This window comes from Vibrio sp. zbq_1, assembly GCF_043102935.1.
GTDB lineage: Bacteria > Pseudomonadota > Gammaproteobacteria > Enterobacterales > Vibrionaceae > Vibrio > Vibrio parahaemolyticus.
This window is the reverse complement of the sequence record NZ_JBICJH010000042.1, coordinates 173,014-570,336: the sequence shown is the minus strand read 5'-3', so window position 1 is coordinate 570,336 and position 397,323 is coordinate 173,014. Positions and strand designations below refer to the sequence as shown.

Below are 397,323 nucleotides of genomic sequence, written 5' to 3'. Positions count from 1 at the left end.
CACAAAAACAGCTTTCCGAATTAAAGAATTTGCTTGGCGACCATAGCGTTTTGGACCCACCTGACTCCATTCCGAACTCAGAAGTGAAACGAAATAGCGCCGATGGTAGTGTGGGGTTTCCCCATGTGAGAGTAGGACATCGCCAGGCTTTTAATTTGAAGAAGCCCACTCGAAAGAGTGGGCTTTTTTGCATTTCAGAGTTCTGAAAATTAGGGTTATAAAAAATAACCCAAGTAATTCGAATCCAAATACCCATTATTAAGGTGCAATGTATTTACTCTCCGCTACCTTCCAAAAAGCTTTCACTAATGGGTTTTCTAACTGATTTTTTGTGCAACAGACGCCAAGTTCAAATGGCTTAATTGGTAATACTTTTAAGCGATTAATCTTTTCCCTTACTGGACTGTTGTTAATTACGACATCCGGTGCAATACCCACCCCACATCCCAATGCAACCATGCTTACGATGGCCTCATGTCCTGACGTTTGCGCGTAGATATTCGGCTTTATTTTCATTTTTTTGAGCCAAGTATTAGCCCTGTCCCTTGCTGTGCCTGCTTCCGGAAGAATGAATGGAATGATTGACCAATCTGGCTGCTCCTTTTGCAATTCCTCAGCAAATGAACTGACACCGATAGGAGCGATGACAGACAGAGGGATTTCACTGATCGTTTCAAACGCGATTTTGTTTGGCATCTGCTCCGATTTGGCTGAGATGGCAATATCGGCTTCATCTGCTAGTATTTTGTCGATTGCTTGAGCTGGGTCACCGGTTGATAGCTTAAATTCAATAAAAGGATGCTGAAGACGAAAATCGGAAATTAACTCTGGTAAATGGCTGTAGCTGGCGGTCACCGAACAAAAGAGACGGATCTCTCCCTTTAGCTCGCCTTCGGTTCCTTTTATATGGTTTTGATACTGTTGCCATTCACCAAGAATTTTTAACGCAACAGGCATTAATTTTTTTCCTTGGGTTGTCAGCTCTACACTGCGATTATCGCGAACAAACAGTTGTTGATTTGTTTCTTCTTCCAACTTTTGTATTTGCCGACTGAGGGCAGAAGGACTGATGTGCATGGTTGCAGCGGTTTTGGCAAAACTTTTACTTTCACAGAGATGAATGAAAAGTTGCAGGCTTTTGATATTCATTAAATCTTCATTTCCATGTTGCATAAATTGCAATAAGTAATTGTGAATATATCACTTTAAGCAACGTTATGTCTGTTTTAGTATGAAGTTATTCGGTAAGACGGTTACCGACCTTTATGGAAGAATGTTTAAGGAGCACCCAGATGGCTAACTATTTCAATACCCTAAACTTGCGCGAGCAATTGGATCAACTTGGTCGTTGTCGCTTTATGGACCGTGAAGAATTTGTATCTGAAGCGGATTACCTGAAAGGTAAAAAAGTGGTCATTGTGGGCTGTGGTGCTCAAGGTCTAAACCAAGGCCTAAACATGCGCGATTCTGGTCTTGATGTGTCTTACGCACTACGTCAAGCTGCGATCGATGAACAGCGTCAATCGTTTAAAAATGCCAAAGATAATGGCTTTGAAGTTGGTAGCTACGAAACGCTAATTCCTCAAGCAGATCTGGTTGTTAACTTAACGCCAGACAAACAGCACACTAACGTTGTTGAGACGGTGATGCCACTAATGAAAGAAGGCGCTGCACTAGGTTACTCTCACGGTTTCAATGTTGTGGAAGAAGGCATGCAGATTCGTAAAGATCTGACAGTTGTCATGGTTGCTCCTAAGTGTCCTGGTACAGAGGTTCGTGAAGAGTACAAACGTGGTTTTGGTGTTCCTACCCTAATCGCGGTTCATCCAGAGAATGATCCGAAAGGTGAAGGTTGGGATATCGCGAAAGCTTGGGCTGCAGCTACAGGTGGTCACCGTGCGGGTTGTCTTGAGTCTTCTTTTGTCGCTGAGGTGAAATCAGACCTAATGGGTGAGCAAACCATTCTATGTGGCATGCTACAAGCGGGGTCTATCGTATGTTACGAGAAGATGATTGCTGAAGGCATTGATCCGGGTTATGCCGGTAAGCTACTGCAGTACGGTTGGGAAACCATTACGGAAGCTCTGAAATTCGGTGGCATCACTCACATGATGGACCGTCTATCTAATCCAGCGAAAATCAAGGCGTTCGAGCTTTCTGAAGAATTAAAAGACCTAATGCGTCCACTATATAACAAGCACATGGACGATATTATCTCTGGTCATTTCTCTAGCACCATGATGGCTGACTGGGCAAATGATGATAAAAATCTTCTAGGATGGCGTGCAGAAACTGGTGAAACTGCATTTGAAAATTACCCAGAAACGGACATTGAGATTTCTGAGCAAGAGTACTTCGACAACGGCATTCTAATGATTGCAATGGTCCGTGCTGGGGTTGAACTGGCATTTGAAGCGATGACAGCTTCTGGAATCATCGATGAATCAGCATACTACGAGTCTCTACATGAACTTCCGTTGATTGCTAATACTATCGCACGTAAGCGTCTATATGAGATGAACGTGGTTATCTCTGATACGGCTGAATACGGTAACTACCTATTTGCTAACGTAGCAACGCCTTTATTACGTGAGAAATTCATGCCTTCTGTTGGTACAGATGTTATTGGTAAAGGCCTAGGCGAAACGTCTAACCAAGTGGATAACGCGACTCTTATCGCAGTGAACGAGACTATCCGTAACCACCCAGTGGAATACATTGGCGAAGAACTACGTGGCTACATGACGGATATGAAGCGCATCGCGGTTGGTGGCTAATTCCCTTCGCTGCACAGCATTGAAGATATTAAATGAACTCCAGACAGATTGGAGTCGATAAATACAAAAACACGACATCTAATTAAAAGGCTTGGTCTCCGTTGACCAAGCCTTTTCGTTTTTAGTCGATTTGTCCATGTGCTGATAAGAAAAACGCTCCTGTCGAAGGAGCGTTTAGGGGCTTATTTATCAGCTAGCTTTTCTTCAAGCTCGGCTAATTTCTTTTCCATTTCCGTCAGCTTTTGACGCGTACGTAGTAAAACTTGAGTTTGAACATCAAATTCTTCGCGGCTTACTACATCTAGCTTATTTAGTTGGCCTTGGATTACTTGGCGAACTTTTTGATCAACGTCTGCGCCTAGCTCTTTTACTGGTGCTGGCATTGAGTCATGAATTTGTTTAGCAATTTGCTCTAATTTCTTTGGGTCAAACATAGTGGCTAAAACTCCTTTTGATTTGCCGACATTCTAAGTAAATGATACGTGAAAGTCGCCATTTAGATGGTAAAAAAGAGAGCGGCAATAAAAAAGGTCACCGAAGTGACCTTTTTCTTAGCTTCTTGAGCTTATTTGTTTTCTGCTAGCTCGCGGTGCGCCGCTTTCGCTTCATCAACTCGTGCTAACTTTTCCAAGTCTTTGTCTTCAACAAAAACTGGCAGTGGTTTGTGTTTTTCAGCTAGGTAGCTGTAAATCACAGGTAGTACGAATAGCGTGAACAACGTACCAAGTGCCAAACCAGCCACGATTACGATACCGATACTAAAGCGCTGCTCTGCGCCTGCCCCCGTTGCGTACATTAGCGGGATAAGGCCGGCAATCATCGCCGCAGTGGTCATCAGAATTGGACGAAGACGCACTTTCGCCGCCTCCATTACTGCATCGATTCGAGACAGTTTGTTGTGCAGCTGCTCTTCTTTTGCTACTTCACAGATCAAGATACCGTGTTTGGTGATCAGACCGACCAACGTGATCAGACCGACCTGCGAGTAGATGTTCATCGAGGCTGTGCCCCAAGCCAAGGCGATCAACGCACCACACACCGCTAGCGGTACCGATACCATGATAACGATAGGGTCACGAAGTGATTCAAATTGAATCGCGAGAACCAAGAAGATGATGGCTAACGCAAGACCAAACGTTGCGTATAGCGCGCTACCTTCCGTCACGAACTGACGTGCTTCACCCATGTAATCATGGTTGTAACCTGCTGGCAGTTTGTTTTGTGCGATATCTTCAAACCAATTAATGGCATCACCCATGGCTACACCAGGAGTCGGAACTGCACCCACAGTCGCTGAGTTTAATTGGTTGAAATGTGGCAGAGAGCGAGGCTCTGCCACGACATCAATGGTGATCAGGCTACCCAATGGAACCGCTTTGCCATCAACGGAGCGTACGTAGTAGTGCTTCATTGACTCTGGATTTAAGCGCCACTTACGTTCAACTTGTGGAATAACTTCGTACGAGCGGCCGTTAAGGTCGATACGGTTAACATAACCGTCAGCCATCATAGTGCTTAGCGTGATACCGATGTCTTGCATCGTCACACCGTAAGCGCCAGCTTTATCCTTATCGATCTTGATCTTCATGGTTGCTGAATCATATTTCAGATCGAGATCGGAATAGACGAACATTGGACTGCTTGCTACTTCCGAAAGAACGTCACTTGCAACGGTAAACAAGCTTTCAAAGTTGTTTGGTGTTGTAATCACGAACTGGATAGGCAGACCAGACCCCGCACCTGGTAGCTCTGGCATTTCGAATGCAGTGACGGCCATGCCAGGTACTCCTTGCACTAAGGCACCCACACGCTCTTTCAATTCGGCTTGGCTGGCTTCACGTTCGCTCCAAGGTTTCAGCGTTGCTAGACCAAACGCTTGGTTCGAGTTAGGCACACCGGTAAACACCTGCGCGTATTCCACCTCTGGTTGAGCCGACAGAATCTTGTTTACATCGTTCATGGTGTTTTGGATGTAATCCAAGTTCGCGTTCGAAGGTGCGGTACCCATAAGTACAACTACACCTTTGTCTTCCGAAGGTGCAAGTTCACTAGGAATGAACTTGAACAAGATAGGTAAGCTCGCAAATACAATAATGGCAAATACAATCACAACCGGACGATTAGCCATTACCGATCTCAGTATGCCCTCGTAACGAGTCGTCATACCATCAAGGATATGGTGAACTTTTTGTTCAAACTTGCTCGGTTTTTCGTTCGCCTTCAGCATTTTCGAACACATCATTGGTGATAGTGTCAAAGCGATGATGCCGGATACGAATACCGAACCTGCCAGTGTCAAAGCGAACTCTTTGAACAATGAACCTGTGATACCACCCATTAATGCGATTGGCGCGTACACCGCACCTAGCGTCAATGTCATTGCGATAACCGGAACCGCAATTTCACGCGTACCAATGATCGCTGCACGGAATGGGGATTCACCTTCTTTGATGTGACGGTCAACGTTTTCTAGTACCACGATCGCGTCATCCACCACCAAGCCAATGGCTAGAACCATCGCCAGTAGCGTCATCAAGTTCCAAGAGAACCCCATTGCTTGCATCACCATCGCCACACCAATCAAAGAGAGTGGAATAGTCACGATAGGAATGATTACCGCACGGAATGAGCCTAGGAACAGTGTGATAACCACAAGTACGATGACCGCTGCTTCCAGGATGGTTTTCACCACTTCGTGAATCGATTCGTTGATCGCAATCGTAGAGTCGTACATCACGTTCATTTTGATGTTGCTTGGTAGGTTGCGCTCAAGTTGAGGCAACAGATCAAGCACGTCTGCCGCGATGTTGATCGGGTTAGCACTTGGCGCTGCGTTGATCGCCGCAACCACAGCTTCTTGACCGTTTGCACTTGCGCGGTAAACGTCGTGACTCTTCTCTAGTGTTACTTTAGCGATATCACCTAGGCGAATCACATCCCCTTCACCAGTTTTCACAACTAAGGCTTCAAGTTCAGCAACGTTTGATACCTGAGTATCTGCGCTACCGTTGTAAAGCACGAACTCGCCAGTCGCTTGACCTGTTGCGGATTGGTAGTTATTGGCGTTCAAAACGCTCATCACATCGGTTGCAGTCAGCTTCAAAGCGCCCATTTTGGCAGGATCTAGCCATACGCGTAGTGCGTATTTCATACCACCATAGAGATCAACTTTGGACACACCGTTTACGGTGAACAACTGTGGGTTGATTACACGTTCAAGGTAGTCAGTGATCTGACTTGAAGATAATTCGTCACTCGTAAAACCTATGTACAGTACCGCCGTAGTCGAACCAGTCGACATGGTTACGGTTGGGTCTTCGGCTTCTTTTGGAAGCTGTGAACGTACCGAGTTGGTTTTTGCCAGAATGTCAGACAACGCTGCATTTGGGTCCGTGTTCAACTTCATGTTTATGGTAATGGTCGATTTACCCAGTACCGATTGAGAAGTCATGTAATCAATGTTGTCGGCTTGTGCTACTGCTTGCTCCAAAGGCTGAGTAATAAAGCCTTGGATTAAGTTGGCACTTGCACCGTAGTAACTGGTGGTTACGGTAACCACCGTATTTGTCATTTCAGGGTATTCACGAACCTGCATTTTGAACACTGCTTGCAAACCAAGTAGTGCAATCAAAAAGCTGATCGATACCGCTAAAACTGGACGTTTTATAAAAACATCAGTAAAGCGCATGATGCCTCCAATTAAAGCATTGGTGTTTCAGCAGGTGGAGTAATGGCATTGCTTTCAACAATGCTAACTTTTGCGTGGTTGCTTAAACGGACTTGACCCGAAGTGACTACCACATCACCAGGTTTCACGCCTTCCAAGATGTGTGCGATGTCTTTAGTACGTTCGCCCACTTTAACTACGTGTTGCTTCACGCGCTTTTCACCATCTTTTTCTGTCACGATGTAGACGTTATCGCCGTACAAAGTGAAGGTGATTGCTGTTTGAGGTAGCGTCACTTGGTTTGCCAATTTCGGCATGATGATGTTTGCACGTGCGAACATACCGCTGCGAAGTTTGCCATCGCTGTTTGGAATGTCAGCTTGTACTTGGATCAGACCACTTTGTACATTTACCGCAGGTTCAATGGCAGAAATTGAGCCTTTGAATGGCTGATCTGGGTAGGCATCTACAAAAATATCCACTTCTTGGTCAAGTTTGATACGCGAGATGTCTGTTTGAGGCACGGTAAAGCGCAGACGCATTACGCTGCTATCTTCTAGACGAACAATATCGCTACCAGCTTGGATGTATTGACCAAGATAAACGTTACGGATACCAACTACACCTGCAAATGGCGCTTTGATTTCACGACGATCGATGGTTGCTTTTAAACTCTCGATATCTGCTTTAAGCGAGTAGTAGTTTGCTTCAGCTTCATCGTAAGCTTCTTTAGAAATAGAACCTTTCTTAAACAGACCTTGGTAACGTTTGTATTTCGCTTCTGCTGCAGGAAGTTTCGCTTGTGAACTCTTCAAGTTCGCTTTTTCTACTTCAGAATCAAGCAGAACGAGAGGCTGGCCAGCTTCAACTTGAGTACCTGATTCAAAAGCGATCTTGTCGATAACACCGCTCGTTTCGTTCGCTACCGTCACACCTTGGTTTGGTTCGATAAAACCGATAGCCTCGATCACTGGTACCCAATCCACCGCTTTTACTTCCGTAACGGTTACTGGGAACTCAGGTTCAGGGCGGCTAGCGAAAGCGTCCATTTTTTGCTTGATATCAATTAGCCTGTATGTCACTACACTACCAAAAAGTAATAAAACAATTGATAGCATCAAAATCCACTTTTTCATTCTATTAAGAACTCCAAGTTAGTGTTTAATAATTGCATCCCAACTGGCTTCAATGGCTGCTTCCAGCGCATCGTCGTCCAATTGATAAAATCCCAAAGCATGTTTTCTCGCAAGCGCGACGCTTGCTTCAAAGCTTAATCCAGAGAGCACTTCGTTATCGAGAGGCTTAAAAACCCCTTCTTCTTTGCCCTGGTTGAAAAGGCGATCTACTTGGGCAAACATTTTTCGCTCAAGTTCCCACGTCTTGTTTCTTGTCGTGCAAGGTAACGAATCATATTGAACTCGATTACTGATGGCGTTTAAGTTGGAACCCGCCAAATTCCAGATGTTGAGCCACATGGTTCGATAGCGTTCCTTCAATGGCATGTCGTCATTAACGCCCGCTTGCACTGCAGAGGCAATGCGTTTGGCTACGTTAAGACGCACTTCTTCCAATAGATGTTCTTTGTCTGAGAAATAGCGATAAATCGTCCCGGCGGCGACACCCGCTTCGTTAGCCAGCTTTTGCATAGAAAGCCCTTGAAAGCCAGACTCTGCAATTAACTGCTCCGCAGCGGCAAGTATTTGATCGCGTTTATCTACAGCAGGGTTGTCCGTCATAATCCTACTACCAGTGAATGAACGTTCATTCATTATAGCTTAAAGTCTGGTCTACTATGCAACAGAATGTTGCACCAATCGGGGCAAAATTTACGAGAAAATCACCGTAGCATTCAAAGAGCCACCCCTTTATCATAGGCGCCACATTTGTCACCCGCAGAGAATTTGTATGAAGCTGAACCCTAGACAAGATGAAGCCGTAAAATACGTGTCTGGTCCATGCCTAGTGCTTGCCGGCGCAGGCTCAGGTAAAACGCGCGTAATTACTAATAAAATTGCTTACTTGGTTCAGCAATGTGGCTACAAAGCAAGAAACATCGCGGCCGTGACCTTTACCAACAAAGCCGCGCGAGAAATGAAAGAGCGTGTTGGTCAAACCTTGGGTAAAGCCGAGTCGAAAGGTTTGATGGTTTCTACTTTCCATACCTTGGGTTTGAATATCATCAAACGTGAGTACAAGCAGCTTGGGTTAAAAGCGGGCTTTTCGTTGTTTGATGATCAAGACCAGATGGCGCTGTTGAAAGAGTTGACGGAAAAGCAACTCGACGGTGATAAAGACCTACTCAAACAACTATTGAGTACGATCTCCAACTGGAAAAACGACATGTTAACGCCAGAGCAAGCCAAAGCGATGGCGAAAGGCGAGCAACAACAGCTGTTCGCTTTTTGTTTTGAGATGTATCAGAAGCAGATGAAGGCGTACAACGCGCTCGATTTTGATGACCTGATCCTGCTGCCAGTATTGCTGCTGCGTAATAATGAAGACGTGCGTCAGCGTTGGCAAAATCGCATCCGCTATCTATTGGTTGATGAATACCAAGATACCAACACCAGTCAGTATGAACTGGTCAAATTGATTGTGGGCGAGCGCGGTCGCTTAACCGTCGTTGGTGATGATGACCAATCGATTTACTCGTGGCGTGGTGCCAAACCGCAAAATTTGGTGCTGCTCGGGCAAGATTACCCGAACCTGCGCCTGATCAAGCTGGAACAGAACTATCGCTCGACCAGTCGAATTCTTCGTGCTGCAAACATTTTGATTGCCAACAACCCGCACGTGTATGAAAAATCACTGTTCTCAGAGATTCCTGACGGCGAAAAACTGAAAGTGTTGCTAGCCAAGAACGAAGAGCACGAAGCAGAACGGGTCACGGGTGAGTTGATTGCGCACAAGTTCTTAAATCGCACGGAATATCGAGATTATGCGATTTTGTATCGCGGTAACCATCAATCGCGCTTGATTGAAAAATCACTGATGCAAAACCGCGTACCGTACAAACTGTCTGGCGGTACATCGTTTTTCGCGCGTGCCGAAATCAAAGACATCATGGCGTATCTTCGAGTGTTGGTGAACCCGGACGATGACAACGCATTTCTGCGCATTGTGAACACGCCGCGACGCGAAATTGGCCCGGTAACGTTAGAAAAATTGGGCAGTTACGCCAATATGCGCGGCAAAAGCCTATTTGAAGCAAGCTTTGAAATGGGATTAGAACAACACCTATCGGGGCGTGGTCTCGAAAATCTGCGTCGCTTTACACAATGGTTGGTGGCGATTGCCGATCAAGCTGAGCGAGGTAACACAGTAGAAGCTGTTCGTTCCTTGGTTCGTGACATTCATTACGAAGATTGGCTGTACGAAACCTCAGCCAGCCCGAAAGCCGCTGAAATGCGCATGAAGAACGTTTCGGATCTCTACTCTTGGATTGTGGCTGACTTAGAAGGTGACAATTACGACCAAGAAGAGAAAACGCTGAAAGAAGTGGTTCAACGTTTGACCTTGCGTGACATGATGGAACGCGGCGAAGAAGACGAAGACAGCGATGCCGTTCAATTGATGACACTACACGCATCAAAAGGTCTAGAGTTTCCTTACGTTTATTTGATTGGTTCGGAAGAGGGCATATTGCCGCATCAAACCAGTATTGATGAAGATAACGTCGAAGAAGAGCGACGCTTGATGTACGTAGGCATCACCCGCGCACAGCGAGAGCTGACGTTTACCATGTGTAAAGAGCGTCGCCAGTTTGGTGAGTTGATCAAACCGACTCAAAGTCGTTTTTTGGATGAGCTGCCGTTTGATGATGTCGAATGGGAAGTGAACAAAAAGCCTGTGTCTCAAGAAGAACGAATGGCAAAAGGTCAGGCGCACATTGCAAACCTGCGCTCGATGTTTAAGAAGTGATCACTTTGATCTCACGGTAAATCAAGTTCACTCCAAACAAAAAGGCTTGCCGATTGGCAAGCCTTTCTTATTTCAGATGAGTCGCGGCTGGATTACAAGCCATCAATCATGTGGTCGATGGCTGCAATGATTTCATCATCAGAACAGTCCATACATGTACCTTTTGCAGGCATCGCGTTGAAGCCTTCAAGCGCGTGCTTCACTAGCACGTCTTTGCCTTGCGCGATACGCGGAGCCCAATCGTCAGCATTGCCTGATTTTGGCGCGCCGTTTACACCAGATGCGTGACAAGCAATACAGAAAGTACCGTAAACTTTGGCGCCATCACGTGGACCGGTTGGTTCTTCCTTCACAGGCTCTGAACCTGCTAGATAAACATCACCGACAGGTTTGATGCGTTCTGCGATCGCATCGTATTCAGTTTGGCTGATGTCAGAAGCTAAAGCTGCCGTAGAGAAAGTTAAGGCAGCGAACAAAACGCTAATCATTTGTCGAGACATATCCATTAAACCCACTTCACATTCCCGAGGTAAGTGACTTACCTATTTATATAGTTAGAGTATTGATACCGCGTCGAGAAAATCATTCGAAATCTCTCCGATGGCATAAAATGATTAAACAACTTGGTTGCAGCTGTTAAATCAATGTAAATAATGGGTGATTATATCCCGATAACTTGTTGCAATAAACAACAAGTTATCCATGACAGGGCGTGAATCACATCAAAAATACACTTTAAAGGCAGATAACTGTCGAAAAAGAGACCAAACGATAAAAAAAGTAAAAAAAGTACTAGACGGCATAGTGTGATATCCGTATTATTCCACTCCGCCGATAGGGCATGCGCCCGTAGCTCAGTTGGATAGAGCGTTGGCCTCCGGAGCCAAAGGTCGAAGGTTCGAATCCTTTCGGGCGTACCATACCCCGGAGGAAAAGTCGGTAAAACTCAATGGTGGCTATAGCTCAGTTGGTAGAGCCCCGGATTGTGATTCCGGTTGTCGCGAGTTCAAGTCTCGTTAGCCACCCCATTCTTTCCTTTTTGGATAGAATACGGTAGCATTGCTTCCCATCTTGATGTTGAATCAGGATAAAACATAAGTCGGTGAATAGCGCAGCTTGGTAGCGCATCTGGTTTGGGACCAGAGGGTCGGGGGTTCGAATCCCTCTTCACCGACCACTATATAGTTTATGGCTACATAAGTAGCGGTGAACATAAAAATTTGATGGTGGCTATAGCTCAGTTGGTAGAGCCCCGGATTGTGATTCCGGTTGTCGCGAGTTCAAGTCTCGTTAGCCACCCCATTCTTTCTATAAAGAATACATGCTCGGTGAATAGCGCAGCTTGGTAGCGCATCTGGTTTGGGACCAGAGGGTCGGGGGTTCGAATCCCTCTTCACCGACCACCATTAGAAAGCCTGCTTTTTAGCAGGCTTTCGTCGTTTTAGAGTTTATTACATAGCTTGGTCGACAATACTTCAAAGGATTTGGACCCAAGTGGGGGTCGCCTGAAGTTAGAATATAGCTCTTCACCAACCGCGATTTAAAGCCTCAGTCGAAAGACTGGGGCTTTTTTGCATTTTAGCCACTCTATTTTCCGTCATATTAGCTGATAGTGGCTAGCCAGAAGATTTCTATCAGCAGAACATATCGAGCTTTGCGTACGAACTGAAAGGTTGGTGCAGCTTTTGGTGCTTTAGACCACCCATGATCCCAGAGCTTTTCGCGCAGATAAAATAAACCCCAGCTCAATGTCTGGGGTTGTGGTTTTCTTAATCCGCTGTTGTTATTGGGCGAGTGTTTTCAGGATTTCTTTTAGCTCGACGGTTTCTCGGATTTCAAAGTTCGGCGTTATCTCTGTTGGATTACTTGCGCCAGTCGCATTCACCCACACACTCAAAATACCCATGTTGTTTGCGCCTGCGATGTCTGCTGTTAGAGAGTCACCGATGTGTAAGGCTTCTTCTGGTTTGATGTCGACAAGATTCAAGGCTTTTTGGAATATGCTGGCCGCTGGTTTTTCTTCTGGCTCTTCGCCACCCACAATAATATGGTCCACCCATTCATCCATTTGTGTTGCTTTCAATTTGGGGTGCTGCGAGAAAATTGGACCGTTAGTGATCACGACGAGTTTGTAGTGCTTACGTAGATCCATCAGCATTTCTTTTACGCCAGGGAAGAAAGTGAACGCGCCCATACGTGCTGAATCAAAATAGTGTTGTGCTTGCTGAGCTTGCTCTGCATCGATGTGGATGCCGTTCTCCGCCAAAATCGTTTGGATCAGACCACAGCGAAAAGCATTTTCGTCTGGAAGAAGAGCAACCAGCTGAGGAAACTCTGCGTTGAGCTTTTTATATACCCCTTGCAAGTAGCGTTGTAAGAATGCTTGAGGATCAGAGACTTGTGGATACGTTTGTTGAATCCAGGCAGCAAATTTTTGCCCTGCAGCTTTGTCTGCTTGGGATGTGCCACATAACGTCTCGTCCATATCAAAAAAAATCGCTTTAAGCACAGGGGCTCCTTTCATTCACTACTTAGTCACTGGCGTCGAAAGCCTATTATCCCACTCTAAATCGCATCGTAAAGAGGCAATCCGTCAGCAAATTGTGCAGTTTCGTTTACGCTTAAGTGATGCTGTTCTTTTGGCTTAATCATTAAACCGCATAACGGGCGCATAATCGCAACTTTGAGGAGGTTTCCTCTGTTTTGTTGTGGTGCTCACGTTTTAGCCTTAGGCGAAGCCGGTTAACTTTGGTTTTTTATGTTTGCCGACTATTTTGTTAGTAACATTTTATGCCGAAAAATCGCTTTTGGTACGATATATTGTTTGGTAAATGTTAATAATCACACATGAATAGTGTGGTTATAGTGTGAGGTGATGTTGTGCCTATATTTAGAGCATTTTTCTAGTTTTAATGGTGCATGGCGCACAAAAATGGGGTGATATGAAAGTGGTTAAATACTTGTTAATGCATTTTTATTCGCTCATTGTGCGTGTATTCAATGTTTTTACGGCGGAATATACTTTAATTGTTGCTTTTTTGTGTGATTTTTGCCAAATTGTTTCCGCATTAAGATTTCAGAGTATTATTCTGAATTTGAACGGATTCATTCAGGTGATGAATGGCACGGACTTTCCCAGTGCGATTCGATACCACAGACAAGGCAGTAGAGGTCTGAAATGTCACTATTAGAGGTGAAAAACCTTCGTATTGAGTATCCATCCCGACACGGCGTTCACGCGGCCGTGAAATCACTTTCGTTTAATATTGAACGAGGTGAAATCGTGGGTGTTGTTGGCGAATCCGGTGCGGGTAAGTCCACCGTTGGTAACGCCGTTATCGATTTGCTGAGCCCTCCGGGACGCGTTGCCAGTGGCGATGTCTTTTTGGATGGTGAAAAAATCTCTGGCTTAACACCAGAAGCGATGCGTAAGGTGCGTGGCTCGAAGATTGGTTTTATCTTCCAAGACCCTATGACCTCTCTTAACCCTTTGTTTACGGTTGAGCAGCAGCTAAAAGAAACCATTCATGCCAACATGAAAGTGTCTGACGACGAGGCGTATCAACGCGCGTTGTCTCTGATGCAGCAAGTCGGCATCCCTCAGCCTGAAAACCGTCTTAAACAGTATCCTCACCAGTTTTCTGGTGGTATGCGTCAGCGTGTGGTTATCGCGATCGCTTTGGCTGGTGAGCCAGATCTGATCATCGCCGATGAGCCAACCACGGCACTGGACGTATCAATCCAAGACCAAATCCTGAATCTTATCCGTGAGTTGTGTATCCAGAACAATGTTGGTTGTATGTTGGTTACGCACGACATGGGGGTGGTTTCAAACGTTACAGACCGCGTGGCGGTAATGTACCGTGGCGATCTTGTTGAGTTTGGGCCAACGGCAAAAGTGTTGGGCAACCCAGATCACCCATACACGCGCAGCTTGATTTCGGCGGTTCCTCGCTCAGACAGAAAGCTCGATCGTTTCCCTCTGGTGAGTTACATCGAAGAAGCGACAGAAATGAAGTCGCTAGACATTAAGAATCACTGGCTGGGTCAAAGCCAAGATCAGCGTGAGTACACTGGCCCGTTGTTGGATGTGAAAAACGTCAACCTAAGGTTTGTGACTAAGGACTCTTTGTTTGAAAGCCGCCGTGAGTACGTGCAGGCATCGAACAATGTGAGTTTTGAGGTGCACGAAGGTGAGACGTTTGGTCTGGTGGGTGAGTCAGGTTCGGGTAAGTCGACCATCGCGCGCGTGATTGCTGGTTTGTATGAGCCAAACTCTGGCCAAGTGAAATTTGAAGGCATCGATCTCACGGCGATGAAGTCGGAAAAAGAGCGTCGTCCGATGCGACGTCAAATGCAGATGGTGTTCCAAAATCCATACACGTCTATGAACCCTCGTATGAAGGTGGCAGACATTATTGCCGAGCCAATTCGTTTCCATAAACTCACCAAGAATGAAGCAGAAACACGTCAAATCGTAAATGATTTGCTTGATCATGTTGGTTTGGGTCGCATGGCTGGCGTGAAATATCCTCATGAATTCTCTGGTGGTCAGCGTCAGCGTATTTCGATTGCGCGTGCCCTGGCAACTCGTCCTCGACTTTTGATTTGTGATGAACCGACATCAGCGTTGGATGTGTCGGTACAGGCACAAATTCTGAACTTGCTAAAAGATCTGCAAAGTGAACTGAACCTAACGATGTTGTTTATCAGTCACGATTTACCGGTGATTCGTCAGATGTGTGACCGAGTAGGTGTAATGCAGATGGGCACGTTATTGGAAGTCGCGCCTACCGAGCAGCTCTTTACTGCTCCACAGCACGAATACAGCAAAAAATTGATCTCTCTGATGCCTGAATTTACGGGCTTGCGAGAAGAAATCAAAACGGCATAAACCAAGTATTTCGCTTGGCTGATCTTTAGTCATTATAAAGACGCAAACACAATAACAAGGGATCCGGATCCCCGCATGAAGGAGTTATGCAAATGAAAACCATGAAAAGCAAATTAGCAGTGGCGCTAATGGCTGCGGGCCTTAGTTTTAATGCGCTAGCAGCAGATATTAAAGTTGGCTACGCTGCTGACCCAGTATCGCTTGACCCGCATGAGCAGTTGTCTGGCGGTACACTGCAAATGTCACACATGGTATTTGACCCTCTAGTTCGTTTCACTCAAACAATGGACTTCGAACCTCGTCTAGCAGAAAGCTGGGAACGTGTTAACGACACAACGGTACGCTTCAAACTGCGTGAAGGCGTGAAGTTCCACTCTGGTAACTCGCTAACAGCGGATGATGTGGTGTGGACATTTGAGCGTCTACAAAGCTCTCCAGACTTTAAAGCGATCTTCGACCCGTACGAGAAAATCGTAAAAGTGGATGACTACACGTTCGATTTGGTTACTAAAGGTCCATACCCACTTGTTCTGCAAACGGCGACGTACATCTTCCCTATGGACAGCAAGTTCTACTCAGGTAAGACAGAAGACGGCAAAGACAAGTCTGAACTAGTGAAGCACGGTAACTCATTTGCATCGACTCACGTTTCCGGTACTGGCCCATTCATCGTGACATCACGTGAACAAGGCGTAAAAGTGGAATTTGAACGCTTCAAAGATTACTGGGATAAAGCGTCGAAAGGTAACGTTGATAAGCTAACGCTAGTACCAATCAAAGAAGACGCGACTCGTGTGGCTGCGCTTCTTTCTGGTGGCGTCGATATGATTCACCCAGTAGCGCCAAACGATCACCAACGTGTGAAAGATGCGAAAGGCATCGATCTCGTGACACTACCTGGTACGCGAATCATCACGTTCCAAATGAACCAAAACAGCAATGAAGCGTTGAAAGACGTGCGCGTTCGTCAAGCTATCGTGCATGCGATCAACAACGAAGGCATCGTGAAGAAAATCATGAAAGGCTTCGCGACAGCTGCTGGTCAGCAAAGTCCTGCGGGTTACGTTGGTCACAACGAAAAACTGGTTCCTCGCTACGATCTGAAGAAAGCTAAAGAGCTGATGAAAGAAGCGGGCTACGAGAACGGCTTTGCCCTAACTATGATTGCGCCAAACAACCGTTACGTGAACGATGCAAAAGTTGCACAGGCTGCGGCGGCAATGTTGTCTAAGATTGGTATTAAGGTTGATCTGAAAACCATGCCAAAAGCGCAATACTGGCCAGAGTTTGATAAATGTGCGGGTGACATGCTGATGATCGGTTGGCACTCAGACACTGAAGACTCTGCGAACTTCAACGAGTTCCTAACAATGACTCGTAACGAAGAGACAGGTCGTGGCCAGTATAACTGTGGTTACTACTCAAACCCAGAAATGGACAAAATTGTAGAAGCAGCGAACGTGGAAACGGATCCAGCGAAACGTGCAGAAATGCTAAAAGGCGTTGAAGCGACGCTTTACAACGACGCAGCATTTGTACCGCTACACTGGCAAAGTGAAGCGTGGGGCGCGAAGTCTAACGTGAAAGCAGCAGACATTGTGAACCCAATGGTTATGCCTTACTTCGGCGACCTAGTGGTTGAATAATCACATGATGTAGTTAGAAGGAGGGGATGCGTTCCCTCCTTCAGAGCTTCTCTCAAGGGATGCTTGATGAGGCTCATCACTCAGCTCAGTTTTGTTTCAGTCGGATTGAGCGAGTTTTACAGACTGAATTTTCTCTCTAAATTTAGAGATCTATGGATAGTTAAGGGGCAAGGAATGTTTTCGTTTCTGGTCAAGCGCCTGTTTCAGGCACTGATAGTGATGTTTGTGATCAGTTTGGTGGCGTTTGCCATTCAGGACAACCTGGGTGACCCGCTGCGTGAGCTTGTAGGTCAGTCGGTTTCAGAGTCGGAGCGTCAAGCGCTGCGTGATGAACTGGGCCTGAACGATCCCTTTATCACAAAGTACACTCGCTTTGTCGGTAATGCACTGCAAGGTGATTTAGGTACGTCTTACTTTTTCAAGCGCCCAGCGGTTGAGGTTATTCTTGATAAGCTGGTGGCGACACTAGAGCTCGTGTTTGGCGCGACGCTCATCATTATTGTTTTATCGATACCACTTGGGGTGTACTCCGCGATTCACCCGAAAAGTATCTTCACCAAATTTGTCATGGCGATGAGTAGCGTCGGCATCTCGATTCCGGTCTTCCTGACGGCGATCATGCTGATGTACGTCTTCTCCATAGAGCTTGGTTGGCTGCCTTCCTACGGGCGGGGCGAGACCGTCAACGTGCTCGGTTGGGAATCTGGCTTCTTTACCATTGATGGTATCAAGCACCTGATCTTGCCGTGTATTGCGCTGGCATCGATCATGTTGCCGCTGTTTATCCGTCTGGTTCGTTCAGAAATGCTGGAAGTACTGAGTTCGGAATACATCAAGTTCGCTAAGGCTAAAGGTCTGAACTTACAAAAGATTTATTACCAACATGCACTTAAGAACACCATGCTACCGGTACTGACGGTAGGTGGCGTGCAAATTGGTACCATGGTGGCCTACACCATCCTCACAGAAACCGTGTTCCAATGGCCGGGCACTGGCTTCCTTTTCCTAGAGGCGATTAACCGTGTTGATACACCGCTAATCACAGCCTACGTAATCTTTGTTGGTCTGATCTTCGTGGTAACCAATACCATCGTTGACTTGCTGTACGGCATCATCAACCCAACTGTGAACCTAACTGGAAAAGGAGCTTAATCATGAGCCAAACCAATACTCCTGCTGCTCCTTCAGCCGTTCCATCTGCGTGGGAGCGCTTTAAAAACTCGGATTTCTTGTACTACTTCAAGCGCGACAAAGTGGCGATGGCGAGTTTTACGGTGTTTCTGATGTTCTTGGTGCTGGCACTGGCGGCGCCAATTCTGGCACCAACTGACCCGTACGATCTGACATCTATCGATATCATGGATTCAGAATTACCACCATCTTGGATGGACGGCGGTGAAGAACGCTTTGTGCTCGGTACGGATGAGCAAGGCCGTGATATTTTATCGACCATTCTTTACGGCTCTCGTTTGTCGCTGACGATCGGTTTCCTCGCGGTCGGTCTACAGCTTGTACTGGGCATCATCATTGGTTTGTCGGCAGGCTACTTCGGCGGTCGTATCGATAGCTTCTTGATGCGTTTTGCAGATGTGCAGTTGTCGTTTTCAACCATGATGGTAGCGATCATCGTCTCGGCCATTTTCAAAGCCAGCTTTGGCAGCGATTTTTACAGCCAATACGCGGTCGTGATGCTGGTGGTGATCATCGGTGTGGCTGAATGGCCACAGTACGCGCGTACGATTCGTGCATCGGTACTGGCAGAGAAGAAGAAAGAATACGTAGAAGCGGCACGCGTGATGGGCTTTAAAGCTCCACGCATCATGTTCCGCCATATTTTGCCGAACTGTTTGTCACCAATCTTGGTTATCTCAACCGTTCAGGTGGCCAACGCCATCATGTCGGAAGCAGCACTGTCGTTCCTAGGTTTGGGTCTGCCAGTTGACCAACCATCTTTGGGTGCGTTGATCAGCATCGGCTTTAACTACATCTTCTCTGGTGCTTGGTGGATTACAGCCTTCCCAGGTATTGTGCTAGTTACTTTGGTACTGGTTATTAACCTTCTGGGTGACTGGTTACGCGACGTATTTAACCCGAAACTGTACAAAGGTTAAGAATTTAGACATAGAGCATTGTTAAATCGCTCATTTCCTTCCTAAACTGAGAGCCGGATGCAATTCCGGCTCTTTTTTTGCTAGTTATTCTTTATTCACATTTTTTTGGCGCTTTGCCGCCATAATGACCTTACCCACTAGTTCAGAGTGAAGCGTATGGAAATGAAGAAGGCACACCTCTTATCACGCATTGTCCAATCAGGCCTCAACTTAGGAGGGCTATTGCTGTGCGCCCAATTTTCAGCCCCCGTATTGGCCGATGACTTTCTTTGTCAGGCGACTCAAGCGAGCGACAAAGAACTGCCGATGCTAGAGAAAAGTTGCCCAATCGGTCAGGGTGTTTGGGGAAAGAAAGTGCCGCAAGGAGGCAATGATTTCTATTGGATTCAATGTGGCTTGCTGCCTAAACCAATGCCACTTGCCAAAGCCAAACCCATTTACAGCAAAATCACCACCGATGTTTGGATGAAGCCCGAAACAAAGGGCTATCGTTGTCTTATTGGGCCTTATACAGAATTTTCTAAAGTGTCTGCTGATTTGCGAGGAGTCAAAACCTTGTCGAACTATCGCGAGGCATTTATTCGTGTGGTTGGCAAAGGGAGTGACAACACCGTGAAGCAAACGCAGCTGTCATCAAAGCCGACTCCTGTCGCCAAACCAAACGTCGCCCCGAAGCCTGTTGCGCCAGTCGTGACCAGTCGTCCAGATACCGAGGCGTTTAAAGCTTCTGCGACAAAAACGACAGCGCAGCCAGTTACGGCAAAAGAGCCGAAACCGAGCACGACAACAAAACCGGTTGCGAAAGCAAAACCAGCACCGAGCGTAAAAGGCAATGGAGAGGTGGAAGTGCGCTTGCGAGCGTCTCTACATGGCAAAACGTATGTCGTGCCTTACCTGTTAGATAATCAGTTTTATATGGAATATGGTAAGCCGTGGAATCGACTCAACTACGAAAGCTCGCAACAGATTTGTCAGCAGTTGGGCATGTCGCTCGCCACGGCGACTGAATTTAAAGCGTTGCGAGATTCTGGTGTGATGGAGAAGAACAAATGGCCGCTGCAATTGCCGTATTGGGGTAAAGATAAGAAAGGCTTGTTTGCCGATCGAGAACCAAATCAGTTAACCGGCACGTCGTTGTTGAATGTGATGTGTGTGAAGTAGCGGTTGTTCATCCTTAATGTATCCACATTTTAGGACGAAACGCGCTTTTTAAAACGAAGAAAGCCCCGCGATGCGGGGCTTTTTTGCGGTCTCAAATATTGTTGCTACTTGAGAGGTGTTTCTTTGTGACAGTTTGAGCAAATGTACACTTCTTTGATACCGACAAATCGTTCCCAGAAGGTTCGACGTCTTCTACGTAAATGCACACTGTCGCAACAAGGGTTGACGATGGTTGCTTTAGTCATCGTCACCTGGCTCCAAAATTGGTAGTGAAGCCGCGATGCTTGTCATTACTTCTTTGTTGTGAGAGTACAGGCCATATTCCGGCGCTGATTCATGACCGTTTTGCTCTTTACTCCAATGAATACCGATGTAGAAATCACCAAAATCACGGTTGATGTAACGATGACGAGTTTTGTAATCTGATTGTGAGCCCGTTTCTTCTAGAATCAGCAGTTCACGACCTTCATCATCCTTGATTTCCCAGTTTCCTGGCGTTTGGAAGCCGGTCGGCATGAACGACGAGTAATTGTAAGTGTCAGCGTCGTATTCGTATGTACCTGAAGAGTATTTCAGGATTTTGTCGTCGTCTTTGCCTTTACTTTCTACCATCAAGTCATGCTCTACCGTGCCATGTTTGATGTGTTCTGCAACCGAAAGTGATTCCGCAAACGGTGTGTTGCTTGAATCCATCCAGAACAGTTCATCATCTGAGATTTTAACGATAATCTGAGTGCCGTTATTCCCGGTTTTGTGCTGGTACAGCATTTCATACTCTTCGCCGTAGCTGTTGTATAGCTTGCCGTCTTTTAGCTCGACGTCTTCACAGTCTTTGTTGTTGTATTCCGCGTAACCGGTTTGTTGGTCAAGATCTGCAAGAATGGCGTAGGCATCGTGTTCCCATGTGTTTTCTAGGACGTCGCTGATGTTCGCTTTGTACTCTTGGTTCATCTCATCGTGGTTTGAACCCCAGCAGAATAGTAGGCCCTCAGAGTCCTGCATCAACATGGCATAGCCAATTTCACCATCTTTTTGCGCAAAGCTACCCATTTTCCATTCTTGACCGTTGAAGTGCGCTTTCGTGAAGCCCAAAGTCGGTACTACTGGTGGTGGCGTAACGCCTTCTTTTACTTCTGGCATGCTGAGTGCAATCTGCACCGCGGTATGACCATCTGTTGCGCTAATGGTAAGTGCTGCACCAGATTCACCAGCTTTTGTCGGTGTGCCTTTAATGGTGATAATCGCATTGCCATCTTCAATTGCTGATAGGCCTTCAATGCCTACGTAGTCCGCTGAGTAGTCGGTGATCTGACCGTCTTTATCTTGGAACAAACCAGAAATATCGAGCGTTTGTTCAAACAGTTCGCCCTGTTGTAGGTACCAGCCATCAACAATGGATTGCAGGCGAGCTTGCTCTGCTTCAACAACCATTGGTGGTAAGTTTGCAGATTCGATTTCGATTTCGAATACTGTGCTCACAGTTGATAGCACATCCCCGTTAGAGTTTTTGTCCTGCGCCGTTAGAACAATCTCAAAATCACCGGATTTTTCTACGATAGCGGCTGGGTGTAGAACAATTAGGTTACCAACTTGCTCAACTTCAATGCCTGTGCCCGCTAAATTATGCGTCAGTTTTGTGCTCACAAGGCTTTGGTCTTTGTCTTTGAAAAGACCTTCGATGTTTAGCTCAACGCCATCAAATGCGGCACCTTTTACGATTTCTGGTAGCTTATCCAGTTTATCTTCAGCTGCGTCTTCTATGGTTTCGTTGACGGTTAGCTTGTTGTTGACTACCGTTTCAGGCGCTAAGTTGTCGCTATTCGGCGTGCTATCAGTGATGACTGGACGTAGGCTTGGGTCATTGATGTTTTCGCCAGACGCGACAAGACGATCCACTTCTTGGTTTGCCGCTTGAGCAAACTCTGTCGCTTTCTTCTCGTAATTTGTTGGGTTTTGCGCTTTAGATTCTGTCAGAATCTGAGCGGTTTTATGTAGTTCGGCGTTTTTTGTCGCACCTTCAACAAAGTCACTGTACAGATCAATCGGAGCTTCCTCTGAGCCTCCCAATGCTTTGTTTACGTTTGCTTTCGCGTCTTCTTCAGTAATTGAAGGGTCTTTTGCCATTTCAATCGCCACAAGGTCCGTGATAGGTGAGATCACGTTAGACGATGATGGTGCGCGGAATACGATTTCGTGCGCCATAGCTTGGCTTGGGTGGTCCATATCTACGGTGTAGGTGCCAGCGTATTTCTTGGCATCCAAGGCGATAAGTTGTTTCTGTTTCGCACCGTTTGGAACGAGAGTTTGCAGTGCTAAGGTTTTTTCTGGTTTAGCGGCCAGTGTAAGCTGACCTTTCTCATCGGTCAGACCAAGAATAGATTCTTGAGTGTCCCATTGACCGTTGTTGTTCGTGTCTTCAAAAACAACTGCATTTTTGAAGTAGCCGTCAAAACCTGTGATCACAACACCGTTGCTTGCACTGCTTGAACCGCCATCTGAACCGCCACAGCCTGTAAGAGCGATAGCCACTGACGCTGCTAATAAACTCACCTTATTCATTATTCATTTGTCCTTGTTCGTTTCCGAATGAGAAAGTCGCTTTTTTTATTGTTGTTTTTCTTAAATCTCACTAGTGAGATTTAAGAAAGTTGTGTCTTTTTAATCACTATTGAGTAAGTGTTCAAGACACGAAAAACCGCATAAAACCCGTAAAATTTATTTGAGTTTTTTGTCGATGAGGAAGGAAATGAGACTTTGATCACGGTTCCACTTTTTGTTTTTAGTGATTTAATGGTCAAAATAACATTATGTATTTTAAGTGGTTATTTTTTGTTGCTTGAGCGTAACGGCTTTGGGCTGTGATAAATCATATTGATTTTAAATTCTTCAACGCGATCAGCCAGTTCAGGCTTTGGACGCAAAATGTAGCTGTACACCTCGCCATCAAGTAGTTCGTCGTAAGGCGAGTAGCTCAGATCAAATGCTAACGATTGTTGTCTGGTCGTGGGGTTACTAATGTATTCGTAGCAGTCAATTAGGTAAGTCGGATCGTAGGGGTTAGGATCGGAGATGATGTCGACCTGATAGTCTCCTTGACCAGCAATGACATGGCTGCCGTACCAGATGGCGACATCAGCACAATACAAGTTTGGATTGTAAGTGCGTAAGTTGAGATCGGAATCGATGCTTTCACCATGAGGACCAATGACTTGAGTTCCATGGTGATAAATATAATTGCCAATTTCAGCCACGAGATAATCGCCGTTTGGGCGAGGTAGCAAATAGTCAAAAAAGAATATCTGGTATAAATATCGTCCTGTCGGTGCGTTGATGCGTTTTTCCATCGATTGCTTGTTCTTTTGCATGGTATAGCTTTCGAATTGTTTGCCATCAAACACGGTGGTGAAATAGTTCTGAGTCTCTTTATGAACCTGAGATGGGTACACCTTTTTGGTGGTCCAGATTTGACGAGCACCATTTGCGCTAACAATCAACGAGTCATCACTGATTTTATAATGGCCCACTTTTTTTAGTGCTCCCTTTTCTGGGCATAAGCGCTTGTTGTTGGAGGCGGCAAAATACACTTCTTCGTTTTCAAACTGAAATGCTTCGCAATACACCACTTCATACGCGTACGCGATACCGCCAAGGTTTTGTGTGGTTTCGAGGCGATACACAATGTCACCGACCAAAGGATGGTCGGTGTTGTTTTGCTCTTCTTTAACGACTGGCAATTCAAAACGGGTCGTGACCCAGGCGTAATCTTCTTCACCATGATGATTGTCACGAGCTGCCACGGCTAAGTAAGTGGTTTGGTCGATTTCTTCTGGCGCACCTTGTACCACGATTTGGCCTTGGTTGAGCACCTGAAGACCATTGGCGTTTTCTAACCAGATCCGAGTTGTGAGCAGGTCACCATCGGGGTCTTCAAACAATTGGTTCAGGCTTAACGAATTGCTGATCGGCTTGTTTTGCGTCAGCTCCCAACCATAAATGATGGTTTGCAGTTGCTGTTCGACCGATAGATTGATGATGGGTTTGCTGTTGTTCGCCGCATCAACCTTGGGTTGTGGTGTCACCGCCGTCAGATCGTAAGGGTAGTAACCATCAAACGTATCGAAAGGGTTCTCGGCGACGTTTTGTTGATCGAATGGGGTGGCATTAAGCACAGCATCTAAATCGAGAGAGCTCGAGCCGTCCAACGCCGATGTTGTGAGCGCCTGCTTCACCTCAATTAACGACGTACGTTCACCATAGTGATGTTGGCTTTTTCTTTTATCGACAGGAGAGCTGTTTAAAGAGCTGGCCGCAGACGCCATGTTGCTCTCGTCACTTAACAAGTAAACGCCCAATAAACCGGCGCCGATCGCGCCGATAATCCACAGTTTCTTGGTCATGATTTATGCGTGTGCCATTCTTGATTGCAGCCAGCTGCGTGAGAACTTGAGGTCTTTTTCGATCAGACTTGCGCTGCACTCTAGCAGTTCGCTGATCTCCTGGTTCTTCATGCCCATCAGGTATTTGAGTTTTAAGGCGCTCGATTGACGTGGGTAACGTGTGCTAAAGCTATCTAAGGCTTTGTCCATGATGATCAACTGCTCAAAGCGGTCTTCTTCGTCCTTCATCAGCGTGATGTGCTGGCGTTTTTGCGCTTGGTGTGAGCGAGCGTTGTCGATCAATATTTGGCGCATGACTTTAGCTGCCATTAAGAAAAAATCACGCTTGGTGGCGATTTCACTCATGTCGCAGTTTGACATTTTTAGGTAAGCATCATGAATCAATGCGGTGGTGCTGTTGACGCTGTCTGCCAACACCATGTTGTCGGTGCCGTATTTTTCGGCGTTGCGCTCACGTTCTTGTTGGGCGATTTTACGCAGTTGCAAATAGGCGAATTGGTACAGCTCGCTTTCGGCTTGTTTGTTGCCAGACTGCCACTGCTGAATAATGTGGGTTAGGGCTGAAGTCGTTGCCATGGTTATACCTCTTCACTCACTTTGACAAATTCAGAAATCGTATGCGTTTCAATATGATCAGAACCATCTCGGTTACGACTAACGTTCTGTTGGTAGCGATACAAAATGCCTTGCTCCCAGTTGGCTCCCGCCGGTAAGTATTCCCAAGTGGTGTAGTTGATTTCTGCCGGAGTGGTTGACCAGCGCACCATGATGTTCATTTGCGCCAAATTGGCTTTCGGTTCGTCATTGTTTACCCACCACATATCGGCAAACTCGCGGGTGACATCTTGGGTGTATAGGCTTGCATCGGTTGGGCAGGTCTCGGCGCTGCGTGGCAATCGCATCACTTGTTGGTGGCGCATTAACAGACACGATTGTGTCATGGATTGCTGATGGTATTGGGTTTGCTGCCACACGCCGAGGTAGTCGATGTCGTGTTCGCTGGTGTTAGGGTAGGAAAACCACAGCATTTCAGTGCGGTTGCTGTGTTGGATGTGTTTGTTGCGTCCGAGACCTTGTACTTTCTCCATAAAGAGCTCAGTGCTTGGGTCAAAATTCATCGCGACTGAGCGATATTTCCAGTCGCCTTCATCGTCAAAGTCTTCGAGAGAGAAGCCGTTCAAGTCGTTGCGGGTGCATCCTGTGATAGAGCAACCAACAAGGTTAAACCAATCTGCAAACTTGCTAATCGGCTCGACAATATCTTCCGTAATTTGGTGATTCGGTGATATGAAGCAACCTTGAAAATGGTCGCCAACACTCGGGTGTTCAATTAACGAATCTTTGGTGATGGTGAATCGGGTCTCACCAAAAGGGGGGCGATATTTGGGGTGATGTTTATAGCGCAGATCGTAGGCACAAGCGCGGCCCTGCCAATCTTTCTTTTTGATCACGATGTTTTTGAACGTGATGCCGCGAGGTTCAAAGATGATCTCATCAGAGGCAAAGTTTTCCTCAATGTACTGCTGGCTTTCGTTCAAGTGATCAATCGCCTCATCGACAGAAACCCAGTCGAGGTTGAGATGTCGTTTAGCGTCATCCAGATAATTGAGATCGAGACTCTTGAGCTGGCTTTGAAAGCGAGGATCAGACAACACACGGTTGGCTAAGACAATTTCCTCACGATTCTCAGGCGTGCTGTCGAGAGAAAGCAGCAGACGCGTCATATTGATGCTGCGGCTGGGTTTGGTCGTCGCCATCGTTGGCGTAAGCACTTCTTGGCTCGATAAGGTTGTTAGCAGATAACCTTTGTCATCGTTACCAAGGAAGAAACTGATCACATCACCTGGTTGGTAATGAAATGCGCCTTGCTGAGTGACTCCTGTGATATTGGAACTGGTTTTGTAATACAGGCCAGTCACTGGAGAGTCGATAAAGTAGCCTTGCTTCAAGGTTGAAGCTGGCGGGTGTGAAGTGGCTGCAGAAGCATCTGCCGCCAAAGTGGACGTAGCCGTCAATGCAGACAGCCAAAATACCACTGAACGTGTATACATCTTGTTTAAGCCTTATTGGTTGGTGCTGTCCTTAGACGCACAATTTGGCTGACAACTCATTGGTGTAGTTAGGTGCTTCTCTGGCACCGGTGTCATCATCGCCAACAACATTTTTTGTTTTATATGTTTGGGGATATCTGGGTTAGAGAGTATCCGCCTTCGTGTTAGCTCCATCATGGAGTTCACCGAAAGATGTTCGACGTTCTGCCCCTTCGCATGAAAGATGAGGCGAGTCAGTTCGTACATCATATCTTCTGCAATCTTCTTCTCTTGTTGCAGTTGGATATTCTTTTGAATCAATGCATTACCAAATAGCACGCCGGATAAAACCAGAATGGCAGATAATGCTGCAGCCAGCGGACGGCGCTGCACTAAACGCAATGCGCTGTACAACGGCCAATGTTTTTTTTGTTCGATTGGGCGCCGCTCAAGCATGCGCTCAATATCAATTCTTAGTGCTCGAACATCTGAATAGCGCAGTTTTGCGGCAGAGCGTGTCGCGCGTCTAATGACCCAGTAAACATCAGACCAAACGCGCGGTGACGGAAACATCATCGCGAGAATTTTACCCAGAGAGTACACATCGCTTTGCGCCGTCAGAAACTGACCAGTCTGTTGTTCTGGACTGGCAAAGTTTTGGCTAAACGCAATTAATGCGGGTGGGGATTCGCCACCGTTGTTTTGCACTTTCTGCGTCAGGTTGAAATCGAGCAATTTCGGTCGTTTATTTGGGTCAATCAAGATATTTTCAGGCTTGAGATCGGCGTGTAACACGTGGTGGTGATGCGCGTGTTCCATTGCCTGACAAATCTGCTTAAACAGCGTGAGCTTCTCACGGTCTGTCAGTGTGACTTCGGCAAGATAATCATCCAATGTTTGGCCAAACACGCGCTCCATGACGATGTAAACCGAGTCGTCATGCAGGCCGCCGTCAAAGACTTTCGCAATATAAGGGTGATTTAAACGTGCTAGTAGCTGCGCTTCATCGAAAAGTGCCCGTTGTCCGAGCACATTACTTAAATTGCTTTGGATGAATTTGATCGCAAGATCTTGCTCGAAGGTCTCATCTGCACGTTGCGCGGCATAAACGACGCCCATACCACCACGCCCCAACTCATGAGTTAGGCGATACTTACTGATCACTTCGCCACTAAGGTCGATCTCGCTGTTGGTCGCTTGATGAGCGCCAAAGTAAAGCAATTGCGTTAATCGCTCTTCTGGGGCTTCATGGGCTAAAAGGGGCGCGAGTTGAATGTATAGCTCAGGTTGACTCTGTTGCAATTCTTGGAGGTATTGCTGCTTTTGAGAGTCGTCCAGATCAAGAAGATGATAATAAACTTGGGTTTCGCTGGAGCCTAACTGCACAGTGCCTGATATCTTATTGTTTTACGTGCGCTATTTTATAAGAAACTCAATATTAATGTCATTTATTTATTCGTTTTGCGAGTGTTTCTTTAAAAACAACTCTGTAACAATAAGTGCATGATTTTATTGTGGATATTATGTTTGGCTTTTGGTGGCTTGTCGGCATCCTGTGTATTCGTCATAATGTTACATGTAACATTATTGATAAATCACATATTTATGGCTCAACAGAATAAAAAAACACGAACGACATTGCAGGATGTCGCAGACCAAGTTGGCGTAACGAAGATGACGGTTTCGCGCTATATGCGCAATCCAGAATCGGTGGCTGAGAAGACCCGCGTGAAAATTGCCGCGGCAATCGAGGAGATGGGGTACATCGAAAATCGCGCCCCCGCGATGTTGTCTAAGTCTTCCAGCAAAGCCATCGGCATCTTACTTCCTTCTCTGTCCAACCAAATTTTTGCTTCCTTTGTTCAGGGCATAGAGACGGTCACTAAGGCCAACGGCTACGAAACACTACTGGCACACTTTAGCTACGATGAGTTGGAGGAAGAGCGCAAAATCGCCTCTTTGCTTTCCTACCAAGTGGATGGGTTGATTTTGACTGAAAGTCACCACACTCCACGTACGTTGCAGATGATCAAAAACGCTGGCGTTCCGGTGGTCGAAACCATGGAATTGCCGCCACAACCGATTGATATGGCTGTGGGCTTGGATCATGAAGACGCTTCGTACAACGCGGTGAAACGTATGTTGGACGCTGGCAAACGCACCATTGTTTACTTTGGCGCGCGTTTGGACACGCGTACCAAACTGCGTATGCAAGGCTATGATCGCGCGATGAATGAAGCCGGACTCGAACCCAAACATGTGTTAACTGGCGTGCACTCCAGTTTCTCCCTTGCGCATGATTTGCTTGAACGCGCACTGGAAACGTACCCAACGCTCGACGGGGTGTTCTGTACCAACGATGACATCGCAATTGGTACTATGCTGAGTGCGCAGCAGCGTGGCATTCAAGTCCCGCAGCAATTAGCGGTGGTGGGTTATAACGCGTTGGATATCGGTCAGACCATCAGTCCGAAGCTGACCAGCGTTGATACGCCTCGTTTCCAAATTGGTGTAAAGAGTGCAGAGCTTTTAATTGCGCGTCTGAAAGGCGAAGCGCAAGAAGAAAAAGTGTTTGATATGGGTTATCAGATCACTTCAGGAGAGAGTGTTTAACTCGCAGTTAACCGCTCTTCGTATTCGCTCATCAATGGTATTGGCAGGTTAGGGTATGGCACATCAGCTGGATGCATTGGATCTCAACTTAATGCGTTTATTAAAAGCCGTGGTGGAAAACCGCAGCATCAAGCTGGCCGCAATGCAGCTTGGCATTTCTCAACCGAGCGCCAGCCGCGGCGTAATGAAGCTTAAGCAAGTGTTTGATGACCCGCTATTTGTGCGTAAAGCGCATGGGGTAGAGCCATCTCCCATGGCGATTCGCCTTGCCGCCGAATTCGATAACATGATTGCACCACTGGAAAAAGTGGTGCAAGAGTTTGAAGTATTCGACCCTCAGCAATATCAAGGACAGATCGCGATTGTAACCGACCCTTATTTGATGGATGAACAAGGGCAGCGATTGCTAACTGGCTGCCATCGAGCGTTCCCTAAAGCGCACTTTGCCTTTTCCAGTTGGAACAGTTACTCGCACGATGAAATGCTCGAAGGTGAGCACGATTACTGCATTCTTGACCAAGAGACCGAACTGTCGAAAGACATTTACATGCGCCCGTTATTCGTTGAAAAACGAGTGATTTTGGCGCGTAAAAACCATCCGACCTTGTCGAAAGTCAGCAATGATTGGGACACGGTCTCCAAGCTGCCCCTTGTTTCTTTGCCTGCGCCCGCGTCATATAAACCGCTTTGTACCGTGGAGTCCGAGTATCGCCGCATGGGCTATGAGCCCGTGGTGTTATTGAAATCCTATAATTTGCGCGTGGCTTGCCAAATGCTGCAAGAAACCGACGCAATTATGTATGCCAGTCAAAGCTCGGCATTGTTGATGCCGGAACTGGCGTCTTACGCAATGCCACTCGTCAACCGTGAGTTCAGTCAGTTTGTGGTCTCTGGCGGTTTCCTTCAAACCAACCGCAACCATCCTTTGCACAGACACCTGCATAAAGTGGTGCGACAAACCCTCAATACGCCGCTGATTTTTACGCAGTGACGTCACTTTATGGCATCGGCTGAATGAGAGATTAGGTGCTTTAACCTTGCCAATATTGTGTGATTACATAGACAACTTACTTCTTAAGATATTCAAAAATGAATATCTCAATTACCTGTCTCTTTTTCCTACCCAGCGCTAACCTTATCTCAAATAGTCAGGAGAAGTGGCTCATTTTTATCTTTTTAACTTTTTGAATGTCGATACAGGTACGCGACATTCACCATTCTCCGTTATGCATTTTTTTAATTTCTGATGGAGGATTAATCATGCTAGTTGCACGTCTATTTTTATTGCTCGCCATCGTTGCCGAAGTGGCTGGCACCAGCACGATGTCTCTTATTGGACAAGGGCACGGGTGGTGGGGCTACATCGTAATGTATGTGCTGATCGCAATCTCTTACTACTTTCTCGCGTTTGCCGCGAAGAAAATATCGATCGGTGTGGCATACGCTGTCTGGGAAGGGTTGGGTATCTCGTTGATCACCGTGGTGTCGATCATCGCCTTTGATGCCAACTTAAACCATCAAGAGCTGTTTGGTTTGATGTTAGCCGTTGTCGGTATTGTGTGTGTGACTTTAGGGGAATCACATGATCAACCTAACGCCGAGAAAAACGCCGATAAACCGGCAAAAGAACGTTCATTTTCTGCTAGTACAAGGTGCGAATCATGAGTCAATTTTTTACGATGTCATTTGGATTTGTCGTGATGGCTGCCTTGGTCGATATCATGGCCAATATGGCGCTGACACGCTCAAAAGGTTTTAAATACAAAGGCTGGGGTATTGCGGCGATTGTGTTGGTACTGACAGCATTCACGCTGTTGGCACAAGCGGTTAAAGAGATCGACTTAGCCATTGCTTATGCTTCTTGGGGCGCGATCGGTATCTTGGGTACCGCAGTGGGTGGAGCCTTGCTGTTTAAGCAGAAACTCAAGCCAATCGGCTGGTTTGGTATCTTTGTGGTGATTGCTGCGGTCGTGGTGATGAAAACCGCTTAATCAAGCCAAACAAAAACAACGAAGACAAATACAAAGAGCGGAGTATCAAACTCCGCTCTTTTTGTTTTTCTGGCTTACACAATGAAGCTTGCGCCTTCTTCTGCGCTAGAGACGTTTTGGCGGATCACGCTAAACAAGCCTCGTCCCCAGGTTTGTTGGGTAGATTCGGTGTCGAAATGAATCAACTCGCGACCAGTGGTATCGCTTAAGTTGTTCAGTTCGCCCGTTTGGCAATCAAGGCGAATCAAATCGCCGTTGCGCACCAAACCAATCGCGCCACCACGAATGGCTTCTGGAGAAACATGAATCGCAGACGGAATTTTACCTGACGCGCCAGATAAACGACCGTCAGTAACCAGCGCCACTTTAAAGCCCGCTTTTTGCACGTTACCTAAAATTGGCATCAGCTTGTGCAGTTCAGGCATGCCGTTTGCCGCTGGGCCGTTGTGTGTGACCACAACGATGCAATCTTTGTTCAGCTCACCACGTTTGTACGCGGCTTCCGCTTCGTGTTGGCATTGGAATACGATCGCTGGTGCAACAATCACGCGTTGCTCTTCTTTCACCGCAGACACTTTCACCACGGCTTTGCCCAAGTTGCCAGTCAGTACGCGAGTGCCGCCAGTATTTTGGAAAGTGGCGTCCGGTTTGGCGATCACGTCACCGTCTTGGCTGCCTTGGCACGGTGTCCAAGTCAGTTGGCCATCGATAAGGCTCGGTAGCGTCATTTGGTCTTCAAATTCACCAAACACGGGTTTCACATCGCGATGTAAAAGCTCGGATTGGTTCAAGCGGTGCAATAACGCAGGCACGCCCCCCGCGTCTTGGAACGCGTTCATATCGGCTGGGCCGTTCGGGTAAACGCGAGCTAACAAAGGAACCACATCCGACAGATCGCTGATGTCTTGCCACGTGAGCAAGATGCCAGCAGCACGCGCCACGGCGATCATATGAATGGTGTGATTGGTGCTGCCGCCAGATGCAAGTAGAGCGATGATGCCGTTGACCAAGCTCTTTTCTGTGACCACCTCGGCCAGCGGACGGAAGTGTGCAGAACCCGCCGTCATTGAGGCGATTTTCAGAGCCGCGTGATCGGTTAACGCTTTACGCAGTTGGGTATGGGGATGAATGAATGCCGAACCTGGCAGCATCAAGCCCATGGCTTCGAACACCAACTGGTTGGTGTTGGCTGTGCCGTAAAACGTACACGTACCCGCAGAGTGGTAAGCGCGACACTCCATATCCAGCAGAGCGTCTTTGCCGACTTCACCCGCTGCGTATTTTTGGCGCACGTCGACTTTCTCTTCGTTGCTGATGCCCGTTGCCATCAGACCCGCTGGTACAAACGCAGTCGGTAGATGCGCGTAAGACAGCGCGCCCATCAGTTGCCCCGGGGCGATTTTGTCACAGATGCCAAGCAGTAATGTGGCATCAAAGACATTGTGACTCAAAGACAACGCCGTTGATTGCGCAATTAAGTCACGCGAAAACAGCGACATATCCATGCCTGCTTGACCTTGAGTTACCCCATCGCACATCGCTGGCACACAACCTGCGACTTGCGCTGTATGTCCGTAGTCCGCCAGCACTTGTTTGATTTGCGCTGGGTAGTCTTGGTACGGCTGGTGGGCGCTCAACATGTCGTTGTAGGCGCTGATCAGCGCGACATTGGCATGAGTAAAATCGAGAATATTTTTCTTTTCAGAAGAGCAAGAAGCGGCGACTGCATGGGCTAAGTTACCACAAGATAAACCAACACGGCCTTTGCCAGCTTCGGCTTGCACTTCGGTGCGAGCAAGAAACGCAGCGCGCGCTTCACGGCTGCGCTCGGTCAAACGTTGTGTGACCTCAAGAACAACAGAGTGAGTCATTACGCCACCTCGATCGCTTGCATTTTGATTAGCTCAGCGGCAGAGCGTTCCACCACGTCGCTGATGTCTCCGTCGATACTGACGATCAGAGTTTGAGGCTCGTTGTCTGGGCGCTCTAGCGTCTCGAATTGGCTCTTCACCATGTTTTCTTTCATGAAGTGGCCTTTGCGCATACGCATGCGATTAAGGATCAACTCCATATCGCCATCAAGGAACAGGAAGGTCACATTGTCGTTGCCTTCGCGGATCTGATCGCGGTAAATCTTTTTCAGTGCTGAACAGACAATAATGCCGTGTTCGTTTTTGCTTTCTAGGCTGTACGCCGCATCACGAATGCGTTCTAGCCATGGCTTGCGATCATCATCGTTCAGAGGCTGGCCCGATGCCATTTTCTGAATGTTCGCTCGTGGATGAAGATCATCACCATCAATGAATTTACGCCCTAGCTTTTTCGCTAGATGCTCACCAATTGTGCTTTTACCACTAGCACAAACGCCCATAACGATGACACTACTACCAGCCATAACTTATCCTCATAACCAAATTTGCGCGTGATCTCAATTTTTGAATTCACTTTAAAATATGGGTTTATCTTATTCATGTTATCGGTAACATGTTACCGATAACTGAAATAAATGTGAACCATAACACAAACAATAATTCTTAAAGGTGAACCTATGGAGCAATTAACCCAAGCCCCAGATCCTACGTTCCTACTGACGATTGCAGGCCTTGCCATTGCAGCGTTACTCGTTCTGATCATTAAACTGAAAGTCCATGCTTTTGCTTCCCTTACTATGGTGAGTTTAGGCACAGCAATCGCCACTGGCGTTCCTTCTGAGAAAGTCGTATCGACCATGATGGGCGGCTTCGGCGGCACACTGGCTTCCGTGGCATTACTGGTTGGTCTTGGTGCGATGATCGGTAAAATTCTTGAAGTGACTGGCGGTGCGAAAGTGCTGGCAGACACTTTGATTGGTCGCTTTGGTAAAGAGCGCGCACCATTTGCTTTGGGCGTCGCTTCATTACTGTTTGGCTTCCCAATCTTCTTCGATGCAGGCCTTGTGGTGATGATGCCAATCATCCTAAGTGTGGCGGCTCGTTTTGGTGGCTCGCCAATTAAATACGCGTTGCCTGCAGCCGGTGCTTTTGCGGTTATGCACGCGTTTGTTCCACCACATCCAGGTCCGGTTGCAGCTGCAGAATTCCTTGGCGCAAACATCGGTCTGCTATTGGTGGTGGGTATTTTGGTTGCTATTCCAACTTGGTACCTTGGCGCTTACCTATTTGGTTTGTACGCGGGCAAAAAATTCGATATCCCACTATCTAAAGCCTTCTTTAATGGCGAAGCGATGGTGGATGAGCGCAACGCACCAAAATTTGGCACGGTTATGACCATCCTTGTGCTGCCAGTCCTGCTAATCTGTTTGGATACGGTATTGAACACACTGGCGGTTGCAGGTTTGATTGATGGCAAAACGGCATTGGTTGAGTTCCTACGTATGCTAGGTAAAACCCCAGTCGCGTTGCTGATTACTTTGGTTGTCTGTCTGGCTGTGTTTGCCAAAGACTACGGCATGGCAAAACTAGAAAAATTGTGTGGTGAGTCATTGGCTCCAATCTGTGGCGTTATCCTAGTAACGGGTGCTGGTGGCATGTTTGGCGGCGTACTGCGCTCAAGCGGCATCGGTGATGCACTGGCTGACGTTCTTACAGATACAGGTATGCCTGTGATTGTGGCGGCGTTTGTGATTTCAACCTGTCTGCGTGTTGCTCAAGGCTCGGCAACCGTAGCGCTAACCACTACGGCAGCTCTTATCGCGCCAGTTGTGGCTGCATCAACAGGTTTGAGTGAACTAGACCTTTGCTTTATCGTAATCGCGATTGCGGGTGGTGCAACGGTACTGTCTCATTTCAATGACTCTGGTTTCTGGTTGGTATCTCGTCTGCTTGAGATGGATGAGAAAACCACATTAAAAACTTGGACGGTAATGGAAACGTTACTTGGCGGTATCGCGTTTATTATCGTCGCAACATTAAGCTTTATTCTTTAGAGGTTCCCCATGACAACACTTGAACAACGATTAAGAGAAATCAAAATCGTCCCAGTTATCGCAATCAACGACGTAGCACACGCTCTGCCACTGGCAAAAGTGTTGGTAGAAAACGGTTTACCATGTGCGGAAGTGACATTCCGCACCGAAGCGGCGGCGGAGTCGATTCGCATCATGCGTGAAGCGTACCCAGAACTGTTGATTGGCGCGGGCACCGTTCTGACCACAGAACAAGTGGATATCGCCATCGAAGCGGGCGTGGACTTTATCGTTAGCCCAGGCTTCAACCCAACCACAGTGAAATACTGTCAGCAACGTGGCGTGACTATCGTACCGGGTGTAAACAACCCAAGCTTGGTTGAGCAAGCGATGGAAATGGGTCTGCGTACGTTGAAGTTCTTCCCTGCTGAGCCATCAGGCGGCGTAAGCATGCTGAAAGCACTCACGGCGGTTTACCCAGTTGAATTCATGCCAACAGGTGGCGTAAGCCCATCCAACGTGGAAGATTACCTAGCGCTGAAATCGGTTGTAGCTTGTGGCGGTACTTGGATGGTGCCAACCGCAATGATGGACAACGGCGATTGGGAAGGTATTGCTGAATTGGTTCGCGCAGTTAAGTAAAACGCACAAACGGCTCCGAAATACCCCCGAACGTTAGAAAACGTGATACGAAAAAGGGTCATCAAGTTACTTGATGACCCTTTTGCTTTTGGAATGAAGCGGCTTTAGAAGTGATGCTTCATAAAGCGCTTAATAAAGCGAATGAAATCTGCTTCGGCTAGCTTCGCGCACTTCAATGTTTGGGCGTGAGACAATTCTACATCTCCCAAGCCTTCTGCCATGTTGGTGATTGCACATACTGCCAATACGGGGAAGCCGCAATGCGCCGCAGAAATCACTTCTGGCACGACCGACATGCCCACCACATCACCACCGATGATTTGCATCATGCGGATTTCGGCTGCGGTCTCAAAATTGGGGCCTGTGTAAGAGACAAACACACCTTCATTCAGGTGAATGCCATTGGCTTTGCCGACTTCAAACGCTTCTGCGCGCAGGTCTTTGTCGTACGCATTGGCGAGGCTGAAGAACCTCGGGCCGTACTCTTCATCATTCGGACCGATCATTGGAGATTCAGGCATGGTATTGATGTGGTCATGAAATACCACCAGAGAACCGACGTCGATGCGTTCAGGGCGAAGTGAGCCTGCCGCGTTGGTGACGAGCAGAAACTCACAGCCCAGCTTTTTAAAGGTGCGCACGGGCGTGGTCATGACCTTCATTGAGCCGTGTTCGTAGTAGTGACCGCGACCTTTCATGCACACTACGTCTACGCCGCCCATGGTACCAAGCACCAACTCACCAGAGTGGCCTTGCACGGTGCTAACCGGAAACCCTTCGAGCTCTTCGTATGGAATGACCACTTTGTCTTGTAGTTCGTCTGCCAATACGCCTAAGCCAGAGCCTAAAATAAACGCTGCTTTAGGTTGGAAGTTTGGTTTGCGTTCGCGAATGGTTTGTAGCGCGCCGATTACTGGATCCTGATTCATGTTAGTCACCTTCTGGTTGTGTGTTGATTCCATTGTGTGACTTTCTGCGCTGGTTATCTTTGCTTTATTCGCTACTATCATCCTTAAAAAGAGGATGATGAAATTCGCTAGGACTCAATGCATGAAGTCAGAACCATTTGAGCGCGTGACGCTGAAGATGCTGCGTTACTTTTACGAGGTCGCACAAACCAAGCATTTCACTAAGGCGGCCGAGAATCTCAATATCACCAATTCGCCGTTGAGCAATCGCATCAAAGAGTTGGAAGATGTGCTTAACGTCAAACTGTTTGAGCGTGATTCAAGAAACGTCATGCTGACGGAGGCCGGGCGATTGTTGGAGTCCAAATGCCAACTGATTTTTCAGACCTTGGATGTCTCGCTCAATCAAGTGCAGCAAGTGGGGTTGAACCAGAGAAATATCCTGCGAGTTGGTGTGGTAAGTAGCGCATTTTGGGGCGGATTTGATCGTCTGTTGCAGGGCTTCCATGCTGAGCATGACACTTATCACGCCGACATTTTTGACCTCAACCCAGAGACGCAAAAGAAGCATCTGAGTGAGAAGAAAATCGACGTGGGCATTGTACGTTTTGCCGATGCACTCAACATTTATCCGTATCAGTCGGTGTCTTTGGGCAAAGATGTGTTTGTGGTGGCGGTGTCGGAGCAACATGAGTTAGCCAGCAAATCTTTGCTGCGGCTCCAAGATTTAAAGACGTGTGAGTTTGCGTTTATGAGCTTGGCGAATTCTGCCTCGGCAAACTTCATCATCAATGCCTGTCTGCAAGAAGGCTTTTCACCCCATATTGGCAAACAAGTGGTGGAGCCAAGCACCTTGATGGCGTATGTAGCAAACAGCAATACCGTGACGTTGGTGCCGTCGACGTTTTCTCAGCATCATTGGCATGGGATTCGTTTTATCAAGCTGAAAGAGTCACTGCGTGCAGACTTGTGTCTGATTCATGACGGTAAGCAGGAGAGTGCTATCAAAGCCGAGTTTATTCGCACGTTATTGGAGAATGCGAGTTAAGCATGGGCAAACAAAAAAAGGTCATCCTAAGATGACCTTTTCAAATGATTCGCTGAAATCAGCAATGCGATTAGCGCGCAATTAACGCATCGTTACGAACTCTTCAGAGCCCGTTGGGTGGATAGCCACAACAGAGTCGAAGTCTGCTTTGGTTGCGCCCATCTTCATTGCTACGCCGAAGCCTTGGATCATTTCATCTACCGTGAAACCGATGCCGTGTAGACCAACAACCGTTTCTTCTTCGCCCGCACATACAAGCTTCATCTTACATGGTTGACGGTGCTTAGTAACGGCGGTGTACATCGCAGTAAAGCCAGACGTGTAGACTTTGATGTTGTCTTTGCCGTACTTCTCTTCCGCTTCTTGCGTTGTAAGACCGATAGTGCCGATTGGTGGGTGGCTAAATACCACAGTTGGTACCAAATCGTAGTCCATCTTCGCGTTTGGTTTATTGTTGAACAAACGCTCAGAAAGTTGACGACCCGCTTTCACTGCTACTGGCGTTAGCTCGATACCGCCTTCCATGATGTCACCCACACAGTAGATGCCTTTCACGTTGGTTTCTTGGTATTCGTCTACCTTAATGTAGCCTTTTTCGTTCGTTGCAACGCCAGTTGATGCTAGGTTGATTGCATCAGTTGCTGGGTGACGACCGATTGCCCAAATCAGTTGGTCAACGTTTTGGCTCTCACCGTTTTCTAGGTGCAGAGTTAGGCTGCCATCGGCTTCTTTTACCACTTCTTTTGGTACAGAATGGGTATGCAGTGTTGGGCCTTCTGCTTCCATTACTTCAACCAACGTATCGATGATCATTGGGTCGAAGCTACGCAGTGGTGACTCTTTACGTACGAACAGGTGCGTTTCTGTACCTAGTGCGTGCAGTACGCCAGCAATTTCAACTGCGATGTAGCCTGCGCCGACAACCGCAACGCGTTTTGGTTGCTCTGCTAGGTCGAAGAAGCCGTTTGAATCGATGCCGTATTCAGCGCCTGGAATGTTTGGAATAGTAGGACGACCACCCACCGCGATCAGGATGTGATCCGCAGTATAATGTTCACCGTTTACTTCTACGGTTTTCTCGTCAACAAACTTAGCAAAGCCTTTAATCACGTTTACTTTGTTGTTGCCAAGAACGCGATCGTAAGATTGGTGAATACGACCAATGTACGCCTGACGACTCTCAACCAGTTTGCTCCAGTCGAAACCTTTCACGTCGACATCAAAACCGTAATCTTCTGCGTACAGGTTCATTGCTTCTGCGATTTGTGCGCCGTGCCACATCACTTTCTTCGGTACACAACCTACGTTTACACAGGTACCACCGAGATCTTGAGCTTCGATTAGCGCAACTTTCGCGCCGTACATCGCCGCACGGTTTGCAGATGCGATGCCGCCACTGCCGCCACCGATACAGATATAGTCAAAATGAGTCGCCATTACTTTCTCCAAGAGCTTATAAATTTTATCTGGTACATAGATAGATTGGGATGACCTTGCCTGAACTCAATGCCACCGCTATCCCACTATCATAAATCGAATGTAACGAATTCCTAAATGGGAAAAAGTGACATTGCTTATGACAAATAGCGATGAGAGGTATAAAAAGAAGAATAAGCGCGCTCAGACGGCGGGGTTGAGAGCATAAAAAAGCGCAACGAGAATGTCGTTGCGCTGAGAGGTTTCAGTGCAGAAGTGCTTACTCTGGCACAATCCAGTCCACTTTCCAGTGGCCGGTAGCTGGTGCGATCGCGTCTTGCAGGAATGGCAGAATTTCTTTCATCTGGCTTTCCAGTTTCCACGGTGGGTTAATCACAATCATGCCGGATGCCGTCATGCCGCGCTCGTTGGTATCGGGTGCGACACCCAATTCGATTTGCAGAATCTTACGAATGCCGAGGCTCTCTAGACCTTCAATCATGTCTTCGATGTCGTGACGGTTTACCACTGGGTACCAAATCGCGTAGATGCCCGTTGCCCAACGTTTGTGGCTTTGGTAAATCGCTTGCACCACATCGCGGTACTCTTTTGCTAGCTCGTATGGCGGGTCAATCAGTACCAAGCCACGACGTTCTTGCGGTGGTAGGCTGCCTTTTAGACGCTTAAAGCCATCTTCTTTGTAGATGCTGACTTGGCGGTCGCGATGGAATTCTTGCTCCAGCAATGGGTGATCGGCTGGGTGCAGTTCTGTCAGCACCATGCGGTCTTGTGGGCGGATTTGCGCACGCGCCACGCGCGGTGAGCCTGGGTAGTAACGCAGCTTATCGCCGTTGTTGAGTGCTTTGATGGCATCGATGTAGCTTTTGATGTCTTCAGGAATGTTTGGGTTATCCCAAATACGTGCGATGCCTTGTTTGTATTCGCCCGTTTTCTCAGACCATTCGTGAGTCAGATCGTAACGGCCCACACCCGAGTGGGTATCGTGATAAACGAATGGCTTATCTTTTTGTTTCAGCGCATCAAGAATGAGGCTTTGAACGATGTGTTTGACCACGTCGGCATGGTTGCCAGCGTGGAAGCTGTGGCGGTAACTTAACAAATTAAACTCTCGAAACACTCTTTGGCTGAGTGTGGTCTGTGATTTCAGATACAATAAATTTTCGGTGTGTTGAGGGTATTATACCCAACATCCTTGCAGATGCAGAATCTCCGTTTGATTTTGCGCGACTTAAAATGCACTCACTATTGAAATCTCTTTAAGTCACCCATACTTACTAAACATATTGAACCTAAGTGGGATCGCAGTGCTCCAATAGAGTGCTCTGCCACTTAGGCAGAATAAGACTCAGGGACAGAGCAAGCTCTCGTTGATCATCCGGTCATCGCAGCATAGAGAAAGGGAACGGAGCTCCCCCAATCCATGTTGTCGGCTTACTTGTGCATTGGGTCCGCCTATTTTATGGGCAGTCATAGAGCCAAAACACAAAAGGAATTATTCATGTCTAATCCACTTCTAACGTTTACGGACCTACCTCCGTTTTCGCAAATCAAACCAGAACACATTAAACCTGCTGTCGAGCAGGCGATTGCAGATTGTCGCGCCAAAGTTGAAGAGGTGCTAAAAGACAACATCAACCCAACTTGGGAAAATGTGATTGCTCCTCTAGAAGAAATTGATGACCGTCTGAGCCGCATTTGGTCGCCAGTTGGTCACATGAACTCTGTGGTGAACAGCGAAGCTCTGCGTGAAGCGTACGAAAGCTGCCTACCAATTTTGTCGGAATACGGCACTTGGGTTGGTCAGCACAAAGGCCTGTACGAAGCGTACAAAACCATCAAAGCGAGCGAAGAATTTGCAACGCTAACGCGTGCCCAGCAGAAAACCATCACCGATGCGCTACGTGACTTCGAATTATCGGGCATCGGCTTGCCATCAGACGAGCAGCACCGTTACGGCGAGATCAGCAAACGCATGTCTGAACTGAGCTCTAAATTCTCCAACAATGTGCTGGATGCCACCATGGGTTGGACCAAGCACATCACGGATGAGAAAGACCTCGCGGGTATGCCAGAATCGGCGTTGGCAGCAGCGAAAGCTGCCGCAGAAGCAAAAGAGCTCGATGGCTACCTGATCACGCTGGATATCCCATCTTACCTACCTGTCATGACGTACTGCGACAACCAAGAGTTGCGTAAAGAAGTGTACGAAGCGTACGTGACGCGTGCTTCTGATCGTGGTCCAAACGCAGGCAAATGGGACAACTCAGAAATCATTACTGAGCAGCTAAAACTGCGTCATGAAATCGCACGCATGCTGGGCTTCAACACCTTCAGTGAGAAGTCGTTGGCGACCAAAATGGCAGAAACTCCGGCTCAAGTGCTTGGTTTCCTAAATGACTTAGCGACACGTGCGAAACCGCAGGGTGAGCGCGAAATTGAAGAGTTGCGTCAGTTTACTAAGGGCGAATTTGGCGTTGAAGAGCTGAACGTGTGGGATATCGCTTACTACAGCGAGAAGCAAAAACAGCACTTGTTCCAAATCTCGGACGAAGAGCTGCGCCCATACTTCCCAGAGTCAAAAGTCGTGAGCGGTCTGTTTGAAGTGTTAAACCGCGTGTTTGGCATGACCGTTACTGAGCGTGAAGGCGTAGACACTTGGCACGAATCTGTGCGCTTTTTCGATATCTTTGATGCTGAAGGCACACTCCGTGGCAGTTTCTACCTAGATCTCTACGCTCGTGAACACAAACGTGGCGGCGCGTGGATGGATGACTGTCGTGGTCGTCGTATTACGTTATCTGGTGAACTGCAAACGCCGGTTGCGTACCTAACCTGTAACTTCAACCGTCCAGTAGGCGACAAGCCAGCACTGTTTACGCACGATGAAGTTGTGACACTTTTCCATGAATTTGGTCACGGCATCCACCACATGCTGACGCAGGTAGAAACTGGCGCGGTATCAGGCATTAATGGCGTACCTTGGGATGCGGTTGAGCTACCAAGTCAGTTCCTAGAAAACTGGTGTTGGGAAGAAGACGCGCTGGCGTTCATTTCTGGTCACTACGAAACGGGCGAGCCGCTACCAAAAGTGATGCTAGACAAAATGCTCGCGGCGAAAAACTTCCAATCTGCGATGGGTATTTTGCGTCAGCTAGAATTCGGCTTGTTCGACTTCACGCTTCATACTGAATATGACCCAGAAGTGGGTGCACGTGTGCTGGAAACCTTGGCAGAAGTGAAAGAGAAAGTGGCAGTTGTTCCAGCGGTTGAGTGGGCGCGTTTCTCACACAGCTTCGGTCACATCTTCGCTGGTGGTTACAGCGCGGGTTACTACAGCTACCTATGGGCAGAAGTGTTGTCGTCAGACGCATTCTCTCGTTTTGAAGAAGAAGGTATCTTCAACAAAGAGACGGGTCAAAGCTTCCTGAACAACATTCTAGAAATGGGTGGCAGTGAAGAGCCAATGGAGCTGTTTAAGCGCTTCCGTGGTCGTGAACCACAAATCGATGCACTGCTGCGCCATTCGGGTATTGCGGCGTAAATTGAGCAAAAAACACCAAGGCCAACCGTTCGGTTGGCCTTTTTTGTACATTTTTTATAAAAAAATTTACGGATTCACGTTGCGGTTGATCGGGTTTTGCAACGATATCAATGTCTCCGTGGACTGAACCTCATCAATGGCTTGCAGCTTATCAATCAGCACAAATTGCAGCTCTTCAATCGATTTGCACATCAATTTGACGAATATGTTATACGCGCCTGTGGTGTAGTAAGCTTCCACTACCTCATCGAGAGCATTGAGTTTTTCTAACGCGGAATGGTAGTCACGCGCCGCGTTAAGGTTAATACCAATAAAGCAACACACATCGTAGCCGAGCTTCTTGGTATTTACGATCACCTCCGTACCCTCGATTATGTCAGCCGATTTCATTTTCTCGATACGCACATGAATGGTGGCAGGGCTGACATCGAACTGCTTAGCCATTTCGGCGTAAGGCGTTCTGGCGTCTGCCATTAGTGTTTTTAAGATTGCGCGGTCAAGGTCGTCGAGTTTCGGCAGGCTCGCATTCATACTATTATTTCCGTTGGGTATGAGAGTTACGTCTCTTTTATACTCACAGCGGACACGATTCACAAGGTTTGGCAGGGGTAACTGCGGGTTAACTCCGATGCTATGGAGAGAATGTGCAGCGTTTTCTGATTTTGGTCGCCTTATTCTGGAGTGCATGTGCCTGGAGTGAACTGACACTTGCTCAAGAGCCGAAGGTGCTTGTCGTCCATTCTTATCACCAAGGATTCTTTTGGACGGATTCCATTCAGCGCGGGATCGATCAACAACTCGATGACCGCGAGATGGACATGCGAGTTTTATACTTGGATTCCAAGCGTAACCAGAGCGAGCAGTTTTTTACCCAGCTAGAATCGCTCTATCGCACTAAGTTGAGCGATGAGCGTTTTGATGCCATTTTGGTGACGGATAACAATGCATTGGAATTGATGCAACACTTGGCGCCGCTGATCAAAGACACGCCAGTGATTTTCTGTGGCATCAACAATTACCGTCCTTCCTTTCATCAATCACTTAACGCAACCGGCGTGATTGAGAACGTCGATTTAGAAGCGAACTTAGCGCTGATCGAGCGTTTGCATCCAGACAACAAGCAGATTTACATCATCAGTGATCATTCGGTGACTGGTGCGATACTTCGCGACGAGATTGACGATTTTATCCAACAACATGACCGTTATCGCAACAAGATCACTCAACTTGTCCCTGACAATGTTGAAGCATTGAAGAAAAAAATCGCTCAACTCAATAAAGAAAATGTGGTGCTGTTTTGGACTTACTACCGCGACAAAGATGGCGTGGTCGGCAGCGAACGTGACTGGATTCAGATCAACAAGGCCTCCAACGCGCCATTGTTTATGGTACACGATGTAGGATTGGGTCATGGCGCGGTGGGCGGCGTGATTCAAAGCGGTTATCGCCAAGGTGTTGAAGCGGCTAGATTACTTGAACAGGTGCTCGACCACCCACAAGAACCATTACCTCCGGTGGTGAATGGCGATTCTGAAATCAAGCTCGATTACCAAGCGGTCGTGCGCTGGGGGTTGGGCGCCGAGCAAGAATCCTCGGCGGTCTTTTTTAATAAGCCGATGGAATTTTCGGAGCGTTTCGCCAAAGAAATTCGCTTGTTTGGCAGTTTGTTCGTGTTGATGCTGGTGGCCATTTTGCTACTGAGCTACTACTTGCAACGCATTCGTCGCAGCGAGACGGCTGCTCGTGAAAGCCAGGCGATTTTAGAGTCCATTTTTGACCAAAGTATGCAGTACATGGGGATTTTGGATAAACATGGTTTGCTTAAATCTGGCAACGATCGTCTGCAATCTTTGCTCTATCATCAGGAATTACGCTTAGATAAGCCACTTTGGCTACATCAAAACTGGAGTGAGCAAGCACGCCACGCGATCGCCGATTATTTTGACGCACCGCAGCAACAAGTTTCGACATTTGAAGCCGAAATCTGGAGCAAAGAGCACGGCTCTATGGTACTCGAAATTTCCTTAAAGCCGTTCTCCCAGCAGGTAGGCAAACAAAAGCAGTATCTGTTTGAGGCGCGTGATATCACCAGCCGTAAGTTGATGGAAGATAAGCTCTATCAGCGTGAGTCGAGCTTGCGTAATTACTACGAGCAGCAGCCCGTGATGATGGTGACGCTCGACAGCAACAACCGCATCCAAGAAGTGAACCGATTCGCGCAACTGTTATTGGGCTACGAGCCGATTGAGATGCTCGGCCATCGCCTGCGAGAGTTCTATCTTGATGACAAAGCACTGTTCCCACGCCAGGTGTTGTTACAACCGAGTCATCAAGTTCATGATGTGTGGCGACGTGAAATCGAGTATCGCCATGCTGACGGGCACAGTGTTTGGGTACGCGAAAACATTCGACCGCTCAACGATTCCGATCAGTTGCTGATTGTGGGTGAAGACATTTCAGAGACTAAACTTTTGGCTGAGAAGTTAGAGTATCAGGCGCGTTATGACTTATTGACGGGGACATACAACCGCAACCACTTTGAGTTGGAGTTGAAAACCGCGCTGCGTGAAGTGGATAGCCACCGCCGAGTGCATGCGATGTTGTACCTCGATCTCGACCAGTTGACAGTGCTTAATGACACCGTTGGGCACGATGCGGGCGATGCCGCGATTCAATTTTGCGCCAGCATGTTGGAAGAGGTGCTGCCATACAATTCCGTGCTTGCGCGAATGGGCGGCGATGAATTTGCGGTGCTACTGAAAGATTGCGATGAGTATGGCGCGATCAATATTGCGAAGGTGATTATCTCCACATTGGGTGAGCACCTGTTTATCTGGGAAGACACACGCTTATTCATCAGTTGCTCGGTCGGCATTCGTATCATCGACCACACGGCAGAAACGCCGCAAATGGTGCACGCGCAAGCGGATTCGGCGTGCCATGCGGCGAAAGAGCAGGGGCGTAACCGTTACAATCTGTTCAGCTTAGACAATGAAGAGCTGCAGCGTCGTCAGATGGAAATGCAGAGCGTCAATTTGGTGCACGAGGCGTTATCCAATCAGCGCTTGGAGCTGTTTGCTCAGCGAGTGATGAATTTGCAGTCGCCAGAGTCGCTGATGTATTTTGAGATTTTGGTGCGTATTCGTGACGCGCAGGGTAACTACGTCTCTCCGGCGATTTTCATTCCCGCTTCCGAGCGTTATAACATTGCGCATTGGATTGATAAGCAAGTGATCAACCAAGCGCTTGAATGGTTCGAACAGCGACCAGACGTAGTGGAAAAGTTGGGGCGTTGCTCGATTAACCTTTCTGGTCAATCCATGGGGAATCAGGAATTTATCGATTTTCTTTTCGAACGATTGAAAAACTCGACCATGCCGTGCGAAAAAATCTGTTTAGAAATCACAGAGACGGCGGCCATGGGCAATTTAGATCAAGCCATCGACTTTTTCACCAGAGCCAAATCGCTCGGCTGTATGATTGCGCTGGACGATTTTGGCTCGGGCTTGTCTTCTTTTGGTTACTTGAAGAAACTTCCTGTAGATATCGTGAAAATTGATGGCCTTTTCGTGCGAGATATCGACGTGAATGAAATGGACCGAGTGATGGTTCGCTCCATCAATGATTTGGCGAAGCAGCTTGGCAAAGTAACGGTGGCGGAATTTGTCGAAAACGAACAAGTCATGCAGCACTTGATCGACCTTGGTGTGGATTACGGGCAAGGTTATGGCATTGGTCACCCGAAACCGTTGGCAGAATTGGTCGAGAATCTCTCTTCGCTTTAACCTTGGCATCTCGCCGCCAATCTAGCTTTTAGAGGTAACTTGGGTATACACTCAGCGCCAGTTACCTCGATTTTTATTGGAGCCTCCTTTTGCAACTGCAATTGATCTGTGAAGACCCGTCTCAACAATTTCATCTCGACGAACTGGCTGCGCGTTGGCAGCTTTCTCACTCTGACGAGAGCGACTTTGCTTTGGTGCTGACTGCGGAGCGTTTAGAGCTGCGTAAAGTCGATGAGCCTAAGCTCGGTGCGATTTTTGTCGATTTGATTGGTGGCGCGGTGGGTCATCGCCGTAAATTCGGTGGCGGCAAAGGGCAAGCGATCGCAAAAGCCGCAGGCTTGAACAAAGGTGCGACCCCAACCGTGTTAGACGGCACTGCAGGCCTTGGTCGTGATGCGTTCGTGCTCGCATCGCTAGGTTGTAAAGTGAAGATGGTCGAGCGTCACCCAGTTGTGGCGGCCTTGTTGGATGACGGTTTGGCTCGCGCGAAACAAGACCCAGAAATCGGCACGTGGGTATCTGAGCGTATGTCGCTGATCCATGCCTCCAGCCATGATGCGCTGGATCAACTGGCGCAAGACCGCGAGTTTGTAAAACCGGATGTGGTGTATCTCGACCCGATGTACCCACACCCAGAAAACAAAAAGAAATCCGCGTTGGTGAAAAAAGAGATGCGCGTCTTCCAATCTTTGGTGGGAGCGGATTTGGATGCTGATGGATTGCTCGAACCTGCTCTGGCGTTGGCAACGAAACGCGTGGTGGTTAAGCGCCCGGACTACGCGAACTGGCTGAACGAGCAAAAGCCAAGCATGGCGATTGAAACCAAAAAGAACCGTTTCGACGTCTACGTCAAAGCCTCGATGGCATAACCTCCTGACTCGCAAAAACTTCTCGTCACAGCATTGAACCAAGTGCTGTGACGCTGCCATTCTTTCCTGCACACTATTGATAGTTTTCACTTGCTAATTCGACACTCTGACTGTATATCTAACTAAGAATTATTATTATTTCACTTATTGTGATGCTGTCGATAATTGGGAAGCTGGAGTAGTCGAATGTCTAAACGCTTATGTAAGATGAACCGCAAACAAATTGCGGCCAACTTGGGTGACATTCACCGTTTGGTCGTCGCACCTAAGTTCGTTTGTCGCTCTTGTGCACGCTCTTCCGCTTCTAAAGACTCATTGTGTAAGCCTGCCGCAATTCCTCCACAAAAATGCCAAGACAAGCCGTTAAACGAGCAACAAGCATGCGGTCTGTTAGCTGAAGCGCTGCCTGCGCAATCCATTTCCGTCACGCCAAAACACAGCGCAGAAAAGGCGGCGATCGTGAAACGTGTGGTCGAGCGAGTGAAAGAGAAGAAACAAGCCGCGAAAGTGGTGACACCAGTGTCGATGGCGGCTCCTGCACTGTTTGATTTGGCCGATAAAAAAGCGCTTAAGAAAGCGAAAAAGGCACTGAAAAAACACTACAAACAGCAGAAAAAGCTGCTAAAAGTGGCAAAAAAGCAGCAGAAGTTGCTCAAGCGTCAACGCAAACTGGAAGCCCGCAATGCGAAGTTGGAAGTGTTGTTACCAACGCCGCCTAATGCGTTGATGGGCGTAAGCTCGCAAGCCAAAGTGCATTAATTGAATTAAAAAAACGCTCTCCAGTTGGAGAGCGTTTTTTATTGATGGAATATGTGTTGAGAAAGGCGCGCTACTTATTGGCATAGCTCATTTCAACGCGTTTTTTCACCCACGTTTCGTTAATCCATAGCGATAGCATGATGATCGCGCCGCCAATCGCGAGGCGCACGATGTCGACGTCTCGGTTCCAAATTACGATATTCACAATTAAGCCTGCTGGCACTAACGCGTTGTTCATTACCGCTAACGCGCCGGCATTCACTAAGGTTGCCCCTTTGTTCCACGCAAAGTAACCAAAGCCTGATGCAATCAAACCAAGGTAGGTCAAAATGCCCCATTGGGTTGCGGTGGTTGGCAGTTTGTCGAGGTTGCCCATGAGCGCGAAAGCCACGGTTGCTACACAAAGCGCACCCAAGTAGAAGTAACCAAACACGGTGTGCTGTGGTAAATCGACGGGCTCACTTTCCATGATGTATTTGTAGCCCACCTGACCGATGGCAAAACAGAGGTTCGCCCCTTGCACGACCAAAAAGCCCATTAGGAAGTTTTCGTTAATGCCAGCGAATTTGATCCATGCGGCCCCCGCGACTGCGATCAGCGCGGTGACTAAATACCAAGGCGAAAAACGACCTTTCAGGAAGTCGTAAATCAGCGTCACATAAATCGGTGTGAATACAGTGAACAGCAACACTTCTGGAACAGAAAGGAGTAAGAAAGACTGGTAGTAGAAGCAGTACATCAAACCGAGCTGAAAGCCGCCGACGATCATTAGTTTCGCGATCAGAGATTTGCTTACGCCGCGGAATTTAAGGAAAGGAATGAATACAACGCTGGCCAGTGCCACACGCATGAACACGGAGAACCAAGAATCAACCTGACCAGCAAGGTAAACGCCGATCAGGCTGAATGAAAATGCCCAAAGCAGGGTAACTGCGGATAGATAAGCCATAGATGAGAATCTTTATCAACAACAAATGTGCCCGCAGTCTAACCAAGTTTTAACGTCGCGCCAATCAGTCTTTTAGCGGTACGACCAGCATATCGACTGGTGAACAGTTAATCAGTTGACGAGTTGAAGAGAGAATCTTGCTCCAGAAATCTTGGTGATGACCACAAACCACTAAATCGATACTGTAATCTTTGATGGTGTCGCACAACTCGTTACTTAAATCACCACTGCCGACTAAAGTATGAGTGATTGGGTATTGAGCGTACTCCGCAAAGTTTGCCAATTGGGTACGAGACGCTTCCATCGCTTGATGCTGCGCTTCTGCCATGTTGATATCGATAAGCCCGGTGTAGAGCTCTGCGTAATTCACGTCGATGTGAATAAAAGAGACTTTCGCATCCAGAGGTTTAGCCAGTGATACGGCTTTCTTAATCAACACTTTACTGTCGTCTGAAAGGTCGACTGCCACAAGTATGTGTTTGTAACTCATATTGCTATCTCCTTGTAAGGTCGTATACCTAAGCAACCTCGAACTGACCTCAGTGCCAAGGCCCTGACTTCGACATTTATGAAGTCACTTGGGTATAGTTTCAGATTAGCACTAACCCTTGAGAAATTTTGCCGAAGTGATCTCATATCATTATTGTAGGTACAAAGTCTTGTCTCAGTAATCATGTTATAGTGGTGTAAAACGCATGCACATAAATAGGAGTTAACATGCTGTCTCAAACTATGGTCGAACAATTGAATGAGCAAATTAACCTAGAATTTTTCTCATCCAATCTATACTTACAAATGAGTGCTTGGTGTGAAGACAAAGGTTTTGAAGGTGCGGCTGAATTTTTACGTGCACACGCCGTAGAAGAGATGGAGCACATGCAACGCCTTTTCACGTATGTGAGTGAAACTGGCTCAATGCCTATCCTAGGCGCGATTGAAGCACCAAAACATGATTTCGCAAGCCTAGGTGATGTTTTCCGTGAAACCTACGAACATGAGCAAATGATCACGGAAAAAATCAATAAATTGGCGCATGTTGCATTTACAAGCCAAGACTACTCAACGTTTAACTTCCTACAGTGGTACGTGTCAGAACAGCACGAAGAAGAGAAGTTGTTTAAAGGGATTTTAGATAAGATCGAATTGGTTGGTGAGGACGGCAAAGCATTGTTCTTCATCGACAAAGATCTAGCTCAAATGGCGAAAGAAGGTTCATCTTCAATCATGGGTGCTCCAGCTGCGTAAAGCGTTCTCAACGCGATAAGTAGCGGTTAAAAGACGAAGCATTGATCGTCTTTTTCTCTTGAGCATTGTTGAAGATGTAGGGAGGAAAAGATGATCAGTGGAGACACAATCTTATTTGCGCTAATGGTAGTAACGGGGGTCAATATGATCCGTTATCTCACCGCTCTTCGTTCTCTTATTTACATCATGCGTGAAGCGCACCCATTGTTGTATCAACAAGTGGATGGCAATGGTTTCTTCACCACTCACGGTAACGTCACCAAACAGGTGCGTTTGTTTCACTACATTAAAAGCAAAGAGTATCACCATCACCATGATGAGATATTCACAGGTAAGTGTGAACGGGTGCGTGAGTTGTTTGTGCTATCAACCGCGTTGCTTGGTGTTACCCTACTGGCGGCCTTCATCTTGTAGGTCTTTCCAGCTAAGCCGTACTAGGCGATGCTTGGAATTTAAGCGCTTTTCCCTTTCGACATTTGTCGGTAGAATGGCGCTCTTAGAAAGCAAGGATGTGCAATAAGCACATCCTTTTTTATTGTTTTGGATTTTGGATAGAGCCTAAGAGCGACCGATGAGTAAGAAATTTGATGTTGTTGTAATTGGCGCGGGAGCCGCGGGTTTGATGTGTGCTGCAGAAGCAGGCAAGCGCGGACGCAGTGTGCTTGTGCTGGATCATGCCAAAAAGCCAGGACGTAAAATCCTTATCTCTGGTGGTGGCCGCTGCAACTTCACCAACTACGACGTATCAGCCAGCAACTACCTATGCCAAAACCCACACTTCGTAAAATCGGCGCTGTCGCAATACACCAACTGGGATTTCATCTCCATGGTCAGCAAACACGGCATCGAGTTTGAAGAGCGCGACCACGGCCAATTGTTTTGTGTCGATGCCTTTACCGCCAAAGACATCGTGAAGATGCTGCTGGCCGAGTGTGACATGCCAAACATTCAACAGCGTTACCAATGCGATGTGCACACCATTGAGAAAACCGAAGAAGGCTTTCGTCTGCACGCGGGTACTGAGCTCATTGAGTGCGAATCTTTGGTGATTGCGACCGGTGGCCTTTCCATGCCAAAACTGGGCGCGACGCCATTTGGTTACAAAGTGGCTGAGCAGTTTGGTTTGACAGTGATCCCAACCACGGCGGGACTTGTGCCATTTACGCTGCACAAAGAAGACAAAGAAGATTTTGCTGAACTGTCTGGCATTGCTGTGCCTGCGGAAATTACCGCCGAAGACGGCACCATGTTCAAAGAAGCGCTGTTGTTTACTCACCGCGGCTTATCGGGCCCTTCGGTTTTGCAAATTTCCTCTTTCTGGAAAGCGGGTCAGAAAGTTTCTATCAACTTAGTTCCTAACGAAGACATCGCTCTGCTGCTCGAGCGCAGCCTTGAGAAACATCCAAATCAATCGCTAAAGAACACCCTAGCAAAAGTGCTGCCAAAGCGTTTAGTGGAAGTGCTGATTGAACGTAAAGAGCTGATGGATAAACCTCTCAAGCAGTTCAACCCGAAAGAGCTTGCTAGCGTGGTGGAGCGTTTAGAAAACTGGTCAATCGCACCTAATGGCACTGAAGGCTACCGCACGGCGGAAGTGACTTTGGGTGGTGTAGATACCGATCACCTGTCTTCTAAAACCATGGAATGTAAAAACATCAAAGGCCTGTACTTCATCGGAGAAGTGATGGATGTGACCGGTTGGTTAGGTGGCTATAACTTCCAATGGTGCTGGTCGAGTGGCTTTGTGGCAGGTCAGTGGGTGTAATCCAGCGCTGCACGCAAAGATAGAAAGAGACGATGAAAAAGAGCACTGAATTCAATTCAGTGCTCTTTTGCTATTTGCGGTGTGCTTACTCGTCTTGATACTTTTCGAGCTTGTTGTACAGCGTTTTAACGCTGATACCCAGCTCCTGAGCCGATTCCGTTTTGTTGCCTTGATTCTCTTCAAGCGTATTGAGAATAGCGGCTTTTTCCAGCTCTTCTAACGATACGCCAGCAGGCACCATATCTTCTAATCGGGTGCCAGTTTCTAGTGGCGGCGTATCGAAAATCAGATGTTCATCTTTAATGGTATCGTCGGCGAGAATGAACGCTCGCTCGATGGTGTGTTTGAGTTCTCGAACGTTGCCAGGCCAATCGTGCATGGCGATTTTTTGGATTGCCGAGTCGAGAATCGTTTTGGTTTTGGATTCGTTAGCGTTGCGGTGCGCAATAAAGTGTTTGGCTAATCCGACGATGTCTCCGCCGCGTTCGCGTAATGGTGGGACGGTTAGCGGGAAGTGCGATAGCCTGAAAAATAGGTCTTCACGCAGAAATTGTTCTTCGATCGCGACTTTAGGATCGCGGTTGGTCGCCGCGACGATGCGGGTATTGGCGATATGGACGGTATTACTGCCCACTGGGCGGTATTCGCCAGTTTCTAGCACACGCAGCAGTTTCACTTGATGCTCGATCGGCATCTCCGTAATTTCATCCAAAAATAGCGTGCCGCCTTCGGCTTGCTTAAATACCCCTTGGTGAGTTTTGTTCGCGCCAGTAAATGCGCCTTTTTCGTGGCCAAACAGTTCGCTATCGACCAGTTCTGGGCTAATGGCACCACAGTTGATGGCAATAAAAGGTTGCTGCTTACGTTCGCTGGCGAGATGGATGGTTTGTGCCACAAGCTCTTTACCTGAGCCACTTTCACCGACAATCAATACGTTGGCTTCGGTTTTTGCGACACGGCGGATCATGCGATACAGCTGGTGCATCGGAGAAGATGAACCAACTAGCAGACCAAACTGATCCAAATCGCTGGTGGCGACTTTACGTCCTTGCTCCTGCTTGTGTTGATAATACTGGCTTACTTCGGTCAGCGTATCAGACAGGATAGTGAGGTCGACGGGTTTTCTGTAGTGAAAAATGGCACCTAGGTTCATCAGTTTATCGAGGTTCTCGTTAGGCGCGCCTGAACTGATGATGATTAAGTCCATGTCGTAAATGGCTTCGATATCGGAAAGTCGCTGGTAATCAGCGTGAGTGAAATGTGCCACTTCGACAATCGCGACATCCGGTTGAACGTCGACGAAGTGATCAATCCAATCATCGTCCGTTTCTGTGTCATACAAACGGAACTTATGTAATTCCTGACAAGAAGCGATAGCCTCTTTGAGGGCGGGGTCTTGTATTCTTAGAAACAGGCTTGGCAGTGACATAGAAATGTCCTCTTCACTATAACAGAAACAATGTACGTGTATTATTTAAGCTGTACAAGACAAAATATTGTCAAAGTCTGTTTAGAATCTGGTTGGTTATTAATATAGTGAGATCAACAGCAAACTATATATCCACATCGTTTTTCTTTCCTTATTTGTTGTGTGGGATTGTAATCCTTAGAAATTAATCTCTCTTGATGGTTTTTGCGTACAAAAATAAACGAAAGGATGAGGTGTTATTTCTTCTCTATTTATCTTTTCTTCTTCAATGATTAAAAATTACATTTCTTCTGTGTAAATTATTCACGAATGGTTTCTTTCTCATCTTAAATATAATGGCTGTTTTTAAATAAACGCTTTAAAAATAGTTACTTATAAAGTTGGCACATGCTTTGCTCTATTAGAACTGCAACGTCAATATAGGAGAATTACCATGAATAACATCGCAGCTAAAATTGTACTTACTTCAGTTCTTGCAACGTCATCTACCGCAGTATTAGCCAGTGATAAGTGGGAAAAAGAATCCATGGACGCTTGGCTAGATGGTAAAGCAGAAACCACCTTACTGCTTAACAGCAACCTGAACTCTTTTGATATCAACACTGATGTTGAAAATCAGGTGGTTACGCTGACAGGTTCGGTCAATAACGATTTGGAAAAGTCGCTGGCAGAAGAGTTGGTTTCAGGCCTTGATGGTGTGAAAAAAGTAAATAACGAGCTAACGGTAGTGAGTGAGAATAAACAAGATGCCGATTCTGATGCATTTGCTGCATTAACGGATTCAAAAATTACTACTATTGTGAAAACTCGTTTACTGATGGATACCAGCGTTAGTGGTACAGACATTGATGTCACCACAGAAAATAAAACCGTAACCTTAACCGGTAAAGTGAACTCAGATGCTGAGCACGATCTGGCATTATCGATTGCAAATAATACCAACGATGTAAATAAGGTTGTCGATAAGCTTGAAGTTGTTCAGTAATAACTAATATTGAGCTTTCACTTTAAAAAATAAGGAGACAACACCATGGTTCGTTGGATGTTTATTTTCCTTGCTTTGGCTCTCGTTTCAGCGGTGCTCGGATTTAGTGGTATTGCTGGTGCTGCCGCAGCTGTCGCGCAAGTGATATTTTATCTGTTCCTGTTGTCATTAATTGTATCAATAGTATTTGTGATACTTGGAAAGAAAAACGTAAATAGATAGGAGTTAGCATGCGAGTTACGTCATTTATTTATCGTATCGCCGCAGTATTTGGTTTGGTGTTTGCTTTAGCGGCGTGTAGTGATGAAGGGCCAATGGAAAAAGCGGGCAAAAAATTGGATGAGACTGCGGAAGAAGCGCAAAACGCCATTGAAGATGGTTGTGAAAACCTTAAAGAGAATCTGAACGCGGAAGACAAAGATTGTTAAGCGTTCACCTCATCCACCAACAGCAAAAAAGGGCGGCGTGATAACCGCCCTTTGTTTTACCAACTATTCTTAATCCGATAAGGAGTCAGAGATGAAGAATATATTCGATGTGCTAAAAGAAAGTCATGAAAAACAGCGCCTTTTGCTGGATGCACTGATGGAAACATCCGGAGATTCCCCAACTCGTCGAGAGTTTTATCGTGACCTAAAGCACGAGCTTGAGCAACATGCCGCCGCTGAAGAGCGTTACTTTTACGCACCGCTGATTGAGAGCGATAAGACGATCGATATGACACGTCACGGTATTGCTGAGCACCACGCCATCGACAAAGTAATCGCTCAGTTGGATGACACCGCGTGGAGCTCACCCGCTTGGCTTACGCACATGAAAACACTGCGCCACAAGGTACTGCACCATCTGGAAGAGGAAGAGCAACGCTTTTTCCAAATGGCAGGCAAGGTGATGTCCGATAAACAAAAACAACAGTTGGCCAATGACTATATCGAAGAGATGGCCAGCTAAGCGTTATCCCATCGCTAAGGATTAAGGAGGTCGAATGTTCATCGTCAAATATTATCTACTTGGCGCGCTGGTTGCGTTGCTCGCTGCTATCTACATACCTCAAATCGTAGTGAGTTTACTGCTGCTTTGGGTTTCGCTTTCCTTAGCGTTAGTCAGTGCGGCTTACTTGTTTGATTTCCCGTCCATTTTTAGAAAAAGCCAAGACGGAAAAATTGTCTGGTGGATTCGATGGGCATTCATTCCTTTCTTACTCGGGGCGAAAGCCTACAACGCCTGGGAGAGACGGCGCGATACTGTTCCTCCCATTCAACAAGTCAGCGAAAATCTTTACCTTTCCCGGCGCTTATTCCCGAGCGATTTGGCGTTTCTCGACTCTCACGACATTTCCTGCATTGTTGATGTTACGGCGGAGTTCGCAGGTTTAGAAAGCGCCATGACCGACAAGCAATTCAACTACCTTTCTATTCCCGTTCTGGATCATAAAGCGCCGACTTTGGAGCGTTTACGTCATGCGATGAATTGGATTGATACCCAAATCGCCTGCGGGCGCTCTGTGGTTGTGCATTGCGCACTTGGGCGTGGCCGTTCGGTGTTTGTGGTGGCGGCTTATTTACTGAGTAAAGACCCATCGCTCTCGGTGGAATCGGTGATGCAGAAAATCAACAGCGTGCGCAGTACTGCAAGGCTCAATAATCTGCAGATCAAAACTCTGCGCGCGATCAGTGAGAAAGGCGTGCTAACACTCGATGAGCCGACCTGGATGGTGGTGAACCCTGTCGCGGGCGGTGGGAAATGGCAGCAATACGAACAACATGTGATTCGTGAGTTGACCAAAAAATATCGTCTCAGCATTCGCCAAACGGACGAAACCACCAGTGCAGAAAGCCTCGCACTGCAAGCTAAACAAAGTGGTGTGAATCAGGTGATTGTCTCTGGTGGCGACGGCACGGTGACTGAAGTGGCGAGCCAATTGGTCGGCACGGACATCCAGCTCGGCATCATACCGTTGGGCACGGCGAATGCGCTGTGCCATGTGCTGTATGGCATCGGCGTGAAGTTAGCACCGGTGGAAAAAGCGTGTGAAGCCATTCTCGCAGGTCATTGCCAACGCATAGACACCGCAGAATGTAATCAGCGTTTGATTCTGTTGGTGCTGGGTATTGGCTTGGAACAGAAGATGATTGAACACGCGCATCGTGAAGAGAAAAATGCTTTTGGGCAACTGGCGTATTTAACGGGCTTTTTTAACGCTGTTATTTCCGAAGAGGTGCAAACTCTGCAAGTAACCCTCGAAGGGCAGGCGGCGAGTGAACAAGGATGGGAGAGTCAGGAGATGGACGTGCACAGCTTCGTCGTTGCAAACATCGCGCCCTTCAGTACCGTGTTAGCGCAAGGTGGCGGCGCGCCGCAGCCAGATGATGGGAAACTGCACATTACCTACCTTGATAACACTCAGTCGCTGGGTGGACGCCTAGTGGCGTTGTCGGATCTAACATTAACCAGCGTCGGTGCGCAGGATGAGTCGAATCTGTTTCAGTACGCGAGCGCAACGGGGGTAACGATTACTGCGGATAAGCCGATTGACTACGTCATCGACGGTGAGCTCTATTCTGACCGTCGTTTAGAGATCAAGATTCGTCCTCAGTCGCTTAATGTGTTTGTTCCCAGTTAACGTCGGTGAAGACGACTGCGAGTAGAGTCGAATACAAACTACAAACAACGACGCAAAAAACGTATCACTTGTGATGCGTTTTTTTATATCGAACGTCGACTAATGATGGATGCGAATAGATGCAGAAAGTAAGCAAAGCTCGTGTTGGTCGATGCGAAGAATAGACAAAGCAACAGATAGAAGGGCAAAAATAGAGAAGACAAACGAAGGAAAAAGGTGAGCAGAGCTACTCACCTTGGGGTAAATGTTTTTCCAGCTCGTCGTTTTCGACTTGTAACGCCGCCACCCAGTACGAGATCAGCGCTGTTAAGTTGGCATCATCCAACTCTCGGAGGAGCTGTTTTAACTCACTCAGTAATTGCGCATTCATAAAATGCATCTCTTTATAATTACCGAGAGTAGCAATTCCCGTTTTGTTGGCGTGTTCTGCGATAAAGTCGTCGCCATTTTGATCAAAAAATAGATCGACCATTTTTTTGATCATCACTTTTTCTATTTTAACGAACCGATAGGCTGATCGAGCAATATTCATATGTGAATGAGGATCGACAAGCGGTAAACACGTTTGGCGATGGTGCACCATTTTAATGAGTAATTCCCTTACTCGCGTATTATTCAATGTCATACTGACCTCTTTTTCAGTATTTCAGCATTATGCTTTGGTATGTGTGAATATTCATCAATGGTTCTGAATAAGAATGGCCAATAATGTTGACCATTCTTTTTAGGGTTATTTATCGATTAGCTGATCAGGCTAATATTGCTGAGTTTTTCTTTACAGCTTTTGATGTCACTGCGCACTTTGAGTAGCACGGCGTTATCTGCTTGCTCTGGCTGCGCGGTGATGACGTTTTCGATCTCTTTCAATACCTTACTTTCCACGCCTTCGAGCTGTTCCAAGTACATCGATTCTTTGTCTGACGACACTTCTTTCATGACATCACTGTACACTTCGCGTGCCTTGATGGTGTAAGACACGGGCGTGTCGTCGGCAGTTTGAGGATTCGCAATTGCATAAGGTTTCAACTCTAATGCGGCGTGTTCTCGTACATGAACCAGATCCTGCAATACATGGTTTAGCGATGTGTTGTCGATGTTATCAATCGCTTTCTTGTAAATATCATTACCGCTGTGAATAAGCTCAATGATTGAGGCGATGTTTTCATTTCTCATATCTTCTCCTTTATTTTACTGCGGTTACTTTATTGCAGTGTTTAAGCGCAACTTATATTGCGATGACTTAGCCATTAAATATGAAAAATATTTTTCATGTGGCATTTTATATCTAGCATTTTGTATGCCATGAATATTGAGTGTGAGAGATGCCAGATAATATAAGGAGTAAGCATGGTGGTGGTTATTAATTGCGCGTGATTGCTTGTGGGGAATAAGAAAAAATTACAAATAAGAATCCATTTAAAGGAAATAATTACAGGTCATTTTGCAACGATTGGAGCTATTTAAATTCTATTTCAATAAAAACAATGACTTATTAAGTTGGCACAGTAATCGCAATACCACTCACGAGGAAACGAAAAGAATTCACTTTTATCAGATTACTTCTCAGCGGAATCACAACCGTTTAATCCAAGGTAATCTCAATCAACGGAGGCTAGTTATGGCTAATACAAAAGAAAGCGCAGTTAAACCTCAAGAGCAATTTGAAGAGGCGTACCACCTTGCAGAGCAAGCCACTTCAGAAGCGGTTGGCGCCATGAAAGAACATGCCAAAGAGAAGCTGGAAGTCGGCGCAGAGAACATTCAGCAAGCGACCAAATCCGCAGAAAACGTCATTAAAGAGCGTCCGCTGTTGAGTATCGGTTGTGCATTCCTGGCAGGTTGGGCGGTCTCTAAGCTCATCAAATAAGCCTGTTCCTTACATTTCGCTCTAATCATGAAGGAAGAGTTTTATGAATGACTCCGAGCATATCATCAATGAGCGCCAAGGCTCGGCTACTGCAGACAGTAGCCGAGCCCTAAATGGGGCTAAAAATCAGGAAGTTGAACAAGCCATTAATGGGCTGCGAGCCATTTTGTCGCAGATTGACGACCTTTCGATGTCACTGCGAACGTGGTCGGGCTCGACGTTGGATTTATTTCTGCTAGAGACGAAAGTCAACGTGGCGGCTGCGCGCCAAATCGTGATGTTCAGCATCATTTTTACGCTGCTGTCGGTGCTGTTTATCTTCAGTGTGTGTTTGGCTGCGGGTGTAGTGACGTACCACTTTACCGCTCAACTACTGCTAAGTGTTGGCGTGTTTATTGTGTCGTTAGGTCTAGCGCTAGTTGGGTTGGCGTGGTGGCAGAAGCGGCTGACGCACATCCTTGGTTTCAAAAATACAACCGACCAATTGCAGGAGGGCTGGCATGCGTTCTCTAACCAAACTCGACCGAGCCATGCAGATAAAACGCATCGAGGGTAAAGCGGCTTTGGAGCAATGCTTGCTGGATAAGCAAACCCTCAAATTTACCTCGAACCGATTCTTGCAAGAAAACCCATGGACAGCGCTTGGGCTGAGCGCTTTTGCCGCGATTGCTGTTGCGAAAGCTGGGCGACTGTCTCGCGTCACGTCATCTTTCTCCTCCATCAGTTTGCTGCTCAATGGTGCGATGGATTTGAGTGGTCAGCTAGCCAAATCTTCTTCATCGTCTGCTGCATCCTCAAAAGAAGCAGGTGAAGAAGCGGCTCAACCATCCGATTTACCACCTCATCAGTAGAGGACGCGCATGAATGGAAAATTAAACCTTCCCATCAATACCGCGATTGGTGTGTCTCTGCTGGTGTTATTGCTTGTTCCTGCGCTCTACTTCGCCAAACCGGTGCTGTTACCTATGGTGATAAGTACGTTCGTAGCACTGCTGTTTAGCCCGCTGATCAATTATTTTGAAGACAAAGGCCTGCCACGCACGATAACCGTGGTGGTGACGTTGACGTTATTGGTGAGTGTTTCAATACTCGGTTTAGCGGCGATATCAGAACCCGCGAAACAATGGTGGGCTGAGTTGCCAAGCATCGTCCAAAACGTTTCGCAGGAAGTGAATGAAGTGACCAAAGCGTCGTCAGAGCACATGAATGCGCCGCTTGAGATCGCCAGTGACATGAACATTGACGAGATGGGCAACAACACGGTGTTTTCTCTGCTGAAAGCGCTCGCGACCACTACACCAACGCTGTTAACTCAGGCGATGATTGTGCTGTTTATGGTGTATTTCATGCTTAATCATGGTCGAAGTCTGTTTCGTAAATCGGTATCGCGTTTGCGTGGTTTTTCGAAACAACGTCAGGCGGTGGAGTTGGTGCAGGCTCTGCAGAAAGATCTATCGCGCTACATTGGCACCATTACTTTGGTCAATGCGGGTTTAGGCTTGTGTGTAGGGTTGGTGTTTTTTGTCCTCGGCCTTGAAGACCCATTTCTATGGGGGGCGTTTGCGGGGGTAATGAATTTCGCGCCGTATTTGGGACCAGTGATGTCGATGGTGAGCTTTGGTTTTGTCGCGTATCTGCAGTTAGATTCGGTCAGTTTTATGCTGACAGTGGTGTCGATATATCTGTTGCTGAATTTAATCGAGAGTCAGTTTGTCACCCCAACTTTGCTAGGGAGGCGGTTTAACCTCAACCCGTTAGTCATCTTTATGTGGCTGGTCTTTTGGGGTTGGTTGTGGGGCGGAATGGGGCTGTTGATTGGCGTGCCGCTGTTGGTGTGCATCAACATTTTAGCGGATCGTTTGGCGCTTTGCGGTTCGACGAACATCTAACCGCAAAGTTGCCAGTGTATTGAACGTTGTGCTTAGTTAAATAACTTTTCCGCCGCAACGGGTGGGCTGAATAAATATCCCTGACCGTAGATACAACCTTTGTCGACCAAGTAAGCCACTTGTTCTGGCGTTTCGATGCCTTCTGCCACGACTTTGAGTGAAAGCGTCGTGCCCATCGCAATGATGGCGTTAACAATGGCGTTGCTGTCGTTGTCGTTAGGCACATCACTGACAAACGAGCGGTCGATTTTCAGTTTGTTGATTGGCAAACCTTTGAGGTACGACAGCGAAGAATAGCCTGTGCCGAAGTCATCCAACGAAATCTCGATTCCGAGTTCACACAGCTGATTTAGCGATGCGATGGCCAGTTTTGGATCGATAAGCAAAAAGCTTTCGGTAATTTCCAGCTCCAAGCGATGCGCCGGGAATCCCGTTTCACGAAGGATGGTTTTGAGCTTGTTGATGAAGCGCGACTGTTGCAGTTGAAGTGCTGATACATTGACTGCAATTTTGCCAAATTGAACGCCTCTCGCCAGCCAGTCTGTCCCTTGTAAACAGGCGTCTTTGAGTACCCATTCGCCGATGTTTTGAATCAAGCCCGTCTTCTCTGCGATAGGAATAAAATCCGCAGGTGGCACTAAGCCAAATTCTGGGTGTTCCCAACGCACTAAGGCTTCCACACCAATAATTGCGTTTTGCGCGAGGTTGTATTGCGGCTGATACACCAAATGCAGTTGTTCTTTTTCTATCGCTTCATGCAGCGCAGATTGAATACGGACGTGCGATACCGATTTGTCAGTTAAATCCGGAGAGTAGAACGCGTAGCCGTTACGGCCATTTTTCTTCGCCAGATACATTGCAGTGTCGGCGTTTTTTAGCAGCGTTTCACTGTCTTGACCGTCGTTCGGGTAGAGTGCGATACCGATGCTGGTGGAGATCCGCAGCGAATCGTGATTTGCCAGATCGAACGGGCGGCGGAACACACCCAAAATCGAGCTTAACGTTTCGAGTAACGGAGAATCGCCGTCAATGTCTGGCAGTACGATGACAAATTCATCGCCACCGATGCGAGCCACATGCGCGTTCAGGTGCAAAATGTCTTGCAGGCGAACCGCCAGTTTCGACAACAGTTGATCACCGCAGAAATGGCCCATGCTGTCGTTAATGTGCTTAAAGTGGTCGATATCAAGAAACAACGTAGCAAAAGGTTGTTCCATCTCGATGTGCTGTTCCAGCAAGCTGATCAAATGGGTTCGGTTGGGCAAGTTGGTCAGCGGATCATAAAACGCCATGCGTTGCAGCTTCTCTTCGTGCGCTTTGCGCACTGAGATGTCCTCAAACACACAGATGTAGTTAATTAGGTGGTTTTTGTCATCCATTACCGCGCTAATAGTGGCTAATTGCGGGTAAATGCTGCCATCACGTTTGCGGTTGATAAACTCGCCTTTCCATTGACCTTTGGTTTCAAGCTGCTGCCAAAGTTGTTGGTAAAAAGCATCATCATGGTGCCCAGAGCGGAGGATGTTCGGGTTCTTCCCAATCACTTCTTCGGCGCTGAATCCGGTGATCTGCGAGAACGCGTTGTTGACATCAATGATGTTGGCATTGCTGTCGGTAATGACCATACCTTCTTGCGAGTTGTTGAAGATTTTCGACGCCAACGACAATTGCGTTTCCACCATCTTGCGACGGGTGATGTTGCGCGTCATGCCCAAAATGCCGATCAGGTCGCCGGCCTGATTTCGTACCGGTGATTTGATGGTTTCCAGCCAAGTTGGGTTGTTGTTTTCATCAATTTGGCGACACTCTTCAACGATGTTCTGTGTGCCAGTAGCGACCACTAATCGGTCGGCATCAATGAATTTTTCCGCGCGCTCGGCGCTGAAAAGGTCAAAGTCGTTCTTCCCGACAATGTCATCGTTAGACTTTTTCCACGCCTGTTCCACGCTGCGGTTAGTCATGGCGTACAGACCATCGGTGGTTTTGATCCAGATGTGGTCATCCAGACAATCGATGAATTCTTGCAGTGTTGGTAGTGGCTTGTTGGCGTGTGAGTGATGACGTTTGAGCTCTTGATGATAATGTTGACTAACATCAAAACTGATGCGGCCTGCCAGTGCGCTCAGCCACGCAGAAACGGTTTGCTTTTGCTGCGTTGAGTGCGTCAACGTCACAACGGCAAACAGCTCCTCATTCGGTAGCCATACTGGGCAAAGGCTCAGGTTTTCATCATCAAATTGTGAGCAAACTACGTCAAAGTGCGGCGCGGAAAATTGCGCGCAGTTTTGCTCAATCATCGCCACGATGGCGCGGTGATTTTGTGGCGAGGTGGATACCTCACTGGATAGCCATTGTTTGGTGTAGCTCAGGGTATAAAGTTGTCCCTGAGCTTGAGTGGCATCACAGCATTGCTGCAGAGCGTGTTGCCAGTCAGTCATCAACGGTGAAGGAATAGCGAAGCGAAACATAATTAGTAAAGTATCCTGAAGTGCCCACAAATATTTATAGGAATGTCGCCGTGTTAGGCGGCTGGGCTTTGGTTATATCGTATCCAACGCTTGAACAATTCCAAGCGACTGAAGGCACTTTCGATCAATAAAATGTTAGCGAGCTCTCTTTTTTATCCAACTCGTTTCATTTCTCCGTTTTCATATTGTCTTAAGTTTTTCGTGTATGGCCAACTATTGCGATGCGTTCGCCGCCTTGGTTTTTTTACTCCAAGTCACCTGTTGGATGACCAAACCACTGATGATTAAGACAAGTCCAATCAGCGTCGATGGGTGGATTTTTTCACCAATAATGGTGGCCAACAACATCAACGAGATAAATGGCGAAGCAAATATCAGGTTGCTGATGCGCGCCGTGTTTTGGGTTAGCTTCAAGGCGCTCAACCACAGCACAAACGTCACTCCCATCTCAAACAATCCGACGTATGTCACCGCCGCCCAGCCTTTGATGGAGATAGATTGCCAGCTTGCGCCTTCGTACCAACTCAATGCGATAGTGAATGGGATGGCAACCAAAAAGCCCAGCAAAACACCAATCACCGGATCGGCTTTGTTTTTGGTGTTGAGAATCCAGTAACCCGCCCAAAGTAACGTCGACAGCAGTGCCAAGCCAACGCCAAGCGGACTCTCAAACTGCATGCCAAGCACATTGCCTTGCGTTGCAATCACGATCACGCCGAGGTAACTGAATCCACACGCTATCCAATCTTTGCCACGAATCTTCTGCCCCAAAAACACCGCTGCCATCAGGGTGAGCGTAATGGCCCAGCTGTAGTTGATGGCCTGCGCTTGAGAAGCGGGCAGCAAATCGTACGCTTTAAATAGGATCAAGTAATACGCCAACGGGTTGATCAAACCAAGCAGCAAGTAGTACCAAGGATTAGAGAGAAAAGTAGCACTTAGCTGGTTTAATTTACCTTGCACACCGCACACAATCGTAAGCGCGATGGCAGAAACCATACTGGCGATACACAGCATTTGGATCGGCGTAAATTCCGCTAATGTCAGTTTAAATGCGGTTGCAACCGTTGACCAAAGTAATACTGCTGAGAGCCCAAATCCTAGGGCACGACGCTCGTTCATGATGCCTCTGTGTGATGATGTGCCGCTCTTTGCTGAAAGAGTGAGCGGGAGTGGGTATGTTGTACGGAGTGCCTAGTGTATGCGAGGATTTTTCATCCAACAAACTGGACATTTATCCAGTGTCTAAATACCATTGATAAAGATATAAAACATAGGCTAACTCGCTATTATGCAATGGATTCTTGAGCATCAATCTCTCATTCTTTCTTCTCTTTTTGCCGCGACAGCGAGCGGTGTCGCCGTGGGTTGGTGGGTAAAGCAGCGCTTTATTACCCAGACTCAACTACTCGAACAGCAGTTGGTGTCAGAAAAACAGCTTCACCAACAACAGCTTGAACAAGTAAAGCAAAGCCTTGCCGATGCGCAGCAAGAGTTGGATGAACTCGACAACGAGCGCGATAAAGCGGCCTTTGAAGTGCGCCAATCGCACGGCAAGTTGATGGCGGCCATAGAGAAATTGCGTTACTTCGAAGCCGTCAAACAAGAACGTCAGCAGTATTTTGATGAGCTGGGCCAAATGCGCGAACAAAAATCCCGTTTGGAAACGCAGCTTCGTGAGCAGCAGGCGCGCCACGAACAAATGAATCAGGCTAATGCGGAAAAACTGCAAATTTTAGAGCAGGCCGAAGTGCGTCTGAAACAACAGTTTGAGCACCTTGCCAATCAACTGTTTGAAGAGAAAACCGCGAAAGTCGATTTGCAAAACCGTCAAAGTTTAGAAGGGTTGTTGTCACCGTTAAAAGAGCAGTTAGAAGGTTTCAAAAAGCAAGTCAACGACAGCTTTAGCCAAGAAGCTAAAGAGCGTCATACGCTGGTGCATGAGCTGAAAAATCTGCAACGCCTCAATGAACAAATGACTCGAGAAGCCGTGAACCTGACCCAAGCGCTCAAAGGCGATAACAAACAGCAAGGTAACTGGGGTGAAGTGGTGTTGGCGCGCGTTTTAGCCGAATCGGGACTGCGCGAAGGGCACGAGTACGAAACGCAAGTGAACCTACAGAGCGAAGCGGGCAAGCGTTACCAACCGGATGTGATTGTGCATTTGCCACAAAACAAGCAAGTGGTGGTCGATTCGAAAATGGCATTGGTGGCGTACGAGCGCTACTTCAATGCCGAAACGGATGCTGAACGCGACCGCGCGTTAAGTGCCCACCTCACCGCACTGCGTGCGCACATCAAAGGTTTGAGCATGAAGGATTACCACAAGCTCAAAGGCATCCAAAGTCTCGATTATGTGCTGATGTTTATTCCGGTAGAGCCGGCGTTCCAAGTGGCGATTCAAGCTGATCCAAGCTTGATCAAAGACGCGATGGAGCAAAACATCATCTTGGTTAGCCCAACCACGTTGCTGGTGGCACTGCGCACCATCGACAATTTATGGCGCAACGAACGTCAGAATGAAAACGCCAAACTGATCGCCCAGCGCGCCACCAAACTGTACGACAAGCTGCGTTTATTCATCGATGACATGGAAGGGTTGGGCGGCGCATTAGACCGAGCGAACCAAACCTATCAAGGCGCTATGAACAAGCTGGCAACAGGCCGTGGCAACGTGATTCGTCAAGCAGAAAGCTTTAGACAGTTGGGGGTTGAAATCAAACGACCGATTTCTTCTGACCTTGCGCAGTTGGCGCAAAGTGATGCATTTTCAGAAAATGAATCACCAAATGAATCGTTAGTAGAAAGACATCCGGCTGAGGATAAAGTAAACTAATCGCCCGCAGTACAGAGGGCGACTTTCATTGTCAGCAAACGCCCTGTAGTGAACAAGTGCTGCCCAAGAGGAATTAGAATGACGGACACAAGCTTGCAATCCAATACAGCGTTAGAGAACGAAACGACCCACTTTGGTTTCACCACAGTGGCGAAAGAAGAAAAAGTGACCAAAGTTGCCGAAGTTTTCCACTCAGTGGCAGCGAAATACGACATCATGAACGACCTGATGTCAGGTGGTATTCACCGCCTTTGGAAGCGTTTTACGATCGATTGCAGTGGCGCTCGTCCTGGTCAGCGCATTCTGGATCTAGGTGGTGGTACGGGTGACCTAACCGCGAAATTCTCGCGTATTGTGGGTGACCAAGGCCACGTTGTTCTGGCAGATATTAACAACTCAATGCTGAATGTTGGCCGCGACAAACTGCGCGATAACGGCATTGTGGGTAACGTACACTACGTACAAGCAAACGCAGAAGAACTGCCTTTCCCAGATGATTACTTCGATGTGATCACCATCAGCTTCTGTCTTCGTAACGTAACCGACAAAGACAAAGCACTGCGTTCAATGTTTCGCGTCCTCAAGCCTGGTGGTCGTCTATTGGTTTTGGAATTCTCTAAACCAGTTCTCGAACCACTATCAAAAGTGTACGACGCGTACTCATTCCACCTATTGCCAAAAATGGGCGAATTGGTCGCGAATGACGCAGAAAGCTACCGCTACCTTGCTGAATCTATTCGCATGCACCCAGACCAAGAAACACTGGAAGGCATGATGCAGGACGCTGGCTTCGAAAACACCAAATACTACAACCTAACGGGTGGTATTGTGGCGTTGCACCGCGGTTACAAATTCTAAGGGTTAACGGCATGCCATTTGAACCTCTTATCACTGCTGTCATTGAAACTTCGCTGAACACACTGATTAAAGACGATCCTGCATTGGGTCGTCGTTTAGCGCGTCTCAAGGGCCAAGTTATCCAAGTTCACCTCAAAGAAATCGACAAGACGCTGACGTTTGTTTTCAGTCAGCAGATTGATGTGCTGGGTAACTACGAAGGTCAGCCTGACTGCTATCTCTCGTTGAACTTGAGCGTGCTGCCTGAGCTGCGTGACCAAGCCAACATCACTCGCTTGATTAAGCAAGACAAGCTTGAGCTTGAAGGTGATATTCAACTGGCGCAGAAATTTTCTCAGTTGATGACCGATTGCAAACCGGACATTGAAGAGTGGTTATCTCGCGTAACAGGCGATGTAGTTGCACACACTTTGGTACAAGGCACCAAAAACGTGGGTGGTTTCTTCGTTTCTCAAGCGGAAAAACATCAGCGTCACCTTGCTCAAGTGGTCACAGAAGAGTGGAAATTGGCACCCGCACCATTGGAAGTCGCGTATTTTTGCGATCAAGTGGATGAGGTACGCAGCCAAGCTTCTCGCGTTGAAGCGCGTCTCAATGCTCTATTGAGCAAAGTTGGTTCGGATAAGCCAGCGCTGGAGAAACCATGACGCCAGCAGAATTAAAGCGCTTATACCACATCATCAAAGTGCAGCTGGAATACGGCTTGGATGAGTTGTTGCCCGATCATCAACTGACCAAAGCGCCATTATTGATGCGCAAGAGCCTATTCTGGATAAAGAACCAACACCCAGAAAAACCGCTTGGCGAACGCTTACGTCTTGCGCTGCAAGAACTTGGCCCAGTGTGGATTAAGTTCGGTCAGATGATGTCAACGCGCCGCGACTTATTTCCTCCGCATATCGCCGATCCACTGGCGCTGTTGCAAGACCAAGTTGCACCGTTTGACGGCGAGCTGGCCAAGCAGCAGATGGAAAAAGCGTTAGGTGGGCCGTTAGAGAACTGGTTTACCGAGTTTGACATCAAACCGCTGGCGTCAGCGTCCATCGCACAGGTGCATACTGCGCGATTAAAAGACACTAACCAAGAAGTGGTATTAAAGGTTATCCGTCCAGATATTCGCCCGGTCATTGATTCAGATCTAAAACTGATGCACCGAATGGCGCGTATAGTCGCCGGAGCGATGCCTGAAGCACGTCGTTTAAAACCCGTTGAAGTCGTACGCGAGTACGAAAAAACCTTGCTCGACGAGCTCGATTTACGTCGTGAAGCGGCGAATGCCATTCAACTGCGTCGTAACTTCGAAGGCAGCGAAGAATTGTATGTTCCTGAAGTTTTTCCTGACTTCAGTAATGAAACTGTCATGGTTTCTGAGCGAATATATGGCATCCAAGTCTCTGATATTGAAGGCTTGGAAGCAAATGGCACCAATATGAAGTTGCTGGCGGAACGTGGTGTGAGTGTGTTCTTCACTCAGGTGTTCCGAGACAGTTTCTTTCATGCCGATATGCATCCCGGGAATGTGTTCGTTAAACCTGAACACCCAGAGAACCCAATGTGGATCGGGCTAGATTGCGGGATCGTTGGTACACTTAATAGTGAAGACAAGCGTTATCTGGCGGAAAACTTCCTCGCGTTTTTCAATCGTGACTATCGCCGAGTGGCGGAGTTGCACGTTGATTCAGGCTGGGTTCCGGCAGATACCAATGTCGATGAATTTGAGTTCGCGATTCGCATTGTGTGTGAGCCAATTTTTGCTAAGCCACTGTGTGAAATCTCCTTTGGCCACGTGCTGTTGAACCTGTTCAACACCGCACGTCGCTTTAATATGGAAGTGCAACCTCAATTAGTGCTGCTGCAAAAAACGCTGCTGTACGTTGAGGGGCTTGGTAGACAATTATATCCGCAGCTCGATTTGTGGGAGACCGCAAAGCCATTCCTTGAAGAATGGATGATGAATCAAGTGGGCCCGCAAGCTTTGGTTAATTCAATCAAAGATCGCGCGCCATTTTGGGCGGAGAAATTGCCGGAACTGCCGGAGCTACTTTACGATAGCCTCAAACAGGGTAAAGCGATGAACCAGCGTATGGATCAGCTTTATCAAGGTTATCGCCAAAGTAAGCGCCAGCAGGCGACAGGAAAGTTTTTATTTGGCGTTGGCGCCACTTTAGTCGTATGCTCGGCAATATTGGTGGATAACGCTTATGAGCAGCTTTCGATGGCCAGCGGTATCGCAGGTGTCACATTTTGGCTGCTTAGTTGGCGAGCTTATCGTCAATAGACGTTAAACTCTTGAAATAATTTTGTTTAAAGACCCGAGGTAAAAAGAATGGGTGGTATCAGTGTTTGGCAACTTCTAATCATTGCTGTAATTGTTGTATTGCTATTCGGAACTAAGAAACTACGTGGCATCGGTGGCGATCTAGGTAGTGCCGTTAAGGGCTTCAAAAAAGCAATGAGCGATGAAGATTCTGCGAAAAATGAAAAAGACGCAGACTTCGAGCCAAAAAGTTTAGAAAAACAGCAGCAAAAAGAAGCTGCACCTGAAACTAAAAAAGACAAAGAGCAGGCATAAAACGTGTTTGATATCGGTTTTTGGGAACTGGTATTAATATCTGTTGTTGGTCTGGTCGTTCTTGGACCGGAGCGTTTGCCTCATGCTATTCGAAGCGTGTCTCGCTTTATCGGTGCTGCTAAGAATATGGCAAATAGCGTTAAAGACGAATTGTCGCACGAGCTAAAAGTCCAAGAGCTGCAAGAAAACTTGCGCAAAGCTGAGCAAATGGGGATGGAAGATTTATCTCCTGAGCTCAAATCTTCGGTCGAAGAACTGAAGAAAGCGGCGCAATCTGTAAACCGCCCTTACGCTGATAAGGCGCAATCAGAAACGGAAACTGCAAAAGCAGAACCTGTGACTGAAAGTGCAGAAAAAGTGGAAGAGATTAAGGTTTCAGCGGCAGATAAGAAAGCCGAATAGTCTCATTAGGAGGAGCTACTAGTGACTGGTAGCTCCTTTTTGATCTGATTTTTAATAAGAGGTTTGCCATGTCTACCGTCGAGCAGACACAGCCTTTAATTAGTCATTTGTTGGAGCTTCGCAACCGACTACTGCGTTCAATTTTGGCAGTGTTGGTGGTGTTTGTCGGGCTAATTTATTTCTCTAACCACATTTATGAGTTTATCTCCGCACCTTTGGTTGAACGTTTACCAGAAGGCGCGACGATGATCGCAACCGATGTGGCATCACCATTTTTCACCCCTCTAAAACTGACGCTTATCGCTTCAGTATTTGTTGCGGTGCCGTTTATTTTGTATCAGGTTTGGGCCTTTGTTGCGCCAGGTCTGTACAAGCACGAACGTCGTTTGATCATGCCATTGCTGTTTTCTAGCTCGTTGCTGTTTTACTGTGGCGTGGCCTTTGCGTATTACGTGGTATTTCCACTGGTATTTGGCTTCTTTACTGCGATTTCTCTCGGTGGGGTTGAGTTTGCGACCGATATTTCGAGCTACCTAGATTTTGTGCTGGCGCTGTTTATGGCGTTTGGTATTGCGTTCGAAGTGCCCGTGGCGATTATCCTACTTTGTTGGACTGGGGCGACCACGCCGCAAGACCTAAAAGAGAAGCGTCCATACATTATTGTGGCTGCGTTCGTTGTCGGCATGCTGCTGACGCCGCCAGACATGATTTCGCAGACGTTACTTGCGATCCCAATGTGTTTACTGTTTGAGGTTGGTCTGTTCTTTGCTCGTTTTTACACTCGTAAAGATGAGGAAGAAGAGGAGTAATCCTTCAGTGTTTAGACAGTAAAAAGCGGCTCAAATGAGCCGCTTTTTTATTGCGGTTGGTTTGCTATTTTGGGCTAACTACTTAACTTTCAACACGTAACCACATTTAGTACAGACATAAACTTCTTTGATGCCTAGCAGCTTTTGAAAAAAGTTGCGTGGTACGCGTTGCAAGTAAGCACCATGTGTACACATTTCAATATCCGTATTCATGTTGTTTTACACCTGTGCTAAGACGTAGGCGAATAGCAGTATAAGAAAAGAATGTGTCGAGTTGTCGACAGTCACAAGAAGCGTACTGATGGAATACGTATGATGCGAAGTGGGTAGGGTTACAAGTTAATAGTTATGTCTATCAACACTACAGTATTGCTGGTTGAATCGTTTCAGGTTTGGCCTGTTCACCCAATCGTTTAGGCAATAAAAAGCGACCTAGTGTGGCCGCTTGTTGCGTTTGTTGTCTTGCTTAAATCTTGAATAAGCTTTTTGCATTTTCCGTGGTGATAGCATCTATGGTTGCGACCTCTTCGCCACGCAAGTCTGCCACTCGCTGCGCGACGAGCGATGTGTAAGCTGGCTCATTGCGTTTACCGCGATGCGGCACTGGCGCCAAATATGGGCAGTCTGTTTCTAAGATGACCCATTGCATGTCTAAGTGTGGGATGACTTGGTCCATGCCGCCGTTTTTAAACGTCGATACACCGCCTAAACCAAGGTGGAAGCCCAACTCGTTAATTGCTCGCGCCTCTTCTAAGCTGCCACCAAAACAATGGAACACGCCACGCAGGCGACCGTCTTGCTCTTGACGAAGCAGAGTCAGCGTTTCTTCGATGGAATCGCGGGTGTGGATCACCACAGGTAAATCCATCTCTTTTGCCCAATTGAGTTGGGTGACGAAAGCCATCTCTTGCTCTGCTTGGTGGGTTTTATCCCAATACAGGTCGATGCCGATTTCGCCCACGGCGATAAAGTTGTGTTTTTCGAACCAGCCTCGGATGATTTCTAGCGTTTGATCAACGTTGCTATCAACGTAACATGGGTGCAAACCCATCATTGAGTGGCACACTTCCGGATACGCTGCTTCGGTCTGCAACATCGGTTCAATCGAGTCCAGATCGATATTCGGCAGCAAAATCTTAGTGATGCCTTGAGTTAAGGCGCGCTCAACCACTTCATCGCGGTCGTTATCAAATTCGCTCGCGTATATGTGCGCGTGGGTATCGATCATGGTCTTTCTCTGTACTTTGTCCGTTTGGTACGAGAAGTATACTTGAGTGTGAGTGCTGGGTCATTTTCAGTTTTTTTCATCGCCTTTTTCCAGATTGTCACTCGCAAGGTGCATCAAGAGTGATATGATTTTGTTCACCAGATGATTTGATCATCATAACCGTCCAGACAAGGAGAAAATGGTGTCTGTATCAATTCAAGGTCCATTCCCTGCACGCCGTATGCGTCGTTTACGTAAACACGATTTTAGTCGTCGTTTGATGGCTGAGAACCAACTTTCCGTGAATGATCTGATTTACCCAATGTTCATCCTTATGGGTAAAGATCGTCGTGAGAGCGTGGAATCCATGCCGGGTGTAGAGCGTTTGTCGATTGATTTAATGCTAGAAGAAGCACAATACCTCGCAAATCTAGGCGTTCCTGCCATCGCGCTTTTCCCTGTCGTAAACCAAGACGCTAAAAGCTTATGCGCTACCGAAGCTTACAATCCAGAAGGTTTGGTTCAGCGCGCAGTGCGTGCACTAAAAGAGCACGTGCCTCAAATTGGTGTGATTACAGACGTCGCACTAGACCCGTTCACCACACATGGCCAAGACGGCATCATTGATGAAGATGGCTATGTGATGAACGATGAAACCACCGAAGTGCTAGTAAAGCAGGCATTGTCTCATGCCGAAGCGGGCGCAGATGTGGTTGCGCCATCAGACATGATGGATGGTCGTATCGGTGCAATCCGAGTTGCGCTAGAAGAAGCGGGCTACATTCATACTCAAATCATGGCTTACTCGGCTAAATACGCATCAAACTACTACGGCCCATTCCGTGATGCCGTCGGTTCTTCGTCTAATCTAAAAGGTGGTAACAAGAAAAACTACCAAATGGACCCAGCAAACATTGATGAAGCAATGCATGAAGTCGCAATGGACATCAATGAAGGGGCAGACATGGTGATGGTTAAGCCAGGTATGCCATACTTAGATGTAGTTCGCCGAGTGAAAACCGAGCTGCAAGTTCCGACATTTGCTTACCAAGTATCGGGCGAGTACGCGATGCACAAAGCGGCGATTCTTAATGGCTGGTTAAAAGAGCGCGAGACAGTAATGGAATCACTACTGTGCTTTAAGCGTGCGGGCGCCGATGGCATCCTGACGTACTTTGCAAAAGATGTAGCAGAGTGGTTAGCGGAAGAGAATGCACAAGCCGCTCAGCACCTAAAGATGGCTCGAGAAGCGACAGAAGAGTAATTATCGCTCAGTGAGAAAAACCAGACCGACAATAGTTGTTCGTCTGCATATACCCAAGTAACCTCAGGCGGATTACAAAAGGCTTGTATATCCCAAAAAATCCAAGGTGCTTGGGTATATTTATTTCTGGAGAAGAGAACAATGACAATGCTGATTCGTGAAGGCACGTTGGAAGAGGCACTTCAAGTGGTCACTCGAGTGAAAGAGTTTGCCAACGGAGAAACCTTAGATTCGATGTCACAGCGTCTTGGAGACAAAAACAGCCTAATCCTAGTGGCTGAGAAAAACGGTGCTATTGTCGGTTTTAAAATCGGCTACGAACTGGATGAAGACACCTTCTATAGTTGGTTTGGTGGTGTTGCGCCGCAAGCTCGAAATGAGGGAGTCGCGCAGATGTTGTTAGAGGCTCAAGAAGAATGGGTCGCAGAACAAGGCTATAAAACACTAAAAGTGAAATCTCGAAACCAATTTCCTGCCATGCTCAGATTGTTGTTGAGAAATGGATATCTTATTGAAAAATTTGAAGAAAAAATTAATCTTCGTGAATCGAGAGTGCATTTTATTAAAGCAATGTGAAAATAAATGAGATTTTTTCTCATTTAACTGTTGACTGTCAAATGAGAATCATTATTATTAATCCTGTCTTAGGGAATGAGGAAAGTTCACAAGGACGTTGAATTACTGATTAACAGAAGTTGATTAACTGGTGTTGAGAAGGTGATGAAACATTTATCCAAGAACTTGCACGAATTCTTTTTGACACGACATTGCTCACATTGCTTCCAGTGTAATTTATAGCTTCTTGGTTAAGCTGCCATGATATGGAACTGGCTTTACCACTTCTGCTAGGCGACCCAATTGGGTCGCTTTTTTCTTTTCTACGATTTCCATTTGACGTCACTATCCGTAACTTTTCCACATGACATGATCATTTTAAGATTGTTGATCTTCTCGCCTTGTTTAAAAATAGTCCTTTAAAAACAATAATATATATTTGTATTTTTTTGTCTTTTCTATCATTGCACAATCTGTGGATAATTTATATAAACAGAGTTATCCACAGATGGTGGTAGTTTTCTTGAATAAATCGGAAAATTTCCGCGATCTGGATCGAACGAACAAGATAGATTCGGATCAGCAGTCATGGCATCCTAGGCAGATCTATTAAGTACTGATTTGGATACAGACAATTATGGCAAGTATTCCTGAAAATCCGCTGATTCTTATCGACGGTTCTTCTTACCTATATCGCGCTTTTCACGCTTACCCGGGCACGATGAGTAATGGTGAAATCCCAACCAACGCAGTTTACGGTGTGGTGAACATGCTACGCAGTATGATGCGTCAATTTGCGTCTGAGCGTATTGCGGTGGTGTTTGATGCGAAGGGTAAAACCTTCCGTGATGAGATGTATTCAGAATACAAAGCGAATCGTCCACCAATGCCGGACGATCTGCGTTGCCAAATTGAACCATTGCACAACGTTATTCGTGCGATGGGTTTGCCGTTGATCTGCGTTCCTGGCGTGGAAGCAGATGACGTCATCGGTACGTTGGCTTACCAAGCCTCGCAACAAGGCATGCCTGTTTTAATCAGTACTGGCGATAAAGATATGGCTCAGCTGGTGGATGACAACATTACCTTGATCAACACCATGACGAACGTCGTGATGGATCGTGAAGGGGTGGTGGAAAAATTTGGTATTCCGCCAGAGTTGATCATCGACTATCTAGCATTGATGGGCGATAAAGTCGATAACATCCCTGGTGTACCGGGTGTGGGCGACAAAACGGCGACCGCTTTGTTGCAAGGCATTGGTGGCCTGACTAAGTTGTACGAAAATCTGGATGATATCGCGGCACTTGGTTTCCGCGGTTCGAAAACCATGGCGAAGAAGCTGGTCGACAACAAAGACAACGCTATGCTGTCTTATGAGCTGGCTACCATCAAGCTGGATGTGGAACTGGAAGAAACACCAGAGTCGCTACTGAAAGCAGAGCCAAACAAAGACGAATTGATCAAACTGTATGGTCAGTTGACGTTTAAGTCTTGGCTGAACGAATTGCTTGAAGGCGGCTCAGGCACTGTCGAAGCGGTTGAACTTGCAGGCTCTGCGCAAGCATCATCTTCTTCTTCGCATGCTGAAATGGAAACCTCAGCGGTAACGATTGATCGCAGTCAGTACGAAACCATTTTGGACGAAGCTTCTTTCAATGCGTGGCTAGAAAAACTCAAAGCGGCAGAGCTGTTTGCTTTTGATACCGAAACGGACAGCCTTGATTACATGGTGGCGAACCTTGTTGGTTTGTCATTTGCTATCGATGAAGGTATTGCGGCTTATGTCCCTGTCGCACACGATTATTTGGATGCGCCAGAGCAACTGGATCGAGATTGGGTTCTCGAGCAGCTGAAACCGATTCTTGAAGACGACGCTCAAGCGAAAGTCGGTCAGAACCTAAAATACGACGCGTCTGTGCTGGCACGTTACGGCATCGAGATGAAAGGCATCAAATACGACACCATGTTGGCGTCTTACGTTTACAACAGCGTAGGCGGCAAACACGACATGGACAGCTTGGCACTTCGTTTCCTACAACACAGCTGCATTTCATTCGAACAAATCGCGGGTAAAGGTAAAAACCAACTGACCTTCAACCAAATTGAGCTTGAGCAAGCATCGCCATACGCAGCAGAAGATGCAGACGTCACGCTTCGCCTGCACAATCGTCTGTTTGCTAACATCGAACAAGATGAAAAGCTAAAATCGGTTTACGAAGAAATCGAAATGCCGCTAGTCCCTGTTTTGTCTCGCATTGAGCGCACTGGTGTTCTGATTGATGACATGAAGCTGAGCGCTCAATCGGTAGAAATCGCGGCCCGTTTAGAAGAGCTTGAACAAAAAGCTTACGAAATCGCAGAACAAGAGTTCAACATGAACTCGCCGAAGCAGCTGCAAGCTATCCTATTTGAAAAAATGGGCCTACCTGTTGTGAAAAAAACGCCATCTGGCACACCTTCAACCAATGAAGAGGTGTTGCAAGAGCTTGCGTTGGATTACCCACTGCCAAAACTGATCCTAGAATACCGTGGCTTAGCGAAGCTGAAGTCGACATACACAGACAAGCTGCCGAAGATGATCAACCCTTCAACTGGTCGTGTACATACCTCTTACCATCAAGCGGTGACTGCGACAGGTCGTTTGTCGTCTACTGATCCAAACTTGCAGAACATTCCAATCCGTAACGAAGAAGGTCGTCGTATTCGTCAGGCGTTTGTAGCTCCTGCTGGTTACAAGATTCTGGCTGTCGACTACTCGCAAATCGAGCTGCGTATTATGGCGCACCTTTCTGGCGACCAAGCGCTGCTTGATGCCTTCCGCGACGGTAAAGACATTCACGCCGCAACCGCAGCAGAAATCATGGGAGTGTCTATTGATCAGGTATCAAGTGAGCAGCGTCGCCGTGCAAAAGCGGTGAACTTTGGTCTGATTTACGGCATGAGCGCATTCGGCTTGGCAAAACAGCTGGGCATTCCTCGTGGTGAAGCGCAAGCATATATGGACAAGTACTTCGAGCGTTACCCAGGTGTAATGCAGTACATGGAAGACACGCGCAGCGCAGCAGCTGATAAAGGTTATGTCGAAACCATTTTTGGTCGACGTTTGCATCTGCCAGAAATCAAATCGCGTAATGGTATGCGTCGTAAAGCAGCAGAACGAGCGGCGATCAATGCGCCAATGCAAGGCACTGCAGCGGACATTATTAAGAAAGCGATGCTGCTAGTGGATCAATGGATTCAAGAAGAAGGCAATGGTTGCGTAAAACTTTTGATGCAAGTACACGATGAACTGGTATTTGAAGTCGAAGAGTCGTCTTTGTCCGAAATTGAAAGTAAAGTACAAAAATTGATGGAATCTGCAGCAGAGTTGAAAGTGCCTTTGGTGGCAGAAGCTGGTCACGGTGACAACTGGGATCAAGCACACTAATCATTTTTAAATCAATTTGGTCGATTTAGTATGAGCCAGCGCACAAACGCTGGCTTTTTTGTGTCATTAAAAAAGCAACTTGGATTTGAAAATTAATGTTGCTTAATAAAACTTTCATGAAAAAAAACTACAAAAAATCTTTGCAATTCTGACCAATTGTTGTACATTAGATCGCGTAGGGTACAGAGGTAAGATGTTCTATCTTTCAGACCTTTTGTTTCACGTTATTGGATTAGGCTGATTCAGCCGCCCCAGTCAGTTTTTGACTGGGGCGTTTTTTATTGGGCGAAAGAAAAATTCCTTTTAACTCAGTTTCTTATCCATTTTGGCGCTGTCCTCGCAATTCTCTCTCGCTAACTATTTGCTTCCACTGATTTTTTGTCGTTATTTCTTCGACTCATTCATCCTGTAAATTTACGCCATTCACACTATTATTTTTTCTCGAAAGAAAGTAAGTCGGCCTTTCTGAGGGCTGAAACTTATCTAACTTATTGAATTTAATTTTCTTTATTAATGTTTGGTACACGAAAAGGCTCAAAATTAGAAAAGCAGATGACTTTTTGAACTATTGAAATCATTCGATAGTTCAGTAATGCTTTGCAACATAACAATAATTACCAATTTTTCTCTCCCGTTATCCCTGCCAGGAAGGTGGGGATTTTTATTGCCTGAAATTCCGGTTTTTGCTTTGTTTAGATAAACAAAAGCCCCACCAAATGGCGGGGCTGTGTCGAAAAAATTTAACAAATATTGTTAATTATTCTTCGTTGCTCTCTGGCATCTCTAGATCGTCTTCTTCAATCAGATGAGCCAATGCTGGTGCAAACCAGGTATCCAGTTTCGCGCGCAGCTGATCGACCCCTAATCCTTTTAAAGAAGAGAAAACATCAACCGAAACGTCACCACCGAAAGTTTCCACTTGTTTGCGAATTTTCAGAAGTGTCTGTTTACGTGCGCCACTTTTTAGCTTATCAGCTTTAGTTAGCAACACTTGTACTGGAATACGGCTATCGATCGCCCAGAAAATCATTTGCTGGTCGAGATCTTTCATTGGGTGACGAATGTCCATCAGAACCACTAGGCCTTTTAGGCACTCGCGTTTCTGTAGGTATTCACCTAAAGATTTCTGCCATTTGTTTTTCATCTCTACCGGTACTTGAGCAAAACCATATCCCGGTAGATCGACAATGTGACAACCTTCTTCTACTTTGAATAGGTTGATCAATTGGGTACGACCAGGTGTTTTTGATGTCTTGGCTAAGCTTTTTTGATTAGTTAGACGGTTAAGTGCACTCGATTTACCAGCGTTTGAGCGTCCTGCAAACGCAATTTCGACACCTTCGTCCTCCGGTAAGTGGCGAATATCGGGCGCGCTGGTGATGAAATGCGTATTTTGGTAATGAATTTTTACGCTCACTGTTAACTCCATCTCGACTTTGTGTAGTCGATTGATTACTTTTTTGTGAAATTGTGTAAAATAACCGTGCTCGGCATAAGGTCGCCTATTGTACCATGAGTGTACGCGGTATGTTCACATTCCGTGGTACTGGAAGCTTGATAATTATAATGGAATGTCATGAAGAAATTAGCGCTAATTTTGAGTCTTTTAGCCAGTTGCTCAGTATGGGCCCAAGGTAATATTGAGGCTGGTAAAGCAAAATCACAAACCTGTGTCGCCTGTCACGGAGCAGATGGCAACAGTGCAATCGCAATGTACCCTAAACTAGCAGGCCAACACGCTAAGTATCTTGAGAAGCAGTTAAAAGATCTTAAGCTAGGTATGACAAGTGGTGGTAAACAAGGTCGTTACGATCCTGTAATGAGTGGCATGGCAATGCCGCTAAGCGATGAAGACATCGCAGATCTTGCAGCATACTACTCTTCTCTACCAACTTCAGAAAGCTCGACACCTGAAGATGTGGTAGCAAAAGGTAAAGTGCTTTACACCGCGGGTGATGCAGAGCGTGGTCTAACGGCATGTATGGCATGTCACGGTCCGCGTGGTAACGGTACTGAGCTTTCAGGTTTCCCTAAAATTTCTGGTCAGCACGCTGACTACATCAAAGCTCAGTTAGAAAAATTCCGTGATGGTAACCGTGGCAACGATATGAATGCCATGATGCGTGACATCGCGAAGAAAATGACAGATGAAGATATCGAAGTTCTGTCGAAATACGTTGGCGGTCTGCACTGATACCCCTACATAGTTCGAGCAAAGTTGTACAAAAATGCCCCAGCGATTTCGCTGGGGCATTTTTGTTGGTGATGTGGCTCACACGTGATTTTTGAGGGTGTCATCGATATCTGCTCGAAAGCTTGTAAGACATTTGCCATACCTTCGATTGCGAATGTCTTCTTCTTATTTTTAACCTTTTGATTAATTGATGTTTTTAATTTTTTCGAAAAAATCATCGCTAATATTTCCTGCCGCTAACTTGTGAGTGCGTCGGGATTACGTAAAGTAGAAAGCGTTCACAGGGGGTGAATTGCAGGATTTCAGACCACGGATTCAAGGTCTTCATGGACGCAAGCTAGGATAGCTTGGTGATCGGAAAACGGAATTAGGTAGGCAAGGAGCCTGCTCGATACGGATGGTCATCTCGTCTTATGGTTAAGACAGTGGAAAGGATCAGGCACAGGAAGTTGCTCAGAAGACAGGAAGTAAAGGGATAGCCAAAACTCATCAGGAAGATGAAAAACAACACTTTTTGGCAAGGAAAGCACGAAAAACAAAAGGATTCTTGGTGCACTAAATGCGTGCAACACAGTTTCGCCACTTGATGGCACTTAGAAAGCGACAGTTTGACTGTCGCTTTTTTTATGCCGTTTTTTCTCGGCAACCACCAATCTGAAGAGGGATTACTACACTGATGCCTTTCGATGGGTTCTTAAACAAAGTTTTTTAACAAAAACTGCTGAAAAAGTATTCAGTGCCTCTCCAATCTGAGTCCACTTTCTGGTATGTTTCGCATCCCTGTTTGAGGAAGTCAGCATGCATACCTGTCCTTTATGCCACAATCAGCATACTCGTCACTATTTTGAAGATAAGCATCGCGAATATCTTCAATGTGAGCAGTGCTACTTGGTATTCGTTAATCCAGACCAACGTTTGGATGCGGAAACTGAAAAAGCTCACTATGATTTGCATGAGAACAACCCAGAAGATATGGGCTATCGACGTTTTTTGTCGCGTATTGCTAACCCAATCACAGAGCGAATTTCACCACAATCGAACGGAATCGACTTTGGTTGTGGTCCGGGCCCGACGCTTTCCTTAATGCTAGAAGAAGCAGGGCACAACATGGCGTTGTACGATATTTACTATCACCCAGATACTGCGGTGCTAGAAAAGCAGTATGACTTCATGACAGCGACAGAGGTGATAGAGCACCTCTACCATCCCGATGTGGTGTGGAAGCAATGGTTGAATTTAGTTAAGCCAGGGGGCTGGATTGGCCTGATGACGAAAATGGTCATCGACGTGGAGGCTTTTAAATCATGGCACTATAAGAATGACCCAACTCATGTGGTGTTTTTTAGTCGTGATACCTTCCAGTTCCTTGCTGAGCGGGATAAGCTCGAACTCGAATTTATTGGTAATGATGTAATTTTACTGAGGAAGACCCAGTAATGAGCCGTAAAAAGAAATCTAGAAAGCCGGGTGCCGCTGGCGCACCTGAGTTTGTTGTAACTCGTAACCGTACCGAATCTGACGTTGAAGGCCGTCTACGCAAGCGCGCGAAAAAGCGTAAAGGCTTGAAGACAGGTAGCCGCAACTCAGAAGTTAACGAACAGAAAAAGCAATCTTCTGCGCAAAATCGTGACCCACGTTTAGGCAGCAAGAAGAAGATCCCTCTGATTGTTGAACCAGTGAAGAAGATGACGAAGCAAGAGCGTCGTCTATCTGCGGAACAAGAGCTAGAAATGCTAGAAAATGACGCGCAATTGAACGTGTTGTTGGATCGCATTGAAGCGGGTGAAAACCTAGGTACAGGTCTACAAAAATACGTGGATGAGAAGCTTGATCGTATTGAAAAGCTAATGGATCAACTTGGTCTGCTAGAACCTGAAGAAGAGGAAGATTTTACCGTTTCTTCTGCGAAAGGTTCTCGCAATGACGATGATTTATTAGCGGATTTCGACGATATTAACTTCGACGACTACAAAGGATAATTAAGCCATGAATGTAACCTTATTAGCTATTGCGGGTGCAGTGATCATTATCGCGCTGGCTTCTTATGCAGGTTACCTTCTGCTTCAATTGAAAAAGCAAAAGGAATTGCAGCTGAAGCATCAAAAGTTGGCGATTGATAAACGTAATGCCAACATTTTTGAGAATGTGCATACCTTGTGTCAGGCAGGCATTCAAGGCCAGTGCGATTTGTCGGAAATCAGTATTCGCGTGTACTGCATCATGGATTATGTTCAAGGTGAGAATCGTGTGAACTTCGACGAAGTGTACCCTGCAATTTCCGAGCTTTACCATATCGTAAAAGATATGGCGCGCGGTGAAGACCGTCAGCAACTTGCCAAGAAAGAACGTATGCAACAGAACCTGACGCGTCAGAAAGCGGAAAGCCGCTTAACAGATGCGATCATCGAGGAACTCAAAGTGTTGCAGACAAACGTCCAGCCACTGAATAATCAAATCAATATTCAGATGCTTTAACGATAATCCCCATTGGTTTGTTTTATGACCATTGGGGCTATCGTGATCACGCTAGCACTTCTTTGGATTTATAATTAAAAAGCCATCAGGTGTTGCCACGGTTGCCATCGTCGTATGGCAAAATAGCGATTCTGAATATCGGGTGACGGCTTTCGTTGCCCTAGCATTTAACGGAAAGTACCACCATGTCGAATCAACACACTGAATCGAAACAGCAAATCGTCTGGGATCAAGCGGTATTGGATAAGTACAACTATTCCGGTCCTCGCTACACGTCGTACCCAACGGCGCTGGAGTTTCATGAAGCGTTTACCATCTCAGACTATGATATGGCATGCACTCAGTACCCAGAGCGTCCGTTATCGCTGTACGTACACATTCCGTTTTGCCATAAGCTTTGCTACTACTGTGGTTGTAATAAAGTCATTACACGCCACTCGCACAAAGCGGATGAATACCTCGACGTGCTTGAACACGAAATTCGTCAACGTGCTGCATTGCTCGTTGGTCGCACCGTGACGCAATTGCATTTTGGTGGTGGTACACCGACGTTTCTATCTGAAAAGCAAATCACTCGCGTGATGAACTTGCTACGACAAGAATTTACATTCAGTGATGATGCAGAAATCAGCATTGAAGTAGACCCGCGTGAAATTCAGATCACCATGTTGGATCATCTTCGCAGTGAAGGCTTCAACCGCTTGAGCATCGGCGTTCAGGACTTCAACAAAGAAGTGCAAAAACTGGTGAATCGTGAGCAAGATGAAGAATTCATCTTTGCGATGGTGGCACGTGCGAAAGAGTTGGGTTTCCGTTCGACCAACCTCGATTTGATCTACGGTTTGCCGAAGCAGACCAAAGCATCTTTTGCGAAGACGTTAGAACAAGTGTTGGAAATGCAGCCGGGTCGTCTGTCGGTCTTTAACTACGCACACATGCCGCAATTGTTTGCTGCGCAGCGTAAGATTAAAGACGAAGATTTGCCAAAAGCAGAAGAGAAAATGGCAATTCTCCAAGACACGATCGCAACTTTGACGGGTGCTGGCTACCAGTTTATCGGCATGGACCATTTTGCGATGCCTGACGACGAACTCGCCGTTGCGCAGCGCGAAGGAGTGTTGCATCGCAACTTCCAAGGCTACACCACTCAAGGTGAGTGTGACTTGGTGGGCTTTGGTGTTTCTGCCATTTCAATGATTGGTGATGCGTACGCGCAAAACCAAAAAGAGCTCAAGAAGTACTACGCTCAAGTAAATGACCTTCGCCACGCATTGTGGAAAGGTGTCTCACTCGATTCGGATGACTTGCTCCGTCGTGAAGTCATTAAGCAGCTGATTTGTAACTTTAAGCTTGATAAAAAAGCGATCGAATCTGAATTCAGAGTGAAATTTGATCAGTACTTCAAAGAAGACCTGCAATTGCTGCAAACGTTTATCAATGATGAGTTGGTGGAAGTAGATGACAATGAAATTCGAGTAACACTGCGTGGTCGCCTGCTTATTCGTAACATCTGTATGAGCTTCGATAAATATCTGCGAGCAAAAGCGCGTCAGCAGCAATTCTCTCGCGTGATTTGATCATCGCTTGCCGATTCCAAATACAAAAAATGCCAGCAAATGCTGGCATTTTTTATAATTTTGCGCTGATTAAACGCGATCTTTAACTTTTTCTTTCAGTTCTGTTTTTTCTGCATCAGAAATGAAAGCAAGCTCAAGGCCATTGATTTGCGCTTGGCGAATCTGCTCTTGGCTCAGGCCGGCTGCTGGCGCCGCCACTTCGTATTCGTAAGGTAGCTCAATACCTTCTACCGCTGGGTCATCCGTATTTAGACACGCTAGAACGCCGTGGTCTAGGAACTGTTTCAGTGGGTGATTTGCTAGAGAATCGACCGTACTGGTTTGGAAGTTCGAAGTCAGGCACGATTCGATACCGATACGGTTTTCCGCTAGGTAATCCATCAGTTTTGGATCGTGAATCGCTTTCACACCGTGGCCGATGCGCGTTGCACCTAGCTCTTGAATGGCTTGCCACATGCTTTCAGCGCCCGCTGCTTCACCAGCGTGAACTGTCACGTTTAGGCCTGCATCACGCACTTGTTTGAAGTGAGAGACAAAGCGATCGCCCGGTTGGCCAAGCTCATCACCTGCAAGGTCTACTGCTACGATGTGGTCTTTCTGGCTTAGAATTGCATCCAGTTCTTGCTGACATGCATCTGTGCCAAATGTGCGGCTCATGATACCGATAAGGTTCGCTTTGATGCCAAAGTCTCGCATGCCTGCTTGTACGCCATCGACAACCGCTTCAACCACGCCAGCGACTGGCAGTTTGTGTTTCATCGCCATGTAGTATGGTGAGAAACGCAGTTCGGCGTAATCAATTTGTGCGTTTAGCGCATCTTCAACGTTTTCATAAGCAACGCGACGACAAGCGTCAAGATCGCCCAGTACTGCTACGCCCCAGTCAAGCTTAGAAAGGAAAGCAACAAGAGATGGTTCCGCTTCGACAATTTGAACGTGTGGAGTGAGAGACTCAATATCGTACGCTGGCAGAGCAATGCCAAATTTTTGGCCAAGCTCAAGGATAGTCTTAGTACGAATGTTACCGTCAAGGTGGCGGTGCAAATCAGTTAGAGGAAGATTCTTAGTTATCATTATGTCGATCCGGATAGTTATGAACTGGAACAGGGCCCAAACATTATCTGTGACAATACATGGGTAAGATTTGCAGTTAAGTATAAATAACAGTTAGGTAGATTGTCAGTAGAGGATGACTAGGAATTCAACGATTCTCGCTCTTTTCTACTTCATGTTAACCAAATGTGTTGGCCATTCATCCAGAGGAATTGGGCGACTGTAATAGAAACCTTGGACTTGATGGCAGCCCAGCGAACGCAACAGTTGCGCTTGCGTGCTGTCTTCTACACCTTCTGCCACGACATTGGTTTTTAATCCGGCGGTGATATTGATCACTGCGGCTACTACTGAGCTGTCGAGGTTCTCTTTGGTGAGCTGATTGATGAACGTGCGATCGATCTTCAAGCAAGTGAACGGCAGTGAATGCAGATAACCAAGGGAAGAGTAACCCGTACCAAAATCATCAATGGCAATGCCAATGCCCATATCACGCAACTTCGTCATGTTTTCCAGAGTCGTTGGTGCGCTATCAATAATGCGCGACTCGGTGATCTCTAACGTGAGGTTTTTTGCAGGCAGCTTGGTGACATCCAGCACTCGTGTCACGGTGTCGACAAATGCCGGGCAGGAGAGCTGATTGACCGAAATGTTCACGTGCAATTGGAAGTCTGACGGCCACTGTTTGTTCTCGATGGCTTTGTATGTGTCTCGGCACGCTTGCAGCAAGATTTGTTGGCCAATGGCTTTGATCATGCCGCTTTCCTCCGCGATTGGGATGAAATCTAATGGTGAGATCATACCGCTTTCGCTATTCCAGCGAGCTAGGGCTTCAGCGCCACATACGTTACCACTCGCGAGATCGATGATCGGCTGATAATGAGGCACAAATTCGCGCTTGTCGATGCCCGTTTGCATCTTCGTGAGCAGCTGAGTACGAAACTTCGATGCGCTCGCGAGTTCTGGGCTGTAGTAACAAATGCCCGTCAGTGGATCTTGCTTCGCGTAGCTCAGAGCAATGCTGGCATTGCGTAGCCAAAGCGGCATGTTCTCACCATGCTTGGTTTGCACAATCCCTAGTGAGATCTTCATCACCACGCTTTCACCTTCAACCATAAATGGTGCTGCGAACAGTTGTTGTAGGCGACGTTCTGTTAAACGGATTTCTTCGTCTTTATCCATATCTGGCATAAACAGAGCGAACTCATCACCACCAATTCGGGCCAGCATGGTGTTGTCTGGGAATTGCTGCTTCAGCCTTTCTGCGATGCTAACCAACAGCTGATCACCATTGTGGTGTCCCACGCTGTCGTTGATATCTCTAAATTTGTTGATCCCCAATAAGAACAAACTACCGTGACACAAATTGGGTTTGTTTTCGCAGATTTCGATTAATCCTTGGCGGCTGTAGAGTCGAGTTAATGAGTCATACACCAGCTGATCGCGCAGCGCCTTAAATGAGGCTTTGAGGTTGCTGGCCATTTCATTAAAGGCTTTTGCGAGCACGGTCGTTTCGTACACACGGCCAGGTTGGGGCATTGAGCTATCCCAATCGCCATTTGCTAGGTGTTGAGCCGCGTCGGCAGTAGCGTTGATTGGTCGAGTCACGCGTTCGAAGATGACCCAACTAAAGCCGATACCAAACAAGCTGACGACGATACCAACAATCCAGCTTTTCTCTTGGCTTTTCGGTAAGAGGCCAAGTAAATCAGATTCCGAGATAGAAGTGCCGATGAACCAAGTTAGACCGTTTGGATCGTAGTAGGGCGTGATGCGGCTAAAAATACGTTGGCCGCTGTGGTCAAACTCAAACGTGTACGGTTGGTCTGTATGGTACAAGTCAAAACCACGCACGCGGGAGGCGCTGATTTTGATGATCGGGTCTGCGCTTTCAGAGGCGAACAAGCGTTGGCCTTTATCCGAAAACTTGGTGCCCCAAGACACCACGCTGCCAGGGCCAGAATGTGCCACTAATCGGTGTTCTTGGTCCATGATAAAGACCGATGCTTTGGTGTTCTTCTTGATGACGCGTAGAAACTCGTTGAAGGTATTGATACGAATATCCGTCACCAATACGCCCGCAAATTCTTGGTGTTCGTACACCGGTGTCATAGCAGATAAGGTGATGTCTTGGCGCTCATCCGCATTGGTGTAGATTTTTGACCACATCGGTTTTTCGTCTTTGGCGACAGGTTGATACCAAGGACGAGTTCTTGGGTCGTAAGGCGTGATGACAGTACGAATATCGTTACTGACATGATCTGTGCCGTAGATGATTAACTTACCATCGGTGTATTTATCTTGAACCATCAAGGTGTAATCGTCGGAGATCTCGCGACGAAAACCCGCGAAATCGCCAGTTTCCGAACCAAAAGCAATCACGTCCAGCTGCGGAATAGAACGGTATAGGTTCTGAAACGCGCTCAATAAGTAGGCTTGGACATCTCGCGTATCATGGGGATGGTACAGGTTGTGATAACTCACGTTATGAGCAAGCGTCATCACCGCCGTAAACGGCTTTCGCAGATAACTATTGAGGTGGTCGTAGACACTTTCGGTCAACACCGACAGCTGTTTATCGCTGATGTCGGTCACCACCTCTTCATAGCTTTGTTTTTGGACGTAGACAATCACACCGATAGCCAGTAAGAAAATCATCACAAAAGGGATGAGTACAGCAGTACGTAGTGTAATTTGAGTCTTTGCAGTAGACATTGCCTAGTCACATTAGGGATGGTTCACCTTAATTGTACTGACATTTCTGTTAATATCGAGCGCTAAGCACTCTCATTGTTAACTCACTGCTTAAGTGACGGTCAGTACAACTCTTTTAACTTTCTGGTTAGCGTATTGCGTCCCCAGCCTAATACTTTAGCGGCATCTTGCTTGTGACCTTTAGTGTGCTCCAATGCAGCTTCTAATAAAATGCGCTCAAATTCTGGTAATGCGAAAGAAAGTAGTTCTTTATCCCCCGCAGCGAGCGATTGACGTGCCCAGTCCGCCAATTGTTCTTGCCAGCTGCCTTTGGTTGAATCCGAAACGGTCTTCTTCTCTTCCAAAAGCTCTGAAGGCAAATCGTTCGGTAATACTTCACTGCCGCTCGCCATCACCGTTAACCAGCGACAAATGTTTTCTAGCTGACGTACGTTGCCCGGCCAATTGAGTCGATTGAGAATTTCGACCGTCGACGGGTGCAAGGTTTTGGTTTCCACTCCAAGCTCATCTGCGGCGCGTACCAGAAAGTGTTGTGTGAGTTTTTCAATGTCTTGTTTGCGTTCACGAAGCGCAGGAATTTGTACGCGAATGACGTTCAAGCGATGGAACAAGTCTTCACGAAAATCGCCTTGGTGTACCAGTTTTTCGAGGTTTTGGTGCGTGGCGGCGACAATACGCACATCGACACGAATCGGAGAGTGACCACCAACACGGTAGAACTGGCCATCCGCCAACACGCGCAGCAAACGAGTTTGGATATCCAGCGGCATGTCCCCGATTTCGTCCAAAAAGAGCGTGCCTCCGTTGGCTTGCTCGAAGCGGCCTTGACGAACACTGTTCGCGCCCGTAAATGCGCCTTTTTCGTGACCGAACAACTCAGACTCAATCAAGTCTTTTGGAATCGCGGCCATATTGAGAGCGATAAAAGGTTTGTTGGCGCGAGGGCTATGGCGGTGAAGGGCATGAGCAACCAGCTCTTTACCTGTACCGGACTCCCCGTTGATCAAAACGGAAATCGACGAGCGAGAAAGGCGGCCAATAGCGCGGAACACTTCCTGCATTGCTGGCGCTTCACCGATGATCTCTGGCGTGTCGGCCGGGGCATCTTCTGAAGACAATTGCTCGCGTTTGTTTTCATGGCTGTGGGCAATCGCACGTTCGACCAGCGTTAAGGTTTCATCGATATCAAACGGTTTTGGCAGATACTCGAAAGCGCCTTTTTGATAGGCGTTAACGGCGGCATCTAAGTCGGAATGCGCGGTCATGATGATCACGGGCAAATCAGGGTAATCACGTTGCACTTGCTTGAGCAGTTCTAATCCGTCGATACCGGGCATGCGAATATCAGACACCAGTACGTCTGGCACTTCGCGCTCAAGCGCCATCAAAACGCTTTCCCCATCGGCATAGGTTTCGCATTTTATGTTGGCTGAGGAGAGTGTTTTCTCCATAACCCAGCGAATTGAACTGTCGTCATCGACGACCCAAACATATCCTTTACTCATGTACTAATCCTTGCAGCAAAAACCGTAAATTGGCGCTCAACGAAATCCATTCGTGAGGTCAAATCGGCAAATAAATTGTAAAAGTGGTGTGGCCAGGCCAGCTTTCAACGTCGATTTTTCCGTTGTGCTGGTCGATCAAATTTTGTGAGATGGACAACCCAAGTCCGGTGCCGCCTTCGCGCCCGCTGACCATGGGATAAAACAAGGTGTCCTGTAATTCTGGTGGAATGCCCGGCCCGTTATCAGTGATCTCGACGCGCGCCGCTAATTTGCAGCGTTTGCCATGAATATTGGCTTGATGCACCGTTCTGGTGCGAATGGTGATGTTGCCGTGCTCTTGATGAGCAAGAATTTGTGCCGCGTTGCTGACGATGTTCAGCATCGCTTGTTCTATTTGATCTGCATCCATCAAAATCTCGGGCAAGCTCGGGTCGTAGTCACGTTCGATGATGATCGAGTTTTGAGATTCTAACTCGACCAATTGGCGTACTTTCTCCAGAATTTGGTGCAGATTTTCTTGTGTCTTTTTGCCCGGTTTCTGTGGGCCAAGTAGGCGGTCGACTAACGCTCTTAATCGATCGGCTTGTTCGATAATGATGTGGGTGTATTCGGTTAACGATGGGTCGGGCAACATTTTTTCCAGCAGCTGCGCCGCACCGCGTAATCCGCCAAGTGGATTTTTGATCTCATGAGCTAAACCGCGCACGAGCAGTTTGGCGGCTTGTTGCTGTGCGTGTTGGTTGAGCTCTTGAGTGAGGCGTCGTTGTTGATCTATCTTGCGCATTTCAACCAACAGCATGAGCTGTCGTTGCCAAGTGATTGGACTTACTGTGACTTCCAGCATTAGCGGACGCCCATCGACGACAAACGTCACGTCACTGTCGGTAATGCTTTGGCCGCTTTGCAGTGGCTGAGTCAGTAAGGCCAAATCCAACGATGCATGCTGAATCAGTTGAGAAAGCGATTGTTCGACAATGCGCTTAGCGCTTTGCGAAAACAACAGCTCAGCGGCTGGATTGGCATAGCGGATGGCCAATCCATCATCAAGAATCAGCGTTGCTGTGACCATGTTGTTGAGTATGGCACTAGGGAGACTGGTATCCACATTACGTCCTTGTTTGCGTTGAGATTGTGCAATGCACAATAATGGTGCAATAGAACGTTAAGTATGGCGAAGAAAGCTCAGAAGAAAAAGTAAAAAGCCTCATTGTGATGCGACTTTTTTACTCCGATTTTCTATTTTGCCCCTTTTACAGTCGGCTTAACGCTTGCTCTATGTAAATGCACCGTTATAGGGCTAGTAGATGCAATAAGCTTGCCGCTTCGTTTAGCATGAACCGCGATAGTATGTGTGCCGCGATCGATGTTGTTTAATTGCCAAGTGAGCTGCGTTTGAGGTGCGCCATAAGGTTTCCCATCGAAGAACAGTTGCAGTTGTTCACCAATGCCCAGCTTACGATTGGCTTCCAGCTGGATATTGATCAAGCCACGATTACTACGAATGGTTTCATTGTGTTGAGGTGTGAGCATCGCCAGCTGCAAAGGTTGAGGCTTATCCGTTTTCTTTTCGGGTTCTTCTTCTGGCTCGGGGGCTGCTTTGGCTTGTGGCGCAAGTGATTCCGTGCTCTCGACTTCTGGTGCTGGTGCACTGGCTTCAAGATTGGGCAATGCGATGGTCTTCGCGCCTTGGTTTGGGGTGTCACTGAAGTGCACTACGCCGTTTTCGTCTACCCAAGTATAAGCGACCTGAGCCGAGGCTACAGAGGCCAGTAGCGTGCCGCTGAGTATACATAGCGATGGAATAAGCTGAACTTTCATGGCTCACCTTCTTTTGATCGATGATTTCACGTTTCAATGGCTTAGGCCTTTGACCTACAAGGTAAAAATAGCCCAAGCGTATTTTTATTATCCCCTCATGTTAAACGGCGAATCTTGACTGACGAATACAAAAAAGGCCCGCCTGCGAGGCGAGCCTAATATTTTGTTACTGTGTTTACATTTTACACAGTTTGAACCTTATACAGAGTAGTAAAGTTCGAACTCAAGTGGGTGAGTTGCCATGTTGATGCGCTCAACGTCTTTTGACTTAAGTGCGATGTAAGAATCGATAAAGTCGTCAGAGAATACGCCGCCCGCTGTTAAGAACTCACGGTCTTCGTTTAGTGCATTTAGAGCCACTTCTAGAGACTCAGCCACTTTAGGAATCTCAGCTGCTTCTTCTGCTGGTAGATCGTAAAGGTCTTTGTCCATCGCTTCGCCTGGGTGGATCTTGTTCTTGATACCGTCAAGACCAGCCATCAGTAGACAAGCAAACGCTAGGTATGGGTTTGCTGCTGGATCTGGGAAGCGAGCTTCGATACGACGTGCTTTCGGGCTTGGTACCACTGGGATACGGATAGAAGCTGAACGGTTACGTGCAGAGTAAGCAAGCATAACTGGTGCTTCAAATCCAGGTACAAGACGCTTGTACGAGTTTGTTGATGGGTTAGCAAACGCGTTGATTGCACGAGCGTGTTTGATGATACCGCCGATGTAGTAAAGCGCTGTTTCAGATAGACCGCCGTACTTGTCGCCAGCAAACAGGTTAACACCGTCTTTTGCTAGAGATTGGTGAACGTGCATGCCAGAGCCGTTGTCGCCAACGAGTGGTTTAGGCATGAATGTCGCTGTTTTACCAAATGCGTGAGCAACGTTATGTACTACGTATTTGTAAATTTGGATTTCGTCAGCTTTCGTTGTTAGCGTATTAAAACGAGTTGCGATTTCGTTTTGACCCGCAGTCGCTACTTCGTGGTGGTGCGCTTCAACAACTAGGCCCATTTCTTCCATGATTAGACACATTGCAGAGCGGATGTCTTGAGAAGAGTCAACAGGAGCTACTGGGAAGTAACCGCCTTTAACGCCTGGACGGTGGCCTTTGTTACCGCCTTCGATGTCGCTGCCTGTGTTCCATGCTGCTTCGATGTCGTCAATCTTGAAGAAAGAACCTGACATGTCGTTAGAGAACTTCACGTCATCGAATAGGAAGAATTCTGGCTCAGGACCAACAAGCACTGTATCTGCGATACCTGTTGAGCGCATGTAGTCTTCAGCGCGTTTTGCGATAGAGCGTGGGTCACGGTCGTAACCTTGCATTGTTGCAGGTTCTAGGATGTCACAACGGATGTTTAGCGTTGCATCTTCCGTGAATGGGTCAAGCACAGCTGAAGATGCGTCTGGCATCATTACCATGTCTGACTCGTTGATGCCTTTCCAGCCAGCAACTGATGAACCATCGAACATTTTACCTTCTTCGAAGAAGTCTGCATCGATTTGGTGAGCAGGAATCGAAATGTGCTGCTCTTTACCTTTTGTATCAGTGAAGCGTAGGTCAACAAACTTTACTTCGTTTTCTTGGATCAGCGATAGAACGTTTTCTACTGACATCTTGGATAACCTCCAGTGTTAATAAGCGGTAAAAGCTCGACTTATGAAATATTCATGAACCCGGCATTGATTAATCTTTTTGACTTTTCATTAATCGATGCTGTGTTTACTAAAGCCAAAACCGTGCCAAAAAAAATATTCCATTAATTTCAATGAATTGTGTTTTTAGATGCTAGTTTGGTGCAAATGCTTGCACCAAAATGATCTACGATTGCACTAAAGTGGTGCGCATTAAGATTGTTGCACCACAATGTGACAGCAGCATTGCTTATTCAGCCCAGTTTTTGAGCAAGAGTCAATTTGTATTGTGCAACGATTAGAATAAAGTTGTGTTTTATCAATTCGTTCAGCGGAAGAAAGTGGGCATTAAGCGTAAAATTCACAGAAATGCTCGGGAGTAGATCACATATTTCTAGGCTTTTTGCTAAAATCTGGTACATTATGGCCGTTTTTTTAATCAGCAAATGTCACCAGAGAGCACCCGTTCTCAGCGTGGGGGCATTTCATCTATCTAAGTGAATCAATATCCATGGCTACTCCACAGATTGATAAATTAAGAAATATCGCGATTATCGCGCACGTTGACCACGGTAAAACAACGTTGGTTGACAAGCTGCTACAACAATCAGGCACGCTAGAGTCTCGCGGTGAAGCTGAAGAGCGAGTCATGGACTCGAACGACATCGAGAAAGAGCGCGGTATTACAATCCTTGCTAAAAACACAGCAATTAACTGGAACGATTACCGTATCAACATCGTAGATACTCCGGGACACGCGGACTTCGGTGGTGAAGTAGAACGTATCATGTCGATGGTAGACTCTGTACTACTTATCGTTGACGCGGTTGACGGCCCAATGCCACAAACGCGCTTCGTAACGCAAAAAGCATTTGCGCACGGTCTTAAGCCAATCGTTGTAATCAACAAGATTGACCGCCCAGGCGCTCGTCCTGATTGGGTTATGGACCAAGTGTTCGACCTATTCGACAACCTAGGTGCAACTGATGACCAACTAGACTTTAAAGTGGTTTACGCATCAGCACTTAACGGTTGGGCTTCTCTAGAAGAAGGCGAAACTGGCGAGAACATGGAACCACTATTCCAAACTATCGTTGACGTTGTTGACGCACCAAATGTTGACCTTGATGGTCCACTACAGATGCAAGTTTCTCAGCTAGACTACAGCTCTTACGTTGGTGTTATCGGTGTTGCTCGTGTAACTCGTGGTAGCGTTAAAGCAAACCAACAAGTAACCATCATTGGTGCTGACGGTAAAACTCGTAACGGTAAAGTTGGCACAGTAATGGGCTACCTAGGCCTAGAGCGTCACGAAGTTGAGCAAGCTAACGCAGGTGATATCATTGCGATCACTGGTCTTGGCGAGCTAAAAATCTCTGACACTATCTGTGCACAAAACGCAGTAGAAGCACTACCTGCACTGTCTGTTGATGAACCAACAGTAACGATGACGTTCCAAGTAAACACGTCTCCATTCGCTGGTAAAGAAGGTAAATTCGTAACTTCACGTAACATCCTTGAGCGTCTAGAGAAAGAACTGGTACACAACGTTGCACTACGCGTTGAGCAAACAGACGATCCAGACAAATTCCGCGTTTCAGGCCGTGGTGAACTTCATCTATCTATCCTGATCGAAAACATGCGTCGTGAAGGCTTCGAGCTTGCAGTATCTCGTCCAGAAGTAATCATCAAAGAAGAAGATGGTCAGCTAATGGAACCGTTCGAAACCGTAACTATCGACGTTATGGAAGAGCACCAAGGCGGTATCATGGAGAACATCGGCCTACGTAAAGGTGAGCTAAAAGATATGGCTCCAGACGGAAAAGGCCGTGTACGTATGGACTTCATCATGCCATCTCGTGGTCTGATCGGTTTCCAAACGGAATTCATGACACTAACTTCTGGTTCTGGTCTTCTTTACCATACGTTCGATCATTACGGCCCTCACAAAGGCGGTAACATCGGTCAACGTGTTAACGGTGTACTTATCGCGAACGCAGCTGGTAAAGCACTAACGAACGCACTGTTCAACCTTCAAGAGCGTGGTCGTCTATTCATCGGTCACGGTGTAGAAGTTTACGAAGGCATGGTTATCGGTATTCACAGCCGCGACAATGACCTAACAGTAAACGCACTGAAAGGTAAGCAGCTAACCAACGTTCGTGCATCTGGTACAGATGACGCACAGGTACTTACTCCGCCAATCGTTATGACTCTAGAACAAGCTCTAGAATTCATCGATGACGACGAACTAGTAGAAGTAACTCCTGAAAGCATCCGTATCCGTAAGAAATTCCTAACGGAAAGCGACCGTAAGCGTGCTTCACGTTCAGCAAAATAATTTGCTGTAGCGGATTAGCTTAAATACAAGCCCCCGAGTTAAGCTCGGGGCTTGTTGTTTTTAGGGAGATAACATGAAGCCGATTGTGATTACCGGTGGTCCCGGAGCGGGCAAAACAACGTTACTCAACGCATTAGGTAAACAAGGCTACGCCACGTTTGCTGAAGGCTCACGCTCGTTGATAGAGCAGCAAAGTGCATTGGACAATGGCATTTTGCCGTGGACCAATCTGCCTGAGTTTGCCAAATTGTGTCTGAATCTAATGAGTGAGCAAAAGCGTGAGGCGTTGAATACTAACGTGGCTTTTGTAGATCGCGCGATTCCAGATATTGTTGCTTATCTACAAGTCGGTGGTTGTCACGTTGACCAAGCTTTCTTAACTGAAAGTGCTGGGTACCATAGTCAGGTGCTTACTTGTCGACCTGAAGCGTCCATTTACGTACAAGATGAAGTGCGTCCGCACAGCTTTGAAGAAGCGCTGAAAATCCATCAAACCCTAATCAATACTTATGTTGAGCTCGGATATCAAGTGGTGGAAGTGCCATGGGGCTGTGTTGAAGATCGCGTGGGTTTTGTTCGAAGAGTAATAGGCTTAGTCGGCGAGGTAGCAGACTAAAACCTCCTCGCGAGGAGGAGGCCTGAATGATTTACTTTTGATTAAGCTTTTGCAGGAACTTATCCGATTCAGCGATCGCTTCGTTCATTTGTTTGATGGCAAATTGAATGTCTTTCTCTAAGCTAGAGAACTCGCCTTGCAAAGAACCAATCGCACTCGCGTTGAGGTTATGTTTTAGATACAGCGTATTATCACGCAGTGTGTTCAGCACTGGCGTCATCTTTTTCTCTGCACGCTTCATTGCGCTGAGCATGGTTTTGTAAGAGGCTTTGGTTTCACGCAGTTTTTGTTCGCTTGAGCGGCGCAGTTTCGCACTGGTGTACAAGTCTAACTCGCCTTGCCATTCTTCAAACAGGGCATCAGAGACATCTTCGATTGCAGCAATACGGTCACGCACATCTTGAGCGGCTTTTTCGCTGTCTTCGTATTTGTCATTGATGTTGTTGTAGACGCTTTCTAGCTCACCACCATCAAAGTTGGTCAGTGCCGAAAGGGCTTCTAGCGCACTGGTAAATTCTTCTTGTGCATCTTGTTGAGACTCTTTGGCGTCTTCCACGCGGTCAACCATAATGTCGCGTTTGTGGTATCCCACTTGCTCCATTGCTGAATAATATGCGGATTGACATCCTGTCAAAGTGAAAATTGATAGTACAATTGCTAATAAATAAGGCATTCTTATGTCCTCGACGCTAATTTATGGGATGAACTATGAACCAGTTATCAGAGAGTTACAAGGCGAGATTGAGCAATCTACTGCCAAGTTGCGTCGCGTTTTTTAAGTATCTTCTTAAGCGTTTGACGCATGATCGCGTTAATGTAAATGCTGGCTACCTTGCCTATATTACCTTGCTATCCATCGTGCCAATGTTAACGGTACTGTTATCAATATTGTCGAAGTTCCCTGTTTTCGCGAACGTTGGCGAAGTGTTGCAAGGCTACATCATCGAAAACTTTGTACCGGCATCTGGTGAGGCGGTGCACACTGCACTGCAAGAGTTTGTGGCGAACACTGGCAAAATGAGTGCCGTCGGTGGTGGCTTCTTGTTTATTGCTGCGCTGATGCTGATCTCCAACATCGATAAAAATCTAAACTACATCTGGCGAGTCAAAGACAAGCGCCGTTTGGTGTTCTCATTTTCGATGTATTGGATGGTATTAACGCTGGGACCGATTTTAGTCGGTGCGAGTATTGCAGCAACGTCTTATGTCACGTCGTTACAAATCTTAGAAAATGAAACGCTGTCTGGCGCCTTCAATTTGTTCTTACGCTGGTTGCCGCTCTTGCTGTCATTTTTTGCATTTTTAGGTTTGTACATTCTGGTGCCAAACAAAAAAGTGCATTTAGCGCATGGTGCTGTAGGCGCCGCCGTTGCGGCGATACTGTTTGAATTAAGTAAGAAAGGCTTTGCCCTCTATATCACTCAGTTCCCGTCTTACCAGCTGATTTATGGCGCTTTAGCCGCAATTCCTATCTTGTTTGTCTGGGTTTACTTGTGCTGGATGATCGTCTTGCTGGGGGCAGAAGTCACCGCAGCATTGGGTGAGCAAGAGCACTGGAGTGAAGATCTAGACATGATACACTCGTCGGCTGAATCTCAGTTAGCAAATGAAGGAAGCGAGAGTAGTGATAGCGCTAATTCAACGAGTCAGTGAAGCGGCCGTTCGTGTAGACGGTGAAGTGGTTGGGGAAATCGATACAGGTCTTCTTGTCCTACTTGGTGTTGAGAAGGACGACGATGAAGCCAAAGCAAAACGTTTGATGGAACGTGTGACCACCTACCGAGTCTTTGAAGACGATGAAGGAAAAATGAACCTCAACGTCAAACAAGTGAACGGTAAGGTTTTGGTGGTGTCTCAATTTACGTTACCGGCAGATACCAAGAAAGGCACACGTGCAGGCTTTTCTCGTGGTGCTCATCCAGCCGACGCTGAACGTCTGTATGACTACTTTTCTGACTTGTGTGAGCAGGAATTGCCAACCGAGCGTGGTCGCTTCGCGGCCGATATGAAAGTGTCATTAATTAATGACGGCCCAGTGACTTTTTGGCTACAGGTCTAATCTGGCGTGGATACACCCATGGTCTAAGCTATATACCCAAGTGATTTGATTTTACTTGGGTATTTTCTCCCCAAGATTCTTACTGATTTGCACTTTCAAAGGATTGATATGTTCAAACTCATAACTCCAACAACCGAAAATCAGCTTAACAAGTACTATCAATTTCGTTGGCAAATGCTTCGAGAGCCATGGCGCATGCCAGTAGGCTCTGAACGGGATGAATATGATGTGGTGAGCCATCACCGCATGATTGTGGATAGCCGTGGCCGTCCAATGGCGATCGGACGTTTGTACATTACTCCGGATAACGATGGCCAAATCCGCTATATGGCGGTGAAAGGCAATCGTCGCAGCAAAGGCATGGGCTCACTGGTGTTGGTCGCGTTGGAATCGCTTGCGCGCCAAGAAGGTGCGAAACGTTTGGTATGTAATGCTCGTGAAGACGCGATTGCGTTTTATGAAAAAAACGGTTTTGAACGTCGTGGAGAGTTGACCGATGAACGCGGTCCGGTCCGTCACCAACAAATGGTGAAGCCGCTTGATCCGATGGCGAATGTGTTACGTCGCCCAGAATGGTGTACGGAATTGCAGCAGCGCTGGGAAGCGCAGATCCCAATTGCGGACAAAATGGGCATCAAAATCAACCAATACACCGGTTATCAGTTCGAATGCAGTGCCCAGCTCAATCCGAATTTGAACCCGCACAATACGATGTTTGCTGGTTCGGCATTTACGTTGGCAACGCTGACGGGATGGGGAATGACGTGGTTACTGCTCAAAGAGCGCGGTTTGCATGGCGATATTGTTCTGGCAGACAGCTCGATTCGTTATCGTCATCCGGTGGAGCAAAATCCGGTGGCGAGTACCTCGCTTGATGGTATCAGTGGTGATTTGGACCGCTTGGCGTCAGGGCGCAAGGCGCGCATTGTCATCCATGTGGTGATTTACAGCGGCGATACGCCTGCGGTTGATTTCGTTGGCACGTACATGCTGTTGCCCAACTATTCGCAGCTACTCAGTTGCTAGTTCTTCTTCGGCTACGACCTCGTTCGTAGCCGGCTCTAACTCTTCTGTTATCTCCTCAACCAGCTCTTCTTCCGGTTGCTCTAGATTCGCCTCTGCAATGCCATGAAAGCTCGGTTCCTCCGGCTGAGCATCGTTCGTTGGTACGTTCGGCGTTAAGTGGTCTGGCTGTTGTGGTGAGTCGCAGTCATTACGTGATATTTCACCATCGAGCAGATCGCCTATGATTATGCCGCAGTGATCCTTGAGCTGGAATGTCAAACCGCTGAGTGGGTTGTTGGCCATGTCAAACTCGCCGCCAATCTGACCGGATATGACATTGCCGGAGATGGTTACAGGCTTGAGTGATACAGCGCCCCGCTGCGCGTGCACTCGAATAGGGGAAAACGTGATGCTCTTAAGCGACTTATCGGCTTGTGAGCGTAGTGTCGTTTCTCGTAGGTTTGCTTCCACTTGCCCCGTTAAGCTGTACGCCAACATGTTGTTGTCACCAGATAGACCTTGCAGGTCGAGATTGAGGTCAGAAAATCCATCTACCGCGAATGCATCTGGCAGGTATGGGTGGAGCAGTTTGAGTGGAATGCCATCCGCACTCAGATTAAGCGCCCAAGGTTGGCTTGACGTACTTAGATCAAGTTGACCAAAGCCTTCAATGTAGCCTTGTTCTAGCGGGGCAAACAGACGAGAGAGTTGCCACAACCCTTGCTCACTTTGTGTCGAAATCGCAGCATGAGAAGACAGAACTTGGTCGTAGCTCGCATTTACGACACTCGCGTCGAGACTGCCATGCCATACGCCCCAAAAACGGTGTTGGCGCTTTAACTTTAGCGCTTTTCCTTCGACGTTTAAGCCAGAGAGTTGCCAGAATGGTTCGTGCGCTAATTGGATTATCTGACTACGTTCAATATCAAGTTCTTGGATATCCACTTCTTGTAACGCGCTGGTGGCAGCCTTCCACCAATCCTTGTTGTCATCAGACTGGATAGCCCATTTCAATCCTTGAACAGAAGCCGTGTCGAGTTGCCAGTGCGTCGGTTTGAATTGACCAGATACCTGTACGCGGCCTTGCTGCCAATCTAGGCTCAGTTCTTGGAGCTGGATATTCTCGGGCGTGAAAATGGCGTTCAAGCGTGGCTCTATTGCGGTTTGCTCTTGGAAACGAACACTGTCAGCTTGTAAAGACACTTTGGCAGTGGCATTCCATAGAGATGCAGGCAGTGAGGCATCTTCAACGGACAGTTCAAGGTTTTGCCAGTGCCATTCCCCCCATTCAATATCGGCGTTAAGCAAGTCGAGGCTATTAATGTGGTTAATGGTGAACGGCAATTCTTGCCACGGTTTAGAGAGTAAAGATTGTCGCTGTGCATTGGTGATTGCCAACTTATCAATCGTGACATTGACCAAAGACCAGCCTTGTGGATATTGCTCACCTTGCCCTGAGATTTGGCTATTGCGCCATTTAAAAGACGTGCCATAGAGGGTGCTGTTTTGGGCTTGATAATCCACATCAACCAGCACTTTTTGCATCGCCTCACCGTGCCAATACATTTGCTCTGCAGAGGCCTGAATGGCGCCGTAAGGCCATAATTGTTGAGCGTTTAGCCAAGTAGGATCTTGGATTTGGATACTCAATCCAGTTACGGAAAAGCGCGGACCCGCGTAATCAATATTTTTCAGCGCAATCTGGTGGAACTGGATCGACTCTAAGTTAGGCCGTGTCGGTATGCCTTTTTTTAGACTCACCCCATCGATTAGCAAGCTATCGATAATCCATTTCCCATCTCGTCGTATGTCAGGGTTCAGCCACACGTCGACTTGTTCAATATAAGGCAGTTGAGCGTCTTGGGAGCGAACGTTTTGCAGCGAAAGGTGGTAAGGGAAGTCGTAATGAACGCGCTCCGCTTGGATCGGTAAGCCAAGGTAGGGTGAAACCCATTGCCATGTAGAATTGGCGTATGAGGTGGTTAACAGCGCAATAATGGTCGCCGGAAAGGCAATCAATACCACCAGTAAGAGAATTAGAATTCGACGCGCTGTTTTCATCCCTGCCAGAACCTGTAAGTGAAGTGTCGGAAAACTGATGAGGTCAGTTATACAAATAACCCAGTTAGGCTTTAGCTTGTATCAATCTGGTGTGGGATTCAATAAAAAGCCCCTCAAAAGAGGGGCTTGAAGAGCATTTTTGTAACTAAGTCACTGTTGTCATCAAATCACAGGTCACTCAGTTTTGCTTCGGTATTAGTCCAGTTGAGGACCTGCCGCAACCAATGCTTTACCTTCCGCGTTGTCTGTGTACTTATCAAAGTTATTGATAAAGCGCTCAGCCAAGTCTTTCGCTTTGCTTTCCCATTGTAGTGGGTCAACGTACGTGTCACGAGGGTCAAGGATGCTTGGATCCACACCTGGTAGTGAAGTAGGTACTTCAAGGTTGAAGATTGGAATGTGCTTAGTTGGCGCATCTTCAATCGAGCCATCTAGGATCGCATCAATGATGCCGCGTGTATCTTGGATAGAGATACGTTTACCTGTGCCGTTCCAGCCGGTGTTCACTAGGTATGCTTCTGCACCTGCGGCTTCCATACGTTTTACCAGTACTTCCGCGTATTTAGTTGGGTGAAGCGTTAGGAACGCTGCGCCAAAACATGCAGAGAATGTTGGTGTTGGCTCAGTAATGCCTCGCTCTGTGCCAGCCAATTTTGCAGTAAAGCCAGATAGGAAGTGGTATTTGGTTTGCTCTGGAGTCAACTTAGACACTGGCGGTAGCACGCCAAATGCGTCTGCCGATAGGAAGATCACTTTGTTTGCGTGACCGCCTTTTGATACTGGCTTAACGATGTTTTCGATGTGGTAGATAGGGTAAGAAACACGTGTGTTTTCTGTCTTAGAACCGTCATCAAAATCGATAGAGCCGTCGCTACGAACCGTTACGTTTTCTAGCAGCGCATCGCGGCGGATCGCGTTGTAGATGTCTGGCTCCGCTTCTTTCGATAGCTTGATGGTTTTTGCGTAACAACCGCCTTCGAAGTTGAAGACACCATCGTCATCCCAGCCGTGCTCATCATCACCAATTAGAGCGCGTTTAGGGTCGGTAGAGAGTGTTGTTTTACCTGTACCAGATAGGCCGAAGAATACTGCTACGTCGCCGTCTTTGCCCATGTTGGCACTACAGTGCATCGATGCGATGTCTTTCAGAGGAAGGAAGTAGTTCATCATCGCGAACATACCTTTCTTCATCTCGCCGCCGTACCACGTACCACCGATCAGTTGTGTACGCTCAGTAAGGTTGAAGACCGTGAAGTTTTCAGAGTTCAGACCTTGCTCTTCCCATTTCGGGTTGGTGCATTTCGCGCCGTTCATTACTACGAAGTCAGGTTCAAATGCTGCAAGTTCTTCTTCGGTAGGACGAATGAACATGTTTTTTACGAAGTGTGCTTGCCATGCTACTTCTGTTATCACACGAATGCTCAAGCGAGTATCTGGGTTAGCACCACAGTAACCGTCAACGACAAATAGGCGTTTGCCAGACAACTGGTTAGTCACCAACTCTTTTAGGTCGTTCCAGACTTCCTGAGTGATTGGTTTGTTGTCATTTTTTACGGTGTCAGAAGTCCACCACATGTGTTCTTCTGTCGTCGCATCTTTAACGATGTATTTATCTTTTGGTGAGCGACCAGTAAAGATGCCTGTATCAACAGCAACCGCACCTAATTCAGTAACCACACCGCGTTCGTAACCAGTTAGGTCAGCGCGCGTTTCTTCCTCAAACAGCAATTCGTAGCTTGGGTTGCGAACAACCTCTTTAACGTTATGCAGTCCGTGTTTGGTTAGATCAAGTGTTGCAGCCTTTGTATGTTCCATAACGGTCATAGGTGCTCCTTATAAGGATTTTTGTAGGGATTTTGTAAGAATGTTTTAATTTTTATCTGCTCACCATGCTAGCAACGGGGCGGGGAGAAAACAGGGAGATAGTTCAAAAATTGCCCATGATTTCACTAAGGTTTTAGGTAACCCGTCACATATTGGTGCGAATAGTTTATCGTGCGCGCAAACCTTTGCGCTAGGGCAAAACGATTATTAATTACTTAAAATTAAGCAGTTGTTTTATTACGTGGAAAGCCAGGTGTTACGGGGGGTAGATCACAAAAAGGCCAGCATAGTGCTGGCCTTTTGTGGGTAAATTACGTGCTTGATAAGCTATAAAAATTAATGCAGCGTTTTATTGCCGCCTGAAGCTTGCGTATACAGTTCGGTAACTTCTGTTTCATCGAATGTATATGTTGTGCCACAGTAATCACAGTGTAAAGAAACCGATCCTACTTCAGCTAAAATGTCGTAAATTTCAGCTTTCTCAACGGTAATGATTGCCGCGCCGCTGCGCTCACGTGAACAGCCACAGTGGAACGCTACTGGTTGAGGTTCGTACACACGTACTTTGTCTTGGTTGTATAGACGGTATAGTAGATCGTTCGCTTCTAGGCCAAACAGTTCTTCGTCTTTTACGGTGTTAGTCAGTTGCTCTAGGTGCTCGAAGTCATCTGGAGAACCAGTGCCATCAGGAATAACCTGAATAAGCATACCCGCCGCGTGCGGTTTACCTTCGAATTCGCCAGTGCGGATCCAAAGACGCGTTTTTAGCTGCTCAGAGTTAGCGAAGTAACCTTCTAACACTTCCGTCAGGTTTTCACCTTCTAGACCAACCACACCTTGGTAGCGCTCGCCTTTTTTCGGCTCGATAGTGATAACTAGGTAACCTTTACCCATCATTTCGTGCAGGCTAGCGTCATCAGCGATGTCACCTTCCCAGCGCGCTACACCACGAACTTGTTGGTTGTGGTCGCCATTGATTACTGCAAGAGAAACAGGGCCGTCACCTTGAAGTTGGATTGTGATTGAGCCTTCGAATTTAAGAGTTGCAGTCAAAAGAGTCGTTGAAACGAGTAGCTCACCCAACAGTTTTTGTACTGCTGCCGGATATTCCTTGCTGGAGATAATACGTTGGTACGCTTCATCCAATTGTACCAACTCGCCACGCACTGAAAGATCTTCGAATAGGTAGCGGTTTAAAACATTATTTGCCATGGAGTGCTTTCCTCGTCGGTAATTCCGGCTTTTATTGGTGTTTGAACTTAATGATGTCTCGGCGCTGCTTTTTATCTGGGCGGCGTTCCGGACTAGGGTTGTGGGCGTTAAGTTTGCGTTGTGTCGCGTGTTCCTCACGTTTCGCTATACTTTCATTAGTTTCACGATACAGGGTCTGTGCGACAGGGGCGCCTCGTCGTTGATCAGAAATCTTTTCGATAATCACGGTTTTTTCTTCGTTGCCTTGACGAAGTCTGATCTCAGCGCCCAACTCAACGATTTTACTCGGCTTGCTTCGTTGGCCATTATAGTGGACTTTACCACCATCGACCATATTACGAGCGATAGAGCGGGTTTTATAAAATCTTGCGGCCCATAGCCATTTATCTAGCCTAACGGCTTCATTTAGGGAACTCATAGAACACTACGCTATCTAATCACTGCCCGAATGTGGCAATGAGTGCTGGATTATTCACCTACAGATGGAGTCAAGGCGTATTTTTTTCAAGGGAGTTGGCAAAAACTGCATAAGAAAAAGGTATGAAAAGGAAGTTGTGATATAGTTCACTGCTCTTTGTTGAGTAATAATTTTATTGCAAATTTAGCAATTTAGAGTCGATAGTTATATTTTTATAGCCCAATTGACTAACGTTAGAATAAAGGAATCAATTCAGTGAAGCGTTTAGAGCTAAGTGCAGGATTATCAAGCAGACCGCTACTGGCTCAGATCAAGTCCAACCACCACGCAATTCAAGCGAAGCTCAGTTTGCTACTTACTTGCCTATTTATTGCGATAACTGGGTGGATACTCGGTAAAGTGGTGTGGTTAGCAATCCCTCAAACGTCTGATGTGCCAAAATGGAGGCCGTCGGCGGGTAACGTTATTGCCAGCAATAAATCGAATACGATTGATTTCAATGCCCTTCAAAGCGCCAACTTATTTGGCAAATACACCGAACAAAAGCCTGTGGTCGTTGAGCAACCTGTTGTGAAAGACGCCCCAAAAACACGCCTGAATCTTACCCTTGTTGGCGCCGTTGCTAGCAGCAATCCTCAAACCAGCTTAGCGGTGATCGCTAACCGTGGTAAGCAAGCGACCTACGGAATTAGCGAAGAAATTGAAGGTACGCGTGCCACACTAAAAGCGGTGTTGGTCGATCGCGTGATCATCGATAACGAAGGCCGAGATGAAACTCTAATGCTGGAAGGCGTTGAGTATAAAAAATTGTCAGAATCGCCGCAGGCTACTCGAGTGCAAGCTGCTCAGAAAGAACCTGCGTCAGACGTGAGTGACAAACTAGAGCAAATCCGAGAGGAGATTGCGAAAGATCCACAGAGTGTCTTTAAATACATTACCATTTCTCCAGTGAAAAAAGACGACGCCATTATTGGCTACCGAGTTTCTCCGGGTCGTGATGCGGCGTTATTTAATGATGTGGGTCTAGAACCTGGTGATATTGCGGTGCAACTTAATGGGATCGATTTAAGTGATCCATCTTCTTCAGTACAACTGATGCAAGTGATGAGCGATCCGCAAGAACTGAATTTGACTGTTGAGCGAGATGGTCAGCAGTACGACATCTATATCCAATTGTAATACTTAGGCAACCAGCGTAAGTTCAGGGAGACATACGTGAAACATTGGTTTAGCAAAAGTGCTTGGTTACTGGCAGGGAGTCTACTCTGCGTTCCAGGCGCGATGGCAAATGAATTTAGTGCGAGTTTCAAAGGCACTGACATTCAAGAATTCATCAACATTGTTGGTCGTAACTTAGAAAAGACCATCATCGTTGACCCTTCGGTGCGCGGTAAAATCGACGTTCGCAGCTACGACGTGTTAAACGAAGAGCAATATTACAGCTTCTTCCTTAACGTGTTGGAAGTGTACGGCTATGCAGTCGTAGAAATGGACAACGGCGTACTCAAAGTCATCAAAGCAAAAGACTCTAAGACCTCTGCAATCCCTGTTATGGGTGATGGTAGCGCAAAAGGCGATAGCGTCATCACTCGCGTAGTTGCTGTGCGAAATGTCTCTGTTCGTGAATTGTCACCGCTATTGCGCCAGCTGATTGATAATGCCGGTGCGGGTAATGTGGTTCATTACGATCCAGCTAACATCATCCTGATCACCGGTCGTGCAGCGGTAGTAAACCGTCTAGCAGAAATCATCAAACGCGTTGACCAAGCTGGTGACAAAGAGATCGAGCTAGTAGAGCTTCGCAATGCCTCGGCTGCTGAAATGGTTCGTATCGTAGAAGCCCTGAACAAAACGACCAACCAAAAGAGTACGCCTGAGTTTCTTGAGCCAAAAATCGTCGCGGATGAGCGTACGAACTCGATTCTGATTTCTGGCGATCCGAAAGTACGTGCACGCCTGAAACGTTTGATTCGTCAACTTGACGTAGAAATGGCAACGAAAGGTAACAACCGAGTGGTTTACCTTAAGTATGCAAAAGCAGAAGACCTAGTTGATGTACTGAAAGGTGTCTCTGACAACCTGCAAGCCGAAAAACAAGCGGGTCAAAAAGGTGCATCCAGTGCACAACGCGGTGAAGTCGTGATTGCGGCTCATGAAGCAACCAACTCACTTGTTCTGACTGCGCCGCCAGATATCATGATGGCTTTGCAAGACGTAATTTCTCAATTAGATATTCGCCGTGCTCAGGTTCTGATTGAAGCCTTGATTGTTGAAATGGCCGAAGGTGATGGTATTAACCTAGGCGTTCAGTGGGGGTCACTAGAAACGGGTGCTGTGATCCAGTACGGCAACACAGGTGCGCCAATCGGCCAAGTCATGGTTGGTTTGGAAGAAGCGAAAGACGTTACCAAAACGGAAAGCTACTGGAATAGTGACACGAACAAGTGGGAAAACCGTCAGTACACTGAAGAAGGTGACTACTCAACACTTGCATCTGCTCTTGGCGGCGTAAATGGTGCCGCAATGAGCATCGTGATGGGTGACTGGACGGCGCTAATTAGTGCGGTTGCTTCGGATTCCAACTCAAACATCCTGTCTTCTCCAAGTATCACTGTGATGGATAACGGCGAAGCCTCATTCATCGTGGGTGAAGAAGTGCCTGTTATTACTGGCTCGACTGCTGGTTCAAACAACGACAACCCATTCCAAACCGTTGATCGTAAAGAAGTAGGTATCAAGCTCAAAGTTGTACCACAGATCAACGAAGGTGATTCTGTTCAGCTAAATATTGAACAAGAAGTCTCTAACGTATTGGGTGCCAATGGTGCCGTTGACGTTCGTTTCGCGAAGCGCCAACTTAACACATCCGTGATGATCCAAGATGGTCAGATGCTGGTGTTAGGTGGTTTGGTTGATGAACGTGCACTAGAAAGTGAATCGAAAGTGCCACTGCTTGGTGATATTCCAGTATTGGGTCACTTGTTCAAATCAACCAGCACGCAAACCGAAAAACGTAACTTGATGGTCTTCATTAAGCCGACCATCATCCGTGATGGTATGACTGCAGATGGTATCACTCAGCGCAAATACAACTTTATTCGTGCAGAGCAGCTTTACAAAGCTGACCAAGGCTTGAAATTGATGCCAGATGAGAAGATCCCTGTGATCCCAGCATTTGGCCAAGATCGTAAGCATCCTGCTGAAATTCAAGCGTTTATCGATCAAATGGAAAAGAACTAATGGTAGATATGTTAGACACTGCGCCAAGTATGCGTCGTCTGCCATTCAGTTTTGCCAATCGCTTTAAACTGGTTTTGGAGACTGAGCATCCAGAGCGTCCTCCAATTCTTTACTACGTGGAGCCGCTAAATCCTGCGGCTCTGGTTGAAGTACGTCGTGTGCTTAAGCGCAGCTTCGTGCCTCAAGCCATCGATAAAGAATCCTTCGATAAAAAGCTGACTGAAGCGTATCAACGTGATTCATCAGAAGCTCGTCAATTGATGGAAGATATCGGTGCCGACAGTGATGATTTCTTCTCGTTGGCAGAAGAGCTACCGCATGATGAGGACTTGTTAGAGTCGGAAGACGATGCGCCAATCATCAAATTGATTAATGCCATGTTGGGTGAAGCGATCAAAGAAGGTGCGTCCGATATCCATATCGAAACGTTTGAAAAGACGCTTTCTATCCGCTTCCGTGTCGACGGCGTTCTGCGTGAAGTCTTGACGCCGAGTCGTAAGCTTGCACCGTTATTGGTGTCGCGTGTGAAGGTTATGGCGAAGCTCGATATTGCTGAAAAGCGTGTGCCTCAAGATGGTCGTATCTCACTACGTATTGGTGGCCGAGCGGTCGACGTGCGTGTTTCTACCATGCCATCCTCTCACGGTGAACGAGTGGTAATGCGTCTGTTAGATAAAAACGCAACGCGCCTTGACCTGCACAGTTTGGGCATGACTCCTTCGGTACACGACAACTTCCGTCACCTCATTGGTCGCCCACACGGTATCATCTTGGTGACCGGCCCTACGGGTTCTGGTAAATCGACCACTTTGTACGCCGGCTTGCAAGAAATCAACAGCAACGAGCGCAACATTCTGACGGTGGAAGACCCAATCGAATTTGATATCGATGGCATTGGCCAGACTCAAGTTAACCCGAAAGTCGACATGACATTTGCGCGTGGTCTACGTGCGATCTTACGTCAGGACCCGGATGTGGTGATGGTTGGTGAGATCCGTGACTTAGAAACCGCGCAAATTGCGGTGCAAGCGTCTTTGACTGGTCACCTGGTCATGTCGACGCTGCATACCAACACCGCTGTTGGTGCGATCACGCGTCTGCGTGATATGGGTATTGAACCATTTTTGATCTCCTCTTCACTGCTTGGTGTGCTAGCGCAGCGTCTGGTTCGTACGCTCTGTTCTGACTGTAAAGAACCTTACGAAGCGGACAGCGAACAGAAAAAATTGTTTGGCATAGCAGAAAGTGAATCGCTCATTCTACATCGCGCGAAAGGCTGTGAAGCGTGTAACCAAAAAGGTTATCGCGGACGTACCGGCATTCATGAATTAGTGCTTGTCGATGAAACGGTTCAAGAGCTGATCCACCGCGAAGCAGGTGAGCAAGAAGTGGAAAAAGCCGTTCGTAATCATACGCCAAGTATTCGTAGTGATGGTCTAAGCAAAGTACGTCGTGGTATTACGTCACTTGAAGAAGTGATGCGAGTGACGAAGGAAGCGTAATGGCAGCATTTGAATACAAAGCGCTGGATGCAAAAGGCAAACAAAAAAAAGGCACGATTGAAGGGGATAACGCTCGTCAAGTGCGCCAACGACTGAAAGAACAAGGAATGATCCCTGTTGAGGTCGTGGAAGCCAAAGCAAAGGCGGCTAAGTCTTCAGGCTCAGTGGGCTTCAAACGTGGTATCAAAACGGCTGAACTGGCTCTGATCACGCGTCAATTATCCACACTTGTTCAATCAGGTATGCCTCTTGAAGAGTGTCTTCGAGCAGTTTCTGAACAAGCAGAAAAGCCACGAATTCGCACCATGATCGCTGCAGTTCGCTCCAAAGTCACCGAAGGTTACCCATTGGCAGATAGCCTAGGTGATTATCCACACGTCTTTGACGAACTGTTTCGCTCTATGGTCGCCGCGGGTGAAAAATCTGGACACCTTGATACGGTTTTAGAGCGCTTGGCGGAGTACGTCGAAAACCGTCAGAAAATGCGTTCTAAGCTGTTGCAAGCGATGATCTACCCTGTCGTATTAGTGGTGTTTGCGGTGGCGATTGTCTCGTTCTTGTTGGCGACCGTGGTACCCAAAATCATCGAGCCGATCATTCAAATGGGGCAAGAGTTGCCACAGTCAACGCAATTTTTGCTGGCGGCTAGTGAGTTCGTCCAAGAGTGGGGGCTGATTATCTTTGCCGTGCTAGTAGTTTGTTTTTATGGCTTAAAACTGGCATTGCAAAAACCAGATTTTCGCTTGTCTTGGGACAGAAAAATCATCAGCTTGCCGCTCGTCGGTAAGATTTCTAAAGGTCTCAATACTGCTCGTTTCGCTCGTACCTTGTCGATTTGTACTTCAAGTGCGATCCCAATTCTTGAAGGGATGCGAGTGGCGGTTGATGTGATGTCGAACCGTTACGTAAAGCAGCAAGTGTTGATTGCTGCAGACAACGTCCGTGAAGGGGCAAGCTTGCGTAAAGCTCTGGATCAAACCCGTCTATTCCCACCGATGATGCTGCATATGATCGCTAGTGGTGAGCAGAGTGGTGAGTTAGAAAGCATGCTGACGCGTGCGGCGGACAACCAAGACCAAAACTTTGAATCTACGGTCAATATTGCGTTGGGAGTGTTCACTCCTGCCTTGATCGCATTAATGGCTGGATTGGTGTTATTCATTGTCATGGCGACCTTGATGCCGATGCTAGAAATGAATAACTTGATGAGCGGATAATATTCGAATTAAGGCGTGTCTAAATTAAGACGTGGCTTGAATCTAACTTTCGGAGAAAAAAATGAAATTTAAGCGTAGTAAGCAACACGGTTTCACACTGTTAGAAGTGATGGTAGTTGTTGTTATCTTGGGTATTTTGGCAAGTTTTGTTGTTCCAAACTTGCTAGGCAACAAAGAAAAGGCAGACCAACAAAAAGCGATCACTGACATTGTGGCGTTAGAGAACGCGTTGGATATGTACAAGCTAGACAACAGCGTGTACCCAACGACAGACCAAGGTCTAGACGCATTGGTTACTAAGCCTTCTAACCCAGAACCGCGCAACTACCGTGATGGTGGTTACATCAAGCGTCTTCCAAATGACCCTTGGGGTAATGCATACCAATACCTAAGCCCTGGTGACAACGGCACGATTGATATCTTCACTTTAGGTGCGGATGGTCAAGAGGGCGGTGAAGGTCCAGCAGCGGATATTGGCAACTGGAACATGCAAGACTTCCAATAAAATGAGCGCAAGCCAGCACTAATGAAACAAATGCGAAAACATAACGGTTTTACATTAATAGAAATCCTATTGGTGCTGGTTTTGCTATCTCTTACCGCGGTGGCGGTGATCACTACGTTGCCTACCAGTCAAAAAGACCTCTCTAAACAATACGCGCAAAGTTTCTTTCAGCGTTTGCAGTTGCTTAACGAAGAAGCCGTACTCAGCGGTAAAGATTTTGGTGTGCGTGTCGACGATACGAAAAAGACCTACACCCTGCTTAGCTTGACCGCTGAAGGCTGGAAGCCGCTAGAAATGAAGCAAATTCCAAGCAAAACCAAATTAGAAGATGACATTGCATTGCAATTGGATCTAGGTGGCGGTGCTTGGGATAAAGACGATCGTTTGTTCGAGCCGGGTTCACTGTTTGAAGACATGTTTGCCGACGAAACTGAAGAAAAGAAAGTGAAACCACCGCAAGTCTTCATTTTCTCGAGCGCAGAAGTCACGCAGTTTACCTTGTCTTTTTTTCCACAAAAAGGCGATGCGTTTAACGATGGTTGGCGAGTGATCGGAAAAGAGAGTGGGCAAATTCTGTTGGTAGCGCCAGGTGAAGAAGTGGAAGAGGATGCGAATGCGCAATTTTAAGCAAACTCAACCAAACTTAAACCGTCGCCGAGTGCGAGGGATGACGTTGCTTGAAGTGTTGGTTGCACTGGCTATTTTTGCCACCGCGGCGATCAGTGTGATTCGCTCTGTGAGTCAACACATCAACACAGTCAGCTACTTAGAAGAAAAGATGTTTGCAGCAATGGTTGTGGATAACCAAATGGCGAATGTGATGCTAGATACTGGCGCGCTGAAAGCCAAGAATGGTACCGAAGAGCTAGCAGGGCGTACATGGTATTGGAAAGTCACGCCTGTAGCCACCACGCAGCCATTGCTGAAAGCATTTGATGTAAGTGTCGCGACCGCGAAAAACGCGAGTCCAGTTGTTACGGTGAGAAGCTATGTGGCGCAGTAATCCCAATCGCGCAAATAAGCGCCGTACAGCAAAAGGTTTTACACTCATTGAAGTGCTGGTGTCGATAGCGATCTTTGCCAGTTTGAGCGTGGCGGCATACCAAGTGGTGTCGCAAGTTCAGCGCAGTAACGAGTTGTCGCAAGAGCGAACTCAGCGTTTGAATGAACTGCAACGCGCCATGGTGATGATGGATAACGACTTCCGCCAAATGGCATTGCGTCAAACGCGTACCAACGGCGAAGACCCTGCCGGGCAACTGATCTTTTGGTCGGATTATTTACTCGATTCCGACGCGAAAGGCCTGATGTTTGCTCGTGTGGGTTGGCATAACCCGCAGCAACAGTTCCCGCGTGGTGAAGTGACTAAAGTGGGTTATCGCGTTAAAGAAGACACCCTGCAGCGTGTTTGGTGGCGTTATCCAGATACCCCAGTTGGGCAGGAAGGCATTGTCACTCCGTTGCTGACGCAGGTGGAATCTTTCGACATGCGTTTTTATGACGGTAAACAGTGGAAGAAAGAGTGGGACAGCAATAAAGAGTTGCCGAAAGCTGTCTCAGTTGTCTTGAAGTTGAAGGATTACGGTGAAATAGCGCGCACGTATCTAACGCCAGATGGCAAGCTTGCGGAAAGTGAAAGAAACAAAGCATCGGAGGGCAACAACAATGGCTAATCGTCAGCGTGGTGTTGCTTTGATTATTGTACTGATGCTGTTGGCGATTATGGCGACCATTGCTGCCACCATGTCTGAACGTCTGTTTTTGCAGTTTCAGCGCGGTTCAAACCAAATCCATTACCAGCAAGCATATTGGTACAGTGTTGGTGTTGAAGCCTTGGCTGAAGTGGGTATCGAGCAGAGCTACAAAGACAGCGATACCATCAACCTCAGCCAACCTTGGGCGATTAAAGAACAAGTGTACCCATTGGACTATGGTCAAGCTGCAGGACGTATTTGGGATAAGCAAGCGTGTTTTAACCTCAATGTGTTAAGTCGAGTGCAGCCGACCGGACAACAAACCACTCGACCATATTTGGTTCAAGTGCTGCAGCGTTTGTTGGAAGAGTCAGATGTAGAGCCGTATCAAGCGGAAGTGATTGCCGATTCCACTTGGGAATACATTGATTCAGACAGCACAGTACGTTCAACCACCGGCGTGGAAGACAGCACCTACGAATCGATGAAACCTTCGTATTTAGCGGCTAATGGTTGGATGGCAGACAAAACTGAATTGCGCGCGGTATATCAAGTGAGTGGTGAAATTTATCAAAAGATTGAGCCCTTGGTATGTGCGATCCCAAGTGATGATTGGCGTTTAAACGTCAACACGGTAGAGGTGGAACAAGCGCCGATTTTAGTCGCTATGTTTTCACCGAACTTGAGCAGCAGCGACGCGGTTCAATTGATAGAAAAGCGTCCCTTCGATGGTTGGGACAGCGTAGACGAATTTCTAGCGGAGTCAGAATTAACTGGCTTGAGCGATGATGTAAAGAAAAACGCCAAAGGCTATTTAGGAGTGGATAGCTCCTTCTTCGAATTGGATGCACAAGTGTTGGTGGATGATTCACGAGTACGTATCCGAAGCCTTTTGCAAAGTACAAATAGAGAAACGGTGACGGTCGTTCGCCGTCGTTTTGGAGGGATCAGTGAGCGAGTTTCTGACCGTTCGGCTGAGTAGCGAACAACAAAGTACCATTCCTTGGGTGGTGTGGTCGACAGAACAACAGGAAGTGATTGCCAGCGGTGAACTTGCCGGATGGGAACACTTGGATGAGTTGGTATCGTATGCCGGCCAGCGCCAAGTCATCGCTTTACTAGCGAGTAATGATGTGGTGTTAACTCAGGTGGACATTCCGCCTGGTGCTACACGTCAGTTCGACAACATGTTGCCTTATTTGATTGAAGATGAAGTCGCGCAAGATGTGGATAGCTTGCACTTCACCGTATTGGGTAAGCAAGCGGATAAAGCACAAGTGTGTGCGGTCGAGCGCGCATGGGTACAAACCGTGCTACAGCGTTTTGCTAGCCAAGGGTTGACCATCAAACGCATCTTGCCAGATGTATTGGCATTGCCTGTCAGTGATGACAACAGCAGTGCGGCACTGATTGGTGAGCAATGGCTAATTCGTCACTCAGAGACGGAAGGCGCGGTGGTGGATTCGGCGTGGCTGGATCTTTACCTCTCTTCTTACCTGCAAAACCATGAAGGTTGGCAACTCGATTGCTACAGTTCCGTGCCAGAATCGACTGTTGAGAGTGTATGGGTTCCTAAGCCAGAAGAAATGACGATGGCGTTGCTCGCAAAAGGCGTCGCGAGTAGTAAAACGAACCTGTTAACTGGCGAGTTTAAGCCGAAGTCTTCTTGGGGTAAGTACTGGAAAGTTTGGCAAAAGGCGGCTATCGCTGCGGGCGTTTTGTTAGTGGTGGTCGTGGCTCAGCAACTTCTCGTCGTCCACAAGTACGAGGCGCAAGCACAAGCCTATCGTGAAGAAAGCGAACGTATTTTCCGTCAGGTTTTCCCAAACAAGAATCGAATTCCGACCGTAAGTTATTTAAAGCGTCAAATGACAGATGAAGAGCGCCGTTTATCTGGTGGCTCAACAGATGTTGCGATGTTGTCTTGGCTTGCTGCCTTGCCAGCAACGCTTGGTCAGGTGAAAGATCTAGAAATCACCAGCTTTAAGTATGACGGCCAACGTGGTGAAGTGCGCATTCACGCACGTAGCTCAGACTTCCAGCCTTTTGAGCAGGCACGTGTGAAGTTGGCTGAGAAGTTTAATGTTGAGCAAGGTCAGCTTAATCGCAGCGATAACGTTGTGATGGGTAGCTTTGTGTTGAAGCGTCAGTGAGGTGATGATGAAGAATTTAATTTCTCAAGCGCAAGCTTGGTGGAGTGGCATCTCTCAGCGTGAACAACGACTTGTGCTGGGCTGTGGTGCATTCGCCATCCTTGGCATTCTTTACTGGGGGCTGCTGCAGCCGATGAGCCAACGTGCAGAGTTGGCGCAATCTCGTATCCAAAGTGAAAAGCAATTGCTTACATGGGTACAAGACAAAGCTGATGACATTACCGCATTGAGAAAAAGCGGGGGTGTCAGTTTTTCCAATCAGCCACTTAACCAACTTGTCTCTTCATCAGCGCGCCGTTTTAAGGTGGAACTGATTCGTGTGCAACCACGCAACGACAGTGTGCAAGTGTGGATTAAACCGCTCGCATTCAACCAGTTGGTGGATTGGCTACGCTACTTGAAAGAGCAGCAAGGCATTGAAGTTGAATTTTTAGACATCGATCGTACAGACCAAGCGGGCATGATTGATGTGAACCGTCTGCAATTTAAGCGAGGTTAAGGTGAAGCGAGCAGTACTTTACGTTGTAATCTTTATCGTTTGTTTTTCTGTTAGCTTGATCATGGGGTTACCTGTTTCTTGGGTTCTCCAGCAAGCCCCCACTGTGAAAGGGCTCGACATACAAGGTGCTCACGGTTCCGTTTGGCAAGGTCAGGCTTCTAGCGTGCGTTGGCAGCGTCAAAACCTAGGGCAAGTGAATTGGGATTTCCAATGGTCTAGCTTGTTTACCGGCAAAGCCGAATTTTCGGTACGTTTTGGGCGCGGCAGCGATATGAACATTCGCGGTCGAGGTTTAGTTGGATACAGTCTCAGCGATGGCCCTTACGCGGAAAATTTGGTGGCGTCGATCCCGGCATCGAAAGCCGTCGAACAAGCGCGCCTGCCGGTGCCTGTTAGTGTTGATGGCCAGCTGGAGTTGAACATTCGTCATGCGACTTACGCAGCTCCGTGGTGTAAAACTGGTGAAGGCACATTGGTTTGGAGTGCCAGTGGCATTCAAAGTCCAGTGGGAAGCTTAGAGCTCGGCCCTATTATTGCTGATTTGAAATGCCAAGATAGCGTGCTAACTGCATCAGGAGAGCAAACCAGTAAGCAAGTTTCCTCGGCGTTTTCAGCGGAGCTGATGCCGAATCAACGCTATTCAACGAAAGCGTGGTTTAAACCTGGCGCAGATTTCCCATCAAGCATGGGGGAGCAGTTGAAATGGCTTGGACAGCCAAACGCACAAGGCCAATACGAGTTTGACTACAAAGGCAGATTCTAATTTTAAGCCAACGTAATACAGAAAAGAGCTGCCAATGTGCAGCTCTTTTTGCTTTTGGATCATAGTAGGCCAAACCATCTATTCGCTGTACGTAAATAAACGAGGGACAAAGTTGGTTGTTTAAGTGGTTGTATTTTAATTGGATTGTGTAGTTTTGTGCAGTTTGATTAGCTTTAGGTATATGGCAGGTCAAATACTGTTAAAGCTACTCATGCGGAAAAAGAAAAGGCCGTGAACGGAATTCACGGCCTAATGATATAAGTTGAGTTACGCAAGTATAAGTATTTAATCTTTGCGTTGCAGGATGTCATCCCAAGGCAAATCCGTATCGCCCAGAACGATAAAGTTCGGGTTCTCTAGCGTTTCCCGTTCGTTGTAAGACAAAGGTTCGAGGTGAGTGCTGAGAATGCGTCCGCCGGCTTCTTCCACGATGCATTGCGTTGCTGCTGTATCCCACTCGCCAGTAGGGCCCAAACGTAAATAGCAATCGACCGCTCCTTCCGCCACCAAACACGCTTTTAGTGCTGCAGAACCGAGAGGAATTAAGTCGTAGTTCCAAGCGCTGCTCATGCGGCTGGTGATACGATTAATGTCTTGGCGACGGCTGATAGCAATGGCAATGTTTTGTCCTGCTTGTTCATGTTTGTGCGTGTGGATTTTCACGCTTTCAGACATGTCTGGGATTTTCCACGCACCTTTGCCGCTGTATGCGTAATACGTGACGCCAGAAACAGGCCCATACACCACGCCCATCGCAGGCTTGTTGTTGTCAATTAATGCAATGATGGTCGCAAAGTCGCCACTGCGTGCGATGAATTCTTGTGTGCCATCTAATGGGTCGACCAACCAATAACGCTGCCATTGTGCGCGCTGCTCTAAGCTGATGTCGGCGGCTTCTTCAGACAACACGGGGATGTCTGGCGTCAGTTCACTTAAACGTTCAGTGATGAGTTTGTGCGCGGCAATATCGGCGCTTGTGACCGGTGTTTCATCACTTTTGGTATACGCTTCATATTGCTTTTTCTCGTAGATATCGAGAATCATTTGTCCCGCACTGCGGGCAATTTCGATAACTTGAGGAAGCAGGTGAGATAGATCTTTTGTCATTGGCATAGGTGATAGTCCTTACTCACAATATTTTCGGTTTACACCGTTATTGATTGTTGTTGTGAGTGGTGTTTGGTAAGTGTTTCAGTGCCAACATTAACGCCGTGATGCTTCGTGCTTCACAGAAGTCCAAATGCGTTAATAGCTCTTCGGCTTGTGCGAGTGGCCAGCGCACAATTTCTAACGGCTCTGGTTCGTCACCTTCTTGCTTTTCAGGGTATAGCGATTGACCTAGAAACAGCGTCATCTTGCTCGAAAAATAAGAAGGAGCAAGGATCACTTGTTTTAACGGGGTGAGTTCCTTACAACCAAAACCAATTTCTTCTTTTAGTTCGCGGTCAGCGGCCTGATGTGGCGTTTCACCGGGATCGATAAGACCTTTAGGAAAACCCAGTTCGTAACGCTCTGTACCAGCAGCGTATTCACGTACCAACAGTAAATCGCCCTGCTCGGTTATCGGTACAACCATTACGGCATCGCGACCACTTGGCTTCATGCGCTCATAAGTGCGATGCGCGCCATTGGAGAAGCGAAGGTCGAGGGCTTCCACAGCAAACAGTTTTGATCGTGCGACCGTCTGACAAGAGAGAATCTCTGGTGGGGTCCTTTTCGACATGGCGCTGACTCCTTGGTGTCGTTGGCTTTTGTAAGGTGCGTAAGATTCTTAATATATGAGAACTCTGCAAGAGTTGCTAGTTTGATTTCATCGCTTCGGCAGTGTTCGCTCGATAACCTTGAAAGAGGTCGTGTGTGACGAAGAATCTAACGTGTTTAATGGATTGTTCAGATACAAAAATGGGAGACCAAAGCCTCCCATTTTTACCGACGATAAGCTCTTAGTAGTAAGAGTGGTCACCACGGTCGTGTTCTGTTGCATCTCGAACTGCTGTTAGCTCACCAACGAACTGGTTTAGTAGCTCTTTCTCGATGCCTTCTTTTAGTGTTACGTCAACCATTGAACAACCATTACAGCCGCCACCGAATGCAACGATAGCTACGCCTGCTTCAGTAATCTCAACCAAGTTCACGTGACCGCCGTGGCCAGCAAGCTGTGGGTTAACTTGAGTTTGGATAACGTACTCAACACGCTCAACAAGTGGCGCATCGTCCGACACTTTACGCATTTTTGCGTTTGGTGCTTTCAATGTCAGTTGAGAACCCATTTTGTCGGTAACGAAGTCGATTTCAGCGTCTTCAAGGAAAGGTAGGCTTAGCTCATCCACGTAAGCTGAAAAACCTGCGTAAGGGATCTCAGTGTCGGTCGCTTCAACCGCTTCTGGTGGGCAGTAAGATACGCCACACTCAGCGTTTTGTGTACCTGGGTTCACAACGAAAATACGAATGTTAGTGCCTTCTGGCTGTTGGCCTAGAAGGTTAGCGAAATGCGTTTGCGCAGTTTCTGTAATAGTAATATTTGACACGACGAATACCTGAGTAATTTTGTAGGTTACTGCTGCTATTCTACTCCTGTTGACGTATGGGTCTAGTCTTTTTGATGCTAAGGCATGGTGAAGCGATCTAGACAGCACCAGGAGCAGGGGTTCTGCAGATGCAGTAAATATCGACGGTTTCTACGCCAACTTCAAGTAGTAAATGACATAATTGTCGAACCGTGCTTCCCGTCGTGACCACATCATCTACGATTGCGACGTGGTTATACTTTGGTGGCTGATTTAAGGTGAAAGCGCCTTTTAAATTCTGTTCTCGGCTGGATTTCTTGTACCCACGCTGCGACTGGACGTGTTTTACGCGGCGAAACACGTGATTATCAAACCTCACATTAAGGTGACCAGCCAAATGTCGCGCCAGTATGTCGCTCTGATTAAAGCCTCGATAAAAGTAGCGTTGCCAGTGCAATGGCACTGTGGTGATAAGCGGAGCGGGAGTTGAAATGCGCTGGGCAAGCAATTGCGTTAAAGCGTGAACATGCCATGTTTGTCCGTGATCTTTGAAGCGTTGTACTTCTCGAGACAGCGGAAAATCGTAGTCTCCCAAGGTAAATAGCCGTTGCCAAGGGGGAGGCTCGGAGAGGCACTCGCCGCAAATACTCTCTATATTCGCTTCCTCTGCTTTTAAGCTCAATCCACAGCGTTGGCAGCGTTTTACTGGCGTAAGATATTGATAACAGTGATCACACCAACGCAGCGCATTGGGTTGAGCGGTAGCCTGAATCGGGAAGTGACATAAACCGCATTGACTGCTGAGCACACGATGCATGATGTTTTGCCAGTGATGAGATAACATACCGCTTATTCAAGGTTAGATTTTGCACAGCCTAACGCTTGAGTGAAGCGATAAGGAATAAAATAAGTGGGAGAGATTGAGAGCATGAGCACGAATTTACACTGGCAGTCGTTCGGTCAGGGACCGGATTTGGTGTTGCTGCATGGCTGGGGGATGAATGGCGCAGTTTGGCAGCAAACGGTCGAATCTCTGCAGGCCGATTTTTGTGTCCATGTCGTCGATCTTCCTGGATACGGCTTTAGCGCTGAGCATCATGGTGAAGACCTCGCACAAATCGCTGCCATGGTACTAAAAGACGCGCCAGAGAAAGCAGTGTGGCTAGGTTGGTCGTTGGGTGGTTTGGTGGCCACGCACATTGCGCTCAATGCTCCTCAGCGAGTGAGTAAGCTGATCACCGTCGCCAGCTCACCAAAATTTGCCGCAGAAAAACCGTGGCGCGGCATTCAACCGAATGTACTGAGCGCGTTCACCTCTCAGTTACTAGAAGACTTTTCACTGACCATTGAGCGCTTTATGGCGCTGCAAGCCATGGGAAGTCCATCTGCACGTAAAGATGTTAAACAACTCAAACAAGCGGTGCTATCGCGTCCTCAGCCGAACCCAGAGTCATTATTGGTTGGTTTAAATATTTTGGCGGATGTTGACCTGCGTGATGCTTTGATTTCCTTGACTATGCCGATGCTACGCCTTTACGGTCGTTTGGATGGTTTGGTGCCGATTAAAGTGGCGACCGATCTCAGCCAGCAACTGCCTCACACGCAACAGTTTGTCTTTTCTCAATCTTCTCATGCACCGTTCATGACTGAACATGATGAATTTTGTGCGAAAGTTCGAGATTTCGCTCGGGATTAAAATCGCGCAGTGAAAAAGGCTAAAGTTGATTAAAATTTGGTCGATATAATTATCGGTAAGGTTTTATTCGTAAATAAGGCCAAGCCATATTGACGAGTTGGGCGACTCTGAGGAGGGTTCGCAATGATTGTGTCACCGACCAACGTAAGTGTGCCACTGATCGCCCCATCCGTTAATGTGCAGACGGAACAAGCTGCTCGTGACAACAGAGTCCGAGAACCTGTGACGCCGACGGTCGCATTGGCAAAAACCAATGCCGAGCGCAAAGTAAAAAGTGATGAAAAGCGACGACGTCAGTCCTCTTGGGATCCCTCTGAGCATCCCGATTATGAAGTGGACCATGAAGTTGATGCGCGTTATCACGAGGAGCCGGAAGACACGCTTGAAAGGCTTTTCGATTTACTGGCACTGAAATCGTACAGTGAAGATCAGGGAAAGGGCTATGCGATACGCTTTCGTTTACCGAAGCGCATTTTGGATGCTGCGATCAACCAAGGATTGATGGAAAAGCGCAGGAAGGTGATCAAATTTCATTATGGTCATTCGGTCGTGCCCCATACCCCGTCAGAAGTGATAGCAGTATTATGACGAATCAATATCCTATCCAATAAAAACGCTCCAATCAGCATGACTGACTGGAGCGTTTTCTTTTTTCTTCTGGATGCTTGAAGCCGTCGCCCAGCTGCAACCTTAATATCTCAAGTGCAGCCGTTAAAACCTAGACTACTTCTTTGCTTTGGCGAAAGCAGCCGCAAATGCGCCACCCATCGCGCTGTTCGATGAGGAATCATCACGGCGAGGTTGACGACGTTGTGGTTGGTCATTACGACGCGGCGCTGCTGATGAGCGTTGGCTGCGGTTGTCTTGACCCGGCTCGTCGTTTAAACGCATCGATAGACCGATACGCTTGCGTTGTATGTCCACTTCCATCACTTTCACTTTAACGATGTCACCTGCTTTCACCACTTCACGCGGATCAGAAACGAAACGATCCGTCAGGGCTGAGATGTGCACTAAACCATCTTGGTGAACACCAATATCGACGAAAGCACCAAAGTTGGCCACGTTCGATACGACGCCTTCGAGAATCATGCCCGGTTCTAGATCTGCAACCGAGTTAACGCCTTCAGCGAAGGTTGCGGTTTTGAACTCCGGACGAGGGTCTCGGCCTGGTTTGTCCAGCTCTTTGATGATATCGGTCACCGTTGGGACACCGAAGTGCTCATCGGTGTAATCCACCGCGTGCAGACCTTTAAGGAACGTCGAATCGCCAATCAGTGCTTTGATGTCTTTACGGTTCTTCTCGGCAATCGCTTTGACTACAGGGTAGGCTTCTGGGTGCACTGCAGAGGCATCCAGTGGGTTTTTACCATCCATAATACGAAGGAAACCCGCACACTGCTCGAACGCCTTAGGACCTAAACGAGGCACTTTCTTCAAAGTTGTACGTGCTTCGAAACGACCGTTTTCATCACGGAAGTCGACAATGTTCTGTGCGATGGTGCTCGACAAGCCTGCAACGCGCGTCAGTAGCGCTGCAGAGGCAGTGTTCACATCAACACCCACCGCGTTTACACAGTCTTCGACAATCGCATCAAGACGTTTTGCCAGCATAGATTGGCTAACATCGTGCTGATATTGGCCCACACCGATCGATTTAGGATCGATTTTAACGAGCTCCGCTAGCGGGTCTTGCAGACGACGAGCAATCGACACCGCACCACGCAGAGATACGTCCATATTTGGGAACTCTTTCGCTGCAAGCTCAGATGCTGAGTAAACCGATGCCCCCGCTTCACTTACGATGATCTTCTGAACTTTCAGGTTGCCGCGTTTGATCACGTCTGCGACAAAGCTGTCGGTTTCACGCGAAGCCGTGCCGTTACCTATCGCAATCAAATCCACGTTGTATTTGCGCACCAACTGATCAACGATTTGCGCTGATTTGTCGTATTGCTTTTGTGGTGGGTGAGGGTAGATGGTTTCTGTTGCAAGCACTTTACCAGTAGGGTCGACAATAGCGATTTTAGAGCCTGTACGCAGACCCGGATCGAGACCCAGCGTCGCACGAGGGCCTGCCGGTGCTGCCATCAACAAATCTTTTAGGTTGGTGGCAAACACTTCAATCGCTTCGATTTCAGCGCGTTCTTTCATTGCGCCCATCAGCTCGGTTTCCATGTGCATCGATACTTTGATGCGCCATGCCCAACTGATCACTTGTTTACGCCATGCGTCCGCCGGTGCGCTGCTTAGCGTCACGCCATAATGGTCGGCAATGATGGTTTCACAGTACGATTGGCGTGCACCTTCTTCTTGTTCTGGGTCGGCGTTCATCGCCAACGTCAAAAAGCCTTCATTACGGCCTCGTAACATCGCCAGTGCACGGTGTGATGGCACTTTGCTCAGTGGCTCGTTATGGTTGAAGTAATCTTTAAACTTCTCGCCTTCTTGCTCTTTTCCTTCAACGACACGAGAAACCAGTTCCGCGTTGCGGTTTAGATGAGCACGAATTTTTTCAAGCAGGTTCGCATCCTCAGCAATGCGCTCCATGATGATTGCGCGAGCGCCATCCAGTGCCGCTTTGGTATCCGCGATGCCTTTGTCCGCATCAAGATATTTCGTCGCTTCGATTTCTGGTTCTGTTTGTGGCTGGTTCCAAAGTGTATCAGCGAGAGGTTCTAAGCCAGCCTCAATCGCGATTTGACCTTTGGTGCGGCGCTTTGGTTTGTATGGCAGGTAAAGGTCTTCCAGGCGAGTCTTGCTGTCGGCTTGCGTGATCTCTCGTTCTAGTTCTGGCGTCAGTTTGCCTTGTTCTTGGATCGACTTCAGAATGGTTTGACGGCGATCGTCGAGCTCGCGAAGGTATGACAGACGGCTGTCCAGAGTACGCAGTTGGGTATCATCAAGGCCACCTGTCACCTCTTTACGGTAACGTGCAATAAATGGGACCGTGTTACCATCATCAATCAGGGTGACAGCGGCGTTGACTTGCTCTGGGCGAACATTCAGTTCTTGAGCAATCATGCGACAGATAGCTTGGCTCATCCGTGTATTCTCTTTTAATTCGGTTTGGATATTGGTTGTGTATAGAACATTGGGGTCATTCATAGAATTTGCAATGTTTTAAATTAGCTTCGCAAAAATTTACCGGGCGCTGGTGGACATCGGTCAGATTTATGTCAAAACTGTAATTAAATTGAGAACTTATAAGTTCTGTTGGCGACTAATTTTATATACCTTGGCTCACACGGATAATCATGATGAAAAAAATGTCTTTGGCTCTGGCACTCTCTAGTGCTCTCCTGATAGCCCCGTTTGGTTGGGCGCAATCCATCTCTGCAACCACGCAAGATCCCATCTATCAACTTGATGATAAGTTAGTTTTAGGGCGGGTCGAAAGTGTGTATTACAGCGAAATTCCTGAGCTAAGTGACGTCCCTTTCATCGGTAAAATTGATACCGGCGCTGACACCACCTCCATGCATGCAGAAAATATCCACGTAAGCAGCAGCAATCCCAAATACAAGAATCTTAAAGATGACAAACTGCTGTGGGCAATTGTCGACGATTTAGGTGGCACGCAAGCCAAATGGGAAGCCAACAGTTTTGAACCTTATCAAGTCACCGTCAGTTTCACGATTCAGCATCCTTATACTGGCAAAGAGATCACGGTAACCGACGATCTTGAGCGCATCAGTGCTATCCGCAGTCGCACCAGCAAAAAACCGATTTTGCGTCCAACCGTAAAAATGCCGATGACGATTGCTGGGCATACGGTAGATACCGTGGTGAATCTTACCTCGCGTAAACAGTTCTCTGCGCCAATCCTGATTGGCAAAACTTACCTAGATGATAACGCGTGGGTGTTTGCTGGGTATGACTACCTGCAAGAACAACCCAACGCGAAAATGATTGGTAAGAAAGAGACGGTAGAAATCGAAGGCATTCCCTACAAAACCAGCGTTTCGACAAGCAGCCGGTACACCAACGTTCACGCTCTCGACATCAAAGTTGATAAAAAAGCCAAGCAAGTGTCGTTTACTTTAGAGGGTGAGAACGGTAAGCGCCATCCTATGACACTGCCATTGGTGCGCATGTTGAAAACCACCAAGAGCGAGCGACCTTTGGTGTATCTGCCTGTCAAGATTGACGAAAACGAAACTCAGCAATGGTTGGTGTACTTACGAGACCGCAGCAAGTTCAGTTCGCAAATCCGTCTGGGCCGAGACGTAGTGAGCCAACATTTCGTGATAGATACCGACAAAGAGAATTTGCTCGGTGGTGTGGAAAAAACCTTTAAGAGTGCACTGAAGTCCAAGCCATTGGTGATTTCACCGGAAGAGGAAGTGAACATTGATGGCTACGTGGTTCCCGCTTATCCAACCTTTACCGTGAAAACGCCATTATTACGCGTGAATGGATTTGAACTGAGTGAAAAGGGCAAAGACGAAGTCGCGACGTTCTATTTGAGCAATGAAAAAGGCAAAGAAGAAAAAATCACCAAACCCGTGCTGAAGAAACTCAAAGTTGGCGATATGGTGCGTCCTGTGGTGGAAGGTGACTTCTTGTTCGGTGACAAAGAGAAGTCGATGGAGTTTGCTATCGACGTGCTAGATAAAGATGAAGAGCAGCCGTTTTTCGTTTTCGGCCACAATATGGCTAAAGGTGGCGTGCTACTGAATACGCGCGCAGACCACTTGCTCGATGCCAAACCTTTGTTCCGAGCCGGCCACATCGAAGTGGCCGAAGTGGAAGGCATGTCTTTCCCGGTCAAACTGGACACCGGTGCGGATGTCAGTTCTATCAATGCTAAGGACATCAAACTGTTCCAAAAAGATGGCAAAGACATGGTGAGCTTTACCTACGAAAATGACCTCGGTATGCAAAAAGCCTTTACTCGCGAAGTGGTAGACGTAATGAAAATTACTGCGAAAAAAGGCGAGAAAGCAAACGTCCGTCCGGTGGTGGAAATGCACGTCAAACTGGGTGACTTAGAGAAGAAAATTCGCGTGAATTTGCAAGATCGCGGACGCTTTCATTACAGCATGATTTTGGGTAAAAACTTCTTAAAGCACGGTGCGTTAGTGGCGAGTGAAACCAATTACATCGTGACGAAAAAACCAGATTACGAAAAATAGTCGAACCGTCGCCTAACCTAATTGCCAATACCCAAAGTCCGCTCTGAGAATCTTGTGGCTTTGGGTATAATTCTAGGTTTAGGATGAAGATCGCGTAAGCGTCGATGCTGCTGAATGTGCGGCATTTTTTATGCCGAAATGAATAGGAGCCAAATTGAAAACTAAGCTGATTACCCGTGAAGGTTATAACAAACTCAAGCAAGAGCACGATTACCTCTGGAATGAAAAGCGTCCAGAAATCACCAAGATCGTGACGTGGGCGGCCAGCCTTGGCGATCGTTCGGAAAATGCTGACTACACCTTCAATAAACGACTGCTGCGTCAAATCGATCGACGCGTTCGTTTTCTCAGAAAGTTTTTACCTGAAGTCACCATCGTTGATTACTCACCTCAACAAGAAGGCAAAGTCTTTTTTGGTGCTTGGGTCGAGATTGAAAACGAAGCCGGTGATGTGAAGAAGTTCCGCATTGTGGGGCCAGAAGAAATATATGGCGATGCCAAAGATTACATCTCCATTGATTCCCCTATGGCCAGAGCCATGTTGAAAAAGCAAGTGGATGAAGAATTTACCGTTCGAACGCCGGAAGGTGACAAAGAGTGGTTCATCAATTCGATTGAATACAACAAGCAAAGCGCAGAATCTTAACTTCCTCGACCTTGAAACATTCGGCGAGCGAAGTGCGTTTGCCAATGATGTTGACCTATTTTTATGCGCCCTCATTTGAGGGCGCGAGCTGTATTTACTGGAGAGGTTTAAAATGAAAGCCGTGATTTGTGGTGCTGCGTTAACGATGGCTATTTCGCTTCCTACTGTCGCTCAAGAAGAGCTAAAAGGGTGTGATGCCAAAGCGTTTGCTCTTGAGCAGCAAATTGAATACGCCACAGTACAAGGTAATCAAAAGCGCATTGATGGATTAAAACGAGCCCTTGCTGCGATTGAGGATGAATGCTCGGAAGAAGATTTACGCGAAAAACTGCAAGCAGAAATCGAACAAAAAGCGCAAAAAGTAAAAGCCCGCGAGCTAGAATTGGTAGAGGCACAAACGTCGGGTTCGAGCGACAAAATCGCGAAAAAGCGCCGAAAATTAGATGAAGCGCAAAAAGAGTTGTTAGACGCTAAACGTGAGTTGGAATGGAATTACGGCCAGTAGGCACACCGACCTTCGCGGCGGTTAAAGCCATCTTTCACCGCAGTTTTGTGGCGTTGTTCACATCTCGAAACAAAGTCAATATCGCTAAATACTTAGGGCGGCGCGCAAATAATTTCCCAAAACCGCGTCTAAGATAAAAAGAGTAACAATTTGCACAAGCACGTTTGAAAAAACAGTGATACATTTTCGTCAATAGATGCTTCTGAAAGGATGTTTCAATGCAGGAAAATCATAAAATTTTAGTGGTTGATGACGATGCTCGTTTGCGTGCTCTGTTGGAGCGTTACCTTTCTGAGCAAGGTTTTCAAGTCCGTAGTGTAGCAAACGGCGAACAAATGGATCGCCTACTAACACGCGAAAACTTTCACCTAATGGTATTGGATTTGATGTTGCCAGGCGAAGATGGCTTGTCGATTTGTCGCCGTTTACGCCACGCCAATAACATGTTGCCAATTCTGATGCTGACAGCAAAAGGTGACGAGGTTGACCGTATTGTTGGTTTGGAAGTCGGTGCGGACGATTACCTACCTAAACCGTTCAACCCGCGTGAACTACTCGCTCGTATTAAAGCGGTTTTACGTCGCCAAACGGTTGAGCTACCGGGCGCGCCAAGTACGGAAGAAAAAGTGGTCGAGTTTGGCGAGTTTCGTTTGAATCTCGGCACGCGTGAAATGTTCCGTGGTGAAGAGGCGATGCCATTAACATCGGGTGAATTTGCGGTGTTGAAATCACTGGTAACCAACGCGCGTGAGCCAATGTCGCGTGATAAGCTGATGAACATGGCGCGTGGTCGTGAATACTCGGCAATGGAGCGTTCTATCGACGTACAAATTTCTCGTCTACGCCGCATGTTGGAAGACGATCCGAGCAAACCTCGCTACATCCAGACCGTATGGGGTTTAGGTTACGTATTTGTCCCAGACGGCAAAGAGTCGTAATTCTTACTCCCTTAACCGGCAATCGGTTTTTAAAACTTCGGCCATCAAATTTCCTTCTTATTTGGTGGTCGAGGTTTTCGCAATTAGGATCATCAGGAAATTTCCATGCGAATCCGAAGTTCACTGACACAATCTATTCTACTGTTCATCTCCTTGCTTCTCGCTAGCCAAGTCTTTTCTTATTACGCCGTTTTTAACTACGCGTTGATGCCAAGCCTGCAACAGTTCAACAAAATTCTCGCTCACGAACTGAATCTGGTTCTCGATGAAGATGGCCCGCTCAAATCGGATGCACCATTGCGTCGCCAGTTATTAGAAAGGTTGGGCGTGACAGTTCATAGCATCAACAGCGAGAAGGCGGTTGAGTTTAACCATGCGATGTCGATTGACTTGATGTCGGAGGAAATGACTCAAGAGCTAGGCTCACCAACCGAAGTACGCCTGCTGCTGGGTAGTGAAAGCTACATTTTGTGGATGCACATCGAGAAGTTGCCCAATTCCATTATTCGCATCCCGCTGTCTGAGCTGCAAGAAGAGGACTTTGCGCCGCTATTTCGTAACAGCCTGATCATGGCGCTATTAATTATCGCAGGTGGTTGGTTGTTTATTCGCTTGCAAAACCGGCCATTATTGGCGTTGCAACGAGCGGCAGAAGGCGTTGGGAGAGGGGAAATTCCCCCACCGCTACCAGAAAAAGGCGCATCGGAAATTCGTTCGGTAACTCGTGCGTTTAACCAGATGTCGAAAGGGATTCAAGAGCTCGAAGAAGACCGCGCTCTGTTAATGGCAGGCATCAGTCATGATTTACGTACGCCGCTGACGCGAATTCGTCTCGCTACTGAAATGATGTCGCCAGAAGACAGCTATTTGGCGGAAGGGATCATCAGTGACACGGAAGAGTGCAATGAGATCATCAGCCAATTTATGGATTATCTAAAGCCTGTAAACAAAGAATCGTTTGAGTCGGTTGATGTCAGCACCATCGCTAGTGACGTGGCGAGCTCTGAAGGGGGGTATGAAGTTGAGATTGAAACGGACTTGAACATGCACCTTCCTCCAGCGAAAGGCAGCCCGATTGCTATTAAGCGAGCGGTGAGTAACTTAGTTGTCAACGCACTGCGTTATGGCAACGGTTGGGTTAAAATCAGCACAGGCGTAACGGCAGACAAACAGTTGGTTTGGATATGCGTAGAAGACAACGGTCCGGGGATTGAGCAGTCGCAAATCGCGAAGTTGTTCGAGCCGTTTACCCGTGGTGATACGGCGCGTGGCAGCGAAGGTACTGGTCTGGGTTTAGCGATTGTAAAACGTATTGTTATCCAACATTCAGGTTCGGTGGTGATGCGTAATCGCAGTGAAGGCGGCTTGATCGCCCAAATCAGTTTCCCGACCAAATAACCCTCTCAAACCAAAAAGCCCAACCAAAAATGTGGTTGGGCTTTTTAGTTTCTAAGTACAGGTATTAAGACTCTTTCACTTCTTGAGCGACAAGTTCATCTTCTTCTGTCAGTTTTTCTGGAAGCAGCAAGTTCAGCAGTATCGCGGTGATACCGCCAGCAGCCACACCAGTTGAGAAGATGCTTTTAATAAACTCAGGCATAAACTGCAGAATCTCAGGTTTCTGAGCAATACCTAACCCCATCGAGAATGACAACGCCATAATCAGAATCGCGCGGCGGTCGAGGTCAACACGCGAGATAATGCGCACGCCTGCAGCGGCAATGGTGCCGAACATCACGATGGTAGCGCCACCAAGTACAGGTTCTGGGATCAGCTGAACAAAACTGGCCACGCCCGGGAATAGACCAAGAATCACTAACATGCCCGAGATAAAGTAACCCACGTAACGGCTTGCGACGCCCGTTAGCATGATAATGCCGTTGTTTTGACTGAAAGTAGAGTTTGGAAAGCTGTTGAATACCGCAGCGATGGCCGAGTTCAGACCATCCGCTAATACCCCACCTTTGATGCGCTTCATGTAAATAGGGCCTTTAACCGGCTCGCCAGATACTTCAGACGTTGCGGTAATGTCGCCGATCGCTTCCAACGCCGTGATAAAGAAAATCAGCACGAGAGGGATAAACAGTGACCAGTCAAATGACAAGCCGTACTGCATCGGAATCGGTAGCGCAACGAGGTTGGTTTCCCCCAATTTTGAGGTGTCGACCATGCCCATGAAGTATGCCATTACATAGCCAACCAGCATGGCAATCACGATCGAAGCCACGCGAATGTATGGGTTTTTAGAACGATTCAAAATCACAATTAACCCAAGTACGGTACCAGCGAGCGCCAGTTTGTCTAAGCTACCAAAAGTACCGTCGCCCATTGCAGCATAGCCTCCACCCATAGAAACCAAGCCAACTTGGATCAGCGTCAGGCCAATCAGAGTTACGACAATGCCAGAGACGAGAGGTGTGATGATGCGACGTGCATGATCAAGCACACGAGACAGTAAGATCTCGGCAAAGGAGGCAACTAAAATCGTCCCGAAAATCGCCGCCATCATGGTGCTGATGTCCGCGCCACCTGCTTTGAGTGATAAACCCGCACCGATGATTGGACCCAAAAAGTTAAAGCTGGTGCCTTGCACCGATAGCAAGCCGGAGCCAACAGGGCCAAAGGTACGGATTTGGATAAAGGAAGAAACACCAGATGCAAACAGCGACATGCTGATAATGGTGTTGGTTTGATCGGCCGGAACGCCCAAAGATTGGCAAATGATTAAGGAAGGTGTAATCACCGCAACGAACATCGCCAATAAATGCTGAAGTGCAGCAAAAATCGTTTGTGGCAGTGGTGGACGATCATTTAATTGATAGACCAGTTCCGAAGATCGGTTTGAAGTTGTCATGATTTGTCTCGCTAGTCGCAATGTGTTCCCAGATCTCGCTGAATGGGAGGGCTGGGTGGAGTTGACGTCGTTACCTGTGATTGCTGTTAATCAGTGTCAACTCAGGTTGGTGAAGTGTGATGAGGCACACTCTAGAAATTTTGAGCGCGATTATAGAGAGATTTACCTAAAAAGCAATCGTTTGCTATTGGTGGCGGCACTAAAAAACGAGCCATTTGGCTCGCTTTAAGATTTACGCTTTGGAGTAGATATCACGCTCGCCTAGCCAGCGTTCGATGATGGCGGCTGCATTGGTTGGGTAATTGTCGTGAATATGACGTGCAATACGTTGAACTTCGGGAATTAAGCGTTGATCTCGAACTAAATCGGCAATTTTGAAATCAGCCAAGCCTGTTTGTTTGGTGCCCAATAATTCGCCGGGCCCGCGGATCTCGAGGTCTTTCTGCGCAATAACAAAGCCATCGTTACTTTCACGCAGAACACCGAGGCGTTTTTGCGCGGTTTTCGACAGAGGGGAGTGGTACAGCAGGACACAGTGACTGGCAACCGAGCCTCGACCGACGCGGCCTCTTAACTGGTGTAACTGCGCCAAACCAAGGCGTTCAGGGTTTTCGATGATCATCAAGCTAGAGTTTGGCACGTCTACGCCAACTTCTATCACCGTCGTGGCTACGAGCAGGTGGAGCTTGTTGTCTTTAAACTCTTGCATGACAGCTTGCTTTTCGGCGGGTTTCATACGGCCATGAACTAGGCCAATTTTTACATCTGGCAGTTTGCGCTGCAACTCTTCGGCGGTGTCTGCTGCGGCTTGCGCTTCTAACACTTCTGATTCATCGATCAGCGTACACACCCAATACGCTTGCTTGCCTTCGTTAAGACAAGCGTTTCGTACCCGCTCGACAATGTCGTCACGTTTGGTATCTGGAATGGCGACGGTTTGAATCGGCGTTCGGCCTGGTGGTAATTCGTCTATCACCGACGTTTCCAAATCAGCATACGCTGTCATTGCTAGCGTGCGAGGAATCGGAGTCGCCGTCATGATGAGCTGATGCGGATACGCGCCTTGTTTTGCCCCTTTCTCACGTAACTCTAATCGCTGATGGACGCCAAAGCGGTGCTGCTCATCAATGATGACTAAAGCTAGGTGATGAAATTCCACATGTTCTTGGAAGAGAGCGTGAGTACCCACTATCATTTGCGCTTCACCGCTGGCAATGCGAGCCAGTTCCGTCTCTTTGGCTTTGCCCTTGAGCTTACCAGCAAGCCAGCCAACTTGAATGCCCATGGCTTCAAACCAGTTGGCGAAATTGATGGCGTGTTGTTCGGCGAGCAGCTCTGTTGGTGCCATTAAAGCCACTTGATAACCGTGCTCAATGGCTCTGACTGCGGCTAGCGCGGCAACCAATGTTTTTCCTGAGCCTACGTCACCTTGGACAAGACGCATCATTGGATGCGGCTTTTCGAGGTCGGATTCAATCTCTTTCACCACGCGTGCTTGAGCATTGGTCGGAGAAAACGGCAGTTGCGCCAACAGCTGTTTTTTCAGTTTGTCACATGGTGCGAGCGGTAAGGCGATATCTTGCTGGCCTTTGCTGCGAACCGCCAACATCGACAAGTTCTGAGCGAGCAATTCTTCCATGATCAAACGGATTTGAGCGGGGTGCTTACCTTCATCAAATTCATCTAAATTAATGGTTGGCGGCGGGCGATGAATGGTGTGCAACGCCTGCGACATAGTAATCTGATGGTTATACAAGCCAGAAGGTAGCAATTCTTGCACTGCCGCTTTATCGAGTAGCGCCAATGCTTGCTCAGTAAGATTACGTAAGGTGATTTGACGCAGGCCATCTGTGGTTGGATAAACCGGGGTTAAGCTTTGTTCCACATCTGGCTTTTGTTCACTGGCGTAAAATTTGTAGTCAGGGTGCACAATTTCCAGCCCCATACCACCACGCTTAATTTCTCCGTAAGCGTGTACTAACTTACCCTGTGAAAAATTGTTCTTCATCGCTGCAGTAAAGTTGAAAAAACGCAGCGTGATGGTGCCATTGCCATCACTGATTTTAACTGTCAGCATTTTGCGTTTACCAAAAATGGTATCGACGGTCATGACTTTGCCTTGTACCGCAGCCCAAAGGCCTGCGTGCAGTTTGGCAATAGGATAAATGCGGGTGCGATCTTCGTAGCGTAGAGGCAGGTGGAACAACAAATCTTGAACGCTATGCAAGCCGACTTTAGCGAGTTTTTCTGCGACTTTGGCGCCAACTCCTGATAGAGAAGTTAAAGGAACAGCAGATAGCATTTGGGCAGACATAGAAAGCTCAAGAAAATGGTTAACATAGCAGTATGTTAACCATTGAGCTGTGTTTTTGTACAGGAAAAACTATAAGAAGTGGCGTAGAAAGCGAGGGCTTTCGACGTTATGTTTCAGCTTAAGCTTTTTGCATCTCTTGCCACCACGCCTCATCTGCGATGATTTGACCTTCATCGTCGAGTGGCGGGTATTCCAGTTTCTTGCGTTTCGCTACTTTGGCAAGCACTGGGTGGCCACGTTCAAATAAGATGCGATGAATGGTTTCTTTTGGTAGTGCGCTTTCTTCACGATCATACATGCCTGCCGCTTCACGTTGGCGTTGTGCTTCATACAGAATAACTGCGCTGGCGACTGAGACATTCAAAGACTGCACCATACCGATCATTGGGATAATGATGTCTTGATCTGCGAGTTTTTTCGCTTGTTCAGACGCGCCAATTTTTTCACTACCCAGGATGATTGCAGTCGGTTTGGTGTAGTCGATTTCACGAAAATCGACCGCGGTGTCCGATAAGTTGGTCACCAATACTTGCATGCCTTGGGCTTTGAGCTCGGTAATGGCGGTTTCAATCGATTTGTGAGTTTCTACTTCAACCCAGTTACGAGCACCTGCAGAAGTGTGGGTTAAAGTGCGCATTTTATCAGGCCAGATAGCATGAACTTTGTGTAAGCCCGTGGCGTCAGCCGTACGAATAACGGCAGAGACGTTGTTAGGTTTGTGAACCTCTTCTAGGCACAAAGTAAGGTCGGTTTGGCGTGCTTTAAGCACCTGATGGATACGGTGGTAACGTTCTAAATTCATAGTAAATAAATAGGGTATAAAAAAATCGCCACCCAGTGTGAGTGGGTGGCGATGAGTTTAGTTCTTTCTTCGTCTGACTCGGGTCGCCTGCGGCATCGCTTTGATTTTTCGCATGATACCTGCAAGGTGGACACGATCTTTGGTGGTCAGCAGAACGGTGACAGTATACAGTCGGCCATCACGTTCTTCGGTCGACAGGCCATGGATATTGGAGCCTGTTTTCGAAATCACGTTGGTCAATTCTGCGAGAGCACCTTGGTGGTTAAGCATGTCGACTTTCAGTTCTGCGATAAACTCTTTGTCGTAATCGTCAGACCACGCAACGGCCATGTATTTGTCCGGCTCTTTTTGGTAACCGCGCACATTTGGACACGTTTCACGGTGAACAACCAGGCCACGACCAGGAGACACATGCGCAATGATGTGGTCATCTGGAATTGGGTGACAGCAATTAGCAAACGTCAGCAGCAAACCTTCCGCGCCACGAATTGGAAGTTTCTTCTTCGAGTCGGTTGGAATGGAACTGGTTGTCGTTAGTTCTTCAGTATCGCCCAGCAAACGACGAGCAATCACAATACTCATGAGTTCGCCTAAGCCAATTGCTGCGAGTAAATCGTCTGTGCTTTCTAAGCGCAGATCGGTCAGTACTTCTTGAATGTTCTCTGGGTAGATGGAGTCAATCGAGTGACGACCCAAAGCGTGATTCAATAGGCGGCGGCCGAGCGTGATGGATTCTTCACGGCGCATGGTTTTCAGTACTTGACGAATCTTAGTGCGAGCGCGAGAAGTCACGACATAGTTCAACCAAGCGGCATTTGGACGCGCACCTGGCGCACTGATGATTTCTACTGTCTGGCCGTTCTTCAGCGCCTTACTTAGTGGGTAAGGGTTACGGTCAACACGAGCACCAACACAGGAATTACCTACATCGGTATGTACCGCGTAAGCAAAATCTACAGCTGTCGCACCAAGTGGCAGTTCAACAATACGACCTTTTGGTGTGAAGACGTAAATCTCATCTGGGAATAGATCCGATTTTACGTTTTCAATGAATTCGAATGAGTTACCGGCACTTTGTTGTAGCTCAAGCAAGCTTTGCATCCAACGCTGCGCTTTCACTTGTGCGGTCGTGCCCGACTTATCGCCCTTGTCTTTATAAGACCAGTGCGCTGCGACACCTTTGTCCGCCATTTGATCCATATCTTCAGTACGGATCTGCACTTCAACAGGCACACCGTGTGGGCCAACCATGGAAGTGTGAAGCGATTGGTAGCCGTTTGCTTTTGGTACCGCGATATAGTCTTTCATGCGACCTGGGCGCGGCTTATACAAGCTGTGTACTTGGCCTAGAACGCGATAACAAGTATCGGCAGTATCAACAACCACTCGGAAAGCGTAGATATCCATGATGGTGTGAAAACGCTGTTCTTTGGTTTTCATCTTGTTGTAGATGGAGAACAGGTTCTTTTCACGACCTACGACGCGTGCATTCAAACCAACATCTTGCAGTCGGCCTTCGATTTCACTGTGAATACGCTGAATCATCTCTTTGCGATTACCGCGAGCCGCTCTCACGACTTCTTTGAGTACGCGATAACGGTTTGGGTACAGCGCTTCGAAACCCAGCTCTTCCAACTCAGTTTTGATATTGTGAATACCAAGACGATGAGCTAATGGGGCATAGATTTCTAGTGTTTCACGAGCGATGCGACGTTTTTTGTCTGGTCGAAGTGCACCTAACGTGCGCATGTTGTGCGTACGGTCAGCCAGTTTGATCAGGATAACGCGGATATCTTGCACCATCGCCAGGACCATCTTGCGAAAGTTCTCAGCTTGAGCCTCTTTCCTGTCACGGAATTTGAGTTTGTCCAGTTTAGATACACCATCAACCAACTCAGCGACGGTGTTGCCGAATTTCTCTTCGAGATCTTCTTTTGTAACGTCACAGTCTTCAATGACGTCATGCAGCAAAGCAGCTTGGAGGGTTTCAATATCGAGGCGCATTTCGGCCAAGATACGAGCCACAGCGACAGGGTGGATGATGTATGGTTCACCGCTAGAGCGGGTTTGCCCTTCATGGGCATCTCTCGCTACCACATAAGATTGACGCAGAGCCTCAATTTGAGGCTCTGTTAGGTATTCTTGGGCAACGTCTTTGAGGCTATCGAATAGATACAAATTATAGGCCCGGGAGGTTGTTGAATTCTAAAGACAGAATTAACGGTTGTGAGCGATGCTGCTTACTGCCGCTAGCTCTGCCGCTTCTTGCTCTTGCTGTTCTTGACGTTCACGAGCGTCTAGAACTTCTTTAGTAATTAAACCTTCTTCGATTTCGCGTAGAGCGATAACCGTTGGCTTATCGTTCTCTTCTGGCACTAGTGCATCTTTACCGCCAGTTTGCATTTGACGAGCGCGGCGAGCCGCAATCAGTACTAGGTCGAAACGGTTGCCAACTTTTTCAACAGCGTCTTGAACAGTTACGCGTGCCATGAGGACTCCAAATAGTTAACTAAATTTTAGAATGACGAGAAAGTATACAACCTAACTACTTTATTTACTAGCAATTAGACAAGCCACAATGTGTGGGCTTTCTCTCTTGTTTATTATGGCTACTTTGCACAATACAAAGTAGCGGAAATTCTGGTTAAACAGACTGACTCTTTGGTGAGAGCTATTCTGCTAATAACGCGTCAAGCATACCTTTATATTTAGCAGCTTGTTTTTCTTCCTTCAATCTTTCTGCACGAAGGATAGCTTTAAAGTCCATTAATGCTGTGTCGAAATCATCATTCACGATGACGTAGTCATATTCGCTGTAATGTGAGATTTCCGATTTTGCTTCAGCCATGCGCTTGGCGATGACTTCTGCGCTGTCTTGACCACGAGTATTTAAACGACGTTCAAGCTCACCGTTTGAAGGTGGCAGAATGAAGATGCTTTTTGCTTCTGGCATTTGCTCACGAATTTGGCGAGCACCTTGCCAGTCGATATCTAGGAATACATCGATGCCTTTCTCTAGCGTTTCTTCAATCCATACGCGAGACGTACCGTAATAGTTACCAAACACTTCGGCGTATTCTAGGAAGTCGCCTTTAGCAATCAGAGTTTCAAACTCTTCTTTTGCGACGAAGTGGTAGTGGACACCGTCTTCTTCACCAGGACGCATGTTGCGAGTAGTGTGAGACACAGACACTTTCATTGCGTATGTTGGATTACGTTCCAACATTGCTGAGATCAAGCTAGATTTACCTGCGCCGCTAGGTGCAGATACGATATAGAGAGTACCTTTGCCCATTGTACTGTTCCACTTTTGATTGGATTGATTGATTGCCGAAGGAAAGTTTCGACAGTCTTATAACGATAGCACTGGCGGCAAGGAATCAGCCATTATGGAAATGGTGATTGGTGATAATCCCGCCAGAAAAATGGAGGCGAAGAGTATCATGATCTCTATGTGGTTACCAGTTGATCTTTTGGTTTGCATACCCTTCAATGACAACGGATTGAGAACTGAAAAACGACGAAAAAAGGGGAAGCTTTCACTTCCCCAGGCGTGCGACTGACTCACACTTAATTTTCGCGCCATGCTAAATGCATGACTTACCCTTGAGACTCTAGGAAATTAATCCAAGGGCTCGCCATTGCTCTCATATCTGGAGATTGAGCCGCACTTTTCATTGCTTTTAGAGCATTACTCGGTTGGTTTAACTCAAAATATGCCATGCCACGAATGTAAGAGAGCTCTCCTTTTTGTTCGTGCTTAGCATCTGGGGCGGCGTTTTGCGTAAATTTCGTCGCCTCCGTATATTGCTTGTCTAAAATCATTAGACGAGCAATTTTTATTTGAGTTTTTGCTTGTGGAGCAAGATTGTAAGCTTGCTGATAGACGTCGATAGCCTGTTCAAGTTCTTGTGCTTGCTGCCAAAACGAACCAAGTGTTTCCAAATTTTTTGCGTTGCGTTCTACATGACCATTATCAAAGGCTGCTTGAAGTGTTTTCGCTGCGCGGAAAGGCACCCCTTGATAAGCTTGGAAGTTTACTAAACGCAGGTATTCTTTCTCACCTTCTAATAGACCCAATTTATGAGCCATTTCTAGTGTTGAAAGGGCATTGCGCTCTTGATTTAACTCCATGTAAATACCAGACAATTGAGTCCAGTAACGCTTATTTTTTGGATATTTAGTGGTTAATGTTTTCAATACACCCGCAACGCTCTTGAACTGCTTAAGTTCATAGTGCGCAGACATCAGTAGCTGATACCAAGATTCACTAGGTTCTTTACTCATAGCGATTGCTTGCTTAGCTGGTGGAATCGCGTTTTTGTAATCTTCTAGCTGAACATAAGCACTCGCTAGAGTGATGTATGCATGCGCTTGTGGCTTTTCTTCGGTGGTTTCTGCAATTTTGAACCACTCATTCATGGTTGCTACTGATTTTTTAAATTGCCCTTCGGCTAAGTAAAGCTGCGCCAAGCTATAACGAACTTGCTGGGCTACAGGCACTGGAAGTGCGTTTAAACTTAACGCATCAGCAAAATACTTTGCTGCTTTCGGGTAGTCATCTTGCAGAGAGTACAAAAAGCCCATCTGTTGCAGTAAGACTGCACGGTCATATTGTTTTTTGCTTGTACTACTTAATGCTGAGTTCAATTTAGAAAGGGCATCAGCGTACTTTTCTGTAGCAATGAGTTCCTGAACTTTGTTTACCGTTCGAAACGTTTTGTCTGACAACTCCGGAGTGTTGGCAAAACCAGGCGCGCCATACGCGCCTGACAATAACACTAGAGAAGCCAACAGTTTGGTATATGCTTTCATACGTATGACTCCTTAGTTTGTAGAGAACTCAATTTCTTGAGAAAGGCGAGAGCTAACCGCTTTACCATCAACCATTTTGGGCTTGAAGGTCCATTTAGATACGGTTTTCTTCGCGGCTTGTCCCAAGCCCAACTTGCGTGGTGTCTCTTTTAAAACTTTGACGTCCTCGACGCTACCACGTTCGTTAACAGTAAACTCTACAAGTACGATACCTTTCTCAAGTCCAGAACGAGCGGCCTTACGAGGCATCTGAGGTTGGAATGTTGCTAAAGGCACAGGGCCTCCGCTACCTGCCAGTCTCGCTCCGCCACCTTGGCTGTAATGACCGAGCACTGAGCCACCAGTGACGTTAACTGGTAGATCGAGTTTTGGCATATCCATTGGAACTTGGTCCATCACCGGTTTTACTGTCGACGTCACCTTCATTTCTGGTGGTGGCGGCGGACGCTTAGGTGGTGGCGGTTTCGGGAGTTCGCGTTTTTTCTCCTGTACTTTTTCGTCCGGTTTAATGCGAATGAAATCGACCATACGCTGATCATCATTCGACACTAGTTCGTGGCGCTCTTTGTTTACCAGCTTGTCCATCCCCCAGAACAATCCGAGGGAGACAATGAGCGCCAGTGCAATTGAGGCCAGATACCGCATAAGCTTAATCCTTATTCGTTGCGGCAATGGAGATGCTTTCGACACCTGCCATCTTAATCTGGTCCATAACCTTCACGACTACCCCTGCATTGGCCTCGGTATCCGCTTGGATAACAACAGCGCCATCAGGGCTTTCTGCGCGAAGACGTTCGATGTTGGCGCGAACAGCGTCGACTTCAATGCGTCGTTTATCAACCCATACGTCTCCAGCGGCACCGATGGCAACCATAATGTTCCCTTTCTTCACGGTTTGTGCTGAGCTTGCTGTTGGGCGGTTTACTTCCAAACCTGCTTCTTTAACGAACGATGTTGTTACGATAAAGAAGATCAACATGATGAATACGATGTCGAGCATCGGTGTCATATCGATAGCTGTTTCGTCACTGCTATCACTGCTATAGCGTCTTTTCATGACCTATACCTCTAATTCCATTTACTCAGGCAATATGCTTTAGCTTATCTTCCAGCTTTTGCGTTGTGACTTTGGCTAAATGATCAAGACGTGAACTAAAGAACAGTCCTGACAGAGAAGCCACCATCCCGGCTAAAGTTGGGATTGTTGCCTTTGAGATCCCCGAGGCCATTGCTCGAGGGCTTCCTGTTCCGGTTACCGCTAAGATGTCGAATACTTGGATCATGCCGACTACGGTGCCGAGCAGGCCAAGTAGGGGACAAAGCGCAATCAGTACTTTGACGATTGGTAGCCCCTTTTTATTCTCAATATCCTGACGAGATACAATTTCTTGTCGGATCATCTTTGCGTTCCAGCTTTGATGTTCTGAACGCTCACTCCAAAGAGTCACGGCTTTTTTCGCGGCTCTTGGAGCGACGGCGGCAAAGTAGAACCAGCGTTCTAGCAGCACTGCCCATAACATGAAGCTGAGGATGAAGATAGCGACGAGTACATCGCCACCCATTCCCAAGAAGCGCCTAATTGATTCAAGTTCTCCAACTAACCACCACATAACGCCTCCTTAGCTTTCGGCTTTATGTAGTTTTTCCTGATAGCGAGCGATGAAACCTGCACTCTGTTCTTCAAGAGTTTGAACCAAACGACGACCTTTACTGTGTACGATGGTGTAAAGGAACAGTAGAGGAATTGCGACAACCAGACCTAACATGGTGGTTACCAATGCTTCAGAAATACCGCCAGCCATTAGTTTCGGATCGCCGGTACCAAATAGCGTGATTGCCTGGAAGGTACCGATCATACCCATTACTGTACCTAGTAGACCCAGTAGTGGTGCTACAGAAGCAAACAGTTTGATTGAGCTGATAAAGCGTTCAATGCTTGGTGCATTGCGTAGGATGATTTCGTCCAACTTCGCTTCCAGATCTTCAAGGTTGTCGCCTTTGTGATCTTGGTAAGCTTGGATAACTTCACCTAGAGGGTTGCCAGGGATAACTGTGTCTGATTTCGCCTGTTTACGCATTTTGCCACCGATGATCTGAAGGCGTAGGAAGCACAATAGCGCGATGATGACACCAACAGCGCCCATTGCTAGGATGACGTAACCAACGATACCGCCTTGGTCAATACGTTCCTGAACGGTAGGGCTCTGTACTAGTAGCGATAGAATTACGCCACGAGATGGATCAAGGAATAGCGGCTCATAAGTGCCTTTTGCTGATTCAAAACCAGCCACTTGGCTTGTGATGTTCTTGCTTGGCTGACGTGATAGTTCTTCGAACTTGCCAGTTTGAGGTACGTAAATGACGTATTTGCCATCTGCAATTGCGTTAAATTCTCCTACTAGCGTTACGTCGCGAACGGCTTCTTTACCTTCACCGTAAACAACCGTTGCTTGTGTTGTTGATGTATCACCAGATACGACAACTTGTTGAAGAATAGTGTGCCAGAATGCTTCCAGCTCTTGAGTTGATGGTAGTTCTTTACTTTCTGCCAGTTTCGTCAGCAGTGCATCACGCTCTGGGAACTGAACGGCATTTTGCGAAGCGGCAAACAGACCTTTAAATTCGCCTGCGTATTGACGAACCACACCAAACATTTCACCCAAGGTACCGGAGCGAACACGCAGTGTTTCGGTTAGTTCAGTCAGTTGTTTGTCGTTTTCGTCGAACGTTGCTTTTAGCTGATCACCCAGTGCTTGTTGTGCGACAAGCTCATCGCGCGCTTGTTGCAGTAATACGGCTTGTTGGTCACGATCGCGCTTGAACACAGCTTCACGTTCTTTGTTTTCTTTTGATTCTACAATGCTTTCTGATTTTACGTTTTTTAGTAGTTCAGAAAGCGTTTGTGGGGTTTCAGCTTGAACGCCACAAACCATAAATAAGCTGGCTAGTAGACCAGCGGCTAGAGTTTTGAATCCTTTCATCTCTTATTCCTCCCCAGCAAATACAGGCAATTTGATTAGCGCTGGTGGCGCTTGCTTCTTCGCAATACGAAGGCCTTGCTGTACCGCAATACGGTAGCTTTCAGGTAGTGTCTCCCATTGACGTGTTTGTTGGTTCCACATACCTGTTTCACCGCCGTCTGGAGATTGGAATAGAAGTGCTGTGCGACCAATACGTAAGAAATCGTACGTTACGGTTTCGCCGTTACGATCTAAGCTCGCTTTGTAAGACTCTATTGAGCGAGAGAAGCCTTCTTCAATTTGGTACGCTTCCATCACTTTACGGAATTTCTCAGAAGTCGTTACGTCTGCGCGATCCATCAGGCGGCGTAACTCTTGAACGCGTTTGTTGCGTTCTTCTTTTTGGAAAGGCAAATCGAGAGTAACGAACTCATCTAGCGCATCGATCATTTTTAGTGTTAGAGGAACAACTTCTGTTGCCGTTTGATCGATTTGAGCAATTTGGTTATTCAATGAGTCCAGTTCGCCCTGTTGCGATTGAACCATTCGATTAATTTGCTCGTTGTAGACTTTCATACTATCGATTTGACGAAGTAAGCCCTTATATTCTGCCAACATACCTTCTGTGCTTTCAGCGTAAGTATCGATTTTTTGCTGAGAAGCTTGAGAAGACTTCGTTGTTTGTGCTTGATTGGCGACTACGGTTCCAGAGTCTGCAGCAATCGCTGCACCACTTACCGAGAGAATCGCGGCAGTAACTGCACTTACGCCAAATTCCTTTAACGTCATAGTAGCATCCTTGTTAGTGTAAATAGTCAGTCGAATAGGGCGCAGGAAATACTCCTGCGCCAAAGGTTTTAATTAAAAGTTTTGAGAGTATTTCAAGAAGTAAACGCGGCCTTGAATGCTGTATAGGTCTGAGTTGTAAGTTACACCATCAGATTCAAATGCAGGATCTTCATCAGTAAGGTTACGAACACCTGCCGTGAATTTTGCATCCCACGGAGCTAGGTAGTTGTACGCAATGTTCCACGTTGTTTGTGAAGATATGTGACCGATTTTATTGTAGTTGTCGTCAACATCTTGAGCTTGGTCTGCGATGTGGTCTGCAGATAGATAGATGTCATGGTCTTCTAGGAAGTTTAAGCCAACACCAGTGTTAAAACGGTACTCAGGCAAACCATTACGACCTACTTGATTATTTACTGGGCCACCAACGTATTCAGGTGTGCTGTAGTCCAGAACATAGCTTCCCATGAAGTCGTAACGAACTGTCGCAAAATCAAAGTCGTAACTGTAGCCGACTTTGAGGTCGATACCTGAAGTATCGAGTGTACCTAAGTTTTGCAGCCCCGCTGTTGCTTCAATGATGCGGCCATTTGCATCACGGATGATGTTCGGGTTAGAAACACCAGAGCTACGCTCTTCGTCGATCATGCTTTGCAGAGTATTCAGTGTGATCATGTCATCAATACTGATGTTGTAGTAATCCACTGTTACGTCTAGGTCGTCGATTGGTGAGTAGCTCACACCAAAGTTAAACGATACTGATGTTTCTGCTTCTAGATCTTCGTTTGCTGTACGAGTTACATCATATTGAGTTTCTGGACAGTCTGCGTATGCAATACCATTTGCTGAACAGTAGCTGTAGTCTTTTGCGAAGTCTGACGAGTAGCTGTCAGCCGCGTAAAGGTCAGATAGTGTTGGAGCACGGAAACCCATACCAGCACCAGCACGGAACATCAGATTATCAAGAGGCTGGTAACGGAAAGATACTTTTGGCGAGATCTCATCACCGAAGTCGCTATAGTGGTCGTAACGAGCCGCAATGTTCATTTCCAGCTCATCAGTAAACGCGATCATAGATTCTGCGTAAAATGCATAAGTTTCTCGATCGCCACCCGCAGAGTTACCAGCACTACCGATGATGTTGCCTGCTTCACTTTGTGGGTCGTATTTATCGAAGTAATCGTAAGTGGTAAATTCAGCACCAACATACAATGGAATAGTGATGTCACCAACTTCTGCTAGGTCAAATTGAAGGCCGCCAGAAAACTGATGCATTTCCATTTGGGATTCACGACTAGTACCTGCAGACAACTGATTTGTTGCATCTGCACTGAACTCGCCATTCACAAACTGACCTGATTCAACTAGGTTCGATGCCGCTGAACCGAATACGTAACCAGTACCAACTTCATTACTGTTAGAGAAGTTTAAGTGGTAACCAGCTTCCCAAATTACCTCACCGAAAGAGTCGGTATAAAGCGTGCCATCAAGACCTGCTTTGAAATCAGCTTGGAAATCTTTAACTGTAGTATCACGAGTTCCCACGTTGTTAAAACGGTAGTATACAGAAGCTGGACCTTTGGTTGTATCAAGGCCATTCTCTGCGAAGAAATCAGCGCCACCACTCGTGTTAGGATCTACGTCGAATGAGCCTGCTGCAGGTGCGAAACGACCAAAACTTTCATTGCGGCTTAAAAGCATTTGTGCATTAAAAGTAGTGTCGTCAGACAAGAAGATATTACCGTTCATAAATACGGTATTACGTTCTAAAGATGCCGTTTGAGCAGCTTCCGATGTGTAGTCGTAGCCACAGATATCGCCCAAACCAGGGTAGTTTGTTAAGCCTACAAAACCTTTTGAAGGATCACATGACGCGTTAGTGTCGTAGCCCTTAAGTGCTTTCAACTCGCCATCATGGTAAACGTTGCGACCAAAGATACTAACGCCTGACATATCGAAATAGTTTGCAGAGCCGGTGTTGGTTGAACTTAGGTAATCACGATCGCGTTGGTAGATTTCGTCTTTGCTATCATGCTCGAAAGAGAACATGATGTTGCCTTTCTCACCGCTTGTGCCCATCACGAGTGCAACGTTTCCTTCGTCGCCGCCGTCTTGACTTGGAATGCCAGAACCCACGCTTACGTTGATACCATCAAATTCTTCTTTAAGAATGATGTTTACTACGCCTGCTACAGCATCAGAGCCGTATACAGCAGAACCGCCGTCAGCCATCACTTCCACGCGTTCTACGATTGCCGATGGAATTACGTTGATGTTTGCAGCGCCACCACCCATGGTTGCAGAGCCTGGTAGACGTTTGCCATTAATCAAAACTAGAGTACGTGAAGAGCCCAAACCACGTAGCGACATGGTTGCTTGGCTTTGCCATGAGCTGCCTGAACTTTCACTGTAAGAACCAAATGAGTTAAAAGATGATTTACGCAATACATCGGCAATCGATACGTCACCAGCGCGTTCAATTTCAGCCCGACCAATTACTGCTACTGGAGTGCTTCCTTCCATAGATGCGCGCGTTAGGCGCGAACCAGTAACTTTCATCTTTTGAAGTTTTTCAACTTGTTGCTCTTCTGCCTGTGCTGTTAGAGGGGCCACTGCTGCCGCTGTCCCCAAAGCAAGACTGATCGCAACAGATAAAGCGGTTGTGTTTTTATACATCCTTGTTGCTCCGATTATTATTATTTCCTATGTCTGGTCGCATAGCGACCAAATGTGACGTTAATATTTCGTTAACGGTCGGCCAATGTATAACCGAGAAGAAAAAAGGAAGTCAAACCAGTGGTAAACGGAGATGTGGAAATGTAAAAAAGATGTAAACAACTAAAAGTGATTTAAATCACGGAATAATTTACTGTGTAGGTTCTATAAATCGAGATCAAATTTTAATAAAACACCGTATTTTGTGTTTCTTGTAAACTTTAATGACATATATTGCCTATGGTTTTTAAGTGGGTAATTGAATCTGAAAATACTCATTTATCCAGTGAATTATTCTAAAGGTGGAATTTTATCGAATGCTAACCATGTTGACTTGGTTGCAATGGGTGGTATCAAAATATGATACCCATTGCTGTAAAAGGGCTCACTCGTATTTTTTAGTCAAATGTAACCACAGCTTATGTGTCTATTTATTCTTGCTATGTGCATTTTTATATAGGGTTTTGGCTCTAAAGTGCCTAGATTGATATTCTGCAGGAATTCTTTTTGTGGTTTTTTATAATTTTTTACAAAAACATTTCTGTTTTTCGACATCGGAGGAAGTTTGTCATGTTTTGGTTTCAAACACTTGAAGCTGATGTGGATTCAAGATAAATATGACGCTGAAATTATTGCCGTAGAAGAAAAAACTAGTTATTGAATCGCAGGGAGTGTGTTTCAACAGCTTTAGTTACTACGCGGATAGATATGCACCATTTTGGGCCGGAAACTTCCCACCAAACCCGCCTAATTTGGACAGTAGACAAGGAGCAAGTTGTATATGCTGTCGTACTTTTTACGCCGTTTAGCGTTAGTCATTCCGACGTTTCTCGGTATCACCATTCTTATCTTTGCCATCACTCGATTTGTACCGGGTGGGCCAGTTGAACGCATGCTGTCACAAATGCAGTCTCAGGGAGACGGCGCAGCATCGATGACGTCAGCGGGTGGCAATACTGCACTGTCTGATGAGCAAATCGCTGAGCTAAACGCATTCTACGGGTTGGATAAACCTGTGATGGAAGCTTACGTTGATTGGTTGAGTCGATTAGTGACGTTGGACTTGGGTGAATCAACGCGTTATTACGAACCAGTATCGGATATGATTGCAGAGCGTCTGCCTGTTTCGCTGTTCTATGGTGGCATGACTTTCTTTATCAGCTACTTCATCTCGATACCGCTTGGCTATTACAAAGCCCTCAAGCACGGTTCTGTGTTTGATTCTACCTCCTCCATTTTGATATTCGTCGGTTATGCCTTGCCTGGCTATGTGGTTGGCGTGTTATTGATTACTTTGTTTAGTTATCACTTGGAATGGTTCCCTATGGGGGGCTTTGTCGGTGATGATTTCGATGACTATGAAACCTTCTTTGAACGCGCAAAAGACGTGATGTGGCATGCTGTGCTTCCGCTGATCTGTTACTTGATTGGTGATTTCGCAACGCTCACCATGACGATGAAAAATAACCTGATGGAAAACTTATCATCGGATTACATCCGTACCGCGATCGCAAAAGGCTTGCCGTTTAAGAAAGCGGTACGCAAACACGCGCTACGCAATAGTTTGATTCCAATTGCTTCTCACTTTGGCAACTCACTGTTGTTCTTCATGACAGGGGCATTTTTGATCGAAGTTATCTTCAACATCGACGGCATTGGTTTATTAGGTTACGAATCCATTATGGAACGTGATTACCCAGTAGTGATGGGCATCGTTGCTATCAACGCGGTATTGCTGCTGATCGGCAATATTATTTCGGATATCTGTGTTGCTTTAGTCGACCCACGTGTGAAGTTTGGAGCGTAATATGATTAAAGTAAGTCCATTAACTCAAAAGAAAATCCGTCACTTTAAAGAAATTAAACGTGGTTATTGGTCGTTTGTGATCTTATCTATCATGTTGATTCTTTCACTATTTGCCGAGCTGTTAATCAACAGTAAAGCGTTGATCGTGAAGTACGATGGTAGTTACTACTTTCCGGTTGTCAGTGACGTTCGTTTAGGTAGCGAGTTTGGTCAAGATTCTTCAAGTGAAGCTGATTACCGAGTTCTCCAACAAGTCTTTGAGGAAGAGGGGGGGGACAACTTTGTGATTCTACCTATCGTTCCTTGGAACCCATACGAACAAGACTTCAGTGGCGATTTCCCTCCGACCGCGCCAAGCGCTGAGAATAAACACTATCTAGGTACTGACGTTATTGGTCGCGATATTTTAGCGCGCTTGGTGTATGGCTTCCGTACTGCGATGGGGTTTGCGTTGTTAACGATGGCGGTGTCCTACGCTATTGGTACCGCTGTAGGCTGTGCCATGGGCTTCTGGGGCGGCAAGTTCGACCTATTTGTCCAACGTTTGATTGAGGTTTGGTCAATGGTGCCATTCCTGTACGTCATTATGATTTTGGTGTCCATCGTTCAACCGACTTTCACGCTCTTTGTCGCCATCAACGTGTTGTTTGGATGGATGGGGATGACATGGTACATGCGTACCATGACTTACAAAGAATCTGCACGCGAATACGTAATGGCAGCTCGTGCGTTGGGTGCCTCGACAGGCCGAATCCTGTTTAACCATATTCTGCCAAATACCATGGTCATGATTGTCACCTTAGCGCCATTTACTATTGCCGCCAATATCACCGCACTGACAGCGCTTGATTATCTTGGTTTAGGCTTGATGCCACCAACACCAAGCTGGGGCGAGTTACTGCAGCAAGGTAAGTCCAACTTGGACTCTCCATGGATTGTGGCGTCTGTTGTGACTTCCATTGTACTGGTACTGGTGATGGTCACCTTTATCGGTGAAGCGATTCGAGCGGCATTCGACCCGAAAAAATTCACACGCTATGTTTAAGCATGCATTGTGAGCAAAACATAAAAAAGGGAAGTTTTATGAAAAGAATAATTTTAGCGTCCACGCTAAGCGCCCTAAGTTTTGGTGCGATGTCAGCGACGCTACCGACTGACTTAAACTGGCAAACGAACTGGGATGAGCCTCAATATGGCTCTCCTGAAGCAAAGCGTGGCGGGACTTACCGCACTTTCATGTCGAGCTTTCCTCAGACTCTACGCAGTGTTGGTCCTGATGCAAACTCTGGTTTACGTTCTTTCATCTTGGATGAAACGCCAGGGTTAGTGGTTCGCCACCCAGATACGCTTGAATTCATCCCTGAGCTAGCCAATGAGTGGGCATTAGCGGGTGACAATAAAACGGTTTATTTCAAACTAAACCCACAAGCTAAATGGTCGGATGGCAAGCCAGTCACGGCAGACGATTTTGTTTTTATGCTTAAGTTTTACCGCTCGAAAGACATTTTAGAGCCTTGGTACAACGACTATTACAACAAAACGGTTGCTGATGTTATCAAATTTGACGATCACACCTTCGCCGTGAAGGCCGCGAAAGAGCTCAATCCAGAAGAGTTGTTGTTGAGAATGGGGGCGCTACGTCCTCGTCCTGCTCATTTCTATGCAAATCCGAAGAAAGACGAGAACGGTGACGGCATTCATGATGATTTTGTGCGCTACTACAACTTTAAAAGTGAACCAACCACCAGCGCTTATTACTTAGCCGACGTCAAAAAAGGTAAAAGCGTTACCTTTAAGCACGTAGGTGAGGACTGGTGGGGTTATACCAATAAGTACTACGAGAATCGTTATAACGTCGACAAAATTCGTATCACAGTTATCCGCGATAGTGATATTGCGATGAAGCACTTTGAAAAAGGTAAGTTGGACGCATTTGGATTGGTTTTGCCAAGTCTATGGCATGACAAATCCAATACTGCCCCTTATCAAAAGGGGTACATTGAGAAGTTCTGGGGTTACAACCAATATCCAGTTGGTGCTGGTGGCGTGTGGATAAACACGACCATGCCTCTACTTGATGACTTAAACATTCGCAAAGGGATCACTTACGCGACAGATTTCGACGGCATGATCGAGAATGTTATGCGTGGAGACTACAGCCGTAAACCCAACCCAACGGGCTTTGGGCATGGTAAATACACGTTACCAGATGTGAAAGCGCCAAAGTTTGAACCAGAAAAAGCGGCGGCAGCGTTTGAAGCTGCGGGCTTCGATAAGATTGGTTCCGATGGTATTCGCGTGAATGATAAAGGTCAGCGTTTGAGCTTTGAATTGACGTACTCATCTCCAGTTCATACACCGCGTATTGCTTTCTTGCGTGAACAGGCAAAATTGGCAGGGTTGGACATTGAGCTGAAGCTGATTGATGGTTCATCGATGTTCAAGTATGTGCGTGAGAAAAAACACGAACTTGCTTTCTTTGATATGGGGACTTCGGAAATCCCAACTTATTGGGAATACTTCCATTCCGTGAACGCGAACAAACCACAAACGAACTCATTCACTAACTACAGCACTCCAGAGCTAGATGAAAAGATCATTGCGTATCGCTTTAACATGGACATGGATAAGAAGATCCAACTAGGTCATGAGATTCAGCGAGACATTATTGATGCGCACGTGATTGTCACTGGCTACATGGTACCTTACGTTCGTTATGGACACTGGCGTTGGTTGAAATTGCCAGAGAAACCAATGAATCGAATGACAGAAGCGTTGTTCAGTGGCGGAATTATCGGTGATGGCACGTATTGGATTGACAAAGACGTGAAGAAAGAAACCCAGAAAGCGATGAAGTCGGGTAAAACCTTTGAACCGGTTGTTGTCGTTGATGACACGTATAAGCTGTAAGGATGTGTTATGGAAAACGATGTAATTTTGAGTGTAAAAGATCTCGAAGTGGAATTCATCACGGATGATGGCCCGGTAAAAGTACTCCATGGCGTGAACTTTGATGTTCGCGCAGGACGAACGCTCGGTCTCGTTGGTGAGTCTGGCTGTGGTAAGAGCGTGACCTCCATGTCTATCATGGGACTGTTGCCAAAGCCTTACGGAAATATTGTCAATGGTGAGGTTAACTATCGAGGTACCAATCTGGTGTCGCTACCAGCGGAAGAAATGTACGCCATGCGCGGCGACCGCATTTCGATCATTTTCCAAGACCCAATGACGGCGTTGAATCCAGTGCATACCATTGGCCGCCAACTGTGCGAAGTGTTGGAATTACACCGTCCTGAGTTAGGTAAAAAAGAGCGCGAATCCTACGCGGTAGAAATGCTGGCTAAAGTGAAAATTCCAATGCCAGAAAAGCGCCTCAACGAATACCCGCACAACCTATCTGGTGGTATGCGCCAGCGCGTGATGATCGCAATGGCACTCGCATGTAAACCAGACATTTTGATTTGTGATGAGCCAACGACAGCTCTGGATGTAACGGTACAGGCGTCTATCCTTGAACTTATGAATGAACTTCAAGAAGAAACGGGCATGGCAATGATCTTCATTACCCATGATTTAGGCGTAGTAGCTGAAGTGTGTGATGACGTTGCGGTAATGTATGGTGGTCGTATTGTCGAAAAAGCGGAGATTTTTGAGCTGTTTGACAATCCGCAGCACCCTTACACGGAACGTTTGATGGGCTTAATGCCAAGCTTGGACAACGAACCTAAGCAGATGATTGATATCAAACCAATCGATGCCAGCATGTTTGCTAGCTAACTGGTGCAAAGTGAACAAGTCATAAAAGAGGATGTTATGGCCAAAGAAGTATTAAGAATTGAAAATCTTAAGCAGCACTTTGTATCTGGTAAAGGACTGTTTAAGAAGGGCTACACGATCAAAGCTGTAGACGGCGTTTCCTTGTCGGTTTCAGAAGGAGAAACATTGGGACTCGTTGGTGAATCTGGCTGTGGTAAAAGTACCTTAGGACGTACGATTCTAAAATTGTACGAGCCAACGGAAGGTAAGATTTTCTTTGAAGGCAAAGACATCACAAAGTTCTCTGTCAAAGAGATGCGCTCGTTGCGTAAAGACATGCAGATTGTCTTTCAGGACCCAATGGAGTCACTTAACCAGCGTCACACCATTGGTATGATTTTGGAAGAGCCGTATATCATCCATAAAATAGGCACTCCTGCAGAGCGTAAACAATGGGTGAAAGAGCTGTTGGTGAAAGTTGGCTTGCCTGAAACGGCTGTGAACCGTTATCCGCACGAATTCTCTGGTGGCCAGCGTCAACGTATTGGTATTGCTCGTGCGATAGCACTGAAGCCAAAGCTGTTGATTTGTGATGAATCAGTATCTGCACTGGATGTATCGGTTCAGGCGCAAATTCTCAACTTGTTGCTGCAACTTCAACAAGAAATGAACCTTGCCATCATCTTCATCTCTCACGATTTGTCGGTGGTTAAGCATGTCTCCGATAAAGTTGCGGTGATGTACTTTGGTAAAGTGGTGGAAGCGGGGAATGCGAAAGAAATTTACGCGAACCCACAAAACGATTACACCAAGAAACTGCTCTCCGCGATTCCGATTACCCATCCTAAATATCGCAAGAAAAAGCGTGTGGCAGAAAAAAAGCAGCAAGTGGCGTAAGCCGTGCCACCATCGCATTCAAGAAAACACGCTCCGTTAAATAAACGGGGCGTTTTTCTTATGTATCCTTTTTTATCTTGCATGCTAAACTCAAAGCTTATCTCTTTGGTTTTGCTTGGATAATTGGCTATGCCATCAAATTTACCTAAATCGTTCAGTCGCCCATTTTTAAAGATGTTCCACATCTTAGAAGCGGTTCTGTTGGTCGCTATTACCTTGGCAACTATTTATGCCATGGCTCAAGAGTTCATTCACGTCTTTGTTGAGAAGCGAGTGCTGTTGACGGACATCTTATTGATGTTCATCTATCTTGAAGTTTTAGCGATGGTGCAGCAGTTTGTAATGAACGGTAAGATCCCCGTTCGCTATCCTATTTATATCGCGATGATGGCCATTGCTCGCTACATCACCTTAGGTATGAAAGAGTTGGATGCCACTTTGGTGGTTTGGCTTTCTATTGCGGCGTTTATCTTGGCGGCAGCGACCTTGGTGATTCGCGTTGGACACCACTATTGGCCGTATGTTGACAACCGAACCTTGGAAAAAGACGAATAAAATAAAGCCCCACACTAAGCGGGGCTTTCAATATGTAATCTAAATGTTTTTAGATTATTCGATGTTTTGGATCTGCTCATTGAGTAGCGGCCTAGACCCTAACAAACTCAATGAGTTATCGAAAAGAAACCGTTCAAAAATGCCTGTTTGCCCACCAAACTGCCCACCACTTGCCTCTGGCTTTTACTAAATCTTAGTGGTTAGCAATGGAAAAACAGTGCCGTTTTTATGCTGCTGTTAGGATCTAAAAATAGCAGTTTTGAAAGGCTTTATCGAGTAATTTTTTCAACACTCTACGCACTGATGGATATTATAGTATCCAAGTTCTGTTTTATTTCGCTATAATGGATATAACTGTAACCACTTGGTCTTTGCGGATGAATTTTACCTTACTTGATGATACCGATGTAAGCCAAGCTTATGCGGCTTATTTACGTGAGTTACGCAAGCAGGCAAAGCTGTCACGAGCGGCGCTTGCTGAGCGAAGCTGTGTACCTGCGGCCACCATTAAGAAATTTGAGCTGACCGGGCAAATTTCATTTCGTCAATTGCTGTTGCTATGGCAGACACTTGATTCGCTAGATAGGCTTTATCAGCTCACGCAACTTAGCAAAGAACGCGCTGCTATACCCACGAGTATTGATGAGGTGCTAAAAGATGAGTTTTAAACCGATTCAGAAGCTTAATGTTACTCGTACGCTAAGCTCAGGTGAGCAGATATCAGTTGGAGTCTTGGCGCAGAATCGGCAAGGCGTTTTTTTTCAGTATACTGACGACTATTTGCAGCAGTTTGGCAATTTATCACCGTTTACCTTGCAAGCGAATACGCTAGTTCAAGCCGCACCTAAAGCGCCGCACCAAGGTGTACATGGCGTATTTGGAGATTGTTTGCCCGATGGCTGGGGCATGTTGTTACAAGATCGTATTTTCCGGCAAAAGGGCATCCTACCTAATCAATTAACGGCGATGGATAGACTGGCCTTTGTCGGTGATAAAGGCATGGGAGCGCTGTCTTTTTCTCCGGTGTCTGAGTTTTCAGCCACGACATACGCGGACATTGATTTAGCAACCTTGGGCTTAGAAGCACAAACGCTGTTCGATGCTTCAATGTCAGATTATATGGATGATAATCACGATGAGTTAGATGGGCATACTCAACAGGTGTTGGCCGCATTAGTCGCCGGAGGTAGTTCGGGTGGGGCAAGGCCTAAGGCACAAATTTATATGCCTGCTGGGGAAACTCAGTATTGTCGAACCTTCGCTCAGCTTGGAGATGAGGCTTGGCTGATTAAATTTACTTCTAAAAATCTCGCGCTCGGCCATGAAGAAGGTTTGTGCGAGGCAGTTTATTTACAAATGGCAGAACTTGCTAAGTGTCAACCGCCGCAATGGCAACTCATTGAAGCACCACCTACAAGCGGTGCGTCTGCTTGGTTGGCGCTTAAGCGTTTTGATTATGTCACTGAACAGGCCGACTTAGGCAGAAAGCGCAGTGCAGGTCGATTGCATATGCACAGCGCTTGCGGGCTGCTGGATGCAGACTTTCGAACGCCAAGTTTAGATTACATTGATTTAATTAAAGCCAGCCGTCAGTTGTGTAAATCGCCAGCGGCTGGACAGCTGCAATTTCGCCGCGCCATTTTTAATCTGCTGTCGTCTAATCAAGACGACCACAGTAAAAACTGGGCGTTTTTGCAAGCGGATGACGGTCAATGGGATCCTGCCCCTTTTTACGATGTTACCTACAGCCCGCATCCATTCAACGAACACGCCACTGCTTTCGGCGGTTATGGCAAAGCGCCATCGCTTAAGGTGATGCAAAAACTTGCTACTAGTGCTGGCTTTGCGAATTGGAATGATGCAAAGCAAGTTTTTGAAGAAGTCGCAGAAGCCATCAGCCAATTTACGTATCTTGCCAAGCAACAAGGGATCAGTAAAACAACAGTGTCTGCGATTGCTAAGACATTGGATCAGCGTAAACAAGAAAATGCAGCGCTTTTTCTACAACAATAAGAAGGGACAGTAATGAAGCTCGGCCGAAACGATCCTTGCCATTGTGGCAGTGGTAAAAAATTTAAACGTTGTTGTATGAGCAGCGTTTCCAAGCAACATGCCCAAGTTTTCGATGATGTTGAAGCTATGCTGGCCATGAACCCAAATTTGAGTCTTGATGAACTCAATGCCGCTTTGCAGCACAAAGTGCAAGATCGCAATAATCAGCCTCATCCCGATTTTTGTGGCGTGACGCCAACGCAAATGGCCAATTGGCTTTATGCGCCTTTTGATCAATTACAGTGGGTGACAATCAGCACTCCCGACTCTCTTTCTGCCAGCCCTGTGATGCGTTATCTAGCGCTCATTCTTGATGATGCCATGGCGCAAGAAGGCTCCTTCAAAGCCACAACTAAAGGCAACTTACCGACTAAATTAGTCAAACAGGCCAGTGAGTTATTGCCCGAATTTGCCGTTGCTCAATTCGAACGTAACATTAGTATCAGCGAGTTTGCGGGCAGCAACGAAGACAAGTTTAATGCTTTGCACTACACCCGAGTGCTTGCCGAAATTAGCGGTATTATTTATCGACGTAGCGGCCGCTACCATGTGAAAAAATCAGCGCAAAAGCAGTATCAGGTGTTAGGTATACAAGCATTTTTTAAACCTATGTTAGAAGCCGCCATCAGCAAATATAACTGGGGCTATTTGGACGGTTTTGAGTTTGATGCCGACTTGCGAACCTTTTGGCTGTTTATGCTGTGGCGTATTCAAAGCCACAGTAGTGTAGATCTGCTGGTTGAAGAGGTGAAAGTGGCTTTCCCAGATTTACTACAGGGTTTCCCAGCAGATGATTACTTCTCGCCGGAAAGAAGCTTAAGCATACTCATCGAATCACGGTTTATTGAGCGATTTTTACAGTTTTGGGGATTTGTGACCCTTGATCCAAGAAGTTTTTTAAACACGGAATCTGTTGGTAGGACGGTACAGGTACTGCCTTTATTGAAACAAACTTTTCAATTCACAATAAATACATAACAAGGTCATCGTGAGCGAATATCAATACTATAAATTTGAGCGTCTGGATGGGTATTTAGATGCTAAAGCACGTCAAGCACTCAGGGCCATTTCAAGCCGTGCCGAGATCAGCGCTACGTCCTTTCAGGTGTATTACACCTACAGTGACTTAAAGGCAGAGCCTTTTGAGCTGATGTTAAAATACTTTGATATCGGTTTTTACTATGCCGATTGGGGCTCAATCGATGCCTACATCAAGCTACCAGCAGGAACGCTCCCTGAAGCTTTACTTTGCTTTTCAAGTAATGGGCTTCATATTCACGAAAACGATGAGTGGCAGTTGCTGATTTTTTCCCTTGAGGAGTATGACGAATATTTTGACGATGAGCATGCCGACCAATTTTTCCAGCATTTAGCTGGGTTACGCAGCGGGTTAATGCAAGGGGATTGGCGCCTTGTGTACTTTATGTGGCTCAAAATGTTTGATTTTAATGATGACGTTGAGCGAGTGCCGTTAATTCAATTCGATTTTGAGCACCTTAATGAAGAGGTGCAGGCGTTTGCAGCGCTGTATGATATTCCCTTAGCATTGGTTAAGGCACTCGCCATGGTGCTGAAGGAGCAACCCAGTCACCAAGCCAAACAAACCCAATTTCAGTTTGATTCGTGGCTCCATAATCTCTCGCAAGCAGAGAAAGACACGCTTTTACGCACGCTGTTTGAGCAAGGCCAGCTAACCCGACACCAAGCCTTAGCGCTGACGCGAAAAGAACCCGCTAACACAGACGAGATCTATCAGTATTGGTTAACCCCCGAGGTAATTTCTCCTTTCATTGAGCAAGCGCAAAGTCAATTACAGCAAGAGCAAGCCGCAGCACTCGCAAAAAAATTAGCTATCGAAAAAGCGGAAAAAGAAAAAGCGTTGACGGATATCTACAATCAACGTGAGCACTACTGGCAGCAATCACAAGAGCAAGCGGATCGAACTTGCGCCAGTGGTTACGATGCGGCATCACGCTATCTGCATCAGCTGTTTGAGGCCTATCAGTTCAAAGCTGATGAAGCGGCGTTTGAACAACGCTTTAAGCGCTTTGTTGTGGCGAATAATAGCCGTAAAGCACTGTTAAATCGCTTGAGTGATTTGCTTTAAACGATGAGGCGATAGGCTGGCCAAATGACGTTAGCAAAAAACCGATTGAGGGTTGGTTGAAAGGTTGTAAGCCCACCAAAGGTCTACAAATTGTTACCTATGAAGTCACTTTGTGTAGACCTCGGGGTCTAAGCAACGCGCTTTTACCATCTCTGTGGTAAATACTGCGTGAAATACAAAGGCATCACGATATTGGTTTGCTCTAATGCGGATGAGCCTTGTGTACCCGTTAACTTAAAGGTTTTACTTGGAGTACATTTTTCAACGTAGGATGCCAACGATTTTGCTCTTGTACGTTTACCACTTTTGACCTCCACAGGGACGATATCGCCTTCATCGGTCGCCAAAATAAATTCGATTTCGGCGCGGGCGTCATTCCATGAATAGCTTGGGTCAACGCCAATGGCAGTGAGCTCTTGTTGCACAAAGTTTTCAGCCACATAACCTTTGTATTCATAGTTTTGTTGCTTAATTTCTTTATAACTGCTGCCGAGCATATGATTAAGCAGGCCCACATCAAACAGAAACAGTTTCACCATATTTTCTTTTTTATAGGCCGCTAACGGAGATTTCGGCAATCCTTCAATAGGGTAGTTTGGCAAAGCTAAGCGGCAGCAGTTAAGCCAATGGATCGCGGTTTCAAAATCGCTATAACGAGATTTACGCTCATGCACATGCTTAAATTTAAAGCGTTTAACCGACTCATCGCTGACAAGTGATAGCTGGGCTGGAATGCTATTAAATACCGATTCAATCAGTGTGGCGTCGACCTTGCCCGCGTACTTACCAAAATCGCGGCGATAACCTTCCACTAAATCGGCATGAATTTTTGTGACTTTTTCAACACGCTCTAGAATGCGTGAATCCTTATACTGATACCAAGCAGAAACGGCTTCCGGCATACCACCAGTAAAAAAGTAGTCAGTGAGTTTGTCCATCAATTTGGTGTGTACTGCCGGTGTGCTTGCTTGACTATCAAACGCTTTGATCAGCGCTTGCTCGTTGGATGCGTAAATAAATTCTTGGAAGGTCAGTGGTCGTAAATTGTATTGTTCTACCTTGCCCACAGGGAAGGTGTTGAGCAAACCAATATTCGAGCCGCTGGCAGCGACAAAATAGGACGGTGCTTTTTCAGCAAAGTACTTTAGTGAGGTAACGGCACGTTCACATTCGCCAATTTCATCTAATATCAGCAGATCGGTTTCTGGGTTGAACGCTTGGTTGGTTAACAACTCAATGTTCATTACTAGCTCGTCAGGTGACAACGAGCCATCGAACGCTTCTTTGTAGGCAGGGTTTTCAAGGAAGTCGATACGAAGGATGTTGGCAAAGGTGCTCCCAAATAACTCTTGTAGCAGATAGGTTTTACCTGTTTGTCTTGCACCATCGATCAATAATGGCTTGCGCACCGGTTGATTTTTCCATGCTATTAGGGCGTTTAGTAAGTTGCGCTGCATTGTCATTTCCCGCCAATTAAGACTGTTAACTGCCTGTAGTATAACTCATTCTACACTTTTACGCGCAGAAAAGTGCGGAATTTTACATTTTTATGCGCATAAAAGTGTTTGTCCGTTCTGCTGCATGCATGTTACTCTTTATTTAATTATGAAGAAACGGATTTTATATGAGTAATTTTTGCGATCAACTTAAGGTTAATATTCAGTCCTTAGCAGCCATAGTTCAAGTGATCAGTCATGAGACTTTGCGAATTAGAGCTTATTGTATTCAGGCAGCGGAAGAATTACAGCGTGATCTTTATTTGTGGAATGGCTGTGAAGGATTAAAACGATATAACCCGAGTGATAAGCAGTTTGAAAATGTTGAAGATTTTGAAGGCACCTGTCAACCTTTTGAAATCTTAGATTGGATTAATGAAATATCTAAAAACAATGATTCTCTCGAAAGTATTATTCTGCTTGAAGATTTTCACCATTATTTACATGAACATACTCTTGTTTCTCGATTGCGCTCGTATACTGTTGCAGTTGCTAGTCGACAAATCGAAGGTATTTCGTTAGTGCTTTCACAGCCCATGGAAATGCTTCCAATTGAACTCGAAAAGGAAGTACAAGTTATGCAACTTCCTTTGCCCTCATCTGACGATTTAGTTAAGTTGATGCGCCAAGCTCAGCAACGTTTTCAACTTGATGACAGAGACTATCAAGAAACCCCCGCATTAGTTGAATCCGCTCTAGGGCTCTCAACCAGTGAAGCGCAACTCGCTTTTTCCAAAGTAGCTTATCAATTTAAGCGACTCACTGAGTCAGAAATACCTCATATAATAAATGAAAAAGAGCAAGTCATCCGCAAAAGTGGCCACTTGGAATACTTTCATCCAAAAGCCACTTTAGAAGATATTGGCGGACTTGATAACCTAAAGTCTTGGCTAAACCGCCGAAAACAAGCTTTTACTAAAGATGCCCGTGATTTTGGCTTAGAAACACCGCGCGGAGTTTTATTGCTTGGTTTACCTGGTACAGGTAAGAGTTTAGCTGCTAAAGCGGTTGCGAATGCTTGGCAACTGCCTTTGTTGCGACTGGATATGGGTAAAATTTATGGTGGTATTGTTGGACAATCAGAAGCCAATATTCGTTCAGCCTTGCAAACTGCGGAGGCTCTTGCTCCTAGTATTTTGTGGATTGATGAAATAGAGAAAGGCTTATCTGGCATGCAGAGTTCAGGCGCGACTGATGGCGGCACAACATCGCGTGTATTAGGCACTTTTTTAACTTGGATGCAGGAGAAAGAAAAGCCCGTCTTTGTGGTTGCTACAGCAAATAATATTGCACAGTTACCGCCAGAGTTATTGCGTAAAGGCCGAGTAGACGAAATATTCTTTGTTGATTTGCCGGTTAAGCGTGATCGCAAAGAAATTCTTACGATTCATCTTAAAAGGCGTAATCGTTTAGATGATTTTGTAGACGGTGATCTCGACGCGATTGTTGACGCGACTAAAGGGTTTACTGGCGCAGAACTTGAAGAAGCCGTAAAAGAAGCGATGTTTATTGCCTTTGATGAAGGCCACCAATTAGCGAAAGAAGATATTCTAAAAGCCGTTTCTGCAACGTCTCCACTGTCATTAACCATGTCAGAAATGATTAGTCAAACACGAAAATGGGCCAAAGGGCGTGCGGTTTGTGCAAGCTCTTCACAGCCAGAAGAATTAGAAAATGATTCAAATAATAAAAAACCACGCCTTAAGCAAGAAGGTGAGAACCCGTTTATCTAAGTGAGTTGTTATGGAAAACCCATTTTTTACTGCGTTGGAGATGCAAGGAGCTAAAGCTGCAGCTTTCGACAAGCAAACTAATGATCAATTAATGCCTTTTCGTCATTATTTAGAGAACAGCATTAAAGCGCTTGAGAATAAAGAGGTCAGTTGTAGCTGGTTACCTGTCGGTGGGCAGCGCTTTCGTATTACACCGCAACAACGTATTTGGCAACTTGTGCCTTATACAGAAATAGAAATCATAAATGAGCTGGCTGGCTGGTATCAAATCATTTCTGTTGACGGTGAACAACCAGATGCGGAATTTGATCCAGATGAAATGGATCCAATTATTCAGGGGAAAGGGAAAAGCAAAAGAGAACATGAACTTGCTGAATGCGGATATAAGAAATATCCCGATTTCCGGCTTTATTTACCCAGTATGGAATTAGACGAGGAGCCAGTCTCATGGAGTGGCTACCAATTGGAGCTTAGGCCATTAGCCGTAGAGATTGGCCAGTTGAATACCATTTATGTGGATGGTCAACCTTGCAAGGTTGTTTCTCAAGCCGACGGACGCCTTAAGATTCAAGGTTATGTACAAGCGAGTAGTCACTTATCTATTGATGGTCAAGATATACCATTTTCGGTGGCCAAATCTTTTGATGAGAATTCGCTCAAATCCTTGTCCATCAAGCGCAATAAACAAGGTTGGTTGGTGTTCTCTCTGGAGCGGCCAGCTATCAATGCATGCCAACTTAACGATATTACTCATAAGGCATTAGCTGAGTTGAGCGTGAGTCACTTTAGCGTTGAGGATCTCACGTTAAATGTTGACTCATGGGTAGTTTCAACTGAAAAGAACAGCGTTGTCCTTGAAAGGATAAATGAAGAGCAACGTGTTGCGATAAAAAAAATTAGCTGCCTTGCTTTTCCAGAAATACAGTGGCAAGTGACTCAAATTGAGAATAAAGAAAAATGGATTCAACTTTTCGAAAAAATCGGTTCAGATGATACAGGAAAATCGGATCTCGATTATTTTTTTGACGACAATCAAAACAGCAAAATTCTCGATGCTACTCAGCGCAAACATGACGAGGGTTTTAGAGTTTTAAAAGCGCGACCGGAAGAGCGACAAATTTTATTAGCTCGAAATCAACGAGGTAAAAAAAACCACCAGAGTGAATATCCAAATTCAAATGGTAAAAATCGCGAGATCCGCATCAGTGTCGATACCAGTCAACTACGCCGGCAAAAAGAGGCGCTGAACCAATTGATGTGTCGCCCAGCAAAGGCGCATTGGCCGCTTATTCAGTTATTTCAAGAGCGAAGTCAGACTCTATGGCCTGACGTGACTCCAATACCTGAACAGGGGGTTGAGTGGCAAGTGTTATCAGACCCAGATTTTGATGGTTGTAATAAACAGCGTGAGTTTGTGAGTAAAGCGCTAGCAAGTAATGACTTTACCATTTTGGATGGTCCGCCTGGGACAGGAAAAACAACGACTATTCTTGAGCTCATTTATCAACTAGTGACTAAGGGTAAGCGAGTCTTGCTATCAGCATCCACTCATGCGGCCATTAATAATGTACTAGAGCGAGTTAAAGAAAGTCAGAGTTTAAGTCAAGTAATACATCCCCTGCGAGTTGGTGATGAGAGCAATGCGACGGGTGTTGAAGAGTTTCAGTTCGATAACTTACTAAACCAATACAAATCAGTGGCAGGTGGTTCCTCAATAAGTAAGCAGCTCATGGTTGATTCATCCAATCTGGTTTGCGGCACCACAATCGGTATTCTGCGCTTATTTAATGATAGGGACATAGTGTTAGATGCGGGGGAGCCACCGTTTGATGTCATGATTATCGATGAATGCAGTAAAACGACTTTTCAGGAGTTTTTAGTGCCTGCTCGCTTTGCAAAGCGCTGGGTCTTAGTGGGTGACATTCGTCAATTGTCACCATTTACTGACCGAGAACAAATCGTTGCGAACCTGGATAATTTGATGATAACGCCAGCTCGAGGTAAGAGCAAAGCGCAAACCCTGTCAGCAGATGTACAGCGTGCGTGTTTTTTGTTGGAAGAGCTTAGAGGCTCAAAAGAAACACCTTACTCACAGCCTATGATCCTACCTTTAACTTCTGGGGTTATAAGTGCGATAAAGCAAGAAGTGACTCATAGAAAACAGCAAAAACAGCTCAGTGCAGGTTTGGATAATATCCTTGTGATTCCCTCTCAGCGCCTACCAAATGATCCTCAATGGGTAAAAGATGTTCAAGACATCAAGGCGCAACCATGGCATTTTTATCAGTTTACTCTCTGCTTTGTTGATGAAACAAGGCTGGATGATATTCAGCCTCTCATTCCGCAAGACTGTATTGTCTTACACTCAGGCTGGTGGCGAACGCAACATGCGAGTCAATATTATCGCCAAGGTATAAATACCAAAGCTTTTAAAATCAAAAATAGCGAAATTACAAATAGCCTTGATATTCAAAGCGAATTGTTAGATCGATTTAGCAGTAGTAAATGGTCTGAGGAAGTTTGTTGGCGGTTAGAGCGTGAATATTGGCTGCGTTTATCACAAAATCAAAAGCGAAAAATGGGTTACCTTGAAGAAACCTTACAGCGCCTATTCCCTAAATCTATTGATGTTGATGGCCGTATTCACATGGTAAAAAATATCGCTTTTCCATCAATATTAGAGGCACTCTCTGGTGATGGTTTAGTGAAGCGCAGGAAAGATCAACCTACCACCCTCAACCAAGGTTTTACTGCATGCGAAAAACAACAACGGCACACCACACTAACTTATCAGCATCGTATGCACCCTGAGATAGCTAAGTTCCCACGAACACAGTTTTATCCCCAAGGTATTTTGGTTGATGGTAAATATACCACCAGTGCGCGTGACTGGGATTACTCACGTTATGTTTCGCGTAATATCTGGTTGAATGTGAATGGTCAGACTCAAAAAGGCAATAGCAACCCGCAAGAAGTTGAAGCAGTAATGGCCGAGCTAAAAGCTTTTTGTGACTGGGCTGAAGATAATGCGAAAAATGAAAAAAATGAGCCATACGATGTGGCCATCTTGACTTTTTACAAAGGACAAGAAAAAGCCTTGCGCGATGCGCTGAAAAAGCTACCCGGAAATCAAAGCCGTTATGCTCGTTTTAATTACAAAGGTATAGCCATTAAGTTGGCAACGGTGGATTACTTTCAAGGCCAAGAAGCTGATGTCGTTTTTCTATCCATGGTGAACACGCATCGTGATGGTTTTATGGATTCGCCTAATCGACTCAACGTAGCCATTACTCGAGCCAGATATCAACTTGTTATTGCTGGTAATCATGATTACTTCAGCAACCGCTCACGCACAGAAGAGCTGAAAAATTTAGCGAATTCAGCGCAAGCCTTAGAGACTCATAACTCTAAAAATAGCAGGCATAATTCCAATTACAGGGGAAGTAAAGTTAGTGGCTAAAAATAAAAAACAACCAGCGTCAGCTAAATTAGAGTCGCAAAACCACGTCAGCGAGATTGATGCTAGGTCCTTTTCTTTGACAATGAAAAGATCGGTCATGTTAAAGCGCTATCCTATGATTGCTCAGTTGGCTTTTTTTCGTGAGCGACCTGATTTAGTTTCGCTGTTGACGGCAGTGCAGAATAGTCATAGAGAAATGCCTAATAGGCTTGTCGACTATTTAAGCAGGGAAAAACTGTGGAATAAGACCGATGCTGCTTTAACCAACTTGGGTGAAGAAGTGAAAGCGAGTGGCTACTTCAACACCCAAGAGCGAGGTTTTTATCATATTTGGTATACTGAAAGCGATCCTCTTTTTGGCACAAGACCTATTTTTATTCAAAGAGATACGGCTTTTTTTGAACCGAAGCAGACTATTTGGAAGAAAGGGAGCGACGCTAAAAACTCACAGTTTAAATTTGAGAATACAGAACAGCCGCTTGATATTCAGGTTTTGGAAGAAATGCTACAAAGCTCCTCCACTCGGTTGGAGCCCTCGTTATTAGGCCTTGCTGGATTAACCCCTGAAGTTATTTGCTCACCAGAAAAAGAGGCGACGATCCAGCTGAGTTGGCAACTGGGTTTTTCCACTTCTTCTTTAATGTTACAAGGGCAAATAGAGACCTTGCAGTTTAGTAACAACAAAGGAGGTAACCAACCGTTTAAGCTAGAAATGTCGCTAAACGGGTTTGATGAGCATTTTGCTGACGTGATGGAAGTCATCGCTCAAAAATGTAATGGCATTTGGCATCAAGAGAGCCAACGAGTCGCAGTGGAACTGGAAACTATTAAACGTGATGCAAACGCGGTACAGCGATTTGTGTTAGACAAGGTTTCACAAAATAATTTGACGTTAGCGACTGGAAACTATAGCCAATGGGAAGCGTTCAATTTGCCTATTAAGCCTATAAACCAACAAGATGCGAAAGCTTGGCATCTCCATTGGTTAGATAATTATTATAGTGATTCATACCAGCCAAGCGCATCGGCTCGTAAGCAGCAGGCGACTTGGCTCGATCAGGATGCATTGCAACACTATGAATTACCTCTGTATCACCCACAGAACTTACTGGCAGAATTCGCGCGCGACAAGCAGCCTAAAGCATATTGGCATGCAGCGGCGTTGGCTGATTTAACCCCATCAAACAGCAAAAAATTACACTTACCGATTAATTTAGTTGAGGGCGATAAGCTGGTTTTAGCTAACCTTATGCATCAACTTACTGGTGGTGAGCATGTGGAATCCGTTATTTATTCAGATCGTTATGTGCATACCTCTCGGCAAAGTCGAAACTTAGCCGCAGTCGCGCGTTGCTTTGGTGATGCGCAAGGTCAGTTGTTAACGTTAGCGGCTCAAAAAGGGCCGGAAGCTAAATTACCTGCTAATTGGCAGAAGCGAATAATTGAAAAGAGAAATGAAAATCATGGGCGATTTTGGATTTTTATTGGCCAAAACCAAGTGACTTGTTGGGAGTGTACTAGTGGGCTTGATTTTATTAAAGAGCAAGAAGGCTCTTACTTCATCGATGGGTATCCTACCTTTATTCCTAAAGAGCGATCTGAACTTCCGCAATTTTTACAGCAACACATAAGGCGCACAGCCGCCGAGTTACAAAGCATGGAGGTTGTCGAATGATGGCTAAACTCACCACCAGAAATGAACGATTTCAAATAGATTTTACACAGCAGCCACTGTCCAACTTTTTTTACCAGCAATCTGGAGATAGTGAATTATTTAAGTCGTTACTCAGAATAGATAACGCATGGCTAGCTAAATTCATCAATCAAGCACGTTTAACCTTGCTAATTGCTTGTGAATCAATAAAAGACCTGACAGTAATTAAGCTGCTGCAAAATCAGGCCGATAAAGGCGCTCGTATCTATCTGTTATTAGGTGACGAAACCCAAAGTAAGACGGCGATTGATATGTTATCTGGCCGATGCTTGATCCGAACTGGAATTAAGCAGCAAGGAACTTTGATGCTGCGCGATCATGTTACTCTCCAAGCGCAAGGTTTCTTGTTGACTACCAATGATGTGTTTGTTGATGACCAAGCTCATTCCCGAGCTATTGAGTTAGAGTCGATGCAACGAGAAGACAGCTATCGCAGTTTTTGTAAGTTATTTTGGGAGCAAGCAACTCATGAATACCTTGAGCATAATAAGCAGCAAAAAGCAGTGGTAAATCCAGATAGCAATATCGTTCCCAATCATTCGCATCATCTTTATGGCACCTTACAAGCGTGCTTAACGGATTCGTTCTCAAGCTTAAAGGCTGCGAGCGGCTCAGATTTCAATTCGTCAAACACACCATCAAGGCTATTACTGTCAACAGATTCAAAATTTATCGACAGAAAAGCAAATGATGGAGTAGCGTTAACAGAATCAAATATCCCCAATATCTTATTTTCAGATGATGGTGACTGGCTATTACCTGATACGCCTGACTTTTCAGTGACCAACTGGTGTCTTAAGTTATCTGCCAGTCAAAGTAAGCAAATGACAGCAGCCTTTGAGCAGGCACATGATAACGCTGCGTGGCAGTTCAAACTCAATGCTACTTTGGGTGATATTCCGTCACAACAGGCCGTGCGCTTTGGTGATCATCCACAAAACATATTGACCGTTGAGTTATTAAGAAGCGAACGGTTAAATGATGTTTTCACTGTTACTATTGACGATTTTTTTGCTAAATCGGCTGATGAGCTTGCCAGAAACTCGACGCAATGGCGACGTGACCGTCTTGCTCATTACATGGACTTTAGCGTCAAAATACATCCCCCATATTGCCCATTGGAAGCAAAAAAAGACGCTTTGTATCAAGATTGGCAGCACGCTGAAGATAATTGGCAGCGAAGCTTGTCAACACTTGAATCGTTGCAAAACACGATTAATCAACAGCAAAAGAGCATAGCCGATTCGCTTAAAGAATTTATTAAAGGTTTTTTACTTGGGCAAGGGCAGTCGGCAAAACAATTCGAAAAAGAACTTGAAGCGTTAAAAGCGTGGTCAGTCACAATGGCAACACCAGCTGAGCGCGAAGCATATCGTAAACGTCTCACTGATTTTCAACAAGGTATTCAGCAGCGAATGGCTGAGACTTCAATGAAGTTACATGAAGCGAAACAGCATCAGAATTGGGAAGCTAAAAAATCGACGTTAAAAAGAGAGTTAGCCGAAAAGACAGCCGTTGCAGAACAAAAACAGGCAACCTTTAAGCAAAAGAATGACGGACGAGAAGACGCGCTTAAGCAAGCTGAGCTACATTTTAAAGCGAGTTGGCAAAAGGCATCGGCCAGTTTAAATGAAAAACAATTGGAAGAATTAGTCATACCAACTGATGAAGCACCTCAAGTGAATGCATCATTATTACCTGAGGATAAACGACGTGCGCTTTCTAATATGACGATACTCCAAGCTAAAAGCTGGAAAAACACCATAAAAGAAAAAGTTTGGAAAAATAACTACCAAGCCTTTGCAAAAGCATTAAATAATGTTGATGAAGCAAGTAAGAAAATCGAACGAGATGTTCAAGATGCAAATAAAGCGTTTGAGCAAAGCCAATTACAACGCAAACAAGCAGAGCAAGCACTGGAAGATCATGGAGTCGTTTTTACTTACCAGCCCAATCAACCCTCAGATGCGTTAGATAAACAATTAGGGCTGAAAGAGGCTAATAAAGAGCAAGCCAAATTTGTTTGGCCTGCTGAAGAATTACCATCTAACCAAACTGAGTTACGTCAATATAAACAACAGCGCTATCTCATTATTGACAAAAAAGAGCAGCTTGAACAAGCCCAAAAAGACGCGGCTCGTCTCAATGCCAAAATTGTGTGTGATAAGGAGGCTGTGGATGCCTGAGCAAAAAATAGTGATCACTATCGATGATGATGGAGCCATAACAGCCAAAACCGCAGGATTTAAAGGTGAAAGTTGTTTGGAAGCGCTTGATGATTTGCTCGATCTGAATGGTGCTGTTGGGGAGGTAAAAAAAACTGACGAGTATCATCAATTACAAGCGGTTAAAAAAGCGTACATCCAAACCATTAAAGGGAGGTCTTAATGAGTGCAGTAATCAAGACGACCACCCCGTTTGCTATTGAAACGGTTTTGATTAAGGCTTTAGCAGCTCTAGGTGCAGAGCCGCTTAAAGTCGATGCATCAAATATCAGGTCTTTAAAGCACAATGGCGGTGTACAACTTGGCGATATTTTTACAAATCGAAAAGATTATAACGGAATTCAGCATTTTCGTTTTGAGCAAGGGCGTTGGATGTTACGCCATGATTCAGATGAAATGAACGGACATATTACCGCTTCAGCCATGGCATCACGCGAATACATCTCTGTGCAAAAGTTTCTTACCTTGCTGAGTAAAGAGTATGACGTTATCTACCAAGACTATTTACAAGAACTTGCCGAACAAGAGCGACTTAGATTAGAAGAGCAACGCAAAGCAAGAGTGGAGGCAACCCGCTTACAGGCGATTGAAAAAGCTAAATCACAAGGGTATTCGGTTAAGGAAACCCGCAACAGTAAAGGGCAAATACAACTCGTTTTAACCCGCATGGTTTAGAGAGATGAAGTGCTACGGTGATTTTTTTAATTTGGCTCATATCGAGAGTGACAGCCTCATTTATGGGCCAGGTAAGCGATTGGTGGTGTGGTTTCAAGGCTGTGCCCTTGCTTGCCAAGGTTGTTGGAACAAGGCCATGTGGTCATTTAAAGAGAATCAATTGATCCATCGAGAGCAATTGTTAGAGCGAATTTTAGCCACGCCGCAGATCCGTGGTGTGACTTTGCTCGGTGGTGAGCCTTTGCATCAAGCGGATAATGTTTGGTGGTTATTTGAGCAAATCAAACAGCGTTCAAAGTTAACCACCTTTTTATTTACCGGGTTTGAAATGAGTGAACTTGAAGCATTTGGTTTTGCAGAGCGTATAGAAAATCTGTGTGATATTGTTGCAGTTGGTCGATATAACGAGAGTTTGCGTAATATCAATCAACAGTGGATAGGTTCAGATAATCAACAAGTTATTTTTCCGAGCAATTCACGAGAACAAGATAATAGAGTTTCATTAAATCAGGTAGAGTTGATTATCGACGATAAAGGTGGGATCACAACACTAGGATTTCCAAGTGACGAATTAATTACCTCACTAAATTGGCGTTCTTAACTGAATTTATTTGAAACTATATTTTCTCTAAATTCAAATTAGTGAAATTATAGTTTCACTTTCATCTCCAAGCTGTAAAGCAATAAATTGCCAATCTCTCGAAGTAAAGTGAGCCAAGATCTGAACAGGTCATGTCGATTTTTTACTGTTTTTTCGACATGTCTTTCTTGTGTGTCGATACACTCGACATATAAACACTCCATCCATACGACTCACCAAAACCGAGTTTTGAGTAGGAAACTTCAAAGCAGTACGCTGTTCTTTGGGCTTTTGGGGCAGTCTGGGCAAAGCCTTAATTCACGCTACTTAGCAACACGCCAACCCTGCCCACTCGGTATTTATCACTTGGGGCACTATGTAAATACTGGGGCAAGTAGCTACTCGTACCCTTAGAAAGCTGCACGATCTGAGCATTTATCTGCCTACTGCGTCCGTTTAGTACTGGCAAACTCCTAACTGAACTTAACAGATCAGTGAGGAAGCAAACAATGAACCCAACCACACAATCATCCACCACATCAACACACCCAGCGCGTCAGCAGCGGATTTTGCGTTTGCCCGAGGTAAAGGCCAAAACAGGCTTTGGCCGCAGCACCATTTATGCCCTGATGGCCAATGGTGAATTTCCCCGTTCCATTCGTATTGGCGCGCGTGCCGTGGGCTGGTTAGAAAGCGATATCGACCAGTGGATTGAAACCCGCCGTATCGGTGCTGCTTATGGCCGTGGATAAACCATCAGCATTAAACCAATTATCTGCCAGTGATATGCCTAGCAACGAGCCAAAATTACCAGCTGGTTTTGCCTATAACGCGCAAAACTGGCTGGTGATGCAACCGGCTGGGCAAGATAGCCCAGTTAAAATCTGCTCTTGGTTGCAAGTAGCTGCTCGTACTCGCGATCCGCAAGGGGACAACTACGGTTATTTATTGCACTGGTTAGACGATGACAATCGCCATCGCTATTGGGCCATGCCCGCAGAACTCTTAGCCGGAGACGGCAGCGAGTACCGCCGAATCCTGCTCAGCCGAGGCATGCGGCTAAGCAACAGTGTCAAAGCGCGGCAGTTACTCTCGCTGTTTATTCAACAAATGGGCGAACTGGCCACGCAAAAGGCTATCAGCGTGAACTGCATTGGCTGGCATCACCACGCTTATGTGCATCCGCGCCTCACCTTTTACCCAAGCGAACACAGCAACAACCCGCGCATGGTGCTGCAAACCATGCACCCGATAGAAGGCTTTATTCAACAAGGTAGTAGCGACAGTTGGCGGCAGCACGTTGGCCGTTATTGTCTGGATAACCCGCTATTGATTGTTGGTGTCTGCGCTGCGCTGGCCGCGCCTTTGTTGCACTTGTGCGGAGTGGATGGTTTTGGTTTACACCTCTACGGTGCCAGCAGTACTGGTAAAACTGCGGCGCTGTATCCGGCATTATCGGTGTGGGGCGAACCTAATCAACTGCGCCACAGTTGGCGTGCCACGGCCAACGGTTTAGAAGGTACAGCATTAGCGCATAACGATGCCTTGCTGGCGCTCGATGAAATGGGCGAAGTTGACCCAAAAGAGGCGGGCGATGTCGCTTATATGCTTGCCAATGGTCAGGGTAAAACACGAGCAGGCAAATACGGTGAAATGCGCTTACCCGCCCGTTGGCGTTTGGTGTTTTTATCTACTGGCGAAGTGACGCTCGAAAGCCATCTTGCCAGTATCGGCAAGCGCGTAAAAGCCGGCCAGCAAGTGCGCGTGATTGATCTCAGTGCCGATGCTGGAGCGCAAATGGGCGTGTTTAACCAGAGTCATGGTATGAACGCTGCCGATTTAGCCGATCACCTAAAACAGCAAAGTCGCCAACATTACGGCAGCTTGGCTTTGGACTGGTTACGGTATTTAACGCAGCACAGCGCTCAGGTGCGCCCCGTTTTCCAAAATGTACGCCAACGTTTTTTAACCGGCTTACCTCCCGAGTCAGACGGCCAAGTGCGCCGGGTCGCCGAAAAGTTTGCCTTACTGGCTAGTGCTGGGTTGTTAGCCATTCAAGCCAAAGTACTCGATTGGCCAACCCAAAGTGTCGAAGCCGCTTGTTTAAGCCAGCTAAACCAATGGATACTCGCCCGTGGTGGTGTGGCCGCCAATGAAGACCAACAAGCCATTCGCCAAGTGCGCAGTTTTATTGAGCAGCATGGCGAAAGCCGCTTTACGCCCAAACAAACCGGTTACAGCAGCCAAGTACGCCAACGCGCGGGTTGGATAGACACCAGCGGCCCACAAACCCTCTACCTGTTTTACCCAACTGGCTGGCGTGAAGCCACCGAAGGCCTAAGCTCAGATCGCGCCGCCAAAGCGCTGATGGCCGCAGGCTACCTAGTCCCCGATGGTAATCGGCCACAGCGCAAAGTCAGCCTGCCCGACAACACCCGCCCACGCATGTACTGCGTTAAAGGCAGCATCTTGGATGACTAAAGAGGCGATGAATCCTATGTAGGCTTGTCGCCTTGTAGTGAACCGACAGTCAACATAAATAGCGAGCGAGGCTTGAAGTCCAACGCAGACAATACCGCTAGAGGCATTCCCGTGAACCGCTAGCGTACCAACAACCAGCACCGAACGAATAACAAACACGCTCAATTATTTGGTTTTAACTCAAATAAGTTGAGAATAATCATAATCGTGGTAGGGTAAGCAACAGTGAAAAATCCCCAAGTTTATGGTTAAGAAAACACCGTGGAGAGAGCATGATCCGCTGCCACCTAGCCCGATTAATGGGTGAGAGAAAAATGCGTATTAGCGACGTGATGCGAGAAACCGGCCTCAGCCGTACCACCGTCACGCTACTGTACAAAGAAACTGCGCTTAAGGTGGACTTAGAGGCATTAGATAAACTGTGCGATTTGTTTAACTGCGATATACACGAACTACTCGAAAAATCGCCTGCGGCCTCCGCTGTGAATGAGAATACAAAATGACCCTAATTAACATCAAAGACCTCGAAGCACATCTCTGGCATGCAGCCCACATTATTACCGGGCCTATCGATGCATCGGACTACAAGACTTACATTTTCCCGATCCTCTTTTTCAAGCGCATTTGCGATGTGTACGACGAGGAATTTATCGATGCCATGGAACAAGTGGGCGATGAAGAACTTGCCAAAAGCGAGATGTTTCACCGCATTCAAATTCCACAAGAGTGCCACTGGAAAGACGTTTTTGCCGAAACCAAAGACATAGGCCAAGCCTTAAAAGATGCGTTTCGCGGTATTGAACTGGCTAACCCAAAGCTACACGGCATATTCGGCGATGCCAGCTGGACCAACAAAGAACGTCTGTCGGATGAACTCTTAGCTACCTTGCTTAACCATTTCAACAAAGTGAACCTGGGTGTAGCGTCTGTTCGTGACGACGATATGGGCCGAGCCTACGAATACCTCATCAAACGCTTTGCTGATAAGGCCAACAAAAAAGCCGGTGAATTCTATACCCCGCGCACCATTGTTCGTTTAATGGTTAACATCCTAGACCCGCAAGCGGGTGAAAGCGTCTACGACCCAGCATGTGGTACGGGCGGGATGTTGCTTGAAACCATCCACCACGTTAAAGAAAACGGTGGTGATCCGCGTTTGCTAAAAATCAAAGGCCAGGAGAAGAACCTCACCACCGAGGCCATTGCCCGCATGAACCTGTTTTTACATGGTCAGGAAGATTTTGACATCGTTCGCGGCGACACCCTGCGTGAGCCGAAGTTTTTGGTGAATGATCGCTTAGAAACCTTTGATTGCGTAATCGCTAACCCGCCATTCAGCCTCAAAGAGTGGGGCTATGATCTCTGGTCTGCCGACCCTTATGGCCGTAAGCAATATGGTTTAGCGCCTAAAACCAACGGTGACTTTGCCTGGGTACAACATATGTTTGCCTCGTTAAACAAGCAAGGGCGCATGGCAGTGGTATTGCCGCATGGCGTGTTATTCCGTGGAGGGGCCGAAGGCGCAATCCGCACCAAGCTGCTGCAAGAAAACCGCATCGAAGCCATCATCGGCGTAGCGTCAAACCTGTTTTATGGCACAGGCATTCCGGCCTGCATTTTAGTACTGCGCAAATCACGCCCAGCCGATCATCAAGATCACGTGCTGATTATTAATGCGGAAGAAATCTTCACCAAAGGCCGTGCCCAAAATACCTTGTCTAATGATCAAGCCGACGAAATTTTTAACATCTATCGCCAGCAAGAAACCTTAGGCCCTAAAGCCGAAGAAATCGAAGGCGTTGCGCGCTGGGTGGCGTTAACTGAGATTGAAGAAAACGACTTCAACCTCAATATTGCACGTTATGTACAAAAACCACTGGAAGAAGAAACCATCACAGTGGAAGAAGCGCTAAAAGACTTCCAACAAAAGCTGGCCGCCCTGGAGCACGCCGAAAATGAACTGGAAGCACTGCTGATCAAGGAAGGGTTTGAATTATGAGCAAAAAGCTCACGGTGATGGTGTCATCCACCGTTTATGGCGTAGAAGAACTGCTCGACCGCGTATACTCACTACTCACCGCCTTTGGTTATGAAGTTTGGATGTCGCATAAAGGCACAGTACCGGTATCCTCCAACGAAACCGCCTTTGAAAGCTGCTTAAAAGCAGTAGAAAAATGTGACCTATTTTTAGGCATCATTACCCCACAATACGGCAGTGGCGTTGATGCAACGGGACTATCGATTACCCATAAAGAGATGAAAAAAGCCATCGAGCTGAATAAACCTCGTTGGTTTTTAGCGCACGATCAAATCGTCTTCGCCCGCCGCCTATTAATGGATTTAGGTTACAAAACCCAAGAACAGCGCTCAGAATTGACACTGCGCAAAGGTGCAGCGTCCATTTCCAATATTAAGGTGATCGACTTATACGAAGACGCCACCATGGAACAACTGCCACTGGATGATCGTCAAGGCAACTGGGTACAAAAGTTCGATCGTGACGACGACGCCAACCTTTTTGTGGTCGCGCAATTCTCTCGCTATCAAGACGTAGAGCAGCGCCTGACCGAACATTTTCAAAATGTCAGTCAAGTGAGCGCCTCAGTAGGAGCAAGCCATGAGTAAAACGGCCGCACAACTCAAGCAACTATTGTCGCTGGGCGAAAATCAAACCCTTGAATACCTTACAAGCTGCGAGTTAAAACACTGCGGTCCGCAAGTATGTGCCTTTTTAAATACCCAAGGTGGATACCTGCTATGTGGAGTCGATGACAACGGCCAAATCAAGGGCGTAGAGCATGCCGAACAAGTAGCTGAACAGCTCGAAAGCCAGCTTAAATCGGCCATTCAACCGCCAGTACTGTTTTCGGTAGAAGTACAGCAAGTCGAAAACAAACAGCTATTAGTGGTTGAAGTGCCGGCCGGCAAAGACATCCCCTACGCCTTTAACAGTGACATCTACATACGTGCTGGCGAACAAACCCAAAAAGCCGATGTCGATACCATCCGCGACATGGTTATGCGCAAGCAAGTAGAGCCTACCCGCTGGGAGCGTTTGTTCTCGTCTGAACTCGACGAACAAGGTTTATCAGCCAGCGCTTGTAAAAAACTGCTATCCGCCAAACGCATTCCCAAAGAAGTCGCGCAAGCCGAACAAGGCATACTGCACCAGTTGCAATTGTTATCCTTGGCCAAATACGGCCGCTTAACCAATGCCGCCGATGTATTACTGGCCAGTGCACCGGGTAAACGCCATCCGCAAGCCCGCGTGCGTGCGGTGTGTTATCGCCATAAGGCCGACGACGAATATCAGGATTTACAGCACATAGATGGCCCAATGGCCGAAGTGATCGAGCAGCTTATTACCTTTGTGATGCGCAATACGCCATCGCGCGCACGCTTTAGCAGCGCTAATAATCAGCGCGAAGACATCCCCATGTACCCGGAACAAGCGGTACGCGAAGCCATTGTCAACGCCTTTGCCCACCGCGATTACAGCAACTTTGCCGGGGGCATTAAGGTTGAAATTAGCCCTGCGCACCTGAAAATTTGGAACGCCGGTGCGTTTCCGCAAGGCATCGACGAGTACAAAATTCAGCAAGGCCATATCTCGGTACTGCGAAACCCTGACATCGCTCACGGTTTATACCTGCAAGGCTATATGGAAAAGCTCGGTCGCGGCAGTGTAGTCATTCAACAAGCTTGTAAAGCAGCGGGCCTACCCGCGCCAAAATGGCACTCCGACAGCAGCTCCGGTGTGACTTTGACCCTGTTCGCCACGGAAGTCACCACGGAAGTCACCACGGAAGTCACCACGGAAGTCACCACGGAAGTCACCACGGAAGTTACACGGATGATCAGCCTCATGAGCCAAGAGCATAGCCGCGACGAATTAATGGCATTAATGGCACTGAAAAACGCCGAGCATTTCCGTAAACACTACTTAAAACCGGCACTGGAGATCACTCCAGCCTTGGTAGAAATGACCATTCCAGACAAGCCAACCAGCCGTAACCAAAAATACCGTTTAACCGCGCTTGGCCAGCAGCTAAAGCAACAAGTACAGCAGCAACTAAGCGATAAGAAGACATCATGAGCGCATTAAATAAGAAAAAATTAGAGGATTTGCTCTGGGGCGCCGCCGAGTTTTTGCGCGGCCAAATCGACGCTTCAGACTACAAGCAGTACATCTTCCCGCTACTATTTTACAAACGCCTGTCGGATGTGTATTTGGAAGAATACACCGAAGCATTGGAGATCCATGAAGGCGATGCCGAATATGCTGCCATGCCCATGTTCCACCGTTTTGATATTCCCAAGGAAGCCCGCTGGGAAAAGGTGCGCCACACCAGCAAAAACATTGGTGAGGCTATTCAAAATGCACTGCGTCTCATTGAAGCCAACAACCCGCGCTTACATGGCGTGTTTGGTGATGCCCAGTGGACCAACAAAGAACGTTTACCCGATCACCTGCTATCAGACCTCATTGAGCACTTCAGTAAAATTCCGCTGGGCATTAAATCGGTCGCTCAGGATGACCTGGGGGAGGCTTACGAATACCTCATCAAAAAATTCGCCGACGACTCCGGCCACACCGCCGCCGAGTTTTATACCAACCGTACCGTCGTGCATCTGATGACGCGCATCATGGGCTTAAAACCCGGTGAAACCGCTTATGACCCCACCTGCGGCACCGGCGGTATGCTGCTTAATGCGGTAATGGATCTCCGTTCTCAAGGTAAAGAGTGGCGTTCTGTACATTTACACGGGCAAGAGGTTAACCTGCTAACCTCTGCCATCGCCCGAATGAATATGTTCCTGCACGACATTGAAGAGTTCGATGTGCTGCGCGGCGATACGTTGGCTGAGCCCAAGTTTATTGAAAACGATCAGCTCAAGCAGTTTGATGTGATTTTCGCTAACCCGCCTTACTCCATCAAAAAGTGGAACCGCGACAAGTTCGCTGCCGACCCTTATGGCCGCAACCTCTACGGCGTACCACCGCAGGGCTGTGCCGATTATGCGTTTTACACCCATATCATCAAAAGCCTAAAGCCTGATACGGGTCGCGCCGCTATGCTCTGGCCACACGGCGTTCTGTTCCGCGATTCTGAGCAAAGCATCCGAAAGCAAGTGATTGAGTCCGACATCATTGAGGCAGTGATTGGCCTAGGGCCAAACCTGTTTTACAACTCGCCGATGGAATCCTGCGTAGTGGTGCTCAATTTCAATAAGCCCGCTGAGCGAAAAAACAAGGTGTTGTTTATCAATGGCGTGGAACACGTTACCCGCGAGCGCGCCCACAGCCGCTTATCGAATGAGGACTTATCCGTGCTCTGCGAGGCTTACTTCACGCCAGAAAAGCAAAGCGACATCACCGCCTTGGTAGATATCGCCACTATCAAAGAGAACCTCTACAACCTGTCGATTCCGCTTTATGTGCAAGCTCAAAACAACGGCGAAGTGCACGATATTGAGCATGCTATCGAGGCATGGAAAGTTAGCCGGGTGCAATTGAAAAAACAAACCAATAAGTTATTTAAAAGTTTAAAAGAGCTTGGATTTGAAGTTAACGGTGAGGAAGTGCAGTAATGAGTGATAAACAAACCGTTAAATTTGGTGATATTTGCCGCGAAGTAAGGCTCACCACTAAAGACCCTATTGCTGATGGCTATGAGCGTTATATTGGTTTGGAACATTTGGATTCAGGCTCGCTCAAGATCAAGCGTTGGGGAATAATTGCCGAAGATAACCCAAGCTTTACTCGGGTGTTTAAGAGGGGGCATATCTTGTTTGGTAAGCGCCGCCCTTATTTAAAAAAGGCGGCGATTGCCGAGTTTGATGGGATTTGCTCGGGGGACATTATAGTGTTAGAGGGCAAGGCTAGTAGTACCACTGAAAGGCTCCTTCCATTCTTGATTCAATCAAGCGATTTTTGGAATCATGCAATATCCACATCAAGTGGGTCGTTATCCCCAAGAACAAAGTTTAAAGAATTACAAAAATTTGATGTTTTAGCTTTGGATAAAAAGGAAGCTCTTGTTGATATTTTTGAGAATTCAGAGTTTGCCTTGGGGTTAGCTATCGATGCTTTGGAAACTGCCGAGCGACTAATATATCGAATGCGTTCAGAGTTTTTTAGTGTAGAAGGAAGAAAAATAAGGCTATCTGATATTGCAGATGTGATTATGGGGCAGTCTCCAAAAGGGGCTAACTGCTTCGCAAATCCAAGTGATTCAATGTTGCCATTACTAAACGGGCCTACAGAGTTTGGAGAAGTGAACCCTACTCCTGTTCAATACACGAATCAAATAACTCGCGAAGCTCCTATTGAGAGCGTGTTGTTTTGCGTTCGTGGAAGTACGACAGGGAGAATGAATATAGCGGATCAAAAATATTGTATTGGTCGTGGTCTAGCCGCTATTTCCTCGCGAAAGCCCTATATAAACCAGAGATATATTTATCATATTTTAGAATACTTAAAAGATGCTATTTTTGAGCAAGCAAAAGGCGCCGGCTCTACGTTTCCCAATATTTCTGGAAATGATTTAAAAAAGTGGGAGCTGCCAGAGTTAACACCTGACAACGTTGCTAGGGTGACCACCGCTTTGGAAAATCAAAACCAAACAATAATAGAGATTAAACAGCGGGTAAAAGCTATAAGAGCGTTGCAAAGTTGCTTGCTGAATATGGATTAACTTTTGGAAATTGTAATGTTTAACGAACAAACCGTCACAGAAAATGGAATTATCGACCGCTTAAAGGCTTTGAGCGGGGTAAAGTGGACTTACTGCCACGGCGAGAACCTGCCCAAACAAGCGCAGGATATCTTTGTCGATGAATGGCTCAAAGACGCGTTGTGTTTGTTAAACCCTGATATTGCCAAGCAGCCGGATTACGCCGATGAAGTGATTTATAAGCTGCGTGGTGTGGTGCTGGAAGCGCGTCATACCGGCTTGGTAAAAGCCAATGAAAACTTTCATGAATGGCTAATGGCCGAAAAAACCTTACCCTTTGGTGAGAATGGCGACCACATCACCATCAACCTGATTGATTTCGACAATATCGACAACAACCACTTTGTAGTGTCGCAGCAGGTGCATTACATCGCAGCTACCGAAGTCTATCTTGATATTGTGCTCTATGTGAATGGCATACCCTTGGTGGTGGGCGAAGTGAAAACCGCTACCCGCCCGAGTGTAACCTGGCAAGACGGCGCCGCCGATTTCATGGGCGGTAAAAAGCACTATTGGAAAAACGTTGAACCCTACTTTGTACCCAACCTGCTGTGTTTTGCCAGTGAAGGCAAAACCTTTGCTTATGGTGCCATCAATGCCCGGGTAAAAGACTGGGGCCCTTGGCACAATACCGACCTGCGCGATGACATTTTGCCCGGCTTGGCATCGGTGCTGGACAGCTGCGAGGGCTTGTTAAACCCGCAAACTTTATTGCAGTTGCTAGAATCTTTCGCACTGTTTTCAACGGTTAAGACCGGTAAAAACACGCCACCCAAGCGCATTAAAATTCTACCGCGTTACCCCCAGTTTGAAGCAGCCAAGCAGATTGTTGACCGTGTGCGCAAAGGCTACCCGAAAAAAGGCCTGATCTGGCATTTCCAAGGCTCGGGTAAATCCTTACTCATGCTCTACGCCGCCAAAATGCTGCGTAGTGATAATGCCCTGAAAAACCCCACTGTATTGATCGTAGTAGATCGCCGCGACCTGGACAGCCAAATCAACGAGACCTTTGGCGGTGCCGACGTTAAAAACCTGATCAAGGTACAGAGCTGCAAAAAGCTTGGCGAACATATCGAACAAGACAGCCGCGGCATTTTAATTACCACCATCTTTAAGTTTAAAGATGTCGAGATTGATGATAGCAACCCTAATGGCCTTAACAGCCGCGACAACATTATTGTGTTGGTGGACGAAGCCCACCGCACGCAGGAAGGTGGCTTGGGTGAGAAAATGCGCTGGGCCCTGCCACAAGCGCACTTTTATGGTTTAACAGGTACACCGATTTCTGGTATCGACCGCAACACCTTTAAGCTATTCGGCGCCGAAGAAGACCCTGGTCGCTACATGAACCGCTACAGCTACAAGCAGTCAATCCGCGATGGCGCCACTAACCCGGTCAAGTTTGAACCACGCTTGGCTGAGCTGCGAGTAGACCGTGATGCTATCAACCAAGAGTTTGAGCAGCTCGCCAAAGACAATAATCTCGACGACGAAGAAAAAGCCGCACTATCTAAACGTGCGGGCAAATTAGCAGTAATGCTTAAAGCGCCTAAACGCATGGCCGCAGTCAGCGCCGATATTGCCGAGCACTTTACCAGCCACGTTAAGCCGAAAAAGATGAAAGGCATGGTGGTGGTGTACGACCGCGATGCCTGCGTGCAGATGTATTATTTGCTGGGTGAAAAGCTCGGCTTTGATGCCGTTGAAGTGGTGATGAACGTCGATCAGGCACCGGTAAAAGCCGAAGAAGGCGGTAAAAAAGACAAGCTCAATAAAGACTGGCGTAAATGGCACGACGATTTAGAACTGCCGATTAAACAAGCAGATTTTGAGCGTTGGCAGCACATAGATGCCGAAGACCAAACCCAGAAAGACTTAATCGAAAGCTTTAAAGACCCCAAGCATCCGTTGCAGCTGATCATCGTCACCGCCAAGTTACTTACCGGCTTTGACGCGCCTATCTGCTATTGCATGTACTTGGACAAGCCGCTGCGCGATCACACTTTGCTACAGGCCATGTGCCGCACTAACCGTTTGTACGAAACGGACGATGTGCGCAAAGACATGGGCCTCATCATTGATTACCTTGGCGTGTTTGAGAACCTGCGCACCGCGCTGGCCTACAACCCGGAAGAAATCGATGGCGTGGTAGAAGGCATTGAAGCCTTTAAAGAATTATTGCCAGCCCAGTTAGACAAGTGTTTGTCCTTCTTCCCTAACGTAGATCGCACCTTAGAAGGCTTCGAAGGCATTATGGCGGCGCAAGAATGCCTGCCAACCAATGAAAAGCGCGATGAATTTGCCGCGAGCTTCGGCGTATTAGCCAAGCTATGGTCGGCCATTAACCCAGACACCTTCTTAGCCCCGTATCGCAAAGACTATAAATGGCTGGCGCAGATTTATGAGTCAGTGCGCCCCGTCGGCCAAACTGGCGCTTTGGTGTGGGCGGCGCTTGGCCCAGAAACCATCAAGATGATCCACGAGCATACCGACATCAATCGCATCCGCGACGATATCGACGAGCTGATCATGGATGAGCACGCCATTTTTACCCTGACGGATAAAGAACAAGAGCAACGCGCGAAGCGCCTCGAAATTGACTTGATGGGCCGCCTGCGCGGCAGCAACGACCCTAAGTTTGTCGAGTTAGGTGAACGCCTAGAAAAACTGCGCCAAGACTATGAGTCTGGCGTGATCAAAGCCATCGACTGGTTAAAAGGCCTGTTAGATGCCGCTAAAGACACAGTGCAAGCCGAGCGCGAAACCGGCGAGCATGTCGTGACCGAAGAGGACAACAAGCAGGCTTTAACCAAACTCTTCCTGGAAACCCGCCCAGAAACCACACCAAAGCTAATCGGCGATGTGGTTGAGCAGATCGACAAGATCGTAAAAGCCACCCGGTTTGAAGGCTGGCAAAACTCCAACAGCGGCCCGCGCGAAATCCAAAAGGCGCTGCTAGTGACACTGGCCCAGTTTGGCTTGGGTAAAGATAAAGAGCTGTTCGCCAAGGCGTATGGGTATATAGAAGAGCATTATTAAAATGGAATTTAGAGTAATTAAGCGCGATACCAGGATATCTGGGGCGCACTGTAACGTTGTTTTCCTGCGTATTGACCATTGGAATGATTATTCCTTTGTGACGCAGTTTCACATGGTTGTGTATGACAAACATGGTACTAGCCATGATATTGGTGACGTCAAAATCGGCTTTAAAGGCCAAACAAGTGAAACAGCTACCTATGAAAAGCTTGGCGATGGATTTACAGAGCTTGATGACGAGTATTTTTCACTGGGAGAGTCTATCGGCTTTTATAAAGCTATTTCAGCACTTGGTGATGAAGGGCGTAACATATTAAAGAAGCTGAACGATCTAGCCAGTACCCCCGCTCTTATTGAAAGTATTAGAGAGGAGGATGTCTTTAGTGTGTCGCTGTTAAGAGATACAAGCCTGTCGGTGATTAAAGGACAGTATCAAAGAGTCTTAAACGGAGGCAAAGAGCTTACTGATTTTGAGTTTTCTTATGTCAGAGAAGGTTCTGAAAAGTTTAGTAGTATTAAACTCAATTTTGATGTGGCCGTCGAGTCCAAGCCTAGTACTAATATCCATGCAATTATCGGGAGAAATGGTGTTGGTAAAACAACGTTGCTCAATGACATGATAAACGCAGTGACCAATTCCCCCGCTTCTATGGGGAAATTTATAGATCGATCTGGGTGGCGCGAGAGTGATATAGGTGACGAATATTTTAGTAGCTTAGTGTCTGTTTCTTTTAGTGCATTTGACCCATTTGTACCTCCAAATGAACAACCAGACCCAGCAAAGGGCACTTGTTACTATTACATTGGTTTAAAGGACGTTCGCACGAAAGGATATCATAGAGATATAGACTCATTGCAGGCTGATTGTTGCAAAGCGCTAACGACTTGTTTCAACGATCCTGACAAAGATAAATTGTGGTGCAATGCCATTGAAGATCTTGGTTATGATGAGAATTTTTCTTCTGCTGATTTACTGAATTTGAGGGAGTGCTTTTTCAAAACTAAACAGACGATGAAAAAGCAGATTGATTCAAATGATTTTAAAGAAAGTTACCTTGGTGAAATCAAGCCAATCCTAGACGGACTAAGCTCTGGGCACGCTATTGTATTGCTAACTATAACTAGATTAGTTGCAACAGTTCAGGAGAAAACGTTAGTTTTAATCGATGAGCCCGAAAGTCATCTTCATCCACCGTTGCTAGCTGCTTTTGTTCGTGCGCTTTCAGAGTTGCTATTGGCAATGAATGGAGTATCAATCATTGCGACGCACTCACCTGTTGTACTTCAAGAAATACCGAGAAAGTGTGTGTGGAAGGTTTATCGTCAAGGTGACAATACGATAGTTGATCGGCCTAAAGTTGAAACCTTTGCTGAGAATCTAGGTGTCTTGACCAGCGAAGTTTTTAGCCTAGAGGTTGAGCTATCAGGTTTTCATAACATGCTTAAGAAGTCCGTAGACAGCGGCGCTTCATACCAAGACATTCTCCAGGGTTATCGGAATCAAATTGGGTATGAAGGTCGGGCTATCTTAAAGGCGCTAATTTCAGATCGTGATAAGGGACGCTCTGATGATTAAGATAAAACTATCAGAAGACTATAGTTACAATGATGTTTTGGAACTGTGTGTAGAGGGTATAACCGGCAATACTCAGTTAAGAAAGCAAGTTTCTGATGAGCGCGCAAACTTCTTGCCATTTAAAGACGAATATGAAAAAGCAGCAACCAAATCCCAGCTCTTTTCTATACCGTCAATAGATACAAGCACAACACAAAACCCTAATGTTATTGGCCCTTTGAAAAAAAATGATCTTGAGAAGCTCTACACTCAGTATTTTGCAGATAAAAATAAGCCAGCCAGGAAGGTGTATGATGCAATTAAAAATTCAGCCAAAGAAAGTTGTCCATTTTGTGGTGGGATAGGGACGCCCAAAAATGTTGATCACTTTCTACCTAAAGCTCATTTTCCGCAATTTTCTGTTTTGCCTTTTAACCTTGTTCCAGCATGCAGGGATTGCAATATGGAGAGTAAAGGGCATGGTTACGCGATAAAAGAAGAAGAGCAAATAATCCACCCATACTTTGAAGCTGCACATTTCTTTAATGAGCAGTGGATCTTCGCAAATTATTCAGCTGGGACCGGTGACGATGATCCTGGTTTTTTTGAATACTGTGTTGTGCCGCCAGTCACATGGTCTGAAACTGATAAAAAGAGAGTTGCAAAGTATTTTAAGGATTTTGATTTAGCTACTAGATACGCTACGCAAGCTGCGAAACATTTGAAAACTGTACTCGCGCAAATTAATCGAAATTTAAATAAAAATGTCCCTGTCGAAGAGGTTGTCGAAGACTTACTAGAGCCAGTATTAGATGAGTGTGAGTTTGTGAATCATTGGCAGTATGCAATGTATCAGGGATTAATACGGTTTTTAACCGAGTAATGAACTTTTTGGTTAAAACGGGAAAGTGTTGTACAAAACGCAACCATCTGGAAATTCCGAATAGTTCAAAGTGAAGCCTGAGTAAAAACCTAACAGAGAACGCTCTAGCCAAAAACATCGAGCTATTTGATACTTTTGATATTAAAATCGCACCAACAACACCCCTCCCGCTACCCGTTAGATCAGCGCCCTGTGAGGGGTTACTCTTTTTTCAGGCTTCTAATTTTTGGTACCGTAATGAGTTACGGTACCAAAACTCGCTTTAATCCACACATCATTCTCCGGCCCACAAAGGTGGTGCAGCAGCGCTAGATTGATTTGGTGGCTGATCACGTTGGCGTTTCGTTTTCCGTTGTCTTTTCTTAAACCACTCAGCAATAACCCCGTGCACGTTTTTCCTATTTGCTCCGGCGAACTGGGCAGGCAAAAAGCTCGGTTTTGCTGATTGGGGTGTAAGGTAGCGCGTTTCCCTGTTTTAGATAAAGGCGTAATGCACCAAAAGATACAGGCGTTGGCGGGCGTGTTTGCGAGCAATGTGTTGGTTTGACTCGTGCCATTCCTATCTGTCGGTAATAAATGTGCCGGTAACAAATGCGCTGGTAACAAAACTAGCCCGCCTTGGGCGTGGCCATCAACCTCAGGTAAAGGCAACCAATACAGGTTTGGCCATTGCTCGGGGTACTGCCATTTTTCTAAGATCGCTTTTGCACCAATGCTGTTCAGCCATTGGTAAATAGGGCAGCCAGGGTGTGCTTGTTTAACCCGTGGTAGCTGATAGGCCAGCCATCGGGTTAAACGTTCGGCTGCATTCTCGCACTGGCTTAATGCTGGGTAGAGGGTAAACGCGCCATGCCCAACCAGTAAAGCGACCACCTGCTGTATCCATTCTCTATCCCAATTGTTACCACTTGCCCATAACACGCCACTTACCACCTTGTTGGTTTTTCATGCTGTCTATTTTCAGTCGTCGGGTGCAGACGCGGTGGTGAAATAGATGAAAGAAATGGCCATCAAACTAACCAGTCAAATCGGTTTTTTATGATGACCAGTGCGCGGCTAACTGTTTGATATACATAGTCCAATACGGTGCTGTTTGGCGGCATTTGGCTAGTGCAAAAAAATCGAGACGCCAAACGATCGTTTGCATTCTGGGTTAGAAAAAACAAACAGTTTGTACTTTGATGCCGAGGTTGGTTTAGGGTGCAAAAAGTGCCAAACCTTGCTTTGATCCAGTACTGGCAAGGCTTAGCAGCGTTGGATTTAAATCGAGAAGCCAAACAGTGAATGGGCTAATTTCCCTGTTTGGCGTTTCGATCCAAAAGCCAAACGGATAGTGGTTTTGGCGTATGGGGGTAAAGGCATGGGGAAGTGTTTACTGAAGTGCTGCTGTTTATTTTGGCTTGGTATTTGATGAAGGGACGTTTTCTAACTTCAGTGAAGGTTGCTTGTTACTGTTGTCATCAATGTACTTAAGGGCGTACCCCATAGCCTTGTAGCTTTTCTCGCGTTTTTTAAACATGCGTTGCAGCATAGGGAGGGCGCAGTCCACATAGTCGTGAATGGTGACTTGTGTTTTTCCTTCCGATTCACGATGAATACGACCGGCATATTGAGCCAATGTACCTTTCCATGCGATGGGCATGGCCAAAAACAACGTATCCAGTCTTGGTAGGTCAAAGCCTTCGCCCACATATCTTCCTGTTGCGACGACGACTTGAGCCGATTGCAGATGATTATCTGCATTCTTGCGTTCGGCAGCTTTCATGGCGCCTTTGAGTACGACAGTGCTTATACCCATCTTGGTAAGTTGTGAGTGTATTTCCTCTGCGTGCTCTCTACGCTCTGTAAGGACTAGCGGGTGTCCGCCATTTTGAACACACTGAGAGGCGTCTGAGACAATTTTTGACGTGCGCTGTCCATTATCGGCGAGCCAGCGGTAGGCATCGCTTATTTTTGGGCGCTCATCTGTTTTTATTAGCTCAGCTGGCGGTATATCGTAGAGCTGATGAATCATCACGGTTTGAGTAAATTGCTCATCAGGACTTTGTTTCACTTTATAGCGAATGGGCCCTGCCGCCATAAAAATGATTTTTTGATGACCATCTTGTCGCTCAGGTGTTGCTGTTAGGCCCAATACAAATTTTGCTCTTGCCTCGTTGAGTACCATTTCAAACCTTGGCGCAGATAGGTGGTGGCATTCGTCAACAATAATATGGCCGTAGTCTTGAATGAGAGGCGTGATGGAATTGTCTTTTTTATTAACCAAACTTTGGTAGGTGGCTATGTCGATAATGCCACTCGGCTTTCTTTTACCCCCGCCTATACTGCCAATGGTTACTTCGGGTAGGAACGTGCGCAAGCGCTCTTGCCATTGTTCAAGCAGTTGTCGGCTATGAACCAGTATGAGGGTATTTACTTTGCGTTTTACGATCATGCCGATGGCAGTAACCGTTTTTCCAAATGCGGTCGGCGCATGCAAAATACCGAAGTCATGTTTAGATATTGCGGCCACTGCGTCTCGCTGGTTCTTTCGCAAAGTGAACTCAGGGGTAAGTTTTAATAATGGCTTACCGGTTTCACGCTTATCGTCAAATAGTGGCGAAATGTTTTGCTCTTGTAGCAAAGCAATCGCGTCATCAAGACAGCCTCGCGGTAGTGCTAGATAACCGTTTTCAATACGAGCACAGGAAATAAACCTTGGAATGCCATGGGTTGAAAAGCGCAACGCTTGTGTTTTAAAAAACACAGGATTAGAAAAACTCGCTAATCGCTTTAGTCCGGCCAGTAGTGGCCCAGGTAACTCGCTCATCAAAAAGTAGATATGGTTGGCCAAGGTAATGGTCACGTTTTTCGGCAAAGACTCTAATTTTATTGGTGTGGCTTTGGCTGTGATTTCCCAAGGAGGGTGGTTGTCTGTTAGCCCTTGTTCGGACAGTAATAAGGTATTGGGTGAAATGGTTGTTATGAGTTGATCAATACTCGACTGAGTCAGCGTTTTAAGCCTAGCAAGGTACTGCCATTGATCATCGATGGCATTCAGATCACTGTCAACAAAGCAACTACGGCCTGAAAGGCGAGCCTCCTTTTGAAGTGGTAGCGCAATGAGATTGCCAAACCCGCCTTCAGGAAGTACATCTTGGTTAGGAAAGAGCCTGTCATAGGAGTCAAACGATAGATTTGGAAATATTTCCATGGCTTTATCAAGCAAAGCGAAACCCAGTGCCCGAGCTTGGTTCGCTGGGATATTGGTTTCAAAAAAGATCCATAAGTGCGCCCCGTTGCCAGAACGCGAGATTTCTATCGCGTGCGGAATATCAAACGCTTGGCACGCTTTAGACATTGCTTTGACTTCTTCTTGCCAACAGCCTTTGTCAAAATCGGCTGCCAACAAATAGCACGTATTATCTTTCAGTAAGGGATACAGCCCCACCACTTGATGACCGGCAAGGTGCCTGTAAATAATGCGCTCGTTTAGTTCGCTAAACTTTCGGTGTGAACAGTCTTGGCATTTAATGCGGGGCTTGTTACAAACCCCGTTTACCCATTCATTATCACAGGCTACGGAATAGCCACTGCGCCCCTGTTGATTTTGCCAACGATTGGCGAAGATATCCTCTCTTCCACGAAATCGTTGTCTGAATAGGGCGACTTTTTGTTCTGGCGTGAATGTCTGTACTGAACGCTCGCTTTGAGTGCTACGCAAAGCCTCTCTTAATGCGAGAAGCCGCTGCTTTTCGTTTTCAAGCTCAGCTAGCCTGTTATCAATAGCCGAAATATTTGGGTAGCGAGCGTCATTCATGACAACATAATTTTTATGTGCAGCGCTATGAAGCGCGAACTTGCGGTGGCTTGATCAGTGACTCTGCTGGAATACCTAGCCCTTCATGAAGTTTCCAAATCATTTTTAGCGTGAGTGATCGCTTATGGTTTAGGATTTCATAAACACGATTGCTTTTACCTATCATGGGTTCAAGATCTTTAACCGTTAAGCCTTTGCGCTCCATCTCAAACTTTATTGCCTCAACAGGGTCTGGCAAATCCATTGGAAAATGCTTTGCTTCGTAGGCTTCAACTAACGTAACCAAAATGTCCAGCTTTTCGCCTTCGACGGTATCAGGCTCCGCCATCATTAGGTTTTCGATGTCGTTTAATGCCGCGCGGTAGTCGGCATCTGTTTTAATAGGTCTGATGTCCATTATATTTACCTCTTGTTACTACCTTTTGGCTTCAAATCGTTTGCACATCAATTTTATCGTATTGCGCATGGCTGCCGATAAACCGTATGTAAACCACTTTGTAGGCATAATTGATCCAAACAACTAACCGGTATTTATTACCGGCAATGTTAAACACGACACGCCCATCTTTGAGGATGCTGGCATTTCTAAAGTCCTGTTTCACATCCGACGGTGATCCCCAATCAGCGTTTAATGCATGCCTATACCACGCTAAAGTTGGCTCTTTAGCATCAATGTATTCTGGGCTGTCTTCCCAAAATGTTTTTAAGGTTGATAGTGCGATAATTCTCATAAATAGATGGTAGTCCCATATTGGGACTTTTGCAAGTTTGGTATTTTTGATGCGGTTAGGAGTTTTTACCGCATCCCCAATTGCCCCATTCCTTGGGGCGGTTCACATCCCTCTTATTCACCCTCTAAAGCTCGGCATATCAAGTGTTGCCCCATTGTCCCAACTGCCCACGGTAAGTGAGCAAATGTGGGCTTGTTAGTTTCACCTGATGGGCCTTTTCGGCATGCGGCTGCGTTTGCCATCGAAGAAGGCCAATACTCTGAACCAATAGAGTGATTCTTCATACCCCAAGCTGTGCGTTGGACGTGCAGGCGGGATGAGCCCCAGTTTGCGTCCTAAACTGACAATCACGTAGAACATGAGCTTTAGTATCAGCCAAGGAGCGAGTACCACGAATACCATCAGGCAATGCCGAGTCAGTGCGTAGCCTATACCATGAGACTGTTCGAGTAGGGCAATGCCAATACACCAGCCAAACCCTGCCAGCACGGCTATTGGAAAGGTAATGGGGGCGAGTCGCATCATAAATTGCATGTTAATGCCCTCCTGCGTGCTGTTGCGAATGTGGCTCAAAGTTCACTAGCGGTTCAACCACATCAGCCACGGTTTGATGGGCAATACGGCGCTCTTCAAAGTAATCGTGGCGGTCGTAGATACCCTCAACGCCTTTTAGCTTATGGTTAAGACAGCGTTCGGCCACATTGCCTGCAATGCCCAAAGAGGCGGCAAGGCTGCGAAAGGTGCGGCGCAAATCGTGTACGGTGAAGTGTTCAAGTTTGCCCATTTTATTGGGAGGCTGTTTTTTGCGCCCAGGCTCGCGACCAAAGAGTTTAGAAATGGCCCGGTTTAGCGTATCTGGCCCCATATGCGGACGATGGCTTGCTCGTCTGGCTGGGAAAACATAAGGCGAGCCACAAGCGCGGATTTGCAACTCGTTAAACCAGGCAATGGCTTGGCGCGGTAAGGGGATGCTAATGGGTACGCCGGTTTTGCTGCGTTCTTTGGGCAGATCCCACACGCCTGTGGTTAAATCCATTTCACGCCACATGGCTTCGCAAAGTTCGCTTTTGCGTACGCCCAATACCAAAAAAAGACAGCAAGCGAGGTAGTTGTCGCGGCCAAAGCTATTGATATGGGTATGAAACACGCTAAAGGCGTAGTGAATTTCCTCTTTGCTGAGCATCCTGTCTTTACTGGACTCCACGCCCCCTGCATCGTCCACGGTAAATGCTGCGGCTGGGTTGTTCAGGGTTAAGTCGAGCTTTATCGCATGTCGAAACAGCTGCTTCATGTACATCAAGGTATCGTTGGCAATGGTAGGGCGGTTACTTTCTCGAATGCGCTCTAATACTTCGCGTACATCGCGTGCGGTCACCTCAGCAATACCCTTAATGCCAATGACTGGGCTTATGTCTTTGGTGTAAACCCGATACGGAATCTTGGGATGCTTAAGTCGTCGGCTCAGATCGGTTCGATACCAGTCATGGAACAGTTGATCCACGGTTTCAATGTCAGGTAACTCGATTTTCTGTTTTTCTAGAAGAGGATCTACGCCGTCGCGTACTTCTTTTCGAAAGTATGCGGCGGCAATTCTGGCGTCTGCCAACGACATTAAAGGAAATTGCCCCAAGGTTGCTTCTCGTCTTCCTTTGGCTGTGGTGTAGCGGATCATCCAGTAAGGCGAGCCTTGTTTGCGGACGCAAAAGTATAGACCTTCACCATCTGAATATTTTTTTGGGTCGGCTTTGCTGTATGCAATAACCTGTTTTGCTGTGAGTTTTCCCATGTTTACTCCATAGTTGCTGAAATAATGGAGGGGGCAATAATGGCTGCCCACCACCGATTTGCTTATTGAATCAGCAGCTAACCTGTTGTGGTGGCGAGTTAAATGCGAAAATTGGGTAACTTACTGCCCACCAATTTGCTCACCGCAAAACGCTTATTGAGCCAAAATGAGGGGGCTGCCCACCATTCTGCCCACCACTAAACAGGCAGTTGGTAACGGACATCTGCAAACCGATTTGGACGGGAAAAATAAAAAAGCCCTGTATTTACAAGCAAATAACAGGGCTTCTAAGACATTCTTGGACGGGTGAAAAAACTATTCTATGTTTTGAATTTGTTCGCGCATTTGTTCGATCAGAACTTTCAGTTCAACACCCGACGCAGTGATGTCGGTGCTGATCGATTTAGAAGCGAGCGTGTTTGACTCACGGTTGAATTCTTGCATCATGAAATCCAGACGACGACCGACTGCGCCACCTTTTTTCAGGATGTTGGTCGTTTCTTTCACGTGAGAATCCAGACGATCCAGCTCTTCTGCAACGTCTGACTTTTGCGCTAGCAAGATAAGCTCTTGTTCTACACGAGAAGCATCCAGTTCAATTTTCGCATCTTCAAATTTTGAGAATAGACGCTCACGTTGCCATTCTAGGATTTCAGGCATGCGAGCTCGAACTTTCACCACTTCTGCGGTAATCGCGTCTAGGCGTTGTTCGATCAGCGCTTTCATGTTGTCGCCTTCACGACCACGCGCTTCAATAAATTCACTAATTGCTTCATCAAATGCAGCAAGCAGTTCTTTGTTGACCTCATCCATGTTTTGCTCTGGAGTTTCCATCACACCAGGCCATTGCATGACTTGAAATGGATTGATGCGGCTGAGCTCACCAGTCATGTGCATAACTTGTTCAGCAGCTTTAATCACTTGGGTTGCCAACGCTTCGTTGATGCTAAGCTCGGCTTTTGCTGCAGGGTTCGCTTCGAAACGAAGGCTACATTCCACTTTTCCTCGCGCTAGACGTTTACGAAAACGCTCGCGTAGAACTGGTTCCAAAGCTCGGAATTGTTCTGGCATGCGGAAATAGGTTTCTAGGTAACGCTGGTTTACACTGCGGATTTCCCATACCGCTGAGCCCCAGTCGCCTTTTACTTCTTTGCGCGCATACGCAGTCATACTGTAAATCATCGAATTTTCCTGTCTTCATTTTTTGAAAATTACCTAGAGAGTGTATCACGGAGCGGCAAGAGGTGCGCGGGCTGTCTTACATCAGTGTCTCGCAAATATGCTCCCAGGAAATGTTTAGAGGGAGTGAAGCTATGACCTAGGAATCCGAAATCGATTCCGCTATAATCTTCGCCCAACCAAATCGTCTTCTCCTCATTATTTAAGGTAGATGCCCATGCGTCCAAACGATCGCAAGGCGGACCAAGTTCGCCCAATCAAAATTACTCGTAACTACACGGCTTACGCTGAAGGTTCAGTGTTAGTTGAGTTCGGTAACACCAAAGTGTTGTGTAATGCGACCGTCGAAGAATCAGTGCCACGTTGGTTAAAAGGCCAAGGTAAAGGCTGGGTGACCGCTGAATACGGCATGCTACCTCGTGCGACTCACTCGCGTACTCGCCGTGAAGCGGCAAACGGTAAGCAGGGTGGCCGTACAATGGAAATCCAACGCCTTATCGCGCGTAGCCTACGTGCAGTTGTCGATTTGCAAGCTATGGGCGAATTCATGATCACGGTTGACTGTGATGTAATTCAAGCTGACGGCGGCACACGTACTGCATCAATCAGTGGTGCAAGCGTTGCAATGGCAGATGCATTCCAACATCTAGTCGATAGTGGCAAGCTAAAAGCAAACCCAATGAAAGGCCACGTAGCGGCAGTATCAGTTGGTTTGCTTGGTGATGAAGTGCTGTGTGACCTTGAGTACGTTGAAGATTCAGCAGCAGACACCGACATGAACGTTGTGATGACAGAAGAAGGTAAGATGATTGAGATTCAGGGCACCGCAGAAGGTGAACCGTTCAGTCATGAACAGCTGATGGCATTACTCGAATCGGCGAAAGTCGGCATTACGGAAATCGTTGCGGCGCAGAAGGCGGCGTTAGCCAATTGATTTAGATAGCTCCCATTATGGGGGCTATTTTTTTATCTCGGGATTAGAGAATTGAATGATTGCCGAGAAGAGATAAAAGAAACCAAGGAAATAGAGAGAAAATAATGAAAGCATACCAGCGTGAATTTATTGAGTTTGCACTTGAGAAAGAAGTTCTTAAGTTTGGTGAGTTTACTTTGAAATCTGGCCGTAAAAGCCCGTACTTCTTTAACGCTGGTCTTTTCAATACAGGCCGTGACCTAGCGCGTCTTGGTCGTTTCTACGCGGCAGCACTTGCGGATTCTGGTATCGAATTCGATGTTCTATTCGGCCCTGCGTACAAAGGGATTCCAATCGCGACAACTACGGCGGTTGCACTTGCGGATCACCACGATATCGATACGCCTTACTGCTTCAACCGTAAAGAAGCAAAAAATCACGGCGAAGGCGGTAATCTAGTCGGTTCTGCTTTAGAAGGTCGTATCATGCTGGTGGATGACGTGATTACAGCGGGTACCGCGATTCGTGAATCGATGGAAATCATCAAGGCGAATGGTGCAGATCTGGCTGGCGTATTAGTGGCTATCGACCGCCAAGAGAAAGGCAAAGGCGAACTTTCTGCGATTCAGGAAGTTGAGCGCGACTTCGGTTGTGCGGTGATTTCTATCGTGAGTTTGGGTGACTTAATCACTTACCTTGAAGAAAAAGGTAACGCGACCGAGCATCTTGAAGCGGTGAAAGCATACCGCGCGGAATACGGCATCTAATTTCCCACTTTTTCAATTCAATAAAAAAGGTATCCAATCGGATACCTTTTCTTTTGCGATTTACTTGTAGCGAATGCCTTTGGGCTCGTTTTCATCTTGCATGGTTTTGTAGCGTTTGTGCAGCCACATCCATTGCTCAGGTGCTCGCAAAATCACTTCTTCCACGTACTTGTTCATGTAAGCCGCTGCAGCCACTTCATCTTTTTGTGGGTAATCGGCTTCAATGCACTTATCAGCGATGATTTCGTATTTGCCTTCGTCATTGCGGAAACCAGAACCTGGAATGATCGCGCATTTTGATGTGTAGGCTAAAATGCTGGTGCCGGTTGTTGTACAAGCGTCATCAATGGCAAAAAACGGCACGAAGACCGATTTATTGCGGCCGTAATCGTGGTCAGGTAAGTAGAACAAACGCTCGCCGCTGCGCAGTACACGAATCATCTTTTTCACATCTTTGCGATCAATCAGTTTGTTGCCGTTGTGCGTGCGCCCCCAATATTGGATGAAGTTGTACGCTGGGTTGTTGTGAGGACGAAATGCGCCGTAACCCGCAACACCTAAAACAGCAAAAGCTCGCGCGGTAATTTCTAAGTTAAGAGCGTGCACACAACACAACAATACGCCTTTCCCTTCCGCGCCTTTTTCTTTTAGAGCGTGGATGTCTTTCTCGACAATGAGCGTTTTGAAGCGCCATGTAGGCCAAAACCATGTAATACCGGTTTCGATCAGTGCCATCCCGGTATTCTTGAAGTTTTCTTCCACGATATGTTGCACTTCTTCTGGCGTTTTCGCGGGGAATGCCAGTTCAAGGTTGCGCTTCGCGATATGCACGCGCTTTTTGCCATAGCGCATGCCTAGCTTGCCAAGTGAGCGCCCCAAAGACAGTAATAGGCGATAAGGAAGAATATTGACGATGATAGCCAGTAGACCAAAACCAAGCCAAACTCCCCAGTTACGAGGATGGAGAAGGGAAAGAGAAAACTCGGGCTGTGTGTATTTGTCTTTACTCATAATCTCTACTTAATTTGTGCACTGAGTAGTGCCCAATACTCGTCAAAGTTTGCAGTAGGTTGGTACTTGAAATCGCTGCGCACAAAACGGTTCAGGCTGCCTTCAACTTGCCCAAGAATTTGCGCAGCAAGAATACGCTCTTCTACAGGGAAAGATTTACCTTCACGAATTTTACGCTCACGCAGAATCTGACGTAGTTGGGTTTCGATACGTTCAAACAGCTGGTTGATGCGTTCACGTAGACGTTCGTTTTCAAACATTAAAGCATGACCAGACAGAATACGTGTCAAGCCTGGGTTACGTTCTGAAAATGCAAGAATCAGGTGCATTACCATACGAATACGCTCTAGTGTATCTTTCTCGTCATCTAAAATGCGGTTGATGCGAGTCATCAAGGCTTCTTCGATGAACTCAATCAAACCTTCAAACATGCGAGCTTTACTTGGGAAATGACGGTACAACGCGGCTTCGGAGACGCCGACTTGTTTTGCCAATTTTGCCGTAGTAATGCGTGAAGCGCCTTCTGTAGATTCAAGCATTTGTGCTAATGCTTGCAAGATCTCTTCACGACGATTGGATTTTTTACTGCCGGCCATTAGTTACTTCCTTTCAAAATACAAAGTTGAGCGGAGGGGATTATAAGATGCTAAGTCGCATCACACTAGACTGCTGAGGGCGGAATGGGAGATTTAACACCCTCAGTTGTCATGTTTAGACTAAATTTGTGCCAGTTCTTAATTAGAAAATAAGTGCGAATTACATCAATTCACGCATTTTCTCGAGGATTTTGAAGCTCAGGGCTTCTTTTGACTCTAGAGCTAATGCAAGCTCACCATCAGGCCAAAATAGGGTGATGGCGTTGTCATTACTATTGAAGCCTTGGCCTTCGACTGACACATCGTTAGCGCAGATCATATTGAGGTTTTTCTTCGCTAACTTTCCTCGGGCATAAGTTTCGACATCGTTGGTTTCTGCTGCAAAACCTACCGTAAATGGGCGCTTATCAGTCAGTGCTGCGACGGACGCTACAATATCAGGGTTTTTCACCATTTTGATGGTCATCTGATCGTTGTCTGCCGTCTTTTTCAACTTTTGAGACGCAATGGCCTCTGGTCGATAATCCGCTACTGCTGCGCAGCTGATGAACGCGTCGTGACTGATGGCTTGAGCCATCACGGCCTCATACATTTCTTGTGCGCTAGACACGTTAATGCGCTCCACTCCCATCGGTGTGCTCAGGTTGACAGGGCCGCTCACTAGCGTGACTTTTGCGCCTAACTGCGCGGCAGCGTTTGCTAGTGCATACCCCATTTTCCCGGAGCTGTGGTTCGTAATGTAACGCACTGGGTCGATGGCTTCTCGCGTTGGGCCTGCTGAGATCAGAATGGACTTGCCTTCCAAGACTTTAGGTTGGAAAAACTGCTCACACAGATGCACCAATTGCATTGGTTCAAGCATTCGACCCGGACCAACATCACCACAGGCTTGTTCACCTGCTGCTGGACCCCAAATGTGCATACCGCGGCGAGCTAGAGTCGCAATGTTCTCTTGCGTCGCGATGTTGCGATACATTTGCTGATTCATTGCTGGAGATACCGCAACAGGCGAATCCGTTGCCAACACTAACGTCGTCAATAAATCATTGCCCATGCCAGCTGACATACGAGCAATGAGGTCTGCCGTAGCAGGAGCAAGCAGCACTAAATCCGCCCATTTAGCTAACTCGATGTGACCCATTGACGCTTCAGCCGCCGGATCGAGCAAGCTATCGGATACTGGTCGTCCTGAGACGGCCTGCATGGTTAACGGAGTAATAAACTCTTTTGCAGCTTTCGTCATGACGACTTGAACTTGTGCCCCTCTCTCTATTAGGCGACGGGTTAGCTCCGCACATTTATACGCGGCAATACCGCCACTGATGCCGAGTAGAATTTTCTTTCCTGCTAGTGTTTGCATGTGAGATCTCCAATTTTTCTGGCAGCGAGTTTAGCATAACGGACTGTTTCAGCACCCAAGCAAATCAAATCCACATCAAACTCCACAGCATTAGTTGCGCAAGTGGAGAAAAAACTCCCGCCTATCTCACAGATAATTTGAGCTGATTTTGCAAGATTGAAAAGAAAAAAGAGGTGGTACAAACATGGTGTTGAAAAGTCGAAACAAATTGCTGCTGATAACCTTAATTCCTCTGTTGTTGATCACGACATTGATCTCTGTGGTGTATTACATCAACAGCAGTAAGAGTTTGGAGGCGGAGCTCGTTCGAGACAGACAGGAGCTTATTGATGCGCGTAAGAAAGAGCTAAAAGCCTACATGATGATGGGTGTAACGGCGATTAAGCCGCTGTATGACTCTGACGTTAATGGCAATAATAAACAAGCGGCGAAAGAAATCTTAAAAGCGATGCGCTTTGAAAGTGATGGGTACTTTTTCGCGTATGATTCTCAAGGCATCAATACCTTACACGCCATCAAACCGTCGCTGGAAGGTAAAAATCTGTATGACCTTAAAGATGAAAATGGCGTAGCGGTGATTGCTGGCTTGATTGATGCGTCGCAAAAAGGTGATGGCTTTTTGTATTTCTCTTGGCACAAACCAACCATCAACGCTCAGGCACCGAAATTGGGTTACGCTGAGTATCTACAAAAATGGGACTGGGTGCTTGGTACTGGGATCTACATTGATGACATCGACCAACAAGTTGTCATGCAGCGTGAATTGCGCACGCAAGAGTTAAATCAACACACTTTATCTGCGGTGACAATCTCGGTGATTGGCCTGATTATTACCAGCATCTTAACCAGCATTGCTGTTTCGAAAGGCATTAAACCACTTCAGCACGTCGCCGATTCTCTCAAAGATGTTGCTGCGGGTGGCGGTGACTTAACTGCGCGTCTAAAAGTGGAAAGTAAAGACGAAGTTGGCGAAGTCGCGGCTGCCTTTAATGAGTTTATGGATAAACTTCACCCACTGATGCAGGACATTCATAAATCTGCTTCTGCCGTTCAAACAGTTTCTGAAGAACTGAATGATCAAACGCGCACAGCGAGCGGTCAAATGCAGAGTCACTGTTTGGAAACGGATAAAGTGGTGACAGCCGTAACAGAGATGAGCATGACGGCAAAAGAAGTCGCGAGCAATACAAATGCCACTGCGCAGGCCATTGACGATGCGAACGATCAGGTCACCGAAGCCCAGCGAGAGGTTGAACAAGCGATTCAAGGCATTACTGAGTTGGTTACAGAGATCAACAGTACATCGGATGCTATCTCTGAGTTGAGTCAGCAAACGGAGCAGATTACCAAAGTATTGGATGTGATTGGCGAGATTGCTGAGCAGACCAACTTATTGGCGCTCAATGCGGCAATTGAAGCCGCGCGAGCGGGCGAGCAAGGGCGTGGATTTGCAGTGGTGGCCGATGAAGTACGTTCACTAGCGAGCCGTACGCAAAATAGCACTCATGAAATTGGCGATATGCTTAAACAGCTACAAAGTGGGGTATATCGAGCCGTCACGACTATGTCCGCCAGTCAAGAACGCGGCGTGAAAACGGCTGAAGAGTCGGCACTGATTCAACAGTCTTTGTCTGGTGTCCACCATTCTATTGGTACAATTCGAGATATGGGAATTCAAACCGCATCAGCGGCAGAAGAACAAAGTGCGGTGGCGGAAGACATCAACCAGAACTTGGTGGCGATTCAACAGATCGTCAACAACATCAATGACACCTTGCAATACGCAGAAACGATCAGCACTCAGTTGTCACAATCCGGCACGGAAATTCACGATCTGGTCGGCAACTTTAAACTCTGATGAACCATTAAATTGCACATAAAATCAGTGTGGAACGAAGAAAGCGAAAGTCACCCTCGACTTTCGCTTTCTGTTTTGTGGAATAGGGATTCTTACCTTCAAAGAGAGTTCCGATGATACTCAAAGCTTTGCCAAATGAGTCGATGCCACGAGAGAAACTTCTGCAACGTGGGCCGCAGGCGTTAACCGATGCCGAATTACTGGCGATATTCCTCCGTACGGGTACGCAAGGTATGAACGTGATTGAGTTGGCCGATTTCCTTATTCAAGATTTTGGTTCGCTTAGGCAGCTGTTCTCTGCTTCAGAACAAGAGTTTTGTCAGCATAAAGGGTTAGGGCAGGCCAAATATGTGCAATTGCAAGCGGTGTTAGAAATGACTCAGCGATATTTGGCGGAAACCCTCAAGCGTGGCGACGCCTTAACCAGCCCTGAGCAAACTAAATTATATCTTTCCTCTATATTAAGAGACCGCCAAAGAGAGGCTTTTTACATTCTTTTCCTCGATAACCAACACCGAGTAATAAAAGATGAGATTTTATTCGAAGGAACCTTGGATGCCGCATCAGTTTACCCTAGAGAAGTAGTAAAAAGAGCCCTGCACCACAACGCGGCTGCTTTGATTTTGGCGCATAACCACCCGTCCGGTGTCGCCGAGCCAAGCCAGGCAGACCGCAGGATTACAAGGCGATTAATTGATGCGTTGGCGCTGGTGGATATTCGCATTTTGGACCATTTCGTTATTGGCGATGGGGAAAGTGTCTCTTTTGCTGAAAGAGGATGGATATAACTGTGCGTTTTTTAGGTTGTTAGTTGCTAAAAATCTGCTATCATCCTCGCCACTAAATTTTTAACTGAATTCAGCTTGGACTGCTAGAAAAAACCTGCTGTCTAAAAAAAGATCACGAAAACCTGTAAAAAGGATCTGTTCGGGTCTTGAGCAATGCATATCAAGTTAGTATAATGCGCGACCTTTGATAGCCTTGTATGGATTTTCCATAGCGGTTCTTAACCTCTAACTTCTTTTCGAGAGATAGAGAGGTTCGGCCACCAAGGTTGATATCGAGCTGAAACGATTTTGGAGAAGACATTCATGTCACGAGTATGCCAAGTAACTGGTAAGCGTCCAGTAACGGGTAACAACCGTTCACACGCACGAAATGCTACTAAGCGTCGTTTTCTGCCGAACCTACAAACTCATCGTTTCTGGGTAGAGAGCGAAAAACGTTTTGTTAAACTACGCCTTACTGCAAAAGGTATGCGCATCATCGACAAGAAAGGTATCGATACTGTTCTTGCTGATATCCGTGCACGTGGCGAAAACGTTTAAGAGGAAATAGGCAATGGCAAAGAAAGGCGTTCGTGAGAAAATCCGTCTAGTATCTTCAGCAGGTACAGGCCACTTCTACACAACTGATAAGAACAAGCGTAACATGCCAGGCAAATTTGAGATCAAGAAATTTGATCCAGTTGTACGCCAGCACGTTATGTACAAAGAAGCTAAAATCAAATAATTGGTTTTGTCTCTTTGACGATTTGAAAAACCCAACTTTCGAGTTGGGTTTTTTATTATCTGAAATCCTCACTATTCCTTCAAATCCACCTTCACCATGTTTACATGCTGATGCTCTAGTCAATTCCTGTAACCTTTGTTAGTTTGTCACTAGAACTAAGATAGTAGGAACCGTTATGCGTATTAGTCCGACTCGCCGTCGCCGTTGGAACAATATTCTAATATTGGGCATTATCGCGTTTATCGTGATCTTAAATGCGCCGATGTGGATCAAAACGTACTTGTTGTCAGAGAATGTTGATCCTTATCCGCATTTACTTCGAACTGATCATTCGGTTAGCGCTATTTATTCCAATAGTCTTGAATTGGAGTTTCGCGATGGGCGATGGCATGCGAATGCAGATGTTCCTCTCCCTCTATCTGAACTTATTGCTCGCTGGCAAGCGCTCGAAGGTACGGAGTTATCTGCGCAGCAATACGACACTCTTAAAGATAAGTTAGGCACACCAGAAACCATCGAAGTCTGGTATCAAGGCGTCGAAGAACCGCAGCGAATTACTCTTTATCGTCTTCATGATTTTTGGTTGTTCAAGAATTGGCAAGACAAGTGGATCGCGATTTCTGTTGATAGCAATTACATCATGCCTAAGTGAGAGGTGGTCAATAACCTCGTAGGTAAGCAGTGTTTACGCTTGTACTTTTCGATTATGCTAACTGCCTTTCAGTAAGGCTTTGAGTGTTTTAAGGAGAATTAAATGCCTGAATTACCAGAAGTTGAAGTAAGCCGGATGGGTATTAGTCCACATATGGTTGGACAAACGATTGAGGCATTTGTTTTTCGCACCCCCAAACTGCGCTGGGATATCCCGCAAGAGCTGAAATTGCTTGAAGGGCAAGTGATTCGAGCCATTCATCGTCGCGCAAAGTATTTGCTCATAGAAACGGATGCAGGGACTGCCATTGTGCACCTTGGAATGTCAGGCTCGTTACGTGTGTTGGATGCTGATTTTCCTGCGGCTAAGCACGATCATGTCGATCTCAAACTTACAAATGGTAAAGTGCTGCGTTATAACGACCCTCGACGCTTTGGTGCTTGGCTATGGTGCGCTCCTGGTGAGTCCCATGCGGTACTTGAGCATATGGGACCAGAGCCTCTAACTGATGCGTTTAATAGCGAGTACATTGCTGATAAAGCACAAGGTAAGCGTGTCGCGGTAAAGCAGTTCATCATGGACAACAAAGTCGTGGTTGGCGTTGGGAATATCTACGCCAATGAATCTCTGTTTAAATCTCGTATTCTCCCAACCCGACAAGCAGGTCAAGTGACACCCCAAGAGTGGGGGCTGTTAGTGGAAAACATCAAAGCCACGCTAAAAATTGCGATTAACCAAGGTGGTACGACTTTAAAAGACTTCGCTCAAGCCGATGGCAAGCCGGGTTATTTTGCTCAAGAACTTCTAGTGTATGGAAAAGCGGGTGAGCCTTGCCCAGAATGTGGAGAGCCGCTTCAAGAGCTAAAAATTGGCCAACGTAATACCTTCTTCTGTAATGAGTGTCAGCAATAGAAATACGATCGCGTACGGTGTATTGCCATCAAGCAGTTGTAATCGCCGACCTTTCCTTCAATAATTCATACAATTTTGAATAGATCAGTACATCCTATGAAAGTCATTTACCCAGGTACATTTGATCCAGTGACCAATGGTCACTTAAATCTTATCGAGCGCACTCATGAAATGTTTGATGAAGTCGTTATTGGAGTAGCTGCAAGCCCTTCAAAGAACACTATGTTCACATTGGAAGAGCGCGTCGCTTTGATGGAAGAGGTAGTGGCACATTTACCTGGCGTGACAGTAAAAGGGTTTTCTGGATTGTTAGTGGATTTTGCTCGCCAAGAACAAGCCAAAGTGCTGATTCGTGGGTTAAGAACGACAGTCGACTTTGAGTATGAGTTTGGTTTGACTAACATGTATCGAAAACTACTACCTGGGATTGAGAGTGTATTTCTGACTCCAGAAGAAGAGTTTGCCTTTTTATCTTCGACCATCGTGCGTGAAGTTGCTATCCATGGCGGCAGTATTGAGCAGTTCGTTCCCGCGGCCGTTGCTAACGCTATTGAGAAGAAAGTAAATGAAAGACAGTAAGTTTCCTTATTATTTCTCAAACGCACTTTCGATGCTGGTTCCTCGTTTTGTATATCGAGCACAGGCAAAGCGTTTACTTTCTACTCTGACTGAAGCGGAGAAGCAGTACTGTCTTGAGCGAGTAAATTATTACAACAAGTGTGGGCAACCATTTGCGGTCGATAGCCGAGAACAGAGTTACGCTAAAATTGGAGAATTCAAAAAAACAAAAGGTTGGACTTATTTTTTCGATACGCGCCAAGTCATACGCTATTTCCCGTCTGAGTTTACATTCAACTACATCAATGGCGATGTGACGCATATTCCCAATGTTCCGAGCTTTATTAAAAGTCGCCCTATCCACGGCGACAATCAGAATTCTGTCGTTTTAAAGCTGAATCAAATTCGTCATTTCAAATTTATTGATGACGAAATGAGCTACCACGATAAGAAAGATATGGTGGCGTGGCGAGGTGTCGGTTTCCAACCGCACCGTTGCAAGGTGATACAAGCGTTCTATGACCATCCCCGTTGCAATATAGGTCAAACTCGACCGCAAGAAGGACAGCCTTGGGAAAAAGGCTTCATGAGTATTGAGGAGCAACTTCAATACAAGTTTTTGCTGTGTATTGAAGGTAATGATGTCGCAACTAACCTGAAGTGGGCAATGTCCTCTAACTCATTGGTTATTATGTCGAAACCTAAGTACGAAACGTGGTTTATGGAAGGTAAGCTAGAAGCTGGCATACACTATGTTGAAGTGCAGGATGATTATTCAGATTTGCCTGAAAAGATGGACTATTACTTAGCGAATGAGCAAGAAGCATTAGCGATCATTGAGAATGCGCACCAATGGGTTGAGCAGTTCAAAGATAAACGTAAAGAGCGTTTGATCTCATTAATGGTTGCCGATAAGTACTTCACCTTATCTCAACAACAATAAAAAAGGGGCGAAACGCCCCTTTCATATTTTTATAAGCTTCCAAAGTTTTTAAGCTTCTAGAAATTGGTCAACACCATTTTCACAACGCTTAAGCTTGTTTTTAATGGTGTTCTCTAAGATTTCATCGTTTTGGCCCAATGACGCGCGAGAGTTTTCTACGTGGTACAAGTGGTAGCCTACACCTGCGAATTTTAGGTACAGACGTGATTTGCCCGCATTCAACATGCGATGAACAAACTCGCTGTCTTCGCGTCCCCATCCAACAAAATCTTGGTTGAAGCCATTCACCTCGATGACATCTTGTCGCCAAAACGCCATGTTACAGCCGCGAGTTGCTTTATCGTTGTTGCGTTCGTATGAGAACCAGTTCGATAGCAGTGAGTTTGTGATGCAGTTCTTGCGGTTGCGGATCCCTTTGCTAAACACCGAAGGAACCAATCCGTTTTCCATAATTTCACGGCTGCACACTTCGTCAGTCAGAACTCGACCGCCTTGAACAAACCAATTTGGTTTTGCCACGCGTTTGTGGGATTCGATAAAAGTTTGTGACAACACCATATCGCCATCGACCATGATCAGGTAATCACCTGAAGCTTTAGCGATTGCACGGTTACGGCTCATGGAAAGCTGGAAGCCATTATCCTCGTGCCAACTATGAATCAGTGGAACCGGAAAACCTTCACGCATTTGGTCAACCATTGCTTTGGTGTCTTCTCGAGAACCATCATCTGCCACAATCACTTCGTCAGGCAAAACGGTTTGACGTTTCACGCTTTCTAACACCGCTTTTAATGCTTCTTTCCAGTTATAAGTGGTGATTATTAAAGTCGTTTTCATGATTTCTTTGCCTGTTCACGTAAGTAAAGATCAATGTATTTCACAAAGGTAGAGTGCATGCTAAGCCACGCCAGAATAAAGCCATGTTTACCGTCAAGAAAGCCTCTCTTGAGGATGTACATTTTTAAAAAACTGGCAAGAGCATGAACAATTGCAGTGGTTAAGCCGGATTTCTTTTTACCTTCACGCTCATCCGTCCAGGCCTTGAGGTAACCAGTGGTTTTATTGATGTAATGATGAAGATGCTCGTAAGTGTAGTGATGCAATCGACCATCTAACTTTTCAGTCTGATAGCTTTTCTCATCGACTTTTTCATGCACGAGTGAATCGTTGTAGTGCGTATATTCAGTGCGATACAAGCGAACAATCCAATCTGGAGACCAGCCAGAATGGTAGATGAACTTTCCGAATGCTGAGCTAAGTCGATTTAGTTTATACAAAACGTTCGGCTTATCTGCTGAAACAGCCTGTAAAATGCTTGCTTTTAGCTCAGGAGTAACCTGTTCATCGGCATCTAACCACAATACGTAGTCGGCCGTAACATATTGCTGCGCAAGTTGGCGTTGTTTTCCAAACCCCGGCCAGTCTAAGTTGGTATAGAACTTATCAGTGTATTGTCGGGCAATTTCTTCAGTGCGGTCAGTACTGCCCGAGTCGAGGATGACAATCTCATCAACCCAACCTTTTACGGTGTCTAGACAAGCTTTTAAATGCTTCTCTTCATTTTTGACGATTAAGGCAACGGCTAAAGTTGGCTTGGACAAATTGACTTCCTTCTTAACAAATCTATACAGGGAGTTTACTGGTATTGCGGGTACAAATCTTCTACGACTTGATTGAACATTGTAATCACTTGCTTGCTTGTGATGCGATTCATTGCTTTTTCATCTTTCGCACGAGTTCTCCAGCTTAGTTGTTGGCTGGTTTTTCCTGTTTCAGCCAAGATGACTTCCTCATAAACTGAGACGGCATACTGTAGATAGCGATATGGGCCCACTCGAACCGGATTATGGTGGGCGTATAAACCAATGATCGGTGTGTTCATGGCGCTTGCCATGTGAGCTGGCCCGGTATCAGGCGCGATGACCATGTCTACTTTGTCAATCAGAGCCAGCATTTGCAGGATTGAGCTTTGCCCAACTAAATTTAGACATGGCTCTTCCAGTCGAGATTGAATGGCATCTGCCAAATCCAGTTCGACTTGAGCTGGGCTGCCAGCCAGAATTACATTCCAACCTTGTGCTCTCGCATGGTGGATGACGTCTATGTACCCTTCAGCATTCCAGTTTTTATATGCTTTACTGGCTCCTGGCACAATCAGTAGGTTGGGTTTGTCGCAAGAAACATGATTCTCTGCCCACTCTTGGTCTTGTGCGGAGTAGGAAAGTGCCCAGTCTAGCTCCGTGTTAGGGATGCCAATTTGATGAGCAAATGCCATCAAACCATCCGCCACGTGCAGAGATTGTGGTGAGGGAACTTTGACATTGGTGAATAGTGTTTGAAAATCTTGGCTTCTGTCAGATGAAAAACCAAGTTTGTATTTTGCCTTAATGCCCAAAGTCGCGACGCTCGCTCGAATCGCATATTGCATATGTAACAGAGCATCAAATTCTCGGCCCTTTAACTGTTTCCACAAGGCTTTATAGCCATCTAAACCAGCTTTTTTATCGAATACAATGACTTCGACCCCCTCAATCGCCGCTAGCAACTGAGCTTCCAACTTGCCAGTAATCCAAGTTATTTGCGTGGTTGGCCACTGTTTCTGGATTGCTTGCACAGTAGCGATGGTATTACACACATCTCCAATAGCGGATAAACGCAAGATGCATAATGACGATGGGGCAGAAGTGAACATAATTATTGTCTGACTAGATGAATAGAGGCAGGTAAATTATGCAGACATCCCGAATAAATGTAAAATACACGGCTCCAATATAACGAAGTACCGATAAGTGTTCTGCAATGTCAAAGACAACACCGCATCAATCGCAAGAATCTGGAAAGCCAGGCAATACTGGGGTAAAGCGCATTATCAAAGCGACAGGTTATTCTATACAGGGATTAAAAGCCGCTTTTAAACATGAAGCTGCTGTTCGACAAGAGCTCGCTTTGCTAAGCATTGCTGTGATTTTGGCGTGCGTGGTTGATGTCGGGATGATAGAGCGCATCTTATTGATTGGTGTCGTGGTATTAGTTCTGATTGTCGAACTGATTAACTCCGCGATAGAAGCGGTGGTAGATCGCATTGGTGTTGAACGCCATGAATTAAGTGGCCGCGCTAAAGATATAGGATCGGCAGCCGTTATGGTTGCGTTGGCGTTCGCAGCTTTTAGTTGGCTATACATATTGGCCAGTCGCTACCTAGGCTAGAGGTTACAACATGATTCAGCAGTATCGAGATAGCAACCAAGTCATTTGGTTTGATGAGGAGCTTATTGAAGATCCTAGTCAGCCTATTTTTGATGCCGAGTATTGGCAATCCACCAACAAAGTAACTGGCAGTGCTTCAGGGCGTGGTACGACTTGGTTTGTTCAGCTTGATACGATGCAAGCCGCTCTGCGTCATTATCGACGTGGGGGTTTATTTGGTAAGTTAGTTAAAGACAATTATTGGTTTTCAGGTTGGGAGCAAACGCGTTGTGCGCAAGAGTTCCAACTATTACTTACACTGATTAATGCTGGCGTTCATGTGCCAAGGCCAATTGCTGCGAGAGCTGTGAAATCTGGATTGACATATCAGGCCGATTTATTGAGTGAGCGCATTCCTAACGCAAGAGACCTGGTCAGTATCTTGCAGGAAAAACCGTTACCGGAAGGAATGTATCAAAAAATAGGGCAAGAAATTGCCAAAATGCACAACGCTGGCGTTAATCACACAGACCTGAATATCCACAACATCTTGATCGATGACAAAGATAAAGTGTGGATTATTGATTTTGATAAGTGCCGCAAACAAGAGCATGGCGACTGGAAAAAGCAAAACTTAGAAAGGCTTCTTCGCTCATTCAAAAAAGAACTGCTCAAACGCCAAATCATTTGGCAAGCGTCCGATTTTGATCATGTACAAAAAAGTTATACTGAAAATACGTAAAGTGAGCTTTTTGTCAGTTATTCGTGAGACAATCCAATAGCGCATTTCGGTACACCCACTAAAAGTACCCATTAAAGTAGGTAACATTTGCAATGAAAATACTAGTAACAGGCGGGGCAGGCTTCATTGGCTCAGCTGTCGTTCGACACATTATTCGTGACACCCAAGATAGCGTCGTTAATTTAGACAAGCTCACCTACGCAGGAAACTTGGAGTCGTTGGTAGATGTCGCGGACAGTGACCGTTATTACTTCGAGCAAGTGGATATCTGTGACCGAACTGAACTAGACCGCGTGTTTTCAGAGCATCAACCCGATATGGTGATGCATTTAGCGGCTGAGTCGCATGTCGATCGCTCTATTGATGGTCCTGCTGCTTTTATTGAGACCAACGTCATGGGCACTTACCATCTTCTTGAAGCGGCGCGTCAATATTGGTCAAACCTTGAGGAAGCGGACAAATCGGCGTTTCGTTTTCATCATATTTCTACGGATGAAGTGTATGGCGATTTAGAGGGTACGGATGATTTATTCACCGAAACCACCTCATACGCTCCAAGCAGCCCATACTCGGCGTCTAAAGCGTCGAGCGATCACCTTGTACGCGCTTGGCAGCGTACTTATGGTCTCCCAACACTCGTAACCAATTGCTCAAACAACTATGGTCCGTACCACTTCCCAGAGAAGTTGATCCCACTGATGATTCTGAATGCCCTCGATGGCAAGCCTTTACCTGTGTATGGTGATGGCATGCAAATCCGAGATTGGCTGTTTGTGGAAGACCATGCTCGCGCGCTTTACAAAGTCGTGACGGAAGGTGAAATCGGTGAGACCTACAACATCGGAGGCCATAACGAAAAAGCAAACATCGAAGTAGTGAAAACCATTTGTGCTTTGCTTGAAGAGCTGCGACCAGACAAGCCGGCAGGTGTTGAGTCTTATGAATCTTTGATCACTTATGTCAAAGATCGCCCAGGTCATGATGTGCGCTACGCAATTGATGCGACCAAGATTGCTCAAGAGCTTAACTGGACGCCAGAAGAAACCTTTGAAAGCGGCATTCGTAAAACCGTGGAATGGTACCTCAATAATCCGCAATGGTGGCAACGCGTGCTTGATGGTTCATACAGTTTAGAGCGATTAGGAGCGGGCGAATAATGAAAGGCATTATTTTAGCAGGTGGCTCGGGCACTCGCCTTTACCCTATTACACGCGGTGTCTCTAAGCAGTTACTGCCGGTTTATGATAAACCAATGATTTACTACCCGTTGTCGGTACTCATGCTTGCTGGCATTCGTGAAATCTTGATCATCACCACGCCAGAAGACCAGGAAGGATTTCAGCGCCTATTGGGTGATGGCTCAGAGTTTGGCATTGAGTTGCAATACGCGATTCAACCAAGTCCAGATGGCTTAGCTCAAGCTTTCATCATAGGTGAAGAGTTCATTGGCGATGATTCAGTATGTTTGGTGCTGGGTGACAACATCTTTTATGGGCAAGGTTTTTCGCCGAAGCTACAGCAAGCCGCAGCATTAACAGAAGGTGCGACGGTCTTTGGGTATAAAGTGAAAGACCCAGAGCGTTTTGGTGTTGTTGAGTTTGATGATGAGATGCGAGCCATCTCGATTGAAGAAAAGCCGGTTGAACCGAAGTCCAGCTATGCGGTGACTGGTTTGTACTTCTACGATAATCGCGTCGTGGACATTGCCAAAACTATTCAACCGTCCCATCGTGGCGAGCTAGAAATTACGAGTATTAACCAAGCTTACTTAGAGCAAGGGAAGTTGACGGTTGACGTATTAGGCCGTGGCTTTGCCTGGTTAGACACCGGTACGCATGGCAGTTTGCTTGAAGCGGCGCACTTTGTTGAAACCATAGAAAAGCGCCAGGGTTATAAAGTGGCATGCTTGGAAGAGATTGCCTTCCGTCGCGGTTGGTTAACGCGAGAGCACATTCAAGCCGCAGGAAAAGCCTTATCTAAAAACGATTATGGCCGCTATCTTCTAGAGTTATTGGAAGAATAAATGTCGAATATACCGCTAATATCTTTTCAGAAAATGGGTGATGAGCGAGGCTCATTAATCTCGTTAGAGCAACATAAAAACATTCCTTTTGATATCAAACGTATTTACTACATCTTTGATACACAAAGCGGTTTAGCGAGAGGGTTTCATGCACACTACGACTTAGAGCAAGTCGCTATTTGTATGAAAGGTTGCGTGACTTTCTTAATTGATGATGGCACCACGAAAGAGACAGTGACGCTTTCCTCTCCCGATGTAGGATTGCATATCAAAGGGTTAAAATGGCGTGAGATGCACGACTTTTCTGAAGATTGTGTGCTAATGGTTGTCGCTAGTGAATTGTATGATGAAGCCGATTATATCCGTGACTATGACACATTTCTTAAAGAGGTAGCCCATGCGAATTCATGCACTCAGTGATGTTGCTTCATCGACGATTGGTGAGGGGACGTCTATTTGGCAATTTGCCGTGGTCCTTGCTGGGGCTAAAATTGGTCGTGACTGTAATATCTGTGCCCATACCTTCATCGAGAATGATGTGGTCCTAGGAGATAGAGTCACTGTAAAGTGCGGCGTTTATCTTTGGGATGGCATTGAAATTGAAGATGATGTGTTCATTGGCCCGGCAGCTGCTTTCACGAACGACAAGTTCCCACGTTCAAAAGTATGGCCAGAGGCATTTCCGAAAACAAAAATCCTGTCAGGCGCCTCCATCGGCGCCAATGCCACGATTTTGCCAGGCATAACCATTGGAAAAAATGCGATGGTTGGTGCGGGGAGTGTGGTCACCCGTTCAGTGCCGGACAATGCGGTTGTGGTTGGGAATCCAGCCAAGATAGTACGTTATGTAGAGAAAAATAATGGTTAATTTTTTAGAGCTTAAGCGTCTAAATGCGCAGTATGAAGACGAATTAAAACAAGCTTGTGCACGCGTGATTGAATCTGGCTGGTACATTCTTGGTAATGAAACGGAACAGTTTGAACAAGCATTTGCTGACTACTGTGGAGTTAAACACTGTGTAGGCGTTGCGAATGGCTTAGATGCTTTAACACTGACGTTAAAGGCTTGGCGAGAGCTAGGCAAACTTAACAAAGGTGATGAAGTTATCGTACCGGGCAATACCTATATCGCATCGGTATTGGCGGTCACCGAAGCGGACTTGGTACCGGTGTTTGTGGAGCCGGATGAGCAGACGCACAATATCAGTCCTGAAGCGATTGAAGCGGCGATTACAGAAAAGACCAAAGTGATTTTGCCGGTGCATTTGTATGGTCAGTTAGCCGATATGCCAGCGATTATGGCGTTGGCGACAAAATACAACCTTCTTGTGCTGGAAGACAGCGCTCAGTCTCATGGTGCGACACTTGCTGGTAAGAAGTCTGGAGCATGGGGGGATGCCTCTGGTTTTAGCTTCTATCCGGGTAAAAACCTAGGTGCGTTAGGTGATGGTGGCGCTATTACGACTAGCGATGATGAACTGGCAGAAACCTTGCGTGCCCTTCGTAACTACGGGTCTCATGTTAAATACCAGAATCTTTATCAAGGTTTGAACAGTCGTTTGGATGAAATTCAGTCGGCGATGTTGTCAGTGAAACTGAACTACCTTCCAGCGCAGACGAAAGCGCGTCAGGAGTTGGCGGAATTTTACTTACGTGAAATCAACAACCCGAATATTATCTTACCGGAAGTGGCTGAGCCTGAAGCCCATGTATGGCATTTGTTTGTGGTGCGCAGTTCAAACCGAGATGCATTGGTGAAGCATTTATCAGAGCATGGTATTCAGACACAAGTACATTACCCGATAGCGCCGCATAAACAGCAGGCTTATAAAGAGTTTAGTCATCTGTCATTGCCGCTGACGGAGCAGTTGCAAAATGAGGTGCTGTCATTGCCGATGTCGCCTTACTTGAGTGAGCAAGAGAGAAATGTTGTGGTTGATGCAGTGAACTCTTTTGAGGCCTAAGAGTTATGCAAGATCAGGTTCGAGTATTGGAAGATGTTGTCTACGTCTTCTTTTGCTATAAACAATCAAGTTATCTCGATAAAACGCTTCCGGCGGCATTGGAGCAAACAGCATGGCCGAGCCAGCTGTTAGTATTGGACGATTGCTCTCCAGATGATAGTCATGAAAAGATTCTATCGCTTTTAGAATTTGCGCCTAAAGGATTAAATATCGAATATCGCCACAATAAGCAAAATATTGGTTTAGTTAGCCAAATCAACTCCTTGCGGGGGCAGTACCAAAATAAGCTTATTATTGTACAAGCTGGCGATGATATAGCGATGCCGAACCGAATTGAGGAAACTTATGAAACTTGGTTGAAAAATGGTAAACCAAGCTTAATTATTGGTAGTTACGACAAAATCTCTGAGCAAGGTGATGTCATCGAGCCATTTGAATCGATCAAGCAAAATAAAAAACCTTACACACTCGAAAATATTATTAATCGAAAGTGTGCAGTAGATGGCTGTTGTGCTGCTTTTACCTCTGATGTATTGAATAAGTTTGAGCCCTACAACAAAGACATCATCAATGAAGACCGGATCAATGTTCTCCGAGCCTTTTTGTTAAATGGTATTCATCATGAACACAAAAAGTGGATTCAATATCGGCTAGGTGGCATATCAACGTTCGCAAAAGAAACACGCGAAGAAAAATATAACAACACAGTTATCAATGCTCAGCGTGAGCTGCAAGATCTTAAAATGAACTTACGAGATGCGCAGAGTAAAAATGCCAATGAAGCTGTGAGTGCGATTAAAAAACGGATGCGTACTGCTGAGTTTATGTCATCACTTCCACAATCAAATTTTGCTTTGTTCATCGAAGCGATTTGTTATCTTGTTAAAACATTGGATTATCGAACGGTTTTAAAAGTTTTGCGTAGGTTAAAATGAGTACAATTAAAAATATAAAGCAATCGATAAGTATGAAGAGGCATTTTGCTTCAACTTTCCGCTCATTCAAAAAACGAAGTGATAAAAGTACTGACTCACCTAAAGACTTTTATCGTACATATGAGAAATGTACTGTTTTAGGTAATGGACCATCCTTAAAATCAGATATTAATAATATCAGTAAAGATACTGATGTGATTGCTGTGAATCACTTTTCGGAGTCTGAGCACTTTACGACTTTGAAACCCAATAAATATATTTTGATTGATAGCTATTTTTGGGATGAAGCCACTCATAGTTCGTTGGTGGAAAAAAGAGATAAATTGTTTAAAGATCTAAACGAACTTGTGTCTTGGAAAATGCAATTGATTATTCCTGACTTTGCTGACATAGCGTTCATTCAGGGAAATATCAAAAACAGCAACATAGCTGTAAAAGTGCTTCGAGCAATTCCTAGTAATGTAACCAATATTAAATATGGGCCAATAGCATTATCTTCAGGTATTGTTGCACCTCCAGCTGTAAATGTTCTTATCTTTGCTGTGTATGTAGCAATTTTATGTGAATATGATTCAGTGGAAATATTTGGGGCAGATATGAGCTTCCATAATGATGTCCATGTCGATCAAAAAAATAACCAGCTTTATATGGTCTACAAGCATTTCTATGGAAAAGAAGAGAAGTTGCCACTTCTAGAAAACCCTCAAAAGATCAAACCTTTTAACATGACGGACTTGATGCGATTAACTTTTCTGACGTTTTATGCACATCAACTGCTGAATAAATGGGCAGAGCTAAAAGGGGTAAAAGTCATAAATAGGTCTAATTTTTCTATGATCGATGCTTACCCTCGGCGGTGAAATTACAGGTAAGTAGACGCTACAATGGTAATGCCCACTTACCTATGATTATTTATCTATTTTTCTGTAACCAAACGGACTCTGCGAAAGTAAAGTCTTCTGGCCAATCTATATCAATTGAGCTCTCTGCATCCTGTATGTACATCGAAGGCTTTAATCCAATTCGGTCATTTAGTTTTTTGTAGTTTTCGACGCTATTTAAAAAGACTGAGCTATCGATTTCATACAAATGTTCAATCGTCTGAGTTCTTGGCCATTTTTCTATATTACGATCGTAGCTAATCGGCCTGTCTTTATTCCAAATAAAACCGCGTAGCTCTTTGACTGTCATTAATGAATCATATCCTTCAGAGAGGCTCGCGAGATATTGTCTTAGAATTGCACGATAACCGGATTCATCGAGGAAAGGCGAGGTTACATGAGTCCAAAGTACGTGACCTGTAGTAATAATCGAAGGAACGTATCTAATAAGATCATCAGTGCTTGTTGAACTTGAGCCTAAGTGCTCTGGGCGTTCATCTATTCGTATGCGAGAATCTTTATATGTTGAAGCAAACTCTAGAACAACATCGTCGTTTGAAGATACGACTATCGAATCTAGGTCAGTTATATTGATTAACTGATCCAGTTTGATTTTTAGCAACCCACCTTTTACACCAGCAAAGTCTTTGGTATTTTTGTTTGGGATACGTTCACTGCCTTTTCGGCATGGTAAAAAGACATGGACACTCATGCTTACCAACTCCTTAGAATATTGAAACCTTCACTTTTTGATAAGCTTTCAAGCTCTTCTTTTACATTTGAAAAAGGAAGATAGCCAAGAAAATCAATATTATTCTCTTTGGCTGCGTGAAAGTCTGATAATGCGTCACCGATCATTAGAGCCGCGCCTGAAGACTCCTTTAGGATGGTTGCAACGTTATCTGCTTTCGCGGTAGGTGATCCTAGAATTAACGTAAAATATTGTGCCAGCTTTCTTTTAACAAATACTTCTCGTAATTCGTCTTGAGCAGATCCACTCGCTACATAGAGTTTGGCTGGGCAATCTGTAATTGCTGCAATAAAATTAGGCGTTAGTTGAGCTTCCATGTATAGCTCTTCACACTGCTTTGAGTAGAAGCTTAGTATACGTTCGTACAATGCTTCATCTGTATTTAGGATGAAATGTTCAACAAAGTAACTCACATGATGAAAACGCGATTTGCCAAAATTAGCTTTAAAGTAATTGCAACAATTGTCTATTTCGAGCTCTGATACTTGGGCCATGCGTAAAGCATTACGCATGGCATCAATTTTGAGGTTATTTGAGTCTAGGATCACGCCATCGCAGTCAAAAATAACAGTATCATAGCCATTAAATAGCGGGTGCATAAATAGACCCTGCTTTTACTGGATAAGTGGTTGGGGTTAACGCTTGAATTGATGTACTTCCAAACTGCTGACTAACCATGCTAAAGATCTCATTCATTTCCATTTGGCGTCGGTCAGTCACATCATAACCATCAAAACCAACGAGAGATATCTTCTTCGCTTGACCTATAAAAGCGATACATAACGCATATGCAGCGGTATTGTCATACGGTAGTGTACAGTAGTTTTTATGGGCGGTGAGAGTATCCTTCTCTATGGTGCTACTGTAATCAATCATAGAAATATTACTAAATTTACTTAGCTCGTCTTCGTCAAAGCGGTTCTTTGGCAAAAATACGGGTTTGGCTACTTCTGAGTAATGGCTGCTTTCTGACAAGTATTTAGAGTTATGAGATACAGCAAAGTAATCGAAAAGCTCAGTGTTAATCTCATGCTTTGTATTGATGCCAATTACGATAGGCTTTCGAGTCTTAATGTATGTCTCGATCGCGACTCTATGTGTTGCAGCATTGGGCGTATTAGTGACCAGTAAAATTTCTTTTCCTGAAAAGATCCCTGATAGATCTGATTGGCTTTCAGTTGGTTGGCTTATTTTCCCTACAGTAAGCGCTTCTTCTAAGACATCACCATTATAGCTTGTCGTACCTTCTAGTTTTTTTAAATGCTCGATAGCGCCAACAATTTCTTCTGTTCCGTAATTAGGATTAGAAAGCATATTTTGAATATAAGTTGGGTGAATATCGTTTTTGGCTCCCAAGTAATATAGAAGGCTTGAACCCCAACCGTATCTTCTTTGCATTGGCTCAAAATGGCGAATAACTAGTTCATATATTGCTGTTGGCAAGTATTTATCTAGTCCATCAAGTTCGGCGAGCAGGTTTTCGGTCTGGGCGTTCCCAGCGCCTCGTCCCATTCCGGTAACGGTTACATCCAACCATGTAACACCATTCGAACGAGCTGTCATCGTATTAGACATTGCTTGACCCATGTTGTTATGGGTGTGGATGCCAATGTCGCCATCCCAGTTTTGCTTTACAATTTCGGCAATGCGAGTGACTTCTGCACTATCCATATTACCGAGAGAGTCAGCAAAATAGATGACGTCAGGGTTTGCTTTTGCTACCGTCTGTACTTTTTCCGCTATAACCTCGGATGGTTTTCCGCCCGCTTGCATCAGATTTAAACCAACGATATACCCCATTTCTTTGAAAGCTTTAATCATGCTTTCACACAGCTCTGCTTCATTGAAATGTGCCGCGATACGAACGAGATCAACTTTACTTTCTTGTGCTGGTACAAAAAGATCGTTAATGGCTGCTTCAACAGGTTTATTCGCATCTAGCAACGTTTTTGCGTCAACCATTACGCCATATGTCGGACCTTTCGGTAGGTGTAACGTGTTTAGAAACTCTTCAGTTGTATAAGCAAATGGACCACTGTAAACAGACTTAGGATAATTACGAAGCCCTAATTCAACATAATCAATTTTAGCTTTTGCAACTGCAGTGAGGTAAGCGTCAACGACTTCTGGTGAAAAGTCCCAGTGGTTATAGTAGCCACCATCGCGAAGAGTACAGTCTAAAATTTTTTGCATAATGGATATTCTTTTTAAGTTAAACAGGTAATGTGCTTAGTACAGTAAAACATACAAGCTTAATAGTAAAAGTGAGGTATTTATCAAACTAATTATTAAGTTATTACTTATCACTTTTGGGGAGTAAGCTCATTGTTCGGTTTAGAGCGCCTTGATTGGATGAGGCCCATTTATTAGCATGCAAAGCTCGGAGTAAATATTTATCTTGTTGAGAAATGATCTCTGTAGTCCTTAGGGCAAGGGTCGTTGAGTCTGGCACAATTAAGATACCATCCACAGCTAGTAAGTTTTCAACAATCTCCTTAAAGTTGAAATAGCTGGGGCCAGTAATGATGACTTTTTCTAACATAGCAGGCTCTAGCACATTATGCCCACCGACCTTATTTCCAACTAGGCTTCCCCCCATAAAGCAGATGTCCGCTGCGCCCATCAAAGTTAGCATCTCACCCATTGTATCGCCTAGATATACTTGAGTATTAGTCTCTACTGCATGCGTTGAAGTACGACGCACAGTGTTAAAGCCTTGATGTTGGCAAAGCGTGAATACATCACCAAATCGTTCTGGATGGCGAGGAACCAAAACAAGTAAAGCATTTGGATGAGATTTTAAAACTTGTCTATGTGCATCTAATACCAGCTCGTCTTCGCCTTTGTGGGTGCTCGCTGCAATCCATACTGGGCGATCTTTCCCAAGTTGCGCTCGAAGTGCTTCGCCTTGTTGCTTCACGTGATCTGAAATTTGAATATCAAATTTAATCGAGCCCGTGACAGATAGCTTCTCTTTATTGACGCCTAGGCGTTCGAAGCGCTCTGCATCTGAATCTGTTTGGCAGAGTACTTGAGTTAGGCATGGGTGAAGCTGGTTAAAAAGCCGCTGTATTTTTGCGTAGTTATGACACGATTTTTCAGAGAGGCGCGCATTCACGACAGTTATAGGGATACCCGCTTTGTGAACATTGTGAAGCGTGTTTGGCCACAGTTCAGTCTCAATGATCAACATTTTTTTTGGTTGTACTGCTTTAAGAAAACCTTTGATAGCGAACCCAAAGTCAATTGGCATATAGCGGTGTTCAACTAAATTACCCAACTTAGCAATCTGTTCAGCTCCCGTACTCGTTGTTGTGGTAACTAGAATAGACTGTTCGGGGTTTTGTTCTTTAAGTGCTTTAATTAAAGGTGTTGCTGCTATGCTTTCGCCAACAGATACGGCATGTATCCAAATAGGTTTGTCGTTGCTTTTTAGCTTGGGAGTTATGCCAAAGTGCTCTCTCCAGCGAGAGCCGAACTTAGGCTTATTTGGTTTGCTCTTGTACAAACCAAATAAAAGCAGCGGTGACGCTAGGGCGAGTAGTAAGGTATAAACAATACGAACTAACATGAGCTTATCGTAATGGCGTCAAGTTTTTGGATACTATCTAGCACTTGTTTAGGCGAAAGTTCTGTCAAGCACTTAAGGTGTTTGTATTGGCATTCACGCTGGAAACAAGGGCGACAATCAATATCGGTATGAACAATCTCCACTTTTTCTGCGAGTGGGGGGGTGTACTTCGGTGAAGTTGAGCCATACACGGCAACAACATTACAACCAACCGCAGCCGCCACATGCATTAAGCCGGAATCATTCGCGACAACAGTCTTGCATGCAGCTAGTAGATCGACCGCTTCAATTAAGCTGGTTTGGCCTGCTAGAACATGAATGTTCTCATGGAATTGCGTCGGGACAAGTGCGCGGATATTGTTACAAGTCTCTAAATCTTTTTGAGAACCAAACAACCAGACTTGATGCCCAGAGCGAGCCATTTGCGTCGCAACTTCAGCGTAGTGTGTTTCGGGCCATTTCTTGGCAGGACCAAATTCTGCTCCTGGGCACAGTCCAATAATTGATTGGCCTTGCGTTAAGTTGAACTTTTTGATCGTGGCTTGTTGCTCAGCCACGTTGATTGCAAGGCGTGGGCGAGGCAAGGTTTCAAGCCCGCCAAGAGAGTTAGAGTCCACCATTTCTGCTTTTGGATAAGCTAACGCTACATAGCGCTCTACCATGTACTGAAAAGACTTCATGTTAGGGCGTAAGTCATTCAATAAACCATAGCGCATTTCTCCCTTCCAGCCAGTACGAAGAGGAATGTTGGCAAACCATGGGATCAGTGCTGATTTTGCTGATTTAGGCAAGATATAGGCGTGGTCATATTGCTTTTCACGTAATGATTTACCAATTTCCCTGCGGCCTAATAAGTTAAATTCACCATGACCGATAGGCATTTCAATCGCTTGGTGGATTTCTGGCATACGCTCAAGAATCGGTTTACACCATCCTGGAGCGATAACGTCAATTTGGCTATCTGGATGACGTTGCTTTAATACGATATATAACGATTGCGACATTACCATATCGCCGACCCAGGCAGGGCCAATGACTAAAATCTTCATGCTTTGTTTTTCCAGTATAGGAATTTCAAAATTGACTCATAAGTTCTAAAAAGTTCAGCGTATATTTTATTCGCAAGAGTCATTTTGGATTTATCTTTTCTTTTACCACCAATCGTCGAAGCAATCTCAGCTCTAGTAAAAAGATCTGGAGACACGCTGTAAACTTGAACACCATGTCTCCATGGTTTTTCCATGTAGTCATCGACTGGTTCAATAAACTCTTGAGCATGCATAACAAACTTTGAGGCTGATTTAGGTGTGACGATATAAGCGGTGGTACCACAAGTGCCAGCAGAGTAGCCCCCTAGCATATGATTATCATCAATAGGTACAATTGGGGTGAATGCACACTTCTGAGTGGCAGACAACTTGATGTAGTCATAATTAGAAGTCAGTGGAAGGGTATGTTCGAGCACTTGCTTCAGCCCTTCTACGGGGTCGACGTTGTCTTCTAAGATGACGATCGGTTCATCAAGCTCAATACAGCGAACCCACAACTCGTAATGGCTTGCAAAGCAGGCGACTTCACTGGTTTTTAATTGATACCCTTTGCGGCGTAGAGTAATGGTTGGACGACTTTTTTCTGAATGAAGAAAACTGTCAAAAGAGCCATCTACGGCATCAAAAAATTCAAACGTAATGTCTTGTTGTTTTAACTTTTCTTCAATACGTTCTCGGCGATCTAGCGATCGAGTCAAGCTTACGACAAATACTTTCACTGCACTTTCCAGTCGCTGTTATATCTTGGTTTAAACAAATTGTAATAGTTATTACCGTCTTCTTGAGAGTGTAGCAACTGCAGTACCCACATATATTGTTCGGGTTTATCACCGACAAAATATTCAATGGCTTCATTACAGGTACGAGCGTCTTGCTCTTCGCCTTTATCCAGCTCAAACGCCGGTAAAATCTCAATATCAAACGTACCATCTTCAGTGTTCATCGACGCAAATAGAGGTAGTACTTTTGAGCGTGATAGTTTCGCAATTTTGCCTAAACCAGGTAGCGTTGCTTTACGTGTAGCAAAAAAACCGACAAACACACTATGCTCTGGGCCGTGATCTTGATCGGGTAGATAATACCCTACATAGCCATCTCGAATAGATTTTAGAAAAGGCTTAATTCCACCAGAGCGCTCGTAAACTCGGCCGCCATACTGAACTCTTTGCTTGTGCATTAACCAGTCAGCCACATCATTCTTTTGTTTTTTTGCCATCGCAGAGACAGGCATTCCCATTGAAGCGAGCAAGATAGCAGGCACATCAATAGCCCAAGAGTGGGGAACCATTAAAATCACATTTTCGTTGTTATCAATGTGCTGTCGTAAAATGTCTAGGCCGCGAATTTGGCAACGGTTCTGAAGCCACTTTGGTGAGCGTAAACTTAGTAACCCGAAGCGAAAAAAGAACATGGCTGCTGTGTAGAGTGTTTTTTCTATCAAAGCTTCACGTTCTTGGAACGACTTTTCCGGAAAACACAGCTCAAAGTTAACCCTCGCTCGGTGAGCTGGACCTTTGTGGGATTTAGACAGTTTTTTAGCTATGGTTTTCGCCAACCACTTTTGTAAACCCAGTGGCATTAATGATAAAGGTAAAAATAAGATAACACCTAACCACGTGCCCCAGTACTTAGGCGACAGAAAGTGGCGCTTAAACTCAGGGTTATATGCTTTAGGGTCGAAGTCATCACGTTTAATGGTCATGGCGTGTCTAGTTACCTATTCGTGTACTGGCGAAGTGGTTTAAATGAGAAAAAGATAGTTAGGAATGATACAGGCTATTGCACTTGAGTAAAGGTGGCAGGTTATGGTTCTGCCACCTTGTGGTGCTTAACGGTTTTGGATAGTTAAGTATTCGGCAACGCCTTCTGCAACCGTCTTGAACTCAACATCACAGCCTGCGTCGCGCAGTTTGGTCAGATCGGCTTGTGTGAATTCTTGGTAAGCGCCTTTTAGATGCTCAGGGAAAGGAATAGTTTCAATCTCGCCTTTTCCATGATGGGCAATGACCGCTTTTGCTACTTCTTCAAAAGATTCTGCACGACCAGTACCACAGTTGAAGATGCCAGAAACACCATTTTCAAGGAACCACAGGTTTACTTTACATACATCACCAACGTAAACGAAATCACGCTTAAAAGACTCGCTACCTGCAAACAGTTTTGGATTTTCACCTGCGTTTAGTTGGTTGTTCAGATGGAACGCAACAGATGCCATGCTGCCTTTGTGATCTTCACGTGGGCCATATACGTTGAAGTAACGGAAGCCGGTGATTTGAGAAAGGGTCTCACCATGTTCTTCAGCGTCTTGCCATAGCCGACGAACATAGTTATCAAACTGCTGTTTCGAGTAACCGTATACATTCAGTGCGCCTTCGTATTCGCGTTCTTCAACGAAAGTATCTGTATCGCCGTAAGTGGCTGCAGAAGAGGCGTATAGGAATGGAATTTCACGATCTAAACAGTAATGAAGCAGCTCTTTAGAGTACTCGTAATTGTTTAGCATCATGTATTTACCATCCCACTCTGTCGTTGCAGAGCAAGCGCCTTCGTGGAAAATTGCCTCAATCGGACCAAAATCATCGCCCGCCATAATTTGGGTCAGAAAGTCGTCACGATCCATGTAATCTGTGATGTCCAGATCAACTAAGTTCTTAAACTTTTTGCCATTTTTTAGGTTGTCGACAACCAAGATATCGTTAATACCAGCTTCGTTTAGTGCTTTAACAATGTTGCTGCCGATCATGCCAGCGCCACCAGTTACGATGATCATAGAACTTCCACCATAGATTAAAATTTTCTCAGGAAGTTTAGCAGAGTTAGGCCTTTAGGTGCTAGAGGAGAGGGATTGTCATATGAGCAAATACAAAAAAGGAAGCCTAAGCTTCCTTTTTTTGTTTGGTTAATTAGACTAACTTATTTTACCGGAGAGGTATTTGGTCTTTGATACCAAGGGTTTCGCTCATCGGTGAGTTCAATTAAGTTGTACTTACGACCAAGCTTCTGACCACCGTCACGAGTGAGAGGCTGCCAGCTAAAGTTTGCGCGATTATTACTAGGTTTCACCGTCATAATGTCGAATGGAATTGACAGGTAGAAGCCCTTAGTGAAACTACCTTCGCCAAACTCTTCTGCTGATAAGTCTGTGAATGAAGCAAAGGCACCAGCAATCACACCGCTCTTGAACTGCTTAGAAACGTTGATTTGTGTACCAACATCGCCAGCTAGGAACTGACCAACATCGACTTGGATCATCAAATCTTGTAGGAAATCCCATTGAGGGTAGTAGTAACCAGATACAAAACCAGTGAAGTCTTTATCAATAACTTGGAACGGACGTCCATATTCTGGCACGTTTTGCCATTTCTCATCGTAAACACCGAAGTAACTTTGTGGATCACGTTGAGAAATTACGTTGACGTCAGCGCCAATCGCCCAGTTAGCTCCTTGTGGTCGGTAAAGAAACTCGGTACCGACTCCAGCAAACATGCTCTCCAGATAACCCGCGTAGAATTGCTGATCCATGGTATTGGAATACTCTTGGAACCAAGTCAATTGTAGGTTTGACATGGTTACAGCATGTTCGTTTTGGTAAGCACGAAACATGGTACGAACGCGAGGAACAGTAGTGCCATCAGGTGGAGTGACATAATTAAACTTATCGTAGTTGTTATACCAATCCCAGTACAACGAACCGCCAATTTCAAGGTTGTCCGTCAGCCAATATGAGGCGTTACCGCTTAGTCCTACGCTAAAGAGATAGAAATCTTCAGCGTTACCGAGAGTTTGAACTAGCTTAGGTGCAAATCCCCAATCAAAGCGCTCAAAACCGTCGTAAGCAGGTTTACCCTGAGGCTTATTGCTTGATGTAGACGTCGCATCTTCAATGGTCGGGTTGATGTAGTTTACTTCAGCAAAATCACGGTATTTCTCTTTTGAGATAACCGTTTGATCACCGACCAAACCACTACTGCGTTCATTGATGGTAAAGGTATCAATGTTGTCTGGCATTTCGTTGTAAAGGACTGCTGCCGCTTTTTCATGAGCTTCGTTGCGATCACGATACTTTTTCTGTTCGCCAACAACGGAAACCGTATTACCGTTTACGAAAACTTGAGTTTGTTTGTAACCTGCAATTTTGTCTAAATCTTCTGTTACACGCTCCCAATCAACATCAGACAGTTCTTCTGGTTGGTTATCTTCGACTTCTGGCGTGGGCTCATCTCGCCAGAATGATGGCATGTCATTGAAGTTGGTGTTTAGCGTTAAACCTGCGACCAAAGTGTCTCCGCGCTCATAACTTAAACGAAAATCAGCCATTCCTAGACGATAGAGCATGCCAAAGTTCCATGGTGTGTGAGGGGTCATGTCTACACCAATTTTTCTGACTGGGTATTCATCGCTGTAATCATTACTGTCATATTCTAACTTGAACCTCAATGGCTTATGTAATGTTTGATACTCAACACCACCAAATAGGGAACTTGGGCCCTTGAACCATCGATGGTAATTAGATGTACCACCTGTTTCGTTAAAGTCATACTCTCTGTCACAATAACTATCAGAAATACTACAAAAAGGGTTACTAATGTTATCTCGCATTCCTAATGAACCCCACCCAATACCAAGCGTAAGATCAAGAGTACCTAAACTTTTACTCGAATATCTTTTTGTTGCAGCCAGATATTCTGCGTCAAAAAAACCATTGCCAGCGAAGTCTCGTATGCCAAGCGATATTTCTGGAAGATATTCACTCTCTTGTAATATTCTTAGTTTGAGATCGATACCTTTATCTGTATATTTATTGTTTCCAGAGAAGGAGGGGTCTTCACTAAATAAAACATCGTTGACGGTAGTGTACCGCAAGGTTGTTTCAAGCCAAGGCATTAGCTGCAAAGAAACGTTGTAAAAAGTGTATTCATCAGCATAGTTTATTGAAAAGTTGAATTCCCCTTCAGGAGCCATACGTCCGGTTGGCATCTGCATTAAGCCAACACCACCGAAGTCTGTTTGGGATGGTCGTAAAGGAGGAGCTTCAAACGGCATCTCTTGAGCCCAAACCAATGCAGGACCCATTAAAGAAAGGGTTAAACTTTTTCTAATTGGCATCATCGTGGTCTCTTTGTGGAGTTTGGTATAAGTTGAGTAAGTAAGCGGACAATATCTTGATCCATTTCGGAGTGTTCAAGACTATCAAACGGGACATATACCAATGTCAGAGGTGGTAAGTAATATAGTGTTGTCAACCAAGCTCCGTGATGCGGCTTAACTACGTGACCATCTGGATAAATCAACACTGGAGGCGTTGATAATGCACCAATGTTACTTTTCAAATTCGCTATTTGTCTCTGCAAAGGGATGCCAGCTTGCTCCTTCACGGAATACACGCTATTTAGGTTTCCTAAGTAAAATACTTTTTCTTCGCGTGGAGGGCTTGCTAGAACGTAATTGCCGTGCAAAAGCGGGTTGTCGAATTTATTTAGTCGAACTTTATCAACATCGATTGCAGATAGTACTCGTGGTGCAAAGCTTTGCTTCTGAATGAATTTGTAGAATGGATGCGCAACCAAATTGTGTTGAATCATTTGATTGAGCACTGAGTTTTTTAAAGCGGTAGAGCTTTTCTCGGCGCGTTCCGATTTATCAAACAAAGTCGTACTAAGAGAGTATTGTAGTGAAACATTTTGCTCGATGGCGAGTGCTAACACACTTTCTAAACGAGCAGGCCCTTGGAATCGTAGCTGTTTGCCCACTTCCGGCAACTCAACATTTAATGGTTGTGTAGTAGAGGTTTCTGTTTTAGCGAAGCTGTGTGTGCTCAAAAGTGGCATAACCAAAACGAATAATGTGAGTAGTCGCTTGCTCATGATTTGCTGTATCCCTTCAAAATGGTTAACTCAACCGGAATCATATTTGGCCCTAAGTGTTGTAAGGTTTTAACGACCTGACCCTGTTCATTGACCCAATAGTAGTTTTCGACCGATTGAGAAAGGCTGCTAAACTCAACAACTTCTTTATATACGTTGGTCATAGTGCTAGAAATAGGTGTTGTTAACGTTTCGTGGCTTGAGTAAGAGCGCGTTACATTTGCAGGAAAACCATAACGGTATTGTGTTGCCCAATCGTATGAGAGTGTGTAGTTGACAGAGGCCGAGTTTGGAGAAAAATCTGGTACATCACCATAAACGCCCTCTAAGTCTCCATTTTGTAGTCCAATCGTTTTGACGATATGTCCATTTTCCGTAACGATCATTGCTTTATCGGCGCTTACCCATTTTAATTGTTTTTTACCGCTGAGTGGGTTTCGTTCCGCGAAAGCTAAAACAACAAACACCTGTTTTTGATTTCCAAGTTTCAAGTAGGCACTGGCATATGGAACAGCATTTATTTCTTCTGGTGTCATCTCTACATCGATGTAGTTACCGTAGGCTTCTTGGACGGTTGCTGAAACATCATTGAATTTCTGTGTGCAGCCAAAGAGTAAACCTAAAAGCGGAAGAGTGAGGAGTGGATGTATCCATTTGGACGTTCGGAAGATGTTCATTATTCCCTCTTACAAATAAAATCGCCCTGAATCATTCAGGGCGATTATCTTCTATCTACAAAACGAAATTAGTTTGTAGAAGTAGAAGTAGAAGTAGATGTTGAAGTAGATGTTGAGTCGCTATCTGACGCTGCAACTGCCACTACAGTTACTGCTGCTGCCGCACCTACTGCTACAGCTGTTGTGCCTGTTGCAGATGCAGAAGCTGCACCTGCTGAACCTGCTTCTTCTGCTGCAAATGCAGTTGATGCGCTTAGAGCCATAAGAATAGCTAGAGCTGTATTCTTCATTATTAATCCTTGTATATCCGGTATAAAAACATCGATGTTTGGTAGCATAAAAAATGCTCCAAATTATATTTTAGATAAAAAAGCCTTAGCATGTAAATAGTTTCTTATTTTGCTATGGCTTACGATCTCATTTCTAACACCAGCGTGACATTGTGCGGTTATCTTGTTCCCTTGCTTGCTGATAAACTATCAAGAGTGCATAATTTGTCGGCCTATCTCCTCCAGGACTAGAGGTTTTGGAGTCAATAGGTCGTTTTTACTTACACCATATAGAAAGCGATACAGTGGCTCACGCTCAACGCCTCAGGGCGGTAGCGTGCCAATTCTTCAGTATTCAATGGCCTGCATAGCACGCTTAACTTTGCTTTGGCAGCCCATATTGTTACCAGTACTAGGAACTTTTACGTGATAAAAAAGCAGCATTGTTTGGGAATACTTAGTGCACTGGGTTTGAGCCTGAGTTCTTCTTCAGCGTCAGCCGATTTTTATGCTGGTGCGTTAGTGAGCTACTCAAATGCAGAATTGAAAAGCTCGTCTTCTGAGTCCGTGAAAGAGGGAAGCCCTTTCCTTCTTAGTGCGCAAGCTGGTTATTTTTTTAATGACTATATTGGCTTAGAGGGGCGCTATGGAACATCAGTTCAACGTGACAATGGTCTTGCCGTTGATAGCGTTTTGAGCGGCTTTGTTAAGTTGAATATGCCAGTTTCAGAGCGAGTTGCACTTTATGGTTTAGCTGGGTATTCAAGCGTTCAGCTTGATCTACAAAATGTAGGGTCTCACAAAGAACAAGGATTTAGTTTTGGGTTGGGTATGCACTACGCTTTAAACAACCAAAGCGCGGTGATATTTGAGTTCGTTGATAACGTCTCTGAAGACCAAGTTCGCCTTAACTCGATTACACTGGGTTTTCAGCATCGTTTCTAATTTAAATACCTAGAGCTCAAACTTGGGGCTAGGGTCTTTTATTCAATTATTATAGTGACATACCATGTTTAAAGGATATTTCTCTATTGCCGCTTTTATATTGGCAAGTACGTTTGCGTCTTATTCAATGGCACAAACACCCACTCCAGAACAAATAAAAATGTTTCAAAACTTACCCGCCGACCAACAGCAGGCACTGGCGAGTAAATATGGTTTCTCAATTCCTTCTAGTTCGTCCTCAAACAAATCTCCTTACGAAAATCCGCAAGTCATCAAGCCTAGATCTGAATCTAGTGGAACTATCTCTTCCAACGTAGAAGAAGAATGGCTCAAAAAAGGCGAACAGAAAGAGCTTAAACGCTTTGGTTTAGATCTTTTTTCTGGTTCTCCAAGTACTTTTGCTCCGATCAGTGATGTTCCTGTGCCAGCAAATTACACCGTGGGTTCAGGCGATGAAATTATTGTACAGTTATTTGGTAAAGATAATGAAACGCATCGTCTACGCGTAAATCGCGCGGGCACAATCAACTTCCCCTCACTTGGGCCAGTAAATGTTGCTGGCATGCACTTTTCCGATGTACGTGACTCTCTGACTCAACGAGTAAAAGAACAAATGATTGGTGTGCGCAGTGATATCTCATTGGGTGAATTGCGTACCATGCAAGTGTTTGTTATGGGTGATGCATATAAACCAGGAGCCTACACGGTTAGCGCATTGACGACAATTTCACAAGCTATCTATTACAGTGGCGGCTTTGGTGAAAGTGGAGCGCTGCGAGATATTCAGCTAAAGCGTGATGGTAAAATCATTCGTAAGTTGGATATGTATGACCTGTTACTTAAAGGTGATGCAAGTAATGATGTACGCTTACTACCGGATGATGTCGTTTTCATAGGCTCGGTTAAAGATACAGTTTCTGTAGAAGGTGAGATCAACCGTCCGGCAATTTATGAAGTCAAGTCAGGTGAAACCTATCAGCAACTTATTCAGATGGCTGGTGGTTTTACTGCTAATGCTTATGCCGAGCAATTGGAGATAAAACGCTACGCTACGCATGGTACTCGGGAGGCTTTGACGCTTGATTTCAATAAAACGCAAGCTCGACAGAGTAAAGTTAAAAATGGCGACGTCATCAAGATCTTGAAAAAAAGCGAAGAGCTTACTCGTTACGTGCAGATAGGGGGAGATGTTCGTCATCCTGGCTATGTGGAATGGCGCAATGGCCTTCGTGTTGCCGATCTTTTCAAATCTGTTGACTCTGCTTTTAATTCTACTGCTGATGTTAACTATGCCGTTGTGGTGAGAGAAGTGAATCCACAGCGTGATATTGAAGTGTTCCAGTTTAGCTTAGCAAATGCAATTTTATCGCCAAGTAGTCAAGACAACATCCAGCTACAATCACGTGATCGTATATTAGTTTTCAACCGTTTCAATAACGAAGACTTGGATACTTTAGCAACACAAGAGTCTGTTTCAAAAGCGAAGACGTTAGAGCAAGCGCAGCAACAAGCAGAGCTTGACCAACAGAAAGAACAAAAACTCATGAGTTCTTCTGTTGCGGTTTCGCATTCAGCAGACGGCATGGTCGTTAACCAGAACACATCTAAGCTGGCGAAACCAGCTAAGACCATCATATTTCGTGGCAAAGAGATTACAGAAGAAGACTTTGAGAGGCTGAAGCAAAACACTCGTCGCACTTTGCTTGCACCAGTGTTATTACAACTCCAGCAGCAGTCTCGTTTAGGGCTAGCCCCTCAAATTGCTGAAGTATTTGGTGAAGTGAAGCACCCTGGTCGTTACCCGATTACTCCAAGAATGACGGTATCAACGCTAATTGAAGCAGCCGGTGGTTTGACATACAACGCATTCACAATTAATGCAGAGCTAGCACGAACAGCGATTAATAGTGCGGATGAGCGTGCGTATATTGATGTTGAACGCATTGATTTACGTAAAGCAATACAAGGCAGTGCTTCAGACGATGCAATTATCGTAGGCCGAGATCGTTTGAACATCCTCGAAAAGCCAAATGTGAAGCTACAAAGCACAGTCACTTTACAAGGTGAAGTTCGCTTCCCTGGAACCTATACCGTGCGCCAAGGTGAAACCTTAAGTGAGTTATTGGACCGAGCGGGCGGCCTAACCGAATTTGCTCACCCTCAAGGAGCAATATTTACGCGTGAAGCATTGCGTTTACAAGAGCAGAAGCTTTTAAACCAATACGCCGCAGATATGCGAAAAGAAACAGCGAAGAAGACGTTCCGAGCAGATAGCAATATAGGTTCTGTAATTTCAGACCCAGAAAAAACGTTAGCATTTGTTGAAGAAGCAAGTCGCAGCAAAGCACTTGGTCGTATGGTGGTGCAGCTAAATCGTATCTTAAAGGGGGAGCGCTCAGCAGACTTTATGCTAGAAGATGGTGACTTCCTCTTTGTCCCGACCTTCCGCAACACCGTATCAATTATGGGTGAAGTTCAAGTTCCAATTACTTACTTGTTGGACAACAAACTTGATATCGATGACTATCTTAACAAAGCCGGTGGTGCCAAGAAGCAAGCGGACGAAGATCGTATCTTTGTCGTACGAGCTGATGGTTCAGTTTACAAACCATCCTCTGGTTATTGGTTTGGAAATAACAAAGAAGAACTAAAAGCTGGTGATACTATTGTTGTGCCAATTGATACCGACTATCGTGATGCGTTAAGCACCTGGACCGCTGCTACTCAAATATTGTATCAGACGGGTGTAGCAATCAATGCGCTCAAATAATGGCTAATTAGGGAGGGAGGATAACCTCCCTTTTCATTAATTAAACAGAATCTTATTTAACTAGAATGAACTTAAAGCCTGAAGATTACACAAAATTATCTACTAGTTTTTCCCATCAAACTACGGATGAGTCAATTACTTTACTAGAGTTGATTCGTGCTATTTGGCAAGGAAAGCTAATTATAATAATAACTACACTGACGCTCGCAGTTGCATCAGTTGTTTTTGCTCTTTATCAACCCAATATTTACCGTGCTAGTGCTCTACTATCACCATCTGATTCTCAATCAAGCTCTGGCTTAGGGCAAATGGCTGGTCAATTTGGTGGTTTGGCTGCGTTGGCTGGGGTTAGTTTAGGAGGGGCTGAAAGTCGTCAGACGGAGCTTGCTGTACAAGTGATGAAGTCAAGAAAGTTTGTATCAGAGTTTATCGAAAAGCATAATCTACTTGTTACCTTAATGGGTACAAGAGGCTGGAACATAGGTAGTGATACGTTAGTGTATGATGAAGATGCTTATGATCTGGAGAGTGAAAAGTGGCTTCGTAAACCTGACGGTCTGAGAGGGGCAAAACCTTCAAACCAAGAAGCTTATGAAGTCTTCATCAATGATGTATTCTCGATAACTCAAGACAAAGAGAGTGGTTTATATACCGTCTCTATCATGCATTACTCGCCATATATCGCAGAGAAATGGGTAAATTGGATAGTCTCTGATATAAATAAAGTAATGAGAGAGCGAACTATCGCAGAATCTACACAAAATTTGGCCTATTTGAACAATCAACTTAACAAAACTTCAGTTGCTGAGATGCAAAGTACGTTCTATAAATTGATTGAAGAGCAAACTAAAAGCCTAATGCTTGCAGAGGTACAGGAAGAGTTTGTATTTAAAGTTGTTGACCCAGCAGTAGTGCCAGAAGTCAAAGTTAAACCAAGTAGAGCACTCATATGTATCGGTGGAACTTTATTTGGATTTATTATTGGCCTCAGTGTTGTCTTTATACGGTTTGTTCTCATCAGAGATAAAAACAAATTGAATTCCAATGTTTAAAATAAAAAGAAGAGGTGAATGCCTCTTCTTTTTATTTGAAAAATAACCCATATGTATTTAATTACTACAATAATTAGTGTGCTATACCTGTACATCATGGATAAGAAGTTTGACAAATTAGCTTTTGTCTTAGTTCTGTTTCCTGTTATGTTTTTCTATTTTCAGATGCCAGCGTTTCAATACAATGTTGGTACTGATTACATGTCTTATGTAGATATGTATAAGTATGGCTATAATATAGAATATTACTTTAACAAGAAGGAGCTCATATTTTATTCAATACTTAAGATAGCAACAGGATTAAAGCTGGGAGAGCAGTCAATATTCATCCTTGTTTCAATAGTATATTCAATATTTTGGGCGTATTTTGTATGTTTGTTGAAAAGCTCAAATTATAAGGTTTGGATAATTGTATTTTTGTATTTTTGTATTACAGGTATTTATCAGAACCAGTTAAATGGCTTACGACAATATATGGCTATCGCTATCTTACCCTGTATATTTATCTTGCTATATAGAAGAAAGTTTGTCAGCTCTTTTATTTTGACTATAATAGCATCGTTATGTCATGCTACTTTTGTTTTGTTATACCCTTTCTATATATTTTTATTCATTAAACCTTCTCCTTATCGGATCGGCATCCTATTCTTTATTAGCTTTGTTTTCTCTGCGGTAATTATACCAAAAGTTCTTCCTATTGTTGTTGGAGCTTTGTTTGGCAACTATGCAGGATACTTTGATAGTGCTCTTTCAGCAAGCGCTAATATTACTTCTCTTATCACTAAGTTGTATTATTTTCCTCTTTTTGTACTTGCTATTTTGATGTACAAAAAAGATTTGATAGAAAATAGTTTTAATCATAAGCATGATATGATTATGCGATTTTTCATGATCCTATCAGTCACTTACTGGCTGTTTATCGTTAATATGTATTTTGGTTTTTTTGGGCGAGTAGCTCAGTATTTTATGATATTCTACATATTCCCTATTTACTATCTTATCGAAAGGTATATAGATAGAGGTAAACTCTATTCTGCGATAATTACTGTTTTGTACATATCTGCTCCATATGTATTAAAGGTCACAATTTTTGCAACATCTGAATATGATTATCAGTCAATATTAGGGAATTTTTAAATGAGTGGTAAAAAAATCTGTATAGTAGCCCCCATTCATATTTGGGATGATGTAAGGGTGTTTAAAAAGCAAGCTGTATCATTGTCTTGTACCGGATATGATGTAACTCTTATTGCTCGTATGGATAAGGAACTCGATGGCACTATACAGGATGGAGTTAAATTAGTTCGTTCTAAATTATCGGATAAGGGAAAGTTAGGGCGAATCTTTTTTTCTTATCAAGTCCTCCGTCAAGCTTTAGCTTGTAAGGCCGACATATACCATTTGCACAATCCAAATACGATACCAATTGCCATTTCACTGCGTCTGGCTTCAAAAAGAGTGATATATGACACTCATGAAGATTATTCAGAAAGACTTCTTTTTAGAGAGTGGATTCCAAAGATAATTCGTAAACCTGCTTGTTGGCTTGTGTCATTTTTAGAAAAGTTTACAGCAAATATTTCTTTAGCTGCTATTGGTACTCAAGAAGGAGTAGTTAAAAGGTTAGGGAAGAAAGCTCATCTGATAGGGAATCCACCGAGATATAACGAAAAACTAATAAAGAAAGTTAATAATCTAAAGTCTAATTTAGATCTGAGTAATGAAAGCCTACGGTTAGTTTACTTAGGCAGTATTAACAAATCTAGAGGTATTACAGACATAGTAAATTCCTTAGAAGAGATAAATAAAGTTGAAGTAACTAAATTATGGTTGATTGGTGAAATGGACACAGCCTATTTAAATTCACTAAAAATACTGCCTGGATGGCAATATGTTGATTACTTAGGCAGGCTAGAGCAAGATATCGCATTTGCTTATGTATCTGAATCGGACCTTGGGTTAATTTATATTCATGATGTGGGAGACCATGCTAAGACAGATCCTAATAAACTCTATGAATATATGTCGTTTGGTAAACCTTTTGTCGCGAGTGATTTTCCTATTTGGAGAGATAAACTTCAAAGAATCAATGCAGGTGTTTTCGTTCAGCCACAACAGCCGAATATGTTAGCAAAGAGTATCCTGGAGTTAGTTAGCAAAAGAGACATACTACCGGTAATGGGAGTAAATGGGAGAAAGTATGTTGAGAATAACTGCTGGGAAAAAGAGTTTTCTAAGTTAGAACAAATTTATCGAGAAGTACTTTAAAATGAAGTTAATATCTTTATATAAAATTATTAGATCAAAGCTAGAAGCTATATTTAACTATCACTATGCAATTGTTAAGTATGGGAGAGATAATTGTATATTAGTAAACTACTTTAAAGGTGTTCCAAATTGGGGGGATGATTTGAATATCTACCTCATAGAAAAGGTCTCTGGAAAAAAAGTAGTAATGTATCCTTATTCGAGAGAAAAGCATGTTTTAGGGATAGGTTCTATTCTTCACAGAGCAAAAGATAATAGTATTGTTTGGGGGAGTGGTTTTATATCAAAGGAAAGTGGAACAACAAAAAAAATAGATATTAGGCTGCTCAGAGGTCCTCTTACTAGTGAAAAACTTAATTGTGAACAAGTCGAGTTTGGAGATCCAGGTGTTTGTATTCGCAAGTTTTACAATCCCGTAGTAGAAAAAAAATTTAAATATGGTTTAATTCCACATCATGTAGATAAAAATAATAGTAATTTAAAAAAATGGTTAGAAAGAGATGATGTGCTCTTCATCGATATTCAACAAGATATCGAGCCTTTTATTGACCAACTGTTGTCATGTGAAAAAATAATTTCTTCATCTTTACATGGGCTTATTGCCTCGGACTCTTATTCAATTCCTAATATACATGTCATTTTTTCTGATAAACTACTCGGTGGTCAGTTTAAATTCGATGATTATGCTTTGGGGATTTCAGGGAAAAAACGACAACCAATCATTGTTACTGATGAGACAACAATAGAAAATCTGAGCGAAAACGCCTACTGTAACAAAGTATCAGACGCAAAGATTGATTCTATCCTTAAACTATTTCCATACAATATTTAAACGTATGAATCTTTTAAATAAGTTTCTCCATGATAGTTTTTATAGGCAAACAATATTAGTATTTCTTGTCAAAGTTGTTTCATCAATTGTTGGTTTTAGCACAACGATTATCTTGGTGAAGCAGTTAGGGGGACAAACGTCGAGTGATTATTTCTTCTTAGTATCACTATCTTCATTTTTAACAGCCATCTCTACCTTTGGTTGTCCCGATGCAATACTGAAGTTTGTCGCTATAAATCAGTCGAAAGGGAAGTTAATAAAAACTGTTGTCTTTAGTGCCTGTGCTTTAACATCAGTATTTTCTCTATTGGTTGTTTTAACGTTATATATAGGAAATATGTGGCATGAGGTTTCCGCTAACAGTGATTTTATTACTTCAATATTCATACTGTTACCATTAACGTCATTATCGCTTGTTCTTTCTTCTGCTTTGCAGGGTAGAGGAAACGTTGTTTTAGCCATGATAACATCAGGCGTTTTGCAAAACGTAGTTTTGCTCACAGCCTTGATGCTTTTCGCTAATAGTTATCTAGACTCAGTAATCGCATTTTCAGTTGGACATGCTATTGCTTGTCTAGTTGCAACCTATTATTTTCTCGAGCGGTTAAACTCCGATAATGAGGACTTTGATAAGGTAGCTTTTCGCGCCACATGTTCTTCGATGTTCGTTACGCAATGTATCGTGCAGTATAATAATAATGCAGCTATATTGCTCTTAGGCTTTTTATGGGTTGGAAATGATTTATCAATCATTGCTGTTTCACTAAAACTAACAACGCTATTATCATTTATTATAATATCGGTTAATAAAGTACTAGCTCCTAAAATCGCATCAACTTACAAAAATGGTGATATGCAAGACTTGCAAAAGCTCATCACAAAATCATCTAGGTTGATGTGGGCTCTTTGTCTTCCGGCAGTTTTTATATTAATGTTACTTAGTAAAGAAATTCTAGGGTTAATTGATGAGTCGTATAGAGAGCAAAGTGTTATTCTTGTTATCTTGACATTTGGTCAACTAGTGAATGTCATTACGGGTAATATCGGCCTTCTATTGTCTATGACTGGGCACGAAAAGGTACAGCGGAATATTCTATTAACTTCACTGGCTATGTCGTTGTGTTTGGGTTTTATTCTTATTCCAGAGTTTGGGCCTTTAGGCGCGGCAATAATGGCATCTGCTACAGTTGTGTTAGTAAATTTATCCTCCTATATGTATGTACTGTTTAAGCTAAAAATAAATACATTTAAGTTGCTATAGGAATTATATGAAAAAGAAAGTTAGTGTTCTCGTTCCGGTTTATGGAGTTGAAAAGTATCTTAAGGTATTCTTAGATAGCTTGTGTCAACAAACGTTAAATGATGTAGAGTTTATTATAGTAAACGATGCTTCACCTGATGGTTCTGACGAGATTATTCGATCTTATATTAAAAAAGACAACAGAATTGTCTATATTAATAAGGAGATAAATGAAGGTTTATACCAAGCTCGCCAAGACGCTTTTGATATAGCACAAGGAGAGTATGTAATAAATTTGGATTCAGATGACTTTATCGGTCCTGACTTTTTATTAGAGATGTATAAAGTTGCAAAAAAAGATAATTTGGAAGTTGTTGTTAGCAATGTTGAGCTGGTAAATGAAAGTGGTCTTGTCATTAGAAATACAAAATCAAAAAAATATGATAATGACATTATTTTTTCCAAGTCTAATATCTCATCTTTATTATCAACTCCATACGCGACATGGTGCCGTTTATTCAAAAGGGAGCTACTAGTCAAAAACGACTATAGATATGAAAATGGTGAACTCTATCTAACAAACTTCCATTTTTTAAAAGGTGTTAAATCAGGTGTCGCCAGCAAGGCTGTTTACTATTATAGAATTAGAGACAATAGCATGTCCTCGGCATCAAACTCCTCTAAAAAACTACGTAAGAATTTATCTTCTTCTTCAATTAAGCTTTTTAATAAGCAGTTAAAATTAAAAGGAATTTCTTCTGAGTTTTTAAAAAGTTATAGATTGTTTAATCATCTTTCTTTTACAAAACTGAGCTTTGTATCAAGCATCTATGGGTGTGATTATGCTCGATTTGACCATTTAAAATGCACTATAACTTCAGAGTTTCCAATTAGTTTTAAAAACATTCTTGAAAGTAAGAATGCAATGTCCCGAGAGCTATTATTATTTTTCGTTCTTGAAAAGTTGGGTTTAGTTCCTTTAATGCTCTATCTAAAGTGGCGAAGAATTAGATAATCTTTTAGTTATATGTACAACTTATAGGTTTATTGATTTTGGCTGTTAATGATCTTGTTTCTATAATTATGCCTTCTTATAATTCAGAGTTTACAATACCTGAAAGCATAGATAGTGTAATTTATCAAAAATACAGTGATTGGGAGTTGATTATAGTTGACGACCGTTCTACCGATAATACTTGGCAAGTTATTCAAAAATACGCTGATAAGTACGAAAATATTCACGCATATCAGAACAAAAAAAATCTAGGTGCTGGAGCTAGCAGAAACTTTGCGATAGAAAAGGCAAGAGGGCGATTTATTGCTTTTTTGGATTCTGACGACCTTTGGACAGAAGACAAGCTAGCAGAGCAAATTCCATTCATGCTGGAGAACAACTACTCACTCACATACACTCACTATAGCCGTTTTAATAGCGAAGAAGAGCTAAGCGTTGTAACTGCTCCCGAATATACAACGTATAAAAAACTTATGTACAGTAATGTTATCGGGTGCCTGACCGCCGTTTATGATACACAGGCACTAGGTAAGCGCTATATGCCTCTTATTCGTAAACGTCAGGATATGGGATTGTGGTTAGATATATTGAAAGATACTCCCAAAGCTTACTGTCTACCTAAGCCATTAGCAAAGTATCGGATGGATAGTGGTATGACAGCTAACAAGTTTAGCGTTTTGTCATACCAATGGAAGTTCTATAGAGACGTAGTAGGTTTGAGTTTGCCAAGAAGTCTATTTACATTTTCTGTCTATGCCGTTAAAGGTACGATGAAACACCGAACTAAGCGCAAGTCTTAGTCTCGCTAATCTTCGGTAGAACCTAGTAACAAAAAATACGCATACAAAAATACAAAAAGAGCAGCTACCGTAAGGCGCTGCTCTTTTTTATACCTGTGATCCGTTCGATTAAATTCGCCGTTTTCTAGCGACCCATCCCAAACAACACTGTTTTAACCGTAAGGAAAAGAATCTTCACTTCCATCATCCAGTTTTGGTGTTTGATGTAGTAAATATCGTATTTATGCTTCCAGATGGCATCTTCTACTGATGCACCATAAGGGTATTTAACTTGAGCTAGGCCAGTTACCCCAGGTTTCACTGCGTGACGAAAGCGGTAGTAAGGAATAGCTTTTTCCAATTCAGAGATGAACACCTCGCGTTCTGGGCGTGGGCCAACCATCGACATCTCTCCCTTTAGTACATTGATTAACTGAGGGAGCTCATCTATGCGAGTCTTACGAATAAAACAGCCGACTTTCGTTACGCGCGCGTCATTTTTAGTTGCCCATTGGGCACCATTCTTTTCCGCATCGTTTCGCATCGAGCGAAACTTAATCACTTCAAACTCTTCATTATATTGGCCAGTACGACGCTGCTTAAAAAATACCGGGCCTGGTGACTCAAGCTTAATAAGCAGTGCCGTAATAAGCCCTACTGGGATAGCAACCCACGACAGCATAAAAACAAACAATAGATCAATAAAGCGCTTTTGCCAGCTGTTCTTACGATTAGAGAGGATAGAAAAAGCTTTTTGGTGTAAGAAGTAGCCGCTATGCAAGAGCTCAGTTTCAGTGTAGCCAAGCGAACGATCAAAGTAGCTCACTAGAGGCTCAACCCAAGCCCCTAGTTCTGTCGCAGCTACAAGAAACGCTTGCTGCTCAGGGGTTAGATGTGAGCTTTTGAAGTGACAAAGCGTTTTACTCTTGAAATCTCTAAGGGCATAGTTATTAACTTGAGCGTTAATCTCAGGATGTCTCTTAAGTACCTGAGCAATCTTTGTTTCGTCTTCTTTTGGACAGTAGATATAGATACAAGCATCGGTTTCGCTTGCTGATAACTCGTCCAATGTTGATGTTATGCTGATAGAATTATTCTTAGCTAATTCAGTTGCTTCTCGTTCTTGAAGCGTGTCGCTCATACTGTCTGTCATAGGAATGGAATAAGTTGTTTTCGGCTAGCCAATTGCTTACAAGTCGGCGATTATAATTTAATTCGTATAGAAATTATATCCCTTAATCCAGAACATGCTTGTAACTTTGAGAATTTTCTTGAACCTGAGTCCTTACTTATGGCTTGTTTTTGAATCTTGACGTAACTATATCAATGAATTCGACAAACTATGTTTGCGATATATTATGTTGTCTCGAAATTAAATAATTATCTAATTCACTATAATACGCAGTTATATCCGAGTTTGATTAGTTGTTGATAAAGTGCTTTTTTCGAATCTTCCTCACCATGTATAAGGTGAACCTCCTTAGGAGGAGTGGGAATGGCAGTTACAAATTGTATTAAGTCGTTCATATCGGCATGTGCAGAGTAGCCTGACATCGTATGAACTTGAGCTTTCACTTTTACGCGTCTACCTTCAATCAATACACTTTCTACTCCATCTTGGATACGCCGACCTAAAGTCCCTTCCGCTTGATAGCCGGCAAACAACACATCATTTCTTTTATCTGGCAGCAATGCTTCTAAATAATTGACGACACGTCCACCTTCACACATTCCTGAGGCCGCAACTACGATAGCAGCTTCTGCTGTGCTCGCGAGTCGATTCACGAGCTTTAAATGGTCAGTGTGGCTTTCGACAGTAATACATTGATCAAATGCAAGAGGATGTCGGTGATGCTCGAGCCGCTCTTTCGCTTCTGCTCCCCAAAGCTTTTTAAATTGGCGATAGGTATTAGTTACCTTTTTAGCCAAAGGAGAATCAAGAATAATAGGCAGTGAATCTTGCAAAGCGTGCTCATGAATAAGCTGTTCTATATCAAAGAGTAGCTCTTGAGTTCTCCCGACGCTAAAGGCAGGTATAACGATTACGCCACCATCCTGAAGTGCATGCTCAATAATAGAAAGCAATCGCCTACTGCGAGACTCTACATCTTCGTGAACTTTATTGCCGTATGTCGACTCGATAAACAAATAGTCAGCTTTTTCAGGCGATACCGGATCCGGTAGGAGAGGCGTGTTACGAGGGCCCAAATCCCCTGAGAACACAACAACCTCATTGTTTGATAAACGAAACTCAACATATGCAGACCCTAAAATGTGTCCTGCTGGTTGAAAGCGAAGAGAGGCATGTTCTTCAATCTCTATCCATTGGGAATAAGGGCAAGGGCGAATAAGCGTTCGAATAAAATCGAGCACTTTTTCCCTTTGATGATGCCTCATGCCTAGTTGGAGCTTTAATCCATCTTCTAACATAAGCGGTACGAGCTCAGCGGAGGCTTCCGTACAGTAAATAGGCCCCTTATAGCCAGCAGCCAATAACCAAGGTAGCCGACCAACATGATCGATATGAGAATGGGTTAGAACAACCGCTTTGAGATCAGAGATAGAAAAGTCGATATTCAAACTCTGCCGCTGAGCATTATCTTCACCTTGTAGCAAACCACAGTCGATCAGCACACTTCCATTTTGTAACACGAGCTCGTGGCAAGAGCCAGTAACCGTATTTTTCCCACCGTGGTGCAGTACTTTCATAACAAAACGACGCTTTTACCTTTGCTAGCTTACGCTTGTGAGTATCTATATTACACGTAGCCAAACCTCACTATTTGGCAGCGATTCGGTAAATCGCTCAGTAGGTAGGGTAAGCAGGCAGATAGTGAATAAGTGAGCGTATTGTAGGCAAGCAAAATAGGAGAAAGAAAATGGCAAAACTGAAAGTTTAGAGAGACTTAGATATTCGTCATAAATTTGACTGTGTTAAGTTGCAACTGCTTGTGATGCAATTCATATTATTGCAATTATTTGCATTTAAGCTTTTGGAATCAACGTCACTGGCTGCTTAGTCCTAACTGCGTAAATGGGCGTCTGATAATTATAATTTTATAAAACCGCCACATTTCTGACGCTTTAAGTGTCAGGAAAGGGCTATTTTTTTGTAAGCTTTTCGATTGAATGGCTTTTCGTTGCAACGAGTTTACTATACAATTCGTCACCAGATCGGAGATGCAACCGATTAAATCGTGAACATTTCAATTGCCTCTAGGAGCCAGACCTAGGGGCGGTAGCGTGCCCGAAGTCGTTATAACTCCGAGGTCTCTAAAGCTAAGTATCTGAAAAGTGAAATAACTTTTAATAATAATAAGCATCTAAGTGCATTTCTGGCAAGATTGATTTATAAAAAACGAGAACTATTACAAATTTATGTAATTCCCTTTTGTCAGAGGGACGCTCAAAGCTAACAAAGTGGCGAGCAAATGTTGGTTAGGCATAGGTTACAATTAAAATCTCCATTTCTCATACCTATCAAAACCAAATACTAGGTTTATAGAAGTACTTAACTACCGGTCCAAACCGTCAGTTAGTATGTTCAGCTTTGTATTTGGCCTGCCTATAAAAGGCTGAGAACCGATGGCCGTCACGAGCTAGTGTTGGTGGAACTCAGTTACTTACATATTCAATATTAGAAATTAGCGTTTGCAATGCGTTACAACCCACGTTGGCTAATGTGGTTTTGTCACGCCCAAAAATCACCTGCTCATTCTTAGAGTTCGGCGTGTCTAGAGACGAGCGAAGCAAGAATCAGCAGTATCGGACCTGTGATGCAATGGAATCCGTAAAGGGAATCAGTCGGATGCGTTATAGATTTACCTCAAACTTATTTAATAACACAGTTGGCTATCATGAATAATGCATATTTATTTGTATTTATTTTGTCGTTCGTTCTACTTTTTGTTATGCGCAAAGTTGCTAAGCGCGTAGGTCTAGTAGATAAACCCAATGCAAGAAAGCTCCACCAAGGAGTGGTACCACTTGTAGGAGGGATCTCCATTTTCTCTACCATACTGGTGGGGTTCCTTCTGTTCCTACCAATGAATGACAACCTATCACTCTACTTATCTTGTTCAGCTGTACTCATCGTGCTCGGCGCATTAGATGACTATTACGATGTAAGTTTCAAAATTCGTCTTATTATCCAAGCAGGAATATCCCTTGCGATGATTTACATCGGAGGTCACAGCTTACACGATTTAGGTTATCTAATGGGAAGCGAAACCATTGCCCTGAATGAAGTTGCTGGCGCGGTGATCACCGTGATTGCGGTAATAGGCGCCATTAACGCATTTAATATGGTTGATGGTATAGACGGCTTGCTGGGAGGGTTAGCCTCGGTCACCTTTACAGCATTAGGTATTGTATTTGCCTACAACGGAAACGAATATTTAGCCACGATCTGTTTAATGATCGTGACTGCGATGCTTCCTTACATCTTCCTGAACTTAGGTTTCCCACTTGGTCGTCGCTTTAAGATCTTTATGGGTGATGCAGGCAGTATGTTCATCGGCTTTACTGTGGTTTGGATGCTGATTCGCGGCACACAAGAGCCAGGAGCTGTAGCTTTTAAGCCAGTTACAGCGCTGTGGTTAATTGCCTTACCATTGATGGACATGGCAACCATTATGATCCGTCGTATTCGTAAAGGTCAGTCACCATTCCAACCAGACAGAGAACATCTACACCATATTTGTCAGCGTATTGGGCTTTCTCCAGGTGCAACGTTAATTTTCATCTGTTCGATGGCATCAATTTGTGCTGCGGTAGGTTTATGGGCTGATTTTGTTGGCATTAGTGAATCAATAATGTTTGTTGCTTTCTTGGTTTTGTTTGCATGCTATTTTTCGGTAATTAGCCATATTTGGCGCATTTCTTCTTGGTTTAATAAGCTATTTCATACTTTAGGACTGCAGTTTACGTCTAAGTAGAAGTTAAATAAGTCTGTTACGGCACTGCTTTCATGAAATAAATAATGCTCACTTCTTTCCAAATTATGTTTGTCTTTTATTTATCTGTGATTGCTAATGTTTATCCGTAACATTTTTAATAATAATTAATGACTTATGAATAAAAATTTTAATGGTGTCAATTTAAGGTGAAACAAAGATTAATAAAAATGTTTGGTGTTCAAGCATTTAATCAATTAACGCTAATCCTCGAAAAGTTAATTGTTCCTCCAATCATAATCGCCAACTTTGGAATGACTGGTTTTGGTGAGTGGACTTTGATTCGAGCTATTCCTATGTATTTTCAGTTGTTGGATTTAGGTTTTTTTACCATCGCTGGTAACAAAATAGTAAATTATAAACTTAATAAGGATAAGCTTTCCGTTAATATGACGTTAGCTAACCTTATGCTTTTCTATCTGACATTAGTATTGATTATCTTATTGGTGATAGCCGGTATATTTTATCTTGATATTTCTGAATACGTGTTCGATAGAAAAGATAATTATTATGATTTATGCTTATCATTATCCTTTTTATATGTAGGTCTTTATCTAGGTAGTCAGTTCTATTTTTCTATTCTACGAGGTGTTATAAAACATGTAGAAGCTAGTTTTACTACTACTGTGTTTAGGTTTTTTGAGGTTGTAGTCACAGTGTTCATGCTCGTGATGGGACAAAAATTCCTGGTAATTTTATTTTGTATGGTTGTTGTCCGGTTTGCTAACTTGCTTGCATTACATAGGATATTAAAGAGACATTGTAAAATTAACTTCCTTAAAGCGTTAAACTACTACGATTGGAGTGTATTCAAATTAGATATCAGAGAAGGTATGTCATCATGTGTTTTCTCTTTATCTCAACTGTACTCATCACAAGTTGTATTGGTATATATAGGCCTTTTCATGAATACAGCATTTGTTGGATACTTTCAAACGCTAAAAATTGTTTCTGGGCTATTGATTCAAGTTGCTGGTGTTATAAATAGAACATTCCTATCAGAGTTTTCTATTTTATTTTCAAAAGGTGAATTCAATAAGGCTAAAAACGTATTGAATAGAACCATGTTTTTTTCTACAATATTTTCACTCATATTTATAATTTCAATATTCTTATTTTCACACTATATATTTAACTTTTGGTTAGGTGAAAATTTTGAAATTGATGAGATAATGCTATCTTTAATGTGTTTTACATCATCACTATATTTAATTTGGTATACTATGAGCACTGCCCTTATAGCATCAAATAAGCATGGTGACCTGTCTAAATCAATACTAGTAAATTGTATCATATTCACTATGTTATCCTATTATTCTATAAGTTGTTATGGTTTGTATGGGATTGTATTATCAGTAGTAATATTCGAGATTTTTAATTTTATATTAGCAACGTATCATTCAATATCTTTTTGGAAAGTAAATGTGTAAAATATATTACCGAGCTCAAACTCAATATGAAAACTTTGGCGATTTAGTGATTAATCAAAATTTAATAAAGATGATGAGAGAAAAAGGAGAATTAGTAATTGATACTAATGGAGTCCCTGAAAGTTATTTATTGGGTTTGGAATTAAATAATAGGGAAGTTTTTAAAGGAAAAAATTTTTTTTTAAAAATAGTAAAGGATTCGCTAAGTAAAAAAAACACTGTTTTATTTTTTACTAAACCAGGCCATGTAAGTTATAAGAACGAGCTCTCTTCATTAGTTAGACAAACTTTAACTGCTATAGTTTATAGTATAATGTACATATGCGGTGTGAAAATATGCAGATTTGGCGGTTCGATTGGTAATGAAACTGGTTTTGCAAGATATATTGAAATTTTCAAAGGAAGGCTATACAGCAAGTATATAGTTAGAGATTCTGGTTCTTTTAAATTAGCCAAAGATAAGAACTACAAAAATTTGGATTTAGCTTCTGATTTGGCATTTAATTGTGAATGTTACTTTGATGAAGACAAGAAGGAAAATTACAATAATATACTTGCTTCGTTTCGAAATGGGCCTGATCTGTCAAAATTAAAATCTCTAATTAATAAGCTGAACAGTTCCTACGAAGTCGATGGAATAATTCAGGTTGATAGAGATTTAAAGTTCATGAGAGAACTATTTCAGAATAAGAATTTTGATAAATACTTATCGACATCTGATAAATTTAAGAGCCAGATATTAGAATCATATTCTAATAATAGTATTGCTATTTCAAATAGACTACATGTTTTATTGTTGTCAGCATCATATGGTGTTGTTCCATTTGCTTATGTCAATAAAGATAACAAAAAAATAATAGATATATATAATGATTTAGGTTTGGATAGCTTATTGATATATGAGACAGATAGTGTTGATCTTATTTTTGATAAAATTCATTCTTGCAACCTAACTTTAACAAGAAAAAAATTATCGAAGATCTTCGAGAAAGAAAGTGAAAAAAATATAGAAAAATTCAGATTAATATTTGATAATCTAAGGATATAAGTTAGTTGTATCGCAGCTGAAATTAAATTTCACCATCTACTATGAAAAGAATATAACCGCTATCTATCTTATTAAGTAGGATATTATAAGCTATCGTAGGAGATATGAACTTTTTTAGAAACTTGTCGTGAAGAAAAATTTCACTAACATATTATAGTTTGATTGCAGGTAAAGTACATACGGATACTTAGTGGTTGATGACTTAGTAAGTTCGTTGCTTCAAATATCACTAGTAACTAGTTAGCGTTGTCATATGACTGCCACTTGTGGGGCTTTTCTAATATTTTCATGCAGGGTTTTATGCTTGTGCACTGGATTCTTAGTATCTTGCGAAGGTACTACTAAGCATTAGTGATGGAGATACTCATGAATTTTCTGTGAAGTTGATGGAGACTCCACAATCAACTTATATAATTTTAATTCTTAGAAATAAAATTCAATCTTATAATTATAAAGCCTAACTTATTATTGAGGGTTTTTAAGAAAATCATATGATATTTATTCTTCCGCTATTAATTTTTGGTTCTTACTTTATTACACTATTTACTGTAGATAATAGTTTAGATCTATATTTTTTTATAACCAACTTCTTTCTTCTAATTAGTTTTTATTTTGGTCTTATCTCTTATAAAGAAGAGTATTATAGTTTAAAAAATATATATTGCCTGTTTGGACTAGTTGCTTTTGTATTTTCTCCGGCGCTAGAGTTTTTTAATGGTATATATTATTGGGGTGGTCGTGAAATTGATAGAGATAGTTTTATTATATCTAACCTAATAATACTTTTTTTTAATGTGTCCTTCTTTGTTTTTTATTCTGTATTTAAAAGCAGGCCAACAATAATTCTCAATATAATAGATAGAAGTTTATCTATTGAAGAAGATATTAATAAAAACCGAAGTTTGCTCTATTCTATAGCTTTAGTGTTAATTTCATGTTTGATTATATGGGAATACAATAACTTTAATATACTAGGTGTTTTAGTTAGAGGCGGAAGTGTAGATAGAGTTGATAGTAGCACTACAATTTTTCTGGTTGTAAATTACTTCATTAAACCATTTTTGGCGATAATATCGTTAGTATTTTTGTTTTTATCGACTAATAGAATAATATCATTTTTATTCTTAGTCTTATTTCTATTTCATGTAGCCCCAGTATCCGTCGCAAGATTCTATGCAATTACATTATATTTGCCATTTTTTATATTGATGTTTCCTAGAGTTTTTAATGTGACTTATATCTTTCCAATATACTTTTTTGGCGGACTCATGGTGATTTTCCCTTTCTTGAATAAGTTTAGATACTTTAGTTCTGATCAAGAAATATCATTTGATATAGACTATTCATTTATAACGTCTGGACATCTAGATGCATATCAAAATTTTGTAAGAGCAGTGGATACTGACTTTATTTCATGGGGACATCAGCTGTTAGGTTCCTTACTTTTCTTCGTTCCCCGTAGTTTATGGCAATCAAAGCCGATAGGTTCTGGGCATCAGTTATCTGAAAATGAAGATTTATACATGAGTAATATAAGCATGCCCTACATTGCAGAAGGATATATTAATTTCCATATGTTTGGTGTGTTGATGTTTTCAATTGTTCTTGCTTTTTTGTGTGCTAAATTTGATAGGTTCTATTGGGATCGAAAAAAAATAACGGACAAAGTTGATACTATATCTATTCTCTACCTATTCATGTTGGGTTTCTTGCTTTTTATACTACGAGGTGATCTTTTATCATCTATATCATATTTTGTTGCTTTTATTCTTTCATTTTTCACTGTTGTCGTTCCAATTAAATTATATTCTAGATTGAGAATTAATATATGAGAGTCCATATAATTCAGCCCGCAATTCCAAAGTATAGAGTTCCCTTTTTTAATAAAATCACCAATAGATATTCTTGTAGGTTTATCTCTACAAAGAGAGACTTTTTAGGGGTTAACTCTGAAGAAATTATTGGCGACGCAGTCATATCGAATGGTTTTTTTTCTTTTTTATCATTGATTTATTGGCATAAAAGCCTCCCACTCATCAAAGGTTACAAAAAGGAGGATATTGTTGTAGTAAATGGCAATCCCCGAGTTATCAACTACATGCTTTTAATTTTTCTACTAAAGATTAGAGGCATTAAAGTCGTTTGGTGGGGACACGGTTGGAGTGCAGGCAGTCATGGTATTTTATCTAAGATAAGAATTAAACTTATGAAAATTGCTGATGCTGTTTTAGTCTACACCGAGAAAGAAAAAAAATTACTATCATTTAATAATATTTATGCGATCAACAATGGGCTAAATTCAAAGGAAATGAAGTTTGATTTCAAGTATAAGAAAAAATTCGCTCCTAAGAAGTTGACGCTTGTTTTTATTGGAAGAATTACTGAAAAGTCTAATTTTTCTATGCTAATTGAAGCTCTATCAAGGCTTAAAGGTAATGTTCATTTAAACGTTGTGGGCTCATGTGATTCAATAGACTCATACTACAAGCTAGCCGACAGTCTCGAAGTTCAGAACCAAATATCTTGGTTGGGGCCTTTATTTCAAGAAGATGAAATATCTGATGTTATGCTCAACTCAGATGTTTTCGTTTATCCTGGATCTGTGGGCTTAAGTATGATCCACGCTTTCAATTATGCTCTTCCAGTAATCGTTCACTCAGATGAAAAACATCATATGCCTGAATTTGCAGCATTTAAAAATGGTATAAATGGTGTCAGCTTTTTAAATAAAGATATTAATGATTTAGTTGATAAAATTACTTACTTTCAAAATATTGACTTCATTGACTATGATAATATGTCCAAGAACGCGCTTTATACTGTACAAGAAACATATAATGTCGATGATATGTTTCTTCGATTTGACTCAATGATAAGGAATCTATCTTAATGGTTGTATTTGTAGGGCCAAATTCCGAGCCGATTACTGGCCAATCCTTAGCATTTCACACTATTTTTTCTAAGTATAATGGTGATAAAAAAGCGTTTTATTTCGATACCTTAAGTGTTGGTAAATTAAAGCAAACAATCTCAAACTTATTTAATTTTTTTTATTATTTATTATTTTTAGTTAAAAAAAATGAAGTTAGTGTGGTATATATTACGACTAGTCGAACTTTAGTAGGATTTTTAAGAGATAGTGCTTTTATTCTAACGGCTAAACTTTTTAAAAAGAATGTAGTAAACCATCTTCATGGTGCCGACTTTAAATCTTTTCACAGTAGGCAATCTAATCTAGTGAAAATGTGTGTGGATTATGTATATAACATGATCGATACATCAATAGTTCTATTGCCAAGAATGAGAGAACAATATGATATGTACCCTGAAATGAACATAGTTTCAGTTAGTAATTGTACATCTCCTATTAAGTCTTCTTTAAGTTATTCTAAACGCAGTAATAAAATTCTATATCTTTCAAATATTATGTACTCCAAAGGGATAATGCAATTAATCTCTGCAGTAGATGATTTAGTCAATGACGGCTGGAATATTGAATTAAACATAGCAGGTTTACCTACCGGTGATAATTATAAAGATAAAGAAGAAATAAGTGGTTTATTTAATTCTGCTATTAATGGAAAAGATTACATTAACTATGTTGGTGTAGTGCGTGGAAGTGATAAAAACAATATGTTTTCTAATAATGGGATCTTTGTTTTACCGAGCTTTTATGCCACTGAAGCACAACCCATTTCACTTATTGAAGCCATGTCTGCTGGTTGTGTTATTATTACCACAAAGCATAACTATCTTTCTGACATTGTAACAAATAAAAATGGATTTTTGATAAAAAAAGAATCAAGTGAGGCTATCAAAGAGTGCTTGATTTATTTATTAAATAACCAAGATGTTGGAGATGAGATTTCCCAATACAATAGTTTGGTTACAGATTCATTATATAGTGTTGAAAATTATGTTGATGCAATATCTTCGGTTTTTAATCAATTTAAAAAATAGAAAATTATATTATTGTCGTTGAAGGAACGTAAATGAAAACTGCTCTAATAACAGGTATCACTGGTCAAGATGGTTCTTACCTTGCAGAATTTTTGCTAGAAAAAGGCTATGATGTCCATGGATTAATTCGCCGAGCTTCTTCGTTCAATACCGAGCGAATTGATTCTGCAATTGAGAAAAGTGATAAAATCTATCTTCACTATGGTGATTTGACTGACTCTTCGAACCTTATTCGATTAGTCAAAGAAATCCAACCTGATGAAATTTATAATCTCGGTGCAATGTCTCATGTTGCTGTTTCGTTTGAGTCTCCCGAATACGCGGCAGATGTTGACGCTATGGGTACTATCCGTTTACTTGAAGCAATTAGAATTAACGGCTTAGAGAAGAAAACACGTTTTTATCAGGCCTCTACTTCCGAGCTTTATGGTGAGGTTCAAGAAATCCCGCAAAGGGAAACGACTCCATTCCATCCTCGTTCTCCTTATGCAGTAGCTAAGATGTACGCTTATTGGATCACAGTTAATTACCGTGAATCTTACGGAATGTATGCATGTAACGGTATTTTGTTTAACCACGAATCTCCACGTCGTGGTGAAACCTTTGTTACTCGTAAAATAACTCGCTCTATTGCCAATATTTCTCAAGGATTAGAGTCTTGTTTGAAACTGGGCAACATGGATGCATTACGCGATTGGGGTCATGCCAAAGATTACGTCCGCATGCAGTGGATGATGCTTCAACAAGACGTGGCTGATGATTTCGTTATAGCAACCGGGAAGCAGATTTCTGTTCGCGAATTTGTCCGTATGTCCGCAAAAGAAGCGGGTATCGAACTTGAATTCTCTGGCGAAGGTATTGATGAAATTGCCACAGTCACAGCAGTTGATTATGAAAAGGCTCCTGCAGTTCAGATCGGTGATGTGATTGTGCGAGTGAACCCTAAATTCTTCCGCCCTGCTGAAGTAGAAACTCTGCTAGGTGATCCAAGTAAAGCTAAAGCAAAACTTGGTTGGGTGCCTGAAATTACAGTAGAAGAAATGTGCTCTGAAATGGTAGCGGCTGATATCGATAAAGCGAAACAGCATGCAATTTTGAAAGCTCACGGATTTGATGTTTCAATTTCACTTGAAAACTAATGGAAGAGTCAATTTTGAAAAAGCGTATTTTTGTCGCTGGGCATAAAGGCATGGTTGGCTCTGCGATTGTTCGTCAACTTGAAAATCGTTTAGATGTAGAAATTGTTACTCGTGATCGCACAGATTTGGATTTACTCGATCAAAAAGCCGTTGATACATTTTTTGCTAATGAGCAGATTGATGAGGTTTACCTTGCTGCTGCAAAAGTAGGAGGTATTCATGCAAACAATACTTATCCGGCAGAGTTTATCTATCAGAACCTGATGATGGAGTGCAATATTATCCACTCCGCTCATAAACACGATGTTCAACATCTTCTGTTTTTAGGGTCTTCATGTATCTATCCAAAGCTTGCAGAACAACCTATGTCTGAATCTGCATTGTTAACAGGTGTTCTGGAGTCCACTAACGAGCCGTATGCGCTTGCTAAAATTGCAGGCATCAAATTGTGTGAATCGTATAACCGCCAATATGGTCGAGACTACAGAAGTGTTATGCCGACTAACTTATACGGTGAAAATGATAATTTCCACCCAGAAAACTCTCATGTTATTCCCGCATTAATGCGTCGTTTTCATGAAGCTAAAGATGCAGGTGATACTGAAGTCGTCGTGTGGGGCACGGGCACACCGATGCGCGAGTTTCTTTATGTAGACGATATGGCTGCGGCATCTGTTCATGTAATGGAACTGGATAGCGAAACCTATCAGGCTAACACGCAGCCAATGCTTTCCCATATTAACGTCGGTACTGGTGTAGATTGTACTATTCGTGAAATGGCTGAAACTATGTCGAAGGTGGTAGGTTTTGAAGGTGACGTGGTGTTCGACATTACTAAACCAGATGGTACACCACGTAAATTGATGGATGTATCCCGCTTATCTGATCTCGGATGGCGATATCAGGTCGATTTAGAGGCTGGACTTAGTAAAACGTATCAGTGGTTTTTAGCTAACCAGGGTAATTTCCGCAAATAGGCTCTTTATAATGCAACGACTTGATGAGCAGACTTTCAAACTGGTTGTTGCATCTACGCCTCTTGTCTCGATTGATATCATTATCCGTAATTCAAAGAGACAGATCCTATTGGGGGAAAGAACAAACCGACCTGCTCAAAGGTTTTGGTTTGTTCCCGGAGGTCGTATTTGCAAAGATGAGACTTTTGAACAGGCTTTTCAAAGGCTAACGAAAGTTGAATTGGGAGAAGAATATTCTCTTAAACAAGCTCAATTTCTTGGTACTTACCAACATTTCTACGAAGACAACTTTTCTGAAGATGAGTTCTCCACACACTATGTCGTTTTAGGCTATGAATTGGAGTTGGATATCGAGCTATCTTCCTTACCTAACGAACAACATAATCATTATCAGTGGTGGGAAATAGAAAGCTTATTCGCGTCAGAACAAGTTCATATAAATACTAAAGCTTATTTTTCAGATAAATATAAATAAAAGAAAAGGTAACAATCATGTTATTACCTATTGTGATGGCCGGAGGTTCGGGTAGTCGTTTATGGCCCCTTTCCCGTAGCCTATATCCAAAGCAATTTATCAGTTTGGCTAGTGACAAAACCATGCTACAGGAAACAGTTACTCGTCTTAGAGGGATTGAGCACCAAGCTCCTGTGATTATATGTAACGAAGAACATCGTTTTATTGTTGCTGAACAGCTTCGACAGAGTAATGCCCATCACAGTGGTATTATTTTAGAGCCTGTGGGGCGTAACACGGCGCCGGCAATTGCGTTGGCAGCGTTGTACGTAACACAAAATGGTGAAGACCCTCTGATGCTTGTGTTAGCTGCGGATCATATTATTCAGAATGATATGGCTTTTACAAAAGCGGTAGAGAAAGCTATTTCTCCTGCTGAGAATGGAAAGTTAGTGACTTTCGGCATAGTACCAACATCTCCTGAAACAGGATATGGTTACATTAAGCAGGGCGAAGCCGCATGTGACTCTTCTTACAAGGTTGCAGAGTTCGTCGAAAAGCCGGATTTACCTACGGCAGAATCGTATTTTACCGAAGGGGGATATTACTGGAATAGTGGTATGTTCCTGTTTAAAGCGTCCCGCTTTCTTAAGGAGCTAGGTCAACACCGTCCGGATATACTTTCAGCATGTCAACAAGCCGTTGAAGGGGCAAAGACTGATTTAGATTTTATTCGTGTTTGTGAAAGTTCTTTTACTGAATGCCCTGAAGATTCTGTCGACTATGCCGTCATGGAGAAAACCAAGGATGCTCTTGTTGTTCCTATGGATGCTGGCTGGAGCGATGTAGGTTCGTTTAGCGCTCTATGGGAAGTCTCAGCAAAGGATGAGGCTGGCAATGTCATCGTTGGTGATGTAGCCACCGACCAGACAGAGAACAGCTATATTTATGCGCAAAACAAACTTGTGTCTGCGGTTGGCGTTGAAAATCTCGTGATTATTGAAACCAAAGATGCGGTTCTGGTTGCAAATAAAGACAAAGTTCAGGATGTAAAAAACATCGTTAATCATCTGAAGGCTAAAGGGCGCAGCGAATGTGAACAGCACCGTGAAGTTTATCGCCCATGGGGTTCTCACGATGAGATTGCTCTTGGAAATAGATTTCAGGTAAAACATTTACGCGTGAAACCGGGTGAAAGAACGGCACTGCAAATGCATCATCACCGGGCTGAGCACTGGATAGTGGTTCAGGGAACCGCAAGGGTTACCAGTGATGACAAGAGTTTTCTAGTTACAGAAAACGAGTCAACCTATATACCGTTAGGTTCTGCTCATCGCATTGAAAACCCTGGTAAAGTCGATCTCCACTTAATTGAAGTGCGTTCAGGGACGTATCTAGAAGAAGATGATGTGGTTCGCTTAGAAGAGTATGGAGTTGGCTATTAATGAAAGTCTCTATTATCACAGCTACTTATAACAGTAGTGAAACCATCCTTGATACGTTGAAATCGTTAGAGCAACAATCTTATCCAAATATCGAATACATTATCGTCGATGGAGCTTCAAAGGATAATACCTTAGACGTTGTTCGTGATAATTGCTCTCGAGTCAGCAAAATCATTAGCGAGCCGGATAAAGGAATTTATGATGCCCTGAATAAGGGTATTCAAGCGGCAACGGGTGATGTTATCGGTTTTCTTCATTCTGATGACTTGTTTGCTTACTCTGATGCGGTAGCAGATATAGTTGCCACTTTAGGAAAGAATCAAACTCAGGCTGCTTATGCGGACTTGGCTTATGTTTCAAAAGAAGATACAGATAAAATGGTACGCTTATGGAATTCTGGATCGTATCAAAGAAATCAAATGATCAGTGGTTGGATGCCTCCTCACCCCACATTTTATATGAAACGTGAGCTTTACCTGTCGCTTGGGCAGTTTGACTTAGGCTTTAAGATCGCTGCGGATTATGATTCGCTACTGCGTTACCTGTGGTCAAATAAGGTGTCTATGAGTTATTTGCCAAAAGTCTTAATAAAAATGCGTGTTGGCGGGGCGAGTAATCGTAGCCTCAGCAACATATATAAAAAAACTTGTGAAGATATACAGGCACTTAAAAATAATAATGTGTTCTGGCCCAAAGCTATTCTTATCAAAAATTTATCAAAAATTCCTCAATTCTTCAGAAGATAAATATATGCTCTCTACACAGATAGTTATTCAGAAATCTGGTATTCAATTTGGTACCAGTGGTGCTCGTGGCTTGGTTACTCAATTTACTCCCGAAGTTTGCGCAGCTTTCACCCACGCTTTTGTAGCCAGTCTTCAAAAGTCTTATTCAGTGAAGCGTATGGCTATTGCGATTGATAATCGTCCCAGTAGTTCGGCTATTGCTCAGTCTTGTATTGCTGCTCTGATGCAGAGAGGGATCGAACCTGTGTATTACGGAGTGATCCCGACACCAGCGTTGGCCTATTCTGCTATGCAAGAAGGTATCCCTTGTATCATGGTGACAGGTAGCCATATTCCGTTTGATCGTAATGGACTGAAGTTCTATACCCCTGATGGTGAAATCACTAAGGCGGATGAACAATCTATTTTAAATGCTAACGAAGAGTTTGCTGCATTAGACAACTTACCTTCGTTATCTATTAGTTCCATTGCTTCTAAACAATATATTGAACGTTATACCAGCCTGTTTGATGCTGATTTACTGCAAGGTAAGCGTATTGGTATTTATGAGCATTCCAGTGCTGGACGTGATATTTATAGCCTTCTATTTTCTGCACTTGGCGCTGAGGTTATCTCCCTTGAACGCAGTGATGAGTTTGTCCCGATTGATACGGAAGCCGTGTCAGAGGTTGATAAAGCTAAAGCCAGAAAATGGTCACATCAACATCAGCTTGATGCAATTTTCTCCACTGACGGTGATGGTGATCGCCCGTTAGTGGCGGATGAAAATGGAGAATGGCTGCGGGGCGATATTCTTGGCGTATTGTGTGCTCAAGAAATGCAGATGCAAGCACTTGCTGTACCTGTCAGTTGTAATACAGTCATCGAAACCATTCCACAGTTTACGAAAGTCTCCCGTACCAAAATTGGTTCACCATACGTCATCGCTGAATTTGCTGAACTGGCTCACAAGTATCAGGCCATCTCAGGTTTTGAAGCTAATGGAGGATATTTACTGGGTTCTGATGTTCAAATTAATGGCAAAGTGCTCAAAGCTTTGCCAACTCGTGATGCTGTATTACCTGCAATAATGTTGCTTTCCGCTGCTAAGAGTACGGGTATTGCGGCGTTGGTGGATGGGTTACCAGCTCGTTATACACACAGTGACAGAATTCAGAACTTTGCTACAGCTAAGAGCTTATCAATCTTAGAGATGGGGAAGTTGAATCCTCAAACTCTGGTCTCTCAACTGGGGTTTGAGGATCACAACATTGAAAATGTCGATGTTACCGACGGCTTAAGGCTGGCTTTATCTAATCGCACTATTTTCCATTTACGTCCTTCAGGAAATGCGCCTGAACTGCGCTGTTACGCAGAGGCAAATAGCTTTGAAGATGCTTATCAAATAGTTAGCCACGTGCTAGACAAAGTACAGCAGCTATAAATCACATTTAATAATTTGGATCTTAATTTAGATGACCAAATTAAGCTTTTGCTTTTATGAACATGAAAAAGAATTTATTCAAACTAGAGAATACGATTCAGAATTATGAGTGGGGTAGTAAAACGGCGATTCCGGAACTGTTCGGTGTTGAAAACTGCCAACAAGAACCTCTAGCAGAGCTTTGGATGGGGGCTCATCCCAACGGTTGCTCTAAAGTTGATTTGAATGGAAAAAAAGTCTTACTTTCAGAACTTATTGATTCGGATAAAGATGGCTTTTTGTCACCTCAAACAGCGTTAAGTTTTGGTGAGTTGCCATATCTATTCAAAGTTCTCGCTGCCGATAGTGCGCTGTCTATTCAGGTTCATCCAAGTAAAGAAGAAGCTGAAATAGGTTTTGCTAAGGAAGACTGCCTAGGAATTGACCGTAAGCATCCCAAGCGAAACTATCGTGATCCTAACCATAAGCCAGAATTGGTTTATGCGTTAACGTCTTATCAAGCCATGAATGGTTTTAGAAGTTTCAGTGAAATCGTCTCACTGTTCTCTCGCATTACTGAACAGATATCTATTCCTCAAGTTCATGCCTTAGTTACTCAGTTTGAAAATAATCTGACGGCTAGTGGATTAGAGACGTTTTTTGTCGGGATTTTATCTTTGACAGGTAGTGATAAACTGCAAGCCATTGACGGTTTGTTGACCTTCGCTCACGAGTGCCTCGAAAGTGGTGAGGTAGTTGAGGAGTTCTCGTTGGTTCTAGAACTGGCGAATACCTACCCCGGTGATATTGGCTTGTTCTCACCATTAATTCTTAATGTCCTCACATTACAACCTGGTGAAACGATGTATCTTGATGCTAGGACGCCACATGCTTATCTGAAAGGTACGGGTTTAGAAGTGATGGCAAATTCTGACAATGTGTTACGAGCAGGCCTGACTTCGAAACATATCGATGTTGAAGAGCTTGCTCAATGCACACTGTTTGAAGAAAAACCTAAAAACAAGTTGCGTATACAACCACGTATTGAAGGCAATAAGCAAAGTTACTCCATCCCTGTTCCTGACTTTAAGTTTGACTGCTTCGTTCACGCAGAAAATGACGTGATTAAGGTTGATAGTGCTGAGATAGTTTTTGCTATAGATAGTGATGTGGAGGTTTATCATCAGTCAGGAGAGTCTCTTCTATTAAGTAAGGGAGAATCTGTATTTATTCCTGCTTATGCCAAAGAGTACACTTTTTCTTCTAAAGGACGTATTGCCCGCGTGTACAATTAGACCTTTTAAGTTTGGGGGGGTTGAAAGTCAGCCTGTAATTAAATCGATGCTCCCTGAAGATAGCTTGATTTGTCTATGTGAATACCACTCACAATGGTTTTATCAAGCTTGGTTGCTCGCTTTGGTTAGACGGCGCATTAAGTAAAATGAAACTTGATGAAAATGTAAAGTTAAATGAAAAATAAGGAATTTAATAGACGTGCTTAGACTCCTTCTTACGTATTTGAAATTTCAGTAGTGGCATGACCAATGATAAAAATGATAACTGTGAGGGCTGTGGCATGTTCATTGCCTTTTTATGTGGGGATAGCAAAGGCAACTGAACAATTAGAGCGCTTCCCCTCCAATCAGAGCTTTACCGGCTTGACTTTTACACCTAATGCTCAAGTGAAAGAGTATGGCAACTTTGGTGTATCTTTTGCCCAAGGGCGCCCTTGGCTTGACGAGGTGCAAGGTTTAGATTCTATCAAAGTATCTTTCGGCCTCATTGAAGGGTTAGAGGCTCACGGTAGTATCGTTACTTATGATTATAACTCGAACTGTTTTAAAACAGGCTGTGGCGGTATTCGAGATTTATCACTATCACTGAAGTATCAGGTTCCCAATTTTTGGGGGAATGAGAACTTAGATTTTGCTTTAGGTATGCAAGATGTCGGTGGTGCTGCAACTAAGCTCATGACTAATTTTGCCGTCGCTGATTATACGTTTAATGCACTTCCCTTAAGGGTTTCTGCTGGTTTCGGTCAGTCAGAAGAGCGTTTGATGGGTGTTCTAGATGGCCCTTTTGGTGGCTTTGAATACCAACCTTTTGACTTTGTTCAACTAGTAGGAGAGTACGATTCAGTAGAATTCAACTCTTCTATAAAAGTGTTTACTCCCGATAATTTACTGCCTAATGATATAACTGCCTCATTAAGCTACCAGATTTATTCTGGTCATGAATCGGATGGTTCAAGCGTTTGGAGTGCTGCACTCTCGATGCCATTGATAACGGAATACTCTCGCTCTCGCGACTACGCGAAGAATAATATGACGTTAATGGATCGTTTAGTCGTTGAGCAAAACAAAGCGCAACAAGCGTCAATTTCCTCTTTGGTTAGTGCGTTAAAAAATGAAGGCTTCGTTAATGTTCAAGTGGGCGTATCAAATGACAAAGTTGTGGTGGCTGTAGAAAACCGCCGCTACAACCATAACCAAGTTGACGGACTAGGTGTCGCTCTGGGTATTGTGTCTAGTCATTTAGGTCAAAATGCGGCGCAAGATATAGGCGCTGCATCGGATCAATTTGAACTTGTGATGCTTGTCAACCAAAAACCAGTGGTCAGCGTTTTGTCTGACGCTAACTGTTACCAAAGTGTCGTCAATGGTAGCGCAGCTTGTGATGACATTCAGTTTATCACGCGCGATTTACCGGAAAGATTAGACATGGTTGATTGGAAAACGGAGCGAGTCAATTCAGGCACTTTAGATTCGCAGATCGTGCTTTCTCCTATGGTAAGGCATGGTTTTGCAACCGAGTACGGTGTGTATGATTACTCTTTTGCCATGTCTAGCAACTTATACACCTACCTATGGTCTGGCGCGGCAATTGATGTTCGTCATATTTTACCTTTAGCAGAAAGTGACGATTTTGAAGAAGGTGGGTATTTCGAAGACAGCGCGTACGAGAACGAGATTGATCGTGCAATGGTGCATCAGTTCTTCCGTTTACCATATGTCGATATTGCTAACCAGGTCTCTCTAGGCTTGGTTAAGTCGGATTATATCGGTGCGCGCAGCGAATCAGCTTGGTTCTCTCAATCGGGCAACCATGAGTTGGGACTAGAGATGAGCTACTTCCAACATCAAGACGAAAAAGACAAAAATGGTTATGCGAACCCAGACCGCCAAACCTTTTTAACTCGTTACACATTCTCTATGCCAGAGTGGGATTGGCAGTTTAACGCAACTGCTGGCGAGTTTTGGAAGGGGGATGTTGGCGCAAAATTCACGACATCACATTGGTTTGAAGACATAGAAGTATCAGCAAGTTATCAGGTGACAAAGTTTAATGATACAGACGAAGAGCAGTTTGTCACTGTGTCAGTAAAACTGCCATTAACGCCATGGCGCGATATGTCGCCGGGAGTGATACAAGTTCGTGGTAACGAGGCTTATGATTTCAACGTTACGACTCGAGTTGGCAACGATACAAACTATTTGGCAGCAGGCCAGGGTGATGAACTCGTGATGGATAATAGTATGCTTCGCCGCTACTTTAACCGAGGCCGTTATGGTCAAGAGTACTTTGAGCAGAACAAGCTTCGCATTCGTAATGCTTATTTGCGTTACTTGGGTACTCAATTGAATTAAGTTGTGTTGCTAGTTAGGCTTTTAGTTAATCGCCGCACTCTACCGAGAGTGTCGGTGTTTTGATATGCTAGCGTCAGTTAAATAATAGGAAATAAAAATGAAAATTGCTGTAGCAGGCACGGGCTACGTCGGTTTGTCCAATGCCATGTTATTGTCACAAAACCATGAGGTTGTGGCGGTTGATATTATCCAAGAAAAAGTGGACTTGTTGAACGACAAGAAGTCTCCAATTGTTGATGCGGAAATCGAACATTTTCTTGCAAACAAAGAGCTCAACTTTGTCGCGACGCTAGATAAAGAGCTGGCTTACAAAGGCGCAGAGTTTGTTGTTATTGCCACACCAACGGATTATGACCCTCAAACGAACTACTTTAATACTTCTTCAGTTGAAGCAGTGATTAAAGATGTGATGGCAATTAATCCAGATGCGGTTATGGTGATTAAGTCGACTGTACCTGTGGGTTATACTGCGCGTATTAAAGAGGAACTCGGTTGTCAGAATGTTATGTTCTCTCCAGAGTTTCTTCGTGAAGGTAAAGCACTGTACGATAACCTCCACCCGTCTCGCATAATCGTTGGTGAACGCAGCGAACGTGCAGAGAAGTTCGCTAACCTTTTGGTTGAAGGCGCGGTAAAAGAAGACATCTCGGTTCTGTTTACTGACTCTACAGAAGCAGAAGCGGTTAAGTTGTTCTCAAACACATATCTTGCGATGCGCGTAGCCTATTTTAATGAGCTAGATTCGTATGCTGAAGCACACAATCTTGATGCTCGCCAAATTATTGAAGGTGTTGGCTTAGATCCTCGTATTGGCAATCACTACAACAATCCGTCATTCGGTTATGGTGGTTACTGCTTACCAAAAGATACAAAGCAATTGTTAGCAAACTACCAAGAAGTTCCTAATAACATTATTGGTGCAATCGTTGATGCGAACCGCACTCGTAAAGATTTTGTCGCAGAATCTATTCTCAAGCGAGAACCAAAAGTCGTGGGTATTTACCGCTTAATTATGAAAGCTGGTTCAGATAACTTCCGCGCTTCGTCTATTCAAGGCATTATGAAGCGCATTAAGGCAAAAGGCATCGAAGTCGTGGTGTATGAGCCAGTACTTAAGGAAGATGAGTTCTTCCACTCTGCCGTTATCCGCGATATTGACGAGTTCAAACAAATGTCAGATGTTATTGTTTCTAACCGCATGGTTGAGGAACTTGCTGATGTGGCTGATAAAGTTTACACCCGTGACCTGTTTGGTAGCGATTAATTAGTATTTATACTCAAATAATGTAATAGGCTCCCTCAGAGGAGCCTTTTTTTAGTTGGTAATGGTTATGATTAAAAAATGTTTATTCCCAGCAGCGGGTTACGGTACACGTTTCCTTCCTGCAACTAAGTCGATGCCGAAAGAAATGATGCCAGTGGTGAATAAGCCATTGATTGAATACGGTGTTGAAGAAGCGATTGAAGCCGGTATGGACGGTATGTGCATCGTCACCGGTCGTGGTAAGCACTCGTTAATGGATCACTTTGATAAAAACTACGAACTAGAGCATCAAATTAGCGGTACAAGTAAAGAAGCGCTGCTTGATGATATTCGCTCTTTGATTGATTCTGCGAGTTACACTTACATCCGTCAGCGTGAAATGAAAGGCTTAGGTCACGCTATTCTTACGGGACGTGAATTGGTCGGTGATGAACCGTTTGCTGTAGTGCTTGCGGATGACCTTTGTGTGAATGAGGACCAAGGCGTTCTAGCGCAAATGGTTGAGCTGTACAAACAGTTCCGCTGTTCAATCGTTGCGGTACAAGAAGTGCCGGAATCAGAAACGCATAAATACGGTGTGATTGCTGGCGAGATGATTAAAGATGATATCTTCCGCATTGATAGCATGGTTGAAAAGCCAGAGCCAGGCACTGCACCTAGCAATCTAGCGATTATTGGTCGTTACATTCTGACACCTGATATCTTTGAGCTGATTGAAAATACAGAGCCGGGCAAAGGTGGCGAGATTCAAATCACCGATGCGCTGATGCAACAAGCTCAATCTGGTTGTGTTTTGGCATACAAATTTAAAGGTCAGCGCTTTGATTGCGGTAGCGTAGAAGGCTACATTGAAGCAACAAATTACTGCTACGAGAACCTTTATAAGAAAGACTCCAGCGCGGAGCTCGCGAAAAAGCCAACTGTGAAAATTGCCGAGCCAGCGTAGGTCGAAGCTTTCTATTAGGTACTCCGACGGTACAACACAAACAAAAAGGGATGCATGATGCATCCCTTTGTTATTTCTGCTTAATAAAAGCGAAATTAAGCTTTAGCTGCTGCCGCTGCTTTAGCGATTGCTGCGAAGCTCTTAGCGTCTAGAGAAGCGCCGCCAACTAGAGCACCGTCGATGTCTGGTTGTGAGAAGTAAGCTTCAGCGTTTTCTGGCTTAACAGAACCGCCGTATTGGATGATTACTTGTGCTGCAACTGCTTCGTCTTTCGCTGCGATTAGTGCGCGGATAGAAGCATGGATGCGTTGTGCATCTTCAGCTGTTGCTGCTTTACCAGTACCGATAGCCCAGATTGGTTCGTAAGCGATGATTGCGCCGTTTAGAGCTTCAACACCGTAAGTGTCGATAACTGCGTTGATTTGACGTGCACATACTGCTTCAGTTTCGCCAGCTTCGTTTTGAGCTTCAGATTCACCGATACAGAAAACAGGCGTTAGGCCGTTTTCTTTTAGGAAGTTGAATTTCTTAGCGATGAACTCGTCAGATTCGTTGTGGTATTCACGACGCTCTGAGTGACCGATGATGATGTGAGTAGCACCGAAATCTTTCAGCATTTCTGGAGACATGTCGCCAGTGAAAGCACCGCTGTTGTTTAGGTCAGTGTTTTGAGCACCTAGGATGATCTTGTTACCGCCTTCAGCGATTACGCGCTCAGCTAGGTCGATGTAAAGTGCTGGTGGAGCTACTGCTACGTCAACACCTTCAACGCCTTCAAGCTCAGCGTTAAGACCAGTTAGCAGCTCAGTTACCATTGCTTTGCTGCCGTTTAGTTTCCAGTTACCCATCACTACAGGACGACGCATAGGAATATCTCCCTTATCTTTAATGTAAATAGTCTATTAATGTAAAAAATCTACGTAGGAATATAACAGAATAATATGAACAGATCATGATTGGTATCATGTCTTATGTGGCTTTCTCTCTCCGTCTGGAGTCGAAGTTGTTCTGTTATTTTTATCAAAAGCAATCGATTGGTGATCGCGTAGACAGAATGATAGTTCATTCCTCGGAAATTGCTGGCTAGATTGGTATTACTACGCACTGAATTTTTTATGTTGTAGAAAGGAATCAAAATGCCAAACTTAGTTTTAGAGTATTCGAACTCAGTGGAAGAGCGAGTCAATGTACAAGGTTTGCTGGAAGACTTACATAAAGCTGCGTTAGAGAGTGGCCTTTTTGAGTTGGCCTCTGTGAAATCAAGAACGTTAAGATGTCATAACTGGCTAATTGGTGAAGCGGGTGACAGTCTCGATTTTATCCATATCAATTTTGATTTGTTGTCTGGCCGAACGCCTGAACAAAAGCGAGAATTATCGCGAGCTTTAATGGTTGTGCTTCAAGAACAGGCAAGTCATGTACACAGTTTAACGGTTAACATTCGAGATATGGATGTGGACAGCTTTCAAAAAGTGGTGAACTGAATATAAGGCTTGGCCGACGTTGTTCACGACTTGTTGTTTCTTCCCAAATTAACCCGACTCGGCTACTCTGTATTCTTTCTATTTTTGGATAAAAATTGATGTCGACTAAAGAGTTACTGTTTTCGTTTCACGGACGTATCGATCGCAAAACCTATTGGATTTGGAATGTGATTTACTATATTTCGATTATAGGTTTTGGTGCGGGTATCAGTAAGTTGTTTCCTGCGTTTTCTTACCTGTTACTGCCAATATTCTTGTTGGTACTGCTCATTCCTGATTTGGCTATTACGACAAAGAGATGGCATGACCGCGACAAGTCGATCTACTGGTTAGGCTTGAATATTCCTTTGGTGATTGGTCGCATCGCAACGCCGATGACAAGCCCAATGGCGCAAGAGCCTTCAACGCCACAGCTGTTCATTGCTTCGATTTCATTAATTTGTGGGCTTTGGATTTTGATTGAGTGTGGTTTTTTGCAAGGCACATCAGGCCCGAATAAGTACGGTCCTGAGCCACAGTGATTCATGAGTGTGGGAGTCTGCCTAAGGTGTGACTCTCACATCAGTAGAAATCGTTTCTGTTGAAGGCGACTACGTTGTCTGTCTTAACCGACGTCGCTTTTCCTTGTAATGCTTCTCTGAACTTCGTGACTTGTTTTTGTAGTTCATTCATTAGCACGACGTTGGTGTGATGAGGGTTTTTACAGTTGTGAATCACACGATCAATATGGCTTTGCTGAGCCCATAAGCGTGGTTGCATCATTTCTGATGCGCTTTCTATCATTTCTTTTGCCATCTCGTGGCGAAATTGTTCAAAGCCTTCTGGATCGCTTTCGGCCATCTGAACCAGTTCATCAAATGAGGGTAATACTTGCGTTGTGTGAGTATGTAGAGTTCTCATCCCTTTCTCCAAATCCATATGGATACTCGTGTTCAATATTACAAGCGTACACCACAGGAATCAGAGTAAAGGATGAATCATTGGCCTGTCTCATTTATAAGAGAGAGCGAAAGGGCCGAAATCTAAGCGCGGATTCGGTAAACGCAGCGACGTTGACCGCTAATGATATGCTCGGTACGCTCGACGGTCGTGTCGTCTCCGAGTAAGGACTGGAACACACTCAGTTCAGATTTGCATAAACTAGGGCAACGCGTGGCGGCTTTACAAATCGGGCAGTGATTCTCGATCAAGATAAAGCCGTGCTCATCTTGTTCAAGCTCTGCCATGTAGCCTTCTTTTTCGCGCAGAAAAACCAAAGTTTCCAGTTTGCTTTCTAAAGACTCACATTGGTCGAGGTGCTGGCGATAGTTTTGTAAAGTCAGTTTTTCGCGCTCGGAGGTAACTTTGTCGAGGCCATCTTTACCGAAGATGTGTTCCACGGCTTCGATAAATTGGATGGTGAGTTCGCCATGACGATCGGCGAATTGCTCATGTCCCTTCTGGGTTAAAGACCAATGGCGAGTAGGGCGTCCGACTTTGACTTTTACATCGTGAATCGACAGGATGCCTTCATCTTCTAAACCTTGCAGGTGCTGGCGAGCACCCATGGTTGTCATCCCAAGCTCAGAAGAGAGTTGTTTTGCAGTGACAGACCCGTCACGCTTAACGATTTGCAATATCCTATCTACGGTCTTCATATTCCCACCATTTGTATTTCCGTACACATTATGCGCGATAGGCTTAGTAAAGAAAAGTGTTGACTTAACTTGAGTGGGGATTTGGTGAGCCAAAAACAAAAAGGGTCGGCACTTTGCCAACCCTCTGCGATGCTGAACCTAAAAATTACAGAATGATATCGCGAACTTCTGGATCTTTGCGCTCTAAGTAATGGGTCGACTTGATGCGGCGAATGGTACGGCAACGGCCTCGCACGAGTAGCGTCTCTGTTGTCGCAATATTACCTTGGCGAGAAATCCCCTCTAGCAAGTCACCTTTTGTAATGCCTGTTGCTGAGAAGACGACGTTGTCGCTGCGCGCCATGTCTTCCATTTTTAGGACGACGTTGGCTTTTACGCCCATTTCTTCACAACGTTGTAGTTCAGCCGCACCGTAAATACGGTTTTCTTCTGTGTCGCCTTTCACTTCGTGGCGAGGTAGAAGGCGGCCATGCATGTCACCATCAAGTGCGCGAATCACCGCTGCGGATACCACCCCCTCTGGTGCACCGCCAATGCAGTACATGAGGTCCACTTCACTATCTGGCATACACGTTAGGATAGAAGCTGCAACGTCGCCATCTGGCACCGCGAAGACACGCACACCCATCGATTGCATTTCTGCTATCACATCATCGTGGCGAGGTTTTGCTAGAGTGATGACAACCAGAGTGTCCAACGTTTTATTCAGCGCGCTAGCAACGTTTTCTAGGTTTTCTTGCAACGGCTTTTCTAGATCGATCACGCCTTTCGCACCTGGGCCAACAACCAGTTTTTCCATGTACATGTCAGGTGCTTTTAAAAAGCTGCCTTTTTCACCCGCGGCAAGCACTGCCAATGCGTTCGATTGACCCATTGCGGTCATGCGTGTGCCTTCAATAGGGTCAACAGCGATATCCACTTCATCGCCACCTAGACCAACTTTCTCACCGATGTATAGCATTGGAGCATCATCGATTTCACCTTCACCAATGACAATTTCACCACTGATGTCTGTTTTGTTCAGTAGAGTGCGCATAACTTCAACAGCAGCGCCATCGGCTGCGTTTTTGTCACCACGGCCAAGCCATTTGTAACCAGCGAGTGCTGCACCTTCAGTTACACGAGAAAATGCCATTGCTAAATCGCGTTTCATGATGTCTCCAAGTAAGCAATAGGGAAGAGGAATTTGCGCGGCGATTCTATCACAACGGCAGTTAAACGTTTGCCTTTTTGCTGAGCTTTTACTTTAACTAAGTTGAATTTGATCAATACTTGGGTGATTTTTTGTCGCGGAGAGGCGTAAACACTTTGCACAAAAATGCTTCGACGATAAGAAAAGTCAGCGTTTAGTGAGATTGCGCCGATTTTTTAACCGAATGATGCGAAATATCGAATATAGTGAGTGTTTCTCATCGCGACGCTGAGTAGAATGACCTTATATAGGTAAGCTGCACGCCAATCTCGTGCATCGTCCCAACGGAATAACATAGGTAGGCCAAGATGTCTTTTGAAGTACTAGAACAACTAGAATCTAAAATTCAAACTGCAGTTGACACAATCACTCTTCTTCAGATGGAAGTTGAAGAGCTGAAAGAAGACAAAGTAAAACTAGAAGCAGAAGCAAACGAGCTTCGTTCTCAACGTGAAGATCTAGAGCAAAAAGCTCAGCAAGCTCAGCAAGAGCACGCACAGTGGCAAGAGCGCATTCGTGCACTACTTGGCAAAATGGACGAAGTGGAATAATTTCACTTCTTCATCCAGAATTAAAAACACCCGCTTCGGCGGGTGTTTGTATATTTGGGTATGAGCAGCGCTTTAGTCAACGAAAGGTGACTGGCTACTGGAAGCTACTCTTCGACCGTATCATCTAACTCAAGGTCAATATTAAGTGGCTCTGGAGATAGGATGATGCCAGTGTTGTCGGCGTAGATGTAATCTTCTGGAAGGAAGCTAACGCCGCCGAAGTTTACAGGTACATCTAGCTCACCAATGCCTTGGTTTGCCGCGCCAACAGGAATTGATGCCAAAGCTTGAATGCCGAGGTTCATGTCTTCTAGTTCATCAACTTCACGGACACAACCGTAAACGACAATGCCTTCCCACTCGTTTTCTTCTGCAATTGCAGCAATTTCTGCATCGATGAGCGCTTTACGTAAGGAACCGCCACCGTCAATCAACAACACGCGCCCAAGACCATCTTGCTCTAAGGTTTCGCGGATCAGTGAGTTGTCTTCAAAACACTTAATGGTGGTGATTTGCCCGGCAAATGACGCGCGTCCGCCAAAATTACTGAACATTGGTTCAACCACATCGACCTGATCAAGGTAGATATCGCAGAGTGCTGAGGTATTGTATTCCATAGCGTACCTTTCTAAACAGAAACTGGTTGTCTTTGAGTATATCTAGGCATTAAGTCAATGCAATGACAATCCTTTTTTAACTTACCAGAGTTTGAGCTACCACAATTGTTGCAAACAAAACGTTAGTGACTAATGAGCATTTTACGATAACTGGCAGCATTGGAGCGATTTGTGCAGGTTTTTCTGTATCCCAAACGGCTTTACCATGATGAATGACGACATAAACGCTCAACAAGAAGGGTAGGCTAATCCACAGTGGTTTGTCTTGAATTAACAAGTAAGCCGCAAACGCTAAAATAGCACCACCAAGCAAGATAAAGTGGTACTGCTTGGCTTTGTGTTGGCCCAAACGGACGGCGACCGTGCGCTTTCCACATTCGCGATCGTTCTCGATATCACGCATGTTGTTGATGTTCAGTACCGCTACCGCGAGTAAACCACAGCCCAGAGCTGGTAAGAATAGAGTGGTGTCTACATGCCCAGTATGCAGAAAGTATGTACCAGATACGCCTAGCAGACCAAAGAACAGGAATACGGAAATATCGCCTAAGCCGACATAACCGTAGGGCTTACTGCCCATGGTGTAAGCAATCGCCGCGATAATGGCAAGAATACCCAAACCGATGAAGGTGATGATGCTTTCTGGCGAGCTCAGCGCGTAAAACACCAAAACCAAGCCCGAGATGGCGGTAAGCACGATATTAAAAATGATCGCCTGTTTCATCTGTTTGGCACTAACGGCACCAGTCTGCATCGCACGCTGTGGACCTAAACGGTTTTCATTGTCGGTGCCTTTTACTGCATCGCCATAGTCGTTGGCTAAGTTCGATAGAATCTGCAATAAGGTTGCCGTAGCAAAGGCCATGATTGCGATGGTCAAAGAGAAATGACCGGCTGAGTATGCAAGTACGCTACCAGTTAAAATAGACACCAGAGCGAGAGGCAATGTTTTAGGGCGAGCGGCTTCAAGCCAGATCTGCAAAGATTGTTTCATGGAAATTTCGTGCTAGTAACCAATGTGCCCAGTATAAGCACAAAGCAGCAGATACGCTATTGACCTAAAACAAGGCAGGCATGACTGTTGGTACGTATCTGAGAATAATCTTTACGCAAATGCCCGAAAAACAAAAAGGCTACCTCTTCGAGATAGCCTTTAAAATCAAGGTGAAATCTGAGTTTACAGAATAAAGCGACTTAGGTCTTCGTTTTCGATCGTATCGCCTAAACGTTCTTTAACGTAAGCTGCATCAATCACAAACTTAGCACCAGATTGCTCTGCTGCATCGTAAGAGATTTCGTCCATCAGACGTTCCATCACGGTATGTAGACGACGAGCACCAATGTTTTCTGTGGTTTCGTTTACTGTCCATGCCGCTTCTGCGATTTGCGTGATACCGTCTTCGGTAAATTCGATATCGACGTTTTCTGTCTTCATCAGCGCAATGTATTGTTCAGTCAGCGACGCTTTAGGTTCAGTCAAAATACGTTTGAAGTCGTGGCTGCTCAGTGCTTCCAATTCCACACGGATTGGCAGACGGCCTTGCAGTTCTGGAATGAGATCAGATGGCTTGGCAACTTGGAATGCACCGGATGCAACAAACAGAATGTGGTCTGTTTTTACCATGCCGTGTTTTGTCGAAACGGTACTGCCTTCAATCAGAGGAAGTAAGTCACGTTGCACACCTTCACGAGACACGTCCGGGCCAGAGCTTTCGCCGCGCTTACAAATCTTGTCGATTTCATCAATGAAAACAATACCGTTGTTTTCTACGTTGAAAATCGCGGCTTCTTTTAGCTCTTCTTGGTTTACAAGTTTTGCTGCTTCTTCTTCTGCCAGCGCTTTCATCGCGTCTTTGATTTTCAGCTTACGCTTTTTCTTGGTGTCGCCGGCAAGGTTTTGGAACATGCCTTGTAGCTGGTTGGTCATTTCTTCCATACCAGGAGGTGCCATGATCTCCACACCCATTTGCGGTGCAGCTACATCGATTTCAATCTCTTTATCGTCTAGCTGACCTTCACGCAGTTTTTTACGGAAGATTTGACGCGTGTTTGAGGTGTCTTCTTTTTGCTCGACTTGACCCCAGCTATCGCGTGCTGGTGGCAGTAGTGCATCGAGAATGCGCTCTTCAGCTTGCTCTTCCGCGCGGAATTTTACTTTTTCCATCGCTTGTTGGTGGGTCATCTTCACAGCGACATCAGTCAGGTCACGAATGATGGTTTCAACTTCTTTACCAACGTAGCCCACTTCGGTGAACTTTGTTGCTTCGACTTTGATGAATGGTGCATTGGCTAGTTTAGCAAGACGACGAGCGATCTCTGTCTTACCAACACCAGTTGGACCAATCATCAGAATGTTCTTCGGTGTGACTTCGACGCGCAAGCTTTCTTCTAGCTGCATGCGACGCCAGCGGTTACGAAGGGCAATCGCAACCGAACGTTTTGCTTTGTCTTGACCAATGATGTGACGGTTCAGTTCATGAACGATTTCGCGAGGGGTCATTTCAGACATATTCTTTCCTTACTTCGTTACGATTACGCGGCTGGAGTTTCAGGCTCTGCAGTTGAGTCTAGCTCTTCTACGGTGTGGTGATGGTTGGTGAATACACAGATATCACCAGCGATGTTCAGTGCCTTTTCCGCGATTTCACGTGCATCTAAGTCAGTATTCTCTAAAAGTGCAGTTGCGGCTGCTTGTGCGTATGCACCACCAGAACCAATCGCAATCAAATCATTTTCTGGCTGAACGACATCGCCGTTACCAGTGATGATGAGTGATGCTGTTTCGTCTGCAACAGCAAGCAACGCTTCTAATTTGCGAAGAGCTCGGTCGCTGCGCCAGTCTTTTGCCAGTTCTACGGCTGCTTTCGTCAGATGGCCCTGGTGCATTTGTAGTTTGCTTTCAAAGCGTTCAAATAGGGTGAAGGCGTCCGCTGTACCGCCAGCAAAGCCAGCAAGCACTTTATTGTTGTATAGGCGGCGAACTTTGCGCGCGTTACCTTTCATGACGGTATTGCCTAGAGATACTTGGCCATCACCCGCGATGACGACTTTGTTATTTCGACGTACAGATACAATGGTAGTCACAGTCGACCTCTTAATTATTTCTCTTTGGATTTAATTCAGTATATGGGGGAGAGGAACTTGGGATTCAAGGGGAGGGCGTTTTTCACATTTGCTAACGCTGATGATGCCAATAACACGCGAGGAATAAAAAAGACCAACAGCGAATGCGGTTGGTCTTTGTGAGATTAGAAGTTTTCTTTCCAAATTGCGCACGGTTCGATTTTCGCGCGTTGCAACTTGTGGCGATCTTTCTCTGCATCGCGTTTGAACTTGTACGGGCCAAGTACAACACGGTACCAAGAACTGCCTTCTTTCTTACGAATTTTGCTCGAAAGACCTTGGAAAGCAATAGCCAGCTTTCGCTCTTCGGCCTGTGCTTGGGTTTTGTAAGCGCCACACTGCATTACGTATGGGATTTTAGATACTTCGATTTCTTTGGCGACGACTTCCACTTCTCGCTTGGGTAAAGATTCGACGTATTCCCACTTCTCTTCAGGTGGTGGTGGCAAATCCTTTTTCGGCTTTGGCTTACTGACGGTCGTGGTAGGTTGTTGAACCACGGGTGGTTTCGGTTCTGGATCGTTACTTAATAAATACAGACCATAGCCAAAACCGCCCACAAGCAAGATTGCAAGTAGACCACTACGCCAAGGTTTTCTTTTGGGAGGTTGTTTTTTTGTCGACTTTTTTGGAGCGCCTCGCCCCCGTCTCACATAATCTCTGTTTGCCACGGTTACTTCTGGTCATCAAGGATTCTTCCAAATATGTTAATCCAGAACGGGTCGAGAAAACACCCTATTGATGTAATCTTGATAGCTACGTATCAGATAGAGAAGACAAAAAGCGGCACCAATGGGTACCGCTTATCGTTAGTTTACATGATAGGTCGCGTTGGACTACCGAACGCTTAGGCGCGTTGCGGTGGCGCTGCGCTACCACGGACAACAAGCTTAGTTTCTAGTAAGCGTGAACCTGAATGAACGTCATGGCCTTTAAGTAGTTCAAGCATCATAAGCATCGCTTGGCGGCCAATTTCATAACGAGGTTGAGAAATGGTCGTTAACGGTGGATCGCAGTATTGAGCAAAGTTGATATCATCGAAACCAACCACTGACAAATCTTGCGGAACGCGCAGACCGAGTCGTTTGGCTTCTTGGATTGCGCCGATTGCCATGGTGTCGCAGTGGCAGAAAATCGCAGTTGGTGGCTCTGGAAGTTCTAGCAACTTACGTACAGCTTTCGCGCCGCCGTCAAAAGAAAACTCAGTGATAACACTGTATTGTGGGTCTTTACTGATCCCCGCGCGACGCAAGGCTTGTTGATAACCTTGCTGGCGGAACTGGCACAATACCGCTGTGTCTGGCCCTGAAATTTGTGCTATGCGTTTATGGCCAAGTTGAGTTAGGTAATTGACCGCTTCAAAAGCAGACGTTAGGTTGTCAATGTGCACGGTTGGTAATTCTAGCTCTGGCGCAAACTCACAAGCCATGACCATTGGTGGCAGGTTTTTCTGTTCTGGCTTGCTGACATCAAATGGCAGGTCGGTGCCAAGCAGTAACATGCCATCGGCTTGTTTGGTGAACACTAGATTCACAAACGAGCTTTCGCGCTTTTTCTGCTGGCCGCTGTCACCGAGCAGTACGAGGTAGCCATGTTCCATAGCGGCGTCTTCGATACCACGAATGATTTCAGAAAAGTAAGGATCACAGATGTCAGGAACGATGGTAACAATCGTTTTTGATTCGTTTCTACGTAGATTACGCGCTAATGAATTTGGAGAATAGCCCGCTTCAAGGACGGCATCTTCGACTCTTTTTCTTGTTGAAGAAGAGACTTTTTCTGGATTCATTAATGCTCGAGATACCGTAGCTGTCGACACTCCCGCAAGCTGGGCAACATCCTTCATTGTCGCCATAGTGTTTAACCTCTCAAATTTTTGCCAAGATGACGTTATTCCCTGTCAGAAGTCGTAGGTTTTTATCACTGGTAATCAGTGCCTATCTAATCACGTTGTTAGTGGTTATTTTTAGGGAGTAGGCGATAAAGCATCGCTTGGCTACTGCTTCAAATTTTGGGAATAGTCATTGTTTTAATCTAAGCCTATGGGGTAAACCCACTTTAGACTTTGCTAATTTGGATAGTCTATTCATTTCTATCGGGAAAGTTACGGTCTGTTTAACAAAAATTGCAATCTCGATGTGAGTCTCATCACATTAAAAGGTAATTCATTACATAGTTAAACGTTTGCTAGCTGAGATCTTGTGGTTCTATGTCTAAATTCCAGCGAACTTTTTTGGCATTAGGCAACAACTCAATAGCAGGTTTGGCACTGGTTAATAACTTTTGCATTAATGAACGGTGCTGGGTTTGGAGTAACAGCTGCCAACGGTATTTGCCTGCGCGTTTGGCGAGAGGCGATGGTGTTGGACCAAGCACCATGCAGGTGTCGTCAAACAAAGGGTGCGATTCTAAGGTAAAGCGAACTTGGCGCAGAAAATCTTCTACGATCTCGCTCTGATTCGCTTCGGCTTTAAATAGAGTCAGGAAACTGTAAGGTGGCAACTGCGCCAGTTTACGTTCCTCTAATGCCGTCATAGCGAAGTGTCGGTAGTCCTTTTCCAATAAGGCTTGCAACAAACTGTGCTCAGGATGGTGAGTCTGTAAAACCACTTCCCCCGGCTTACTTGCACGTCCGGCTCGCCCTGCTACTTGAATGAATAGCTGCGCTAATCTTTCGGAGGCGCGAAAGTCGCTACTATATAGGGAGCCATCAACATCTAGCAAGGCGACGAGCGTTACATTGGGGAAATGGTGTCCCTTAGCTAGCATTTGAGTGCCAATTAAAATTTGATATTCACCCTTGCGGATGGAGTCCAACGCGTCTTCTAAGCTACCTTTGCGGCGCGTGCTATCCCTGTCGATACGGATGGCTTTGTATTCGGGGAACAGTTGTGCCAATTGTTGTTCTAACTGTTCGGTACCGACACCAACGGTAACCAGTTGAGTTGAACCACAGCCCTGACACTGATGAATCACTGGTTGCTGTGAACCACAATGGTGGCAGCGAATCTCATTGCTGTATTGGTGGAAGGTGTAATAAGCATCACAACGTTTGCATTCGGCAATCCAACCACATTCATGACACATGAGAGCAGGGGAGAAACCACGACGGTTAAGAAACAGCATCACCTGATTGCCTGCTTTAAGGTGTTTGCGCATTTCCGCAATCAATGGGGCAGATAAACCACTTTCTAAATACTGACCTTTGACGTCGAGCACTTTATTAGTAGTAGGAACCGCAGAGCCTGCGCGTTGGGTCAGGGTTAAATGGTGATACTTGCCTGACAAGGCATTGTGCAATGTCTCCAGTGCAGGTGTGGCTGAGCCCAGAACAATCGGAACTTGTTCTTTATGAGCGCGCATTACAGCAACATCGCGTGCATGATAACGCAAGCTATCTTGCTGTTTGTAAGAGGTGTCATGTTCCTCGTCCACAATGATAATCCCGAGATCAGCAAAAGGCGCGAGTAGGGCAGAGCGTGTGCCGATAATGATTCCGGCCGCTTTGTCGCGTGCAGAAAGCCACGCATTCAGACGTTCCGTCTCGTTTAATCCGGAGTGGATAACGTCAACTGGCACATTAAAACGGCGTTTAAAGCGGTTGATGGTTTGTGGTGTTAAGCCAATCTCTGGTACTAAAACCAAGGCTTGTTTACCTTTCTCTAAGACCGGCTTGATCAGGTTGAGGTACACTTCTGTCTTACCTGAGCCCGTGACGCCTTCTAATAAATAGCAGGCAAAACCTGTTTGGCTATTTACGCTCGCAATAGCTAGCGCTTGTTCGTGGTTGAGCTTTGGCTTCTCGACGTCGCATTCAACGTGCTGTCCCCACTGGATGATTGCAGGCTTCTTCTCGATACGTTCAATCCAGCCTTTATCTTCTAAAGACTTTAGTACAGTTGAGGCTATCTCTTGGTCGACAAATTCCTGGTGAGGCAAAGCGCCGTTAACCAACATTTGCAAGACCTTCTGTTGTTTGATCGCTCGACGATCAAGCCCTTGCATCAGCTTGTCTTTACCGGATTCGGTAATTTGCCACTCTTGTAGCGTCGCAAAATCTGCAGGCTTTCCTTTACGCAGAGCTGCTGGCATCGCATTGTGTAGCGTATCTCCAAGTGGGTATTGGTAGAACTGGCTGCACCAAATCAGCAACGAATAAAGCTTTTCAGGCCATACCGGCTGAGAATCAAGAACTGCTTTGATTGGCTTGAGTTGAGCTTTGGGGAAATCCGAGTGATTAACCATCGCGGTGACGATGCCAACTAACGTTTGACGTCCAAAAGGTACGGATACGCGCCCGCCAATGATAGGAAACAGGTGTCCTGGGATGGCATAGTCAAATTGTTTGTCGAGAGGTACGGGCAGTGCCACTCTAGCAATGGATGGACGCATAGATTCGTAGCTATATAAAAGAAGAAAGGACTGTAGAGTTTATTAAAATCGTCCCAGGAATACGAGTCAACCTACGGAGTGTGTTCGGAAATATACTAATATCACCGGATTGGTGAAAAAAGTGGCGAAAAAATTGCCATACGTATTGATCCTATCTAGGGGATTCATTACTATATCGCGCCTTGAGATATGGCTTCAGCAATTGGTTGGTGCGGTATCCCATTTTATTATTAATTGCGTGTGGTGTGCGGCTTAGATTCGTATAGCGACACGGCCTACTATTGAGGTTATCCCATGAAAGCTGGTATCCACCCAGAATACAAAGCAGTAAACGCTACTTGTTCTTGCGGCAACTCTTTCGAGTTCAACTCTACTCTAGGTAAAGAGTCTATCCACCTAGACGTATGTGACAAGTGTCACCCATTCTACACTGGTAAGCAACGTATCGTTGATACAGGCGGCCGTGTTGATCGCTTCAACAAGCGTTTCGGTGCACTATCAAGCGGTAAGAAATAATAGCAACTGCTATTACGATTACAGTTTAGAAAAGGACGCTTCGGCGTCCTTTTTGTTTATGGCCCATTTTGCAGGTGACCATAAAACAGCAAGTTAAAAATAGTTTCGATTATTTTTCATTCAGCCCTTGCAACCTAAAGTGTGATCTGTATAATGCGTCGCACTGGTTAAGCCAGTTGTGAACCAATGAGCAGTGAGGAGCTAACTTCCTTATAGGACGGTTAGGTAATGTAGACTCAGCTTATGTTCGCGGTTAATACAATTAGCTATCTTTTCTTCGGAAAAACTATCCCCAAAGGTGACTTTGGCACGTAGGGATTGTTAATCGAAAATTAACTGACAATGCGTCCTAATCTTGGATGCTACGGTTTCACATAAATCAATCGGCATTCTCTCGTCTTGACGAGTTTGAGTGGCGATATTGTTTGTGTAATTTTTAAAATTGGAGCTCTGTCTCATGCAGAACCAACGTATCCGTATCCGCCTAAAAGCTTTCGATTACAAACTAATCGATGCTTCTACAGCGGAAATCGTTGAAACAGCTAAGCGCACTGGCGCACAGGTTCGTGGTCCAATCCCACTACCAACTCGTAAAGAGCGTTTCACAGTTCTTATCTCTCCACACGTTAACAAGAAAGCACGTGACCAGTACGAAATCCGTACTCACAAGCGTCTAATCGACATCGTTGAGCCAACAGACAAAACTGTTGATGCTCTAATGCGTCTAGACCTTGCTGCGGGCGTTGACGTTCAAATTAGCCTAGGTTAAGGGAGATTAGAAGTATGATTGGTCTAATCGGTCGTAAAGTGGGCATGACCCGCGTATTTACTGAAGAAGGCGTTTCTATCCCAGTAACTGTTGTTGAAGTTGAAGCTAACCGTGTTTCTCAAGTGAAAACTCTTGAAACTGATGGCTACGCTGCAATTCAGGTTACAGCTGGTTCTAAGAAAGCTAACCGCGTAAACAAAGCTGAAGCAGGTCACTTTGCTAAAGCTGGCGTTGAAGCTGGTCGCGGTCTTTGGGAATTCCGTTTAGAAAACGGCGAAGAGTTCGAAGTTGGTGCTGAACTAACTGTTGAACTATTCAACGAAACTAAGAAAGTAGACGTTACTGGTACATCTAAGGGTAAAGGTTTCCAAGGCGCTGTTAAGCGTTGGAACTTCCGTACTCAAGATATGACTCACGGTAACTCATTGTCTCACCGTGCTCCTGGTTCTATCGGTCAATGTCAGACTCCAGGTCGCGTATTTAAAGGCAAGAAAATGGCAGGTCACATGGGTGCTGAGCGTGTAACGACTCAAAACCTAGAGATCGTACGTGTTGACGCTGAGCGCAACCTGCTTCTTATTAAAGGTGCAGTCCCAGGCGCAACTGGCGGCAACGTGATCGTTAAACCAGCTGTTAAAGCATAACGTCTCAGGAGTAAGTAATGGAACTAATGGTTAAAGGTGCTGATGCACTAACTGTTTCCGAAACTACTTTCGGACGTGAGTTTAACGAAGCTCTTGTACACCAAGTAGTTGTTGCGTACGCAGCAGGTGCTCGTCAAGGTACACGTGCTCAAAAAACACGTTCAGAAGTATCTGGCGGTGGCGCTAAGCCATGGCGTCAAAAAGGTACTGGTCGCGCTCGCGCTGGTACAATTCGTAGCCCAATCTGGCGTACAGGTGGTGTTACTTTTGCTGCGAAACCACAAGATCACAGCCAAAAAGTAAACAAAAAAATGTACCGCGGTGCTATGAAGAGCATTCTTTCTGAGCTTGTTCGTCAAGAGCGTCTAATCGTTGTTGATAACTTCTCAGTTGAAGCACCAAAGACTAAAGAGCTAGTTGCTAAGCTGAAAGAGCTTGAGCTAACTGACGCTCTAATCGTGACTAGCGAAGTAGATGAGAATCTATTCCTAGCTGCTCGTAACCTATACAAAGTTGACGCACGTGATGTTGCTGGTATCGATCCAGTATCTCTAATCGCGTTTGACAAAGTTGTAATGACTGCAGAAGCAGTTAAGCAAGTAGAGGAAATGCTAGCATGATCACTGAAGAGCGTATCCTAAAAGTTCTACGTGCACCGCACATCTCTGAAAAAGCAACTATGGCAGCTGAGAAAGCGAACACTATCGTTTTCAAAGTAGCTAAAGATGCAACTAAAAAAGAGATCAAAGCAGCTGTAGAAAAGCTATTTGAAGTTGAAGTTAAGTCTGTAAATACTCTTATCACTAAGGGTAAGACCAAACGTCAAGGTCTACGCCAAGGTCGCCGCAGCGACGTTAAGAAAGCGTACGTTACTTTGAAAGAAGGTCAAGATCTTGACTTTGTTGGCGGCGCGGAATAACAGGAGTAGTTAAAAATGGCTATTGTTAAATGTAAGCCGACTTCCCCTGGTCGTCGTCACGTTGTTAAAGTTGTTAACGCTGACCTACACAAGGGCAAGCCATACGCACCTCTTCTAGAGAAAAACTCTAAGAATGGCGGTCGTAACAACAACGGTCGTATCACAGTACGTCACATCGGCGGTGGTCACAAGCATCACTACCGTGTAATTGACTTCAAACGTACTAAAGACGGTATCCCAGCGACAGTTGAGCGTCTAGAATACGATCCAAACCGTAGCGCAAACATTGCTCTAGTTCTTTACAAAGACGGTGAGCGTCGCTACATCCTAGCACCTAAAGGTGTTGTAGCTGGTGATGTTATTCAGTCTGGTGTTGATGCACCAATCAAAGCTGGTAACACTCTACCAATGCGTAACATCCCAGTAGGTTCAACTGTACACAATGTTGAACTTAAACCTGGTAAAGGTGGTCAGCTAGCTCGTTCGGCTGGTGCTTACGCTCAAATCGTTGCTCGCGACGGTGCGTACGTAACTATCCGTCTACGTTCTGGCGAAATGCGCAAAGTTCTTTCTGAAGGCCGTGCAACAATCGGTGAAGTTGGTAACTCTGAGCACATGCTACGCGAACTTGGTAAAGCTGGTGCTTCACGCTGGCGCGGCGTACGTCCAACCGTACGTGGTGTAGTAATGAACCCGGTTGATCACCCACACGGTGGTGGTGAAGGTCGTACTTCTGGTGGCCGTCATCCAGTATCTCCTTGGGGTATGCCAACTAAAGGCTTCAAGACTCGTAAGAACAAACGCACTGACAAGTACATCGTACGTCGTCGTAACAAGTAATCTATATAAAGAGGAATCGCCATGCCACGTTCTCTCAAGAAAGGTCCTTTTATTGACCTACACTTGCTGAAGAAGGTAGAGAAAGCGGTGGAAAGCGGAGACAAAAAGCCTATTAAGACTTGGTCCCGTCGTTCAATGATCATCCCTACGATGATCGGTTTGACCATCGCTGTCCATAATGGTCGTCAGCACGTACCAGTATTTGTAACTGATGAAATGATCGGTCACAAACTGGGTGAATTCGCACCAACACGTACTTACCGCGGTCACGCTGCGGATAAGAAAGCTAAGAAGCGCTAAGGAGTAGATAATGGAAGCAATTGCTAAACATAACTTTGCTCGCATTTCGCCTCAGAAAGCTCGCTTAGTTGCGGATCTAATCCGTGGTAAATCTGTTGACCAAGCTCTAGAAATCCTAACGTTCAGCAACAAAAAAGCTGCTGCACTAGTTAAGAAAGTTCTAGAGTCTGCTATCGCTAACGCGGAGCACAACGAAGGTGCAGATATTGACGATCTGAATGTCGCAAAAATCTTTGTAGATGAAGGCCCAACCATGAAGCGTATTATGCCTCGTGCTAAAGGTCGTGCGGATCGTATCTTGAAGCGTTCAAGCCACATCACTGTTGTTGTAGCAGATCGCTAGAGACTAGGAGAGTAAGCAATGGGTCAAAAAGTACATCCAAATGGTATTCGTCTAGGCATCGTTAAGCCTTGGAATGCTACATGGTTTGCTAACACCAAAGATTTCGCTGACAACCTAGACGGCGACTTCAAGGTACGTCAGTTCCTTACAAGTGAACTGAAAAAAGCGTCTCTATCACGTATCGTTATCGAGCGTCCTGCTAAGAGCATCCGTGTGACTATTCACACTGCTCGTCCAGGCGTAGTTATCGGTAAGAAAGGTGAAGACGTTGAGAAGCTACGCGCAGCTGTAGCTAAAATTGCAGGTGTACCAGCGCAAATTAACATCGCTGAAGTACGTAAGCCTGAACTAGATGCGCAACTTGTTGGTGACAGCATCGCGTCTCAGCTAGAGCGTCGTGTTATGTTCCGTCGTGCTATGAAGCGCGCAGTACAAAACGCTATGCGTCTAGGCGCTAAAGGTATCAAAGTGGAAGTAAGCGGTCGTCTAGGCGGCGCTGAAATCGCACGTTCAGAGTGGTACCGTGAAGGCCGTGTGCCTCTACACACTCTACGTGCTGACATTGATTACGCAACTTCTTCGGCTCACACTCAATACGGTGTGATCGGCATTAAAACTTGGATCTTCAAAGGTGAAATCCTAGGTGGTATGCCAGCAGCTAACGCTGTAGAGCCTAAAGGCGACAAGCCTAAGAAGCAGCGTAAAGGCCGTAAGTAAGGAGTCGACAGATGCTACAACCTAAACGTACTAAGTTCCGTAAGGTTCAGACTGGTCGTAACCGTGGTCTAGCTAAAGGTACTGATGTAAGCTTCGGCGAATTCGGTCTTAAAGCTGTTGGCCGTGGTCGTCTAACTGCTCGTCAAATCGAAGCGGCACGTCGTGCAATGACACGTCACGTTAAGCGTCAAGGTAAAATCTGGATCCGTGTGTTCCCAGACAAACCAATCACAGAAAAACCACTAGAAGTTCGTCAAGGTAAGGGTAAAGGTAACGTTGAGTACTGGGTAGCCCAAATCCAACCTGGTAAGGTTATGTACGAAATGGGTGGTGTACCTGAAGAATTGGCACGTGAAGCGTTCCGTCTAGCGGCACGTAAACTGCCTTTCAAAACTACATTTGTAACTAAGCAGGTGATGTGATGAAAGCACAAGATCTACGCGAGAAAAGCGTTGAAGAGCTTAACGCTGAGCTAATGAATTTGCTACGTGAACAGTTCAACTTGCGCATGCAAGCTGCAACTGGTCAACTACAGCAAACTCATACTCTGAAAGCTGTACGCCGTGATATCGCACGTGTGAAAACTGTTTTGACTGAGAAGGCAGGCGCATAATGAGCGAAGTAAAACGTACTCAACAAGGTCGTGTTGTTAGCGACAAGATGGACAAGTCTATCACTGTTGCAATCGAACGTTTCGTAAAACACCCAATTTACGGTAAGTTCGTTAAACGTACGACTAAAGTACACGCACATGACGAAAACAACGAGTGTGGCATTGGCGACACTGTTGAAATCGCAGAGTGTCGTCCACTGTCTAAGACTAAGTCTTGGACTTTGGTGAAAGTTGTAGAAAAGGCGAAGATGTAATCTTCACTCTTCTATGATAAGAAACGGCTCCAAAAATATTTTTGGAGCCGTTTATTTTTTGACTACCCAATCACAGAAAAGGGTGGTACAATTCGCGTCCCTTATAAAGAGGCAGCCCGACCCGTGATGGGTCTAGTTATTAATATTTAGCGGAGCACTAACATGATCCAAATGCAAAGTATGCTGGACGCAGCTGATAACTCAGGCGCACGCAGCGTAATGTGTATTAAGGTTCTGGGTGGCTCACACCGCCGTTATGCACATATCGGTGACGTCATCAAAGTTACTGTTAAGGAAGCAATTCCTCGCGGTAAAGTTAAAAAAGGTGACGTTATGAAGGCGGTTGTAGTGCGCACCCGTAAAGGCGTACGTCGTCCTGACGGTTCTGTCATTCGCTTCGACCGAAATGCTTGCGTACTGTTGAATAACACTACTGAGCAACCAATCGGTACACGTATCTTTGGTCCTGTGACACGCGAACTTCGTGGCGATAAGTTCATGAAGATCGTTTCACTGGCTCCAGAAGTTCTGTAAGGAGCACGTAGAAATGGCAGCTAAAATCCGTCGTAATGACGAAGTAATCGTTCTTGCTGGTAAAGACAAAGGCAAGAAAGGTAAAGTAACTAAGGTCCTAGCAACTGGTAAAGTTATCGTTGAAGGTATCAACCTTGTTAAGAAACACCAGAAACCTGTTCCTGCACTAGGTATCCAAGGCGGTATCGTAGAGCAAGAAGCAGCAATCGATGTTTCTAACGTGGCTATCTTTAATGCAGCTACTGGTAAAGCTGACCGTATCGGTTTCCGTTTTGAAGACGGCAAAAAAGTTCGTTTCTTCAAGTCTAACGGCGAAACCGTTTCTAACTAATAGAAGTAATTTGGAGTTCTACTATGGCGAAACTGCATGATTACTACAAGTCGTCTGTAGTCGCTGAACTGACCAAACAGTTCAGTTACACAAGCGTCATGCAAGTCCCTAGAATCGAGAAAATCACCCTAAACATGGGTGTTGGTGAAGCAATCAACGATAAGAAACTGCTAGAAAACGCAGCATCTGATATGGCAACGATCTCTGGTCAAAAGCCACTTATCACTAAAGCGCGTAAATCTGTTGCAGGTTTCAAAATCCGTGAAGGCTACCCTATCGGTTGTAAAGTAACCTTGCGTGGCGAACGTATGTGGGATTTTCTTGAGCGTTTGATTAACATCGCTCTTCCACGTGTACGTGACTTCCGTGGTGTTAGCGCTAAGTCTTTTGACGGTCGCGGTAACTACAGCATGGGCGTTCGCGAGCAAATCATCTTCCCGGAAATCGACTTTGATAAAGTTGATCGTGTACGCGGTCTAGACATCACTATTACGACGTCTGCTGGTACTGATGAGGAAGGCCGTGCTCTGCTGGCTGCCTTTAACTTCCCATTCCGTAAGTAAGGTGAAGGGTTACTGTTATGGCTAAACAATCAATGAAAGCACGTGAAGCTAAACGTGCAAAGCTAGTAGCTAAGTTCGCTGAAAAGCGTGCAGCGCTAAAAGCTATCATCAGCGATGTAAACGCATCTGAAGAAGATCGTTGGAACGCAGTTCTTACACTGCAATCTCTTCCACGTGATTCAAGTGCATCACGTCAGCGCAACCGTTGTAACCAAACTGGTCGTCCACACGGTTACCTACGTAAGTTCGGTCTAAGCCGTATTAAGGTTCGTGAAGCTTGCATGAAAGGCGAGATTCCGGGTCTTCGTAAGGCTAGCTGGTAATTGCCACTTAATCATTTGGAGTAAATCATATGAGCATGCAAGATCCGATTTCGGATATGCTGACCCGCGTTCGTAACGGTCAGGCAGCAAACAAAGTTGCTGTTAAAATGCCTTCTTCAAAGCTTAAAGTTGCAATTGCTGCACTACTAAAAGCTGAAGGTTACATCGTTGACTTCGCTGTTGAAGGCGAAGCAAAACCTGAGCTAGAAGTAACTCTTAAGTACTTCCAAGCTAAACCAGTAATCGAGCAACTTAAACGTGTTTCTCGCCCAGGTCTACGTGTTTACAAGAAGAAAGATGAACTTCCTTCTGTAATGGGTGGTCTTGGTATTGCTATCGTTTCTACTTCCAAGGGTCTTATGTCAGACCGCGCTGCACGTAAAGCAGGTCTTGGTGGTGAAATCATCTGCTACGTAGCTTAATAGGAGTAGAATATGTCTCGTGTTGCTAAAGCACCTGTCGCTATTCCAGCTGGCGTAGAGGTGAAACTAAACGGCCAAGAAATCACTGTAAAAGGTGCTAAAGGCGAACTAACTCGCGTACTAAACGACGCTGTAGTTATCGCTCAGGAAGAAAACAACCTAACTTTCGGTCCTAAAGAAGGTGTTGCTAACGCTTGGGCACAAGCAGGTACTGCTCGTGCACTAGTTAACAACATGGTTGTTGGTGTTACTGAAGGCTTTACTAAGAAGCTAACTCTTAAAGGTGTTGGTTACCGTGCTGCTATCAAAGGCAATGCTGTAGGTCTAACACTAGGCTTCTCACACCCAGTTGAGCACGAGTTGCCAGCGGGTATCAAAGCTGAATGTCCAAGCCAAACTGAAATCGTGATTACTGGTTGTGACAAACAACTAGTTGGTCAAGTTGCGGCTGACATTCGTTCTTACCGTCAACCTGAGCCTTACAAAGGTAAAGGTGTTCGTTACGCAGATGAAAATGTGCGTACTAAAGAAGCTAAGAAGAAGTAAGGTAACACTATGGATAAGAAAGCATCTCGCATCCGTCGTGCTACACGCGCACGTCGTAAGATTGCAGAACTGGGTGCGACTCGCCTAGTTGTACACCGTACTCCTCGTCACGTGTACGCACAGGTTATCGCGGCTAACGGCTCTGAGGTTATCGCAGCAGCTTCTACTGTAGAAAAAGCGATCCGTGAGCAAGTGAAATACACTGGTAACGTTGATGCAGCTAAAGCAGTAGGTAAAGCTGTTGCAGAACGCGCTCTTGAAAAAGGCGTAACTGCAGTTGCATTTGATCGTTCTGGTTTCCAATACCACGGTCGAGTAGCGGCGCTAGCAGAATCTGCTCGCGAAGCTGGTCTGAAATTCTAAGGTAGGGTTGGAAGATGGCTAAAGAACAACAAGTTCAAGCGAATGATTTGCAAGAAAAGCTAATCGCAGTTAACCGTGTTTCTAAAACGGTTAAAGGCGGTCGAATCATGAGCTTCACTGCACTAACAGTAGTTGGTGACGGTAATGGTCGTGTAGGTTTCGGTTACGGCAAAGCTCGTGAAGTACCTGCAGCGATCCAAAAAGCAATGGAAAAAGCGCGTCGTAACATGACTACGATCGCTCTAAACGAAGGCACTCTTCACCACCCAGTGAAAGGTCGCCACTCGGGCTCTAAAGTTTACATGCAGCCTGCAGCAGAAGGTACTGGTGTTATCGCAGGTGGTGCGATGCGTGCAGTACTAGAAGTTGCTGGTGTACACAACGTACTATCTAAAGCATACGGTTCAACGAACCCTATCAACATCGTTCGTGCAACGATCGATGCACTAGGTAGCATGAAGTCGCCAGAAATGGTTGCTGCTAAACGTGGTCTAACTGTTGAAGCTATTTCGGAGTAAGAACACCATGGCAACTATTAAAGTAACTCAAACTAAAAGCTCAATTGGCCGCCTACCAAAGCACAAAGCTACTTTGCGTGGTCTAGGTCTTCGTAAAATCAACCACACAGTAGAACTTGAAGATACTCCGTGCGTACGCGGTATGATCAACAAGGTTTACTACATGGTTAAAGTTGAGGAGTAATCAGAATGCGTTTGAATACTCTTGCACCGGCTGCTGGCTCTAAACATGCTCCTAAGCGTGTAGGCCGTGGTATCGGTTCTGGCCTAGGTAAAACTGGTGGCCGTGGTCACAAAGGTCAAAAATCACGTTCTGGCGGTAAAGTTCGTCCAGGTTTCGAAGGCGGTCAGATGCCTCTGAAACAACGTCTACCAAAATTCGGTTTCACTTCTCGTAAGAGCCTAGTGTCTGCTGAAGTTCGTCTAGCTGAGCTAGCGAAAGTTTCTGGTGACGTGGTTGATCTAAACAGCCTTAAAGCTGCTAACATCATCACTAAGAACATCGAATTCGTTAAAGTTGTTCTTTCTGGTGAAATTAACAAAGCAGTGACTGTTAAAGGTCTACGTGTGACTAAAGGCGCTAAAGCTGCAATCGAAGCTGCAGGCGGTAAAATCGAGGAATAATCTCGAGGAACGAGGTACAGATGGCTAAGAAACCAGGACAAGATTTTCGTAGTGCTCAGAGCGGCTTAAGTGAACTAAAGTCGCGCTTGTTATTCGTAATTGGTGCACTTTTAGTATTCCGAGCCGGCTCTTTTGTGCCGATTCCTGGTATTGACGCTGCTGTACTTGCCGATTTGTTCGAACAGCAAAAAGGTACCATCGTTGAAATGTTTAACATGTTCTCCGGTGGTGCTCTTGAGCGTGCATCTATATTAGCATTGGGCATCATGCCGTATATTTCGGCATCTATTGTTGTCCAATTGCTAACTGTAGTTCATCCAGCGTTAGCTGAACTCAAAAAAGAGGGTGAAGCAGGCCGTCGTAAGATCAGCCAATACACACGCTACGGCACGCTTGTACTTGCAACCTTCCAGGCTATAGGTATCGCAACAGGCTTACCAAACATGGTCGACAATCTGGTTGTTATCAACCAAACCATGTTTACGCTAATTGCTACCGTAAGTTTAGTAACCGGCACCATGTTCCTAATGTGGTTAGGTGAACAAATTACAGAGCGTGGAATTGGTAACGGTATTTCGTTACTAATTTTTGCAGGTATTGTTGCTGGATTGCCTTCTGCAATCGGTCAAACAATCGAGCAAGCGCGTCAAGGTGAATTGCATGTACTTCTTCTGTTGCTAATCGCGGTATTAGCTTTTGCAGTAATTTACTTCGTTGTTTTCATGGAACGTGGTCAGCGTCGAATCGTCGTTAACTACGCGAAGCGTCAACAAGGTCGTAAAGTATTTGCTGCACAAAGTTCTCACTTGCCACTTAAAATTAATATGGCAGGTGTTATTCCAGCGATTTTCGCATCAAGCATTATCCTGTTCCCAGGAACACTGGCTCAGTGGTTTGGTCAGAATGGTGAGAGCAGCGCGTTCGGTTGGTTAACTGACGTGTCTTTGGCTCTTAGCCCAGGTCAGCCATTGTATGTAATGCTATATGCAGCAGCAATTATCTTCTTCTGTTTCTTCTACACGGCGTTGGTTTTCAACCCGCGTGAAACAGCAGATAACTTGAAGAAGTCTGGTGCATTCGTACCCGGTATCCGCCCAGGTGAGCAGACAGCGAAGTACATCGATAAAGTAATGACACGTCTTACCCTTGCTGGTGCACTGTACATTACCTTTATCTGTCTGATTCCCGAGTTCATGATGGTCGCGTGGAACGTACGTTTCTACTTCGGCGGTACATCACTACTAATCGTAGTTGTTGTAATTATGGACTTTATGGCACAGGTACAGACTCATCTGATGTCTCAACAGTATGATTCTGTGTTGAAGAAAGCGAATCTGAAAGGCTACGGCCGTTAATCCGGCGGTAGACTCAGTTTCATTTACGGAGTTTAGCAATGAAAGTTCGTGCTTCCGTTAAAAAAATCTGCCGTAACTGTAAAGTAATCAAGCGTAACGGTGTCGTTCGCGTGATTTGCAGTGAGCCAAAGCACAAACAGCGCCAAGGCTAATTAGCAGAAATTTTTACTTGAAAATGAAGGTTGGGTCGAGTATATTCCTCGGCCTACCTTTTGCGTGCAAAAGAAGTAGTATTCCGCAGCGTATCCATAACGGGCTTTGCTGCGGCTAATTCTTTTATAGAAACACTTAGGAGTGAATAATGGCCCGTATAGCAGGCATTAACATTCCTGATCAGAAACACGCTGTAATCGCTCTAACGGCGATCTACGGCATCGGTAAAACTCGCTCTCAAGCTATCCTAGCTGAAGTGGGTATTGCTGAAGATGTTAAGATCAGTGAACTAACTGAAGAGCAGATCGATCAACTGCGTGATGGTGTAGCTAAGTACACTGTAGAAGGTGATCTACGTCGTGAAGTATCTATGAACATCAAGCGTCTTATGGACCTTGGCTGTTACCGTGGTCTTCGTCATCGTCGCAGTCTACCGCTACGTGGACAGCGTACTAAAACCAACGCTCGCACCCGTAAGGGTCCGCGTAAGCCGATCAAGAAATAATCGGGAAGGTAGAGTACAATGGCTAAACAACCAACTCGCGCTCGTAAGCGCGTACGCAAGCAAGTTGCAGATGGCGTTGCGCACATCCATGCTTCTTTCAATAACACAATCGTAACCATTACTGACCGTCAAGGTAACGCTCTTGCATGGGCTACTGCAGGTGGTTCTGGTTTCCGTGGTTCTCGTAAGTCTACTCCGTTCGCTGCACAGGTTGCTGCTGAGCGTTGTGCTGAAATGGCTAAAGAATACGGTCTAAAGAACTTGGAAGTTATGGTTAAGGGTCCTGGTCCAGGTCGTGAATCTACTGTTCGCGCACTGAACGCAGCTGGTTTCCGCATCACAAACATCGTTGATGCTACACCAATCCCTCATAACGGTTGTCGTCCACCTAAGAAACGTCGCGTATAACGTTTCTAGGACTATTGGAGAAGAATCATGGCAAGATATTTGGGTCCTAAGCTGAAGCTTAGCCGTCGTGAAGGCACTGACTTGTTCCTTAAGTCTGGTGTTCGCGCGATCGATACCAAGTGTAAAATTGATAACGCACCAGGTGTACACGGCGCTCGTCGCGGTCGTCTATCTGAGTATGGCGTTCAGCTTCGTGAGAAGCAAAAAGTTCGTCGTATGTACGGCGTTCTAGAAAAACAATTCCGTAACTACTACAAAGAAGCTGCACGTCTTAAAGGCAACACAGGTGAGAACCTGCTTCAGCTTCTTGAAGGTCGTCTTGATAACGTAGTTTACCGCATGGGCTTTGGCGCAACTCGCGCAGAAGCACGTCAGCTAGTTAGCCACAAAGCTATCCTAGTTAACGGTAAAGTTGTAAACGTTCCTTCTTTCAAAGTAGCGGCTAATGACGTTGTTTCTATTCGCGAGAAAGCTAAACAGCAAGCTCGTATCAAAGCAGCTCTAGAAGTTGCTGAACAACGTGAAAAACCAACTTGGATTGAAGTAGATGGTGGCAAGATGGAAGGTACATTCAAGCGTATGCCTGAGCGTTCTGATCTATCAGCTGACATCAACGAACAATTGATCGTCGAGCTTTACTCTAAGTAAGGTTTAAACTAAAGAGAGGACACAATGCAGGGTTCTGTAACAGAATTTCTTAAGCCACGTCTAGTTGACATCGAACAAATCAGCTCGACTCACGCAAAAGTAACTCTTGAGCCATTAGAGCGTGGCTTTGGTCATACTCTGGGTAATGCACTTCGCCGCATTCTTCTATCTTCTATGCCTGGTTGTGCAGTGACAGAAGTAGAAATTGAAGGCGTACTTCATGAGTACAGCACTAAAGAAGGCGTACAAGAAGATATTCTTGAAATCCTTCTAAACCTTAAAGGTTTGGCAGTGCGTGTAGCTGAAGGCAAAGATGAAGTGTTCATTACTTTGAACAAATCAGGCTCGGGCCCTGTGGTTGCAGGTGACATCACCCATGACGGTGATGTAGAGATCGCTAACCCTGAACACGTTATTTGTCACCTAACGGATGACAACGCTGAAATCGCAATGCGTATTAAAGTTGAACGTGGTCGTGGTTATGTTCCAGCTTCTGCGCGTATCCATAATGAAGAAGACGAGCGTCCAATCGGTCGCCTACTAGTAGATGCTACTTACAGCCCAGTAGACAAAATTGCCTACGCTGTAGAAGCAGCTCGTGTAGAACAGCGTACTGATCTAGACAAGCTTGTTATCGATATGGAAACAAACGGTACTCTAGAACCTGAGGAAGCAATCCGTCGTGCAGCTACTATCCTAGCTGAACAATTGGATGCATTCGTAGATCTTCGTGATGTACGTGTTCCTGAGGAGAAGGAAGAGAAGCCAGAATTCGATCCGATCCTACTGCGTCCTGTAGACGATCTTGAACTAACAGTTCGCTCTGCTAACTGTCTGAAAGCAGAAGCGATTCACTACATCGGTGATCTAGTACAACGTACTGAGGTTGAGCTACTTAAAACGCCTAACCTTGGTAAAAAATCTCTTACTGAGATTAAAGACGTACTTGCGTCACGTGGTCTGTCTCTGGGCATGCGCCTAGAAAACTGGCCACCTGCATCAATCGCTGAAGATTAATCGATACTAGTTAGAAGGATTAGGTCATGCGCCATCGTAAGAGTGGTCGTCAACTCAACCGCAACAGCTCACATCGTAAAGCGATGTTTAGCAACATGGCTAGCTCTCTAGTACGTCATGAAGTTATCAAGACTACTTTGCCAAAAGCAAAAGAGCTACGTCGCGTAGTTGAGCCTTTGATTACACTAGCTAAGACTGACAGTGTTGCTAACCGTCGTCTAGCATTTGCACGTACTCGTGACAACGAAGTAGTTGCAAAACTATTTAACGAACTAGGTCCACGTTTTGCTGCTCGTCAGGGCGGTTACACTCGTATCCTAAAAGCTGGCTTCCGTGCTGGTGATAAAGCTCCAATGGCTTACATTGAGCTTGTAGATCGCCCAGCTGCTGAAGAAGCTGCTGAGTAATCAGTTCGTAAGAACGAGAAAGCCGAGCGTTAGCTCGGCTTTTTTGTATCTGTAATTTGTTCAAAAATGGGAGCCTACTGTCTGTAGGCTCCCATTCTTTTTACTTCTATTTCGATGGGGATTTCGCTTAAAGCGAAATTACTTACCGCTCGTCCATAGACCGCTTAAAGACTTCAATAGTCCCTCACTTGCTCCTTGCTCATTTAGGTAACCTAAAATCACTGGTGCAAATTGGCTGATCATCGATGGGTCTAGTCCTAGTGCATTAAATGCGCTTTGTACTGCACTCAAGCTTTCGATGTTACCTAACAGGCTTTGTGCACCTTTCAAGTTGGATAATCCAGGGATCAATGACTGCAATTCCGTGCTGTTTTGTTGAGACAGTTGGCTTTGAGCAAGTGCAATTAGGGCACTGCTGCCACCTGCAGCTTGTTCTGTCGAAACTGGTAGCTGACTCGTTAGTAGCTCAGTAAGAGGTGAAGATTCTGCATTTAGGCCTTGGCTTACCATATCCATAAGACCATTTTTGCTGCTCTTATCTACGACAGTGTCCAAAAACGCATGTGCGCTGCCAATATTCACTGATAGGAGAGCTAAAGTTAGGAGAGTTTTACGCATAGTACCTCCGACGGTTGAGCGATTTAACTTATTTGTTGTATTTATTTTTTGAAGGTCATTTGACTGACAACTTCTATTATTTTATAAAAAAAGCGGCGCTAATGCGCCGCTTTATGTAGGTCATTGAGAAAAGTCTCAATTATAGAATGTCTAGTAGCTCAACTTCGAATACTAGTGCTGCGAATGGAGGGATTGCAGCGCCTGCGCCACGTTCACCGTACGCAAGGTCTTGTGGGATGTATAGTTTCCACTTAGAACCTACAGGCATTAGTTGTAGAGCTTCAACCCAACCTTTAATTACGCCAGTTACTGGGAACTCAGCTGGTTGGCCGCGAGATACAGAGCTGTCGAATACTGTGCCGTCTGTTAGTTCACCGTGGTAGTGAACACGTACAGATTTATCAGCTGTTGGGATTTCGCCAGTACCTTCATTGATAATTTCGTACTGTAGGCCAGATTCAAGAACATTAACTTCTGGACGTAGAGCGTTGTCTTTTAGGAACGCTTCACCATCAGCTGCTGCTGCTTTAGCTGCTTCTTGACGAGCTGCTTCTGCGCGAGTGTGTAGCTCTTGCAGTGCATTGTTGATTTCGTCAATTTCGATTGATGGCATTTCGCCAGTCAATGCTGTTGCGATACCCGCAGCGATAGCGTCAACGCTAAGGCCTTCCAGACCAGAGCCAGCTAGTTGCTGACCCATTTGCAGACCAATGCCGTAGCTTGCTTTTTGTTCTGCAGTTTCAAATTTAATTTCAGACATGAATGTCGCTCTTATTAGGAGTGATAAAGGCAACAGGATATCAGTTTCGAGCTTAGGTTTAAATAATTGCTGCCGATTGCGTTATCTGACCATCCAGCGTGTGACTTATCTCTTACTCCAAGTGAAATTTCTGCTAATTTAAGCCAAATTCCATTTTACTTTAGTCAAAACCATATACTCTCCGCGCTGGTATTTTTATACTGGTAGTAGAAGTATTAAGGGACACATCAACATGAATCGTCGCAGAAAGAAAAAGCAGCAAGTCGACTACGTCGAGTTGGTCAAACAAAAGTTCGCTGCTATCAACTGGAAGCAGCCGTTCAACAAAAGTAAGTGGTTGGAACGTGTAGAACCAATCAAGGCATTTTGGCAGCGCTTACCTAAATTCCATCAACGAGCTTTGATGGTGTTAATGCCATTATTACTTCTACTTCTGATTGTACCGTTACCGAAAAAAACGGAAGCGTTAGTCGAACAGCAGGGTGAAGTGGATAGCCAGCGTGTTGCGATCCAGTTAAATGCGCAAAGCCTGAGTCAGCAACGTACGTCGCAAAACTCGGGGCCTAAGTCAGAAGACTGGAAAGAGTACCATGTGAAGAATGGTGATACGTTAGCTCAAGTTTTTCGCAACAATCAGCTTTCTATGGCTGACCTTAGCGCCTTAGTAAAAATAGAAGGAAGCGACAAGCCACTGAGCCATATCAAGCAGGGGCAACTCATCCGTTTTAAACTCTCAGAAAACGGCCAGTTAGATATGTTGCAACTGGAAAAGAGCGATCATTCGGTTATGTTTTTTCGCCTATCGGATGGCAGCTTCGGCCGAAACAAATAGTTTCCATTGTAGATTTAAAAAAGACGCGATTATCTCGCGTCTTTTTTATTGCAGTTTTGTAGAGGTTTATTGAGTCGATTGCTTCCTACGCATGTCTACGTGTGGAATTCCATCTTCTAAGTAACTGTCAGAAATAACTTCAAATCCATGGTGAGCATAAAAATCGATAAGATGTTCTTGTGCACCAATGTCTATGGTTTTTTCGGGCCATAACGTAGAACATGCTTGGATGGCTCGTGTGATTAGCTGATGGCCTAAGCCACCACCTCGGGCTGTTTGTTTGGTCACGACTCGGCCAATACTGACGTTATCGTAAGTGGTTCCAGCTGGCAGAAGCCGAGCGCAGGCAACTAATTCATCATTGTGGTAGCCGAGTAGGTGATGAACGCCGTCAATAACATCCCTACCATCTAGCTCTGGGTACGGGCAAGTTTGCTCGACGACGAACACATCGACGCGTAAGCGCAGCATCTCATACAGTTGTAAAGTAGTTAGTTGAGCAAAAGGCAAAGTGATCCAAGTGGTCATGTCCGTCGTCCATAATGATAGTAGAGTGCCTGAATGTACTCGCTTTTGTTTCAATACTCATTAACAATGGTTAATTTTCACTGGTCTTCCCAGAAAATCTGGCGATAATGTGCCCTCTTTTTCATCCCACCTGAGGATATTTCCCTGTGAGCAAACAAACTTTTGACCAAGTAGGCCTGAACCCAGCGCTACTAGAAACGCTGGATTCATTGAACTACACCCATATGACGCCAATTCAAGCGTTAAGCTTACCGGCGATTTTGAATCAGCGTGACGTAATTGGTCAGGGTAAAACGGGCTCGGGTAAAACAGCGGCGTTTGGTCTTGGCGTGCTATCAAATCTAAACGTAAAACGATTTCGCGTGCAGGCTTTGGTGCTGTGTCCGACTCGCGAACTGGCGGATCAAGTTGCTAAAGAAATTCGAACGCTAGGGCGTGGTATTCATAACATTAAAGTACTTACGTTGTGCGGCGGTATGCCGATGGGACCGCAAATTGGTTCGTTAGAGCATGGTGCACATATCCTTGTTGGTACTCCGGGGCGTATTCTGGATCACCTTGAGAAAGGCCGTATTAACTTGGAAGAGCTGAATACACTGGTGCTGGATGAAGCCGATCGTATGCTAGAAATGGGCTTCCAAGACGCTTTGGATGCGATTATTAATGCGGCGCCTAAACAGCGTCAGACATTGCTGTTTAGCGCCACATTCCCAGAGAAGATCGAGAAAATCGCTCAGCGTATTATGAAATCGCCAGAGATGATCAAGGTTGAATCGACTCACGATACTTCCAGCATTGCTCAATACTTCTACAAAGTAGAAGGAACTGAAGCGCGTGATGAGGCGCTAGCGAATCTTCTTTTGACTTACCAACCAGAGTCGGCGGTGGTGTTCTGTAATACGAAGAAAGAGGTTCAAAATGTTGCGGATGAATTACACCATCGTGGCTTTAGCGTGATCGATATTCACGGTGATCTTGAACAGCGTGAACGTGATCAAGCACTGGTGCAATTTGCGAACAAGAGCGTTTCTATTCTTGTAGCAACGGACGTGGCGGCACGAGGTTTGGATGTGGACAATCTTGATGCTGTGTTCAACTTTGAGCTGTCTCGTGACCCAGAAGTGCACGTGCACCGTATTGGCCGTACTGGCCGAGCAGGCAGTAAAGGTTTGGCGTTCAGCTTCTTTGGTGAAAAAGACGGTCTACGTGTTGCTCGTATCGAAGAGTACTTAGAGATGGATGTGGTACCCGCGACCTTGCCAGCGAAATCAAATCAGCAGCCATACCAAGCGAAGATGGTGACCATCAACATTGATGGCGGCAAGAAGCAAAAAGTTCGTCCTGGCGATATTCTTGGTTGTTTGACTGGCAAAAATGGCATCCCAGGTGCGCAAGTGGGCAAGATTCATTTGTTCCCTGTACGTTCTTACGTTGCTGTGGAAAAGTCTGCCGCGAAGAAAGCACTGCAAATTATCAGTACGGGTAAGATGAAAGGGCGTCAGTTCCGAGCGCGTCTTCTTAAATAAGTCATTAGATTGAACAAAGGCTCTTCGTTGGAAGAGCCTTTTTTGTTTGGTGCGTCTCTTATTCGCTGTCTTTTGCTAAACGCGCTTTAATACGGCTCAAGCTGATAGCTGTAATGCCGAGGTAAGCCGCAATTTGGCTATCGGTAATACGTTGTTCTAAATCTGGGTAGTGGTGGCAAAATAACTGATAACGTTCCTCAGGCGAATACAACAGCATAAAACGTTCTTTATTCTCTTTGTTCATCAACTGCGTTTCGAGCAATTTTAGGTAAATTGAGTGCTTTTCGGCGCGCCATTGATGCAATGCCTCGATAGGCAAACAGAATAAATGACATGCGGTCAGCGTTTCCAATAAGTACGGTGAAGGTTGATCTTTTATCACGCTTTCAAAGCCGATCACCCAGTCCTTTTCCCAATAAAACTCTTTGCTGAATTCTTTGCCTTTCTCTGTGAGATAGCTTGCGTGACATAACCCTTCCAGAATGAAGTAGATGTGTGAACTAAATTCACCTTGATGGCTAAGAATGTGTCTAGTGGGTAATTCTAACTCTTGTCCATAGACCATGAGTTGTGAGGCTTCGTCTTCTGAAAAGCCATGTTGAGTGAGATCGAAAAATACGTCGTTTTGCATGAAGGTTATCTGCAGTGAAAGGGTTAGCGCATTTGAACTATCTTAACTGCTTTGCGCAGTAACAAAAAGCGGCTCACAGAGGAGCCGCTAGTTTGAACATGGAGTCGCTTATTTGTTTAAATCGATCTGATAAATCGCAAAGCCCACTTCGTCAGTTGCGACGCGTTTCATCGGGTATTGGCCTTTGTCTTGGATAAACTTCGAAGCTTTTTCGCTCGGTGAGGTTTCAAAGCGAATATCCAGTTTTTTGTCTGACTTAATTGGTGCGAACGACCAGTTATTGTCAGCGCTTGGCGTGACTTCGCCTTTTTCCTCACTGACGCGAGAAATGTACGCAGCAACCACAGAACGGTTTTCGTCTGGAGAGTCAAATGCAATGAAGTTCGGACCAGTGCCAGGGAAGGTATTGCTGTACGCGCGGTAATTGTTAGTCGCAATGATGAAATCTTGTTTCGGATCAACGGGTTTGCCATTGAAAGTTAGATTCACGATACGCTGGGAGTCCGGATTAATGACTTTACAATTCGCGTCGTACTTCGGTCGCTGAGTGATGTCGATTTGGTATTCCACACCATCAATCACGTCAAAGTTGTACGTACGGAAGTTATCCCAATCAATTAACGATTGTGGCTGTGTCGTATTGACATCAATGTGCTTGAATTGGCCTGCGCTGCACTCTAGCCATTCATGTACTTCTTTGCCTTTCACCTTCATTGCGACGAGCGTATTTGGGTATAGGTACAAGTCGGCGGCGTTGCGGAAAGTCAGTTGGCCAGATTCAACTTCAGTGAAGCCGTTCGGATCATCTTTACGTCCGCCCACTTTAAAAGGCGCTGCCGCGCTCAAAACTGGAATGTCAGCTAGGTCTGGATCGCCTTGAATGAAACGTTCAACGTAGTCTTTTTGTGCAAGGTTAACGATTTGGATTGTTGGGTCGTCTTGCACCAAAGCCAAGAAGCTGTACATCACGTCATTCGCTTTACCAATTGGTTGGTTAACGAATTCGCGAGTGCCTTTGTGATCGTCTTCGAGTGCTTTAATGATGCCTTGGTCTGCTTCTGCAAGCGATTTCTTAGTCGCTTTGTCGAAAATTGGTCGAGCTTCAGATTGTCCTTCCACTACTTGCCATTGGCCGTCTTTTTGCTCGATGACCAGATCCATGACTCCCACGTGGCTACCCCAACGGCCAGGCATGACGGCAGTGACACCGTTGATGGTGCCTTTGTTGTTGTCTACGCCTTGTAGATTCTCAAATCCTTTGCCTGGGAAGACCGCGTGAGAGTGACCAAACGCAATGGCATCAATGCCTTTTACTTGCGTTAAATAGTACACCGAGTTCTCCGCACCTAGTTTATATGGATCGGTTGAAACCCCTGAATGCGGAATCGCGACAATAATGTCCGCACCTTCCTTCTTCATCTGCGGAATCAGCTTCTCTGCAGTTTCTTTGATGTCTTTGGCAACCACGTTGCCTTCAAGATTTTTCTTATCCCAAACCATGATTTGCGGTGGAACAAACCCGATGTAACCCACTTTTACTTGATGAACTTCGCCATCGGTATCTTTAAAACTGTGTGTTTTGATCAGGTAGGGTTGGAAGTAATGCTCGCCAGTTTTCTTATCAAACACATTGGCGTTGATGTAGGGGAAGTTCGCGCCGGCCAGCGTCTTTTGTAGGAAATCCAAACCATAGTTGAATTCATGGTTACCAATATTCCCCACATCATAGTGCAATTGGTTCATGGCTTTGTACACAGGATGAACTTCTCCAGCCTGTATGCCTTTTGCTGCCATGTAGTCACCCATCGGGCTACCTTGAATTAAGTCGCCGTTGTCGACCAACACGCTGTTTTCCACTTCGGATTTTGCCTGCTTAACTAATGTGGCTGCGCGGCTCAAACCAATTTGTTGTGATGGTTGGTCTTTGTAGTAATCGTAATCCATCACGTTGGTGTGGATGTCAGTGGTTTCAATAATGCGAAGCTTGATCGTGTCTGCCATTGCTGGCCCTGCAAGCGTCAACATGCCACTCAAAACTGCGACGGAAATAGGATTAACTGCCATTTTCATGAGGTGCTCCAATTTAATGGGATAGGAAGTCGAGTGTAACGAATTTTAATGCAACTTAATGATTAAGGTGCAAAAAACTGTGAATCAACGACATTTTACTGAACCCTTTTCATATTAAACGCCGACTTTTTCACGATTTTGAATGAGACCAAACAAAAACTTCTTAGCAGATTTTTGAATAAAAAATGAAATTTTAGAATTTCAGGTAATAAAAACACCCCGCCATAATGCTTGCATCACAATATCAATGGACGATGAGCAAGCACATGGCAACGAACGATTCAGTCACTCCTTTACCTGTACAAAAGCCGAGGTTGGTTTCTGACAACCAAGTGGCTGGTGTCACTCGTTTTGCAAACCAGTCACTCAAACCAGGCGAAGTGGCATTGGTTGGTGCTGGCCCTGGCGACCCTGAACTTCTCACCATTAAAGCACTGAACTGTTTGCAACAGGCGGATGTGGTCTTGTACGACTATTTGGTGTCTGAAGAGATCATGGCGCTGATCCCAAGCGATACGATTTTAGTTTGTGTTGGCAAGCGTGCAGGGCACCACAGTGTACCGCAAGAAAAGACAAATCAACTTTTGGTTGATTTTGCTAAGCAAGGCTACCGAGTAGTACGAGTAAAAGGCGGTGATCCTTTCGTATTTGGTCGCGGTGGAGAAGAGCTAGAAGTGTTGGCTGATGCTGGCATTCGTTTTCAAGTGGTGCCTGGTATTACTGCCGCAGCAGGAGCAACAGCATATGCTGGCATTCCGTTGACGCACCGTGATTATGCTCAATCGGCCATTTTTGTTACTGGTCACTTGAAAGAAGAAAGTGATGAGATGGATTGGTCAACACTGGCTCGTGGTAATCAGACTTTAGTGATCTACATGGGACTCATGAAATCACACTATATTCAGAATCAGCTCATTCAGCACGGAAGAGCGGCTTCAACTCCGATTGCTATTATCGAGCGCGGTACGCAAATTCAGCAAAAAGTTTTTACGGGAGAGCTTTCCCAACTATCTGATTTATCGAAGGAAGCTCAGGCGCCATCTTTGATTGTCGTAGGAGAGGTAGTGCGATTGTCTCAAAAGTTAGATTGGTTTTTGTCTAGTACTGATTTCAACAAAAGTGCTATTGCCAACTCCATATAATTTCAGTCCAAAGATTAGAGACGTAACGCGCCTTCAAGCTTAAAAAGGAAATACAAAACATGGACCAACAACGTTTAACTCACCTTAAACAACTCGAAGCGGAGAGTATTCATATCATCCGCGAAGTTGCTGCTGAGTTTGATAACCCAGTCATGATGTATTCGATTGGTAAAGATTCATCAGTGATGCTGCATTTGGCGCGTAAGGCGTTTTACCCAGGTAAGATCCCATTTCCGCTGCTGCATGTGGATACCGATTGGAAATTTCGCGAAATGATCGAATTCCGTGATCGTACTGCGGAAAAATACGGTTTTGAGCTTTTGGTTCATAAGAACCCAGAAGGCATCGCAATGGGATGTAGCCCGTTTGTTCATGGCTCGTCAAAGCATACGGACATCATGAAAACGCAAGGTCTTAAGCAAGCGCTAAACAAATATGGCTTCGATGCTGCTTTTGGTGGCGCTCGTCGTGATGAAGAAAAATCACGCGCAAAAGAGCGAGTGTATTCGTTCCGTGACAAGAACCATACCTGGGATCCGAAAAACCAACGTCCAGAACTTTGGAAAACCTACAACGGTCAAGTGAATAAAGGCGAGAGCATTCGAGTGTTCCCACTTTCTAACTGGACCGAGCTTGATATCTGGCAATACATCTATCTAGAGAACATCGAAATTGTCCCGCTTTATCTTGCTGATAAGCGTCCGGTTGTCGAACGCGATGGCATGCTGATCATGGTGGATGATGACCGTATGGAGCTTCAACCGGGTGAAGTAATTGAAGAGAAAAGCGTGCGTTTCCGTACGTTGGGCTGTTATCCACTGACAGGTGCGATTGAATCTGAAGCGAATACGCTGACGGGCATCATTGAAGAGATGTTGGTGGCGACCTCAAGTGAGCGTCAAGGCCGAGCGATCGACCACGATCAGTCAGGATCGATGGAACTCAAGAAACGTCAAGGTTACTTCTAAAAGATCTAAGGAAAGAGAATGAACAGTGCAGTTGAAGCTCAATTAGCCGAGCTTGGTATCGAAGGCTATTTAAAACAACATCAGTACAAGTCTCTGCTTAGATTTCTGACTTGTGGTTCTGTGGATGATGGGAAAAGCACCCTGATTGGTCGCTTACTCCATGATTCAAAACAAATTTATGAAGACCAACTAGCCGCGGTTCACTCAGATAGCCAACGCGTTGGTACGACGGGTGAAAAGCCAGATTTGGCGTTGCTTGTCGATGGTCTGCAGGCTGAGCGTGAACAAGGCATCACAATCGATGTTGCTTACCGTTACTTCTCGACGCAAAAGCGTAAGTTCATCATTGCTGATACCCCTGGACATGAGCAGTACACGCGCAACATGGCGACAGGCGCATCGACGTGTGATTTAGCGGTGATCTTAGTGGATGCCCGTAAAGGCATTTTGGATCAGACGCGTCGTCACTCTTTCATTTCAAACCTCTTGGGCTTGAAACATTTTGTTGTCGCAATCAACAAGATGGATTTGGTGGATTACTCACAAGCGCGCTTCGAAGAAATTCGTGATGAATACCTGAAGTTTTCTGAAAATCTAACTGGCGATATTGATATTCAAATTATCCCGATTTCAGCGCTGGAAGGCGACAACGTAGTGGATAAAGGACAGAACCTGAACTGGTTTGAAGGTCCATCGTTGCTTGAGTTGCTAGAAACGGTGGATGTGGACTACGAAAAAGGTGCGGGTGAATTCCGTTTCCCTGTTCAGTACGTGAATCGTCCTAACCTTGATTTCCGTGGCTTTGCGGGCACGGTGTCGTCTGGCTCTGTGAAAGTCGGTGATGCCATCAAAGCATTGCCGTCAGGTAAAACGTCGACTGTCGCTCGCATTGTGACCTTCGATGGCGACATTGAAGAAGCGCAAGCTGGTCTAGCCGTTACGCTGACTCTGAATGATGAAATTGACATCAGCCGTGGTGATTTGATCGTGCTTGAGAATGCGCAAGTACAAACCACCAACCATTTGCTTGCCGATGTGGTGTGGATGACTGAGCAGCCGTTGCAACCTGGTCGTGATTACGACATCAAGATTGCAGGTAAGAAGACCGTTGGTCACGTAGAGTCGATTCGTCACCAGTACGACATCAATAACTTGTCGACACATGGTGCTGCGGAACTGCCTCTAAATGGCATTGGTTTGTGTGAGTGGTCGCTCAATGAATCAGTAGCTTTGGACAATTACCAAGACTGCGCAGATACCGGTGGTTTCATCATCATCGATCGCCTAACTAATGTGACCGTTGGTGCTGGTATGGTGAAAGAAAGCTTAACCGAGCTTGAACGCGGTTTAGCTGATGTATCTGCCTTTGAACTTGAGTTGAACGCCCTTGTTCGCAAACACTTCCCGCATTGGGAAGCTAAAGACCTAAGCCAGTTACTCAAGAAGTAATGGCAGTAAACCTAGGGACGTTATTAGTGTCTAGGTTCACAGCCTAACCGAGTGCGAAATGCGGTTAGGCTGCCTCTAACACCGGAATGTTCAGTGAAGCCCAAGAAAACTGAGCATTCTGGCACTCTTTTTCGCTTTGCTTTGCTCTGGTTACTTGTTTTATCGCTCTACACACTGTCGTTGTGTTGCGGTTTGTTTCGCTCGTTTCGAGCTGTTTGGTAAGGAAAGGCTATGTGGGAACAAGGATTTGTATTAGCGATTTTGCTTGGCATTATCACTTGTTTGCTTGTGACTAAGATTAAGCCGAGCTACGTTTTTGCTGGTGCAGCCTTTATTGCTTTCATGGCGGGAATGATGGATTCCACGACCATTGCTGCGAACTTTACCAACTCATCATTGTTAACTTTGGTCCTGCTGATTCTCGCTTCTTGTGCATTAGAAAAAACGTTACTGATCAGTTGGGTGAGCCGTAGTATTTCAGAAGGTCATTTAGGCAGTGTGATCGCCAAGCTTGGGTTATCGACCGCCTTACTGTCTTCCTTTACCAACAATACGGCCGTTGTTGTGTCTTTGATTGGTGCGATTAAACGCAATCAACAGCACGCGCCTTCTAAGCTACTGATTCCACTTTCTTACGCGGCGATATTTGGCGGCACATTAACGCTTATTGGTACTTCGACCAACCTTATTATTAATAGCTTTGTGGAAGATGCAGGGCTACCGAGTCTAAGCTTTTTTACTCCGACGATGATTGGCTTGGCTGTCTTAGCTGGTGGTCTTTTAATTCTTATTCCGCTGAGCTATTTGCTGCCAAGTTACGATGACCAAAACCAAGAAGACTTACCGTATTTCCTTGAATCTCGTGTTGAACCAGGTTCCCCTTTGGTTGGCCGTACCATCAGTGAAAACAATCTGCGTGCGCTGCGTAAGTTGTTTCTTGCAGAGGTGGTTCGTGATGGCGTGACGGTATCGTCAGTAGGCCCCGACTTCGTGCTGAAAGCGAAAGATCGCCTGCTGTTTTGTGGTGATGTCGAAAGTGTGGCGACCTTGCAAGAAATTCCGGGGCTGACGCTATTTGGGCAACAGCATTTGAATGGCCAAAACTTTATTGAAGTGGTGGTCAGCTCATCTGCAACCTTCTGCCATAAGACCTTGAAAGAAAGCCGCTTCCGTGATCGTTTTGATGCGGTTGTTGTCGCCATTCGTCGTGGGCATGAGCGCTTGGAAGGTGGGTTGGGCAGTATTACCTTAGCTCCGGGCGATACTTTAGTGCTGGTGCCGGGCAAGCGTTTCGAATCTGAGCGTCGAGCGCACCGTAAAGAATTTGTGTTAGTGCACGACTTAGATTCCAGCGCACGTTTGGACTCCAATAAATCGACGATTGTGTTGATTGGTTTTGCTGCGGTTATCGCCTGTGCACTACTTGAACTTGTGCCGATCATTAAAGGGCTCGCGGTATACATCATTGCACTCATTGCGTTTGGCATAGTGCAAATCTCTGAGCTTCGCCGCCGTTTTCCCATTGATATTGTGGTGATTGTGGGCTCTGCGCTCTCTATTGCGCAGCTGATGATTTCATCGGGCTTGTCCGTCAGGATGGGCGAAATGTTTATCGAAGCCTTTAACGGCTGGGGCGTATTTGGTGCGCTGGTGGCCACATACATCATGACCTTGGTGCTGACTGAATTGGTGACCAACAATGCCGCTGCCGCGTTAGCATTTCCGATTGGCTATAGTATGGCTGTCGGGTACGGGGTGGATCCGATGCCATTTATTATGGCGGTATTATTTGGCGCAAGCGCGAGCTTTATTTCTCCCTACGGGTATCAAACCAACTTGTTGGTTTACAGTGTAGGTAATTACAAATTGACCGACTATGTGCGAATTGGTGTGCCGATTTCGATTGTGTATTCCGTATTGGTACTGACATTGATACCGGTCTTCTTTCCGTTTTAATTCCGATAAATACAAGGATTCGTTATGACCGCTGAAACACCGGTAAAAGATGAAAACATTGTCTGGCATCAGCACACGGTTGATAAACAGTTTCGTGCTGAGCTGAAAAAACAGAAACCAGCAGTGCTTTGGTTTACTGGTTTATCTGGCGCAGGTAAGTCAACCGTCGCGGGCGCGCTGGAGAATCGTTTAGCTGAGTTGGGCTACCACACTTATTTGTTGGACGGTGACAATGTTCGTCATGGCCTGTGTAGTGATCTAGGTTTTTCTGAACAAGATCGTCGTGAAAATATTCGTCGTATTGGCGAGTTGGCGAAACTGATGGCAGATGCGGGTTTGATTGTGTTGTCCGCGTTCATTTCTCCTCACCGTGCTGAGCGTCAACTCGTTCGCGATTTACTGCCCGAAGGTGAGTTCATTGAAGTGTTTGTGAATGCATCTCTCGAAGTGTGCGAAGGCCGAGATCCAAAAGGTTTATACAAAAAAGCGCGAGCAGGTGAGATCCCAAATTTCACGGGTATTGATTCAGAATATCAAGCGCCAATCAATCCAGAAATTGATTTGCCAGCAGGCGAGAAGAGCGTCGAAGAGTTGGTTGAGTTGTGTTTGAATGAGCTTAAACAGCGTCGTGTGATCAGCTAACTCAGCTTTTGGATCATGGGTGGAAAAAAGCCTCGTGTAATGCTTGAGGAGCTTTTAGATCATAGGTGACCTAAAGCTCCTAGAGCGAAACTAAACGGTATAGTTCACGCTGCTGCTTGCTTCGGTACTTACGCTAAACTTTTGATTTAACAAGGCGAGCATTTGATCGTAGTACTGAGAATTTGGCTTGTTGCCAAGCAGTTTGCACAGTTCGTTACCCGTCGGCGTGAAACGGTAGTACAGCAGACGGATGCCCTTCGTATTCACTTGCAGAGACAAATTCTTGCCTTGATATGCCAGTATCAATGGCGTTTCAATGCCGATCTCTCCTGATTCCAGTTCTGTGCTATGCAGTAACCCCAATTCAATCAATACTAATAGACTTGAGTACGGCAATTGAAAGCTGCCCATATTCAGATTGCTGGTGGTATCTCGTTTTCCAAAGTTGAATATTCCGCCATGTGCCTTATAGCCTATCAATAACTTTTTACTGTTATCGCCGCCAAAACTGCACGCCAAAGAGGCTGCTCTTTGTAGTGTTTGCGCTTCTTTTGGGGACATATCCTTAAGGACTTTCAGCGCTTTCATCGACGTGGAACCTGGGTTGGTCACTTCACGCTTCATTACTTGCGCCCACAACTTCTGCATTGAACTGTTGTGGATGTCTTGGGCCATATCAAAAAATCGATACAACCAATCTTGATCGGGTTCACCTGCGGTTTCATCGCGGCAAGCGCTGTGCGCGAGTTTTAGGATTTGCTCAAGGTTTTTTTGTCTTTGCTCTTGGCGGCGTTGGTCTCGCAGTTGTGCTCTTTCTAATGCGGATTTGGCAGGAGGGTCAGTTTGCAACAGAGCGTCGAGGCCATGAGATTGAGCGATGTTTTTAATTCTGCTCGCACTGTCTTTGATGTAACCCGTTTTCTTGTCGTGGTGACCGTTTTTCTGCGTATTAGGCTGGTGTTCAATCACTACAGGTTGTTTCGTTGGTTCTGCCATGTATTTTCCTACCAAGAGCTTGCGTTTGACGCTTGCCTCAATTTACACCTTAATCCGCGAGGCGACCAGAGAGAGCGTCTCAGATTTTGAAGGAATAGGTCTATCCAAAATGATAATGAGTTGTTAAAATTGTTATCGTTATTTTGGAGGGGCGATGAAGTTCTCGGAAGCAAGTAAACTGAAAAAGCACCTGTCGATAGCGTTTCTTTTGATTCTTTATGTGGGCGTGTTAGCGTACTTATCGCGCTACATTGTTTAACATTTAAAGATGACAAAGGCGCCGATGCGACGCCTTTGGTGTACCTCGAAATCGACGACTACATATCGTCGTAGGCTTCGATTTTTGAACCTTCAATCACATACGCTGTTTCTGCCAGTTCATGGTTAATGGTTTCGGTTTTTAACGTTCCCACCACGTAAATGACATCCCAAAGTTCCTGTACTGGTGCGCCTTTCGGAAATTTCACGTAAATGATTTGGTTTGGTGGTGGTGGTGGTACGTGGATACACGCCCCAAAATACGGCACCAACAAAAATTCCGTCACCGTGTTGGCATCTCCCTCAAGAGGAATCACGAAGCCAGGGATTTTGACCTGACTGCCATTGAGTTCTGGTCTGACGTTACCGATTTTTGATTGCTGCGCCGCGCCACCACTGTGATCAGATGCGGGCATCCCCACGCTGTCGAACAGCTTACGTTCCGCTTCAGGAACCAGATCGATCCAGTCGAGCGTTAATGGCTCATCACTCGCCATGACCGGCGTCGTAAATGCAATCGCGAGTAAGCAACTGGCTAAAACTTTTTTCCACATCGTTAGATCCTTATGGTCATTCCGTCACTGAGTGACTGTCTGTAGGCGCGGAATGCTGGAATAAAACCAATCACAATACCGGCGCATTGTACAAAGCTAAGCAGCATCCATTCGTACGCAGAAAGCGTGCTTAACGTGAGATTTATACCGTAGTGTTGTTGAATTAGGGGCTGAAGTAGGGCGAGTATCGTATACAGCCCCAAAACGCCGGTGACGATACCTGCTGCTGTGAGTAAACTCGCTTCGATAATGAGCAGAGAAAAAACGTGGCGCGGGCGTGCTCCCATAGCGCGTAAAATGGCCATTTCTCGACGTCGTTCTTGTAAGCTGGTCAGTAGGCTGCTTAACATGCCGAGTAAACCCGCGATAACCACAAAACCAGAAACCGCCATCAAGGCCTGTTCTGCGACAGACATCATGCCCCACAATTCGTGTAGCGCGACACCGGGCATAATGGCACTGAGAGGCTCTTTCGGGTAGTTGTTGATCTGCCTTTGCAACGCAAAAGTTTGAATGCGCGATTTCAAGCCCACAAGCATGGCAGTGATCTGTTTTGGTTGAAAGTCCCTTTCTTGTAATACCTTGGCATCCGGTGTTGGGCCCAAGCGTGCACCACTTTCCCAACCGACATGAATGGCTTCGATCGCCTCTAATGAGACGTGAACAGTCTTATCTACTGGTGTGCCAGTTGGAGCTAAAATACCAACAACTTTGAATGGCAGTTTATCGTGACGGCTGAAGCCAACATCGCTGATACCATGGGCAATGATGATTTCACTGCCTATCTGGTAACCCAATTGTTTGGCGACGTCCGATCCGAGTACGGTTTCAAATAATCCATTGAACTCTTTCCCTTTCGAGAAAGTAAGTGGTTGCTTACTTCCGTACTTATAATGCTCAAAGTAACTATGATTGGTCCCCATCACTCGAAAGCCTTTGTGAGAGTCTCCGAGCGAAATGGGAATTGCCCAATCAACCGCGCGATGTTGGCTGAATTCTTGATAGCTTTTCCAATCGATATTATTGGTGGCGTTACCGATACGAAAGACTGAATACAGCAGTAAGTTCACTTGGCCTGAGCGTCCGCCGACAATTAGGTCAGTTCCGGAAATGGTGTTCGCAAAGCTGTCTTTTGCTTGAGTGCGGATACGTTCTACGCCAAGCAGCAAGATTACCGATATTGCTACCGTCATGATCGTCAACACCGCTGTCGCTTTGCGGTTCATCAAGCTTTTCCAAGCGAGTTTGATTACAGCACTCACGCTAGCACCTCCATGTTACTGCTTTGGTTTATTTCTGGCAGATTAATGGTGCGATCGAACAAGCTTTCCAGAGTTGGATCATGGCTGACAAAGATTAATGTCGCGTTGGCTTGATTAGCCTGTTCCATCAGCAGTTCGATGAATGCCATGCGATTATCATGATCGAGTGCGGATGTCGGCTCGTCAGCAATGACTAACGCAGGATGCCCTATCAGCGAACGAGCTGCCGCCACTCGCTGTTGTTGTCCAATACTCAGCTCCGACACTGGGCGAGAGTGTAAATTTGTCGGTAAATGAAGCCGCTCCAACAAGGTTGTCGCTTGTGATAAAAGCTCGGCTTTGGAGGCGTTTGGTGCCACGCGATCTTGTCTCACTTTACTGAACTGGCAAGGAAGTAATACGTTGTCGATGACATTCAAATACGGCAGCAAGTTGAATTGCTGGAAGATATAACCAATGTGGTCGGCGCGGAATCTATCTCTGCGGCTTGAGCTTAGCGTCGCTAAGTTCGTATTGAGTACTGATAACGAGCCTGAACTTAACGTATTGATTCCGGTGAGCAAAGCTAAAAGTGTGGATTTTCCACAGCCACTTGGCCCTTTGATAAAGACATGCTCACCCGTCGCTATCTGCAAATCAGGAATATTGATCACCGCGGTCTCTGAACCGGGCCAGACAAACTGAGCCTGTTTGAGCTCAACCACGTTTGATGCTGAATCAGTCATAGTAAATCACCAAAGCGAATTAAAAAAACACAGCGTGTAAGTGGGTACTTACACGCTATTAGGGTTATTTGATTGCGATTTGAGTGTTGCTTTTGGTTAAGCTAATGGCTGATTGAGTCGTATCTGTGAATAGGTTTACATTTACCGATTCAGTACTTGGGAATTGGTTAAACCAATCAGTTTGAATACGGCTAAGTTCGCCGACTTGGGCACAATGAAAGCGATATTGCACGGTAAATTCACCGTGGTCGCTGTGCTCTGAATGGTCGTGACCTTCATGACTGTCGTGATCATGTTTGTCGTGATCGTGATGGGCGTGTTCATCATGGTCATGGCCTTCATGATCATGGTGCTCATGTTCTTCATGTTGCCCCCCAAGCGTGTGTTCAACATGAACTTCTTCAATTTCGCATTGTGCTTGTGGGTTAATCGCAAACAGTGCGTTGCTATCTTCTAGCGTTGCGACTGCGTGTTGCAGTGTTTTCTCTTGCTCTGCATTTTCTGGTGCGTGTTCAAAGCCGACCACATCTGCACCAGGAGCTGTGATTTCGAGCAGCAAGTCACTGCCGTCTTGGGCAATATTAAATTCAACATGACCATGAACGTGCGCACTGTGTTGGCGGTATTCTTCTGCTGTTGCGACTGTCGATAGAGACAAACCGATAACGATCGCTAAAACCTGTTTAGATGGCATTTTACTTTCCTAATTTTGCTGATAAATCCGAGATCTGGTTGATTTCAGATTAGTACTCATTTGACGTTCTGTTATTGAAACGCGTCTATACACGTTGGAAATAACGTAATTGGGTTGTGTTTGAGTGTTTACGCAAAATAAGGCGGTGCACGCGCAGCGCTGAATACTTCTTCTACATGATGCGAGCGCTCTGAGACATCATCATAATGGGCCCGTGTGTATGACGGCACAGGGATTGCCGGTTGTGCTTTAGCGAGACCATGTTGCGCGCCAGCAAAGAGTTGGCAGTGATGATGGGTATGATGCTCTGGTGTGAGGTCGACTTGATGAAAGATCGAAGCAAAATTCCAGATGATCAGCAAAGCAACACTGAAAAGTACAACAGTGCGATGCCAAGATCTGAAAATGGTTTGCCAAGAAAAGTACATCTGAACGCCTGAAATCCTAACGGGTGTTATAATATAACACTCATTATTGGCAAAAGTTCACTCTTTTGTCTGGTGAGGAAAATTTAACACAGCATATTAGTGGGACATGGTGTGATTGAGGCTCCTGATTGGTGCCGAGTCAGGAGCCGTCATCTCGAACTAAATACTTTGCTTGATAAGGCCAATCACTTGTGTAATTTCGTCTTGCGTCAATGCGCCTTCTTTCACAAACAGAACTTTGCCTTGTTTGTCTTGTACGATGATCGCAGAGCTTTCTTCTTTTAGCCCCCAAGTGTTCGCCACCAAGCCATTTTCATCCAATACCATTGATGACCAAGGAAACTCTTTTTTACTGTCTTGTGCAGAAGATTTCACAAATGAGCCAGTGCCCCAAATCGCATCATCTTGGTTGATGATGGTGGTGGTCTGGTAGCTATCTTCTGGGAATTTAGCGGCGGTAATTGCAGTCATCAGCGGTGCGTTCATCTCTTTTGAACTGCTGCGACCAGCAATCGCTTGAATTACGCGGACTTTACCTAACATATGCTGTGTTGCCCAAGGCTGGTAAGCCACACCTTCACCTTGTAAAACAATTTCACCGTATGCGCCGACTTGTGCAGGTGGAACGATTTCACCAACCGACAAGTTATGTGCGAAAGCCAAACTTGGAGAAAGAGCAAGCAGTATAGGTAGGAGAGTCTTAGTTTTCATATTGTTATATTCCGTTTGGGTTTGGGAGTTAAGCCAGTATATATCCAGTCCCGGCAAATTTGTAGAATTGTTGATAACATTTATTTAACGTATGCAGTGGTGTAATGTTGCGTTGTAGTTAGAATTTGCTACACTGAACTCCGTCGCAAAATGCGCATTAAGGTTGCAGAGAATAAGCAATCGGGGTTTTCTCAAAGGAATTGAGGTGAATTATGCTACGTGAGTTTGCTGTATATCGACCACTACAAGTGGCCCGTTTTGTAAAGACGTTGTTTAAAGGGCAATTCTTCATTGTTGGGGTGGGAAGTTTCTGCTTTGATAATGGCAAAGTGCTGCTTCCTGATGTGAAAGATCAAAAGCGACTGGCTGTCTTTAAAGAAGTAAACCAAGCAATTTCATCATTATCCGCCTAAACCATTCATGGCGTGTTAACCCAAAAAACGAAAGATTAAAAAGAGCGACCTTGGTCGCTCTTTCTCGTTTCAGTGCAGTTTGATTAGCCTTGCAAGCTTGGTGGGAAGCAAACACCTGTGCCGCCTATGCCACAGTAGCCATCCGGATTCTTTGCAAGATACTGTTGATGGTAGGTTTCTGCAAAATAGTAAGTCCCTGCTAGGACGATCTCAGTAGTAATCGTTGAGCGAAGCTCAGCTTCTAATGCTTGTTGATACTGAAGCTTTGATTTTTCAGCAATTTCTTGCTGCTCTTGAGAGTACGTGTAAATCGCAGAGCGATATTGTGTGCCGAGATCGTTACCTTGGCGCATGCCTTGAGTCGGGTCGTGCTTTTCCCAAAATACCGCAAGGAGTTGTGCTAGTGAGATAACACGCTCATCAAACACGACTCTCACAACCTCAGTATGACCGGTTTTACCCGTACACACTTCTTCGTAGGTTGGATTTGGTGTAAACCCACCCGCATAACCCACAGATGTCGAAACCACGCCATCCAATTGCCAAAAAAGACGCTCGGCGCCCCAAAAGCACCCCATGCCTAACAAAATCTGTTGCTGATGATGGGCTAGTGGTGCCGTTAGACTCGATTGATTTACAAAATGACAATCTTCAATCTGCATTGGTTGTTCTCTACCAGGCAGGGCATCTTCTATACTGATTAATGTCTGTTTGTTGAGCATGGTATTTGTCCTTTAATACGTGTCTTAAATTTGCGAACTTTTTCATTTCGTCTGTATCTGATGTTGTTATGACATAGACCGCGGTAAACCTATTAATATTACAGACTTAGCCTTTAATTGGCGTTATCATTATTTACGTTTATTTAACCTCATTCAGCTAAAAAAGCATGATAAAAAAAGCTCTCCCCATCATTGTTGGCTTGTTGGTTGTTTCTCAGAGCGCGTATGCCGATGTTTCTTTAAAGCTTAAAGGCATCGATGGCGCACTGGAAGATAACGTGAAAGCGTACCTGTCTTCGATTCCAGAGAAGGATTACTCCACTTCGCTGCGCTTTCAGGCGCGATTGGATCAAAGTATCACCGAAGCGCTGAATGCGCTTGGCTATTATCATGCAAAAATTTCATACTCTATTTCCGAAGGGAATGACGAGCTGATCGTTAATATCCACAAAGGTTTACCAGTTAAGATCAAAGTAATGGATGTAGTGATCAGCGGTGAAGCGAAAGAGGATGAAGAATTCGCGAATCTCATCGCCAAATCGCCTTTAAAAGTTGGGCGGATTTTAAATCAGGGTGAGTATGACAGCCTTAAATCAGGGATTCGTAACCTGGCTTTGCAACGTGGTTACTTCAATGGTGACTTTAAGCTCAACAAGCTGGAAGTGATCCCTGAATTGAATGAAGCCAATGTACGTTTGCACTACGACAGCGGTATTCGCTATCACTTTGGTCCGGTAGAAATTACGGGAAGCCAGATCTGGGAAAACCGTGTTGAGTCGATGCGACCTTTTGAAATTGGCGAACCTTATCTTGTCTCTGATGTGGGTGAATACAACCAAAACCTGTCTAACACCGATTGGTTTTCCTCCGTGTTTGTTGAGCCTGACTTAAGCAAGCTTGAAGATGGGCGCGAGTTGCCGATTAAAGTCTCGTTAGCGCCTGCTGCGAAAAACCAAATTGAAACTGGTATTGGTTACTCCACCGATACGGGTGTGCGCGGTACTTTAAAATGGAAAAAACCATGGGTAAGTGCACGCGGTCATAGCTTTAATACGGCGCTTTCTCTCTCCAAACCAGAACAAACCATCACCGCCGGCTACAAAATTCCATTAGACGACGTCTTACGTGAATACTATCAATTGCAATTTGGTCTGAAGCATTTGGACAACCGTGATACTGAGAGTTTGGAATCAAACCTTGCGGTAGAAAGACACTGGTTAACCGACGGTGGTTGGCACAAAACCGTGTACGTTCGTCACTTGTACGAAAACTTCTCGCAAGGTTTGCAAGATGATGGCGTGCAGTTTGTGCTTCCAGGGGCAACCTTTTCGCGTACTCGTGTTCGTGGTGGCAGTATGCCAATGTGGGGCGATAAGCAAAGCGTAACGGTTGAATACGGCGATCCGGCGCTACTGTCTGAAACGCGCGTATTGCGTCTGCTTGGGCGATCTTCGTGGATTCGTGGCATCGGCGAAAACCATCGTGGTTTGTTCCGTCTCGAAGGGGGGGCTAACATCACGGAGGAATTTGAAAAGCTTTCGCCATCGTTGCGTTTCTTTGCTGGTGGTGACAACAACATCCGTGGTTATGGCTATGAATCCATCTCACCTGTCGATGAAAGTGGCGCATTAACGGGTGCGAAATACATCTTAAGCAGCACCTTAGAGTATCAATATCGCGTTTACGGCAACTGGTGGGCCGCAACGTTCTACGATATTGGTGATGCGTTTAATGACACACCTGAATGGAAATCTGGTGCCGGGGTTGGTATTCGATGGGCTTCACCTGTGGGACCGGTAAGCTTCGACTTTGCGTGGGGGCTGGATGAAAAGCCAAACAACGAATTCCGCATCCACTTCTCTTTGGGGCCTGAGCTATGATCAAAAAGATGTTTAAGTGGACCAAGTGGTTATCACTAAGTTTGATTGGTCTGCTGTTGTTAATCACTATTTTTATCGCAACGGTACTGTTTACCCATCCGGGATTGAAGTTGGCGATTTGGGGTGCAGAGAAAGCCTTACCTCAGCTCAAAGTCGAGAACATTCAAGGTTCGCTATTCCCTCGTTTTGCACTGCAAAATGTCAGCTTTGTTGATGAGTCTTTACATATTGATGCGAAAGTCGAGCGCCTTGCGTTGGCGATTAACTTCCGCTGTTTCTTTGACCCAAAAGTGTGTGTTGATGAACTGGCGCTGCAAGGTGTTAACTTCCAAATGCCAGAATTGCCACCAGCCAGTGAAGAGCCTGAAGAAGAAACACCACCGCTGCGTTCTATCAGCACGCCAGTGCCAATTTTTGTCAATAAAGTCAGCTTTAATGACATCAACGTCAATGTGTTAGGCAATCAGATTGATTGGCAAACGTTCTCGACCGCTTTGTCGATGCAGGGCGATCGTTTGGTGATCGCACCAACCGCATTGAAAGACATCAATGTTGCGCTCGCACCAAGTGCAGCTGAACCTGAAGCGGCTGCCGAGGAGCCGAAAGAAACAGACGCTACGCCGCAAGATATTGTGTTACCAGAAGTATGGATTCCACTGACGGTGGAAGCGCGTCGTCTGGATATTCATAATTTTAAACTGGCGGGTGAAACGCCAGTGATCGTCAATCATCTTGGTTTGGTTGCAAGAGCGGGTGGTGAGCGTGTTGATGTCAAAACGTTAGAGCTCGACATGCCAGAAGTGGAAGGCAAGTTAAGCACACAAGTGACCCTTTCTGCTGATTACCCAATCAAAGCGCAATTGGACGCGTTAGTGAAGCAAGCGGATGCGAAGGGACAAAAACTGTCGCTTTCGGCCTCTGGTTCGGTTGGGGATTTATCGTTAAATGCTACGCTTTCCGAGCTTGTACAAGCGGAGATCAAAGGTGACATCCAACCGCTTAAAACGCAGTTGCCGTTTGATGTATCGATCAAAAATGTTCAAGCGCAATGGCCGCTATTTGGGCAAAGTGATTATCAGGTTTCTGTACCAAGTTTGGCGGCAAAAGGTTCACTTGATGGTTACGAAGTCGCATTAGAAACCAAAGCGTCAGGCAAAGACATTCCTGCCGTTGATGTTGCGCTGAACGGCAAAGGTACGCTGGAGCAAATCGATCTCGAAAGCCTTGTAGTGAAAACTTTGGGGGGCGAACTTTCCGGGAAAGTTATGGCGAATTGGGCGGCGCCAATCAACTGGCAAGCCGACCTGAACCTGAAGAACATTCAACCAGGATTGCAGTGGAAAGAAGCAGAAGGGGATATCAGTGGTAGTCTCTCGACTTCGGGATCGTTAACGGAACAAGGTGGTTGGCAAGTCAGTTTGCCTAAGTTAGACATCGACGGCATTTTGCGAGGTTATCCATTGAATGTCGAAGGGCAACTTGAAGCGTCTGATAAGAATGGCAAAGGTGAAGACATCCAACTAACCACTCAAGGTTTAGCGCTTTCTCATGGCCCGAACCAACTGAGTGCGAAGGGCAAGATCGACAAACAAATCTTGATGGATGTTGAGGTTAACTTCCCTGACTTTGCGAAAAGTGTTCCTGATCTTGCGGGTAAGATGCAAGGTAAAGTAGCGCTACGTGGTAGTTTGAAAGAGCCTGATATCAATCTTGATCTCGCTTTAAATCAGATCAACTGGCAGCAACAGGCGAATGTAGAAACGATCACCTTAAAGGGCGATGTGACGCCTCTGCCAGCACCAAAAGCGAACTTAAGCCTTATTGCGAATAACATTACCTACGACGACATTAAAGTTGATAGCGCGGATCTTGAAGTCTCTGGAGATGAAAAACTGCATCAACTGACGCTTGATGTGGTGTCTGATCTGGTTTCGACCAGTTTGGAAATCGAAGGGACGTTTAAGCAGAAGCCAGAAATGATTTGGGATGGGGCGCTGCGCCGCTTGACGCTGAGCTCGCAACAAGGTCCTTGGTCACTGCAAAAATCGACTGCGGTGAAGGTCAATATCGACAAACAGATCGCTAATGTTCAAGCTCATTGTTGGTTGCAAGCGAAGTCGAGCGTGTGTCTAACCGAAGATATTAGTGTCGGTAAGAGTGGTCAAGCGAAGTTAGCGATCAATGATTTTAATTTTGACCAAATCAAACAATTCCTGCCGCCAGAAACCAAGCTGCAAGGTTCAGTTAATGCACAGGCTTTTGCTAAATGGGCTCCAGAGAAAAAGCCTGAAGTTATCTTGAGTGTCAACATGCCAAAAGGCCAAGTTGAACAAGCACTAGAGCAGCCAATTAAAGTGGGCTGGGACAGCTTCAGCTTTAAAGCGGCATTAGCGAAAGACAAGCTTGATGCTGAGTGGTTATTTGATGTGAAAGATAACGGTGACTTGTCTGGTAAGGTTTCTTTACTGAATGTCTCATCTGAGAAGCCAACTATTGACGGTAAGGTTGCGCTTTCTACGTTCCACTTGGACTTCTTGGCTCCGTTGATCGGGGAATACAGCTTGTTCAAGGCGAATATGAATACTGATTTGGCCTTGTCTGGTGATGTAATGCATCCAAAAGTGAATGGTCAGTTCCTTATCGATCAAATGAAGCTGCAAGGCGAAGTGACGCCAATCGACATCAACTCCGGACAAGTCGTGATCAACTTTAAAGGTCACCAAGCGGATCTGGATGCTGGGATCATTACGCCTGACGGTAAGCTAGAAATCACCGGTGATGCTGACTGGCGTGACTTGCAAGACTGGCGCACTCGCGCCCGCGTGTTTGCAAAAGAGCTGAAAGTTGATATGCCGCCGATGGTCAAAATCAAAGTTGAGCCGGACATGACCATTGATGTCACACCGCAGTTGGCGAAGGTGGAAGGTAACATCAATCTGCCATGGGGGCGTATCGTCATTGAGGAACTGCCACCAAGTGCGGTTGGGGTGTCGAGTGATACCGTGATTTTAAACAAGGATTTACAACCAGTTGATGAAGTGACGGCTATGCCATTCAACGTCGAAACGGACATCAACATCAAGATTGGTGACGACTTCCAACTTGCGGCGTTTGGCTTGAAGGGTGGCTTGAAAGGTAGCCTTAACGTGACACAAAAAGACAAAGGACCATTCATCGTTGGTGAGGTAAACATCGTTGACGGTTCTTACCGTTCATTTGGTCAAGATTTGGTGATCGAAGAAGGTAAGATCTTAATGAACGGTCCAGCGGATCAACCGTATGTATCGATCAAAGCGATTCGTAACCCTGACAATACTCAAGACGATGTGATCGCGGGTGTGCGTGTGACTGGCCCAGCTTCCGATCCGAGTGTGGAAATTTTCTCGGAGCCTGCGATGCCACAAGCCAACGCGTTGTCTTACCTGCTTCGTGGTCAAGATATTGATGGTGAGTCGGGTGGTAACGCGATGACGACCACATTAATTGGTCTGAGTTTGGCGAAAAGCGGTCGTGTTGTTGGAGAAATCGGTGAAGCCTTTGGCGTACAAGATTTACAGCTTGATACGGCAGGCTCGGGTGATGACTCTCAAGTGACGGTGAGTGGTTACATTTTGCCAGGTCTACAGGTTAAGTATGGTGTCGGTATCTTCAACTCGCTGGGTGAGTTCACGGTGCGTTACCGATTGATGCAAGACTTGTATTTAGAGGCGGTATCTGGTGTAGATAGCGCAGTTGACCTACTCTATCAATTTGAATTTGATTAGGGCACACGTCCTAACCACACAGAACTCATAGCTAAGGAGTGGTTATGCAGCATTTGATTTTTGTCTACGGGACGTTACGTAAGGGAGAGTACAACCATCATTATTTGAGCTCGGCTCAATTTCTTGGTTTACATGAAACGGACGCCCAATTTTCGCTCTACGATGTAGGTTCGTACCCAGCGCTGTCAGAAGGGCAGCGCTCAATCCAAGGCGAAGTTTATCTGATTGATGATGATACTTTGGTGGCGCTCGATAAGCTTGAAGACGTACCTGTCGAATATCGTAGAGAGAGCATTGCAACGCCATTTGGCCAAGCGTGGATTTACTTGTATCAAGACACGGAGCAGCTTACGGAAGAGATAGCGTCTGGCGATTGGTGTCAAAGGGTGTGAACTATACTTAAGTAACCATCGTAAGAACGTTGTCGAGATTTAAAAACGTTTCTAAACACGTTAGAAAACGACAAGTCAGAAAAGTAAGGAGTGATGATGAGAGTGTTAATAATTGGCGCGATGATGATGCTTCTGTCTGCTTGTGCGCAAACCACCTTACCAGCTTCAACCAGTGTGACTGATTGGCAAGCGTTTGGGAAACAGTCTGCCTTAGATGGATTACGAGAGTTGTCACAAGAGCGGATAGCTAAGTTGGATGGTACTAACCACGCAACGCCAGAACTGATCATGGCCTACCAAAACGGTTATCAAGAAGGTAAGCAAGAGTACTGTGAGCAAAGTGCCTATATGCTGGGTGTGGTTGGACGACCGTATTTCGGAATTTGCGATGACGTTGACCCGTTCTTCCAACACGATTATGACGCTGGTCGTATGTCCTCCGCGGGAGCTCCTATCTAAGGAAAGCGTTTAGGTTAGAAAGCAAAAGAGCTGCACTTTGCAGCTCTTTTTGTATTTGGGGTTGGCGTTTACGCTTATTTGTTTTGCGCACGCTCGTAAGATTGTAGAATCTCTGCTTTTGCCGCTTCTACATCTGCCCAGCCATCAACTTTCACCCACTTTCCTGATTCCAACTCTTTGTAGCGCTCAAAGAAATGCGTGATTTGCGCTTTTAGCAACTCAGGAATGTCGCCCACATCTTGAATGTGTTCATACTCTTTAGAGATTTTAGAGTGCGGTACGGCAACGACTTTGGCATCTTCGCCCGATTCATCCGTCATCTTCAAAACGCCAACAGGTCGGCAGCGAATAACAGAACCTGGCATGAGTGGGTATGGCGTTGGGACAAGGACATCTACTGGGTCACCATCAAGCGAAAGTGTGTTGTTCACGTAACCGTAGTTACATGGGTAAAACATTGGCGCAGACATGAAACGGTCGACAAATACAGCACCAGAGTCTTTATCTACTTCGTATTTGATAGGGTCAGCATTGGCAGGGATTTCGATAACGACGTAAATATCTTCAGGTAGCGATTTACCTGCTGGTACATGGTTTAGGCTCATTTGAATATTCCTTTTCATTGAGGATGAGTAGCCAGAAGATCGCCCTCATCTATGATTAATTCGCATTTCACTTTAGCGACAAAAACGCGGCAGGTAAACACCTGCCGCGTTGGACAAAGGTCTGAGATTATTCTTCGTCGCGGTGCAGTTCGAGGAACTCTTCAACTTTGCGAACCATGTTCTTCGAACCCACAAAGAAAGGTACACGCTGGTGTAGCTCAGTCGGTTTGATGTCCATGATGCGATTCACGCCATCTGATGCAATGCCGCCCGCTTGTTCGATGAGAAATGCCATTGGGTTGCATTCGTAAAGCAGGCGAAGTTTGCCTTGCGGGTGACTTTGCGTACTTGGGTAAAGGTAGATGCCACCTTTAAGCAGGTTGCGATGGAAATCCGCCACCAAAGAACCAATGTAGCGAGAGGTGTATGGACGACCGTCTTCAGGCACATTCTCTTGGCAGTATTTGATGTACTTTTTCACACCTTGTGGGAAACGAATGTAGTTACCTTCGTTGATGGAGTAGATCTTACCATCTTCAGGAATCATCATGTTTTCATGAGATAGGCAGAAGCTGCCGATGGATGGGTCGTAAGTAAAGCCGTTTACGCCGTTACCTGTGGTGTACACCAACATAGTTGATGAACCGTAAATTACGTAACCTGCTGCAACTTGCTTATGACCTGGCTGAAGGAAATCTTCTTCTGTTGCGGGTGTGCCAATAGGCGAAACACGGCGATAAATAGAGAAGATGGTACCAACAGACACGTTTACGTCGATATTTGAAGAACCATCAAGTGGGTCCATCAATACAACATACTTTGCGTTTTGGTTGAGTTCTTTGTTGAACGCAACCGCTTCATCTTCTTCTTCACTGGCAACGCCACAAACTTGGTCACGAGCTTCAAGCGCCGCTTTAAATTTGTCGTTCGCGTACACGTCTAGCTTTTGCTGTGCTTCGCCTTGGACATTTTCCGTGCCGACAGCGCCAGTGATATCACCAAGACCTGCTGCGTTGATTTCACGGTTAACGATTTTTGCAGCTAAACGAATGGATGCTAAAAGAGATGAGAGATCACCGCTAGCGTGGGGGAAATCCGCTTGTTTTTCAACAATGAATTCGCCTAGGGTGCGCATTCCTGACATGGTTAATCCTTACATTTACATTTCATTGGGGGTGTTGCGCAACGGGCATCTCTTTATGGATGTTAAACGTTTGCGCCAGATGTAATTTTAAGTCGTGGATCTTTTTAATGGTAATGAAGTAACTGTCTGAGATCTCAATTTATTTGTCTGCTCAAATCAGGGATTCATTCGCAGGTCAGAGCGCTGTACAGTCTCTGTTCAACCTTGTCATATTTGTGAAAGGGACTGCAAGAAGAAGGCTAAAGTCACTCGCTTTTCTGGTCGTTATCGCGATAATGAAGGCATCAAAGAACGCATTACAAGGTTTAGTTTATGCACATTCATATCTTGGGTATCTGTGGCACGTTTATGGGCGGCGCAGCAATTTTAGCGCGTCAATTAGGGCATAAAGTGACGGGTTCTGATGCCAATGTTTACCCACCGATGAGCACATTGCTAGAGTCTCAAGGTATTGAAATTATTGAAGGCTTCGACCCGTCTCAACTCGATCCTCAACCTGACCTTGTGGTGATTGGTAACGCGATGAGCCGTGGCAATCCGTGTGTTGAGCATGTACTTAATAGCAACATGCGTTACACCTCAGGACCACAATGGCTGAACGAATTTTTACTGCATGACCGTTGGGTGTTGGCTGTTTCCGGCACACACGGCAAAACGACCACTTCGAGCATGCTGGCGTGGATACTCGAAGACTGTGGTTACCAACCTGGTTTCCTCGTTGGTGGCGTGTTGGGTAACTTCGGTGTATCGGCTCGTTTGGGCGAAAGCATGTTTTTTGTTGTTGAAGCGGACGAATATGACAGTGCTTTTTTCGATAAGCGTTCTAAGTTTGTGCATTACCATCCTCGCACTTTAATCATGAACAATCTTGAGTTCGATCATGCTGACATCTTCGATGATCTAGAAGCGATCAAGCGCCAATTCCATCATTTAGTGCGAACGGTACCGGGCAATGGTTTGATCTTAGCGCCGAAGCAGGATCAAGCTTTGACGGATGTATTAGAGCGTGGCTGCTGGACGGAAAAACAGTTCTCTGGTGAGGATGGTGACTGGCAAGCGCACAAATTAGTGCTTGATGGCTCAAAATTTGAAGTTGCTTTGCAAGGCGAGAAGGTCGGTACCGTCGAATGGGATTTGGTGGGTGACCACAATGTGGATAATGCACTGATGGCGATCGCTGCCGCACGACACGTTGGCGTAACGCCAGAACTTGCTTGTCAGGCGTTGGATCGTTTTATCAACACTAAGCGTCGTTTAGAGCTCAAAGGTGAAGAACAAGGCATCACGGTTTACGATGATTTCGCGCATCACCCTACGGCAATTGAACTGACACTGGGCGGTTTGCGTAATAAAGTGGGTGAAAAACGTATCCTTGCTGTATTGGAACCTCGCTCTGCCACCATGAAGCGTGGTGTTCATAAGAATACACTCGCGGATTCGCTACACAGCGCAGATGAAGTGTTCTTATTCCAGCCAGACAATATCGAATGGTCGGTGCAAGACATTGCTGATCAATGCAAGCAGCCAGCGTTTGTCGATGCCGATATAGATAACTTTGTGGCTAAAATTGTCGAACGTGCTCAGCCTGGAGACCAAATTCTGGTAATGAGTAACGGTGGCTTTGGTGGTATTCACGGAAAACTTCTTGAGCAGTTAAAACTAAAAGCCTGATTGATATGCACAACAAAATACAACCCTCTCAGAAAAAAGCCATCACGTTGGCATTAACGGGTGCCTCTGGTGCTCCTTATGGCCTTCGTCTTTTAGAATGTTTGGTCGCGGCGGATTATCATGTCTACGTTCTGATTTCTTCGGCGGCTCGCGTTGTGATGGCAACCGAACACAACCTTAAGCTGCCAAGTGGGCCAGACGCCGCAAAGCAAGCGCTGGTGGAACATCTCAACTGTGATCCAAACAACATCACTGTTTGTGGTAAAGATGACTGGTTCTCACCGGTAGCGTCTGGCTCAGCGGCACCAAAGCAAATGGTGGTTTGCCCATGTTCAGCAGGAAGTGTTGCGGCGATCGCGCATGGTATGTCGGACAACTTGATCGAACGGGCGGCTGATGTGGTAATGAAAGAACGCGGGCAACTGTTGCTCGTGGTTCGTGAAACGCCATTTTCAACGCTGCATCTTGAGAACATGCACAAGCTATCGCAAATGGGCGTCACCATCATGCCAGCGGCTCCGGGCTTCTACCATCAGCCAAAGAGCATTGAAGACTTAGTGGATTTTATGGTGGCGAGAATTCTCGACCACTTGGGTATTGAGCAAGGTTTAGTGCCTCGTTGGGGCTATGACCAGCGCTCGTGAGCTGATTGTGTAACCACTCAAATACCTTTACAATCCATCCAACTCATCGGGGAGCAAACCCATTTTGCATTGAGTCAATCAATGCATTTGGGCGCTGAGACCTAAGTGTTTTACTAGGGACCCGTATTACCTGAACCAGATAATGCTGGCGTAGGAATTGAGTCTGGATATTGGAAATCCTTAATAGCCGCCTCAAACCCTGTGCCGCTCAACTTATTTCTCTGAAATACTCATGGAGAGCGAGCAGTGAAAACCACTCTAAATCTGATTGCCTTAGCTGCAATCACCTCTACTTCAGCGTTTGCCGCTGAAAACACATTAACCATCTATACCTACGACTCTTTTGCCGCAGATTGGGGGCCGGGTCCTAAAATCGAGCAAGCTTTTGAAGCAAAATGTGGCTGTGACGTTAACTTCGTAGCGTTGGACGATGGTGTGTCGATCCTGAATCGTCTTCGTCTTGAAGGCGGTAATAGCAAAGCCGACATCGTGTTAGGTTTGGATAACAACCTGATGGCAGAAGCGAAGAAAACCGGTCTGCTTACCGAGCACAATGTGGATACGGCCAACACAGTGTTACCAAACGGTTGGAGCGATACGACGTTTGTACCGTACGATTACGGCTACTTCGCGTTTGTGTACAACAAAGAGAAACTGGCTAATCCACCGAAAAGCATGAAAGAGCTGGTGGAAACGCGCGACGATTTGAAAGTGATTTATCAAGATCCGCGTACGTCAACGCCGGGCCAAGGCTTGATGCTGTGGATGAAATCCATTTATGGCGACGATGTGACGCAAGCGTGGCAGAAGCTAGCAAGCAAAACCGTAACGGTCACGAAAGGTTGGTCAGAAGCGTATTCTATGTTCCTCAATGGTGAGTCCGATTTAGTGCTTTCTTACACCACCTCACCTGCGTACCACTTAATTGCGGAAAACGATTCGAAGTTTGCGACGGCGAATTTTTCTGAAGGCCACTACATGCAAGTTGAAGTCGCCGCCAAAGTGAAAGGGTCAAAAAATTCAGAACTTGCTGATAAGTTTATGGATTTCATTTTAAGTGATGAGTTCCAGTCAGCGATGCCAACGGGCAACTGGATGTACCCAGTTACTGACGTTGAGTTACCTAAAGGTTTTGAAACCTTGAGTGTTCCAAGTAAGTCGTTGAGTTTTAGTGCTGATGAAGTGGCAAAAATGCGTAAGTCTTGGATTCGCGAATGGCAAAGCGCACTGACGTTTTAGCTGACGTTTCCACCCTCATCTGAATGAGATAGGTTTTACCTTTGAATTCTGTTCCAAAAATAGGTTTAGGGGTCGCGATGATCATCGCGACCTTTGTTATTTCTGCCCTAGGTGCTTTGATTGTTCAAGCCCCTTCACTTGATGTGTCTGTGGTATGGGACGACCCGTATTATCAACATGTCACCAAGTTCAGCTTTTACCAAGCTTTTCTTTCCACATTGCTCAGTGTTGGTTTTGCCATTCCAGTTGCGCACGCGCTTTCGCGTCGCCAATTTTGGGGTAAATCATTACTGCTCAAGCTATTTGCATCGACGCTGGTTTTGCCGGTTTTGGTTGGTGTTTTTGGTCTATTAGCGATTTATGGCAATAGCGGTTTGTTAGCGCAGTGGCTGCAAGGTATCGACACCAAAATTCCATTTTCTATTTATGGTTTGAATGGCATCTTACTTGCCCATGTGTTCTTTAATTTACCTTACGCGGCACGCTTACTGCTGCAAGCCTTGGAGTCTATCCCTGCTGAGCAACACAAGCTGTGTTCGCATCTTGGTATGAGCCATTGGGATAAGTTTCGCTGGGTGGAATGGCCGCGTTTAAGGCAGCAACTTCCTCACGTTTGTGGCTTGGTATTTATGTTGTGCTTCACCAGTTTTGCCACTGTGATGGCGCTGGGTGGCGGGCCAAAATCCACCACTATTGAGCTGGCAATCTATCAAGCGATTAAGTTTGATTTTGATTTGCAAGCTGGTGCGTTATTAGCGTTGTGGCAGATGCTGTTGTGTGGACTACTTGCGATCGGAGTTCAGAAGTTAACAAAGCCTGTTGCTATCAGTGCTGGCAGCACATCGGTACAGCAATTTTTAACGAAGGATCATGGGTGGTCAAAAGCTTGGGATAGCTTTTGGATCATAGGTACCTTTTTACTGGTGATACCGCCGTTACTGATGGTGTTACTGAGTGGTATCAACCAACAAGTTTGGACGGTGTTAACCGATGAACGTTTTTGGTTTGCGTTATCTAACTCGCTCAAAGTTGCAGGGTTAGCCAGTGCGCTTGCGGTCGCTGCGGGAGTGTCTATATTGTTGACCAGTCGCCGTTGGCGTTTGCAGTATAAAAATACGCGAGCTGATCAGATAGAGTTAATCGGTACCATTATTCTAGTGACGCCGGGGCTGGTGATTAGCACTGGCCTATTCTTACTACTGCGATCATTTACTGATGTTTTTAGCTTGGCGTTTTTTGTTGTGATTTTGGTGAATGGTTTGATGGCTTTGCCTTACGTGATCAAAACGCTAGTGCAACCGATGCTGCACATTGAGCAACAGTATCAGTATGTATGTGCCAGCTTAGGCATGCGTGGCTGGCAACGATTTAAAGTGGTGGAGTGGCAGGCGCTGCGCAAGCCGTTTGCACATGCGTTTGCGATCAGCTTTATGTTTGCAATAGGGGATTTAAGCGCGATAGCGCTGTTTGGTGGACAAGAATTTCGTACCTTACCTCTGTATTTGTTCCAGTTGCTTGGCAGTTATCAGATGGACGCCGCTGCAGTGGTGTCCGTGACGTTATTGTTGTTGAGTGTGGGCTGTTTTGCCTTGATAGAGAAAGTATTGAAAGCGAAGGAGAAAGCATAATGCTAGTGTTGGATGATGTGCAGTACACCTACCAACGTGAACTGTTTCGTTTTGAGTTGAGCATTGAACGTGGTCAGATTGTATCGTTGATGGGGCCGAGTGGGGCAGGGAAATCAACCTTGCTGGCTCTGGTTGCAGGATTTATCCATCCTGACCAAGGTGACATTCGGGTTGATGGTGAGTCGATTGTGCGCAAAGAGCCTTATCAGCGTCCTTTCTCCATGCTGTTCCAAGAGCATAACTTGTTTTCTCACTTGTCGGTGCGTGACAACATTGGCTTAGGTTTACACCCGGGACTAAAGCTCACGGTAGACCAAAAGCGTCAGGTTGAACAAGCTGCGCAGCAAGTTGGCGTTGCAGAGTACCTCGACCGTTTGCCTGAGCACCTTTCTGGAGGGCAGCGTCAACGTGTTGCCTTAGCGCGTTGTTTTGTTCAGCCTCATTCCATGTGGCTGTTGGATGAGCCTTTCTCGGCACTTGATCCAGTGTTGCGTGAAGAGATGCTGAGCTTGGTAAAAAAACTGGCTGCGGAGCGCGGAATTACCGTGTTGATGGTTACGCATCATCTTAGTGATGCCAAAGCGATTGCGAGTCACTTTGCCTTTGTTGCTAACGGAAAAGTAGAAGCGGTGGGTGAGATTGATGCCCTGACTGCCGAGCATCCCAGCAAGACCCTACAGGCCTTCGTTCGCGCTGCTGGATAATGATGAGAGATACAAAAAAGGTTGATGCGAGCATCAACCTTTTTTTCTTGCGTGGCCGTAAGCTTAACCTTGCGGCTTCACTACCATCACGTTGATTGGAGAATATTCCACAACTTTACTTGCAACAGAACCAAGCATCACTTTGTTAATTTTCGAACGCTTGTGACTTGGCATGATAATAAGGTCTGCGCCCAAACGCTCGGCGTAATCAAGAATTGTTGCGTAAGCTTTGCCTTCGGCAACGTGCACTTTGTAAATCACTTCATCATCAATGTGCTCGCTGGCAAATGCTTTTAGCTGCTGCTTCACATCTTGCTTCATTTTCGCTGCTGCGTCTTTTGGGAAGTAAGTGGCGACCATCGACATGTGAATACCTGGCAAAACAGTGAGCAGGTGGATTTCTGCGTTTGCTTGTTTTGCTTGCCACACCGCCAGTTCAACTGCTCGGTCTGAGAAGCCTTGATCATTTAGATCAACCGGAACAAGAATTTGTTTATACATTCAATGTCTCTCACTAAGGCCCCAGATCCGCGGGGCCAAATCGGTTATGCGCTCAGTTGTTCCTTGCGAGCACGACGTTTTTGGTTCATGGCAAGTACCAGCAGAAGAATCAAGCAAGGTACAAATACCCATTCTTTCATTGGACGATCCGCGTCTTGAACGACCCATTTGATTTCCCAATCAAAGTCGATACCAGATGACTCCGCAGGGCTACCAAATTCAACCATGTCGACGACCATTTTGCCGTCGTTCTCAGTCAGCATCAGACCCATTGAAGATATACGCTCTTCAGCCGTCGTTGCTCTGTCTTCGAATGGCAGACGTACCGTTTTCTCGACGTATTCGCCTTCGAGGTTTTGTCCGGCAACACGTAACTCAATGGATTCTCCTACATTTAGGTTTTCCGTGATTTGAGCTATCTCAACCCCAGGAGAAAGAACTTTCGCTGGGTATAACATGTCCCACCAAAAACCAGGTCGGAAGAATGAGAAAGTTAATACTAATAATAGGACGGTTTCCCACCACTTGTTACGAGTCAGCCACCATCCCTGCGTAGCGGCAGAGAAGATCAGCATCGCAATGATGGAAGAGATTACCGTGAGTGCTAAATGCCACCAAGAATCGATACCCATCAACAATAATTGGGTATTGAAAACAAACATGAATGGCAGAATGGCGGTTCTAATATCGTAGGTAAAGCCTTGGATACCGGTACGAATTGGATCGGACTTCGCGATTGCTGCAGCGGCAAAGGCAGCCAGACCGACCGGTGGTGTATCATCGGCGAGAATACCGAAATAGAACACGAACAAGTGCACTGCAATCAGTGGAATGATAAGACCGTGCGCTGCGCCGAGCGTTACGATAACTGGCGCCATTAGCGTTGATACTACAATATAGTTTGCTGTGGTAGGCAGACCCATACCGAGAATCAGACTGATAACCGCAGTAAACAGCAGCATTAGGATGACGCTACCGCCAGAGATAAACTCAACAAAGTCCGTCATCACCAAGCCGATACCAGTTAGCGTTACAACGCCAACAACCGTACCTGCCGCCGCTGTTGCGACACCGATACCGATCATGTTGCGAGCACCTGCCACCAAGCTTTCAGCAAGATCAACAAAACCCTCTTTGGTTTGCTGTACTAGGTCGCCTTCTTTCGCAAGTAACGCCATCAGAGGACGTTGTGTTAGCAAAATGAAGACCATAAAGACGGTTGCCCAAAACGCTGATAAGCCAGGTGAGAAGCGCTCTACTGTTAAACACCAAACCAGTACCACGATAGGTAGCAGGTAGTGTAAGCCAGACTTCACTGTAGGACCTGGATCTGGCACTTCAGTCAGCTCCGCATCAATCTCAATTGCGCCATCTTTCATGTGGTTCGCAGAAATTTTTACGAGGCCGACGTAGGCGATGAGTAGCGCGATCGTTACTATCGTAGTCGCTGCGTCGCCAAAGACATCTTTCGTCCAACCTACACCGTAGTACACCAAAGCGCTGATTACACACAGACCTAAAATAGTAGCCGTGAATGAAAGTAGGCTTTGCAGTAATGTTGGATTATGACGACGAGGTAAGCCAGTCATGCCCGCTTTACATGCTTCAAGGTGAACGATGTAAATCAACGCGATGTAGGAAATCAGCGCTGGAAGTAATGCCGCTTTGATAACCTCTACGTAAGAAATCCCGACGTATTCCACCATCAAAAACGCTGCCGCACCCATGATTGGCGGGGTGAGCTGACCATTGGTTGACGCTGCCACTTCAACTGCACCCGCTTTTGTGCCCGGGAAGCCGACTCGTTTCATCAATGGAATGGTAAAAGTACCCGTGGTTACGACGTTTGCGATCGATGATCCTGAAACCAGACCCGATAGACCAGATGCGACAACCGCGGCTTTAGCTGGGCCGCCTTTCATATGACCAAGTAGAGAAAATGCGACTTTAATGAAGTAAGCACCTGCACCCGCACGCTCTAGCATCGCGCCAAACAGTACAAACAAGAATACGAAAGAAGTGGATACACCTAACGCAACACCAAATACCCCTTCGGTGGTTAGCCACAGATGCGACATCGCTTTACCTAAGCTTGCGCCTTTGTGGGCTATGACATCTGGCATGTATGGGCCAGCAAACGTGTAAGTCAGGAACACGGCGGCCACAACCATTAGCGGAGGCCCTAATGCACGACGAGTCGCTTCAAGTAGCAATATCATACCAACGACCGCAACCACAATATCGGCAGTGGTGGGCGCGCCGGAACGTCCTGCGAGTTCGGTGTAGAAAAGGTAGATATAGGCAGCCGAAAAGCTACCCGCTAACGCGAGAATCCAATCCACAAGAGGAATGTGATCACGCGGAGAGTTCTTCATTGCTGGATAAGCAGTGAAGGCCAAAAATATCGCGAAAGTGAGGTGAATCGCTCGCGCTTCAGTGTCATTCAGTACGCCAAAATTGAAAATAAATGGTAGCGGGGAGGCGTACCATAATTGAAATAGTGACCAACACAGAGGGACTAACCAAAGGATTCGTCCTTGCACTCCCGAAGGGTTACGTGCGCCCGTGTCTGCTTGAGCCACCATTTCTTGCACATCTTGAGACGGAGTCTTATTCGTCGCCATGTACTTTTTCCTTATTATTGATGGTCCTGTCCGTTCTTCTATCGAGAACCACACTTCGCCTTTATCAGTGTAGTGAATGGAGCGAAGTTTGCTTTCGAGTATTCCGCTGCCGAATCACAAAGCAAGAGTACCGAGTGCTTTGTTGGCGGCGTTAAAGTGTTTTCTTGGGTATTGAGTGCGCAGTTCTAAGAAAAACTGGCAAATGAACAAAGCATGCTGGTTCAACGTGCTACAACCAGCATACTCAATCAGGCAGAAAACCATCTTTTTCTGCCTGAGATTGAAATAAGTGAGTGCTTACTTAATTAGACCCACTTCTTTGTAGTATTTTTCTGCACCAGGGTGAAGAGGGATAGAAATACCTGCTTTCACCATGTCTTCTTTTTTAAGGTTAGCAAAAGCTGGATGCAGACGTTTGAAGGTGTCGAAGTTCTCGAACACGGCTTTAGCAACGTTGTATGCAACTTCATCAGAAACATCAGATGTTGTTACCATTGTTGCCGCAACACCAAAGCTCTTCACGTCTTTATCTGTACCACGGTACATACCAGCCGGCACTGTGCTGAATGCGTAGTACGGGTTATCTGCGACGATCTTGTCGATCTTAGGACCAGTTGCAGGCACTAGCTTCGCATCACATGATGTTGTTGCTTCTTTGATTGAACCGTTTGGATGGCCAACCATGTAGATGAACGCATCAATTTTGTTGTCACAAAGTGCTTGAGAACGCTCTGAGCCTTTTAGCTCTGAAGCAAGTTTGAAGCTGTCATTTGTCCAGCCCATTGCATCCATTACTACGCCCATTGTCGCGCGGTCACCAGAACCTGGGTTACCGATGTTGACACGCTTACCAGCTAGGTCTTGAACGTTTTCGATGCCAGAGTCAGCACGTGCGATGATGTTGAAAGGTTCAGTATGAAGAGAGAACATTGCACGCAGTTTTTTGTACGGGCCTTGTTCCGCAAACTTGCTCGTACCGTTGTAGCCGTGGTACTGCCAATCCGATTGCACGATACCAAAATCTAATTCGCCTGCACGGATAGTGTTAACGTTGTAAATTGAGCCACCAGTTGATTCTACTGAACAACGGATGTTGTGGTCTTTACGACCTTTATTTACCAACTTACAGATAGCACCACCAGTAGGGTAGTAAACACCAGTTACAGAGCCAGTACCGATAGTAATAAACTCTTGAGCGTTAACTGCGCCTGCGCCCATTACAGCTGCAGCGATAGCGCCTACTTTGAGAAGTTTGTTAAATGCCATGAATTTCCCTTCCTTATATTCATTATTTACCCGGAAATAACCATAAATCACTTCTGGAGTTTCCTATTTGGAAACGGCATCTTTTCCAATCCAATTGTTTGAAAAAGCGAGCAAATCATAACAAAAAATTGGCAGAAAATTATCCGAATGTTAAATGTTATAGCGAATAAGTCTAAAGCTTGCGACAGGGTATGGTGATTGATCTTCGGTTTAATTCTTTTTATAACAGTTAGTTAGGTGTGAATAAGGCAAGATGGTGAAAAAGATCAATTGCGTGATATTAATCACAAAAGTGGTGAGTGAAAAGTAGTCGCATGAAGCAATTTGTTTACATAAATAATGGGCTACAAAATAGTACTTCTTTCATAGCCCACAAAGAGTTACTTAAACCAATGTTCGTCGGTCTCAGCCTGTGTACTCGAATAGCTCACATACAGACTTGAACAATTGTTCAGTTGATACTGGCATTGTAGGGGTAATAAAAATGGTATCGTCACCCGCTACTACGCCAAGAATACCCTCGGATTTACCTAACGAGTCGAGTAGGCGAGCAATAAGCTGTGCTGCGCCAGGACCAGTGTGAATGACAACCAATGCCGCATTGTGATCGATGTCTAAAACCAGTTCACGTAGAGAGCTGCTTACTGTTGGTACGCCCAGCTCAGCCGGTAGGCAGTACACCATTTCCATTTTTGCGTTACGAGTACGAACAGCACCAAACTTGGTCAGCATACGTGAAACTTTAGATTGGTTAATGCTTTCAAAGCCTTGTTGCTTGAGTGCGTCAACAATTTCACCCTGTGAGCCAAAGCTCTCTTCTTTTAGCAGGGCTTTAAAGGCGCGGACTAGGTTATCTTGTTTCTCTGAATTGCGCATAGTCATTATGATTCTCTTAGTACGTGTCAGCAATTTTGCATATTCTCGCATATATATTCATGCAGTGCCAAAAAGTCCCGGCATTCTGTTAGTTGCATCACTGTAAACCATAAACAGAACAGGATTCTTTAAGATTATTCAACCAGTCTCGTTTTGTCCTGTTGAATTTCTTGTCATTTCAACAGAATAAAAGAATAATCCAACCTTCATTTGTAGCACGACAACAGCGAGTTGCGCGAGGTCGCAAAGCTGGCGTTAATTGATTGTAATCAAGTTGTGATTCCGATAGCTTATTTCAGTTGGTTACAAACTACCCTACGAATACGTTTATAAGAGAAATACTCTCAAGGAGAACTACATGAAAGTAGCCGTTATTGGTGCCGCTGGTGGCATCGGTCAAGCCCTTGCCCTTCTGCTTAAGAACCGTCTTCCTGCTGGTTCTGATTTAGCCCTATACGATATTGCTCCAGTTACGCCTGGCGTAGCAGCAGATCTTAGCCACATCCCAACACCAGTATCGATCAAAGGTTACGCTGGTGAAGATCCAACTCCTGCGCTAGAAGGTGCAGATGTAGTTCTTATCTCTGCGGGTGTTGCTCGTAAGCCGGGCATGGATCGTGCGGATCTGTTCAATGTAAACGCTGGTATTGTGAAATCACTCGCTGAAAAGATTGCGGTTGTTTGTCCTAAAGCATGTGTAGGTATCATCACTAACCCAGTGAACACAACAGTGCCAATCGCTGCTGAAGTTCTGAAGAAAGCGGGCGTTTACGACAAGCGTCGCCTATTCGGTATTACCACACTAGACGTGATCCGTTCAGAAACGTTTGTTGCTGAGCTAAAAGGCAAAGATCCTAGCGATATCCGTGTACCAGTTATCGGTGGTCACTCTGGCGTGACAATTCTTCCTCTTCTTTCTCAAGTAGAAGGTGTGGAGTTTACAGCTGAAGAAGTAGAAGCTCTGACTAAGCGTATTCAAAACGCGGGCACAGAAGTTGTTGAAGCAAAAGCGGGTGGCGGTAGTGCGACACTTTCTATGGGCCAAGCGGCTTGTCGTTTCGGTCTAGCACTTGTACGAGCTCTTCAAGGTGAAGAAGGCGTTGTTGAGTGTGCTTACGTTGAAGGTGATAGCGAGCACGCACCTTACTTTGCACAACCAGTGAAGTTGGGTAAAGAAGGCGTAGAAGAAGTACTAAGCTACGGCGAATTGAGCGACTTCGAAAAAGCGGCGCTAGATGGAATGCTAGAAACGTTAAATGGCGACATCAACATTGGTGTTGAATTCGCTAAATAATCTCTATAACGCGAATTAAGAAGAAAGCCGATCTTAGGATCGGCTTTTTTGATCTTTTTGCTCTGAATTACGTATCACAAGCGAACCAAAACAACATTGTTAAGGAGAAGATGATGGAAGCAAGTCGAATCCGAAAAGGCATGGTTGTTGAGTGCCAAGAAGGCGTCGGTACGATTTTGGTTGTCGACCGTGAAGCAGAGACCGTTTTGTTATCCAAGCAAGGCTCAGATCAACAGATAGCAGTGAGTTTTGATGAGATAGAGGACGATCCACAGCTGCACGGTGGCAGCGAAAGATACTATTAGTCAGAGTCGTTGAAATTGTCTAGAGCTGAGACGAAAAAGGAAGAGCGAAATGCTCTTCCTTTTGTGTTTCTTGCTAAAGGGTCTGATGGTGCTAGCGAGTGCGTTTTACCGCAACATGAGCCAGCGTGATAAGCGCTTCTTTGTATTCTGATTCTGGTAGTACTTCCAGTTCAGCGATCGCCTTATCTGCTTCTTCTAACGCTTTCTGCGTAGTGTATTCTAACGAACCGGCCTCTTTCATAACGGCTAGGATTTCATCTAAGCGTTCCATGCCATTGGCTTTTTCAATCGCTTCGCGAATCATCAGCGCATTTTCTGGCGTCGTATTACGCATTGCATGCAACAGAGGCAGTGTCGGTTTTCCTTCAGCCAAATCATCACCAACGTTTTTGCCCATGTCTTCGCCATCGGATGTGTAGTCCATCACATCATCAATAAGCTGGAATGCAGTGCCTAGGTATTTACCATAATTCTGCAGAGCCAATTCAACGTGTTCTGGAGCATCATTTAAGATTGCGCCAATTTGCGTTGCAGACTCGAACAAGCGTGCAGTCTTTGAGTAGATGACTTGCATGTAGCTTTCTTCGGTAGTGTCAGGATCGTTACAGTTCATCAACTGTTGAACTTCACCTTCGGCGATCACATTTACTGCATTACTCATTAGTTGAAGGATCTTCATGGATCCTAGCTCAGTCATCATCTGAAATGAGCGAGTGTAAATAAAGTCCCCAACAAGTACGCTCGCGGCATTACCAAACGCAGCATTCGCTGTCGCTTTTCCACGGCGCATGTCTGATTCGTCCACGACATCATCGTGCAGCAAAGTCGCTGTATGGATGAACTCGATAAACGCCGCTGCCATCGTATGGCCAGTGCCTTGGTACCCCAATGCACGTGCTGACAATATTGCCAGTAACGGTCGTAGACGTTTGCCTCCACCACTCACGATATAGAAACCGAGCTGGTTGATTAAAGAGACATCAGAATTTAGTTGGGCTTGAATTGTTTCATTCACTTTTGCCATGTCATCGGCAGTAAGCGCTTGGATAGTTTTAAAATCCATCGTATATCCGGCTGAAGTTAGACCCTGCAAGGCTTATTCGATTTATATAATTGTCGAATAATACACTAAAAAACGTTGATTAATACATTACTAAAGGGCATGATTGCCGCACTTTTCTTTGGCGATTAGCTTTTCGCCAATTTTTTCAAAATATGGCTTGTCATAGGGGCATCTCTTCTGTAGAATCTGCGCCCTATTGATGATTAGTTTAGCGCACACCCTCATGAAAAGGCTGTGCGGAAAAAGCGGAGTAAAATATGTACGCTGTTTTCCAATCTGGTGGTAAACAACACCGTGTAAGCGAAGGTCAAACTCTTCGTTTAGAGAAATTAGACGTTGAAACTGGTGCAACTGTAGAATTTGATAAAGTTCTTCTTGTTGCTAACGGCGAAGACATCAAAGTTGGTGCTCCTCTTGTAGAGGGCGGCAAAATTGTTGCTGAAGTTGTACAACACGGTCGTGGCGATAAAGTTAAAATCGTTAAGTTCCGTCGTCGTAAGCACTCTCGTAAGCAACAGGGTCACCGTCAGTGGTTCACTGAAGTGAAGATCACTGGTATCAACGCTTAATCTATTAGGAGAGTTTAACAATGGCACACAAAAAAGCTGGTGGTTCTACTCGTAACGGCCGCGATTCAGAAAGCAAACGTCTAGGTGTTAAGCGTTTCGGTGGTGAATCTGTACTTGCAGGTAACATCATCGTTCGTCAACGTGGTACTAAGTTCCACGCTGGTAACAACGTAGGTATCGGTAAAGACCACACTCTATTCGCTCTTACTGAAGGTAAAGTGAAGTTCGAAGTGAAAGGTCCTAAGAACCGTAAGTTTGTAAGCATCGAAGCTGAGTAATTAGGTTTTTACCAAGTTACTTAATAGCTTTAAGCTGAATTCAAAAGCCCTGCCGAATCGGCGGGGTTTTTTATTTATGGCAGTCGACATATCGAAGTTTCTCGTTAGAATCCGAGGCGATTTGAATCTGGGAGCTTAGATCTGTCATCTGCTAAAATTGTCGGATGACACAGTAGATTTAATCCACGCACGAAGTAGTCGGAGTAAAAGATGAAGTTCGTAGATGAAGCGGTAGTAAAAGTTCAGGCTGGTGATGGCGGTAGCGGCGTTGTCAGTTTCTGGCGTGAAAAATTCATCACTAAAGGTGGCCCTGACGGCGGTGATGGTGGTGACGGCGGTGATGTTTACATCCAAGCTGATGAAAACCTAAATACCCTAATTGATTACCGTTTCCAACGCTTCTACGAAGCGGAGCGTGGTGAAAACGGTCGCGGTGGTAATTGTACTGGTAAACGTGGTAAAGACATCGTTCTTCGCGTACCAGTGGGTACTCGCGCAGTAGATATCCACACTAACGAAATTGTGGCAGAAGTTGCTGAGCACGGTAAGAAAGTGATGGTCGCGAAAGGCGGCTGGCACGGTCTTGGTAACACGCGTTTCAAATCTTCAGTAAACCGAGCGCCTCGTCAAAGAACGCTAGGTACAAAAGGTGAAATTCGTGAAATCCGTCTTGAGCTACTGCTGCTGGCGGACGTTGGTATGCTTGGCTTGCCAAACGCAGGTAAATCGACGTTTATTCGCGCGGTATCAGCGGCAAAACCAAAAGTTGCAGACTACCCGTTTACCACGTTAATCCCAAGCTTGGGGGTGGTGAGTGTTGTTCCTGAAAAGAGCTTTGTGGTTGCTGACATCCCGGGGCTTATCGAAGGGGCTGCTGATGGTGCGGGTTTAGGTATTCGTTTCTTGAAACACCTAGAACGTTGCCGAGTGTTGCTGCACATGATTGATATCATGCCGATTGATCAGTCTGATCCTGTACAAAATGCACTAACCATCATTGATGAACTAGAGCAATACAGTGAAAAACTGGCAAGCAAACCTCGCTGGTTGGTGTTCAACAAAGTTGATCTGATGCCTGAAGAAGAAGCGAATGAAAAGATCCAAGAGATCTTGGATGCGCTAGGTTGGGAAGACGAGTACTTCAAGATCTCTGCGATCAACCGTTCTGGCACAAAAGAGCTTTGCTACAAACTTGCTGACTTTATGGAAAACCTACCTCGCGAAGAGGAAGAAGTGGCTGAAGAAGATAAAGTTAACTTCATGTGGGATGATTACCATAAAGATGCAATGGCAGGAAAAGACGTTGTTACTGAAGATGACGACGACTGGGATGATTGGGATGACGAAGAAGATGACGGTCACGTTGTCTACGTTCGTGACTAATTGTTCTCTCCAAGCGATGTCTTGCTAGACAATTTAATAAAGCCGCAAAATCTATTGCGGCTTTTTTTGTATCTAAATCATATTTAGATGATGTGATTTGCGGCACAATAGTGGCTTCGCGTGATGATTCGGGACTGTTTGACCTCCTTCACGTGAGAGTAAGCAACACCCTAAAAGGACTTAGACCTATCTATGAATCTAGAAACCATACCGTCTGGAGAGTTGACGGTATCTAACCAACGCTCCATTTCTCGACTTGTCGCTCAAGCCGGACAAATGCTGTTGGCCCATGGCGCAGAAAGTACGCTTGTGTGCGATATCATGCGTCGTATTGGCTTAGCTTGTGGCGTGCATGAAGTGGCTGTAGCCCTCTCAGCCAATGCCTTGGTTGTCACGACCGTAATGGATGGACACTGCATCACCACTACTCGAAGCTGTGCCGATCGTGGCATCAACATGCGCGTTATTACGCAAATTCAACGCATCTGTATCATGATGGAGCGCGGGTTACTCGATGCTGCCATGGCGCAGAAAAAACTGAATACCATCAGCCCAGAACGGTACAACCGCTGGCTAGTGGTGCTTATGATTGGCTTATCATGCGCGGCATTCAGCCATTTAGCGGGTGGCGATTGGGGCGTATTTATTATGACCTTCTTGGCCTCGGCTGGTGGCATGATCGTGCGCCAAGAGATTGGCCATCGTCACTTCAATCCATTACTTAACTTTGCTGCTACCGCATTTGTAACCACGTTGATTTCTACTCAAGCTGAAATTTATCAAATTGGTAATTTACCAACCGTAGCGATGGCATCGTCGGTATTGATGTTGGTGCCTGGTTTTCCACTGATTAATTCGGTAGCAGACATGCTAAAAGGTCACATTAATATGGGTATTGCTCGGTTTGTAATGGCCAGTTTGCTGACCTTAGCAACGTGTTTGGGCATTGTGGCGGCAATGAGTGTAACTGGTATTTGGGGGTGGGCAATTTAATGAATATTTTTGATTTAACGCTCGGTTTGCTCAATGACATGTTTTTTGCAGCCATCCCTGCAGTCGGCTTTGCGTTGGTGTTTAATGTGCCACAGCGAGCTTTGATCTATTGCGCGGTAGGTGGTGCGATTGGTCACGGAAGCCGTTACTTGATGATGCAGTTTGGAGTACCGATTGAGTGGGCGACCTTCTTCGCTGCCACCTTGGTTGGCATGATAGGGGTTCATTGGTCTCACCGCTTTTTGGCTCATCCAAAAGTGTTTACTGTCGCTGCATTGATACCTATGGTGCCGGGCGTTTTTGCTTACAAAGCGATGATTGCGATGGTGGAGATTAACCATTTGGGTTACTCGCCAGAGTTAATTGCGACCTGCATGGAGAACTTTCTTAAAGCCATGTTTATTATTGCTGGTTTAGCAGTTGGCCTCGCAGTTCCTGGGCTGTTATTCTACCGCCGCAGACCGATAGTATAAGGACCCGACATGATCATTAGTATGATTGCCGCGATGGCAGACAACCGCGTTATTGGCAAAGATAATCAAATGCCTTGGCATCTTCCTGCGGATTTTGCTTGGTTTAAACGTTGTACGATGGGGAAGCCCGTCGTAATGGGAAGAAAGACTTACGATTCAATTGGTCGCCCTTTGCCAGGACGTTTGAATATTGTCATTAGCCGAGATGAATCATTGAGTATTGAAGGCGTTACGACGGTGACTTCAGTTGAAAAAGCGTTAGAGGCTGCAGGTGATGTTGAAGAAGTAATGATCATTGGTGGCGGTGCTATCTATGCTTCTTGTTTAGCGATGGCAAATAAACTGTACGTCACACATATTGATGCTGTGGTTGAAGGTGACACCCAGTTCCCAGACTGGGGTAATGAGTTCAAAGAGACATATTCTGAAACCTACCAAGCGGATGAGAAAAACGCTTACAACATGCGTTTTACGATTTTAGAAAAGCAATAGTTAGAAAAGTCTCTCGAAGCAGAATAGAAAAAAGCACCGTAACCACGGTGCTTTTTGTTTTTGGAGTAACGATCTAGTGATTAATCGAGAGCGTCTTGGGTAAAGAGTTGTTTGTCTTCCCAACGGATCATCGTCAGCGAACCACCCCAGACACAACCTGTATCGAGTCCAATGACTTTTTCATCGATATAGCCCTGCAATGCTGCCCAGTGGCCGAATAACACTGTTTTTTCTAACGGTATGCGGTGCGGCAGTTCAAACCAAGGTACCAATTGGTCACCTGTGACTTCTTGCGGAGGCAGTTTGCAGTCCATATCTAAACGACCATCAGAAAAGCAGAAACGCATTCTTGTAAAGGCATTGATGATATAGCGATAGCGATCCAGACCTTCCAGTGAGTCATCCCAAAGATCTGGTAAGTTGCTGTACATGTTTTTTAGCAACCACGGCAACTCTTCGCCTTGGATAATATGTTCTACTTCGCGAGCGCATTGTCTGGCTGTTTCTAAATCCCATTGCGGTGAGATACCCGCATGACACATCACAAACTCGTCGTGCTCTGCCAGAAGAGGTTGTTTAGCTAGCCAAGAGAGCAGTTCTTCGCGGTCTTTAGCGAGGAAAATTGGGGTCGTTTTATCTTTGTCTTTTCGCTTTTTCAGGCCGTAGGATACTGCCAGTAAATGCAAGTCATGATTGCCGAGTACGACTTTTGCGCTGTCACCGAGTGACTTTACGAAGCGCAGTGTTTCGAGTGATTTCGGGCCGCGAGCCACCAAATCTCCTGCGAGCCAAAGTTGGTCATGTTGAGTGGAAAAGTTGACGCGCTTGAGTAGCTGCTGTAGTTCGTCAAAACAGCCTTGGATGTCACCAACGATATAGGTAGCCACTGAATCTCCAATCTTATTAATTTAAAACGTTCGGAATCGCTAAACGAAATGGCTCAATTTCAGTGATGAATTCCTGGCCTTTTTCATCCAGCATTTTGTAGTGTCCTTGCATGACACCAACAGGCGTTTCTAACGCGGTACCACTGCTGTAAGTGTATTCATCGTTGCTTGGAATAAACGGCTGCTGCCCAACAACACCTTCTCCCTCTACCGTCATTTGTTTACCGTTGGAATCGGTAATCAACCATCGGCGACTAATGAGCTGTACTGTCTGTTGGCTGAGGTTTTTAATGGTAATGACGTAGGCGAAAACAAAGCGTTGTAGCTCTGGATTGGATTGTTCTTCGATGTATTTGGTGTGAACTTGAATCTTGATGCAGGGTTGAATGACGTCCATGTGCACTCCTTGATAAACTTAATAATAAGCCAAACCGGCAAGGGTTTGGCTTATTGTTTGAGTTATTAGTGCTGCGGGTTGTCCGCTAGCCAGTTCGCCATCGCGACGAATTGTTGTAGCGTTAGGTTTTCTGGACGCATGCTTGGGTTTACACCTAGCTCTTCCAGAACTTCTGCGCTCAACAGAGATTTGTAGCAGTTACGCACGGTTTTACGGCGTTGGTTAAAGCCTTCACGACAAACGCGATCGAGTAAACGTAGATCTTTCGCTGGGCATGGTAGTTCTTCATAAGGTACTAGGCGAACAACAGCGGAGTCTACTTTCGGTGGCGGAACAAATGCGGTTGGTGGTACTTCTAGTACAGGTACAACTTTACAGTAGTACTGCGCCATTACCGTTAGACGACCGTAAGCTTTACTACCCGGGCCTGCTGCCAAGCGATTCACCACTTCTTTTTGAAGCATAAAGTGCATGTCTTGAATGTCTTTATGGAATTCAAATAGGTGGAACATCAAAGGTGTAGAGATGTTGTACGGCAAGTTACCGAAGATACGCAGCTTGTTGTTTGGCTTCACTAACTGAGTGAAGTCAAAGCGCATGGCGTCGCCTTCATGAATCGTTAGTTTGTCTGCTAAATCAGGGTGGTTACGTAAACGCTCGGCTAAGTCACGGTCCAGTTCGATGACGGTGAACTTATCAACTTCACGACCAACGGGTTCTGTGATTGCACCAAGACCCGGGCCGATCTCAACCAGATTTTGACCTGGCTTTGGGTTAATTGCTGATACGATGCCATCAATAATGTATGGATCGTTCAGGAAGTTTTGACCAAAACGTTTACGCGCTTTGTGTCCTAAATGGACATCATTTCTCATTGTTTTTTCTCTACCAATTCTATCGCATGCGTGAGCGCTGTTCGGAAGCTCCCTGTATCCGCTTGACCTGTCCCTGCCAGCTCTAATGCAGTACCGTGATCCACCGAGGTTCTAATAAAAGGTAGACCAAGAGTAATGTTTACTGAACGTCCAAAGCCTTTGTATTTTAATACTGGCAATACTTGGTCGTGGTACATGCCTAAAACAGCATCTGCATCGTTTAAATATTTTTCATTGAAAATGGTATCTGCCGGCAGTGGGCCGATCAGTTTAATACCTTTTTCTTTTTGAATCTTTTCCAGTGTCGGAGTGATGGTTTCGATCTCTTCACGACCTAAACAGCCATCTTCACCTGCATGAGGATTAAGCCCGCAAACATAGATGTTTGGTTCTGCGATGGCAAATTTTTCTACGAGGTCTTTATGAAGAATATCGATGATCTTCTCTAGTCGTTCTTCGGTGACCGCTTTTGACACATACGCCAATGGAATATGTGTGGTAACCAATGCGACACGCAGTCCTTCTGTTGCCAACATCATCACCACTAACGGTGTATTTGATTTCTCGGCAAAGAATTCAGTATGACCACTAAATGCAACACCTGCGCGATTGATCACCCCCTTGTGAACAGGGCCGGTGACAATAGCATCAAATTCATCATTCATACAGCCCAAAGCGGCTCTTTCTAGCGTTTTTAATACGTAGTGGCCGTTGGCTTCATTAAGTTGACCAGCAATTGCGTTTTCCGAAATTTCAACGTGGTCAACGATAAGTGTGCCCGCTTTTTGCGCCTTAGGTGCTTCTTCAGGATTGTAATCAAAGAGTTGGACATCAATGCCAAGCATTTTGGCACGTTCCAGCAACATGTTTTTATCTGCGCAGACGACAATCTGGTGTGCCCAATCTTCTTTTGATAGAGCCAGCACTAAGTCAGGGCCGATGCCCGCAGGTTCCCCTGCGGTTACGACAATTCTGCGAATTGAATTAGTTGTCATTGTTGTCATCCACGATTTCAACAAACGCACTTGCACGCAGCTCTTGCATCCATGCGCCTGCTTCTTCATTAAACTTTCGATTGAATAGAATGCGGTAAGCTTTATTCTTCATTGCTGAATCTGTGCGGTCGACTTGGCGTCGGTCTAACACTTCAACAATGTGCCAGCCATGAACCGTTTTGAATGGTTCACTGATTGAGCCAACTGGTAGTGTTTCAACTTGGTGTTTAAATTCAGGAACATAAAGATCCGGTGTTTGGTAACCAAGTTCACCATCTTGAGCCGCAGAGCCTGGGTCTTGGCTGTATTGTGAGGCCAATTGAGCAAAGGTCGCTTCGCCAGCTTTGATGCGACGAACGAATTCATTTAACTGCTTTTTAGCGCCTTCATCACTAAGAATCACGGTTGGTTTGATCAGAATATGGCGAGCGTTAACTTCTGTCACCGCAACGGTTTCTAGACCCTTCACATCTTCAATTTTTAGGATGTGGAAACCAACGCCACTACGGAATGGACCAATGATGCTGCCTTTGTTCTGCATCTTGATTTGATCAGCAAAGATGGTTGGCATTTCTTCTTTACGCATCCAACCCCAATCACCACCTTGGAGAGCTTTCGGACCTTTAGAGTAGGTGTAAGCCATTTCGGTGAAGTCTGCGCCGTCATTGAGTTTTTTAACCAGGGCTTTCGCTTGTGCTTCTACTTCTGATTTATCTTGACCGTCGGTGAAACGCAGTTGGATATGACCGATTTTGTATTGCACGGTTGCGTTGGTTTCTTTAGCTAGCTGGTCTGCAAGGCTATCAACTTCTGCTGGAAGGATATTGATTCGGCGACGAACTAGCGCATTACGAGCTTCTGACGCTGCAATTTCTTTACGGATTTGCTCGCGGAACTCTGGGTAGCTTAGGCCTTCTGCTTGCACGGATGCTGCCAGTTCTTCCACGCTTTGGTTATTGTTGCGTGCGATTTCTGCGATGGCTTGGTTTAGACGGTTATCGTCGATGCGTACACCAATACGGTCAGCTTCTTGGCCTTGCAGCGTATCGATGATCAGTTTTTCTACCACTTGCTCTTTGAGCACGCTTGCCGAAGGCAGACTTTTTCCGCTTTGACGAGCATTGGCTTGTAGGGTTTTCATCGCAGTATTGATGTCGCTTTGTAGAATGACACCGTCGTTAACGATGACAGCAACCTTATCAAGCTCTACCGGTGCTGCTACTGCTCCACAAGAGAGTAGGGTCGTGAATAAGATTGATTTCCAAATTTTCATTTAAAATTCCGTCAGTATTTTTTGAAGAAGCGTCTTATTTAGAGTAAGACGCTTAATTCGATTAATTGTTCAAATAGAATGGGCGACCGTATTTAATCGCGTTGTCGGAACCATCCAGTTCTTTGACTGCTGTACCGGTGCTTTGATTTGTCGCAAAGCCTTGAATACCGAAGTTAACACTAAAGTTGTTTTCGTATTCAGGAGAGGAGCCCGTACTGCCGATGGCTTGATTTTCCCAACCGAGTAATTGGTTAGAGTATGTCAAACCAATGTACCAACAATCAGATTGGTAACGCAGGCTTGCTAGCCATTCCATATCGGTATTTTCATTTAGGTCATAGTAGTACTGACCGCTTGCAGACCAGTTACGGTTGAACTCGTATGCCGCTACGATACCTGCTTGTGAAATACCTTTACGAGTAATAGTGTCGAGGTTTTCGAGAATGATCGTATCTTCGATGTATTCGCGAGTGACATAGCGGTAGTTACCTTGAATAAAGCCGCCGTTAAACTGATATTCCAACGTACTGTTGGCAAGCTGCATTGAGCTTAAGTCGATGTCGTACTGAACGCCACCGTGATAGAACAGGTAGTCGTTGTAGTTGAAATCAGCTTCAACTGCCCATGAAGAGTAGTTGGTTGTCTCGTCTGGAATGTTCGGGCTATTGCTGATTTTCGTCTTCTTATCGAAGTAGTAGATCTGACCAAACGACACGTTCAAACGTTCTTTGTAGTCATCATCAAAGAAGCGCGTACTTGCACCGTAGCTCAGCTGGTTAGCCGATGCGATTTTATCAATACCACTGTACTTACGACTGCGGAATAGACCGTAGTAGTCAGTTTGCAGCAGCGTTGTATCGTAGTTGTAGATGTTGGTTTGATCTTCTTCTGGTACGTAAAGGTACTGAAGCTGTGGTTCTAGCGTTTGTGTGTAGCCTTTGATCCAACTGGTGTCACGCTCTAAGTAAATCTGAGCATGGGTACGAAACTCAGGAATAACACGAGAAACTTGTTCATCAAGCTGGTTTTTCAAGTCCACGTCTGTCAAGCCAGTAAGGTCTTGAGAGTAGTAAGTGGAAAGTACGCGCGCTTCCGTTGTCCAAGTGGCCCAAGAGTTTGACAGCGGCATGGTTAGTCCCGGCTCTATGTGAACGCGAGTCGCATTTGGTCGAGCGGTATCACTAGTGTCAAAACGGCTGACTTGGCTTTTTACGTCGAAGTTAAGGTGATCACCCCACAACGGCGTGTAGTAGTTCAAATCTAATTGAGGAAGCAAACGATATGGACGGTTTTCTTCTTTCAAGAGGATTTGGAAATCTCGAACGGTTAAAGACGCATCCCAGAAATCTGAACGGTACTGCACATGTCCTTCTTGGACTAACTGGCCGTCTTCACGGTTACCGATGTCAGAGTCCAAATCTAGGAAGTAATCAATGTCACTGACTTGTGAGTAATCAACTTTCACAATCCATTGTTTATTGATAATACCATCGTGCTTAACTTGGTAGCCCCAGCGAGAATCATCTTGATATTTTTTATCGCTGTTGAGGTATTCGCCTTTCAGTTTACCTTCACCCCAGCCATCGGTTAGGTAACGGAAATCGGTGTCGAGTTTGGTGCCACGTTGCTGCATGTAGAGTGCAGTGAGTGTCATGTCGTATTGAGGCGCGATGTTCCAGTAAAATGGCACTTCCACTTCCATACCGTCACTAGAACCGTAAGAAAGAGAAGGGAATAGGAAACCGGTTTTACGCGTGTTGCCAATAGGCATGGTCATGTATGGCACGTAAAACACGGGCACATCCATGATCTCAAAACGAGGGTGGTGCAGCGTGGCGGTCTCTTCGTCTTGGTCTACGTCAATACCAGACGCAACCAAGCGCCATGAATTATCGCCTTCCGGACATGATGTGATTGAGCCATCTTCTAGTTCATAGACAGACTGACCTGTACGTGCAATGTAAGCTGCAGTACCACGACCTTGTTGGCAAAGAAATTGGTATTCGGTGTTTTCAAGCGAGAAGGTATCTTGGTTGATGTCGTTGGTAACACGATCTGAGCGGGCTTTAACTTGTCCGTCATTGAAGGTCACGTTGCCTTCTGCCACTACCACGTTGTCTTGTTGGTGCAGGGTTACGCTATCTGCGGTGATTTTCTTCGGACCTTGCGTTACTTGGACGTTTCCAGAGTATTGTGCTTTGTCACCATTAATGGCTTGCAGGTTGTCCGCTTCTACCACTACTGGGGTATTAAGAGCGTCCTCCTCGCCACTTGTTTCGACCAAACATTGATCTGTGGCGGGCATTTCCTGCACACTATCATTTATATTCGCTTCAGCTTGAGTGGTGGGTACAAACAAGGCGGTGCTGATAGAGGCCGCTATAAATGTGCGGGAGAAATGTTGCATTGAATTGAACTTTCCTGTGTCACTACTACTCGATGGCTATAGGGCTTGTTGTACCCTAGCGTCATAGCCAAATGAATCAACTATAGTCGCAATTGTCCCAGCGTATTGATTTGCTATGGCATAATGACGACAAAAATAGCTGCAAAGATAAGCAGGCGAAATGGCCTAGCCGAAATAAAACTAATTCCATTATCATAAAGGAAATCGTTCCATCCGGCACTATAAGACCGTCGTCGTCGATAAAAATTCATTGATAGAGAACACATAATGCATATTTTTGGCAAAATTCTGGGTGCCTTTTTTGGCTTGTTACTGGGTGGTCCATTCGGTTTGCTGTTTGGTTTATTTATTGGTCACCAATTCGATAAAGCCCGACGTTTAAGTCAAGCTGGGTTCTCTACAGGTGGCTTTGGAAAAGGACCGAGTCAGGCACAGCGTCAGGAAGAATTCTTTAAAGCGGCGTTTGCAGTAATGGGACACGTGGCAAAAGCCAAAGGGCAGGTCACTAAAGAAGAGATCCAACTTGCGACTGCCATGATGGATCGTATGAATTTGCATGGCGAACAACGCCGTGCGGCGCAAGATGCATTCCGCGAAGGGAAAGAGAGTGATTTCCCATTAGAAGATGTGTTGGTGCGTGTAAAAATCTCGACCGCTGGCCGTTTTGATTTGCTGCAATTCTTCCTTGAACTGCAAATTTCCGCGGCCTTTGCTGATGGAGCTATCCATCCAAGTGAACGTAATGTGCTGCACAAAATTGCTCGTGGTTTAGGTTTCTCATCTGAGCAACTAGAGCGTCGCCTGCAAATGCAAGAAGCGGCGTTCCGTTTCCAACATCAAGGTGGTTTCCATGGTCAGCAACAAGGTCAATATCAGTCGTCAGGTTGGCAGCAAGCCTCACAGGCGGATCAATTGGCCGATGCGTACAAAATTTTGGATGTGTCACCAGAGGCGGACGGTAAAACCGTTAAACGTGCTTACCGTAAGTTAATGAATGAGCACCACCCTGATAAGTTGATGGCCAAAGGTTTACCGCCAGAAATGATGAACGTCGCAAAAGAAAAATCGCAAGAAATTCAAAACGCTTACGATTTAATTAAAAAGGTAAAAGGCTTTAAGTAAGCCAAAATCTAGCAAGCAAACTAGAAAGTAAAAAGGGCACTTGGTGCCCTTTTTTAGCTTTTGGGTTATCGGTGGCTAAAAGCATCTCAAGCTGAACAAAGCTGAATAAATCAGTCGGCTTGGTTCAAGTTCCAATCGTAGTCGTACTTCACCCGACCTGAAAAATGGTTGTATTGTGGCGCGTACTTTCTGATGTGGTTAAACACCTCTTTCTCACCACCAAAATCAACGGCAAACCACTCATAAATTGAAGATATTTTCGCCGTGTTACCTTCAATAGAGACGCCTTTTTTGCTGTTGATAAAGGTCTTTGCGGCACTCTCTAACAAGGTTTGAGTATTCTCAGCGGTAAAAGCTTGAGTTTGAAGATTTGGGCAGCCTAGGCTTGCACAATTGACAGCGTAGTGCGTTCTTGGGTCTTGCCAGATTGGTCGTAAAATTCGGTGCTCAATATCATTCAAGGTCAGACTTTTTCCGTTAATGATGATGACATCTTGATCCCATGGGCCAAAGCTAAACAGCCCGCCTAACTTGGTGATCGACGTTATCGGGTAGTTATCCAAAATTAGGTCAACCGTCAACGCGTTGTACAGGTTTACCCAATATGCGTATTGCTCGGCTTGGCGGTATTGCAATGGATTTAAACTAGCGAGACGTTGAATGTACTGCTTTAACTTTGTTTTATCGGCGAACGAGACTTGGTTGTAACGAAATAGAGTGTTGTCGCCTCGGGTAACTAGATAGCTGTCGAGTAACTGTTGCCACTCCAGATGAGAGATTGAGGTTTGGTTGACCTCGTTGGACTGCTGCCAATAAGGCCATAAGTCGGCTTTTGGTGCGGCGAGAGCGGAAAAGGAGAGTAGGGCACACAGTAGCAATAAGAAACGCTTCATAGAGAGACCTTTAGTGAGACTTAATTGTTAGTGTAGACCCGTCTAGTTGTTGTTTTCTTTCTTTAATCTATGCATAAAAACAAAACAGGCTGACAATGGTCAGCCTGTTATTTGTGTATTCAAAGAAGCGTTTTAACGCAGGAAGCTTGGGATATTGGCTTCATACTCAGCGATTTTGTCTTCGTGCTGAAGCGTCAAACCGATGTTATCTAAGCCATTAAGCAGGCAGTGACGACGGAACTCGTCGATTTCAAAGTCATACTCCTTGCCGTTTGCGCGCACTTTTAGGGCTTCCAGATCCACTTCAATTTGCGCACCTTCATTGGCTTCAACGAATTGGAACAGTTCATCCACTTCTTGCTCAGTCAGACGAACCGGAACCATTTGGTTGTTGATGGAGTTGCCGTAGAAAATGTCCGCAAAACTAGGTGCGATCATCGCTTTAATGCCGTAATCAGCCAAAGCCCAAGGTGCGTGTTCACGAGATGAGCCACAGCCGAAGTTTTCACGCGCAAGTAGGATAGAAGCGCCTTGGTAACGTGGCGCATTCATTACAAACTCAGGGTTTGGTCGCTCGCCTGCATCATCAAGGAAGCGCCAGTCATGGAAAAGATGCTTACCGAAACCTAGGCGAGAAACTTTTTGTAAAAACTGTTTTGGAATGATGGCATCCGTGTCAACGTTGGCGGCATCTAGAGGCACAACCAAACCAGTATGTTGTTTAAAACCTGACATGATTGTTCTCCTTAATCCTGTTTATCAAAAGTTAATTCACGAATGTCAACAAAGTGACCAGCGATAGCTGCCGCGGCTGCCATTGCAGGGCTAACCAAGTGAGTGCGGCCATCACGACCCTGACGGCCTTCAAAGTTACGGTTTGATGTTGATGCACAACGCTCGTGAGGTCCCAAACGGTCATTGTTCATTGCTAAACACATTGAACAACCTGGTAGACGCCATTCAAAGCCCGCTTCTTTAAAGATGACATCCAAGCCTTCGGCTTCTGCTTGTGCTTTCACCTGTTCTGAGCCCGGGACAATCAATGCTTGAACGTGCGATGCGACCTTACGGCCTTTCGCCACGACGGCGGCAGCGCGCATGTCTTCGATGCGAGAGTTCGTACAAGAGCCAACAAACACTTTATCTACTTGGTAATCAGACAATGATTTGCCTGCTTCTAGGCCCATGTAAGCCAATGCTTTTTCAGCAGACGCTTTTTCGATTGGATCAGTGAAGCTTTCTGGTGCTGGAATCGGTTGGTCAACGGCAATGACCTGACCTGGGTTTGTGCCCCAAGTTACTTGTGGTTTGATGTCAGCAGCATTTAGCGTTACTACGGCATCAAATTCGGCATCTGCGTCAGTTTTTAACGTCTTCCAGTACTCTACTGCAGCATCAAAATCTGCGCCTTGCGGTGAGAACTTACGACCTTTGATATATTCAAACGTGGTTTCATCTGGTGCAATTAGGCCTGCTTTTGCGCCCAATTCAATGGCCATGTTACATACCGTCATGCGGCCTTCCATAGAAAGGTCAGTAATCGCTTCACCGCAGAATTCAACCACATAACCAGTACCGCCCGCAGCCGTTGTTTTGCCGATGATCGCTAGAACGATATCTTTCGCGGTAATACCCGGTGCGACTTTACCTTTCACTTCGATTTTCATTGTTTTCGCACGTGCTTGTTTTAGCGTTTGAGTCGCTAGTACGTGTTCAACTTCTGATGTACCGATACCGAAAGCCAGTGAGCCAAATGCCCCGTGTGTTGCGGTATGAGAGTCACCACAAACGATGGTCATACCCGGTAGAGTAATGCCTAGCTCTGGGCCCATAACATGGACGATGCCCTGATATTTGTGGTTTAGGTCGTAAAGGGTAACACCGAACTCTTCGCAGTTTTTCGATAGCGTTTCCATTTGGATACGCGCCATCTCGCCAGAGGCATTGATGTCTTTGGTTGTGGTCGAAACGTTGTGATCCATCGTGGCGAACGTTTTGCTAACCTGACGAACTTTACGACCTTTTTCACGCAAGCCATCAAAGGCTTGTGGAGAGGTCACTTCGTGTACCAAGTGACGATCAATATAAAGAATAGGGGTTTCCCCTTCTGCCGCGACTGCAACGTGTGCGTCGTAGACTTTTTCGTATAGTGTTTTGCCCATTGCTTCCTTTCCTCGTCGTCCTTGTCACCGCAACGGGATGATCCGCTGTGGTGATGGCAAACGACAGTTATATTTATAATGTCAGTCTGTTTATGAGTTCAAAATGTACTCAGCGATCTTGTCACCCATTTCTGATGTCGTCAGTGCAGGCTTGTCGCTTGCTAGGTCTGCGGTAAGCTCGCCTGCCGAAAGTGCTTTAGATACTGCGGATTCGATATCTTGCGCCGCGGCTTCTTCGCCAAGGCTGTAACGCAGCATCAGTGCTGCAGAAAGGATCTGCGCAACTGGGTTAGCAATGTTTTTGCCTGCGATATCTGGTGCGCTGCCACCGGCAGGCTCGTATAGGCCGAACTTGCTTTCGTTAAGACTTGCTGAAGGCAACATGCCCATAGAGCCCGTGATCATTGCACACTCATCAGAGATGATGTCGCCAAAGATGTTTGAACATAACATGACGTCAAACTGGGCTGGGTCTTTGATTAACTGCATGGTCGCGTTGTCGATGTACATGTGAGACAACTCGACATCTGGGTAGTCTTTGGCAATCTCTTCCACAACTTCACGCCATAAGATAGAACTCTGCAGAACGTTTGCTTTGTCAATTGAGCACACTTTCTTACGACGTAGACGAGCAGATTCAAACGCGATTTTTGCAATACGTTCGATTTCGTAGCGGTGGTACACCTCGGTATCAAACGCTTTTTCGTTAGCGCCTTCACCCTCACGGCCTTTCGGCTGGCCGAAGTAGATGCCACCAGTTAATTCGCGTACGACGACAATATCAAAGCCGCGACCTGAGATGTCTGCACGTAGCGGTGAGAAAGCTTCTAGACCAGCGTGGATTTGCGCTGGACGAAGGTTACAAAACAGTTGGAAGTGCTTACGTAGTGGCAGCAATGCACCGCGCTCTGGCTGGTCGTTTGGTGGCAAATGTTCCCACTTAGGGCCACCAACCGAACCAAATAGAACTGCGTCAGACTCTTCACACGCTGTTACCGTACTTTCTGGAAGTGGGCAACCATGATTATCGATAGCAATACCACCAACATCATGTTCTTCGCGCTCAAATGAGATGCCATGTTTTTGCTCGATAGCATTCAGAACTTTATGCGCTTGAGCCATCACTTCTGGGCCGATGCCGTCACCAGGAAGTACGGCGATTTTGTATGATTTGTCTGTCATGTTATTCCTTTAATCTTCTAATTTTTGAGCTTAATTATTTGAAATCGTGTTGTGTGTCTCTGAGCGATAAAGCTCAGCATGACTATACCGTAGCAATCTTTTTCTGCTTCATCTCGGCAATGGTGTCTGCGCGATGGATGCTGTTGATAACATGCAATAGTGCTTGACCAGAAGCTTCTACGATATCGGTTGACACGCCCGTACCGTGGTATTTTCTACCTTTGTAGTTGGCAATGATGTCTGCTTGACCTAGACCATCCTCACCTTCACCTTTTGCGGTTAGATCGAATTTATCTAGTACGATCTCGTAACCTGTCACGCGGTAGATACATTGGTATAGCGCATCAACCGGACCATTGCCGACCGCCGCTTCACACATTTCCGCATCACCACATTGCATCTTGATGCTGGTGGTTGCCATCACGCTGCCCGATTGCACGCTTAGGTAATTCAACTTGTAGAAGTCATCTTCTTCACGCAAGTTGGAGAAGTGCATTAGCGCTTCCAAATCGTAATCAAACACTTGGCCTTTACGGTCGGCCAGTTTCAAGAAGTCGGCGTACAGTGCGTCTAGGTTGTACTCATCTTCTTTATAACCCATGGAATCCATGTGGCTCTTCACCGCCGCTCTGCCGCTACGACTGGTTAGGTTAAGTGCTTGGTTCTTAAGACCAATCGACTCAGGCGTCATGATCTCGTAAGTGTTCTTGTTCTTTAACATGCCGTCTTGGTGGATACCTGAAGAATGGCTGAATGCATTGGCACCCACGACCGCTTTGTTGCTTTGGATTGGCATGTTGCACAGTTGACTCACCAACTTGCTAGTACGATGGATTTCTTCGTGCTTGATCCCCGTGCTTACGCCCAGAAGCTCTTGACGCGTCTTGATGATCATCGCGATCTCTTCTAGTGAGCAGTTACCCGCACGCTCTCCGATACCATTGATGGTGCCTTCAATTTGCCGAGCACCGGCTTGTACTGCTGCAATTGAGTTTGCGACCGACATGCCCAAGTCATCATGACAGTGCACCGAAATGATGGCCTTGTCGATGTTCGGCACGCGGTTGAAAAGCGTTTGGATGATGCCACCGAACTCGCTTGGCACTGTATAGCCAACGGTATCGGGAATGTTGATGGTGCTTGCGCCAGCATCAATTGCGGCTTCAACCATGCGACATAGATTGTCGATTGGCGTACGGCCTGCGTCTTCACAAGAAAATTCGACATCATCGGTATAGTTACGCGCGTGTTTAACTGCGTTGACCGCCATTTCAAGTACGTCATCGTAACTGCGGCGTAGCTTGTCTTGAACGTGAATCGTGGAAGTGGCTAGAAAAGTGTGGATACGGAATTGGCCAGCAACTTTTAGCGCTTCAGCTGCGGCATCGATGTCTTTCGCAACGGCACGCGAAAGGGCACAAACTCGGCTATTTTTGATGTGTTTTGCAATAGTTTGTACGGACTCGAAATCGCCAGGGGAAGAGATAGGAAAACCGGCTTCGATAACATCAACGCCCAGCCTTTCAAGCGCATAGGCAATCTGCAGTTTTTCTTTAACCGTCAAGCTTGCTGACAACGCTTGCTCGCCATCACGCAAGGTGGTGTCGAATATAATGACCTGATCGTTCATGTTTGCTTCCTTCCTGATTTCTGCACTTTCGTGCAAGTTAATCGTTTACTTCCAGTATTTAGATATAAAAAAACCCGCATTTTCATGCGGGTTTCTAAGAAATTGGTGTGGTTATTTTTCTTCCACAGCCTACCCGCGCGAACTGGTCACGATCAGGAGGAGGCTAAGCAGGATAGAAAAATGAGCTGACATAGTTGTTAAGCTTTCCACAAATTTAAGTTAACAAATTAGTACCGCACTCCTTGGAGCGCGTCAACCCTAAAGTCGATTTTTTATTCATATCGGATGAGTGGTTTAATAATAGGCAGCTGATACATCGACACATTCAATCAATTCAAAGTGCAATCAGTTCAAAGTGAAGGAAACGTGCTAGAACCTGAGCGGGCGACAAAGATCACAGCCTAAAGCTTTGTGTTATCAAAATTCCGGTATAGGGATTGCGACTTATCACACAAAGGTCTTAATTGCTTGGCGAAAATACGCGCTGACCATTTATAGTAGTGCAGTTGCATTAGGTGAAGAGAAACAGAAGGTAAAGGATTCATGGTCACAGCAAAACAACTTGGACGTTCGGCACTCGCATTAACATTGATCAGCTTATCTGGTTGTCAGCTGTTTCAATCAAACACGAATGCTGAGGTGGCTTCTCCGGTGATCGTGAACGATCATGCGCAAAGTATTATGGTGATCAGCGATCAAATGGACATGTACTTAAGCAGTGAAGGGCGGGAATCTTTCTTAAATCAGATGCTGGTGGCGCTTGAGTCGGACAGCCGAGATAAATTCAAAGGCAAAGATCCTGACACCTATTCGTGGTGGAAGATCCGCGTGCAACCTAATGAGTGGCAACAAGCTGAGATAGTCAGGCCAGTAGAAGAGGGAGTGGATACCTCTAACAAGCTGGAGTTTATGGATGTCTCCTATCGTTCAAAAACGGGGTTAAATTTGCGCTCCAAACCGAGTGTAGAGAGTACAAAGCTGGGGCAACTTGAAAAAGGCGAAGTGTTCAATGCGTTGGCGAGAGTTGAAGGAGAACCTTGGATTCTGGTTGAACAAAAAGGCGTTATTAAGGGCTACGTGCATCAAGATTACGTACGCAGCAACGTAGTGAATCGCGATATTTTGTCGACTCAACCGAATCCGTTGCTCGATGCTCAGCAAGCGACTCATTCTGTATCGAGTGCCCGACACGAGCTGCTGGGCAGCTTCACTTGTCGAGCGCTGAGCTATGAGTTAACTAAAGACGGTGATGTGACCACGGGGTCACTACGTGCATGCCGCAAAAAACGCAAAGTTTGGTATATCGATACGCCGTCAGCCTCACCAGCTAACCCTTCGTAATTCTTATTGCTTTTATTGATGTGTTTAACGGTATGGTTGGGCACATCAATGTGCGCTATTCCGTCCATTCTACTTTTGTCACTAATTGTCCAACTTCCCGTCATGTAGCTGTCACCTAAACCTCCTACTTTGCACACAAAGGCGTTGTCAAAGTAAGGGAAGGTCACATGCGAACCATTGAGACAATCACACAGCCAATAGCAACCATCGCTAAGTTTGATTTAGCATTCTCTAGCGTATGTCTTCAGCACCGTTTTAACCAACAAGTTGCCAACATCAGTAAAGGCGTTTCGCACAGTGGAGATGGGCATCTCTACGTCGTCTTAGGGCTGTTAGCTTGGTATTTAGATAAAGAACACGGCTCTTGGTTTATGTTAGCCGGATTGCTGGCATTTGCAGTCGAGTTACCCATTTACTGGACGCTAAAAAACAGCTTTAAACGCCGTCGTCCCGAAGAACTGAGCGCTTTGTTACCTGCTTTTATCACCCCTTCTGATCGCTACAGTTTACCGTCTGGACATACTGCTGCTGCGTTTGTCATGGCAACACTTATCAACCATTACTACCCAGAACTCGGTTATGCCGCATTCTCTTGGGCGAGCTTAATTGGCACGGCGCGTATTTTGCTCGGTGTCCATTTTTTTACTGACGTCATCATCGGGGCGCTGTTGGGAAGTGCGTGTGGTGCTCTAGCTATTGCGATCGTAGGAGGCTAATGGATGAAAATTCTATACGGTGTTCAAGGTACGGGAAATGGCCACATCGCACGTGCACGTGCAATGAGCAAGGCATTTGAATCGCACGATGTGCAGGTCGACTTTCTTTTTTCTGGACGAGCACCGGAGAAATACTTTTCAATGGAAGCGTTTGGCGATTATCAGACTCGTCGCGGTTTTACGTTTGTGACGGAAAAAGGCTCGGTCAATTACGCCAAAACGGCCTTGAACAACAATTTGATTCATTTTTTCAAAGAAGTGAACCAACTTAATCTGGCGCCTTATGATTTAATCATCAACGACTTTGAACCCGTCACGGCTTGGGCAGCTCGTCAACAAAATAAGCCGTGTATCGGTATCAGTCACCAAAATGCGTTTCGTTATCCAGTGCCTCTGAAGGGGGCGAGCTGGCTGGATAAATCAGTACTTGAGTATTTTGCACCATCTCAACATCAGCTTGGATTGCACTGGTATCACTTTGACCAGCCGTTGCTACCGCCCATCGTTCACACTTTGGATAACCAAGCGGATAACGATGATTTCGTGTTGGTGTATTTACCGTTTGAGTCGATTGAGGACATCTGCGACTTGTTGTTCCACTTTAATCAGCAGACGTTTATTTGTTATCACCCCGACGTGATAGAAGTAGAGAAAGTGGAGAACATAGAATTGCGTCCGCTGTGCCATACCAACTTTCAGCACCATCTACATCGTTGCTGTGGGGTCATCGCCAATGGTGGTTTCGAACTGCCTTCAGAAGCACTTTCTCTTGGCAAAAAACTGCTAATGAAACCACTGGCAGGACAATTTGAACAGCAGAGCAACGTAGCCACACTTGAAGATCTTGGGTTAGCCACTGCAATGGACAGTTTAGACATTTCTACCGTACGTCAGTGGCTCAAAGAGCAGCAAGCTGAGAGTGTTAAATACCCCGACGTTGCACAAGCCATCGTGAATTGGGTTTTACAAGGGGCGTGGGATTCGCAAGAAGAACTCTCCAAACAGTTGTGGGAGCAGGTGGATTTTCCGAGCTATGTATCCAATATCTAAGTTTGTTTGCTCGGATTGTTTGTGGCAAACACATAATAACTATTAACTACCTATTATTACGTTCCTTCCAACATTCCTACATGGTACTTGATGCAGCTTTTCGATTTCGAAGGGCTGCATTTTTATTCCCTCTCGTTCATTTCTATTCATTGTTTAATTGCAGATTATTTGACTGATACGCGCAAATTTACGCCAAAGATATAGGCTGTGTTTTTGGTCTGTTGGCTATTGATAGGTGGGGTAAATGTGTTTCGATGTTTGTTCTTAGTCTTATCAATTTGCTAAATACATACTCAAAGAGTGTGGTTTTAGTTGTTTTATAGTTTTTTATGTTTTTCTCAATTTGTTGATTTTAAATGATTAAATACCTAAGTGGCTAAAATTTAGTGATTAAATATCAATCTAGTTGCTAAACCCCAATCGATTAGTTGATAGTACGCTTCGAGCCGGAAGTATCCGGACGATAAATATAATAAGAATTAGGTTTCTATTCGTAAAAATGATTCGAATCCAGCCGCCGTCTTTTGTGCGAGATGGGATTCTATTCGTTATGAATTCATTGAAACAATTTGACGATTACAAAAGAGGCGCACTCAATGTTAGAGAAGAAAGATGCGATGAGCGCAATTGCTAGCTACCGTATGGAAAGCACTTTGCGTGGTGTAGATTTGAACCTACTGACTGTATTTGATGCTGTGATGCAAGAGCAAAATATCACTCGTGCAGCACACAACTTAGGCATGTCTCAACCGGCAGTAAGTAATGCCGTGGCACGTCTAAAAGTGATGTTTAACGATGAACTGTTCATGCGTCAGGGCCGTGGTATTCAACCAACTCAACGTGCGCGTCAACTGTTTGGCCCTATCCGCCAAGCATTGCAACTGATCCGTAACGAATTGCCAAGCTCGGTATTCCAACCAGAGTCGTCAACTCGTTTATTCAAGCTGGCGATTTGCAGCCCATGTGACATGCGCTTTGCTCCAAAAATCATGGCGAAGATTAATCAACAAGCGCCAAACGTTCAGCTGCATCTAGACGCGGAATTTGACCGTCTTCTTTCTGAGCGTATGCGTTACCAAGAAATCGACTTCGTGATCGATTACGCTCGTTTTGATGAGCAAGGTTTCTCAAGCACAGAAATTTTCAAAGATGAATTGGTGGTTATCGCTTCGAAAACGCACCCACGTATTCAAGGTGGCGTAAGCGCCGAGCAGCTAATTAACGAAAAGCACGCGAAACTGTCTAAAGTTCACGGTCAACGTAGCTTCTCTGAGCAGGCGTACCGCAAGCTTGACTGCCAAGCTGCGTACGAAGGTTCAAGCCTAAGCAACTTGCTTTACGTCGTTAGCCAATCTGAGTTAGTGACTATCGCACCACGCTGGATGGCGGAAAATGCGGTGAACAGTGACCAACTGCAGATTCTAGACTTCCCATTTGCGAACAAAGAAATCAGCGGCTTCCTTAGCTGGCATGAATCAAGTGAAAAAGACAAAGGCCACATTTGGCTACGTGACCAGCTAATGGTGACGTGTGGTGAAGTGGTTGCATCAAAATAAGTTTATTATTTGGTCTGATGAACTGGTCAGACTGGATTTGTAATCATCAATTTTTACAATTGTTTGGCCCCGAGAGACGCTTGTCTTTCGGGGCTTTTTATTTAGGTTAATTAATAAGCGAAACAGCAAGTTATTTTGCCTAAACCTCCATCAACTTCAATTGGGCCTTGGGTTCATTAGTGATAGTTGTCTCTTATTAGTGATAAGTTTGATACTGGTCAGTTGCGTTTTAGCATTGCGTGAGTACACTTGTTCGCTCAAATAGCTTACGCCTGTAAGCCAAAAGGTAAGTAAAAGAATGGCCAAGTTAGATTTTCATATCGTTAAACGTATTCGTGAACAAATTGCGAACGGTGGTACCCGCGTTGCACTGAAACATAAAGTAGCAGGAGCATGGCAAGGTATTACTTGGGAGCAGTTTGGTCAGCAAGTTGATACTTTATCGCTTGCACTTTTGGCTCAGGGTTTAGGAGTCCAAGATAAGATCGGCATTTTCTCAAACAACATGCCGCAATGGACGATTGCTGATTTCGCCGCACTGCAACTGCGTGGCGTGACGGTGCCTATCTACCCAACCAATACTGCTGCTCAGTCGGCATACATCATCGACAACGCAGACGTAAAAGTTCTGTTTGTTGGCGAACAGCCTCAGTTTGATGCTGCTGTGAGCATTTTTGAACAATGTGAGCAGTTAGATCTGATTGTTGCGATGTCGGACGATATTGAGCTTGGCGATCATGACTTTACTATCTCTTGGAAAGACTTTGTCGCAAAAGGCGATACAAGCCATCAAGCTGAACTTGATGAGCGTTTGGAACAAGCGAAAGTCGATGATTTGCTTACGCTGATCTACACCTCAGGTACAACGGGTCAACCTAAGGGCGTGATGTTGGATTATGGCAACATCGCAGCGCAGCTAGAAGGTCACGACCAACGCTTGAGCTTATCTCAAGATGATGTTTCTTTGTGTTTCCTTCCGCTTTCACACGTATTTGAACGCGCTTGGACATTCTACGTATTGTACAAAGGTGCGACGAACTGTTACTTGCAAGACACAATGCAGGTGCGCGATGCCTTGAGTGAAGTGCATCCAACCGTGATGTGTGCGGTTCCTCGTTTCTACGAAAAGATTTTCTCAGCGATTCACGAGAAAGTGTCTCGAGCACCGATTCATCGCAAGATCATGTTTACTTGGGCGGTGAACATGGGCGCGAAAATGGCACTTTGCCATCAAGAAAAGCGCAAACCTTCGATGATGCTGCGCAAAGCACACGCATTAGCTGACAAGCTGGTGCTCAGTAAGCTGCGTGCACTGCTCGGTGGTCGTATCAACTTTATGCCATGTGGTGGCGCGAAGTTGGATGAAACCATTGGTCGCTTCTTCCATGCGATTGGCATCAACGTGAAGTTGGGCTACGGCATGACAGAAACCACCGCGACGATTTCGTGCTGGGATGACAAGTGCTTTGATCCGGATTCTATCGGTATGTCGATGCCTGGCGCGCAAGTGAAGATTGGCGAAAACAACGAGATTCTAGTTCGTGGCCCGATGGTGATGCGCGGTTACTACAAAATGCCAGAAGAGACCGAAAAGACGTTTGATGAGCACGGTTTCTTAAAGACCGGTGATGCTGGCCATATTGATGAAAATGGCAACCTGTTCATCACCGATCGCATTAAAGAACTGATGAAAACCTCTGGTGGTAAATACATTGCACCGCAAATGATCGAAGGTGCGATTGGTAAAGACCACTTCATTGAGCAGATTGCGGTGATTGCCGATACACGCAAGTTTGTTTCTGCGCTGATTGTGCCGTGTTTTGACTCTCTTGAAGAATATGCGAAAGAACTGAACATTGCATACCATGACCGAGTTGAGCTTATCAAACACCACCAAGTGGTCGAAATGCTTGAGAAGCGAGTGAATGAACTGCAAAAAGAACTGGCGAAATTTGAGCAAGTTAAGAAGTTCAAACTGCTACCAAGAGCTTTCTCGATGGACGATGGAGAGTTAACGCCAACGCAAAAACTGCGTCGTAAAGTGATTAACGATAAATACCAAGACGAAATCGAAGAAATGTACAACGAAAAGTCAGATAAAAAGTAACAAGCACTGACTTAGATTTCAGATTGATGAAAAGATCCCCAGCCATACCTTTTGGTATCGTTGGGGATTTTTGTATGTGCAGCAGTTCGGCTTGATGATGCAGATAACGGGTGAATTTCTGATGTTTGGGTAAATCTCTGTGAAATTATGTTCTTTTTTTTGTCGTTATGTTTTTTGATCGTGCTGCTTATTTGCGCTTAGTTGGCTTCTATTCCTGTTATCGTTCTGCTTTCTAGTGTCTTGTTTAAAAACTAGACATATCTCTCATTAGACCCGTTGCTAATAAACCGTTACATTTGTTGATGAACCTTGCGGGATGTTATGACGAACGCAAGACATAGCCGAAAACGTGGAAGTATTTCGATTAGGCTACGAATAAGACCTAGACTATGTAAAACCAGACCAAACCGTTGACCTTACGGTGTGGAATTCTGGGTAAGGAGAGCAATTATGACAGCAATGTTGTCAGGTGCAGAGATGGTGGTGCAATCTCTGATAGAGGAAAACGTAGAGCAGATCTTCGGTTATCCGGGTGGTTCCGTTTTGGATATCTATGATGCACTGCATGCAAAAACCGACCAAATTAAACACGTACTAGTAAGACACGAACAGGCTGCGACACACATGGCTGATGGCTATGCTCGCGCAACAGGTAAGCCGGGCGTGGTACTGGTATGTTCAGGGCCTGGCGCAACCAATACTATTACCGGTATTGCAACGGCGTACATGGACTCCATTCCGATGATCGTGATTTCAGGGAACGTGCCAAACAGCCTGATTGGTAACGATGCTTTCCAAGAATGTGACATCGTGGGCGTCTCTCGTCCGGTAGTAAAACACAGCTTTTTGGTGAAAAAGGCGGAAGATATCCCTGAAACGATCAAAAAAGCCTTCTACATTTCAACAACGGGTCGTCCTGGACCAGTTGTGATTGATTTGCCTAAAGACGTAATGAATCCGCAAATCAAACTGCCTTACCAATATCCAGAAAGCATTTCGATGCGTTCATACAAGCCAACCACTTCGGGTCATAAAGGCCAAATCAAGAAAGCGCTGAAGTCTTTGATTGAAGCGAAAAAACCGGTGCTTTATGTCGGTGGTGGCGCAGTCATTTCTGGTGCTCACGAACATATTTTAGAACTGGCAGACAAACTTAACCTGCCAGTTGTCAGTACCTTAATGGGCCTAGGTGCATTTCCGGGTACTCACAAAAACTCGCTTGGTATGTTAGGTATGCACGGTACCTACGAAGCCAATATGGCGATGCACGAAGCGGATCTAATCTTCGGTATTGGGGTACGTTTTGATGACCGCACCACCAATAACCTTGAGAAGTACTGTCCAAATGCGAAAGTGATGCACATTGATATTGATCCGTCGTCGATCTCCAAAAACGTCAAAGTGGATCTTCCAATCGTAGGCTCTGCTGAAAAAGTACTGACTACTATGCTTGGTCTACTGGCAGAGCAAGATTGTGGCAACGATGAAGCGGCGATCACTAAGTGGTGGGATGATATTCAAGTGTGGCGCGATCGTCAGTGCTTGTCTTACGAAACGTCGTCGGATCGTATCAAGCCACAACAAGTCATTGAAACACTGCACAAGCTAACCAATGGTGACGCGTATGTGGCGTCTGATGTAGGCCAGCACCAAATGTTTGCGGCGTTGTACTACCCATTCAACAAACCTCGCCGTTGGATCAATTCGGGTGGCTTGGGCACAATGGGCTTCGGTCTTCCTGCTGGTATGGGCGTTAAGTTCGCGATGCCTGAAGAAGAAGTGGTGGTGGTGACGGGTGATGGCAGTATCCAGATGAACATTCAGGAGCTATCGACGGCCATGCAGTACGATATTCCTGTGAAGATCATCAATCTGAATAACCGATTCCTCGGTATGGTAAAACAGTGGCAAGACATAATTTATCAAGGTCGCCACTCTAACTCTTACATGAGTTCTGTTCCGGATTTTGCTGCGATTGCAGAAGCTTATGGTCACGTCGGCATTCGTATCGAAACGCCAGATCAGCTCGAAGAAGGGCTACAAAAAGCGTTGGATATGAAAGATCGTTTGGTGTTTGTTGATATCAACGTAGACGAAACCGAGCACGTATACCCGATGCAAATTAAAGGCGAAGGTATGGACAAGATGTGGCTAAGCAAAACGGAGAGAACTTAATATGAGACACATTATTTCATTGCTATTGGAAAACCAACCGGGTGCGTTGTCTCGTGTTGTCGGCTTGTTCTCTCAACGTGGTTACAACATTGAATCATTGACCGTATCGCCGACGGATGATGAAACGTTATCGCGTTTGAACATCACAACCACATCGGATGAAATGCAGTTGGAGCAAATCCAGAAACAGCTACACAAGTTGATTGATGTACTGAAAGTGCAAGAAGTTACTGAGTTTGAACACATTGAACGTGAACTGATGATGGTGAAAGTGAAAGCCAGTGGTTTTGCGCGAGCGGAAGTGAAACGTACGGCAGATATTTTCCGAGGACAGATTGTGGATGTCACCGCTTCTCAGTACACAGTGCAGCTTGCTGGCACCAGTGAAAAGCTCGACGCGTTCATCCAAGCCATCTCCGAAGTCACCGAAGTGGTCGAAGTAGCACGTAGCGGGGTAGTGGGTATTGCCCGTGGAGAACGAGCGTTAAAGCCTTAACAAGCCTCATATCTGACCGAAAAGCCACTGTATTACAGTGGCTTTTTGTTTAGATGCTGCCAAATAATGATATAATTGTCGTTTTAGTAGGCATCATAGGCTGTAGGACGCGTGAAAGTAAAAAAGCTGGTCGGCACATTATTGGCGACAGCACTATTCTTTAGTGCCCTCACCGCCACCTACTACTACCAGAAATACCAAGCCCTCTTAGCGAATAATGTTGAAAACACCGCCAAAGAAGCCTTACACCAACTGGCTTACACCGGGCGCGAATACAACAATATTCAAGATCAGATAGAAACCATCAGCGACCTACTTGGTCACAGTCAAAGCCTTTACGATTACTTACGTGAACCCAGTAAAGCCAATCTGACCATCTTAGAGAACATGTGGAGCTCGGTTGCTCGCAACCAAAAACTGTACAAGCAGATCCGTTTTCTCGATACCTCTGGCACCGAAAAAGTTCGCATTAAATACGATTTCAAAACCGGCATCGCTGGCCCATCATTGATCCTTCGAGATAAATCTGCGCGAGAGTATTTTAAATACGCGCAGAGTTTGGATAACGAGCAAATCTCAGCTTGGGGGATTGAACTTGAAAGGGACAAAGGTGAGTTGGTTTATCCGCTAAGTCCGTCACTACGCATTTTGATGCCAATTTCAGTGAATGACATTCGACAGGGCTACTTAGTGTTGAATGTCGATATCGAGTATCTGTCATCCCTTCTCAACTATTCCCCAGTGCGAGATTTCCATATCGAGTTGGTTAAGCACAAAGGCTTTTATATCTCGAGTCCTGACGAGTCGCGCTTGTATGGCGATATTATTCCTGAGCGTTCTCGGTTTAATTTCTCGAATATGTATCCAGATATATGGCCGCGAGTAGTATCTGAGCAAGCGGGGTACTCTTATAACGGTGAACATTTGATTGCGTTTAGCTCGATTAAGTTTGTCTCCAACGAGCCTTTGCATCTCATCATCGACCTCTCGAATGAGCAGTTGTCAAAAAGAGCGACGCGCGACATCAATGACCTTATTCAAGAATCCTTGTTTGTATTAAGTCTTGTGCTGGTTTTCACTTTGCCAATTACCGCGTTGGCGCTGCATTACCGTCGTCATAGTGTGGAATCGAAGTTAGCCCGTGCCGCACTCGATGGTATGACCGCCGTCATGATTTCTGACGCATCGCTTCGCATCATCATGGTCAACCAAGAGTTTGAAAACATGATGGGTTATTCTACCGAACAAGTGAAAGGCTCAAATGCCCATAGCCTGATTTTGCTTCCTGAAGACCTCGAAGAGACGCTAAACATTTGGAACAAGTTAGGGCGCGAGAATGTTTGGGAAGGCGAAGTACGCTGCCGTACCCAATTGAATCATGTGTTTACGGCGATCATGCGTATCCAAGCGAACTTAACAAAGTCCGGTAAAATCAGCTATTACATCACTTCGCTGGTGGATATTTCTGAACGTAAAGCGTTGGAAGAGCAGTTGCGCAACTTAAGTGAGAAAGACGGTTTGACTGGACTGTGGAACCGCAGAAAGTTTGAAGAACAATTAACCCACTACGCGAATATTGTAGAACGTTATCCTGATACACCGACGACGTGTTTGGCTTTGTTTGATATTGACCACTTTAAGCGCATTAACGATGAACGCGGTCACGATGAAGGGGATAAAGTCATTTGTAGCGTCGCAGAAACGTTACTCCGTGAAGTGCGCACTACGGATTTTGTTTCTCGTGTCGGTGGTGAGGAGTTTGCGGTGATCATGCCTCATACCACAGTTAAAGAGGCCGAAGTGGTGCTCAATCGTTTGCGAGTCGCGGTTCAGCTGCGAAGCAATATGACCGTTACCGTCAGTGCGGGTTATAGTGACCTCACTGCCGATCGAACTCGAAGTTATAAGTGCGCAGATATCGCGCTGTATGAATCCAAAAGCGCTGGTAGAAACTGCGTTTCTTTGTGTCATAGCATTGATGATATTGCTTAGTTCACATGAGCGAGAGAACCGTTTATACCAAAAAGAAAAAATCGGGATATACCCGATTTTTTCGTTAATAAGCGAGTTGATTTGGCGTGACGTTTATAGCGGGTTGTCGATGGCGGTTTCGACACATTGCAACGACTTCAACAAATAACGATCCAGAAACTGCACCGCATCGTCACTATTTTTAGACAGCGATAACTTCATGATCATCTCTTGTTCATCGATATTGCAGTGACCTTGATTGTTCGTTCCTAGCACTTGCATAGCAAAGTAATGGTAACGCTTGATCTGGTTTAAAATATCTCGGAAGAAGGTAAACAAATTGTGCGAGTTCGCCCCCTCAAGCAACGCCTCAAGAAAGTGATAGTGGCGTTCTTCCCATTCTCTCCAGCAAAAGCCTTGGTCGAGATTCACTCTAGATAGTTTGTGGTATGAAGTTAGGACGTCCAGTTCCCAGTTCTCATCACCTGTCATGATCGCCTTTCTCAATAGAAATGAAGCCGTCATCCGTAGGCTTTCATACAAGTCATTCAACTCATGCTTACACACTGGTGCAACCCAGCAGCCTTTTTGCGGCGCGAGTTTGACGTATTTGCTCCACGATAGCTGAACCAATGCTTCGCGAATAGGGGAGGCACCTACGTTGTATTTCTCTTTTAGCTCTGCAACCACAAGTTTTTGACCAGGTTTTAGCTCACCAGTCAGGATATCCTGACAGATCATTTTTGATACTTTGTCGGTAAGAGTGGGACTGGACACATACACCTCATAGAATTTTTTATCGTGACGACAAAATTAAACAGTACGCAGTTCTGCGTGAGGTGAATGATACAGGTAGCGTATTATTAGAGCAAGAAAGCCATATAAAAAAAGAGGGCATAAGCCCTCTTTCTCAATAAACTGAAGTGTTAAAAATTCAGTCTTATAGTACGTGTACAGAAGCTGTGTTCGTAGTACCTGAAGCGACTAGAGCACCAGAAACCATTACTACGATATCGCCTTTGTTACCTAGACCAGATTCTAGAGCAAGTTCTTTACCTGCTACGTAGAATGCGTCAGTGCTTTCGATAGCGTCAACAACAACTGGAGTAACACCCTTAGTTAGAACTAGTTGTGCTGCAGTTTTCTTGTTAGTTGTTAGCGCTAGGATGTTTGCAGTTGGGAAGTACTTGCGTACTGAACGTGCAGACTTACCGCCTTCAGTTGCAACAACGATCAGTGGAGCAGCCAGTTTTTCAGCTGTGTCTACTGCGCCTTTACATACTGCTTCAGTGATGCGTAGACGTGGGCTGTCTAGACGAGAACCTAGTTCAGCTTTAAGTACAGAGTCAGTACGTTTAGCGATTTGAGCCATGATAGTTACCGCTTCAACAGGGTATTTACCTTTTGCTGTTTCGCCAGAAAGCATTACTGCGTCTGTGCCGTCCATTACTGCGTTTGCAACGTCGCCTGCTTCCGCACGAGTAGGACGTGGGTTGTTGATCATAGAATCAAGCATTTGAGTTGCAGTGATAACCATCTTACGTGCACGGTTACACTTTTCGATCATCATTTTCTGAGCGAAGATTACTTCTTCAGCTGGGATTTCAACACCTAGGTCGCCACGAGCAACCATGATGCCGTCAGAAAGTTCTAGGATCTCATCGAAGTTATCAACACCTTCTTGGTTTTCGATCTTAGAGATGATGTGGATGTTCTCGCCGCCGTTTGCAGCAAGTACTTCACGGATTTCTTGAACGTCAGAAGCTTTACGGATGAAAGATGCAGCTACGAAATCAACGCCTTGCTCACAACCGAATTTAAGGTCGTTCTTATCCTTTTCAGATAGAGCAGGTAGGTTTACAGAAACGCCAGGAAGGTTAACACCTTTGTTTTCGCCTAGAGCACCGTTGTTAAGAACTTTACATTTAACTTCAGTGTCAGTTGTTGCGATAACTTCCATTTCGATTAGACCGTCGTCTACTAGGATAGTGTTACCAACGTTTAGGTCAGCTGCGAAGCCAGCGTAAGTTACTGCAACTTTGTCTTTGTTACCTACAACTGAAGTGTCAGTTGTGAAAGTGAATTCTTGACCAGCTACTAGATCAACGTCGTTACCGCCTTCTAGTTTGATAGTGCGGATTTCTGGACCTTTAGTATCTAGAAGGATTGCTAGTTGTTTGCCAGTAGCTTCCATTACTTTGCGGAAGTTCGCGATACGAGTGCCGTGTTCTTCGTAGTCACCGTGAGAGAAGTTAAGACGCATTACGTTCATGCCTGCGTTTACTAGTTCAGTTAGCTTCTCTACAGATTCAGTTTTAGGGCCAATCGTACAAACGATTTTGGTCTTTTTCATGGAAGATACTCTCCGGTAAGTATAGTTACAATTTGAAAGTCGGTTATTTACTCTGAAGTTAGGCGCTTTTGATGACATTTAGTGCCTGCCACCCACCGATTTTCCGCCGTATTATTGAACTTCAGATTCTGAAAGTCTTTCACCAAGTTTAGTCATTTTATGACTAAAAGATCGGCGATTTTGGTTACCTTTTTGTGACTAATCCCACTTTATATGCAGAAAGTTGCAAAAAAATAGCCGTCAGTTCTGTAATTTTTTTTCTTTTCGGTGGCGAATTCTACCACCGAATGAATCCAATATCACTGTTTAAGAATTGTCTTAGGACAAGGTTTTATCGAGAAATATTAATTTTTTGGATCAAAATAAATGGACTTGAAAGTTTCGGTTTGACTATAATAAGTTTCACATCGAAACTTAAATTCAAAACGTAAATGTCGAAACGAAACACTCAACTGAGAAGACACGCGATTTCCAACATGGTAAATGAGCTCGGAGAAGTCAGTGTTGATGAACTGGCTCAAAAGTTCGAAACCTCAGAAGTCACGATTAGAAAGGACTTAGCTTCTCTAGAAAAAAATGGACAACTTTTACGCCGATACGGTGGTGCGATTGCCATCCCTACGGAAGTTATTCATGAAGAACTAAGCTCTAATGTTTCGACTCGAAAGTTAAGTTTGGCGAAAGCTGCGGCATCATTGATTCGCGACCATAATCGAATCGTGATAGACAGCGGTAGCACGACCGCTGCGCTGATTCAGCAACTGAACGACAAACGTGGCTTGGTGGTCATGACCAACTCGTTGCACGTCGCCAATGCCCTTAACGAACTAGAGAGTGAACCCACTCTGCTAATGACAGGCGGAACTTGGGATACGCACTCTGAATCCTTTCAAGGCAAAGTAGCCGAATCTGTATTACGAGCTTACGACTTTGACCAGCTGTTTATTGGTGCGGATGGCATCGATTTGGAGCGCGGAACCACAACATTTAATGAGTTGGTTGGCTTAAGTAAGGTGATGGCAGAAGTCTCTCGTGAAGTCATCGTTATGATCGAGTCCGAAAAAATCGGTCGTAAGATCCCTAACTTAGAGCTCGCTTGGCATCAAATTGATGTGCTGGTCACCGATGCGGATATCCAACCAGAGCACAAAGTACAGATTGAACAACATGGCGTGAAAGTCATTTGCGCCTAATCTAATAATGTAACCAGTTTCATATTTCGCTTCCCTCTGAATACAGGCCTTTGCTTGCTGCCTCTATCTGAAACATGGCTAGGGAAGAACAAAACTACAAACGGAGATAAACACATGTGTGGAATCGTAGGTGCAGTAGCACAACGAGATGTTGCAGAAATTTTAGTTGAAGGCTTACGCCGCTTGGAATACCGCGGTTACGACTCTGCGGGCGTGGCAATTGTTGACGCTGAAGCAAACCTAACGCGCATTCGTCGCCTAGGTAAAGTACAAGAGTTGGCGGACGCGGTTGATGAAGCGAAAGTGGTTGGCGGTACTGGTATCGCTCACACTCGTTGGGCGACGCACGGTGAACCTTCTGAAATCAACGCTCACCCACACATGTCTGGCGACATCACGGTGGTTCACAACGGTATTATTGAAAACCACGAAGAGCTGCGTGAACTGCTTCAATCTCGTGGTTACGTATTCGAATCGCAAACGGATACAGAAGTTATCGCACACATGGTTGAGTGGGAACTGCGTACAGCTGAATCTCTACTAGAAGCGGTACAAAAAACCGCGAAACAACTTGAAGGCGCGTACGGCACAGTGGCGATGGATCGTAAAGACCCATCTCGCATCGTCGTAGCACGTTCTGGCAGCCCAATCGTGATCGGTTTTGGTGTCGGTGAGAACTTCCTTGCTTCTGACCAACTTGCACTTCTTAACGTAACACGTCGCTTCATGTACCTAGAAGAAGGTGACGTAGCAGAAATTACTCGCCGTGACGTAACGGTTTTCGATGTGACAGGCGAACGTGTTGAGCGTGAAATTACCGAATCAAATGCAGAGCACGATGCAGGTGATAAAGGCCAATACCGTCATTTCATGCAAAAAGAAATCTACGAGCAACCTAAAGCGTTGATCAACACAATGGAAGGCCGCATCACGGCAGACTCTGTTGTAACTGATGCGATCGGTGTGCATGCGGCAGACATTCTAAGCAAAGTAGAACACGTACAAATCGTCGCGTGTGGTACGTCTTACAACGCAGGTATGACAGCGCGTTACTGGTTTGAAGACATTGCTGGCGTGAGCTGTGACGTCGAAATCGCGTCTGAGTTCCGTTACCGTAAGTTTGTGACTCGTCCAAACAGCCTTCTTATTACGTTGTCTCAGTCTGGTGAAACAGCAGATACGTTAGCAGCACTTCGTCTTGCGAAAGAAAAAGGTTACATGGCGGCGATGACCATCTGTAACGTAGCGGGTTCTTCTTTGGTTCGTGAGTCAGATTTTGCATTCATGACTCGCGCTGGCGTCGAAATCGGCGTGGCTTCAACCAAAGCGTTCACGACTCAGCTTTCTGCACTACTTATGCTGGTAACAGCCCTGGGTAAAGAGCAAGGTCGCATCAGCAAAGAGAAAGAAAAAGAGATTGTAGAAGCGCTACACGCACTTCCTAAGCAAATCAACGCGGCACTTTCTTTCGAGAAAGAAATTGAAGCACTAGCAACGGATTTTGCAGACAAGCACCACACATTGTTCCTAGGTCGTGGCGAGTTCTACCCAATCGCGATGGAAGCGTCTCTAAAACTGAAAGAGATCTCTTACATCCACGCAGAAGCGTACGCGGCGGGTGAACTGAAACACGGTCCTCTTGCGCTGATTGATGCTGACATGCCTGTTGTGGTGGTTGCACCAAGCAACGACCTACTTGAGAAGCTAAAATCAAACGTTGAAGAAGTGCGTGCACGTGGCGGCCTTCTATACGTATTCGCAGATGCAGACGCAGGCTTCGAAGGCGATGAAACAATGAAGATCATCACGATGCCTCACGTTAGTGAAATCACGGCGGCGATCTACTACACCATCCCAATGCAGTTGCTGTCTTACTACGTAGCACTGATCAAAGGTACGGACGTAGACCAACCACGTAACTTAGCGAAAGCGGTGACGGTTGAGTAATTACGCTTAACAGCAAAAATCCTAAGCGGCACATGCGAGAGTATGTGCCGTTTTTTTGTTTTGTTCTAAGCGTGATGGAGCGCTCAAGCGCTTTCGCCAGTAAGTTGCTTTCATGACAAAAATGTCATGTTGTTGAAAGGGTGGTGTCAGAGGCGGTGTTCAATAATGACCTCATTGAAAACAAGCACTCAAAGGTTAACAACATGAACGCAATCAAAACTGCTCTTTTTGTAACGGTAATGGCAATGACTAGCGCATCTGCATTCGCTCAACCACTTTTCACTGGTGGCAACTACGTGAGCCGCGAAGAGATGAAAACCATCTCAGTTACGCCGATGGCAACGTCAGATGAGGCTTATCAACAGGCACTGTCTGAACTCAATTCACTTAAAACCATGTCGGCTCGTGAACTGAATAAAGAGCTCAATATCCTGACATTTAATGTGAAGTCTCGCAGTACGCATTTAAAAGATGGTGGCTTCGTGACCGTGCAAGAACGCATGAATGAAGATGGTCAGTTGGAATATTTGGGCAAAGTGAATGTCAAAGTGCATTATGCCGAACGCGATAATAATCGATAATGGTTTACCAAGGAGGAAGAGTATGGTGTGGTTCACATCATGCTCTTTTTCGAGCTTTATACTGGGTTCTCATCCTCCCGCTAACACACTAGGTAAGTAAAGTTGAAAATATTGATCGTCGAAGATGAGCACAAAGCCGGAGAATATCTGCAAAAAGGTTTGATTGAATCTGGGTATGTGGTGGATTTAGTGCATGATGGGGTCGATGGGCTTTATCACGCTACCAGTGAAGAATATGACTTAATCCTCCTCGACATTATGTTGCCTAAACTCGATGGTTGGCAGGTGCTTAACACATTGCGCAGTAGTGGGATTCACACTCCAGTGATCATGCTGACAGCGAAGGAGCAAGTGGAAGATCGCGTGCGCGGTTTTGAGCTGGGTGCCAATGACTATGTGGTAAAACCTTACGCGTTTGCAGAGCTACTGGCGCGTGTTCAAAACGTATTTCGTCATCATATTGCCGCGCAAGTGGTCGCATCGCCGCAAACATTACGTGTGGCAGACTTAGAACTTGATATGATCAAACGCGTTGCCACGCGCGCGGGGCAGTCGATGTCGCTTACCGCCAAAGAATATGCCCTGCTTGAGTTGTTGATGCGCAAAACTGGCCAAGTACTTTCACGTACCACCATTGCGTCGTTAGTGTGGGATATGAACTTTGACAGCGATACCAATGTGATTGATGTGGCGGTCAAACGTCTGCGTAGCAAAGTGGACAAACCGTTCGATAGACCACTGATTCACACTGTCAGAGGGATGGGCTACAAACTCGAAGAGAGTCGTGATGCCTAAGTTCTCGCTGCCTTTTTCCATGAAAAACAAGCTCGTGCTGATGTTTGTTAGTATGACGTTTGTGACCTATTTTTCTTTGGCTTTCATCCTACAGTACGCCATTGAGCGCCACTTTTATTCGCAAGATTTCAGCTATATTTCCAGTAAGTTCAATGCCATTGAGAACGAGTTAAAACGCTCACCAGAGGATGTGTTCAAGCAAGCGAATAACAGCACGCTCTACATGTGGGTGTTTGAAGGCAAGCAGAACGTCTATCAGAATTCGAGCCTGACGATTCCTCAGAACCGAGCCTACAGCATTAGCTCACCTCAAGTTTTAAATCACGAGCGCTCCATCGAATGGAGTGAGGACTCGCTGAATATTCGCGCGTTTGCGTTTCAAGCTGGGGAGTATCAGGTGGTGCTCGGCATGAGTATCAACCACCATATTTTGTTTTTGGATAAGCTCGACTGGATTTTGTTTTGGGCGCTCGGTTTAGCGTTTGTGATCTCTTCCGCGTTGAGCGGTTGGATGGTAAAACGTGGGTTGAAGCCGATTGTGGGATTGAATCAGCACATTCAACAGATATCACCAGAGCAAATGGGCATTCGTCTCGACCCCGATTCGTTGCCAATAGAACTGCGCGAGTTAGCCAACAAACACAACGCGATGCTCGATAGGTTGCAAACTGGTTTTCGCCGCTTGAGCGAGTTTTCTTCTGATATAGCACATGAGTTAAAAACGCCACTCACCAACGTTACTACGCAAAATCAGGTCATTTTAGGTGCGTGTCGAACGCCTGAAGAGTATCAGGATGCGATTGCCTCAACGTTGGAAGAACTCAACCGCATCACGAAAACCATCAACGATTTGCTCTACATTGCCAAGGCTGAAAACAAGCTCATTCATCGCCATGACGAAGTGTTTGCGGTGCAGGAGGAAATCGAACGTTTGGTCGCGTATTTTGAAATATTGGCCGAAGATACCGAGGTGCGAATCGTGAGCTCAGGCGACGGTCAGCTCTATATGGATAGAAACATGTTTGAACGTGCGGTGGGCAATTTGCTCTCCAACGCGATTCGTCATGCGTATGCTGATTCAACCATTGTGATTGACGTTCAAGAGGTTGATGAACAGGTGACGATATCGGTCAGCAACCAAGGTGACACCATTGCAGAGCAAAACTTACCGTACCTTTTCGACCGTTTTTATCGCGCAGATAAGTCTCGCCAACATGTAGGTAGCGTAGGTGCAGGGCTAGGTTTGTCGATTACCCAATCTATCGTGCAAGCGTATGAAGGACAGATAAAAGTAACATCAGATAAAGACAAGACGCGGTTTGTTATGATGTTGCCATCGGCAGGTGTCAATGGAAGTGATAAGTCAGTTGAAGCATAAAAGGCAAACCTTGGCTTGCCTTTTGAGACTCAAACTCGTTTGAAGTTATTTGGGTTATTGGCCCAGTTGATGAGCGGTTAGAATTGCAGAGTAGACATTTTCTGCCGTCACTGGGAATGGCATATTGTGGATGGTTTCTCCCTCGGCCGTTGAAGCTTCGGCGACCTCGCGCAACTTAGCGTGATTAAGCTCTTTAACGCCCATATCAAATAAGTTGGTTGGTAGACCTACAGAGCGGCAGAAGGCAAGAACCGTATTAATCTCTTCCATCGCTGCGTTTTCTAGCACCAATTGAACAAGTGTGCCGAACGCGACTTTCTCACCATGATAGAGATGATGACACTCTTCAAGCTTAGTTAGGCCGTTATGAATAGCGTGAGCACCTGCCAGGCCACTGCTTTCAAAACCGATACCGCTTAGGTATGTATTGGCTTCAATAATATTTTCTACCGCTTTGGTGCTCACACCATTTTCTACCGCAGCTTTTGCTTTTAAACCATCTTCAAGCAAGGTTTCATAGCAAAGTTTCGCAAGCGCTTGTGCTGAACGCGTCGCTAAACCACCGGCCATTGTTGCCTTACCAGAGGTCATGTTGGCTCGAGCTTCAAAGTAGGTGGAGAGCGCATCGCCCATCCCCGATACCAGTAGGCGAACTGGGGCTTTTGCGATGACTGATGTATCCATGATGACCATGTCTGGGTTTTTAGGGATCATCAAGTATTCCGCAAACTCACCTTCAGGTGTGTATATCACCGCAAGAGCAGAGGTTGGCGCATCAGTCGAGGCAATCGTAGGAACCACCACGACAGGAATTTTGGTGTAAAACGCAATGGCCTTTGCTGTATCTAACGTTTTACCGCCACCAATACCGACAATGACATCATGTTTTTGAGTCGCACAAATGTCCGTGATGCGTTCAATCTCAACGCGCGAACATTCGCCACCAAAAATGTTCATAGTGAGTGGAAGCTTCTCGTCAGCAAAGCTTTGTTTGACGTCATCACCAACCAGGTTAGTCACGAACTCATCAGCAATTACTAACGGACGTTCACCTAATGTTTTCACATAGTGAGCGATAGATGTAAGTACTTGTTCACCTTGGACGTATTTGCTTGGGCTGATAATAATTTTGTCCATAATTCAAACCTTTAACCTTTTTTATGTGTGTTTTTGACTGCAATGAAAATCCATTGTAGCGATAAGGTTTATATTAGGTTTGGTGTGGTAAGTGGTGAAGGATATCTCTGGCTTTGTTCCATGCTTTTATGACCTCTGTGTCAAACCGACTGTCAGAAGTAATAAGCATCAGCATGCTTTATGGCGACGATCACTATTCAGGAAAACTTGTCGTTTTTCGTTTCATATTGAAACAAGAATGTTGAAGGTTTCGTTTCAATATGAAACGGATTGATTTTTGTTGAGTACGCATTTTCTCTGTTTAAGATGAATTCATACCCTACATAAACATATAAATGGAATGAGATAGAACGATGAAAAAGTTAATTAACCAAGTCGATGATGTTGTATTGCAGCAAATGGAAGGCCTGGCATTGTCCCGCCCTGAGCTAAAAGCTAACTACGAACCTCGTTACATGTGGCATGAGGAAACGCCGGGGCAAGTGGCATTGGTTTCTGGTGGTGGCTGTGGTCATGAACCTTTACACGCAGGTTTTATTGGTAAAGGCATGCTGACAGGCGCTTGTCCTGGAGAGGTATTTACTTCACCTACGCCAGATCAAATGTACGAATGTGGTAACCAAGTGAATACTGGTGAAGGCGTGCTATTTATTATTAAAAACTACACCGGAGACGTGTTGAACTTTGAAACGGCCGTGGAGTTGCTTCATACCGATGGCATCAAAGTTGGGGCGGTGTTGGTGGATGACGATGTTGCGGTCAAAGACAGCCTGTACACCGCTGGTCGTCGTGGTGTTGCTGGAACGGTATTAGTTGAGAAGTTAGTTGGTGCTGCCGCGAACAAAGGTTATTCGCTGGAGCAATGTGAAGCACTGGCTCGTCGCGTTAATAATCACTGTCGTTCATTTGGCGTGGCGCTTAATGCTTGTGTTGTGCCAGCTGCGGGTAAACCATCTTTTGTTCTGGAAGATGATGAAGTGGAGTTTGGTGTTGGTATCCATGGTGAACCAGGTATCAAGCGAGTGAAATACACCGACGCCGATACGTTAGTGGATGAGATGTTTGCTGAAGTTGCTGAAAACACGCCTTATCAGCGCACATTGCGTATTTGGAATCGTGACGAAGGTGAATGGGATGAAGTGGAATCCAGCATTGAGCCTTTCGCCGCTGAACACGACTACATTGTGATGGTGAATGGTATGGGCGGAACGCCAATTTCTGAGCTTTACGGAGTGTACCGCCGTCTTGCCCATAACTGCGAGCAAGCGGGGTTCCGTATCGTGCGTAATATTGTCGGTAACTTTTGTACGTCACTTGATATGGAAGGCGTTTCCATTACGTTGCTGAAAGCAGATAAAGAGATGTTGGAGCTGTTTGATGCTCCTGTCGATACGGCTGCAATCAAGTGGTAACAGGGGGGAGCAAACATGCAAATTGAAAAACAACATATCGTTCACTGGTTAGAGTTATGTGCGAAAACGTATCAAGAGAATCAAGATTTTCTGACCGACCTTGATCGTGATATTGGTGACGCAGACCATGGTCTCAATATGAACCGAGGCTTTAAAAAAGTTGCTGAAAAACTGCCGCAATTTGCGGACCAAAATATCGGCAGCATTCTCAAGAATACGGGCATGACCTTGCTTTCTAGTGTCGGTGGGGCAAGTGGCCCGCTGTATGGCACGCTGTTTATTCGCACGGCTGCCGCTGTCGGAACTCGAGAGCAATTAACGTTTGAAGAGTTAGTGGATGCACTAAAAAGCGGTGTGGATGGCGTAGTGTCTCGTGGTAAAGCGGAGCTGGGTGATAAAACCATGTGTGATGTTTGGTTACCCGTTTTAGTTAGCGTGAAGGCGTCGTTAGAAAATGGCATGAGCGCTGACCATTTATTGAATGAAATGGTTGAGCTAGCAGAAACGAACGCGGTTGCCACGATTGAAATGTTGGCGAAAAAAGGGCGAGCAAGCTATCTGGGGGAACGTAGTATTGGCCACCAAGATCCCGGTGCAACCTCTTCACTGTTAATGATTAAAGCGTTACAGCAGGCAATAGCAGGTAATTAAGATGGTGGGAATTGTAGTTGTATCTCATAGTCGTCGCCTTGCAGAAGGGGTGGCCGAACTTGCCACCCAAATGACGCAAGGCAAAGCCAAGCTTGCGATTGCGGCTGGGATTGATGATCCAGAGAACCCGATCGGAACTGATGCCATTGCCGTGATGGAAGCGATTGAGCAGGTACATGATCAACAAGGGGTTGTTGTATTGATGGATCTTGGCAGCGCGTTGCTTAGCACTGAAATGGCTCTGGAGCTGATTGAGGATCATGTGAGGGAAAATGTCACCCTTATCTCGGCCCCTATTGTTGAAGGAACCATGGCGGCGTCGGTGGCTGCTGCTGCCGGACTACCTTTATCGACGGTAGTCGAAGAGGCACAGAATGCGTTAAGCGTAAAACGAGAGCACCTTGGTGATCAGCCACTAACATCCGCTGAGATAGAGCCAGTATCAGAGAACTTTGAGCAAGAACGGACATTTGATTGGGTGGTGCAAAATCCGCATGGATTACATGCTCGTCCCGCTGCGGCCATTGTTGGTGCACTCGCGCCTTTTGACTGCCAATTATGGTTGAAAAAAGGCGAGCGCCGTGTGAACGCAAAAAGCTTAAACAGCATTGCGAAACTTGGCGTTCGTAGCCAAGAGACGATCACGCTGTGCGCACTTGGACCTCAATCCAGTGAAGCAATCAAGGCATTTGAAGCCTTAGCTAGTGAGCACTTCGGAGAAAAAGAGACGGTTGAGCAAGGCATTATTGAATCTGAAGAGTGCACGGATACTTTACTCGATGGCATGGCCTCAAATCAGATTGAAGGTGCTGTTGTTGGTATTCGAGTCAATGACGGTATCGCTACTGCTCCAGTTGTCTTTTTTACTCATGAAATGCCAGCAGTGCCTGAACGCGATTTCCAAAGTGAACAAGATGAAATTGAACGGGTTAAGCGTGCGATAGGCGTGGTTGTTCAACATTTGCAGGAGCAAGCGAAGCAGCCGAAAGGGGAAATATTTTCTGCTCATAGCATGATGCTCTGTGACCCAGAATTATGGGCATCGGTCGAGTCGCGAATTCAAACGGGCATGATAGCCGAGCAAGCTTGGATAGAATCACTGCAAACGTTAGCCGACGAGTTTCGCCAGGCTGAAAGCCAGTACATGCGGGAGCGCGAAGCTGATGTGCATGATATCGCACGGCAAGTTATGGTTGAAATGACAGGCGTAACGCCTAATGCCATCGACATTCAGGAACCGAGTATTTTGTTGGCCCGTGACCTTATGCCTTCTGATGTGGCTGGGCTTGATAAATCGAAAGTGCTTGGTATCTGTTTGAGTGAAGGAGGGAAAACCTCTCACAGTGCGATTCTTGCTCGTGCGATGGGGATTCCTGCCATGGTTAAAGCTCAGGGTTGTCTTGATGCTGTGCGTGCTGGGCAAGTGGTGACTATTGATGGCTTTCGAGGGCATTTATGGTTCTCTCCTTCAGATGCCATACAACAGGAATTAGAAGCGCAACAAATTGAGTGGCAAAGCACCCGACAAAGTGCACTAGCGAGTGCTCAGCAAGCCGCAGTCACCTGTGATGGTGTCCATATTCCAGTATTCGCCAATATTGGTGGACCGAAAGATATTGATGATGCACTAACATCAGGAGCTGAGGGCGTTGGTCTATTTCGGACTGAGTTTCTATTTCAAAACAGTGATGAGTTGCCGACTGAGGAAGCGCAGTACCAAGTGTATCGTGATATTGCCGCCGCACTTGGTGATAAGCCACTTACGATTCGTAGTCTAGATGTTGGCGGTGATAAGCCTTTAGCCGCTTATCCTATGCCAGCGGAAGATAATCCATTTTTAGGTCTGAGAGGGGTACGGTTGTGCCTTCAACATGAGTCATTGTTTACCGCCCAACTTCGAGCCATTCTGAGAGCCTTTCACGAGCAACCGAATATTCAATTGATGTTACCGATGGTAGCCCAGGTTGAAGAAGTGAGAAAAGTAAAAGCGCTGTTGGCACATCAAGCAACCCAACTCGGCTTGGATGCGACTCATTTGCCTGTCGGTATTATGATTGAAGTACCAGCCGCGGTGTTGAATGCTGATGCGTTAGCACAAGAAGTCGACTTTTTCTCTATTGGCACCAATGATTTGACTCAATATGTTATGGCTGCCGATCGAGGCAACGCCGCCGTTGCTGAATTAGTGAACTACTTTGAACCATCGGTACTAAAAGCCATTGAACTCACTTGTGCAGCAGGCGATCGCGCGGGCATACCGGTCAGTATGTGCGGTGAGATGGCAGGCGATCCAAATGCCACAGAAACATTACTTCGTGTTGGGTTACAAAAATTCAGCGCCAGTCCGAGTCTGCTACCGGGACTAAAAGCGCAGATTCGTCAGTTGTCTGTTGATGTTTAATCGACATCTTGTCGTTAGTACATCTATACCGGCGTGCTTACGCCGGTCTTGCTTTTGTAGGAACGCCATTTCTTGGCTTAATACAGCTTCATTTGTTCCTGCAGCCCAAACTTATTAATTTTTCTCCATAGGGTCGTGCGGCCAATTTGCAATGCTTTCGCCATATCATGCATTTTGCCATCACACTGATTCCAAGCCTGAACGATAGCTCTTCTCTCAGCTTCTTCTAGCGTGATTACCGGCGTATTCTCTGCGGTATGGCGAGAATTCAGTTTAATGTCTTCTGGAATATCGTTCAGCTTGATTAAGTTCGAACTGCGGTTAAGCAACATTCGCTCAGTTCGGTTTCTTAATTCGGAGTTATTGCCTGACCAACGAAAGTTCATCAACGCTTCCAGTGCGACTGGCTCTATCGAGATCGTCACATTGTGGCGGCGCTCATAATGGCTGATAAGCTGCTGGACGAGAAATTCAATATCTTCTTTGCGCTTTCTTAGTGGTGGAATATGCAGCTCGTTCGAGGAGATTTCATAATAAAGTTGCCGACCAAATGAGCGCTGAGTGACATACTCGCTGATCTCTGAAGCGGTGCTCGTAATAAGTTGAAAGTCTACGGGGATCAATCGCAAACTGTCGCTGCGGCTGACGAGCCCAGTTTTTAACAACTTAAGTAACACGGCTTGTAAATCGGGCGACAGATATTCCACCTTTTCTAAAAAGAGCGTACCGCCATGGGCGAGTTCAAACTTAGAAGGCATGCCTTGCCCTTCGTCGTACCCCAGGGTTTCTTTGACCAGTTGCTCTGTATTGATGGAGCGGCAGTTGAGCGTAATGAACGGCCCTTCTTTGTAGGTGCTTTCGTTATGAATCGCCATGGCGAGAGTGGCTTTTCCTACACCTTCTTCACCCGTAATTAGAATCGGTGATTTGGACTTTATGGCCCGTTTTGCCACGGTAATGACATGCTTCATTTTTCGTGAAATGACGGGCAAAGTGCTGAACGTATAGCGCGCACTGCCACCTATTTGTTGTTGAGCAAGTTCGCGAATTTTATCTATGGGATGCAAAAATAATAAGTGCGTGCCGTCGTTGAGTGGACGCAAGGTAATGATCGCTTCAACAAACTCGCCACGAACTTCTACCGTTGTGAGTTTGCGGTTGATGCTTGCACCCGACTCAAGACTATTGAGGACATTTGGCGGGAAACGTAAAACAGAAAAGACTTCTTTATCCAAAACCTGACTGGCTTCAATGTTTAACAAACGCTCTGATTGATGATTTACCATGGTGATACGGCTTTCTTCATCCCAGGCCAGAAGGCCGTCATCCATGCATTCTAGTGTTGCGTTGTGAGCACAAGTGAGGCGGTTAATGTTTTCTTGTTCCGACTGAATATGGATTTGCAAACTGACTTCTTTCGCGCTCGACGCGATGATGACTAAGTTTTCTTTCTTATAGCTCTCTACTTTTTTGATAAGGCATGTTGTGCCGCGTAACTTGCCAAATTGGTCGAAAACAGGCGCTGCTACAGAGGCATAAGAATGTAAGTGGCGATTGAAATGTTCTGCTGCGAAAACTTCACACGGGATATGAGTACTAATACAAAGATTGACCGCATTTGTGCCAATTTTTCCTTCAGATAGAAAACAGCCTTGTTTAATGCCGAGCACCTGCATCTCTTGTTGCATTGAGTGATGTCCCACAACGGAAAGAACGCAGCCGTTGCCGTCAGTCACCATCAATAGTAGGTCTTCGTCTCCTAGCATGTCGTAAGTGTCTTCAAGTACGGTCGTGGCGCATTCGATGAGGTGCTCGTTGCGTTTCATCAGAGATGAGAAGGTAAAGCCAGAGGCAATATGTGGTTTTGACCAGGTATAAGGGCTGCATTGCTTTATGCAACGCTCCCACGACTCAAGTACGGGAGTGCGGGAAAATTCTGGAGATACCCAATGGTGTTTCTGGAAAAACTCCCATTTGGTTTTAGTGTCTTCGATTGAAAGCATGCCATACCGTTTCAATGCCAGCGATAGATTGGTCCGATATTACAGAGACATACGAATATGGACTGTGATGGCTTTCACGCACGCTATACAGAAAGGATACGCAAAGAAAAGAGGCTAGTTGAGAAGGCATTCCTTGCCAGAGGTTGGGTTAAAAAGGGCTGTCCTTGCCCAGTTCATTGCAAATTTCGACAATCGCGAGTGACAGGCCGGACTTAATGATTTGTTGTTGGCGCTGAAGCTGGAGTTGGTAAAACTCAAGATCGATGTCGTCATCGGGTTCGTTGACTTCCAATTGCACGATGCCCATTTTCTTCACCAGATGCAGTTTTTTGATCGGTTCTAGGATATTCGGGTCAGTGAACTCGTAGTCCGATGCATCGCTGTTGAGTTGGTTTTTCAGCTTAATGATGTCTTCGATATCGTGGTAGATGTCGTCGGGCAATACACCTAGACCAAACAATAACTTCAAACGAACCGATAAGTCGCCAAGCGGTCCTGAATCTTGCAGTAATGGGCCGACGACCGATTGCACAGCAAAGTTATCTTTACGGAAGATTCTTTGGATGAGTCCGTCGATGGATTCGTTAAATACGTCGACGGTCGCAATAAAGAAGCCACGTACCGATGGTGCGCTGTTGAGTCGTTCAATGATCTCGCTTTCGTTGATGTTATCTGCCATATACTGATCAGTTGTTTCATTATTATATTAAGGGGAGCAGAGCTCCCCCTGAGTCAATCAAAGCTGGTTGTAAAGTGTCTCGATTTGAGCCACTTCATCACTGTCTTCAGCCAGACCTGTGTATTTCGCTAGCGTTTTTGTCACGCCAACCTCTTTTAATGAGGTCTGTAGCTCAACCGCTTGCGGATCGGTGTCGTTGGTGTATTTCAACGCCGCCGCGATCCCTTTCAAAAGTGTTTGATTTTCAGTGCCATACTCGATTGTACCGAGTAATGGCTTCACTAATCTATCATTTGCACCCAATTTACGAATTGGTTGTCGTCCAACGCGATCCACTTCATCCACTAAATATGGGTTAGCGAAGCGACCTAAAATCTTTTCGATGTAGGCATTGTGCATGTCACGGTCGAAGCCGTAACGACGAATCAATACTTCGCCACTTTCCTGCATTGCTTGTTTTACTTCGGCATGAATGCTTGGGTCTTCAATCGCTTCGCGAATGGTGCGATGGCCTTTCAAACAGCCTAAATAAGCGGTAATGCAGTGACCTGTGTTTAGGGTGAACAGCTTACGTTCGACAAAGGCCATTAGGTTGTTAGTCTTTTCCATGCCAGCAATGTTTGGGATGTCGCCCTTGAACTGTTGCTCATCGACAATCCATTCGCTGAAGCTTTCAACCGTCACTTCCAATGGGTCATCGTTGGCGGCTTCTGCTGGTGGAACGATGCGATCGACAGCGGAATCAACAAAGCCAACCAACTCGTCTGCTTTTGCATGCAATGATTCATCTAAGTGTTTGTACACTTCACCTTTTAAGTGCGTTGTGCCACGCACCATATTTTCACAGGCGATGATGTTAAGTGGCGCGTCATTGCCAGCTTCAAAACGTTTGGCGATACCTTTCGCGATGGTTTTCGCGATGATGTCTAATACGTTTGGACCAACTGCTGTGGTGACTAAATCGGTTTTGACGATGCGATCAATCACGTCTTCACTGGCTGAGTTTACCGCTGTGACGTGGGTAACGGTGTCGATTTGACACTCGGTGCCCACGACTTTCACTTTGTATTCTTGTTTATGGCTGAGCTGGTCTACCAACGGCACATCAACGTCAGCGAAAGTGACCTCGACTTCTGCGTCTGCTAAGAGTTTTCCGATGAAACCACGACCGATGTTACCTGCACCAAAATGAACTGCGTTTTTCATAATTCTTACCTACCAATATCTGAAAATGTTGACTTACGAAACTAGGGTGAGGCCAACCGCATAGGGGGTGACAGCTGACCTCGTTTGCCTCAGGAGCAAATTAAAGGAGTAATTAAGCCGCTTGTTGACCGCCAAGGATGTTAAGAATTTCTTCTACATCGTTGGTGCTGGTTAGCTTCTCAATTGCTTCCGGCTCATCGAGCGCGTTCGTAATGGTGGTGATCACCTGGATGTGCTCATCGTTCTTAGCGGCAATGCCGATAACCAGTTTCGCGACATCGTCGTCATCTTCAGTAAATTGGATACCCGATGGGTATTGGCAGATTACAATGCCAGTTTTCTTCACGCGGTCTTTCGCTTCTACGGTGCCATGAGGAACCGCGATAGACTCGCCAAGGTAAGTTGGAACCAACGCTTCACGTTCAAACATCGCGTCTACGTATTCTGGTTCTGCGTAGCCAAGTTCAACCAATTTGTTGCCTGCAAAGCGGATGGCTTCTTCTTTGTTGGCTGCTTTCAAACCTAGATGAATGTTTTCACGCTGGATTTGGAAAACCGATGGCTGTTGTGGCTCAAAGCTGTCGTCGTTGGCAGCAAGTACCGATACTTTGACCATTTGATCGTCATTCGCAGCCGACTGTTTTTGTGCTGCCAGTAACTTGGTGACTAGCTGGTTGTACATTTCGCTGTCTAGGAAGTTAGTCAATGAAATGTGGTGTGCGTTTGGAGCATGCTTACGTGCACGATCCGTCAAGTCTTTGTGTGTAATCACGATATCTGCACTCTCTGGTAAGCTGTTGATAGCAAGGTTGGTTACGTGGACGTTCAGACCTGCGTCCTGAACTTTCTTACGTAGCATGCTCGCCCCCATGGCGCTTGAGCCCATGCCCGCATCACAAGCGACAATGATGCTTTGTACTGTCGCTAGGTCTACGTCACCTTTGCTTTCGTTGTTTACCACTGCGCCGTTTTTCGATGCAGATTTCATGTCTTTCATTTGCGATGTGGCTTTTTCTAGTGCCGCTTCATCGCCATCTTCTTCTGTCGAGGTTTGCGTTTTCATCAGCAGAGAGGCAACCGCGAATGACACGCCTGTTGCTGCCGCGATAGAGGCAAGAACGCCAACAATTGAGCCTTTCTGAGTCATCAACAAGATTGCAAAGATTGAACCTGGTGATGCTGGAGAAACGATGCCCGCGTTAAACATGGTTAGAACGAACACGCCAGTCATACCACCTGCAATAGCCGCAAGGATCAGACGTGGGTTCATTAGAATATACGGGAAGTAAATCTCGTGAATGCCACCGAAGAAATGGATGATGGATGCACCGCCAGCCGTTTGGCGAGCCGTACCTTTGCCAAACACCATGTAAGCCAGCAGGATACCCAAGCCCGGACCAGGGTTCGCTTCGATCAAGAAGAAGATCGATTGACCAGTCTCAGACGCTTGCTGAATACCCAGTGGAGAGAAGATGCCGTGGTTGATCGCGTTATTTAGGAACAGGATCTTCGCTGGCTCAACAAAAATAGAAGTCAGTGGCAGAAGGTGCGCTGAAACAAGGAAGTTTACGCCAGCTGCCAATGCGCCTGAAAGCACTTTGACAAATGGGCCGATAAGGAAGAAAGCCAGAATGGCGCACAGCATACCGATGATGCCCGCAGAGAAGTTGTTGACCAACATCTCGAAGCCGCTTTTTACTTTACCGTCGATGTAGTTATCGAATTTTTTGATTGCCCAGCCACCCATTGGGCCAACCATCATTGCGCCCATAAACATTGGGATGTCGGTACCGACGATCACGCCCATGGTTGTGATTGCACCAACGACCGCGCCGCGATCGCCGCCCACTAACTTACCACCGGTGTAACCGATAAGTAGTGGCAGCAAGTAAGTGATCATAGGCCCAACCATGGAAGCTAACGTCTCATTTGGTAGCCATCCGGTTGGGATAAATAGAGCAGTGATAAAGCCCCACGCGATAAACGCGCCGATGTTAGGCATTACCATGTTTGACAGAAAACGACCAAAATTTTGTATCTTGATCTTGGCATCTGGTGATATCATAACAATTCCCCGTTCGATGTTCTGATGAATATGTTGTCGTAAACGGTTCGCCAAAACCGCTTGTTTGATTGCTTAGTACCCAATCAATTTACCACACATTTTCCAATTGGAACTGACGACGGGTTTTTCGTGATCAACCCCCGCATTTCTTCGGATGAAAAGCATTTTTTAAGTGATGATGATCAATTAATTGATATGTAACTTAATAACAAAAAATGACTTTCAAATCTGTCAATAAAAATATTAGTGATCAATTCGATCTTCTGACAAATATAAAATCAAAATTCATTGTGATTTAGATCACCTTTAATTTCTTTTTTAATTCAAATTAAATGCCTGAAGCGATCAAGGTCACATTTTGTTTGGCGTTCGGTTTGATTGGAAATGTGATCTATAACCATTTTGAGGTTTTGTGAAAGTTTATAACGTGAACGTTTGCGCGATGTTGGCGTTTTGTGGATTAAAGCTGGAGATGAGTGGCCTTTTTGCGATGAGTTTAACTAAACACTTTGTTTTTAATGTTTTATGAGCAAATAACGTATCACGCTGCACACGTTTTGTTTAGAGCGATTTTGAGCAGCGCGATACCTCCTACGTTTGTAGACGACGGTTAATTGTTCATAGCTAAATACTCGCGCGCGTTTTCACTGCCCATATAACGTGCAAGCGTTTTCTCAGGTACATCGCGTAAATCCACCATAATCAATCCATCCAGTGCGTTGTTAAACGCAGGATCGACGTTAAAACACGCCAACTTACCATTCAAACTCAAATATTGGCGCAGTAATACCGGGACGCCTTTGCCTTCATCAATTCGAGCGATCACGCGAGATAGCAATTGTAAATCTCCCAATGCGGTTAGCATGCTGGTATTCCAGTTTAAGTTGGTTTCTGGCAGCGGGTTTGACGGAGTGACGTATTCGGCGCAGTCGTTGTCGTAGTGGTGTAGGGTCATCGATTGTGCCAATAATTGACGCGCGGTATGGCTGTAATCGTTGCTGATGCTCACTGGGCCAAACAAGTGCGTGTATTCGGGATGTTGATGGACAAAAGTCGCTATGCCTTTCCAGAGTAAGAGTAGGGCACTCATGCTTTTTTGATATTGCTCGGCAATCACAGAACGACCCATTTCAATCGACTTGCCCATTTGATCGAGAAAGCGTTGGTCATAGTTGAACAAGGTGCGCGAATACAATCCTTCTACGCCATATTTCGCCAATAATTGATCAACTAATCCAAGACGGTAAGCACCTACCATGCATTGGTTCTCACGATCCCACACAAACAGGTGCATGTAATCATGATCGAAATGATCGATGTCTATCGCTTGTCCGGTCCCTTCGCCAACTTGACGGAAATTATGTTCTCGCAAGCGGCCAATTTCATGTAGGAGAGATGGAATCTGCTGCGCACTGGCGCAGTACACGTCGAACTCGCCATTTTGAAGCAATTGGGTTTCTGCCGGTAAGCTGTGCAGCTCTTCAAGCAATTGGCCTATGGGTAACCCTGCTGCAATAGGTAAGAGATCATTGTCTGAGACCGTTTGCTGAGTGGCACTTACATCGCGGTTAAGCAGGTAGGTGTTAAGCCTCAGATAATTGACGATCTGATCATCGTTGAGGTTATTGAGTTCTTTAAACTTGATTGCTTGCCCAAAGGACAACTCAATGGTTTTTGCGCTCTTGTTGAGTAGCTCTCTTCCTAACATCAAGGTGCGTAAAAGAGGGTGGATTTTACCTGCCATGTAGAAGCGTTTTGAGTTCTGCCCACGAATGAAGACGGGAACAGTGACTGCTTTGTTCTTACGAATTAATGCACCGACACTGCGGCTCCATTCTTTGTCTTCTAAACGCTGTTGTTTGGCATCCACCAACTTTGACACTTCACCCGCAGGGAAAACCAATAACAAGCCGCCATTCGCAAGGTGTTTGTTGGCTGCTCTAAGTGCCTTCATGTTCGACTTGACCGCATCTTTGCCCTCGAATACGTCGACACCAATAAAAAGTTGGTCGAGCTCTGGCACGGTTTTTAGGTACTGATTCGCTAAAATTTGGATATCGTCTCGTACCATCAACAGTAGTTCGGCGAGAATCACGCCTTCAACACAGCCGAGAGGGTGATTCGCCACAATGACGGTTGCGCCTTGCTTTGGCACTGAGCCGAGCGAACCATGGGCAATGCGATAGTCGATACCCAAGATATCCAGTGTGAATCGCAAGAAAGTTTTGGTATCCGCATTCGCTGGGCGTTGGGCGTAGAATTTATCGAGCTGACTTAAACCCGTAGCCCATTCTGCAACGTTTTCACCAATGCCAAACGGCGTTTTACGAGGGAGACGAAAAGGGGTCGAACTATCCATATTTACCTCAGCGTACAAGTGGCTGATCGGATAGTAGAAATTACAGATGACAGTTCAGAGGCAAATCCATGAGCCTTTGGTGACAAACTGGTGAAGCTTTGTTGACCAAAGGCGAAGGTGATAGGACAGCTTTAGCGTTACGTTTTATCGCCAGCAAACATCAGGATACTCAGAGAGTTGAGCGTTTCACCGAGACTTTCTAGTGAGCTCAAGATCTGTTTGGTCGGCTCATTATCTAGCAGAATTCGACCATCAAAGCTTTTCCCTTCGTATTGCTGTTCATTACACGCATCCGCTTGGGGTGCTTGTGTTGAGTTGTCATCTATAGCTAAGTCGTCAGCACTCAAACAGGCCGTTGAGACAAATAATCCGCCTAGAACCACCAACCATTTTGTTTTCAACATAATCTTAAAATTCACAATAAAACACTGTTCAATTTTAATTAATTTTATTCACCATTTCGAACGATATGACAAAAATTTAGCTTTAGGTCGCCATTTTCTGGCCATAGTTGAGCTATGTTATCGATACTACGAATTGTTAGTTTTGGCGAAATTAGGAGGATGAATGGAGAAGATTTCCAATAAAGCGCCAATATGGCTCGGGCTGTGTCTGATAATAGGTTTAGGAGTATTGGGCTTTTTTATTCAGCAAACAGCAGTCAAATACAAAGCCTATGAGCGAGTGGTAACGGTGAAGGGATTGTCTGAGCGAGAATACCCTGCAGATACCGTCATTTGGCCAATCCAATTTACGGTAGCCAGCAATGATATGGGCGCGATGTTTGATGACATAGACCAACAAACGCGTTTGATTCTCGATTTTTTAACCGCAAAAGGCTTAACTGACAAAAACATCTCGCTGTCTTCGCCTTCAGTGATAGACCGTAAAGCGCAGCAATATGGTGGTGAGCAAGATATTGAGTATCGTTATTTAGCATCCCGAACGGTCACGGTTTACAGCCAAAATATCAATGTGGTTCGTGCGGCGATTAATGAGATTGGTGAACTTGGGAAACAAGGCGTGATTCTTAATCAAGATCCTTATGCAAACCGAATCGAATACAGTTTCACGAAACTTAATGACATCAAACCAGACATGATCGAAGAGGCGACCAAAAACGCCCGCGAGGTGGCACAAAAGTTTGCGAAAGACTCACAAAGCTCATTAGGAAAGATCAAGCGAGCGACGCAAGGTCAGTTCTCCATTTATGACCGCGATAGCAATACGCCTTACATTAAAAAAGTCCGAGTGGTATCGACGGTTCAATATTACCTTTCTGACTAAGTAAAAAGCCGCTCAGTACGAGCGGCTTTTTTAATATGGTGACTTAAAGAATGGGATTAATGTCCTGAGTTGTCAGCTCTGTCTCGACAACATCAACTGGCGTGTAGTGCTGGTAAATCAAGAAACCGTCTTCTGACGTTTCATGAGCGTCAGGCGTATCAATATACGCAGTACATGTGTAGCCAATGCTGTAAGTACCCGGGCCAATGTAACCAAACTCGTAGCTGTAGGTTGTATTGCCTTCTTCGTCTTGTGATTCATTCACGTTAGCTACCGCAACTGGCGCGTTGAGTGGAGCTGTCGCGCCCATATCGCCCATGGTTGAGCGATCCATAGAACCCGCATACAGGTAAACAGAGTGAACGGCAGGCACATCATGAATCGCGTTCCATGCCGCACTGTCTGCTTCGCAAGCTTGGTATTGCACGTTACTTACCGTGCCAGCGATATGGCCTGAATCTGATGCGTTCACCAAACTTACGGCATTCGAGTTCATGTTCATATGATCTTGGCCGACTGGATCCGCCAGACCTTTACGCAAATCAAACTCTACAACGTAGCTATTGTGCCCAGTATGAACTTTTACATACTGACCTTTTTGGGAAAACTTCAAGCGACCCTGATCGCTGGTATCGGGCTTAAAGCCAAAGCAGCTCCCACGACTTGGAACAACAAGACCTTTTACTGAGCCATCAGTTTTTTCGACATACGATAGAGACGTATCATTCAACTGTCGGCCATCTTTCGCGTAAACGCACATGGCGTAATCACCCGGAGCAATTTGTTGTTCGCTAATGATGGTTTTGGCATTTTTTCCTTGATATTCCATCAAATCAACTTGATGTAGCGCGCCGTTCTCGCTTGCGTCTAGCAGAATGTGATCGCCAGTTTGCTCGCCCGTTTCTGGGTCAAAGGGAATTAAAACCACGTCTTTAAATGCTAAGACCACTTTGTTGGCGTCATCCACAGGTGCATCTGAGACACCAAGAGAAAACGTAGCGGATTCTGTATTTGATGAAGAGTCGTCACCACCGCAGCCAGTCAGTAGTAGACCGCCTGAGATAGCAAGTAGAGGATAAGTGTATTTTTTCATATTGACCTCTTGTGTTTACACTGCCGATAAACATCGAAGGTTAGTCTCAGAGTCGAGACGAAATGTCATTGCTTGGTAATGACAGGGTCAATGTAAAAAAGGGAAATTCATAGTGTGATATGGATTCCTAAAAAGCTATTTTTAAATCTATTGCTCAAGTGTAGCTGCGAAGCAGTAACTCCATTAACTTCGGCTCTACTTAGCTAAACAACGTGGTCGCTTGGTAACCACTTTTCCCATTTCTACAAGCGCTTTTTTATAAAACTAAGTTCTTATTCATAGTGAAATGAAGTTGATAATAATCAAAATAGATAGGTGATGAGGGGCGTAACGTAAGGTCGATTATTGCTAGAAGGAATTAGTATGATGGCATACAAATTTTTTATTCGAGAGCTACTAGGATTAGCGATCGTGGTTTCAGTTGTTTTTGGTGTGCTCGGCGTGATGCTCGATCTTTTCGCGCTTACGGCGTTGTGGGAACATCAAGATGCAATTGCTCAGATCTTTTTTCATGAGTCGTTTTACTTCATTGCATTCTTAATCCCGCCATTTTTCCTATGGAAGATCATTAATCGTTCTGATTTGGTTACCGCCGCACAAAACTATATCGCGCTAAAATTAGAAGCAGAAAGTCGATAATCTAACTCCAAGTACGATTGATACCATTTGATACGACAGAGGCTCATGCTTTGTTTCATGAGCCTCTGTCATTTTGTCTCTCTGAGCAAGCAAGATAGCTTGCTCAAGGATTAATTCTTACTTAAAAGGCTGGTTCAATCGTTCCTTTGAAAGTGCTATCAAGGAAGTCGCGAATTTCTTGGGATTGGTAAATAGAGACGAACTTCTTGTAAGCCTCGTTGTTTCTGTCGGCTTCACGAGTCGCAATAACCATAACAGCGAGAGGTGCGTCTTTGGACTCTAGGAAAATACTTTGCTTCTTAGGATCTAAGCCTGAAGACATCACGTAATTCATCGTAATAGCTGCGGCATCAACGTCATCCAGCGTTCTTGGCAGCTGCGCCGCATCTACCTCAACGAACTCCAGTTCTTTTTGATTGCTCTTAATATCGGTTAACGCGGCTTTATGGCCAACACCTGGTTTAAGCTCAATCAAGCCCGCATCAGCGAGTAGTAAGAGCCCTCGGCCTCCATTAGTTGGGTCGTTTGGAATGGCAATTCTGGCACGGTTTGGTAACTCTTCTAACGAACGGTATTTATTGGAATAAATACCCATGCGCATCAAGATAGATTGGCCAATTGAAACGAGCTGAGAGTTATGACTGCTGTTGAAGTTATCCAAAAAAGGTTGGTGTTGGTAGCTGTTAATATCGATGCTACCGTCACTCAGCGCGGCGTTAGGTGTCACGTAATCAGAGAACTCGATGACTTCAACATTTAGCCCTTGCTTTGCCGCTTCTTTCGCTACCGCTTCAACTACTTGTGCATGTGGCCCAACCGTAGCTCCGACTTTGATTACTGAATTATCTTTTTCTCCGCAGGCACTTAAGCTGAGCGCAGCAGCGAGAACCCAAGATAACTTTTTGATGTGACCTAAACTTTTCATCGTAACTCCATTTCATATTTAGACGTCCATACGGCTATCCTATCAGGAATATACAAACGGTCAACGACTAAAACATTGAGGGATCATTTGAAGGTCGCAAGGGCTGTAGAGCACAAATGTTATTTAGCAGATGGTTTAGAAAGTTGATGGGGTTTAAGCAAGGGAATTTACAAGGGGGATAAGAAGATGAGCTCAGGTGACAACGGTGTACCCATAGCAACACTTAAAACCATCAGATACAAAAAAGGCGTAGTAGGTACTAACCTGCTACGCCTTTCGAAATTTGGTGGCCCCTCCCAGACTTGAACTGGGGACCAATCGATTATGAGTTTTAGGTTAGTAGTTTTGATGAAAATGCCTTCAAATTGATTCTATAGAATAATTTCTTATATAACAGTGTTTTATTGTTATTTTTTCTGTTGATTTACATTGATTGATTTGGCTTGGTATTGATTCGGTCCGTAGCACACTCGTAGCACAGGCCTACCCCCATGCAACTGGGTAAGATATAATCGAAGTACGTTCTCTTGATATGGAAGGATTGCCGTAGAGCAACCGAAGCATTATGAAAAACTCACTTCGATTTACTGTTAAAGAGCTAACGGCTCTGAAGCCGACAAACAAAAGAACACGTTATCATGATACAGCTGTTGATGGTCTTGTTCTCGAAGTCTCTCCTTCTGGTACGAAGTCTTTTCGTGTGTATAAGCGTGCGAAAGGTGCAAAATCCCCTTCCAACGTGAGTCTTGGTCAGTTTCCTAGCTTGACCATAGATCAAGCGCGAACAAAAGCTCGTGAAGCTCTTAACGAGTTAGCCATGGGAATTAATCCTAATGAGAGAATGAGAGTAGAAAAGAATCATCACGTTTCATTGCAAAAGGTGTTTGATGATTATCGGTTGTCAAAGTCTTTGTCCAGTAACACTCTGAAAGGATATGAGCAGGCGCTGAAGTGTTATTTTTCTACTTACTTGAAAAAGCCACTGATGGCGTTAACTGAAGAGGCAGTTAAAAACTACATGCGGATATCTCTGCTGGTCGTATCGAAGGGATGAGAAGTGGCAGTCATGCGCAAGCGGATCTATGCATGAGGCTTTTAAGAGCTCTGTTCAATTATGCGAAATATGAGTATCGCGGTTTTAATAATCAGCTCATTTTTGCTGAAAACCCCGTCAAAATTCTTAGCCATCAAAGAGCGTGGCATAACGTAGAGAGAAGAAGAACTTATATTCGCTCACATCAATTAAAGGAGTTCTTCGAAGTACTCCATTCCAAGCGTGAAAGGTATATTCTGGATAAAAATCAGTTTGGTTCGACTGTATGTGATTTAGTCGAAATGGCCGCGCTAACTGGCTTAAGAAGGAATGAGCTACTTACTTTAGAGTGGGAGTCCATAGATTTAGATGCTAAGTCTTTCTATGTCAGTAAGACTAAAAATGGAGTACCACTTGAGTTGCCGATCGGTCATTACTTGTGTGAGCTATTAAGCAGAAGACTTAATCTAAAAGATGAGCGAGGCTTTGTATTCAATGTGGACAATTCTCAGGGACGCATTGTTGATCCAAGAAAAGTACTAAGTGCCATTAATGATGAGCTTAGCTTTGAATTCACTTTGCATGATTTGAGAAGAACATACACTACGGTGGCAGAGAGCTTAAGCCTTGGTACATACACGATAAAGCGTCTACTCAACCATAAGTCGAAAAGAGATGATGTGACAGAAGGTTACACAATTCTTACGCCAGAAGAGCTCCGTTCTCCATCTCAACGAATTGAGGATTACATCCTTGATAAGTCGGAAGTTAGGTCTAAGGTCTTACCTCAAAAGAGCTCGTCTGGCGCTGGCTTTTCTGAATTTATTGGGGACTTAGGTAATGAGGAGAAAAAGAAGCTGATGAAACTGCTAATGGATTCATTTTAGCTAACTGAGTAAGTTAAGAGCGCTCCGAGGTGCATTACTTGCTTGAGCTAGCATTGATGTGTTTACTTCTCTCAATATCGACTGTTTGGTTAGCTGAGTTGACTCTTTGGCAAAGTCTGTATCTCTTATCTGACTATTGCTGGCAGCTAGATTTTCATTGCTCTGAGTTAGATTTTTAATTGCATATGATAGTCTATTCTGAGTGGCCCCCAACTTCGCACGCTCGGAATCTATAGTCTTTAATATCGTATCTATATCGTCAAGTACATAACCGACCGTTTCTGGACTACCTAGTTTTGGTATTATATTTACCCAGATTTTGTCAGTTAATTCTACTATTGGACTACGGTGATCTTGCCTCATTGTTGTGAATGGGTTGTTATAGCTATGGTTGTATGAGTTATTGACTCGATTCCGGTGGTAATGATTGGTAGCTATAAATTCATCACTATTTAGGGCTAAATACACTAAGCGGTTTGATGTAGTACCATCTTCGTTAGTATATTCTTCGGTTGATAATTCTACGATATCAGAGAATTGTTTGTTTATTTGTTTAACTGCTTCATCCATAGAAGACCCAGGAATAATATCTATGTATGTTGATTGTATTGTTTCATGGGGGCCCCCGGGAATATAAGAATATCTCCCAATTCTAAATGTGTCCCCATCCTTTGCTGACCAATCTTTATTATATTCACGATATCCAATGATTCTACGCTCATTAGTTGTTATGTCTTGTGAACATTCTCCTAGTCTAGGTAAACTAATACTTATTGACTCTCCGCTACTTGAACCAATTTGAAATGCTCTTTCTGGGCTGGAACCATTTAGTAACTTGTCTCCTCCATAGCTAGTTGTTTGAGTTATCCTCGATAACTCATCAACTAAAGCTGTGTATTCTTGGTTAATTGCCTCACGATCTTCTGAGTTAAGCGAGCTATTACCATACCTCAAAGCTAGATCTCTCATCTGCATTAAGTTTTCTGTATACTCTTGCATGGCTCCCTCTGCGGTCTGAAGTAATGAAATACCATCATGAGCATTTCGGATAGCTACATCCATACCACGACTTTGAGATTGCAATCGATTAGAGATTTGAAGACCAGCAGCATCATCTTTAGCGGAATTGATTTTTGATCCGGACGAAAGACGCTCCATAGACGTGTTTTGCTTATCTATAGAGCGGTTCAGTTGGCTTTGGTACTGCATTGCTGGTGCATTAGTATTAATGCTTGAGATGCTTGTCATCATCCAGTTCCATTAAGATATCGAAGCTATTTCAACTAGTGGCTATGTGTCATGTTCAATATCGGCAGGGTATGCAATTAGTTTAGTTTTTTTGCACTAAAATTGGATTTAGACACTCAGTTGCTTTGACTAGCGCTGAGCATAGTATTGTTGAACTTCTTTAGCCTTTGGTTTCTTGGCTTTTAAAATCAGCTGTTGGTAGTGACGGAGGAGCTGACTGCTTTGTACATCTAACCATTGCTTATTGAGTGATAGTAGTCTTGCTTCAATGTCCTTCTCGCTGAAGTGCGAGCGGAAATCTTGCGTTCTGCTATAAGTTTTGTTGGTGATGAGCTTCGATATAACTTCCTTTGGTACGCCCATTAAAATACTTGGATCAATAAAGGTTATATCTTGCAAGCTGAGGTTTATGTTGTTCATTTCAGTAAGTAGCAATATTCTTTTCATCCTATATGGTAAGTGACGTCTCTCTACTCTCGTTGTTAAAAGTGAAGAGTTTAAATAACTTAGTGCAAGGTTTTTATCTCTAATTGAACGCTCATCAAACTTAATTTCTTTTATAATCTTGTCATAAACAATAGTATGGCATGACTTGAATTTGGAACCTAAATATAGTGTTTCTTTGATACAGTCTCCTCTTGGGTATTCATCCGTTATTTTTATTGTTCCTTTCTTTGGGAGGGCAATAACTAATGGGAATGTAACTCCAACCATATTAAAACCTATATCAATACGGGTAATTCTTGCCTTTTTCATCAGTTGTGTATAACGCCGATTAGTTAAAGTACTCTTTAAATATCCAAAAATAACATGATGTTCAAAGTCATTAAGATTGTTTGGGTTATAGCATATACGAATACTTTTCTTATGGTTTTTTGATCTTTCTCCATCAGCAATATAAATAATCAAGTGACTTTTGTTTTTACCTTCTATAGTCATTTTGTATGCGTGATTATAGATTGGCCTGTTTTTTGTTCTTCCGTACGAATTCTCTCTTTTACAGTCCCCATTTACTTTGCCGATAGCGTGTTTTTTGACAGTTAGGATACTATTTAAGTACAACGGGATGTTCGAAGTTAGCTGACTTGTAAGGTGTTGTATGTCACCGTCACTGCAATTCATCGTAAAGACCAGTTTGTCGCAGTCTAGAGATAGATATTGCTCTGGTTTACCCAACATTTTTCTGAGCAATCTGCTTTGATACATTAACAGTGCTCTCTTACTTAGAATACCAATAGAGCGATTGATATCTTTAATGTATGAGTAGGTATTCGTATCAATTAGTTTTCTAAGTCTATGATTCAATACTCTGGTTACAATACCTTTGTTCTTGTCATTAAAACTGTTACTCCAGTGACTATTATCTATTAATCTATTTTTATTACAGATGCTATTATTCATTACGTACATCCTTATATACGTACTATATTAATATTATTGTGTTTTATTTATTGGACAGTGATAATTATAAGGGTATTACTTGTTATGGTTAAATAACGTTGAATCCAACTCTTCAAGTGTATCAGCTAACCATTCGTTTACTTGACTAGCGTCTATTTGATATTTGTACTTTTCAATTGCATCCATAATAAGAAAGTGTTCGTCTTTTGAGAGCTGTTCTAAAGCTGACTTTAATCCAATGGTATTTATCATGTATAAGTAGGATGTCGGGATGTACTCTTTGATGCTATATGCTAGTATAAATAAAGATTCAAGTTTTATTTTTATATCTTTTATGCTTTCTATGTTTGTTTTTTCTTTTTTAGGTTGAAGAACAAATATCACGTCAGTATCAAATCCAAATACTTTATTGCTTCTTTGTTTATCGAAACCTCTAGTGATTACGGCATGATCACATTTCTCGCTTCCGATAACTTGGTATGAGTGACACTCTGAGTCACCAACTACATGAGCAGAACTTTTACATCGATTTAATGCTAATACGATGTTTTCTATGGCGATGTTTTTAAGTTTAAGTTCTACTGCAATTTTGTTGATTCGAGACTTCTTTCGTATAACGTTATCGATGAATTTAGTTGGGAATAGCTGACTCAATGCCTTATTTAGCTCGTTGTAGCACTGGTCAGATAGTTCATTCGTATCGAGTTCACACTTAACAAAGTTGATCGATGAGTTTCTTGGTTCCCATAGTATTTGAAGCAAAGAATTGTTAGTTGTTTGGTAGCTAATACAGTTTCGGTAATTGCAATCACTGCTTTTTTCTTGTGTGAAACGAGAATTTTTGAGTGTTAACGCTCTTAATCTTCGATTTAAGCGCTCATGATTTTTTTCAGATACAGGACAGGTGAAGCTCAGCTTTCGGACGATTAATGGTGAACGTTTGTCGATAGCTCTGCTGGCAACTTGATCGTTTAGGATCGAGAGGTAACCAAGCGTCTTATGCTGGTGAAGTGGTTTAGTAGTCATAGTTTGAGTTCCTTTTGTTTTGGTTAGTGGTCGTCGCTGTTTGTACTAGTGCTTACTCATTTCTATAAATCTCTGTATCGATTCTTCTGAGTAGAGAACTTTGGCTCCAATTTTGATCCAACTAAGTTCTGGACAACTTCTATTGCAACGCCATTTAGCGAGCGTTTGTGGCTTTAGACGAAGTAAACGAGCGGTTTCCGAGGTTGTATAAAACACTTGAGGGTAGTGTTCTGTGTTCATTGGTACTCTCCTAATGAGTGCTTAATCATTGGGAGTAAGAATACAGCAGTGGGTGATTGAGGATTTTAGAGCTAAACCTCATCTAACTTCTCATTCAGTACTCTTAAATAACAAAAAACTAGCAAAATATGACTTAAAAAAATAAAATGCGGACATCTTTAATTTTTTTCTTATAAAACATGGGCTTGAATTTTTTAGAAGATGAGCTTTGTAAAGACTGTGATGGGCGACGGTTTATCTTTCGGGATGCGAGAAGAAAGGACTTAACGCTTGCTGTGATTAAAAAACTAGAACGTTATTTAAAGCGTACCCGAGTTATACATGCTAATGACCGTGAGTTGATCCGAGAGTTACGTAGGAGAATAAAGGATTTTGAGAATTCAAGAGGGGAAGACAGAATTCATGAGATGTATGGCTTAGCTTACTGTCTATCACACCCAAAAAATCAAGATTTTTTCGATAGGTTTTGGGGAGCAATCAGCAAACAAGCAAGAAGGAGTCAAGCGAAGAAGACAAAAGCAAGAGAGAGAAGGTCTGAAGATTCACGTTTAGATAAAGAAAAAAGCAGTGAACTTGAAGAGGAACAGCGCTCTGTAAGGATGCATAGAGCTTTTTCAGCTATAGATAAAGTTAACCCATGAAACACTTAGCTGAATTAGTCTGAACGTAATCTATCAGTTTCGTTTACTCGATGTGAGCATATCTGACAGGTAGCCCTAAATCAGCTCTGCCCCAAAGCGTGCCAGAGAAACTTCTTGCCGTCCTTATAGAATTTCGTCAGTGAACCAAGTTTTTGTAATGTTACAAAGCCTACACATAAAGCCAGGTGACAATCTTTATAGCTGAATAAATGCAAAACAGAGTGCAAAACGTCCCTGCTAGTTCGAATCGATTCAAATAGAAGAATGAATATTTGTTTTGTATGTGTCGGTGGAACGTTCTATCTACATAATCAACAGCGTCATAGCATTTACGGGTTAAATCAGAGTGATCCCCAGCTTCAACATCGTAAGTAAACAGACTTTCAAAATCATCATGTTCAGTAGAAATCAAAGAACGCTTACACAGAGTATTAAACTCTTTTACTTTGTTCTCTATGCGAGTGAATTTATGTGCAAAAGTAGTTTCTTTAACAAGAAGCTCCGCACCATCCTTGTTGACGTCTAAAAGGCTATATATCTCACTGACAAGAGCTTCTTTGGTATTAGTCAGCGATGTTCGCTTTAAGGTATTGATATGGATAAATACCGCTAACAGCCAACTGACAGCATAAATCAAGTAACTCATGTTACCCCTCTATACGCTTTAGCTCTGCTTTTTGAATTCTCTCATCAATGATCGCTATTACTGACGTTAAGTCATTGTGGACATATACCAACTTCTCATCTAACTGAGCTTTGGTAAAACCACATTGTCTAATCAAACCGCCAAAAGACTCATCAAGAAATGAACGTCCATACCGGTTATAGCCAGTTAAGTCGACAGTTACTTTGTCGTGTTTTTTTAACGCAGGAGCCAAGTGCTTATCTCTAAATACTTCCCCTGACGTCTTATCGCAATCTGGGCCGTCTGTGATATAGCGGCCATACGGCTTAGGATGAAAGTCTCTAACTACAGTGATTGTTATCTCATTCACTTTTAAATGCTCCATTGAATCAACGTACCTGGTACTTTACGACTCGTAGTATCAACACTGTTTTCATTGTCGTCTCTATCATTCGTGTAACAATAAAAACCATTGTTACTAAACATCAACAGGTAGCTGTTCTCATCTTCGTTAATCAGTGCCTTAATACTTCTACTGCCTTGCCCATGCTGGTCCAACTCTGTGGAAGTAACATTGGTGTGCATGGCTGCACGAATTAATTGACCATCATTTAAATTCTTCTGAAACCAAACCCTTAAAGCATCGAACATGTTAGTGGATTCTTGTTCTACGGTTTCACTTGTAGCACCTTTGTACTCATCTGGGTACAAATCGTTTATACGTGATAGAAACACTGCATTATTTTTTGATAATGAATTAGGGATGCCTACGCCAGTATCATAAATCACGATATACAGGTTATGTTCAACTCTGTGACAACTAAACCACCAACGCTTACGAGTGTGATCGTGTTCATCTGGGTATGCGTGGCGACCGACATTATCTACAGTTTCTTGAATAGCTGAAGAAATTTCTTGTTCTTTTTCAGCATCTGCATCTGGGTAGTACTTTTCTAATATGTAGTCGACAAAGACATTACTCAAGTCATTTGCTCTTGAATTATCTCCCATAATGACAGGAAGATAGGAAGACGACCCTATTTTGTCCTCACGTTCTGAAGCAGTTGCAAAGTTACCACTAATGTTAATAACGTTGTTTACTTGCTTCTTACGCTTCGACCATATCACCCGGATTTCAGTCGTTACCCCATGCTCCTCTCTGGCCTCATCAATAATGGAGTAGATAACCAGTAGAGGCATTGCCTTAAGCATGGTGGTGTTACTGAAGTCTATGTATAAGAACTTTGGATTCCTCTCTAGTTCATTTCTGAGAAGAGTAAAAAAGTTATCACACATTTCCATAGAGCCATCAATCAAATCAATTTCTCTAGGAGCAGGAATCTTTGGGTGCTTCCCAAGAAATAAACTACCAATGTTGTTTCTATTGTGTCTTTTCTTACCAACAGAAGAAGCCTTTCGTTTCTGATGCTTTTGAATCTGAAGACTATGTTCTCTCGAACTTTCTTGTTCTATTTTTCTCATTTTATTAGCTGGTTATAGTTATAAATATAGCTTAAAGAACTACAGTTTTTGAATCGCAACTACTAAACTAGACGACTCATGCTGCCTTCCACGCCATGAGCACTTAGAAACTCATTCCAATCGTAGCTCGTATAGTGGTTTTCCTGATCTAAGTGAACCAACATATTCCCATCAGGCTTACATCGCCAAACCGCTATTAAGAAGGAGTCTAACGCAAGGTCTTTGGTGATACTACTGCCCATTGACCGACATATATTTTATATGATCTTTGCCATATTCTTTCACTCCATTCTATGAAAACCGACGATTTGGCACAATATCATGAGATAAGTATCCTGATTTGCATCACTCAGACTGGATGCTCAGCAAAGCTGACTTTCCACACCTGAGTTAATTTAGCAGCCACTAAATTAGCACTGTTGCTGACACGGTTTTGTCCAATTGTAAGTTACGATCTTGGCAGGATGATTTGTACGCTCTAGTGGTGACTAACCAAGCAGAGATGTAAAATCGAGTATGAGTTACTACAACTTAGTTGAATGCCATGAATGGTATCAGCGGCGATTTCTATGTATTGAATTGGCTTTGAGTTTCATTGTGCGTATTTCGGAGCATTCCTAACACCTATTTCGGTTTAATCCGAACGCACAGCGGAAACAAGCGTTCGCAATCACCGAAATACGCATCATTGGGCGTTTGTTTAGCTCTTGAGACCAAAAATTAGATCCTAACATTGCTAATATAGCTTCGTGAGAAAGTTCACAAACTTTGGAAAAAGTAGCACATGTGTAGCACAGCGACTGAAAAGCAAAAGGCCTGAGAACAAATAAATGCTCTCAGGCCTTTCTATATATGGTGGCCCCTCCCAGACTTGAACTGGGGACCAATCGATTATGAGTCGACTGCTCTAACCACTGAGCTAAGGGGCCTTAATAGGTCAACGATTATAGGGGAAGCGTTGCAAGGTGTCTAGATAGCAACTAGGGCAATTGCGCTTAGTTTTTATCCACTTAGAACCAGTGATAATAAAAAAGGTGACCTAAGGTCACCTTTTTTGTCCAACGCTTTATTATTCGTCGAGGAAGCTGCGCAGAGTTTCTGAGCGGCTAGGGTGACGAAGTTTACGTAGAGCTTTTGCTTCGATCTGACGGATACGTTCACGAGTAACGTCGAACTGTTTACCAACTTCTTCTAGAGTGTGGTCAGTGTTCATGTCGATACCAAAGCGCATACGAAGTACTTTCGCTTCACGTGGCGTTAGGCCTGCAAGTACATCTTTTGTAGCCATTTTCAGGCTTGTTGCTGTTGCAGAGTCTAGCGGTAGTTCTAGTGTTGTATCTTCGATGAAATCACCTAGATGCGAATCTTCGTCGTCACCGATTGGTGTCTCCATTGAGATTGGCTCTTTAGCGATCTTCAGTACTTTACGGATCTTGTCTTCTGGCATTTGCATACGCTCTGCCAGTTCTTCCGGTAGCGGCTCACGACCCATCTCTTGTAGCATTTGACGAGAGATACGGTTTAGCTTGTTGATCGTTTCGATCATATGTACCGGGATACGAATCGTACGTGCTTGGTCCGCGATTGAACGAGTGATTGCCTGACGGATCCACCACGTTGCGTAAGTCGAGAACTTGTAACCACGACGGTATTCAAACTTATCTACCGCTTTCATCAGACCGATGTTACCTTCTTGGATTAGATCCAAGAATTGTAGGCCACGGTTGGTGTATTTCTTCGCGATAGAAATTACAAGACGTAAGTTCGCTTCAACCATCTCTTTCTTCGCACGGCGTGCTTTCGCTTCACCGATAGACATGCGACGGCTGATGTCTTTAATGTTTTGTACGTTTAGAGATGTCTCTTCTTCAATCATTTTTAACTTAGCGATTGAACGACGGATCTCTTCTTCGTTACGTTTGATTTTCTCAGCGTATGGCTTGTCAGATGCTAGGATCTCGTCTAGCCATGCATCACTTGATTCGTTACCAGTGAATAGGGCAATAAACGATTTCTTCGGCATTTTGCCGTATTCAACCACAGACTTCATGATCAAACGTTCTTGAGTACGAACGCGATCCATTGCTGTGCGAAGTTCGTTCACTAGGTGGTCGAACTGTTTTGGTGTTAGACGGAATTCTTTGAATACGTCTAGCATCATTTCGTTAGCAACGGTTGCTTTCGGGCTGTCGTAGCCGTACTCATTGATCGCTAGCTGAAGATTTTGGTATGTGCTGCGTAGCTGGTTGAATTTCTCAAGCGCTAGCTCTGGGTCAATACCTACATCTTCTTCTGAATCATCTGAATCGTCATCGCTTTCTTCATCATCTTCTAGGTCTTCTTCGTCTTCCTCTTCTAATTGAGTTTCAGACAGTTCAGAACCGATGTGAGTCGCGGTTGGCGCTGCTGTATCGTCAGCGTCAGGATCTACAAAGCCAGAGATTAAATCAGTCAGACGAAGTTCTTCTGCCTGAACCTTATCAAATTGCTCTAGGATGTAAGGAATAGTGCCAGGGTATTCAGCAACAGACGATTGAACTTGGTTAATACCTTCTTCAATGCGTTTTGCGATGTCGATTTCGCCTTCGCGAGTCAGCAGCTCTACAGTACCCATTTCACGCATGTACATGCGAACTGGGTCTGTTGTACGACCAATTTCACTTTCTACGCTAGAAAGTGCTGCTGCTGCAGCTTCAGCTGCATCTTCATCGGTAATGTTTGTGTCATCGTTCAGTGCTAGATCATCAGCATCAGGAGCAGTTTCTACTACCTTGATACCCATGTCGTTGATCATCTGAATGATGTCTTCTACCTGTTCTGAATCTACGATTTCAGCAGGTAGGTGGTCATTTACTTCGGCGTAGGTCAGATAGCCTTGCTCCTTGCCTTTAATAACAAGTAACTTTAGCTGTGACTGCGGATTTTGATCCATAGACGGTATCCAACTTCGTAATCTGGTGAAGGAATCAGTATGCGAAATGCAAACCACTTACTATAACAAATTAAATTGTTGCTGACTAATTAAACAGGGTTACGCTTTTAAATCTAGCATAAGTGCTAGCAGCTCCCTTTTCTCTTCGGCTGATAAACCGACACTTCTTGCTTTGGCCTGCAGGTTTTCAATTTGCTTTTCTACGCACTGGGCAATAATTTTATCCAGTGAGTCTAAAAATATTTCTTCTTGGTTGTCTTCGTCGAGCGGAATATCCCAGCTCGCAAGACGAGACAGAAGTGCCTCATTCTGGCTGTTGCGCCAGTGCTCTAATAATTGGCCTGTGTTGATATGGGGATGCGCCTGGCATTTATCAAGTACATCTGCAAATAAACTTAGGCCTGGTATGGATAAGTCTCTCACTGAGGAAAGGTCCGGTACCATTTGAGCATAGCTCGGATTTTGAATAAGTAGAGCAATAACCTCACGCATAGGAGTTCGTTTGATCTCTTTGTGCGGTTGAGGTCGAGTTTCACTTATCTTTTTACGAGGCTGACGTAGGCGGTTATCAAACCCCGTGCGCTCATCCAATAGTTTTTCGAGCAACTCCTGAAAGTATGGGTCAGGAATCTTGTCAATCAAGGCGCTAGCGTATGCTCTCAACGCAGACTTACCTTCGTTGTTACCCAAATTAATTTGGTGTAACTCAATCAAATTGTCAAAAAGGTAGCTCGATAGTGGTGTCGCTTGTTCTATTTGTTGCTCGAACGCTGCTTTGCCGTATTTACGAACGTAGCTGTCTGGGTCTTCCCCATCAGGTAAGAATAAGAACTTCAATGTGTTCCCGGTTTTGAGGAATTGAAGTGCGTTTTCTAGCGCTCGCCATGCCGCTTCTTTACCTGCTCGGTCGCCATCGTAACAACACACCACGGTATTGGTTTGGCGGAACAACATTTGAATATGATCGCCCGTTGTCGAAGTACCTAGCGAAGCGACGGAATAATCTACGCCGTATTGAGCCAGAGCGACAACGTCCATATAGCCTTCAACCACCAAAATTTGTGCTGGTTCACGATGCGCTTGTAACACTTCATACAGGCCATAAAGCTCTTTGCCTTTATGGAATATTGGTGTTTCCGGTGAGTTGAGATATTTTGGCGTACCTTCACCAAGTACTCGACCACCAAAGCCAATTACTCGACCACGACGGTCACGAATTGGAAACATAATACGACCACGAAAGCGGTCATAACGGTTGCCTTTGTCGTTTTCAATCAGCATGCCACCAGTGACAAGCATGTCTTGATTGTCTTTATTCTGGCCGAAGTTTTTGCGGACTAAATCCCATTCGTCAGCCACGTAACCAATGCCAAATTTCTGAACGATTTCACCAGATAGACCACGGTCTTTTAGGTATTCAATCGCGACCTTGCTCGAAGGTTGTTTGAGTTGGTTACGGTAAAACTGGGCAATGCTACCCATTAAATCGTATAGGCTGCGTTTTTCACTGCTACTTGCTTGCAGTCCAGATTTGAACTGACCACTGCCACCACTACGTTGTTCGCGAGGAACGTCCAAACCTAGATAAGAGGCAAGTTCTTCAATCGCTTCAACGAACTCTAGGCGTTCAAACTCCATCATAAAGTCGATGGCGTTACCATGTGCACCACAGCCAAAACAGTGATAGAACTGCTTCTCTTGGCTCACACTGAATGACGGTGTTTTCTCGTTGTGGAATGGGCAACAAGCGCCGTAGTTTTTGCCTTTTTTCTTAAGTTTCACGCGTGCGTCGATGATATCGACAATATCAAGCCGAGCTAGAAGGTCATCAATAAAACTGCGAGGGATGTGTCCAGCCATAAAACCTAACAAAAAAGAAAAATCATGATTGGTGTGAATGGGTTATAGAGAAAAGCATGTGCGAGACTTTGTTTTATTCCATTCTGCCAGATACAAACAAGCCGTGCGTTCCAAAGGATAGCACGGCTTGCTGCAATTGGGTGGGGTGTTAAGCCAATTTAGCGCGAACTAAACCGCTTACTTTACCCATATCTGCACGCCCTTGAATTTGTGGTTTCAGAACGCCCATTACTTTGCCCATGTCTTGCATGCCAGCTGCACCAGATTCTGCAATTGCTTTCTCGATAAGAGCAGCAACTTCTTCTTCTGTCAGTGGTTGAGGCATAAATTCCTCAAGAACTGTAATTTCTGCTTGTTCCACATCAGCAAGATCTTGACGACCAGCTGCTTCGTACTGCGTAACAGAGTCGCGACGTTGCTTAACCATTTTAGTCAACACAGCAAGAATGTCGTCATCGTTCAGAGTGATCTGCTCGTCAACTTCACGTTGCTTGATTGCTGCTAAGGCTAAACGAATAGTACCAAGGCGCAATTTGTCCTTGGCTTTCATCGCTAATTTTTGCTCTTCTTTGAGTTGATCAATGAGAGCCATAACTAAATTCCTTTTGGGAGTTCAGTTATTAGTACAGGCGAACGCGACGAGCGTTTTCGCGAGCGAGCTTCTTAGCGTGACGCTTTTGAGCTGCTGCTTTAGCGCGTTTGCGAACTGTAGTTGGTTTTTCGTAGTGCTCACGACGACGCACTTCAGAAAGGATACCTGCTTTTTCGCAAGAGCGCTTGAAACGACGTAGAGCAACGTCGAACGGTTCGTTTTCACGTACTTTAACTACTGGCATATGCCTTTCACCTCAGGGGTTATTCGTTAACGCTGGCATTCAACAGACCAAATCATAATTGTTTGGTCACTTACCAGCTTGATCAAAAATGGTGCGGAATTTTAATCCGATCACAACAGCTTTGTAAAGCCTTTTGTCGTTTATTGTCTGTACAAAATTTGTTTGAAGCACCAAGGCGAGGTAATATGACGCCCAAATTTCCTCTATACAGAAAGCATACTGAGAAAACCATGCGCATTATTGGTATCGAAACCTCTTGTGACGAGACAGGAATCGCGATTTACGACGATGAAAAAGGCCTGTTGGCACACAAGCTTTACAGCCAAGTAAAACTTCACGCGGATTACGGCGGCGTGGTGCCAGAGTTGGCTTCACGTGACCATGTAAAGAAAACCATTCCTCTTATTAAAGAGGCACTAAAAGAAGCAAACTTAACATCCCAAGACATCGACGGCGTGGCTTACACGGCCGGTCCTGGTTTGGTTGGTGCTTTGCTAGTGGGTGCAACCATTGGTCGTAGTATTGCTTACGCATGGGGTGTGCCTGCTGTTCCTGTTCATCACATGGAAGGTCATTTACTTGCGCCAATGCTAGAAGACAACCCACCACCATTCCCATTTGTGGCGGTGTTGGTTTCTGGCGGTCACTCGATGATGGTGGAAGTAAAAGGCATTGGTGAATACAAGATTCTAGGCGAATCCATTGATGATGCAGCCGGTGAAGCATTTGATAAGACGGCTAAGCTGATGGGGCTAGATTACCCAGGCGGTCCTCTGTTATCTAAGCTAGCAGAGAAAGGTACTCCGGGTCGCTTTAAGTTCCCACGACCAATGACCAATGTGCCGGGTTTGGATATGAGTTTCTCGGGTTTGAAAACCTTCACGGCAAACACGATTGCAGCGAATGGCGATGACGAGCAGACTCGTGCTGATATTGCGTACGCTTTTGAAGAAGCCGTGTGTGCAACGTTGGCAATTAAATGTAAGCGTGCATTAGAGCAAACCGGTATGAAGCGCATCGTTATTGCTGGTGGTGTAAGTGCGAACCGCCGCTTGCGTGCAGAGCTTGAGAAGCTTGCGAAGAAAATCGGTGGTGAAGTGTATTACCCACGTACCGAGTTCTGTACTGACAACGGTGCAATGATTGCGTATGCAGGTATGCAACGTTTGAAGAACGGTGAAGTTGCAGATATGTCGGTAGAAGCGCGTCCGCGCTGGCCAATTGACCAGCTAACGCCAATCGCGTAATCAACCCTTGTATATTGACTGGCCTCTATTTATAGAGGCCTTTGTTTTTGTGGTTTATTTTCCCAAGAAAAAGGCGCGAGATTTCCAGACTGATGTGAGCAGTTTTCTTTGTGTTCAGTGATAGGATGGCGCGGAAGAATAATAAATGGATATAACAATGAAGAAGTTTGAAATTGAAGGTCAGCAACTTGCTTACCTAGACAAAG

371 protein-coding genes, 6 tRNA genes, 1 rRNA gene, 1 pseudogene and 1 riboswitch (1 of these 380 only partly in view) are annotated in these 397,323 nt (G+C 45.2%); of the genes and pseudogenes, 228 read left to right on the top strand and 151 right to left on the bottom strand.

Annotated features, from left to right (window positions below):
• The first annotated feature begins 32 nt into the window (after positions 1 to 32).
• A 5S ribosomal RNA gene (gene rrf / locus ACF8CV_RS22375) occupies positions 33 to 148 on the top strand.
• 110 nt (positions 149 to 258) lie between these two features.
• Here rrf and ilvY read toward each other — a convergent pair.
• Positions 259 to 1,149 carry an HTH-type transcriptional activator IlvY gene (gene ilvY / locus ACF8CV_RS22370; RefSeq protein WP_025518603.1) on the bottom strand — a complete coding sequence of 297 codons (891 nt, stop codon included), beginning with the start codon at positions 1,147 to 1,149 and terminating at the stop codon, positions 259 to 261.
• 143 nt (positions 1,150 to 1,292) lie between these two features.
• Here ilvY and ilvC point away from each other — a divergent pair, with 143 nt between their 5' ends.
• Complete coding sequence (gene ilvC, locus ACF8CV_RS22365) at positions 1,293 to 2,777, top strand: ketol-acid reductoisomerase (protein ID WP_025541600.1); 1,485 nt, start codon at positions 1,293 to 1,295, stop codon at positions 2,775 to 2,777.
• 182 nt (positions 2,778 to 2,959) lie between these two features.
• On the opposite strand, the gene ACF8CV_RS22360 is transcribed toward ilvC, so the two are convergent.
• From ACF8CV_RS22360 to ACF8CV_RS22345, 4 genes are all read right to left on the bottom strand, one after another.
• Positions 2,960 to 3,211, bottom strand: a complete 252-nt coding sequence (locus tag ACF8CV_RS22360; protein ID WP_005487540.1) for an accessory factor UbiK family protein — start codon at positions 3,209 to 3,211, stop codon at positions 2,960 to 2,962.
• A 131-nt stretch (positions 3,212 to 3,342) separates the two neighbouring features.
• On the bottom strand, positions 3,343 to 6,465 hold the full coding sequence (gene vmeD / locus ACF8CV_RS22355; protein ID WP_025501943.1) for a multidrug efflux RND transporter permease subunit VmeD: 3,123 nt from the start codon (positions 6,463 to 6,465) through the stop codon (positions 3,343 to 3,345).
• Between the two features lie 11 nt (positions 6,466 to 6,476).
• Positions 6,477 to 7,580 (bottom strand): multidrug efflux RND transporter periplasmic adaptor subunit VmeC, encoded by a 1,104-nt coding sequence (gene vmeC, locus ACF8CV_RS22350; protein WP_138938313.1) that lies wholly within the window; start codon positions 7,578 to 7,580, stop codon positions 6,477 to 6,479.
• Positions 7,581 to 7,598: 18 nt separating this feature from the next.
• Positions 7,599 to 8,180, bottom strand: a complete 582-nt coding sequence (locus ACF8CV_RS22345) for a TetR/AcrR family transcriptional regulator (protein WP_005487525.1) — start codon at positions 8,178 to 8,180, stop codon at positions 7,599 to 7,601.
• Between the two features lie 169 nt (positions 8,181 to 8,349).
• Here ACF8CV_RS22345 and rep point away from each other — a divergent pair, with 169 nt between their 5' ends.
• A complete protein-coding gene (gene rep / locus ACF8CV_RS22340; RefSeq protein WP_005455214.1) occupies positions 8,350 to 10,365 on the top strand; it encodes a DNA helicase Rep in 2,016 nt (671 codons plus the stop codon).
• A gap of 92 nt (positions 10,366 to 10,457) precedes the next feature.
• On the opposite strand, the gene ACF8CV_RS22335 is transcribed toward rep, so the two are convergent.
• Positions 10,458 to 10,871 (bottom strand): cytochrome c5 family protein, encoded by a 414-nt coding sequence (locus ACF8CV_RS22335; protein WP_005455203.1) that lies wholly within the window; start codon positions 10,869 to 10,871, stop codon positions 10,458 to 10,460.
• 337 nt (positions 10,872 to 11,208) lie between these two features.
• Here ACF8CV_RS22335 and ACF8CV_RS22330 point away from each other — a divergent pair.
• The 5 genes from ACF8CV_RS22330 (at position 11,209) to ACF8CV_RS22310 (ending at position 11,768) form a co-directional block, all read left to right on the top strand.
• Positions 11,209 to 11,285, top strand: a tRNA-Arg gene (locus ACF8CV_RS22330).
• A gap of 32 nt (positions 11,286 to 11,317) precedes the next feature.
• Positions 11,318 to 11,393: transfer RNA gene (locus tag ACF8CV_RS22325), tRNA-His, on the top strand.
• A gap of 72 nt (positions 11,394 to 11,465) precedes the next feature.
• Positions 11,466 to 11,542, top strand: a tRNA-Pro gene (locus ACF8CV_RS22320).
• Between the two features lie 49 nt (positions 11,543 to 11,591).
• Positions 11,592 to 11,667 (top strand) — tRNA-His (locus ACF8CV_RS22315).
• 24 nt (positions 11,668 to 11,691) lie between these two features.
• Positions 11,692 to 11,768 (top strand) — tRNA-Pro (locus ACF8CV_RS22310).
• 380 nt (positions 11,769 to 12,148) lie between these two features.
• On the opposite strand, the gene ACF8CV_RS22305 is transcribed toward ACF8CV_RS22310, so the two are convergent.
• Positions 12,149 to 12,874: an HAD family hydrolase gene (locus ACF8CV_RS22305; RefSeq protein ID WP_138938314.1), complete on the bottom strand. Its 726-nt coding sequence runs from the start codon at positions 12,872 to 12,874 to the stop codon at positions 12,149 to 12,151.
• A 669-nt stretch (positions 12,875 to 13,543) separates the two neighbouring features.
• Between ACF8CV_RS22305 and ACF8CV_RS22300 the strand changes: the two genes are divergently transcribed.
• The 5 genes from ACF8CV_RS22300 (at position 13,544) to ACF8CV_RS22280 (ending at position 20,177) form a co-directional block, all read left to right on the top strand.
• On the top strand, positions 13,544 to 15,259 hold the full coding sequence (locus ACF8CV_RS22300; RefSeq protein ID WP_005455179.1) for an ABC transporter ATP-binding protein: 1,716 nt from the start codon (positions 13,544 to 13,546) through the stop codon (positions 15,257 to 15,259).
• Positions 15,260 to 15,351: 92 nt separating this feature from the next.
• A complete protein-coding gene (locus ACF8CV_RS22295) occupies positions 15,352 to 16,905 on the top strand; it encodes an ABC transporter substrate-binding protein (protein ID WP_005478744.1) in 1,554 nt (517 codons plus the stop codon).
• 174 nt (positions 16,906 to 17,079) lie between these two features.
• A complete protein-coding gene (locus ACF8CV_RS22290; protein WP_005455219.1) occupies positions 17,080 to 18,057 on the top strand; it encodes an ABC transporter permease in 978 nt (325 codons plus the stop codon).
• A gap of 2 nt (positions 18,058 to 18,059) precedes the next feature.
• Positions 18,060 to 19,016 carry an ABC transporter permease gene (locus ACF8CV_RS22285; RefSeq protein ID WP_005455202.1) on the top strand — a complete coding sequence of 319 codons (957 nt, stop codon included), beginning with the start codon at positions 18,060 to 18,062 and terminating at the stop codon, positions 19,014 to 19,016.
• Between the two features lie 156 nt (positions 19,017 to 19,172).
• Positions 19,173 to 20,177, top strand: coding sequence for an SPOR domain-containing protein (locus ACF8CV_RS22280; RefSeq protein WP_208871004.1), 1,005 nt, complete (start codon positions 19,173 to 19,175; stop codon positions 20,175 to 20,177).
• Between the two features lie 104 nt (positions 20,178 to 20,281).
• Here the strand turns inward: ACF8CV_RS22280 and ACF8CV_RS22275 are convergent, their stop codons facing one another.
• The 6 genes from ACF8CV_RS22275 to ACF8CV_RS22250 all read right to left on the bottom strand — a co-directional run bounded on the left by ACF8CV_RS22275 (position 20,282) and on the right by ACF8CV_RS22250 (position 27,990).
• Positions 20,282 to 20,422 (bottom strand): hypothetical protein, encoded by a 141-nt coding sequence (locus ACF8CV_RS22275; RefSeq protein ID WP_005493029.1) that lies wholly within the window; start codon positions 20,420 to 20,422, stop codon positions 20,282 to 20,284.
• Positions 20,415 to 22,736 (bottom strand): acid phosphatase, encoded by a 2,322-nt coding sequence (locus tag ACF8CV_RS22270; protein WP_155007063.1) that lies wholly within the window; start codon positions 22,734 to 22,736, stop codon positions 20,415 to 20,417. The genes ACF8CV_RS22275 and ACF8CV_RS22270 overlap by 8 nt, the downstream gene beginning before the upstream one ends.
• 263 nt (positions 22,737 to 22,999) lie before the next feature.
• Positions 23,000 to 24,574 carry a hypothetical protein gene (locus ACF8CV_RS22265; RefSeq protein WP_138938317.1) on the bottom strand — a complete coding sequence of 525 codons (1,575 nt, stop codon included), beginning with the start codon at positions 24,572 to 24,574 and terminating at the stop codon, positions 23,000 to 23,002.
• Positions 24,575 to 24,577: 3 nt separating this feature from the next.
• Entirely contained in the window at positions 24,578 to 25,150 is a 573-nt protein-coding gene (locus ACF8CV_RS22260; protein WP_005455178.1) for a sigma-70 family RNA polymerase sigma factor, read from the bottom strand.
• Positions 25,151 to 25,152: 2 nt separating this feature from the next.
• Complete coding sequence (locus ACF8CV_RS22255) at positions 25,153 to 26,625, bottom strand: hypothetical protein (protein ID WP_005487539.1); 1,473 nt, start codon at positions 26,623 to 26,625, stop codon at positions 25,153 to 25,155.
• 12 nt (positions 26,626 to 26,637) lie between these two features.
• The gene (locus ACF8CV_RS22250; protein ID WP_025558682.1) at positions 26,638 to 27,990 is read right to left on the bottom strand and encodes a serine/threonine-protein kinase; all 1,353 of its coding nucleotides are present in this window, start codon (positions 27,988 to 27,990) and stop codon (positions 26,638 to 26,640) included.
• Between the two features lie 219 nt (positions 27,991 to 28,209).
• Between ACF8CV_RS22250 and ACF8CV_RS22245 the strand changes: the two genes are divergently transcribed.
• From ACF8CV_RS22245 to ACF8CV_RS22230, 4 genes are all read left to right on the top strand, one after another.
• Positions 28,210 to 29,217, top strand: coding sequence for a substrate-binding domain-containing protein (locus tag ACF8CV_RS22245; RefSeq protein ID WP_005496635.1), 1,008 nt, complete (start codon positions 28,210 to 28,212; stop codon positions 29,215 to 29,217).
• Between the two features lie 55 nt (positions 29,218 to 29,272).
• Positions 29,273 to 30,208, top strand: a complete 936-nt coding sequence (locus ACF8CV_RS22240) for a LysR family transcriptional regulator (RefSeq protein WP_005455215.1) — start codon at positions 29,273 to 29,275, stop codon at positions 30,206 to 30,208.
• A gap of 269 nt (positions 30,209 to 30,477) precedes the next feature.
• Entirely contained in the window at positions 30,478 to 30,882 is a 405-nt protein-coding gene (locus tag ACF8CV_RS22235; RefSeq protein ID WP_005455212.1) for an SMR family transporter, read from the top strand.
• The gene (locus ACF8CV_RS22230) at positions 30,879 to 31,208 is read left to right on the top strand and encodes an SMR family transporter (RefSeq protein ID WP_005478614.1); all 330 of its coding nucleotides are present in this window, start codon (positions 30,879 to 30,881) and stop codon (positions 31,206 to 31,208) included. The genes ACF8CV_RS22235 and ACF8CV_RS22230 overlap by 4 nt, the downstream gene beginning before the upstream one ends.
• A 74-nt stretch (positions 31,209 to 31,282) precedes the next feature.
• On the opposite strand, the gene edd is transcribed toward ACF8CV_RS22230, so the two are convergent.
• Positions 31,283 to 33,079, bottom strand: a complete 1,797-nt coding sequence (gene edd / locus ACF8CV_RS22225) for a phosphogluconate dehydratase (protein ID WP_138938318.1) — start codon at positions 33,077 to 33,079, stop codon at positions 31,283 to 31,285.
• Entirely contained in the window at positions 33,079 to 33,603 is a 525-nt protein-coding gene (locus ACF8CV_RS22220) for a gluconokinase (protein ID WP_005467756.1), read from the bottom strand. The genes edd and ACF8CV_RS22220 overlap by 1 nt, the downstream gene beginning before the upstream one ends.
• A 153-nt stretch (positions 33,604 to 33,756) precedes the next feature.
• On the opposite strand from ACF8CV_RS22220, the gene ACF8CV_RS22215 reads away from it, so the two are divergent.
• Positions 33,757 to 35,133 carry a GntP family permease gene (locus ACF8CV_RS22215; RefSeq protein WP_021486891.1) on the top strand — a complete coding sequence of 459 codons (1,377 nt, stop codon included), beginning with the start codon at positions 33,757 to 33,759 and terminating at the stop codon, positions 35,131 to 35,133.
• 9 nt (positions 35,134 to 35,142) lie between these two features.
• Positions 35,143 to 35,754 carry a bifunctional 4-hydroxy-2-oxoglutarate aldolase/2-dehydro-3-deoxy-phosphogluconate aldolase gene (locus ACF8CV_RS22210; RefSeq protein ID WP_005379148.1) on the top strand — a complete coding sequence of 204 codons (612 nt, stop codon included), beginning with the start codon at positions 35,143 to 35,145 and terminating at the stop codon, positions 35,752 to 35,754.
• A 104-nt stretch (positions 35,755 to 35,858) separates the two neighbouring features.
• On the opposite strand, the gene xapA is transcribed toward ACF8CV_RS22210, so the two are convergent.
• Positions 35,859 to 36,683 (bottom strand): xanthosine phosphorylase, encoded by an 825-nt coding sequence (gene xapA, locus ACF8CV_RS22205; RefSeq protein ID WP_171055977.1) that lies wholly within the window; start codon positions 36,681 to 36,683, stop codon positions 35,859 to 35,861.
• 121 nt (positions 36,684 to 36,804) lie between these two features.
• On the opposite strand from xapA, the gene ACF8CV_RS22200 reads away from it, so the two are divergent.
• A complete protein-coding gene (locus ACF8CV_RS22200; protein ID WP_171055969.1) occupies positions 36,805 to 37,710 on the top strand; it encodes a LysR family transcriptional regulator in 906 nt (301 codons plus the stop codon).
• A gap of 81 nt (positions 37,711 to 37,791) precedes the next feature.
• Here the strand turns inward: ACF8CV_RS22200 and gorA are convergent, their stop codons facing one another.
• Together gorA and ACF8CV_RS22190 are read right to left on the bottom strand one after the other, a co-directional pair.
• On the bottom strand, positions 37,792 to 39,147 hold the full coding sequence (gorA, locus tag ACF8CV_RS22195; RefSeq protein ID WP_005478739.1) for a glutathione-disulfide reductase: 1,356 nt from the start codon (positions 39,145 to 39,147) through the stop codon (positions 37,792 to 37,794).
• A 259-nt stretch (positions 39,148 to 39,406) separates the two neighbouring features.
• Positions 39,407 to 40,246, bottom strand: a complete 840-nt coding sequence (locus tag ACF8CV_RS22190) for a 23S rRNA (adenine(2030)-N(6))-methyltransferase RlmJ (RefSeq protein ID WP_005478729.1) — start codon at positions 40,244 to 40,246, stop codon at positions 39,407 to 39,409.
• 399 nt (positions 40,247 to 40,645) lie between these two features.
• Here ACF8CV_RS22190 and prlC point away from each other — a divergent pair, with 399 nt between their 5' ends.
• Positions 40,646 to 42,688 (top strand): oligopeptidase A, encoded by a 2,043-nt coding sequence (prlC, locus tag ACF8CV_RS22185; protein ID WP_208871005.1) that lies wholly within the window; start codon positions 40,646 to 40,648, stop codon positions 42,686 to 42,688.
• A 66-nt stretch (positions 42,689 to 42,754) separates the two neighbouring features.
• Here prlC and asnC read toward each other — a convergent pair whose 3' ends face one another.
• Entirely contained in the window at positions 42,755 to 43,219 is a 465-nt protein-coding gene (gene asnC, locus ACF8CV_RS22180) for a transcriptional regulator AsnC (protein WP_005465258.1), read from the bottom strand.
• A 113-nt stretch (positions 43,220 to 43,332) separates the two neighbouring features.
• Between asnC and ACF8CV_RS22175 the strand changes: the two genes are divergently transcribed.
• The 3 genes from ACF8CV_RS22175 (at position 43,333) to ACF8CV_RS22165 (ending at position 48,101) form a co-directional block, all read left to right on the top strand.
• Positions 43,333 to 46,473, top strand: a complete 3,141-nt coding sequence (locus tag ACF8CV_RS22175; protein WP_238988913.1) for an EAL domain-containing protein — start codon at positions 43,333 to 43,335, stop codon at positions 46,471 to 46,473.
• An 89-nt stretch (positions 46,474 to 46,562) separates the two neighbouring features.
• Complete coding sequence (locus ACF8CV_RS22170) at positions 46,563 to 47,342, top strand: class I SAM-dependent methyltransferase (protein ID WP_140328451.1); 780 nt, start codon at positions 46,563 to 46,565, stop codon at positions 47,340 to 47,342.
• A gap of 186 nt (positions 47,343 to 47,528) precedes the next feature.
• Positions 47,529 to 48,101 carry a hypothetical protein gene (locus ACF8CV_RS22165; RefSeq protein WP_005478648.1) on the top strand — a complete coding sequence of 191 codons (573 nt, stop codon included), beginning with the start codon at positions 47,529 to 47,531 and terminating at the stop codon, positions 48,099 to 48,101.
• A gap of 70 nt (positions 48,102 to 48,171) precedes the next feature.
• Here the strand turns inward: ACF8CV_RS22165 and ACF8CV_RS22160 are convergent, their stop codons facing one another.
• Both ACF8CV_RS22160 and uspA read right to left on the bottom strand, forming a co-directional pair.
• A complete protein-coding gene (locus ACF8CV_RS22160) occupies positions 48,172 to 49,050 on the bottom strand; it encodes a carboxylate/amino acid/amine transporter (RefSeq protein WP_005467602.1) in 879 nt (292 codons plus the stop codon).
• 64 nt (positions 49,051 to 49,114) lie between these two features.
• Positions 49,115 to 49,540 (bottom strand): universal stress protein UspA, encoded by a 426-nt coding sequence (gene uspA, locus ACF8CV_RS22155; protein WP_005467601.1) that lies wholly within the window; start codon positions 49,538 to 49,540, stop codon positions 49,115 to 49,117.
• A gap of 227 nt (positions 49,541 to 49,767) precedes the next feature.
• Between uspA and ftnA the strand changes: the two genes are divergently transcribed.
• The 3 genes from ftnA to ACF8CV_RS22140 all read left to right on the top strand — a co-directional run bounded on the left by ftnA (position 49,768) and on the right by ACF8CV_RS22140 (position 52,060).
• Positions 49,768 to 50,295, top strand: a complete 528-nt coding sequence (gene ftnA, locus ACF8CV_RS22150; RefSeq protein WP_005467599.1) for a non-heme ferritin — start codon at positions 49,768 to 49,770, stop codon at positions 50,293 to 50,295.
• A gap of 90 nt (positions 50,296 to 50,385) precedes the next feature.
• Positions 50,386 to 50,709, top strand: coding sequence for a universal stress protein UspB (gene uspB, locus ACF8CV_RS22145; protein ID WP_005394407.1), 324 nt, complete (start codon positions 50,386 to 50,388; stop codon positions 50,707 to 50,709).
• 157 nt (positions 50,710 to 50,866) lie between these two features.
• Complete coding sequence (locus tag ACF8CV_RS22140; protein WP_208871006.1) at positions 50,867 to 52,060, top strand: NAD(P)/FAD-dependent oxidoreductase; 1,194 nt, start codon at positions 50,867 to 50,869, stop codon at positions 52,058 to 52,060.
• A gap of 85 nt (positions 52,061 to 52,145) precedes the next feature.
• Here ACF8CV_RS22140 and ACF8CV_RS22135 read toward each other — a convergent pair whose 3' ends face one another.
• Positions 52,146 to 53,489, bottom strand: a complete 1,344-nt coding sequence (locus ACF8CV_RS22135; protein WP_005478617.1) for a sigma-54-dependent Fis family transcriptional regulator — start codon at positions 53,487 to 53,489, stop codon at positions 52,146 to 52,148.
• Between the two features lie 433 nt (positions 53,490 to 53,922).
• On the opposite strand from ACF8CV_RS22135, the gene ACF8CV_RS22130 reads away from it, so the two are divergent.
• The 5 genes from ACF8CV_RS22130 (at position 53,923) to ACF8CV_RS22110 (ending at position 57,097) form a co-directional block, all read left to right on the top strand.
• Positions 53,923 to 54,474 (top strand): BON domain-containing protein, encoded by a 552-nt coding sequence (locus ACF8CV_RS22130; RefSeq protein ID WP_005496656.1) that lies wholly within the window; start codon positions 53,923 to 53,925, stop codon positions 54,472 to 54,474.
• A gap of 45 nt (positions 54,475 to 54,519) precedes the next feature.
• Complete coding sequence (locus tag ACF8CV_RS22125; protein ID WP_005478615.1) at positions 54,520 to 54,696, top strand: DUF1328 family protein; 177 nt, start codon at positions 54,520 to 54,522, stop codon at positions 54,694 to 54,696.
• 8 nt (positions 54,697 to 54,704) lie between these two features.
• Positions 54,705 to 54,902 (top strand): hypothetical protein, encoded by a 198-nt coding sequence (locus ACF8CV_RS22120; protein ID WP_005466987.1) that lies wholly within the window; start codon positions 54,705 to 54,707, stop codon positions 54,900 to 54,902.
• A gap of 91 nt (positions 54,903 to 54,993) precedes the next feature.
• Positions 54,994 to 55,425, top strand: a complete 432-nt coding sequence (locus ACF8CV_RS22115; RefSeq protein WP_005466989.1) for a hemerythrin domain-containing protein — start codon at positions 54,994 to 54,996, stop codon at positions 55,423 to 55,425.
• A 34-nt stretch (positions 55,426 to 55,459) separates the two neighbouring features.
• Positions 55,460 to 57,097: a diacylglycerol kinase family protein gene (locus tag ACF8CV_RS22110; protein WP_138938323.1), complete on the top strand. Its 1,638-nt coding sequence runs from the start codon at positions 55,460 to 55,462 to the stop codon at positions 57,095 to 57,097.
• 226 nt (positions 57,098 to 57,323) lie between these two features.
• Here ACF8CV_RS22110 and ACF8CV_RS22105 read toward each other — a convergent pair whose 3' ends face one another.
• Both ACF8CV_RS22105 and ACF8CV_RS22100 read right to left on the bottom strand, forming a co-directional pair.
• On the bottom strand, positions 57,324 to 57,722 hold the full coding sequence (locus ACF8CV_RS22105) for a hypothetical protein (RefSeq protein WP_025607703.1): 399 nt from the start codon (positions 57,720 to 57,722) through the stop codon (positions 57,324 to 57,326).
• A gap of 116 nt (positions 57,723 to 57,838) precedes the next feature.
• Positions 57,839 to 58,270, bottom strand: coding sequence for a PA2169 family four-helix-bundle protein (locus ACF8CV_RS22100; protein WP_005466482.1), 432 nt, complete (start codon positions 58,268 to 58,270; stop codon positions 57,839 to 57,841).
• Positions 58,271 to 58,715: 445 nt separating this feature from the next.
• Between ACF8CV_RS22100 and ACF8CV_RS22095 the strand changes: the two genes are divergently transcribed.
• The 4 genes from ACF8CV_RS22095 to ACF8CV_RS22080 are packed head-to-tail and all read left to right on the top strand — an operon-like array spanning position 58,716 to position 60,853.
• A complete protein-coding gene (locus tag ACF8CV_RS22095) occupies positions 58,716 to 58,964 on the top strand; it encodes a hypothetical protein (protein ID WP_005466481.1) in 249 nt (82 codons plus the stop codon).
• A 43-nt stretch (positions 58,965 to 59,007) separates the two neighbouring features.
• Entirely contained in the window at positions 59,008 to 59,520 is a 513-nt protein-coding gene (locus ACF8CV_RS22090; RefSeq protein WP_138938324.1) for a phage holin family protein, read from the top strand.
• Positions 59,465 to 59,815 (top strand): hypothetical protein, encoded by a 351-nt coding sequence (locus ACF8CV_RS22085; RefSeq protein ID WP_080260410.1) that lies wholly within the window; start codon positions 59,465 to 59,467, stop codon positions 59,813 to 59,815. The genes ACF8CV_RS22090 and ACF8CV_RS22085 overlap by 56 nt, the downstream gene beginning before the upstream one ends.
• Positions 59,816 to 59,824: 9 nt before the next feature.
• Positions 59,825 to 60,853 carry an AI-2E family transporter gene (locus tag ACF8CV_RS22080; RefSeq protein WP_138938325.1) on the top strand — a complete coding sequence of 343 codons (1,029 nt, stop codon included), beginning with the start codon at positions 59,825 to 59,827 and terminating at the stop codon, positions 60,851 to 60,853.
• Between the two features lie 32 nt (positions 60,854 to 60,885).
• On the opposite strand, the gene ACF8CV_RS22075 is transcribed toward ACF8CV_RS22080, so the two are convergent.
• Positions 60,886 to 63,321, bottom strand: coding sequence for an EAL domain-containing protein (locus tag ACF8CV_RS22075; RefSeq protein WP_005478689.1), 2,436 nt, complete (start codon positions 63,319 to 63,321; stop codon positions 60,886 to 60,888).
• A gap of 213 nt (positions 63,322 to 63,534) precedes the next feature.
• The gene (locus ACF8CV_RS22070; RefSeq protein WP_069485182.1) at positions 63,535 to 64,443 is read right to left on the bottom strand and encodes a DMT family transporter; all 909 of its coding nucleotides are present in this window, start codon (positions 64,441 to 64,443) and stop codon (positions 63,535 to 63,537) included.
• A 169-nt stretch (positions 64,444 to 64,612) separates the two neighbouring features.
• Between ACF8CV_RS22070 and rmuC the strand changes: the two genes are divergently transcribed.
• From rmuC to tatC, 7 genes are all read left to right on the top strand, one after another.
• Entirely contained in the window at positions 64,613 to 66,157 is a 1,545-nt protein-coding gene (gene rmuC / locus ACF8CV_RS22065) for a DNA recombination protein RmuC (protein WP_138938326.1), read from the top strand.
• A gap of 78 nt (positions 66,158 to 66,235) precedes the next feature.
• On the top strand, positions 66,236 to 67,015 hold the full coding sequence (gene ubiE, locus ACF8CV_RS22060; protein ID WP_005456853.1) for a bifunctional demethylmenaquinone methyltransferase/2-methoxy-6-polyprenyl-1,4-benzoquinol methylase UbiE: 780 nt from the start codon (positions 66,236 to 66,238) through the stop codon (positions 67,013 to 67,015).
• 11 nt (positions 67,016 to 67,026) lie between these two features.
• Positions 67,027 to 67,662, top strand: a complete 636-nt coding sequence (locus ACF8CV_RS22055) for an SCP2 domain-containing protein (protein ID WP_005456848.1) — start codon at positions 67,027 to 67,029, stop codon at positions 67,660 to 67,662.
• Entirely contained in the window at positions 67,659 to 69,293 is a 1,635-nt protein-coding gene (ubiB, locus tag ACF8CV_RS22050; protein ID WP_015296064.1) for a ubiquinone biosynthesis regulatory protein kinase UbiB, read from the top strand. The genes ACF8CV_RS22055 and ubiB overlap by 4 nt, the downstream gene beginning before the upstream one ends.
• Before the next feature lie 48 nt (positions 69,294 to 69,341).
• Entirely contained in the window at positions 69,342 to 69,587 is a 246-nt protein-coding gene (gene tatA, locus ACF8CV_RS22045) for a Sec-independent protein translocase subunit TatA (RefSeq protein ID WP_005456852.1), read from the top strand.
• Positions 69,588 to 69,590: 3 nt separating this feature from the next.
• Complete coding sequence (tatB, locus tag ACF8CV_RS22040) at positions 69,591 to 69,989, top strand: Sec-independent protein translocase protein TatB (RefSeq protein WP_005459768.1); 399 nt, start codon at positions 69,591 to 69,593, stop codon at positions 69,987 to 69,989.
• Between the two features lie 68 nt (positions 69,990 to 70,057).
• Positions 70,058 to 70,798, top strand: coding sequence for a twin-arginine translocase subunit TatC (tatC, locus tag ACF8CV_RS22035; RefSeq protein WP_005459771.1), 741 nt, complete (start codon positions 70,058 to 70,060; stop codon positions 70,796 to 70,798).
• Positions 70,799 to 71,264: 466 nt separating this feature from the next.
• Here the strand turns inward: tatC and ACF8CV_RS22030 are convergent, their stop codons facing one another.
• Positions 71,265 to 72,026 carry a TatD family hydrolase gene (locus tag ACF8CV_RS22030; protein WP_021453370.1) on the bottom strand — a complete coding sequence of 254 codons (762 nt, stop codon included), beginning with the start codon at positions 72,024 to 72,026 and terminating at the stop codon, positions 71,265 to 71,267.
• Positions 72,027 to 72,207: 181 nt separating this feature from the next.
• Between ACF8CV_RS22030 and hemB the strand changes: the two genes are divergently transcribed.
• The 3 genes from hemB (at position 72,208) to polA (ending at position 77,254) form a co-directional block, all read left to right on the top strand.
• Positions 72,208 to 73,269, top strand: coding sequence for a porphobilinogen synthase (hemB, locus tag ACF8CV_RS22025; RefSeq protein ID WP_005489689.1), 1,062 nt, complete (start codon positions 72,208 to 72,210; stop codon positions 73,267 to 73,269).
• Between the two features lie 141 nt (positions 73,270 to 73,410).
• Positions 73,411 to 73,845: a GNAT family N-acetyltransferase gene (locus tag ACF8CV_RS22020; protein ID WP_005459779.1), complete on the top strand. Its 435-nt coding sequence runs from the start codon at positions 73,411 to 73,413 to the stop codon at positions 73,843 to 73,845.
• Between the two features lie 616 nt (positions 73,846 to 74,461).
• The gene (gene polA, locus ACF8CV_RS22015; protein ID WP_021822621.1) at positions 74,462 to 77,254 is read left to right on the top strand and encodes a DNA polymerase I; all 2,793 of its coding nucleotides are present in this window, start codon (positions 74,462 to 74,464) and stop codon (positions 77,252 to 77,254) included.
• A gap of 757 nt (positions 77,255 to 78,011) precedes the next feature.
• On the opposite strand, the gene yihA is transcribed toward polA, so the two are convergent.
• Positions 78,012 to 78,671, bottom strand: a complete 660-nt coding sequence (yihA, locus tag ACF8CV_RS22010) for a ribosome biogenesis GTP-binding protein YihA/YsxC (protein WP_005456829.1) — start codon at positions 78,669 to 78,671, stop codon at positions 78,012 to 78,014.
• Between the two features lie 159 nt (positions 78,672 to 78,830).
• Here yihA and ACF8CV_RS22005 point away from each other — a divergent pair, with 159 nt between their 5' ends.
• From ACF8CV_RS22005 to hemN, 5 genes are all read left to right on the top strand, one after another.
• Positions 78,831 to 79,448: a cytochrome c gene (locus ACF8CV_RS22005; RefSeq protein ID WP_005478649.1), complete on the top strand. Its 618-nt coding sequence runs from the start codon at positions 78,831 to 78,833 to the stop codon at positions 79,446 to 79,448.
• 798 nt (positions 79,449 to 80,246) lie between these two features.
• A complete protein-coding gene (locus ACF8CV_RS22000) occupies positions 80,247 to 80,885 on the top strand; it encodes a class I SAM-dependent methyltransferase (protein ID WP_171055970.1) in 639 nt (212 codons plus the stop codon).
• The gene (gene yihI / locus ACF8CV_RS21995; protein WP_015296069.1) at positions 80,885 to 81,427 is read left to right on the top strand and encodes a Der GTPase-activating protein YihI; all 543 of its coding nucleotides are present in this window, start codon (positions 80,885 to 80,887) and stop codon (positions 81,425 to 81,427) included. The genes ACF8CV_RS22000 and yihI overlap by 1 nt, the downstream gene beginning before the upstream one ends.
• A 7-nt stretch (positions 81,428 to 81,434) precedes the next feature.
• Positions 81,435 to 81,923: a DUF2489 domain-containing protein gene (locus ACF8CV_RS21990; RefSeq protein WP_138938328.1), complete on the top strand. Its 489-nt coding sequence runs from the start codon at positions 81,435 to 81,437 to the stop codon at positions 81,921 to 81,923.
• A 185-nt stretch (positions 81,924 to 82,108) separates the two neighbouring features.
• Entirely contained in the window at positions 82,109 to 83,500 is a 1,392-nt protein-coding gene (gene hemN / locus ACF8CV_RS21985) for an oxygen-independent coproporphyrinogen III oxidase (protein ID WP_005496689.1), read from the top strand.
• Positions 83,501 to 83,569: 69 nt separating this feature from the next.
• Here the strand turns inward: hemN and add are convergent, their stop codons facing one another.
• From add to glnA, 6 genes are all read right to left on the bottom strand, one after another.
• Positions 83,570 to 84,574 carry an adenosine deaminase gene (gene add, locus ACF8CV_RS21980; protein ID WP_138938330.1) on the bottom strand — a complete coding sequence of 335 codons (1,005 nt, stop codon included), beginning with the start codon at positions 84,572 to 84,574 and terminating at the stop codon, positions 83,570 to 83,572.
• A 147-nt stretch (positions 84,575 to 84,721) separates the two neighbouring features.
• The gene (locus tag ACF8CV_RS21975; RefSeq protein WP_138938331.1) at positions 84,722 to 87,268 is read right to left on the bottom strand and encodes an EAL domain-containing protein; all 2,547 of its coding nucleotides are present in this window, start codon (positions 87,266 to 87,268) and stop codon (positions 84,722 to 84,724) included.
• Between the two features lie 101 nt (positions 87,269 to 87,369).
• Positions 87,370 to 88,773, bottom strand: a complete 1,404-nt coding sequence (glnG, locus tag ACF8CV_RS21970) for a nitrogen regulation protein NR(I) (protein ID WP_005456831.1) — start codon at positions 88,771 to 88,773, stop codon at positions 87,370 to 87,372.
• 58 nt (positions 88,774 to 88,831) lie between these two features.
• The gene (gene glnL, locus ACF8CV_RS21965) at positions 88,832 to 89,911 is read right to left on the bottom strand and encodes a nitrogen regulation protein NR(II) (RefSeq protein WP_031776386.1); all 1,080 of its coding nucleotides are present in this window, start codon (positions 89,909 to 89,911) and stop codon (positions 88,832 to 88,834) included.
• A gap of 98 nt (positions 89,912 to 90,009) precedes the next feature.
• Positions 90,010 to 90,591: a DUF4124 domain-containing protein gene (locus ACF8CV_RS21960; RefSeq protein ID WP_005456803.1), complete on the bottom strand. Its 582-nt coding sequence runs from the start codon at positions 90,589 to 90,591 to the stop codon at positions 90,010 to 90,012.
• 198 nt (positions 90,592 to 90,789) lie between these two features.
• Positions 90,790 to 92,199, bottom strand: coding sequence for a glutamate--ammonia ligase (gene glnA / locus ACF8CV_RS21955; RefSeq protein ID WP_005456818.1), 1,410 nt, complete (start codon positions 92,197 to 92,199; stop codon positions 90,790 to 90,792).
• 529 nt (positions 92,200 to 92,728) lie between these two features.
• Between glnA and typA the strand changes: the two genes are divergently transcribed.
• Positions 92,729 to 94,558 carry a translational GTPase TypA gene (gene typA, locus ACF8CV_RS21950; protein WP_005456840.1) on the top strand — a complete coding sequence of 610 codons (1,830 nt, stop codon included), beginning with the start codon at positions 92,729 to 92,731 and terminating at the stop codon, positions 94,556 to 94,558.
• A gap of 73 nt (positions 94,559 to 94,631) precedes the next feature.
• Positions 94,632 to 95,174 carry an AAA family ATPase gene (locus ACF8CV_RS21945; protein ID WP_045586517.1) on the top strand — a complete coding sequence of 181 codons (543 nt, stop codon included), beginning with the start codon at positions 94,632 to 94,634 and terminating at the stop codon, positions 95,172 to 95,174.
• A 31-nt stretch (positions 95,175 to 95,205) separates the two neighbouring features.
• On the opposite strand, the gene ACF8CV_RS21940 is transcribed toward ACF8CV_RS21945, so the two are convergent.
• Entirely contained in the window at positions 95,206 to 95,847 is a 642-nt protein-coding gene (locus ACF8CV_RS21940; RefSeq protein ID WP_138938332.1) for a DUF2959 domain-containing protein, read from the bottom strand.
• A 35-nt stretch (positions 95,848 to 95,882) separates the two neighbouring features.
• Between ACF8CV_RS21940 and ACF8CV_RS21935 the strand changes: the two genes are divergently transcribed.
• The 3 genes from ACF8CV_RS21935 to ACF8CV_RS21925 all read left to right on the top strand — a co-directional run bounded on the left by ACF8CV_RS21935 (position 95,883) and on the right by ACF8CV_RS21925 (position 98,259).
• Positions 95,883 to 96,827: a virulence factor BrkB family protein gene (locus tag ACF8CV_RS21935; RefSeq protein WP_005456793.1), complete on the top strand. Its 945-nt coding sequence runs from the start codon at positions 95,883 to 95,885 to the stop codon at positions 96,825 to 96,827.
• Positions 96,799 to 97,233 (top strand): D-aminoacyl-tRNA deacylase, encoded by a 435-nt coding sequence (dtd, locus tag ACF8CV_RS21930; protein WP_005478645.1) that lies wholly within the window; start codon positions 96,799 to 96,801, stop codon positions 97,231 to 97,233. Before ACF8CV_RS21935 ends, dtd begins: the two co-directional genes overlap by 29 nt.
• A 108-nt stretch (positions 97,234 to 97,341) precedes the next feature.
• Positions 97,342 to 98,259, top strand: coding sequence for a bifunctional GNAT family N-acetyltransferase/hotdog fold thioesterase (locus ACF8CV_RS21925; RefSeq protein ID WP_005456791.1), 918 nt, complete (start codon positions 97,342 to 97,344; stop codon positions 98,257 to 98,259).
• Here ACF8CV_RS21925 and ACF8CV_RS21920 read toward each other — a convergent pair.
• From ACF8CV_RS21920 to hslR, 4 genes are all read right to left on the bottom strand, one after another.
• Positions 98,245 to 100,299: an AsmA family protein gene (locus tag ACF8CV_RS21920; protein ID WP_138938333.1), complete on the bottom strand. Its 2,055-nt coding sequence runs from the start codon at positions 100,297 to 100,299 to the stop codon at positions 98,245 to 98,247. The two genes, ACF8CV_RS21925 and ACF8CV_RS21920, sit on opposite strands and share 15 nt — an antisense overlap.
• Before the next feature lie 195 nt (positions 100,300 to 100,494).
• A complete protein-coding gene (pckA, locus tag ACF8CV_RS21915) occupies positions 100,495 to 102,123 on the bottom strand; it encodes a phosphoenolpyruvate carboxykinase (ATP) (protein WP_138938334.1) in 1,629 nt (542 codons plus the stop codon).
• 336 nt (positions 102,124 to 102,459) lie between these two features.
• Entirely contained in the window at positions 102,460 to 103,335 is an 876-nt protein-coding gene (gene hslO / locus ACF8CV_RS21910) for an Hsp33 family molecular chaperone HslO (RefSeq protein ID WP_005465326.1), read from the bottom strand.
• 31 nt (positions 103,336 to 103,366) lie between these two features.
• Positions 103,367 to 103,753, bottom strand: coding sequence for a ribosome-associated heat shock protein Hsp15 (gene hslR / locus ACF8CV_RS21905; RefSeq protein ID WP_005465328.1), 387 nt, complete (start codon positions 103,751 to 103,753; stop codon positions 103,367 to 103,369).
• A gap of 255 nt (positions 103,754 to 104,008) precedes the next feature.
• Here hslR and gspC point away from each other — a divergent pair, with 255 nt between their 5' ends.
• From gspC to ACF8CV_RS21845, 12 genes are all read left to right on the top strand, one after another.
• On the top strand, positions 104,009 to 104,932 hold the full coding sequence (gspC, locus tag ACF8CV_RS21900; protein ID WP_005465330.1) for a type II secretion system protein GspC: 924 nt from the start codon (positions 104,009 to 104,011) through the stop codon (positions 104,930 to 104,932).
• A 36-nt stretch (positions 104,933 to 104,968) separates the two neighbouring features.
• Entirely contained in the window at positions 104,969 to 106,993 is a 2,025-nt protein-coding gene (gspD, locus tag ACF8CV_RS21895; RefSeq protein ID WP_005496714.1) for a type II secretion system secretin GspD, read from the top strand.
• Positions 106,993 to 108,495: a type II secretion system ATPase GspE gene (gene gspE / locus ACF8CV_RS21890; protein ID WP_025525931.1), complete on the top strand. Its 1,503-nt coding sequence runs from the start codon at positions 106,993 to 106,995 to the stop codon at positions 108,493 to 108,495. Before gspD ends, gspE begins: the two co-directional genes overlap by 1 nt.
• On the top strand, positions 108,495 to 109,712 hold the full coding sequence (gene gspF / locus ACF8CV_RS21885; RefSeq protein WP_005465194.1) for a type II secretion system inner membrane protein GspF: 1,218 nt from the start codon (positions 108,495 to 108,497) through the stop codon (positions 109,710 to 109,712). The genes gspE and gspF overlap by 1 nt, the downstream gene beginning before the upstream one ends.
• 61 nt (positions 109,713 to 109,773) lie before the next feature.
• Entirely contained in the window at positions 109,774 to 110,217 is a 444-nt protein-coding gene (gene gspG / locus ACF8CV_RS21880; protein ID WP_005465191.1) for a type II secretion system major pseudopilin GspG, read from the top strand.
• Between the two features lie 30 nt (positions 110,218 to 110,247).
• Positions 110,248 to 110,844, top strand: a complete 597-nt coding sequence (locus tag ACF8CV_RS21875) for a prepilin-type N-terminal cleavage/methylation domain-containing protein (protein WP_138938335.1) — start codon at positions 110,248 to 110,250, stop codon at positions 110,842 to 110,844.
• Complete coding sequence (gene gspI / locus ACF8CV_RS21870) at positions 110,831 to 111,220, top strand: type II secretion system minor pseudopilin GspI (protein ID WP_005478722.1); 390 nt, start codon at positions 110,831 to 110,833, stop codon at positions 111,218 to 111,220. The genes ACF8CV_RS21875 and gspI overlap by 14 nt, the downstream gene beginning before the upstream one ends.
• Positions 111,207 to 111,890 (top strand): type II secretion system minor pseudopilin GspJ, encoded by a 684-nt coding sequence (gene gspJ / locus ACF8CV_RS21865; protein ID WP_025504050.1) that lies wholly within the window; start codon positions 111,207 to 111,209, stop codon positions 111,888 to 111,890. Before gspI ends, gspJ begins: the two co-directional genes overlap by 14 nt.
• Complete coding sequence (gspK, locus tag ACF8CV_RS21860) at positions 111,883 to 112,893, top strand: type II secretion system minor pseudopilin GspK (protein ID WP_005496726.1); 1,011 nt, start codon at positions 111,883 to 111,885, stop codon at positions 112,891 to 112,893. Before gspJ ends, gspK begins: the two co-directional genes overlap by 8 nt.
• A complete protein-coding gene (gspL, locus tag ACF8CV_RS21855) occupies positions 112,862 to 114,064 on the top strand; it encodes a type II secretion system protein GspL (protein ID WP_025504048.1) in 1,203 nt (400 codons plus the stop codon). Before gspK ends, gspL begins: the two co-directional genes overlap by 32 nt.
• Before the next feature lie 7 nt (positions 114,065 to 114,071).
• Positions 114,072 to 114,563: a type II secretion system protein M gene (locus ACF8CV_RS21850; protein WP_005458943.1), complete on the top strand. Its 492-nt coding sequence runs from the start codon at positions 114,072 to 114,074 to the stop codon at positions 114,561 to 114,563.
• A gap of 1 nt (position 114,564) precedes the next feature.
• A complete protein-coding gene (locus ACF8CV_RS21845) occupies positions 114,565 to 115,326 on the top strand; it encodes a type II secretion system protein N (RefSeq protein ID WP_138938336.1) in 762 nt (253 codons plus the stop codon).
• Positions 115,327 to 115,611: 285 nt separating this feature from the next.
• Here ACF8CV_RS21845 and cysQ read toward each other — a convergent pair whose 3' ends face one another.
• From cysQ to ACF8CV_RS21825, 4 genes are all read right to left on the bottom strand, one after another.
• Entirely contained in the window at positions 115,612 to 116,439 is an 828-nt protein-coding gene (gene cysQ, locus ACF8CV_RS21840) for a 3'(2'),5'-bisphosphate nucleotidase CysQ (RefSeq protein WP_017449059.1), read from the bottom strand.
• Between the two features lie 40 nt (positions 116,440 to 116,479).
• Positions 116,480 to 117,049 (bottom strand): ADP compounds hydrolase NudE, encoded by a 570-nt coding sequence (gene nudE, locus ACF8CV_RS21835; protein ID WP_138938337.1) that lies wholly within the window; start codon positions 117,047 to 117,049, stop codon positions 116,480 to 116,482.
• A 220-nt stretch (positions 117,050 to 117,269) separates the two neighbouring features.
• Positions 117,270 to 117,854 (bottom strand): Fe-S biogenesis protein NfuA, encoded by a 585-nt coding sequence (gene nfuA / locus ACF8CV_RS21830; protein ID WP_005458964.1) that lies wholly within the window; start codon positions 117,852 to 117,854, stop codon positions 117,270 to 117,272.
• A 97-nt stretch (positions 117,855 to 117,951) separates the two neighbouring features.
• Positions 117,952 to 118,677: a ComF family protein gene (locus tag ACF8CV_RS21825; RefSeq protein ID WP_138938338.1), complete on the bottom strand. Its 726-nt coding sequence runs from the start codon at positions 118,675 to 118,677 to the stop codon at positions 117,952 to 117,954.
• Between the two features lie 84 nt (positions 118,678 to 118,761).
• Here ACF8CV_RS21825 and bioH point away from each other — a divergent pair, with 84 nt between their 5' ends.
• Both bioH and ACF8CV_RS21815 read left to right on the top strand, forming a co-directional pair.
• Entirely contained in the window at positions 118,762 to 119,529 is a 768-nt protein-coding gene (bioH, locus tag ACF8CV_RS21820; protein ID WP_029785475.1) for a pimeloyl-ACP methyl ester esterase BioH, read from the top strand.
• A gap of 123 nt (positions 119,530 to 119,652) precedes the next feature.
• Positions 119,653 to 120,117, top strand: coding sequence for a hypothetical protein (locus ACF8CV_RS21815; protein ID WP_005459035.1), 465 nt, complete (start codon positions 119,653 to 119,655; stop codon positions 120,115 to 120,117).
• A gap of 135 nt (positions 120,118 to 120,252) precedes the next feature.
• Here the strand turns inward: ACF8CV_RS21815 and ACF8CV_RS21810 are convergent, their stop codons facing one another.
• Positions 120,253 to 122,574 (bottom strand): Tex family protein, encoded by a 2,322-nt coding sequence (locus tag ACF8CV_RS21810; protein ID WP_053321004.1) that lies wholly within the window; start codon positions 122,572 to 122,574, stop codon positions 120,253 to 120,255.
• A 212-nt stretch (positions 122,575 to 122,786) separates the two neighbouring features.
• Between ACF8CV_RS21810 and ACF8CV_RS21805 the strand changes: the two genes are divergently transcribed.
• The 5 genes from ACF8CV_RS21805 (at position 122,787) to envZ (ending at position 128,154) form a co-directional block, all read left to right on the top strand.
• A complete protein-coding gene (locus ACF8CV_RS21805; protein WP_021448986.1) occupies positions 122,787 to 124,667 on the top strand; it encodes a RimK/LysX family protein in 1,881 nt (626 codons plus the stop codon).
• A gap of 154 nt (positions 124,668 to 124,821) precedes the next feature.
• On the top strand, positions 124,822 to 125,313 hold the full coding sequence (greB, locus tag ACF8CV_RS21800; protein ID WP_005458979.1) for a transcription elongation factor GreB: 492 nt from the start codon (positions 124,822 to 124,824) through the stop codon (positions 125,311 to 125,313).
• A gap of 112 nt (positions 125,314 to 125,425) precedes the next feature.
• Positions 125,426 to 125,818: a DUF1090 domain-containing protein gene (locus tag ACF8CV_RS21795; RefSeq protein WP_138938339.1), complete on the top strand. Its 393-nt coding sequence runs from the start codon at positions 125,426 to 125,428 to the stop codon at positions 125,816 to 125,818.
• A gap of 218 nt (positions 125,819 to 126,036) precedes the next feature.
• Positions 126,037 to 126,756 carry a two-component system response regulator OmpR gene (gene ompR, locus ACF8CV_RS21790; RefSeq protein WP_138938340.1) on the top strand — a complete coding sequence of 240 codons (720 nt, stop codon included), beginning with the start codon at positions 126,037 to 126,039 and terminating at the stop codon, positions 126,754 to 126,756.
• A 105-nt stretch (positions 126,757 to 126,861) separates the two neighbouring features.
• On the top strand, positions 126,862 to 128,154 hold the full coding sequence (gene envZ, locus ACF8CV_RS21785) for a two-component system sensor histidine kinase EnvZ (protein WP_005459014.1): 1,293 nt from the start codon (positions 126,862 to 126,864) through the stop codon (positions 128,152 to 128,154).
• Positions 128,155 to 128,218: 64 nt separating this feature from the next.
• Here envZ and ACF8CV_RS21780 read toward each other — a convergent pair whose 3' ends face one another.
• The 13 genes from ACF8CV_RS21780 to ACF8CV_RS21720 form a co-directional block, all read right to left on the bottom strand.
• Positions 128,219 to 129,610: a uracil-xanthine permease family protein gene (locus tag ACF8CV_RS21780; protein ID WP_161608175.1), complete on the bottom strand. Its 1,392-nt coding sequence runs from the start codon at positions 129,608 to 129,610 to the stop codon at positions 128,219 to 128,221.
• 232 nt (positions 129,611 to 129,842) lie between these two features.
• Entirely contained in the window at positions 129,843 to 131,924 is a 2,082-nt protein-coding gene (recG, locus tag ACF8CV_RS21775; RefSeq protein WP_392417551.1) for an ATP-dependent DNA helicase RecG, read from the bottom strand.
• A 118-nt stretch (positions 131,925 to 132,042) separates the two neighbouring features.
• Complete coding sequence (trmH, locus tag ACF8CV_RS21770) at positions 132,043 to 132,726, bottom strand: tRNA (guanosine(18)-2'-O)-methyltransferase TrmH (protein ID WP_029861752.1); 684 nt, start codon at positions 132,724 to 132,726, stop codon at positions 132,043 to 132,045.
• Between the two features lie 57 nt (positions 132,727 to 132,783).
• Complete coding sequence (gene spoT / locus ACF8CV_RS21765) at positions 132,784 to 134,904, bottom strand: bifunctional GTP diphosphokinase/guanosine-3',5'-bis pyrophosphate 3'-pyrophosphohydrolase (RefSeq protein ID WP_005459012.1); 2,121 nt, start codon at positions 134,902 to 134,904, stop codon at positions 132,784 to 132,786.
• 39 nt (positions 134,905 to 134,943) lie between these two features.
• Complete coding sequence (gene rpoZ / locus ACF8CV_RS21760) at positions 134,944 to 135,216, bottom strand: DNA-directed RNA polymerase subunit omega (protein WP_005379346.1); 273 nt, start codon at positions 135,214 to 135,216, stop codon at positions 134,944 to 134,946.
• A 181-nt stretch (positions 135,217 to 135,397) separates the two neighbouring features.
• Entirely contained in the window at positions 135,398 to 136,021 is a 624-nt protein-coding gene (gene gmk, locus ACF8CV_RS21755; RefSeq protein ID WP_005496750.1) for a guanylate kinase, read from the bottom strand.
• Between the two features lie 305 nt (positions 136,022 to 136,326).
• Positions 136,327 to 137,541, bottom strand: coding sequence for a lipopolysaccharide assembly protein LapB (locus ACF8CV_RS21750; RefSeq protein ID WP_021822536.1), 1,215 nt, complete (start codon positions 137,539 to 137,541; stop codon positions 136,327 to 136,329).
• A gap of 12 nt (positions 137,542 to 137,553) precedes the next feature.
• Positions 137,554 to 138,186 carry an energy transducer TonB gene (locus ACF8CV_RS21745; RefSeq protein ID WP_005458947.1) on the bottom strand — a complete coding sequence of 211 codons (633 nt, stop codon included), beginning with the start codon at positions 138,184 to 138,186 and terminating at the stop codon, positions 137,554 to 137,556.
• A gap of 4 nt (positions 138,187 to 138,190) precedes the next feature.
• Positions 138,191 to 138,598, bottom strand: coding sequence for a biopolymer transporter ExbD (locus ACF8CV_RS21740; RefSeq protein ID WP_005458951.1), 408 nt, complete (start codon positions 138,596 to 138,598; stop codon positions 138,191 to 138,193).
• A gap of 25 nt (positions 138,599 to 138,623) precedes the next feature.
• Positions 138,624 to 139,151, bottom strand: coding sequence for a MotA/TolQ/ExbB proton channel family protein (locus ACF8CV_RS21735; RefSeq protein ID WP_005458945.1), 528 nt, complete (start codon positions 139,149 to 139,151; stop codon positions 138,624 to 138,626).
• 9 nt (positions 139,152 to 139,160) lie between these two features.
• Entirely contained in the window at positions 139,161 to 140,522 is a 1,362-nt protein-coding gene (locus ACF8CV_RS21730) for a MotA/TolQ/ExbB proton channel family protein (RefSeq protein ID WP_025541319.1), read from the bottom strand.
• Between the two features lie 3 nt (positions 140,523 to 140,525).
• Positions 140,526 to 141,290: a DUF3450 domain-containing protein gene (locus ACF8CV_RS21725; protein WP_025520735.1), complete on the bottom strand. Its 765-nt coding sequence runs from the start codon at positions 141,288 to 141,290 to the stop codon at positions 140,526 to 140,528.
• A gap of 72 nt (positions 141,291 to 141,362) precedes the next feature.
• Complete coding sequence (locus tag ACF8CV_RS21720; protein ID WP_021486907.1) at positions 141,363 to 143,966, bottom strand: TonB-dependent siderophore receptor; 2,604 nt, start codon at positions 143,964 to 143,966, stop codon at positions 141,363 to 141,365.
• An 820-nt stretch (positions 143,967 to 144,786) separates the two neighbouring features.
• Here ACF8CV_RS21720 and ACF8CV_RS21715 point away from each other — a divergent pair.
• The 10 genes from ACF8CV_RS21715 to ACF8CV_RS21670 all read left to right on the top strand — a co-directional run bounded on the left by ACF8CV_RS21715 (position 144,787) and on the right by ACF8CV_RS21670 (position 155,179).
• Positions 144,787 to 145,812, top strand: coding sequence for an ABC transporter permease subunit (locus ACF8CV_RS21715; RefSeq protein ID WP_005458995.1), 1,026 nt, complete (start codon positions 144,787 to 144,789; stop codon positions 145,810 to 145,812).
• A gap of 1 nt (position 145,813) precedes the next feature.
• A complete protein-coding gene (locus ACF8CV_RS21710) occupies positions 145,814 to 146,857 on the top strand; it encodes an ABC transporter permease (protein WP_005459031.1) in 1,044 nt (347 codons plus the stop codon).
• A 38-nt stretch (positions 146,858 to 146,895) separates the two neighbouring features.
• Complete coding sequence (locus ACF8CV_RS21705; protein WP_024703486.1) at positions 146,896 to 148,722, top strand: extracellular solute-binding protein; 1,827 nt, start codon at positions 146,896 to 146,898, stop codon at positions 148,720 to 148,722.
• A gap of 9 nt (positions 148,723 to 148,731) precedes the next feature.
• Positions 148,732 to 149,589: an ABC transporter ATP-binding protein gene (locus ACF8CV_RS21700; RefSeq protein ID WP_171055971.1), complete on the top strand. Its 858-nt coding sequence runs from the start codon at positions 148,732 to 148,734 to the stop codon at positions 149,587 to 149,589.
• Positions 149,590 to 149,625: 36 nt separating this feature from the next.
• Entirely contained in the window at positions 149,626 to 150,465 is an 840-nt protein-coding gene (locus ACF8CV_RS21695) for an ABC transporter ATP-binding protein (protein ID WP_005458953.1), read from the top strand.
• A 129-nt stretch (positions 150,466 to 150,594) separates the two neighbouring features.
• Complete coding sequence (locus ACF8CV_RS21690) at positions 150,595 to 151,020, top strand: phosphate-starvation-inducible protein PsiE (protein WP_005458957.1); 426 nt, start codon at positions 150,595 to 150,597, stop codon at positions 151,018 to 151,020.
• A 377-nt stretch (positions 151,021 to 151,397) separates the two neighbouring features.
• The gene (locus ACF8CV_RS21685) at positions 151,398 to 151,688 is read left to right on the top strand and encodes a helix-turn-helix transcriptional regulator (protein ID WP_001011876.1); all 291 of its coding nucleotides are present in this window, start codon (positions 151,398 to 151,400) and stop codon (positions 151,686 to 151,688) included.
• Complete coding sequence (locus ACF8CV_RS21680) at positions 151,678 to 153,033, top strand: type II toxin-antitoxin system HipA family toxin (RefSeq protein WP_392417544.1); 1,356 nt, start codon at positions 151,678 to 151,680, stop codon at positions 153,031 to 153,033. The genes ACF8CV_RS21685 and ACF8CV_RS21680 overlap by 11 nt, the downstream gene beginning before the upstream one ends.
• Before the next feature lie 12 nt (positions 153,034 to 153,045).
• Entirely contained in the window at positions 153,046 to 154,050 is a 1,005-nt protein-coding gene (locus ACF8CV_RS21675) for a YecA family protein (RefSeq protein WP_392417541.1), read from the top strand.
• Positions 154,051 to 154,060: 10 nt separating this feature from the next.
• Positions 154,061 to 155,179 (top strand): hypothetical protein, encoded by a 1,119-nt coding sequence (locus ACF8CV_RS21670; protein ID WP_392417539.1) that lies wholly within the window; start codon positions 154,061 to 154,063, stop codon positions 155,177 to 155,179.
• A 143-nt stretch (positions 155,180 to 155,322) separates the two neighbouring features.
• On the opposite strand, the gene ACF8CV_RS21665 is transcribed toward ACF8CV_RS21670, so the two are convergent.
• Positions 155,323 to 156,636 (bottom strand): ATP-binding protein, encoded by a 1,314-nt coding sequence (locus ACF8CV_RS21665; protein WP_392417538.1) that lies wholly within the window; start codon positions 156,634 to 156,636, stop codon positions 155,323 to 155,325.
• 167 nt (positions 156,637 to 156,803) lie between these two features.
• Between ACF8CV_RS21665 and ACF8CV_RS21660 the strand changes: the two genes are divergently transcribed.
• From ACF8CV_RS21660 to ACF8CV_RS21575, 18 genes are all read left to right on the top strand, one after another.
• Positions 156,804 to 158,408 (top strand): AAA family ATPase, encoded by a 1,605-nt coding sequence (locus ACF8CV_RS21660; protein ID WP_222774669.1) that lies wholly within the window; start codon positions 156,804 to 156,806, stop codon positions 158,406 to 158,408.
• A 10-nt stretch (positions 158,409 to 158,418) separates the two neighbouring features.
• Entirely contained in the window at positions 158,419 to 161,868 is a 3,450-nt protein-coding gene (locus ACF8CV_RS21655; protein WP_392417534.1) for an AAA domain-containing protein, read from the top strand.
• Positions 161,861 to 163,543, top strand: a complete 1,683-nt coding sequence (locus ACF8CV_RS21650) for a hypothetical protein (RefSeq protein WP_392417531.1) — start codon at positions 161,861 to 161,863, stop codon at positions 163,541 to 163,543. Before ACF8CV_RS21655 ends, ACF8CV_RS21650 begins: the two co-directional genes overlap by 8 nt.
• Positions 163,540 to 165,768 (top strand): hypothetical protein, encoded by a 2,229-nt coding sequence (locus tag ACF8CV_RS21645; protein ID WP_392417529.1) that lies wholly within the window; start codon positions 163,540 to 163,542, stop codon positions 165,766 to 165,768. The genes ACF8CV_RS21650 and ACF8CV_RS21645 overlap by 4 nt, the downstream gene beginning before the upstream one ends.
• Positions 165,761 to 165,970, top strand: coding sequence for a DUF2997 domain-containing protein (locus ACF8CV_RS21640; RefSeq protein WP_207804365.1), 210 nt, complete (start codon positions 165,761 to 165,763; stop codon positions 165,968 to 165,970). The genes ACF8CV_RS21645 and ACF8CV_RS21640 overlap by 8 nt, the downstream gene beginning before the upstream one ends.
• Positions 165,970 to 166,482, top strand: a complete 513-nt coding sequence (locus tag ACF8CV_RS21635) for a hypothetical protein (protein ID WP_392417526.1) — start codon at positions 165,970 to 165,972, stop codon at positions 166,480 to 166,482. The genes ACF8CV_RS21640 and ACF8CV_RS21635 overlap by 1 nt, the downstream gene beginning before the upstream one ends.
• Positions 166,483 to 166,486: 4 nt before the next feature.
• On the top strand, positions 166,487 to 167,083 hold the full coding sequence (locus tag ACF8CV_RS21630) for a 4Fe-4S single cluster domain-containing protein (RefSeq protein WP_392417525.1): 597 nt from the start codon (positions 166,487 to 166,489) through the stop codon (positions 167,081 to 167,083).
• Positions 167,084 to 167,571: 488 nt separating this feature from the next.
• Positions 167,572 to 167,814 carry an AlpA family transcriptional regulator gene (locus ACF8CV_RS21625; protein WP_007146785.1) on the top strand — a complete coding sequence of 81 codons (243 nt, stop codon included), beginning with the start codon at positions 167,572 to 167,574 and terminating at the stop codon, positions 167,812 to 167,814.
• On the top strand, positions 167,801 to 169,543 hold the full coding sequence (locus ACF8CV_RS21620; protein ID WP_392417523.1) for a DUF927 domain-containing protein: 1,743 nt from the start codon (positions 167,801 to 167,803) through the stop codon (positions 169,541 to 169,543). Before ACF8CV_RS21625 ends, ACF8CV_RS21620 begins: the two co-directional genes overlap by 14 nt.
• 272 nt (positions 169,544 to 169,815) lie before the next feature.
• Positions 169,816 to 170,046 (top strand): helix-turn-helix transcriptional regulator, encoded by a 231-nt coding sequence (locus ACF8CV_RS21615; RefSeq protein WP_000617363.1) that lies wholly within the window; start codon positions 169,816 to 169,818, stop codon positions 170,044 to 170,046.
• Positions 170,043 to 171,542, top strand: coding sequence for an N-6 DNA methylase (locus ACF8CV_RS21610; protein WP_392417520.1), 1,500 nt, complete (start codon positions 170,043 to 170,045; stop codon positions 171,540 to 171,542). The genes ACF8CV_RS21615 and ACF8CV_RS21610 overlap by 4 nt, the downstream gene beginning before the upstream one ends.
• Positions 171,539 to 172,168 carry a DUF4062 domain-containing protein gene (locus ACF8CV_RS21605; protein WP_392417517.1) on the top strand — a complete coding sequence of 210 codons (630 nt, stop codon included), beginning with the start codon at positions 171,539 to 171,541 and terminating at the stop codon, positions 172,166 to 172,168. The genes ACF8CV_RS21610 and ACF8CV_RS21605 overlap by 4 nt, the downstream gene beginning before the upstream one ends.
• A complete protein-coding gene (locus ACF8CV_RS21600) occupies positions 172,161 to 173,639 on the top strand; it encodes an RNA-binding domain-containing protein (protein ID WP_392417515.1) in 1,479 nt (492 codons plus the stop codon). Before ACF8CV_RS21605 ends, ACF8CV_RS21600 begins: the two co-directional genes overlap by 8 nt.
• Positions 173,636 to 175,135 carry an N-6 DNA methylase gene (locus ACF8CV_RS21595; RefSeq protein ID WP_392417512.1) on the top strand — a complete coding sequence of 500 codons (1,500 nt, stop codon included), beginning with the start codon at positions 173,636 to 173,638 and terminating at the stop codon, positions 175,133 to 175,135. Before ACF8CV_RS21600 ends, ACF8CV_RS21595 begins: the two co-directional genes overlap by 4 nt.
• A complete protein-coding gene (locus tag ACF8CV_RS21590) occupies positions 175,135 to 176,241 on the top strand; it encodes a restriction endonuclease subunit S (RefSeq protein ID WP_392417509.1) in 1,107 nt (368 codons plus the stop codon). The genes ACF8CV_RS21595 and ACF8CV_RS21590 overlap by 1 nt, the downstream gene beginning before the upstream one ends.
• A gap of 15 nt (positions 176,242 to 176,256) precedes the next feature.
• Complete coding sequence (locus ACF8CV_RS21585; RefSeq protein ID WP_392417506.1) at positions 176,257 to 179,319, top strand: type I restriction endonuclease subunit R; 3,063 nt, start codon at positions 176,257 to 176,259, stop codon at positions 179,317 to 179,319.
• A gap of 1 nt (position 179,320) precedes the next feature.
• On the top strand, positions 179,321 to 180,895 hold the full coding sequence (locus ACF8CV_RS21580) for an AAA family ATPase (RefSeq protein ID WP_248385795.1): 1,575 nt from the start codon (positions 179,321 to 179,323) through the stop codon (positions 180,893 to 180,895).
• Positions 180,888 to 181,757: an HNH endonuclease gene (locus ACF8CV_RS21575; RefSeq protein WP_224638914.1), complete on the top strand. Its 870-nt coding sequence runs from the start codon at positions 180,888 to 180,890 to the stop codon at positions 181,755 to 181,757. Before ACF8CV_RS21580 ends, ACF8CV_RS21575 begins: the two co-directional genes overlap by 8 nt.
• A gap of 219 nt (positions 181,758 to 181,976) precedes the next feature.
• On the opposite strand, the gene ACF8CV_RS21570 is transcribed toward ACF8CV_RS21575, so the two are convergent.
• From ACF8CV_RS21570 to ACF8CV_RS21540, 7 genes are all read right to left on the bottom strand, one after another.
• Positions 181,977 to 182,678: a hypothetical protein gene (locus ACF8CV_RS21570; RefSeq protein ID WP_332192423.1), complete on the bottom strand. Its 702-nt coding sequence runs from the start codon at positions 182,676 to 182,678 to the stop codon at positions 181,977 to 181,979.
• 469 nt (positions 182,679 to 183,147) lie between these two features.
• Positions 183,148 to 185,556, bottom strand: coding sequence for a DEAD/DEAH box helicase family protein (locus ACF8CV_RS21565; RefSeq protein WP_392417501.1), 2,409 nt, complete (start codon positions 185,554 to 185,556; stop codon positions 183,148 to 183,150).
• A gap of 25 nt (positions 185,557 to 185,581) precedes the next feature.
• Positions 185,582 to 185,953 carry a type II toxin-antitoxin system HigA family antitoxin gene (locus ACF8CV_RS21560; RefSeq protein WP_000354815.1) on the bottom strand — a complete coding sequence of 124 codons (372 nt, stop codon included), beginning with the start codon at positions 185,951 to 185,953 and terminating at the stop codon, positions 185,582 to 185,584.
• Positions 185,954 to 185,984: 31 nt separating this feature from the next.
• Entirely contained in the window at positions 185,985 to 186,287 is a 303-nt protein-coding gene (locus tag ACF8CV_RS21555) for a type II toxin-antitoxin system HigB family toxin (RefSeq protein ID WP_001219935.1), read from the bottom strand.
• Positions 186,288 to 186,488: 201 nt separating this feature from the next.
• Positions 186,489 to 186,821, bottom strand: coding sequence for a hypothetical protein (locus tag ACF8CV_RS21550; protein ID WP_392417497.1), 333 nt, complete (start codon positions 186,819 to 186,821; stop codon positions 186,489 to 186,491).
• A gap of 1 nt (position 186,822) precedes the next feature.
• Entirely contained in the window at positions 186,823 to 188,073 is a 1,251-nt protein-coding gene (locus tag ACF8CV_RS21545; protein WP_228209220.1) for a site-specific integrase, read from the bottom strand.
• 315 nt (positions 188,074 to 188,388) lie between these two features.
• Positions 188,389 to 189,255, bottom strand: a complete 867-nt coding sequence (locus ACF8CV_RS21540; protein WP_015296114.1) for a YicC/YloC family endoribonuclease — start codon at positions 189,253 to 189,255, stop codon at positions 188,389 to 188,391.
• Positions 189,256 to 189,469: 214 nt separating this feature from the next.
• Here ACF8CV_RS21540 and rph point away from each other — a divergent pair, with 214 nt between their 5' ends.
• Both rph and pyrE read left to right on the top strand, forming a co-directional pair.
• A complete protein-coding gene (gene rph, locus ACF8CV_RS21535; protein ID WP_005459025.1) occupies positions 189,470 to 190,186 on the top strand; it encodes a ribonuclease PH in 717 nt (238 codons plus the stop codon).
• Between the two features lie 104 nt (positions 190,187 to 190,290).
• The gene (gene pyrE / locus ACF8CV_RS21530) at positions 190,291 to 190,932 is read left to right on the top strand and encodes an orotate phosphoribosyltransferase (RefSeq protein ID WP_005458955.1); all 642 of its coding nucleotides are present in this window, start codon (positions 190,291 to 190,293) and stop codon (positions 190,930 to 190,932) included.
• A gap of 60 nt (positions 190,933 to 190,992) precedes the next feature.
• Here pyrE and ACF8CV_RS21525 read toward each other — a convergent pair whose 3' ends face one another.
• From ACF8CV_RS21525 to coaBC, 3 genes are all read right to left on the bottom strand, one after another.
• Positions 190,993 to 191,943 carry a Kdo(2)-lipid IV(A) acyltransferase gene (locus ACF8CV_RS21525; RefSeq protein WP_005496814.1) on the bottom strand — a complete coding sequence of 317 codons (951 nt, stop codon included), beginning with the start codon at positions 191,941 to 191,943 and terminating at the stop codon, positions 190,993 to 190,995.
• Positions 191,944 to 191,948: 5 nt separating this feature from the next.
• A complete protein-coding gene (gene slmA / locus ACF8CV_RS21520) occupies positions 191,949 to 192,539 on the bottom strand; it encodes a nucleoid occlusion factor SlmA (RefSeq protein ID WP_043046348.1) in 591 nt (196 codons plus the stop codon).
• A gap of 160 nt (positions 192,540 to 192,699) precedes the next feature.
• A complete protein-coding gene (gene coaBC, locus ACF8CV_RS21515; protein ID WP_020839956.1) occupies positions 192,700 to 193,899 on the bottom strand; it encodes a bifunctional phosphopantothenoylcysteine decarboxylase/phosphopantothenate--cysteine ligase CoaBC in 1,200 nt (399 codons plus the stop codon).
• 184 nt (positions 193,900 to 194,083) lie between these two features.
• Here coaBC and ACF8CV_RS21510 point away from each other — a divergent pair, with 184 nt between their 5' ends.
• The 8 genes from ACF8CV_RS21510 (at position 194,084) to ACF8CV_RS21475 (ending at position 200,334) form a co-directional block, all read left to right on the top strand.
• Positions 194,084 to 195,757 (top strand): methyl-accepting chemotaxis protein, encoded by a 1,674-nt coding sequence (locus ACF8CV_RS21510; RefSeq protein ID WP_138938346.1) that lies wholly within the window; start codon positions 194,084 to 194,086, stop codon positions 195,755 to 195,757.
• A 113-nt stretch (positions 195,758 to 195,870) separates the two neighbouring features.
• Entirely contained in the window at positions 195,871 to 196,545 is a 675-nt protein-coding gene (gene radC / locus ACF8CV_RS21505) for a DNA repair protein RadC (protein ID WP_005482037.1), read from the top strand.
• 303 nt (positions 196,546 to 196,848) lie between these two features.
• Positions 196,849 to 197,085, top strand: coding sequence for a 50S ribosomal protein L28 (gene rpmB, locus ACF8CV_RS21500; RefSeq protein ID WP_005467944.1), 237 nt, complete (start codon positions 196,849 to 196,851; stop codon positions 197,083 to 197,085).
• A gap of 13 nt (positions 197,086 to 197,098) precedes the next feature.
• Entirely contained in the window at positions 197,099 to 197,269 is a 171-nt protein-coding gene (rpmG, locus tag ACF8CV_RS21495; protein WP_004410866.1) for a 50S ribosomal protein L33, read from the top strand.
• A gap of 175 nt (positions 197,270 to 197,444) precedes the next feature.
• The gene (locus tag ACF8CV_RS21490; protein WP_021486880.1) at positions 197,445 to 197,921 is read left to right on the top strand and encodes a hypothetical protein; all 477 of its coding nucleotides are present in this window, start codon (positions 197,445 to 197,447) and stop codon (positions 197,919 to 197,921) included.
• 102 nt (positions 197,922 to 198,023) lie between these two features.
• Entirely contained in the window at positions 198,024 to 198,833 is an 810-nt protein-coding gene (gene mutM, locus ACF8CV_RS21485; RefSeq protein WP_138938347.1) for a bifunctional DNA-formamidopyrimidine glycosylase/DNA-(apurinic or apyrimidinic site) lyase, read from the top strand.
• 96 nt (positions 198,834 to 198,929) lie between these two features.
• Positions 198,930 to 199,412 carry a pantetheine-phosphate adenylyltransferase gene (gene coaD / locus ACF8CV_RS21480; RefSeq protein WP_005462497.1) on the top strand — a complete coding sequence of 161 codons (483 nt, stop codon included), beginning with the start codon at positions 198,930 to 198,932 and terminating at the stop codon, positions 199,410 to 199,412.
• Positions 199,399 to 200,334, top strand: coding sequence for a glycosyl transferase family 90 (locus tag ACF8CV_RS21475; protein ID WP_005496821.1), 936 nt, complete (start codon positions 199,399 to 199,401; stop codon positions 200,332 to 200,334). The genes coaD and ACF8CV_RS21475 overlap by 14 nt, the downstream gene beginning before the upstream one ends.
• 48 nt (positions 200,335 to 200,382) lie before the next feature.
• On the opposite strand, the gene ACF8CV_RS21470 is transcribed toward ACF8CV_RS21475, so the two are convergent.
• Genes ACF8CV_RS21470 through ACF8CV_RS21460 form a run of 3 tightly spaced genes read right to left on the bottom strand, consistent with a single transcriptional unit; the run spans position 200,383 to position 203,026 of the window.
• Positions 200,383 to 201,171 (bottom strand): glycosyltransferase family 2 protein, encoded by a 789-nt coding sequence (locus ACF8CV_RS21470; protein ID WP_023583813.1) that lies wholly within the window; start codon positions 201,169 to 201,171, stop codon positions 200,383 to 200,385.
• A complete protein-coding gene (locus ACF8CV_RS21465; RefSeq protein ID WP_005481414.1) occupies positions 201,168 to 201,935 on the bottom strand; it encodes a glycosyltransferase family 2 protein in 768 nt (255 codons plus the stop codon). The genes ACF8CV_RS21470 and ACF8CV_RS21465 overlap by 4 nt, the downstream gene beginning before the upstream one ends.
• 35 nt (positions 201,936 to 201,970) lie before the next feature.
• Positions 201,971 to 203,026 carry a glycosyltransferase family 9 protein gene (locus tag ACF8CV_RS21460; RefSeq protein WP_025499281.1) on the bottom strand — a complete coding sequence of 352 codons (1,056 nt, stop codon included), beginning with the start codon at positions 203,024 to 203,026 and terminating at the stop codon, positions 201,971 to 201,973.
• Positions 203,027 to 203,133: 107 nt separating this feature from the next.
• Here ACF8CV_RS21460 and ACF8CV_RS21455 point away from each other — a divergent pair, with 107 nt between their 5' ends.
• The 9 genes from ACF8CV_RS21455 (at position 203,134) to ACF8CV_RS21415 (ending at position 210,044) form a co-directional block, all read left to right on the top strand.
• Entirely contained in the window at positions 203,134 to 203,541 is a 408-nt protein-coding gene (locus ACF8CV_RS21455; protein WP_005489604.1) for a diacylglycerol kinase, read from the top strand.
• Positions 203,542 to 203,551: 10 nt separating this feature from the next.
• Positions 203,552 to 204,262 (top strand): 3-deoxy-D-manno-octulosonic acid kinase, encoded by a 711-nt coding sequence (locus ACF8CV_RS21450; protein WP_005489691.1) that lies wholly within the window; start codon positions 203,552 to 203,554, stop codon positions 204,260 to 204,262.
• Between the two features lie 92 nt (positions 204,263 to 204,354).
• Positions 204,355 to 205,419 carry a dTDP-glucose 4,6-dehydratase gene (gene rfbB, locus ACF8CV_RS21445; RefSeq protein ID WP_021451723.1) on the top strand — a complete coding sequence of 355 codons (1,065 nt, stop codon included), beginning with the start codon at positions 204,355 to 204,357 and terminating at the stop codon, positions 205,417 to 205,419.
• The gene (rfbA, locus tag ACF8CV_RS21440) at positions 205,419 to 206,285 is read left to right on the top strand and encodes a glucose-1-phosphate thymidylyltransferase RfbA (RefSeq protein WP_102623191.1); all 867 of its coding nucleotides are present in this window, start codon (positions 205,419 to 205,421) and stop codon (positions 206,283 to 206,285) included. The genes rfbB and rfbA overlap by 1 nt, the downstream gene beginning before the upstream one ends.
• The gene (locus ACF8CV_RS21435) at positions 206,286 to 206,705 is read left to right on the top strand and encodes an FdtA/QdtA family cupin domain-containing protein (protein ID WP_021486846.1); all 420 of its coding nucleotides are present in this window, start codon (positions 206,286 to 206,288) and stop codon (positions 206,703 to 206,705) included.
• Positions 206,683 to 207,153, top strand: a complete 471-nt coding sequence (locus ACF8CV_RS21430) for an acyltransferase (protein WP_005496835.1) — start codon at positions 206,683 to 206,685, stop codon at positions 207,151 to 207,153. Before ACF8CV_RS21435 ends, ACF8CV_RS21430 begins: the two co-directional genes overlap by 23 nt.
• Positions 207,146 to 208,249 carry a DegT/DnrJ/EryC1/StrS aminotransferase family protein gene (locus ACF8CV_RS21425; RefSeq protein ID WP_025623990.1) on the top strand — a complete coding sequence of 368 codons (1,104 nt, stop codon included), beginning with the start codon at positions 207,146 to 207,148 and terminating at the stop codon, positions 208,247 to 208,249. Before ACF8CV_RS21430 ends, ACF8CV_RS21425 begins: the two co-directional genes overlap by 8 nt.
• Positions 208,250 to 208,254: 5 nt before the next feature.
• Positions 208,255 to 209,184: a glycosyltransferase family 2 protein gene (locus ACF8CV_RS21420; RefSeq protein WP_172781605.1), complete on the top strand. Its 930-nt coding sequence runs from the start codon at positions 208,255 to 208,257 to the stop codon at positions 209,182 to 209,184.
• On the top strand, positions 209,181 to 210,044 hold the full coding sequence (locus tag ACF8CV_RS21415; RefSeq protein WP_021486916.1) for a hypothetical protein: 864 nt from the start codon (positions 209,181 to 209,183) through the stop codon (positions 210,042 to 210,044). The genes ACF8CV_RS21420 and ACF8CV_RS21415 overlap by 4 nt, the downstream gene beginning before the upstream one ends.
• A 52-nt stretch (positions 210,045 to 210,096) precedes the next feature.
• Here the strand turns inward: ACF8CV_RS21415 and ACF8CV_RS21410 are convergent, their stop codons facing one another.
• The 12 genes from ACF8CV_RS21410 to ACF8CV_RS21355 all read right to left on the bottom strand — a co-directional run bounded on the left by ACF8CV_RS21410 (position 210,097) and on the right by ACF8CV_RS21355 (position 222,267).
• On the bottom strand, positions 210,097 to 210,777 hold the full coding sequence (locus ACF8CV_RS21410) for a cytidylyltransferase domain-containing protein (protein ID WP_392417482.1): 681 nt from the start codon (positions 210,775 to 210,777) through the stop codon (positions 210,097 to 210,099).
• Between the two features lie 2 nt (positions 210,778 to 210,779).
• A complete protein-coding gene (locus tag ACF8CV_RS21405; protein WP_021486840.1) occupies positions 210,780 to 211,415 on the bottom strand; it encodes an HAD family hydrolase in 636 nt (211 codons plus the stop codon).
• Positions 211,399 to 213,009 carry an aldolase catalytic domain-containing protein gene (locus ACF8CV_RS21400; protein WP_024103809.1) on the bottom strand — a complete coding sequence of 537 codons (1,611 nt, stop codon included), beginning with the start codon at positions 213,007 to 213,009 and terminating at the stop codon, positions 211,399 to 211,401. Before ACF8CV_RS21400 ends, ACF8CV_RS21405 begins: the two co-directional genes overlap by 17 nt.
• Before the next feature lie 103 nt (positions 213,010 to 213,112).
• The gene (waaA, locus tag ACF8CV_RS21395) at positions 213,113 to 214,387 is read right to left on the bottom strand and encodes a lipid IV(A) 3-deoxy-D-manno-octulosonic acid transferase (protein WP_021486836.1); all 1,275 of its coding nucleotides are present in this window, start codon (positions 214,385 to 214,387) and stop codon (positions 213,113 to 213,115) included.
• Positions 214,381 to 215,436 (bottom strand): lipopolysaccharide heptosyltransferase II, encoded by a 1,056-nt coding sequence (waaF, locus tag ACF8CV_RS21390; protein ID WP_023583804.1) that lies wholly within the window; start codon positions 215,434 to 215,436, stop codon positions 214,381 to 214,383. The genes waaA and waaF overlap by 7 nt, the downstream gene beginning before the upstream one ends.
• Positions 215,433 to 216,155: a glycosyltransferase family 25 protein gene (locus ACF8CV_RS21385; protein WP_021486838.1), complete on the bottom strand. Its 723-nt coding sequence runs from the start codon at positions 216,153 to 216,155 to the stop codon at positions 215,433 to 215,435. The genes waaF and ACF8CV_RS21385 overlap by 4 nt, the downstream gene beginning before the upstream one ends.
• Positions 216,152 to 217,138, bottom strand: coding sequence for a lauroyl-Kdo(2)-lipid IV(A) myristoyltransferase (lpxM, locus tag ACF8CV_RS21380; RefSeq protein WP_023583803.1), 987 nt, complete (start codon positions 217,136 to 217,138; stop codon positions 216,152 to 216,154). Before lpxM ends, ACF8CV_RS21385 begins: the two co-directional genes overlap by 4 nt.
• Positions 217,139 to 217,264: 126 nt before the next feature.
• Complete coding sequence (gene rfaD / locus ACF8CV_RS21375) at positions 217,265 to 218,206, bottom strand: ADP-glyceromanno-heptose 6-epimerase (RefSeq protein WP_023583802.1); 942 nt, start codon at positions 218,204 to 218,206, stop codon at positions 217,265 to 217,267.
• Positions 218,207 to 218,349: 143 nt separating this feature from the next.
• Positions 218,350 to 220,545, bottom strand: a complete 2,196-nt coding sequence (locus tag ACF8CV_RS21370; RefSeq protein WP_023583801.1) for a YjbH domain-containing protein — start codon at positions 220,543 to 220,545, stop codon at positions 218,350 to 218,352.
• Positions 220,542 to 221,300: a capsule biosynthesis GfcC family protein gene (locus ACF8CV_RS21365; protein WP_023583800.1), complete on the bottom strand. Its 759-nt coding sequence runs from the start codon at positions 221,298 to 221,300 to the stop codon at positions 220,542 to 220,544. Before ACF8CV_RS21365 ends, ACF8CV_RS21370 begins: the two co-directional genes overlap by 4 nt.
• The gene (locus ACF8CV_RS21360; RefSeq protein ID WP_023583799.1) at positions 221,297 to 221,977 is read right to left on the bottom strand and encodes a YjbF family lipoprotein; all 681 of its coding nucleotides are present in this window, start codon (positions 221,975 to 221,977) and stop codon (positions 221,297 to 221,299) included. Before ACF8CV_RS21360 ends, ACF8CV_RS21365 begins: the two co-directional genes overlap by 4 nt.
• Positions 221,978 to 222,045: 68 nt before the next feature.
• Positions 222,046 to 222,267 carry a hypothetical protein gene (locus ACF8CV_RS21355; RefSeq protein ID WP_005535462.1) on the bottom strand — a complete coding sequence of 74 codons (222 nt, stop codon included), beginning with the start codon at positions 222,265 to 222,267 and terminating at the stop codon, positions 222,046 to 222,048.
• A 405-nt stretch (positions 222,268 to 222,672) separates the two neighbouring features.
• Here ACF8CV_RS21355 and ACF8CV_RS21350 point away from each other — a divergent pair, with 405 nt between their 5' ends.
• The 9 genes from ACF8CV_RS21350 to ACF8CV_RS21310 all read left to right on the top strand — a co-directional run bounded on the left by ACF8CV_RS21350 (position 222,673) and on the right by ACF8CV_RS21310 (position 233,168).
• Positions 222,673 to 223,191: an outer membrane beta-barrel protein gene (locus tag ACF8CV_RS21350; RefSeq protein WP_023583798.1), complete on the top strand. Its 519-nt coding sequence runs from the start codon at positions 222,673 to 222,675 to the stop codon at positions 223,189 to 223,191.
• Positions 223,192 to 223,255: 64 nt separating this feature from the next.
• Positions 223,256 to 225,961 carry an SLBB domain-containing protein gene (locus tag ACF8CV_RS21345; protein WP_023583797.1) on the top strand — a complete coding sequence of 902 codons (2,706 nt, stop codon included), beginning with the start codon at positions 223,256 to 223,258 and terminating at the stop codon, positions 225,959 to 225,961.
• Between the two features lie 65 nt (positions 225,962 to 226,026).
• Positions 226,027 to 227,013 carry a Wzz/FepE/Etk N-terminal domain-containing protein gene (locus tag ACF8CV_RS21340; protein WP_024103808.1) on the top strand — a complete coding sequence of 329 codons (987 nt, stop codon included), beginning with the start codon at positions 226,027 to 226,029 and terminating at the stop codon, positions 227,011 to 227,013.
• Positions 227,014 to 227,109: 96 nt separating this feature from the next.
• Entirely contained in the window at positions 227,110 to 228,150 is a 1,041-nt protein-coding gene (locus ACF8CV_RS21335) for an EpsG family protein (protein WP_157178108.1), read from the top strand.
• Entirely contained in the window at positions 228,151 to 229,281 is a 1,131-nt protein-coding gene (locus tag ACF8CV_RS21330; protein WP_023583794.1) for a glycosyltransferase, read from the top strand.
• Position 229,282: 1 nt separating this feature from the next.
• Positions 229,283 to 230,113, top strand: coding sequence for a polysaccharide pyruvyl transferase family protein (locus ACF8CV_RS21325; protein ID WP_023583793.1), 831 nt, complete (start codon positions 229,283 to 229,285; stop codon positions 230,111 to 230,113).
• A 4-nt stretch (positions 230,114 to 230,117) separates the two neighbouring features.
• Complete coding sequence (locus ACF8CV_RS21320; protein WP_169592746.1) at positions 230,118 to 231,374, top strand: lipid II flippase MurJ; 1,257 nt, start codon at positions 230,118 to 230,120, stop codon at positions 231,372 to 231,374.
• A gap of 7 nt (positions 231,375 to 231,381) precedes the next feature.
• Complete coding sequence (locus ACF8CV_RS21315) at positions 231,382 to 232,368, top strand: glycosyltransferase family 2 protein (RefSeq protein ID WP_169592743.1); 987 nt, start codon at positions 231,382 to 231,384, stop codon at positions 232,366 to 232,368.
• A 38-nt stretch (positions 232,369 to 232,406) separates the two neighbouring features.
• Entirely contained in the window at positions 232,407 to 233,168 is a 762-nt protein-coding gene (locus tag ACF8CV_RS21310) for a glycosyltransferase family 2 protein (RefSeq protein WP_023583789.1), read from the top strand.
• Between the two features lie 124 nt (positions 233,169 to 233,292).
• On the opposite strand, the gene ACF8CV_RS21305 is transcribed toward ACF8CV_RS21310, so the two are convergent.
• On the bottom strand, positions 233,293 to 234,300 hold the full coding sequence (locus ACF8CV_RS21305; RefSeq protein WP_169592741.1) for a sugar transferase: 1,008 nt from the start codon (positions 234,298 to 234,300) through the stop codon (positions 233,293 to 233,295).
• 239 nt (positions 234,301 to 234,539) lie between these two features.
• A complete protein-coding gene (locus tag ACF8CV_RS21300; RefSeq protein WP_169592738.1) occupies positions 234,540 to 235,856 on the bottom strand; it encodes an MBL fold metallo-hydrolase in 1,317 nt (438 codons plus the stop codon).
• Between the two features lie 1,148 nt (positions 235,857 to 237,004).
• Here ACF8CV_RS21300 and wecA point away from each other — a divergent pair.
• From wecA to galU, 16 genes are all read left to right on the top strand, one after another.
• Entirely contained in the window at positions 237,005 to 238,084 is a 1,080-nt protein-coding gene (gene wecA / locus ACF8CV_RS21295; protein WP_169592735.1) for a UDP-N-acetylglucosamine--undecaprenyl-phosphate N-acetylglucosaminephosphotransferase, read from the top strand.
• Between the two features lie 167 nt (positions 238,085 to 238,251).
• Complete coding sequence (locus ACF8CV_RS21290; protein WP_169592733.1) at positions 238,252 to 239,532, top strand: lipopolysaccharide biosynthesis protein; 1,281 nt, start codon at positions 238,252 to 238,254, stop codon at positions 239,530 to 239,532.
• Positions 239,525 to 240,580: a polysaccharide pyruvyl transferase family protein gene (locus ACF8CV_RS21285; RefSeq protein WP_169592730.1), complete on the top strand. Its 1,056-nt coding sequence runs from the start codon at positions 239,525 to 239,527 to the stop codon at positions 240,578 to 240,580. Before ACF8CV_RS21290 ends, ACF8CV_RS21285 begins: the two co-directional genes overlap by 8 nt.
• A gap of 491 nt (positions 240,581 to 241,071) precedes the next feature.
• Positions 241,072 to 242,412 carry an O-antigen polymerase gene (locus ACF8CV_RS21280; RefSeq protein ID WP_169592728.1) on the top strand — a complete coding sequence of 447 codons (1,341 nt, stop codon included), beginning with the start codon at positions 241,072 to 241,074 and terminating at the stop codon, positions 242,410 to 242,412.
• Positions 242,409 to 243,470 carry a glycosyltransferase family 4 protein gene (locus ACF8CV_RS21275; protein WP_169592723.1) on the top strand — a complete coding sequence of 354 codons (1,062 nt, stop codon included), beginning with the start codon at positions 242,409 to 242,411 and terminating at the stop codon, positions 243,468 to 243,470. The genes ACF8CV_RS21280 and ACF8CV_RS21275 overlap by 4 nt, the downstream gene beginning before the upstream one ends.
• Positions 243,470 to 244,540 (top strand): glycosyltransferase family 4 protein, encoded by a 1,071-nt coding sequence (locus tag ACF8CV_RS21270; protein WP_169592720.1) that lies wholly within the window; start codon positions 243,470 to 243,472, stop codon positions 244,538 to 244,540. The genes ACF8CV_RS21275 and ACF8CV_RS21270 overlap by 1 nt, the downstream gene beginning before the upstream one ends.
• 32 nt (positions 244,541 to 244,572) lie before the next feature.
• Positions 244,573 to 245,679, top strand: coding sequence for a GDP-mannose 4,6-dehydratase (gmd, locus tag ACF8CV_RS21265; protein WP_169592718.1), 1,107 nt, complete (start codon positions 244,573 to 244,575; stop codon positions 245,677 to 245,679).
• Positions 245,679 to 246,656, top strand: a complete 978-nt coding sequence (locus ACF8CV_RS21260) for a GDP-L-fucose synthase (protein WP_212578142.1) — start codon at positions 245,679 to 245,681, stop codon at positions 246,654 to 246,656. The genes gmd and ACF8CV_RS21260 overlap by 1 nt, the downstream gene beginning before the upstream one ends.
• Before the next feature lie 10 nt (positions 246,657 to 246,666).
• The gene (locus ACF8CV_RS21255; RefSeq protein WP_169592715.1) at positions 246,667 to 247,131 is read left to right on the top strand and encodes a GDP-mannose mannosyl hydrolase; all 465 of its coding nucleotides are present in this window, start codon (positions 246,667 to 246,669) and stop codon (positions 247,129 to 247,131) included.
• A gap of 17 nt (positions 247,132 to 247,148) precedes the next feature.
• The gene (locus ACF8CV_RS21250; RefSeq protein WP_169592712.1) at positions 247,149 to 248,555 is read left to right on the top strand and encodes a mannose-1-phosphate guanylyltransferase/mannose-6-phosphate isomerase; all 1,407 of its coding nucleotides are present in this window, start codon (positions 247,149 to 247,151) and stop codon (positions 248,553 to 248,555) included.
• Complete coding sequence (locus ACF8CV_RS21245; RefSeq protein WP_169592710.1) at positions 248,555 to 249,301, top strand: glycosyltransferase family 2 protein; 747 nt, start codon at positions 248,555 to 248,557, stop codon at positions 249,299 to 249,301. Before ACF8CV_RS21250 ends, ACF8CV_RS21245 begins: the two co-directional genes overlap by 1 nt.
• 4 nt (positions 249,302 to 249,305) lie before the next feature.
• Positions 249,306 to 250,724, top strand: a complete 1,419-nt coding sequence (locus ACF8CV_RS21240) for a phosphomannomutase (RefSeq protein ID WP_169592772.1) — start codon at positions 249,306 to 249,308, stop codon at positions 250,722 to 250,724.
• A gap of 56 nt (positions 250,725 to 250,780) precedes the next feature.
• Complete coding sequence (gene manA / locus ACF8CV_RS21235) at positions 250,781 to 251,998, top strand: mannose-6-phosphate isomerase, class I (protein WP_169592707.1); 1,218 nt, start codon at positions 250,781 to 250,783, stop codon at positions 251,996 to 251,998.
• A gap of 249 nt (positions 251,999 to 252,247) precedes the next feature.
• Entirely contained in the window at positions 252,248 to 254,350 is a 2,103-nt protein-coding gene (locus ACF8CV_RS21230; RefSeq protein ID WP_169592704.1) for a YjbH domain-containing protein, read from the top strand.
• Positions 254,351 to 254,447: 97 nt separating this feature from the next.
• On the top strand, positions 254,448 to 255,614 hold the full coding sequence (locus ACF8CV_RS21225) for a nucleotide sugar dehydrogenase (protein WP_169592702.1): 1,167 nt from the start codon (positions 254,448 to 254,450) through the stop codon (positions 255,612 to 255,614).
• Positions 255,615 to 255,681: 67 nt separating this feature from the next.
• Positions 255,682 to 256,560, top strand: a complete 879-nt coding sequence (gene galU / locus ACF8CV_RS21220) for a UTP--glucose-1-phosphate uridylyltransferase GalU (protein ID WP_169592699.1) — start codon at positions 255,682 to 255,684, stop codon at positions 256,558 to 256,560.
• A 95-nt stretch (positions 256,561 to 256,655) separates the two neighbouring features.
• On the opposite strand, the gene tpiA is transcribed toward galU, so the two are convergent.
• On the bottom strand, positions 256,656 to 257,426 hold the full coding sequence (tpiA, locus tag ACF8CV_RS21215) for a triose-phosphate isomerase (RefSeq protein ID WP_025501099.1): 771 nt from the start codon (positions 257,424 to 257,426) through the stop codon (positions 256,656 to 256,658).
• Positions 257,427 to 257,696: 270 nt separating this feature from the next.
• On the opposite strand from tpiA, the gene ACF8CV_RS21210 reads away from it, so the two are divergent.
• Positions 257,697 to 258,044: a 5-carboxymethyl-2-hydroxymuconate Delta-isomerase gene (locus tag ACF8CV_RS21210; RefSeq protein WP_005496920.1), complete on the top strand. Its 348-nt coding sequence runs from the start codon at positions 257,697 to 257,699 to the stop codon at positions 258,042 to 258,044.
• A gap of 98 nt (positions 258,045 to 258,142) precedes the next feature.
• Positions 258,143 to 258,565, top strand: a complete 423-nt coding sequence (locus ACF8CV_RS21205) for a DUF805 domain-containing protein (RefSeq protein WP_169592697.1) — start codon at positions 258,143 to 258,145, stop codon at positions 258,563 to 258,565.
• Between the two features lie 40 nt (positions 258,566 to 258,605).
• On the opposite strand, the gene ACF8CV_RS21200 is transcribed toward ACF8CV_RS21205, so the two are convergent.
• The 3 genes from ACF8CV_RS21200 to glpX all read right to left on the bottom strand — a co-directional run bounded on the left by ACF8CV_RS21200 (position 258,606) and on the right by glpX (position 260,834).
• A complete protein-coding gene (locus ACF8CV_RS21200; protein WP_031791538.1) occupies positions 258,606 to 258,962 on the bottom strand; it encodes a DUF3135 domain-containing protein in 357 nt (118 codons plus the stop codon).
• Between the two features lie 104 nt (positions 258,963 to 259,066).
• Complete coding sequence (locus ACF8CV_RS21195; protein ID WP_005484031.1) at positions 259,067 to 259,681, bottom strand: metalloregulator ArsR/SmtB family transcription factor; 615 nt, start codon at positions 259,679 to 259,681, stop codon at positions 259,067 to 259,069.
• 145 nt (positions 259,682 to 259,826) lie between these two features.
• Positions 259,827 to 260,834: a class II fructose-bisphosphatase gene (gene glpX / locus ACF8CV_RS21190; protein WP_020840003.1), complete on the bottom strand. Its 1,008-nt coding sequence runs from the start codon at positions 260,832 to 260,834 to the stop codon at positions 259,827 to 259,829.
• Between the two features lie 347 nt (positions 260,835 to 261,181).
• On the opposite strand from glpX, the gene zapB reads away from it, so the two are divergent.
• Complete coding sequence (zapB, locus tag ACF8CV_RS21185; RefSeq protein WP_005481417.1) at positions 261,182 to 261,424, top strand: cell division protein ZapB; 243 nt, start codon at positions 261,182 to 261,184, stop codon at positions 261,422 to 261,424.
• A 104-nt stretch (positions 261,425 to 261,528) separates the two neighbouring features.
• Here the strand turns inward: zapB and rraA are convergent, their stop codons facing one another.
• The 7 genes from rraA to priA form a co-directional block, all read right to left on the bottom strand.
• On the bottom strand, positions 261,529 to 262,041 hold the full coding sequence (gene rraA, locus ACF8CV_RS21180; protein WP_005457192.1) for a ribonuclease E activity regulator RraA: 513 nt from the start codon (positions 262,039 to 262,041) through the stop codon (positions 261,529 to 261,531).
• Positions 262,042 to 262,117: 76 nt separating this feature from the next.
• Positions 262,118 to 263,035, bottom strand: coding sequence for a 1,4-dihydroxy-2-naphthoate polyprenyltransferase (locus tag ACF8CV_RS21175; RefSeq protein ID WP_005457195.1), 918 nt, complete (start codon positions 263,033 to 263,035; stop codon positions 262,118 to 262,120).
• 183 nt (positions 263,036 to 263,218) lie between these two features.
• Positions 263,219 to 264,550 carry an HslU--HslV peptidase ATPase subunit gene (hslU, locus tag ACF8CV_RS21170; protein ID WP_005489452.1) on the bottom strand — a complete coding sequence of 444 codons (1,332 nt, stop codon included), beginning with the start codon at positions 264,548 to 264,550 and terminating at the stop codon, positions 263,219 to 263,221.
• A gap of 23 nt (positions 264,551 to 264,573) precedes the next feature.
• Positions 264,574 to 265,125, bottom strand: a complete 552-nt coding sequence (gene hslV / locus ACF8CV_RS21165; RefSeq protein WP_005489705.1) for an ATP-dependent protease subunit HslV — start codon at positions 265,123 to 265,125, stop codon at positions 264,574 to 264,576.
• A 164-nt stretch (positions 265,126 to 265,289) separates the two neighbouring features.
• Positions 265,290 to 265,835, bottom strand: a complete 546-nt coding sequence (gene ftsN, locus ACF8CV_RS21160) for a cell division protein FtsN (RefSeq protein WP_005481405.1) — start codon at positions 265,833 to 265,835, stop codon at positions 265,290 to 265,292.
• A 176-nt stretch (positions 265,836 to 266,011) separates the two neighbouring features.
• Positions 266,012 to 267,058 carry a DNA-binding transcriptional regulator CytR gene (gene cytR / locus ACF8CV_RS21155; RefSeq protein WP_254894148.1) on the bottom strand — a complete coding sequence of 349 codons (1,047 nt, stop codon included), beginning with the start codon at positions 267,056 to 267,058 and terminating at the stop codon, positions 266,012 to 266,014.
• A 293-nt stretch (positions 267,059 to 267,351) separates the two neighbouring features.
• Positions 267,352 to 269,556, bottom strand: a complete 2,205-nt coding sequence (gene priA / locus ACF8CV_RS21150) for a primosomal protein N' (protein ID WP_097371446.1) — start codon at positions 269,554 to 269,556, stop codon at positions 267,352 to 267,354.
• Positions 269,557 to 269,850: 294 nt separating this feature from the next.
• Here priA and rpmE point away from each other — a divergent pair, with 294 nt between their 5' ends.
• The 29 genes from rpmE (at position 269,851) to rplQ (ending at position 284,188) form a co-directional block, all read left to right on the top strand.
• Positions 269,851 to 270,072, top strand: coding sequence for a 50S ribosomal protein L31 (rpmE, locus tag ACF8CV_RS21145; protein ID WP_005457203.1), 222 nt, complete (start codon positions 269,851 to 269,853; stop codon positions 270,070 to 270,072).
• A 457-nt stretch (positions 270,073 to 270,529) separates the two neighbouring features.
• Positions 270,530 to 270,841: a 30S ribosomal protein S10 gene (gene rpsJ / locus ACF8CV_RS21140; protein WP_004410492.1), complete on the top strand. Its 312-nt coding sequence runs from the start codon at positions 270,530 to 270,532 to the stop codon at positions 270,839 to 270,841.
• 14 nt (positions 270,842 to 270,855) lie between these two features.
• Entirely contained in the window at positions 270,856 to 271,485 is a 630-nt protein-coding gene (gene rplC, locus ACF8CV_RS21135; RefSeq protein WP_005456132.1) for a 50S ribosomal protein L3, read from the top strand.
• A 17-nt stretch (positions 271,486 to 271,502) separates the two neighbouring features.
• Positions 271,503 to 272,105 (top strand): 50S ribosomal protein L4, encoded by a 603-nt coding sequence (gene rplD, locus ACF8CV_RS21130; RefSeq protein ID WP_005379556.1) that lies wholly within the window; start codon positions 271,503 to 271,505, stop codon positions 272,103 to 272,105.
• Positions 272,102 to 272,404 carry a 50S ribosomal protein L23 gene (rplW, locus tag ACF8CV_RS21125; protein WP_004398471.1) on the top strand — a complete coding sequence of 101 codons (303 nt, stop codon included), beginning with the start codon at positions 272,102 to 272,104 and terminating at the stop codon, positions 272,402 to 272,404. Before rplD ends, rplW begins: the two co-directional genes overlap by 4 nt.
• Before the next feature lie 15 nt (positions 272,405 to 272,419).
• Positions 272,420 to 273,244, top strand: a complete 825-nt coding sequence (rplB, locus tag ACF8CV_RS21120) for a 50S ribosomal protein L2 (RefSeq protein ID WP_005489461.1) — start codon at positions 272,420 to 272,422, stop codon at positions 273,242 to 273,244.
• A gap of 21 nt (positions 273,245 to 273,265) precedes the next feature.
• Complete coding sequence (gene rpsS / locus ACF8CV_RS21115) at positions 273,266 to 273,544, top strand: 30S ribosomal protein S19 (RefSeq protein ID WP_004394525.1); 279 nt, start codon at positions 273,266 to 273,268, stop codon at positions 273,542 to 273,544.
• Positions 273,545 to 273,554: 10 nt separating this feature from the next.
• Entirely contained in the window at positions 273,555 to 273,887 is a 333-nt protein-coding gene (gene rplV / locus ACF8CV_RS21110) for a 50S ribosomal protein L22 (protein ID WP_005383164.1), read from the top strand.
• 18 nt (positions 273,888 to 273,905) lie between these two features.
• Complete coding sequence (gene rpsC / locus ACF8CV_RS21105; RefSeq protein ID WP_005383161.1) at positions 273,906 to 274,604, top strand: 30S ribosomal protein S3; 699 nt, start codon at positions 273,906 to 273,908, stop codon at positions 274,602 to 274,604.
• An 11-nt stretch (positions 274,605 to 274,615) separates the two neighbouring features.
• Positions 274,616 to 275,026 carry a 50S ribosomal protein L16 gene (gene rplP, locus ACF8CV_RS21100; RefSeq protein ID WP_005379577.1) on the top strand — a complete coding sequence of 137 codons (411 nt, stop codon included), beginning with the start codon at positions 274,616 to 274,618 and terminating at the stop codon, positions 275,024 to 275,026.
• Positions 275,026 to 275,217 (top strand): 50S ribosomal protein L29, encoded by a 192-nt coding sequence (gene rpmC / locus ACF8CV_RS21095; RefSeq protein WP_005379576.1) that lies wholly within the window; start codon positions 275,026 to 275,028, stop codon positions 275,215 to 275,217. The genes rplP and rpmC overlap by 1 nt, the downstream gene beginning before the upstream one ends.
• The gene (rpsQ, locus tag ACF8CV_RS21090; RefSeq protein ID WP_005461671.1) at positions 275,217 to 275,471 is read left to right on the top strand and encodes a 30S ribosomal protein S17; all 255 of its coding nucleotides are present in this window, start codon (positions 275,217 to 275,219) and stop codon (positions 275,469 to 275,471) included. The genes rpmC and rpsQ overlap by 1 nt, the downstream gene beginning before the upstream one ends.
• A gap of 162 nt (positions 275,472 to 275,633) precedes the next feature.
• Positions 275,634 to 276,005, top strand: a complete 372-nt coding sequence (rplN, locus tag ACF8CV_RS21085) for a 50S ribosomal protein L14 (RefSeq protein WP_005489425.1) — start codon at positions 275,634 to 275,636, stop codon at positions 276,003 to 276,005.
• Positions 276,006 to 276,018: 13 nt separating this feature from the next.
• A complete protein-coding gene (gene rplX, locus ACF8CV_RS21080; RefSeq protein WP_005455662.1) occupies positions 276,019 to 276,336 on the top strand; it encodes a 50S ribosomal protein L24 in 318 nt (105 codons plus the stop codon).
• Between the two features lie 23 nt (positions 276,337 to 276,359).
• The gene (gene rplE, locus ACF8CV_RS21075; RefSeq protein WP_005455660.1) at positions 276,360 to 276,899 is read left to right on the top strand and encodes a 50S ribosomal protein L5; all 540 of its coding nucleotides are present in this window, start codon (positions 276,360 to 276,362) and stop codon (positions 276,897 to 276,899) included.
• A 17-nt stretch (positions 276,900 to 276,916) separates the two neighbouring features.
• The gene (gene rpsN, locus ACF8CV_RS21070; RefSeq protein ID WP_005455658.1) at positions 276,917 to 277,222 is read left to right on the top strand and encodes a 30S ribosomal protein S14; all 306 of its coding nucleotides are present in this window, start codon (positions 276,917 to 276,919) and stop codon (positions 277,220 to 277,222) included.
• 29 nt (positions 277,223 to 277,251) lie between these two features.
• Positions 277,252 to 277,644 (top strand): 30S ribosomal protein S8, encoded by a 393-nt coding sequence (gene rpsH, locus ACF8CV_RS21065; protein WP_005455656.1) that lies wholly within the window; start codon positions 277,252 to 277,254, stop codon positions 277,642 to 277,644.
• A 12-nt stretch (positions 277,645 to 277,656) separates the two neighbouring features.
• Positions 277,657 to 278,190, top strand: coding sequence for a 50S ribosomal protein L6 (gene rplF, locus ACF8CV_RS21060; protein ID WP_005455654.1), 534 nt, complete (start codon positions 277,657 to 277,659; stop codon positions 278,188 to 278,190).
• A 9-nt stretch (positions 278,191 to 278,199) separates the two neighbouring features.
• The gene (rplR, locus tag ACF8CV_RS21055) at positions 278,200 to 278,553 is read left to right on the top strand and encodes a 50S ribosomal protein L18 (protein ID WP_005435088.1); all 354 of its coding nucleotides are present in this window, start codon (positions 278,200 to 278,202) and stop codon (positions 278,551 to 278,553) included.
• Positions 278,554 to 278,567: 14 nt separating this feature from the next.
• The gene (gene rpsE / locus ACF8CV_RS21050; RefSeq protein WP_005435090.1) at positions 278,568 to 279,071 is read left to right on the top strand and encodes a 30S ribosomal protein S5; all 504 of its coding nucleotides are present in this window, start codon (positions 278,568 to 278,570) and stop codon (positions 279,069 to 279,071) included.
• A 7-nt stretch (positions 279,072 to 279,078) separates the two neighbouring features.
• Positions 279,079 to 279,255, top strand: a complete 177-nt coding sequence (rpmD, locus tag ACF8CV_RS21045) for a 50S ribosomal protein L30 (protein WP_000201159.1) — start codon at positions 279,079 to 279,081, stop codon at positions 279,253 to 279,255.
• 5 nt (positions 279,256 to 279,260) lie between these two features.
• Positions 279,261 to 279,695 carry a 50S ribosomal protein L15 gene (rplO, locus tag ACF8CV_RS21040; protein ID WP_005450562.1) on the top strand — a complete coding sequence of 145 codons (435 nt, stop codon included), beginning with the start codon at positions 279,261 to 279,263 and terminating at the stop codon, positions 279,693 to 279,695.
• Positions 279,696 to 279,715: 20 nt separating this feature from the next.
• Positions 279,716 to 281,050: a preprotein translocase subunit SecY gene (secY, locus tag ACF8CV_RS21035; RefSeq protein WP_005481401.1), complete on the top strand. Its 1,335-nt coding sequence runs from the start codon at positions 279,716 to 279,718 to the stop codon at positions 281,048 to 281,050.
• 38 nt (positions 281,051 to 281,088) lie between these two features.
• Positions 281,089 to 281,202 (top strand): 50S ribosomal protein L36, encoded by a 114-nt coding sequence (gene rpmJ / locus ACF8CV_RS21030; RefSeq protein WP_000868186.1) that lies wholly within the window; start codon positions 281,089 to 281,091, stop codon positions 281,200 to 281,202.
• A gap of 149 nt (positions 281,203 to 281,351) precedes the next feature.
• A complete protein-coding gene (gene rpsM, locus ACF8CV_RS21025) occupies positions 281,352 to 281,708 on the top strand; it encodes a 30S ribosomal protein S13 (protein WP_005450559.1) in 357 nt (118 codons plus the stop codon).
• 18 nt (positions 281,709 to 281,726) lie between these two features.
• The gene (rpsK, locus tag ACF8CV_RS21020) at positions 281,727 to 282,116 is read left to right on the top strand and encodes a 30S ribosomal protein S11 (RefSeq protein ID WP_001118870.1); all 390 of its coding nucleotides are present in this window, start codon (positions 281,727 to 281,729) and stop codon (positions 282,114 to 282,116) included.
• A 27-nt stretch (positions 282,117 to 282,143) separates the two neighbouring features.
• Positions 282,144 to 282,764, top strand: a complete 621-nt coding sequence (gene rpsD / locus ACF8CV_RS21015) for a 30S ribosomal protein S4 (RefSeq protein WP_005383146.1) — start codon at positions 282,144 to 282,146, stop codon at positions 282,762 to 282,764.
• Between the two features lie 24 nt (positions 282,765 to 282,788).
• Positions 282,789 to 283,781, top strand: a complete 993-nt coding sequence (locus tag ACF8CV_RS21010; RefSeq protein ID WP_005383143.1) for a DNA-directed RNA polymerase subunit alpha — start codon at positions 282,789 to 282,791, stop codon at positions 283,779 to 283,781.
• Between the two features lie 26 nt (positions 283,782 to 283,807).
• A complete protein-coding gene (gene rplQ / locus ACF8CV_RS21005) occupies positions 283,808 to 284,188 on the top strand; it encodes a 50S ribosomal protein L17 (protein WP_005383141.1) in 381 nt (126 codons plus the stop codon).
• 138 nt (positions 284,189 to 284,326) lie between these two features.
• On the opposite strand, the gene ACF8CV_RS21000 is transcribed toward rplQ, so the two are convergent.
• Complete coding sequence (locus tag ACF8CV_RS21000) at positions 284,327 to 284,806, bottom strand: DUF2780 domain-containing protein (protein WP_017449005.1); 480 nt, start codon at positions 284,804 to 284,806, stop codon at positions 284,327 to 284,329.
• 139 nt (positions 284,807 to 284,945) lie between these two features.
• Positions 284,946 to 285,566, bottom strand: coding sequence for an FKBP-type peptidyl-prolyl cis-trans isomerase (locus tag ACF8CV_RS20995; RefSeq protein WP_005496936.1), 621 nt, complete (start codon positions 285,564 to 285,566; stop codon positions 284,946 to 284,948).
• Between the two features lie 232 nt (positions 285,567 to 285,798).
• On the opposite strand from ACF8CV_RS20995, the gene ACF8CV_RS20990 reads away from it, so the two are divergent.
• Positions 285,799 to 286,398 (top strand): LysM-like peptidoglycan-binding domain-containing protein, encoded by a 600-nt coding sequence (locus ACF8CV_RS20990; protein ID WP_020904298.1) that lies wholly within the window; start codon positions 285,799 to 285,801, stop codon positions 286,396 to 286,398.
• Positions 286,399 to 286,464: 66 nt separating this feature from the next.
• Here ACF8CV_RS20990 and ACF8CV_RS20985 read toward each other — a convergent pair whose 3' ends face one another.
• Complete coding sequence (locus tag ACF8CV_RS20985) at positions 286,465 to 286,926, bottom strand: GNAT family N-acetyltransferase (RefSeq protein WP_025534124.1); 462 nt, start codon at positions 286,924 to 286,926, stop codon at positions 286,465 to 286,467.
• Positions 286,927 to 287,072: 146 nt separating this feature from the next.
• On the opposite strand from ACF8CV_RS20985, the gene dbpA reads away from it, so the two are divergent.
• The gene (dbpA, locus tag ACF8CV_RS20980) at positions 287,073 to 288,452 is read left to right on the top strand and encodes an ATP-dependent RNA helicase DbpA (RefSeq protein WP_005454697.1); all 1,380 of its coding nucleotides are present in this window, start codon (positions 287,073 to 287,075) and stop codon (positions 288,450 to 288,452) included.
• Between the two features lie 58 nt (positions 288,453 to 288,510).
• On the opposite strand, the gene ACF8CV_RS20975 is transcribed toward dbpA, so the two are convergent.
• Positions 288,511 to 289,083, bottom strand: coding sequence for a Crp/Fnr family transcriptional regulator (locus ACF8CV_RS20975; RefSeq protein WP_021453515.1), 573 nt, complete (start codon positions 289,081 to 289,083; stop codon positions 288,511 to 288,513).
• 108 nt (positions 289,084 to 289,191) lie between these two features.
• Positions 289,192 to 291,153: a 2',3'-cyclic-nucleotide 2'-phosphodiesterase gene (cpdB, locus tag ACF8CV_RS20970; RefSeq protein WP_171055973.1), complete on the bottom strand. Its 1,962-nt coding sequence runs from the start codon at positions 291,151 to 291,153 to the stop codon at positions 289,192 to 289,194.
• 266 nt (positions 291,154 to 291,419) lie between these two features.
• Here cpdB and cobA point away from each other — a divergent pair, with 266 nt between their 5' ends.
• The 5 genes from cobA to cysC all read left to right on the top strand — a co-directional run bounded on the left by cobA (position 291,420) and on the right by cysC (position 297,310).
• Positions 291,420 to 292,295 (top strand): uroporphyrinogen-III C-methyltransferase, encoded by an 876-nt coding sequence (cobA, locus tag ACF8CV_RS20965; RefSeq protein ID WP_171055974.1) that lies wholly within the window; start codon positions 291,420 to 291,422, stop codon positions 292,293 to 292,295.
• Between the two features lie 59 nt (positions 292,296 to 292,354).
• Positions 292,355 to 293,263, top strand: a complete 909-nt coding sequence (gene cysD / locus ACF8CV_RS20960) for a sulfate adenylyltransferase subunit CysD (RefSeq protein ID WP_005454659.1) — start codon at positions 292,355 to 292,357, stop codon at positions 293,261 to 293,263.
• Between the two features lie 18 nt (positions 293,264 to 293,281).
• Positions 293,282 to 294,712 carry a sulfate adenylyltransferase subunit CysN gene (gene cysN, locus ACF8CV_RS20955; protein WP_005454657.1) on the top strand — a complete coding sequence of 477 codons (1,431 nt, stop codon included), beginning with the start codon at positions 293,282 to 293,284 and terminating at the stop codon, positions 294,710 to 294,712.
• Positions 294,713 to 294,943: 231 nt separating this feature from the next.
• The gene (locus tag ACF8CV_RS20950) at positions 294,944 to 296,668 is read left to right on the top strand and encodes an SLC13 family permease (RefSeq protein ID WP_005454668.1); all 1,725 of its coding nucleotides are present in this window, start codon (positions 294,944 to 294,946) and stop codon (positions 296,666 to 296,668) included.
• 24 nt (positions 296,669 to 296,692) lie between these two features.
• Positions 296,693 to 297,310 (top strand): adenylyl-sulfate kinase, encoded by a 618-nt coding sequence (gene cysC / locus ACF8CV_RS20945; protein ID WP_005454655.1) that lies wholly within the window; start codon positions 296,693 to 296,695, stop codon positions 297,308 to 297,310.
• A gap of 90 nt (positions 297,311 to 297,400) precedes the next feature.
• Here cysC and ACF8CV_RS20940 read toward each other — a convergent pair whose 3' ends face one another.
• The 7 genes from ACF8CV_RS20940 to ACF8CV_RS20910 form a co-directional block, all read right to left on the bottom strand.
• Positions 297,401 to 298,306 carry a TIGR03899 family protein gene (locus ACF8CV_RS20940; RefSeq protein ID WP_005454670.1) on the bottom strand — a complete coding sequence of 302 codons (906 nt, stop codon included), beginning with the start codon at positions 298,304 to 298,306 and terminating at the stop codon, positions 297,401 to 297,403.
• Between the two features lie 317 nt (positions 298,307 to 298,623).
• The gene (locus tag ACF8CV_RS20935; protein WP_005479671.1) at positions 298,624 to 299,118 is read right to left on the bottom strand and encodes a DUF3299 domain-containing protein; all 495 of its coding nucleotides are present in this window, start codon (positions 299,116 to 299,118) and stop codon (positions 298,624 to 298,626) included.
• Between the two features lie 2 nt (positions 299,119 to 299,120).
• Positions 299,121 to 300,380 carry an ABC transporter permease gene (locus tag ACF8CV_RS20930; RefSeq protein ID WP_070226001.1) on the bottom strand — a complete coding sequence of 420 codons (1,260 nt, stop codon included), beginning with the start codon at positions 300,378 to 300,380 and terminating at the stop codon, positions 299,121 to 299,123.
• Positions 300,377 to 301,105, bottom strand: a complete 729-nt coding sequence (locus ACF8CV_RS20925) for an ABC transporter ATP-binding protein (RefSeq protein WP_138938369.1) — start codon at positions 301,103 to 301,105, stop codon at positions 300,377 to 300,379. The genes ACF8CV_RS20930 and ACF8CV_RS20925 overlap by 4 nt, the downstream gene beginning before the upstream one ends.
• Before the next feature lie 64 nt (positions 301,106 to 301,169).
• Entirely contained in the window at positions 301,170 to 301,799 is a 630-nt protein-coding gene (locus ACF8CV_RS20920) for a DUF2796 domain-containing protein (protein ID WP_025509834.1), read from the bottom strand.
• 128 nt (positions 301,800 to 301,927) lie between these two features.
• Complete coding sequence (locus ACF8CV_RS20915; protein ID WP_005454649.1) at positions 301,928 to 302,227, bottom strand: DUF2607 domain-containing protein; 300 nt, start codon at positions 302,225 to 302,227, stop codon at positions 301,928 to 301,930.
• 159 nt (positions 302,228 to 302,386) lie between these two features.
• Positions 302,387 to 302,938 (bottom strand): YtfJ family protein, encoded by a 552-nt coding sequence (locus ACF8CV_RS20910; protein ID WP_020840016.1) that lies wholly within the window; start codon positions 302,936 to 302,938, stop codon positions 302,387 to 302,389.
• A gap of 212 nt (positions 302,939 to 303,150) precedes the next feature.
• Between ACF8CV_RS20910 and ACF8CV_RS20905 the strand changes: the two genes are divergently transcribed.
• The gene (locus ACF8CV_RS20905) at positions 303,151 to 303,351 is read left to right on the top strand and encodes a DUF1107 domain-containing protein (RefSeq protein ID WP_005454667.1); all 201 of its coding nucleotides are present in this window, start codon (positions 303,151 to 303,153) and stop codon (positions 303,349 to 303,351) included.
• An 83-nt stretch (positions 303,352 to 303,434) separates the two neighbouring features.
• Here the strand turns inward: ACF8CV_RS20905 and msrA are convergent, their stop codons facing one another.
• Complete coding sequence (gene msrA / locus ACF8CV_RS20900; RefSeq protein ID WP_062852627.1) at positions 303,435 to 304,073, bottom strand: peptide-methionine (S)-S-oxide reductase MsrA; 639 nt, start codon at positions 304,071 to 304,073, stop codon at positions 303,435 to 303,437.
• A gap of 167 nt (positions 304,074 to 304,240) precedes the next feature.
• Here msrA and ACF8CV_RS20895 point away from each other — a divergent pair, with 167 nt between their 5' ends.
• From ACF8CV_RS20895 to ACF8CV_RS20880, 4 genes are all read left to right on the top strand, one after another.
• Complete coding sequence (locus ACF8CV_RS20895) at positions 304,241 to 305,953, top strand: autotransporter assembly complex family protein (RefSeq protein WP_005489530.1); 1,713 nt, start codon at positions 304,241 to 304,243, stop codon at positions 305,951 to 305,953.
• Positions 305,950 to 309,717 carry a translocation/assembly module TamB domain-containing protein gene (locus ACF8CV_RS20890; protein WP_138938371.1) on the top strand — a complete coding sequence of 1,256 codons (3,768 nt, stop codon included), beginning with the start codon at positions 305,950 to 305,952 and terminating at the stop codon, positions 309,715 to 309,717. Before ACF8CV_RS20895 ends, ACF8CV_RS20890 begins: the two co-directional genes overlap by 4 nt.
• A 44-nt stretch (positions 309,718 to 309,761) precedes the next feature.
• Positions 309,762 to 310,109, top strand: coding sequence for a gamma-glutamylcyclotransferase (locus tag ACF8CV_RS20885; protein ID WP_005454676.1), 348 nt, complete (start codon positions 309,762 to 309,764; stop codon positions 310,107 to 310,109).
• A 96-nt stretch (positions 310,110 to 310,205) separates the two neighbouring features.
• Entirely contained in the window at positions 310,206 to 310,568 is a 363-nt protein-coding gene (locus ACF8CV_RS20880) for a DUF2799 domain-containing protein (protein WP_005479645.1), read from the top strand.
• A 74-nt stretch (positions 310,569 to 310,642) separates the two neighbouring features.
• Here the strand turns inward: ACF8CV_RS20880 and ppa are convergent, their stop codons facing one another.
• Positions 310,643 to 311,173, bottom strand: coding sequence for an inorganic diphosphatase (ppa, locus tag ACF8CV_RS20875; protein WP_005454643.1), 531 nt, complete (start codon positions 311,171 to 311,173; stop codon positions 310,643 to 310,645).
• Between the two features lie 127 nt (positions 311,174 to 311,300).
• Positions 311,301 to 312,317 (bottom strand): class 1 fructose-bisphosphatase, encoded by a 1,017-nt coding sequence (gene fbp / locus ACF8CV_RS20870; RefSeq protein WP_005454699.1) that lies wholly within the window; start codon positions 312,315 to 312,317, stop codon positions 311,301 to 311,303.
• A gap of 312 nt (positions 312,318 to 312,629) precedes the next feature.
• Between fbp and mpl the strand changes: the two genes are divergently transcribed.
• The 5 genes from mpl to thiQ all read left to right on the top strand — a co-directional run bounded on the left by mpl (position 312,630) and on the right by thiQ (position 318,203).
• The gene (mpl, locus tag ACF8CV_RS20865; protein ID WP_138938372.1) at positions 312,630 to 313,988 is read left to right on the top strand and encodes a UDP-N-acetylmuramate:L-alanyl-gamma-D-glutamyl-meso-diaminopimelate ligase; all 1,359 of its coding nucleotides are present in this window, start codon (positions 312,630 to 312,632) and stop codon (positions 313,986 to 313,988) included.
• A gap of 5 nt (positions 313,989 to 313,993) precedes the next feature.
• On the top strand, positions 313,994 to 314,632 hold the full coding sequence (locus ACF8CV_RS20860) for a flavin prenyltransferase UbiX (protein ID WP_005489583.1): 639 nt from the start codon (positions 313,994 to 313,996) through the stop codon (positions 314,630 to 314,632).
• 37 nt (positions 314,633 to 314,669) lie between these two features.
• A riboswitch (TPP riboswitch) is annotated at positions 314,670 to 314,806 on the top strand.
• Positions 314,807 to 314,878: 72 nt separating this feature from the next.
• Positions 314,879 to 315,871, top strand: a complete 993-nt coding sequence (gene thiB, locus ACF8CV_RS20855) for a thiamine ABC transporter substrate binding subunit (RefSeq protein WP_021450137.1) — start codon at positions 314,879 to 314,881, stop codon at positions 315,869 to 315,871.
• A 41-nt stretch (positions 315,872 to 315,912) separates the two neighbouring features.
• Positions 315,913 to 317,499, top strand: coding sequence for a thiamine/thiamine pyrophosphate ABC transporter permease ThiP (gene thiP / locus ACF8CV_RS20850; protein ID WP_138938373.1), 1,587 nt, complete (start codon positions 315,913 to 315,915; stop codon positions 317,497 to 317,499).
• A complete protein-coding gene (thiQ, locus tag ACF8CV_RS20845; protein WP_023584999.1) occupies positions 317,499 to 318,203 on the top strand; it encodes a thiamine ABC transporter ATP-binding protein in 705 nt (234 codons plus the stop codon). The genes thiP and thiQ overlap by 1 nt, the downstream gene beginning before the upstream one ends.
• Positions 318,204 to 318,266: 63 nt before the next feature.
• Here thiQ and ACF8CV_RS20840 read toward each other — a convergent pair whose 3' ends face one another.
• The 4 genes from ACF8CV_RS20840 to argR all read right to left on the bottom strand — a co-directional run bounded on the left by ACF8CV_RS20840 (position 318,267) and on the right by argR (position 323,470).
• Positions 318,267 to 318,704, bottom strand: coding sequence for a universal stress protein (locus ACF8CV_RS20840; RefSeq protein WP_005454686.1), 438 nt, complete (start codon positions 318,702 to 318,704; stop codon positions 318,267 to 318,269).
• A gap of 44 nt (positions 318,705 to 318,748) precedes the next feature.
• Complete coding sequence (locus ACF8CV_RS20835) at positions 318,749 to 321,328, bottom strand: TRAP transporter permease (protein ID WP_021487174.1); 2,580 nt, start codon at positions 321,326 to 321,328, stop codon at positions 318,749 to 318,751.
• Between the two features lie 297 nt (positions 321,329 to 321,625).
• Complete coding sequence (locus tag ACF8CV_RS20830; protein WP_021454067.1) at positions 321,626 to 322,594, bottom strand: TAXI family TRAP transporter solute-binding subunit; 969 nt, start codon at positions 322,592 to 322,594, stop codon at positions 321,626 to 321,628.
• Positions 322,595 to 322,999: 405 nt separating this feature from the next.
• A complete protein-coding gene (gene argR / locus ACF8CV_RS20825) occupies positions 323,000 to 323,470 on the bottom strand; it encodes a transcriptional regulator ArgR (protein WP_005430583.1) in 471 nt (156 codons plus the stop codon).
• Between the two features lie 358 nt (positions 323,471 to 323,828).
• Here argR and mdh point away from each other — a divergent pair, with 358 nt between their 5' ends.
• Both mdh and ACF8CV_RS20815 read left to right on the top strand, forming a co-directional pair.
• The gene (gene mdh / locus ACF8CV_RS20820; RefSeq protein ID WP_005454639.1) at positions 323,829 to 324,764 is read left to right on the top strand and encodes a malate dehydrogenase; all 936 of its coding nucleotides are present in this window, start codon (positions 323,829 to 323,831) and stop codon (positions 324,762 to 324,764) included.
• A gap of 113 nt (positions 324,765 to 324,877) precedes the next feature.
• Entirely contained in the window at positions 324,878 to 325,069 is a 192-nt protein-coding gene (locus ACF8CV_RS20815; protein ID WP_005479653.1) for a hypothetical protein, read from the top strand.
• A gap of 91 nt (positions 325,070 to 325,160) precedes the next feature.
• Here ACF8CV_RS20815 and ispB read toward each other — a convergent pair whose 3' ends face one another.
• Positions 325,161 to 326,132 carry an octaprenyl diphosphate synthase gene (ispB, locus tag ACF8CV_RS20810; RefSeq protein WP_005479642.1) on the bottom strand — a complete coding sequence of 324 codons (972 nt, stop codon included), beginning with the start codon at positions 326,130 to 326,132 and terminating at the stop codon, positions 325,161 to 325,163.
• Positions 326,133 to 326,389: 257 nt separating this feature from the next.
• Between ispB and rplU the strand changes: the two genes are divergently transcribed.
• The 6 genes from rplU to folA all read left to right on the top strand — a co-directional run bounded on the left by rplU (position 326,390) and on the right by folA (position 330,320).
• Positions 326,390 to 326,701: a 50S ribosomal protein L21 gene (gene rplU, locus ACF8CV_RS20805; protein ID WP_005383096.1), complete on the top strand. Its 312-nt coding sequence runs from the start codon at positions 326,390 to 326,392 to the stop codon at positions 326,699 to 326,701.
• Positions 326,702 to 326,721: 20 nt separating this feature from the next.
• A complete protein-coding gene (rpmA, locus tag ACF8CV_RS20800; RefSeq protein ID WP_005383095.1) occupies positions 326,722 to 326,979 on the top strand; it encodes a 50S ribosomal protein L27 in 258 nt (85 codons plus the stop codon).
• A gap of 210 nt (positions 326,980 to 327,189) precedes the next feature.
• The gene (cgtA, locus tag ACF8CV_RS20795) at positions 327,190 to 328,362 is read left to right on the top strand and encodes an Obg family GTPase CgtA (protein ID WP_005489537.1); all 1,173 of its coding nucleotides are present in this window, start codon (positions 327,190 to 327,192) and stop codon (positions 328,360 to 328,362) included.
• A 192-nt stretch (positions 328,363 to 328,554) separates the two neighbouring features.
• The gene (locus ACF8CV_RS20790; RefSeq protein WP_138938374.1) at positions 328,555 to 329,355 is read left to right on the top strand and encodes a threonine/serine exporter family protein; all 801 of its coding nucleotides are present in this window, start codon (positions 328,555 to 328,557) and stop codon (positions 329,353 to 329,355) included.
• Entirely contained in the window at positions 329,355 to 329,828 is a 474-nt protein-coding gene (locus ACF8CV_RS20785) for a threonine/serine exporter family protein (RefSeq protein ID WP_005459611.1), read from the top strand. The genes ACF8CV_RS20790 and ACF8CV_RS20785 overlap by 1 nt, the downstream gene beginning before the upstream one ends.
• Before the next feature lie 9 nt (positions 329,829 to 329,837).
• Positions 329,838 to 330,320: a type 3 dihydrofolate reductase gene (gene folA, locus ACF8CV_RS20780; RefSeq protein ID WP_005459612.1), complete on the top strand. Its 483-nt coding sequence runs from the start codon at positions 329,838 to 329,840 to the stop codon at positions 330,318 to 330,320.
• An 80-nt stretch (positions 330,321 to 330,400) separates the two neighbouring features.
• On the opposite strand, the gene apaH is transcribed toward folA, so the two are convergent.
• The 6 genes from apaH to lptD all read right to left on the bottom strand — a co-directional run bounded on the left by apaH (position 330,401) and on the right by lptD (position 337,154).
• A complete protein-coding gene (apaH, locus tag ACF8CV_RS20775; protein WP_017449023.1) occupies positions 330,401 to 331,207 on the bottom strand; it encodes a bis(5'-nucleosyl)-tetraphosphatase (symmetrical) ApaH in 807 nt (268 codons plus the stop codon).
• A gap of 16 nt (positions 331,208 to 331,223) precedes the next feature.
• Complete coding sequence (gene apaG / locus ACF8CV_RS20770) at positions 331,224 to 331,604, bottom strand: Co2+/Mg2+ efflux protein ApaG (protein WP_005459620.1); 381 nt, start codon at positions 331,602 to 331,604, stop codon at positions 331,224 to 331,226.
• 65 nt (positions 331,605 to 331,669) lie between these two features.
• Positions 331,670 to 332,479 (bottom strand): 16S rRNA (adenine(1518)-N(6)/adenine(1519)-N(6))-dimethyltransferase RsmA, encoded by an 810-nt coding sequence (rsmA, locus tag ACF8CV_RS20765; RefSeq protein ID WP_005459622.1) that lies wholly within the window; start codon positions 332,477 to 332,479, stop codon positions 331,670 to 331,672.
• Positions 332,476 to 333,474, bottom strand: coding sequence for a 4-hydroxythreonine-4-phosphate dehydrogenase PdxA (gene pdxA / locus ACF8CV_RS20760; RefSeq protein WP_005488414.1), 999 nt, complete (start codon positions 333,472 to 333,474; stop codon positions 332,476 to 332,478). Before pdxA ends, rsmA begins: the two co-directional genes overlap by 4 nt.
• Positions 333,464 to 334,747: a peptidylprolyl isomerase SurA gene (gene surA, locus ACF8CV_RS20755; RefSeq protein ID WP_005459625.1), complete on the bottom strand. Its 1,284-nt coding sequence runs from the start codon at positions 334,745 to 334,747 to the stop codon at positions 333,464 to 333,466. The genes pdxA and surA overlap by 11 nt, the downstream gene beginning before the upstream one ends.
• A gap of 61 nt (positions 334,748 to 334,808) precedes the next feature.
• Positions 334,809 to 337,154 carry an LPS assembly protein LptD gene (gene lptD / locus ACF8CV_RS20750; RefSeq protein ID WP_005459627.1) on the bottom strand — a complete coding sequence of 782 codons (2,346 nt, stop codon included), beginning with the start codon at positions 337,152 to 337,154 and terminating at the stop codon, positions 334,809 to 334,811.
• A gap of 267 nt (positions 337,155 to 337,421) precedes the next feature.
• Between lptD and djlA the strand changes: the two genes are divergently transcribed.
• Positions 337,422 to 338,276: a co-chaperone DjlA gene (gene djlA / locus ACF8CV_RS20745; RefSeq protein ID WP_005459635.1), complete on the top strand. Its 855-nt coding sequence runs from the start codon at positions 337,422 to 337,424 to the stop codon at positions 338,274 to 338,276.
• Positions 338,277 to 338,386: 110 nt separating this feature from the next.
• Here djlA and ACF8CV_RS20740 read toward each other — a convergent pair whose 3' ends face one another.
• The 5 genes from ACF8CV_RS20740 to leuA all read right to left on the bottom strand — a co-directional run bounded on the left by ACF8CV_RS20740 (position 338,387) and on the right by leuA (position 344,143).
• Positions 338,387 to 339,169, bottom strand: coding sequence for a DUF547 domain-containing protein (locus ACF8CV_RS20740; RefSeq protein WP_065779569.1), 783 nt, complete (start codon positions 339,167 to 339,169; stop codon positions 338,387 to 338,389).
• A gap of 132 nt (positions 339,170 to 339,301) precedes the next feature.
• A complete protein-coding gene (gene leuD / locus ACF8CV_RS20735; protein WP_005480538.1) occupies positions 339,302 to 339,904 on the bottom strand; it encodes a 3-isopropylmalate dehydratase small subunit in 603 nt (200 codons plus the stop codon).
• An 11-nt stretch (positions 339,905 to 339,915) separates the two neighbouring features.
• Positions 339,916 to 341,331: a 3-isopropylmalate dehydratase large subunit gene (leuC, locus tag ACF8CV_RS20730; RefSeq protein ID WP_005459505.1), complete on the bottom strand. Its 1,416-nt coding sequence runs from the start codon at positions 341,329 to 341,331 to the stop codon at positions 339,916 to 339,918.
• Between the two features lie 90 nt (positions 341,332 to 341,421).
• Positions 341,422 to 342,513: a 3-isopropylmalate dehydrogenase gene (leuB, locus tag ACF8CV_RS20725; protein WP_015296196.1), complete on the bottom strand. Its 1,092-nt coding sequence runs from the start codon at positions 342,511 to 342,513 to the stop codon at positions 341,422 to 341,424.
• 82 nt (positions 342,514 to 342,595) lie between these two features.
• Positions 342,596 to 344,143, bottom strand: coding sequence for a 2-isopropylmalate synthase (gene leuA, locus ACF8CV_RS20720; protein ID WP_031818896.1), 1,548 nt, complete (start codon positions 344,141 to 344,143; stop codon positions 342,596 to 342,598).
• Positions 344,144 to 344,686: 543 nt separating this feature from the next.
• Here leuA and ACF8CV_RS20715 point away from each other — a divergent pair.
• From ACF8CV_RS20715 to ACF8CV_RS20680, 8 genes are all read left to right on the top strand, one after another.
• Entirely contained in the window at positions 344,687 to 345,484 is a 798-nt protein-coding gene (locus tag ACF8CV_RS20715) for an SH3 domain-containing protein (protein ID WP_020904276.1), read from the top strand.
• 167 nt (positions 345,485 to 345,651) lie between these two features.
• Complete coding sequence (locus ACF8CV_RS20710) at positions 345,652 to 346,200, top strand: phosphatase PAP2 family protein (protein WP_005488413.1); 549 nt, start codon at positions 345,652 to 345,654, stop codon at positions 346,198 to 346,200.
• 3 nt (positions 346,201 to 346,203) lie between these two features.
• Positions 346,204 to 347,250 (top strand): MJ1255/VC2487 family glycosyltransferase, encoded by a 1,047-nt coding sequence (locus ACF8CV_RS20705; protein WP_005488416.1) that lies wholly within the window; start codon positions 346,204 to 346,206, stop codon positions 347,248 to 347,250.
• Positions 347,251 to 347,846: 596 nt separating this feature from the next.
• The gene (gene calR, locus ACF8CV_RS20700) at positions 347,847 to 348,806 is read left to right on the top strand and encodes a LysR family transcriptional regulator CalR (RefSeq protein WP_392417445.1); all 960 of its coding nucleotides are present in this window, start codon (positions 347,847 to 347,849) and stop codon (positions 348,804 to 348,806) included.
• Between the two features lie 298 nt (positions 348,807 to 349,104).
• Positions 349,105 to 350,913, top strand: coding sequence for a long-chain fatty acid--CoA ligase (locus tag ACF8CV_RS20695; protein ID WP_025573723.1), 1,809 nt, complete (start codon positions 349,105 to 349,107; stop codon positions 350,911 to 350,913).
• Positions 350,914 to 351,363: 450 nt separating this feature from the next.
• Entirely contained in the window at positions 351,364 to 353,088 is a 1,725-nt protein-coding gene (locus ACF8CV_RS20690) for an acetolactate synthase 3 large subunit (RefSeq protein WP_005480580.1), read from the top strand.
• 1 nt (position 353,089) lies between these two features.
• Complete coding sequence (gene ilvN / locus ACF8CV_RS20685) at positions 353,090 to 353,584, top strand: acetolactate synthase small subunit (RefSeq protein ID WP_005459526.1); 495 nt, start codon at positions 353,090 to 353,092, stop codon at positions 353,582 to 353,584.
• A gap of 111 nt (positions 353,585 to 353,695) precedes the next feature.
• The gene (locus ACF8CV_RS20680; protein WP_138938375.1) at positions 353,696 to 355,576 is read left to right on the top strand and encodes a GGDEF domain-containing protein; all 1,881 of its coding nucleotides are present in this window, start codon (positions 353,696 to 353,698) and stop codon (positions 355,574 to 355,576) included.
• Between the two features lie 93 nt (positions 355,577 to 355,669).
• Here the strand turns inward: ACF8CV_RS20680 and ACF8CV_RS20675 are convergent, their stop codons facing one another.
• Positions 355,670 to 356,338: a GntR family transcriptional regulator gene (locus ACF8CV_RS20675; protein WP_079771403.1), complete on the bottom strand. Its 669-nt coding sequence runs from the start codon at positions 356,336 to 356,338 to the stop codon at positions 355,670 to 355,672.
• A 157-nt stretch (positions 356,339 to 356,495) separates the two neighbouring features.
• On the bottom strand, positions 356,496 to 357,908 hold the full coding sequence (pykF, locus tag ACF8CV_RS20670; protein ID WP_005453794.1) for a pyruvate kinase PykF: 1,413 nt from the start codon (positions 357,906 to 357,908) through the stop codon (positions 356,496 to 356,498).
• Between the two features lie 431 nt (positions 357,909 to 358,339).
• Between pykF and ACF8CV_RS20665 the strand changes: the two genes are divergently transcribed.
• The 5 genes from ACF8CV_RS20665 to ACF8CV_RS20645 all read left to right on the top strand — a co-directional run bounded on the left by ACF8CV_RS20665 (position 358,340) and on the right by ACF8CV_RS20645 (position 363,802).
• Positions 358,340 to 359,101: a DeoR/GlpR family DNA-binding transcription regulator gene (locus tag ACF8CV_RS20665; RefSeq protein ID WP_005453786.1), complete on the top strand. Its 762-nt coding sequence runs from the start codon at positions 358,340 to 358,342 to the stop codon at positions 359,099 to 359,101.
• Between the two features lie 114 nt (positions 359,102 to 359,215).
• A complete protein-coding gene (glmS, locus tag ACF8CV_RS20660) occupies positions 359,216 to 361,048 on the top strand; it encodes a glutamine--fructose-6-phosphate transaminase (isomerizing) (RefSeq protein ID WP_005453795.1) in 1,833 nt (610 codons plus the stop codon).
• A gap of 203 nt (positions 361,049 to 361,251) precedes the next feature.
• Entirely contained in the window at positions 361,252 to 361,629 is a 378-nt protein-coding gene (locus ACF8CV_RS20655) for a DUF3316 domain-containing protein (protein ID WP_021487194.1), read from the top strand.
• A 102-nt stretch (positions 361,630 to 361,731) separates the two neighbouring features.
• Positions 361,732 to 362,424: a heavy metal response regulator transcription factor gene (locus ACF8CV_RS20650; RefSeq protein WP_005480575.1), complete on the top strand. Its 693-nt coding sequence runs from the start codon at positions 361,732 to 361,734 to the stop codon at positions 362,422 to 362,424.
• Positions 362,417 to 363,802, top strand: coding sequence for a heavy metal sensor histidine kinase (locus ACF8CV_RS20645; protein WP_171055975.1), 1,386 nt, complete (start codon positions 362,417 to 362,419; stop codon positions 363,800 to 363,802). The genes ACF8CV_RS20650 and ACF8CV_RS20645 overlap by 8 nt, the downstream gene beginning before the upstream one ends.
• Positions 363,803 to 363,856: 54 nt before the next feature.
• On the opposite strand, the gene ACF8CV_RS20640 is transcribed toward ACF8CV_RS20645, so the two are convergent.
• On the bottom strand, positions 363,857 to 364,939 hold the full coding sequence (locus ACF8CV_RS20640) for a glycerol dehydrogenase (protein WP_138938377.1): 1,083 nt from the start codon (positions 364,937 to 364,939) through the stop codon (positions 363,857 to 363,859).
• A gap of 353 nt (positions 364,940 to 365,292) precedes the next feature.
• Between ACF8CV_RS20640 and dhaK the strand changes: the two genes are divergently transcribed.
• The 3 genes from dhaK to ptsP are packed head-to-tail and all read left to right on the top strand — an operon-like array spanning position 365,293 to position 369,403.
• Complete coding sequence (gene dhaK / locus ACF8CV_RS20635; protein WP_023584982.1) at positions 365,293 to 366,351, top strand: dihydroxyacetone kinase subunit DhaK; 1,059 nt, start codon at positions 365,293 to 365,295, stop codon at positions 366,349 to 366,351.
• 15 nt (positions 366,352 to 366,366) lie between these two features.
• On the top strand, positions 366,367 to 367,002 hold the full coding sequence (gene dhaL, locus ACF8CV_RS20630) for a dihydroxyacetone kinase subunit DhaL (RefSeq protein ID WP_005379705.1): 636 nt from the start codon (positions 366,367 to 366,369) through the stop codon (positions 367,000 to 367,002).
• A gap of 1 nt (position 367,003) precedes the next feature.
• Positions 367,004 to 369,403: a phosphoenolpyruvate--protein phosphotransferase gene (gene ptsP / locus ACF8CV_RS20625; RefSeq protein ID WP_138938378.1), complete on the top strand. Its 2,400-nt coding sequence runs from the start codon at positions 367,004 to 367,006 to the stop codon at positions 369,401 to 369,403.
• A gap of 77 nt (positions 369,404 to 369,480) precedes the next feature.
• Here the strand turns inward: ptsP and dhaR are convergent, their stop codons facing one another.
• The 6 genes from dhaR to ACF8CV_RS20595 all read right to left on the bottom strand — a co-directional run bounded on the left by dhaR (position 369,481) and on the right by ACF8CV_RS20595 (position 378,119).
• Positions 369,481 to 371,406, bottom strand: a complete 1,926-nt coding sequence (dhaR, locus tag ACF8CV_RS20620; RefSeq protein WP_138938379.1) for a dihydroxyacetone kinase operon transcriptional regulator DhaR — start codon at positions 371,404 to 371,406, stop codon at positions 369,481 to 369,483.
• Between the two features lie 148 nt (positions 371,407 to 371,554).
• Positions 371,555 to 372,085, bottom strand: coding sequence for an MltR family transcriptional regulator (locus ACF8CV_RS20615; protein ID WP_392417436.1), 531 nt, complete (start codon positions 372,083 to 372,085; stop codon positions 371,555 to 371,557).
• A 57-nt stretch (positions 372,086 to 372,142) separates the two neighbouring features.
• Positions 372,143 to 373,291 carry a mannitol-1-phosphate 5-dehydrogenase gene (locus tag ACF8CV_RS20610; RefSeq protein ID WP_078230769.1) on the bottom strand — a complete coding sequence of 383 codons (1,149 nt, stop codon included), beginning with the start codon at positions 373,289 to 373,291 and terminating at the stop codon, positions 372,143 to 372,145.
• A 112-nt stretch (positions 373,292 to 373,403) separates the two neighbouring features.
• Positions 373,404 to 375,356, bottom strand: coding sequence for a PTS mannitol transporter subunit IICBA (locus ACF8CV_RS20605; RefSeq protein WP_005487444.1), 1,953 nt, complete (start codon positions 375,354 to 375,356; stop codon positions 373,404 to 373,406).
• 610 nt (positions 375,357 to 375,966) lie between these two features.
• Positions 375,967 to 377,715 (bottom strand): lysophospholipid acyltransferase family protein, encoded by a 1,749-nt coding sequence (locus ACF8CV_RS20600; protein WP_138938380.1) that lies wholly within the window; start codon positions 377,713 to 377,715, stop codon positions 375,967 to 375,969.
• Positions 377,716 to 377,852: 137 nt separating this feature from the next.
• Positions 377,853 to 378,119: a hypothetical protein gene (locus ACF8CV_RS20595; RefSeq protein WP_021450158.1), complete on the bottom strand. Its 267-nt coding sequence runs from the start codon at positions 378,117 to 378,119 to the stop codon at positions 377,853 to 377,855.
• Positions 378,120 to 378,282: 163 nt separating this feature from the next.
• Between ACF8CV_RS20595 and ACF8CV_RS20590 the strand changes: the two genes are divergently transcribed.
• Positions 378,283 to 379,002 (top strand): SIMPL domain-containing protein, encoded by a 720-nt coding sequence (locus ACF8CV_RS20590; RefSeq protein ID WP_138938381.1) that lies wholly within the window; start codon positions 378,283 to 378,285, stop codon positions 379,000 to 379,002.
• A gap of 43 nt (positions 379,003 to 379,045) precedes the next feature.
• On the opposite strand, the gene ACF8CV_RS20585 is transcribed toward ACF8CV_RS20590, so the two are convergent.
• Positions 379,046 to 380,095: a DUF4382 domain-containing protein gene (locus ACF8CV_RS20585; protein ID WP_020904264.1), complete on the bottom strand. Its 1,050-nt coding sequence runs from the start codon at positions 380,093 to 380,095 to the stop codon at positions 379,046 to 379,048.
• 366 nt (positions 380,096 to 380,461) lie between these two features.
• Here ACF8CV_RS20585 and ACF8CV_RS20580 point away from each other — a divergent pair, with 366 nt between their 5' ends.
• Positions 380,462 to 380,734 carry a hypothetical protein gene (locus ACF8CV_RS20580; RefSeq protein ID WP_021487203.1) on the top strand — a complete coding sequence of 91 codons (273 nt, stop codon included), beginning with the start codon at positions 380,462 to 380,464 and terminating at the stop codon, positions 380,732 to 380,734.
• A gap of 121 nt (positions 380,735 to 380,855) precedes the next feature.
• On the opposite strand, the gene ACF8CV_RS20575 is transcribed toward ACF8CV_RS20580, so the two are convergent.
• Entirely contained in the window at positions 380,856 to 381,659 is an 804-nt protein-coding gene (locus ACF8CV_RS20575; RefSeq protein ID WP_029851753.1) for a MetQ/NlpA family ABC transporter substrate-binding protein, read from the bottom strand.
• Between the two features lie 565 nt (positions 381,660 to 382,224).
• Between ACF8CV_RS20575 and ACF8CV_RS20570 the strand changes: the two genes are divergently transcribed.
• Positions 382,225 to 382,713 carry an Arm DNA-binding domain-containing protein gene (locus ACF8CV_RS20570; protein WP_138938382.1) on the top strand — a complete coding sequence of 163 codons (489 nt, stop codon included), beginning with the start codon at positions 382,225 to 382,227 and terminating at the stop codon, positions 382,711 to 382,713.
• A gap of 32 nt (positions 382,714 to 382,745) precedes the next feature.
• Positions 382,746 to 383,579 (top strand): tyrosine-type recombinase/integrase, encoded by an 834-nt coding sequence (locus ACF8CV_RS20565; protein WP_171055976.1) that lies wholly within the window; start codon positions 382,746 to 382,748, stop codon positions 383,577 to 383,579.
• Here ACF8CV_RS20565 and ACF8CV_RS20560 read toward each other — a convergent pair whose 3' ends face one another.
• The 4 genes from ACF8CV_RS20560 to ACF8CV_RS20545 all read right to left on the bottom strand — a co-directional run bounded on the left by ACF8CV_RS20560 (position 383,580) and on the right by ACF8CV_RS20545 (position 387,494).
• Positions 383,580 to 384,830, bottom strand: a complete 1,251-nt coding sequence (locus ACF8CV_RS20560) for a flagellin (protein WP_373273277.1) — start codon at positions 384,828 to 384,830, stop codon at positions 383,580 to 383,582.
• Between the two features lie 126 nt (positions 384,831 to 384,956).
• Entirely contained in the window at positions 384,957 to 386,228 is a 1,272-nt protein-coding gene (locus ACF8CV_RS20555) for a hypothetical protein (RefSeq protein WP_138938384.1), read from the bottom strand.
• 75 nt (positions 386,229 to 386,303) lie between these two features.
• Positions 386,304 to 387,254 carry a hypothetical protein gene (locus ACF8CV_RS20550; RefSeq protein WP_065274148.1) on the bottom strand — a complete coding sequence of 317 codons (951 nt, stop codon included), beginning with the start codon at positions 387,252 to 387,254 and terminating at the stop codon, positions 386,304 to 386,306.
• Between the two features lie 45 nt (positions 387,255 to 387,299).
• The gene (locus ACF8CV_RS20545) at positions 387,300 to 387,494 is read right to left on the bottom strand and encodes a helix-turn-helix domain-containing protein (RefSeq protein WP_025505681.1); all 195 of its coding nucleotides are present in this window, start codon (positions 387,492 to 387,494) and stop codon (positions 387,300 to 387,302) included.
• Positions 387,495 to 387,679: 185 nt separating this feature from the next.
• Here ACF8CV_RS20545 and ACF8CV_RS20540 point away from each other — a divergent pair, with 185 nt between their 5' ends.
• Positions 387,680 to 388,135 (top strand): hypothetical protein, encoded by a 456-nt coding sequence (locus tag ACF8CV_RS20540; RefSeq protein ID WP_138938385.1) that lies wholly within the window; start codon positions 387,680 to 387,682, stop codon positions 388,133 to 388,135.
• A 169-nt stretch (positions 388,136 to 388,304) separates the two neighbouring features.
• Here the strand turns inward: ACF8CV_RS20540 and ACF8CV_RS20535 are convergent, their stop codons facing one another.
• From ACF8CV_RS20535 to rpsU, 9 genes and pseudogenes are all read right to left on the bottom strand, one after another.
• Positions 388,305 to 388,781, bottom strand: a complete 477-nt coding sequence (locus tag ACF8CV_RS20535; RefSeq protein ID WP_138938386.1) for a hypothetical protein — start codon at positions 388,779 to 388,781, stop codon at positions 388,305 to 388,307.
• A gap of 1 nt (position 388,782) precedes the next feature.
• Positions 388,783 to 389,130, bottom strand: coding sequence for an STAS-like domain-containing protein (locus tag ACF8CV_RS20530; RefSeq protein ID WP_230391744.1), 348 nt, complete (start codon positions 389,128 to 389,130; stop codon positions 388,783 to 388,785).
• Positions 389,131 to 389,132: 2 nt separating this feature from the next.
• Positions 389,133 to 390,242, bottom strand: coding sequence for a hypothetical protein (locus ACF8CV_RS20525; RefSeq protein WP_138938388.1), 1,110 nt, complete (start codon positions 390,240 to 390,242; stop codon positions 389,133 to 389,135).
• 71 nt (positions 390,243 to 390,313) lie between these two features.
• Positions 390,314 to 390,487 (bottom strand): annotated as a pseudogene (locus tag ACF8CV_RS20520) (IS3 family transposase); the annotation flags it as partial.
• 608 nt (positions 390,488 to 391,095) lie between these two features.
• A tRNA-Ile gene (locus ACF8CV_RS20515) sits at positions 391,096 to 391,171 on the bottom strand.
• A gap of 140 nt (positions 391,172 to 391,311) precedes the next feature.
• Complete coding sequence (gene rpoD, locus ACF8CV_RS20510) at positions 391,312 to 393,174, bottom strand: RNA polymerase sigma factor RpoD (RefSeq protein ID WP_005453778.1); 1,863 nt, start codon at positions 393,172 to 393,174, stop codon at positions 391,312 to 391,314.
• 99 nt (positions 393,175 to 393,273) lie between these two features.
• Entirely contained in the window at positions 393,274 to 395,034 is a 1,761-nt protein-coding gene (dnaG, locus tag ACF8CV_RS20505; RefSeq protein ID WP_138938389.1) for a DNA primase, read from the bottom strand.
• Between the two features lie 148 nt (positions 395,035 to 395,182).
• Positions 395,183 to 395,626: a GatB/YqeY domain-containing protein gene (locus tag ACF8CV_RS20500; RefSeq protein ID WP_005453780.1), complete on the bottom strand. Its 444-nt coding sequence runs from the start codon at positions 395,624 to 395,626 to the stop codon at positions 395,183 to 395,185.
• 28 nt (positions 395,627 to 395,654) lie between these two features.
• Positions 395,655 to 395,870, bottom strand: a complete 216-nt coding sequence (rpsU, locus tag ACF8CV_RS20495; RefSeq protein ID WP_001145625.1) for a 30S ribosomal protein S21 — start codon at positions 395,868 to 395,870, stop codon at positions 395,655 to 395,657.
• Between the two features lie 230 nt (positions 395,871 to 396,100).
• Between rpsU and tsaD the strand changes: the two genes are divergently transcribed.
• Positions 396,101 to 397,117 (top strand): tRNA (adenosine(37)-N6)-threonylcarbamoyltransferase complex transferase subunit TsaD, encoded by a 1,017-nt coding sequence (gene tsaD / locus ACF8CV_RS20490; protein ID WP_011105657.1) that lies wholly within the window; start codon positions 396,101 to 396,103, stop codon positions 397,115 to 397,117.
• 157 nt (positions 397,118 to 397,274) lie between these two features.
• A protein-coding gene (locus ACF8CV_RS20485; RefSeq protein WP_029795265.1) for an alpha/beta fold hydrolase crosses the window boundary here: on the top strand, positions 397,275 to 397,323 show its start. 767 nt of this gene lie beyond the right edge of the window; only the first 49 of its 816 coding nucleotides appear in the window; its start codon is at positions 397,275 to 397,277; its stop codon lies off the right edge, out of view.

Coding starts and splice junctions, on each gene's coding strand:
- ACF8CV_RS21565 (WP_392417501.1), bottom strand. CDS start 185,556: ATGAATGACGCTCGCTACCCAAATATTTCGGCTATTGATAACAGGCTA.
- ACF8CV_RS22160 (WP_005467602.1), bottom strand. CDS start 49,050: ATGGCTTATCTATCCGCAGTTACCCTGCTTTGGGCATTTTCATTCAGC.
- tatC (WP_005459771.1), top strand. CDS start 70,058: ATGTCTACCGTCGAGCAGACACAGCCTTTAATTAGTCATTTGTTGGAG.
- rph (WP_005459025.1), top strand. CDS start 189,470: ATGCGTCCAAACGATCGCAAGGCGGACCAAGTTCGCCCAATCAAAATT.
- msrA (WP_062852627.1), bottom strand. CDS start 304,073: ATGCTCAACAAACAGACATTAATCAGTATAGAAGATGCCCTGCCTGGT.
- ACF8CV_RS22100 (WP_005466482.1), bottom strand. CDS start 58,270: ATGAGAAATGAAAACATCGCCTCAATCATTGAGCTTATTCACAGCGGT.
- rpsQ (WP_005461671.1), top strand. CDS start 275,217: ATGAGCGAAGTAAAACGTACTCAACAAGGTCGTGTTGTTAGCGACAAG.
- ACF8CV_RS21230 (WP_169592704.1), top strand. CDS start 252,248: ATGATAAAAATGATAACTGTGAGGGCTGTGGCATGTTCATTGCCTTTT.
- ilvY (WP_025518603.1), bottom strand. CDS start 1,149: ATGAATATCAAAAGCCTGCAACTTTTCATTCATCTCTGTGAAAGTAAA.
- dhaL (WP_005379705.1), top strand. CDS start 366,367: ATGCAAATTGAAAAACAACATATCGTTCACTGGTTAGAGTTATGTGCG.
- ACF8CV_RS21000 (WP_017449005.1), bottom strand. CDS start 284,806: ATGCGTAAAACTCTCCTAACTTTAGCTCTCCTATCAGTGAATATTGGC.
- ACF8CV_RS22055 (WP_005456848.1), top strand. CDS start 67,027: ATGCCATTTGAACCTCTTATCACTGCTGTCATTGAAACTTCGCTGAAC.
- ACF8CV_RS22075 (WP_005478689.1), bottom strand. CDS start 63,321: ATGTTTCGCTTCGCTATTCCTTCACCGTTGATGACTGACTGGCAACAC.
- ACF8CV_RS22085 (WP_080260410.1), top strand. CDS start 59,465: ATGCGTTCTCTAACCAAACTCGACCGAGCCATGCAGATAAAACGCATC.
- ACF8CV_RS21210 (WP_005496920.1), top strand. CDS start 257,697: ATGCCAAACTTAGTTTTAGAGTATTCGAACTCAGTGGAAGAGCGAGTC.
- ACF8CV_RS21725 (WP_025520735.1), bottom strand. CDS start 141,290: ATGACGTTAAAGGAATTTGGCGTAAGTGCAGTTACTGCCGCGATTCTC.
- cysN (WP_005454657.1), top strand. CDS start 293,282: ATGAACAGTGCAGTTGAAGCTCAATTAGCCGAGCTTGGTATCGAAGGC.
- ACF8CV_RS21815 (WP_005459035.1), top strand. CDS start 119,653: ATGATTGTGTCACCGACCAACGTAAGTGTGCCACTGATCGCCCCATCC.
- ACF8CV_RS22135 (WP_005478617.1), bottom strand. CDS start 53,489: ATGTCACTGCCAAGCCTGTTTCTAAGAATACAAGACCCCGCCCTCAAA.
- ACF8CV_RS21780 (WP_161608175.1), bottom strand. CDS start 129,610: ATGACAACTTCAAACCGATCTTCGGAACTGGTCTATCAATTAAATGAT.
- ACF8CV_RS21010 (WP_005383143.1), top strand. CDS start 282,789: ATGCAGGGTTCTGTAACAGAATTTCTTAAGCCACGTCTAGTTGACATC.
- djlA (WP_005459635.1), top strand. CDS start 337,422: ATGCATATTTTTGGCAAAATTCTGGGTGCCTTTTTTGGCTTGTTACTG.
- ubiB (WP_015296064.1), top strand. CDS start 67,659: ATGACGCCAGCAGAATTAAAGCGCTTATACCACATCATCAAAGTGCAG.
- rpsH (WP_005455656.1), top strand. CDS start 277,252: ATGAGCATGCAAGATCCGATTTCGGATATGCTGACCCGCGTTCGTAAC.
- ACF8CV_RS22275 (WP_005493029.1), bottom strand. CDS start 20,422: ATGACTAAAGCAACCATCGTCAACCCTTGTTGCGACAGTGTGCATTTA.
- ACF8CV_RS22265 (WP_138938317.1), bottom strand. CDS start 24,574: ATGACCAAGAAACTGTGGATTATCGGCGCGATCGGCGCCGGTTTATTG.
- ACF8CV_RS22290 (WP_005455219.1), top strand. CDS start 17,080: ATGTTTTCGTTTCTGGTCAAGCGCCTGTTTCAGGCACTGATAGTGATG.
- radC (WP_005482037.1), top strand. CDS start 195,871: ATGATACTCAAAGCTTTGCCAAATGAGTCGATGCCACGAGAGAAACTT.
- rfbA (WP_102623191.1), top strand. CDS start 205,419: ATGAAAGGCATTATTTTAGCAGGTGGCTCGGGCACTCGCCTTTACCCT.
- ACF8CV_RS21580 (WP_248385795.1), top strand. CDS start 179,321: ATGGAATTTAGAGTAATTAAGCGCGATACCAGGATATCTGGGGCGCAC.
- tsaD (WP_011105657.1), top strand. CDS start 396,101: ATGCGCATTATTGGTATCGAAACCTCTTGTGACGAGACAGGAATCGCG.
- apaG (WP_005459620.1), bottom strand. CDS start 331,604: ATGGACGTCATTCAACCCTGCATCAAGATTCAAGTTCACACCAAATAC.
- rplC (WP_005456132.1), top strand. CDS start 270,856: ATGATTGGTCTAATCGGTCGTAAAGTGGGCATGACCCGCGTATTTACT.
- ACF8CV_RS22210 (WP_005379148.1), top strand. CDS start 35,143: ATGACAACACTTGAACAACGATTAAGAGAAATCAAAATCGTCCCAGTT.
- glnG (WP_005456831.1), bottom strand. CDS start 88,773: ATGAGTAAAGGATATGTTTGGGTCGTCGATGACGACAGTTCAATTCGC.
- rpoD (WP_005453778.1), bottom strand. CDS start 393,174: ATGGATCAAAATCCGCAGTCACAGCTAAAGTTACTTGTTATTAAAGGC.
- ACF8CV_RS21690 (WP_005458957.1), top strand. CDS start 150,595: ATGCCATCAAATTTACCTAAATCGTTCAGTCGCCCATTTTTAAAGATG.
- priA (WP_097371446.1), bottom strand. CDS start 269,556: ATGCGTCCATCCATTGCTAGAGTGGCACTGCCCGTACCTCTCGACAAA.
- ACF8CV_RS22335 (WP_005455203.1), bottom strand. CDS start 10,871: ATGGATATGTCTCGACAAATGATTAGCGTTTTGTTCGCTGCCTTAACT.
- manA (WP_169592707.1), top strand. CDS start 250,781: ATGAACATGAAAAAGAATTTATTCAAACTAGAGAATACGATTCAGAAT.
- rplE (WP_005455660.1), top strand. CDS start 276,360: ATGGCGAAACTGCATGATTACTACAAGTCGTCTGTAGTCGCTGAACTG.
- ACF8CV_RS21615 (WP_000617363.1), top strand. CDS start 169,816: ATGATCCGCTGCCACCTAGCCCGATTAATGGGTGAGAGAAAAATGCGT.
- ACF8CV_RS21595 (WP_392417512.1), top strand. CDS start 173,636: ATGAGCGCATTAAATAAGAAAAAATTAGAGGATTTGCTCTGGGGCGCC.
- ACF8CV_RS21635 (WP_392417526.1), top strand. CDS start 165,970: ATGAGTGCAGTAATCAAGACGACCACCCCGTTTGCTATTGAAACGGTT.
- ACF8CV_RS21550 (WP_392417497.1), bottom strand. CDS start 186,821: ATGCAATTTATGATGCGACTCGCCCCCATTACCTTTCCAATAGCCGTG.
- ACF8CV_RS21340 (WP_024103808.1), top strand. CDS start 226,027: ATGAACTTAAAGCCTGAAGATTACACAAAATTATCTACTAGTTTTTCC.
- ACF8CV_RS20610 (WP_078230769.1), bottom strand. CDS start 373,291: ATGAAAAACGCAGTTCATTTTGGTGCAGGTAACATCGGTCGTGGTTTC.
- hslR (WP_005465328.1), bottom strand. CDS start 103,753: ATGAGTTCCCTAAATGAAGCCGTTAGGCTAGATAAATGGCTATGGGCC.
- pdxA (WP_005488414.1), bottom strand. CDS start 333,474: ATGACAACTAATTCAATTCGCAGAATTGTCGTAACCGCAGGGGAACCT.
- bioH (WP_029785475.1), top strand. CDS start 118,762: ATGAGCACGAATTTACACTGGCAGTCGTTCGGTCAGGGACCGGATTTG.
- ACF8CV_RS22230 (WP_005478614.1), top strand. CDS start 30,879: ATGAGTCAATTTTTTACGATGTCATTTGGATTTGTCGTGATGGCTGCC.
- rpmC (WP_005379576.1), top strand. CDS start 275,026: ATGAAAGCACAAGATCTACGCGAGAAAAGCGTTGAAGAGCTTAACGCT.
- ACF8CV_RS20535 (WP_138938386.1), bottom strand. CDS start 388,781: ATGAGTTACTTGATTTATGCTGTCAGTTGGCTGTTAGCGGTATTTATC.
- recG (WP_392417551.1), bottom strand. CDS start 131,924: ATGTCTGCCCAAATGCTATCTGCTGTTCCTTTAACTTCTCTATCAGGA.
- ACF8CV_RS20580 (WP_021487203.1), top strand. CDS start 380,462: ATGGCATACAAATTTTTTATTCGAGAGCTACTAGGATTAGCGATCGTG.
- ACF8CV_RS21975 (WP_138938331.1), bottom strand. CDS start 87,268: ATGTCTACTGCAAAGACTCAAATTACACTACGTACTGCTGTACTCATC.
- ACF8CV_RS21270 (WP_169592720.1), top strand. CDS start 243,470: ATGGTTGTATTTGTAGGGCCAAATTCCGAGCCGATTACTGGCCAATCC.
- ACF8CV_RS21200 (WP_031791538.1), bottom strand. CDS start 258,962: ATGGATTTGGAGAAAGGGATGAGAACTCTACATACTCACACAACGCAA.
- ACF8CV_RS20830 (WP_021454067.1), bottom strand. CDS start 322,594: ATGGCATTTAACAAACTTCTCAAAGTAGGCGCTATCGCTGCAGCTGTA.
- gspK (WP_005496726.1), top strand. CDS start 111,883: ATGGCTAATCGTCAGCGTGGTGTTGCTTTGATTATTGTACTGATGCTG.
- ACF8CV_RS21585 (WP_392417506.1), top strand. CDS start 176,257: ATGTTTAACGAACAAACCGTCACAGAAAATGGAATTATCGACCGCTTA.
- ACF8CV_RS20905 (WP_005454667.1), top strand. CDS start 303,151: ATGCTACGTGAGTTTGCTGTATATCGACCACTACAAGTGGCCCGTTTT.
- nudE (WP_138938337.1), bottom strand. CDS start 117,049: ATGTCGAAAAGGACCCCACCAGAGATTCTCTCTTGTCAGACGGTCGCA.
- rsmA (WP_005459622.1), bottom strand. CDS start 332,479: ATGAGAAATGATGTCCATTTAGGACACAAAGCGCGTAAACGTTTTGGT.
- rpsK (WP_001118870.1), top strand. CDS start 281,727: ATGGCTAAACAACCAACTCGCGCTCGTAAGCGCGTACGCAAGCAAGTT.
- ACF8CV_RS20605 (WP_005487444.1), bottom strand. CDS start 375,356: ATGATATCACCAGATGCCAAGATCAAGATACAAAATTTTGGTCGTTTT.
- ACF8CV_RS20600 (WP_138938380.1), bottom strand. CDS start 377,715: ATGGATAGTTCGACCCCTTTTCGTCTCCCTCGTAAAACGCCGTTTGGC.
- leuA (WP_031818896.1), bottom strand. CDS start 344,143: ATGAACGATCAGGTCATTATATTCGACACCACCTTGCGTGATGGCGAG.
- ACF8CV_RS20500 (WP_005453780.1), bottom strand. CDS start 395,626: ATGGCTCTCATTGATCAACTCAAAGAAGAGCAAAAATTAGCGATGAAA.
- ACF8CV_RS21620 (WP_392417523.1), top strand. CDS start 167,801: ATGGCCGTGGATAAACCATCAGCATTAAACCAATTATCTGCCAGTGAT.
- mpl (WP_138938372.1), top strand. CDS start 312,630: ATGCACATTCATATCTTGGGTATCTGTGGCACGTTTATGGGCGGCGCA.
- tatA (WP_005456852.1), top strand. CDS start 69,342: ATGGGTGGTATCAGTGTTTGGCAACTTCTAATCATTGCTGTAATTGTT.
- waaA (WP_021486836.1), bottom strand. CDS start 214,387: ATGTTAGTTCGTATTGTTTATACCTTACTACTCGCCCTAGCGTCACCG.
- ACF8CV_RS20615 (WP_392417436.1), bottom strand. CDS start 372,085: ATGGCAGATAACATCAACGAAAGCGAGATCATTGAACGACTCAACAGC.
- ACF8CV_RS22235 (WP_005455212.1), top strand. CDS start 30,478: ATGCTAGTTGCACGTCTATTTTTATTGCTCGCCATCGTTGCCGAAGTG.
- ACF8CV_RS20925 (WP_138938369.1), bottom strand. CDS start 301,105: ATGACTGATTCAGCATCAAACGTGGTTGAGCTCAAACAGGCTCAGTTT.
- ACF8CV_RS21600 (WP_392417515.1), top strand. CDS start 172,161: ATGAGTAAAACGGCCGCACAACTCAAGCAACTATTGTCGCTGGGCGAA.
- ACF8CV_RS20645 (WP_171055975.1), top strand. CDS start 362,417: ATGCCTAAGTTCTCGCTGCCTTTTTCCATGAAAAACAAGCTCGTGCTG.
- ACF8CV_RS20525 (WP_138938388.1), bottom strand. CDS start 390,242: ATGAGAAAAATAGAACAAGAAAGTTCGAGAGAACATAGTCTTCAGATT.
- ACF8CV_RS21305 (WP_169592741.1), bottom strand. CDS start 234,300: ATGACAGACAGTATGAGCGACACGCTTCAAGAACGAGAAGCAACTGAA.
- ACF8CV_RS20555 (WP_138938384.1), bottom strand. CDS start 386,228: ATGAATAATAGCATCTGTAATAAAAATAGATTAATAGATAATAGTCAC.
- rplD (WP_005379556.1), top strand. CDS start 271,503: ATGGAACTAATGGTTAAAGGTGCTGATGCACTAACTGTTTCCGAAACT.
- ACF8CV_RS20575 (WP_029851753.1), bottom strand. CDS start 381,659: ATGAAAAGTTTAGGTCACATCAAAAAGTTATCTTGGGTTCTCGCTGCT.
- typA (WP_005456840.1), top strand. CDS start 92,729: ATGGCTACTCCACAGATTGATAAATTAAGAAATATCGCGATTATCGCG.
- ACF8CV_RS20690 (WP_005480580.1), top strand. CDS start 351,364: ATGACAGCAATGTTGTCAGGTGCAGAGATGGTGGTGCAATCTCTGATA.
- ACF8CV_RS21225 (WP_169592702.1), top strand. CDS start 254,448: ATGAAAATTGCTGTAGCAGGCACGGGCTACGTCGGTTTGTCCAATGCC.
- vmeC (WP_138938313.1), bottom strand. CDS start 7,580: ATGAAAAAGTGGATTTTGATGCTATCAATTGTTTTATTACTTTTTGGT.
- ACF8CV_RS21925 (WP_005456791.1), top strand. CDS start 97,342: ATGTTCAAACTCATAACTCCAACAACCGAAAATCAGCTTAACAAGTAC.
- pykF (WP_005453794.1), bottom strand. CDS start 357,908: ATGAAAAAGACCAAAATCGTTTGTACGATTGGCCCTAAAACTGAATCT.
- cysQ (WP_017449059.1), bottom strand. CDS start 116,439: ATGCCAATGACAAAAGATCTATCTCACCTGCTTCCTCAAGTTATCGAA.
- ACF8CV_RS20570 (WP_138938382.1), top strand. CDS start 382,225: ATGAAAAACTCACTTCGATTTACTGTTAAAGAGCTAACGGCTCTGAAG.
- mutM (WP_138938347.1), top strand. CDS start 198,024: ATGCCTGAATTACCAGAAGTTGAAGTAAGCCGGATGGGTATTAGTCCA.
- rplN (WP_005489425.1), top strand. CDS start 275,634: ATGATCCAAATGCAAAGTATGCTGGACGCAGCTGATAACTCAGGCGCA.
- rplU (WP_005383096.1), top strand. CDS start 326,390: ATGTACGCTGTTTTCCAATCTGGTGGTAAACAACACCGTGTAAGCGAA.
- rplR (WP_005435088.1), top strand. CDS start 278,200: ATGGATAAGAAAGCATCTCGCATCCGTCGTGCTACACGCGCACGTCGT.
- rplO (WP_005450562.1), top strand. CDS start 279,261: ATGCGTTTGAATACTCTTGCACCGGCTGCTGGCTCTAAACATGCTCCT.
- ACF8CV_RS21665 (WP_392417538.1), bottom strand. CDS start 156,636: ATGCAGCGCAACTTACTAAACGCCCTAATAGCATGGAAAAATCAACCG.
- ACF8CV_RS20710 (WP_005488413.1), top strand. CDS start 345,652: ATGCGAACCATTGAGACAATCACACAGCCAATAGCAACCATCGCTAAG.
- secY (WP_005481401.1), top strand. CDS start 279,716: ATGGCTAAGAAACCAGGACAAGATTTTCGTAGTGCTCAGAGCGGCTTA.
- ACF8CV_RS21730 (WP_025541319.1), bottom strand. CDS start 140,522: ATGAAAGGATTCAAAACTCTAGCCGCTGGTCTACTAGCCAGCTTATTT.
- ACF8CV_RS21715 (WP_005458995.1), top strand. CDS start 144,787: ATGCTGTCGTACTTTTTACGCCGTTTAGCGTTAGTCATTCCGACGTTT.
- ACF8CV_RS20585 (WP_020904264.1), bottom strand. CDS start 380,095: ATGAAAAAATACACTTATCCTCTACTTGCTATCTCAGGCGGTCTACTA.
- dhaR (WP_138938379.1), bottom strand. CDS start 371,406: ATGCTTTCAATCGAAGACACTAAAACCAAATGGGAGTTTTTCCAGAAA.
- ACF8CV_RS22115 (WP_005466989.1), top strand. CDS start 54,994: ATGAAGAATATATTCGATGTGCTAAAAGAAAGTCATGAAAAACAGCGC.
- ilvN (WP_005459526.1), top strand. CDS start 353,090: ATGAGACACATTATTTCATTGCTATTGGAAAACCAACCGGGTGCGTTG.
- ACF8CV_RS21745 (WP_005458947.1), bottom strand. CDS start 138,186: ATGCGGTATCTGGCCTCAATTGCACTGGCGCTCATTGTCTCCCTCGGA.
- ACF8CV_RS21175 (WP_005457195.1), bottom strand. CDS start 263,035: ATGAAACAATCTTTGCAGATCTGGCTTGAAGCCGCTCGCCCTAAAACA.
- ACF8CV_RS21705 (WP_024703486.1), top strand. CDS start 146,896: ATGAAAAGAATAATTTTAGCGTCCACGCTAAGCGCCCTAAGTTTTGGT.
- ACF8CV_RS21420 (WP_172781605.1), top strand. CDS start 208,255: ATGCAAGATCAGGTTCGAGTATTGGAAGATGTTGTCTACGTCTTCTTT.
- ACF8CV_RS21645 (WP_392417529.1), top strand. CDS start 163,540: ATGATGGCTAAACTCACCACCAGAAATGAACGATTTCAAATAGATTTT.
- rplF (WP_005455654.1), top strand. CDS start 277,657: ATGTCTCGTGTTGCTAAAGCACCTGTCGCTATTCCAGCTGGCGTAGAG.
- ACF8CV_RS22240 (WP_005455215.1), top strand. CDS start 29,273: ATGGCACATCAGCTGGATGCATTGGATCTCAACTTAATGCGTTTATTA.
- ACF8CV_RS22140 (WP_208871006.1), top strand. CDS start 50,867: ATGAGTAAGAAATTTGATGTTGTTGTAATTGGCGCGGGAGCCGCGGGT.
- ACF8CV_RS20880 (WP_005479645.1), top strand. CDS start 310,206: ATGAGAGTGTTAATAATTGGCGCGATGATGATGCTTCTGTCTGCTTGT.
- rpsN (WP_005455658.1), top strand. CDS start 276,917: ATGGCTAAACAATCAATGAAAGCACGTGAAGCTAAACGTGCAAAGCTA.
- ACF8CV_RS20975 (WP_021453515.1), bottom strand. CDS start 289,083: ATGCAAAACGACGTATTTTTCGATCTCACTCAACATGGCTTTTCAGAA.
- ACF8CV_RS20935 (WP_005479671.1), bottom strand. CDS start 299,118: ATGTGGAAAAAAGTTTTAGCCAGTTGCTTACTCGCGATTGCATTTACG.
- ACF8CV_RS21640 (WP_207804365.1), top strand. CDS start 165,761: ATGCCTGAGCAAAAAATAGTGATCACTATCGATGATGATGGAGCCATA.
- rpmB (WP_005467944.1), top strand. CDS start 196,849: ATGTCACGAGTATGCCAAGTAACTGGTAAGCGTCCAGTAACGGGTAAC.
- ACF8CV_RS21490 (WP_021486880.1), top strand. CDS start 197,445: ATGCGTATTAGTCCGACTCGCCGTCGCCGTTGGAACAATATTCTAATA.
- xapA (WP_171055977.1), bottom strand. CDS start 36,683: ATGAATCAGGATCCAGTAATCGGCGCGCTACAAACCATTCGCGAACGC.
- waaF (WP_023583804.1), bottom strand. CDS start 215,436: ATGAAGATTTTAGTCATTGGCCCTGCCTGGGTCGGCGATATGGTAATG.
- ACF8CV_RS21330 (WP_023583794.1), top strand. CDS start 228,151: ATGAGTGGTAAAAAAATCTGTATAGTAGCCCCCATTCATATTTGGGAT.
- ACF8CV_RS21195 (WP_005484031.1), bottom strand. CDS start 259,681: ATGAAGACCGTAGATAGGATATTGCAAATCGTTAAGCGTGACGGGTCT.
- rep (WP_005455214.1), top strand. CDS start 8,350: ATGAAGCTGAACCCTAGACAAGATGAAGCCGTAAAATACGTGTCTGGT.
- ACF8CV_RS21935 (WP_005456793.1), top strand. CDS start 95,883: ATGAACCAGTTATCAGAGAGTTACAAGGCGAGATTGAGCAATCTACTG.
- ACF8CV_RS21545 (WP_228209220.1), bottom strand. CDS start 188,073: ATGGGAAAACTCACAGCAAAACAGGTTATTGCATACAGCAAAGCCGAC.
- rfbB (WP_021451723.1), top strand. CDS start 204,355: ATGAAAATACTAGTAACAGGCGGGGCAGGCTTCATTGGCTCAGCTGTC.
- cgtA (WP_005489537.1), top strand. CDS start 327,190: ATGAAGTTCGTAGATGAAGCGGTAGTAAAAGTTCAGGCTGGTGATGGC.
- ACF8CV_RS20665 (WP_005453786.1), top strand. CDS start 358,340: ATGTCGAAACGAAACACTCAACTGAGAAGACACGCGATTTCCAACATG.
- ACF8CV_RS22285 (WP_005455202.1), top strand. CDS start 18,060: ATGAGCCAAACCAATACTCCTGCTGCTCCTTCAGCCGTTCCATCTGCG.
- ACF8CV_RS22095 (WP_005466481.1), top strand. CDS start 58,716: ATGGCTAATACAAAAGAAAGCGCAGTTAAACCTCAAGAGCAATTTGAA.
- ACF8CV_RS21540 (WP_015296114.1), bottom strand. CDS start 189,255: ATGATTTACAGTATGACTGCGTATGCGCGCAAAGAAGTAAAAGGCGAC.
- ubiE (WP_005456853.1), top strand. CDS start 66,236: ATGACGGACACAAGCTTGCAATCCAATACAGCGTTAGAGAACGAAACG.
- ACF8CV_RS21630 (WP_392417525.1), top strand. CDS start 166,487: ATGAAGTGCTACGGTGATTTTTTTAATTTGGCTCATATCGAGAGTGAC.
- thiQ (WP_023584999.1), top strand. CDS start 317,499: ATGCTAGTGTTGGATGATGTGCAGTACACCTACCAACGTGAACTGTTT.
- tpiA (WP_025501099.1), bottom strand. CDS start 257,426: ATGCGTCGTCCTGTAGTGATGGGTAACTGGAAACTAAACGGCAGCAAA.
- ispB (WP_005479642.1), bottom strand. CDS start 326,132: ATGGATTTTAAAACTATCCAAGCGCTTACTGCCGATGACATGGCAAAA.
- ACF8CV_RS22120 (WP_005466987.1), top strand. CDS start 54,705: ATGCGAGTTACGTCATTTATTTATCGTATCGCCGCAGTATTTGGTTTG.
- ACF8CV_RS20560 (WP_373273277.1), bottom strand. CDS start 384,830: ATGATGACAAGCATCTCAAGCATTAATACTAATGCACCAGCAATGCAG.
- ACF8CV_RS22300 (WP_005455179.1), top strand. CDS start 13,544: ATGTCACTATTAGAGGTGAAAAACCTTCGTATTGAGTATCCATCCCGA.
- ppa (WP_005454643.1), bottom strand. CDS start 311,173: ATGAGCCTAAACCATGTACCAGCAGGTAAATCGCTACCTGAAGATATT.
- yihI (WP_015296069.1), top strand. CDS start 80,885: ATGAGCCGTAAAAAGAAATCTAGAAAGCCGGGTGCCGCTGGCGCACCT.
- rpmE (WP_005457203.1), top strand. CDS start 269,851: ATGAAAGCTGGTATCCACCCAGAATACAAAGCAGTAAACGCTACTTGT.
- ACF8CV_RS21560 (WP_000354815.1), bottom strand. CDS start 185,953: ATGGACATCAGACCTATTAAAACAGATGCCGACTACCGCGCGGCATTA.
- rfaD (WP_023583802.1), bottom strand. CDS start 218,206: ATGATCATCGTAACTGGTGGCGCTGGCATGATCGGCAGCAACATTGTT.
- rplV (WP_005383164.1), top strand. CDS start 273,555: ATGGAAGCAATTGCTAAACATAACTTTGCTCGCATTTCGCCTCAGAAA.
- pyrE (WP_005458955.1), top strand. CDS start 190,291: ATGAAAGCATACCAGCGTGAATTTATTGAGTTTGCACTTGAGAAAGAA.
- ACF8CV_RS22215 (WP_021486891.1), top strand. CDS start 33,757: ATGGAGCAATTAACCCAAGCCCCAGATCCTACGTTCCTACTGACGATT.
- ACF8CV_RS21805 (WP_021448986.1), top strand. CDS start 122,787: ATGATGAAAAAAATGTCTTTGGCTCTGGCACTCTCTAGTGCTCTCCTG.
- ACF8CV_RS21370 (WP_023583801.1), bottom strand. CDS start 220,545: ATGATGCCAATTAGAAAAAGTTTAACCCTTTCTTTAATGGGTCCTGCA.
- glnA (WP_005456818.1), bottom strand. CDS start 92,199: ATGTCAGTAGAAAACGTTCTATCGCTGATCCAAGAAAACGAAGTAAAG.
- ACF8CV_RS22090 (WP_138938324.1), top strand. CDS start 59,008: ATGAATGACTCCGAGCATATCATCAATGAGCGCCAAGGCTCGGCTACT.
- ACF8CV_RS20915 (WP_005454649.1), bottom strand. CDS start 302,227: ATGTACTTTTCTTGGCAAACCATTTTCAGATCTTGGCATCGCACTGTT.
- rpmA (WP_005383095.1), top strand. CDS start 326,722: ATGGCACACAAAAAAGCTGGTGGTTCTACTCGTAACGGCCGCGATTCA.
- ACF8CV_RS20590 (WP_138938381.1), top strand. CDS start 378,283: ATGGAGAAGATTTCCAATAAAGCGCCAATATGGCTCGGGCTGTGTCTG.
- ACF8CV_RS21750 (WP_021822536.1), bottom strand. CDS start 137,541: ATGAAAGCATATACCAAACTGTTGGCTTCTCTAGTGTTATTGTCAGGC.
- ACF8CV_RS21455 (WP_005489604.1), top strand. CDS start 203,134: ATGTCAAAGACAACACCGCATCAATCGCAAGAATCTGGAAAGCCAGGC.
- ACF8CV_RS21260 (WP_212578142.1), top strand. CDS start 245,679: ATGGAAGAGTCAATTTTGAAAAAGCGTATTTTTGTCGCTGGGCATAAA.
- ACF8CV_RS21365 (WP_023583800.1), bottom strand. CDS start 221,300: ATGAGCAAGCGACTACTCACATTATTCGTTTTGGTTATGCCACTTTTG.
- ACF8CV_RS21590 (WP_392417509.1), top strand. CDS start 175,135: ATGAGTGATAAACAAACCGTTAAATTTGGTGATATTTGCCGCGAAGTA.
- ACF8CV_RS21940 (WP_138938332.1), bottom strand. CDS start 95,847: ATGCCTTATTTATTAGCAATTGTACTATCAATTTTCACTTTGACAGGA.
- ACF8CV_RS22280 (WP_208871004.1), top strand. CDS start 19,173: ATGGAAATGAAGAAGGCACACCTCTTATCACGCATTGTCCAATCAGGC.
- ACF8CV_RS21960 (WP_005456803.1), bottom strand. CDS start 90,591: ATGAAAGTTCAGCTTATTCCATCGCTATGTATACTCAGCGGCACGCTA.
- cysC (WP_005454655.1), top strand. CDS start 296,693: ATGACCGCTGAAACACCGGTAAAAGATGAAAACATTGTCTGGCATCAG.
- calR (WP_392417445.1), top strand. CDS start 347,847: ATGTTAGAGAAGAAAGATGCGATGAGCGCAATTGCTAGCTACCGTATG.
- ACF8CV_RS20740 (WP_065779569.1), bottom strand. CDS start 339,169: ATGAAGCGTTTCTTATTGCTACTGTGTGCCCTACTCTCCTTTTCCGCT.
- ACF8CV_RS20920 (WP_025509834.1), bottom strand. CDS start 301,799: ATGCCATCTAAACAGGTTTTAGCGATCGTTATCGGTTTGTCTCTATCG.
- ACF8CV_RS20640 (WP_138938377.1), bottom strand. CDS start 364,939: ATGGACAAAATTATTATCAGCCCAAGCAAATACGTCCAAGGTGAACAA.
- ACF8CV_RS20950 (WP_005454668.1), top strand. CDS start 294,944: ATGTGGGAACAAGGATTTGTATTAGCGATTTTGCTTGGCATTATCACT.
- ACF8CV_RS21675 (WP_392417541.1), top strand. CDS start 153,046: ATGAAGCTCGGCCGAAACGATCCTTGCCATTGTGGCAGTGGTAAAAAA.
- ACF8CV_RS21245 (WP_169592710.1), top strand. CDS start 248,555: ATGAAAGTCTCTATTATCACAGCTACTTATAACAGTAGTGAAACCATC.
- rplW (WP_004398471.1), top strand. CDS start 272,102: ATGATCACTGAAGAGCGTATCCTAAAAGTTCTACGTGCACCGCACATC.
- cobA (WP_171055974.1), top strand. CDS start 291,420: ATGGCAACGAACGATTCAGTCACTCCTTTACCTGTACAAAAGCCGAGG.
- envZ (WP_005459014.1), top strand. CDS start 126,862: ATGCGAATCCGAAGTTCACTGACACAATCTATTCTACTGTTCATCTCC.
- rplQ (WP_005383141.1), top strand. CDS start 283,808: ATGCGCCATCGTAAGAGTGGTCGTCAACTCAACCGCAACAGCTCACAT.
- ACF8CV_RS21685 (WP_001011876.1), top strand. CDS start 151,398: ATGAATTTTACCTTACTTGATGATACCGATGTAAGCCAAGCTTATGCG.
- ACF8CV_RS21555 (WP_001219935.1), bottom strand. CDS start 186,287: ATGAGAATTATCGCACTATCAACCTTAAAAACATTTTGGGAAGACAGC.
- ACF8CV_RS20595 (WP_021450158.1), bottom strand. CDS start 378,119: ATGTTGAAAACAAAATGGTTGGTGGTTCTAGGCGGATTATTTGTCTCA.
- ACF8CV_RS22200 (WP_171055969.1), top strand. CDS start 36,805: ATGAAGTCAGAACCATTTGAGCGCGTGACGCTGAAGATGCTGCGTTAC.
- ACF8CV_RS22360 (WP_005487540.1), bottom strand. CDS start 3,211: ATGTTTGACCCAAAGAAATTAGAGCAAATTGCTAAACAAATTCATGAC.
- fbp (WP_005454699.1), bottom strand. CDS start 312,317: ATGTCAGGAATGCGCACCCTAGGCGAATTCATTGTTGAAAAACAAGCG.
- ACF8CV_RS20860 (WP_005489583.1), top strand. CDS start 313,994: ATGCACAACAAAATACAACCCTCTCAGAAAAAAGCCATCACGTTGGCA.
- rplX (WP_005455662.1), top strand. CDS start 276,019: ATGGCAGCTAAAATCCGTCGTAATGACGAAGTAATCGTTCTTGCTGGT.
- ACF8CV_RS20655 (WP_021487194.1), top strand. CDS start 361,252: ATGAACGCAATCAAAACTGCTCTTTTTGTAACGGTAATGGCAATGACT.
- lpxM (WP_023583803.1), bottom strand. CDS start 217,138: ATGACCATTAAACGTGATGACTTCGACCCTAAAGCATATAACCCTGAG.
- ACF8CV_RS20815 (WP_005479653.1), top strand. CDS start 324,878: ATGGAAGCAAGTCGAATCCGAAAAGGCATGGTTGTTGAGTGCCAAGAA.
- leuC (WP_005459505.1), bottom strand. CDS start 341,331: ATGGGCAAAACACTATACGAAAAAGTCTACGACGCACACGTTGCAGTC.
- ACF8CV_RS21345 (WP_023583797.1), top strand. CDS start 223,256: ATGTTTAAAGGATATTTCTCTATTGCCGCTTTTATATTGGCAAGTACG.
- ACF8CV_RS21360 (WP_023583799.1), bottom strand. CDS start 221,977: ATGAACATCTTCCGAACGTCCAAATGGATACATCCACTCCTCACTCTT.
- ACF8CV_RS22295 (WP_005478744.1), top strand. CDS start 15,352: ATGAAAACCATGAAAAGCAAATTAGCAGTGGCGCTAATGGCTGCGGGC.
- ACF8CV_RS20895 (WP_005489530.1), top strand. CDS start 304,241: ATGATAAAAAAAGCTCTCCCCATCATTGTTGGCTTGTTGGTTGTTTCT.
- ACF8CV_RS21425 (WP_025623990.1), top strand. CDS start 207,146: ATGGTTAATTTTTTAGAGCTTAAGCGTCTAAATGCGCAGTATGAAGAC.
- gmd (WP_169592718.1), top strand. CDS start 244,573: ATGAAAACTGCTCTAATAACAGGTATCACTGGTCAAGATGGTTCTTAC.
- coaBC (WP_020839956.1), bottom strand. CDS start 193,899: ATGCAAACACTAGCAGGAAAGAAAATTCTACTCGGCATCAGTGGCGGT.
- folA (WP_005459612.1), top strand. CDS start 329,838: ATGATCATTAGTATGATTGCCGCGATGGCAGACAACCGCGTTATTGGC.
- ACF8CV_RS21355 (WP_005535462.1), bottom strand. CDS start 222,267: ATGAAGAATACAGCTCTAGCTATTCTTATGGCTCTAAGCGCATCAACT.
- ACF8CV_RS21255 (WP_169592715.1), top strand. CDS start 246,667: ATGCAACGACTTGATGAGCAGACTTTCAAACTGGTTGTTGCATCTACG.
- ACF8CV_RS21660 (WP_222774669.1), top strand. CDS start 156,804: ATGAGTAATTTTTGCGATCAACTTAAGGTTAATATTCAGTCCTTAGCA.
- hslU (WP_005489452.1), bottom strand. CDS start 264,550: ATGTCTGAAATGACCCCTCGCGAAATCGTTCATGAACTGAACCGTCAC.
- gspI (WP_005478722.1), top strand. CDS start 110,831: ATGCGCAATTTTAAGCAAACTCAACCAAACTTAAACCGTCGCCGAGTG.
- ACF8CV_RS21315 (WP_169592743.1), top strand. CDS start 231,382: ATGAAAAAGAAAGTTAGTGTTCTCGTTCCGGTTTATGGAGTTGAAAAG.
- ACF8CV_RS21285 (WP_169592730.1), top strand. CDS start 239,525: ATGTGTAAAATATATTACCGAGCTCAAACTCAATATGAAAACTTTGGC.
- rpsE (WP_005435090.1), top strand. CDS start 278,568: ATGGCTAAAGAACAACAAGTTCAAGCGAATGATTTGCAAGAAAAGCTA.
- ACF8CV_RS20545 (WP_025505681.1), bottom strand. CDS start 387,494: ATGAACACAGAACACTACCCTCAAGTGTTTTATACAACCTCGGAAACC.
- ACF8CV_RS21415 (WP_021486916.1), top strand. CDS start 209,181: ATGAGTACAATTAAAAATATAAAGCAATCGATAAGTATGAAGAGGCAT.
- uspA (WP_005467601.1), bottom strand. CDS start 49,540: ATGAGTTACAAACACATACTTGTGGCAGTCGACCTTTCAGACGACAGT.
- rpmJ (WP_000868186.1), top strand. CDS start 281,089: ATGAAAGTTCGTGCTTCCGTTAAAAAAATCTGCCGTAACTGTAAAGTA.
- ACF8CV_RS21475 (WP_005496821.1), top strand. CDS start 199,399: ATGAAAGACAGTAAGTTTCCTTATTATTTCTCAAACGCACTTTCGATG.
- zapB (WP_005481417.1), top strand. CDS start 261,182: ATGTCTTTTGAAGTACTAGAACAACTAGAATCTAAAATTCAAACTGCA.
- ACF8CV_RS22080 (WP_138938325.1), top strand. CDS start 59,825: ATGAATGGAAAATTAAACCTTCCCATCAATACCGCGATTGGTGTGTCT.
- trmH (WP_029861752.1), bottom strand. CDS start 132,726: ATGAATTTAGAACGTTACCACCGTATCCATCAGGTGCTTAAAGCACGC.
- ACF8CV_RS21625 (WP_007146785.1), top strand. CDS start 167,572: ATGAACCCAACCACACAATCATCCACCACATCAACACACCCAGCGCGT.
- ACF8CV_RS21945 (WP_045586517.1), top strand. CDS start 94,632: ATGAAGCCGATTGTGATTACCGGTGGTCCCGGAGCGGGCAAAACAACG.
- slmA (WP_043046348.1), bottom strand. CDS start 192,539: ATGGCCGGCAGTAAAAAATCCAATCGTCGTGAAGAGATCTTGCAAGCA.
- ACF8CV_RS22245 (WP_005496635.1), top strand. CDS start 28,210: ATGGCTCAACAGAATAAAAAAACACGAACGACATTGCAGGATGTCGCA.
- ACF8CV_RS20890 (WP_138938371.1), top strand. CDS start 305,950: ATGATCAAAAAGATGTTTAAGTGGACCAAGTGGTTATCACTAAGTTTG.
- ACF8CV_RS20550 (WP_065274148.1), bottom strand. CDS start 387,254: ATGACTACTAAACCACTTCACCAGCATAAGACGCTTGGTTACCTCTCG.
- ACF8CV_RS21470 (WP_023583813.1), bottom strand. CDS start 201,171: ATGAAAACGACTTTAATAATCACCACTTATAACTGGAAAGAAGCATTA.
- dnaG (WP_138938389.1), bottom strand. CDS start 395,034: ATGGCTGGACACATCCCTCGCAGTTTTATTGATGACCTTCTAGCTCGG.
- ACF8CV_RS21205 (WP_169592697.1), top strand. CDS start 258,143: ATGTCGACTAAAGAGTTACTGTTTTCGTTTCACGGACGTATCGATCGC.
- rpsD (WP_005383146.1), top strand. CDS start 282,144: ATGGCAAGATATTTGGGTCCTAAGCTGAAGCTTAGCCGTCGTGAAGGC.
- coaD (WP_005462497.1), top strand. CDS start 198,930: ATGAAAGTCATTTACCCAGGTACATTTGATCCAGTGACCAATGGTCAC.
- rpsJ (WP_004410492.1), top strand. CDS start 270,530: ATGCAGAACCAACGTATCCGTATCCGCCTAAAAGCTTTCGATTACAAA.
- rplB (WP_005489461.1), top strand. CDS start 272,420: ATGGCTATTGTTAAATGTAAGCCGACTTCCCCTGGTCGTCGTCACGTT.
- wecA (WP_169592735.1), top strand. CDS start 237,005: ATGAATAATGCATATTTATTTGTATTTATTTTGTCGTTCGTTCTACTT.
- ACF8CV_RS21695 (WP_005458953.1), top strand. CDS start 149,626: ATGGCCAAAGAAGTATTAAGAATTGAAAATCTTAAGCAGCACTTTGTA.
- gspE (WP_025525931.1), top strand. CDS start 106,993: ATGGTAGATATGTTAGACACTGCGCCAAGTATGCGTCGTCTGCCATTC.
- ACF8CV_RS22005 (WP_005478649.1), top strand. CDS start 78,831: ATGAAGAAATTAGCGCTAATTTTGAGTCTTTTAGCCAGTTGCTCAGTA.
- ompR (WP_138938340.1), top strand. CDS start 126,037: ATGCAGGAAAATCATAAAATTTTAGTGGTTGATGACGATGCTCGTTTG.
- leuD (WP_005480538.1), bottom strand. CDS start 339,904: ATGTCAGGTTTTAAACAACATACTGGTTTGGTTGTGCCTCTAGATGCC.
- ACF8CV_RS20565 (WP_171055976.1), top strand. CDS start 382,746: ATGAGGCTTTTAAGAGCTCTGTTCAATTATGCGAAATATGAGTATCGC.
- rpsU (WP_001145625.1), bottom strand. CDS start 395,870: ATGCCAGTAGTTAAAGTACGTGAAAACGAACCGTTCGACGTTGCTCTA.
- ACF8CV_RS20785 (WP_005459611.1), top strand. CDS start 329,355: ATGAATATTTTTGATTTAACGCTCGGTTTGCTCAATGACATGTTTTTT.
- rpmD (WP_000201159.1), top strand. CDS start 279,079: ATGGCAACTATTAAAGTAACTCAAACTAAAAGCTCAATTGGCCGCCTA.
- gspF (WP_005465194.1), top strand. CDS start 108,495: ATGGCAGCATTTGAATACAAAGCGCTGGATGCAAAAGGCAAACAAAAA.
- vmeD (WP_025501943.1), bottom strand. CDS start 6,465: ATGCGCTTTACTGATGTTTTTATAAAACGTCCAGTTTTAGCGGTATCG.
- ACF8CV_RS21280 (WP_169592728.1), top strand. CDS start 241,072: ATGATATTTATTCTTCCGCTATTAATTTTTGGTTCTTACTTTATTACA.
- rpsC (WP_005383161.1), top strand. CDS start 273,906: ATGGGTCAAAAAGTACATCCAAATGGTATTCGTCTAGGCATCGTTAAG.
- ACF8CV_RS22125 (WP_005478615.1), top strand. CDS start 54,520: ATGGTTCGTTGGATGTTTATTTTCCTTGCTTTGGCTCTCGTTTCAGCG.
- rpoZ (WP_005379346.1), bottom strand. CDS start 135,216: ATGGCACGCGTAACTGTTCAAGACGCTGTTGAAAAAGTTGGCAACCGT.
- ACF8CV_RS20910 (WP_020840016.1), bottom strand. CDS start 302,938: ATGAAAACTAAGACTCTCCTACCTATACTGCTTGCTCTTTCTCCAAGT.
- ACF8CV_RS22105 (WP_025607703.1), bottom strand. CDS start 57,722: ATGACATTGAATAATACGCGAGTAAGGGAATTACTCATTAAAATGGTG.
- ACF8CV_RS21810 (WP_053321004.1), bottom strand. CDS start 122,574: ATGAGCCAAGCTATCTGTCGCATGATTGCTCAAGAACTGAATGTTCGC.
- gmk (WP_005496750.1), bottom strand. CDS start 136,021: ATGGGCAAAGGTACTCTCTATATCGTATCTGCACCTAGCGGCGCAGGT.
- ACF8CV_RS21335 (WP_157178108.1), top strand. CDS start 227,110: ATGGATAAGAAGTTTGACAAATTAGCTTTTGTCTTAGTTCTGTTTCCT.
- ACF8CV_RS22030 (WP_021453370.1), bottom strand. CDS start 72,026: ATGATCGATACCCACGCGCACATATACGCGAGCGAATTTGATAACGAC.
- ACF8CV_RS21605 (WP_392417517.1), top strand. CDS start 171,539: ATGAGCAAAAAGCTCACGGTGATGGTGTCATCCACCGTTTATGGCGTA.
- rpmG (WP_004410866.1), top strand. CDS start 197,099: ATGGCAAAGAAAGGCGTTCGTGAGAAAATCCGTCTAGTATCTTCAGCA.
- ACF8CV_RS22270 (WP_155007063.1), bottom strand. CDS start 22,736: ATGAATAAGGTGAGTTTATTAGCAGCGTCAGTGGCTATCGCTCTTACA.
- ACF8CV_RS21300 (WP_169592738.1), bottom strand. CDS start 235,856: ATGAAAGTACTGCACCACGGTGGGAAAAATACGGTTACTGGCTCTTGC.
- edd (WP_138938318.1), bottom strand. CDS start 33,079: ATGACTCACTCTGTTGTTCTTGAGGTCACACAACGTTTGACCGAGCGC.
- pckA (WP_138938334.1), bottom strand. CDS start 102,123: ATGACCGTTATGGAACATACAAAGGCTGCAACACTTGATCTAACCAAA.
- ACF8CV_RS21325 (WP_023583793.1), top strand. CDS start 229,283: ATGAAGTTAATATCTTTATATAAAATTATTAGATCAAAGCTAGAAGCT.
- ACF8CV_RS21275 (WP_169592723.1), top strand. CDS start 242,409: ATGAGAGTCCATATAATTCAGCCCGCAATTCCAAAGTATAGAGTTCCC.
- ACF8CV_RS21525 (WP_005496814.1), bottom strand. CDS start 191,943: ATGAGTAAAGACAAATACACACAGCCCGAGTTTTCTCTTTCCCTTCTC.
- ACF8CV_RS21450 (WP_005489691.1), top strand. CDS start 203,552: ATGATTCAGCAGTATCGAGATAGCAACCAAGTCATTTGGTTTGATGAG.
- ACF8CV_RS21320 (WP_169592746.1), top strand. CDS start 230,118: ATGAATCTTTTAAATAAGTTTCTCCATGATAGTTTTTATAGGCAAACA.
- ACF8CV_RS21740 (WP_005458951.1), bottom strand. CDS start 138,598: ATGAAAAGACGCTATAGCAGTGATAGCAGTGACGAAACAGCTATCGAT.
- ACF8CV_RS20985 (WP_025534124.1), bottom strand. CDS start 286,926: ATGACCACTTGGATCACTTTGCCTTTTGCTCAACTAACTACTTTACAA.
- ACF8CV_RS22000 (WP_171055970.1), top strand. CDS start 80,247: ATGCATACCTGTCCTTTATGCCACAATCAGCATACTCGTCACTATTTT.
- ACF8CV_RS22165 (WP_005478648.1), top strand. CDS start 47,529: ATGTCTAAACGCTTATGTAAGATGAACCGCAAACAAATTGCGGCCAAC.
- ptsP (WP_138938378.1), top strand. CDS start 367,004: ATGGTGGGAATTGTAGTTGTATCTCATAGTCGTCGCCTTGCAGAAGGG.
- ACF8CV_RS21405 (WP_021486840.1), bottom strand. CDS start 211,415: ATGCACCCGCTATTTAATGGCTATGATACTGTTATTTTTGACTGCGAT.
- ACF8CV_RS22110 (WP_138938323.1), top strand. CDS start 55,460: ATGTTCATCGTCAAATATTATCTACTTGGCGCGCTGGTTGCGTTGCTC.
- ACF8CV_RS21825 (WP_138938338.1), bottom strand. CDS start 118,677: ATGTTATCTCATCACTGGCAAAACATCATGCATCGTGTGCTCAGCAGT.
- lptD (WP_005459627.1), bottom strand. CDS start 337,154: ATGCAACATTTCTCCCGCACATTTATAGCGGCCTCTATCAGCACCGCC.
- ACF8CV_RS20840 (WP_005454686.1), bottom strand. CDS start 318,704: ATGTATAAACAAATTCTTGTTCCGGTTGATCTAAATGATCAAGGCTTC.
- ACF8CV_RS21410 (WP_392417482.1), bottom strand. CDS start 210,777: ATGAGTGTCCATGTCTTTTTACCATGCCGAAAAGGCAGTGAACGTATC.
- rpsM (WP_005450559.1), top strand. CDS start 281,352: ATGGCCCGTATAGCAGGCATTAACATTCCTGATCAGAAACACGCTGTA.
- ACF8CV_RS21610 (WP_392417520.1), top strand. CDS start 170,043: ATGACCCTAATTAACATCAAAGACCTCGAAGCACATCTCTGGCATGCA.
- ACF8CV_RS20715 (WP_020904276.1), top strand. CDS start 344,687: ATGGTCACAGCAAAACAACTTGGACGTTCGGCACTCGCATTAACATTG.
- surA (WP_005459625.1), bottom strand. CDS start 334,747: ATGAAAATTTGGAAATCAATCTTATTCACGACCCTACTCTCTTGTGGA.
- ACF8CV_RS22260 (WP_005455178.1), bottom strand. CDS start 25,150: ATGGCAACGACTTCAGCCCTAACCCACATTATTCAGCAGTGGCAGTCT.
- ACF8CV_RS21250 (WP_169592712.1), top strand. CDS start 247,149: ATGTTATTACCTATTGTGATGGCCGGAGGTTCGGGTAGTCGTTTATGG.
- ACF8CV_RS22020 (WP_005459779.1), top strand. CDS start 73,411: ATGACAATGCTGATTCGTGAAGGCACGTTGGAAGAGGCACTTCAAGTG.
- ACF8CV_RS21430 (WP_005496835.1), top strand. CDS start 206,683: ATGCGAATTCATGCACTCAGTGATGTTGCTTCATCGACGATTGGTGAG.
- ACF8CV_RS21920 (WP_138938333.1), bottom strand. CDS start 100,299: ATGAAAACAGCGCGTCGAATTCTAATTCTCTTACTGGTGGTATTGATT.
- ACF8CV_RS21720 (WP_021486907.1), bottom strand. CDS start 143,966: ATGTATAAAAACACAACCGCTTTATCTGTTGCGATCAGTCTTGCTTTG.
- ACF8CV_RS20990 (WP_020904298.1), top strand. CDS start 285,799: ATGAATCGTCGCAGAAAGAAAAAGCAGCAAGTCGACTACGTCGAGTTG.
- gorA (WP_005478739.1), bottom strand. CDS start 39,147: ATGGCGACTCATTTTGACTATATCTGTATCGGTGGCGGCAGTGGCGGC.
- ACF8CV_RS21680 (WP_392417544.1), top strand. CDS start 151,678: ATGAGTTTTAAACCGATTCAGAAGCTTAATGTTACTCGTACGCTAAGC.
- ACF8CV_RS21510 (WP_138938346.1), top strand. CDS start 194,084: ATGGTGTTGAAAAGTCGAAACAAATTGCTGCTGATAACCTTAATTCCT.
- dhaK (WP_023584982.1), top strand. CDS start 365,293: ATGAAAAAGTTAATTAACCAAGTCGATGATGTTGTATTGCAGCAAATG.
- ACF8CV_RS21990 (WP_138938328.1), top strand. CDS start 81,435: ATGAATGTAACCTTATTAGCTATTGCGGGTGCAGTGATCATTATCGCG.
- ilvC (WP_025541600.1), top strand. CDS start 1,293: ATGGCTAACTATTTCAATACCCTAAACTTGCGCGAGCAATTGGATCAA.
- galU (WP_169592699.1), top strand. CDS start 255,682: ATGATTAAAAAATGTTTATTCCCAGCAGCGGGTTACGGTACACGTTTC.
- add (WP_138938330.1), bottom strand. CDS start 84,574: ATGATAACTAAGAATCTTCCTCTAACTGATTTGCACCGCCACCTTGAC.
- ACF8CV_RS22220 (WP_005467756.1), bottom strand. CDS start 33,603: ATGGCTGGTAGTAGTGTCATCGTTATGGGCGTTTGTGCTAGTGGTAAA.
- ACF8CV_RS21655 (WP_392417534.1), top strand. CDS start 158,419: ATGGAAAACCCATTTTTTACTGCGTTGGAGATGCAAGGAGCTAAAGCT.
- ACF8CV_RS21710 (WP_005459031.1), top strand. CDS start 145,814: ATGATTAAAGTAAGTCCATTAACTCAAAAGAAAATCCGTCACTTTAAA.
- ACF8CV_RS20835 (WP_021487174.1), bottom strand. CDS start 321,328: ATGGCGACGAATAAGACTCCGTCTCAAGATGTGCAAGAAATGGTGGCT.
- ACF8CV_RS21460 (WP_025499281.1), bottom strand. CDS start 203,026: ATGTTCACTTCTGCCCCATCGTCATTATGCATCTTGCGTTTATCCGCT.
- ACF8CV_RS21850 (WP_005458943.1), top strand. CDS start 114,072: ATGAAGAATTTAATTTCTCAAGCGCAAGCTTGGTGGAGTGGCATCTCT.
- ACF8CV_RS21435 (WP_021486846.1), top strand. CDS start 206,286: ATGTCGAATATACCGCTAATATCTTTTCAGAAAATGGGTGATGAGCGA.
- ACF8CV_RS20790 (WP_138938374.1), top strand. CDS start 328,555: ATGAATCTAGAAACCATACCGTCTGGAGAGTTGACGGTATCTAACCAA.
- hslO (WP_005465326.1), bottom strand. CDS start 103,335: ATGGCAAATAATGTTTTAAACCGCTACCTATTCGAAGATCTTTCAGTG.
- glpX (WP_020840003.1), bottom strand. CDS start 260,834: ATGAAACGCGATTTAGCAATGGCATTTTCTCGTGTAACTGAAGGTGCA.
- ACF8CV_RS21795 (WP_138938339.1), top strand. CDS start 125,426: ATGAAAGCCGTGATTTGTGGTGCTGCGTTAACGATGGCTATTTCGCTT.
- glmS (WP_005453795.1), top strand. CDS start 359,216: ATGTGTGGAATCGTAGGTGCAGTAGCACAACGAGATGTTGCAGAAATT.
- gspG (WP_005465191.1), top strand. CDS start 109,774: ATGAAATTTAAGCGTAGTAAGCAACACGGTTTCACACTGTTAGAAGTG.
- polA (WP_021822621.1), top strand. CDS start 74,462: ATGGCAAGTATTCCTGAAAATCCGCTGATTCTTATCGACGGTTCTTCT.
- ACF8CV_RS22070 (WP_069485182.1), bottom strand. CDS start 64,443: ATGAACGAGCGTCGTGCCCTAGGATTTGGGCTCTCAGCAGTATTACTT.
- ACF8CV_RS22255 (WP_005487539.1), bottom strand. CDS start 26,625: ATGTATACACGTTCAGTGGTATTTTGGCTGTCTGCATTGACGGCTACG.
- ACF8CV_RS21735 (WP_005458945.1), bottom strand. CDS start 139,151: ATGTGGTGGTTAGTTGGAGAACTTGAATCAATTAGGCGCTTCTTGGGA.
- ACF8CV_RS20995 (WP_005496936.1), bottom strand. CDS start 285,566: ATGTCTGAAATTAAATTTGAAACTGCAGAACAAAAAGCAAGCTACGGC.
- ACF8CV_RS20705 (WP_005488416.1), top strand. CDS start 346,204: ATGAAAATTCTATACGGTGTTCAAGGTACGGGAAATGGCCACATCGCA.
- ACF8CV_RS21400 (WP_024103809.1), bottom strand. CDS start 213,009: ATGCAAAAAATTTTAGACTGTACTCTTCGCGATGGTGGCTACTATAAC.
- prlC (WP_208871005.1), top strand. CDS start 40,646: ATGTCTAATCCACTTCTAACGTTTACGGACCTACCTCCGTTTTCGCAA.
- ACF8CV_RS21700 (WP_171055971.1), top strand. CDS start 148,732: ATGGAAAACGATGTAATTTTGAGTGTAAAAGATCTCGAAGTGGAATTC.
- uspB (WP_005394407.1), top strand. CDS start 50,386: ATGATCAGTGGAGACACAATCTTATTTGCGCTAATGGTAGTAACGGGG.
- ACF8CV_RS20940 (WP_005454670.1), bottom strand. CDS start 298,306: ATGGCAGAACCAACGAAACAACCTGTAGTGATTGAACACCAGCCTAAT.
- leuB (WP_015296196.1), bottom strand. CDS start 342,513: ATGACAGACAAATCATACAAAATCGCCGTACTTCCTGGTGACGGCATC.
- ACF8CV_RS22130 (WP_005496656.1), top strand. CDS start 53,923: ATGAATAACATCGCAGCTAAAATTGTACTTACTTCAGTTCTTGCAACG.
- ACF8CV_RS22345 (WP_005487525.1), bottom strand. CDS start 8,180: ATGACGGACAACCCTGCTGTAGATAAACGCGATCAAATACTTGCCGCT.
- ACF8CV_RS21875 (WP_138938335.1), top strand. CDS start 110,248: ATGCGAAAACATAACGGTTTTACATTAATAGAAATCCTATTGGTGCTG.
- cpdB (WP_171055973.1), bottom strand. CDS start 291,153: ATGAAAATGGCAGTTAATCCTATTTCCGTCGCAGTTTTGAGTGGCATG.
- ACF8CV_RS20695 (WP_025573723.1), top strand. CDS start 349,105: ATGGCCAAGTTAGATTTTCATATCGTTAAACGTATTCGTGAACAAATT.
- rmuC (WP_138938326.1), top strand. CDS start 64,613: ATGCAATGGATTCTTGAGCATCAATCTCTCATTCTTTCTTCTCTTTTT.
- gspJ (WP_025504050.1), top strand. CDS start 111,207: ATGTGGCGCAGTAATCCCAATCGCGCAAATAAGCGCCGTACAGCAAAA.
- rplP (WP_005379577.1), top strand. CDS start 274,616: ATGCTACAACCTAAACGTACTAAGTTCCGTAAGGTTCAGACTGGTCGT.
- rpsS (WP_004394525.1), top strand. CDS start 273,266: ATGCCACGTTCTCTCAAGAAAGGTCCTTTTATTGACCTACACTTGCTG.
- ftnA (WP_005467599.1), top strand. CDS start 49,768: ATGCTGTCTCAAACTATGGTCGAACAATTGAATGAGCAAATTAACCTA.
- ACF8CV_RS21575 (WP_224638914.1), top strand. CDS start 180,888: ATGATTAAGATAAAACTATCAGAAGACTATAGTTACAATGATGTTTTG.
- mdh (WP_005454639.1), top strand. CDS start 323,829: ATGAAAGTAGCCGTTATTGGTGCCGCTGGTGGCATCGGTCAAGCCCTT.
- hemN (WP_005496689.1), top strand. CDS start 82,109: ATGTCGAATCAACACACTGAATCGAAACAGCAAATCGTCTGGGATCAA.
- ACF8CV_RS20885 (WP_005454676.1), top strand. CDS start 309,762: ATGCAGCATTTGATTTTTGTCTACGGGACGTTACGTAAGGGAGAGTAC.
- rraA (WP_005457192.1), bottom strand. CDS start 262,041: ATGGAATACAATACCTCAGCACTCTGCGATATCTACCTTGATCAGGTC.
- asnC (WP_005465258.1), bottom strand. CDS start 43,219: ATGAATGCGAGCCTGCCGAAACTCGACGACCTTGACCGCGCAATCTTA.
- cysD (WP_005454659.1), top strand. CDS start 292,355: ATGGACCAACAACGTTTAACTCACCTTAAACAACTCGAAGCGGAGAGT.
- ACF8CV_RS21240 (WP_169592772.1), top strand. CDS start 249,306: ATGCTCTCTACACAGATAGTTATTCAGAAATCTGGTATTCAATTTGGT.
- argR (WP_005430583.1), bottom strand. CDS start 323,470: ATGCGCAATTCAGAGAAACAAGATAACCTAGTCCGCGCCTTTAAAGCC.